Raw genomic sequence first — 455,072 nt, forward strand, 5'->3', positions numbered from 1 at the left:
CAGGGCTTTGGGGTATCCGTTGACAGGCACAATCCCGTACCCGGCGCCGCCAATGGCCGGCCCACGGTACGGTGGCGAAATGGCAAGCGACGTATCGCTGGCTGGGTTGATCACTTGATAGATGCCCAGGTCGGGACCGACGAACATATCCCCGGAACGGCAGTTCGAGAACTTGGTGCCGACGCCCGTTACTGTCGTGCCCCCGTTCTGCACGCTCACAGTCCCTTCTGAAAACCAAGAAGCCATAGGTCTCTCCAATTAGGTGTCTACACAAAGTAAACTAATTAAGTTCGTAACAATCAATTGAAGGGAAATGGCAAACCAGCAGTTTTTATTACTAATGCTGTTGGGTATCTATCCGTTGGCATTAGGTAATAACAAACTTCACCATCCCCACCAAACCATTGATCCATTGTTGTCTTCCCAGGCGATCCGAAAAAAAAGGACATACCACCATTGCGGCCATATGCCCCTTCCGAAACGCCATATATATCACCGCCGGACGTATTGTAGGCATAGGGATCGACAATCCCACAACTTCTACTCCATGGCAGAAAGGCTGCATATTCATAGCCACCTGGAAGTGGTACATCTACGACCGAATGAACAGAAGCACACCCCCCTGTGGTTTGAAAACTTATACGTTCATTCCGACCACCAACGTACGTAGTTACTGGCCTACCAAATCTATTGGGTGTACCAGGCACCGGAGCGGTTACAGCAGCAATCACATTAAGCGGGGCCTGCCTTGAATTGAATGTCAAAACTCCATTATCGGACCTCGACTTTAGGCCGGGGCCGTTAACCTCATCATCCGCCATCAAATCAAAACAGTAAAACTTGGTTACCTCAGAAGCTCCAGCATAAAGATATGTCTTACTGTTCCCAGAGACCTTAACGCCCGTCACGACCCCCTTACCCACCAAAAAAACAATTGGGGATCTAGGATTGTCTACGGTGAAGCCGTACTGATTAATGCCAGGCACTCCTTGATCAACCCAGCTACTACCAATATTAGGATCAACGTTGATCCCGCGCTTACGTAGCTGCCTCCAGTTTTCAAAATAGCTAAGATATCCCGACTTTACTAATCCATAGCTAATCTTAGTTGTGTCATACAAAATCTCACCACTTTCAAGCCTGGCTATTAACCTTGCACTCATTAGTAGTACCCGTAGCTAATGCGACAATTGGCCGAGAAGAAACCCCAGCCAGCGGTATTGTATGAATAAACCCAAGACAGAGTGGTTCCGTTAAGCGTGACTCCAGGCCTCTTCCCTTTCTCAACCTGCAAATCAACCAGCGGACAGACAGAAAAAAACAGGGACCTGCCAGGCGGCGCAGCCGGTATCTGAATAGACCCGTTCTGACCGCCCGTTTCAACGCTTCCAGTCTCTTGACTAATGAAACTAGTCATATCAACTTTTACTAAACCTGTGTCTTTATCCCTAATTATTAAACCAACCATGTCAAAGAACCAGTTCAATGCCATCAACACCGTTGGCATAGGTGAATTTAAGCCCGTCACTATTGAGTAGTGAGGAGTTGCCGTTTTTACTACCACGGAACACCCAGGAGCCAGTCGCCACATTCAACTCGAACAGCGGCTGCCCATTTCCATCTACAGCTGCGGACTTCAAGTTCATTCCAAGGATGATCTCCTGGATAAACGCCTTGCTGATGATCGCTGTGTTGAATACAACCTGATTGTTCTGGACCACAAACATCGGGATGACTGTTCCGTCGATCTCGTTCACGACTGCAAATCGCTGCGCAAAAATCAAGAACTCCGACTGTTCACCATCCGAACCAAACGCCAGCCCAGTCACAACCTTCCGACCATCCACAATGGTTTGAGCCTTCATGGTGGTCTGGGCAGAAACCTTGCCGTCGAGCTGGACCACGGTCTCGCTGACGGCCTGCACAGATGCACTGGTCTGGCCGATGCTCGACTGCAGGGTTTCTGTCCTCTTGGCCAGCGCCTCAGTCGCAGTAGCCTGCACCTTCTTCTCGACCTCAAAGCTGGCTGTCGACTCCCAGGCCTTGATAGCGCCGGCAAGATCACCGGAACCATCATCGCCGCGCACCGAAGCCCGCAGCGCCTCATTGCTGGACGCTTGAGACGTGACCTTGCCGTCGAGGTTGGTGACCTTGGTGTCGAGGCCGGTAATGGCCTGGGCATTGCCGGCTACCTTCCCTTCGGTCAACTCCAAGTCGCTTTTGAGCTGAGTCAGTTGGGTGGCTGCCGTCTGCTTGTTGGTGGCCACCACCTGCTCCAGCACGGTCAGCCCGGACTGGTTCGCCCCTACCCTGGCGTTGAGCGTGGTCAGTTGCCGCGCCATTGCATCGCTTTCAGAAGCTCGCGTGCGCTTCTCAATCCCGAGATCAGCCGTCGATTGCCAGCCCTTCATCGCGTCCGCCAGGTCGCCCGCACCATCATCACCACGGGCGGCCGAGCGCAGTGCCTCAACCGATGTCGCGGTGGCCACCACCTGGCCCTCAATCTCCTCGATCATGCTGGTGACCAGTTGAACCTGCTGGGCCAGCGCGTCGGTGGTTTGCAGGATCGTGCCGATGTCCTTCCAGTACAGCGGGTTTGGCGGCGCTTCGCCGGCCGGTACCGGGCCAGTCGCCTGGTACAGGTGCCCATCCTTTTGCGTGAATGCGCCGGCTGTGTAGGGTTTCGTGGGATCGTACGGCTCCGCCCCGGTAATCTGGCCCAGCAACCCCTCCAGTTCTGCCTTGGCCTCCTTCAATCGTTCGTTGACCGATCCGTCGCCATCCCCCGAAATCAGGTCGATCTCTTCTCGCAGGCTTGGATACAGCGCACCCTTGCCGATCTTGTCGGCAAAGTACTTGTCGTACTCGGTCTGGTCCGAGCTGGCCTGGCCATTGACCGCCCCCGTGACCGGGAAGAACGGCCCGACGTTGCCGGTACGGTCCACCAGACGCGCCCAGAAAAACAGGCTCGCCCCTGCCAGCAGGCTGTGCATTTCGTGCTTGGCCTGCGGGTAGCTGAAGTCGCTGAGCTTCTTAGCGGTCTCCAGATCGGGCGACTCGCTATACCAGAGCTCCGTGCGCTGGGTATCCTCTGCACCTGGTGGAAAACCCCACTGGATGCCGATACCGTAGACAAGGCTGGTGGTGGTCAGGAATGCCACAGCCGGCGGCACACCCTCTTTACCCTTCAGGCTGGTCAGGATCGAGTTTCGCCATTGCGACGTGATGTCAAAGGAGCTCACCGCACGCACCCGGGCCAGATACGCACCCGAATAAATACCCGTGACATCTACACTGGTCGAGCCATTGCGCTGCAGCCTGATCCAGTTATTGTTGTCCTTTCGCCACTCAATGTCATAGGCGACCGCACCCTCAACCGCAGGCCATTCGATCGTCAGTGTGTTTACCGCGATACCTTGATCAATAGCGTGACCAGAGGTCAGGCTGACGCTGGCCGGGGACGGGACGGTGGTCACCGGGATTACGCTGATTGGGCGCTCTTCCAGCTTGGCGCCGTTGTCGATCGCTGCGAACTTGCTCGGGTTGAACTCCAGCGCGGTGAACTCATACTCGCCTTCGGCTGTGCGCTTGCGCTTGAGCACGCGGAACAACTGAACGGCCAGATCCTCGTAGTCAATTGCCCATTGCAATTGCGGCTCGGGCTGCAGCGTGTAAGCAGTGGTCACCGTCACAGCACGGTCGGCAACAGACTCAACGGTTCTTCCCTGCGCTGTGCCGTTCGGGAGGTTGACGATCAAGCGGTCACCGGCCTTCACTGGCGTGTCACGGTCCAACGTCACAGTGCGTCCCGACACCGCAGAGATGCGCCCGCCATTCGGCCTTCCCGCCACCAGTTCGTCAGCGACGGGTATCACGAAGCCTGGCAAGACGCTCGCCCCTTCCATGCCCGTCTTGAACGATACGGTGCGGTCCTGGCTGTTACTGAGCAGCGCCCACTTGCCGCGGCGCTGGGCCTCACTGGCCCGCGTGCAGCCGATCGCCGAGATTTCAATGGGCCGGTCGCGGTACCGGCGCTGGAGGGCTGCGTCAGTCACCGGTATTACATCGGTGTCGTAGTTGTTGAGCGGGTTGTCATAGCTGACCAGGGCGCGACTGTAATGCGTGTCGCGCTCGGCGCCGCCGTAGACGAAGTCGCCGTCGATGACATTCGAACGGGTGAAGGTGTAATCGATGTCCTGCGCGCGCGGCATGTCGGCTTGCATGTACAGCGAGCCCTGCGCCCAGTAAACCATTCCGCGATAGATTGCCGACAGGTCACGCAGCAGCGTCCAGGCCTCGGCCTTGCCTTGCAGGTTCAGATCACACAGATAGCGCGGCTCCAGGCCACCAACCCCGTTCGACACCTGTTGATCACAGTATTGGCCGATGCGGTACATCTCCCACTTGTCGACCATCCAGCTCTGGATACGCTTGCCAAGGCCAAAGCGATCATTAACGCAGATGCCGTAGGTAGCCCACACCGGGTTGTTCGTCCAGCCCATTTTGAACGTGCCATCCCACACCCCGGCATAGGTCCGGCTCACGGGGTCATAATTGCTCGGTACTGGCCAGCGCTGACCGTTGCAGTTGACGGTCACCGCTGGGATGTTCTGGAACTGCTCGGCGTCGAACTCGATGTACAGCAGCGCGGTATTCGGATAGCACAACTTCTGGTCGATGATCTCCGTGTATCCCGCGATGGTCATCGTGTCAGCGATCGTGCCGGCGTTGGCGTTCGGCGTGAGGCGGCGCACTCGGAAGGCCCAGCCAGTAGTGGCGATCGGGAGATTCACGGGCTCAGAGCGCTGATAACCGTTAGTGGTCTTTCCGTCCACAGCCCCACGCAGCGATTCCACGAACGCGCCACCATCGGTAGAGATGTCGATGGCGTACTCGATCCGATAGCCATTGGTGTTACCGCTGCTGTCTTGGCTCACCAGGCGCGGCCAGGCGAATCGCACACGAAGCCTGGAGAGCTGAGTGTTGCTCAATGTGCGGGTGAAGGGGTTATCGCTACGCAGCTCGACGTTGACGGTGGTTTCGTTTTCGACTGAAGGGATACCCTGAATGTATTCCTGCTCCACTGTGCCCGGCCGCCATTCCCACTTCACGCCCGGGAAATTGATACTCCCGCCAGCGTCCATGATCGGTGTGTTGTCGAGATAAATGTCACGCGCAGTCGGCGTACCATCAAACTCGCCCTCGCCCACCGCCAGCAAGATCTTGGCGATGTTCGTGGAGCGGAGACTGTCCGGCGCCTCTACCGGGGTCTTCGGCTTCTTCTCGCCGCCCTTCGAACCGGTAACATCAATGTGAGCTGCTGCGTCCACGTTTTTCTCCAGGCATAAAAAAACGCCCGGAGGCGTTCTGTAATATTTGGTGATGAGCGCTACGCCTTGTCTTGGGCGTAGATCGAGGCAGAGATGATCGCCCCACCCCACCGGCGCCGGCCAATGCAGATCGGGACCGGATTGCCGCTAGCCGTAGTGTTCTTGGCGGATCCGAAAGCGTAGGAAGGCATGTTTTCTGGGCCACCGCTCATAGATAGCCCCTTGGCTTGGGGGCTCAGCATTTGGATAACGCCCCCGATGGCCATTGATCCGCCGCCCATGCCTACAGCCAATGCCGTTGCAGCAGACCAACCCAGCGGGTTCCACCACGCCAGTGCGACAATAACCACGCCAATAATGGTTTGAAGCAGCCCCGCCCGCTTACTGCCGACGACAACTGGAGCGATCCGTATATCACCGGAACCGCTGAATCCAAGCTCTTTTTCCTCTAGGTTTTTGCTCCCTCGAAAAATGGCAAACTCGATCCCTTCTGCTCTGGCATTGGCGAGGAACCGTTCAAACCCGGGAATCTGCACGCAGAGCGCTTTGATCGCCTCGGCTGGAGACCGTACCGACAGCCTGAACGACCGCCCGAATTGTCGAAGCTGGCCATACAACAAAACTGTTTTCATTGGCTGGTATTCGATAGCGAGAACCGACATTGATTTCTCCAGACAGAAAAAAACCACCCGAAGGTGGCTTTTGAAATTGATTGGGGTGCGCTATCCAGCGCAAGACCTGACAGCATCGGTGACTCGCTGAAGAGGCGACTGCCAGGTACGGTAAAAGTGGTACCGAACCAAAGACCCGCCCTCTGTAGGAGTTACATCCACAACATGGAGAGGCGACTGGGCATCTGGAGCCAGAATGGAATAGCGCGGGCCGGAAGATTGGAGGACGCCGCCCACACTTACGCCGAGCACAGTAGTGGCTTGCCAAGAATCGCGAATACACTCCGCGACCTCTGCAGGCTGTTTTGATGTTTTGAGATTGAGCAGCGGCGGATTGCTTCTGGTATCGCCGACGCTCGCACACCCCGCGACAAACACCAAGCCCAACGCCCCGATCAGAATTCGCATTTCTTCTCTCCCTCGAAAGCGCTCAATGTATCACCTCGCATCACGGTGGCGCAGCACCAGGCGGGTCCGGTCGAACCATGGCCCACCAAAAACGATGATTTCTGACGGCCTGCCATACAGGTGGTGCAGCAGGAACGGGCCGGAGCCGAAGACCTCGGCCTGCTCACCGGGTAGCGCAGGGGCGCTGCCCAGATAGATCCCGGCGTGGTTCGGGTGCGCAGTGCGACCTACAGCCATCACGATCATGTCGCCGCGCTGCGGTCTGTCCACGCGGACGAACCCGGCGGCCTCATAATGCTGCTCGTACAGGCTGACGCTGTCAGCACTCTCCCACCAGCCATCAGCACGCTGGAAGGCTTCGAACTCAATCCCCCACTCACGCTGGTACCACTCGGCGCATACTGCCCAACAGTCCCAAACCCCATGAACAAACGGTCGCTTGAGTAGCGGCACGCTACCGGTCGGGGTGATCGTCCGCAGATCCCCCTCGGGCCACGACAGAATGTGCCAGGGCAAGGCCGTGGCCTCACACATGGCCAAGTCGTGAGGTGATGGTCTGGATGTAGCATCGGGGTGCGAATGCACGATGCCGATCACCGCGCCCTGATCTTCTGCCGCGGCATAGTCTTCGGGATCAAGACGGAACTCTTCATTCGGATCGGCGGCGATGTTCCTGCAAGGGAAGTACTTCTCCGCCCGGCCCACGGAAATCAAAAGCCCGCAGCACTCTTTCGGGTACTCGGCCGCCGCATGCGCCTGTATGGCTGCGATGATGTGTTTGCGCATTTTTCAGCTCCGGGCAATGAGTGACACAGCTGGAAAACCCCCGTACGGCAGCGGGTTGCCCTCGCCGAAGCGCGGCACGCACCCGGTACCCATACATCCGTCGCACTCGTCCAGCACGGGGTTGTCGGTCAGGTTGCCATCCTTGTCACGGTAAGGGCCGGTGTATCCGCAATTTGGTCCCCGGTAACCGTTGGTCATAGCCCAGTGGCACAGAGTTGTCATCTGCCGACCGATCGTCTCACCGCCAACATCACCGGGACTGGCGAGCTCCCAGGCAACAGTGGTGCCGTTCTCCGATATCTTCTGATCCACGTACCACACCTCTAGCGCCTCCTCCCCCGGATCAGCCTCGGGATTGCCCTCGGGGAAGTTGTCAGCGTCCAGGTACTGCGCCAGGGTAAGGCGCATCGTCAGCTGGAACTCGAGCAGATTGTCGAAGGCCAAGCACAGCGCGGTAATACGACCGTTGACGTTGCCCACCGTCAGCGTCGGCCGCACCACGGTGCCGTCCGAATTTGCCTCGATCCCGTCGATCTGCATTGGCCAGGCGGCATACTCGTTTCCCTGCCACCAGATGGATTTGGCAGGCAACTGATCGGCACTGGCGCCGGCCGCCGCCAGCTCTTCCGCTGTATGCGGAATTGCGTGGCCATGGAACCGCAACACGTCGGCACCGAAGTCCGAGCCATCCAACTCGAATAGTAGGATCTCGGCCCCGGGATCGAGCTTCTGTAACTGCGTGATCAAGCTCATGGATGAAACGCTCTCTCAAAGGTTGCCGACAGCACCGCGAGGCCACCTGGCTTGCGTTGCTGTCGGAAGGTTTCACACCGGTACATACCGAGCACACCCTCGGGATTGGTCCACAGGAACGACTTGGCGCCGCGGTGGCGACGTATGAATGCGATCGCCGGCGCGATTTCGTCTGTCAGGCCACCGAATGAAAGGGACCAACTATCGGTCTCACCATTCAGCCCGTCGCTGGACACTTGGGCATAGCCATCACCGAACTGTGATTTTCTTGTCCGCAGGGTGCTGTCACCACCAGCCTCATCGTCAGGTACCCAGGTGAATGTTTCGATTGCCATCAGCGCCTCCCGGTACTGTTGCGGTGACTAACGCCGCCGGGGCGCCATGACACGGCGATCGCACGCTCGGCTACCCCTTCCATTTGCTGCTGTAGGTTCTGCTGCAAAGCTGCGCTGTCCAACTCCATGCCGTCATTGCTCCGATCCTCAACAGTCAAGGAAACCGGGACGGTGACCTGCACGACCGTCGAGCCCGACCCCATCCCGCCAACCATTTGCACGCCCAGCGATCCATCTGAACCGCGGGCCAGCGGCATGATCGCCTCCGGGCCAGCCTCACCAGCAACACCGAGGCCGCCATCGGCCATACCAAATGCAATGGGCTGATTCACAATGCTGTTCGTAAAGGCGCCGCCCTTAGCAAAAAACTGTGCGCCACCGTTCCAGGCCCCGCCCTTCGCCTGCGGGAAGTAAGCGCTGCCATAGCCTGCCTGTGATGCACCGAGGCTAGAAGAGTTGGCACCGGCCGAACCAGCGGCCATACCATTGCCGCCGCCGAAGTAGCTGCCGACTGCCGAGACGCCCATCCCCACCAGCCCACTCAGTAGCGAGCTCGCAGCCTGCTGGCTGGCGATCTTGGCCATGTCAGAGATGACGCTGACGGCGAAGCTCTTGAAGTTGGCTTTGCCCGTCATGGCAAAATCGGCGAGAGCATCCCGGGCCGAGTTGAAGCCCGTGGTGAGCGTGTCATCTGTTGCCCCGGCCACGTTGGCCGCGTCGGCCTGAATGTTTGCCCATGCGCGCTTGGCGCCATTGCGGTAGTCCCTCTGTGCCTCCATCCGTGCGTCGAAGCCATCAACCTCCATTTGCAGTTCGCGGGCCTGATAGTCAGCCAGATCGGCCAGGCGCTGTTGGTAGGCCTCCTGACTGAGCCTGCGGGAAACATCCTCTTGCTGTTCCTCCAGCTGCCGGCGGGATTCGGCGTATTTCTGGCGAACCGCGTTCAGCCGGTCGGCCTGCTCTCGGTCGTCATCACCCATGCCTACCCCGGCCACGTCAGCGGTGATCGCGTCCTGGCGGGTCTGCAGCACAACCTCCATGGCCTTGCGATAGGCGTCTGCACTGTTGCGGCGGATTTCCGCAAGCTTTTTTTCTTCCTCCGCCCGCTTCTGGATGACTGGGTCGGCATAGGCCGTGTTGAGGTTCTTGATACCGAGTTCCATCTCGGCGGCACTGATCTTGCCTGCGGCCTGCGCCTTGCGCAGCCCCTGCACGCCCTCCGACAAATCGCTCAGGCGCTTCTTCTCAGGCAGCGCGCGGTCGATGATCGCATCAAGTGCTTTGATCTCGTCCTTGAGCGACTTGGTGCGGTCCTTGCTCCCTTCAGTTGCGTCCTTGTTGGCCTTCTTCTGTGACTCGATCGCACTGGCAGCTGACAGGATCGCCTGCCGGTCGGTCTCGGTGAGGTCGACATTGTCTGCGATGTGCCGGTTGGCGATTTTCATCGCGTCGCCGTTGTCCTGAAGGCCGGCCAACTGTTTCTGCAGAGATTCCAGGTACGTCTGCCCGGCCGTACTCATTCCGGACTTGGCAGCGTTGTTCGCCTGAGTGGACGAGGTGTTCTGGTCGGTGACGCCAGTGAGCACCCGCAACGTTTCGGCGATCAGGTTGGTGCGTTGGTCGGCATCGCTGACGGCGCCGGCCTGGGTGATCCATTGCTGAATCGTGGCGGCCGGCAGTTGCAGTCGAGCTGAGACCTCCTGAAGGACAGGTGACAATCCCTGGCCAGAAGCACGCGCCTCGTTTAGACGATCGATCAGGCCCTGATACTCGGCCAGTTGCCGGTTGTACTGGCCGTTGGAGTCTCGAGCCGGCGCGGTAACAACGGCAGAGCGAATCGACTTAGCCAGGTCGCCATAGGCGTCCCTGACCTTGTCAGTGGCATTGACCTGTTCCTGCTGCCATTTGACCAGCGACGCTTCGCGCTGGTCCTTGTTGAGCTTTGCGAATTCCTCACGCAGCTGGGCGACCGGCTTTTGCAGATCGTCGAGACTTACTCCGGCCTTGTCGGCGTTGTCGCGAAGCAGCAGGAAGCTGGCCGCAGCCGTGCCGGCCAACAGCGCCAAGCCCATTGGCCCGCCCAGGGCAGCCAGCAGCCCGCCAGTAGCAGCGCGCGTCAGGTTCATCTGAGCAATTGCCAGCGCGTCGGTGGACGCCTTGAGCGCAGCCTGACGCGGAATCAGTTGCGTCTGTACCAGCGACAGACGCTGGAGCCCAGTGGCGGCTGCCACGGAGGCCTGTGCCTGCTGGACCTGCGCTTGTGCGTAGATCCGTTGCGCGTCGGCGGCACGCAGTGCAGCCTGGGCGTTTTGGATCTCTGCGGCGCGCTGGGCCAGGGCAGCCTTCAGTGCCAGACCGGACTTCGCGACATAGTTGGTCAGTGCGGCTGCGCCCGCGCCCCCCATAGCAACCGCGACAAGGTCAACGTTATCAGCTAGAGCGAGCAGGATTCCCGAAAGGCCTGCAACCGCACCCGTCTGCTCTTCCATGCCACCCAAGAACGTCTGGATGGCGTTGCTGATGTTCACCATCGCGTCCTGCACGCTGGTGGACATTGCGGCGGCTGCCTTGCGATTTACATCAACAGTGCCTAAAAGCCCGGCGTTGATTGCTTCGAGGGAAAGCTTGCCCTCGACACCCAGCTTGCGTACCTCCTCCGCGCTTTTACCGGTAGCAGTTGCAATGGCCTCGACGATCGTTGGCATAGCGCCTTGGATTGCGACCCACCCGTCCGCCTCAACCTTTCCGGTTTGCAATGCCTTTGAATAAGCATCCAGCGCTGAGCCAGCTTTGTCGGCCGCCGCAGCGTTGGTCACCAGCAGAAAGCTGAAGCTGTCAGTGATATCGAGCGTCTGTTGAGTGTTGAAGCCCAAGCTACGCATCACGTCAGCGGTACGGATGTAGAGCTCTTGAGCCTCTGCCAAGGGACGGTAGGTCTCTTGAGCGGTTTGCAGCAGATGCTCCTGCACCAACTGGTACTCGCCCGCGCTACCCGCAGCCGCCCTCATCCGGTCGGACATCTGCCCGTAAGCGTCGACCTGCTTAATTATTCCGCCAATGAGGCCAGCGCCAGCCACTGCGGCAAAGGCACCTCGCATGAGAGCGCCAGCGCCCTGGGCCGCGGCGCCAGTCCTGTCGAAGGCCGTATCGACGTTCGCCAAATTGCGGTCGATCGCCTGAGTGCTGCGCGCCACCACCTGGTCAGCGGTCGCCAGTTCGCGACGCAGCTGGGCTGTTGTCGCCTCAATCTGAACCAGCATCCCCTGGACTTGTTGGTCGGCCATGCAATTCTCCAAGCACAAAAAAACCGCACAAAGGCGGTCACTTACTCTTCACGACGCCCGCGCAGGAAGGCTTTCAGCCTATCTCCCACGCTTTCACGCTTGCGTGGGGCAGTCTTCTGGGCGCCGGTTTGCGCCTGACCCCGCCCAGTCCAGTCAAGGCGCGCATCGAGCGCGAGCATGATTTGCGGAATCGGGGTGCGCCAGGCGGTGTCAGGCGGCCAGCCAAGCCAGCCAGTAGCGACGCCGAACAGGTAGTCGACGTAGCTACCGTTCTTCACTGCGCTGTGCTGTCCGCCTCGTCCTTTCCCCGGCTGGCTACGCTCGGTGGCACCGGATTGAGCAGGACGGTGATGAACTCCGTCAGTTGGGCCGACACCTTGGCCACGCCGGTGTGAAAAACTTCACCAGCGATAACCGCATGCTGATCCGGCTTTAGGTCGGCGCCCGCAACCAGAATATCGGCGCAGGCAGCGATGCTCATCAGCCGCATGGCTTCCAGAGCACCACGTAACCCGCCAAAGCGGGTTTCGATTCGCAGGGCTGCGTCAAGGGTGGGCTTGAGGGTGTAACTGCGGGCACCGATCACCAGCGTGATGGTGCCGTGTAAGGCTTCGCTCATTCCAGATTCTCACGGTCGAGACGGGGGCAAGCCCCCATCATTCAAGGGGCAGCTGGGCCGGCCAGGATTTCGAGGATTGCGGTGTTGATGGCGAGCGTCACGTTGCGGCGTACGACGTTGTCGGCTGCGCCTGGCGCGACTGTGTTGTTCATCACCTTCACGCCAAAGTAGAACGTAGTAGGCAGAACCACAGGGGTGGCACCCGGATCGCCATCGTTCAGCGTAACCTTGATGTTGTAGTTGCCCTTGCTACGGTCTTTATGCGCGACCGCAACCGCCTTCTGCCCGGCGTCGCCATTGTCCAAACCGACAGTCACGGTCATGTTGCCTGCATCGGCAGTGCCCTTGTACTTGCGCACACGGCCATCGCTCAGCGCAGTGAAGTTCACGGCGCTGAAGGTATCGCCGAACTCGCCAAGGTCCTCGATCTCGCCAACATCGACGTAAGTATCTGCCTTGTATTCAGCTTCTGTGTCAGCCGCGCTTTTACTGCCGATAGCAAGTCGGCAGCCGGCGGCTGTGTTGAGGTTGTCTTCGGCCATGGGGGTTCCTCCAAGGGCACATTGGATAAAGCCGCAGGGCGGCCGGGGTGTTGGATTTAGTAGGTGGTGATAACGCGGACCGTGACCGATCCCTGGTACGTGACGCCGTCAGCATCGCGCTGAGCGTCGGCCTGCTCGACCCTGACCGATACGGCCCGGCCCACAGTCAACGGCAAGCGGCGCTCGTCCAGGGCGACTACAACCTCACCGATGATTCCTTTAACTTCTGCCTGGCCGATGGCATCCGACCAAACCGATAGGTAGATCAGACGCTGCTGCCGCTTCCTCCCGGCAATGGGTGAGATGTTGGTGGATATCTCCCTGTCGAACGAAACGTACGGCATGGGCGCGTCCAGGGGCGCGCCGTCATGAACTGGGCACGACACTTCGGCCTCCAGCCGAGCGAACATTGCTTCCTGCAATGCAACAGACGGATCAGACATATCCTTCGCCTCTGCTTGCCTTGATCAGCGTTCGACTGATCGCAGCCTCAATTTCTGCAATGACGAACTCGCGGTTCACGTCCATTGCAGGCCGCAGCCAGGGGTGCGCTGGTCGGGCCGGGATATCCGGGTATTTACCGAAGAACGTGGCTCCGTCCGACTTGTTCTTTGTGTCCCTTGCACGCAATGCATTGCGCCGGCCACCCATCTTTGACTTGTCACGGTTGTTGGTATGCCCGCCAATAGAGTTTCGGTCGGCTCGTCGATACAGGGTGCCGTTGTAACCTTTGGTTCCGTACTCAATGAATCGCAAATAGAAAAATCGCTGATTATCCCGTTTGCCTCGAATCCCGATCTGGGCATCCAGGCCGCTTTTCGACACGAAAGCCTTAAGTGCAGCAGCGGCCTCGCCAGTGTCCTTTGGAATCAACTGCTGCATGGTGCCGAGGATACGGTCGGCACATTTCTGCATGGTCGGCCGCAGCTCGTTTTCCATGGTCGCGTGGATATTTCGCAGGGTTCGGCGCAACTTGAAGTCGCCGGACATGCGGGAGCGGCGGACAGCCATGGCCTACTCCTTGGCCCTGGCCGGCTTTTCAGTTGTGGGCGCTGCTTCGGGTGCAGGCTCCACCAGGCCGCGCGCGACAAGATCGGCGCCGAGTTTGGCGTCGACCACAAAATCTTCACCCTTCTCCCGGTCGCCAGTGGCGCCGGACAGGGTGCCCAGGGCAATTACTTTCATGATCCACCTCTATGGGTTGGGTACGTTGGAACACGGCAGCCGGAGCATGGTGTTCTCGTTGTCGATCAGCACAGCGCCGATCAGGTAGGTGGTGGTGATTCCTTTTGCCGTATGCACCAGGCGGTTGCCGGCCACCGCGTCAGCCCTGGGGCGAATGCGGATTTCGGCGATGATTACCGCCGTAAGCCTTTCAGCAACAGGGGCAATGCGGCCTGTCGGCATAGTGATCTCAGCCCACAGCTTGCCGACTTCGACCCAGGTGACATCGGAGCCGCCTGATTTGTTCTTGGTCAGCACCGGCCTGAACATGGTGCAGCGGTGACGCATTGGGCCTGCTCTCATCAGAAACGCTTCCTTGGCCAGAGAAGACGATCAACAGCCATAGGGACTGCCGATGAAATGGTGCCGATCACGACAGCCTCCCGATTGGCATACCAGTGGCCGACCAGCAGCAGCACTGCCTGCTCAACATCCGGGGTAAAACCCATCTGCTCTGGTCCGGCCGGTGCTCCCTCGACCAGCTCCCGGTCACAGTGCATTGCGACATGGGACTTGGCGGCCGCGAAGTAACCGGTGATGAGCGCATCTTCCTCGTCGCCGTCCACCTTCAGGTGGAGCTTCACGCGCGCCAGGTCGATCATTACTTGGTCTCGTCGGGCTTAGATTGCTTATTGGTCTTGGGTGTGGAGCCTTCCTTGTCGAGTGCAGCCAAACCCTTTCCGATCAAGCGATGAGCGTATTCCTCATCTTCCAGGTCGAGAACCTCGCCGGCGGATACTCGGCCGTTGTTCACCTTGACCTTGTCAGGGTCCCCTTCGAAGCCCCACAGAACTTTGATTTTCATAACCTTCTCCACAAAAAAAGGGGCCGTAAGGCCCCGGGATCAATTCGACACAATCAAGCCTGAGGCTTGAAGCGGCCCTTCACGAACGCGTAAGGGCGGCGCACCGCCAGACCCAAACGCTCCTCGACCAAGATGGCGCGCTTGTTCTTGATGAAGTCGTCGTTGATCATGCCGACCTTGATGGTGAACGCCATGCGGTCATAGATCCGTGCGCCCTGGGCGAAAGAGCCCGTCAGGAACTCGCCACCGGTGGTGGTGCCATCGCCTTCGTCCATGCTGTCGGAAGCCACAATTGGGCGGCCCCACAGGATCGGAGTAACCAGGCCCTGCAGGTTGGCAAACAGGTAACGGTTCTCGCCGTCCTTCTCCAACTCGATGTTCATCCAATCCAGATCGGTCATCACTACGGCATCAGCAGAACGCTTGGATTGCTTGCCGACCTGATACAAGGCCCGGCGGACCGTGTCGATAGCGGTATCATTCGCCTTGCTCAAGGCAGCGTTGAACGCTGTCGCCTGAGTCATGATGCCGTTCATGTTCTTGCCGATGCCATCGCCCTTGAGGATTTGGCCTTCTTTCTTCAGCTTCAGGTCATAGCGCAGCAGCTCCTGAATGTAGCTGTAGAGCTGCGGCACGTCGTCCAGGGCTTCGTCGGTTACCGGCATCCAAACCGCGATCTTCTTGATGGTGTCGGTGGCTTCTTCGAAGGTCACGTCGCTGGAAGGCTTCGCTTCACCCTCACCGACCATGCCTGCGCCCAGGGTGTGGAGCAGTTCCTTGAAGTAAGTGAAGGTGGTGCCGGTAACTGGCGTCGACGGAATCAAGTCCTGGATAACCAGGTTCTGCCGTGGCTTGTCCTGAATGACTGGGTCGTACTGAGGAGCAACCAGACCGGCGCTGGTCACCTTGGCCTCGGACATGGTCGCCATGGCCGATTTGGTTACTTCGATTTCGGCGCGGTCCTGCTTCTTATCGAGCAGCGCTTTGTAATCGTCGTTGCCTTTAACGAAGTCAATGAAGCCCTTCTGCTCGCCGCCCGGGGAACGCAGACGAACACCCTTTTCTTCGAGCTTCTGCACCTGCTCGATAACGCGCTCGATCTCACCCTTTTGGTTTTCGATCTGAGACTTAATGTCCTTGGTTGCAGCGTTGCCCTTTTCGAGCTCCGCCGACACATGGTCATATTTCTGTTGCAGCCCTCCGAAGCCCTCGGAGAGTTGTTTTTCCAGGGCTTCGCGAATTTCTTTAACATCAGCGGTCATGGCTGAACTCCAAATTGGTTTTTGAACAGGTTGGATATTTCTTTCAGCTCATCCACGATCGCCGTGGCCGCCGTCCCACCATCACGGTGTACGGCGGAATAGCCGAGCGAGGCGACTGCTGCCGCCTCCTTTTGCGAGAGCCCCATGCGTTCGCGCAGGGCTGCTTCAAAAAGTCTGATATCCGACTTCACGTCGGTAACCTTTGCCTCTGGGTTCATGCCGAAAGGCACGATTGAGGCTTCCCACAGTTCAGCAGCACTGATCAGCCGCACAGTGCGACCATCACGCTCTTCAAACGTGGCTTTGATGGTGTTGAAGCCGATGGACATACTGTCCAGCGTCTCTTCCTTCATGAGCTCGTATGCGTCACGCGCATAGCTCACGGCCAGGTTGATCTTGCCTTTGAGGTAAAGGCCATGATCGTCTTGGGTGAACGCCGCAGAGCCCACTAGCCGGGTCAGATCATGGAACAGCGCCAGTTTCAGGCGTCCCCCGCGAGTCGTCTTCACCTTCGTGAATGCGCCGGGCAGGATCACGTCGTCACCCAGATCAATGTTATTGAACACCGCGGCATAGCCTTCAAAGTTGCCCGCGTCGTCCATTCCTTTCAGCTCAAACGGGACTTCAATCTTTGACATTTGTCTGCATCTCCCACCGGGTGACCCGGTCGTATTCTTCGCCAACCAGCGGAGGAAGGTTTTCTTTGCGCCGAACTTCGTTGATGGTCATCCAGCCGGAGCCGCCAGAGCCTCCCAGGGCGCTACCGTAGTAGGTGGCCCGACCAGCGCTGTCAGCCCGCAGAATGCCTTCCACCACGAACTCGACGAACTGAGTCGTGCCGCCAAAGAGCTTGTCGTTGATCTCGTCCTCGATCGCCTTGATGTAGGGACTGAGGCCGAAGGTGATAAAACCGCTGGTTTGCTGCTCCAGGTTGGAGCCCATGATCGAGGTCTTGCCGGCGCGGTTGGCCAGGTACAGCGGCACGCCCCAGATACCCGCAAGGGCTTCTTCCTGGAACTGCTGGGACTCAATGAACTGGCTGTCTTTCTGCGTCATGCCGGCAGGGACAATCTTCGGGCCACCCTGAAGCAGCCCCATTTTCCCGATGTCCTCTACATCCCCATCACGAATCTTTGGGAACTTGTCGAGCACTTGCGCCTGCTGTTCCGCAGTCAAGAAGTTGTCGTAGATGACATACCCGCCGGTGAAGCCGCCTTTGCGCATAAACCGCGATGACCAGCTCTGAGCCGCTTTTGCCAGGCCCATCGCTTCCTTCTGAAACTCAACCGGGGACAACCCATTGATTCCGTCCGCGCTGAATATCTTGAAGTGCAACATGAACTCCGGAGATACCGGAAAGCGCTCACCCTTCAAGGTCACCCAGTAAATCAAGTCATCGTCGGTGTTCACCTCGACAGAGTCGGCGCCCAGCGGGATAAAACCGATGAACTCGCCTGCATCGTTGCGCTCGATCAGTGCAAAAGCATTCCCGCGCAGCGCCATGTTGACGATGATCGCTTTGATGAAGTTGAGCATTGTCATGTACGGGTTTGGCTTAGCCAGTAAGCGCGCCGCACGGCTGTTACCTTTGGCAAGAGCTCGCCCCGCCGGGAGATCGTCGTAGAGCTTCAGGGGAAGCCCCGACACTGTCTCGCTGAGTATTTTTACGCAGGACCAGACAATAGGAATCGCCATCGCCTTCTTGGGTGTAACAACTTCACCCGAGCGCGTCTGGCCGCCAATTTCGTTATTGACCTCGATGTACTGGCCTGTTTTGGGATCGTTGAAGCCGAAGAAACTCCAGCTCATCGGGTTGTACCAGCGAGAAGCCATAGTGAGCCTATAGAAGTCCGGAGAATCCGTTTTTGAGATAGTGGTCGATGTCGCCCTTGACCTCTTCGGGAGCACCAAGGGTCGCGCCGAACGCCATTGCCAGAGCCGACATTCCGTCGATGCGGCCGGTCGCCTTGTCCTTTGCAAACTTTCGGTTGCCCGCCGGGTCTTTCTGGATCACCGCGTTGGATGCGCACATGGTCAGCACCGGGTGCATGCCGTGACTTATCCTCCCGTTGAGCAGTTCCGACTCCAACGCATCAATGGCTGGGGTCATGTCCTTGTAGCCTTGGCCGTACTCGACCAGAGGCAGCGTGACGCCCTGAGCCTCTGCGTCCCGCTTGAAGAGGTCGATCCGGTATCGGTCGAACGCAATGGCCTGGATGTCGCCGCCGAGCTCGGCAAGGATCCGAGCGATATCGGCGGCAACGTAGGCATAGTCCACGGTTGCGCCCGGGGTGGTCAGTAGCAGCCCCTCCCTAGCCCACACCTCGTACGCCTCTCGGTCACGCTTGGCGCGCTCGGCAAGGCCCTGCTCAGGCGTCCAGAAGAATGGCCAGACACTCCAATTGCCGTCGCGTTTGCCGATGACGACGAAGGCCGTAAGGTCAGTCCTGAACGAGAGGTCAAGGCCGCCGTACAGATCCATGCCATCCGGGCTGTCCGGATCATCGCCGCAGCCGACCCAAACACCTTTGGAGACGAAGACGGAAACCGTCGACACCCGCTGATTCAGACAAAGGTTGCGGAACGTGTTCTCCGAAGCCGGCATCCGGTCGGCACGCTCTGCCTGCTTCTCAAGATCTGCCAGCGAACGGAACGAACCAAGCGCCGGATTTGCAGCCTTCCACCCTTCGCGATCGGTGACCTTGCAGTCCTTTGGCGCCTGGTAGACGCGGCTAACGATGTGCGGGTCTTGAGACTTCTCCGCGTCGTCGAGCCAGATGCTGAACAGGTCACTGTCCTGCGCAGCCTGGGTGCTGATCGCAATCAGCAGCGGCGCCGCGTGGGCGCCCTGTGCTGTCGTGATCGCGTCAATGAAATCGCTTTGCGGGCCGCGCACCTGACCAATCTCATCGAGGATGGCCAAGATCGGCGACAGCCCGTGCGCGGTTTTCCCTTCGGCGGATAGCGCTCGGTACTCCACGTTCAGCGGCGTGCCGATCAGTGTCTTGCTGCTGGGCACGATGTGAATCAAAGACTGCAGCTCTGGGTTGAGCTGGATCATCTTCACGGCCAGCTTGAACACCAGGCCGGCCTGTTCGCGGCTCATTGCCCCCGATACGATCTGAGAGTTCTGCACCGCTTCGGGCCCAACAATGTGGGCCAAAAGGATGCCGGCGATCAAACCCGTCTTCCCGTTTTTTCGGGCAATGCTGAGAAAGGCAGTGCTGGTGCCAACAGGGTTGTCGTAGACATCCAGGATGAATTCTTTCTGGAACGGATCAAGCACCAGAGGTTTTCCAACGTGCTGACCTTCCGGCACGCGGCAGTACTTCTCAATGAAGGCGATAACCTTTTCGCCACGCGTCCTGCGCTTGACTGCCATCAGTGCATAGCCCTCGGGATCAGATCTTCATCGTCCTGCTCGGCAAGAACCTTTTCTGCGGCGCGCTGCTTGGTCGCCTTCTTGCCCTGGTCGCGGGATTCCCCCTGAGTAGCCTGGGCATGAACCTGAAGTGTTCGGCTCAATGACACGGCGCGGCGACTCAGCGTTTCCAGCAGGCTGTGCTTGGGGTTAATGACCTGCGTACCACGATCGTTTTTCAACACATCGCCCTCCAGATCGATCTCCTTTTGCAGGCGCTCGATGTCTGAAAGGCACCGCGCGAGGTTGCCGGCCAGGACCAGGTCGGAGTCTGTCCAACTATCACGCGTGCGCGCGCGCACAACGGAATCCCAAAATGGCTTGTCGCCTTTGCGTAAATGGACGAACCTCGGCGACTTGATTGGACCAGCGGCAGCGGCCTGCATAGCAGCAACCGCCGATGTCGCGCTATCGGAGCGGGTGCGCTTGGCTGTCATAGGTTTTCTCAATATTGCCGCGATGTGTTTTGGCGGCTTTTTCCGGGTTAGAAATGAATAAGAGGGTCGAGGGCGGTCCTATACAGCGGAAAACCTCATAATTTACCCTCCCCCCTGGGCCACTGGCGTGCCACATTCGGGGGTTTGGCGTGCCTCAAAGGCTATTTTGATAGCGTTTATCAATCGCTCATACGCGGTTCCAGTGGTGGTTAGGGTCCACTGGGATGCCTGACACGTCATGACCAGGCAGAATGCCGGTCCTCTCCTGTCGCTGCTTGGCGCCGTCATGGCAGGGCTTGCACAGGCTCTGTAGATTCCCGGCATCGAAGAACAGATCCTCGTCACCCTTGTGCGGCTTGACGTGGTCGACGATGTTGGCAGCCTCGACCACATCAAGAGCACGACACAGGCGGCAGGTAGGCTCAGCCTGTAGCTGGTGCCATCGCAACCGATACCAGCGCTTGGTCTTGTAGAGGTGATGCCAGGGTGAGGTGCTGGCCATCAGTCAGCATTCCGGCCAGGCAACTTGAAGCCCGTGACCCGATCAGCAAAGGCGCGGACCTTATCCACCCCCAACAACCCGACCATGCCGCCGATCAAGCTGGCTGCTGACTGCGGGATGCCGATCAGTTCAAGGCCGGACAGCATCGACAGCGTGATGCAGCCACACAGCAGGCTCTCGAAGAACGCCGCCTTGCGTGTCCCACCACCGTAGATGATCCGCAGCGCAGAGATCGATATCGCGAAGCCTGCGGCATAAAAGGCCGGGGCGTGCTGACTCAGCCAGGCGAGCACTAGAACCCAGGTGTCTGGCTTATCGGGCATGTTGGGCATCCGCTGTCCTCCCCGATCTGGGGGGCGATTAGGTCCGGCTCCAGCAGCACTCCCAGCTCGGAGCAATGGGCGTGGTGGAGCCGAAAACGAAAAAGCCCCGGCAAATGCCGAGGCTCAGTGAACTGTAGAAAGCAAAAAGCCCAACTCAGGGTCGGGCTTTGCTCGCGGAAAAACCGCAAAGTAACGAGAAATCTATATGTCGGGACCGGGGCTGTCAAGCAGCCTGACGACGAATATCTAAGGCTCCATCAATCCAGGCAATGCCGGCCTTCCAGAGCCCGCGAGTCTTCTCTTCGCCGAAGCCCATCTTCTTGCCGACTTCCATCAGCGAGCTGTCACGGGTGGTGTAGTACTTCATCAGCACCTGGCCACACTCAGGGTAGCGCTTGAGAAGGCGACCCATGAGCCCGTCGATCAAGAGGGCATCGTCGTCGGTGATCATCGGCGACAGGATGGTGTTCTCGCGGGACGCGCAGCACGACACACCAGAGCCCAGGACGACCCAGCGGCCCCAATGCTCGAGCAGATCCTCGGCGGTGCGTTCTTTAAAGCTCGGTGTGAAGGCCATGGCTCAATCCCCTGTGAAGTTGGTGGCACCTGGGCCACGGCGGTTGTTCTCGTTGTATTGCTGCTGCGCACCTGACTGCTGATTGATTCGGTTGCCAAAGGCGATGAGGCGCTGCTGGTAGATGTTCAGCATGAGCCCCAGCTGGGTCACCAATATATCGACCGGCAGCGGTTCGCCCGTCTCCGCAGATACCCAGCCGGAGGCGTGGCATTCCGTACAGGGCAGTTCGTGGAAAACTCCCGAGGTGACCGTCTTACCCTTGCATATCGGGCACCACTTCAACGGGATTGGGGTGGCCTTGAAAGCGGGGCCATGCTGCCTTTTGATCATTTTTAAACCTCGCCCTTAACAAATTGTGGTTCTGGCTCGCAGGCCCCGCTGTTCAAGGCGTCTACGAGGTTTTGCGAATCTTCATATCTAACGCCTGTCTGCATGTGGATCGCCTTGAAGCCACGCTGATCTAACCAGTTGTGCCACTTCACCAGGGCCAGGCGGCGCTGCTCCTTGGCCTGGGTGTTGATGTAGGTGGAGGCGATCTTGCCCAGCGAGTGGTTCAGCAGCATCTCGCCAATGTGGCCGTCGACGCCGAGGTCAGTCCACGCGGTACGGGCCACCTTGCGCAGGTCGTGACTGGTCCAGGCGCCCTGCCCTAGCCGTGTGAATACCGCGCTCGCCTGGTTGTCACTGAGTGCCTTGCCACGGCGTGACGGGAACAGGAGCGGCCCCTCATAGCCCTGGGCGTTTTGCCGGGTGCGGTACAGCTGTAGGAGCGAACACACCTGATCGGTCAGCGGCACCCGCAGCTCGGTCTTGGTCTTGGTGTGTTCTGCCGGGATGAACCACTCACGCTCTGGCAGCGCGATGTCGGCCCAGCGGGACTGGCGGGTCTCGCCGATCCGGGTGCCGTGGCACAGCATCATCAAGGCCAGCATGGCGTCACCCGGCGCACTGTCGAAGCGCTCGGCCAGCAGGCTCACCAGGTCCTGCAACTGCACGTCACGCAACCGCGCCGGCTTGGGCAGGATCCGCGCCGTGGTGAAGTTGACGAACTTCATTTCCGCCATCGGGTTGACCGGGATCAGGTCCAGCTTGCGCGCCTGACGGAAGGCCACCGCGAGCAGCCGGTACAGCTGCTGCACGTAGGACAGCGATAGTTCGGCCTGGGCCGGCCACATCAGCAGCTTGTCGAGGGTCTGGGCACTCACGTCGCGCAGTAGTAGATCGTCCAAACGTGGCTTGAGTTGGCAACTGATAGCCGACTTACCCGCAGCCCGGCGCTTGTCGGACAGCGCACGCGACTTGGCCATGCGATCACCGAACCAATCGAGCAGTTCACCCACGGTTACCCAGGCCGAAACACTGGCCGCGCCGTCGGCAGCGACCCGCAGACGCACCGCCGGCAGTGCGGCGATCACCTGCTTGGTGTTCAGTTCGGGAAAGCCGCCGATGCGATGCCATTTGCGCTTGTTGAGCAGGTACCAGGAGCCACGCGTGCGATTCTTGGCGAAACGAAAGTGCAGCGCCGGGTGGCCGGCATCCCGCAGGTCGCGCACATGCTCAAGCTTGGCATTGCGGGCAATCTCGACATCCGACAGCTTCACCGTCAGCGTTTTGATTAGGACATTCACGCCACCACCCCCTGAACCTTGAGTAGACCCTTGCCAATCCAATGCATCTGGGTCTCTGCCAGGGCACGCAGAAGGTCAGCGACCTCAAACTCACCACGCTTGCGGCCGTCAATGATCGAATGGCAGTTGTCGCAGGCAAAGCAGGCAATCACGTCAGGGCCTTTCATCCCCATCCCTTTTTGTCCGCACGGGATATGCGCCAGGACAACGGTCCCGTCATCGTGACCACAACCACTCAGGCGCAAAGTGCAGGACTGGTCGCGGGCCGAGTCGCGCAGTTTCTTGGATTCGACCCTCATTCGTGCACCTTGGCAGCTTTCTGCTCAAGCTCGATCAGCAGTTCAAGGAAGTGCTTTGCCTTCTCCAGATCGGCCAGGCCACCCTTGTCACGCCAGCGGGTCACATACTTGATGACGCTGCCCTCAGCGAATGGAATGCTGTTCGCGTGGATATATTCGATCGGCTGAATTGCCAACGACTTGTAGTGATCGCCGGATACCTGGGTACTTAGTGCGCTCATCGGGATACTCCGGCGCGACATGCGCGCAGTTCGGCCAAGGCTCTATTGCCTACATCAGGGGTGATTTTGGGTTTCGGTGAAGCAAGTTCGGCAACCGGGATGGGCTCAAGACGCTCGCCCTGCCAGATTCGGCGACACTGGTTCAGGTACTGCTTTTCGAAGCTCGCCAGGCCCAGCTCGCGGGAGAGCAGCGGCAGGCTGTGGAAGCCGGCGGCAGCCGTTGCGTGGTAGACGGCTGGGTGATACCACTTCGAACAGTTGCGCATTGCCGGGTGGCAATTGCGGAGCGCCTGAGCGTAAGCAGACTCGACACTCGGAAGGCCCAAGCCTTCAGGGGCAAAGCACCAGCTGACAAAAACGCCAGGGGCCGGCACAAAAGCTGACTTGCTCGCACTCACCACCCTCATGCCGTGGTCGATCTGCTCCATGCGGCTGATGCCTGAGCGCATGAACTCGCCGAGCCACTCAAGCTTAGAGGCGTTCATGACAGCCTCGGTGGGCCAGGACTGTCGCCACGCGCCGCATGCCCCGCGCAACCGAAGGAACAGGTCGTCGATGACAGCTTGGGTGGAGGGGTCGACAGGAACAATGGCCTGAGCCTGGTCAGGGCCCTGGTAGGTCGGATCGCATTGACGGCGAGCAACCAGCTGGCTTGCCACGACAGGTTTGTTGGCTCGATTCATAGCCGTACCCCTTTCGATGCCCAGTCCTCACCGGCGGGCCCCTCTTCCGCCGAGGCGGATCCGGCGGCCTGGGCTCGTTCGCGCTTGATCCAGCCGACCAACTTGAAACACCAGCCAGCAGCGGTATCGAGTACGGATGTTTTGGCGACGAAGAAGCCTTTGAAGCCGGCCAGCAGTTCGTCGGTCATCGAGTCGACTGGCAGGCCCGCGATTTTCATTTGAGTCTGCAGCGCGTCTTCGGGCGGAACGAAGTCGGCGAACATGGCGAAGCGCTGGCGATCATCTTGCGATTCCAGGGCCTGGCGATCTTGCTCGGCAATCAATTCCGCAAGCTCGCGCTGCTGCTCTTCGGTTAATTGATGGTTAGATGATGTATTGGGTGCAGTGGCTGCACCCCGTTCTGTCGCAGGCTGCACCCCGTTCTGACCAAGGCTGCACCCCGTTACATCTTGACGGGGTGCAGGTGCTGCACCCCGCTTGATCATGAGGTCATACACCACCGGGCGGCGGTCATGACGGTCAATGTACACTGCAGCCAATGCCTGATTTCCGCGAACGATCAGGCCGCACTCTTCCAGCAGGTCAAGCTTGATACGGACTGTTCGCTCGGAAAGACCGGTGTCATCGGTAAGGGTTTTTGCTGACGGGAACGCACCAGCACCATTTGAGCCGGCGTAGTTGGCCAGGCACAGCAGTACATGCCGAGCGCTGGAATCTTTAAGTGACTGGATGGGCAAAGAAAGCGCCCACGACATTGCTTGGACGCTCACAGCGAGTTCCCTTTGATGATTTGATTGACCGCAGGGGTTGGAATGAGGTGTCGCGACACATATTTAAGATGGGCTGGAGGTGTCGCGGCGTTCCTGGAGGTGTTGACTGTTCTGTCTTGATTGATCATGATTGGCCCCGTTAAATGTTGTACTGAACCGCCCTGCCAGGCGGTTTTTTTATGCCCGGGATTCAGGCGGCCTTGAGCGATTCGCGCAGGATGTGCAAAGCATCGATGGCTTCCTGAATAGCTTTCTCGCCCTGGGCTTTCTCGTGCTGGCTGATGTGGTTGTCAGCGGCGGCGTCGAAGATCAAGCGACCAACGTCACCGCACTCGGCAGACAGATGGCCCAGGGCAACCATCAATGGCTTGGCCGCAGGCTTCTCACGGGCAACTAGGTCGTAGCCAAACTTGTCGGCGAGGGCCATCAGTGGGCGCATGTCGCCGGTGTGCAGCAGGACGCCAAAAAGATGTTCGATGGTTAGGTGGTGAGCCGAATTGTCAGGGTTCGAGCGCTGCAGCAAGCTCACGTGCGCAAGGCACATCTTCCCGGCCAGCTCCTCTGCCCCACTTTCCTTGATGGTGGTGTGGCAAGCCCTCAAGAAATCTTCCATTCGTAAAACCTCAAATTTGTTTCCGTGGCGCTCTGCAGGCGCAGAGGCGATCATTTGCTTAATGGAGCGGCGGTCGCGGCTTTCAGGCAGCCGTCTGCTGCGCGCCCTCGGTGGTTGCGGAAGTGATCTGGTCCCACGGAAAGGCAGGGCAAAGGTCGGTTCGATTCACAACGCCACCGGTCAACGCTTCGATTTGGATAGCTCGCTTTGCCGGTACTGGGCGCTCGCCCGAGCACCACTGATTAACCGTGGGTGCAGTGACCTGCAGCAGGCGCGCCATTTCCACCTGACTACCCAGCAAGCGAGATGCTTCTTTGGCCGCTTCTGCTGACTTCATAAGTTCTCTCCTGGAGATTCGCACCAAATATAAGGCATTACCTTATCGCGGGCAAGCCATTGCCTAACCAACAGCGTAATAGGCTTAATTAGGCAATGCTTACCGGACCAGAATTAGGCGCGGCCATCGAGGCCGCGCGGATCGCCAAGGGCGTATCGAAAAAGAACCTCGCAGACGACTTCTCCGTGAAGCCTCCGTCGATACAGGGGTGGGTGAAAAACGGCAGAATCGACAAGTCAAAGCTGATGGATGTGATCGCCTACTTCTCCGATGTCGTTGGGCCTGAGCACTGGGGCCTACGCCCAGGCTTCTCCTACGAAAACCTCGAAGTCACCAACGAAGATTCTGCCATTCAAGCAGGTACTGACGGGCGCTCGCTGGCTTCGTCTGCGGCAGATATGATTCGTCAGATGTTAGCGGCGAAGGGGGCGAGCCTTTCAGAGGATGCTCGCGCCAGGCTGCTTGCTGCGGCAGAGCAAAGTGACTCAGGAAACGTTATCCATGTCGACTTCTCGCGACCCGGCCAGGTAGGCGATGAGGTGTGGATCGCGCATTACGATATCCGGGGCGCTATGGGTGGCGGTGAGGTAACTCACGACTACCCCGAGATGCTTCAGGATATTCGCGTCAGCCCGTCGCATTTGCGGTCAATGGGTGTCGAGTTCGTTGAGCACTACCATCTGAAGATGGTCACTGGCTGGGGCCAGTCGATGGCGCCGACGATCAAACATAGGGATCCGCTCCTGGTTGATATAAGCATTCGAGAGTTTGTTGGCGACGGGATATACCTTTTCTCCTATCAGGGCTTCGAGTACATCAAGCGCCTGCAAAGAAAGGGAAAGGATAAGTTCAAAATGGTGTCCGATAACACCAATCATCCGCCCGAGGATATCTGGGCAGAAGAGACCTACATCCAGGCGCGCGTGCTGCTCGTCTGGAATGCAAATTTGGTCTGAGGCGTGCCCGCTAAGGGCCAGCTGCGACTCTTAAAAACAATTGGAGTTATTTAGAGCTATGGATGACGATTCAAAACCAGCGTCTTTCTCGGACGCCGTGGGCACTACGCTAGGCCAGCTTTTTGTAATTTCGATGTATCAAACAAGGGCGACCCTGAATCTCGCCCGCGCAATCGAAAAGGACTCATCATCCAGTCAAGGGCTCAAAGCAGCCGCAAAGGACTCACTGGCTGTAATTGACTTGATTATTGCAAAAATTGAAAGCGCTGTTGATGATGACATGGTGAGCTCGATAAGGGACTTCGTCGGGAAAACGGAAGATGAGTAACGTTGATCTAACCTTTATCCAGCGCGAACTCGAAAAGCTTAAGGCCGAGCGCCACAGTGACAGGAGCTCAGGCGGAGGCCATACTGGTGGAAATGGTACTAGCAATGGCGGGGGTGGCGACTTGGAAGCGCGAGTAGCAAGGCTTGAAAGTCATGTCGAATACATGCGCCGCGACATTTCTGACCTGAAGACCGACGTAAAAGCCATAGCTAACGATGTGGTTGATCTAAAAATATTCGCCAAAACGGCAGACTTAAAGCTCGACACCATTGATAAAAATATGGTCACCAAAGGCAAGATTGCATTCTGGGCGCTAGTCGGGATGGCTACAGTTGTTGGGTCTGCTGTGGGTGCGGCGTGGTGGCTCGCGCAGCAGTACTTAGGGCCACTATTAAAAGCACTTCCTCACTGATCCATGCGAATCAAGTTAGCCCGCCACTGAGCGGGCTTTTTCTTGCCTATCAGAAAGGTGACGACTCTTCTTCTGGCTCAAACTCAACCTCTCCCCTACCCGCCACCTCGACCTCCTGCTGCTCCCACCTCACGGTCACGCTGCCGTCGTCGTTGAGCGTCAGCTCAAGCTCGTCTGTATCGGCGATCACGCCCAGCATCTCTTCCCACTCCCGGTCCCCGTCTGTGTCCAGGCGATGGATCGTCACCCAGCGCTGCGCCTGCGCCACGGGGTGATTGATCATTGATGAAACCCGCAGCCCAAGGCGCTCCATCCCGCTCATTTCCTGCCGTGCTGCCGGTGCCGCCTGCTTCTTCGCCATGAAATCCCCTCCCGATAAATTGCTGTATATCCATACAGCTTAGGCAGAGCTTATATCAGCGCTGCTGAGAATGTCATCTCCAAAAACTGAATAACCGAGCGGCGATATTTCTGAAAATAATTAGGCATTACCTATTTACATCTGATTAGGCATTAGCTTATTGTTCTTTCCATCGCAGCGACACACCGCCGCTGCTGAGAACCACCGCTCTTTAACAGTCAGCGCAACAAACAACAGACCGCATTGCCTCTACCGGCGACCGGCGAGCAGACAGGCCCGAAAGCCTGCCAACGACAGGAACAACCTGGACGGCTGCTCGATGGTGAAACGCCAGAACTGAGTGAGTGACCCGGCAAGCAATGCGCCCCTTCCGGCGGCAATAGGACGGACAGCATCACTTCTGCACCTTGGCGACAGGGTGCAGCGGGATGACAACCAGGAGATAGGAAATGGCTCAGTTCCACATTGATAACAACCGAACGCTCAACAAGCGCGTTGAGTGGCTGGCGATCCCGGAAGCCGGCGAACTGGCTCACGACGTCATGAGCAAGGTGAGACAGGCTGCCATCGACAAGTTCGGTGCCGGTGTTTTCTTCAACCGCTGGGAGCATGTGGTGGCGAGCAACGGGCACATCACCGTGCGCATGTATGCGTGACAGACAGCATCGCTTCTGCTCATTCAATGAGTGGGCAGTGGGATGGCGAAAGCCTACGGAAATGGGCGAACTACACGTATGAACCCCATATAAAAGTAATGGTGACGTGGAAGTCCGGTGCAAGCCCGGGCCCGAGCACCTGGTACTCCCCAGCACCAGGACGCATCGGATATAGCTCGGCCCTCTGGCGTGATAGCAGGGTGGCCACCTTGCCCCGAGCCTGAGCGGATTTTGTCGCGGCGTAGACGGGCAACACCCAGAGGGATTCGAGCTATATCCGATGCGGACGAACATCCGGCCTTTCGCCGGCCACCTGCATTAAACCCACGCAGCACGGAGGATTGGCAGCCATGTAAACCACACACACCCTAGACGCCGAAGCGTCTGCCTGCGTGACATAGGGAGGTCTATGTAACGCAACGAAAAGCCCAGTCCCTACTGGGCTTTTTTACATCTCGCGTTTACCCGTCAGCACCCTCCCCTGGTCACACCGGCACCCGCCAGGCGGTCAGGGTGCTGACGAATACACGCAACCCCCTGAGGTATCCACCATGCACGCATCAATTCAACAGCGCGTAGACGGGGTTGCGGCCCTGCACGTGCGCTCCCGTATCGCCACCGCCGAGTTCTACGCCCTGATCGGCAAGGAGGCGCCAGTGCAGAAGATTCGCTTTCAGATCCGCACCGCCGGCAAGGCATACCACATCGTGGAGATCGCCACCGGCAAGGTAAAGGGCTTCCGCTGGACCTGGAAGAAGGCAAACAACTTTGCCCAGGAGTTGGAATCTCGGGCCGACGGCGTGAAGGTGACGCTGTCAGGCGGTGCGCAGTGATCGGCGGACCGATGGCCAATCCTCGGGACACAGTGATCGCGGATCTGCATCGCCAGATGGACGCATTCTTCGGCGCCGGCAACAAGGCGGAGCAGATTGCCAGCGGCGTCAGCGGTGAGGTCGGCGGCCCTATCAAAAGCACCCGCAGCATCAAGCTGAAGGCTGCCCGCGACAAGGATGCGCCCAGGCTGAAGGAACTGGCTGAGGCAGGCCTGACTGCTATCGAGGCCGCCAAAGAGTTCGGCACCGACAGAAAGCGGGCCAGGCTGATCGCTCAGGAAAACGGCTTCAAGTTCGCCGACACCCCATGAGGCGCCTCAGCAACCAGGTGCGCCAGCGCCAGCGCCTTCGTCAATCGCAATTCAATCTTCCACCCAGCGGCCTTTTGGCCATCCCGGAGAAACAGCCATGTCCACAGCAACAGATACAGCCGAGTTTCTTGAAGAACTCAACGGTGGCGCCTTCGCCAGCCAAATTGGCCACGCCATATCCGAAGTAGCCGCCGGGGTTGTCGACTATGGCAAGGCCGGCAAGCTGGTTATTACCCTGGACTTCAGCCAGATCGGCGAATCGCACCAGGTGAAGATCAAGCACAAGCTCGACTACAAGGTGCCAACCAAGCGTGGCACCCGCAGCGAGAACACCAGCCTCGATACGCCAATGCACGTGGGGACCGGTGGCCGCGTGACCCTCTTCGCGGAAAAGCATGACCAACTGTTCAGCCGCGATGACGCACCAATTCCCAAACGCACTTGATTCACCCCGCTCACCCTCCCTCCGCAATCCAAGGAATTAAGCGATGTCACTTACCAAAGATGCAATTCAGCTCATCACCGATACGGCGCTGGAAGCCAACGGCAAGAAGCTGGAAACAGTGGTCCCTACCGTGGTGCTGCCGGAAAGCTCGAAAGTCATCGACCTGGAGAAGTTCCAGGCCGGCCGTAGCCGCTTCCGTGGCACCTACAGCACCCATTCGCTGGCAGATTTCGGCACCTATGTTGTTGAGCGCGCAGAACCAGGTGCGCGCGGCTTCATCGACCAAGACGCAATGAGCTGTGCCCTGCTGTTCAACCTGGGCACCACCTCCGAACCCGGCCACGCCGATGACCGCGCCGTCCTCAAGCTGAAGCCAACCGCCGGCTACACCGCAGCCCAGCAAATCGGCGGGCGCGGTATCAGCCAAAAGGATTTGAGCGACTGGATCGAAGACTGGCACCAGTACCTCACCCCGGTTGATGAGGCAGGCAATGCAATCGCGGTGGCCAAGGCCATTGCTGCAGTGCGCACCATCACCATCAAGGCATCGAGCGAATCGGAAACCACGGTAGGCGAAACCAGCGCCAGCCGCAGTGCCATGGACCAGATCGAGGCGCGCAGCAAAGAAACCCTGCCGGTTTCCCTGCAATTCCGCACGGTCCCGTTCGAAGGCCTGACCGAACAACAGATCACCCTTCGTCTGTCGGTGATCACCAGCGGCTCGCAGCCGGTGTTGAAATTGCGCTGGGTGGGCGAAGAGGTACAGCGCGAAGACATCGCTCAGGAGTTCAAATCGGTTCTTCAGGACAAGATCGGTGAGGCAGCGACTTTGTCTCTGGGCGCATTCGATCCGAAGTAACCCACTCCCGCAACACCACTAGGCGCCTACGGGCGCCTTTCTCTTGTCCAGAGGAAACCCATGAATCACTACCGACTGCGGGGGACTACCGTTGTCAGCTTCTCCGGCGGACGGACCAGCGCCTACATGCTGTTCATGGTGCTTCTGCACAACACGGCAGAGGACATTGCCAGGTATTTGCTGATTATTTTCGCAAACACTGGAAAGGAACACCCAATTACCCTGGAGTTCGTCCGGGAGTGCGCCGAGCGCTGGAATGTTCCGATTATCTGGCTGGAGTTTCGCGACGATGACACGGGGTTTTCAGTGGTGGATTACGCCACTGCGAGCCGCCAGGGCGAGCCGTTCGAAGCGCTGATCCGCAAACGCAAGTATCTGCCCAACCCGGTTACCCGGTTCTGCACCATCGACCTCAAGATCAGGATCATCCACAAGTACCTGCGCAGCCTGGGCCTTTCAACCGAGGACGCGCCGGTAGACATGATGACTGGTATCCGGGCCGACGAACCGCGCCGCGTGGCGAAGATCCGACACCGCAAAAGTACCAGCGAAAGCAAGTGGGCAACCATGGTGATGCCACTGGCCGATGCCGGTGTCGGCGTTCAGGAGGTGACGGACTTCTGGGCCGGGCAACCATTCGACCTGATGCTACCGAATATCAACGGCAGGACGCTGGAAGGCAACTGTGACCTTTGTTTCCTGAAAGGTGCCAAGCAAGTCTATTCGATCATCGCCAGCGACCGGCCAAAGGCCGAGTGGTGGGCGCGCATGGAAAGCTCAGTGGTATCTGGCGGCAAGTCAACCGGCAACGGCGACCGCTTCCGCAGCGACCGCCCCAGCTACCAGCAGATGCTCGACTACTCCGATACCCAATTCGACATGTTCGCCGACCACGAAGAGGCTATTGCCTGCTTCTGCGGTGACTAGCCCTTCCAAGCAGAAACAAGCCCGGTTAGCGCACCGATGATGCCCACAATTATCCCAAACCAATATGTCACTTTTTCCCTGGCCTGCTTGTTCGCTTCCCACAGTTGAGCCTTCACATGCTTTATGCCGTTCTCGGATAGGTAAAGGATAGGTTCGTAAGGGATTGGGTAATCCCATTCGATCCGATCATACATTGATCCGTCCGAACGACTTGGAAGCGGCACGGCAGCCATCTTCGCTTTGTGCTCGTAATACTTCGAGTGGATCTGGTCCAATTTGCGCCAGGAATGATCGAGGTCGGTGTAGTAGGAGCTGGTGAAACCACCCTCTGGGTCAGGGTTCGGATTCGGGTCGTATTCTTCCAGCTTCGCGATTACGTGCTCTTGGCGCCATAGTGCAAGTCGATACTCAAAAAAATTCAACTCAATAGACCTCCAAAAAATCTGGCAGGACTATACGCTCCGAGGCATCCCCATGCCCACGAAAACCTATAGGTCTGCGCCAGCAATAAGCCTGGCCCCGACCTCACGCCCAGCAACCTGCGCCAGGCCACGGTCAACATAGGTTCGGTCACCCGCAACAACCGGCACCACCACTTCACTACCGCGCTTCACCTCGACGTTGATACGCCAGGTCTCCCGGCCTTCCTCGTCCTTGTCGCACTCCATGTAGTTCCAAACCTGAAAGCCTTCGATCTCATCGTAAATATCGTGCTTGGTCATGGTCCTGCCCATCTTTAGGAAGGGGTCATCGTAGCTCAAAGCCAGCCGGTACGGATGATGACGGCGATAAGGCGAAGGATGGCGGCGATCAGGTTTATCCAATCAGTCAGTCGTTTCATGCGGTAGGGCCCTCGATATTGGTCAGCCAGAACACGATGCACTGACGGTAATGCTCGATGCTCTGCCGCTTACCCTTGGCTTTCCTCTTGGGCTTTTTCCGCTCCCCCACTCCACCGCCCGGGCATGGCCCGGCAAGGATTCCCCGTGAAACGGATTTACCTCAGCGGCCCCATGACCGGCCTGCCCGGCCTCAACTTCGCCGCCTTCCACGCCATGACCACCAACCTGCGCGCCGGCGGCCACACCGTCACCAACCCCGCCGAGATCAACCCAGACGGCGGCACCTGGAACGACTGCATGCGCCGCGACATTGCAGCCCTGATGGACTGCGACACCGTGGCCACCCTGCCCGGGTGGCAAGAATCGAAAGGCGCCCAGCTCGAAGTCCTGATTGCCCGGCACCTCGGCATGACGGTTGTGAATGCCCATGATCTGGTAACGAGGGAGGCTGTATGAGCGAGTTCAAACGCGAAGATCGCTACATCGTCTTAAAACTGAAGCGCCTCCCTAAAGATGAGGCAGAGTACCTGCGCGACTGCCACCCCAAAGCGATGGTTGAGTGCGTAGTTGTCGAGCACGACTGGCCGGAATACCACCTTGTCTGGGCCATGCTTGAACACCGCATGGCCGGCAAGCCGGTACCGAACTTCAACGACTGGCGGCGCGCCGACGAACTACAACAGCTCCTGACCGCTGCCGATCAGCAGATAGATGATTTGCGGGCTGAGCTCAAGGCTGTGCGTTCGGGCCCCTGCAGGATGATCGTCGGGGACGAACTGCCATGACCCACAAAAGCTACAGGCTCGACCCGAACGTGAGAACCATCACCGACTTGGTGACCGATGAGCAGGTGCAGAGCTCATTCCAGGGCACCAACTTCGGCCACGATGACTTTCGCGGGCTACTGGCCCAGGGCTGCATTAAGGCGCTGGCCGGCTGGCACCAGGGCCACACGCTGACGACCATCCTTGAAGAGCTGCGGCTGATCAGCTGGAACCGCCAGGTTGGCAAGATCAAGGTCACAGCCAAAGGCCGCCATTACATCTGGCTCGCCTTCAAGGGCCGTCCGGGCGTCTGATACCGGAAGGAGTACATCCGTACTCCACCCGCAAAACCTGTAACCCCTCCCCCTTCAAAGTCAGCCGCTATAGCGGCAAGGATATCTATGCGCCTGAAGAAAGCTGAGCGCGAGCAAGTGCGCTTGAAGTACGGCGGGCACTGCGCCTATTGCGGCGTGCTGCTGGGTGAGCGGTGGCACGCCGACCATCTGGCGCCGGTGGTGCGTGAGCTGCTGTCCAAGCAGACCGCCGCCGGCACCTGGAAGCTGGTCTCAGGCAAGCCGCTACGCCCTGAGCATGACGTGCTGGAGAACATGATGCCGGCCTGCGCGCCCTGCAACATCAGCAAGGGTGGCCAAACCCTGGAAGGCTGGCGGAACTGGATCGCAGGGCACATCAACTCCCTCAACAGCTACCACCCAATATATCGCCTGGCCAAGTCCTACGGTCTGATCGCCGAGACAGGCGCGCCGGTGGTGTTCCACTTCGAAAAGGAGCAACAGCGATGAAGAAAGCTGAAATAGCCACCCTGCCGCCAAAGATTGAAATCGCCATGAAAGCCGGACAGGTCGCAGCCGATGCATGTACCGATGATGGTGGCAGCGCCAACTGTGATCGGGTCGTTATACGGATGCCCGGCGTGCGTGAGGCCTGGGTCGAGGGATTGCGCGGATACCTGCAGGAAGCACACGGCTGGCACGCACGCGGCTTTCACCTCGACACACCGTTTGCAGGTATCGGAAATCGCCGCTACGCAGGCGTCCAGGCCATGTACGAGTCGCTCAAAAATCAGGGCGTAGACTGCTACGTGTATTACAAAGTCGATTAACCACTTCCCAATCCCCCTACATGCCCGCCGGTGAGCGAACTCGCGGTAACTGGCTGTCGACCCATCGCTCCGCTGCTGCCATTGCGTCACCCAGTGCCGCCGGATAGTCAGGCCATGGCCCCGTCAGCTCGGCGGCGACTTCGCCCAACCCAGCAACGGCTGCCGGCTCAATGATTCTCGCAAATGCGGGTACGTCATCGTTTGGTCGCCTCCATTCGAACTTGAGAAACAACGTATGCCCCCGATAGGCGTGAACGACTGGAACATCGAGATTGTGTGACACGCGCCCTCCCTGACACATGAGCAAATTGAACAGTATTTGTAGCTCTTTTTCGCACCCTTCGCCATCGAGGCACTTCGCTATCAACTTCTGCCGCCCAGCGCGGCAAGGACACCCCATGTACGCAACGAAACTCACCCTGCTCATAACGGCCATCGTGTTGTACGTGGCGGGGTCCACCTTCTGGCTTTTCTGGCAGGTGCCGGAGCTGCTCTCCACCGGTACCGACCAACACCTGATCGCAGCATTCGCCGGCACCATCGCCTGGATGCTGCTCACCTTCGGTTTCATCATCCACATCATCAAGACAGCGCGGCCTACAACGGGCGGCGGGAGGTAGCTATGAGAAAGGAACTCATCAAAATCAGCGAATTCCAGCGCCGACGCTGGGGAGAAAACGGCACGCCGCAGTGCCCACAGGCTATTCGAAACCACATACGCAACGGCCGGGTGCCGGGCGAGCAAATCGGGAAACTCTGGTACGTTGACTGGGCGGCGTTCAACGCGTCCAGCGGCAACGACCTTGTCGCAATGGTAATGAAAGGAGCTGCATGATGTCCCCACGGCCGCGCAACACTGCGAATAAGAGCCTTCCGCAGAACCTGTACTACGACGCGCGGCGCGGGACATATCGCTACCGGCGCCCTACCGACGGGAAGTTTTTCCCGTTCGGCGCTGATCGCCTGAAAGCCATAGACGCTGCTAAGCAACTGAACCTGGAGTTCATGCGGGGGGCTGACCTGATTGGCGCCGTGATGGGGAACTCATCCGAGTCTTTCGCGGGCTTCCTCGATGCTTACGAGCGCGATGTCTTGCCGCCACGCGAGCTGGCCAAGGGCACCCTGGGGCTCTATGCAGTGCATTTTCGACGCTTCCGCAAGCAGTTCGAAGGAAAAGCTGTCGATCAGATCACGATCCGCATGATCGCCGAGATGCTCGACGCACTGACCCCACGGACGGCAAACCAGTGCCGGGCCTTGCTGGTCGACATCTTCAACCATGCCGCCGCTAAGGGGTTGTGCCCAGACAACCCGGCGGCCAGCACCATCAACCGGATCGAGAAGAAACAGCGCAAGCGGCACACGATCGAGGGTTTGAAAACCATCCGAGAGAAGTCGCCGGTGTGGCTGCAAAACGCAATCGACTTGGCCTTGATCACCGCCCAGCGCCGTACCGACATCCTCAACATGCGATTTGACGGTGTTCGGGAGGGGTACCTGTATGTGGTGCAGCAAAAGACAGCCAAGGCCAGCGATGCCGCATGGATCAGGCTCACGGTAACTGAAGAGCTGCAGGCGGTGATCAGCCGATGCCGGGACGATATCGCCTCGCCTTACCTGGTGCACCGTCGCCCAGATCGCCTGAAACAAAAGCAGGCGCAGACGAAGGACCACTGGACCCAGGTCGAAGAGAGATATTTGACGCGGGCTTTTAAGGAGGCCCGGGAGGCGGCAGGCTGTTACAAGGGATGGAAGGAGGAAGAGATGCCGGGCTTCCATGAGGTGCGAGCGCTATCGCTTCACCTGTACCAGAAAGCCGGAAAGGACGGGCAGAAGATCGCAGGCCATGCCAGCGAGAAGATGACCAAGAACTACCAGAAGGACCACGCAGAAATCGTCTGGTCTGAAGCAATTCCAGACCTAAATATCAGCGAAATCACCGGGTAGTTTTGCGCAAGTTTTGCGCGGGTTTTGCGCAGGCACAAAAAAGCCGATCTAGCTGATCGGCTTAAGTGTCTGATTTTACTCAGAAAATATGGTCGGGACGGAGTGATTCGAACACTCGACCCCTAGCACCCCATCTCCTTTTTCATACTTCTTGAAAGACTCCAAAATTTTACTTTGGATTTTTCTAAGCTAGTATTTACTTGAGCTCCAGCGGTGTTCTGCTCTACGAGAGTCCAGGAACGTCCATCAAGAGCCGGCGTTTTTGTGGGGGTAAAAGTAGGGGGAACCTATTTTATGGTTAAAATCACCATCAAAGAACTCGAGTCGCTGACCGTTGAAGATGCCGGCCGAATACTCAGGGAGGATGGCAATCTGGCCGGTCGAATCTCAGTGCGCAAGAACGGCGTGTCGGTCAGCTTTTTCTATCGCTATCGGTGGGGCGACCAAAACAAAGAGTACTCCTGCGGGTCCTGGCCGCGCAAATCCCTGACGGACATCCGCAAGGCCCGCAACCAGGCCCGTGCGCTCATCGATGAGCAGATCAATCCCAACGAGCACAAGAAGACCGCCAAGGCACAGGCGCATGCCGCTGCTAACGTTGAGGCCGAACAGGAGAGGACGCGCAAGGTGCAAATACTGACCGTCCAGGATCTGGCCAAGGCCTGGCTGTTGGATGGCGTGGCGCGTAAAGACGGAAATGCCGAGTTGCAACGACGCTTTAACAAGGACCTTTTTCCGGCACTCGGCAAGACAGCGGTGAACAATGTTTCCGAACACGATGTTCGGGCGCTGATCCGGGCCGTGGTCAACCGCGGCGCTCACCGGCAAGCCATCAGCTTCTTCGCCGACCTCACCCAGATGTTCAGCTGGGCTAGAAAGCGCCAACCCTGGCGGGCCTTATTGATCGAGGGTGATCCAACTGAGCTGGTCGACATCTCCCCCCTGATCCCGGCCGACTACGAGGCCGAAAGAAGCAGGATCCTTTCGTCGGCTGAGCTGTTGGAACTGCACAACCGCTTCCAGCAAATGACCGCCGACTACAACGCCCTCCCCGCGGGTCAAAAGTACGACGGCATTCGGCCGCTAAAGAAGGAAACCCAACTTGCGCTCTGGATCAGCTTGGGCACCCTGTGCCGGATCGGCGAGTTGCTGCAGGCCGAATGGAAAAATATCGATCTGGACCGGCAGACCTGGTTTCTCCCCAGCGAAAACGTCAAAGGCACTCGCGGCAAAAAGCAGGACCACCATGTCTTCCTCTCCCCCTTCGCCCTGCATTTCTTTCAAGAACTCAAGACCCTGACGGGAGACTCACAATGGTGTTTTCCGAACAAGCAGGATGATGGGCATGTGGACGTGAAAGTGGTGAGTAAACAGGTCGGTGATCGCCAGGCCCGGTTCAAAAACCGCAAGGCCCTCTCAAGAAGGCGTCACGACGACACGCTGGTCCTCGCCGACGGCCAAAACGGCGACTGGACGCCGCATGATCTGCGCCGCACGGGCGCGACCATGATGCAGGCTTTGGGGGTCAGCCTGGACGTCATCGATCGCTGCCAAAACCATGTGTTGGCCGGCTCTCGGGTGAGACGCCACTACCTGCATCACGATTATGCCGAAGAAAAGAAGCGCGCCTGGAACCTATTGGGTGATCGCCTCAGTGCAGTGCTGTCCTCAACCTATGAGCACACACCGACTGAGTCGATGATGTCTTTTCCAGACTACGCCGCCAATGGATCCCAGACGCCCTCAATCGGATAATCAAAGTGGGTTTCCCGAAGATTCCAACTAAAAACGGACGGAGGAATGCTCAGGGTCTTCAACCATCCTAGGAAAAAAACGAGCCGGGTTGATGGACAGAGATCGACTGCCCCGTAATTTTCTCCAGAAACTGTTCTGGAAGAATGCGCTCAACTGCTGAGAGAAACGTCTCGATCAGTGACCTGAAATGATCAAGCTCCCCTTCCTGTATCTGCCGCCATAGGCTTGGACGATAGCGAACCAGAATGGACAACGCATAGAGCAACACCAAACATGTCGCTCGATACTCATTTATCGTTCCAAAGAGAGGCAGCATTAGCGCATGTCTTTTAAATGGACTGTGATGTAGCTGAAGTGCATCCCACCAAATACTCGACTCCGGATGATCAATTGCCACACGGAAATGGCTTGCTGATGACCTAGACGAAACTTGGATGATCTCGCGAATTGCCCCAGGAAAAGCAGCAATATCATCCATAGTCATTCGCCCAGACTCATCTATCAAAAGAGCGTAGGTCGTCGTCGCACGGTGGTGTCGACCATTACTTTCTTGATCGTAAGCAGGAGTAACCCAAGAAGGTTTACCTTCAAATATGTCCTCAAAAAGATCCGCAACCTCAGGTATCCGAGAAAACAGCTGCTCCATCGTAAGCCAGCTTTCAACGGGCAGTGCTTTCAGTGCATCCAGACCGTCTGGTTTCCGTTTGGCAGCGACAAGTGAGTTTGCAGTCATCGATTTAACCCAACTTGGGAAAAAACCCGAGACGAGCGCGCCAATGGCCAGACTCTCAAATCGGTCATCTAAACCATCATGGGTGTAAAGGCCATGCCCTTTTTTGGTTGTTGCCTCCAACTCTGAAAGGGTTTGAGGACCACCTGGTGAAGCAAGCATCTCGGCAAATGCGAACGACATTGTGCCGTAATACAGATTGAGTACACGTTGACTGACATTTCTTCGATCAATGGCACTGAAATAATCGGTGGCATTTCGGAGCGCGAAAGCAACGCCCTCTCCCTTTGACACAATGGTCGACGGCTCAAGACTTAGGCTTTCAAGTTGAGCGCGACGGTCGACCATCTTTCGAGCAAGAGTTGCACTTTTTAACTGAGCAAGCCTCGCCCAGACTGCTTCTATCGGAGTCTCTGAAAGCAGCACTCGCCGCGGTGCTTGCAACTCTTCAAGGCTCGTCTCTTCTGCTTGCGTTGTCGTAGGAGCAAACTTTCCAGTGCTGCTTTCACGGTTCCATTCGATGAGAAAGGGTTGAAAATCGTCAATCGGCTTCACGGGAATGGATACCCCCATAGCGAATGACTCAACCATGTACGGCTGTCCGTTAAAAAAGATAACGGACACCTCTCCAGCCAGTTGCTTGTATACATTGTTGCTCGTCGCTGACGAATAGAGTACTGCGGCCGAACGCTCCGCCCCGCCTCTAGACGCCTTTACGACCACATACTCTCCTGCGGCAACCTCACGGACTATGGACGCTTCCCAGCCATGTCCGACTAGCTTATCAAGCATATTTCTTTTCACTGCGTCCCGCAGAATATCTAAGCGCGCCTTCCATCCGCTGTCTTGCATATGCCTTCTCCTTGCTCTGTCTCTCTACCAAACACTATCGCAGCTTCATTCATAGCATTGATCGATCGAATCCACAGCCAATAGCGGCCATACACGCTCCGTTACTGAATAATTGGTTTTCGTAAAAAGCGGGTGGCAGAAGCCGACGCGACATTACGCTCCGGCTACTTCCATTACCGCCATTTCACTTTTTGATGGATACAATCGTGGCTCGGCCACCCTCTAACCGGAATGAAAACGACACTCGGTCTCCGGCCGTCAGCCCTGTCAGCTGATCTTCCGTTACGGAAAAAGCCATGGTCATAGCAGGCCACTGCACGGCTGGCACGGCGCCATGAGCGATAGTCACTGTCTGCTTCTCGGAGTTAATTGACTTGATCGTGCCCTCCGCTTTGGCTATCGGAGCCTGCTTTACGTCCTGCTTCATCTCCATGCCCTCCATACCGTCCATTTTCATGCCCGGCACGTCCTCTGCCAGGGCAGAAAGAGACAGCGCAAATACGGTGCTTGCAACTGCAATCAGGGTCAGTTTCATAGGACGTTTCCTTGAGAGTTAATGGGTTCAACTGAGAGGTGCCGGCGACGCATCAGGCGATAGGCTGCCGGAATGACAAACAGCGACAGCAAGGGTGCGGTGATCATGCCGCCCACCATGGGCGCGGCGATGCGACTCATCACCTCGCTGCCGGTGCCGCTGCCCAACAGGATGGGTAACAGGCCGGCAATGATCACGGCCACGGTCATGGCCTTGGGTCGAACGCGCTGCACGGCCCCTTCACGAATGGCCGCAATCAGCCCACGCTCAGTGTTGTCACCGAGGTCTTCACGTTCGGCCCAGGCGTTTTTCAGGTAGAGCAGCATGATCACGCCAAATTCGGCAGAAACACCGGCCAAGGCGATAAAGCCGACCCCGGTGGCGACCGACAGGTTGAACCCCAACAGATAGAGGAACCATGCCCCGCCAGTCAGGGCGAATGGCAGAGTGGCCATGATCAGCAGGGCCTCGTCGAAGCGGGCAAACGTCAGGTAAAGCAATACGAAGATGATCAACAGCGTGGCAGGCACCACCAGTTTGAGTCGTGCGTTGGCCCTTTCGAGAAATTCGAACTGTCCTGAGTAACTCAGGCTCATGCCGGGCTGAAACTTGACCTGCTCGCTGACGACCCGGCGTAGATCGGCGACTACCGAGGCAATGTCCCGGCCACGCACGTCGATGTATACCCAACCAGAGGGCCGTGCATTCTCGCTCTTGAGCATCGGCGGGCCGTCGCTGACCTTGACCTTCGCCACTGTGCCGAGGGTGATCTGGCTCCCTAGCGGGGTGTAGATCGGCAATTGCTCCAGGGCGCCGAGCGAGTCACGCCACTCCCGAGGGTAACGTACGTTGATCGGGAAACGTGCGAGCCCTTCAATGGTCTCCCCGACGTTCTCACCGCCGATAGCACCGGCCACGATGGATTGCACATCGGCGATGTTCAGCCCGTAACGAGCGGCTGCCTTACGATCGATATCCACATCGATATAGCGACCTCCCGTCAGACGCTCGGCCAGCGCCGAACTGACGCCGGGCACATCCTTGGCCACCCGCTCGACCGCCTGGGTAGCGGCATCAATCTCGGTCAGGTTGGTGCCGGCAACTTTCACCCCAATAGGACTCTTGATCCCCGTGGCCAGCATGTCGATTCGGTTGCGAATCGGTGGTATCCAGATATTGGTCAGCCCAGGAACTCGCACCACTCGATCCAGCTCTTCCACCAGTTTTTCCTGAGTCATACCTGGGCGCCATTGCTCCTGTGGCTTGAACTGGATGGTGGTTTCGAACATCTCCAACGGCGCCGGGTCGGTGGCAGTTTCAGCACGACCGGCTTTACCAAAGACATGTTCGACCTCCGGCACGGTCTTGATCAGGCGGTCGGTCTGTTGCAGCAGTTGCGCCGCTTTCTGCGCCGACAATCCCGGCAGAGCCGAAGGCATATAGAGCAGGTCGCCCTCGTCCAAAGGCGGAAGAAACTCGCCACCCAAGCGCGACATTGGCCATAGTGCGCTGATAAAAACCAGCAACGCGACCAGCAGCGTGATCTTCGGTCGTCGCAAGACTGCATCCAGAGCCGGCTGGTAGATCCGGATTAGCCAGCGGTTCAACGGGTTCTGTTGTTCACTGGGAATTCGTCCCCGAATCCAGTAGCCCATCAACACCGGCACCAAGGTCACTGACAATCCCGCCGCTGCGGCCATGGCGTAGGTCTTGGTGAAAGCCAGCGGGCCGAATAGCCGCCCCTCTTGGGCTTGCAGGGTGAACACCGGAATGAACGACAGGGTAATGATCAACAAACAGAAGAACAGTGCTGGTCCAACTTCAGCCGCCGCTTCGGTCATCACGTGCCAATGACGTTCACCCTTCAGTTCCTCCCCCGGATTGGCCACGTGCCAAGCCTCAACCTTCTTGTGCGCGTTTTCAATCATCACCACGGCAGCGTCGACCATGGCACCGATGGCGATGGCAATTCCGCCCAGGGACATGATGTTGGCGTTGATCCCTTGATAACGCATCACGATGAAGGCGATCAGCACCCCCACCGGCAGGGAGATGATTGCCACCAGAGATGAACGCAGGTGCCAGAGGAAGATGCCACACACCAACGCGACGACGATGAACTCTTCGAGCAGTTTGTGGCTGAGATTTTCCACCGCGCGGTCGATTAGTTTGCTGCGGTCGTAGGTGGTGACGATTTCCACCCCCGCCGGCAAGCTGCTTTTCAACTCGTCGAGTTTGGTCTTGACCGCCGCAATGGTTTCGCGAGCGTTCTTGCCGCTGCGCAGAATTACCACACCGCCAACCGTCTCGCCTTCGCCGTCGAGTTCGGTGATGCCACGCCGCATTTCCGGACCCAACTGGATCGTGGCGACATCGCCAAGGGTCACAGGCACACCACCCGATCCCAGCTTGAGTGGGATCGCCCGAAAATCATTGAGCGTTTTCAAGTAGCCGGAAGCACGCACAATGAACTCGGTCTCTGCCATCTCCAGGACGGCGCCACCGGTTTCCTGATTGGCCTTGCCGATCGCTTCGGTCACCTCAGCCTGAGTGATACCGAGGCTGGCCAGTTTGAGGGGATCAATCTGGACCTGGTACTGCTTGACCATGCCGCCCACGGTGGCCACTTCCGCAACGTTGGGCAGGGTCTTGAGTTCGAACTTGAGGAACCAGTCCTGAAGTGCGCGTAGCTGCGCCAGATCGTGTCCTCCACTGCGATCCACCAGTGCGTACTGATAGATCCAGCCCACTCCCGTTGCATCCGGCCCCAACGCCGGTTTGGCGCTGGCCGGCAAGCGACTTTGTATTTGGCTCAGGTACTCCAACACCCGCGAGCGGGCCCAATACAAGTCAGTACCGTCTTCGAACAGCACATAAACAAAGCTGTCACCAAAGAAGGAGTAGCCGCGCACGGTCTTGGCGCCAGGCACCGAAAGCATGGTGGTGGCCAACGGATAGGTCACCTGGTTCTCGACGATCTGCGGTGCCTGTCCCGGATACGGGGTTCGGATGATCACCTGAACATCGGAGAGATCCGGCAGCGCATCGATGGGCGTGCTCTGCACCGACCAGATGCCCCACGCCGTGACAAACAGTGTCGCCAGTAGCACCAGGAATCGGTTGGCTACTGACCAACGAATCAGGGCAGCAATCATAGCTGGCCCCCTGATTTCTCTAGACGCTCAACACGCAAGCCATCGTCGGTTTGACTCACTGCAATCCGGACCTTGTCGCCCGTTTTGCGGCCCTGCATCAGCGCCGGATTGGCGAGCGGGAACGTCATCGTCATGCCAGGCATGCCCAGCGTTTTGAAGGGGCCATGGGCGAGTGTGACTTCTTTGTCGTTGATCTCAACGATCTGCCCATCCGCCTCATGAAAACTGGAGGCTGTCGCGTTGATTGGTGACTGTTCCTCTGAGTTTGCAACGATGCCCTTAAGACTGGCCTCCGAGTCGAGCAGGAACTGGCCAGAGGAAACCACCTTCTGGCCCTCTTCCAGACCTTTCAAGATCGCCGTCTTGCCATCGTTTTCCTGCCCAATCAACACTTCAACAGGACGATAGCGGCCAGCGTCTTCAGCGAGCATCACCAGGGCACGTCGACCGGTGCGAATGACGGCCTCGCTCGGCACCCACAACACACTTTGCTCCGTTGAACGATTGAGGCTCACTCGTGCGGTCATACCCGGCCTGAGACGGCCTTCTGGGTTAGGTAACTCGACGCGTACGCGAAGGGTGCGGCTATCCGGATTGGTTTCCGGAAGAATCGCGCCGACGACGCCCTTGAGCACAACCCCAGGGAACGCGGGCAAACGCGCCTCTGCCGCTTGCCCCATGAGGATTGATCCAGATTCAGTCTCCGGAACGGCCAGGGCCAGCCAGACGCTACTCAAACCATTAACGCGTGCCAGTGTCTCGCCGGCGGCCACCGTCATACCCTCGCGCACATTGAGCTCTTGCAGCACACCACTAATAGGGCTGGTGAGGGTCAGGTTTGGTTGGACTTTGCCACTGCGCTCTACTTGAGCAATTAATGCCGCCGGCATCCCGGTGAGCCGCAAGCGCTGGCGAGCCGCTGCCAGCAAGCCCGCATCGCCACTGCGCTTGAGTGCGAGAAACTCCTCCTGAGCCGCAGCCCACTCAGGTACAAGGATATCCGCCATGGCGGCATTGGCTTTGATCACGTCGCCAGGAGCATGGGCATACACGCGCTCGACGAAACCCGCCGTACGGGCTTGAATGACGGCGACGTCCCGCTCGTTGAAAGCCAACACACCGACAACGTCCAGACTCGAAGCAAACACACCTCGACTGACGGTAGCCAGTCGCACACCGAGATTCTGAGTCAGGCTTGGATCAATGCGAACGGCTGCGCTGTCCCCTTTGATGTCGGCGTACTGAGGGACCAACTGCATGTCCATGAAGGGCGACTTACCCGGCTTATCGAACTTTTGCTGCGGGGACATAGGGTCGTACCAATACAGCACTTTGCGTTCGTCCAGAGAGGGGAGGCTCTGCTCCGGGGCTGCCCCAGGTACTTCGCTCATGCCCTGCTGAGCGAACCAGTAACCACCGGCAACACCCAATACCAGCGAGAGGCCTACCAGCAATGCCCCGTTCCACTTTCTAAGGTTCATTGGCTGGACTCCCCGTAAGCAAAATACAGACGCGCACTGGTCAGCGCTCGCTGCTCTTCCACGTCAATCTGTTTGAGGCGGGCTTCGATGAGCTCGCGCCGAGCGGCCACGACGGAGCTCAAATCGCCTTTGCCGGCGCGGTAGCTGGCCATGCTGAGCTCGACCTTCTCCTTGGCCAAGGGCAGCAAACTGTCCTGGGTTCGATGGACGGCACGATTCAAGCGTTCATAGTCGGCCAGCTCGTCCTCCAGTTGCTGGGTGTGCTCGCGTGACAGGGCTTCACGCTCAGCCTCAAGCTGGTTGAGTTCAGCGTGCTTGGCCGCAATTTTGGGGTTTTGCCGAGAGTCAGGAAACAGTGGTAGATCCCAGGAAAATTGCACGCTGACCATGTCGCCGAACTGTCGGCCGCGATTCTGATAGTCGACTTCCCAGCTCCAATCCGACTGTTTTTCCGCTTCGGCTTCACGGACCTTGGCTTGCGCTTCGCGGGTCATTGGCGCAAAAGCAGCCAATTCTGGGTGGTGTTGCAGCTTATGAGAGTAGTCAGAGGCTTCGACAGGCCATTCAGGCAAGCTGCCCACAGGTTTGTCATTGGCGGCTGGTCCAATCCAGCGCTTCAGGGCCGCTCGGGCCTGTGCTCTCTGACGAATCAGATCGTCCTGCTGCTCTTCCAGTTGTGCCGCTTCCTGTTTGGGCGTTACTGCATCAGCAGGTTGAGCGCGGCCGCCGGCAATTTGTGCCCGGACGGTATCGGCCAGCAGACGGTTTTCTTTGTAGAAGTCCTGAAACAGCGCGTCTTTACGCTCAACCGAGTAGCTGTTGATCCAGGCCAACGCCGTGGCCTGACGAACCTTTAGACGTTCGACCCGGCGCTCAGCCGCGGCGCGGTCAATGGCCGCATCAGCGACCTCGATTCGGGCTTTGCGCTTGGCGCTGTTGGGCATCTCCTGACTGACTCCGACCATTCGCATAGTCATGAAGTCCTGGTCGATGCTCCAGCGATCCGGCCCCCCAATGGGGTAGTTCTGTACGCCTAGCAGCAACTTGGGATCGGGTAGTTCACCAGCGGGGATGGCCGCACTACTGGCAGCCTGAATTTTCGCGTCTTGTGCAGTCAGCGACGGCGCATTGTTTTCAGCCAGCTGCAAAGCTTCATCGAGTGTCAATGCGGCAGCGAGACTCGGCAATGCCAGTACGCTTGCCGCCAGGCCGGCCACGAGGGACCACCCTGTGCAATAGCACTTGGAGTTCATGTTCACGATTCCTGTGATGATCCACTGCGCGCTTCATCAGAGATGCACGCAGATATGCCATCCCGCTAACGCGGAATGAGGCTCAGTGTGGTACAGGAATCAAGTGCGGGGCGGTCGCCATACCCCTGACGGGGTTTGTACTGGATGGGAGTCTAGGGAGAAGGACAGTACGAGGGGGCTGGATAAGGTGATAGGAGGCTTGATGATGGAGACTTGCAGCATGCCACCAGTCTTGCACTCCTGACCTGACTTACAGGGTTTGCCGTGCTCGGTGGGACTTTTCATGTCCTGGCAGCAGTCTTGCTCCATGCCGTGCATCATCGCCATGCCCATGGTTTTCATGGGGCAGGGCTCAGTCGGCGCCTGAACACCCGCCATCCCGCTGAGGGGGAGCGCCAGGCTAATCAGGAAAATCAGGCAAAACCGTAGGTAGCGTTTCATGGGCTGGAGTGTAGCCGGTGGAAATGGCCCTTACAATTCACCTTCTAGACTCCTTCGTCGGCTGTCACCAACCTCTATTCCGCGCTCATTTCCATTTCCGGACTTAAAGTGCCTAACCATGCGACAAGACAAATTATGACGACTGCCATTAAAAACTCGAGTGTCATGCTGCGGCGCAAGGCATTGACTGCGGCAGAGTATTCTCCATTTCGAACTGACCGCTCCAATACCGGACTTAGGTGAAAGCGGTTCAGCGTGGCTAAAACGATCATCCCAGCAAAGAGCAATATTTTCAAAAACAGCAGCTGGCCATAAGTACTGAGCATCACTTCATCGAGATTTGGACCAATGACAAACAGGTAATTCACTACGCCTGTGATGCTTATGATCACTACGATTACAGCGCCGGCCGATTCAAAACCAGTCAGCACCCGTGCAAGAATTCGAGCTTCCTGTTCGCCCTTTAGCGATTTCAACCGCAGCAGTAGAGCGAATGCCAATAGAGCACCCAACCAGCCACCGGCGGCTAAAAGATGGAATATATCGGTGATGAAATGCCAGTAGCGTCGGCTGCCTTCATCCATGGCGCCGTGCCCTGTCCATGCCAACGTCGCCAACGCAATCGCTCCGCATACGGTGACGATCCAGAGACTGGGTGTCGGAAATCGCTTATTCAACGCGACGCCAATAATTGCCATCACCAAGACAGCTATTCGGACCATCCAGGTCAACCCGACGTCGGTCCCCATGAGGACCATTTCAAAAATATGGTGATGTAGCTCCATAAGCTCCGACACACCGCTCATTGCTTTCGCAAGCAACAACATGGCGACAAGGGATAGAGCTACACCTGCAACAGAAGTACCGTAAAGAAGCGACTCAAAATTCAAGGCCGTGCCCGATACTCTTTCCTTTCCCCTGAGGCTGTACAAGCCGAAAATTGCCAATCCGAATAACAACATCAGGTCGAAATAAAGAGCAAAGCGAACCACAATATTTATTGAGTCGCTCATAAATCATTTCACTTTAAATGAGAAGTTGCCGGTGATCGGGTGAGTGTCCGAGGAAACAGCACGCCATTCGACTTTGTAGGTACCGGTGGTCAGAGGTGCTGCCGGTGTAATCACCATCGTTTTCGGATCACCGCCACCAGCGACGGCGGCCTTAACACCCATTGGGGAGTTCGGCATGCCAGGCATATCGGTCATGATCAGTTTTGCACCGGAAAACTGAGTGGTGAGATTCTCAGAAAAGTGCAGTTCAATTTTCGAAGGGGCCGCCGCATTCGAGCCTTCTGCCGGAGTAGAAGAAAGGAGCTTTGGATGTGCTTGAGCAACTGCACTCAGAAGCAAACCAGCGGTAAGTGCAACAGCTACGGTCGTAGTTTTAAGGAATGACATGCAAGACTCCTCACAGCAAGAGCTGTTGATTCGAGGTTTGTTTGGGAATATCTAATTTTTACTTTTCGATTCTTGTTAAAACCACTGATGATTAGCTAGTAGCCTCCGTGTTCTAGGTCAGGTTGAACACGAGAAACTCACTAGACCCCAACGTCACAGTGCAAGAACACGATGCCACACGAACGCAAACTGTTCGATTACATTTCAGTCAGCTTGACGCGGTGTTTGGCCTCGAATTGGCGGGCGTAGCGAGACTTAAAGACGAGACCGCGTGCCCCAGATACTAGGGTTCTCACTCATTCAAAAATAACGAAAGTGGACGCTGGGCGCAGGCTGAGAGATCGCCGTTGATCACAAATGCGCCGTTGATCAGCTGACCTTCAAGTCAACACTAGGAAACTCTAGATGAAAGGCCGTTTTCCCGTCACATGATGTACACCAGATTTTGCCATCATGCGCCTCAACAATTGATCGGGTAATCGACAGCCCTAGCCCTGCGTTGCTTGGACTCCCTTCTCGCCGCGCTGGGTCCACGCGATAAAAACGATCGAAAAGCTTCTCAAGATGTTCGGGGGCAATGGGTTCTCCGTGGTTCTCCACGACGACCAATACCGACATCTCCTTCTGGAGGATTTCGACACTGATCGTCTTCCCTTCAGAGGTGTAGCGAAGCGCGTTAGAGAGCAGGTTAGAAATCGCTCTGTGGAGCATAAGAACATCGCCTCGGACGCTGCCCCTTCCTGAAACCTTGAGTTCAATCCCCCGCTCATCAGCCAAAAGGCGGTAGTACTCAAGCAATTTTTCCACGACTTCCACCAGGTCTATTGGTTTGTTCTCGTGTGTGATCAGACCGTTGTCAGATTTCGCCAGAAAAAGCATGTCATCAATCATCCGACTCATACGCTTCAAGTCATCAAGATTTGAGTACAGGTTGTCTTCGTAGTCCTCAATATTCCTTTTTCTTGAAAGCACCACTTCGGTGTGGGTCATCAAGTTGCTCACGGGGGTCCGTAGCTCGTGGGCAATGTCTGCGGAAAAGTTCGATAACCGGACAAATGCATCGTCGAGCCTGGACAACATTGCGTTAAACGACAGCACCATTTGCTGAAGTTCTTTCGGAACGGGTGCTAAGGGGATGCGCTCTTTGAGTGATTTTGCTGACATTGAGGCAGCGACCCGCGTGACCTGGCGAATGGGCCGCATGCCACTGCTTGCTACCATCCAGCCGAGTGCAGCACTGACCAATGCGCTGATCACCAACCCTATCCAAAACCATCGTTCAAGCGTCTCGAAAAAGGACATATGCTGAGTAACGTCAAAGATCAAAATGACTGTCAACGGCTTGTTTTGCCCCGTCACAACGGCTTGTGCCGTCACTCCACGGAACATCTGCCCTTGCTCCCGCCACTCCCAGACGTTGTTGTTTGTGGTTGTGCGGAACTCCTTCGGAATATCTACCGGACCGGGATCAGCAAACAGCAGCTTGCCGTCACTATCGATTATTAGGGCAGTCAAATCACGGTGAGCCCCCAGCAGCGCCTCCAGCTCAGGCTTAAATTCGCTGAATTGATCGATGCTGTTCAACCCGGACAAAATTCTCTGGGTCGAGTGGAGCTTTTCGTTCAATGCCTGCTGATCCAGCATCTTAAAGTGATGCCGGCTGAGGTTATTGAAACTGAGTCCGGCGACCGTGAGCACGGCCGTTACCGCGAGCATGAACATCAGACTCATGCGGGTCGTCAGGGACATTCGGTTCATTCCGATTCCGAATCAGGCGCGTCGAGCATGTAACCCATTCCCCTTGAGGTATGAATCAACTTGACCTCAAAGTCGTCATCTATCTTGGCCCTCAACCTTCTCACTGCAACCTCGATAACGTTGGTATCGCTGTCGAAGTTCATATCCCAAACCTGGGAGGCGATAAGTGACTTTGGCAGCACCTCCCCTCGACGTCGTAGCAACAGCTCAAGCAACGCAAACTCTTTGGCCGTAAGGTCTATGCGCTTACCTCCACGAATGGCCCGACGCTTGAGCAGGTCCACCTCCAGATCAGCCAATTTCATATAGGTTTGCGAGGGAGCGCCGTTACCCCGACGCAGCAACGTTCTGACACGGGCCAGCAATTCAGAAAATGCGAAGGGTTTGATCAGGTAATCATCTGCCCCGAGTTCAAGTCCTTTCACTCGATCTTCAACGCGGTCTCGCGCCGTGAGGAAGAGCACGGGAACATCTTTTCCGGATGCACGAACCTTCTGAAGTACTTCCCAGCCATCCAGCCCAGGCATCATGACGTCTAGAATCAGCAGGTCATAGGCCTCGCTCAAAGCGTGCTGAAGCGCCACTTTGCCATTGGTAAAGCGATCCACATTGAACCCCGCCTCCGTGAGTCCTTGCTGCAAATAGATACCTATTTTGGGTTCGTCTTCAGCAACCAGAAGTCTCATGAGGGTGGCTCTCGGATAATGATGAAGCGCAGTCTGCAACGAAACACGCCAGCCAACCAGCAACTGACAGAAAAGTAATATTGGCTTCAGGTAGATGTCAGCGAGCGCTGTCTAGGGTTCAAGCATGAGTACTTCCTGGTGCTCGACCGACTCTTCAGCATGAAACGTTTGGGAGCCGGAAAACAATTCCATAAGGAGTTGCCCCATGAATCGCCTGAAAATGCTGTTTTTTGTGAGCTCGATACTCGTCTCAGCTTCTGTATGGGCTGAAAGTGGCGGAGACCGGGTGATAGAGCGTATGGAAGGCCTGCGCGACAGGGCTGAAGCCGTACTGATTCAAGCTGAAAAAGCCCCTGAAGGACAGCGTCATGTCCACATGGCCGAGCATATGAAGATGCTCGGCGACATCATGAGCCAACTCCATAAAGATCATCCAGACGCATCAATGCCACCTCAGCAGCACCTCGCCTGGATGGAAAAGCACGACAAAATCGTCGATGACGTTTTGAGCCAAATGCAGCGCGAGCACAAATTGATGCTTTCAGAGTGCCATCAGTAATAAGTGCTCGACGCATTTCTTGGTTAGAGCTGATTAACACGGCGTCACCTGAACGCCGTGTTTTTTTGAAAACTGACAGAAATGTAGTGTTCAGGTCAGTTAACTGGCAGCTCCGTGTCTTTAGCATAGCCAGTGCTCCCACTCTTACTCTCGAGGTCACTATGAAAGCTAATCTCGTTTCCCCTGTCATCGCAGTAATCACTCTACTCTTCGGTGCTACGGCTATGGCCAGCGCAGGGCATGGAAAAGAGGACATCGGCCAGCCCGGAGTCGCCTCTGAGGTTACCCGTACGGTGGACGTCGAGATGGGCGATGTTTTCTTCAAACCTGAAAGCATCGACGTAAAGCCTGGTGAAACTATTCGATTTGTACTTCGCAATGAGGGTTCGCTGCTGCACGAGTTCAACATCGGCAAAGCCGCTGCTCATGCAGCACACCAAAAAGAAATGGCAAGCATGTTCCAGAACGGGACGCTTAACCCCACCGGTACCGGGAAAACGATGAGCGGTATGAGCCACAGCATGGGTGGAATGAAGATGGTCGGAATGGAGCACAACGACCCGAACAGCGTCCTGATTGAGCCTGGCGCAACCCAAGAGCTGATCTGGACCTTCAACAACAGCACAGGCCTTCAGTTTGCCTGCAACGTGCCGGGGCATTATCAGTCAGGGATGGTTGGTCCGTTTGACCTGAAGTAAGCCGGAACTGGCTGCTAACACCGCTTCGACGCACGAGTTAGCTACGCTCTGTCGCAGAGATCACAGCAACGCTCGCACAGTGGGGTTTAGATCATGAATAACCATCAGCATCCGGATGGAAACACCACCGCACCATTTTGGAGGCGCAAAACAGGCGTTTTACTAATCATGCTCATTGCGATTGGTGCCTTCTACGTGTTGCGGGAGCATTTCAGCCACGTTTATCCATTTTGGCCTTATCTGATTCTGTTGATCTGTCCATTGATGCATTTTTTTGGACATGGACATGGCGGACATAGCCATGGCGATCAGGCAGCAACCCACAAGGACGAAAAAGGGAAATAGCCATGCCTACCATATCGAGCCACCACGACCACAGTCACGCCCATGCTGCTCCGCTCAATGACGATGATCTACGTGACCCGGTGTGCGGAATGGCAGTCACTTCATCAAGTAAATTTGGTGAGTCTTATCAGGGACAGACATATCAATTTTGTAGCCTGAAATGCCAGGAGAAGTTTCGAGCTGATCCTGAACGCTTCAGCGGTAATGTTTCGAGCGCCGAATCCCGCGTCACCACTCCAGAGTCTGCGGTACAAACAGGCACTGAGTTTACCTGTCCGATGCACCCGGAAATACGCCAGCCCAGACCCGGCAACTGCCCTAAATGTGGCATGACATTAGAGCCGGTCATGCCCGCGCTCGATGAAGAAGAAAATCCTGAACTCCGGGATTTCGCCCGCCGCTTTTGGTGGTCGCTGCCATTAACCGTGATAGTGACCGTGCTCGCTATGGCGGGACACTCGTTACAACTCCTCCATGGCTCGATCCAAAACTGGATCGAGTTCGCTCTGGCGACACCGGTGACTTTATGGGCAGGTTGGCCCTTTTTTGTAAGGGGCATAGCCTCTATTAGAAATCGCAGTCCAAACATGTGGACTTTGATTGGTTTGGGTACCGCCGCAGCTTACCTTTACAGCGTCATGGCAACGCTCTTACCCCAAAGCTTTCCCGCCACCTTCATGCAAGATGGACGTATCGGCGTCTACTTCGAAGCCGCCGCGGTCATCATCTCGCTCACCTTGCTTGGGCAGATTCTTGAGCTCAAAGCCCGATCGCAAACTTCCGCCGCCATTAAGTCCCTACTCGGCCTGTCGCCCAAAACCGCACGCCGGATCAATGCCGATGGCCAGGAGGAAGACATTCCTCTCACCCATGTTCACCTAGGAGACCACTTGCGGGTCAGACCAGGTGAAAAGGTACCCGTTGATGGTTCAGTAATAGAGGGTGAAAGTGCGGTGGATGAGTCCATGCTCACTGGCGAGCCAGTTCCGCTAATGAAGAGAGCTGGAGATAGCCTGATCGGCGCCACGCTGAATACACATGGGAGCTTGGTAATGGAGGCGCAGAAGGTCGGCGCCGAGACTATGCTGTCACAGATCGTACAGATGGTCGCTCGGGCTCAGCGCTCCAAAGCACCAATGCAACGAATGGCCGACTCGATTGCCGGCTACTTTGTGATGGGTGTTATCGCGATTGCGATACTGACATTTGTCGGTTGGGGGCTTTTTGGCCCTGAGCCCAGTTGGGTGTTTGGTCTGATCAACGCTGTCGCCGTGCTGATCATCGCTTGTCCCTGTGCGTTGGGTCTTGCTACGCCCATGTCGATCATGGTTTCGACAGGCAAAGCAGCCAGCATGGGCGTGCTGTTCAGGGATGCCAGTGCCATCGAAAACCTTTGCAAGATCGACACGCTGATTGTCGATAAGACAGGCACCCTGACAGAGGGACGGCCAGTGTTTCACAGTGTGGAGGCCACACCCAGTTTCAATCCCCACGATGTTCTTCAGCTGGCTGCCAGCCTTGATCAGGGCAGCGAACATCCCTTGGCTCATGCAATCGTCGATCACGCCCGAACCGAGAACATTAAGCTCATCAAACCAGAATCCTTTGAGTCTGGTTCAGGTATCGGGGTCAGTGGCATTGTTGATGGCAAGAAGATCCAGCTGGGGAACACCGCGTTAATGGAAGCCGCAGGCGTGAGGACCAAGCCCTTACAAGAGCGTGCAGAGCTTTTGCGTCTTGATGGCATCAGCATCATCTACCTCGCAGTCGACGGGGTATTGGCAGGGTTGTTGGCAGTATCAGATCCAATTAAGCCGACCTCCAAAGAAGCAGTCACCAAGCTCAAGGCTGACGACATCAAAATCATCATGGCTACTGGCGACGGGCTCACCACCGCTCGGGCTGTCGCCAGGGAGATGGGGATTGAAGAAGTCCACGGTGAAGTGAAACCTCAGGATAAGGAGCGTCTGGTCGCAGACCTCCAGCAATACGGCCGGAAGGTCGCTATGGCTGGTGACGGTATCAACGATGCTCCGGCCCTGGCGCGAGCAGATGTGGGCATTGCCATGGGGACAGGGACTGACGTTGCGATGAATAGCGCGCAACTCACGCTGGTAAAAGGCGACCTGATGGGGATTTTACGAGCAAGGGCTCTTTCGGTCGCAACAGTAAAAAACATGCGGCAAAACTTAGGTTTCGCCTTTCTTTACAACTCGATGGGTATCCCTCTAGCCGCAGGCCTGCTCTATCCACTGACTGGGCATCTCCTGTCGCCGATGATCGCTGCCATAGCCATGAGCGTCAGTTCTGCATCTGTAGTTTTCAATGCATTGAGACTGAGGAATACCCGAATTGACTGAGCTTCAATTGCGAAATTGCAGCGCACTTGCCATGCGTTTGCATACGACCTGACCAGTCATTTGCATTTGACTGACCACCGATTGCAGAGGATTTGACCAACCAGACATCAAAGCTGAGGGACTCATAACGGCCAGTTCCGGTCGTTCGCCAGTCCCGTCGAGCAGTCATTCCAACGGCTGATCCGCTCCGAAACTTGCCCGGTAGAGACAATGCCGTTTCGCTGACCTTAGCTGGGGCGAAAACATTCCGGAAGTAATGCGACCAACCTCACTTGTCTGTCGCCATTACATCTGTCTGCCATTGCGGGCAGCGATCGCAACGGTGGTCGGCGAATCAGCAAGTGAAACGAATTGTCGTGTCGCCCCATCAAGCGCATCGATGCAACCCGCCTCGATGTCGTAGACCCAGCCGTGCAGATTCATACGCCCCTGCTCGAGCGCGAGTGCCACCGATGGGTGCGTACGCAGATTCGCCAGTTGCGCGATCACGTTTTCGCGCACGAGGCCGTCGAGCTTCGCGCGAGGCGTGTCGAACTCATGCGCCCCGTTAATCGCTTTCGCGGCGTCCGAGTGACGTAGCCAGTTAGCGACCGCCGGAAGATGGTCCAGACACGTGCAGCGTGAAATCGCGCCCATCGCTCCGCAGTCCGAGTGGCCGCAGATCACGATGTCCTGTACGCCCAGCACTGCGACCGCATATTCGACGGTAGCCGAGACGCCGCCCGGTTCGGGACCATACGACGGCACAATGTTACCGGCGTTGCGAATTACGAACAGCTCGCCCGGTTCGCGCTGTGTAAGGAGTTCAGGTACAACACGACTGTCCGAGCAGGTGACGAACAACACCTTCGGATTTTGTGTCGTCGCGAGCTGCCTAAAAAGCTCGACGCGTTGCGGATAAACCTCGCGCTGAAAGCGCAGAAAGCCGTCAATAATGTCACGCATGGAGTCCTCCAAACCTGCCGGATGCCGGATGCTGGCACGAGCCCTCGATATGCCATCGCGCCGCTGTGGTCGTCATTATCGCAGACCTCCCGCGCCTTGGCTGTACTCGATCAACGATGGACTTCGAGCCGCGACCAGCGCGGCGGATGTCCGATGCACCCCGGCAGCCACCATTTATCTATCGCTGGCCTGCAAGGCGAGTGAATTGCCCCGTTTTTTATAGACATCCCATTGCTTCTGGCCGTTCTCTGCCGGCCATGGCCAAGAAGCGTACTGGTCGAATACGATGCAAATGGTTGGTCAGGTCAAATGCAAACGGGTGGTCACGTCTGTGCAATTATCCATCAATGACGCTTGCAACTCGAAACAGATAACTGTTGACCTTACTATCGTGTGAACGTTGATGCTGTCGGTGCGGTGAAAAGAGACCGCTCAGCACGAGAGGAATAACCATGTTCGTCTTAGATGTATCAGGCATTGGATGCGGCAGTTGCGTCAGCAAAATCACCAAAGCGATTCAGTCACTGGACAACGAAGCTACGGTTTCCGTGGACCGGTCAGCCAGTAAGGTGAGTGTTGAAAGCAGCGAAAGCCCAGAGCAGATTCGTAAAGCTGTCGAGGCGTTAGGTTTTCCTTCCCAGATCAGCGCTTGAATGCTGACACCTGCCCCTGGTCAGAGCCCCGTATGCAGAGGGCTCCCCTTGGTGAACCCTCAGGGAGTACCGAAGCAGCCGCGTCGGCCACAATTACCGCTCGCAAGCCCCTGCGCTGCTAATCACCTCGCAGAGCTTTGAGCAAACCTTTGAATGCTCCATTCAACCGAGTAAAAGCGGCGTCGAAACGTATTCCATTTTCTGCGTACTTTGCGACCTCGATCTGCTGATCGACAGTATTTTGATCAATGGCAGGTTGAGCCGGTGTGCTGTAAAGCAAATCACCTCCATAAATATCACTTGCTGATTCTTTTCCGGCAATGTGTTTTTCATTTGTTGCTTTCAAAGAAAACGGAGTAGCAGGTGTTTTTTTGTCTGGCTTGCAAGCACAGTAGAAAAATCTAAATCTCGGGCCTTGAAGTTCGGCGTATCAGCGTTTGTGATATTGTCACTCAGGATCTCAGCTCTTTGACTACGATAAATTAACGCCCTTTCTGCGGAGCCAAGCGCTTTCTCAAAATTAATACTCACACTCAATCACCCTCAGCAGCGCTACTATTCCCCATGAACATCGAACACTTAAGTGTTGACACGGTGCATCCAGGTTCACATATGCAGTTCCAGTGAAGAAACTAAAAAAGTCTTCACCTTGAAAATTAACGGAAACTTACAAAGTTACGCACCTCAAACTGATACTCAGTAAATAGCGGTGTGACGCTGGAAGATCGAAAACTTACGGATTAAATAGCGTGTTCCTCAAGAGAAATATCGCAACCTGACACAACTGTAATATTCACCTAAGGCTCCTGACAGGGGATGAGTCTTATAGTCCTATTGAGCCTTAAGCTCTCCCCTAAGAATCATCACTTGATGTGGATCCGGGGGATTACCAATACTCATCAGAGGAAATTCAAATGAACCCCATCAAAACTTTGTTCGTCATCGCAGCCCTGACCGTCTCTTCTTTGGCAATGGCTGAAGGCGGTGGTGACCGGGCGTTCGCACGTATGGAAGCGGCTAGGAATAATTCAATGGAATCGTATCAAGTAGCCCAAAAGCAAAGCACCCAACCTCCCATCGCAGAAAGCCAAGCCAAAGCGATGGACCACAAGAATTGCTGAATAGCTTGCTGCGTTCCCAAGCTGACAGAAATGTAATCACTGTGGTGGTTCAAATGTGGCAATTTCTAAGCTCGCTTGCCGTAAGAACTCGTTTTTAGTGACGGCGAGCGAGCTCATTCGGGCTCATTACACCCCCCCGAAAGAGTGCCTTCACCTGTTTGAGCAACTCATTGGTTGTTTCGCACGGCTTCCCTTTTGACTGATCGGACATAAACGGCATGCATTCCAAAACCTCTAGGCGGACATTCGTTAAAGGCCTGGCCGCTGGTGGCATTCTCGGCGGCCTTGGTCTGTGGCGCACTCCTGTATGGGCAGTGACCAGTCCTGGTCTGCCGAGCGTTCTCACCGGTAACGAATTTGATCTGTTTATTGGTGAAACCCCTGTAAACATAACTGGCTCGCCGCGTACAGCCATGACCATCAATGGTTCGTTGCCCGGACCTTTGCTGCGCTGGCGCGAAGGCGAGACGGTCACACTGCGTGTGAAAAATCGCCTAGACCAAGACACCTCCATTCATTGGCACGGGATCATTCTGCCCGCCAACATGGACGGTGTGCCGGGTTTGAGTTTCCATGGCATCGCGCCCGATGGCATGTACGAGTACAAATTCAAGGTGCATCAGAACGGTACGTACTGGTACCACAGCCACTCTGGTTTGCAGGAGCAGGCAGGCGTTTACGGTCCAATCGTCATCGACTCGAAAGAGCCTGAGCCTTTTCAATACAACCGCGACTATGTGGTGATGTTGACTGACTGGACCGATGAAGATCCTAGTCGCGTCATGGCCAAGCTCAAGAAGCAATCGGACTACTACAACCACCACAAACGTACCGTGGGTGACTTTATCGACGACGTCAGCAAGCAAGGTTGGTCTGCTGCCGTGGCCGATCGGAAGATGTGGGCTGAAATGAAAATGAACCCCACTGATCTCGCAGACGTCAGTGGGGATACTTACACCTATCTCATGAATGGCCAGGCCCCTAACGGTAACTGGACCGGTATTTTCAAACCGGGTGAAAAGCTGCGCCTGCGCTTTATCAACGGCTCAGCTATGAGCTATTTCGACGTCCGCATCCCCGGTTTGAAAATGACCGTGGTGGCGGCTGACGGCCAACATGTCAAACCAGTCAGCGTCGATGAGTTTCGCATCGCCGTGGCAGAAACGTATGACGTGATCGTAGAACCTGCCAGCGAAGAGGCTTACACAATCTTCGCCCAGTCCATGGATAGAACCGGTTTTGCACGTGGAACCTTGGCAGTTCGCGAAGGATTAAAGGCACAGATACCGGCGATCGATCCTCGGCCGCTTTTGACCATGGATGACATGGGTATGGGCGGTATGGCGGGCATGGACCATGGCAGCATGGCTGGTATGGGCGGCGGCGATATGAAACAAGGTGACATGTCAGGCATGGCTGGCATGGACCACAGCAAGATGGCGGGAATGGACCAAAGTGACATGACCGGGATGACCGGCATGGACAGCGGTGACATGACTAACATGGCCGGCATGGACCACAGCAAGATGTCGGGCAAGGACAAAGGCGACATGTCCAACATGGCCGGTATGGACCACAGCAAGATGGCGGGAATGGACAAAGGCGACATGTCCAACATGGCCGGCATGGACCACAGCAAGATGGCGGGAATGGACAAAGGCGACATGTCCAACATGGCCGGCATGGACCACAGCAAGATGGCAGGAATGGGCGGTATGGGGGGCGAAATGCAGACTCACCCAGCGTCCGAAACCAACAACCCCTTGGTTGATATGCAAGCCATGAACCCAACGCCCAAGCTAAACGATCCAGGCATCGGCTTGCGGAACAATGGTCGTCGAGTACTCACCTACTCAGACCTGAAAAGCACGTTCCAAGACCCTGACGGTCGCGAACCCAATCGCACCATTGAGCTTCATCTGACCGGTCACATGGAGAAATTTTCGTGGTCCTTCAACGGCATCAAATTTTCTGACGCCGAGCCGCTTCGTCTGAAGTATGGGGAGCGTCTTCGCATCACCCTGGTGAACGACACCATGATGACCCATCCCATCCACCTTCACGGCATGTGGAGCGACCTTGAGGATGAGAACGGCAAGTTCATGGTGCGCAAGCACACAATCGACATGCCACCAGGTACCAAGCGCAGCTATCGAGTTACCGCTGATGCCTTAGGTCGCTGGGCTTATCACTGCCACCTGCTTTTCCATATGGAAATGGGCATGTTCCGAGAAGTACGGGTTGATGAGTAAAGGAGACGATCTGTGAGCACATACCTAAATCGTAAATCGCTGGTCGGTTGCCTCTTTGCCGTCGGCTTGATGGGTGAACTCTCGTCCGTGGCGCTGGCAGTCGAAGATAGTAGTGATCATTCACCTGCTACTCCTGCAAAAACAACGAACAAGCCTGCAACTACGACAAACGAGTCAAAGCCCGATCACGGGTCAATGGACCACAGCAAGATGAGCCATGAGTCGATGGATCATGACCAAAAAACCAAAAAGGCAGATTGAGATCATGACCAGTAAGTTTCTACGCCCAACGTTGATGGCACTGGCAGTCTCTACCAGTCCTGCTTTCTTTGTCGTGGCTCACGCCGCTGAAGAGATGGATCACTCCAAGATGGACCACGGCTCAATGGGAGCTATGGACCATAGCAAGATGGGGGCTATGGATCACAGCAAGATGAGTATGGGTGACGGGCAAATGGACGGAATGGAAAGTATGGATGGAGGGGCTACCACCAGCCGAACTCCAATCCCTGTACTGACCGACACTGACCGTGCTGCCGCCTTTCCAGATGTGGCTGGTCATGGGGTTCACGACAAGAAGGTCAACTCCTTCATGCTGCTGGATAAGTTTGAGTATCAGGATGCTGACAACGGTAGTGCATTGGCCTGGGATGCAAAAGGATGGATCGGCGGTGACGTTGACCGACTGTGGTTGCGCTCGGAAGGCGAACGTACCAATGGCGTAACGGAAAACGCTGAACTCTCAGCACTTTGGGGGCACTCCATCGGTCCATGGTGGGATGTCGTCACCGGCGTACGACAAGACTTCAAGCCCGGTTCACCACAGACTTGGGGAGCGCTCGGTATTCAGGGCATGGCCCTCTATAACTTTGAAGCCGAAGCGACTGCCTACATCGGTGAGAACGGTCAAACCGCTGCTCGATTGGAAGGCGACTACGACATTCTGCTGACCAATCGCCTGATCTTGCAGCCGACGGCCGAAGCCAATTTTTACGGAAAAAATGATCCTCAGCGCGGCATTGGGTCTGGATTGGCAAACACCGAAGTAGGGCTCCGATTGCGCTATGAGATTGTTCGCCAATTTGCCCCTTACATTGGGGTTAGCTGGAGCCGCTCATACGGCAATACGGCAGACCTGGCCAGCGATGAAGGAGAGGATGCGAACGAGGCGCGATTTGTCGCCGGTATTCGGATGTGGTTTTGAGGGCCTGACATGAAAAGAACATTGAAAACATTGACTGCTGCCGGGGTGGTCGCCGCAATAGTAGGTGCCGGCGTGGTGTATTTTGGTGTGATCAATGTTGGGGCGGATGATCCGCATTTCGGCCCCGTTCACTCACTTCTTTCCACTGCTCGGGATCGCTCGATTGCTGTGCGCTCACGCGATATTAAAGTCCCCGACCTGAGCGAAGAAGCTCTCATCCGCGCAGGTGCTGGCAACTACAACGCTATGTGCATCGGTTGCCATCTGGCTCCGGGTATTGCAGGAACCGAGTTAAGTAATAGCCTTTACCCTGCACCTCCGAATCTTTCAAAACTGGGCGTTGATGGAAACCCTGCCGCAGCTTTCTGGATCATCAAGCATGGAATCAAATCCACAGGCATGCCCGCTTGGGGTAAAAGCATGGCCGATCCCTACATCTGGGGAATGGTCGCTTTTCTCCAGCAGTTGCCTTCATTGGATGCAGAGCAATACAACGCTCTAGCAACCAGCAGCGATGGTCATCAACACGGTGGCGGCGAGAGCAAAATGCATAACCATGAAGGCCAGCATGAGGGCCAAAAAGGGGCTGCCGCTGGGCATCATGATGCGGGTGCAGCCGAAGAGATAGCCGAAGCAGGCGACCATCATGGCGAGAGAAACAGCGCCCATGCCCATGAGGCGGCCTCAGCGCCTTCTCAGGATGAAAGTACCGAACACGCCCATCCTCAGGTTGTGGAGGCTTCACATGACGCTCCTGCAACTCCGGCCGTTCAGCCAAAAACTCATACCCACGCTGATGGGAAGGAGCATACCCATGCGAAATAACTTTCTTCGTCCCGGTCGAGCACTTCGCCTCGCTGCATACGCGGCTCTGTTTATCAGTTCAGCTGGTCATGCAGCAGAGTCGCTGACGATCGACGTCCATCGTGACGCTAACTGTGGATGCTGCAAGAAGTGGATCCAGCACCTTGAAGCTAACGGCTTCACCGTCGTTGATCATGTAGAAACCAACATGAGCGCGGTCAAGCAGGATCTCGGTGTTGCTCCACGACTCTCGTCCTGCCACACAGCAATGATCAATGGAAAGTTTGTTGAAGGTCACGTGCCCGCCGAGCAAATCATTGCGATGAGCAAACGTGACGACCTTCTTGGGATCGCCGTTCCTGGCATGCCAGTTGGATCTCCAGGCATGGAAGTCAACGGAAAACGTGATGCTTATCAGATAATCGGCCTGACCAAAGCCGGCGCGGATCAGGTCCTTGCTGAATACCCCGGCAATTAATCTGGCCCTGTCCATCTAACACTGCATGGCTACCGTCCACCATGGCCATGCAGCGAGAAATGCTTTTTCCATTACGTGTTCAAGCAGTAGAAGAAGTCGTAAGGGGGCCGAGGACAGCAACAAGGGAGGACGCAGTACAACTGTGGCCTAAACTGCGGCGTTCAATTGTGTTTTTTTTTGCAAGCTTTTCAGGCGCTGGGTCGCACGTTGTACAGCGGCCATCTTTTCTGGACGCTTCATCCGCTTCCATTTTCTGATGTCTTCCTTGGTGCGACCGCAGCTCAAACATAGTTCGCTGTTCAGCTGGCAAACGGAAATACATGGGTTTTCGATGTCCTTGGCCATGGTTTAACTCCGCGTGGATCGTGTACGTGTTAAACGCTGCCGCCAGTCACCGGCATTCGACCGCTGACATTGCTCTTCAGTATCGAAATGCACGTTGGCCGACACCTGACTGACGTGAACATTCGCTTCACTTAATGCCAGGGTCGTCAATTCGAGCATCCGCTTGTCTTGCCCATTGGCAAGCACCACATCCCTGTTGGCATCGGTGTCGAAGACCCAAACAACCATCAGACTGGAGGGAAATCGCGCGTAACCCACATCGTGAGTCAACCAAGAGAAGCCTACTATCTCCGCTTTGGCCGTCTCGCAGGTCTTGGTCAGGGCAGCAATCAGACGACGTTCGATTTGCGCCTGATCCCGTTTGCTCACAAGCATATCTCGATCCTTATTTTCATTTCAGTCGACTATGCGTTCATTTCTATGCCGGAACGGAGACTTGTACCGGTGAGTCAGCTCCCAGCTTCGTGCGGTATTCAACAGTCAGATGCGTGACTTCATGAACCGTAGCAAGCCGTTCTCGTATGTCTTCGGCATTCACTGCGGGGCTGCCCAGAACACTCACAATCGCGGCTCGGGCCTGAGGCCCTACCTGCCAGACATGAAGATCAATGATCGAAGCATCTCCAGGCGTTTCAACCAGTTCACGAATTTCTTGGGCGACATGATCATCTGTCTGGTCGAGCAATACACCCGCAGTCACCCGCATCAACGACCAAGCCCAGCGTGCAATGACAATTGCACCCAAAATCCCCATTGCAGGGTCGAGCCATACCCAACCAAGGTATCGGCCAGCAAGCAGAGCAGCGATGGCCAGAACCGAGGTCAGGGCATCTGCAATGACGTGAACGTAAGCAGAGCGCAAATTATTGTCGTGACCATGTGCATGGTGAGATTGATCGTGGCCATGCCCATGGTGATGATCATGTCCGCCAGAAAGCAAAAGCGCGCTCACGACATTCACTGCTAATCCGACAACTGCGATAAGAGTCGCTGTCCCGAATTGCACTTGAGTCGGTTGAAAGAGACGGAATAGCGATTCTCCAGCAATTCCCAAGGAGACCAGTCCCAAAATCAGAGCAGAGGCGAAGCCACCCAAGTCTCCCACCTTGCCAGTTCCAAAACTGTAGCGAGCACTTGAGGCATGTCTTTTTGCGTAACCGTAAGCAGCTGCGGCTATGCCAAGTGCTCCAGCGTGCGTTGCCATGTGAAAACCATCGGCAAGCAACGCCATGGAGCCAGTGAGATAACCTGCGGTGATTTCAGCAACCATCATTACGACGGTCAGAGCCACCACCCACAACGTTCGCTTAGCGTTTTCTTCATGTGATTTCCCCAGGAACATATGGTCGTGGGAATAGTCGGCGTACGAATTACTCATCTGGGCAAATCCTATTTGGAATAGCGGCGAATGGCTTCGAGCAGCTCATCGACGCCTTTCGCTCTTTCTTCGTTGCTGAGTGTCGGATTCGCGACATGTTCACGAGCGTGGTCTTCAATGATTTCATCCATCAGCCCATTGATCGCGCCACGGGTCGAAGCGACCAATAGCAAGGTTTTCGAGCAGTCATCATCAGAGTCGAGTGCTCGCTCAATCGCCTGGATTTGCCCAGCGATTCGCTTTACACGCTTAAGAAGATTGTCTTTGCTCGATCTCACATGACCCATACCATACCCCCCCTACCTATAATGAAAGTATGATCACACGTTCCAACAAGCCATACAAGCCAGGGAGGGAATACATCCGACCGGCAGCGTCGCAGCATTTGAATGCTGCAATCGAAACATTGAGCCCGTCGCCTCGCCGTGCAGAACCAATACAAGCCGGCGGGCGGGCCCGCACTTCAGTAATTCGATAGATGGCGTAGCACCTATTTCTTGAGCTGCCATGGACTATGATTTAGGATCGAACCATATCCCCCCTGGGGGGATATTCGCACTGAACAGAGACGAAACCAGCTGATTGCGTCTCTTCGTGAAAAGTTAGGTAACCGCCTGGTCACGCACGTCGCCACCTGAGATCTTCCATGCTGAAAATCCTAGCCAGCCGAACCTACCGTCATCTCTTTCTCGCCCAAGTAATCGCGCTCGTAGGGACTGGACTCGCCACTGTCGCGCTGGGCCTGCTGGCGTTCGACCTTGCGGGCGCCCAAGCAGGTGCTGTCCTCGGTACAGCGCTGGCGATCAAAATGACGGCCTACATTGCCGTTGCACCAATCGCAGCGGCTTTTGCTGAACGTCTACCCCGTCGAGCGATGCTGGTCTCGCTGGATCTGGTGCGAGCACTGGTCGCGCTCGCTCTGCCGTTTGTGACGGAAGTCTGGCAGATCTACGTGCTGATTTTTGTTCTCCAGTCAGCCTCGGCGGCGTTCACACCGACATTTCAGGCAACCATTCCAGACATCCTGCCGGATGAAGACGACTATACCCGCGCCTTGTCGCTATCACGTCTCGCCTATGATCTTGAAAGTGTCGCCAGCCCTATGCTCGCCGCCGCGTTGCTGACCGTTATCAGCTTCCATAACCTGTTCGCCGGCACTGTCATCGGTTTCCTCGCTTCAGCGGCCCTGGTCGCCACAGTACTGCTGCCAAAGGCGAAGCCGACGCCACGACGCAGCATCTACGAACGAACTACCCGTGGCATGCGCATATTCCTGGCCACCCCTCGCCTACGGGGGCTGCTGGCTCTTAATCTGACAGTAGCTGCTGCCAGTGCCATGGTCATCGTCAATACGGTGGTGCTGGTGCAGTCGCGCTTCGCTCTGCCTCAGAGTTCTACGGCATTGGCGCTGGCCGCGTTTGGTGGTGGCTCCATGATCGCGGCCCTGGCCTTGCCACGCCTGTTGGAAAACATCAAAGACCGAACGGCCATGCTGTTTGGTGGAGGAATACTGGTTGCAGGTTTGGCCGTTGGCATCAACCTGAGCACCTACAACTTCCTGCTGCCGCTGTGGATGGTACTGGGCGTGGGCTATTCCTTGGCTCAGACCCCAAGCGGTCGGCTGTTGCGTCGCTCAGCACATGCCGAAGATCGCCCGGCGCTGTTTGCCGCCCAATTTGCGCTATCCCATGCCTGCTGGTTGATTACCTACCCATTGGCGGGATGGCTGGGTGCCAATATCAGCCTCACGGCCTCGTTTGTTGGGCTCGTTGTCGTGGCTGGTAGCGCATTGGCGGTCAGTATAGTGATCTGGCGTCCAGCTCATGACCAAGAGTCGATCAAACACACCCATGAGAACCTGCCGGATGATCACATTCACCTCGACGGCCAAGATGGTGCAGATCACGAACACCCCTATGTGATCGACGATCAGCATCGCCGCTGGCCAAGTTGAGGGGTCTTTAGTTTCAAAGATTTGCCAAACCTCAGACCAGAAACCGTAAAGCTTGCAGAGCGACAAGATGGCCCGAATAGAATCTTTAGCCCCACTGCCGCACAGGCCAAAACGTGTAGGTGAACGTCTGACACAGAGGCCAGAGTCTGATCAGCGGCGCAACGAACGCAGCGCTTAAGACCAGAGATGAATAGACTTCCAAACCCAATGCCCTGGTTACGATGCCGCTACGAGTGCTGCCCAGCAGACATAAAACCGCTGGTAGCAACCAAAGAACACCAGACCTCTTGATCGCTAACAAGACAGGCATGTGCCCTGCCCTGTTGCAGCAGTTCAGCGAAGCTGGGCATTTCAGACCTAGAGATACTTGGTGATTTGCTTGAAGGCTTCCAGTGGTGCGCGCTCGCCATTGTTCAACGCCGAGACGGTGTCCTCCAGGCAATGATCAATGTGATCCTGGATGAGCGTGCGTTTGGCTTGGCACACCGCCTTTTCCACTGCATGCAGCTGCTGAGCAATATCGACGCACTGACGACCTTCTTCAATCATGGTGATGATGCCGCGTAAATGGCCATCCGCCCGCTTGAGGCGCTTGATGATCGCCTCGTGACTTTGGTGGGTGTGGGGATGGCTATGTTCGTGTTCTTGTTCACTCATGACTTGAGCCTCAGGCCTCAATGAATTACGCTGGCATCCTATCCCCCCTAGGGGGATATGGTCAAACGTATTGCGGCCACAACAAACGAGTTAGAACCCCGGACACTATGCTCAACAGATCCCTGACAACGACAGTGGTATTCGCACTTGTTCTCGCCATGTTTGTGGCCTGGGCTGGGCATACCTATACGTTGTCGGTAACGACGAAACCGCCTGCCTGGGAGATCGCACAAGACGCCTATCACTCCCATGAAGAGCAAGCCGAGATGTCGTGTGCGAGCTGCTCGGATCACTATCACTCCCCGTTGACCCCTGACCATCAGCACGAAACGCCACAGCTCACTTCCGCGTTGAGTTTGGCCGCGCAACCGAAGCTCTCTATGCAAGTCGATGCACCACGCTATTCCGTTCCCCGCCCGCCGATTTTCTTGATCGAGCGGCCGCCCCGTCCTTCGTTCGCATCCTGACCATGGCCGCACTGCGGCCTTTGATTCCTGCAACGTAGGATTGATCTATGTATTCGCACTCGATGAGCGGCGTTGACGCATTTACTGCGCCTTCGCGTCGCCTGCTACCGCTGCTGTTTTTATTTGTCGCATCACTTTTCCTTGCAATGCCCGAGGCGATGGCTCATGCCGTCGCCGAAGGTGACAAGGGATTCATCCAGGAAAGCTCCGGCGTCATGTTGCTGCCCTTCATCTACATGGGCGCCAAGCACATGATGACGGGCTACGACCACTTGCTGTTTCTGTTCGGGGTGATCTTCTTCCTCTACCGCCTGAAAGATGTTGGGCTCTACGTCACGCTATTCGCCATAGGCCACTCGGTCACGCTGCTGCTGGGTGTACTGACTGAGATCAGCATCAGTTCTTACATCATCGACGCCATCATCGGTTTTTCGGTGGTGTACAAGGCGCTCGATAATCTGGGCGCATTCCAGCGCTGGTTCGGTTTCCAACCCAACACCAAGGTGGCCACGCTGATCTTCGGTCTGCTCCATGGTTTCGGTTTGGCCACCAAGATCCAGGAGTACGAAATCTCGCCTGACGGCCTGATTCCGAACCTGGTCGCCTTCAACGTTGGTGTCGAGATCGGCCAATTGCTGGCCCTCAGCGCGATTCTCATTCTGATGGGGTATTGGCGGCGCACCGGCAGTTTCTGGCGCCACGCCTATACCGTCAACGTCGCCATGATGAGTGCCGGTTTCCTCCTGATGGGTTACCAGATCACCGGCCTATTTGTCTCCGCGTAAGGAATTCTGACCATGTTCAATACTCCGCTTCCAACTGTTAATGAATTGCCCAGCACTCGCAAACTGGTGCGCTCGACTGTCATTGCACTGCTGACTGCGATCGGCCTGCTGGTAACCGTGGTCATGCCTTCGGAATATGCCGTTGATCCTACAGGCGTGGGCCGCGCACTGGGTCTGACCCAAATGGGCGAGTTGAAGATCATCCTCGCGCAAGAGGCGCTGGCAGATGCAGCGCCGCCGCAAGCAATAGCTCCAGCTCCAGCTCCAGCTCCGCAGATTGCGCAAATACAACCTGCTGCGTTACCTGCGACCCAACCAGCGGCGGCAACTGCCCCAGCTTTGAAGACCAATCAAATGACCGTCACGCTCAAGCCAGGTGAAGGGACAGAAATCAAACTGGAAGTGCTGAAGAACAAGACTGTTAGCTATGAATGGACAGCGGTTGGTGGGCCTGTGAACTACGACACGCATGGCGAGCCCTACAACGGAGAAAAGGGTTACTTCCACAGCTACAACAAGGGCAAGCAGGTCAAAAGTGATAAAGGTGAATTCACCGCCATTTTTGACGGCACCCACGGCTGGTTTTGGCGTAATCGCAGCAACAACGATGTGACCATCTCACTGAAAACGACCGGCGATTACTTGAGCGTCAAACAGTAACTCGAAGCGGCGATGGCTGTTTTACTGCCGAAAATGCAGCGCTCAGCCTTACCACAGCCCATTTATTTCATCCATTTTTGAAGAGTCTTCCCATGCCCCCCCCCAACAACGCTGATTCGTTCGATGGTCCTGATCTGCTTCCTTGGTCTGATGACGGCATGCGGTGGTGGAGAGAAAGGCGCAACCTCCGAAAGCGCTGAGCACGGCCATTCACACGAGTAACACCCTAAAAAACAAGGCCGCAAATGCGGCCTTCGTTTCTACATTTATTCTTAACTCAACAACACCCTCCTCACCCGGTACTCTTCAACCTCTACAACCGTCATGCTCCACTCCTGCCACTTGAGCTTATCCCCAACTCATGACCAACCCCGCGAGCGTCTGATAGTCATCAGTTGAGGTCAGCTCAGATTATTTGATTCAAAAAGCAGCTTCAGTCACTGCGACCGCTTGCACTCAACTCACCATTAATAAAAAGGGCAATGAAGAGGCGGTGCCCCACAAGCTGCTAGTAAAGAACGGCAAAGAGGGGTAAACCTTTGAAAGGTCGACGTAGACCTTACAATTTGACCACACCACAAGAGCCGACACCCGGCTGCATAAATTGATGTGGATCAACCGTGGCACTTCGATGTGCTGTAATGTTGAAAAATCAAAACCCGCTAATCAGTACCGGAGATTCTCCATGTTCTGGTTTCGCCATCGTCAACCAACGTTCATACGCCTCGCCATCGTGCTGTGGGTGTTAGCGTTTGGTCTGGCAGCGACCCAGGGATGTCTGGTACAGCCCAGCCACAATCCGGCAACTCATGTCTCGCTGAACACCGCGCAAGATCACGATAGCCACGACACCCATGCCCTCGGTTGCCTTCAGCACTGCGCCGATGCGGCGATAGCTGTAAGTCCTTCGCTCCATCTTCAAATATTTAACCTGTCCAGTTGGACGTTTCTGTTCCTGATCCCGGCGTTGCTGATTTCGTATCCCGCCAACCCCTCCGCTTTTGCCTTTCTTGCATTACGGCGCCCTGTACCGGCCAGACCGCCTGCCCGCTTGATTTTCGTCCGTTCCAACGATTAATCCGACCTTCTGCGCGCCGATCTTCGGCGCACTGTCTGACTGCGCCAACCCGGTGCGGCTTGGTATTACCTGAGTTGTCCTCACCCTTTGGAGATTGCCATGCATGCCTCATTGAAATTTATCCTCGCCACCCTGCTCGTGAGCAGCCCACTCATGGCCTCGGCAGTCGATGAGCATCACCCGGAGCAGGCGCCGACCACGCCCGCCCAGACAAGCGAAGCAGCTACACCGATGCAAAACAATGTCATGACCGAGCAAATGCAAAAAATGCAGGCTGCACATGACAAGGCAGCCGCCGCCAAGACCCCTGCCGAGCGACACGCCGCCATGCAGGAGAGCATGAAGACGATGAAGGACAGCATGGCCATGATGCATAAGAACTGTCATGGCATGGGCATGGCCGGCAACAAAGACGGCATGGAGATGGGAATGATGAACATGATGATGAAAATGATGGATCAGCAATCGAGCATGATGAAGATGCCGATGAGCAAGTGACGCGTACAAGCCTGTAGGCAATGCAACGGCGGTTTTACCTTTGCCAATATGCCAAGGGTAAAACTGCCGCCCGTTGACCTATACGACGCATCACTAACAGCACTTCCCTCAGGAGTACAGAACCATGATGAATTCACCACATTCCGCTAACACCTCCCCAACATTTTGGAGGAGCAAACCCGGCATAGCACTCGGCATGCTGCTGGTGATCGTGCTGTTCTATCTGGCAAGAGAACACTACGGCCATATGCTGGGCTTACTGCCTTACATGATTTTGCTGTTGTGCCCGCTGATGCATTTTTTCGGGCACCACCACGGTGGTCACCGTCATCACGGCGAAACCTCAGCCTCAACCAAGGATGCGAACAGGAGTTAGCTCATGCCCACCCCTGAGCTTCGTTCAGAGCACGACCCATTACAGAAGTCTGAACCCCAACTCACCGGCTCCCATGATCCGGTATGTGGCATGACCGTCAGTAACGACAGCCAGTTCAGCACGGAATATGAGGGGCAAAACTACCGGTTCTGCAGCCAGAAATGCCAAACGACCATCAGGGCAGCGCCCAAGCGTTATCGAATATCTCAACTGAAAATCGAACAAGTCCAAATTCACCACGATGCTCGCGCTGGTTTCCGCCGGACTCGGCGTCGGGTTACTACCCGCCCATGCCGGGCGGGCGCTGCCCGCCAATGTCATTTTCAAACCCTTGGAACTGGGGAGTTGGTTGATCCGCCAGCTCAAAAAAGTGCGCGGAATGCAGCCTACCGGTGTGTCCAAAACCCTCGATACCCGTAGACAGGGTCGCACCACGCAGGCCCATTTCTTTGGCCAAATCAACAATCCATTCGCCGAGCATCTTCCCTTGATAGCGACGATTCTGTTGAGTAAAGAAAACCACTAGAAAACCTTTCATGTTCATCTCCTCAGCGCGTGCCAATCATTTGATAGGACAAAAGCCCGGCAGCGGTCATTACCAACGAGCCTACGACGTGTAATGAAATTGAGCCGAACGCCCAGAGCAGTCTGCCCTCCTGAATCAGGGCAACTGTTTCGGCTGAAAACGTGGAGATAGTAGTAAGCCCCCCACAGAACCCCGTGATGATCAGCAGGCGCCACTCAGGGCTTAGGGAGGGGGATGCGGCCAAGAATGCGAGGGCCAAGCCAATGATGTAGCCCCCGACCATGTTTGCCACCACAGTCCCAGGGGGAATTGTCGGGAACAACGCGTTTAGCTTTATACCTAGGAGCCAACGTAACCAGGCACCAAGCGATGCGCCGATAGCGATAACTAGTAGTGATTTCATCATGGTTGCATGTCTCCTCTGGGCTGATTTAGCCGAGGAGGTGCTGATAACCGCACAGTACGAGAGGGGGCTGATATGAGATTTGAAGTCACGATCCTGTCCTAAATTGGAGGACAGGGACACACCTACGCACCCTGTCCAGGGTTCACGTAGGCATCATCAGCACGAAGGCGATTAAAGGAGGAATGCCATCTCCTGTTTTTATCCTATAGCAGCGGCGCTAAGACTTTCAAGCCACCAAATGTTGATAGGCACGTACTTTTCAAGACTAGCAGTTGTGACCAGGCGGTTATCGACTGAACAGGTTTCGCATCCACAACGCCGACCAGAATACCCCACGCCCCTCGCATTGCCGTTCAAGAAATGGATCGTTTTCCAATTGATCATTGAGTCGAGGCATCAATACAACCCGCTTTGGTGTATACACCCGACTGCTCCGGGACACCTTTGTTGACACTCGACAATGAGGCGTACAACTCGACCTGTGCCTGACAATTTCCTTTTCGGTTCAGGGTTATGCTGTGAGGCACTGGGCTTACCGAACAAGAGCCCTCTTGCTTGAGTACAAGGTACGCATGTTTTTCAATTGGGCTTAGCAGGCTCTGGGTGGAGAAGGAACACCCACTCAGAATCAGCTTTTCCCCTGAAATCTTGAAGGCAAGGGGCGCCTGATTCTGAGATTCGGAGGTGGTCCATTCACCTTCAGCCCAAGTCCCAACAACCGTTTTATCCATTTCAAACGATTGCTTAGGGGATGACTCTTTTTGATCGCAGCCACTGCCTAGCAACACTGCGAGCAAAACGGGTGAAACAGTTAAGACACTTGTGAACCGGTTCATGACTTGCCTCCAACACTTGCCTGCCTTACCTCAAATGCCTGGCTGCTGGTAGCGATTGGCTGCAAGCCTTTCAGAGCGGCTTCACATCGCCTCGGCATGCCTCGGTAACCCGATAGAAATCAGTGCTGCGAGCAGCACAAAGGCGCTCGATATCCACAAGCACGCGCCTAACCCATACACCTGATAAACCCAGCCGGAGAGTACCGTGCCGATCAACCGTCCCATGGCGTTGGACATGTAATAAAAACCCACATCCAGCGACACGCCATCTTCCTTGGCGTAGGACACGATCAGGTAGCTGTGCAACGACGAGTTCACCGCAAACAGAGCGCCAAAAACCATCAGTCCGCCGAGCAACACCACCTGTTGCGACAGCCCGGTGTTCAGAGCGAGAGCAATGGCCGCGGGCAGGCCCGCCAGTGCAAGTGCCCACAAAAACGCCGCACGACCATCCGGTACGTGCCCCCGTTTCTTTCCAGTGATGTTGGGCGCGAAGGACTGCACGATGCCGTAGCCAATCACCCAGACCGCCAGAAATCCACCGACCTTCCAGAAGTCCCAGCCGAAGACACTGCTCAGGTACACCGGCAAGGCCACTACAAACCAGACATCGCGGGCGCCGAACAGGAACATCCGCGCCGCTGAGAGGATATTGATCGCCCGGCTTTTGGACAGAATGTCGCGAAACTTTGGCTTGGCTTTGGCTTTGCCCAAGTCCTTCTTCAACAGAATCAAGCTGCTGATCCAGATCAGCGCCAAGACACCCGCCATGGCCAGCAAGGCGCCTTTGAAGCCGATGAGTGCCAGCAAGGCTCCGCCGAGAAAGAAGCCGACACCCTTGAGTGCGTTCTTCGAGCCGGTGAGGATCGCCACCCACTGGTAGAGCTTGCCCTGCTGCCCATCAGGGACCAGAAGCTTGATGGAGCTTTTGGCACTCATCTTGTTAAGGTCTTTGGCAATCCCCGACAGCGCCTGAGCGCCCATCACCCATGGGATGGTCAGCCAGGCTACCGGAACCGTCAGCATCAGCAGCGCCGCGACCTGGATGCCCAGCCCGATGTTCATGGTTCGGTTCAGCCCCAACCGAGCGCCTAGGTAGCCACCCACCAGGTTGGTGATCACGCCAAAGAGTTCGTAGAACAGAAACAACGCCGCGATTTGTAGTGGGCTGTAGCCCAACGCGTGAAAATGCAGCACCACCAACATGCGCAAGGCGCCGTCGGTGAGGGTGAATGCCCAGTAGTTGCCCGTCACGAGCAGGTACTGCCGCACTTCCGGAGCGAGGGCTGACAACGCTTTCATGACCGCTCCTTAGACTGCCAGACCAACCATTTTGGCCAGTTCGACGGTACGGTTGGCATAGCCCCACTCGTTGTCGTACCAGGCGTAAAGTTTGACCTGGGTGCCATTGATAACCATGGTCGACAGCGCATCGATGATCGATGAGCGCGGGTCAGTACGGTAGTCGATGGACACCAACGGACGCGTCTCGAAACCGAGGATGTCTTTCAGCTCGTTCTCGGCAGCGTGCTTGAGGAGTTGATTCACTTCTTCGACGGTCGTGGCGCGCTCGACCTCGAAGACACAGTCAGTCAGCGAAGCGTTGGCTAGCGGCACGCGTACGGCGTGACCATTCAGTCGTCCACGCAGCTCCGGGAAAATTTCGGCGATGGCGGTGGCCGAGCCGGTGCTGGTCGGAATCAAACTCATCCCCGAAGCACGCGCACGACGCAGATCCTTGTGCGGCTGATCGAGAATGCTTTGGGTGTTGGTCAGGTCGTGGATGGTGGTGATCGAACCGTGGCGAATGCCCAGCTTTTCGTGGATCACTTTCACCACTGGCGCCAGACAGTTTGTGGTGCAAGAAGCAGCGGTGACGATTCGATGTTCAGCCGGCTTGAACAGCTGATGGTTGACGCCCATGACGACGTTCAATGCCCCTTTTTCCTTCACCGGAGCGCAGACCACCACACGCTTCACGCCTTGGTCGAGGTAAGCCTGCAACACCGCCACGGTTTTCATCTTGCCGCTGGCCTCGATCACCAGATCGCAGCCCGACCAGTCGGTGTCCGCAATCGCTTTGTTCGCGGTGACCTTGATGCGCTTGCCGCCAATGACCACCTGATCGCCTTCAGCGCTGGCTTCGTTGTGCCAACGACCATGCACCGAGTCGAAATTGATCAGGTGCGCATGGGTTACTGCATCGCCTGCCGGATCGTTGATCTGCACGAACTCAAACTCCGGCCAGTTCCAGGCGGCTCGCAGAGCGAGGCGACCGATCCGGCCAAAACCATTGATGCCAACTTTGATAGTCATGTTGTTGTGCTCTGTATCTGTTGTCAGTGAGAGTTCGACTGAGTGTCGAACTGGCCGATGTATTCAATGTGGGCTGGATGCTGGATGGCCCGCGGACGCAACGACTGAACATCGCGGATGGCATCGCTGAATGGCACACCGCTTTCGATCAACAGTTGAGCCGCGATCAAACCGGTACGGCCCGAGCCGCCCTTGCAATGGATGGCAATGGTTTTCCCTTCGGTCAGCAACTGCTGGAGTCGCGGATGATGCTGTTCCCATGCGGCTTTGAATGCTTCGCCAGGCGCTTGATCGTCTTCTACTGGCAGGTGAAACCACTCGATGCCTAGCATTTGGCATTCTTCCGGCAGCAGGTCGATCTCGTTTTGAAGCAACTCTTCGGTCGGCATCAGCGTCAGCAAGGCCGAGGCCCCCGCTTCCTTGAGGGTTTGCAGCGCCTCGAAAGGCTTGGTGCCCTTCGTGCCTGGACACGGGGTGAAGATCAATTGACCATTGAACTGTGCCAGCGACAGTACGGAATATGGGTGTTGTTGCACGGCTAAAAATCCTCAGATGGAGCGCTGATTGACACGTTTCATAAGTTCTTCCGCCGACTCTTTGCGCTCGGAATAACGATCCACCAGATAGTCCTGGCGGTCGCGAAGCAGCAGCGTGAATTTCACCAACTCTTCCATCACATCAACGACACGGTCGTAGAACGGAGAAGGTTTCATCCGGCCGTTATCGTCGAACTCCATATAGGCCTTCGGCACGGAGGACTGGTTGGGGATGGTGAACATGCGCATCCAACGTCCCAGCACTCGCAGCTGATTGACCACGTTGAACGACTGCGAGCCACCGCATACCTGCATGACCGCGAGGGTTTTTCCCTGGGTCGGGCGTACCGCGCCCATCGCCAGTGGCACCCAATCAATCTGCGCTTTGAACACTGCGCTCATGGAACCGTGACGCTCTGGAGAGCACCAGACCTGCCCCTCGGACCACAGCATCAGCTCGCGCAGCACCTTCACACGTAGATGATCGTCGGGTGCGTCATCTGGCAGCGGCAAACCTGACGGATTGAAAATCCGCGCCTCGGCGCCGAAATGCTCCAGCAGTCGAGCCGCTTCCTCTACCAAAAGGCGACTGAAGGAGCGCTCACGGGTCGATCCGTACAGCAGCAAAATGCGCGGCTTGTGGATGGAGGTCTTTTCGATACCGAGTTTGTCTGTCGATGGGAGATCAACCAGTTCGGTATCGAGTTGGGGGATAGGGTCATCAAACATAGTCTTTGTCCTGCGCAATGGCGCTCTTGGATTCATCGAACCAGCGGCGTTTCAACCAAAGGGCCACACCGACCAGAGAAATAAGTACCGGTACTTCCACCAGCGGACCAATCACCGTGGCAAAAGCGACCGGAGAAGCCAGGCCGAAGGTGGCAATGGCCACGGCAATTGCCAGTTCGAAGTTGTTGCTCGCGGCTGTGAAAGCCAATGCGGTGGTGCGCGGGTAGTCAGCCTTGAGCAGCTTGCCCATCCAGAAGCTAATGAAAAACATCACCACGAAGTAGATCGTCAGAGGGATCGCGATGCGCAATACATCCAACGGCAATTGCAGCACCACATCCCCCTTGAGGCTGAACATGGCCACGATGGTCAACAGCAGCGCCACCAGCGTCAGCGGGCTGATCTTGGGAATGAAGCGTTCCTGGAACCAAGCCTCGCCTTTACGGGCGATGAGAATCTTGCGGGTAAGAAATCCCGCCAGGAACGGCACACCCAGATAGATCAGAACCGACTCGGCAATGGTGACAAAGCTGGTCTCGATCACACTGCCTTCCAGCCCGAACAGCGGCGGCAATAGCCCCAGAAAGATCCAGGCATACACGCTGAAAAACAGGATCTGGAAGATGCTGTTGAACGCCACCAATCCGGCGACGTACTGATTGTTGCCACCTGCGATCTGATTCCAGACCAGCACCATCGCGATGCAACGAGCCAAGCCGATCAGGATCAGGCCGGTCATGTATTCCGGCTGGTCCCGCAAGAAGATGATCGCCAGCGCGAACATCAACACCGGGCCGATGACCCAGTTCTGGACCAAGGACAAAACGAGGATGCGCTTGTCCTTGAAGACTTCCGGCAGCTCCTCATAACGAACCTTGGCCAGAGGCGGATACATCATCACGATCAAGCCAATAGCGATGGGTATGTTGGTTGTGCCCACGGAAAGACTGTTGAGCCACTGCGGCCTGCCTTCGAACAGGCTCCCCAAACCGATGCCCAAGGCCATGGCGAGAAAAATCCACAGGGTCAGGTATCGGTCCAGGAAGGAAAGGCGGCTTTTACTCATGATCATTGCTCCTGTGGTTACAGCGTGCTAATCAGGGCCAGCTCTGCCTTGAGCTGTTCGGCATTCAGTTGGGAATGCGGTAAAGCCAGGAAGGCTTCAATACGGGTTCTGATCTGCTCCAACGTGGCTTCAAAAGCCGCCTCGATCTCTGCTTGAGTTCCGTGGTATTCCGAAGGGTCAGCCAGCCCCCAGTGGGCCTTGGTGGCCGGTCCGAAAAATACCGGGCAGGCCTCACCGGCAGCCTTGTCGCACACCGTGATGACAAAATCGGGAGCCAGGTTCACATGGACATCGCTGGACTTACTGAACAATCCGTCTGTCGAAATAACTGCTTTCTCCAACGTTTTTAGACTCAGCGGATGCACTCCCCCTTTGGGCTGACTGCCAGCGCTGTAGGCTTTCATGCCTTCCGGTGCCAAGTGATTGAAAACCGCCTCACAAAGGATGCTGCGACAGCTATTGGCAGTGCAGAGGAACAGGATTTTCATCGAGCGATCTCGTAGTCGAAGGCGGAATCAGGCGATTTTGCTTTCACAGCACACGGCTGCCCGTTCAGGACGGTCACCCATTTCATCAAGGCGTTTGGCATCAGGGCTCAACCAGTGCTTGTTGCTTTCCAGCACGGTGGTCAGCACTTGATGAACCCAATCAGGGAGATTCGGGTGCAGTCGGTAATACACCCATTGGCCTTGCCGACGGTCCGACAACAGGCCGCAAGTACGCAGTTGCGCTAGGTGCCTGGAGATTTTCGGCTGACTCTCGTTCAACGCGCAGGTCAGCTCGCAAACACAAAACTCTCCTTCACGGGTGATGAGCATCATCGTGCGGACCCGAGTGTCGTCAGCAAGGCATTTGAAAACAGTGGTCGGTGTCAGATGGTCAGCCATATCGTTTTCTCAGTGTTTGTTTTTGACCAAGACGAACATCTTGATGCGCTCATGAATTTCGTGAAGGGTGTGACGGAAGGCATCGGGTTTGGTGCTGGTGACCGGGTCTTCAAAACTCCAGGCCAATGCCTCACCCGCTCCAGGTAAAGACAGGCATTCCGCTGCGGCTTTATCACACAAGGTGATGACGTAATCGAAACGCTCACCACGGAATTCGTCTATCGACTTGCTACGTAATCCTTCGGTGCTCACACCGATGTGTGAAAGCGCCTCGAAGGTGCGCGGATCTACCTGAGTTGGAGTTGTGCCGGCGCTGAACGCCTCGAAATGCTCCGAATCGGTATGCCTCAGCAACGCTTGGGCCAACTGGGAGCGTGCAGCGTTGGCAGTACAGACGAACAGGACACGGGCTTTGCTGGTCATTGTGAAGCCTCAGCTCATATGCGGTTTAACGAATATATGTTTTTCCGCATGCAAGATAAAGAGTCAACGACCCATTAATCCATCAAAACGATTGGACTCCGCCGAGCACCTTCAATGAAAGCTGTGTATTAAGGCGCTAGCCAGCCTTCCGTGTCTCTTCAAATATCTGCGGCGGTGCATATATGGTTTCTGTAATGAATCTGTTACTCACCCAGAAATAGGTCGCTCCTTGGTTCAAGGACTACCTGGACGTGCAAAAGAAAATAAGAAGGTCGCCCCTAACCCGCCCCGGTCATCGAGGGCGGGTTCGGTTACTGCGCACTAGGCTTTGCAACAACCCGGCGAGGTACGAGGCGCGGCCTCAAGGATTGTCTCTCCGGTGCCACAACAAGACGTCTGACTTGCCGAAGCCTTCAAGCGATCATCGACTTCATCGAAATCCGAGTTGCAAATGCCCGTTTCCGGGAGGATCAGCTCAACCCTTTTGGCCGCATCCCAATCACCCGCCAGCGCCGCGACGACAGAGCGAACTTGCTCATACCCAGTCATCAACAAGAACGTAGGCGCCCGACCATAGCTCTTCATCCCAACAATGAACAAACCTTCCTCAGGATGGGCAAGTTCTATCGCGCCATGAGGTCTGACCGTACCGCAGCTGTGCTCGTTGGGATCGATCATTGGAGCGAGCAACACTGCGCTTTGAGTTGCGGGATCAAGTGCGATACGCAACTCGGCGAGCAGGCTCATGTCAGGTCGGAATCCGGTCGCCACAATGATTTGGTCCACAGGTGGAAGTATCTGGTCTCCCGCCTTCACAACCAACCCTTGGCCATTGCCTACAACCTGATCAATAGCGACGTTTTTGAACAGCTCGATCACGCCGTCATTCAGCAATTGGCGAATCTTCAGGCCGAGCTTTCCGCGCTCTTCCAATTGATCATTCGCACCACCACCCAGAATGCGCTCAAGAGAATTACCCCGGATCGCCCATAGCACTTTGGTTTGCGGTGCCTCCTGAATCAGACGCACCAGATCCTGTAGGGCGTTAAACGCGGAGTGACCACCACCCACCACCAGCACTCTTTTGTTGGCATAGCGATTCCGCGCACGACCCAGCACCTCCGGAATGCCGTACGCAATGTGCGCTGCATGCTCGATCTCGCCCAATGCAGGGATGCCATGGGCGCCCATCCAGTTTGGTGTCAGGTAGGTGCCCGAGGCATCAATGACAGCACTGGCAAGCACATCCTGTTCACCCGCCGGCCCTGCGACACGCAGTAAAAAAGGAGCTGCCGATCTGCCCTGGGTCTTCATCACATCCTGACCGACGCGAGTGGCTGCCAGAACACGGGTATTGAACTGCAAGTGACGCTTGATCTGTTCGAGGTCGGCGAAAGGTCGAACAAACCGGTCCAGCAGTTCACGACCCGTTGGATACTCGTTCTCCGGTGGTGGAGTCCAACCATCGGCCAGCAGAAGATTGGCCGCCTCCTTGTCCACATTGAACTGCCACGGAGAGAACATCTTCACATGCGCCCATTCTTCAATGCTGGCCCCAGCCTCCGGACCAGCTTCCAGGATCAGCGGAGTGATACCTCTGGCCAGCAGGTGAGCGGCTGTGGCGAGGCCCACTGGGCCTGCACCGATTATGGCGACGGGAAGGTGAGTGTTATCCATGATCGACTCCTTCAGGTTGGCTGATTGTTCGCGAACAGGCGCTCGACAATCGCGCAGTCGAGCCAACGTCCTTCTAGGCAGGCGTGTTTTTCATATACCCCCACTTGGCGGAAACCGCAGGCTTCGCACAATGCGAGGCTGGAGTGATTGAAGGTAAAAATGCGTGAAAGGACTTTCCAGAATCCGCGAGCTTCGGCTTCTTTCAGCAGTGCCTGAAGTAACTGTTTGCCTAGCCCCTGGCCGCGAACACTGCGATCTAGGTAAATGGAAAAATCCGCAATGCCGTCGTAACAGGCACGAGCGCGATAACTACTGAGTCCTGCCCATCCAACAACCTGATCCGTCTCATCGACCATGACCAACACTGGATAGCGCTCCATTGATTTGATGCGATCAAGCATGTCTGCCGGGCTTCGAGGAGTCGTTTCAAACGTAGAGCTACGCTCCTCGATCCCCTGGTTGTAGATGGCGGCTATTGAAACAGTGTCTTTAGTTTCAGCTAAACGAACTCGCATTGTTGGAGCCCCATTACGTTGGTAGTAACAACATTATTGGCAAAAAAAGGGAAGTTCTTCCCTTTCATTCCTTGCTCTTCACGGCTGGGCAGCACTCATTCACGAGCCCGCAGCGAATCTCCGTGGCCCGCGTAATCTGTCTGAGTAAACTCAGCGCTCCCTGCCTAGCCTCAGCTGAGAGGTTCTCGATCATCGCTCGCTCCTCTGCAATCAGGTCAGCTCTGATTTTCGCGTATAGCTCACGCCCAGCATCCGTTGCCTGGATTCGTACTGCACGCCGATCTTCATCATCCTCAACACGTGACACATACCCCTTGCGTTCCAGGGTATCGATCACTCGACTCGCCGTGCTCTTGTCCAAGAACATTTCTTCGGCCAAAACCTGAAGGCGCAGTGCGCCCCTTTTGACCAGCGTCTCGACGGCATAGCATTGGGTGACCGATACGTCGTAACAGCAAATCCGATCACGATCACGGAACTGATGGACGCGAACCAACTGATTCAACGCTTCGTATAGGTCCTCGGAATCCTGAGTCAACTGATCGTTTTTACGCTTCGTCATAACCGTCACAAATTAGTTGTTAGCTGCAACAATAATCCTGGTATCCCGAAAGCGTCAACACCGATCTCTCGGTTGACGATAACCAAAGGAAGGCGATAGCTTGTTGTTACTGACAACAAAAAAATGAGCACGTCGGTCATGACACTTCCAGAACAGATCCATCCCCCGATCAATCGCTCCAGACTCGTATGGGCGATGGGTTTTACTCAAATTCTCGCCTGGGGTTCGACCTACTACTTGCCCGCAGTGCTTGCGTCTCCGATAGCCAAAGAGACGGGATGGTCCATCACCAATGTGGTGGGCGGTCTGTCCTGGGGACTTTTGGTAGCGGGAGCCTCCTCGCCGGCCGTTGGTCGTCAGATTGACCGCCACGGCGGACGCTCTGTCCTAGCGGCCAGTTCACTGCTGCTGGCTCTCGGCATGCTACTAATGGGACTGGCGGGCAACGTTGCCACTTACTATGTCGCCTGGACGTTGATCGGTGTTGCCATGGCGGCGGGTTTATACGACGCAGCCTTCTCAACCCTGGGACGACTGTTCGGCGAAGGGGCTCGAACGTCAATTACCGGGCTGACCTTGTTAGGTGGGTTCGCCAGTACCATAGGTTGGCCGGTGATCGCAGGACTGGAAAGTTGGATCGGCTGGAGAAACGCCTGCTTTGTTCTCGCGGCTGCTCATCTCTTGATTGGGCTACCCATCCACTCGCTGTTGATTCCTGGAAGCACAAAACAACCACCCCACCCCGTCATAACAGAATCACCCAGCGCGTCCGAGCTTCACCCCAAGACCACCAATTATCTATTCTTATTGATTGGCGCCATGCTGACGGTTCTAGCGCTGGTCGTATCAGGTATCTCAGTACACCTGCTTAATGTCCTCAAGCAGCTGGGAATCGCGACCGCTGTGGCCTTGGCCATCGGCATGGTGATTGGTCCCTCGCAAGTCTTGGCACGGGTGGCAGAGTTTTCCATAGGCAGAAATCTCCACCCGACCTGGTCAGCGCGGGTCGGTGTGTTTCTATGCCTGGTCGGGTTGGGATTATTGATCTCAGGGATGCCCTGGATGGCCTTCGTGGCGATCGCACTCTACGGCGCAGGCAACGGCATCCTAACGATCGCTCGCGGCACCCTCCCCTTGGCGCTGTTTGCCCCGCAAGGCTACGGAGCGAGAATGGGGCTTCTCGCCAGGCCGGTACTCGTGGCCCAGGCCGGCGGCCCGATAGCCGCCGCATTTGTTTTGCAGAACTTTGGAGCCTCGGCACTGCTTGTCGTTATGTGCGGTTTGGTTTTGCTGTGCTTCATCGCCAGCTGGCGCCTTCCAACGACTCGACGCACTGACTAAACGTTGCTGCGGTTGAGATTCGTCAACTGCCAAGTTGTCTTCTAAACAGGCATACCGCGGACAAATCGCATCAAGCTGGGCATGATGTAAGACGCATCCTGGCCGACACCTCTGAGGGTCGCTGAAGCAAAGTTCCGTTGCTTCGGCAGACCGACAAAATACAGCCCAGGTAGGTGCTCGGCCTGCCCGTTACGATGAGCCCAATATTCATCGCCTGGGCATTCCAACCCGCTCAAAAATTCCAAGTTCGGGCGAAATCCGGTAGCAAACACCAGGCTATCGGCTTCAGTGTGCTGCCCATCAGCCCAGATCACGCCGGTTGGTGTTATCGCCTCGAACATCGGCTTACGCTCGAACAACTTTTTCTTAAGGGCTCGACGATAGATCCCGTCATCAAGCACCGGCGTACTTTGGTCATTCAACCAACGGGTCTTTTCCAACCCCGACCATTTCAACCACGCATGAAAATCCAGACCCAGTATCTTTTGTGGAAAAAACCGAATTGGCTCCCTGCTTGCCAGCACGACTTTGCTCACATGGGCCAGTTCATAAGCAATTTGAACAGCCGAGTTCGCAGCACCGACCACAACCACTCGTTGATCACCAAAGCCTTCGGCATTTCGATATTCCGCGCTGTGCAAACTGCGCCCGAGAAAGCCCTGAAGCCCTTGAATATCTGGAATGAACGGCTGATTGAATCCCCCCGTACACACGACCAGCGCCCTGGAGCAGAAAATTTCTCCATCGTCCGTTTGAAGCTGAAACAGCCCGCGCGCTCTTCGTACATGCTGCACGCGGGTGTACTGACGAACTGGCAATCTGAATGCCTTTGCATAGTCTTCCAGATAGCGTACGACATCATCACGAAGCGGGTAATGATCAGGTTCTGCCGGGAAGCGCATGCCTGGCAATGACGAGTAAGCAGCTGGAGAAAAAAGCTTCAGACTGTCGTAGTAATTGCGCCAATTCCCTCCCGGTGACCGCTCAGCATCCAAAATCAGGAACCTAAGGTTTTGCTGCTGTAAGTGCCAACCGCACGCTAATCCTGCCTGGCCTGCACCGATCACAATGACATCCAAGATTTCATTTATTACATTCATATATGCACACTCATGCACACTACAGAGCAAAAAAAACTATCCGGACGTACCTGGGCAGCAGAATGGGGCGAGGCTTTTCATATGCTGAAGAATGGCTTCGAGGCGTGTCACCACTGCCGGACCATCCACCTCGTAGAACATCTGCCTGCTGACCTTGGTACCGCGGACGATACCTGCCTCTAACAGTACTTGCAGATGCCGGGAAACAACTGAGCGTTCCTGGGGCAGTGCTTCCGCAATCTCTCCGATGTCGGCGCGCCCCAGTTGCATCACGCGCTTGAGCACAGCTACACGCGAAGGCTCGCAAAGCGCCTTGAAGAAAGCGCCATCGAGAGACTCGATTGCAGCGTCAATTGCGCGGGTTCGGTTAAGGATTCGATTAGTCATGCAACCGACTATATGTGCATATCCATGCACACGTCAACACTCTGCAATTGCACCTCTCCTAAGGCTAAAAGCTGTGCCGTGAAGGTAACCAACTCACCGAGAAAGCCAACAATTTAGGGTGTAACCCCAGGTGGTGTTGGTAAAGATTCCACCGAGAGCCAGTCGTTTTGTAGGGGTAAAAACGCTCGAAAATAAAAAGGGGTCGCGAGATAAAGTCTCGCAACCCCTTGATTTATATGGTCGGGACGGAGTGATTCGAACACTCGACCCCTAGCACCCCATCTCCTTTTTCATACTTCTTGAAAGATTCCAAAATTTTACTCTGGATTTTTCTAAGCTAGTATTTACTTGAGCTCCAGCGGTGTTCTGCTCTACGAGAGTCCAGGAACGTCCATCAAGAGCCGACGTTTTTGTGGGGGTAAAAGTAGGGGGAGTCCATTTCATGGCCAAAATCACCATCAAAGAACTTGAGTCGCTGACCGTCAATGATGCCGGCCGGATCCTCCGCGAGGATGGTAATCTCGCCGGTCGAATCTCAGTCCGCAAGGACGGCGTGTCAGTCAGCTTTTTCTACCGTTATCGCTGGGGCAATCAAAACAAAGAGTACGCCTGCGGAACCTGGCCGCGCAAATCCCTGACGGACATCCGCAAGGCCCGCAACCAGGCCCGGGCGCTCATTGATGAGCAGATCAATCCCAGCGAGCAAAAGAAAACCGCCAAGGCCCAGGCATACGCCGCTACTAACGTAGAGGCTGAACAAGTAAAAACGACGAAGGTGAAAACGCTGACCGTCCAGGATCTGGCCAGCGCGTGGCTGCTGGATGGCGTAGCGCGGAAAGATGGCAATGCTGAATTGCAACGACGCTTTAACAAGGACCTTTATCCGGCACTCGGCAAGACCGCGGTGAGCAGCGTCTCCGAACACGATGTTCGGGCGCTGATCCGCGCCGTGGTCAACCGCGGCGCTCACCGGCAAGCCATCAGTTTCTTCGCCGACCTCACTCAGATGTTCAGCTGGGCCAGAAAACGTCAGCCCTGGCGGGCCTTATTGATCGAGGGCGATCCGACGGAACTGGTCGACATCTCCCCTCTGATCCCAGCCGACTACGAGGCCGAAAGAAGCCGCATCCTTTCACCGGCTGAGCTGTTGGAACTGCACAACCGCTTCCAGCAAATGACTGCCGATTACAACGCCCTGCCCGCCGGGCAAAAATACGACGGCATACGGCCGCTAAAGAAAGAAACCCAACTCGCACTCTGGATCAGCCTGGGTACGCTGTGCCGGATTGGCGAGTTGCTCCAGGCCGAATGGAAAAATGTCGATCTTGACCGGCAGACCTGGTTCCTCCCCAGTGAAAACGTCAAAGGCACCCGGGGCAAGAAACAGGACCACCATGTGTTCCTCTCGTCATTTGCCCTGCATTTCTTTCAGGAACTCAAGACGCTGACGGGAAACTCTGAATGGTGCTTTCCCAACAAGCAGGATGATGGGCATGTGGATGTGAAAGTGGTGAGCAAACAGGTCGGCGATCGTCAGGCTCGGTTCAAAAACCGTAAGGCCCTCTCTAGACGGCGTCATGACGATACCCTGGTGCTTGCTGACGGCCAGAACGGTGACTGGACCCCGCATGACCTGCGCCGTACCGGCGCGACCATGATGCAGGCCTTGGGGGTCAGCCTGGACGTCATCGATCGCTGCCAAAATCATGTGTTGGCCGGCTCTAGGGTGAGGCGTCATTACCTGCATCACGACTATGCCGAAGAGAAGAAAAGCGCCTGGAACCTGTTGGGCGATCGGCTCAGTGCCGTTCTTTCCTCAACCTACGAGCATCCTCCGGTCGAGTCGATGATGTCCTTTCCAGACTACGCAGCCGCAGAGACTCTGCCGTCGTCATAAGTCGAATTCTTATAACGCTGAACTCCTTGTAGTTATGTATATATCGCTGAGAGCTCGGTTCGGGTCGATTCCGACCCGACATGACACGCAGCAATCGGCCAATAGCGGTATAGCTGGTTCTGTTATTTTCCCGCTGACAGATCGTCGGAGAGCTTACTTGCACGTCAGTTATGTGAAACAGAGGTATGCTATTAAACAACTAACACTAATCGCGTATACGCCCCTTCCGCCATAGGCAGAGCACTACCAGAAACCCGCCCATCGACATCAGTGCTGCACAGAGAAATATCGCAGCAAAACCAAAACCTGACGCAACCAGGCCCATCACCGGACCGGCCATCCCCACTGCAATATCGAAGAATAATGAAAGGGCGCTGAGCGCCGAGTTACGGTTCGCGGCCGGAGTGCTAGCCAAAGTCTCCACCCCAAGCCCCGGATAGACCCATGACACCCCTATCCCGGTTAACGCCCCGCCGGCAATGGCCAGCGCAGGCGAAGGCGCGAGCCATATCAGCAGCACGCCCAATGTCTGCACAAGCAGGCAGCCGCCCACCACTTTGTACCCTCTGAATCGCTGCAGTATTCCTGGCGACGACAATCGGGCAACGATAAAACCTGCGCCGAAACCACTTAAGCAATAGGCGGCGTAATCCCAGCCGAGACTATCGAAATACAGTGCGACGAACGCCGTAAGCCCGCCAAATCCCACCGAGCTGCAAACCAGGACCAGGCCATTGGGCATGACGGCGAACAGGACTCGGTGAAATGCCAGACGGGCGCCTGCAACCAATGGCGCTGGGCGCTTGCCCAGAGCCAAAAGCAGGAACGCCAAGCCAAGCAACACGGTGCACAACCCCACACTGGCGATACCCATCGAATTGCGCAGCAGCACACCCAGTGGCGCGCCAACAGCCGTGCCGCCGTAAGCCGCTATTCCGTTCCACGACATGACCTGTGCCGCCCGCGGGGCACCACATAACCCGATGGCCCAGGTGCAGCAGGGCGTGGAGATCATGGCCGTGGACGCCCCCAACACCAGCCTCCCCAGCAGTAATAGCGTCAGGGTCAACCAGGGTTGGGTGGGCAGGATAATGGCGAGCGCCGTCAGGGCGCCGCTCAACATCAAGCCACTGAACCCGCACACAACCGCGTATTTGGCACCCAGGCGATCGGCCACACCACCGGCCAAGGGGCGGGCCAGGAGCGTCGCCAGGTATTGCGAGCTGATAACCACGCCGGCGAAAACCGAGGTCAGGCCCAGGTCATTGAGGACATAGCCCGGCAACACCGCAAGCGGCAAGCCACTGCATATGTACGAGATAAAGTTGAAGCTGATAATGGACAGGATCAACCAATCGCTGCGGATTGCCTTGCCGTTGCTACGGATTGAAACACCGATATCGCTCATCACTCATGCCGCTCTATACCTCGTATGACATCCGCCAGTAGCTGCGGGTGTGATACGAACGGCTCGTGCGCCGTATCTATCTCGATAACCACGCCCGCGCCAGCACGTTGCGCAAAACGGCGTTGCCAGTCGACGGGCAGGATGTTGTCGCGCAGTGTGATGATGTAACTCGCCGGAATCATTCCCAGGTATCCCGCACGACTGATGGAGTCTGTCGCCACACAGAGTGGCGTCGTGTCCTGGCTCGCTTCGCTTAACAACCAACTCATGGTTTGCTCACTCAAGTCCTGACCGAACATGGCCACCGCCAGCGCTTGAGGGGTTGTGTGCGCGGGGCCCAGCGGCCAGCCGACATGTTCCGGGCTTTCGCCATGCAGCGTTGTGCCAAGTAACTCCAGAATCGATTGGCCTTCACTGGGCAATGCGCAGGCCAGGTAAACCAGCTGCGAATATAGTTGCGGAGCAGCCAACACCATCATTGGCAGCACGACCCCCGCAATGGAATGCCCAAGCAACACGGCCTGGTTCACACCGAGTGCATGCAGGTCGTCATTAAGCTCCTTGACCACATCGTCGAGCCGCAGGGACGCAACATCTCGACCGCGCTTCTTGCCGCACCCAGGCATATCCAGAGTGATCACTCGTTTGAAACATCCGGGTTGTTGGTTTAACGCCTCCACAAAAGGCTTCCAACACCACGAGCCATGGTTGCCGCCATGCAGCAATACTAAATCAGTCATGCGCACACTCCTTGCTGCGGGCGCCGGTGGTCCCTGTTTTGATCACTTGATTGCATAGCAGCCCACGGCGACGACGTATCCATTAACCCGCTGCAGAAAAGTCCTCTTGTATTCATTCTGCCCCGTCATAGGGTTACGCCATTGATAAGTGATCTCCCCTGCTTCATGCGTGTTCATCTGCTTGAGTATGTCCTCGCCAATCGGCTTGCCGTCGGTAGAGCGCAATGACTTGAAGTCGGTGCCGATCAGCCGGGGCGAAAAGCCGTGAGCGATGAACCGCCTGGTTTTCAGGTCCACCACAAAGGCATAGAGATCATCCTGGGTGAGCTGCTTATCGTGCTGATTAATGCGCCCGACAGTGGCTTTTGCGTCGCTGGCAACTTGCGCCGAAATCTGGCGCAGCAGCTGTTGTGCCTGTTCAGGGCTGGACCGTGGCATGTAGTAACCCACGGAGATCACCCGATCTTTCACACGTTGATAGAACACGCGCTTACGCTCGACCTTACCGTGTTGCCAGTTCCACCAGCGGTATTCGGCGCTACGCACGATGCCGTCGTCTGGCTGCGAAATCGCTTGCTGGAATGCAGCCTTGAGGTCGTCGTCCAGAACGTTGACCACCGGTTTTCCGACCAGTGAAACCGAAGGCCCTCCGCTGGCAAGCATCACGCCGGAGGTATCGACAACGTAGATGTACAGCTCTCCATCGACATAGGCTCCCTGGCGACTGAACTCAGCCAGGGCGGTGTCGCCCTTGGCTTTGTATTCGGCGACAGCTTTTAACAGCAAGGCGTTGGCACGCTGGGTGTCGGCACCATAGGCATCCACTGGCGCTTGTTGAGCCATGCCGACAAGAGAGACAAGGCACAGGCCAAGAACAGTGAACGCTCGATAGAGGCTCATGGGTGTTGTTCCTCTGGTGATCTTTTTGATGGCCGAAGGTCCACCGTCAGATTGTCAATGAGCCGCGTTTTGCCGATGCGCGCCGCCACAAGAATCACAAAGTGAGTATCGGAGCTGGTCAGAGGTTTTAAATCCTGAGCATTCCTGACTTCAAAGTATTCCGGCTGAAAACCGGCGTCGCTTATACGTTGATGACATTCAATCAACAGGTGCTCAGTCACCCGCCCCTCAACCTGGATACTCGCCTCCATTTGCTTCAAACAAGCGTAAAGGACGGGGGCCACCGAACGCTCATGGTCACTCAGATAGCCGTTGCGCGACGATAATGCCAAGCCGTCCGCGGCCCGGATCGTCGGTGCACCGACAACGTCAGTCACCATATTCAGATCCCTGACCATGGAGCGGACGACTGCCAGCTGCTGATAGTCCTTTTCCCCGAAAACAGCCACGTCTGGCTGAACAATGTTCAGCAGCTTGACGACGACAGTGGCCATGCCATCAAAGTGACCAGGACGTGCCGCAGCGCAAAGACCTTCAGACACGTTCGGCACACTGACGATGGCCTGATTGAGCATTCCATCTGGATAGATCTGTTCGACAGCAGGGGCAAACAGCGCATCACACCCGGCGTTGACCAGTCTTTCGCGATCGGCGTCGGGGGTCCGAGGATAGTTGGCCAGATCCTCATTCGCCCCGAACTGGAGTGGATTGACGAAGATGCTGGCGACCACAAAATCGGCTCGCTGCTTTGCGCAATGAATCAGGGCGATATGACCGTCATGCAGGTTGCCCATTGTCGGCACCAGCGCGACTTTCTTGTTTTCACCTCGTGCACGGGCCACGAGCGCACGAAGCGCGCTAACCGTATCGACTGTCAGCACCGCTTCACGCCTCTTGGACCAATTGAGCTTCGATTGCTTCAAGCAAACGAGGATCATCAGCCGCGATGTCTGGAGCGAAACGGGCAACGACCGTGCCCTGCCGATCAATCAGAAACTTTTCGAAATTCCAGAGTACGTCCGTTGCGTTGTCTGACTTGATGCCATAACCCGTCAAGCGCTCTCGGAAAGGACCTTCACCCGTGGACTCGGGCTGTGCAGCAGTCAGCTCGGCGTAGAGAGGATGCTGGTCCGCGCCGACAACCGAGATTTTCGAGAACAACGGAAAGTGAATGTCATAGTTCACTGAACAGAACTCAACGATTTCCACATCGCTACCCGGTTCTTGCTCCTTGAAGTTGTTGGCGGGGAAACCCAGTATTTCCAGGCCTTGGGATTTTTTGTCTTGGTACAGTTTTTCCAAGCCCTCGTATTGCGGGGTCAGCCCGCATTTTGAAGCGACATTGACCACCAACAGGACCTTGCCCCGATAGTCGCCAAGGGTGCGGACGCTTCCATCGATCTGCTTCAGCGAAATGTCGTAAAGGGAATTACTCATCTGTTTGCCTCATGCCAATGTGCTTCAAAGGGTACGGCCGATAATTTCTTTCATGATTTCAGAGGTGCCGCCATAGATGCGCGCGACCCGGGCGTCAACCCAGGCGCGGCTGATCTTGTATTCGCTCATGAAGCCGTAGCCGCCATGTAATTGCAGAAACTCATCAAGCAGCTTGCCTTGCATCTCCGAGCCCAGCAGCTTGGCCATTGCCGCGATTTCCGGCGTCAGTTCACCGCGCATCACTTTGGCCAGACAGTCGTCGACGAACACCCGCAGCATGGTGGCCTGGGCCTTGGCTTCAGCGAGTTTGAAGCGGGTGTTCTGGAAGTCGAGCACCGGTTTTCCGAAGACCTTGCGCTCCCGGGTGTAGCCGATGGTTTCTTCCAGCAGCGTGTCGATGGATTGCGCGGCACGGATCGCGATGATCAGGCGTTCCCAGGCCAATTGATGAGTCAGGTATTTGAATCCCATGCCCTCCTCACCCAATCGATTGCCGACGGGCACCCGGACTTCATCAAAAAACAATTCGGCAGTGTCTTGCCCTTTCAGGCCAATCTTTTCCAGCAGACGCCCCTTGGCGAAGCCGGCTCGGTCTTCCTCAACGCAGATCAGTGTGAGTTCCTTGGCCGCCGGATCAATCTTGGTGGCGGTGACCACCAGTCCGGCATTGCCGCCGTTGGTGATAAAGGTCTTCTGGCCGTTGACGATGTAGTCATCACCGTCACGCCGCGCCGAAGTGCGCATGGCACGCAGGTCGCTGCCGATACCCGGCTCGCTCATGGCGATGACGCCGATCAACTCACCACTGACCATACGTGGCAGCCATTGCTGCTTCTGCTCTTCGCTGCCATAGGCAACGATGTAAGGCGTGACGATTTCCGAGTGGGTGGTGAAACCCACGGCGGTAGCGTTGGCCCGCGCCAGCTCTTCGATCATCACCGCCGAGTGACCGAAGTCGCCTCCGGGGCCACCGTATTCTTCAGGCACCGTGGAGCATAACAAGCCGTTCTCACCGGCCTTGAGCCAGACTTCCTTGGGAACGATGCCGTTTTTTTCCCACTCATGCAGGTAGGGCACGATTTCGCGGTCGACGAAACGGCGGGCCTGATCACGGAACATGTTGTGGTCTTCTCGAAATACGCCACGCATTTTGCTTACTCCAGATCGATTCTTGTATTAGGCGATGGGTAATCAGCGGTCCTGGTAATTGGGATCGCGCTTGTCGACAAAAGCCGCCACCGCTTCATGATGGTCTTCGGTGTGATGCGCCAACGCCTGATACGCCGCCGACAATTCCAGCAGCGAATCGAGGCGCATATGTTGGCCTTCGCGCAGCAGACGCTTGCACAGGCGTAACGCATGACCCGGGTTGCTGGCGATTCGGCGCGCGAGCGCCTGCGCTTCCGATTGCAGCGTTTCGTGGGTGCAGACTTGCTCGACAAGCCCCCATTCCAGCGCCTTGGCTGCATCGATAGCGTCACCGGTAAACGCCATCAGACTGGCTTTAGGGATACCAATGATGCGCGGCAACAGCCAGGCGCCGCCGTCACCCGGAACGATGCCCAGACGCACGAAACTCTCGGCAAAGATCGCCTTGGGCGCCGCCAGCCGGATATCGCACATACAGGCAAGATCGAGGCCCGCACCGATCGCCGGGCCGTTAACCGCGGCGATCACCGGGATATCCAGCTCATAAATCGCCAGGGGAATACGCTGAATGCCGTCCCGGTAGGTATTGCGCAGTTCATACGGCGAGCCGGCGAAAATGCCGCCGCGCTCGTGCATGTCCTTGACGTTGCCACCGGCACAGAAAGCGCTGCCATTGCCGGTAAGCACCATTACCCGTACCGACATGTCACGGCGCAGTTCAGCGCAGAGATCGACAAACTCCTGGATCTGCTCGCGCGTCGTCAGGGCATTGCGCGTGTCGGGATGGTTCATGCGCACGGTGACGATGCCGCCCTCACGCTCAATCTGTAGAAACGGGCTCATACCGGATTACTCGCGAGACGGGTTAAGGGTTGTTGGCCATGGCTGGTGAGCAAGGGCCAGTATCCATCGCTGCCGCCTTGGCATATCTGAGTACCCAGGCGTTGACTCCAAAGGCTGGCCGAGCCGAATTCACTGCGCCACGCCCACAACCGACGGGTGAGCAGATGCAGCGGATATTCCTCGGTAAAGCCAATGGCGCCATGCACTGAATGGGCGATGCTTGCGCCGACGCTTGCGGCTTCTGCGGTGCTGATTTTTGCCGCGGCAATGGTCAGCGCCGCGAGCCCCGCACTGGATTCCGTGAAGGCCGCCTCGGCCGCGATGCCGGCGGCGGCAGCCTGCTCAGCGAACACTGCAAGCTGTTGTTGAATGGCCTGGAAAGAACCAATTGCCTTGCCGAACTGCTTGCGTTCACCGGCATAGTTGGCGGTCATGTCCAGTAGGGCGTGCAAAGCCCCGGCGGTCTGCGCCGCGCGCAGCATCGCGCCGCCCAGTTCCAGGACGTTGGCGTCGAGCCCGCCGGGCAACGGTGCTTGTGCCAGTACCTGGGCACTGGTGAAACCCAAATCATCGCGCGGTTCGCCTGCCACATTCAGACTCAACGTCAGTTCACTCGCCGCGATTCGCGACAGCAGCACCACATGCGCCACGCCGGTTGGGCTATTGGCGATGGCGACGACCGCTTCAACGTTGCGCCCCCAAGGGACCGAGTAGACGGTGCCGTAAACGCGCTCGCCCTCAAGTACCAGATCGGCGTTGGCGGCCACGCTGATGGCACCTGCCCTGCCCTCCAGGCCAGCCCTGCTCAGCAGCCAATTGCCGAGCAGGGCTTCACCCAAAGGTGCAGGTACTGAAAAGCGCCCAGCGGCACGGATCAGCACATACATATCGGCCCAACTGGCCTCAGCGCCGCCCAGCGCTTCGGTGACACCCGCCAGGGTGAAGCCCGACTCGTCCAGCGCAGCCCATAACTCGGCCGGCCATTCGCCGCCTTCACAGCTCATCACATAAGCCGGCGTCGCCAGATCGGCAAACAGGCGTTCAATCGTCGCTTCGAATATCTCGCGCATTATCGCAACCCCAGGCCGCGGGCAATGATGCCGCGCAGAATTTCGCGAGTGCCCCCGCGCAGTGAGAATGAGGGCGCCATCTGTGTCAGGTAGGCCAGCACGCGTGCGTGCTCGCTGCCGCCGTCCTGCCGTGGCTCGGTTTCCAGCAACAGCTGGGCTACTTCGGGAATTTCCTGCTCAAAAGCATTGCCAAGGTCTTTCACACAGGAGGCCGCCCAGGCTGGATGTTCACCCGCTGCCAACTGTGCCGTGACCGACAACGACATATTGCGCAGCGTCAGCAGCTTGGCTGACAGTCGCCCGATCTCCCGCGCTTGTAGTGCGTCAGGGGACTTGCCCACCGCGTCGATCAGTGTTTTCAACAACGCCATACAACTGAGGAAGCGTTCAGGGCCGCTGCGTTCGAAGGCCAGTTCGGCGGTCACCTGGTCCCATCCCTTCCCTTCAGTGCCGATCAAAGCGTCGGCGGGTAGCCTTACATTGTCGAAGAACACTTCGTTGAAGTGCTCGCCACCGGCCAGGTCGCGAATCGGGCGAATGGTGATGCCGGGCAGGCTCAGGTCGACGATGAATTGCGACATGCCCTCATGCCGGGCCGCTTGTTTCTCACCGGTACGCACCAGGGCAATCATGTACTGCGAATGGTGCGCGTTGGTGGTCCAGACCTTCTGGCCATTGACGAGCCAGCTATCGCCATCACGCACAGCAGTGCTTTTGATCGAAGCCAGGTCCGAGCCGGAATTGGGCTCGCTCATGCCAATGCAGAAGTAACTTTCACCCCGGCAAATGGCTGGAAGAAAGTGCTGTTTTTGTTGCTCGGTACCGAAGCGATTGATCAGCGGCCCACTTTGCCGGTCGGCGATCCAGTGAGCCGATACCGGCGCACCGGCGGCCAGCAATTCTTCAATGATCACGTAGCGTGCAAAAGGACCCGCCTCGCCACCGCCGTAGGCTTTGGGCAAGGCCATGCCCACCCAGCCCCGCGCGCCGAGCTTCTTGCTGAATTCAGCGTCGAAGCCCATCCAGGACTGTGCACTCAAGGTCGGTGGGTAATCGGCCAGTGTGTCGAGAATGAACGCCCGCACTTCGGTGCGAAGCGCTTCCGCCTCGGGAGGAATATTACTGTAGGAAAATTGACTGATGGCCATATGCGCTCTCTAACGCTGAACACAGGCGCAATCGCTTCGAACGAAGCGACCACAGATCGGCAACCGCTCCACAGTCGCCGTTGGCCGGCGACTGTAGGAACAGCGGCAACTTACAACGCGGTTTGCGCGTCAGCCTCGGCAAACATCGCATTGATGTCGCCGGAGGTGACCGGCTTGTTGTCGTGACGACCATGATCGGCACCACCCAAGCCCAGTGCTGGCTCGGTGCTGACGTGCGTGGCCTGAGCCCGCAGCGCGCCGACCGTGCAGTTTTCCCGACCGTGGATAGCGAACGGATCGAAGGAAAACTCACGCATTGCGTTCAAGTGAGTGACTTTGTCGATCATCTCTTTAGGCAGGTGCTGCAACCCTTCCCAAGCGGTTTCCGGCGAGTTCGGCCAGGTGCAGTCGGAGTGCGGGTAATCGCTTTCCCACGTAACCATCTCGGCGTTCAGATAATCGAGGTTCTTCAGGCCGAAATTATCTTCAATGAAGCAGGTGATGAAGTGCTTGTTGAAGATGTCGCTGGGCATCTTCCCGTCGAAGTTGGAATTGGTCCACGCGTTATGGTGACGGTGGGTGAAGTCAGCACGCTCCAGCAAATAAGGAATCCAGCCGATGCCGCCTTCGGAAAGCGCCATGCGCAGGTCCGGGAATTTCTTCCACATCGGCGCCCAGATCCAGTCTGCGGCGGAGTTGGCGATGGAAATCGGCATGGAGGTGATCCAAGCGTCGATAGGCGACAAATCCGAAGCGTGTTGAGCTTTCACGCCGGTACCGATATGGCAGCAGATCACCACCTTGTTATCGCTGCAGGCTTTCCACAGCGGGTCCCAGTAATCGCTATGGATCGACGGGTAGCCATGAATAGCCGGGTTGTCCGACAGCGAAAGCGCGTGCACACCTTGTCTGGCCAGACGTTCGACTTCGGCAGCCGCGGCTTTCATGTCCCACCACGGCACGATCATCAGCGGAATGAAACGGCCTGGCGCAGCGTTGCACCAATCGTGCAAATGCCAGTCGTTGTAGGCCTGGATGGCCGCCATCGCCACGTCTCGGTCAGCGTGTACCTGGAAACGCTGTCCGGCAAAACCCGGAAAGGTGGGGAAGCACAATGAACCGAGTACGCCGTTGGCGTTCATGTCGTCGACGCGGTCCTTGATGTTCCAGGTGCCACGGCGCATTTGCTCGTAGCCCAGCGGCTCCATGCCGTATTCCTCTTTTGGTCGACCGACCACGGAATTGAGGCCCATGTAGCCAGTGGCCTGTTCCTCGAAGACCCACACATCACGATCACCCTTTTTGACCACATGCGGCTCACGACCCTTGAAGCGGGCGGGCATGTGGCGAGCAAAAGCATTCGGCGGCTCGATCGCGTGGTCATCGACGCTGACAAGAATCAGATCTTCAACTTTCATTGTTTTCCCCTTCGCATTCGGGCTTGTTGTTGTGCCTGAATCATAGTGCACATCTCTATTTAATTAAACACATTTTTTGAATCTGTTCATATTAAATCGAGTGCGCATCTCCATCAGTCCCACAGCACGTGCAAATAGTGCGGACCGCGCAGCTGTGCGCCGACGATCTGCGGCCCGGGTTTGTCAGGGTCGAGACGGATGTTGGGCATCAGGTCGAGGATCGCATTCAGTGCGCAGTTGATCTCGGTTTTGGCCACGAATTGACCGATACACATGTGTGGGCCAAAGCCGAAGCCAAACGAAGGTTTGGGCTTGCGGTCGATGTCGAATTTATCGGCGTTTTCGAATGCATCTTCGTCGCGATTGGCCGAGGTCACGATGCATTGCACCATTGCCCCTTTGGGGATGGCTACACCGCGGATCTCCAGGTCCTTGGCGGCCTGACGCACCTTGAAGGTGGCCACAGGCTCGAAGCGCACCGCCTCGTCGATGGCCTTGTTTACAAGGCTACGGTCATTACGCACCCGCTCCAGCACCTCCGGATTTTGCAGCAGCAACGACATCAAGGTACCGAAGGTGCGAGTCGTGGTTTCGCTGGCAGCCGGGAGCAGTGAGCGTACAAAGGTGGCGATTTCATGATCGTCCAGCGACCGTCCTTGATACTCCGCGTTGATCAGCCGGCTGATCAGGTCATCGCCCGATGCGCCCTCGGCGCGACGCTCGGACACCACCACTTTCACCACATCGTACAGAGCCTGAGCGGCCTGCATGGCCGCGCCGCGGGCCGCGGCGGCTTTTTCCGGATCGACTTGCGGGCCCGCCAGGATGGCCAGCGCCCAGGCCGCGTACTGCTCGATCTGCTCGGGACGATCCTCGGGAAAGCCGATCAACGCGTAAATCACCCGGATCGGAAAATACAGGGCAAAGTCCATCAGATCGGCACCCTTGGCCGGGACCATCGGCTTGAGATACTCCTCGCGAATCACCCGATCGATCTTAGTTTCTTTCCAGCGATTCACCGTCTCGGGCATGAATACCGGTTGCAGCAGATTACGGATGTTCTTGTGAGCATCCCCGTCCATTGCAGTGAGGATCAAGCCATCGAAAAACGCACCCAGCCCCTCGGCGATAAAACCGCTGGTAAAGGTGCCGGCGTCACGCATGACCGCCATGACATCGTCGTATTTGAACAGTGTGAAGGTTGGCCGGCTGGCATCCAGGCCGGCAATCGACGGCACGCCCAGACTTGCCATGAAGTTGCCTTGCAGCACGGGCGAATTGGCGCGCATATCGCGGTAAGTCGCGTGCAGGTCGATATCGCTGGTACCGCGATAATTACTGGCTACGTCGGTGAAAGCCTTCGTCAGATCGTTCTGCACCGGTGTGGACATGATCGTCTCCGCTATTTTTGTCATTATTTTTTGTCAGGTAGCTGCTTAAGGCCATACCTTCTGGCTGATAATAGGCCTGACTAGATCGGTATTGGACACTTATTAATAATTCGATCAACTATTTGTGCTGCGAGACGTGTCAATAGGCCTGCTGCACCAGTGTCATGCGGCCACCCGCCAACATCAGGGCGCAGTACAGCCCCAGCTCTGCCACCTGGGCGTCAGAGAAAAACTCCCCGAGTCGCAAGAAATGCGTGTCGTCGATCTCCAGGTAATCGCTGGCAAACAACTCGGCATAACGCAACGCGGCACGTTCGGCTGGCGTGAAGGACTCGCTGTCCGTCGCCATGCACGCAATATCCTCTTCAGTAACTGAGTCGGACTTGCGCGCCAGTTGGCAGGCCTGGCAAGTGGTGATGCTGGCGATTTTCAGCCGCACCAACTCGCGTAAACGCTCATCGAGCAGGCTGTCGCTGTGCAGGCTCTCCATCAAACCCAGCCAGGCCAGGGCTACCTTGGGTCGGTGAGCCCAGACCTGCACCGGCGTCGTTGAACTGAGCATGCGACTGCGCCGGCCCCGCTCCACCGCGTCTTGCAACGCAGCCGGCATGGCATCCAGTGGGATCAGCGGTAGGCGCGCCATCTCAATCGAGCCGTTCGATAATGGTCGCCGTGCCCATGCCGCCGGCGCAGCAAATGGCTTGCAGGCCAAAACGCCCGCCGCGGCGCTCAAGCTCGTTCAACAAGGTGGTCATCAAGCGTGCACCACTGGCGCCCAATGGATGACCGAGGGCAATAGCGCCACCGTTGACGTTCAACTTGTCGTGCGACACACCGGTCTCCTGCATCCAGGCTAGCGGCACCGAGGCAAACGCTTCATTGACCTCGAACAAGTCGATGTCGTTGATGTTCAGCCCGGCCTGGCTCAACACCTTTTGGGTGGCAGCAATCGGCCCGGTGAGCATTAACGTCGGATCGGACCCGACGGTTGTGAACGCCACAATCCGCGCTCGAGCCCTGAGCCCGAGTTTTTTCGCGGTTTCGGCACTCATCAACAGCAATGCCGCTGCTCCGTCGGAGATCTGTGACGAGTTGCCAGCGGTGATTCGACCGGTGTCCGGACGAAAACTGGTTTTTAGCGTCGACAGTTTTTCCCGCGATGTATCACGGCGAATGGTTTCGTCCTCGCGCAACACAGCAACTGGCTCCGTCAGCACTTGCTCTCGTAGCTCCTCGACCGCAACCGGCACTATTTCATTATCGAAATAACCAGCATCGGACGCCGCGGCAGCACGCTGATGGCTGGCAAAAGCGAAATCATCCAGCGCATCGCGACTGAGCGCCCATTTGTCGGCGATACGTTCAGCAGCCTCGCCCTGACTGGTCAGTTCATAGCGTTGCACTGCCATCCAGCCAAACGCTTCGCCGTGAATTTCACGGTTACTGCCCATGGGCACGCGGCTCATGTTTTCCGCACCACCTGCCACCACGATATCAGCGGATCCAGCCGCGATGGCGCCAACGGCCAAATGCACGGCCACTTCGCCCGACCCACATTTACGGTCGATGGTCAGGCCCGGCACGGTGACCGGCCAACCGGCACCGAGCAAGGCTGTACGGGCGATGTTGGCGGACTGCTCGCCAATTTGCGTGACATTGCCAAATATCACATCGTCGACCAACGTCGGCGACACATCGACCCGTTCCAGCAACCGGCTGAGCACCAGCGACCCGAGGTGATCGGCGCGCACGCCGGCCAGGCTGCCGCGGAACTTGCCGATTGGCGTGCGTACCGCATCAACTATGACGATGTCTTTCATAACGCACTCGCCTTGAGCCCTGAACCTGGTACTTGTTTACCGTCTTCGTAGCGGTAAACCCCCTGCCCTGACTTTCGCCCCAGTCGCCCGGCAGCGACCATTTTGATGATCAGCGGGCACGGCCTGAATTTCTCACCCAGGGTCTGATGCAGATAACGCAGAACAGACAGCCGCGTATCCCAACCAGTCAGGTCACCCAGCTCCAATGGGCCCATCGGATGGTTAAAGCCCAGGCGCAGAGCCGTGTCGATGTCTTCAGCGGTCGCGGTGCCTTCCTGCAGCATCCACATTGCCTCGTTGCCCAACAGCGCAGACATGCGACTGGTGGTCAATCCTGGTGACTCATTGACGATGATCGAGGTTTTGCCAATCTGCTCGCACAAGGTACGCGTGCGCGCCACGACCTCATCACTGGTAGCCAGCCCCCGCACGAGCTCCACCAGTTTCATTTTGTGCACCGGATTGAAGAAGTGCATGCCGATCACGCGATCTGCACACTCCACTGACGCCGCAATTTCGGTCACGCTCAGGGCCGACGTATTGGTCGCTATAATCGCGTCCGGTGCCAGCAGTGGCGCCGCTTGCGCGAGCACCGCCTTCTTCACTGCCAACTGCTCTGAGACTGTTTCAACCAGCCAATTGGCGCCACTCGCCGCTTCAGTCAAGTCGCTGCAGGTCAGTAGATTGGCCAACGATTGCCGGGCTTTTTCTTCGCTGACTTTGCCCAGGCGCACGCCATCGGCGAGGATTTTTTCGATGCTCGCCCTGGCGTTTGTCAGGGAGGCGGCATTGGTATCGACCAACAAGGTACTGAAACCGGAGCTGGCGAACGCATGCGCAATACCGGTGCCCATCAGACCCGCACCGACGACGACTACTTTTTCTTTATTGGCGTTCATGTTTGGCTCTCGATTAGGCGCGGTTCTTTTTACTGACCACATTGCGCAACGTGCCAATGCCTTCGACGCTGGCTTCGACCACATCGCCTTCCTTGAGGAACAGACCGGTGCCCATCCCCACTCCCGCCGGCGATCCCGTGAACAACACATCGCCACAGGCAAAACTCGAGCGCTGCTGGACAAAGCGGATCAGATGATCAACACCCCAGGTCATTTCGCCGGTGGAGCCGTCCTGGCGCGTCTCACCATTTACTTTCAAGGTCAGGCGCAGCGTTGGTGACCCTTGCGCAAATTCATCCTTCGTGACGATCCAGGGACCAAGTCCAGTAGTCCGATCCTGGCTTTTGGCCGCGAACAGATCCATGCCGATGCCCGCCGGCCCACTACGCTGCAGATCGCGCGCGCTGACGTCATTGCCGACGGTGTAACCGAGCACGCAGGCAAGCGGGTTTTCCAGGTCAATCTCGTCAGTACCGATGACCGCCACCAATTCAACTTCGTGATCGAGCTCCTCAGTCAACGGTGGAAAGCGGATCGGGTCATTGGCGCCAATCAGCGCGCCATAAGCCTTGAGAAAGGCGACTGGCTGGGACGGCGCACTCAATCCAAACTCCACCAGATGCTTGGCGTAATTAGCGCCAGCCACGACCACCCGGTTGACGGGTTCTATCGGCGGCAACAGGCGCACTTTGGAAAGGGGGAGCGCTGGCCCGGCGAATCGCAACGAACTGATGCCGCGTCCGGCAGTCACGCCGGGCGCCCAATCTTTGAAATTGCCGGAAATTGGCGTCACCTGGTCCTGGGCCTCATCCACGACAGCCCAAAAAACGCCGGTAGCAAAATACTCACATCGTGCCAGCTTCATCAGGCACCTACCTTGCCCAACTTGGCAGGATCGATGTGCAGCAAGCGGCATGCGTTTTCATAGCGAATCTTGCGCAAGTCGGCGTCGGACAACTTCAGGCCATGGGTCAGGTCGTGACGCACGGCATCGCTACCGCCGAAGTTGCTGCCGTACAGCACATGGTCTGCACCGATGATATCGACCAACGCCTGGCGCATCGGTACTTCATGCAGCTCAACGTCGAAGTAGAAGTTTTTCATGTACTCGAGCAGCGGCTTTTTGTTGTATTTGACGTCGAGGTTCTCGTTGGTCTTGGCCAGACGACCGAGCTGGTACGGGACATAGCCGCCGCCATGGGTGATGTACACCTTAAGGTCAGGGAAGCGATCCAGTACGCCGCCGCAAATCAGGTTCCAGAAACAACGGCTTTCGTCGTACTGCATGCCAACGATGGCGGTGGTTTCGTAACGGTCGTCGTTGGCGTTCTTGCCCCAGGTGACCGACTGGTTGTAGCCGTGAATAAACATCGGCAGATCCAGATCACAGAGGGTTTTCCACACCACGTCGAGTTCCGGCGAATCGAACTCCAGGCCGCCGAAGTTGGCGCCGCCAGCGACCAGACCTTTAGCGCCCAGTACGGTGCAGGCGTAGCGCAATTCAGCCGCCGCCGCTTCTGGCGCATTCAAAGGCACGTGAGCCCAGAACATCAAGCGATCAGGAGCTGCGGAGCAGTATTCAGCCAATGTCTCGTTGACGGTACGGGCGAAAGGCACGGCGAATTCGGCTTCGGTCCAGTACATGTAGCAGTGGGACGGTACGGACACGACCTGCAGGTTTTGTCCCGCCGCATCCATGCCAGCCAAGCGCACTTTCGGATCAGCCCAGCGCGCAAAATACTCTTCAAGCTTGGGCCCCTTGCCGGAGCGCACGGCAGCCTTACGCTCTGGCGACCCAAGACCGAGAATCCAGTCACCGACACGCAGCTTGATATCGCCATCGGCGTGCTGCTCAAAGAACGGCCCCCAGTGAGGGTGCTGGTTGTAATAGCCAGGGTGCGGTGCGTGGGCGTGAAGATCGATAAGCATGTCTAGGTACCTCGAAGTTGGCACTTTTTGTTGGTTATTTGTGCGGTGCCTTCACGTGGCCTGGATCAAATTGCCGCGAAAAGGGGAAGCCGACGGCTCACTGCCAAGACCAGAGCTTAAGATTAAATTGAGCAGAAATCAAAATACTGTTCAATTTATTTTATTTGCGCGCGGAGAGGCCTGACCCAGAGCCCTCAACTCGCGTCGAAAAATGCTTAGAGGGGTCCAAAACTTCGAGTCTGCCTCGAAAAAGAGTGGAATGCAGGAGGGGAAAAATTAGCGTACGGAAACGCAAAGCCCCCGATAAACGGGGGCTTTTGTTTGCGCGATGGGTAGTTCTTTAAGGTCAGCGGCGGGTGCGCGAGGTAGAACCCATGATCAGCGCGCCCAGGAGTTTTTTCACCCGGACCGGGAACAATCGACGCCCCGCGGCTTCTGGCACGAGGATTTCGCTCAACACGTAACGAATGATCATTTCGCAGATCAGCTCACGGTCAAGACGCACCCCGAGGCGTTCGTCCCAGTCGTCGAAAACGATGCCCAGGCCATCCTGAAAGCGCACGATCGAATCGTGGAAAATCCGTCGGAAGAAGCCCAGCGCGTAGTCGGGTGCAACCACCAGAAGACGCCGAGCCCGACTTTGCTCCAGGTAGTTGTCGAGATAGGCAAACAGCGCATTCAAGCGCGCTTCAGGATCACTGATGTGACCGAGTTCCTGGGACAGCGAGCTGTGAAAGCTTTCGCGCTTGTGGCGTGAAAAGGTGTCCAGCAAGTCCTCTTGCGAAGCGAAATAGCGATAAAAGGTGCCACGGGAAACGCCCGCTACCTGGCACACATCCAGGATCGAAATACGATCCGCGCCAGACATCAGCACGACTTCCTCAGTGGCTTTAAGGATGTTGGCAATGGTTTCTTCCGAACGGCGATTCGGCTTGACTTTGGTTCCTGCCACTGAGTTGGCAGCAGCACGTCGCTCGACGGGTTTAGCCGGGCTCGCCCCTGCTTCAGGTGGCGCATTTTTTTTGGGTTTGCTAGCCGGCGCTGGCGCCTCTGCTTTCTTGGGTGCGGCTTTTGGCATGGCGTGACAGGCTCATGAAGAGTAAAGATTGTGCAACGTTAGCACAGGATCTGTGCATAAATAACACTATATGTTCAACTTATTGCTAAAGACATTTAAGACGTTTGTATTTAGAATCAGATTCTCTCTTCAAAATAAAATCAGGCAACCCGACCGCTTACGGATGCCTAAAGGAGAAAACTGATGGGTAGCAGTGGAAATCCAGACACCTGGGCAGTGGGAGAACGAGACACTGTCATTGACGCGTTAGATCGCGCGGTAGCAAGGCATCCAGACAAAATATTGCTGGATTTCAGCGGTGAGTTATACACATATGCTCAGGTTGACTCACTTTCCACCAAGATGGCCAACGCACTTGCCACCCTGGGCGTCAAGGCCGGTGAAACCGTGCTGACGATGCTGGATAACAATATCGATGCCGTCACCACCTGGCTGGCCATCAACAAGCTCTGCGCCGTGAGTGTGCCGATCAACACCGCGCTCAAGGGCGAGTTCCTCCGCCATCAGATCGCCGATACCGGCACCTCGGTGGTAATTTGCGAAGCAGCCTACCTGCCACGCATCACCCCGCTCGCCTCACAACTGCAGGACGTCCACCACATTCTTCACCGTGGCACCCTCGAAGCAGTTCCTGATTGCCCGATTCGTATTGCGCCACTGGATGAATGGCGTGGCCATGACGCCACCCCACTCGTCAATAAACCGCAACCTTCAGACCTCGCCTGCCTGATTTACACCTCGGGTACAACGGGCCCTTCCAAGGGCTGCATGATCAGCTACAACTTCATGTGCAATCTGGCGCGCCTGCAACTACGTGCCGGTCCGGCCAGTGCCGACGACGTCACCATCACGCCGCTGCCGCTGTTTCACATGAATGCGCTGTGTGTATCCATCATTGCCAGCATTCTGGTGGGCGCGCGCGCCGCCATTCTTGCGCGGTTCTCGGTCTCGAATTTCTGGCCGGAAGTGGAGCGCTCGGGCGCGACCATTGCCTCGATCCTGGGTGGCATGGGCGGCCTCCTCGCCCAGGCGCCAGATAACGAAGCGATGTTGCGCTGCGTCGGGCAGATCCATACCGCCCGTGGCAACCCTTATACCGAAGAAACCAAAAAGATCTGGCGCGAGCGCTTCGGCACCAAGCTGGTAGGCGGCAACGGCTATGGCCTGACCGAAGCCTGCGTTATCACTTCGCTGGCTGCCGGGGAATACGCCGCGCCCGGCTCGTCGGGTAAACGTATTGCAGATTTTGACGTTAGGATCGTCGACGACATCGATCAGGAAGTACCGCCCAACTCCCCTGGCGAAATCGTGGTGCGCCCGCTCCGTCCCGACATCATGTTCCAGGGCTACTGGCGTCGTCCGGAGGATACCCAGAAGCTGATGCGCAACATGTGGTTCCACACCGGCGACGTTGGCAAATTCGATGATGATGGCTTCTTCTACTTTGTCGACCGCAAGAAGGACTACATGCGTCGCAGGGGGGAGAACATTTCCAGCTTTGAAATGGAAGCAGCCTTTGCTTCTCACCCGGCACTGGCCGAAGTGGCGGTGCATGCCGTGCCTTCTGATAAAGGCGAGGATGATGTGAAGGTGACTGCCGTACTGCATGAAGGCGTGACGCTAGACCCGGAGCAGCTGTTCCATTGGGCCACCGACTCGGTGCCCTACTATGCCTTGCCGCGCTACATCGAGTTTCGCAGCAGCTTGCCGAAAAACCCGCAGGGTCGGGTGTTGAAGTATCTGCTGCGCGATGAAGGTAAAACCGCCGCCACCTGGGATCTGGAAACCACATCGATCGTGGTGTCCAAAAAGTAACGGTCCTGCCCGGTATGTCTCGTCGATCCAACGTCGAAAGCCCGCTTTGAAGCGGGCTTTCGCGTCTCTTGGGCCTGGAGCCTTCTTTGCAGGAGCGAGCTTGCTCGCTCCTGCATCAACCGGGGTAATCAATACTCGCGCACGGGAATGCCTTTGGGGCGGGAGTTGTAACCGGGTAAGTGCAGGCCACCATCGACGTGAATGGTCTCGCCAGTGATAAAGCGCGACATCTCCGAAGCGAGGAATACCACCACCGGCCCGATATCAGCTTCAGGCTCGCCACAGCGCCCCAACGGACGCATCGAAGCGGACATTTCGGCAAACCCCGGGTTCTCTGCAGCGAGTTTGTGAAAGGTCGCACCCATCGCAGTCGGTGCGATGGCATTGGTTCGAATGTTGAACCGCCCCCATTCAGAAGCCGCGCTACGAGTCAGCCCCACGATCGCTGCCTTTGCCGTGTTGTAGTCGCCGTGCAACCAGGCGCCGATCTCGATATCGATGGAATAGAAGTTGATAATCTTGCCGCCGCCTCTCGCTTTCATGTGGGGCAGTGCGGCTTTCATCGCCCACCAGGCCGCCCACACTGTAGAACCGAGGGTTTTCTCCAGCATCGCGTCGGTTTTTTCTTCCAGAAGGACATTGGGTGTTGGCGCAAAGGCGTTGTTAACCAATATGTCCAGACCACCGAACTGATCAACGGCCAATTGCACGGCAGCTTCGATATCGGCCTTGCTGCACACGTCGGTCTTGATGAACACCGCTTGGGCACCCAGCGCTTTGAGTTCGGCGACTATGGCCTCGCCACTGGTGACATCCAGCTCGGCGACCACCACAGCAGCGCCCTCTTTGGCAAAGTTCAGCGCGATACCGCGGCCTATTCCGCCACCTGCACCGGTAATCAACGCGACCTGTTCGTTTAGCAGTGCCATAGCCACTCCATTTCTTGTTTTTTAGTGAACATTTTTGGTTATAGTGTTCAAATATAGCTGATTTCGTCAGCCTGAACAGCATTGAAGCAAGGATATTGAGGATGAGTGTATTTCGTCGCCGCGTAGACATCATTGCTCATCCCGGCAATGGCACGGGCGAAGTCCGAGCCGCGCTGGAAGACGACTTCCACCACTTCCGTGTCTGGGTCTGCCACCATCAAGGTGAAGTCACCGCCATTGGCGGCGAAGCGCTTCGCTACCCTTATTCCTTGTGCCCTCAGGCTTGCGATCAATTACAGCACCTGGTGGGCATGAAACTGGACCGGATAGCCCACTCGGTCACCCGTCAGACCGATGCCAGTCATCAATGCACCCATCTGCTGGACCTCGCGGGCCTCGCTGTCGCGGCGGCCGCTCGAGGCCCCCACCAGCGCCGTTATGACATCAACGTCGGCCAGCGTATTGCCAATCACACTCGCGCTACGTTGCTGTGCGACGGCGTTGAAAAGCTGAGCTGGGAAGTCGATGGCACCCTGATCGAAAGACCAGCCCCCTACTGCGGCATCAACCTTCGCGAAGGTATGGCACGCTGGGCACTGAGCACCCTCAATGAAGAAGCCGCCGAAGCGGCTCTTTTGCTTCGCCGCTGCACCCTGATTTCGATGGGGCGTGCGTACAACCTCGACGCCCAGATTCACGCCGCTACCAGCGCCCTCTGCTACAGCCAGCAACCCGAACGTGCGGAGCAGGCACTGCGCATGAAAGGCTCGACTCTGGATTTCAGCCACGAGCAGCTCAAGTTGTGCGCAGAGGATCAGCAATGGCTGAGACAACAGCAATAGCCGCTTCGCTCTTGCGTCAAGAACAGAGCGGCCAATGCCTTCAAGGTACGGCGATCCGGGTTCAAACCAGACCGCCGGTACGAACTAGAGGAAGACGGCCAGATTGGGTGTTCCAAGCACCGCCTGGTCAATGATGACTTCGCGCCGCGCCAACTTGAATCCCACTTCACTCAGGCGCAGCACATCACGCCGTTCGCCACTGATAATGTCGACGTGGTGGTCCTTGAACCGGCTACGGGTCAGCAGCAGGTAACTGGTCACCACAAACTCATCGCTCTTGTCGGTTTCTTCGACAAACACGTTGGTCACCAGACGTCGGGTACGCGAAGGAGGATCTTCCGCCCAGGCACTTTTGCCGGACAGGCGCAGGATTCGGCCCATGATCGAGCGGTAGTCATCGTGGTAATGCTGAACGCTGCGCACGATGGTGGTTTTCAACTCGGCGGCCAAGCGCGTCTGGCGTAGCGGCACTGTGTACACCAGGTCGGTGTCCAGGCGTTCGGCCCACTCCTGCAGGCGAATCTGGTCCAGCAGCGTGGCTTCCTCGTAGAGAAAGGTCACCACATCGTTGTAAATCGGCGAGCCTACCGGTACTCGCTTGGTACCGACTGGGGAACCCGGCTGGATATCCTCCACACCGCGTTGTTGAACCTGAGCCATGAGTCATTCCCTCACTTTTATTCTTGTTAATGCGGTTTCCAGCAACTGCGGCCCCTCAGGACCGCAGTCATACCAGGCGTAACAGACGCTTTACTTGTCGTCCGATGCAGTCATCAGCTCATGCCAGTACAACCACCAGTGCCACTGGGTATCGTCCTTGGTGAAACCTTCGTTGACGATGCCCGGGCCAGGCCAGCCTTCCGGCGCCCCCGTTTCAAAGACTGCCTGGTACTTCATCGTGCTCTTGCGGCCCATCGCCCCCTTGGCAGCCAGCGTCATGTGCGGCCAGGTATCGGAGTCATCCTGCTCGACCATGCCGGACGTGCCGAACAGCTGGATGGTTTGCTTGAGCATCTTGTCGCGCAATTCCGGGGAAGCGTCTTTCTCGGCAAATACCCAGTTGACGAACTCGAGCTTGTCCGGACCTTGCGGCACGTAGGCGTGCAGGGTCATCGAGCCGACGACAGTGCCATCCGGCTGCGGAATGTAGACAAAACCGAAAAGAATGTTCGGGAACATTCCACCGACTTGCGGCGGCATGCTGGTGAGCACTTTCAACTGATCTTCGGTCAAGTTGCGTGCCAGCTGTTCGACCATGTCGGCGGTCATGCCGGCAGGCGGCAATGCTTCCAGCTTCTGCTGCACACTCAACTCTGCCGGATCGAGGCCGGTCAGGCGCTTGATCTTGCGCGCCAGGTCGATGCAGCGCAGGGCATGGCCATGGGGCGAGCTGATTTCAACTCCGATCATTTCCGGGCTGAGGTCGGCTGTTTCACCCTCGCCTTTCTTGGCGTAATTGCCCACTTCGCCCAGCCAACGGTGCAAGGTCAGTGTGTGGAAACCGTCAGCCGCCGATTGCTCGCCAGCCGTTTTCCAGTTGGCGTTAACGATAAAGCGCTGCGGTGGGCCGAGTACTTCCATGCCCTTGTCGGAGCGGCAGAACAGCATGTCGTAATACCACTTGGCATCGCCGAGGAATTCGTCAAACGACGGCCCATCGATATTCCAGGTCGCAAAGACCAGACCGCCGTACAGCGTGACCCGTGCCTTTTTCAGGCCCAGTTCTTCTTTTGGCAGCATCTTGCCGTGCATGCACTCACGCTCGACGGGTGAGCCGACAAAGTCGCCATTCGGGCGGAAGGCCCAGCCGTGGTAGATGCATTTATGAATTTGCGTGTTGCCACAATCGGCGGTGCTGATGCGCATGCCGCGGTGCGGGCACACATTGAGGTTTACAAACACCTCGCCCTCTTTACCACGGGCAACAATGACCGAGTCGGAGCCCAGGTCGCGGACCATGAAGTCCCCGGAATTGGGGATCTCCGACTCGTGACCCAGGAGTACCCAGATCTTGCCGAAGATTTTTTCCATCTCCAGCTCGTAGATTTCGCGGTCAGACAACACGCGCATTTGTACTTCACGGCTAGAGGGATAGATGAGGTCAGAGACCTTGGTTCCATCAGACAATACGGGGCTTGTTCTTTTTAGCATGATTGCCTCCTGATCAGAGCGTCACGACAGTAGTCGCAGCGAAATATAAGACACTTTCTCTATTTATGTACATAGAATTCACTTTGTACTTGTAAGTGAATTCTTCCGTCATTCACGTACGCGTCAATCCTTGTTCGATGCCTTGCCCGCTTGAGTGCGCAGCACACCAATGCCGTCGATCTCCAGTTCAACCACATCGCCAGGCTTCAAATAACGCAATTGCTCCAGGCCGCAGCCGTTGCCGACCGTGCCGGAGCCCAGAAACTCGCCGGGGTACAGGGTTTCCGAGCGGGACACGTGGGCAATCACGTCTTCGAAACTCCAGCGCATATCGCGGGTATTGCCGCGCCCCCACTCCTCGCCATTGACCCGGGCGACCATGTTCAGGTCATAGGGATCACCCAGCTCATCGGCTGTCACCAGACAGGGGCCCATGATATTGGCGGTATCAAAATCCTTGCTCTTGGCCGGGCCGAGCATGCCGGGCATTTCCAGGGCCTGGGCGTCGCGGGCACTCATGTCGTTGAAGATGGTGTAGCCGACGATATGCGCCCGGGCGGCTTCACGGCTGATGTCCTTGCCGCGCTTACCGATGTAGCAACCGAACTCCAGTTCGAAATCCATCGCCCGGCTGTAGCTCGGCCATTGAAATTCATCGTCGATGCCAATCACCGCGAAACGGTTGCCCTTGTAGTAAATAGGCTGCTTGTTGAAAGTCTCGATGACCCGATCGTCAGCGCGGGTGTTCATCGCTTTCAGCGTGGCTTCCGGGTCTTCGGTACGCAGCGCACGGGCACGACGGGCCGCCGCGAAGCTCTGGCGCAGATGCAATTCGAAGCATGAACAGTCGCGCATTTGTGGAGGCGGCTGGATCGGTGCACGCAGCTTCACGCTGGCACGCTCCAGCACCGCCGCCGAGGGTGCCTTAGCGACCAGTGAGCGGGCCAATTCCAGCGCCGGTTCGCCGGCCTCTACCAAAGCCAGAATGCTGCTCAACGCCACACTGTCACGACCTTCCAGCAAGCGGTAAGCGTGTTGCAGGTCGAGTACCTGCTGATCCCGATTGAGCAATGCACCCGCGTGCTCAAACCCTTCGGCGTCGGTATACGTCACCAGTCTCATACGCGACCACTCACGGGGAGCAGCGCACCGGTTACTGCTGCGGCTTCGTCGGATAAAAGAAACGCCACTACCGCCGCCAACGCCTGCGGAGTGACCCAGCGGCTGCTGTCAGCATCAGGCATGTCGGCGCGGTTGGCGGGGGTGTCAATGATGCTCGGCAGCACAGCGTTGACCGTTACACCACGATCCTTCAGTTCCTCGGCCAACGCCTCGGTCAACCGGGCCACACCGGCCTTGGAGGCGGCATAAGCCCCCATACCTGTTGCGGCTTTGACAGAGGCCAGCGCGCCAATGTTGACGATGCGCCCGGCCTTGGAATCCAGCAGGTGTGTCAACGCGGATTGAGAACTGACCACTGCGGTACGTACGTTCATCTGATAGAGGCGATCCCAGGTCAGCAGGCTGCCACCTTCGACGGTCTCCCAGGCAAACCCGCCCGCGACATTGACCAAACCGTCGATGCCACCCAAATGCCCCGCGACCTGCTCGAACGCAGCGCTGGCCGACTCGCTCGAAGTCAGGTCGACACCACCCAGGCACAGCAGGTTTTCCGTATCCAGCAAGGCAGCTGGGGCCTCGCTACGATCCAGCAACGCCACCCGGGCGCCTCGCGCCAGCAGAAATTTGCCAAGTGCGCTGCCGAGGGCACCAAACCCGCCGGTGACGACTACCCTCTTGTCCAATAGTGATTGGGACATCGCGAAATCCTCTTGTTGTTGTTTTACGGCGCGAACGGTCGATTCGCGCCTTTGTCCGGATGAATATATGACACTTTTAGAAAATATGTACAAATGATACCGTATGACTTCAAGTCAAACACTCACCTGCGGACCGCTGATGCCTAGAAAACTGCCTGCACTCAACGCCGACAACCGCGCCTTCTGGCAAGGCGGTCAACAGGGCGAACTGCTCGTTCATCGCTGCGCAGCCTGTAGCCGGTATTCCCACCCGCCCGCCCCGCTCTGCCCGCATTGCGCAAGCTTCGACGTGGCGCCGCAAGCGGTGTCCGGCAAGGGCACCGTACTTAGCTTCACCATCAACTATCAACCCTGGACCCCCGACCTGGAGGTGCCCTATGTGGTGGCGATCATCGAGCTCGTTGAGCAACCCGGCTTGCAGTTCGTGAGCAACGTGGTGGGCATGCCGGTCACGGATGTACATATCGACATGCCGGTACGGGTCAGCTTCCTCAATGTCGAGGATGTGTGGTTGCCTCTGTTCGAGAAGGATCAGTGATGTTCGATCATCGTTATGAAAAAGACGTAGCCATTACCGGTATCGGGCAATCAGAGATCGGCCGACCGTCTACCAAGTCAGCGATGCGCCTGACCCTGGACGCCTGCCTGGAAGCCATTGCGGACGCCGGCCTGCAACGTAGCGACATCGACGGCGTGGCCTGCTGGCCGGGTGATAACAACAATGGCGACCCGTTCTCACCGGTCGGTCCCAGTGCGCTGAAGAGCGCCCTTGGGCTCAACGTCAACTGGTTCGGTGGCGGTTATGAAGGGCCCGGCCCGCTTACCGGGGTCATTAACGGGGCCATGGCGATTGCGGCGGGCCTGTGCAAGCACGTACTGGTGTTTCGCACCATCACCGAAGCGTCAGCCCGTATGCTCAACAAACAGGCCGGCGCACTGACCAACAAAACCCAGGGTCGCGACAGCAGCTACGCCTGGCAGTGGTTTACCCCGTTCAATGTGCAATCGGGCATCAATCTGATGGCGTTGTATGCCCAGCGTCACTTCCATGAATACGGCACCCGACCGGAGCAGCTGGCGCAGATAGCCCTGACGTGTCGCCAGAACGCCATGCGCAACCCCAAGGCGCTGTACCGCACGCCGATGAGCATGGACGACTACATGGCATCGCGAATGATTTCAACGCCTCTGCGCATGTTCGACTGCGACGTGCATTGTGATGCGTCCACCGCCATCATCCTGTCCCGTCGTGATATCGCCCAGGACCAGCCAAATAAACCAATTCGCATCGAGGCCATGGGCGCAGCGTTGAACCAGCCCTGGTCGTGGGATCAGATCTCCCTGACCAAAATGGCCGCCTTCGATGTTGGCGAGATGATGTGGGCACGCACCGACTACACCCCGCAGGATGTTGAATCTGCGCAGTTGTATGACGGATTTTCGATCTTGACCCTGATCTGGCTTGAAGCCCTGGGCCTGTGCCCCATTGGGGAAAGTGGCGCGTTCGTCGAGGGTGGCACGCGCATCGCACTGGAGGGCAGCTTGCCCATCAATACCAATGGCGGGCAGCTGTCTGGCGGACGCACCCACGGCCTGGGTTACGTGCATGAAGCCTGCCTGCAACTGTGGGGTCGTGCCGAAGGCCGGCAAACCCGCGAACACCGCGTCAGTACGGTGGCAGCCGGAGGCGGCCCGCTGGGGGGTAGCCTGCTACTGGTTCGCGAGTAACGGCGCGCCTCAGTAGAGTACGCCGGCCACTTCGCTGCAGAACTCGATCAGCGCCTTGCCCAGTTCGGCAAGGCCCTCTTCATCCCGTTGGCCACGGAACATCACCGCTGACACGGTGAAATCGATGCTGTTGGTTGGTGAGAAGACCGGCGCCGCAATGGCAAGAATCCCCCCCGAAAAATGCCCATCGTCCATTGCCCAACCGCGCTCGGCGGCCTCTCTCACTTCTTCGCGATAGACCTCGAGCGACAGCGGCTGGGCCCAGCGAATCGTCTCGAAACTGCTCTGTACTTCCGGATCGTCGAGGTCGATCTGCGTAGCGAACAACCGGCCGCTGGCGCCCATCAGAATTGGCAGACGCTGACCTTCAGCCATGTCGATACGCACATCGGTCGGGCTCGCGGCGGAACTGACAATGACGATGCGGTCAGGGCTCATTTTGCGCCACAGGGTGATGGTCACCCGCTGGCGTGCAGCCAGGTTCTGCAACAGGGGTTTGGCCATTTGCACGCGGTGACCCTGAGTCACCAATTGTTCAACCAGGCGCGCCAGGCCCAGGCCCACGGTGTAACGCTTGGAAAGGGCACTGAAATCGACCACCTCCTCTTGCACCAGGGTGCGCAGGATGTTGAAGCAGGTACTTGGATTGATTTTCAGTTGCCGGGCGATGTCCACTGAACGTTCCGGCGTGCCCACCTGACTGAGATAGCGCAAGATGCGTATGGCGTTGGATACAGGCTTGACGAGGGTTGCGCCGGCCGATTTGCTGCTGTCGTTGACGTCAGTGAGTTCCATGCCCAATCCAGTAACTTTAGAGTGGCGCCATTCTAACCTGAGAATGATTGGCGCCGTAAAAGTTTTATCTGGGAATTACTCGAACACTTCAATCGGTTAATTTCACTGGCGGCTGATAGATCAAACGACGGGTTTGCAAATCTTCGCGACGAAAACGCTCGATGAGACGCTCTTGGGCCTGGTCGGCCTGGGTCACCCGAACCTGTTGGCGCAAGTATTCCAGCCATGACTCGACAATAAAGCGCTCGCTGTAGAGTTGCGGGTCCGCCATGTCGCGGTACAAACGCCAGTTTTGCGCACCGTTGCGCCGTCGCGCCTTGCCTACCGCGTATACGGCAGCCAGAAATTCATCGCGGTCCGGCGCCGCCACCTGGTACACAATCTCCACCGATACCGGTCCTTCGGAATGGGACACCGGACTGGCCAGCTGGAGTGTGTCGGTCAACTGCACCTCGGCAAAGTCTGCTTCCTGGCCCAGTTCCACATGGCCATTTCGGGTCAGCGCGATGCCGACCAGCAACAACAGTGTCGAGAGCAGCAAGCTCTGGCTCAATCCCAGATACTCGGCCAATGGCCCCCATATCGCACCGCCGGCCGCCATCGCGCCCATCAGGATCAACACATAGACCGATGCGACCCGTGCGCGCACCCAATTGGCGGCATAGGTTTGCACCACCGTTGAAATGGTCGCGTTGACCGCCATCCAGCCGAACCCTGCCAGCAGCAGCATTGCGCAGACCGCGTAGCGGTTGTTGGATAGCGCGGCAGTGAGGGTGGCGAGGGCAAAGGAAATGGCGCCGCAAACCAGCAGATGACGCATGCCCAATACGCGATACAACCGCGGCAAGCTCAGCGCAGCCAATACTGCACCGGCACCAAGAAACGCCATGAGCAAGCCATAACCACCAGCGTCCATACCCAATTCCTGCTTGGCCACCAGTGGCAGCAAGGCCCATAAAGCACTGGCACTCATGGTGAACACAAGAACCTGCTTCATGGCGCTGAACAGGACCGCTGAATGCCGGATATAGCGCAGGCCACTGCGCATGCCACCGGTCAGGGTTTCCGGTGGCAAGCCCACGGCAGGCGGGTTGGGCGCGATACGAAAGAGGAAGAGGAGCACCGCGAACATACACAGCGCGATCACCAGAAATACCGAGGTCGTGTTCCAGTATGCAATCAGTGCACCCGCCAACGCGGGGCCCAAAGCCCGGGTGGCATTGATGGAAATTCCGTTCAAGGACACTGCAGCCGGCACCTGGTCGCGAGGCAGTACGCCGACCATGGTCACCATCCACGCCGACATGCCCAGCGCACTGCCAGTACCGAGCACAAAGGTAAACGCCAACAAGCCCCAGGTTTCCATGTGCGCGCTGTACGCCAGCACACACAACACCAGTGCGGCGAACAGCATCATGCACTGGGTAATGATCAGCCAACTGCGACGGTCTACCCGATCGGCAATCACCCCACCGGGAAAGGCAAACAGAAATACCGGTAGGGTCACGGCGGTTTGCACCAGAGAGACCATGGCTGCCGACGTCGTCAATGTGGTCATGATCCACGCCGCGGCGACCGTCTGCATCCAGATAGCCATGTTGACCACTGCGGCTGCCAGCCATAAACCGCGGAACGCTTTGTTGCGAAACGGCGCCCACGCCGAACCCTCGCTCATCATCACTCCTCAGCGGCTACGCCAGTCAGTTTCAGGGATTACTTGTCCAGCGGCTGACCCAGTCGCCCCGCCGCACGGGCGGGGATGAGTTGGCGTGGCGCAGCGATGGTATTGCTCTGTCGACCGATACCTGCAATCTCAGCCTCGACCCGATCACCCGGCCGTAAAAAACGCCCGCTTTCCAGTCCTACGCCGTGGGTGGATCCGGTAAACACCAGGTCGCCAGGACGCAGACTGATGCGTGCATCCAGATAATTGAGCAACTCATCCAGGGGAAAAATCATCTGCCGGGTATTGTCCTGCTGGCGCAGTTCATAGTTAACGCTCAGGCGCATATCTAAAGCCGGTTGCCCCGTTACACCCAGTTCGTCCGCGGTCACGATCCATGGACCTACCGGTGTGGTGCGGTCCATGGCTTTCTGGGTCAACAGGTCCAGACGACCAATCTGCTTGCCGGCATCGCGCGCACTTATGTCATTGCCCACCGTATACCCCAGCAGGCAGTCGCTGGCATGCGGTTCATCCAGCAACGGGCGGCCCACTACGGCGACCAGTTCCACCTCGTAATCAAGCTGGATGGTCAGCGGCGAATAATCGATCTCGTCATAGGCACCAACCAGCGCTGACTCCGGTTTCATGTACGCCAACGGGTGCGCCGGAGAATCACTGCCAAGGCGCTTGAGGTGGCTGAGGTAATTGAGGCCCACACCAAAAACCCGGCTACCGGGTTCCAATGGCGCAAGCAGGCGCGCAGCCGACAACGGCAACCATTCGCCACTCGGGTCGAGGGCGTCTGGCGCAAGATCCGCCCCTAGCCCGGCCCAGTGGGCGAAAGGAGCATTAATTCGCCGAAAGCAATCAGCTTGCGCATTCAGCAACGCCCAGAACGCTTGCCCGGCAACTTCGACCCGCGCCAGACGCATGTCAGCGCTTGGCCAAGTAGGTCGGCAGGTACTCGGCGTCGAGCACTTCTTCCGGCGTCTTGACGCTGGCGCCGAGAATTGGCCCGACCATTTCGTGGCCCCACAGGCTGAGTTTTTCTGGATTCAGCTCATAGGGATCGCCTTGCCATGGCTCGATTTCAGCAATGGTCTCGAAGGCGAACCCGGACGGATTGAAATGGTAGAACGACAGATGGGGGTCCTGGGCATGTTGGCCGAGGGTCATCATCATCGGCAGTTCACGCTGACGCACGATGTCGTAGGTCTCACCGACATCACGCACGTTGCGTACAAACAGCCCGACATGCTGCACGCCCATGCGACCCGGTCCGTGACCATAAGCGATGTCATGGCTGGTGTGATGGTTGAGTTTGGAGCGGAAGAAACCGGTTCGTCCCTTGCCCGCACCAGCGCCATACCAGCTGAAACCCATGACATTAAGCAGGAAGTCTTCCAGTTCCGGAGTGTAGTCCGGGGTGATCAGCACCACATGACCCGCACCCCGTTCGTCGGCAAGGAAACCACTGTGCGGGCGGCCCGGCTGGAACGAGCGCGGCAGCCATTTTTGCCCGTAAAACAATTCGTGCTGATACCCCACCGGGTCACGAAAACGCACTAATTCACGCACGCCACGCTTTTCGCACAGCTCAGCATCACCGCGAGTGAAGTCGACATTGGCGGCTGCCAGCTTCTTGATGCCGTCCTCGAACGCCATGCGCCCCACCGCTTCCCAACCGATGTAGACAATGCGGTCTACCTTGCCAGGATGAAAAGCGAAGCGATGCCGACGATCATCGATCTTGAAGTACAGCGAATCGGGATCACTCTCGGGGTTCTTGCCTATGCCAAAACCCATCACCTGAGGGCCGTACTCACGCCACGCTTGGAGATTGGGGGTCTCAAAGCCCATGTAACCGATACCGATGATGTCCACGTTATTCACCTTGTTATTGTTCGAGATGAAAGGGTGCCGGTAGCCCATGCCAGGGCGCCGCGCGTGCTAGATCGCGAGTAACCCGCCATCGATGACGAAGTCCGAACCGGTAATGAATGAAGCCTCATCCGAGGCGACAAAGACCGCCATTGCCACCACTTCCTCGGGTTCGCCGGGGCGATCCATCAATACGCCATCCAGCAGCATGGCGCGCATTTTGGGGTCTTCCAGAAAAGGCCGGGTGCCAGGCGTCGCGACAAATCCCGGGCTCAAACTGACCGCACGTATACCGAACGGCGCCCCTTCTACCGCCAACTGGCGAGTGAAGGACACCACAGCGCCCTTTGCAGCCGAATGCGCGGAAATGCCGGCCACTTTCGAGCCACCCCATGCAGCGGTGGACGATACATTGATGATCACTCCGCGCTGTTCGGCCAAGTGGTGCCATGCATATTTGGTGGTATAGAACAGCAGGTCGATTTCGTTGCGCATGGTGTACTGCCAATCTTCGATCGACAGCTCGCTGACCAGCCCGAAGCGTGCGGCGGAAGCGTTGTTGTACAGGATGTCGATGCGCCCGTGTTCAGCCACGGCGGCATCGATCCAGGCCTTGGCCTGTTCATGATCACCCAGGTCCACGGGTGCCGAGCCGTACAGGGTAAAACCCTCGGCCTGCATCAACGCTGCAGTCTCCTCGTGACCTTCGGCATTGAAATCGCAACCGACCACAATCGCCCCTTCACGGGCAAAACGTAGCGCCGCAGCCCTGCCCTGGCCGCCGCCTGTACCGGTTATCAGCGCGACCTTGTTTGGTAATCGACCCATTAGCACATCCTCACCTCAGTGGTTATCACGTTTGCGGCAGGCGCTCACGCCATCAAACGGCTTCGTCATCCGGGGTGATGGGCTCAAGCCAGATGGCCTCCGCGGGGCAAGCGGCTGCACCCTCACGAGCCTCCTCCTCCAACTCCGGCGGCACGCGGGCATCGTCGAGGTACACCATGCCATCGGCATCAAGCTTGTACAGGCTGGGGCAAATCGCAGCACACAAACCATAACCACAGCAGCGGCTTCGGTCGGCCACCGCTTTGAACTGCGCTTTTTCTGAACTCATTTTTTTCTCCTTTATCAGGTTCAGCTTTTGCAAATTATGAACACTTATTTATTTTATGTGCAATTAATTTTTAACGCGGATATGCTGAGGCTCATCCGCTGTCCCTGATCATTGCCTTGGCTTAAAAAAAGGGAATCGCAGCAGGATGTTGAACACGGCTGGCTTCAGAGTGATTCAACCGTGGGTGCAACGCATGAAATTCGTTTGTCCGTTAGTCAGATAGCTGCGCTGGACAAAGCCGAATTTCTGATTTTATTCTGATTAAAAAACCAGATTCTGTTCAAAGAATCTGCTGGCGGTGATTCACATCACCACTTGTAGCAGTGCTTGGCTCAACAAAACCTATAAGGAAGCCAACTCCATGCACCCGTCTAGAAACGAAGCGGCAATCGATCTGCGCGAATTCCGCCAAAGCTGGAAAATCCTGATTTTGTCGGTCGCCGGAGTGGCCATCAGCATCAACGCCGCCCTGCTCTATGGTTTCGGCACACTGGTCGTGCCGCTCGGCGATGCCTTTGGCTGGAGCAAAAGTGAGCTGCAAGCCTGCATCACCTTTCTGTTTGGCGGCGCGGTGGTGTCATTGCAGTTGGTGGGTTGGTTCAACCTGCGCTACGGCATGAAGCGCGTTACCGTTATTTCCCTGCTGTTGTTGTCACTCGGTTACCTGGCAACCACGCAGCTGACCCAATCGATCTGGTCGATGTACATCGCCTTTGCACTGCTGCCCATCGTCGGCATGGGCGCGCTGGCCGTAACCTGGACCCAGCTGATCAGTCTTTGGTTCGACAGCAATCGCGGCCTGGCGCTCGCCATTGGTCTGTCCGGGACTGGTGTCACTGCCGCCATCATTCCCCGGCTGATGGCCTGGGGCATCGAGCAATGGGACTGGCGCGCGGCCTTCGTGATTCTCGCGCTGCTCAATCTGTTGGTGCTGCTGCCGCTGATTCTGCTGTGGTTCAAACTACCCTCTGTTGCCGGTCACCGTGACGGCGGGCGTGCGCTGGAGCAATTGCCCGGCATGTCTTTTCGTGAAGGCATGGGCTCGCTGAAATTCTGGACCTGTAACCTGGCGCTCAGCCTGGTGATTTCTTCGATTGTCGGCATGGTCACCAGCACCGTGCCCATGCTGCAAGCCCGAGGCCTATCCGCGGGGGACGCGGCCACCATTTTCAGCTGCTTTGGTATTTCGCTGATCTTCGGCCGCATGCTTATCGGCTATCTGCTCGATCGTCTGTGGCCGCCGATTGTGTCTGCGATCAGCCTGGTGCTGCCCGCTATCGGTTGTTTCATCTACCTGAGCCCGACCACCGAATTTGCCCCGCTCATGCTGGCGGCGGTGCTGGTTGGTTTTGGCGCCGGGGCGGAGTTCGATATTGCCGCGTTCCTGATTGCCCGCTACTTCGGCTTGCGCGAATACGGCCGCCTGTTCGGCGTGCATCAGGGCCTCAATACCGTGGCTTCGGCGCTGGCGCCGTTGCTCTTTGCGTACATGCTGGCGCGCACCGGATCGTATAACGCCATGCTGGTTTATAGCGCCGCCTGCTGCCTGATCGGTCCGCTGTTGCTACTGACCCTTGGGCGAGTGCCGCACTTCAACGTGCAAACCATTCCCAGCCAATCCTGAGCCCCCTAACAAGAATCGGAGCAGAACATGCCCACATTGACATTTATTGAACACAACGGCACCGCCCATCAAGTCAAAGGCGACATCGGCCAGTCGGTGATGCAAGCCGCGACCTTCGCCTCGGTGCCGGGTATTTCTGCCGACTGCGGTGGTGCCTGCAGTTGCGCCACCTGTCACACCTATGTCGACGAGGCCTGGCTGGGCAAGGTGCAAGCGGCGGAAGGCATGGAGAACGACATGCTCGAGTACGCTTTCGAACGTCGCGACAGCAGCCGCTTGAGCTGTCAAATGATCATCAGCGAAGACATGGACGGCATGGTTTTGCACCTGCCATCGTCGCAATTCTGAATGCGCGTGAAGGAGTTCCCATGACCCTCGCCTCAGTCGTTATCGTCGGTGCTGGCCAGGCCGGATTTCAGGTCGCTGCCTCCCTGCGCCAGGAAGGCTTTGACGGGCGCATCACCCTGATCGGCGATGAGCCAGGCCTGCCCTACCAGCGCCCGCCATTGTCCAAAGCCTATCTGCTCGGCAAGATCCAGGCGACCAATCTGCTGTTTCGTCCTGCTGATTTCTACACCACCCAGCGCATTGAACTGCTGCATGACCAGGCGACCGCGATCGACCGCCTGAACCGACGCGTGGTGTTAGCCTCGGGTGCTGCTGTCAGTTACGACCATCTGGTACTGGCGACCGGAGCCCACAACCGCCCCCTGCCGGTTCCCGGCGCAGAGTTGCCGCAAGTGTTCGGTATCAAAACCAAAGCCGATGCCGACGCCCTGGCGCCGCTGGCGAAAGAAGCGCGCAACGTGGTGGTGATTGGAGCCGGGTTTATCGGCCTCGAGTTTGCGGCGGTGGCCGCTGCCCTAGGGGCTAATGTGCACGTACTGGAGCTGGGCGAGCGTCCCATGGCTCGTGCCGTGTCGCGGGAAATGTCGGAATTGTTTCGCCAGGCCCATGAAGCGTGGGGCGTCCATTTTGACTTCCGCCAGGGTTTAAGCCGCATCGACGGCGATAACGGCAAGGTGTGCGCGGTACAAACCGGTGACGGACGTGCACTCCCTGCTGACCTGGTGGTGTTTGGTATCGGTGTGATTCCCAATGCGCAGCTGGCGACTGAAGCCGGTCTGGACATCGAGAACGGCATCAAGGTGGACGCCAGCCTGCTGACCTCTGACCCGCAAATTTCCGCGGTAGGCGATGTCGCCAGCTTCCCGTGCCTGCAAAACAATGAGTTACACACCCGCCTCGAGTCGGTGCAGAACGCCATCGACCAGGCCCGCACAGTGGCTGCACGCTTGATGGGTAAACCGGCACCTTATAGCGCCCTGCCCTGGTTCTGGACCGATCAAGGCAACTTGAAACTGCAGATCGCCGGACTCTCGCATGGCTATGACAGTACCGTCGTGCTCGGTTCAGTCGAAGAACATCAAGCGTCTGTGCTGTGTTTCCGCAATGACCGTCTGGTGGCCGTGGAGTCCTGCAATCGCATGGGCGATCACATGGCGGCGCGCAAGATTCTTGCTCGCGCGCCCAAGCTGACGGCAGTTGAGGCCGCCACTGACGGGTTCGATCTGAAAGCTTGGGAAGCGGCCAACCGCGACTGAACGTCGTACTGATCTTTCACACCCGCTGCCGCGCCCGCCTTAAAGCTGACGCGGCATTTTTTTGCACAACGACTGGAGCGATGCAATGAACAAAGTCTGGTTTATTACCGGTGCGGCCCGAGGCTTGGGTGCTGCCATTGCCAAAGCCGCATTGGCTGATGGTGACAGCGTGGTGGTCAGCGCCCGGCGTATCGAACCGCTGGAAATTGTCTTTGCCGAGTACGGCGAACGCGTGCTGGCAGTGGCCCTGGATGTGACCGACGAAGCCCAGGCACTGGCTGCCGTAGAAACTGCCGTGGCGCGTTTTGGCCGAATCGATGTGCTGGTCAACAACGCCGGTTATGGACAACTGGCGCCGTTTGAAGACAATTTCGCCAGCGACGCCGACCAGCAGTTCGCGACCAATGTGTTCGGTGTGTTCAACGTCTGCCGCGCCGTGCTGCCTGTCATGCGTCAGCAACGCAGTGGCCGGGTGTTCAACGTGTCTTCAATGGGTGGCATGGTCGGGATGGGTGGTGCGGCGCTGTACTGCGCGTCTAAATTTGCTGTGGAAGGTTTTTCCGAATCCCTGGCCCAGGAAGTGGCGCAGTTCGGGATCAAGGTCACGCTGGTGGAGCCCGGGGTTTTCCGTACCGACTTTCTCGACCCCAGCTCCGCGGTCTTCGGTACACGCGGGTTGGAGGATTACGCTGCATTCACCGCCAAGGTCAAAGGCGCTTCGGCCGCCTACAACCATCAGCAAACCGGCAACCCGGCTAAACTGGGCGATGCGCTGGTGCTCCTGGCCAACAGCGAACATCCACCGTTGCGTTACCTGGCGGGTTCAGACGCTTATCAGCAGGTCAGCGACAAGCTCAACAGGATGCTCGCGGAAATCGAGCAATGGCAGCAGCTGTCCCATTCCACCGATGGCGTCTAGGCGACGACGCGCACAGCCTTTCTGACAAGGCTGTGCGCAACGATTACTGGTTGATGAAGTAACGTACGGACAACTTTCCTTCTTCAAACCGATACAACTCGATCGTCTCGATACCGCCTTCCTGCTCGCGAAAGGCGTTCAGGTGATGGCACGCCGCTTCATTGCCATTGACGATGCACTGGCGCACTTCAACGCGAATCTTCGGTTGCTGCTGCGCCCACATGCCTTCCAGTACCTGCCAGGCATCGGCCTGGGGCTTGCCGACGTATTCGATACTCAAGCCGTTGGCCGAGACGCTGCGGTAGTGAGCGAAAAAGCCGTCTTTGTCGCCCCGGTTCCAGCAGTCGATCTGCCCGTGCAGAAAGTGCTCGATGGTGTGTTTGTCCATGCTCATTTCACGTTCATCCTCAAGTGGGTTCAGGCATGTGGTCGTAGCTGGAGGTTTTGCTGACGGGCGAGGAATTTTGGCTCCATTCTCAACCACAGCAGAATGGTCGGGCCGACAATGGCGCAGCAGAAACAGCACACCAGCACAGCGGAATAGCTGCCGTACAGGTCATAGAGATGGCCGAACAGCATGGGTACCAGACCGGAGACAATGGTGATCAGGCATAGGTGCAGACCAAATATCCGCGCGTAGTCTTTCAAGCCGAAATAGCGCGCCATCAGGAATGCCGCCAGATCGAACTCAGCTCCGGCACTGGCGCCGATGCACAGGGTCGCCAGCACCAGCAACGGTGTGTTTTGCGCCCCGCCAAAGAGAAAGATCGCGCAGCCCAATGCGGGTAGCGCCAGGCTCACGGCGGCCACTACTGAAGGTGAATAGCGGTCCAGCAGATAACCCACCAACAAGCGCCCGCCGATGATGGAAATACCAAAGGTACTGAAGATCTGACTGGCTTGCTGCGCACTCAGGCCCTTGCTTTGCAGCATCGGCACCATGTTGGTGACCATGCCGACGGTCAACGACACCGACAATATCAATGCAACGTTAAAGCCCCAGTACATCCCTGAGCGCACTGCTTGTTTGAAGGACATGCCGGACAGCTCCGGAAGTTCCTTCTGCGTTGTCGCGTCAGGACTGGCGAGCAGCGCCGGCATGCGCAGCCACATCAATGACAAGGGCAACGTAAACAACAAAGGCATCGCCCCCAGCGCAATAAACCCGGCTTGCCAACCGTAGGCGGCAATCAGCCGCGACAACAGCGGTGGCAGAATCATCGCCATCAGCCCGGTGCCACACAGAATCACGGCCAGCGCCAAACCACGGTTACGCTCGAACCAGAGGTTGACCAGTTGCGTCCAGGTGATCGCAATGGTTCCGGCACAAATGATCGGCATGCTGAAAAACGCCAGGTACAACCAGCCGATCGAACCCTCAATCCGCGTGATCGCAAAGTAACCGACGATCTGCAGCACGATCGAAACAATCGCTACCCGGCGCAGCCCGAACCGAAGGTACAGCCAGCCGACCAGTTGCGTGGAAATCGCCACACCGGCGAACAGAAAGGTGATGGAGGCTTGCAAGTCGCCCCGGCTCCAGCCGAACGCCTGTTCCAGCGGAATCACCAGGGTGCCGAAGGCGTACAGCAACGCAGCGGTAATACTGGTGCAGATGCCAAACAGGCCCAGGACAACCACGCGCCAGCCGCGCTTGAACTCGGAAAAATCATTGCCGGCGTGGGCCGTGGTGTTGCTACTGCGTGTATCCGATGTCATGACCTGACTCCCATCGCGGACGTGCGGGTTGATTAATGGCCCTTGAGGATTTCTTCGACCTTGGGCAGCGCGATCATGGTGGCGCCGCCATCCACCAGCAGCGAAGTGCCAGTGATATAGGAAGCCTCGTTGGAGGTCAGAAACAGCACGGCGTTGGCAATGTCGGCGGACTCGCCCAGACGCCCTACCGGGAAATGTGCAGCGAGTTTATGCGGCAGTTCATTGCCCAGGGTTTCGAGCATGTGATCAGTGCCGATCAGTCCGGGCTCGACGACGTTGACCAGAATATTCATGGCACCGAATTCCACCGCCAGGCCGCGGGCGAAGGCATTCATGAAGGCTTTGCTGGAACCATAGGCAATCAGGCGAGGGGTGTATTTGCGGTTGGCTTCGCCGGACGAGATGAAAATCAGCCGGCCTTTGTCGGCTGCTTTCGACAGATAAGGTGCGCAGTCCTTGGCCAACCAGAACAACGATTGAATATTGCTGCGAACGATGTGATCAAACGTATCATCGGCCATTTCGGCGATCAGCCCGTGACTGGTATCGGCAGCGCAATGCACCACGATGTCCAGGCCACCAAAGTGCTCTACACCATCTTGCACCATTGACTTGATCGCCTCGCGGTCGGCGATGTCGCCACCGACCAGGCAGGCTTGCGCGCCCAGGGCCTTGATCTGTGCGATCGTTTCTTCACCGTATCGAGCGGTGCGTGCCGACACCACCACCTTGGCGCCTTCTCGGGCATAGGCCAGGGCAATGGCGCGACCCATGCCTCGACCTGCACCGGTGACCAGCACGACTTTGTCGCGGAATTTCATCGTGATTCCTCATTGTTGTTATTGGTGGAGGCTACTGATACAACGCGTACGCTCCCCTGTAGGAGCTGCCGAAGGCTGCGATCTTTTGATCTTGCCTTCAAAAGTCAAAGTCAAAAGATCGCAGCCTTCGGCAGCTCCTACAGGGGTAAAGGTTTCGGTCAACTGTTTACAGGTCTTTGCCTGGCACATTGCGGGCCGAGCCATTACGCCGGTCCGATTCACCCCAGCCCAGCCAGTGTGAAGGCTCACGGGTATCGCCAACCCGACGCCAACGGCCTTCCTGCTGCGCAGTGATCGGGAAGCCACCGACGAAGTCGATCATCTCGCCCTTCTCATCAGGCAAAAACTCCCACTCTTCCTTGCCTTCCAGCACGATTTTCGCGGATTTGAGGAAGTAGCTTCCGTCCTTGTGTTCGGTGTTTCCTTCGATATCGGTGGTGACCCGAACCTCGCCTTTTTCATTGTTGAAAATGGCGTAGCCCAAGTGGTCGTGACCGACCATGAAAGAGCCGGTATCCCAGGTGCCATCTTTATAAACGGTGACGAAGGACCACCAGATCACATGCTTGTTGTTGTTCACCACCAAGTCTTTCTTGAAGTGAATGGCGCCGCCTTCGGCCATGTAGAACTGGTCCAGCGCCATGGCGCCTTTCACCGGACGCCCCTCGCAGACACCGGCGATATCCCACAACTGCGAAACATAAAAGGTGCCCCATTCCACGCCTGGCAGGTACCACTGCAAACCTGGGCCAAGCAGTCGGCCTTCGAGGTGAAACAGGCCTTCTTCCTTCCAGGTCAGGCGTTCGCTGCTGGCGGTGATCTCCCAAGAGTTGCCGGGTTCGCCCGGGTGGCTGGCCCAACGTGCGACATCGCCTTCCAGGCTGTGTACCGGCAGTGGTGTCAGCGCCTGGCGGGCCATTTTTTCGTGGTCCATGCGCAGGTTGACGTTATCGACGTGATTGTTCAGGTAGAAGAACTTGGTTGGGTTGGGGGTGCCATTGGGCGCCATCAGCGACCGTACGAATGAGTAAATGTTGCCTTGCTCATCGCGCACAGAACCGAACGGCGAACTTTTGCTCAGGTGCAGGCCGAAGAAGCCGCGTTCGGCTGACATCGAAGCGCCGGTGACCTTGTGCGGCCCAACCAGTTGTTGAAAGCCGAAATCACCGCGTTCTGGAATGGTTTTAAACGTTCTCATGATGCCCTCTGTTGTTTTTGTTGAGGCAGGGAAACGGGATTACAGCGTGATTCAGTCCCAGATCACCGGGAGCGTGGACACGCCTCGCAATTGCGCTCCGCCGATCTGCGGGACGGGTTGGCTCGGGTCGAGTCGCAAGTTGGGAAAGAGGTCGAGGATGGCGTTGACAGCGCAGCTGATTTCCACTTTGGCGACGAACTGACCGATACACATGTGCGGGCCGAAGCCAAAACCAAAGGAGGGTTTTGGCTTGCGATCAATGTCGAATACCTCAGGGTTTTCAAACGCATCTTCGTCGCGGTTGGCGGACACCACCATGCACTGGACGAACGAACCCTTGGGGATTTTCACGCCGTGAAATTCCACTTCCCGGGCGGTTTCGCGCACCTTGAAAGTGGCCACGGGTTCAAAGCGCGTGGTTTCGTCCATCAGCTTGCCGATCAATGAGCGGTCGGCCTTGACGCGTTCCAGCAAGCCGGGCGTGGTCAAGAGCAAAGTCATTACCGAGCCAAACATGCGCGTGGTGGTTTCGCCCGCGGCTGGCAAAAGCGAGCGAGTGAAGGTGATCACCTCGTGGTCATCCAGCGTGCGCCCTTCGTACTCCGCGCGCAGCAAACGCCCGACCACATCATCGCCCTGGCTGCCCTCGGCACGACGTTGCACCACCACCTCGGCAAGCGCGTCGTACAGACCTTTGACAGCGATGCCGGCCTGACGTCGCGCTTCAACCATTTTGCTCGGGTCAATCTGGTTGCCGCCGACAATGGCCAAGGCCCACGCGGCGTATTGCTTGTACTTGGAGGGCTCATCCGAGGGGAAGCCCATCAAAGCGTACATGACGCGAATCGGCAGCTCGAGGCCGAACTTCATCAAGTCGGCCTTCTTTGCCGGCAACATCGGCTGGATGTACTCCTCGCGAATCACTTGATCGATCTGCGGGCGCCACTTGTTCACGGTCTCCGGCATAAAGGCCGGTTGCAGCAAGGCGCGCACCTTACGGTGCTCGTCACCGTCCATGGCAAGAATGATCAAACCATCGAAAAACGCGCCAAGACCTTCGGCAATAAAACCGCTGGTATAGGTCGCACCATCGCGCAGGACAGTCATTACATCCTGGTATTTGAACAAGGCGAAGGTCGGGCGAGTGCCCTGCTGGGTGCCGGCATTCGTCGGCACGCCAAACTGGGTGATGAAGTCGCCTTCATAGATGGGCGATTTCAGCCGTTGCTCGCGGCACACCGCGTGAATATCCAGGTCGGTGCCCCGATACATTTCCGACACAGCGGAGTATGCGGTTGCCAGGTCCAGTGCTGCGCTTTCGTTGCTCATCAGGAGCTCCTGTCTTGTTTTTATTCTTCTTGCACACCAAGATTGTCCGGCTGCCGACCCATGGTATGTGGTTGTGTCTGCGCCGGTAGTCCGCTTCGTTTGACTTGGGGTCAAACGAAGGCCCCCGGGGAAATGCTTCAAGGTGTGAATAACCTGGCCAAAACTGGCATGAGGAGGACGAGGTGGCGGTAAAGGCAGGAGAAGGTGGCGAACAGGGCAAACGCAATACGATGAATCGCCTGCTCGCGGCAGCGCGCGTGGAGTTCGCCAGAAAAGGCCTGGCCGGTGCGCGCGTGGAAGAAATTGCCCGGGAAGCCGGCGTTACCAAACAGCTGGTCTACCACTACTACAACTCCAAGGAAGGCCTGTTTGTAGCGGTACTGGATGAGTCTTCGGACAACATCATGTCCGAGCTGGTCAACCTCAATGTCGAAGAGCTTTCACCGCCAGTGGCGATGCGCGCCGTGCTCAACCATTTTTTTGACCAGTACCGTCTGGACCCCTTCCTCGGCAGCCTGGCGCTGGAAGGCATTCGCTACCATGACACCCACGAAACACCTCGCAACCATTTTCTGGAAATGGCACCGAAGCTGATCGCCAAGCTCGACGCGATTTTGTTGCGGGGTGCGGCCAGTGGTGATTTTCGCGCAGACATCAACCCGCGCCTGTTGTTGGCCAGCGCTTCGCTGGTGACTACTGGCTGGTTCACCAACCGCTATTCGATGTCGGCACTTGCCGGGCTGGATACGGACTCGGAGCAAGGCATGGCCACCTGGCGTCAGTACTCGGCGGATTTTGTGCTGGCGAGTATTTCGCTGGGCGCAGAAAAAAACGTCGACGGCGTTTAAGCACCGTTCACACACTCTCGCCCAATGAGCTTTCCCTGTGGAAGCAGGCTTGTTCCCACAGGGGGGGTTGCTTAGGGGCTTGGAATCAGCGACCCGCTTCAGTCAGCCTTTTTACGCAAATACTTGCTCACCCGCTTGGCCGCCAACCGCCCGGCCATGCCGTTTACCCCACCGCCCGGATGAATGCCGGCACTCCCTAAATACAGTCCCGCCACCGGCAAGGTATCGCCTCCCAAACCGTACGCCGGGCGCATGGTGCTCGAGCGCATCGAGGTGGTGTCGATATGCACCACGCAGCCATTCACCGTGTTCAAGCGCGCAGTAAAATCCGGAGCAGCCTCGATATGTCGGCCAATCACCTGCCCCTCGATCCCATCGATGTAGTCATACAGCTGTTCCTGCACCTGGTCGGCCACCCGCTCACGCAGCGCGTCCCAACCTTCATTGGGATTCACCGGCATCACCGGCGGATAGATGTACAACACATCCTGCCCGGTTGGCGCTTGTGAAGGGTCGGCCGCACTGGGTGCGGCCACGGTGATATAGGGCAACTTCGGTACTTCACCACGGGCGCAGGCGGCGAAGTTTTCCAGCACGGCTTCTTCGGTGCCGATCAGCATGACGGTTTTACGCAAATCCACGCCATCGCCGCGAATGGCAGCAAAACGCGGCAAAGAAATCTGCCCACGCAGGGCAACATCCACCTTCAATGGTCCCGACCCTCTGCCGTTAGCAGGTGCCATGGCGATACGGGTCAGCAGGTGTTGAGGGATTTCACCACGGGTAACCATGTCCAACGCCGGCTTGGGGTGGCAGCCGGCAATGACCGCACGTGCGGTGAACTGACGACCATCAGCCAGTTTCACGCCTTTGATCAGACCGTCCCTGGCAACGATTTCACTGACGCTGGCCGACACCAGCACTTGCCCGCCCAGCTCTTCCAGTCGAGTCTGCATGGCATTGCTCAACTGCTGCATGCCACCCAATACCCGGCCCACGCCAAAACGATGAAGGAAACCGAGCAAGGCGTAATAGATGCCACCGCCATCGGCGCTGATATCCCCTGCCAGCCCAGTGAGTGCACACATCGCGGAAATGGTCACCGGATGCTCGAAGCGCTCACGTGCCGCCTGCAACGCGGAGCCTGTCATCAGCGCCATCAGCTCGGGTTTCAGCGCTTTGTGTTTGATGGCGGTGCCAAGCATTTTCAGCTTCACGCCGAGGTTTGTTTTGGCCGGGTCGACACGCATCATCGGCAGCGCGATATCGAGGAACATGTCGATGACTTTCATGAACTGCAGAAACGCCTCGGCATCCTTGCTGCTGAACCGGCGGATCTCGGCGGCGGTTTTCTCGCGATCGCGCCAGAAGATCAGAGATTGGCCATCCGGATGCAAGTACACATACCCCGGCGCAAGCTCTATCGATTTGAAACCGTGTCGATCAAGTCCCAGCTCCGCTGGCACATGGGAATGCACGCGCATCGACATCATGTCCAGGGCACAGGGATGAACCAGATGCTGCGGCGCTTCGGGTATCAGGTAACCCGAGGAGGCCATCCCGCCGACCTTGTCCAATGCCTCCAGAACCAGCACCTTCTTGCCTTCCAGGCCCAGGTAGCAGCCAGCCGAAAGGCCATTGGTGCCACCGCCGACGATGATCACATCAAAATCCGTAGTGCTCGCATTTTGGTTCTGGTTCATCAATTAATTCCAAGTCGAGTTCAACCACAGCGGCGCGCGGCGGCTATGGCGGCAAAGATCAGCCGCGGCGCACCGCACGGGATGCGCCGGGCAAGGGTTACATGCCGGTGCGGCCCATCTGCGCAAACAGCGCGCGCATCGCCACCAGGGAGGGGGTGTGGCTGCTGAAACCACCATCAGCGACCAGCGTGGTGCCCGTGACAAATGAGGATTCGTCACTGGCCAGGAACGCCACCACATCGGCAATCTGCCGAGGCGTGCCCAGCTCGGCAGTGCAGTGGTTGTCGCGCAGGATGTCGAGCAAGGGTTCAGGCATGGCGTGTTCCGAAGGCGCCAGGCCGATCTGCACGGCGTTGCCGCGAATGCCTTGTTTGCCGTATTGCGAGGCGACCATGCGCGGCAGCATCATCAGCCCCGCCTTGGAGGTGGCGTAGCCGGTCAGGGACATATCGCCCTGCATGCCCAGACCCGAGGTGGCGAAGATAATCGAGCCCTTGCCGTTCTCCAGCATGACCGGAATCACATGCTTGGTGCACAGCACCGCGCCACGCAGGTTGACGGCGATGGCGCGGTCCCAGGCCTGCATGTCGAGGTTGACGAAATCGCGGTCTAGCTGACGTTGCTCGGCGTTCAGGATCGCCGCGTTGTTGTGCAGAATGTCGATACGGCCGAAATGCTGTTTAACCTGAGCAACCATCGCGCGCACGGCGTCTTCCGAGGAGACGTCGGTGGCGATCGCCAAGGCTTGATGCCCCTCGGCGAGGAGTGACTGGGCCACAGCTGTGGCCCCCTCGAAATTGATATCGACCACCGCAATACTTGCACCATGCGACGCCAGCACCCGTGCGCACTCAGCGCCCAGGCCGCCACCGGAGCCGGTAATAATGGCCACTCGTCCTGCCAGTTTTCCTGTGCTCATGCTCTGTTCCTTATTGTTTTGAGTGGCGCTTTACTCGCCGGTAAATCGCGGTTCGCGCCGTTCACTGAACGCCTGGGCCGCCTCGCGGGCATCCTTGGTCGGGGCCAGCAAGGCGAACAGATCAAGCTCCAGGTCCAGGCCACGTTTGAGGTCCATGTCCAGCGCCGCCCGTGCTGCCTGTTTGACAAACGCCGACGCGGTGGGTGGTTTGACGGCGATGCGCTGAGCAAAGGCCCGTACTTCGTCCAGCAGGCTGGCGTTGTCGCTGGCCAGGCGGCTGACCAGACCAATGCGCTGCGCTTGTTCGGCGCCCACCCGGTCACCGGTGAGCAACATGTCCAATGCCTGACCCGGCGCCACCACTCGGGACAGTCGTTGCGTACCGCCGCCGCCGGGAATCAGCCCCAGGCCGGTTTCCGGCAGGGCGAACACGGCATCGGGCGCGGCGAAGCGGATGTCACACGCCAGCACCAGTTCCAACCCACCGCCCATGCAATAACCATGAATGGCAGCGATCACCGGTTTGCTGATGCCATCCAGCGCTTCGATCCAGCGCACCTGTTCCATGCGCTGCCGCACTTGCAGGCTCGATTCCGGGCCACGACGCTCCTTGATATCAGCACCCGCACAAAAGCCTCGCTCACCTTCCCCGCGAATCACGATCACGCGAATGTCCGGGTCTTGCTGCAACAGCGCCAGTGCTTGCGGCACGCCCTGACGAATATCGTCGTTGATGGCGTTGATCTGCCGGGGCCGGGTCAGTACCACCCAACCCACCATGGCATCACGCTCAAGGCGCACCGCATCGTTGATCAAAACGGGAGACTGCGGTTCTTGCGCTGTGCTCATACAGGGCACTCCTCGAACTCGAAGACCTGGCCATTGAGTTCTTGTGGGTCGATCTTGATCAACGCACGGCCGCCGACGGCCTCGGAGGATTCGATCCACTGGAACCGCGTGCCGCGTGACCGCAGATCCTCGGCCTTGGCAGCCAGATCGTTGACACCGATGCGGATGTAGTACGGACCCGGCCCCCAGTTATTGACGTAGTGGCCGGCGTCGGTGTTCCAGTAGGTCGCCTCGAGGACATCGAGGGTGGCACTGTTCGGCACGGTGAAACCCATACGCGCACGGCGGTAACCTTCGCTGCCGATGCTCTCGACCGGCCCGCTCGGTTCCCAATCGAGGTTGGTCGAGACCTTACGCAGGGTTTCATCGAGGTCGCGTACCAGGAAGCCACGGGCGGTGACGCGGACCATGTCGCCGGGCTTGAGATCACGCGGCTGCATCGGTGGCAACTGATACGTTTCCGGCGGCATCTGCAAAGGCTCGGTCGGCATGATCTCAATGCACAAACCGCCATCCACCGTGGGCTGGTAATACGGTTGCTCGGGAGTGGCACCCAGCCATAAGCGGTCGAAGGGCATTTCCGGGGTGCGCTGCGCCATGCGGAAAGGCAAGCGACGACGCATCAGTTTGTCTACCAGCGCGTCGAACTTGTCCCCGTGCAGGGCCAGCACGATGGAGTGCGTGATCATCGGCCGATGATGCCCCTGGAAATCCTTCAGGCTTTCCAGAAAGTCATGGAACAACGGATCACCGGGGTTCGGCCGATCCAGGTGCCACTGCGGTTCGATGCGCGTAGGCGACACCGCGAGGGATTTGTGTACCCGCAGGAAATGCGCAATATACGGGTGATTATCGAACGCCTGGCGCCAGCGTTCGTGTTTGTAGATGCCGAGCTTGTCGACCAACATTTCCGTCATGCCGTCCGGGTCCGGAACCATCATGTCGGCACTCATCAATAACTCGAACATTGTTCTCTCCTTGCAGTTGCCAGCCAGGTCTGTGCCCGGCTATTAGTCAGCGGACACGCCGGGGTAAGGCGAGCTCGGTCAATTGGGGTGCAGGTGCGCTGGCCGCGGGTTTGCGCGGTTCCTGTTGGGCGCGCGCGTCCTCCAGATCGAGGGTCACGCCGGCCTTGGAGTTGCCTTTCGGGTTGAGCAGGTAATGCGAGAGGGCCGGGATCAACACCAGCGCACCGAGCATGTTCCACAGGAACATGAAGGTCAGCAGAATGCCCATGTCCGCCTGGAACTTGATCGGCGACCAGGCCCAGGTAATCACCCCGGCGGCCATGGTCAGGCCAACGAGCGCCACGACCCGACCGGTGAAATCCAGCGAGCGGCGATACGCAACCGCCAGGCTTCCACCGCGTTCCTGCACCGCCAGTTGCACACTGAGCAGATACAGCGCGTAGTCCACGCCGACACCGACACCCACGGCGATTACCGGCAAGGTGGCCACTTTCAGGCCGATCCCCAACCAGACCATCAGCGCCTTGCAGATGATCGTAGTCATCAGCAAAGGAATCAGCGCCACCAGGGTTGCGCGCCAACTGCGGAAGGTCAGCAGGCAGAGCAAGGCCGTAGCGCCATACACGGCCAGGTACATGGTGATGATGCCCTTCTCTACCTCAATGTTAGTGGCGGCCTCGATCCCGGCATTACCCGCAGCCAGGAGGAATTCCACAGGCTGCTCGGCGCCAGCGGGTGTGTTGTTTTCCTTGGCGAACTCTTCAGAAACTTTCAACACCCGGCTCAGTGTGTCGGCTTTGTGATCAGCCAGGTAGGCGATCAATGGAGTGACCGAGCACTGCTGGTTGGTGATGCCCGGTGCAGAAATCATCGCGGCATCCACCGCCGAGTTGGTGATCGCCTGGTCGCGGCTGATGCTCAACCATTTCGGGCTGCCTTCAGCCATGCCGGAGCTGATCATGCGCACGGTTTCGGCCAGCGACTGGGTGGTTTGTACACCAGGCGTCTGGCGCAGGCGCCAGGCCAGTTTGTCCATGCTTTGCAGCGACTGGTACAGACGGCAGCTGTCTTCGTTGGTCTTCATGATGACCACGAACTGGTCACTGGAAAGTCCGTAGTGGCTGGTGATGTAGGCGTTATCGCGGTTATAGCGCGAATCCGCACGCAACTCCGGTGCACCGGGATCCAGATCACCGACCTTGAGGTGCATCATCACCACGCTGCCAATCAGCGTCACCACCAGCGATACGGCAATCACCGCCGTGGCCATCGGCCGTTCGGTGAAGCGATCCAGGCCGCTCCACAGACGCCCGAGAAAACCGCGGTTTTCTGCGCCGGCCTGATCTTTGGCGATGGCGATACGCGCGGCTTTCTTACTGACGCCCAGGTACGACAACGCCACCGGAATCAGCAGCAACTTGGTGAAAATCAGCACGGCGACACCAATGCTGGTGGTCAGTGCCAGGTCGCGAATCACCGGAATATCAATGATCACCAGCACGGCAAAACCAACGATATTGGTCAGGAGCGCAGTCAAGCCAGTGAGAAACAAGCGGCGGAAGGTATAGCGCGCAGCAATGTATTTATGGGTGCCACGGCCAATGTCCTGAAGAATGCCGTTCATTTTTTGCGTGCCGTGGGAGATCCCGATGGCAAAAATCAGGAACGGCACCAGGATGGAGTAAGGGTCCAGTTCGTAGCCGAGGAGTTGCATCAAACCCAGCAACCACACCACCCCCGCCACTGCCACGCTCACCAGCAGCAAGGTACTGCGCAGGCAGCGTGTATAGAAATAGACGAACAACCCGGCGATCAGTACCGATGCGCCAAAGAACAGCATGACCGAATACAGGCCGTCGATCAGGTCGCCCACCAGCTTGCTGAAACCCACAATGTGGATGCCCACTTTGTCACTTTCCAGCGAGCGAATCTGCGCTTCCAGTTGCTTGGAAAAATCACCGTAATCCAGGGGTTGTCCGGTCTGCGGATTGGTATCGAGCAGCGGCGCGACAATCATGCTCGACCGGCCGTCGTTCGCCACCAGGTTGCCAATGATCCCGGAACGCATAATGTTGCGGCGCAAGGCCGTGATCGATTTGTCACTGCCGTCGTAATCCGATGGCATGACCGCACCGCCATCAATGCCCTCCTCCGTCACTTCTTTCCAGCGAACGATGGGCATCCACAGCGATTTCATCCAGGAGCGGTCGATGCCTGGAATCAGGTACAGGGTGTCGTTGACCTTTTGCAGCGCCAGCAGATAGTCGGCGTCGTAGATATCACCGGATTTGTTTTCCACCACGACGCGAATGCTGTTGCCCAGGCCTGGCAACTGGTTTTTATACGCCAGGTAATTCTTGATGTAAGGGCTGGAGCTGGGAATCATTTTTTCGAAGCTGGCATTGACTTGCAGCCGTGTAGCGAAGAAGCCCAGCACCACAGTGGCGAGCAAGCAGGCAACGACGACCACCATGCGATGACGGAATATGACCCGTTCAAACCAGCCACCGGAGTTTTTGTCAAAGTCCTCCAGGTTGGCAATCACTGGCATCCCGCTGTTGAATTTTTGCTCGACCATTTTTTCTTTCTCGTAGGGGAATCGTGCCGGGGGCTTTAGTTGGCCTGGGCGATATCGATGACCTTGGCGCCGCTGAAGCGCGTGACAAGCAGGCTCCCAGCCTGTTTGGTGGCACTGGCTGCATACACCTCGCCTACCCGCGCATCTGCCAGCGGGGTGACCTGCAAACTCTGCCGGTCAACGCTGACCAGTTGCCCACCCTGGCTCACGACGATCAAGGCATCACCCTGCTCGACAATGCTGACCAGGCTGCTATTGAGATTGGTTGCCACAGGCTGCCATTGCTGGCCGTCATCACGGCTGGCAAACAGGTTGCCGCGCAGCCCGTACGCCAGCAGCAGACCGTCGAAGGCGCGGACGCCGAAGTAAGTGCCGGTGTAGGGCGTATCGATTTTCACGAAACGTTGTTGCGGACCATCCAGACGCAGCAGCAAACCCTGCTCCCCGCCGATGTAAAAAGTGCCCGCTTGTTCCGCCAGTCCATACAGGTGCATGCGCCGATCGTTATCACTGCGCTCGGTCCACGGCTGCCAGTTCTGGCCGTCATCCGTGCTGTGCAACAACATGCCGAAGGCACCCACGGCAAATCCGTTGCCGTGCTCATCGAACATCACATCGAGAAAGGGTGCGGCCAACACGTCCGGCGTCGCCGAGGTACTGGCGGCCATAGCCACTTCCTTAAGCATCTGGGCTGCGGCTTCATCACCTTGTTCGGCCCGTGGGCCGTAGTAAGCGTTGAGCAAGGTCAACAAGCGGCGCCCGTCGAGCTGCACTTGCCAGCTTTGACCGCCATCGGTGGTGTGCATGACCACCGCATCGTGACCGACGATCCAGCCATGACGCTCGTCGCGAAACCGCACTTGCACAAGATCGCTGGACACCGGGCTATCGACCTGTTGCCAGGTGCGGCCCTCATCGATGGAGCGCTGGATCAACCCGTGCAGGCCGACGCCAATCATCGCGTCGCCCGCTGTGGCGACCGACAGCAAGGGTGCGGGCAGGTGTTCATCGATCCGCTGCGCCGGCACGTCGAGCGAATCGGCCGACAACGCGACGGCGCTGTAGGCAGGCGTCGTCAGCAATGAGCTCGCGCCGACCGCAAACGCGACTGCCAGGAGCAGACGCGAAGTGCAGAGAAGAAAAGAAGCAGGGCAAGGGCTAGTCATTATTTTTATTCCTTAACCATCCCGCGTGGCAAACACACCTGTTCTGCCTGCCCGGCTTGATGCGCAAACCGGCAGGCAGGACAGGCGAAATCACATCAGCGCTGGGTGACCCGAGCCACAATGGCTTCAGGATTCATGTCACGCTCGGAGAGTGGTTTGTCGATGAACTTGTAGCCGCCCTTCAAACCATCGTTGAGCAACGCGTACATGCCTTTGTTGAAGTCATACACGACGTTTTTCACGTTATAGGGAATGTTTTTGTCGTAGAGCTGGACGCCGCTGAGGAAGATCGAGCGATACAACGCGCCGCTCTTGTCCCAGGCGTCATACAGGCCGACGCCGAAAGTATCTTCATCCAGGTAGTAGGTGCGTTTGCTGTAGACGTGGCGCATACCCGGCTTCAACGTGGCTTCCACGACCCACACCCGATGCAGCTCCCAACGCTCGTTCGCCGGGTTGGCGTGGTGCGGCATGAACTGGTCTTCCTGCTTGCCGACGCCGAAGTAGAATTTGTAGGCGTTGTACGGGATGTACATTTCCTTGCGACCGACCAGCTTGTAGTCAAAGCGGTCCTGGCTCCCGGAAAACATTTGCAGTTCGTCGAACAGCGTCACGCCACCCTGGCTGGCAACGGGTGTATCAAAGGCAAATTCCGGTGCGAGTTTTACCCGGCGCTGGCCTGGGGAATAACTGAACGAACGACGGGCCTTCGCCAATGGATCGAGGAAGTCAGTGAGCACCACCACTTCACCGGAGCGCCGCGCCGGATAGTCGTTGCGCGAGAACACTCGTGCGTACATCAGTGGATCGCGATCCGCCTGAGTCACCTGGTAGTACGGGGTTTCTTCGAATGTCGCCTGTTCAGCGGTCTTGGTGATCGAGCCGTTGGCGTCGACTACCCAGCTGTTGGACGAAGTCGTGGTCGAGTAGCCGGTGCCGATTTTGTAGCGCACCTGCTGGTTCCACATCACTTCATTGCCGGTCTTCGGAATCGGGAACGGCAGGCCGCCACGGCAAGATGGATCAACGGCCAGGCCATCTTTCTGGATCGCGCAGCTGCTGGCGTTTCGCACGGTGGCATCGAGTACCGCTTTGGGATAGGCAGTCGTGCGATGGCTTGGGTAAATGTCGATGTAGTAAGTCGGGTATTTCTTGATCAGGGTTTTCTGCCCCTCACTGAGCTTGTCCGCATACTTGTCGACGTTTTTGGCGTCAATGCGAAACAGTGGCTTTTCATCTTTGAACGGATCAACCCAAAACCCGCTGTCGGGCTTGAAACCCGCCGGAGCGGTGGTAAGGCCGCCCTCGTAAGCGGGGATCGTGCCATCGGCGTTACCGGCCTGAATCGCTCCGAACTGCGTCAGGCTCTTACCCAGGTCCGAGGCGTCGCCAGCAGCGGCGGCTGTGAGGCTACAGGTCGCAAAACTCATCAGGACGGCAGTTAATGCAAGTGGACGTTTCATGAACACGTTCTCCGATTCTTGTTTGATTTATCAGAAGGAGGTCTTGAAGGTAAAAGCCAGCCAGCCGCGGTCTTCACCGCCTACGTTGCCGTTACCGGCGACGGTGCCATTGGCCAGGTTCTTCGGTTGGGCCGCTGTGTCGGCATAACGCAGGCCGAACTCATACAGCTGGGCATAAGTGAGTTTGACGCCGACGGAGTAAGCCAGCGCGCCTTCGCTGCCGCCACCGGCTGTTGGTGCGTTGCCATGCAGGCCGTAGTTGACGGTGAGAGGTACATCCATGTCCCAGGAGGGGAAGATCGAGATGTATTGCGGAGTGTAGTTGACCGCGACCGCATAATAATCTTTCGAGGAGCAGCCATCCGACTCGCTGCCGGACCCGGCGATACCTGGCGTTCTGGCATTGGTACAAGCGGCTTTTCCGACACCTTTATAGAGCTCTTCGTGTTCAGTCACGCGATCCAGGTGGCTGTAGGCGAACTCACCCACTAGGGTCGCGTTGTTCGAAATGAAGTTACGCGGCACGCCGTAAACGGCGTTGGCAATAAAGTGAATGGTGTCGCCGCGCGGGCCTTCGTCGTCCAGCGCGCTGACGCCAGTGGCATTCAAGGCACCGTTCATGCGGTAGGACAGTTCAGAGCCGACCGCAATCGTGTTGAAAACCCGAGCAAAACTGACGCCTGCCAGCTTCACGCCACGCGGGTAAACAACCCGGTACGAACCCAGCGCTGCCTTGACCTGTGGGGCCAGCCAAGGCTGGTAGTCGTCGAACTGGCGATAGTAGGCGCCGAACGTCGATTCGACTTCTTCAACGTTGAGTTTGGCCATCACGCCCCAGTTTTTGCCATCGCGACCGAAGCGCGAATCCTGACGCTGCAACGTCGCTCCGTTAGGCGCTACCGGCAGTTGGTCCGGACCTTCGAACAAAGGGTCGGCCGCGCCGAAATAGGTACCCCCATAAGGAATGCGCGTGGGCTCCCATTCGTAGAAGTATTGACCGGCAACCGAAAGGTGATCAGTGACCTGGGCCTTGGCCGAGATCTGCCCCACCGGCAGAAACACTTCCTTGGTTTCGATACCCGGGCTGGTCGAGGCTTTCACGCCATCGCTGGGGGCCTGGGAGTAGGACACGGCGTGAGCGCCGAACAACAGGCTTTCACCCCAATAGTTGGTGTGACGACCGACTTTCACGTTGACCGGTGTGTCGCCGATGTTGAAGTTGCGCCAGACAAAGGCATCGAGAATCTCTCCCGACGGGCCGTTCATGTAGCGCTTCACTTCGTCGCTGTAACGATTGTTGTGATAGCTGGTGGCGTAGCCGGGAACGTTACTTTTCACATCGTGATCGTTATAGGCCTGGTCAAACCAGCCGGCACCACTGAGGCGTCCACCCCACTCGTTGAGGTAGGAAAAGTCGAGTTCGCTCAACACATCGAGACGATTTGTAACAATGTCGCCTTTATCGAACTTGCCGTCGGACTCGTCGAAGTTCGGCGTGTTCATGATGCGACTGTCCTGACTGTCAGTCCGCATGCCCAGGTTGTAGCGGACCGTGTTGTCCCAACGCAGGCGATAATCAGGGTTCGGCAGATCGAAAGAGAGCGCCATGACGCCTTGAGAGCCGCCAACCATCATCAGCGTAAGCGCACCTTGAGCCAGTACCAGCCGACTCTGCTTGGTCTTATGATTCATACACACTACCTTTTATTGTTATTTTCAGTCGCTATGTGCGTTCAAACGGTCGCTCCAGCGATATGCGCTACCCCACAATATCGTTGAATGTCTCGCCTGGACAGTCCGCTGAAGAGGTCTGGCACGCATCCAGACCCACTTTCCTCCTCAGTTGAAAGTCACCGTAACGGATCACAAAATAAAATTCCACATAAAGATTTGCATTCTCCATATAGAATTTCACACCCATCAAGGTGAAGAATCGTTCCAGCAAAGGCGTTTCGCCGGTAAATACTGCACACAAAACAGATAAACGTTCAAATAAACTTTGACGCTTTTGTGCTTTGGGCTTTCAATAGCCCCTGCCATCCCACAGAACGCCTGGCGTTGCGCGGGTAAAACGGCAGTGAACCGCCAGAAGAAAAACAAGAGGAGCCACCATGAATATTGATTTGAGTGCCAAACGCGTGATCATCACGGGCGCTTCGCGGGGCATTGGTCTGGCCATCGCCCGGGCATTCGCAGCTGAAGGGGCGCGGGTAGCGATATGCGCCCGTAGTGCGTCAGACGTCCGGGAAGTCGGCGCGCAACTTGCGGAACACGCCCAGGCGGTGATTGCCCGGGCTGTCGACGTGACGGACAGTGAGGGGGTCAAGGCGTTTGTTGCTGAAGTTGCACACGCGTGGGGCGGGGTCGATGTGTTGGTGAACAACGCCGGTCAAGGCCGTGGCGGCAACCTCGACACCCTCACTCCGGAAGTCATCCTCGAACATGCCAACATTCTGCAGATGGGGCATTTCCGATTCGTGCAGGCGGTGGTGCCGTTCATGCGTGAACAGCGCTGGGGACGGATCATCGAAATCAACGCCTTGGCCGGGGTGATTCCGACGCCCGACGGAATTCCCTCAGTAATCAATCGCGCATCGTGCATCGCCCTCTCCCGCTCATTGGGCATGTCACTGCCCAAAGACAATATCCTGGTCAACAGCCTGAACATGGGTTGGATCGATACCGGTCAATGGGATCGTCACTACAAGGAAATGGGACCTGGCGTCAGTCGCGAGGAGTTCGACGCCATGGTGATGAAGGTGGTACCGCTCGGGCGTTATGGCAAACCTGAAGACGTTGCCGGTATGGCGCTGTTCCTGGCCAGTGAATATGCCAGCTTCATCAGCGCCGCCTCGATTGACATTGCCGGCGGCATGGGTGGGCAGATTGCCTACTTTCCAACCCTCAAACGCGATTTTGCCGCGACGATTGCGGCACGTAACGCTGCCAGCGAATAACACCAAAACATATCGACAAACTCTCCGGTGCGTAGTGCGCACCCTCAACGTTGGCGCCCCCGTGATGAACTTGCTGTTCCCTGTTCTTGCCACGCTGATCTGGGCCGCCAGTACCGTGGTCAATCGCCTTTCGGTTGGGGTGATTGACCCCGCAGCCATTTCCTTTTACCGCTGGCTGGTCGCGTTGCTGGTGTTGTCACCGGTGATGTTGCCCAAGGTCTTGCGGTTGCGGCAGCAGATTCGGCCGCACCTGCCCAAGTTGTGGCTGCTGGGCTTGCTCGGCATGTCGCTGTACCAGTCGCTGGCCTATTTCGCCGCGCACACTGTCAGCGCCACTTCCATGGGCCTGATCCTGGCGACCATGCCCCTGCTCACCGTGCTGCTCGCCTTTCCCCTGCTCAATACCCAACCGACCGCGACGTTATTGGTCGGTGCTCTGGTGTCGTTTGCCGGGCTGACGTGGTTGCTGGCCGCAGGCGACCTGCCCTCGCTCTGGGCACACGGGGTTGGCCAAGGGGAATTGATGATGTTGCTGGCCTCGCTGTCGTACGCGTTGTACTGCGTGCTGGTCAAGCGCTGGCAGATTCCCCTGCCGACCTGGGAAAGCCTTTACGTGCAAATAATCTGCGGCACCCTGCTGTTGGTGCCGCCCTTTGTGCTGGCCCCTTCGATAGCCCTGACAACCGCAAATGTCCCGCTGGTGTTGTTCGCGGGTCTGTTTGCCTCAGCGCTGGCGCCCGGCTTGTGGATGCGTGGTTTGCAAACCCTGGGGCCAGAAAAAACCGCCGTGCTGATGAACCTGGTCCCGTTATTTACCGCGGTGTTGGCGATTGTGTTGCTGGGGGAAACATTGCACCTGTACCACGCGGTCGGAGGCGGATTGATTTTACTGGGAATTGGATTGGCGCAATGGAAACCCGCGCGGGTAGTGACCGAAGTCGTGACCTAGGCGACCAGCAAGGTATCGCGCAATGTCTGCAAGCCTTTCTGGCTCAAACCACTGAAGCGCTGCAGGTAAAGATCCAGTCCACCGTACTCGGCGTCGATCACTGCATACGCAGCATTCAAGTACTCGGGACGGGCATCCAGCACTGCATCAATGGCCGCCTCGCTGACCGCTTGGCCGACCAGGTGGCTCACCGTGGTGCTCATGGCCTGCTGACGCGCCACCTCCAGCTGACTGAAGCGACGTGCCGAGAGCACATAGTCGGCCATGATGTGCTCCGGTGCGACGCCCAGTGCGTGCAGCAGCAACATCACCGCGACCCCGGTGCGGTCCTTGCCCGCCGTGCAATGAATGAGCACCGATGCATTGCGGGTAGAGAACAGCTCGAACAGCGCTGGCAACAACGGCGCCAACAGGTGCGGAAGTTGCCGGTAGACCTCCAACATCATGTTTCGCGCGCCCTGAGTCTCTGGATTATCAGCGAGCATGGCGGCAATCCGTGGGTCGGCACGAACATCACCAAGCACCTCCAGGTGGAGTTGCGCGATAGCCGAATCGGGTACGCCGCTCGGGTAACGCTCACGCTCTGCGGCGCTGCGTAAATCGCAGACGGTTGTCAGGCCGATCCGCCGCAAGGTCTGCCAGTCTTCAGCGGTCAGTCGATCCAGCTGTTCTGCCCGTAACAGGTAATGGTCGCCGATACGACGACCACAACCGGTGGGAATACCTTTGAGGCTGCGAAAGTTATCCGCACCCTGCAAGCGCAACTCTTCCTGCCCGACCATTCTCAATCCTCCAGTAGATGTTGATAGGCCTGCGTTAACGGACGCGCGCCCTGCCCCAGTGTCGGCGTACGGCGAGGCTTACGCCCATGTGTGAGCAAACGCACGGTATCAAAATCTTCTGCAGCGGCGAAGAAACGTTCCACCATCGGCAAACCGTCCTGCCCCCAGTCATCCATATTCGACATCCAGGTCTGCATCCCCCAAACCGGCCAACGGCGAAACTGTTCCCAGGCAGCGTCCTGGTCAAGCACGCCTTCGGCACCGAGGCTGATCAGTTTTTCGCGGTACACCCGCAGCAGGCGTTGCGCATCGGCGCGCCGTTCCTCGACGGTTAAGGCCCCCAGCATAAAATAGGCGATATCGCGCCATGGCCGGCCACGCCTCGACAGTTGCCAATCCAGCCAGATACGTTGGCCGTCGCTGCGTAAAAAACTGTTGCCCTGATGCGAATCACCATGGATCAGGCAGCTGGGTGACGACTGTTCGCGCTCGAAAGCTGCCAATTCATCAAACGCATGGCTGAACAACTCCGGTGTCTCATACATCCATTTCGGCAACAGGCGTTGGTACTCCGGTTTGCGCAGATTGACCTTGATGTAGTTGTACATACGCAGCAGGCCGTCGCAGTCCACCGGGTTGGCCATCGACACCGGCAGCCAGCCCTGGCCCCGTAGCTGCGGACTGTTCCAGGTGGCAGCATGCAACGTCGCCAGTGACTCCAGCCCCCGAGCGACGCCATCCACGCCCAGGTGATCGGTGCTATGGCCAAATTTCCCGGCGGCCAGACCAAGGTCTTCCATCATCACCACGCCTCGACCGCCGCCATCGGCGTCCCAGTCGGTGAGATAGGTGTCTGGCAGTGGCGCATCGGACCAGCCGTGCGCCAAATGATAAAAGCGCGCTTCCAGCTCACAGATATCGCCGCTCTCGAAACCCTCGGACCAATTCGACTTCAGGCACACGTGCGCAGGAATACCCGCGTGCTGACCGACCTCATTCAACTCAAGCCTGACGCGGAATTTGGTGGTGTGACCGTTTCGAACTTCCACTGCCGTTAACGCCAGCACCTCGACGCCCGGATAACGCGGCTGCAATAGCTGAGTTAGCCAGGCTGCGGTAATTTCGCTCAGGTGCCGTGGCAACCGTCCGCTGCGCTGCGGGTAGGGCCGCCCCAGCGAGCTATCCGTCACGGCGTCAGCACCCGACCAGCGTTGGCCGGCACCTTCAGCTTGAGCAGTTCGATCGCGTTACCGCTGCGAATCCGCTCGCGCTCTTCAGCGGACAAGCCGATGCCTTCGGTCAGATCGCCATGGTCGTAGGCCCCGCCAAAGTTAGTGCCGTACAACAGGCGCTCCGCCCCCACCACCTCGGCAACGCCACGACGCAAGCCCGGCGCATGAACGTCAAGGTCGAAGTAAAAGTTCTGCAGGTAATCCATCAACGGACGCTGATTGCGCGAGTCCGGTGCCATGGCCCGGTTCAGTTCGCTCAGGCGCCCCAACTGGAAAACCGCCATGCCACCGGCATGGGTGATGTAGGTTTTCAAGGTCGGGAAAACATCCAGCGCGCCACCGCAGATCAGGTACCAGAAGAACAGTGTTTCATCGACGCAGTCACCGACGATGGAGGTGGTTTCAAACTTGTCGTCCGTGTGTTTTTCGCCCCAGTAAATCGACTGATTGAAGCCATGCACCATGATCGGTACATCCAGCTGGGTGAGTTTTTCCCAGACGGGGAACAGGCGTTCGTCGTGAGCCTCCAGGCCATTGAAGTTGGCCCCGCCGACGCACACACCCTTGGCGCCCAACTGAGTCACTGCGCGTTCAATTTCCTTGGCCGCATTCAGCGGATCCGCGAGGTTGGCGTGGCACCAGAAATCGAAGTGGTCGGGATCAGCCCGACAAAATGCCGACAACTCGTCATTGCAGATGCGCGCGTATTCGTTAGCGAAATCTCCCGCCCAATACATAAAGCAATGAGACGGCGTGGACATCACCAGTTTGTCGACACCCCGCTCGGCCATCAGCTGGCGACGGCTGGCGTGGCTCATGCGCGCGAGGATATTGGCCTGCGCTTCGGCATCCGTCGCGGCTTTGACCGGTTGCTTGGTGCCGAGGGAAAAATGCCCCACGGTCAGCCCCTGCACTTTCATGAATGGCCCCCAGAACTCATGACGGTTCAGCATGCCCTCAGTCAGCAAGTGGGCGTGGACATCAATCAGCATGGCGTTCTCCTTGTTGTAATTAGCCAGCAGACCGAACGACCCGCTCGCAGGGCATCCGGATCAATTTAAGGGATAACTGCACCCTCAATAATATAAACACATTTCTAATATGTGTTCATTTAAATATGAGTCGCAGGGCTACCTTTTATAAAATCCGCACAAAAAAAAGCGGCCCTCTCAGGCCGCAAATGCGTGTTCAACCGATGAAATCAGCGTTGGGTCTCCTGAGAAACAATCGACTCAGGCTTCATGTCACGCTCCGATAACGGCGTGTCGTGCACCCGATATCCGCCCTTGAGGCCATCGTTGAGCAAAGACCACATGCCTTTGTTGAAGTCATAGCTGACGTTTTTTACCGTGTACGGCAGGTTTTTGTCGTACAGCTGCACGCCACTCTGGAACAGCGCGCGATACAGCACCCCGCCCTGGTCCCAGGCGTCATACAGGCCGGCACCAAACGTGTCTTCGTCGAGGTAGTAGGTGCGCTTGCTGTAGACGTGGCGTTTGCCCGGTTTCAGAGTCGCTTCCACCACCCACACCCGGTGCAGTTCCCAGCGCTCGCAAGCCGGGTTGGCATGATGCGGCTTGAACTGTTCTTCCTGGCCGCAACTGAAGTAGAACTTGTAGGCGTTGTACGGGATATACATCTCCTTGCGGCCCACCAGTTTGTAGTCGAAACGGTCCTGGCTACCGGAGAACATCTGCAATTCGTCGAACAGGTTCACACCGCCCTGGTTGGGCACCGGCGTGTCGTAGGCGAACTCCGGCGCCAACTTGATGCGGCGCATGCCTGGGGTGTAGCTCCAGGCACGCCGTGGCTGGCTTTGCGGGTCGAGGTAGTCAGCGAGGATGATCAGTTGCCCGGCGCTGCGGGCCGGATAACTGTCCAGTGCCCAGGCGCGGTAGTACAACTGCGGATCGCGATCGGTCTGTTGAGTCTGGTAGTACGGCGCCTCCTCCATGGTCGCGGACTCGGCGGTCTTGGTCACCGAACCCTGAGAATCCACTACCCAACTGTTGGACGAAGCCGTGGTGGTGTAACCCGTTCCCTTGTAGCGCAGTTGTTGATTCCAGATGACTTCATTGCCGTTCTGCGGAAGCGGGAACGGCAGCCCGCCTCGGCATGCCGGATCGACTGCGAGGTTGTCCTTGGTCGTGCGGCAGTTACTGGCGTTGCGCACAGAGGCATCGAGCAACGCTTGCGGGTACGCCGCGGTCCGGTGGGTCGGGTAAATATCCAGGTAGTAGTCGGGAAATTTACTCAGCAGCATTTTTTGCCCGCCGCTCAAGCGGTCGGCGTATTGCTCCATGTTTTTCGAGTTGATCCGCAGCAGCGGTTTTTCATCCTCGAAGGGGTCGGCCCAGAAGCCGCTGTCGGGCTTGAAGCCTGGCGGGCTCTGCGTCAGGCCGCCGGTATAGGGAGGAATGCTGCCATCGGCATTGCCCGCGATAATTGCGCCGAACGGCGTCAGGGTTTTTCCGATCTGTGCAACCTGGTCGGCCGGTGCCGCAGCCAGGCTGGCGGTGGCGATGCTCAACAGCGCCACCGCCCATGCAAATTGTCCTTTCATAAACAGATACTCCGCTTCTTGGCTTTTTTAGATGGAGGTTTTGAAGGTGAAGGCCAGCCAGCCACGGTCGGTTCCGCCCACGGCGCCGTTGCCCCCGACGGTGTCCCCGGGAATGTTCTTCGTTTGAGCGTCTGTATCGGAATAACGCAAACCAAATTCATAACGCTGGGCATACGTCATCTGCACGCCGGCAGACCAGGTCAGCGCGCCTTCGTTACCACCGCCGGCACTGGCTGCGTTGCCCGACAGGCCATAATTGACGGTCAACGGTACGGTCATGTCCCAGGACGGGAGTACCGACAGGTATTGCGGTGTGTAATTGACGGCGATGGCCGCGTAATCCCGGGTCGAACAACCGTCGCGCTTGTCCCCTGAACCGGGTGTGCCGACGCGGGGGTCAACGCAGTTATTGTTGTTTTCACCCAGATAAAGCTCTTCGTGCTCGGTCACTTTGCGCAGGTGGCTGACCGAAACCTTCGACAGCCTGATGAACAACGGCACCTGGCCGCCTGACAACAACGTGCGCCAGTAGCGGGATCAAGAGGCGCAGGCCATGATCAGAAACTGTCGGAATGCCTGGGTCGGTGCCGACAAACAGTTATCCGGCAGCCAGATCAGCCCCAGTTCCATGGGTGGAATCACATCCACCAGCGGCCGGATTTCAATCTTCTTGCCTTCCAGAGACCAGGCCCGGTACAGCATGTCCGAGAGAATGGTCACACCGAAACCATGCCCCACCAGCCCGCGCAATGCCTCCATGGATGAGGTACGAAAAGCCACCTTGGGTGCCAGTCCGCGGGATTCCCAATAGCGCATGGTCGAGGTCTCCCCCTCATCGACCGTGGCCAGGATATAGGCATGCTCGGCGACGTCTTCGAGATTGATCGAGGTGGCAGACATCAATGGGTGCTGACTTGCCAGCCAGAGTTGGCGGCGCGAACGAATTAGCACATGGTGAGCGAAACCGTGCAAGTTCGGCGTATTGGAGACAATTGCCAGGCCCAAGTCGAGGTCGCCATTGCTCAGGGCCGCTTCAATGCTCTGGCGGTCCATGTCGATCAGGTCGATCTCTACCTGAGGGTAGCTACGTTTGAAGCGTGCCAGCAGCGCTGGCAGAAAGTAACCGAGCACCGTGTAGGAGGCACCCACACGCACGGTTCCTTGCATCGCATGGCCGAGAAACAGCGGTTCACTGAGAGCGTCCTGCAGCGTGTCGAGAATGTGCCGCGCATGCTGGGAAAACTTGTTGCCTTCAGCGGTCAGCGCCACGCCATGGGGCAAGCGGTCGAACAAGCTGACGCCCAAGGACTGTTCCAGATGCAACACCGCCGCAGTAATCGCCGACTGCGATACATGCGCCTTCAGCGCCGCCTGGGAAAACTGGCCGGCGTCGGCGGCGGCAACGAAATAGCGCAGTTGGCGCATGGAAATATCTTTGCCTTTCGTCATCTGATTTTCTGATACCTGCCGCCTGAATATATGAAACAGCTCGGTCCACGGGCTGGTTACACTCGAGACCGGGTAGCTGCCCTGACGTATCGTTATCCTTCGAATTTCAGCGCCAATAATAAAAATGGCTGAAGGTTGAAAAATGAACGCGATCCACTACAGCGAGTACGACTGTGAAGCGTCAGGTAATTTCCTGACCGAAGCTTCATTGGCCAGGCAAGGCTTCGACATCCGGGTTGAACACGCGCAATGGTCCAACACTGGCACTGCCTTGATAGAAACCGGCGACAGTTGCCTGTTGCGCTTGATGCTGCCGGCCAGCTCGCAGATCAAGCCTAACTGCGGCGGTTTTTCCAGCCACGGTGCGCCTCAATTCCAACCCCTGGGCAAGCTGTTGTTCATTCCCCATGGCACCGAGTTCCACCTGCGTCACGATGCCGGAGAGCAAAAGGCCCTTGTGTGTCTATTCGACCCCTCCTCACTCGGCGTCCTGGGCAGCTATCGCTGGAACTGGCAGGACAACGTCAGCGCAGCCATGCTCAACCTGCAAAGCGGCTACTTGCACGCCTCGTTGCAACGGCTGGCCGAAGAAGTCGCCAACCCCGGCTTCGCCAGCGAGCTGCACACCGAGTGCCTGCTCACCAGCATTGCCCTGGACCTGCGCCGCGAATTTATCGACGCGCCCGACGATGCCACTTGTTCCTCACACTGCGCTGAAAAACTCAGCCATCGTCAACTCAACATCCTGCGTGAATTGCTCGACAGCGCCAGTGACGAAGGCCGCTCACTGGGCCACTTGGCGCGGGCCTGCGAACTGCCGTTGCGGACCCTGTCCAGTCGCTGCAAAAACACCACCGGCATGACCTTGCGCCAGTACGCCGCGCAAACCCGTTTGCAAAAAGCCGTGGCGCTGTTGGCTGACCCACGGTTGCTGATCAAACAAGTGGCCTATCAGGCCGGCTTCAACAACGCCGCCGCTTTCAGCGCGGCCTTCCGTAAAGAGCTCGGTGTCACACCCGAGGAATTTCGCCACCAGCGCCAGCGCTGAAAGGCACCCGGACAAGGGCGCCTTCCAGCAATACGGGCTTTAACGACGAATCGTGGCGGTGATTTTGGCGTGTGGCCCATTGACCTGCGCGGCCCAGGCTTCAGCCGCCTGATCGAGGGTAAAATCCAGGTAATCCACCTGAATCTGCTGCTCTTTGGCGATCTTCAGCAGACGCAGCCAGATCTGTTCACGGTCTGCGGGCGGGCGCTGGCCAGTGCCGATGCACGACAGATTGCGAAACAACAGATCGGCAATATCCAGATTGAGCTGGCGGCCGGCTCCCGTGCCAATGGTCATGATCCGTGCGCCCCAGTTGGTGGCCTTCAGCGACGTCAACATCGGTTGACCGCACACGAGGTCGAGCACCACATCAAATCCGCCATCGGCCGCATCCTTGAGCGCCGCGACGTCATCGCTGCCACCCAGGGTCACCACTTCATCGGCAAGGCCTCGCGACTTCAACCGCCCCAGTGCTTCAGCGGACCGGGCAGCACCGACCACTTTGCCTGCACCCAGACCGCGCGCCAGTTGCAGGGCGATCTGGCCGAGCGTGCCGGTGGCGCCCAGGATCAGCACCTTCTCACCCTTCTGAATCGCGGCTTTTTCCAGGGGCACGATGGCGCCGGTCGCAGCGATGCCCATGCTGATCGCGGTTTTATCGTCCACGTCGTCCGGCACATTCCATACTTCGGCTTGCGGCACCAGGGTGCGCTCTGCCCAGGCACCAAACGGCAACACCGAGCGCTCGCCGAAATACACCCGGCGGCCATCCGGCGCACGGCCAACGCCTTCTCCGCGAATGACACAGGGATATTCAACACCCAGACGGTAGGCGCCGAGTACATCCCAGCCACCAAGGCCAGCGGTATCGACATCGATCAGCACCGAGCCGTCTAGCGGCTGCGGATCACGAAACTCGCCCACTACCGGCGGCGCATTGCGCTCGGAAATGATTGCTGCACGCATGGCATTCTCCTTGTCTGTTTTATTGTCAGGCTGCACTCGAGGCAATAATTGAACATTATTCTGTTATTTGTCTATATTTACTTCGGCAGCTTCTCTAACTGGCAACTAATGGCTCGGACTGATATCGCGGATACCCACCCAATGTCAGCAGCAGCAATGGGCCGACGACAAAGCAGATAAAACTGAACAGCAGCATGGCCGAGTAGCCACCGGTGAGCTTGAACAACCCGGCGAACAGTAACGGCGAGATCGCCGCACCTGCGGTAATCAAGCCCAGGTGCGCGCCAAACAAGCGGCCGTAGTCGCGCATGCCGAAGTAACGGGCGATCAGGAAAGCAGCGATATCGAACTCGGCACCGGCACCCACGCCGACCAGCAACGTGGCGAGGGTGTACATCGCAATACTGGAATCCCCATAGGCAAAAATGCCGCAGGCAAATGCCGGCATCAGCAGCGCGACAGAGGCAACACCGGGCGCCCACAACCGGTCAATCAGGTAGCCCACCAATAGTCGGCCAAGGATCAGCGACACGCCGAAGCTGGCGAAAATCTGACTGGCCTGCAGGGCGCTCAGGCCACGGTCCTGCAGCAACGGCACAATGTTGGTGACCATGCCCACCACGCACGACACCACCAACGTCATCGACAGGTTGCACACCCAGAAACGCCAGGAGCGCATCGCCTCGCGCAGCAGTAGACCGCCGGTTTGTTCGCTGGTGGCGGGGAGTTGCGTCGAGTTGTGGCTGACATTGGTGGTCGGCAACAACCAGCGTAAGGCCAAGGGCAACGCCAGCAGCACCGGCAATACACCCAGCGCGAGGAATCCCGCCTGCCAATTCCACCGGCTGATCGCCCAGGCGGTGATCAGCGGAAGCATGATGGCCGCCAGTCCGGAGCCACTGAGGATGATCGCCAGCGCCAGACCACGGTTTTCCTCGAACCACAAGTTCACCAGGTGCGACCAGGTCACCTGCAACGTACCCAGCCCGGCTAGCGGCACCAGGAAAAAGCCAAGGTAGAGGGTCCAGATCGAGCCATTGATACAGGTCAGGGTGAAGACACTCAGGGACAACGCGAGCAGCGACAGCAACGTGACCCGGCGCAAGCCGTAGCGCGAGTTGAGCCAGCCGGCCAATTGCGACGCGACGATGGTGCCCAGCGATAACGCGGTGATCGCCGCCTGCAACTCCGCCCTGCCCCAGCCCATGGCCTGTTCCAGCGGAATCACCATGGAGCTGAAGCTGTACAGCAGCAACGAACTGGAACTGGTGGCAACGCCCACCAGCGCCAGAATCAGCACCCGCCAGCCGCGTTTGAATTCTGCGTTATCAAAGCCTTTCATGGTGTGTGACCTCAGTCGTTGCCAATAAACACAGCCGCTTGCGCGCTCTTGCTCAGTACCTGGGCACGACGTGCCGGGCCAGGTGCGGTCTCGACCTGAACAAGGGTGTCTTCGGGGTGAATCAGCGTCGGGCCATTACCCAGTTGCTCAAGCGCCAGAAGCGCCAAGTCATCTGCTTTGGGCAAGGTCATGGTCAGGGCGTCGGCAATGTTCAGTTTGACCATGGCATCGCGCATGGTGGGTGTGTCGACAGTGCCGATGACCAAATTGAGCACGTCGACGCCACGGTCTTTCCACTCCGCCCATAACGATTCGCCGAGGTTCAGCGCAAACCCTTTGGTGGCGGTGTACATCGCCAGTTTGCGAATACCCCCCAATGCAGCCTGGGAACCCACCAACAGCAAGCCGCCCTGCCCGCGCTCCAGCATCGCGGCACCAAAGGCATGGCTGCATTGCATCACGGTCAAGCAATTGAGGCGCAGCAACGCGCCCCAGTCCTCGGTCGAGGTATCGAGGAAGCGCGTGATGTAGGGATCGCCACCCGCGTTGTAGATAAACAGACCAACTTGACGTTCACCGACAGCCGCGAGCAATCGCTCACAGGCATCGGGCTGAGAAAGGTCCTGGATTACCACCAGCACTTCGATGGCGTAACGTTGCTCCAATTCGCCTTTCAATTGCGCCAGGGCGTCGCCACGGCGCGCCACCAGGACGCAGTTGAGGCTACGCTCGGCGAGGGCACGGGCAAACGCCGCGCCCACACCATGGGAGGCACCGGCAATCACCGCCCACGGACCATACCGATGCAGGAAGGCATTATCAGGAACAGACATAAACACTCCGAATACGAAGGCCCGGCGACCAGCCACCGGGCGAGAAAGGTTTCACCCTGTCAGGCCACGGGTGGCAGGTCGATGTGGCGGGCGGAGGCGCCAATGGCGGTGCTGCCGTAGACCAGGACGCGCCGCTCGATGTGCGCCATGAACAGGCGCAGCAAAGGCCCGTCGTATTCAGGCCCGGCGCTTTTGACAAAGGCTTCCAGCGCTGCATCAATCTCGCTGTAGTCACTGAAGGTGCGGTCCAGCAGGACTTGCGCCTCCTGTTGTTCCAGCTCGCGCAAGTGCAATTCCATGGCATCGCCACGGCCCAGGTACTCCACCAGTTTGCTCACGGCGCGCAGCTTGGTTTTCTGGAAGTCACTGCCGACTTCCACCTGCGCCAGGGCATCGGCGAGCATGGTCAGCAACTGGGCATTCGGGCCGCTGCTGACCATGTCCAGTTTCGGCGTTTGCAGAGGCACACCCATGGCTTCGGCCAGCGCATGCACCACCACCCGGCGCAGGGCGATGTCAAACTCGGTGTAGGTGTCATGTGGGTCGCCCGGTTGTGGCGTGGCCACCGACGCCGAGAACTGCATCGTGCTGACGGTGGCAAACAGTGCCGTGTGGTAACGCACCACATCGGGCTCCGCCGGTTCGCCGGTTACTTGCTGGTAGTAGCGATACAGGGCGGCGAAGCTGTCCCCGAGCGGCTCGTAATTGTCACGCATGCGCGCCGACGCCAGGTCGGCCAAGGGATCGCCGATCATGGCAAATTCGAAATCGTAGAGACCCTGTACCTGTCCGCTCTCGAACAGATATTGCCCTGAATCGTACTGCACGAAAGCAGGCCGGATACGGTGCTGCGGCACATTGCGGCGCAACCAGCCGAGGGCGAATTCAACCAGCGGCTGAGGCCTGGTTTTATTGCGTGCATACAGCGGGTAGTAAGCTTCCAGACCTGCGAGGGTAATGTCCTCGGCACTGGTCGGCAGGTGAATGCCCTGCTCAATGAAGGGTTGCAACGGCAATTGGTGCATGCGCGCCATGGCGTCGACCCACTGGCGTGCGACAGCATGGCGCTCGGCATCACTGATCGCCGTGCTGATATCACGACTGCCCGGCACTAACTCCATCACGATGGCTTGCGGGTCTTCGCAGAAGCCGTAGATACGCGGCACCGGCACACCTTGCTGGCCGAGCAAGGTGAGAATATCCGCCTCCCGGCGCAGATCCGGGAATGGGCTGACATCACCACCTCGCTCGCCACGAATATGCAATTGAAGGGTTTCGCCATCGCGTTGCAGTTCAAGGTTCCACGCCGGACGCCAGCGCAGCAGGCGTTGCATGGCCGTGATGTTTCCGCCCAGCAGCCCTTCGACAAAGGTGCGCAGCTTTTCTTCGACCGAATCAACAGTCGTATTTATTGTTGTTGGCATACGGGGTCTTCCTCAGGCGCTGATGTCCAGCGCCGCTCTCAATGGGTGCTGGTGCTACCAGCGTTCGGCCCGCCTACCTGCTCCAGCGGCACGCCCTTTTTCTTCGCCAGGTCGGCGGTGTCCAGGTACTCGCGCCAGGCACAGATCAGTCCGTGTTCGTCCAGCTCATACACCGCCACCATCGAGTGCGGCATGGGGACGCCGTTGCTGACGCAGTAATCGTCGCGTTCGGTCATCACCACGCGCTCCGAAGAGACGATGTGGCGCGTGGTGCAACGGTTATGCGTGACATAACTCATCTGTCGCTCTATCTCCCGGCGTAACGCATCGCGCCCCCGGATCACGGGACCACCGGGCACCCACAGTTGCCAGACGGCGTCGTCGGCGAAGGTGGCCATGATGCGTTCGATATCGGGGCGGCTGCCGTCGCTGCCATCGCCCCAGGCGGCCAGCATGTCGAGGATGAAGCGTTCCTGTTCGAGTGCCATGAAACGGGCTCCAGTGCAGTGAATGGATCGGGATCAGACCGAGGTTTGAGGCAGCAGGAAGTTGCGCACCACCGGCACCATCGGTGTGCCGCAACTCATACCGCCGTCCACGCGCATCAGCGTCCCGTTGACATAGGCGGCGTCGTCGCTGGCGAGGAAAGCGGCCATGGCGGCGATGTCTTCCGGCTCGCCCAGTTGCGGTACGTTTTGCAGGTCGAGAAAGGCCGACTTCATCGCCTCGTTGGCCCAACTTTCCATGGCTGGCGTGCGAATCACTCCCGGCAGGATGCCGTTGCAACGAATGCCGCGTTTGCCAAAGGTGGCGGCAATGCTTTGCACGTACCAGTTGAGCGCGGCCTTGGAGGCGCCGTAGCTGAACTGAGAAATTTCGCCGGCAATCGAGCTGGTGGACGAGGTGAACAGAATCGAACCGCTGCTCTGGGCGAGCATGTGCGGCAAGGCGTATTTGCACGCCAACACGCCACCCAACACGTTGACCCGCATGCAGTTGTGGAACAGCTCGGTGTTGAAGTTGATGAAGTCGATATCGCGGGTGGTGGCCGGGTTTCTGTACACGGCGTTATTGAACAACACGTCGATACGACCGAAGGTCTCGACAGTCTGCTCGACCATCTCCCGCAAGGCGCCTTCCTCACCAACATCCACTTGCATGGCCATTGCCTTGGCACCTATTTCAGCTGCCACGGCCTGCGCCGATTCGGCGAAAAGGTCGGTGACCACTACCGTGGCGCCCTCCCGGGCAAAACGCAGTGCCGAGGCGCGGCCGATGCCACTGCCGGCGCCTGTGATGACGCAGACCTTGCCGTCTAAACGTTGCACAATCTCGCTCATAAAAGGGTCTCGGGACGGATAAAAAAATCGGCGCCTGTGACAAGCGCCGAAAAGGAGCATGAGGTCAGCGGGTCTGGCCACCGGCAATGGTCTGCGGATTGGCTTCACGCTCGGCGACCGGTTCCTGGCGGTAGCGCGTCGGGCCGTTGCCGAACATGCCGTACTGGTCACGGGTGAAGTCGTACAACGAGTAGGAATCCTGTTGCGGGTTATTGGGAATGCCATACGCCTCGATGTTGTATTGCGAGCCGGTACGGAACAGCGCGCCGCTGTCGTCCCAGGCGTCGTAGACCGCAGCACCAAAGGTGTCCTCGTCGATGTAGTAGCGGCGTTTTTTCTGCGCGTGGCGGACGCCGTCCTTGCGGGTCGCTTCCACCACCCAGACACGGTGCAGTTCCCAGCGTTCACACGCGGGATTGATGTGTTTGGGCATGAGTTTCTTGTCCATGTCGCAACCCCATTTCAGCGTGTAGTTGCTGTAGGGGATGAACATTTCCTTTTTACCCACCAGCTTCCAGTCGAAACGGTCCATCTTTCCGGAGAACAGGAAGATTTCGTCGTAGAACGCCACCCCGCCGAACGCCGAGTTGGGGGTGTCGTAGTTGAATTCCGGAGCCTTGCGCACGCGGCGCTGGCCGGTGCTGTAGCTCCAGGCGTAGCGGGAGTCGGCGACCGGGTCGAGATAATCCCAATACCCGGATGCCTGGCCGGCCGTACGGGCCGGCGCGACGATGCGCGACCAGATACGCTGGGCGATTTTCGGATCACGCCCGGGAACATCCATCTGGTAGAAGGGTTTTTCGCCGGTGGACCGATTGGTGTTGGTTAGCGTCGCGTGGCCTTCATTAACCACGTAGGCACTGTGGTTCCAGTCCCAGCCATTCACGCCCTGATAGTTGAGGATGTAGTTCCACATCAATTCCCGGCCATCTCGCGGCAGCGGGAATGGCAGGCCGCCCCGGCACCCTTCGCTGATCGACAGCCCGTCGTTCTCGGTTTTGCAGTCCTTGCGGCTGGCGTTGCGCTGGGTGGCTGCCAGGAAATTCGCCGGAAAGGTTGCCGTCCTGTGGGTGGGGTACACCTCAAGATAATAAGTGTCGGGGTTCTGCTTGAGCAGTTGCAGCTGCCCGGCCGCCAATTGGTCGGCGTACTGGTCGGCGTTAGCCGCCGTAATGCGCAAGCGGGGTTTTTCATTGGCAAACGGGTTGGGCCAGTTGCCGTCGCCGGGCACCAGCCCTGCGGGCACTTTCAGGCCACCGTCGTAGGGCGGAATAGTGCCTGCCGCGTTACCCGCCACAATCGCGCCAAAGCTCGTGAGCTTACCGCCCAGGTCGGCGGTGGTAGCGCCCTCATCGGCCACAGCCGCCCCCGCCAAAGCAATGGCCACAAGGCCCATCGCATATGCATTAACCGTCATAACGTTCTCCATTCAGATGGGTGATCGCCGAGTCCGGTGATCACTGCATTGCAGTTCAGGCGCGGCTCAGAACGCAGTGCTGAGGGTCAGCGAGACCCAGTTGCGGTCGGTCAGGCCGACGTCGCCGGTGCCCCCGACGACGGTTTTTCCGACGCCGGCAACGTCTGCATATTTGCGTTCGCTGCCGTAGCCGATGTACGACAGAGTCACGTCGACGCGCTCGTCGTAGGTGCCCTTCACACCTGCTTTCCAGGTGTATTTGCCTTCGTTGCCACCGCCCGTGGCGGCATTGCCGTTGACGCCGTAATCCACACTCATGGGCGTGGAAATATTCCAGCCAGGGAACACCCCAAGCCATTGCGGCGCAAAGCTAACGGCCAGGCCGACATAGTTCTTGGTAGCGCAGCCGTAATGCTTGTCCTGCCCCGCCGGGCAGCCGCCATAGCCTTCTCCTTTGAACAGTTCCTCGTGCTTGGTCACCCGTTGCACATGACTGAACGCCATTTCGGTGATCAGGCTGCCGGTGTCGAAGTAATCGGTGCGCGGCAGCAACCACAGGCCGTTGACCACCATGTGCCACGTGTCACCGCGAGCGCCCTGATTGTCGGCAGTGCTGATGTTGCTGGAGACCAGCGAGGTGTTCTGGCGATACGACAGGTCGACGCCGAGGGAACCTCCGCCCAATACCGGACCTGCGGAGTAACCCAGGCCATAGAGCTTGACGTTCTCGGCGTACACGTAACGGGCGAAGGTCGGCGCTACTTGCAGGCCCCACGGGTTGTAGTCATCGAACTCGCGATAGAACGCGCTGACCTCCGAATGCAGGAAGTCGAAGCTGTAGGTGCCCATCACGCCCCAGTTGCCCCTGTCCTTGGGTTTGACCGGATCAATCAACGGCCGCGAAACACCGCTGAACAATGGCAAACGGTCCGGCCCTTCCAGGGCGACGTCGGCGGAGGCCAGATAGGTACCGCCTTCAGGCGCGCGCGTGGTGTCCCATTCGAAGAAGTATTGCGCTGCCAGCGACAACTTGTCGGTGACCTGAGCCTGGGTTGAAATCTGCGTCAGCGGCAGGAAGATTTCACGGGTCTCGGTACCAGGGTTGCTCACCGCCTTGCGCCCATCCAACGGTGCTTGCGAGTAGGACACCGCATGCCCGGCAATCAGCAGGCCGTTGCCCCAGTACACGGTATGCCGGCCGGCACGCACGCTGACCGGAATCTCACCCAGGTCGAAGCGGGTAAACGCAAAGGCGTCCAGCAACTCGCCGCTAGGGCCACGGTGATAGCGTTTGGTGAAGCTGGAGTATTTACCGTTGTTGTAGCTCGGCGTGCTGGTACCGGGGAACGCACCTGGGTAGTAAACATTGCCGGGGCTGGTTTCGACATCAGTGTTTTCATATGCCTGGTCGTACCAGCCAGCGCCGCTGATGCGAAAGCCGTTGTACTGCTTGTACGCGACCTCCATTTCGCTCATCAAATCGACACGATTGGTCACCACATCGCCCCGATCAAACTTGGCGTCGGACTCGTCGTAGCTGGCGTTATTGGCCAACGCGGAGTCGCGCCCCTCGGCCCGTATGCCCAGGTTGTAACGTACGGTGTTGTCCCAGCGCGCGGTCCAGTCCGGATTGCCGGTATCAAACTCGGCGGCCTGCACAGCGCCAACAGTCAAGGCACACCCGGTCACGCTGAACCAGACAGCCAGGCTTAACGGCTTTAGCTTTGCGTCGATCATCAACACTCCCATTACTTTTTATTGTTGTTGGCAGCCGAAGCGTTGGGCCGTCTGGACCGCGCCAATGAGCGCTCGTCTGTGGGCTTTCGGTATGGACTGAAGTAGACGGGACGGGGAGGTTCGAGACAACGATTGGGAGTATTGCTGAAATGCATTTTGGTATTGGTCAAATACTCCCGACCTATACTCAAAGGTCCTGGATCGTACTTTTTGAGTACAGGAGGTGACCATGAAATCGGGAACCCGGACAGCGACACTCCTAGCCGCTGCGATGATCGTCGGCTGTACGACTTCATCAAGCCAGACAGTGACTGTTCCCTTGAACGCTACACCACGCAACGGCGGTCAGATCGCCAATGCAACGCTGGCCGTTCAGGGCAATGAGACAGCGTTTTCCTTTGTCGTCAGTGGAGTTCCAAGCGGCACCCTTCGGCCCTTGAATCTCTACACCTTTATCAACAAAGGCAGCTGCGAGCGCCCCGGGACTGTCGCCTATGCAATGAATGACCGGATCAACACCAATCGCATTTCTGCAACGCGCGGCTGGACCTATTCACGAAGTGCGCCAGTGACGCTGGCAGAGCTGCTTTCTGGTGGATATTACTTAGTAATAAGGACCACTCCGGCCGATGGCAACGTGGATATTTTCTGTGGGGATATCAAGCCCGAAACAAGGTGAAATGACACCAGACCGATAACCGGCTTTATCTACAACAGCGTGAAGAACAGTGTGCGTTGCGGTATTTGAATATCCGATACCGCCCCATTGTTTTTGTGATTTTACGATGGCAAAACTGCTCCCTAGACTCCAGCCAATAACTAGGCAACGCCGCTCTCCTGGCGCCGCCATGACAATAAAGCCTGGAGGATGAACATGAGTGCGCCCCCGTCTCTGGATGACAAGTACGTCCAGCACACTGGAAAAGTTTTGCTCACCGGGATTCAGGCGCTGGTGCGTCTGCCGCTGATGCAGCGCCAACGCGATCTGGCCAATGGCTTGAATACCGCCGGTTTTATTTCCGGGTACCGTGGCTCGCCGCTGGGTGGTTTCGACCAGGCATTGTGGAAGGCGCGCGACTACCTCAAGGAACACCACACGGTGTTCCATCCAGGCATGAACGAAGACCTCGCTGCTACCTCAATCTGGGGTACGCAACAGGTCAATCTCTTCGAAGGCGCCACCTACGATGGCGTGTTTGGCATGTGGTACGGCAAGGGTCCGGGCGTCGATCGCTGCGGCGATGTGTTCCGCCACGCCAACGCCGCCGGCACCTCGAAATTTGGCGGCGTGCTGGCCATTGCCGGCGACGACCATGGCGCACGCTCCTCCTCGCTACCGCACCAGACCGAACACATTTTCAAAGCGGTGATGATGCCGGTGCTGGCGCCATCGGGGGTGCAGGAATACCTCGACTACGGCATGCATGGCTGGGCCATGTCGCGCTATTCCGGCTGCTGGGTCGCCCTCAAGGCGGTGGCCGATACCGTAGAGAGCGCGGCCGTCGTCGACATCGACATTCATCGCGTACAACCGATCATTCCCGATATCCCGCTGCCCGAAGGTGGCTTGAATATCCGTTGGCCGGACCCGCCCCTGGCACAGGAACAGCGCCTGCTGGAACACAAGCTATATGCTGCCCTCGCCTATGCACGGGCCAACCGCCTCGACCGTGTCGTGATGGACTCAGCGAAAGCGCGCATCGGCATCATCACGTCAGGCAAATCGTACCTCGACGTTTGCCAGGCACTGAAAATCCTCGGCATCGACGAAACACTCGCCCAGCAGATTGGCCTGCGGGTCTACAAGGTCGGCATGGTTTGGCCGCTGGAGGCTGAAGGCGTCCGGCAGTTCGCCGAGGGCCTGGAAGAAATCGTGGTGGTGGAAGAAAAACGCCACATGATCGAGTACCAGTTGAAGGAAGAACTCTACAACTGGCGCGAGGATGTGCGCCCGCGCATCGTCGGCAAGTTTGACGACAAGGGTGAGTGGAGCCTGCCGCACACGGGTTGGTTGCTACCCGCCATCAACGACCTGACCCCGGCTATGATCGCCCGGGCGCTGGCCAAACGCATTTTGCGCCTGCATCAAAGTGGCCCGCTGCAAGTGCGCCTGGCGGTGCTGGATGCGCAATTGGCGAGCAAAGACCAGTTCAGTAACCTGATGGAACGCGTGCCCCACTACTGTTCCGGTTGCCCGCACAACACCTCGACCAAAGTCCCGCAGGGCAGTCGCGCATTGGCCGGCATCGGCTGCCATTACATGGCCGCCTGGATCTACCCGCAGACCCAGACGTTCAGTCAGATGGGGGGCGAAGGCGTGGCGTGGATCGGCCAGGCACCGTTTACCACTACTCAACATGTGTTCGCCAACCTCGGTGACGGAACCTATTTCCACTCCGGCATTCTCGCGATTCGGGCTGCCATCGCGGCCAAGGTGCAGATCACCTACAAGATTCTCTACAACGACGCCGTGGCCATGACCGGCGGCCAACCAGTGGACGGCAGCCTCAGCGTGGCGCAAATCAGCCGGCAACTCGTTGCAGAAGGCGTGCAGCGTGTGGTGGTGGTCAGCGAAGATGTCGAGAAATATCAGCACATCCATGAACTGGCAGACGGCGTGCCGGTGCTGCGTCGCGACCAGATGGACGAAGTGCAGGAACAGCTGCGCCAGTTCCAAGGCGTATCCGCAATCATCTATGACCAGACCTGCGCTGCGGAAAAACGTCGGCGTCGCAAGCGCGGCAAGTTCCCGGACCCGGCACGCCGGGTTGTGATCAACGAAGCGGTGTGTGAAGGCTGTGGCGATTGCAGCAGCAAATCCAACTGCATGTCGGTGGTGGCGGTGGAAACCGAGTTCGGCCGCAAACGGGAAATCGACCAGTCCTCGTGCAACAAAGATTTCACCTGCCTTAACGGCTTTTGCCCGAGTTTCGTCACGGTCGAAGGGGGCTCGTTGCGCAAACCCAAAGCGCTGGCAGCCAAAGCGGATGAATTATGGGCATTGCCCACGCCATCAACCGTTACGCTGGATGAGCCCTACAGCATTCTGGTGACCGGCGTGGGTGGCACCGGCGTGGTGACCATCGGCGCCTTGCTAGGAATGGCAGCGTTTATCGAAGGCAAAGGCACGCTCAATCTGGACATGGCCGGCATGGCGCAAAAAGGCGGCGCGGTGTGGTCGCACATCCGCATTGCCGCGCACCAGGATCAATTGTTCGCACCCCGTATTGCCGAAGGTGAAGCAGCCTTGCTGTTAGGCTGCGATCTGGTGGTCAGTGCCAATACCGAAACCTTGTCCAAGCTGCGTCAAGGCGTTACCCATGCGCTGATCAACAGTGAAGAAACCATCACCAGCGCATTCGTGCGGACCTTCGCCCAACAGGCGGAAAGCGGAGATTTGCTGAAGCACCCGGACCCGAAATTCCACACCCACAACATGTCGGCACAAATCGCCGAAGCGGTTGGCCATGCCCAGGCGGACTTTGTCGACGCGAGCAAAATCGCCACGGCATTGACGGGCGATTCGATTGCCACCAACACCTTCATGCTCGGCTACGCCTACCAGAAAGGCTGGTTACCGGTGGGCGAAGCCGCGCTGCTGCAGGCTATCGAACTGAATGGCACTGCGGTGCCCTTCAACCTCGCCGCCTTTGCCTGGGGCCGGCGCAGTGCCGAAGACTTGCCACGGGTCTTGCGCAAACTGGAAGCAGGTAAAGTGCAGAACACAGATCGCTTGCTGTCGCAAAGCCTGGAAGAAACACTGGCACGACGCATGGCATTTCTCACGGCGTACCAGAATAAGGCTTATGCCCAACGTTACCGGCAACGAGTCGAGCAATTCATGAAAGCGGAAACGGCGCTGCTCGGGCAACCGGGCAAACTGTCGGCAAGCGTCGCCCGTTATTACTTCAAAGTGCTGGCCATCAAGGATGAATACGAAGTGGCACGCCTGTTTACCGATGGCCAGTTCCTGGAAAAAATCCAGGCTGGCTTCGAGGGCGACTACCGCCTGCGTTTCCACCTGGCGCCACCGCTGCTGAATGATAACGGCAGCGGCCGTGAGCCGAAAAAGCGCAGCTTCGGCCCGTGGATGCTGCAAGGCTTCAAGCTGCTGGCTAGGTTCCGGTTCCTGCGCAACACCTGGGCCGATCCGTTTGGCCACACTCACGAACGCAAGGTGGAACGTGACTGGCTGGCCAATTATGAACGTGTCCTCGACGAAGTCTTGATGGATTTGACCGCCGACAACCTGACCCTGGCCCAGGACCTGGCACAGCTGCCAGACAGCGTGCGCGGTTATGGCCCGGTCAAGGAGCGCTACCTCGTTCACGCCCAACAGCGTCAGGCGCAATTGCTTGAACGGTGGCGCGATGGCTCGAACGCGCAGTTCCACGATGCCAGTCAGGCCGGCAGCAAAATAGCCGTTACCCAACTGTAAGCCCGAGTGTGGCAGGCGTCGGTTGCCTGAAAAGGCACCACGCCGTATCCACCGAAAACTGGAGCACAGCATGCATGAAGTCGTGATAGTCGCCGCCACCCGCACCGCCATCGGTACCTTCCAAGGCGCATTGGCCACCACCAGTGCCGTGGAATTGGGCAGCGTGGTGGTCCAGGCGTTGCTGAAAAAAACCGGGATTGACGTCGACCTGGTCGATGAGTTGATTTTCGGCCAGGTGCTCACGGCCGGGTGTGGGCAAAACCCGGCACGCCAAGTGGCGCTGAAAGCAGGCCTGCCCCATAGCGTATCGGCCATGACCCTGAACAAGCTCTGCGGCTCCGGGTTGAAATCCGTGATGCTGGCGGCTCAGGCGATTCGCTGTGGCGATGCCGAGGTGGTGATTGCCGGCGGCATGGAAAACATGAGCTTGGCTCCCTACACGCTGGCCAAAGCGCGCACCGGCTTGCGCATGGGTAACGCGCAACTGGCCGACTCGCTGCTGCAGGACGGCCTGATCGACGCCTTCCACGACTACCACATGGGCATCACTGCGGAAAATCTGGTCGACGCTCACAGCCTGACCCGTAAGCAGCAGGACGCTTATGCCCTGCGTTCGCAGCAACTTGCCAGCGCAGCCATTGAGGCCGGCCGTTTTGTCGCGGAGATCACCCCGGTGCCGATTGCGCAGCGCAAAGGCGAGCCGCTGCTGTTTGCCGTGGATGAGCAACCTCGCGCGCAAACCACTGCTGTCAGCCTGGCCGGGCTCAAACCAGCCTTCAGAAAAGACGGCAGCGTCACCGCCGGCAACGCCTCGACAATCAATGACGGCGCCGCTGCAGTGCTGTTGATGAGCGAAGACAAGGCCAGGGAGTTGGGCTTGCCCGTTCTGGCAAAGATCAAGGCGGGTGCGTGTACTGGCGTAGACCCGGCGATCATGGGCATCGGGCCGGTGTCGGCAAGTCGCAAGTGTCTGGCAAAAGCCGGTTGGAGCCTGGCTGAACTCGATCTCATCGAGGCCAACGAAGCGTTCGCTGCCCAGTCGTTGGCGGTGGGTAAAGAGCTGGGTTGGGATTTTGACAAAGTGAACGTCAACGGCGGCGCCATTGCCCTCGGTCACCCGATTGGCGCTTCGGGTTGTCGTGTGCTGGTCACGCTGCTGCACGAAATGTTCAAGCGCGACGCGAAAAAAGGCCTGGCGACCTTATGCATTGGCGGCGGCCAGGGCGTCGCCCTGTTGCTGGAACGTCCATGATTGGCGCCCGCCCCGCAACGGCCGCCGGCCCTCAGCCGCGCTGGCATGGGCAGCCGGATGGCGATGTCGGAACCCACGAATTGCTGTACCACACGGCGCTCAGATTATTTGCCGAGCATGGATTCGAAAGTGTCAGCCTGCGCCAATTGGCAGCCGCAATGCATTTGCAGCCGGGATCGCTGTACAACCACATTGAAAGCAAGCAGGCGCTGCTGTTCGAACTGATCGAGACGCATGAAAGCGATCTTCTGGCGTTACTGCAAACCAAGGTCGCGCGTCATGCTGAGGGTCGGCTGCAACTGCAACGTTTTGTACGTGTGCACCTGCAGTTCAACAGCTTGCACGATCAGCGCCACACGCTGACGCGCATGGAATTTCGCAGCCTCAGCCTGGAGCAGCGCGAACGCGTCGAGCAACTGCGCGACACCCGCACCCGGGACCTGGAAAACATCCTCAGCCGTTGTGGATTGCCGGCCGGCCAGCGCGCACCGATGGCGCTGGGCATGCAAGCATTGCTCGATGGCGTGGTAGCCGGTTACCCGCAGGATGCGCGGCCTCCTCTGGAAAGTCTGACGAGTCTGTTTACCAGCATGGTGCTGACCGGTTTGAGCAGGCCGCTGGCTTAGCTGCTCCCCTTACATCACTAACAATAAGGTCGATCGATGAACGAAGAAATGACGAAAAATTATCGGGAAATTCTCCAGCACGTCGGTGAAGACCCACAGCGTGAAGGCCTGCTCAAGACTCCGGAACGTGCAGCGAAAGCCATGCGTTATCTTTGCCATGGCTACCGGCAAACGCTGGAAGAGATCGTCAACGGAGCACTGTTCGAGTCGGATAACGATGAGATGGTCATCGTTCGTGAAATCGAATTGTATTCGCTGTGTGAACATCATCTCTTGCCATTTATTGGCAAGGCTCATGTTGCCTACATACCGACAGGCAAAGTGCTCGGATTGTCGAAGGTCGCGCGAATTATCGACATGTTTGCCCGCCGCCTGCAGATCCAGGAAAACCTCACCCGGCAGATTGCCGATGCAATCGCCCAGGTCACCAATGCCGCCGGGGTGGCCGTGGTGATCGAGGCGAAACACATGTGCATGATGATGCGAGGTGTGGAGAAGCAGAACTCGGTGATGAGTACTTCAGTGATGCTTGGCGCCTTCCGCGAGTCGTACAACACCCGTCAGGAATTTTTGCAGCTGATCCGCAGCCGCTAGGCGAGGCGCCAGGCGCCCCACCTTCAACTCAACTGAGCATCAGCATCCCGCCGTCAATCATCAGCGTCTGCCCGGTGACAAATCGAGAACCTTCTCCGGCAAGAAATACCAGCACTGGCGCCAGATCCCGGGCCGGTTCACCCAGTTGTCCGCCGATGGGCACTTGCCCTGCCATGTACGCATCGTGCTGCTGCAGTTGTTCGGCGCTCATGCTCGCGCGAGTCGCCTCGTACATCGGCGTCCACATCGCCGGGGCGATAGCGTTGACGGTAATGCCCAATGGGCCCCACTCCCGCGCCACCGTGCGCGTCCACGCCAGCACGGCCCCCTTGCTGGCCGCGTAATGGGCTTTGCCGGGCTGTCCGATGACGCCTGCCCCAGAGGCGAAGTTGATGATCCGCCCACCGCTGCCCTTCAGCAGCTCATAGGCCGCGCGGTTGGTCAGGAATGTGCCACGGGTATTCACCGCAAAGACTTTTTCCCACTCGTCCAGCGTGATGCTGTCGGCACTGGCATTCGGCGCGATACCCGCAGCATGTACCAGCACATCCAGACCATTGAGCCGTTCGTTGGCCCAGGCGAAAGCGGCGTCCACGGATTGGCTGTCAGCGATATCGCAGACTCGTGTATGCGCCCACCCGCCACCGTCCCCCGTCATCGAGGCGGCTTCGCCCAGGTCGAGGCTGACGACATAGGCTCCCTCCTCCACAAATGCTTTGACCACTGCCGCGCCAATACCCCTGGCGCCCCCCGTGACGATGATGCGTTTACCGGCCAGCTGCATGGGCTGTTCCTCTGATATCAGACTGTTTGATCGATGCGCTGCAACGCCGTAGCGAACAGACGCAACGCTGAGGCGTGGTGTTTTTCACCCGAGACCATCGAGGCTTTGCCCGCACACGCACGGGCGTAACTGACTTCGAGAAAGATGCCGAGCTTGAAGCCGGCCAACACCAGGTACCAGGTGAAGTCCGCCAACGAGCGCGAGCTGCCGGCGCGGTAATGGGCGACCAGTTCGTCGCTGCTGCAAAAGCCTTCCCAGGGGCGAACTTCAATGGTGCCGGCACCACGACCATCAGCACCGGGCCAGGTGACTACCAGCCAGGCAAGGTCGAGCAACGGATCGCCGATGGTCGCCAGCTCCCAATCGACAACTGCGGCCAGTTCCGCGCTGTCGTGGCGAAACATGACGTTGGACAAGTGAAAGTCACCATGCTGGATACCGGTCTGGAACTGCGTCGGGTAATGCTCGCTCAACCAGTTGGCCAACCGGGCAAGTCCCGGCAGACCGCTCGCGCCCGGCCAACCGGGGTAGTCTTTGACGCTGTCCAGTTGCGCCAGCCAACGTGAGACCTGGCGTTGATGAAAACCTTCGGGCCGCCCAAAATCCCCCAGGCCCACCGCCTGATAGTCGATTTCTCCCAGACGCAATAACGCGTCCACCATGGCCAGCCCCATACGTCGGCGCATTGCTGGCTGCTGCGCGTGCGGCGTCGGCAAACCTGCCGCGCAGTTGGGATTGAAGCCCTGTACTGGTTCCATCAAATAGAAACTGGCGCCCAGAACGTCTTGGTCGGCGCAGTCGGCTATCAGGCCGGCATGGGGCACCGGCGATCCGGCCAACGCTTTGAGCAACCGTGCTTCACGGGCAATGGTTTTACTGCCGACTTCGCGCAACTCCCTGGAAGGCCGACGCAATACGAATTCGCGCGTGCCACGCCGAAAGCGCAGCAACAGATTCTGAGTGCCTCCGGTTAATCGCAGTGGGGCCTCGATGGAGCCACTTTCCAGACCCTTTGAGTCCATCCATAGAGCCAGGCGCTCGAGTTCGACCAGATCCTGCCAGTCGTTCATGCGTCGTACTCGCCCAGACTGGCCAATGCATCGGCGTATTTTTCCCGGGCTCGGGCCGCCGCGGTGGGCCGGTGGTAATCGGGGAACAGTTCGTCGCAGGGTTGATAATCGCGTAGCAGTTGTTTGGCGACCGTGATTTTGTGCACTTCGGTGGGCCCGTCGGCCAGCCCCATCTGGAAGGAGCGGACGATGTACCCGGTAAACGGCATTTCTTCGCTTACCCCTAACGAGCCATGTACATGCAGGGCGCGCGCGGCGATGTCATGCAGCACCTTGGGCATGGCGGCTTTCACCGCAGCGATGTCTTTGCGTACCCGTTTGTAGTCCTGATACTGGTCGATGCGCCATGCCGTGCGCATGACCAGCAAACGAAATTGTTCGAGCTCGATCCACGAGTCGGCAATTTTTTCCTGGACCATCTGCTTGTCCGCCAGGCGGCTGCCCTGGGTACTACGCGACAGGGATCGTTCACAGAGTGCATCCAGGGCTTTCTGCGCTTGGCCAATCACCCGCATCGCATGGTGCACGCGGCCGCCACCCAGTCGTACCTGGGCCACGACAAACGCCTGACCGGGCGCGCCGAGCATGTCGCCAGCAGGCACTCGCACCTTGTCGAACGACAGGTAGGCATGGGTTGCGGCCGGGTCATCGGCGATACCGACGTTGCGGATAATGCTCACCCCCGGAGCATCGGCGGCAACAATAAACATCGACATGCCTTCATACACCGACACGTTTTTATCGGTGACCGCCATCACGATATAGAACGCGGCGTAGCGGGCATTGGAGGCAAACCATTTTTCGCCGCTCAGCAGCCAGTCATCACCCTCACGCACCGCTTCGGTGGTGAACACCGCAGGGTCCGCGCCGCCTTGGGGTTCGGTCATGGCGAAGCAGGACACGATATCGCCGTCGAGCAAGGGTTGCAGGTAGCGCTGCTTCTGCGCCGGCGTGCCGTAATGGGCGAGGATTTCACCGTTACCGGAGTCCGGTGCCTGACAACCAAACACAATCGGTCCGAACAGCGAGCGGCCGAGAATTTCATTGATCAACGCAAGGCGCACCTGGCCATACCCTGCCCCGCCCAGTTCCGGGCCCAGGTGACAAGCCCACAAGTTGCGCGCCTTCACCTGCGCTTGCAACGGTTTGACCAGTTGCTTGAACAGCGGGTCGTGGATATTCCACGGGCTGCCCAACACGTGGTCGAGAGGCTCGACTTCCTCACGCACGAACTGCTCGATCCAATCCAGTTCCACTTGAATCTCGGGGTCGGTCTGAAAGTCCCAGGCCATGGTGTTTCTCCTAGCAAATAGCGATCAGGCCAGCAGCATGCCGCCGTCGACCAATAGGGTTTGGCCGAGCACATAGCTGGCCAGCGGCGAGGCGAGAAACAGAGCCACATTAGCCATGTCCTGAGGCGTGCCGAGGCGCCCTTGAGGAATGGCGCGCAGCGCACCTTCCAGGCGTTTCGGGTTGCTGGTGGTCACCCGTGTCAGCTTGGTTTCCACCAGCCCCGGGGCAATGCCATTCACCCGGATACCATCACGAGCCCAGGCTTCGGCCAAGGTGCGAGTCAGCCCGAAAGCGCCGGTTTTCGAGGCGTTGTAGGCAGGGTTGCCACGGGTAGAATGGAACGCTGCTGCCGAACTGACCGTGATCATCGAACCCTTGGCTTCCATCAGCAGCGGGTGAAATTTCTGCGCGCAGACCATCAGGCTGGTGAGGTTGATGTCGAGCACGCGCTTGAAGCCCTCAGCGAGGAATTCCTGACGGTCGTAGAGCACCGTGCCTTGCGCTTGCACCAACACATCCAGACGGGTGAATGGCACACAGACCGCTTCGATCAACGCTGCATCCGCGACGTCGACCTGCGCGTAATGCAAGCCTTCAAGGTTAGAGTCGGGTGAGTCGTGATAGGCCGCCGCCGAGGCACGCGTACCCCAGACATGCACTTCGGCACCGCGCTGGCGAAAGTTCTGCGCAATGCCATTGCCGATGCCACTGGACCCGCCGACTACCAGCACGGTTTTACCGCTGAAATCCAACTCGTACATGGGTATTCCTTGTGCTTGTCGAAAAATGCTGCCGGCCAATAGGCCCACCGTTACAGCGCCACCAGGCCAGCCGAGGCCAATCGTTCGAGCTCGCTGCCGGTAAAGCCGAGGCCTTCCAGAACTTGCCGGGTATGTTGGCCGAGGGCGGGCGGTGGGCGCTGCAGCGATAACGGCAAGTTGCCGAAATCCCAGAACGCGCCGATCTGTTGCAAGTCGCCGTAAACAGCATGTGAGTAATGCGCGTGCAGACCCGCGGCGGCGTGTTCGGGGCTGTCGAGAAAGGCATCCATCTGCGCCTCCAGGACGGCCTGCGCAGGAACTTGCACTTCAGCCAATGCTGCGAGCGCCGCTTGCCGGGTAAGACCTGCAAACCAGGTTTCGGGCTGATCACCCATGAGCGCCTTGAAACGCTGCACCTCATCCGGTTGCAGCGCTGCCACCACCAGCCAGGCATCGCTACATAGATACAAACGGTGTGCGTCACTCACACCAGTCTGTTGCGCATCCATATGTTCGATTGGGGTCAGGCTGCCGTCTTCAAGCACCACCGCTTCGCTCATCGATAGCAACGTAGCGCCCAACAATGACGAGCTGACCATTTGCCCGACGCCACTGCGGTTGCGCTCGTACAATCCCAGCAGCAAGGCATAGAGCGAGGATAAACCGGCAAAGAAATCGCCCACGCCAAAACGCAGCCACATCGGCGCCTGCCCCTCCCCGCCCTGCTCCCTCTCCCAGCCGCAGGAAGCCTGCATCAATTGGTCAAAACCCGGCCAATCCGCGCGCGGTCCGGTCGGTCCGTAGGCACTGACATGGCAATACACCAGCTGCGGGTTGAGCACTTTGAGGCTCTCGTAGTCGACCTTGAGTTTGCGTGCGGCCGGCAGCCGCATGTTGTGGTGAACAACATCGGCCCAACGGGCCAACGTTTCTACGGCGGGCTCGGTTTGCTGATCGCCCAACTGCAGCGCTACCCCCAACTTGCCACGCTGGGTGCCGCTGAAAATCCGCTCCAGGCGGCGCATGGCATCGCCTTTGGGCGCTTCGACTTTAATGACTTCGGCGCCGAGGTCCGCCAGAAGCATGCAAGCAAACGGCCCGGCCAGGTAGGCGCCCAGATCCAGTACTTTCAGACCGTGCAGCGGAGGCAAGGGCGCCGGGCTCGACCTGGGCACTTGCGAAGGGATCACAGCATCGGCGCCTGACAGTCCGGCGTTCCCCTCACCTGCCAGAGGTGCGCTACCGCCAACTCGTGCGGGTGGCTGCACCTGCCAGGCAGGGCCTGGTTGCAGGGTCTTGCCCAATTGCACATCGTCGACTTCAACCACATAACCATTCAGGCGTGCTTGCTCGTCGAAGTAGATATCGCCAAAGGGAGCGGCAATTTGCGCGGCCACGTCGTGCTGCCAGAAATGCTCGACCCAGTCCTGTGCCGGCCGTGTGGCAATGATCGCCTTGTTGGCGCCGAAGTTTGGCGCCACATGGCTCGATGGCCACAGCGCGTTCAAGCGAGCCACTTCGGTTTCGCCGAGCTCACTGAGTGCCGCGGCCATCCACGGGGATTTGTCCGGCGAATAATGCACATGCAACCAGCGGCCATCAGCGCATTGGTGCAACGGAATAGGAATGTGTTTATCCAGGCCTTTGGCAAAGGCCTGCGTCGGCGTTTGCGCGCGGTTCCAATGCATGGTCATTGGCACCAAGGCTGCCTGAGCCAAACTCGTATGAGCGATACCGCCGCAGCCGTCACGTTCGCGTGCAAGCAACCGCGCCATCACCCCAACCACGCACAACCAGCTGGCCAGCCAATTGGCAAAGGGCATGCGCACGAATACCGGGCCGGGGCGATGCGCCGGTTGCTCGTCCAACAGGCCAAGGCGCGCCAGGATCAAAGTTTCCCAGGGGATGGCATTCGCCAGTGCATGCCGTTGGGGCCAGCCGCTAATTGCCGAGATAATCAAGCGAGGAAAGTCTGCAGCGAGTTGCGCGTCGGCCAGACCATGGGCCTGCGCTACCGAAGGTGTGAAGTCGTGTAGCAGCACATCGGCGCTCGCGAGCAGAGAGTTTAGTTGCTGACGATCTTGGGGATTTTCCAGACTGAGGATGACACTGCGCTTGCCACGGTTAAGCACAGCAAACAGCGCCTGTTTCTCTCTGGCGGGGTTGGCGGGTGGCTCGATCATCACCACTTCGGCACCCGCTTCGCAAAGATGCATGCCAGCGGCAGAGCCGGCAATGCCGGAACACAGACTGATGACGCGAATTCCTTCGAGGATTGCCTGGCTCATTCAGCACCTGTCTTCTTCTGCGCTTAGCGTTTTGCAGCAGAGCTGCAGAACGAATCCATGGCGTTACCCTAAGCGATCAATGATAAATTCCATAGATAGATTAGTATTCCGAATATAGAATCATAAGCAGGAATATGAACAGCAAATAACAATTCGTCTAAATATCACTAAAAGCCGATCAGGGGCGTTGCGATGATCCTGCGCATGGACCACTTCACCATCGTCACCAACCAACTGGAGGCGACACGGGATTTCTACGTGGAGGTACTGGGTCTGGTCGACGGGCCACGCCCGCCCTTCCCGGTTCCCGGCTTCTGGCTGTACGCCCGGCAACAGCCCGTACTGCATGTGGTGGGCGTATCACAAATGCCGGAGCCGCGACGTGGCGTGCTCGACCATATGGCGTTTCATGCCCAGGGCTTGCAGAAAATGTGGACGCACCTGGATGAGCACGGCGTGCGATTCAAGGTGATCCGTGCTCCCGGCGCCGATCGCACGTGGCAGCTGTTCATGCAGGACCCCAATGGGGTTGAAGTGGAGTTGGATTTCGACGCCAGCGAAGTGCTGCCCGCCGACTGGAAGGAACGCCGGGGAAGCTAAATCAATCCAGCATAACTGCCGCCGTCGATCTGCAAATTTTGCCCGGTGATATAGCCGGCTTGCGCCGAACAGAGAAATGCGCAGGCGGCTGCCAATTCGCTCGGCTGGCCAAATCGTCGCGCCGCTATCGGCTTGAGCATTTCCACCCGTGCTTGCTCAAAACTGAGCTGGCGAAGCCCCGCCAGCTGCTCGGTCATAAAGCGCAGACGGTCCGTCTCAATGCGCTCCGGCAGCAGATTGTTGATCGTTACATTGTCCCGTGCCACTTCGACCGACAGAGCTTTGCAAAAAGCGGTCAGCCCGGCACGTGCAGCGGTGGACAAACCCAACGGCAAACGCGGTGACTTGACCATCGCCGAGGTGATATTGACGATGCGGCCGAAACCTCGCGCCCGCATACCGCCGATCACAGCCTGGATAAGCAGAATGCCTGAGAGCATGTTGGCCTCAATGGCCGCCATCCAGGCCGCGTGATCCCAATCCTCCAGACGACCCGGCTCTGGGCCGCCGTTGTTGGTCACCAGAATGTCGACTACCGGGCACGCGGCCAACAATGTCGCACGCCCGGCAGAGGTGGACAGATCCGCCACCACCGTGCGGGGCAGCCGGCCAGTGCCGAGAAAAATGTCCTGCGCGGTTTGCGCCAGGGTCTCGGCATTGCGGCCGTTGATCAGTATCTCGCAACCCTCCTGCGCCAATGCCAGCGCACAGGCTTTGCCAAGCCCTCGTGAAGACGCGCATACCACCGCCATGCGCCCGCCAATGCCCAGATCCATAGCCGTACTCCTTGCGTGATGGGGTCAGTCTTTCATGCCCAACAACGTGCTGATATCGCGTCCGGGTTCAGCATCGCTGCCGTAGGCGAACTGACCGGCGCGCTGGCGTTCGACCAGTTGTTCCATCTGGTAGCGATAACGAGTACCTGGGGTATCGAAACGCGAATGCAGGTCACGTCGCTCATCGGTCTCGAAATAGCGCTGATTTTGCGGACGCACCACCGAGTTGTCCTGGGGCTGGATGATGTAGTTGATGCGCGGCATCACGTAGCGAAACGGTGACGGTGCAGCGGTGGTATTGAACGTGACGTCACAGCGCGAGCGATGCTTGCCCACCGGCAAGAACGGTTGCAAGTTAGGAACGTCATAACCGGGACGAAATCGCGGGTAGGAGATGCACACATTACTGCGCAAATGGATGTGCAGCACCGCGCGAAAATCCTGGTACTTGGCGCGCACCCCGCCGACCCAACGCATGATCGGCGCCACTGATTTTTGTGCGACTGTACGGGTGCGGGTCACCGTTTCAGAGGTCCATTGCACCTCGACCTCGTCCGACTCGCTGATGCCGTCGCCGATGGTATTGGCATGCAGGAAATCGGCGTGGGTCAGGTCAATCAGGTTTTCTACAGAGAGCGCAGAGGTCGCATCGAATCGCACGGTGCGCTGGGTGTAGCCAGGAAGACTGCCGTCTTGCGGCAGGAACGGGATATGCGGCAGCAGCAATGTATCGGCGGCATCCGGGTTGCCGTACCAGACCCAAATGTAGCCGTAACGCTCGACCAGCGGATAAAACCCGCTGCCGCCAGTGAATGCCGTCAGCACGCACGTATTTTCACGCAGACGATAGGGATGGAATTCAGCTGCTCTCGGCTGCCCGTTTTCCCGCCACAGGTAATAGGGTTGGGCATGAATGATTCGACGAATTGGCTGGGCACTGAGGTCGCGACTATGGGAGACCGGAAACCAGGTGTCACGCAGGTCATAGTTGATCGGTGTCCAGTCACCCCGCACTTTGCGCGACGGAGTATCGGTAGAGGAAGGCACGGAATGCATGGTGAGTTCTCCTGTGCTCAGACGATCGCGCTTGCGGGAATCAGATGCGGTCGGCGAAAGGCACGCAGGTCGCGGGATGGGGCTTGCAGCAGGGCCGCGACGGCTACGCCGTCAATCAAGTGGTTCACCCGGAACGGCGACCTGCTGAATGCACGGGCAATACGCCAACGCAACGGTGCCTTGGCCGGCACGTGCTCAGTCACGAATCCTCGCCAGCACAGGCTGGTGGTGCCACGGCGGTTGGCCCCGGTTGCGATCATCAGGGTAACGAGCGGCATTTCTTCTTCGTTGAGCAAATCCACCCGAATACTGCCGCCGCTCAGGGGTACTGCGGTGCGCACAATCAAGGGGTAGTCCACCACAAACTGCGATGGCAGAAATTGTGTGGACCATACCGCACCGCGCTCCAGAACCACGCGGCCCTGCTCTCTGCGTAGATCGCCAAGGAAGAAATCGGTGAGGCGCACATGGGTAAAGCCGAGCAAGCATTCCGGGCCGTCGAGCATCGCCGCCAGATACTGGTCGTGACTCATGTTGACGACGGTGGAACCGGTAAATTCGCGACCGCTTGGCCGGTAATCGCTGCTGGGGAGCTCCCCTTGCGATGCGCCCTCACCCAACCACACATGGACGAAGCCATTGGCTTCGCTCACCTGAAAGGCCCGCACGGCATAGCGTGGCGGTACGCGCTCATCATCATTAAGGTTGGGAATTTTTGTACAACCGCCACTGGCACCATCGAAGGTCCAGCCGTGGTAACCACATTGCAAACCAGACTCGACAACTCGTCCCAGAGCCAACGGCACCCGCCGATGTGGACAACGGTCTTCCAGAGCAAAAGCCTGCCCGGCTGCGTTGCGGAACAGGACCAGTTCCTCGCCACCAAAGGCCACGGCCAATGGCTTTTGATCATTCACAGCCTCGGAAAGCGCCATGGCCCACCAGCCAGGGGTCGTCATCGGTTTGCCTCATTGTTGTTGTGTTTTTGGGCTTTTGTTTGCAATGCAATCAACGCTAACGGTAGCGGTACAATGCTGTAATGGCAACCATAAGTAAACATTTTAATGATTTATGTTCATACTCATAAAAACCTATCTAGAACCCAGAAATACTCCGAACACTGCTCAACAAAACGGATTATCAGCCAAATAAATCGCTGAATATGAACATTCTTAACTTTAATGCCCATTTTTCCTTGAAAAGGATCAGCAGAAAACCTATAAGCCTGATCACCATGAGCATGCTCATTCACTTCAGGTGCGTTGACGATGACCCAATCCATCCTCGGCTTTGTCCTCCATGACGTTGCCCGTTTGATGCGTAAACGCTTCGAACAATGGGCCCGCGCAGCCGGTCTCACGCGCTCTCAATGGCAAGTTCTGGCCAAACTGTCCACGCATGAAGGCATTCACCAGAAGGGTCTGGCCGACTTGCTTGAAATCGAGTCGGTCACGCTGGTGCGCTTGCTGGACAAAATGCAGGAGCGCGGTCTGATCGAACGTCGCAACCGCGCCACCGATCGCCGTTTTTCCCTGTTATTTCTCACTCCGGATGCCCATCCGCTGCTGCAATTCATGCGCACCATTGGCGAGCAGACTCGAGTGGAAACCATGGCCGACTTTTCCGTTCAGGAGCACGATCAATTGCTGCAGTACCTCGAACGCATGCGTGAACACTTGCTGACGGCTTGCAGCCAGCCGGTGGATGAGCCCACTAACTGCGCGGCAGACGAGGTGACGCATGGCTGAGTCCACATTGCAGCGTCATGCGGTGCAGGCAGAAGCCCGTCCACTCGACCCACTGGCGAAACCTGAAGCGCAGGCGCCTGAAGCTCCCACCCTTGATCGTCATGGGCCAGAATCCTCCGGCGCTCCACGGCAACGCTGGCGCGTCGGCCTGTTTTTGCTGGCGCCGATTGTCGTCGTGGCCTGTGGCGCTTGGTATGTGTTGGGTGGCCAAGTGGTCAGTACCGACAACGCCTACGTTCAGGCCGAACGGGTGGGCGTTTCGACCGATGTGGCCGGGATCGTGGCGGCCATTGAGGTCAGTGACAACCAAGTCGTGAGCAAGGGCCAAGTGTTATTTCGCTTGAAGCCAGAACCCTTTGAAATCGCCTTGGCCAGTGCCAGCGCGCAACTGGAAGGCGCGCGCAACCAGATCCTTTACCTCAAGGCCAGCTACAACCAGTCACTGGCCGAAATCGCCCAGGCTGAAGCCAGGCTGCCCTACTACCAGACCAATTTCCAACGGCTGGAAAAACTTGTCAGCGTTGCCGCCGTCTCCAAGACAATCTACGACGACGCCCATCAGGACCTCGACAATACCCGCCAGCAGGTTTTGGTAGCCAAGTCCCAGGCTGCTGCGGCATTAGCCCAACTGGGAGGACGGCTGGACAGGCCTCTCGAGCAACATCCCTCCTACTTACAAGCACAAGCAGCGCTCAATGAAGCCGAACGCAACCTGCGTAACTCGGTGGTGACCGCCCCGTTCGACGGCGTGGTGACCAACGTGGACTCGTTGCAAGTGGGCGCCTACCTGCAACCCCCACAATCAGGCTTTAGCCTGGTGTCCAGCGAACACCTATGGGTGGCTGCCTCGCCGAAAGAAACCGAGCTGACCAACGCTCACGTCGGCCAGGACGCAACCATTGAGGTAGACACTTATCCCGGCGTGACCTGGCACGGCACCGTGGAAAGCATCAGCCCGGCTTCCAGCTCCAGCTTTTCGCTACTGCCGGCACAGAACACCACGGGCAATTGGGTGAAGGTTGTGCAGCGTATTCCGGTGAAGATCCGTATCGACGATGCCGTAGGCAAACCCGCGCTGCGCCACGGCATGAGTGCCTTGGTAGAGATCGATACCGGAACCGCCCGTGGTCTGCCGAAACCGCTGGCCAACCTGCTCGCCCGCCATCATGAGTGAAGTAACTGGGCCGCTGCCACCTTCGCCGCTACGAGTACTGATTACGCTGTGTGTGGTGCTGGCAGTGGTCATGCAAGCCTTGGACACCACCATCGCCAACGTCGCCCTACCCTATATGCAGGGCAGTGTGTCGGCCAGTGCCGACCAGATTAACTGGGTACTGACTTCCTACATCGTCGCCACCGCCATCATGACGCCGCCCTCGGCATTCCTTGCCCGACGCTTCGGTCGCAAGCGCGTATTGCTGTGATCGATCTTCGGTTTTGTATTGGCGTCGGTGCTCTGTGGCATTGCCCGGTCCCTGGAAGAAATCATCCTGTTCCGTTTACTGCAAGGGCTGGCAGGGGCAGCATTGGTGCCGTTATCGCAAGGCATTCTGCTGGATATTTACCCGCAGAAAGACCGTGGCTCGGCAGTGGCCTTGTTCGGCGTGTCGGTGATGGTTGGTCCGGTGCTGGGTCCGATGATCGGCGGCTGGCTAACAGAACACCTCAGCTGGCGCTGGGTGTTCTTCATCAACTTGCCTATCGGATTGCTGGCCTTTGTCGGCATGATGCGCTTCATTCAGGAAACCCCGGCCGACAGAACCGCCCGTTTGGACTGGCTAGGCTTTGGCTCGCTCAGCGTGGCGATCCTGTCGATTCAATTGTTCCTCGACCGCGGTGAACAGCTGGGCTGGTTCGATTCAGGAGAAATCATCCTGGAGGCGCTGGTGGCCGCCATCGCTTCGTACATTTTCATCGTCCACACCTTCACCCACGACAAGCCCTTTATCAGTCTGAAACTGTTCAAGGACCGCAATTACTCGGTGGCGGTCGTGTTTATCTTCATCATCGGCATTACCTATTTAGCGTCATTGGCGCTGATGACACCCTACCTGCAAACCCTGATGGGTTACCCGGTGCTCACCGCCGGCATGGTCATGGGGCCACGCGGACTGGGGACCATGCTTAGCATGTTCCTTGCCGGGAAGATCATCGGCAAAGTGGATATTCGCTGGATACTGTTTTGCGGTTTGTTGCTGTCCGCCTGGTCGATGTACATGATGACCGGCTGGACGCCGGCAGTGTCCATCAACACCATCGTGTACGTCGGCTTTATTCAGGGCGCGAGCCTGGGTCTGTTGTTCGTCCCACTGACCACCATCGCCTTTACCACCCTAGCGCCGCATTTGCGTGGCGAAGCCACTGGTCTGTACAACCTGTCACGCAATGTCGGCTCAAGCGTTGGCATCTCGATCGTTACGGTGCTGCTGGCTCAAAACACTCAGATCAATCATGCCGAAATCGGCGCATACGTTACGCCGTTCAACCGCCTGTTCGATGCCTGGCCTGTAAACAACCAACTCAATCCATTAACCGCCGGCGGGCGTGCGGCGCTGGATGGCATGATCACTGTGCAGGCCAGCTGGGTGGCCTACCTGGATGACTTCAAGCTGCTGATGTGGTTATCCATTGGAGTCATACCCCTGCTGCTGATATTCAGGACACCGAAGTCTCAAGCAAATCAGGCCTCGTAGCGAAAACGTCCCACTGCTACATTCAGCTCATCGGACAGTTCGCGCAAAGACACCACAGCTCCGGACACCTGATGAGTGATCGCATCGCCCTCGCCGGCCATGCGTGCGATGTGCTCGACGTTGGCAACGATGCCCCGCCCACCCTCGTTCTGCACGCTCACCGCATCGGCAATCCGGTCCACCCCACGCGTGGAGTCGCCGACCAGTTCCGCTGCCTGTTGCAGGGTACTTTCCAACTCACTCAGCAGTCGGCCGCTGTCGTCCAATGCCACCGTGCCGGCGCGCAGGGCTTCGTCGACCACCTCGGACTGGCTCTCGAGCTTTACCGTCAACTGGTTGATCGAGTTGGCTGCCAGCGCAGAGCGTTGTGCCAGATTACGCACTTCGTCCGCCACCACGCTGAAGCCGCGTCCACTCTCGCCAGCCCGTGCCGCCTCGATCGCCGCATTGAGCGCCAGCATGCTGGTCTGCGCGGAAAGGTCCTTGACCTGACCGATGCTGGCGGTGATCGCAGTAGTGCTTTCGACAAAATCGCCCACCGAGCCACGGATGGCGGAGAATGCATGGCGCACGCTGTCGATTTTCTCGAGCAGTCGCGACAAGGCCAAGTGTCCATCCTGCGCACCGCGCAAACTGGCTTCGGCGCAGCTGCGCAGGCTTTCAGCATGACTGGAGATTGCCGCAATCCCGTCGCTCATCTGCTCGATGGTCATCGACACCGCGCCCACCGCACCGGCCTGCGCCGTAGAGCTTTGCGCCACACGCGCCGAAGCGCCCACCAGCTCCTCTGCCGAGGCGCCGACCGATGCCGCGACTCCGGCTACCTTGCGCATTGCCTGCTGGAAGCTATCAATGAGTTCGTTGAATGCCTGAGCCGTGTGGGCAATCTCGTCTCGACCCATGACCCGCACGCGTCGGGTCAGGTCGCCATCGCGCAACTCGATCGAAGCCCTCTCGATTTCCCGAATGGGCCGGATGATTTGCGCACGCAACAAAAGACTGACTAACACAGCCAGTAAGCTGCCACCCAGCAGCACCGCGACGAGCATCCGTGAGACCTGCTGTTGTGTTGCGCCCGCCTCAGCGAAGGCGCCAGAGGTCAGCTCGGCTTGTAGGCCCAACAGCCGGTTGAATTGACCTTGCAGGCCATTGTTGTCGGCACGCACCCGACCCAGCAGCGAGGCAGCCTGTATCTGGTCACTCAAAGCAGTGCGCTTGAATTCGGCAAGCCCCTCGCCGACCACTGCGGCCTGCTCCTGCACCGCTTGATAGAGCGCTCTCTCTTCTTCGCCCAGGCGAGTTTCACGAGCCACCTTGTCCAGCCCGGCACGCATGTCGTCAACACTGGCCTGCATATCTTCAAGATATGACTCAAGGTCTTCCGCGGAAGCTTGCCCACTGGATTCAAGGATGCGCGCGCCTGTGGCATATGCGCCGACCATCGCCGCCTGCGAGGCGGCCGAGGTTTCTAACACTTGCCGATATTGCTGGAAACGCAACTGGTCGATTTCCTCGATTACCGCTTGTTGCTTAGCCAGCCCGCGGTAGGCCAGACCCGAGACAACCAGTAGAGCGAGCACAAATAACCCGGGCAGCACGAGGAGCTTGGCGCCGATTGAGAAGCCTTTCAGAAATGACATGTTGGTTACCGTTTTTGTTTTTATAGGGCGTGAATAGGCAGGCAATTTATCCTGCATTATTCTTTATACAGTATTTAATTCTATTATCAGAACAATATTAAAAGTTTGATGTCCCGCCATCGTGCCTTGCCTCCGCCCTGCAACTAACGCCTGGCGTAACCAAAGCCAGCCAACCAGCACTGGAACGAACAGGCCCAGGTAAGCAGCGGCATTGCAAAGACCAAGGTCAGGTTCGATACCGCCCCCCACAGAATCGCCAGTGCCTTGATTAATTCCGCCGCAAGTACCGATGAATGCCGCAGCCCTGCGGCTTCATCGAGCCTGCGGCGACCTGCTCAGCCGTAAGCGAACGTCCATGTGAGGCTTCCAGCAAGTGCTTACCTATTCAGGCGAGGGAAAGTTTTTCAATGAAGGCCGGGAATTCCGCTAAATGCGGAGTCACCGGGCAAGCAGGGAGGAACCCGCACCCTGTAGTGGTCAACTAATTCCGGACACCTCGATAGGTGATTTTGACGCCATCGCCCGTTCGTAAACGGTCGGTGGCAGATATCCCAGTTTCGAGTGCAGCCGTTCGTTGTTGTAAACCCAACGATGTACTCAGTGATGTCGCGTATCGCCTCGGCATGGTTGGCGTAATCACGTCGCCATACCCGCTCCATTTTCAAGCTCAGAAAGAAGCGCTCCATCACTGCGTATCCCAGCAGTTACCTTTACGGCTCATGCTTTGCTGCATGTCACTTCTTGCCAGTAGCGCTCTGTAGCTCGCACTCGCGTACTGGCTGCCGCGATCCGAGTGGGCGATCAAGCCGGGTGGCGGTTGACGTTGAGCAACCGCCAGCTGCATTGCACTGCACACCAGTTCAGCGGGCATGTTCGGCGCCATTGACCTGCCCACTACCTTGCGTGAGAACAAGTCCAGCACCACAGCCAGATACAACCAGCCACTGCGGGTTCGGATGTAGGTAATGTCTGCTACCCAGGCCTTGTTCGCCGCCTCGGGTTCAAATTGGCGGTTCAATACATTTTCAGCAATCGGCAGGTCATGTTTGCTGTCGGTGGTGTGCACAAATTTACGCTTCCAGGCCGAACGCAGGCTGTTGACGCGCATCATGCGGCGAATCTTGTAAATGCCTACTTGCATACCCTTTGCGCGTAACGCTTTACGCAATGGGCGACTGCCATAACAGCCGCCACTTTCAGCAAACGACGCCTTGAGTTGCAGAGCAACGGGCCAGATCGATGCAGGAGCCCCAGCGCGCTTGTTGGCCTCGTAGAAGCCGGATCGACTAACCCCCAACAAACGGCACACATACGCCACCGAACAAGCCTTCTGTTGCAGCTGGCGAACCAAGCGGTACGTTACTTCAGCTCGCGGGCAAAGAAGGCGGTGGCTTTTTTTAATACATCGTTATCCATCTTGAGCTGACGGTTTTCTTGCTCCAACTGGCGAATACGCTGTTGCTCAGAGGTCAGCGGCTTGCCGATCCCGGCTTGCCCCAACTTCTCGGCCTCATACTGTTGTACCCAGCGTCGAACGGCCGTATCACCAATATCAAGATCACGACAAACCTGTGAAACACTCAGGCCCTGGTCCTTGATCATCTTTACAACTTCCAGCTTGAAGCTGTCGTCGAATACTTTGCGTTTGTCGGTCATGGAGAACTCCTCAATAGGTGTATTTTCCACCTATCGGGGTGTCCGGGGAAATTAGACCACTACACCCTTCACGTAACGACAAAATCGACGCTGCCTGGTGTCCCCAATTGCACCACTACTACGCCAACGAGCGTGACATAGACTGCAGCGCATTGTTCAGAACACCCATCCCGCACTGGTCAAGTGGTTGCAAAAGATCGCAAGCGAAACGACCAGGCCGGCCATGCAGGCCTCGCTTCACTCAGGTCCGGTTGTGCGCCCGGAGCCCCCTCCAAGCTCTGCTTCACCCAGCCGCCTGCTCACACCCAAGGAGCGAGCAGTCTTGCAACTGCTCGCTCGCAACCTGTCGAACAAGCAGATTGCCCAGGCGTTGAATGTCGCTGGAGAAACCGTGAAATGGCACTTGAAAAACCTCTTTGGAAAATTCCAGGCGAGTACTCGCAAGCATGTCGTGGATCGCACCTACATGTTGGGTATTCTCGAGTTGACTGGCTAACGCCAGGCCTTTGGCCCCTTTCTTCCAATCCCCGCTCTCACAGCCCCCCTGTCTCGATCCACGCCTCCCCCTGACGACGGGGGTGGCCGGCTGTCCTTGAGTAACCGTCCGGCCATGTCATCTACCCAGCCCCGCAAAGCCAAGACATCGTGTGCACTCAAATTTAAGTGAGCACCAGATCTAGCCTTTTAAACGGGTATTTCATGCAGCCAACACTCGGTTCCTATTCCAAGGCCTTCAAAGCCCAGGTCATTCAATATGGGTGCCCAGCACGGCACTACAATTGCCAGCATCGCATTCAGCCGTAAGCGTGCCCGTGGAAGTCGCAAGGCTGGCATGACGCTTTTTTTTGTAAAATTTTTGACGATAGGATGAAGCGTACTCTTCAGAAACTGCTCGTGCCGCCGATGCCCAGAGGAGCCAAATTCAACCTTCGGGGTTTCAATGCTAGTAAGCAGCTATAACAGCGTGTATGTGCTGTTTTCCTTCGCCGTAGCGATCCTGGCGTCTTATACCGCGCTGGACATGACTGGTCGAGTCACCCGTACCGAAGGCAAAGCATCGGCACTTTGGCTTGCCGGTGGATCTTCCGCCATGGGCACGGGCCTCTGGTCGATGCATTTTATTGGCATGTTGGCCTTCCAACTGCCCATCGAGCTGGGTTACGACCTGACGCTGACTGGCTTATCGTTGTTGATCGCCATCGCCTCCTCCGCCTTTGCTTTGTGGCTAGCATGCCAGACGGAAATGCCACTGCCGCGTTTGCTGCTTGGTGCGGTGCTCATGGGTATCGGAATTGCATCCATGCACTACGTTGGAATGGCGGCGCTGCTGATGAATCCTGTAGTGGAATACGTTCCGTCGTTGTTCGCGCTATCGGTGCTGATTGCTATCCTTGCTTCGGGCGTGGCTTTGTGGATCGCTTTCCGCCTGCGTGGCGAAGGTCAGTACATCAATCGTACACGCATCGGCGCCTCGTTAATTATGGGGTGTGCCATTGTTGGAATGCACTATACCGGAATGGCGGCTGCCCAATTTCCTATCGGGAGCGTGTGCGGAGCGGTCAATGCAGGCATTGATAGCAACTTGCTAATGGTTTTGGTGATTCTGATCACGCTGGCTGTCTGCGCTATTGCCTTGATCGTATCAATGCTTGACGTCCGCACCAGCATACTTGCCAGCTCCCTTGACCTCGCAAACAGTGAACTGGTGCAGCTAGCTCTTCACGACAATCTTACTCGCCTCCCTAACCGTATCCTCCTAAACGACCGTCTTCAGCAAGCGATTCATAAAGCCATCAGGCAGAAGAGCCACTTTGCCGTACTCTTCATGGATCTGGATGGTTTCAAAGCTGTTAACGATACTTACGGTCATCACACTGGCGACCAGTTGCTTCTGCAAGTAGCAAAGCGAATCAACGACGCCAAACGCGGCGAAGATACGGTGGCTCGCCTCGGAGGCGACGAGTTCGTTCTGCTTATCGATCCCGGCGAACCTGAAGACGCTGCGATGTTGGCGCAACGCTTGGTGGAAAATATTCGATTACCTTACGTACTTGGGCGGCAGACAGTGCATGTGTCCGCTAGCATCGGTATCGCTATATTCCCAGAAAATGGCCTAACCGAGCATGAGCTGATGGTCAATGCCGATGCGGCTATGTACCACGCCAAGGAGCAGGGCCGCGATGGCTACTGCTTCTTTGAAAAAGCTATGAACGTTAACGCTCACCTGCAGTTGGAAATGCAACAGGATCTGCGGTGCGCACTGGATCGGAATGAATTTATCCTGCACTTCCAGCCGAAGATGCTCGCCCCAAATGGCCCTATGATCGGCGTTGAAGCTTTACTGCGTTGGAACAAGCCAGGTTTGGGCTTGGTGCCGCCCGTCCGTTTCCTGCCCTTGGCAGAGCGTACTGGATTGATCGTGCCAATCGGTAGCTGGGTAATCCATGAGGCGTGCCGGCAGATGGCCGAATGGCAAGCGTTAGGCGAAGGTAAAGACGAATGGAGTATTGCGGTCAACATTTCGACGGTACAACTGGCCCATGCAAAGCTCGTTGATGTCGTGCGCAATGCCCTGCAAAGCAGTGGCCTGCCCCCCCGTTTCCTGACACTGGAAGTTACCGAATCTACGGCGATGCGGGACGCTGAAGCTGCTTTGATTGTTCTTGATCAATTGGCAGCATTGGGCGTGAATATCTCCATCGACGACTTTGGTACCGGTTATTCCAGCCTGCTTTATCTTAAGCGCCTACCAGCCAACGAACTGAAGATCGACCGAGGTTTTATCACCGAGCTGGCTAAGTGTAACGATGACGCGGCTATCGTTTCGGCCATAGTAGCGCTCGGTAAAACGCTGGGGCTGAGGATCGTTGCAGAGGGTGTGGAAACCGCTGAACAACAACAGATGCTTACCGAGTTGGGTTGCGACATTTTGCAAGGTTACCTGCTGGGCAAGCCGATGAGCGCAGAGAGGATGCTGGAAAGCTTAAGCGCGACCAAGACTCTAGCGTGATACTGCACAAGCCATAGATTCAAGTTGGTGCTTGCTGGTGCAATTTGCAGACCCGCTACATCACCTGATTTAAGCATCAGTTAAACATTCGAATTGGGATTTACGGCTTCTCCTCATTCGTCCGATAGTAAAATTCACTCTAAGGCTAATCAATGTTCAACAAGGCAATCAAGCAGACCTTGGCTGAGGCTCTGCAAAAGCTTCAGGCCGCAGAAGCAAGGGCCGTGGCCGTTGACCGTTCGACGGCAACAATTGAATTTAAACCCGATGGCACCATCATAGGTGCCAATGAGAACCTTCTTACCACCATGGGCTACCGACTGGAGGAGATCGTCGGACAGCACCATCGTATTTTCTGTTTTCCTGATTACCAGGCGAGTGCCGACTATCGTAAGTTCTGGCAGCGCCTGGCTGGTGGCGAGTACATACGTGAACGTTTCCTAAGGCGTAATAAGCAAGGCCTGGAGGTCTGGCTCGAAGCCAGCTACAACCCTATCCGAGGCGCCGATGGTCGCGTCGAAGGCGTGCTGAAGCTGGCCACCGACATTACTACTCAGGTGATCCGTGAGCAGGAGCAGAGCAGCATGGTTCAGGCCATCAGTCGCTCGATGGCTGCGATTTCCTTTAACTTGAAAGGTGAGGTTCTCGACGCCAACGAAAACTTCGAGCAGGCCATGGGCTATCGCCTGGATGAGATTCGGGGAAAGCACCACCGCATGTTCTGCACACGAGGTGAAGCGGACTCTCCTGAATACCGCGATTTCTGGGAGCGACTGAACCGTGGTGAGTTCTTCTCTGGACGCTTCCAGCGACTCAACCGGCATGGCGATACCGTCTGGCTGAGCGCAACCTACAACCCGGTATTCGATGCCAGTGGCCGGCTTTACAAAGTAGTTAAGTTTGCCCGTGATATTACGTCCCAAGTGCGCCAGCAGCAGGCAGAATCCGATGCAGCCACGCTCGCCTACAATATATCCCAGCAGACGGACAGAAGCGCTCGCCATGGTGCCGAGGTCATTAGTGAAACGGTCGAGGTGGTACAAGGCATAGCAGCCGAGCTCTCACGAGCGGCTGAAGGCATCACTGCAGTCAATCAGCAGTCAGAGATGATCCGCAGCATCGTGCAGACCATCCGAGGTATCGCCGAGCAGACCAACCTACTTGCTCTAAATGCTGCTATCGAAGCTGCAAGGGCGGGTGAACAAGGCCGAGGTTTTGCGGTGGTCGCCGATGAAGTACGAAACCTTGCAGCCCGCACGGCGCAGGCCACCGTGGAAATCGTCGATGTTGTGAAGCGCAACCATGAACTAGCGCAGGATGCTGTGGAGAGCATGCAGGCTAGTCGCCAAAAGGTCGATCAAGGCGTCGATTTGGTCAGCCAAGCCGGCTTTGTGATAGAGGAAATTCAGAGCGGAGCACGGCAAGTAGTCGACGCCGTGCGCCAGTTCGCCGAGGCAAAGGAAGAGCTCTGATGTAACTGTATCGGGCACAACCTCGTAAGGCTGTTCCAATTTCTCACGATAAGCGTGCTTGTCCAATATGACATCATCGCTGCTTACTGGGCGCAACTGAACGTTTGCATCCGAGCATCACGTCTTACGCAATTAGACCGGTTGCCAAATATGCGGCAGCAAATGATCGATTTCACTCGCCCGCTGCGTCGGCAGGCGTGTGAGCACGTCCTTCAAATAGGCATACGGATCATGACCGTTGAGCCGCGCAGACTGGATCAAACTCATGATCGCCGCCGCCCGTTTTCCGCTGCGTAGCGACCCTGCGAAGAGCCAGTTCTTGCGTCCAAGAGCCCATGGTCGGATCTGGTTCTCTGCCCAATTGTTGTCTATGGGTACAGCCCCGTCATCGAGGTAGCGCGACAGCGCTGCCCAGCGTTTCAGGCTGTAATCGAGTGCTTTGCTGATGGCTGAGCCTTCGGGCACAAGGTCGCGCTGGGCGCTCATCCAGACATGTAGCATGTCCATTACCGGGACGGCTTTTTCTTTCCGTATTCGCCGCCGTAAATCCGGCTCCAGATCGCGGACTTCGCTCTCGATTTCGTACAACAACTGGATATAGCGCAGGGCTTGCTCAGCAAGCGTGCTTTTATTCGTAGCGTGCAGCTCGAAGAATTTGCGCCGTGCATGGGCCATGCAGCCGATTTCGGTCACGCCGAGTTCGAAGCTGGCTTTGTAACCGCCAAAATCGTCACAGACCAGCTTGCCCCTCCAGCCTTGCAGGAAGTTGCGAGCATGCTCTCCGGCACGGCTGGGGCTGAAGTCATAAACCACCGCTGCCACATCCGAGAACTGGCTGGTGGCGTAGGCCCAAACATAGGAACGGTGGGTTTTCTTTGTTCCCGGCATGAGCATTTGCACGGGTGTTTCATCGGCATGAATAATCTGCTGCCCGAGTACCACTTCGCGCAGCGCATCGACCAGCGGCTGCAACTGAACCCCAGTCACGCCAACCCATTCGGCCAAGGTTGAGCGTGGAATCGCCAGGCCCGCTCGACCGAAGATCGATTCCTGACGGTAAAGCGGTAAATGGTCAGCAAACTTGGCAATCATGACGTGGGCCAGCAGCCCAGCGGTTGGGATGCCCTTGTCGATGATCTGAGCCGGAACCGGTGCCTGGATAAGCGTTTCGCAGTCATCGCAGACCCATTTGCCACGTACATGACGCTCGACGGTGAACACGCCCGGTGTGTAATCCAACTTCTCACTGACATCTTCACCGATGCGTTTCAGCGCGCAGCCGCATGGGCAGTGAGTGTTGTCAGGTTCGTGATGGATCAGTGTGCGTGGAAACTCAGCCGGCAATGCAGTGCGCTTGGGCTTCTGCTTTTTCTCGGTCGCCGCTGGCACTGTTTGCAAGGCCTGAAGCTCTGCTTCAATCGCTGCGATATCTGTATCGATCAGGTCATCGAGCAAACTGGCCTGCTCAGGATTCATCTGCTCGCTGCGCTTGGCAAATTTCAAGCGCTTGAGCTGCGCAATTTCGAAGGTCAGCTTCTCGATCACCGTCTGATCGCGGTTGATCTTCTTGCCCATGGTTTCGACCGTCTTACCCATTGTTTCGACTTGCGAGAGCAATTGCGCAGCTAAGGCACGCAGTTGGTCGGGAGTCATTTGGTCGAGATTGGGAGAAGAAGTCATGCGCCGAATTTTGCCAGAGCAGGCGCTTCGCGGCGATAGACCGATAGGCTAATGGCAGCCGTTAAAGCAGTGTGATCGAGCCGCCGGAACCTGCTCGTTGCCATGGCAGGCCCAATACCAAGGCTTGGAGTTGCTCGGTGTCCAACTGCATTTCAGAGCCATGACGAATGCTTGGCCAGTGGAACTTGCCCTGGCTCAACCGGCGCGCCGCCAGCCATATGCCGAAGCCGTCATGCACCAGCACTTTCATGCGATTGGCGCGGCGGTTGGCGAAAAGATAAGCACAGTGCGGCTGCGCCGCACCGAACACCGCAATCACCTTGGCTAATGCCGTTTCGGTAGGCAACGGCGAGACTTGCAAGCGTTTGACCAAGGACGGCATCCAGTCGTTGCCCTGTCCTTCACCGGATGGCTGTTCACTGGCTCAAGGCAATGCCTGCAAGCCTTACGGCCGGCTGAACGTGGTAATTGGCGATGACGATCCGCTGGGCAGTTTCGTCTTCCGTACCACTGGGTTCAACAGCATACGTACCCTGGCGGCACGCCTGCAGTACTTCAGCGCAATCTCCGGCAATCGCCTGGCCTGTCTGCCGCTGGAGCTGCGTCTGCGGGGTAAGTCCACTCGGCAGAGCCACGGCACACCGATCTTCTACGTCGATATCACGGTGCGCAGCGGCCTGAGCTTAGAAGACGCCTTACTGGAAGCCCAGCAGCTGGAGGAAACCCGACAAGCCGCGGGTTTTGACCAGAGCGCCTTGGATCACGCGGCCCGGCAGGGCTTTAACAATGGGGCCTTTGAAGACAGTGAGGAGGACACCGGGGCCATCGTCGAGGAGTTCTTCCCCAGCATTGAAGATCAGCCCAGCCCTTTAGAGCCAAAAGCCCAACCGGCAGCGCCTGCCAAACCCTCACTCGCCCAAAAATTGGAGTCGCAAGCCACGCGACACAACGGCAAGCCCACCGTCCAGTAACAGGGTTTCTCAGAACCCTTCGTTCTCACGCACTCGTATAGGAAGACCCAAATGAAATATCACAAACTCCAAGCCGGTGAAACGACCGGCACCTATGTCATGGACTCCCCTGTCACCGAAGCTGACATCCTACGTATGGCGCAACAACTGGCAATGAGTCGCCTGTCTAAAGGCCGGGCACTGACAGAGCCGAAGCAGGTCTTCAGCCACCTGCAAACACTGCTGCAGTACCATGAGCACGAAGTCTTTGCTCTTCTGCTGCTCGACACCAAGCACCGGATTATCGGATTTCAGGAGCTGTTTCGCGGCACGCTGGACGGGGCCAGCGTTTACCCAAGGGAAGTGGTCAAGATCGCCCTAGAGCACAACGCAGCAGCCGTGGTACTGGTGCATAACCATCCTTCTGGAGATCCCGAACCCAGCCAGGCCGATCGCACGCTGACCACCACCCTCAAGAACGCCCTCAACATGATTGGCACAAAGACGCTGGATCATATCGTTGTAGGCCACGAAGGCTGCGTATCGTTGGCTGAACGAGGTTACCTATAACGCCTAGGCTCACACTGCCCGATAGACTGCCCTTGGCTGATGCTAGGGCAGTCATCGGCAGGGAAACTCCCCTCACTTATTTTTTGTCGTAATCCAGCGGTTGTACTCAGCTCCTGCTGCAGCCGACACTATGACTTCCCCACGCCTAAGGGCGTCCACAGTTGACCTAACTTTTTTCTTTATTCGTACCGCGAACACCAATCAGAGTGCCTCTGCCTAATCGCCGTAAACCTACGAGCAAGCTGCCGGGTCAACCCGCACAAAGGTCACACTGAATTCTTTGCACTGCCGATGCTGCTGGAGCCGATTCGCAAAGCTGAAGGCATCATTCAGCTCAAAGCGTTGAAAAACATCCAAGCCACGTCCAAGCACTATCTTCCAACCCGTGTCGGTTGTGATATCTCGATCATGCTTGGTGCCGCTGGTGTCGTAGGCCCAACTGAACTGGATGCCAACACCGGTACAAGCATCAGAGATCTTCTGCAGGCTTTCGGTCTGGCGATCACCATTTGTATCATCTTCAACGGTCACCACATGAACAACCACCTCATCTTCCGGACCTTGCAGCTTGCTAATGGTCTCCATCAGTTCCATCAAATTGCGCAACTGATGGAACATACGAAGATAGGGGTCTGTGATGATGATGCGCTTGGCACCTACCAGATAGGGACTGAACAACTTGTCAAAACTCAGGCCTCGCTGATTTTCGTGGAAGACCAAATGCTGCTCTTTCAGCACAGGCTCCACAGACACTGGATTGATAGGGCGTGAAATTGGCCTTTGCTTGGCTGGCGCTGCCTCGATAAGCGCCAAATGGTCAGTGCCGACGTGGGGTAAATCGATAGCAGAAACTTCAGTCGCTCCCCGACGATGGTACTGGTTAGGGTACTCATCCTCTTCCAGTGTGCGCACCAATCGCTCCTGAGCATCAGCACCCTGGTAGGCAAAGCGAACTGCTGGATAGGTCGCGTCAATGCGTAGCAACTGATCCTTCACCCGCTTGCGCCCTTCAATTGCTGTGCGCAATACGTCTTCCACTTCGGCGTCTGTCGCCTCGTCATGCGGGTACAGGATCTTCATCAAACCAGAAAAAGTTTTGTTGATGCCATCGCGGTCGCGCGTCGAAATATCGTCGGATAGCGTGAACTGTCCCTTGTAGCGATCTGAGTAGTCATGACTACGAAGCGAGCGCAGGATCTCGGCCAGGTAGTCCACCACGAAGCCATAACCACTGGAGAACATCTCGCCACGGATGACATCCACTTCCCATCCGGGGATGTAGCTGTGAATGCGGTCGAGAAAGGCTGAATCGTGGAACTTTTCCGGCAGCGGGTCGAACAGGTCCGTGTGCTTAAGCATGTACGGCACGGTGTGATCGGTATTACCCACAAACACCATGCTGGCCTCTGCTCCCAAGGTTTCCACTCCCCGTGAGAACGACTTGTTGGCCATATAGTTCTTCATGATGTCCACCAGAGCCTTGTCCACTCGCTTTTGCTTGCCGGCGAATTCATCGAAAGCCACTACATCCCAGTAACCCACCAGGCCGAGCTTACCTGTGCCGTTATGGACGAACAGCTTGGGAACCGTAACTTCGCCACCGGAGATAAGAATGCCGTGGGGCGAGAACTCGGAATAAACGTGCGACTTGCCAGTGCCCTTCGGCCCCAGCTCTATCAGGTTGTAATTGCGCTCGCAGAACGGGATAAGGCGGATAAGCTGGGCGAGCTTATTGCGCTTGCCGAACATCTGCGGATTGAAGCCTACACTCTGTATCAGCAGGTCAATCCACTCATCAGTGGTGAACTGCTTACGCGCCTCCAGATAGCCGTCGAAATCAAAGCGGGAAATCTGAATTGGCTTTAGCGAGGCCAGAATCCAAGGTGAGGCAGACTTATCCTCGGTGTATTCATACTCCACATCCGCAATGCACCAAACACCACCTACCAGCAGCTTCTGGTGGGCCTTGACGGTGTTGGAGTCGATCAGCACCTTCTTGATGCCCAGGTTGGCGAACTCAGCCTCGTACACGTCATCCTTGTCGTTTAATGAGACGCTAATACGGTCAATAACCTTGTGCCGCCCCTTCTCCTTGATGGTCGAGCGTACCAGCCCTGCTTCGTTTCGGTGGACATAGTGCTTGCGCAGAATCTCCTTGACCGTCTCGATACCGGTCTGGATCGTCGCCTCGTCATTGGTCGCGCAGTATTGGCCCAGCAAGTACTCCAGCACATACGACGGCACAATGGCGTTGCCCTTCACCGCTTTGACCAGGTCTTTGCGCACCACCAGGCCGGCAAAGTACTGGTTGATCTTGTCGTCGAGCTGACTCATTGGAGCTCCTGCTTAAAAATCGAATTCGCTGCTGAACGAGCGGCGAATGGAGTAACGCGCGGCTTTGTACCGTGTGAAGTGTGAAGTGCCTTCCACGGTCTCTTCAAGGAGCAGCTCCACCTGCTGATTGTTCGCCTCATCGGCCTTGCGGCTGAGAATGAAGCGTACCGGCAACTCCCGCTCACGCGGGTTAGCAGAGCTGAAGTCGAACAACAGCTCATGCTGATCGGATACCAGCTCACCGTCCAGCGTGAACAAACCTGCACGCAACCGGCGCGACTGCAGTTTCTCGGTCACTGCCTCGGTTTGATAGAGCACCACCGCCAACTGCCCGGTGGTGATGGTCTTACCACCGACACCGATGAACTCCACACCCACCCGACCCACATCGCTCTGGCGCTTCTTGTTAATACGGATGACCGGGATCACCACCTCTTGCAGGGTGGCACCACCGTGCACAAAGCGACTACCAGAGCCTTTCAGCCGCAGACGGTTGATGGATTTGGGAATCTGCACCATAAGCGTCCCCGTCAGGCCTAGCTGCACCGGGTTGAAGGTTTTAAAACTGGCTCCTTCGCGCAAGCTACGACCCAGTACAAAACGCCGGTCGCGGTAGAGGACCTCATCGCCCTCTGGCTCACCGCTGAGGAAATCGCTCTCCTGCAGCGGATGATTCTGATAGATGAAGCCATGATCGGCAGTGATCAGCAGGTTACTGGCATTGGCGTTGGTCAGCTTCTTCACCAGACGGATTAGCTCACTGAGCGTTTCCTCGGCCGCCGCAAACACTCGTTCTTCGGTATCACGGGTGTCGCCGGTCTTGTCGATCAGGTTGTGATAAACGTAAACCACCTCATTGTCGCGCAGCAAGGCACGAGAGTCGGCCTGGTTCATCGCCAGTAGATCCTTGGCTCGTACCACCTGAGATGCTGGCACCCTGGTCGCCAGAATCTTGCCCCGGTTGACCGAGCCTTGAGCGCTCTGACCATCCACTATGGCATCGCCACTGTCGTTGTCGGCCAGTTGCAGGCTGCTGTTGGGTAGCAGTGCCGCCATGCCCAGCTGGGTATAACTCGGCAGCATCGACAGCATCGGTTCCAGATCAGCCTCGAAGCGATCTTCCTGACGAATCAGGCTTTGCAGCTCCTCGCCTACCTCATAGCGGAACGCATCGGAAATCAGCACACACACCTTAGTTCTGCGCTCCACAAAGGGCTGCACATAGCGGCTGAAGAAATTGCGCTGCAGCACTACGGGCGCGGCCTCCCACTGCTGCGCCGCATCCACGTGCTGCTGCCAGCGGTCGTTAAGACGGCTCAGGTAGTTGTTGCCGTACAGATTCTCGACCTGCATAGCCAACTCACCCAGCAGCGAAGCCTGACCGGATTCACGCAGGTGATAGACGAACTTGCGGTAACGCTGATCCAGCCTGAACCACTGGCTGGCGTACTTTTTCACGCCATCAGTCAGCGATTCCATTTGCAGCTGCGTTATGTCCAGCACCTGGATGAACTGCGCCGCATGCTCCAGCGCCAGGTACACATCCTTGAAGCGCTCAAACCAGTGGCTCTGGCGGCGCTGGCGTACCCACTGCTCAACCTCCACAGCGGTGACTGTACTGGCCACCACGGCACGTACCAGCTCACTGAGGATCTTGCGGTCGATCAGCTCGAAATAATCCAGCTCCAGCAGGCTGCGCCAGTCCAGAGTTTGCAGCTTGTCGTCAATCTGCAGCACCGCCGCGCACTGCTCAGACAGTGTCTCGAAACTCTGCTCATGCGAACGACTGTCCTTCCAGCGTTTGAGGAACACCAGCGCCTCAGCGGACAGTCGCGCCTTGTAAGCCGGGTCGATCCCAAGCATGAAACAAGCCTTAAACAGCTCGATAACGAAATCGTGCAACCCTGGTTGCTCGGAGCTATAGCCATAGGCGCGCTTCACCTGCTCCCACAGATAGGTATTCAAGCCGCTGCTTTCGATTAACTTGATCCGCACATCTTTGCCAGCGGCCAGATCACCCAGCAGGCTTTCCAGAATCACATCCAAGCGCGGCTCGTTGCCGGCACACACGGCGAGCATCTTGCGTTGCAGCAGGTTCTGCGAATCACCCGGCTCAAGTAACTTGCTCAGGGCCTCACGGCGCTTGGCGGATTCGAAAAACGCCACATGGGCTTCCAAAAGTGGGTAGCAGTCCGGTCCCAACTCCAGCTCAGCCAGCCACAAGGCAACCTGATCGGTACGGAAGCAATTGCCACTGGCAAGCTGCACATCCAACAGCCAATTGTGCAAATGCGAAGGCTCAGTACCTTCACGGTAGATCAGAAACTTCTGTTCCGGTTGCTCTCGCAGGAGGCGGTATTTCACGCCAAACTCATTGTTAGCCAGCTCGACTTTCTCGACATCCGGCAACTCCAGCGTCTCGAAATCAGCGCGAAACTCCAGGCGCGTGTCATACCAGAACACTATGCGCTGCTTGTCGAACAGGTTACTCAGGGCCTGGGTGATTTTGGGGTTACTCATGTTTATGCATTCCCAATCCGAGCCTGCAGCGTTTCGACAATTCGATTGACTCGAGCTGGTTGGACTTACCCGAACCATTAGGCCCAATGATGACATTCAACGGCCCCAGCGGGATGACGGTAGAGAACGCGCCGAAGCTCAAAAAATTGTTCAGTTGGATGGACTGAATCAGCATTGTATCTGCTCCTTGTTATGCTTCATTCATCCCCCTTGGCATCTAGCCCGACGATCTTTTTCAGCGCCGAGCCGAGCTTGAGGTAGTTTACTTTGACGCCGTCATCCAGATTCAGCGGCACTTGTTTAGTAGCCAGCGGGTAGAGGGTGTCACGCTCGTAGTCGTCCAGCTCCAGTAGTTGCTTTTTGAGCGGTTCAATTTCCTTGAGGGCGCGGGTCTTTTCACCTTGGCTGGCGCTGGTGCTGATGCCGATTTGTTGGAGGTGGTCCAGCCGTGCAGCCAGTTTTTTGCGGAAGTCGCGCAGGTATTGCAGCACCACACTCGCTGTGTCGGTGCGGTAGCGATGCAGGTAGATCAGCGCACTGAAGGTGCCTTTAGGGCTGGCGAACAACCAGTAGATCGGGCGCTTCTTGTAGCGTTTCACATGGTCGGCGTAGAAGTCCTTGATAAAGTACTTGCGCACGTCCTTGCCCAGCGATGCCTCAATAAAGGCTAGGTTGTCCTCGTAGTGCTCCACGCCGAAGGTAACGCGTAAAAAGGTGCGGAAACGCTCGGTCACATCGTCAGCAAACCACTCGCCATCCAGCAGCGGGATCACGTTGTCTTCGTCCGGCATAAAACTCGGCTCGGGGATCTGGCGCAAATACTCAGCCAGTGTGTCGCCCTGGTTGGCCAGCACCAGCCCTGGATTGTCCAGGCTGTAGCGGCCAAACATACAGCCCACGGCGTAGGACAAAAACTCGCGCATCGTATCGGCCAACAGCTGCGCACCCAACTCCTCCCCTGACTTGTCACCACCGTAGCGGTAGTGTGGGTTGCATGTGAGGGTGACTTCCTTGAGCGACACCTCGGGTGTCAGTTCATCCTGCAGACTATAAGCCTCGATAAAGATACGGTTGTTTTCTTCTTCGAGGCGCTGCATTTCTAGCATCATCTCGCGCCAGTGAGAGTGGAGTTGTTGATAAGCGGCTTGTAGGGTGGACTGCCGGTGGCCGGGGTGTAGCAATGGCAGAACTGTGAAGTCCCAGGAGGTTTCGTAGGAGTCCCAGTCGGACTTTGCGGCTAGCACACTGCGCCGAACCCGATCATTCAACTGCTCATCGTCTGGCTTTTTGAACGGTAAACTAAGCACGTGGGTGAGTTTAAAATCAAGCGTAGGAGCAAGCATTCTTAGTAGGAAGCTGCATACACGACTATTCAGAAATGCCTCTACGGCCTCCGTTTTACTTGACTGACTGACGAAACCCATTGGCCCTTTGGCATCAAACATAAAACCACACGGAACCACACGAACAGCAAAGTCGCTGCTCGAAATGCCAGACCAAGTGAACCCCTCACGAAAGCCATACTCACCGTTGTAGTTATGAGAGCGGATACGCCCTGTCTTTTCATCCTTGAAATTTTTAAGCTCACGGCCATCATCAAACCAATTTACAAAATGCTCTGAATTACCATACCAACGCCTAGAGCCACCACCCTTCACATAAGGAAACCATCTTTTTTCAGATGTTTTAGCCTCGGCGTCACTTTTAATGTTAAAACCGACATTCATCACGCTCGCCTCATGCCACTCCCGTAAGAACGTGGCATTACTACCAGTCGCGAGCCCTTCCCTCGTGATGATCTCCTTGGAAATCGAAGGATAGCTTGTGAATAAATTCCTCATCCTTTCAGATGCCCAAAAAACTATCGGACATCCTGGGATTTTTTCAAATTGCTCCGACGAAACCCGATAGCGTATTTTGCTTTGAGGGACTTGAATCGCCTTCAAAAGATCAGCATCCTTTTCGGCCTCAGACTGGCCTTCAGTCAGCTTTATAAACTCTCCTTTGAAGTCTTCATTGGCCGCGCTACTCAAGACGAATGCAGTAGTCGAAACGACCTCCCCACCAATAGAGTCAAATGCGCGCTCTCCAAGCTGGGCCATCGTGCAGATTGTTGACCTAGATAAAATCACAGATCTAACCGCCTCATATCTAGGCGCGAACATCCAACCCTGCATCGTGATCATGCCAACATATGACTTTGCTAAAACCAGCTTCAGACTTCTTAGGATAAACGCCTGATAAAGGTCGTATTTACCCTCGACGTATTCAACATCGAGCCAGCTTTGCAATGACTCATTTAGATCTGCCTTTTTCTTGTACGGAGGGTTGGCAACTACCACCGCATAACGCGGGCTCAGGTAGTCGGTCATTCGTAGCACCTGCAGCACTTTAGCGTGGGTGCCAGCAAGGAACAGACTGCCTGCCATGTCCTTAGCCTCCAGCACGGGCAACACGTTTTGCACGCTGCTGAGTTTGGGACGGATCAGCGAGCCAAAGTTATCGGCCTCCTCAAACTGCTTGAGGGTTTCACGCAGGTCAAGAGTGAACAGGTCACGCCCTACGGCCGTGATGTATTCATCCAGCTCGTCATGGCTGAACACCACTTTTTCCATCACGCAGATATTTGGCTCGATGGCCTTGTTGAAAAAGCGGCGCTGCTTGGCGCGGGCTTTCATGGTCAGTGCAAAAGCGGCTAGCTCCCCTGCGCGCTCATCCAACTCGATGCCGTAGAGGTTGTGGGTAAGAATTTTTTCCGGGATTTCGCTAGGGTCAGTGCCCATCTCTTCGTAAATGGCATAGAGCAGATCGAAGGCATAGGTGAGCATGTGACCGGAGCCGCAGGCCGGATCGCAGACCTTGATGTCTTCGGGGCAATCGATCTTGAGGAAGTCGGTTTCTGCAGCCTCGGGCTTGATGTAGTAATCCATCTGCCTGGCAAGTGCCGAGTTAGGATGGTTGAGCATCCACAGACGGCCGAGAGAGTTTTCCACCAGGTAGCGCACGATCCAGTGCGGGGTGAACAGCTGGGTAGCTGCGGGAATATCTTCTGCCGTGATCTTCTGATTTTTCTTCAGACCCTCAAATACCGAGTCCTTTTTCTCGGAGATGTAGAATTGGTACAGCCAGCCGATGACTTCCACGTCCTGGCAGGTATCAGGGGTCATGGCTTCGCGGGTGTAGGCCAGGATGGAGTTGCCCGAGAGCAGGTCATCCGGCATCAGCAATTCGGTGTAGTCGGCAATGCGCTCGAACAGGTAAGGCATGGCGCTGTGGAAGGCGTTGCACTCGGCCACTACCAGCAGACGATAGGCTTCCTGCTGCGGATCGTGGCTAGGGGCGTTACCGCTAAGCAGAGCCTGGATCTGCTGGCGGACTTTCTCGGGCACGCGCTCATCGTCGATATGTCCTGCTTTGGCTTCAGCCAGTATTTCAGGCTGGAACTGGCCTTCATCAGCGGGCGATACCACGCGGATACGGGTGTAACCGTTTACATCCATAAAGCGAAGGGCGCAGAAGCGGTTGAACCAGGTGTAGGCGACCTTGTCGATGAGCTGCTCACGGCCGTTCGCGGCGATTTGTTTTTCCAGCTGGGCAACGGCTTGCGGACTCTCACGGCGGGCAGCACTGCTTGCATATAGCACTAGGGAGAGCTTGGCGCCCACTTGCTCCAAGAGCAGGCGACGTGTGTGCTGGGCGAACTTCTTGAGTTTGGTGGTTTCCATCATTCTTCTCTTTATGGGCCTGCTCGATCATTTGTGTGGTTTCACGAAAATGATCGGGGCACTTGTCCGTTTCAAATCTGTACGCGGTTGCCTGCTTGGATTTCCTTCAGCCAAGCTTCGCGCAGCTGTCGTAAGTAATCATCCAACTCGGATTCACTGGCCAGCCAAGGCTTGCTGTAACCCACCGTAATAGATCGTGCGGGCACCAAGCGCGGTTCGGCCACTTTGGGTGGTTCTGTGCTTGGTGGCGGCGGATAATCGATGTCCTGATTTCCCGCTGGTGGCGGAGAAAAGGGTGGGATTGGATCTGGTACCGGTTGCGGACGAGCCAGTCGCTCTAATTTGAGCAGTAACTGTGCGTATTGGTTGTCCTCGAAGGCACGCAACTGATCGCGGATCATGGCGATACGCTTCTGCCCTTGCATTGACTGCTGAGCTTCAACAAACGGCACAGCGAGCTGAGCCTGCTGCTCAGGCTTAAGACTGCCGTACTCGTTGCTCCCCTGCAGACGCTGCTCCAACTCGGCAAGCCGGCTGACTGCGGTAGCCTTCTCGCTGGTTAGCTGGTTAGCAATGGCTTGTTGCAGGGCCTCCAGTTGCGGTTTGGCCTGCTGCAGGCGGTTGCCTTGCCAAGGTTTATTCTCGGTGAGTAATGCCTTGATGGCTTCAACCTCCCCCGTGGCAACATAGGCGAAATTGTCTTCCTGCTCCTGCACCAGTTGGCGAGCCTGATCGTAAATAGCTTTTTGCGGACTACCCATGAAGCGACGTAGCGGCTCAATGATCTGCTCTTTGGTGTCGAGCATGGCATCGGAGGCGCGGGACAGTTCGGTAAGGAACCAGCTGGCGTTTTTGCCGGCGATTTCCTTGAGAGTAGCCATCACGCCATCCAGCACGCTGAGGAAGCCATACAAGGCTTTTTGCCCATGCAGGTCGGCTAAATCAATCTCCAGTTCTTTGATGGCGTCGATGGTTTCACGTGCCAGAGCGCGGGCTTCGTTGCAGCTGGCGGGACGGTCGAAAAAGTCGGCAAAGAACTCTTTGAGATGGCGAACCTGGGAGGCACTGAACTCGATTTGCGGCTCCAGCACCAAGGTGGTGTGAGCGTTGGTGTTGCGCAAGCTGCGCTCTAGGTTGTCGCCTTCCAGCAGGTTGCTGTCTTGCCGCACCTCCGCTTTGCCGCGTGCGCAAAGCAGCGCGAGGTTGCAGAGGATGGCCGCGTAGTACCAACCGTAGTTCTTGCGCTCGAAGCGCTCCAATAGGGTTTTGACCGTGGTGCGCACACCGCTGCGAGCATTGCTCTGGATATAGGCCAGTAGTTCCTGCTCGGGCTCGGTCAGGCTAGTAGCGTCGTTGCCGAGTAGACCGTCCTGGGCCTGGCGCAAGTATTTGCCGATGTCATTCTCGTTGAACGGCACATCGCGCAGCATGCGCAGGTTCGGATAAGTAGTTTCAATCAGCTGGTAGAAGCCTTTGAGAATACGGGCCTGACCGTCGCTGCTGGTGGCCTCCACGTCGGCGGCGTTAATTATCAAGTGCGCTTTGCCGAGCAGCTCCTTGGCACGATCCTGCAGCTCGGCCAGACGTTCGTTGTTCTGGAAACCCTTGGCGTCGATGATGCGTTTGACCGCTTCCTGCTGGGTGCTGCTGTTCTGTCGGATGTATTTCTCAGTGCGCTTGTGCAGGGTGAGATCCTGCATGAACCGGGCATCAGCCGGCAGCACCACGCGCAGCTCATCACGTCCCATACTCTGCATACGCTGCACCGTGAGGTTATCGAAGTTGTCACTAAGCGGAGTGACAATGTGGATGGCCAACTCAAACTCACGACTGAGCGAACGGTCGTCCATTTTGCGCGTATAGGCGTAGTCCTGGCCGTTTTCATAGCGGACCTTGCGCTGCTTGACCACACCATCAAACAGCAGGGTTTCCAGCTCCTTGATGACATCGGCAGTTTCGATCTCTGTGTTTTTGATCTCTTCTTCGATGTCCTTCTCTTCGTCGGTCAGGTACTCGTAGAGCTCGCCATTGCGTTGGATGTAGGTTTGCTGCTCCAGCAAGTTGAGTGCCGCTTCCAGCTTCTTGCGTTGGGCTGGAATGTCTTCGCCAAAACGCTCTAGCATCAGTACATTGAGATTGCGCAGAGTGGCCTTGAACTCCTTGACGTACTTGACCAAGAACAATGCTTTGAGCACGCGCACCGCGTATGGGTCGCCAAGGTGCCGCTCGGCATTGTTGATAGCGCTTTGAATAGCGCTTTTCAGCGCGCCGCGAATGCCTTCGAACATCCGATCGAAGGTGGCCAGCTGGCCCACTGGCTCGCTGTCGATAGCCATGGCCACTTCGCGGAATACACCGAGCATGGAGCGTTCGCCCACCGAGTTGGCCTTGCCCTCAAAGCCGTTGTGCATGGATATGCCACGAATGGCCGACTGGAAAAGCGGGAACTGGTAGGGCACGAAGGGGTAGCAGTAGGTGAAGTGCTCCAGATCGCGGAAGTTCTGGTAGTGCTGTCCACCGTCGGCAAAGTCGAACAGAGTTTTGAAGTTGTTGAGCTGCTGGTTGTAGACGGTTTTCAGCAGCTCGGCACCGGAATCGTTCTTGGTCAGCAAGCGTTTCTGGATCACCTCGGCCACGTCGGCGCTGGTGAGCTTGAGACGGTTGGCAAAGCGCGCCTGGATCTTGGTGAAGTCGTTGCTTTGTTGCTTGCTCATGTCGCCCATCACAGAGTCCATATCCTCCTGTGCGGTGACAAATACCCATGCCCGGCCCTGGCACTTGGTGGCCAAACTTTCAGCCACGGTTTGCAGGTTGGTCATGAGCTTGGTGTTGTCGGCAATGTACTGACCGACCTCATCGACAAAGAAATTCAGGCGGAAGTTGGGCGGCTGTTTGTCCAGCCACTCCTTGACCTGATTGCCGAAGTCTTCAATGGAAACGCTGTGTTGAGCGCGGTATTTATCGAGGATGCCCTTGGCCAGCGCCAGGTCTTCGTCGGTGATCTGGGCGTAGGCCTTGGCGATGTTGCCTGTCTCCAGCAGCGCCTGCTCGCGACCACGCTCCCAGGGCTTATTGGCGATGCTCTGGTAGGCTTCCTTGAACGGTTGGAACAGTTCGCGACTGTCCAGGTCGCGTTCAAACTGGGCAATGTAGCCCTGCTTGCCGTAATAACCACACATCTCGTTGAAGACTTTGACGAACACAGAAAGCAAGGCGTCGACCTGGGTCTTGCTGATGATGTCGGCCTTCTGGTCGATGTTGAACAGGATGCTTTTCGAGGGGATGGCGACAGCTTTCTTGAGCTGGGCGCGCAACAGCTCGTCGTCATCCTTGATCTTGGGTAGGAAGATGTCCAATGCAGTACTGCCGTCGACCTGGCGATTTTCCAGCAGCAGGGCGAGCATTTTCAGCAGGTGCGACTTACCCGAGCCGAAGAAGCCGGAGACCCAGACGCCATTGGCATGGTGGTAGTCGGTATAGGCATCGAGGAAGTGCTCCAGACGCTTGGCGACTTCGTCAGTCAGGACGTATTCACTGAGCTCGTTGAACAAGCTAGCTTCGTCGTCGGCCTTGATGACGCCCTCAATCGGGCGACTGACTGGGCTCTTGAAAATTCCGTTGAGTTTCATCGACTGCTTCCTTACACCTGAGACTCGAAAATATTGAATGCACGGTAGTACTTGTCATCGTGCAGCAGACCGAACAGCTCCAGTGACGCGCCTTGTTCCAGCGAATGCCGATACTCACCGGGGAAGAACATCACCGTGGGTTTGTCCTTGGCCGTGCTTTGCAGATTGTTGAGTACGTTGTGCGAGCGAATATAGGGGAACACTTCACCGATGCCGGAGAGGAAAAGCACGTCGTAATCCGCCTGAGCAATACGTTCGCCAATAGCCGGGACCAGGTGTTCCTTGATATCCAATACACCCTGCAAAAGTTCCAGCAGACCTTCTTTTTCCACATCGGGCTCAACCGCCCGGATCTGTTCCCACAAGCTGACACCTTCGTCACTGCCCTCACGAGCCTTTAGCAAGTCGATGGTCAGGTCGTACAGGCTGACTTCCAATACCTTTACACCACGCCCCTGCAAACAATCGATACGCAGACCGGCCAACGTGTTGACCAGTTGCCGCTGCATGCGTTGTATCTCAAAGGCTTCAGCCGCCTTGAATTCGCAGATGTAGAACGGCAGATCATTATTCAGCCCTTTCATTTCCAGAAAGCGTTGACCGCTCATGACGTTCAATAGGTGTTCAAAGCGGGCTGCCAGCGGCTGCTGACTGATTTTTTGGCTCATTGCAGCCACCTTTTAAGTTCATGGTCAGTTGCCGGGAATATCAGCAATTGCTCGTTATCGTGGCGAACCAGTAAATGGGCCAGCGCTGGAGTTATCAACACAGGCTGAATCTGGTGCTGTGCGCTGATCAAGTCGGCATCCCGCAACATGCGGAACAGGTTTTGTCGCAATTTGCTATGCGTGGACGCAGCCAGTTCATCCAGCTCGGCATGCCACAAAGCTTTGGCATTGCAGAAGGCATCGTAATCGCTTGTCGTGAGTTGGCGGCGCATAAGCAGGTAATGCTCGCGCAGAACTTCGCGAGCGAAGTCGCGGATGAACGCATAGCGCCGGCAAGTTGCAGCCCACAGAAGGTAGCCTTGCTCCCGCAGGCTGCCATCCACCAAAAACTCCAGCTCCTCTGGATCCAAAAGCTCCAGACGCGCGATCAACTCCTTACTGATACGTGTCGCAGCAGCCGCTGTACGAACTTGCAACAGGTTCTCACCACGCACCTGCTCCCGTGTTTGCTTCCAATCACGCAGCGTTAGATAGCGCTCCACAACCAGCGGTGCTTCCTGCAAAAACAGGCCACCCGTGGTGAAAGAAAGACGATAACGCTCAGCCATCACTTCGCGCCTGCTGCGATTCGTCACTGGCTCCGCCAGCTTTGACCCAGGTATCCACCTCAACCTTCTGGAACTTCCACAACCGACCGACCTTGTGGGCTGGCATGCTGCGTTTGGCAATCCATGCATAAACGGTGTCCTTGCTGACGCCGAGGTGTTCGGCAATTTCATCAACACTGTGCCAACGATCAGTCATAGCTAAATCTGCCGATAAAAAAACGTGCTGATATTAGCCGTTTTTGTCGGTTTTAATAAGGTTAAAGCTGTTTCTCAGGATTAATGCCTGACAAATGCCTGCGCCACTTCAAAATGGCTTCAAAGGGCAGCCTAGCGAGTTTGCTTTGGTAAGCCTACGCTGCGAATAGCTCAGTGGCGAAATGAAAATGCGTCGCCATCAGTTCCCTCACCCGCCGGGATACATCTGCTCGATCAGCTGATCGAACTCTCCGCCATACCCACAGTAATCACGCGGAACGCGCTCAATATCCTCGGCAATCTGCGCAATCACTTCGCGCAGTTCCAATTGTCCATACCACCGAGCAGGAATCGCCGCAGCGCCATACTGAACACCAAGTATGTGTCCAGTGATCAGTCCGGAACCGTCGCTGTTGCCACCGTGATTCACCGCTGTTATGACGCCATCCTCGAACGAGCTCGCCGTCAGGGCACACCAGAGGCCAATTGCCAGCGCTTCTTCAGCGACCCAACCGCCACCGAGTTCGCCGATGCGTTGCGGGGTGGGCTTGTAGCCTTCATAGAAGAAAAACAGCACACGCTCGATAAGGCTGCGAGCTTCTTCCATGCCGGGCTTTTGCCCATATTTGGCCAGGCTTTCGCTAACTGCATGTTCGAGACTGTCCTCCCTGACCATCCGCTGGAGGATGTCAGCGAACAGCCCTGCCGTCAGGTAGCCTGTAGGGTGCCCGTGAGTAAGGCGCCCTGACTGGGCAGCGTAGTCAAAGGCGTTAGCAAAGAATGCACAGGGAGCAACGCGCATCAAGGCGCCGCAGCCCTTGCTGTTGTTCTCGGCGACAGCACCAAGCCGCTGGGTGGCCTTGAGGGCCGTGAGACATGTGGTGCCAGGGGCGCGACAAGACCAGAGTTCTCGCTGTTCGATCAACCACCCGTCCCTGCTGACTAGTATCGCAGGAGGGTAATTCTGGGTCATCAGCCAGCGCAGCAACGCATGGTGGATAATGCTGGGAACATGGCAAATCCCTCGTGAACTACTTCTCACATAAGCCCGCAGCAAGCCTTCGGCCGTGAATAGCATCATCTGCGTGTTGTCGGTGATGACACCGGAGATACCGAAAGTAGGGGCAAAATCAACGATACCCTGCGAACCGAATTTAGCTTCGATTGCAGGCCATTCGAGGAACTCCACCGTGGCGCCCAACGCATCGCCGACTGCACCGCCCAGTAGGCAACCTTTGATCCGTTCAAGTCTGTTCATATCCTTCGCCCTTATCCCTCTGCTGGGATCAATTCCTGCAAAATCACCAGCTTTCTTTGCAGCTGCTCGATGTGCGCTTTCTCAGCGCGCAGCGCCGAGCGCAGCTCCCAGTTTTCCATATCCAAAATCCTTGCCCAGCGCGTGCCCTTTTGACAGCCAAGAGCCATTTTCCAGAGCTCCCGCAACCTCAGGCACTGCAGCACAAGCGTCAGCAGGATTGCTCCCATCATCACCAATGCACCTGTCGAAACAGCATCCGACATTGTCATGTCCACATCCTTTAGTGAGTTCGATTGAGCTCGAAGACAGATCAAGGATATGTAGTGTTTTACGACAGGTATAGAATGTAGACTTATACAGGTAAAGTATTCACGCATATGGAGCTGTCATGAAACGCAATCAAGACATCAAGCAGGTTCGTTGGGATTTGGCACTTCGTTATCGCTTGATCGAGACCGTCGCCTGGTGGGAAGGCCGGCTGACCACGGTGCATCTGATCCAGAGCTTCGGGATCAGTCGTCAGCAGGCGTCTAAAGACATCAACACTTACATCACCGAACATGCGCCTAAAAACCTTACATATGACAAGCAGCTGAAGGGCTATGTCCCCAGCAAACAGTTCAAACCACTGTTCATCGACGACAGCGCCAGCGCTTATCTGCACCTGCTGAACCAGACCCATTCCCGTGCGCCGCATGTGGAAGGGTTGGCCTTGGCGTATGCCCACACCATGGTGCTGGAGGTGCCTGACCGGACAATTCGACCTGAAGTGTTGCGCCCATTGCTTAAGGCATGCCGCGACAGCGAGGTTATTGAAGTCGAGTACGTTTCACTCGCTAACCCGGTTCCAGAAACTCGCTTGATTGCACCACACACACTGATTTACACCGGTATGCGTTGGCATGTGCGGGCGTATTGCGAGAAGAATCGTGAATACCGAGATTTTGTGCTGAGTCGCCTGCGCGGCAAACCTGAGTACGAACGCAAGACCGAGAACCTCATCGACGAGGATGAAGACTGGAACACCAAGGTAGCCGTGATCATAGAACCCGACTCAAGGCTCAAACCAGAACAGAAGGCAATCATCGAAGCCGATTTCGGCATGGAGGATGGCGTGCTGATCATTCCGACACGCCGCGCCTTGGTCAAGTATGTGTTGCAGCGTTTTCAAATCGATCCGAAAAAGCTCGACCCCAAAGCGGCGGCGCAGCAGATCGTGGTGAGGAATCTGGATGAGTTGAAGCCTTGGCTTTATGAGTGACTCAACCCGGCATTTTAATTCGTGACGCACTGCATCACGAATTAATTGAACCTCCGAGAGGGAAGAATAATAGGCGTGACTCTGGGCACTCTGGAAGCATTCGCCCCGTCCTATGTCCGGAGCGAATGTTGAGATGAGATGCGTTAAGGACCAGATCAGTCTTGCGGGCGCAGTTCAATCAGTGCCTGTTCGAACAGAATTCTATCGTTCTCTGCGGCCTTGTCTTGTTGCACCAGAGCCTGGCTTTGCGCGTCGATCCACTCATCCATAGGTTTGAACACCTGCTCAACCACCAGAGTGATTTGGAACTGGTAGGCCTGACGCAAATCGTGGACAAACGAACTGGCAGAGTCGTCGATGGCTTTGGTACGACGAGCTTGCGCTGCCTTCTCCGCATTCTCTGTACGAATAGCCTGGTAGATGTCGTACAACGCCACGCCGACCTGTACCAAAGGCCCCGCCCAGCGACCCGCTGTACTGGCCCAGCGTCCCATGGTCTTGGGGCCAATACCTTTGAACAGTTTGGGCAGAAACTCTTTTCCTAGCTCCAGTGCCGCTTTCACTCCCTGTTCAGTCATGTCCTTGACATTACCCATGGGGACTTTCTTCAAGGCATCCTTGATGGCTGGCGACAGGATGCTTTCACCAGCATCCTGCGGCGCATCCAGATCCGCATTCAGCATGGCGTCAGCGTGTCGGAGAGTGGACTCGGCCAGTTTCTCACCGATTTCACCGAGGCTCTGCTGAGTCTTGGGCAGCTCGTACTCCAGCGTGCGCATCAGTTTGTCGCCCAGAGACTGGACAACTTCTGCCGCCCCCTCTTCCATCGCCTGGTTGGTGTCACCCCTGACTTGTCCTTCTGCTACTGAAGTAATCAGACTGACAATTGCCTGCTTTGCGCTACGACAATCGCGATCCAGGTGATCGTTTAGGCATGCAGTCAGACGGCTGCGCTCGTTTTCAATCTGCAGTTTGGCTTTCGTCAGCGCTTCAGCCTGACGGTCATTGCCGGCCTGCACCAACCGCAAATTGGCTTGTTCGATCGCAACCACCAGGTCTTTGCGACAAGCCTTGAAGATTGTCCCGGTGTCGCTTTGCTCAAGGAAGTCACCCAGCGCCTCCTCCAAGTCAAGAATGCCGCTGGCGCTTACCAGCGGCGCCTTGTCTTCGAGTCGTCCTTTGAGGGCGCTTCTGGCATTGACCCATTGCACCGGGACCTTGTCCAGAATGTTTTCAATACCGCGCTCGCTCGCCGCACGCTGCAGATGAATGCGCAGGCGATCGGTGATGCCGACATAATCGCGATCGCCGACCGTAATACCTGCCTTGTTGTTGACGATGAGCATTAACCGGCGCTCTGAAGCGACGATATCGACCAGCCGCTCCCAGGTTTTCGCTTCGTCGGTGGCACCGCCTGCAGCGACCACGAACAACACAACTTCGCTATTTTGCAGCTGGTTCTCAGCCACCTCTTCATGCTCGATCGGCGCGTCGATACCAGGTGTGTCGAGCAGCGTGTAATTGCCCCAGCGGTACTCAGTTACCGCGGCCGTTTCCGGTCGATCCGCCATCTTGGCATCTGCCCGCCCCATCAAGGCATTGAGCAGGGTACTTTTGCCAGCGTTGTAGTTGCCGTAGACCATGATTCGAGGGTGTAACTGCTCAGCCTTGGTCTGCAACCGGGCTCCCAGCTCATCACGTTGTTGTTCGGACAGCCAACGGCCCAGCGGGGTGCTGACCCGTTCATAGGTGTGGATAACCCGTGCGAAGTCAGGCAATGCCATGGGACAGCTCCTTTTCGATTTCCTGAATTTGAGTAAGCGTGTGCTGGCGCATCTCTTTTAATGCGCTGTGGAAGTTTTTCAACCAGTCGGCAATGTCGATAAAGCACAATTGGTCCAGTTGCTCATACAGGACATTCAGCCGGTTCTCGGCAAGCTCAAGCAACTGTTCGCGGGTCCCCAGTGAAACTTCGTCGCGGTTGTCGCCCACAGCCACTTCGATTTCTTCACTGGTATTGAAGTATTCTCCCGCCGCGCCCCCAGCCTTGTTTCCCGCCCAGGCTCCAAGTGCGCCACCGATCAGGCCACCGATGACCGTCCCCACACCTGGCATGATCAAAGTGCCTAGAGCTGCCCCACCTTCAGCGCCCCCCCAGGCACCGAAACCTGCCCCGCCCGCCCTGCCGAATGACTCATTGCGGCGGGAGTCGAATTTGATTTTTTCAACGCGCTCTGAAAACTGGGGGGCCTCTCGGGCGACAGGTCCAACCGCTTGGTCGTGAATTTCAATGTTTTCGAATTTCTGGCCAATCGAATCACACAGTTCGCTGGCGTAATACTGGAAAGCATGATCGAGCAACTTACGGCAGGCTTCAGAGAAAGCCTGGTCGTTCATCGCATATTGATCGGCATACTTTTCGATCTGACCCGGTAATTCTTTTCTGAGCTGGCTCAGAATATGATCGACGCTCAGTTTCAGGTCCTTACGCGCGGCGTTCAGCCCTGTTCTGATATCAACCAGCTCTTTTTCCAGCTGATCCGTCGATTCGGCCAGCTTGAGGCAGAACGCCTGCAGATTCTTCAAGGGTGTCTGGCGCTTGAGGGCGAGCCCACTGGAACGGGCTATGTTGCCAATATCTGCGGCGAAGTCGGCCAGCCCACTGTCCTGCCAGCGTTGCGCCTGCTCCTGGGGGCCACCTTCCTCAGCATAACGCACCGAAATCGAGTGAATATTGATTTGATTCAGGAGCGATTGTGCTGATGGGTCGATTTTGGCCAGCTCCGACCCGACGTAACCAATCTGGTCATCACGATCGGATCGCGCCTTCATTACCCGTTGGTTAACCAAGTTACCCAAGTCATCAACATCCTCCTCAATCACATCACTGCCAGTGATAAGCACCATGAGATTTTTCTTTTTCTGGAGCAACCCGACGACCTCATTCATATCGGAGTGCCGGCCAGGACTGCTGGAGTTGCTCAGGAATACGATCAGGTCGGCACACGCGACATAGTCGTCGGCCAACTGGCCGTTGACGCTGTTGACCGAGTGAACCCCAGGGGAATCGACCCAGGTCATACCCGGCAACCTGAAACCCTGGATTGAGCTGGTCGCTTCCACCACGTCGACGCCAAAGCATCGCTGCTTGCTCATCAACTCTGCCGACATGGTTTCCGCAGTCCCGGTACTTTCGCGCCAGAAAAACTCGGGGCGAGGGGAAGCGCTGTCGATCAAGGCCGCGTCCGGAGCAGAGTTCCCGTAGGCGAGATAATTCCCCAGGGAGGATTTTCCAGCTTTGACCTTGCCGTAGACAAAGATCAGTAGCGAGTCATCGAAATCCTTGCGAAACGAAGTATTGCGCTCATAGTTTTCGACGTTCCTGATCCAGGCATCAAGCTGACTGTCGAGCCCCTGCTGACAGCGCTCAGCCATGTCCTGCAACGGGTGACGCTGCTCAAGCGGGCTTTCACGCCAAGGCGAAGTCTTGCGTGCGTCATTAAGCTTCCTCAGCTGAGCCTTGAGGACACTTTCCCGGCGATCGATCTGGCGTTTGACCTGATCGAACTCACCGGCAATCCCGGCGAAGACATTTAACAAATCATTTCGGTTGGCGTGGCGGTCGGTCATCGTGACTTATCCCAGCAATTCTTCTTTCAGGCGCTGAAGGCCCGTGATTTCTTTCTGAAGTGCGTGCGCCTGGACAGCTTGCTTCACCCAGATCGGGCTGAAGGCTGCACCGGGGGCAATTGTATCCAAGTGCTTCAACATAGCTTTTGGTTTGTTCGGCACCTTTTTGATTACAAAGGCACTAAGGCTGTCAAAACTGACGTGCAGCGCGCCCTGGTTAGTTCGATCGAGTACCGCAGGGTGCGTCGCAAATAAATCTTTCAGTTGGCCATCAACGTCGGCAACCAGTTGAGCCTTACGTTTCTCGAGGTTTGCCTGTTTGCGACGAGCAATGGCCTGTGCCTCGGCCTCACGAGTCTGAATGCGTGCCCTGCGTTCGGCCGCTTCTTTTTCTTCATCGTCGGAGCTGGCGACGGCAGCAACCACAGCGCCGATTAAGGGTACCAATAACCACCACATAGCAATGTTCTCTCAATCGGATTCAAGGGTTTCGCAGCGGCTGATGCGTTCTCGGGTCGTGCTGACCAACTGGTTCACACTCTGACTAAGCACCAGAAACGCCTGTGATTGTTTGGCTTCGACGGCAGCCAGTGTGCGTTCCCGCTTGGCGATGGCCTTATCGACAATGGCCTCCAACTTACTCAGACGCTGCTTATCTCGCGCACGGCGCACGGCATGCAACTCGCTTTCGGCGCGCTCGACAAGTGTCTTCAAATGGTGGTGCAGCACGTTGATGCCGCTATGTTCGATAAGGGCGGGCTTTTGCTCCAACACGCCTTTGCGGTATGTCGTGAACGAGGCCGGGATCAACGTGCGAGGTGCCTTGAACAACGCCGAGAGGATGGCACTGATTGCGTCCAGGCGATCCTGCCTTTGCTCCGACGCACTTTCGGCATGGGTCAGAACGACCAGTAAGCTGTCTTCGATATCAGGACGCCGATGTTTCAACTCATTAAGGAAGTTGATTTCTACGGTTTCCAGAGTGCCCGTGCCCAGGTTGTGGGCGAACAGGATAATGTCGGCTGTCGCCAAGCCACGCCAGGCGTGCTGGTCATCCTCGTTATTGGCGTCAATACCCGGAGTGTCTACGTAAGTAATCCCTCCATGGGTTAAGGTTTGCACCGTTTTAGTCGAGCGCACTGCTTTGGTTTCGAAGAATTCGTTTTCAAGATGGCCGGTCAATGCATTGAGCAGTGCGCTCTTGCCAGCGTTCATCAGGCCACAGACCGCTATACGCAAAGTCCGGTCGACGGTCTTTCCCTCTTGACGCTCCTGATACAAACGCGCGAATTCAGCTGACTCGCGATTGAGCTGAATCAGCCAATTTTCAGCTGGCATGAAATGTCCTTATTGCAGTGTCGGAAGCGCTGGCGCATCCGGGATCAAACACAAGTTGCCCCCAAGTCATAACGTTCAGCGCGCACCCTAGCGTCTGAACACCTGCAACCCGGATCATCCTCCACGCGATATCACTTTGCCACGCCTTAGTAACCTGTCAATCAAACGCAGATCTACAAGCAGCAATAAGGCGATGGGATGGACACTAAACCGGCCCCTGCCCCTTTCGCAAAAACTCGTTTTCCGCCTCCATTGACTTGTAAGACCGATACACCTCGTACCCTTTCTTGGCGATAACGACGAGGCCAACTGCGGCGAGAAAGTTTTTCAGCATGATCCATACTCCTGTTTATTGGCTGGTTTGAGCATAACCATGCCTCGCGACAAATTGCGTCGCCCCGAGAAAATCCATTTTAAATCGCCGACCCCGCTGTGACGGACAGGCTGATAACTCCATTGAAGGTTCAGTCGTTGGTCGCCTCAGCCTTTTGTTTTGTCGGCCTTCGCCTGGAAATCTTTAAGCGGCAAGCTCACTGGGGATTTACACTCTCCTGAGGACCACGATTCAAAGTGCTTCTCACATCTGTAATGCAAACTCAGTCCCAAGATGAATGATCACCCCCACCAGCCCTCCCACCAATGTTCCGTTGATACGAATAAACTGAAGGTCTTTGCCCACGTGTGACTCCAGTTGCTCCACCAGTTCCTTCTCGTTCCAGGCTTCGATGCGTTCAGCGATGTAGCGGCCGATCTCTGAGCGATAGCGCTCAACCAATGGGCCCGCCATTGCCAGAATCTGGTCGTTTATCCAGGCCTGCATCAAAGCGTCTTCGCTCAATGCGTCACCAAGCTTGCGAGTACCCTCCTCCAAGCGCTGGCGCGTTGTGGAATCGCTTCGAGTAATGTCTTCCTCAAACCAGGTCACTACATCGTCGACCATGTCAGTCAGGTAGCTGTGCAGGGCCGGGTGTTGAACGAGTTGAGCGCGCAGTTGTGCCGCACGCAAACGAAAAGCTGGCTCCTCCTTGAGCTTATGCACCAAGGCTCCCAACTGCTGGTTGAAATGTTTGCGCAACGGGTGTTCAGTGTCGTGGTTGACCTCGCTGATCACGTCAGAGATTCGCTCGACCAACTTTGCCGATGACCAGTTGCCGGCAACGTTGTGCAGAGGCAGTTCCTTGCCGAAAACGTTGAACCGCAAGAACTCGAACTCCGTGGCCAGAACGTCGGCGATGCGTTTTTTTGTCGCTTCGCCTTGCAGTGAAACATCGACTTGATTCAATACGGCGTCGAGTACCTCCTGTGCCCTCCCATCATCGGTGAGCACTTCCAGCAACTGACCACTCATTTTTGCCAAATCAACTTCTTCCAGGCGCGCCAGAGCAGTGCTGCGTACAAACTGGCGCACACGCTCGTCACGCAGGGCGCCAATACCATGCCCAGCCAGCTTGACGGCTAAACCCGACAAGACTGCGGCGTTGTCTTCCTTCGACAGCCATTGCGCCAACCGCCTGGCAGTATCAAATTCGCTGACCTTCTGAAGTACCTGCTCACGTGAAAGAAAGTGAGTACAAATAAAGTCCCCCAGGTTGGCGCCAATACGCGCCTTGTTGCGCGGGATGATAGCCGTGTGAGGAATAGGCAACCCCAAGGGGCGTCGGAACAGGGCAGTAACGGCAAACCAGTCGGCGATAGCGCCAACCATCGCAGCCTCGGAGAAGGCTTTCATGTACCCCCCCAACACGGGATGGGAGTGGATCAACATCAAGGCTGCGACATAGAGCGCTGCCGCCAACAAGAACAACCCGGACGCTATTGCCTTCATCCGCGCCAACGGTGAATCGAGTTTCAACATCAAAAAACCTTAAATGTAAGTACGCAATGGAGGTCGTCGTCACCCGCTTCCGCGACCATTGGCCTCAATTTTTTGTCTGGGGCCTAGATATGAGCCTGCGCTGGATGGACACTCAATGCGTCATCCAAAACACCTGCCCTATAACGTATCAGTGAATAGATACAAAACTTTATTACGTGATAGCTTAACGCCATATCGCGTCATAATGTGTCGCAGGGCTCATTGAATGCTCAATCCCGCCCCTCATCCGCCGATAAAACCATGATCCTCAAGGTCCCGCGGATCCCCTCAGCCAAAGGAAGCACCTGGAATGGATTACCAGTCACTCAAGACACGCCACCGTAACGAACGCGACGCGCACCACCCAAACCTTGCGCTACGGGTTCACCGAGCCCTGAGCTGGCTCAATCGTGCGGAACAGGCAGAGGACGTTGACGGGCGCTTCATCTTCCTCTGGATCGCTTTCAACGCTGCCTATGCCACCGATATTGATGAGCAGCATCGATTGTCCGAACAGGAGGCATTCAAGGCTTTCCTGCAAAAACTTTGTACGCTGGACACCGAGCACCTGATCGAAAAACTGGTTTGGTCAGAGTTTTCCGGGAGCATACGTGCACTGCTGGACAACCCTTATGTTTTCCAAAGCTTCTGGGATTTCCAGAACGGCAAGATCAATGAAGCCATGTGGGAGGAACGCTTGCGTAACGGCAAACGTAGCGCTCATGCAGCACTGGCCGATCGCGATACAGCCAAGGTGCTGGGGGTGATGTTTAACCGCATCTATACCCTTCGCAACCAAATGATTCATGGCGGAGCCACCTGGGACGGCAGCGTCAATCGCACACAATTGCGTGACTGCTCAAACCTGCTGGCAAAGCTTGTCCCCCTGGTGATCCTTCTGATGCTCGACAACCCGAAAACATTGTGGGGCGACGCCTGTTACCCGGTGGTCAAGTCGTAACCCACCTCTCGCTTGCGCAAGGAAAAGCCCATGCCGTCCGCCAAATCGCATTCCACTGTCAGCCGCCAATGGGAGTTGCTCAAGCACCTGCCAAAGCGTGAGTCCGGTATCACCGTGACGGAGTTACTGGCGCGTCTTGAGTCCTCCGGTTTCAACATCAGCCGGCGCACCGTCGAACGTGACTTGATTGATCTGTCGCTGGTGTTCCCGTTGCAGTGTAGCGAAGGCACGCCACAAGCCTGGTACTGGACGCCTGGCGTGAATGTGGAGCTGCAAGGCATTACGCTGAGCGAAGCCTTGAGCCTGACCCTGGTTGCCGACACCATCCGCCCATTGTTACCCGCCAGCATGCTCAGCGTGCTTGAACCGCGCTTTGTGCATGCGCGGCAGAAACTCAAGGGACTGGAGGACGATAACGCGGCTGCCCGCTGGCTGGACAAGGTCGCCAGCGTGCGACCGGACCTAAACCTGCAGGCGCCGGATATCGACCCACTGTTGCTGGAAACATTGCAGAGGGCGCTGATTAATGAGCGTCAAGTGCAATGTCAGTATTACTCGGCACACAACGACAAACTCAGTGAACTGACACTCAATCCATTAGCCATGGTACAGCGTGGGTTGGTGACCTATTTGATCGCCACAGCGCATCCGTATACCGATGTGCGCCAGTTTGCGGTGCATCGTTTTCGCAATGTCGATCAGCTCGATAAACCCGTAGAGGGATTACAGGCATTTGACTTGTGTGAGTACCTGGCCAGTGACGCCTTGCAGTTCGGCACCCCCGAAAAGATTCAGTTTCAAGCTTGGGTTAGTGACCATCAGACGCGGCTGATTCGTGAGACACCATTGAGTGCGGATATGACACTGGAGCCGTTGGAGAATGGCTTTCGAGTACGCTCGACACTGAGCAACACCTGGCAGTTGCACTGGTGGATTTTGTCCCTGGGCGACTCAATGGTGGTGGAGCAGCCGCCCGAGCTGCGGGCTCAGATTGGCAAAACACTGCATCGTGCGGCGGCAGCCTACCGGCCACTGGATTCAGTGGCGGATGCAATAGGTACCGTGGTTTCGCTACAAAACCTGGCAGGCGCGACACAAACCGTCGCACCAGGTTCGTAGGGTAGCGCCACGTCGCTGATCAGCAGTCTATTTTTCCTTATGCAACAACGTGCCAATCACGGTGCGTTGAACCACCAGCGTTCACAAGGAGCGTCAACGTGTCAGAAATGCTTATCACGTTCGGCATGCAACTCGATGGTCAGCGGGCAACACGAGCCAGTAATCGATTAGGGGCGTTGACCGTCGGGCCACAGGGACTGCTGGATATTCTGGAGACCCAGCTGGGCCTAGTGGCACGTCAGCCTTGTGCGGCACAACGTACAGCCACGTACCGCGATTGCCTGGCGCACTGCAATAACCCACTGCGCTTCTATCATGCCAGTTTTTCCTCCGATGAATTGGGGGTGGCTGCTGCATTGCTGGCCTGGCGGGGTGATTTGTATTTGCACGGTTGGGATGGGCGCGTCGGTGCCGACGCCAGCCAACGTCTGAAAGACCTTGCCGAGATCGAGACTCAAGCTCGCGTGCAGGTCGCCCCTTCCATGGGACAGCGCTTGCAAAATGTTGCCAAAGCGCTGGGCTCTCGTCGCCCCCCGATCAAGACCGTGCTGTTGGCTGACGCTTTCGAGCTTTATCCACTGGCCTGGCAAATGGTGCTGAATCTCCTGCCTAACGAGCGCCTGGAGATACCGGAGGGTAAGGCGCAAGGTTTTCTGGGGCAGTTGCAAATGCAATTGCGCCAGAGCATTGCCGGTGTAGAGGTCACGCCCATTCAATGGCAAGAAGATGGCACAGTGCAAGTTGTTCAAGCGCAAACTCGAGCATTGGCCGCCAGCTGGCTGAGCCGCTCACTGGGCCAGGGCACCCCCACCTTGCTGGTGACGGGTGACGAGGGTGGTTGTCTTGATGGTCATTTTATTGGTGCCGGCCAGGCTCGCCATGGCCTCAATGGTAGCAGCAATCTACGCCCTGCCCTGCAGGTATTGTCACTGGCCATGGAGCTGCTTTGGGCACCAGCCAACTACCCGGCACTCCTGCAGTTTTTGACCCACTCGATATGCCCGATTCGTTTGTTTGCACGTCGGCGCTTGGCAACCAAAATAGCAAGCTCACCCGGCCTCGTCGGGAGCAAGTGGGAGGATGCACTGGAGGAAATCGCAGCGCATTACGCTGCAGATGCGCCCGACGTACTTGCCTCGATTGACGAGTGGCTGAATATGCCCACTTTTACGACTGACGACGGCGTGGCGCCCAGTGAGGTGCTGGTACGTGTCGAACGGTTGCTGAAGTTTTTTAAAGCACGCCTGGGGCACCAAGAGCCCGCGCATAGATTCGCGGCTCAGGCAGGTTACGCTCAGTGTGAAGCAGCACTAGACTCCCTCAAGACCTTGCATCTTCAAGGTGTGGAGCGGTTAAAACCGCGGCAGTTGCAGCAGGTCATCGAGCAAGCCACAGCCAGCGGCGTGGATAATCCATTGCTGGCCGCACAAGTCGGCGCCCACTTGAGCGTCTCGCGTCCAGGTGCGGCCATTGAGCAAGCCGACACAGTGATCTGGTGGCACCTGAGCATGCCGGTGTTACCGCCCCTGTCGCCCTGGTCCAAGGCCGAACGCATTCAATTGGCCGATGCCGGGGTGGCGCTACCGGACGGTGCCACACTACTGACTCAAGCAGCCCGTGACTGGCTGCGACCAGTCCTGGCAGCAAACTGCCGGCTGATACTGGTACTCGCGCCACCACGGGAGGAAAGCCACCCGCTCTGGCAAATGATCGAAGCCGTTGTGCAGCAGCCAAAGGTGCATATTCTCGAGGAGCTTCTGCATAACCCCGGCCCGCTTTGCCAAGTCCAAGCATCGGCGCCACTGCCACTGCGCAAACGCTGGTGGCGCCTGCCACCCGACATCCCGATCGAGACGCCTGAGAAAGCGTCTTTCTCGAGCCTCAACCTGTTGCTGTTCAACCCTTATCAATGGTTGCTGCAATACGGAGCCAAGATTCAGGCGTCCAAAAGCCAGAGCCTGAGCGACGGTTTTTTGCTCTATGGTTCGTTGACCCATCGCTTGGCTGAGCACTTTTTCACTCGGCCGGACGCGCTGAGCATGAGCACCACAGATTTTAACAGCTGGTTCTCGACCCACTTCCCCCGTGTGGTACGTGAAGAAGGCGCGGTGTTGCTGATGGAGGGACGCGGTGCCGACCTGGCAACACTGCGCCATCGTGCGCTGCGTGCTTTGACTCGACTGCGATCGCACTTTCTCAATGCTGGCATCACGGTCGTAACGTCTGAGCAGGCGCTGGCTGGTCGTTTCGAGGGTGGCGCATTGGGCGGCTCTGCTGACCTGGTATTGACCACTGCGCTAGGACATCGAGCCATCGTCGACATGAAGTGGTCGGGGGGCAAGAAATACCCGGAGCAGCTCAAGGCAAACCGCCATCTGCAGTTGGCGATTTATGCCGAGTTGCTTCGTCAGGACAGCGGTTCATGGCCTTCCGTAGCCTATTTCATCCTTGAGTCCGCGCGCCTGCTAACCCCGGATGACCAAACCTTCAGAGATTCAGAGCAAGTGCCGGCCAATCCGCCAAGCACAATGCCTCAGCTGTGGCTCAGTTTTACCGAGGCCTGGAAGTGGCGGAAGGCGCAACAGGCAGAGGGGCGGTTTGAAGTTGCGCTGCAAGGTATTGAAGAGGATGAGGACTCGATCCCTCCCGATCAGGCGATGCTGATGGAATACCTTAACGAAGCCTACAACGACTACCTGGCCTTGGCCGGATGGGAGCAATGACAATGTCGACCACCGCACACATCACATTTATCAGTGCTGGCGCCGGCAGCGGCAAAACTCACCGGCTTACTGAAATACTGCACCAGGAGTTGCTTGATCAGCAGGTCCAGCCTTCGGGTGTGATTGCCACGACCTTTACCCGAAAAGCCGCTGCCGAGCTGCGCGAGCGGGTCCGTAGCCACCTTCTCAAGCAGGGCCAAATCAATCTAGCCACAGCCATGGGCCAAGCCCGTATCGGGACCATCAACAGTATTTGCGGGCAATTGCTTGAGCGTTTTGCATTCGAAGCAGGCATGCCACCCGAGCAACGTGTGTTGGAAGAAAACCAGGCAGCCCTGCTACTGAACAAAGCGGTTGACCGGGTCCTTGATTGTGAACGCCTGGATAATCTACTCGCCGTCGCCCGACGTCTGGGCCTTGAAGACACCAATCAACAAGGCGACTTTGCTAATACCAACTGGCGCGATGAGTTGCGCAAGCTTTTGAGTCAGTTGCGCACCAACGACATTGATCTTGAACTGTCCCGTAGTTTTGCTGACCGAAATGCCAACGACATGCTGAAGCATTTCCCCAAACCGACCACAGCCGACTTGAACGGCGAGTTGTTGCACAGCATTCCTAAGGCACTGGATCTGTTACAGGCAGCTGGCAGCGATAAAAAGAACACTGAAGCCTACATAACGTTGCTTACCCGCTTCCACTATGAACTGCAGCAAGGCAACGCGCGCTGGAGTGATTGGGCAAAACTGGCGAAGGAAGCTCCTGAGGCAAAGCTCAAGCCATTGGTAACAACCCTCTCTGAAACCATTGGCCGCTACGCCGAACACCCGGATCTACATGGCGACATCCGCGCCTACCTCGAACAGGTTTTCGGCCTGGCCATTGATGTATTGAACGTGTACGAACACAACAAACGTGAGTTTGGCGTACTGGACTTTGCCGACCAGGAACATGCCTTGCTCAAGTTGCTGGACAACCCAGCCGTGGCGCAGGTGCTCGAGGATGAGCTCGATCTGATCATGGTCGACGAGTTCCAGGACACCAGCCCGATGCAGCTGGCGATATTCCTCAAGCTTTCACGCTTTGCCAAAAAGGTTTACTGGGTCGGGGATATCAAGCAGGCGATCTATGGTTTTCGGGGCAGCGACTGTGCGCTGATGCAAGCCATCCTCAAGGCATTGCCCGATATGGGTGGCAAGAAACAGGTATTGCCTAACTCTTGGCGCTCACGTACCGAGCTGGTCGAACTGGCGAACGATGTATTCAACAAAGCCTTCGCCAACAGCCTGGAAACAAAGGACGTTGAGCTGATACCGACCCGCACGGATCAACTACCCGGCCCAGCCTTCGCCAATTGGGTACTGGACGGCAAAAATGCCGAATTGCAAGTCAACGCGTTGGCCGAGGGGATTGGCCAACTACTGGCTAGCCGTTATCAGGTATTCGATAAACCCCGCCAGGAAGCCCGAGCGGTACGCTTGGGCGATATCACTGTGCTTTGCTACTCCCACAGTAACGTTGCGAAAGTAGCAGCAGCCCTCGCTACTCTGGGCATCCCCTGCTCCACAGCACAACCAGGGCTGCTAGCAACCGCAGAGGCAACTCTGGCACTGGCGTGTTTGCGCCGATTGAACGACCCGGCCGATACCCTGGCAACGGCACAGATTATCTCGTTAACCGAAACCGAAGGGCCGGAAAGCTGGGTTGCCGAGCGCCTGCGCTACCTCAATGCAGGACACCCCAAAGCGCAGTGGCGTGAACTGAGCCTCGGCGAGTTTTTGCAACACCCGCTTGTGGCGGCCGTTGCACAACTGCGCACAGATCTGCCAGTGCTGACACCAGTAGAGGCGTTGCAACGCCTGATCGCCGAGTGCGATTTACCCTCGCGTGTTACCGGCTGGTCAACCTCGACAGCGCTGGCGCAAAAGCGCTTGGCCAACCTTGATGCATTGATCGATCTGGCGCAGCAGTATGAGGATCTCTGTCGAAATGGATTAGGGGCGGCATCCATCTCCGGGCTGTTGTTGTGGCTGGACGAAATCGCCAACGCCAAAAATGATGCACTGGCCACTCCTGCGCTGGATGCCGTTCAAGTGATGACTCATCACGCCAGCAAAGGTCTGGAATGGCCGGTCGTGATTTTGATGGATCTGGCACGCGATATCAGCGACCGGTTATGGTCAGTCTCGGCTCAGTCCAATAGCGCATTCGATCCACATAAACCATTGCATGACCGCTTTATCCGCTACTGGCCATGGCCGCTGGGCAAACAGAAAGCGGTTCCGTTGAGCGAAACGTTCGAACAGACCGCCATGGGCCTGGCGTGCCGGGCTGAAGCCGTTGAAGAAGCAAAGCGCCTGCTCTACGTGAGCATGACCCGCGCCCGAGACCTGCTGGTCATTGCCCGTTCGAGTAGAAAGATCACAGGAGAGTGGCTCGACACTGTCCAGGCACCCTGGTTGATGACGCCTCCCGGGCTGTCGACTTTGAAGCTGCCGAATGGAAAAGAACTGCGCGCCGATTGCCAAACGCTCACTGCCAGTGATTCACCTGTGCCCGTGGCGGTGATTGAACAGAATCTGCACTGGTTTGCCCCGGTACAAGCGATCCAGCCTCGTTTGCCACTGGGCTTCCAACCGTCCAGCGGTGGCGCTCGCACCAGCACCGCAGCCCGCAATACATGCCGGATCGGCACTCGCATCGCCTTCCAAGGCAGCCCGGAAATGAGTGTATTGGGAACGGCCATTCATGCCAGTTTGTGCCTTTCATTCACTGACCCCAACTTCCCCCTCACCTTAGACGAAGTGCAGGACCTGTTGCAGAGCCACGCAGTGCACGAGCACGTGAATGCCAGTCAGGTCATCGCACAGCAATTGGCCTTGCACGCCTGGATCGAATCCCGCTGGCCAGAGGCCAAAGCCATGGCTGAGTACCCGGTGCAACAGTTGCTGCGCTCGGGTCAGGTGCTCAATGGTCGGATCGATCTTCTGCTGGACACAAAAGATGGCTGGGTGCTCATTGACCACAAATCCAACCCGGCGCCCGAAGCCCAGTGGGAGCGATTGGCCGAGGAACATGCTGGTCAGCTTGATGCTTACGCCCAAGCGATTGAGGCGGCATCGGGTCGGCCTGTCATCGCCGCATGGCTCTTTCTGCCGGTGGCCGCGGGAGCGATTCAGGTTTTTTAGCCGCCGACGTGATTCCACATTCGCGTAAACGACCAATCACGGCGGTCGGGTTGATCTCGGCCGCTGACATCACAAGGAAAAAAGCATGACGCTGTATGAATCAATCCTGCTGGAAGTGCGCAACGGTGCGCTGAGCGAACCCTTTGAAGTGCAAGAACTGACTAGCGAACGTCGTCGGGTCATGTGCTCTATAGAGCAGAAGCTGGTTGAAAAATATCGTATCGGATTCGAGTTCTTTATGGAATCGACGATCGGGACGACCATCGCCAACTACGCGCAGGACGAGCAGACGGGAGCCGGCGGCTACAATGTCGAACAGGGTGCCGAAGCAAAGTACCTGCGAGTCAAGCCTGGCGTATACAAAGTAAAAGAACTGAATGGTCCGCTATAGCCGCCAGGCAAAGTTTCAGGCTCAGGGCTAACCAAATAATCGCTTTACTTTCGCCACGGCCACTTCCAGGGCCGTGGCTTGTTCCATATTTACATCCCGACTTTTACAACGCGGGCAAACCTCAGGACAGTCTTCGAATCGCAAGACATCACTGAGCGGGATAACCGTTTGGCTCCAGCCACAATCTTTGCAACGCATGGTGAAAGGACGCACTGGCCTGACCATAGAAACCCCTCAATCTGTTGGCACTTATTCCAGACTACAGCGTGTTGCGACAAGATGAGTCGTTAGCCGAAATCAGATCCGAGCCTAGCGATGCCGTTCATTGACAGGATGTCTTAGAAACCTCGAGCAATATAGCCTCGCGTCCATAGATGCCGGCAGTCCTTGCACTCGAAATCCTGACTCACCTCATGGTCTGTCACGGTCACCTGCCGCGACTTGCGCTGCCCTGTCAATCTTTCGATGACAAGATGCTCCACGGATCGGACTTGATAAACCGCCTCATGAGAGCGGACCATCTTTATCGCTCTATGGTGACAACTGGGGCACTCTTTGTTTTTCTGGTGTTCGATCCAAAGGATCTGAAGATGGGGAATTAGCCAGCTTGAGGCGCTGAGCACTCCAGCGATGATCAACTGGTCCGCCGACTTGGCCGAGAACGTGATGATCTCGAACGCGCCAAGCACGCACAGCTCACCAAAAAAACTGCCCCAGAGTACAGCCCAGAGCAGTCGATACCTGCACAATTGCCGATAGCTCGACTCTCGTCTGGCAATCTGTTCAGCGAACGTTGTGTCTTCTGTCCGTACAGCTACGCCACTGACGGCTGACAAATACTCGTCACCATCGAAAGCGTTGTTATAGAACTGCTGAGCCTGCAACTGTAGCTGGGCACAAAATTCGTCCGGAAGAACCGTATGCTCATTTTTCTCGTCAGATTGAAGCTTGAGCTTCAGTACTTTGGCATCACACAGGCAGCGAAGAATCTTTTGAGATGGCTCGATGAAAAACATGCCGATTTCGTAGAAGCTACCCCCGCGATATTCGCTGCTTCTGTTTGTCTGGTACTTCAAGTCAAACCGTTGACGGTCGACCAATAGGGTCAATTGAGATGGTAACCAGCTGCCTGAGCGAGTGGTCTTGATCTCCACATCAAGAATCATGCGGTCTGAAGCAGGACGGATATTGCGGCGCCATGAGAAGGTAATCTCATACATGCCGGAGCGATGCCGGCAGTGGCGCAGGTGCTCAATCGTGGTGAGGCCATCGAACTCATCCCGTTCGACGGACACAAAATCGGACTTGATGTCCATCAAGCCCCCCCTTTCTGACTGATACACAGTTGATGTTCGTTAAACACCGCATCCTTAATGATCACTGGACTGCCGGGTGTTTACGTTCCTGTGTTCGGGTTCTTAGCGCGAGCCTTTGCCAGCATCTCGTCCAGCTGAGCCAGCAAATCGTCTGCGCTGATCTCGACAAACTCCCCGCATGATGCGGCCAAGATCTTCTCGGCAAATTCAGCGCTGTACTCCGGGTGAGGGTAGCCCGGGGCAGCTTTATCGATTGCTGTGAAGCACCACTCGCCGCCCACTTCCTGGCCCATAAGGCTATCGGCCTCCTGCAGGCCAAATAGCGTGGATTGATACTTCGCATCACAAAGATTTGGGCATGCCTGCATCACGGCCTTTCTCAAGTCACCAGCGCTGATGCCGTCAGCGGCGAGCTGCATAATCAAAGCCTGCAACGGATTCATGTCGCGCATCCTGCACCTCACTCATTTAGAATGACCTCCCCGTCAAGCAACGAAAGGAAGTTGTCGATCAGGTCTTAAGCCGCTAAAGCTAGACGCTGATCACCCAGGTCGTAGCCAATCATGAAGAGTGCAGCCTCCAGGGCACGCAGCGGGTCATTCGGAGTGGGCACCAAATGGAAGCGGCTGCCGGCGGCGCTTGGATGCGCCAGGACCGCACTCAGCACCCAACTGGCGCGCATATTCCACATTGCGTGATGATGGCCTGAGCGCAAGACCTTGAACTTGAGCCCGCCGGCACCAGGGTCGCGGCGCTTGGGAGCGAGCGTATTCTCTCCTTCCTTGGCAGCGGCCCAAGGGAAGCACAGCCCTTCAGGAACCTTAGACAATCCGTATGCAAGGCAAAACTTTACGACCATCCAGCCCAGACTTGCGGCAACGCGGCTGTCGTAGATGATGAAGTCTTTGCAGAGCAAGGAGTACACCTTGGTCATCCCAGAGTTGAAACGAAGGTTTTTCGAACGCAAGACAGGTGCATGGCTGTCGCCGGCGACTATCGCAGCTTGTACGTCTTGCAACATGCGGCCAAGCCCGAGCTCATTCTTCTTCAGCCAATCCACATTGTGGGCAGTTACACCCCCCCAGCGCATCACGTCGACGGCTGCATCTAGAGTGCGCGAGTCGCTCCCACAAGCATTCACCAAGTCCTGACGCAGGGCAGACAAAGCGATACCGTTGCTGCTGGAGCAAAACCCTCGATTGAAGCCTAAGCGGGCATTACCCGGATGGTTCCAACGGTAGTTTTCGAAGGCGTTGTACAGGCTGCTACATGACCATTTCTCATCAGTCTTGCGATTGACATATTGATGATTAAAGTGCACTTGTGAATCGAGCTCAGTGGCCAGCCAGCTGATGAACCCAGAAACGTCAGGAAGGGCTAGATAGGTTTGGTCGTTCATGAAATGCTCCTGTGGGCTGACACATGTAGTCGCAGGATTGCTTGTCAGCCAGTACATAGTCCCAGCAGATAAACCCACTTTTTGTCCCTGAGCTTCAGCAATGATAAATCATCACCGACGCCGTACCGCTTTGCGCAAAATTCTTCAACGCGAAGGCAAGTCCCTGTCGACGGCGGATATCCACACTGAACTATGTCGGTGGTTCAATGATTTCAGCCTCCATGTAAAAACCACACTGCGAGACCTCGAAGCTCTGACCGAAGCCGAGTTGGTAACTCAGGGTGAAACCGGCTCAGATAAGAAATCAAAATATTGGAAAACCGGTCGGGGCAGCTTCGACTTGACGCTCTCTCCCACAGAGGCAATGACGTTGGCCGCTATTTTCGACCACGCAGAGCGCTTCGGCTTCCCACCACATACGGTACAACTGACCAAGCTACGCGAATGCGCAACCACGGAAATAACCAAGCACTCCAAGCGGACTGTCGCCTGGACGCAGCAAATCACTTCGGGGACCCGTTTTACGCTGCTCAAACCCGGTAAATATGACCCTGCGCATCTCGACCTTATCCAAGGGGCGATTCTGGACGATGCTTCGCTTGAGGTGACCTACCTTCCAAGAGACGCCGGAGGCGTTGAGTGCATTTACCTACTTAAACCCTTGGCACTTTCCTATCAGGATTCAAACGTCTATCTGTCTGCCTACGTGCTCGAGGAGCAGTGGCCGCAGTCGGATCCACCCGCGTCAGACACCTACCGCGGCAAGTACAGCAGTAACGGCCCCAAGTCGATGTGCGCCCTCATGCTGCATCGAATGGTAGAGGTCAAGACGAGTTGGCAGAAAATACCTGGCCCGGCCAGCTACGACTTCAACTCCTTTGAGGTCCAAAAGCACCTCATGACGATACACGGCGAAAGTCCCATCCAACTCAAACTACGTCTTAGCCCCAACCTGCACAATCGGCTTACCGAGAACCCGCTGGCTGAAGACCAGGTTGTAGTGCAATACGCCGACGACCGATGGGACTTGAGCTGCACCCTCCACGACACCCAAGGCTTGCGCCTGTTCCTGCTCAGCAATGCTGGGGACATTGAAGTGCTCGCCCCTCCAGTAATACGAGCACACGTGCGCGAAACGCTTCGTCGAGCAGCGAGTGTATACGCGGGCGATTAATTGCCCGGACCGCAGATCCGATGCAATTGCGTAAGTGCTTTGGACATGGCTACCCAAACGTGCTGCCACTGACCAGACATAGGCATTCGGGATGTCGGGTGGACGCCTGGAAGGCTGAGTTTCATGGATTTTGCCCATCCGCCAGTCAAAATGATGGCAATGAGCCGCACTGGGTGATTGAATCCACGCGAAGCGCCAAACATCCCATGCCTACCCAGCACCCGATTCGAGATCGTAAATCATGGAAGAACTTTGCTTGGACTCACACAGTGTCGATTTGACTGCAGCAACGCTGGCTAGCAAATTCGTAGGCGATATTTCTGGTGTTTTCAGGGTGCCTGGATACCAACGTGGCTACCGTTGGGACACTACGGATGTGGACCGCCTGCTGAACGACATCTGGCAGGCGTTGAAAACCGCAGAACTGGACCAGCCCTATAATCTACAGCCCATTGTGGTCAAACAGCATTCACGAGGCTCTACGGCGCAAACATGTCAATGGGAATTGGTCGATGGGCAGCAGCGCTTGACCACGATCTACCTGATACTGCTCTACATGCATAAAACGGGTTTGAACAAGGCCCCGCTGCCCTATTCACTGCACTACGAAACCCGCCCAGGGAGCGCAACATTTCTCGAAAGGCTCGGCGATGAGGAGCTGGAAGACTACGACAGCAACATCGATTACTTCCATTTGCACAGGGCTTATCGCTGTATTGGTCAGTGGTTCGATAAACACGGTGCTCGCACTCAATTCGCGGCCAACAAATTCTACGAAGCGCTGTTCGAGAAAGTCGCGGTGATCTGGTATCAGGCCCCCGAAGACATGGATGCCACGGCCCTGTTCACTCGATTGAACGTCGGCCGGATACCGCTGACGGATGCGGAGTTGGTCAAAGCGTTGCTGCTGTCCAGGATCAAGGTCGAGCATGCCGATCGAGCCGCCGAGGTCGCCAGCCAATGGGACATCATCGAGCGCGATCTCCATGCCCCCGAGCTGTGGGGTTTCATCTGTGGCAATTCGCCGAAGGTTACCGACCGCTACCCGACCAGGATCAGCCTTTTGCTCGATTCGCTGGTATCCGGCAGCCAGTCACGCAAGTCGACCCGCTACCATACCTTCGAGTCTCTGCGGCCGGATATCGAAACAGACCCACTGGCATTCTGGCTGCAGGTTCTCAACCTGCATGACCTGATGCTTGGCTGGTTCAACAACCGCAACCTGTTTCATAAGGTGGGTTATCTGGTACTCACAGGGACGGACTTCGGAGAACTGGCTCGTTTGTCCGCAAACCAGAGCAAACGTCAATTCGAACAGGACCTGGATCACCGCATCCAAGATTCACTGAGCCTCAAAGCTTCGGACGTGGAAGCGCTCAGCTATGACGACCGAAAGCACTACGACAAGTTGCTGAACCTGCTGTTGCTGGTGAATGTCGAAACCATGCGCCGGGTGCCACACGCCAACCAACGCTTCCCCTTCCACATGCACACCGATACGGCATGGTCGCTGGAGCACATCCATGCGCAGGATGCCGAGAACCTGACCAAGGCCGAACAATGGCAAACCTGGTTAAGGCTGCATTTGACCGCGCTCAGTGAGCTGGCGCCCGATACCGTCCCGCAACAGTCGCAGCTGTTTGAGGAACTGAAGACAGCGCTTGAGCAAGTCGGCACGGCGCAGAACTTTGGCAACACCTTTCAAGACCTGGCCAGTCGTGTCGTCGCCGCTTTCAATGCGCCCGACGAGCAGACTGCCTCTGCTCATGGCCTGCACTCCATCGCCAACCTAGTCCTGCTGTCGAGGTCGGACAACAGCCTGCTGAGCAACGCGGTGTTCGAGGCCAAGCGGCAAATGCTTCTGGATGTAGACCGAAAGGGAGGCTACATACCGGTGTGCACGCGCAATGTATTCCTCAAGTACTACACCCCGGCGAACGCGCACCAGAACCATTTCTGGGGCCCTCAGGATCGCAATCATTACCTCGATACAATCCTCGAGATCGCCAAGCCCTATTTCCTGAACGAAGAGAAAATGGCATGAACCACACACTCACGTCGTACATTTCACTCTTCGACAAAAACTTGCAGGCGACTCATCGAATCCAAAGAATCGAAATCCCGCTGATCCAGCGCGACTATGCACAAGGCCGTCATGGCGCATCGGTGGAGCGAATCCGCAAGGACTTCGTCGACGCCTTGCATGATGCCGTCATGCATGACGACCGTCCCATCAGCCTGGATTTCATCTATGGCGATGTCGTGGACGGCACCCTCTATCCCCTGGATGGCCAACAACGCCTGACCACGCTGTTCCTGCTGCACTGGTACCTGAGCTGGCAGGCCGGCGAGCCCATCGAAGGGCAAGCATGGCGCAACTTCACCTACGCCACCCGCGCCAGTGCCCGACAGTTCTGCGAGGCATTGGCCAACTATCGACCACCCGCCGGCGAGACCGATTTGAAGGGTTGGATTGTCGATCAGCCCTGGTATTTTCACGGGTGGCAACATGACTCCAGTATCCGAGCCATGCTGGTCATGCTGCAGGCGCTGGAACAGCGTTTTGCCAGCGCCAGCAGCGAAGCATTCGCTGCTGCCTGGGAACGTCTTGCCGCGACCGACCATCCGGCAATCAGCTTCCACCTGCTGCCGGTGGTGAAGAACAAGCTCAATGACGATCTCTATATCAAGATGAACTCTCGCGGCAAGCCGCTGACGCCGTTCGAAAACTTCAAAGCGCATTTCGAGACGTTGCTCAAAAGCGCCTGTCCTGCACAAGCCGACGATTTCGCACACAGGGTTGATACCGTGTGGACGGACGTCATCTGGGCTTACAAGGACGCTGATCAGCTTATTGATGATCAATTCATGCGCTACTTCCGTTTTGTGTTTGACCTTTGCGCCTGGCGCGAGGGTAATCGCGCCGACAGCAAGGCCAGCCTCGATCAGTTGGCACAAAGCCTGTTTGCCAGCGACCAAGCGAAGGCGGTCGAGCACCTGAACTACCTGTTTGCAGCCTTCGATATCTGGGTCGACCTGGACACGAGTGATGCCTTCAACACCTGGCTGCGTGCAGCCGACGCTCGATCCCCATCGGCCCTGCTGCTGTTCAATCCTCTGCGCACCCAGCCCGGCCAGAGCCGCATCGACCTCTTCGGTGGTTGCTGCCGGCATTACGGGGATTCCGAGTGGAGTCAGGCTCATAGCCTTCTGCTCTACGCAGTGCTGCTGCATCGCATGCACAACACCGCTGATTTCCCTGAACAGTTACGTATCGTGCGCAACCTGATCGAAGCGTCCGGTGGCGGTGAGATGCGCGCCCAGAACATGCCCGCCTTATTGGAAGATGTACGCCGTGTCATAGTCGACGGAACCCTGGACGGCGTATCGACCTTCAATCAGAAGCAGATCGCGAACGAAAAGGACAAGATCAACCTACTTGCCGCCCACCCGTCGCTGCGAAAAGCGGTCTACCAACTGGAAGACAACAGCGTGCTGCACGGCGCACTGGCCGTGTTCGACCTCGACCCAGCTCTGGACCCTGCAATTTTTGCCCAACGTGCCTTAGCGTTTCTTACCTTGTTCGAAGATGCTCACTGTTGGCCACAGTTGACCGGCGCACTGCTCTCGCTGGGCGATTATTCGCGCAAGCAGGATCGTTATGGCGGCTACCGATTTTTCGATTTCGGCTCGCCGCGCAGTGAAGCAGTCTGGCGGGATCTGCTTGCGAGCAGAAAGAGTCCCGAGTTGGTACAACCCCTTACCGAACTACTCGATCAGGTCGCGCAAAGCGGTAACGATCTCGCCGTACTCAAAGAGATTCAGCAGGCGTTCCTCACCGCGTGCGAACGCGACCACGTGCTGGACTGGCGTTATTACCTGGTCAAGTACCCGCGCATGCGTGAAGGTAACTCGGGCCGCTATGCCATCAGCCAACGTGGCTACAGCATTTGCATGCTGGACAAGACAGTCATGCGCAGTTACTACCGCGACCCCTATCTCTCGGCGGTGGCGACCACGAGCGGCTTGAAGGTTCCAGACAACAACCTCTGGTTTTATGGATACGAAACCCTGCGTCGCGGGCTGGAACGAACGGGTGGTACTGTCACCATCGAAAGTGTCGACGACGGATGGAAACTCGAAAACTTACCTGACGACCCTGAACTCGCACGGAATATGGAGGACTTACGTGCAAGCTTCAACATCGGCAGTGACCAGATATATCGAGTGCCACAGGAAAACGGCATAGATGCTACTGACCGGATCATACAGGGTGCCAAGTTGCTCCTTGCAATGGATGAGCTCGGTCTCTAGCGGCAGGATCGGCTCAAGGGTTAGCCGGTTTCTGATTAGTAAGACTGTTGACGATGGTTGTCCAAATGTCGGCTTTGCCAAAAGCCGACATCTGCCCCCGACTGATCAGGGACAGACCGGCTTGAGTACCAGTTTTCGAAATACTGGCTTGATCCATTGATTCACCATTACAATTCCACTCTAACCAAGGAGTGAAATCGGATGGCGTTTTACATCGAAAGTGTGGGTGAGGCCGTGATTAGCCTTCAAAATGAGGAGTTTCGAGTTGACTCCGACACCTTGAAGCAAGGTGATACTGTTCAGACAAGTCAACAAGCCTATGATGAGGACGACGTCGAATTCGAAACTTCGTTCTTCGCTATATCGCGGGGTGAAAACACCGAAGAAAAGCAGCTCTTCACATGGAGGGTGGAGTACACCCAACACTTCAGCACTGGCAAGCTATTTATTAACGCCACTGAATGTGTAACTCCAGGCGCGCTAATGATAAAAGACCTCAGCTTCAGTGTAGCCGTAGATGAAAATGAGTAGTTAAAAGGAAGTTTTCACCGGGCGCTTTACTTTAAGCGCCCATAGCCTCAGCCATTACATGCACTAACGATGGATGGGCGCACATCTACATCGAATCTATTCAATGTGACGAGCCTCGAGAAAGCTTACTTTGCCAGTCGCTTCGAGCTTTGCCTGACTACCCGGTTCGGGCCTGCCTCCGAACACCAGAAAAATCGACCTCCCACAACGCTTATCATGCGACGATCTCAGCTCAAGCAATGCGACGTGATGGGTTCACGCTTGCCCTGCCTCCTGAGACCATCTGACTGGCTCCACCCGCCCTCACTGCTGCGACAGGCACGGGAACTCTGCCAGCTGCAGGACGAAAACATCCACCGTAAGCAGTTGGTGATCGGCCTCGCCCTAATTTGTCATATCCTTCTGGTGGTGATCAGAAAAAATCTGAAGACAGCTAGTCGTGTCGATGTCAGCTAGCCCCCCCAATAGAAAATTCGCGAAAAGGAAAAGATCGCAGCCAATACAATCAGAACTGATCAGACTTGACAGGTTTCAACGCGACGAAGCCCCGAATGGCCCTTTAAGAGCTTTTTGCTAACGGTGACCCAACGGTGACCAAAATGATCAAATCCCAGAAACAACAAAGCCCGGTGGTTTCCGAACCGGGCTAAGTCATTGAATAATATGGTCGGGACGGAGTGATTCGAACACTCTACCCCTAGCACCCCATACCATCACCGGCAGACTCCTGCTGCGCGTTCAGAAAATCCATTGAACGTCGACCGCTCTGCGCCATGTATGCTTCTGGCCTAGGTGGAGCAAAGCCGACCTCTAGGGCATCTAATAAATCCGCCCAATATTGCATCATCCTACGTCTCGGCTCGACGTATTCTGCATGATTGTATGCAGCCCGAATTTGGTTGGTATCAGCGTGTGAAAGCTGCGCCTCAATCCACTCTTCTACAAAGCCAACCTCGTTAAGCGCCGTGGAGATGGTAGCCCTGATGCCATGACCGGTGAGCCTTCCTTTGTAACCCATACGGCTAATCGCGGTGTTAAGGGTATTTTCACTGATCATTTCCTGCGGTTCGTATCGGTGAACCAGCAGATACCGCGCACCGCGCGCCCTTAACTGCATCAGCCGCTGCACAATTGCAATTGCTTGGGTAGACAGCGGAACCACATAAGGTGGGATCTCATTCCCCTGGGTTCGAACACGACTCCGGAGTTGCTTGACACCCTCCGGCGGCACCAGCCAGATCCCCTTGTCGAGGTCGAATTGGTCTGGCGTCGCCGCCCGTAGCTCTCCTGTACGTACCCCTGTCAACAGCAATAGACGAATACCAAGCCGTGTCGCTTCTGCACACCCATAGTGGGTTACGGTCCTGAGCAGTCCTGGAAGTTCATTTACCTGGAGGAAGGGATTATGGCGAACTGGCCGCGGCGTCTCGGCAACGATATCAAGATCTGCTGCTGGGTTCACATCAACGAGCCCTTCCGCCATGGCAAAACGGAAGATCTGGTTGAGCCAGGTGCGCACCTTCCGAGCAGAGACCAGCGCCCCTCTGCGCTCAATTCGCCTAATGAGCTCCAGCACGTCACCACGAGAAATATCTGAGATCGGAAGATCGCCCAAACACGGCAGCATGTCCTTCTTCAGGTATTTGCTCGCTTGCCCTGCACTGCCCTTCTTACTTTTCGTCAGCTTTTTACTTCGGAACTCATGCCAGCGACCAGCAACCGCTTCAAACGTGTTGTTGGCGGCGTGAGAGGCTTTTTGGCGCTCGGCGCGACGATGTGAGCGGGGATCGATATTGTTGGCCACCAGCGCACGTGCAGCCTCTCTCCGCTGGCGAGCCTCCTTGAGACTGACGTCGGGATAGATGCCAAGGGAAATACGCAATTGCTTGTCATGCCAATAGAAACGGAAATGCCAGCGCTTCGAACCCGTCGTGGGCACTTGCAGAGATAAGCCATCCCCATCAGTTAACGTATAAGGCTTGCTGGCGGGCTTGGCTTGCTTGATCGCTGTATCTGTCAGAGCCATCAGACACCTCCTTTTGCATCAAGGAGGGGAATACAACCCAGCGGTAGACGGACCAATACGAAAATTGATGCGTAAGGAATCGTAAAAGGCTGTGCCAGCGGTGTACTTAAATGTGTACTTAAAAACCGTGGCTGGAGATGGATTCCAGTGGAATTCAGAAAACGAAAAAAGCGGCTCAAGGCCGCTATTTCCGTAGCTTCCAGGCGTTCAGTGGGCCTTAGTGGAAGCAAATATGGCGCAGCGGACGGGACTCGAACCCGCGACCCCCGGCGTGACAGGCCGGTATTCTAACCGACTGAACTACCGCTGCGCGTAGCATTGGACGTAATGGTGGGTGATGACGGGATCGAACCGCCGACCCTCTGCTTGTAAGGCAGATGCTCTCCCAGCTGAGCTAATCACCCTTTACGTTCGGTGCGGGGCGCATCATATACGAAAAATCCGCAATGTGTTGATTTAAATGCAATTTATTTGAAATATCTTTTCGCCGGCAGCCAACAGCCCGCAAACCTGCGCTTTTAGCGGGTAAACGCGAGTCTATTGCGTTTACCCTGCCCCGGGGCCACAATTAGAAACCATTCTCAATAACACCTGAGCCACGCCTATGTCTGTGGGTGAACCGCCATTCCAACGGGAAATAACCCAGCTCTACAGCGAGCATCATGGCTGGCTGCTCACCTGGCTGCGGCGCAAGCTGGGCTGCCGGCAGAATGCCGCCGACCTGGCACAGGACACGTTCGCACGTATCCTCAATACCCGTGAATCGGTGGCGACGATCCGCGAACCCCGGGCCTACTTGAGCACTACCGCGCGGCGGCTGATTATCGACCACGCCCGGCGCAAACAGATTGAGCAAGCCTATCTGCAAGAGTTGGCCCTGACGGTGGACGCGCTCGAAGGGTTCCAGTCACCGGAGCAGATCCACACCACCCTGGAAGCCCTGGAACAGATCGCGTTTATCCTTGAAGGCATGCATGAGTATTCGCGCCAGGCGTTCGTGCTGTATTACCTCGAAGAACTGACTCAGCAGCAGATCGCCCGGCAACTCAAGCTCTCGGAACGCACCGTGCGCAAATACCTGATCCTGGCCCTGGTGCATTGCGGCCACAGTATGGACACCTGAGCCACCTATGCCCGACGCCCGCCAACAGATCGAAGAACAAGCCGCCGAGTGGATGCTGCGCCTGCATGAAGGTGAGCTGAGCGAAGCGCAGCGCCTGGCGTTCGAGTGCTGGAAGCAACAAGGCCCGCACTACGCCGCCGCTGCCGCACGCATGGAGGCGGTGATTTCGCGGATGCAGGCCCTGCGCGGGAAAAAGGCACCGGCACGGGCGGCGCTGAATGCGGCGTTCGCCACCCAGCAATCGCGCCGCAGCAAACGCACCGTGCGCACCCTGTTGCTGCTGTGCAGCCTGGCAGTGCCTGCGGCGGCGCTGTTGGTCAGCCCGTATCCGCAGCGCTGGATGGCCGATGTGCGCAACGGCCCCGGCCAGTGGCAGACCCTGCGCCTGGCGGACGGCTCGGCACTGAGCCTCAATGGCATCAGCGCGGCCAACCTGCATTTCGACGCCACGCAGCGGCGCATCGAACTGCTGCAAGGCGAGATCCTGGTGGAGGTGGCCCACGATCAGGCGCGGCCGTTTATCGTGCAGACCGCCCAAGGCAGCATGCGCGCACTGGGCACGCGGTTTGTGGTCAAGCGCGAGGGCGACAGCACCGTGCTGAGCATGCTCGAATCCCGCGTGGCCGCCCACAGCGCCGATGCCCGGCAGACCCTGGAAGTCGCCGCCGGCTCCCAGGCCCTGATCAATGCCGACAGCGTACGCCTGACCGGCAGCATCGACCCGTCCAGCATCAACGAAGCCTGGCGCCGCCATCAACTGGTGGTGGAAAACCGGCCATTGCCCGAGGTGCTGGATGAAATCTCCCGGCATCGGTCCGGCCGCCTGCAGTTTGATCGCGCCGCCCTGCAAAGCCTGCGCGTGTCGGCCGTGATCCCCCTGGATGACAGCGACCACGCCCTGCAACTGCTGGCGCAAACCCTGCCGATAACTGTGCAAACCTATACCCCCTGGCTGGTCGTGGTGAACCCGGCCAACACCGCCAATAAATAATTATTCGCATTTGCTTCCGGTTTTTGTGCAGTTGCCCGTCAAGCAAGGTAATTCGACACCTAAAGGATTGCCTTCACCATGCACACCCCTTCCTACCCGCGTGGGCGCTTTGGCCTGCTGAGAAGTGCACCGTTTTCCCTGGCCGTGCTCGCCGCCACCGTTGGCGCCCTGCACATCAACCTGGCCCAGGCGGATACGGCCAGCACCGCCGCCCAGGCGTACAACATTCCTGCCGGGCCCCTGGGCAGCTCGCTCAACCGCTTTGCCCAGCAGGCCGGCGTGGCGATTGTGTTCCAGTCCCGCGAGCTGCAAGGCCTCGATGGCCCGGGCCTGCAAGGCAACTACGGGATCCAGGACGGTTTCGACCGGCTGCTGCAGGGCAGCGGCTACGTCGCGGTAAAGGGCGACCAGGTGTATGCGCTGCAACCCGCGCCGACTGCCAGCAACGGCAGCATGGAACTGGGCCCGACCCAGGTCACCGGCAACCAGTTGGGTAACGTCACCGAAGACAGCGGGTCCTACACCCCCGGCAGCATCGCCACCGCCACGCGCCTGGTGCTTACGCCCAAGGAAACCCCGCAGTCCGTCAGCGTCGTTACCCGCCAGCACATGGACGACTTTGGCCTGAACAACGTCGACGATGTGATGCGCCATACCCCGGGCATCACCGTGTCGGCCTTCGACAGCGAGCGCAGCAACTACTACGCCCGTGGTTTTTCGATCAATAACTTCCAGTACGACGGCATTCCTTCGACGGCGCGCAACGTTGCCTATTCGGCGGGCAACACCCTGAGCGACATGGCGATCTACGACCGCGTCGAAGTACTCAAGGGCGCCACCGGCCTGCTCACCGGCGCCGGCTCCCTGGGCGCGACGATCAACCTGGTGCGCAAGAAGCCCACCGCCGATTTCAAGGGGCATGCCACCCTCGGCGCCGGTTCCTGGGACAACTACCGCAGCGAACTGGACGTCAGCGGCCCGCTGACCGAGAGCGGTAATGTGCGTGGCCGGGCGGTCGCGGCCTACCAGGACAAGCAATCGTTCATGGACCACTACTCGCGCAAGAGCCCGACGTACTACGGCATCATGGAATTCGACCTGTCGCCGGACACCCTGCTGACCGTCGGCGGCGATTACCAGGATACGTTGCCCAAGGGCTCTTCCTGGTCAGGCAGCTTCCCGCTGATCAACTCCAAGGGCGAGCGCAACAAGGTCAAGCGCTCGTTCAACAACGCCGCCGACTGGAGCAGTTGGGAGCAATACACCCGCACCGTGTTCGCCATGCTCGAGCATGACCTGGGCAACGGCTGGGTGACCAAGTTGCAACTGGACCACAAGATCAACGGTTACCACGCGCTGATGGGTTCGATCCAGGGCGACCAGCCGCAGCCGGACGGCACCGCACAACTCACCTCAGGCAAGTACACCGGGGAAACAGTCAGCGATTCCGCCGACCTGTACGTGAGTGGCCCGTTCAGCCTGGGCGGGCGCGAGCATGAACTGGTGCTGGGCGGTTCCATCAGCGCCTCCGAATGGAAAGGCAAAGGCTATTGGAACCTCAGCCCAAACATCGTCGACTTCAATAACTGGCACGGCCACGCCGCCATTCCGGACTGGGGCGATGCCCAATCCCTGACCGACGACACCGTGCGCCAGACTGGCGCCTATGTGACCACACGCCTGAACCTGGCCGATGACCTCAAGCTGTTGCTGGGTGGGCGAGTGGTCAACTACCAGGTCACGGGCTATAACCCCAACTATCGCGAGTCCGGGCGATTCGTGCCGTACGTCGGCGCTGTGTATGACTTGAACGACACCTACTCGGTGTACGCCAGCTACACCGATATCTTCATGCCCCAGGAAAACTACAACCGCGACCGGGATAACAAGCTGCTTGAGCCGGATGAAGGCCAGAACTGGGAATTGGGCGTGAAAGCCGACTTCCTCGATGGCCGGGTGAACGCCAGCGCGGCGTACTTTGAAATCCATGAGTCCAATCGCGCGCTGTCGGATGACGCCTACAACAATCAGACGCCGATCCCATCCAACTATGCCTATAAGAGCAGCAAGGCCGTGACCAAGGGCTACGAAGTGGAGATGTCCGGCGAGATCGCCCCCGGCTGGCAGCTCCAGGCCGGCTACACCCACAAGATCGTGCGCGATGACAAGGACGTGAAGATCTCCACGTTCGAGCCTGAAGACCAGGTCAAGCTGTACACCACCTACAAGCTCAAGGGCGACCTCGACAAGTTGACCGTCGGCGGCGGCGTGCGCTGGCAGAGCGTGGGTTGGCAGGATATCTACAACACCCCGCATAACGGGTATGAAGAGTTTTCCCAGCAAGCCTACTGGCTGGTGGACCTGATGACCCGTTACCAGGTCACCAAAAATCTGTCGGCGACACTGAACGTCAACAACATCTTCGACAAGTCCTACTACACCAACATCGGCTTCTATAACTCGGCAGCCTACGGTGAACCACGTAACTTCATGGTCACTACGCGCTGGGATTTCTAAGCGCCCCATAAAAAACGCCCCCGGTCATCGGAAATGACCGGGGGCGTTTTTATGAGCGGGGATTTTCGCAAACCCCAGACAGCAAAAAGCCCGCTCGATGAGCGGGCTTTCTGTGGTGACCTGGCGTTCAGTGTTCCAGGTTACCGAATATGGCGCAGCGGACGGGACTCGAACCCGCGACCCCCGGCGTGACAGGCCGGTATTCTAACCGACTGAACTACCGCTGCGCGTAACACATGAAGCGAATGGTGGGTGATGACGGGATCGAACCGCCGACCCTCTGCTTGTAAGGCAGATGCTCTCCCAGCTGAGCTAATCACCCTTCGTTTCGGTGTGGCGCGCATTCTACGGAGCGACCATAAGTCTGGCAAGCACTTTCTTAAATCTTTTTTTTCAGCCCTTCCAATGGCTTAGGCAGGGTTGGCCTCAGGCCTTATCAAGAGAATAATGCCCCACTTTGTATAAAGGAGAGACTCACCCCATGTGGTTCAAGAACCTGCTTATCTATCGCCTGACCCAAGATCTGCCTGTTGATGCCGAGGCGTTGGAAGCTGCAATGGCCACCAAACCGGCGCGCCCTTGTGCAAGCCAGGAGTTGACCACTTACGGTTTCGTCGCGCCTTTTGGTAAAGGTGAAGACGCGCCCCTGGTGCACGTCAGCGGTGACTTCCTGCTGATCGCTGCGCGCAAGGAAGAACGTATCCTGCCCGGTAGCGTGGTGCGTGACGCGGTCAAGGAAAAGGTCGAAGAGATCGAAGCCGAGCAAATGCGCAAGGTCTATAAAAAGGAACGGGACCAGATCAAGGATGAAATCATCCAGGCCTTCCTGCCCCGCGCCTTTATCCGTCGTTCGTCGACCTTTGCTGCCATCGCACCGAAACAGGGCCTGATCCTGGTCAACTCGGCCAGCCCCAAGCGCGCCGAAGACCTGCTGTCGACCCTGCGTGAAGTGATCGGCACCCTGCCAGTACGCCCGCTGACCGTGAAAACCGCGCCAACCGCAATCATGACCGACTGGGTCACCACCCAGAAGCCGGCCGCTGACTTCTTCGTGCTCGACGAATGCGAACTGCGCGACACCCACGAAGACGGTGGCATCGTGCGCTGCAAGCGCCAGGACCTGACCGGCGAAGAAATCCAGCTGCACCTGACCACCGGCAAGGTCGTGACCCAACTGTCCCTGGCCTGGCAGGACAAGCTGTCGTTCATGCTCGACGACAAAATGACCGTCAAGCGCCTGAAGTTCGAGGACCTGCTGCAAGACCAGGCCGAACAGGACGGCGGCGACGAGGCCCTGGGCCAACTGGATGCAAGCTTTACCCTGATGATGCTGACCTTCGGCGACTTCCTGCCGGCACTGGTGGAAGCACTGGGCGGCGAAGAGACCCCGCAAGGCATCTAAAACAGGCACGTTCAATGTAGGAGCTGGCTTGCCTGCGATGGCGGTGTATCAGTTACAGAGTCACTGACTGACATACCGCTATCGCTGGCAAGCCAGCTCCTACAGTTGATGGGGTTGCCAGTTCCAGCACTCTAATAATAAGGACATCACCATGCGCGCACTCGCCGCCTTGAGCCGCTTCGTCGGCAATACCTTCGCCTACTGGGTGCTGATTTTTGCCGTGGTCGCGTTCCTGCAGCCCAGCTGGTTTATCGGCCTGAAAAGCGCCATCGTGCCGCTGCTGGGCCTGGTGATGTTCGGCATGGGCCTGACCCTCAAACTTGAAGATTTCGCTGAGGTCGCACGCCATCCGTGGCGCGTGGCCCTGGGTGTGGTCGCGCACTTTGTGATCATGCCGGGGGTGGCCTGGTTGCTGTGCCAGGCCTTCCAACTGCCACCGGAAATCGCCGTCGGCGTGATCCTGGTCGGCTGCTGCCCAAGCGGTACCTCGTCCAACGTCATGACCTGGCTGGCCCGGGGCGACCTGGCGCTGTCGGTGGCCATCGCCGCCGTCACCACCCTCCTCGCCCCGCTGCTCACCCCGGCGCTGATCTGGCTGCTGGCTTCGGCGTGGCTACCGGTGTCGTTCATGGAGCTGTTCTGGTCGATCCTGCAAGTGGTACTGCTGCCCATCGTGCTTGGGGTATTGGCACAACGCCTGCTGGGTGATCGGGTGCGACATGCCGTTGATGTGCTGCCACTGGTGTCGGTGGTCAGCATCGTGATTATCGTCGCGGCTGTGGTCGCAGCGAGCCAGGCGAAGATTGCCGAATCGGGTCTGCTGATCATGGCGGTGGTGATGCTGCACAACAGCTTCGGCTACTTGCTCGGTTACTTCACCGGCCGCGTGTTCAAGTTGCCACTGGCCCAGCGCAAGTCGTTGGCGCTGGAAGTGGGCATGCAGAACTCGGGGCTGGGCGCCGCACTGGCCAGTGCGCATTTTTCGCCACTGGCAGCGGTGCCCAGTGCGCTGTTCAGCGTCTGGCACAATATTTCCGGGGCGCTGTTGTCGACGTATTTCCGCCGGATGAGCGAGAAGGAAGATCGCAAGGCCCTTGCCGAAACTTGATCGGGTGCTGGCTTTTCGGCACTCTACCCATCTTCGCGGGGACGACCCCGCGACTCGTTCGAGCATTAATCCGGGGACGACCCCACTTCTAAAAGGAAGGTCAATATGTCCTGGGTCATTCTGTTTTTCGCCGGGTTGTTTGAAGTTGGCTGGGCCGTCGGCCTGAAATACACCGACGGCTTCAGCAAACCAATGCCCACTGCCCTGACGATTGCCGCCATGGCCGTCAGCCTCGGCCTGCTGGGGCTGGCGATGAAGGAACTGCCGCTGGGCACCGCCTATGCGATCTGGACCGGGGTCGGTGCAGTGGGCACGGTGATTGCCGGGATTATCCTGTTTGGGGAGTCCATGGCGCTGTTTCGCTTGGCCAGTGTGGCGCTGATTATTGCCGGGTTGATCGGGCTCAAGATTAGCGCCTGATGCTTTTGCCGGCGATGAGGCCCTTGAATCCCGTGATGGATTTTCGGGCCTCATCGCCGGCGAGCCGGGCTCCTACCGGATGGTGCCACGCAGTGCCAGCACTTGTTCCTGCAAAGCCTGTGGCGTCGCCTGCTCCACTGCCAACGGCGGCCCCGCCACCAACGTCACCCGCGACCAGATCCGGTGAAAGATCCCCTTGTTCGGATCGCGGCTGAAAAAGCTCCCCCACAACCCCTGCAACGCCATGGGAATCACCGGTACCGGCGTTTCCTCGAGAATCCGCGTCACGCCACTCTTGAATTCGTTGATCTCACCGTCGCCGGTCAACTTGCCTTCCGGGAAGATGCACACCAGCTCGCCGTCCTTCAGGTATTGGCTGATACGCTGGAAAGCCTTTTCGTAGATCTCCAGGTCTTCATGGCGCCCGGCAATCGGAATGGTGCCGGCCGTGCGGAAGATAAAGTTGAGCACCGGCAGGCGGTAGATCTTGTAATACATCACAAAGCGAATCGGCCGACGCACCGCGCCGCCAATCAGCAGTGCATCGACAAACGACACATGGTTGCACACCAGCAACGCCGCGCCTTCGTCCGGGATGTGTTGCAGGTCGCGATGCTGCACGCGGTACATGGAGTGGCCGAGCAGCCAGATCATGAAGCGCATGGTGAACTCGGGAACAATCCTGAAGATGTAGGTGTTGACCGCGATATTAAGCAGCGACACCACCAGGAACAGCTCGGGGATCGACAGCTTGGCCACGCTCAGCAGCAGGATGGTGACAATCGCCGAGACCACCATGAACAGCGCATTGAGAATATTGTTGGCAGCGATCACCCGCGCCCGCTCGTTTTCAGCGGTACGCGACTGGATCAAGGCATACAGCGGCACGATATAGAAACCGCCGAACACCCCCAGGCCAAGGATATCGATCAACACCCACCAGGCCTGGCCGTAACCCAACACCGCCAGCCAATCGTTGGCCTGGACGTTCTGCGGGAAGCCGCCAGAATGCCACCACAGCAACAGGCCAAACACCGTCAGGCCGAATGACCCGAAGGGCACCAGGCCGATTTCCACCTTACGCCCGGAGAGTTTTTCGCAGAGCATCGAGCCCAACGCGATACCGACCGAGAACACCGTGAGGATCAGGGTCACCACGGTCTCATCGCCATACAGCCACTCTTTGGCGTAGGCCGGGATTTGCGTGAGGTAGATCGCCCCGACAAACCAGAACCACGAGTTGCCGACAATCGAGCGCGACACCGCGGGTGTCTGCCCCAGGCCCAAGCGCAAGGTGGCCCAGGATTGGCTGAAGATATTCCAGTCCAGGCGCATCTGGGGGCTGGACGCCGCGGCGCGCGGGATCGCCCGGCTGGCCAGGTAGCCCAGCACGGCAATCGCGACAATCGCCGTGGACACCACCGGCGCGTAGTGCGCAGAGGACATCATCACCCCAGCGCCGATAGTCCCGGCGAGGATTGCCAGGAACGTGCCCATTTCCACCAGGCCGTTACCGCCCACCAACTCCTCTTCATGCAGCGCTTGCGGCATGATTGAGTACTTCACCGGGCCAAACAGCGCCGAGTGGGTGCCCATGGCAAACAGCGCCAGCAACATCAGCTCCAGGTGGTTGGTCATAAAGCCCACGGCGCCGATGGCCATGATCACGATCTCGCCGATCTTGATCGCGCGGATCAGCGCATCCTTGTTGAATTTCTCGCCAAACTGCCCGGCAAGGGCCGAGAACAGGAAGAACGGCAGGATAAACAACAAGGCGCAGAGGTTGACCCAGATCGAGCGATCGCCCTCGATGGCCAGCTTGTAGAGAATGGCGAGGATCAACGACTGCTTGAAGATATTGTCGTTGAACGCCCCCAGGGACTGGGTGATGAAGAACGGCAGAAAGCGCCGTTTGCGCAGCAAGGTAAATTGCGAGGGGTGACTCATCGTCCGTGTTCCTGCGTGGCCTGAAGGCTTTATTGATTTTTCAGGCCACGACTTTACCTAATCCCGCTTACTTATTCCCCACCCCTGCAATACACGGTGAAACAAAAAGCTCACCTTTATAGGCGCCCTGCACCGTGCGCTTGCTGACCACCAGCCACATCAGGGCCAGGGCGGCGACCAGCACGCTGCCGGTCACGCTGAAAAATGCCAGGTGCAAGGTACTGCCCAGTTTCAAGGTGGTCAGGGCATACACCCCCAGCGGGAAGGTAAAGCCCCACCAGCCGAGGTTGAATGGAATACCTGCGCGCAGGTAACGCAGGGTGATCAGCACCGCAATCAACATCCACCACAGGCCCAGGCCCCACAGGGTGATGCCGGCGACCAGCCCCAGGCCGGCGGCAATCTCGCCGATGCCGGCAAAGCCATTGGCAGCGAAGATCGCCGGCGCGTCCTGGCCAAGCAGCAACATACCCAGGGCGCCGGTGCCGATCGGGCCAAGGGCCAGCCAGCTCGACGCGGCCATGTTGGCGTGGGGCAGTTTGTGCAGGGCCATGCGCAGCATCAGGATTGTCAGAATGCTGAACGCAACCGGTAGGGAAAATGCCCAGAGTACGTAGCTGGTCACCAGCATCACCAGTTGCGAATGAGCGTCGGCCAGGTGCGGCGCCAACAGGCCACCACTGGCAGCGGCGACTTCGGCCGCCACCACCGGCAGCAGCCAGACGGCTGTCATCTGGTCGATGCTATGTTCCTGGCGTGTAAACATCATGAACGGGATCAGCACCCCGCACGCCAGGGCCATGGCCACGTCCAGCCACCACAGGGCCTCAGCCAGTTGCACCACGCCCTCGCCCCAGCGCGGCAGGCCAAACAGCAGCAGGCCGTTGATGATGGTCGCCAGGCCCATGGGAATGGTGCCGAAGAACATCGAGACCGTGGAGTGTCCGAAAATTCGCCGCGCCTCGTGAAAAAACATCACCCAGCGCGCGGCGTATAGGCCGCTGAACAATACAAACAGAAAGATTGTCAGCAACCACAACCCTTCGGCGATGGCGTAGACACCCGGCAGTTGCACCGGCACTTGCGCCAGGGCCAACGCCAGCACGCCGGTGCCCATGGTGGCGGCGAACCAGTTGGGGGTGAACTGGCGAATCACTTCCCTGGGAGCGGCGAGATGGCTGAACGGTTTATAGCTGGGGGTGATGCTATTGGGGCACGTCATGGCTTATTCCTCTTCCTCGTATGAGGTTGAGCCCATGATAGAAGCGCAACGAATATCTATATAACGGGTAATATCTCTAACTGTTATCTGTTTTACCTATATACAGCCTTGGCGGATGCTTGCTTCATCAAGCCAATCAAGGCCCCGAGCGCCAGGACGATCAGCACCGCACCGTAGCCGTCGGTGGTTGCGATCAGGCCAAAGCTGCGGGTCAGGTTGCCCGCCAGCAGGGACGGCAGGCAAAACGCCAGGTAACTGAGGACGTAGAACGCCGACATCAACCCGGCCCGCTCATGGGGCAAGGCCAAGGGCACCACACTGCGCACCGCGCCAAGGAACCCCGCGCCAAATCCGCTGCCCGCCACCAGTGTGGCGAGGAAAAACAGTGGCAGGCTGGCGCTGTGGACCGCACCGAGGATCAACGCGACGCCCACGGCCAACAGGCCTGCCCCCAGGCGCAGCACCTTGTCCGCCGGGCGATTGCGCAGGCTGAAAATCATCACCGCGCCGCTCAAGGTCAACACCGCGACCAGGCCGCCACCGATCAGGTTGGAAGTCGATCCGGTTGCCGCCCGCACCAGCGACGGCGCCAGCGACAAGTAGAAACCGCTCATGGCCCACACGGCAATATCCACCGGCAGCGACAGCCACAAGGCCCGGCGCGCCTGGGGCGGCACATGCAGGGTCGGCCATAGCGAGGCCAGCGCGCCCGGCATGCGGCTGACGCTTTCGGGCAGCCGCCACACATACAGGCTCTGCAACAGCAGCAGCGCGAACAAGGCCCAATAGATCAACTGGGTCGGCAGCGGCGCGAACTCCACCAGCAAACTGCTGCCCATGGCGCCGCAGGCCATGCCCAGCAACGGCGCGACACTGTTGACCAACGGGCCCTGCTGACGGTCGGTGTCGAGCAACGCAGCGCCAAGCACAGCGGTGGCCATGCCTGTGGCAAACCCCTGCAAGGTTCGGGCGGCGATCAGCCAGGCGACACTGTCGGCGTAGATAAACAGCAGCATCGCCAGCATATTCAGCACCAGCGCGGTAAAGATCACCGGCTTGCGCCCCAGGTAATCCGACAGTGAACCGACGGTCAACAACGCGGCCAGCAGGCTCAAGGCATAGACACCGAAGATCAGGGTTAGGGTGCCTGCGGAAAAGTGCAGGCCCTCCTGGTAAAGGTGATACAACGGCGTCGGCGCGCTGGAGGCGGCAAGAAACGTCAGCAAGGTGATCGCCAGGAACACCAGGCTGGAACGATGAGAAGTGACGCTGGACATGGGCACGCTCCGCTAAAGCTAATATTTTGCTTTTGTGCAGTGTGCTACTGGGTCGCGCTTAAAGCAAATTCTTTGTGTTAAGGTTTTGGCATGGCGATAAAAGAAGGCCTCCGCCCGGGGGGCCGTAGTGCCCGGGTACAAGAATCGGTTCATTCGGCGGTGCGTCAGCTACTGCAGGAGCAAGAGCGCGCCAGCGTGACGGTGCCGCAGATCGCCGCACGCGCGGGAGTCACACCGTCGACCATCTACCGGCGCTGGGGCGACCTCGCCGCCCTGCTCGCCGACGTCGCCCTGGCCCGCATGCGTCCCGACAGTGAACCGGCCAACACCGGCAGCCTGCGCGGCGACCTGCAAGCCTGGGCCGAACAATACCTGGATGAGATGAGCTCGGAACCGGGGCGCAACATGATGCGCGACGTACAGTGCAGCCAGACGCCGGGGTACTGCGTGACGATTCTGGGTGGGCAACTGCAGGTAATCGTGGATCGTTACCAAGGTAGCGGCCAGGCGTTGCCCAGCATAGATCGGTTGATCAATCTGCTGGCGGCGCCGACGGTGTTTCGAATTTTGTTTGGCGCTGCGCCGATGCGGGTTGAGGAGCTGCATGAGCTGATCGAGATTGCGCTGCACACCTGACCCAACTGTGTGTGGGCTTGTGTGGGAGCGGGCTTGCCCGCGATAGCGGCGGGTCAGTTAAAGAGGTATTGACTGACACTCTGCTATCGCGGGCAAGCCCGCTCCTACACAAACCCACACATCTTTAGACCTGGCTTAGGTACGCATCCCACGCCCACTCACCAGCAACCGCGCGCACCCGATATACAACACCACCGTCGCCGCGATCATGAACGTAATCGCCACGCTGATCTTGATATCCGACACCCCAAGAATCCCGTAGCGGAACGCGTTGACCATATGCAGCACCGGGTTGGCCATCGACACGGTCTGCCAGAACGGCGGCAGCAAGGTAATCGAATAAAACACCCCGCCCAGGTAAGTCAGCGGCGTCAGCACAAAGGTCGGGATGATCGAGATGTCATCGAAGTTGCGCGCGAACACTGCGTTGATAAAGCCCAGCAGCGAGAAGATCGTCGCCGTCAGCACCACCACCAGGATGGTCACCCCCAGGTGATGCACCTGCAGGTCGGTGAAGAACATCGACAGCACCGTCACGATCGCCCCGACCATCAAGCCGCGCAGTACGCCGCCCAGGGTGTAGCCGATCAGGATGGTGTGCGGCGACACCGGTGACACCATCAGTTCCTCAATGGACCGCTGGAACTTGCTGCCAAAGAAGCTCGACACCACGTTGCCATAGGAGTTGGTGATCACCGACATCATGATCAACCCCGGCACGATGTATTCCATGTAGGTGAAGCCGCCCATATCGCCAATCTGCCGGCCGATCAGGTTCCCGAAGATCACGAAGTACAGGACCATGGTGATCGCTGGTGGCAGCAGGGTTTGCGGCCAGATGCGCATGAAGCGCTTCACTTCGCGGTAGACGATGGTGTTGAGCGCTACCAGGTTGGGTTGGAACTCGGAACTCATACCGCCACCTTCGCCAGATTTTTCTCCACCAGGGACACGAACAGCTCCTCAAGGCGATTGGTTTTGTTACGCAGGCTCAACACTTCAATGTTCTGCAACGCCAACTGGCTGAACAGCGCGGTGATGCCCACGGCTTTATCGACCTGGACTTCCAGCGTATGGCTGTCTACCAGGCGGGTTGGGTAGCCGATCAGTTGCGGAGGCACCGACAGGTTGTTCTTCAGGTCGAGCAGGAACGTCTCCACATGCAACTGGCCCAGCAGGTTGCGCATGCTGGTGTTCTCGACAATGGTGCCGTGGTCAATGATGCCGATGTTGCGGCACAACTGTTCAGCCTCTTCCAGGTAGTGGGTGGTGAGGATGATGGTGATGCCTTTCTGGTTCAGTTCGGTGAGGAAGGTCCACATCGAGCGCCGCAATTCGATGTCCACCCCTGCCGTCGGTTCGTCGAGGATCAGCAGGCGTGGCTCGTGCACCAAGGCACGGGCGATCATCAGGCGCCGCTTCATGCCGCCGGACAGCGAGCGTGATGGCACGTCGCGCTTGTCCCACAACCCCAGCTGGGTCAGGTATTGCTCGGCGCGCTCCTTGGCGATCTTCGGCGGGATGCCGTAGTAACCGGCCTGGGTCACCACGATATCGAAGGTCTTTTCAAACTGGTTGAAGTTGAACTCCTGGGGCACCACGCCAATGCTGCGCTTGAGCGCGGCCGGGGATTTATCCAGGTCATGGCCAAAGATATTCACCGTGCCACTGGTCTTGTTGACCAGGGTCGACAGAATGCCGATGGTGGTGGATTTGCCGGCACCGTTGGGGCCGAGCAACGCGAAAAAATCACCTTCGGCGACATCCAGATCGATACCACTCAGGGCCTGGAAACCGTTGCCGTAGGTTTTGGTTAGCTGCCGGATGGACAGAGCGGAACTCATATCGGATTACGCACCAAGGAAGGGAATAGAAAGAATAGATAAGGGCGCGCCCTACGTAATACAACTGCGGCGCACGGCGAGCATGGTGCTTGCCCGCGCCGCACAAGTACAGTCACCTGTATTAATAGTCAGTATTAAGTCAACGCGGTCATCACCGCTTTTTGATAGGCCGGGCGTTGCTGCAAGCGCTGGTACCACGCCTCCAGGTGGGGCATTGCCGGGCGCTCGATAGGCATCTCGAACCAGGCATAGATAAAGCTGCCCAGGGGAATATCGCCCATGCCGATCTCGGTGCCGGACAGGTAGGGCTGGCCGGCCAAGGCCTGGTCCACGGTTTTCAACACCTCGATACAGGCATTGCGCCCGGCATGGATGCTGTCCCAGTTCTGCCGCTCGGCCGGCGTGCGCAGGATGCCCCAGAACACCGTCTTGAACGGTTCGGCAAAGGTCGAGGTGGTCCAGTCCATCCACTTCTCGGCATTGGCCCGCGCTTGCAGGTCCTTGGGGTACCAGCTCGAGGCCTGCTTGGCGCAGAGGTAGCGCACGATGGTGTTGGATTCCCATAACACGAACTCGCCGTCCTCGATCATCGGCACCCGGCCATTGGGGTTCAACGCCCGGTACTGCGGCGTATCGACCACACCAAAGGCCCCGCCCGCATCAATTGCCTCATAGTCCAGGCCGAGTTCCTCGGCGCACCACAGTGCCTTCCTGACATTTGACGAATTTTTACGACCCCAGATCCTCAGCATGACCGCCTCCCAGTGGATGAATGCCGGAGCAGCATACGCCGGTTCAGCCGCGACTCAAATCGCTCTGCATATCACCCAACAACTGCGGCGACTGCTCGCCAAACAGGTGCGGGTAACATTTCTTTATGTGGGCAAAGAAGAATGCCTCGGGCACCTCGGCAAACTGTCCATGGTCCACCACATACTCCATGGAGCGCTGGCCCTGGCGGTTGAACGGGTGAAACACACTGTCGTTGATTCCGTCGAAATCCAGGGGCGGCACATCGAACAACTCGCACAATTGCTGGTTGAACGCCGGTGTGGCCTTGACCCAACGCCCATCCAGGTACAGCTCCGTGTAGCCATGCATGGCGAACACATCACTCTTGAGCAACTCGATCAGGCGCGGCGTCGATAAATGATTGCGCACATCCGCCAGGCCAATACGCGACGGTATTCCGCAATGCCGGGCGCAAGCCGCCAGCAGGGTGGCCTTGGGCACGCAATAGCTCTGGCCCGCTGCCAGGGCGTAGCTGCCACGCAGGGTTTGCGGATCGCGACTGAAGGTGTAAGGGTTGTAGCGCACCGCTTCACGCACGGCGTAATAGAGACTGACTGCCTGGTCACGGGGATCGAGGCTCGAACCTCGATGTTTTTCGGCGAACTCCACCACCGCAGGGTGGTCACTATCGATGAAGCGGCTGGGACTCAAGTACGCATTCATGGGGATTGTCTCCGAGGCGAGCCTGGAGTCTAACCACAGGTCCGACCGAGGGATAACGACGATTCGGCCAAATGTCGGCGCCTGCTGCCTGTGACTGGAGAGCACTTCCCGCCACACCACGTAACACCCTCAGGCACCGCTTTTTCGGATGCCGACTAAGCTCTGAGGGTGCTTCTGCCCCTGGTTTCACGGAGGATTGAATATGCTGTTGTTGTGGATACTGGTTCTGGTGCTCGGCATTGCCTACCTGGCTCACCGTCGCACCGCGCCCCTGCCCGCCCTGGGCGTGGTCGCCGTCTATCTGTTGGCGATGGGCGCCTTTAGCCATGCACCGGGCTGGCTGCTGCTGGTGTTCTGGGTCCTGCTGGCGGTAGTCGCCGCACCGCTGCTGCTGCCCGACCTGCGTCGCCAGTACTTCACCGCACCGCTGTTCAACTGGTTCCAGAAAGTACTGCCGCCAATGTCCGAAACCGAGCGCGATGCCATCGACGCCGGTACCGTGTGGTGGGACGGCGAACTGTTCAGCGGCCGCCCCGACTGGGACAAACTGCTGGCCTACCCCAAGGTGCAGTTGACCGAAGAAGAACAGGCCTTTATCGACGGCCCCACCGAAGAGCTGTGCGCCATGGTCACCGACTGGGAAATCGGCCAGGCCATGGACCTGCCGCCAGCGGCCTGGGACCACATCAAGCAACATGGCTTCTTTGCCCTGATCATTCCCAAGGAGTTCGGCGGCAAGGGCTTTTCGGCCTACGCCCACTCCCAGGTGGCGATGAAATTGGCAACCCGCAGCGGCGACCTCGCCTCCACCGTGATGGTCCCCAACTCCCTGGGCCCGGCCGAACTGCTGCTGCACTACGGCACCGACGAGCAACGTAACCATTACCTGCCGCGCCTGGCCCGTGGCGATGACATCCCGTGCTTTGCCCTGACCGGCCCGCTGGCCGGCTCCGATGCCGGCGCAATGCCCGACACCGGGGTGATCTGCAAAGGCGAATGGGAAGGCAAGGAAACCCTTGGCCTGCGCCTGAACTGGGAAAAACGCTATATCACCCTGGGTCCGGTCGCGACCCTGCTCGGCCTGGCCTTCAAGGCCCATGACCCGGACCACCTGCTGGGTGAGGAAGAAGACCTGGGCATCAGCCTGGCGCTGATCCCCACCGATACTCCCGGCGTGGAAATCGGCCGTCGCCACCTGCCCCTGGGCGCTGCGTTCATGAACGGCCCCAACTCCGGCAAAGACGTATTCATTCCCCTGGACTTCCTGATCGGCGGCCAGGAGATGCTCGGCAAGGGCTGGATGATGCTGATGAACTGCCTGTCGGTCGGCCGTTCGATCTCCCTGCCAGCAGTGGGCACCGGCGCGGCCAAGTTCACCAGCCTGGTGACCGGCCAGTACGCCCAGGTGCGCGAACAGTTCAACGTGCCACTGTCGGCCTTCGAAGGTATCCAGGAAGCCCTGGCCCGTATCGGCGGCAACGCCTGGCTGATGGACAGCGCGCGGATGCTCACCGCCAATGCCGTCGACCTGGGGGAGAAACCCTCGGTGCTCTCGGCGATCCTCAAGTACCACCTCACCGAGCGCGGCCGCGAGTGCATCAGCCACGCCATGGACGTCCACGGCGGCAAGGGCATCATCATGGGCCCCAACAACTACCTGGGCCGCAGCTGGCAGGGGGCGCCGATCTTCATCACCGTGGAGGGGGCGAATATCCTCTCGCGCAACCTGATGATCTTCGGCCAGGGCGCGATCCGCTGCCACCCGTTCGTGCTCAAGGAAATGGCCCTGGCCGGCCGTGAAGACCGCGACCAGGCACTCAAGGAGTTCGATGGGCTGCTGATGCAACATATCGGCTTTGCCGTGAGCAACGCCGCCAGCACCCTGGTGTTGAACCTGGGCCTGGGTCACTTCGAAAAAGCCCCGGGCAACCGCTTGAGCCAGGGCTACTTCCGTGCGCTCAACCGCCAGGCTGCCGCGTTCGCCCTGTTGGCGGACCTGAGCATGATGCTGCTGGGCGGCGAGTTGAAGCGTCGTGAACGCCTGTCGGCACGGCTCGGCGATGTGCTCAGCCATATGTACCTGGCCTCGGCAGCGCTCAAGCGCTACCACGACCTCGACTCCCCGGACCACCTGGAGCCGCTGTTTGCCTGGGCCATGGAGGAAAGCCTCGGCCAGTCGGAGCGCGCGCTGGATGAGTTGCTCAGCAACTTCCCCAACAAAGTGCTGGGCTGCCTGATGCGAGTCATCGTGTTCCCGTTCGGCCGCCGCCACAAAGGTCCGTCCGATGCATTGGACGCGGAAGTCGCCGCGGTAATTGGCCGGGCCAAGGGCGACCCGACCCTCGAAGAACTGCTGGCTGGCTGCTATCGCCCACAGTCGGCGCAAGATCCAGTCGGCGCCTTGCAACATGCCTACGACCTGCTGGGTGCCAGCCAGCCCCTGCAAAAGAAACTCCACAGCGCCCTCAAGAGTGGCCAGGTCAAGCCACGCGCGGGGGAACACGCCATCGAAGCCGCACTCGAGGCTGGCGTGCTGCAACCGGCCGAGGCGCAGACCCTGCGCGACGCGGAAGCAGCGCGGCGCAAGGTGATCGACGTGGATGACTTCAGCAAGGAGGAGTTGGCCCAGGCGCCTGGCAGAGTCCGCTAGTACCGGCGGTCATATAAAAGCGGGCGCGAGAGCTATATACTCTCGCGCCCGTTTTTGCTTTTGAGGACTTACTCTCGTGTCCAACGTCGTTGCTGATCATCTCGTCTTGCTCGACCACCTGCGCAGTATCCTGGTTGCCGTCGGCGAAGCCGAACAGGTTCCAGAGGAAAGCCACGCTTTGTTCCTGGAACGCTTTGATGAACTGCGGGCCATGCTGCCCATCGACCCGATCGAAAGCCAATACCTGGGTCAGGACATGATGAGCCAGGTCATCCTGCGCTACCCACAGATTGCCCATCTGGTACCGCGCGACTTGCTGTGGTTCTTTGGCGGTGACTGCCTGCACTTCATGCCCGATGATGAACTGGACTTGTACCAGGCCCTGGAAGAACGGCGCTTCGAAGCCGAACAGAACGACGAACCGTTCGACTGGAACCAGGAAAAGCAATTGCTGGCCATGTCCAACGACCAGCCCAAGCACTGATCTCAAAAGCACCAAAGATCCAAATGTGGAGCGGGCTTGTCGGATCGCCGCATCGCCGCGAAGACGTCGGCCCAGCAAACATTGATGTTGACTGACCCACTGCTTTCGCGAGCGAGCCCGCTCCCACACTAATTCGCTCAACATTCCCGATCGTGCTCCTACCGCCGACGCAATGTGGGCTCCTTAGCCATGCACTCCACCAGATAATCGATGAATACCCGCAGTTTCGGCGGCAGGTACCGCGTGGGTGAATGCAGCAACCAGGCATCCCCATGGTACGAGGCAATAAAATCCCATTGCGCCAGGACCTGCACCAACCGCCCCTCCTCCAATGCATGCCGCGCAGTGAAATACGGCAAGCTGCCAATTCCCACATCCTGCAACACCGCATCCAACCGCACCCCCGTGTGATTGGCCGCATAACGACCACGCACACCCACCGTCACTGTTTTGCCAGCCTGGCGCAATTTCCAGCGTGCATCCCCAGGGGTTTCGCCCAGGTAAATGCAGCTGTGCTCCAGCAAGTCATGGGGATGCAGCGGCGTTCCGTGGGTGGCCAGATATTGCGGCGTAGCACACAGCAAATGCTCGATCGGCAGTAGCCGGCGCCCTACCAACCCCGGCGGCGGGTTATCGGTGATGCGGATGCTCAGGTCGACATTGTCATCAATCAAATCCACCTGCCGATCTTCGAGGATCAGCTGCACATCGACCTTGGGATAGCGCCGCAGGAACTGCGGCATATGCGGATGCACCACAAACCGCCCGACCGCCTTGGGCACGCTGACCCGTATCAGCCCTTCGGCCTCGTGGGTGTACTGGCCGCTGATTTCCATCACCGAGCGCGCCGCGTTGACCATCTCCTGGCAGCGCTTGAAGACTTCTTCGCCACCTTCGCTCAAGCGCAGCTTGCGCGTGGTGCGCTGTAATAGTCGCGTGGCCAGGGCCTGTTCCAGCCGCGAGATGCTGCGGCTCACCGCCGATGGCGAGGTGCCCAGTTGGCGCGCCGCTGCAGAGAAGCTGCCGGCTTCCACCACCTTGACGAAAATCGCCATTTCACCCAACAGTGGCAAAGGAAGATTGATGCTCATGACGCACAAGTCCATTGAGATTTCAGCGGATTATCACCCATTTGCGCACTACTTATACTGCTGCGTAGACCCCTGATGCGGATGTAGACGATGACCCAGCGCCTGTTTTTTACCCATGACCACCTGGTTGCCGATGTTGATGTGCTGGAGTGCACGCCCCATGAGCAGCAGTTTGCAGTAGTCCTGCAGTCCACTATTTTCCATCCCCAGGGTGGCGGCCAGCCCTTTGATACGGGGTGGCTGGGGGACAGCAACGTATTGAAAGTGGTGCAGGAGGCCGAGCGCATCGTGCACTACGTGGACCAGGCCGTGGCACTTGGCCTCCAGCCAGCTCGGGTCGACGGCCAGCGCCGCGCCCTGCATACACGCCTGCATTCGGCCGGGCATCTGATCGGCAACGCCGGTGAAACCCTGGGCTGGATGCCGATCAAGGCCCACCATTGGCCCGGTGAAGGCAAGATCAGTTTTATCCGTGGGGAATCGGCCCAAGACATGGAAGCCGATGCCTTGCAGGAACAGGTCAACCAATGGATCGCCGCGGATTTACCACGCCACATGACGCTGGAAAGTGGCTCCCGCGAAGTCGGTTTTGGCGACCTGCCGCCCTACGCCTGCGGCGGCACTCATGTGCAAGCCCTGGCCCAAGTCGGCCAGGTCACGATCCTCGGCCTGTCGGAGAAAAAGGGCACGCTGTCGGTGCGCTATAGCCTGGACTGACAGGTGGATGGCAGGCGGCGTTTTCTTATCGAGATCGGACATCACCCCGCAAGGGGCTCCCCTCCTGCTTGTGGGTGATGCTAGTGTGTGAAAATGTTTCCGACAAAAAATAGGAAACTTCCTACTCACCACCTGCAAAGGAATGCCCCCAGCAATGGACTTCTCCCTCAAGCACCTGGCCGCCGCCACCCTGATGGTCGCCAGCCTGTCCGCCTTTACCGCACCCGCCTTCGCCAACATCACCCCGCAACAGAGCGCGACCATCCTCAAGACGTTCAATGACGCGTCGATCAAGGACTTCCGCACTTTCCTGGGCAGCCTGGCCAAAAGTGAACTGGGCAAAACCGCCGATCTCGGCCCGGCGATCAGCGCATTTCTCGATAACAAGAGCCTCAGCGCCGAACAGCAAAACGAGATTCACCGCCTGCTGGGCATTTACGCCCGGGTGAAATACGGCGCAGCGGCTACCGAGACCCTGCGTGAGCTGGTGGCCATACCGACCTTCCAGGTAGAAGGCGTAGCCCAGCACGACAACCCTGAATTCATCAAGATCGCCGACAAGATCAAGAGCCTGGCCCAGGCGTTCAACCTGAACTTTCGCAATGTCGACAACCGCGTCTATGAAATATCCCTGGAAGGTACGGGCGATGAAGTGGTCGGCATTCACGCCCACGCCGACGTGGTACCGGTGACCCCGGAAAACTGGGTCCTGGCCGACGGCACCCGCCTCGACCCATTCAAGGTCACGCTGATTGGCGACCGCATGTACGGCCGCGGCACCGAGGACGACAAGAACGGCATCGTGGTAACGCTGTATGCGATGAAAGTGATCAAGGAAGAAAACCTGCCCCTGGCACGCAACTTCAAGCTGCTGGTGGACACCACCGAAGAAACCACTGGCGACGCCATTCCTTACTACTTTGAACACAACCCGACGCCGAACTACAACCTGGCGCTGGACGGCGGCTACCCAGTGGTCATCGCCGAGAAAGGTTATGGCACGGTCATGGCGACCTTTGCCAAGCGCAAGGCAGATGGCAAAGGCGCCGAGATCATCGCCATGACCGGCGGCCTGGCGACCAACCAGATTCCTTCGGCCTCGGTAGCCACATTGCGCAGCGACAAACCCGCTGAACTGGCGGCCAGCCTGCAGCAGGCCGGCGCTGCGTTTGCCAAGGCCAATGGGGGTGATTTCACGGTAGATGCCAAGGTTGTCGGCAATGATGTCAAGCTGACCGTTACCGGGGTGTCGGCCCACTCTTCCGAGCCCGAATCCGGTATTAACCCGGTCGCGCGGATGCTGGTCTTCATTAATAGCCTGGATGGCAAGGTTGCGCTCAAGCACAACGAAATCACCGACGCTGCGCGTTACGCCACCGACAACTGGGGCCTGGATTATCTGGGCGGCAAATTGGGCGTGGGCTTTTCCGATGCGTTCATGGGGCCGCTGACCACTTCCCTGACCTTCGTCGGCATGGATGAAAAAGCCTTCAAGCTGGCAGTCAACCTGCGGGTACCGAAGGGCAAATCCCCGGAAACACTCAAGAAAGAAATCGCCGACAAGCTCAGCGCCTGGAGCAAAAACACCCATATTGCGCCGACCTTCGATTACTCGGTGGCCGCGCCGATGTATCGCAACCCCGAGGGCGAGTGGGTCAAGGCGTTGCTGGCCGTGTCCACCGAAAACCTGGGCATGAAGCCCGAGTTCGGTACTTCGGCCGGCGCAACGTCGGTGCATGAACTGCCAAACGGCGTGCAATTCGGCCTGGCCCGACCAGAAGCCAAGTACACCGGCCACACCGACAACGAGTTCAAGACCACCGAGCAGTTCCTGCTGGACCTACAGATCGTGACAGAAATGATGGGACGTATCGGGCAACTGCCAAAACTCTAAGCCAACCCTTGGACCTGCTCTTGCAGCGGGTCCATCCCGGACAAACAAAAACGCCGCTCATCACTGAGCGGCGTTTTTGTTTAATATGGAGCGGGAAACGAGACTCGAACTCGCGACCCCGACCTTGGCAAGGTCGTGCTCTACCAACTGAGCTATTCCCGCAAATGGCGTCCCCTAGGGGACTCGAACCCCTGTTACCGCCGTGAAAGGGCGGTGTCCTAGGCCACTAGACGAAGGGGACACGCTAACTGAAACACATGGTGTGTATTCCAGTGCCCAGAGGCCTTGTCCGAAGACTTGGTCCTGGTTTCACTCAGTGCCGCCCGAAAGCCACACTGTTTAAAAATGGAGCGGGAAACGAGACTCGAACTCGCGACCCCGACCTTGGCAAGGTCGTGCTCTACCAACTGAGCTATTCCCGCAATGGCGTCCCCTAGGGGACTCGAACCCCTGTTACCGCCGTGAAAGGGCGGTGTCCTAGGCCACTAGACGAAGGGGACACACGTACAACATTCACTCCCTACCGCGTTTCGCTGTGTGCTTTACGCTGTAAGTGGCGCGCATTCTATGGATGGATTGAAAGGTCGTCAACCCCCAAGGATAAATTTATTTAAATCAATGACTTCCCCCTGCTTTCCAGGCACTCCCGGGGTTTCTCGCCGTCCAGGCTTTGGCGCCTATATTCTGGCGCCCGACAAGGCGTTATAGTCCCCACCCGCGAATGATGGCAATGTGCATCTATAAAGACGATGCCTACATATACAGATGAAAGCACCGACTCATCTCGTCGAAGAGTCCTATCCGCCGCATGCGCCAATCACTACACTTCAACGCACATCCCATAAAAAGAGGTCACACCGGTGACACCACTCATGATCACCCTGCTGGTAATAGCCGGGATCGTAATACTGATCGCCATTGGCTACATGAACCACGTGGTGGAAAACAACAAACTGGAAAAGGCCCGTGCCCAGATCGAACTCAACGATCGGCTGCGCCGCTGTGGCGAGATCACCGAGACGTTCCCTGGCCAACTGATGACGCCGCAGCTCAAGCTGCTGCTGACCCGCCTGGAACTGAACGTCAACCAACGCATGCTTCACCTGAACAAATCCAGCGCCACTATCAAGGCACGTATTGCCGAGTTGGAAGCACTGGTAGGCCAGGGCGAATCGATCCCGGTGAACAACCCCCCGGGACCGATTCAGACCGAAGCCAAGGCCAAGGATGTGCGCTTTCTGCTCGAAGCCCTGCACGGCCAGGTCACCCGCGCCGCCCAGGACGGCTTTTTGCCGACCAATGAGGCCAAGCACTGGATCCGCGAGATCCGTCACCTGCTGGTGCTGCTGCACATCGAGTTCTTCAACAATCTTGGCCAGCACGCGTTGCAACAGGCGCAACCCGGCCAGGCGCGCCTGGCGTTCGAGCGCGGCGTGCAATACCTGCGCAAGCAGCCTGAGCCGGCCACCTACAGCCAGCACCTGCAACTGCTGGAAAAACAATTGGCGCGCGCCAACTCCATGGTGCTGACCAACAGCCAGCAAACCGCAGAAGAGGTCAATGAACTGACCGCAGGCTTGAAGGCCGATGACGCGGATGCCGAATGGAAAAAGAAAGTCATCTACGACTGACCCCCTCCTGTACTTAAGTCACCGGGTGCATTTCCTGCACTCGGTGCCATCATCCTGCGGCTATCCCCCCTTCTATAATTCGCGTACAAAAGTGCACTTCATGCACTTAACCAAGGAGGCAAGCCGTGCCTATCGCCATCATTGATGATCAGCCCTTGCACTACGTGGACCAGGGTTCTGGCCCAGCTGTCCTGCTCGGCCAGAGCTACCTGTGGGACCAGCAGATGTGGGCCCCGCAGATCGCCGCCCTGTCGCAACAGTACCGAGTGATCGTGCCAGAGCTGTGGGGCCACGGTGAGTCTGGCCCGCTGCCAGCATCGACCCAGAGCCTGGACGACCTGGCGCGCCAGGCCCTGGCGCTACTGGACCACCTGGGCCTTGCCAAGGTCAATCTGGTGGGTTTGTCAGTCGGCGGCATGTGGGGCGCCCCGCTGGCGCTACTGGCGCCCGAGCGGGTCAATAGCCTGGTGCTGATGGACACCTACCTGGGCGCAGAGCCTGAGGCGACCCGCGAAAAGTATTTCGCGCTGCTCAGCGCGATTGAAGCCACGGGTGCTATCTCAGATGCGCTATTGGATATCATCGTGCCGATCTTCTTCCGCCCCGGCATCGACCGCGACTCTGCGCTGTATCAGGACTTCCGCCAATCCCTGCGTGACTTCCCCAAGGATCGCCTGCTACAGAGCATTGTGCCCCTGGGGCGCCTGATTTTCGGTCGAGGTGATGCGATGGCAGGCCTGTGCCGCCTGAACTCCGATACTACGTTGGTGATGTGCGGTGACGAAGACCAGCCGCGCCCACCCGCAGAGGCGCAGGAGATGGCTGAGCTGATTGGCTGCGATCTGGTATTGATCCCGGGTGCAGGGCATATCTCCAGCCGGGAAAACCCGGATTTCGTCAATGAGGCGCTGCTGACCTTTTTGGCTAATCACGCCTGATCACACCTTGCGTATCTCCAACATGGATGAGATGCCGAGGCACGCAGCTACATTCCCCTGTGGGAGCGGGCTTGCCCGCGATGTACACCTCAGGGTGTCAGCTCCCACAGGGAACTCGTTCCGGTCCTGAATATGATTACAGCCGGAAATGCCCCACCATCCCCTTGAGTTCCGCCCCCAGTTGCGCCAACTCGATGCTCGACGCGGCGTTACCCTGCATGCTCAGCGCCGACTGATCGGCACTGGCGCGGATGCTGGTGACGCTACGGTTGATCTCTTCGGCCACTGAGCTCTGCTGTTCGGCGGCCGCCGCGATCTGCTGGTTCATCTGCTGGATGAGCGAGACCGCCGCCGCAATGCTGCCCAAGGCGCTTTCGGTTTCCAGGGCATCGCTGACGGCCAGTTTCACCAGCTCGCCACTGTGCTGGATATCCCGCACCGAGGACTGCGCTGCACTGCGCAGGGTGCTGACCAGACGTTCGATTTCTTCCGTCGATTGCTGGGTGCGCCGGGCCAGGGCCCGCACTTCATCGGCGACCACCGCGAAGCCGCGCCCTTGCTCGCCGGCGCGTGCCGCCTCGATGGCCGCGTTGAGTGCCAGCAGGTTGGTCTGCTCGGCCACGCTTTTGATCACCTCCAGCACGCTGCCAATGTTCTGGATTTCCGCGCTCAGGCTCTCGATGCTGGTACTGGCGGATGTCGCCGAACTGGCCAGCAACTCGATGCGCTGCAAGCTCTGGCGCACCACCTGTTGGCCGCTGTCGACCTTGTCGTCGGCGGTTTGCGCCGCTTGGGCGGCCTGCTCGGCATTGCGCGCCACATCATGCACCGTGGCGGCCATCTGGTTCATGGCGGTGGCGACTTGCTCGGTTTCTTCTTTCTGGTTGCTGACTTCGAGATTGGTCTGCTCGGTCACGCTGGACAACGACTGAGCCGAGCTGGCCAATTGCGCAATGCCCGCCTGCAACCCGCTGACCATGCTGCTCAGGCCCCCGCCCATCTGCTGCATCGCCTGCATCAACTGACCCATTTCGTCCTGTCGGCTCACCTCCATGCGCCCGCTGAGATCCCCGGCGGCAATCTGCCGGGCCACGCCAATCACGCTGCGCAGCGGCAGCACGATCAACCGGGTAATCAGCCACGCCGCAATCACCCCCACCAACAAGGCCAGGGCCGACGAAACAATGATCAGCAAGCTGCTCTTGGCCAACTGCGCCTGCATCGACTGGTCCTGGGCGGCATAGGCCTGGTTGACCTGCGCCACCACCTGCGCCGCCCGCTCATGCAACTTCTGGTAGACGATCTTTTCCTGGGCCAACAGGCCGGTGTATTCGGTGAGTTTTTCGCTGAAGGCGCCGATGTGCCCGACCACTTCATTAAGCACCGTCTGATAGCCGGGGTCCTTGACCAGGGTCTTCAGTTGTTCGGCCTGGGCCAGGGCCTGGTCAGCCTGTTCGATGCGGCCTTGCCCGGCACTGTCCTCATCACCCTTGCGGCTTTGATCCAGACGCACCCGCGCTTCGTTCATGGCCTGCAACATCAGGCGCGAGACCTGCGCCACCTGGCCGGCCTGCTCGATAAACTCGGCGCCCTCCCTGCCCTGGCTTTCCTTGAGGCCATAGGCCCCGTCGTCGGCCAGGCCGGCCTGCAATACATCAAGGTTGTTGGCCACGCTGGACACCGACCAACTGGCCATTTCCAGCGCCAGATCCTTGGCCTGGGTCAGCTCGACAAACTCGTCAAACGCCTTGCGATAAGCGCCCAGGGCCTGCCCGACCTCGCTCATGTTCAGCGCCAGCGCCTCGGCCAACAGGCTATCGACCCGCTGGTGCAGGGCCTCGACCGACTTGGCGTCGGTGCGCAACGCATACTCCTGCTCGATCAGGCGCACGTTCAGCAGCCCTTCATTGAGCGAAGACATGCCCTTGAGCCCCACAAAACGCTGGCCAACGGTTTGCAGGGACCACACGCCAATCGCCGCCACCAGGGCCGTCAGTAGCAATACCAGGGCAAACCCCAGCCCCAGTTTCCTGGCCAGCCCAAGGTTGGCAAATCGTCGTTGCACGGCCCAAATCATTGCGCAAAATCCTCTTGGCGTGGCGAATGCCAGCAAGCCCGGTATCCATGCAACGAGATTCGCAACCCCGGCCCCGGCAACACAAGACGTTGGCGCCACAATAATGGCAAAAAGCTACATACCCGTCGTTTTCAGAATGGTGGAGGTCGATCCTGCAGGCCCCATCGCCTTGAACAACGCCAGGGCCCGGTGATCACAGGCATAGGCCACGTTGATCCGTAGCCAATCGGCGTGCTCGCCGGTCGGGCTGAACAACTCCCCGGAAGACAGCAGGACCCCAAGCTGCCGCGCCCTGGCATGCAACCTCGTGCCATCCACTGCGCCGGGGCGCGCCCACACAAACATGCCACCTGCAGGTACCGCAAACACCTCCCACTCTTCGTCCTCCAGCACCTGCAACGTCTTCGCCATCTCCGTGCTCAAGCGACGGCGCAGGCGTTGCACCCATTTGCGGTAGGTGCCGTTGGCCAGCAGGCTCGCCACCATCGCTTCGGCGAAGCGCGAGGTGCCCAGGCCCGTCAGGGTCTTGAGCTTGAGCACTTGGCCGATCAAGGCCGTGCTGGCAGTGAGATAGCCGACTCGCAGGGCGCTGCTCAGGGTCTTGGAAAAACTCGAGACATAGATGACCCGATCACCATGGGCCAATGCCGCCAGCCGGATACAGGAAGCATGTTGCAGGTCGCCGTAGACATCCTCCTCGACAATCAGGAAGTCCCGGGCGTGGGCCAGGTGCAGCAGGCGCTCGGCCACTGTCCGCGAGAGGCTACTACCGGTCGGGTTGTGGTAGAGGCTGTTGATGAACAGGCACTTGGGGCGGTGGCTGGCCAGCAGCGCTTCCAGGGCCTGGATGTCCGGGCCACTGCGGGTCCTGGGGACCTCCAGCAACTTGACACCGTGGAAGGCCAACTGACGATAAAGGTTGCCGTAGCCAGGGGTCTCAACTACCACCGTATCGCCGGCCTTGAGCAAGGTGCGGATCAGCAGGTCCTGGGCATGGCTGGCACCATGGGTGGTGAGAATGCGCTCGGTACTGCTGGCCACCTGGATCTGCGTCAGGCGCTTGTGCAATTGCTCACGCAACACCGGCAACCCCAGGGGCGTGCTGTAGTTGAAAACCCCTGCGGTATCGGTACGGCTGATTTCGCGAATCGCGTAGCTGATGTCATCACTTTCACGCCAGGAGTCCGGCAGCCAGCCGCACCCCAGCTTCAATTCGCCCAACTGGTTATCGGTAAAGGCTCCCCACCTGCGCTCCGCGCCCTCGTACCACTGGCACTCTGCCAGTGGACTGCTGGCCACAGGCTGTTCGGCGATAACAAACCCCGAGCCGGCCCTTGAGGCCAACACCCCTTCGGCCACCATGCGCTCCAGGGCCTCGATCACATTGGATTGACTGAGCAGGTTGTCATGAGCCAGTTGCCGGATGGACGGCAGGCGCGTTCCAGGGCTGACCCCGCTCTCTCGGATCCATGCGGCAATGGCGCTGACAATTTGCTGAACCACCGGTACAAGGGCTTGTCGATTGATCCCTAAATCCATGAGCCACCCCCTTCAACTGTTTGGCTTTTAACTCAAAACAGTTAAGCACAGAAGGTCCGGATCACCCTGCTCATAAATTTATTAAATCATTGATTTTATTGAATTATTTACCTATTGAAACACAATAAACCAAGGCATCTTGCCACCTGCGGAAACGCCCCACAGCGCCTCAAATCACTTTCCCAGTGGTGCACGGCAGCAGGTCCTAAATAGCGGTCGCCCCACCATCCACCGCCAATGCATGTCCGGTGGTGAACGCCGCACCATCGCTGCACAAATACAGGACCGCACTGGCGATTTCCCCGACCGTACCAATACGCCCGACCGGGTGCATGGCGGCGGCAAATTCGGCCTTGCGCGGATCGGCTTCATAGGCGCGGCGGAACATGTCGGTATCGATCACCGCCGGGCACACGGCGTTGACGCGGATTTTCTTTTTCGCGTACTCGATGGCCGCCGACTTGGTCAGGCCAATCACCGCATGCTTGGACGCCGCATAAATACTCATCTTCGGCGCAGCCCCCAACCCGGCCACCGACGCGGTATTGACGATCGCGCCGCCGCCCTGGGCCAGCAGCAACGGCAACTGGTACTTCATGCACAACCACACGCCCTTGACGTTGACGCCCATGATCGCGTCGAACTCATCCAGGGTGCCGTCGGCCAACTTGCCTTGTTCGATTTCGATGCCGGCATTGTTGAACGCATAGTCCAGGCGGCCATAACTGTTCAACACCTGCTGCATCAGGTTCTTTACGTCCGCCTCCAGGGTGACGTTGCAGCGCACGAACACCGCCTCACCGCCCACCTCGCGGATCAGCGCGACCGTGCCCTCGCCGCCCGTCACATCCAGGTCGGCGACCACCACCTTCAAGCCTTCCTCGGCAAATGCCAGTGCCGTGGCGCGGCCAATGCCGTTGGCGGCACCAGTGACCAGGGCGACCTGGCCGGAAAACGTCATGCTCATAGCTTTTATCCTTGGATGAATAACCGTTCGCCCAGCATAGCCAGTGCCCGGCGCCGCGCGTCAGCACTATCAGAAGGCCGGTTGAACGCCCATGCGTGGCAGTGATAAGTGTGCCGTGCCCACTATCAGGCCAGCCTATCGACGGGCATTCGCAGGCATCGGCCGAACTTGCTCCTGGCGCCTGGAAGGTCTATCACTTGAGGTTCATTTACCCAGAGTCCCTGCCATGACTGCCCAGACCAACCGCCAATTCCTGCTTGCCAAACGCCCGGTCGGCGCGGCCACGCGGGACACCTTTACCTATCAGGAAGTGCCAGTGGGCAACCTGGCGGACGGCCAGGTACTGGTGCGTAATGAGTACCTGTCCCTCGACCCGGCCATGCGTGGCTGGATGAATGAAGGCAAGTCCTACATCCCGCCGGTAGGCATCGGTGAAGTCATGCGCGCCCTGGGCGTAGGCCAGGTCATCGCCTCGAACACCCCGAAATTCGCCGTAGGCGATTATGTGAATGGCGCCCTGGGCGTGCAGGATTACTTCCTCGGCGAGCCGCGAGGTTTCTACAAGGTCGACCCGAAACTGGCGCCGTTGCCGCGCTATCTGTCGGCGCTGGGCATGACCGGCATGACCGCCTACTTCGCCCTGCTCGACACCGGCATGCCTAAGGCCGGCGACACCGTGGTGATTTCCGGCGCCGCCGGGGCGGTAGGCAGCATTGCCGGGCAGATCGCCAAAATCAAGGGATGCCGCGTGGTCGGGATTGCCGGCGGCGCCGACAAGTGCAAGTTCTTGCTGGATGAACTGGGGTTCGATGCGGCCATCGACTACAAGCACGAAGACGTGCCGGCGGCCCTCAAGCGCGAATGCCCGAAAGGCGTGGACGTGTATTTCGACAACGTGGGCGGCGATATCCTCGATGCCGTGCTCAGCCGCCTCGCGCTGAAGGCGCGGGTAGTGATCTGCGGTGCCATCAGCCAGTACAACAACAAGGAAGCCGTGAAGGGTCCGGCCAACTACTTGTCGCTGCTGGTCAATCGGGCGCGCATGGAAGGGTTTGTGGTGATGGACCACGCGGCGAACTTTGCCGCCGCCGGCCAGGAAATGGCTGGCTGGATGGCGCAGGGCAAGCTCAAGAGCAAGGAAGATATTGTCGAGGGGCTGGAGACATTCCCGGAGACGCTGATGAAGCTGTTCAACGGCGAGAACTTTGGCAAGTTGGTGCTCAAGGTCAACTGACACCCCACAGAGCCCTTGTGGGATTGGGTGCCAGCCGACACACCATAAGCAAATGTAGGAGCTGGCTTGCCTGCGATAGCATCACCTCGGACTGACTGAAAAACCGAGGTGCCTGCATCGCTGGCAAGCCAGCTCCCACATTTTTAGCGCAAAGGCATCAGGCGATTTCAGCAACCACCGCCGCCAGGGCCTTGGCCGGATCAGCCGCCTGGCTGATCGGGCGACCAATCACCAGGTAATCAGAACCCGCATCCAGCGCCTGGCGCGGGGTAAGGATGCGGCGCTGGTCGTCCTGGGCGCTGCCCGCCGGGCGAATCCCCGGAGTCACCAACTGCAACGCCGGATGGGCGGCCTTCAACGCCTGGGCTTCCAGCGCGGAACAGACCAGGCCATCAAGGCCGGCCTTCTGCGCCAGGGCCGCCAGGCGCAGCACTTGCTCCTGGGGCTCGATATCCAGGCCGATACCGGCCAGGTCTTCACGCTCCATGCTGGTCAGCACGGTTACACCGATCAGCAGCGGCTTGGGACCGCTGCGTTGCTCCAGCACCTCACGGCACGCGGCCATCATGCGCAGGCCGCCGGAACAGTGAACGTTGACCATCCACACGCCCATCTCGGCAGCGGCCTTGACCGCCATTGCGGTGGTGTTGGGGATATCGTGGAATTTCAGGTCGAGGAACACCTCAAAACCTTTGTCCCGCAGGGTGCCGACGATTTCTGCGGCGCAACTGGTGAACAATTCCTTGCCGACCTTGACCCGGCAGAGCTTGGGGTCCAACTGGTCAGCCAGCTTCAGTGCGGCGTCACGAGTGGGGTAATCCAGGGCGACGATGATAGGAGTCTGGCAGACGGACATTGGAATGGGCTCTCAGGCAAGTCGAAATCGGCGCGGATTGTAGCGCAAGCAGCGGCTTTGCGGGATCCGATGATCGGTAAATCCTCGCCGACTGCCTACTTTTCTGGGAGAAGCGGCTAATATTTCAAAGTCGATACATTCACGACACGCCTGCAACATGCCCCGCCAGTAGCCTCGCCCGCATGCCCCGACACGGCGCCTACGCTCAACGCACCTACCCCGTCGCCGCCCCTGGGCCGACGGTCAACCAGGCAGATGATCGCACCATGCATACCCCTTGCGCCCTGAACCACGAGCCCGCCACCGAGGACAAGCGCTGGAACACCCGCGCGCTGATCGTCGACGACGATGTGCCGATCCGCGAACTGCTGATCGATTACCTGGCCCGCTTCAACATCCTCGCCAGCGGCGTGACCGATGGCGCCGCCATGCGCCAGGCCATGCTGGCCGAGACCTTTGATGTGGTGGTGCTCGACCTGATGCTGCCGGGCGAAGACGGTTTGTCGATTTGCCGCTGGCTGCGGGCCGAATCGGATATCCCGATCCTGATGCTGACCGCCCGCTGCGAACCCACCGACCGCATTATCGGCCTGGAACTGGGGGCTGACGACTATATGTCCAAGCCGTTTGAACCCCGGGAACTGGTGGCGCGGATCCAGACCATCCTGCGCAGGGTTCGTGATGAGCGCACCGAGCAGCGGACCAACATCCGCTTCGATAACTGGCGCCTCAACAGCGTGCTGCGCCAACTGGTGGCCGACAACGGCCTGGTGGTGCCGCTGTCCAACGCCGAATTCCGTTTGCTGTGGGTATTTATCGAACGTCCGCGCCGGGTGCTCAGCCGCGAACAGTTGCTGGATGCCGCCCGTGGGCGCTCGATCGAAGCCTTTGACCGCAGCATCGACCTGCTGGTCTCGCGCCTGCGCCAGAAACTGGGGGACGACCCCAAGGCCCCGCAACTGATCAAGACCGTGCGCGGTGAAGGCTACCTGTTCGACGCGCGAGACATTGGCTGATGCGCAACGCCTTCAACACGTTGTTTGGCCGCCTGTTCGGGGTGTTGCTGGTGGGCATTGTGCTGGCCCATGTGCTGGCGATCCTTTGGTTCCAGCATTACGGCCCGCCGCCACCACCGCCTGTCACAACGCTGGTCGAACAAGCGGACGGTACCTTGGAGCCCCAGATACAGAGCCGTCCCAGACTCAGAGGCGCGGTGGTGCTGCTGTCCTTCCAATGTATCTCGCTGATCATCGCCGCGTGGTTCGGCGCCAAGCTGCTCAGCCGCCCGATCCAGCGCTTGAGCGCGGCGGCCGAGCGCCTGAGCCTGGACCTGGACAGCCCGCCCCTGGACGAATCCGGCCCGCGCGAAGCCCGCCAGGCTGCCTCGACCTTCAACCTGATGCAACGACGCATCCGCGAACAAGTCAGCCAGCGCGCGCGCATGCTCGGCGCAGTGTCCCACGACCTGCGCACCCCGCTGTCGCGGCTCAAGCTGCGCCTGGAGCAGATCGACGATATGCGCTTGCAGGGCCAGATGCGCCACGATCTGGACGACATGATCGGCATGCTCGACGCCACCTTGAGCTACCTGCACGAACAACGCACCGGCGAAAGCCGACAGTGGCTGGACGTGCAGGCACTGGTGCAATCTTTGAGCGAAAACGCCCAGGACCAGGGCGCAGACGTGCAGTGCCTGGGCCAAAGCGCCCCGCTGCAAGTGCAACCCATGGCCTTGCGCTCGTGCCTGAACAACCTGATCGACAACGCCCTGCGCTATGCCGGTACGGCGCGCATTGAACTGCAGGATAGCCCCCAGGCGCTGGTGATTCGGGTGATCGACCACGGGCCAGGGATTGCCGCCGAGCAGCGGGAAGCGGTGTTCGAAGCGTTTTTTCGGCTGGAAGGCTCGCGCAACCGTAATTCCGGGGGCGTGGGGCTGGGGATGACCATCGCCAAGGAGGCGGTAGAGCGGTTGGGGGGTAGATTGAGCCTGGAGGAAACACCAGGCGGTGGGTTGACGGCAAAAATGTGGCTACCCAGAAACGAACCCCTGTAGGAGCCGGCCTGCCGGCTCCTAGCAGAGATCAGTTTGTCTTGTCCTCGCGACGAACCTGCGCCTGGCTGGCGCTCCAATCCGTCAACAGGCTATACGCCACTGCCAGCAAGGTCGGCCCGATAAACAAGCCGATAAAGCCAAACGCGATCAAGCCACCAAATACCCCCAGCAGCACAATCACCAGCGGCAGGTTGCCGCCGCGGCTGATCAGGTACGGCTTGAGCACGTTGTCCACGCCGCTGATGATGAATGTGCCCCAGACGCCAAGGAACACCGCATAGGTGTAATCGCCCTTCCATACCAGCCAGGCCGTGGCCGGGATCCAGACCAGCGGCGGGCCCATGGGGATCAGGCTCAGCAGGAAGGTGACGATGCCCAGCACCAGTGCCCCCGGCACGCCGGCGATCAGGAAGCCGATCAGTGCCAGCAGTGCCTGGGCGGCGGCGGTGCCGATCACGCCGTTGACCACCCGCTGTACGGTACCGGCGACCAGGTCGATGTAGTACCCGGCACGCTCACCGATCAAGCGTTCCAGCAAACGGTGGACGAACATCGCCAGGCGCGGCCCGTCGCGGTAGAAAAAGAACACAAACACCAGGCTCAGGGTCAGCTCCAGAATGCCGCCGCCGATCTGCGCGCTACGGGCCAGCAGCCAGTTGCCGACCTGCCCCAGGTACGGCTTGATCGTGACCATCAAGGCTGCGCCCTGTTGGTCGATGCTGTCCCACATGCCCACCAGCCGCTCTCCCACAAACGGGATGGAGCCCAGCCAGGTGGGCGCCTCGGGTAGGCCGTCGACCTGGACGTCCTTGATCAGCGCCACGGCGTCGCGCACGTGGTCGGCCAGGTTGAAGCCCAGCCACACCAGCGGCACCGCCACCAGCAGCATCCAGCCCAGGGTCAGGATCCCGGCGGCCAGGGACTCGCGGCCACCCAGGGCGCGGGTCAACAGGCGCATCAGCGGCCAACTGGCAAACGCCAGCACCGCGCCCCAGAACAGCGCCGACCAGAACGGCGCCATCACCCAGAAACTGGCACCAAACAGCACCAGGAGCAGGATCTGCACCAGCAGGCGATCATTGTTGAGCATGTGGTTTCTCGAAAAAAGTCTGTAGAGGAAGAGCTTAGGCGAACGGCACGGGTCCGTTCGCCCTGGAACGATCAGCGGATCACTTGCAGATGCAGGCCCTTGGCCTCGCTAGTGGCGGTTTCCAACCGCGCCGCGCGTACGCCCTTGTCGATCAGGCCCTGGCGCCAGGCTTCGGCGTTGGGCCCGCTCAAACTGACCCGCAAGGTGGTATCGAGGTTCAATCCACGGGAAATCAGGGTCAGCCACGTGGCGTCGGGCTCAGCCCCCAGCGAGGGGAAATCCAGCTCGTCGGTGCTTTTCAGTTCGCGCAACAACGTGGCCGAGGTTGGCAGCAACTGCCCCAAGGGCGCGCTGGCGTCCATTTGCTCCACATGCAGGTACGCCCGGCGATTGCCGCGAGTGATGCCGTACAGCGCCACCAGGGAGTTGTCCTGGGGGGCGGCCAGGCGCAGCAAGAGGAATTCCTGCTGGCCATCGGCACCCACCAGCTTGGCATTGCCCAGGACCTCGTTGGCCCACAGGCTGCTTTCGCCACAATCGCGGGCCTGGCACCAGAACAGCAACTGTGCGCCCTGCTCTTGCAAGGCCTCGCGCGTGGATTTGAAGGCCGCGCTGGAACTGTGCTCGGCGGGCAGTTCATAGGTGATGGCGGTCACTTGACCACGCGCCGTGGCCTGGCCTTCGTAACGTAACTGGCCGCTGATCTTGCGGATCGCGCCCATCGGGTAAATGCGTTCTTTTTCTTCGGCGGGACGGTAGTCGACAATCTGCGCATCCACCTGACGGGCCACGCTGGGCAGATCCTGGCTTCCCGGTAGATCAGCAGCGAAAACCAACGGGCTGACGCAGCACAGCCCAAGCACACGGATAATTCCCTTGGCACTACTCATCGGATCGGTGCGCCTGGGCCGGTGGATGCCTTCGCGGTATTCGGATTGTTCATGGTTGACTCCCTTTCAATCCGCCCAGCCTCGACAGTTGCCCCCGCCAAGTCAAGGCGCGGTGAAGAACCGATTGAAACAGTCTGCAACAAGAGCGGCCCCCGGCTCGTCATTCAGGTGCAAATGATGGCCACCTGCAAGGGTCGTCACGGTGAACGGCAGCTGCGAAAGCAGCTCGGGATGCTTGGCCAGCATGCCCTCTTGTGCGACCACCAACTGCGTAGGGCAAGCTACCCGGCGCACGAAGGCCATGGCCTGTTCTTCCGTCAGGCGCATCGGCGAGGCCAGGGTCAGGCGGCTGTCGCTGCGCCAGGTGTAGCCGCCCGGCACCGGCATCAAGCCGCGCTGGGCCAGGAGTTCCGCGGCTTCACGGCTGACGGCGACCACACCTTTCATCCGCGCCTCCACCGCCCGGTCGAGGCTGCCATACACCGGCTTGCGCTTGTCTTGCAGGTTGATTTGCGCCTGCAAGGCCATGCCCAGGCGCTCGGCGGCGTTCTCGCCGGTGGCGGTCGGCGGGATCACGCCGTCGATCAATGCCAAATGCGTCACGCGCTCCGGCATGGCCCCGGCCAGTACGGTGGAAACAACCGCACCGAGGGAGTGGCCAAGTAATGCAAAACGTTTCCAGCCCAGTTGTTCGGCCACTTGCAGTACATCGAACACGTAATCCCACAGCGCATAACCTGCACCGGCCGGGCGATGGGACGAGTGGCCGTGGCCGGCCATGTCCAGGGCGACAATACGCAAGCCGTGCAGCTTGGGTGCCAGGCGCGCGAAGCTGTTGGCGTTGTCCAGCCAGCCATGCAGGGCGATCACCGGCAGGCCGTCTTGCGGGCCGAACAGATGGGCCGCCAGCTCGATATGCGGCAGGCTCAGGCGCACTTCTTCGACAGGCACGGTCATGCGCAGCTGCGCTCGCGGGCTTGCCAACGGGTGAACAGGTTCTTGATCAAGGTCGCCGTATCCTGCGGGCGCTCCAGGGGAAACATGTGGCCGCCGGGCATGGTCAGCATCTCGCCCATGGGCAGGCGCGCGACGCCGCTGGCGTGATGGCGCATCACCACCCGGCTCTGCCGGCCGCGTACCACGGCCAGTGGCACTTTCAATTGGCGAGTCTGGCCAGGGCTGGTGTGTGGCACGCCGCGGTAGATGCTGATTTCCGTGGCCGGGTCGAACCGCAGGCGCAGGCGATCGCCGACCTGGTGCAAACCGTGTTGCAGATAGGCCTCCAGGCAATCCGGGTCAAACCCGCGGAACAACGTCTTGCCGGAAAAATACTGGCGCGCGGCCTCCAGATCGGCGAACTCTTCGCGCCGGCCCAGGGTGCGGCCAGCCGGGGTCAGGCGGTCGATCAGGCCAAAACGCTTGGCCGCACGGATCACCCAGCGGTCGGCCAGGGTCAGCACCGGCGAGTCGAGCATCACCACCCCGCGATACAACTGCGGGCAGCGCAAGGCCGCGTGCAAATGCAACACCCCGCCCAGTGAATGGCCGACGCCCCACACCGGCCCCGGTTGCTGTTCCAGGTGGTGGATCAATTCGTCCACCAGGTTCTGCCAGTTGTCATCCACCGGAAACCGCGGATCGTGGCCGTGCTGCGACAGGTGCGCCACTGCGTACTCCGGCGCCAGGGCCTCGAACAATTTGCCGTAGGTCGCCGAAGGGAAGCCATTGGCATGGGTGAAAAACACATGTTGCGACATAGCCTGCCCATCTTCAAAAACAGAAATCGATTGTCCCCACCCCCGGTCGCTACAGCAATGACTGTAACTGCCAGGAATGATGACACTCACGCCACGCCTATCGCGCTGGCGGGTTCTCGCCCAGCGGCACCACCGCCATGGTCAGGCGCGACACGCAACTGGCCTTGCCCTCGTCACTGGTCAGGCGAATATCCCAGACATGGGTGGTGCGCCCGATATGGATCGCCCGGGCCACCGCCGTCACCCGCCCGGACCGCAGGCCGCGCAGGTGATTGGCGTTGATCTCAAGGCCCACGCAGTAGAACTTGCTGGCGTCGATGCACAAATAGCTGGCCATGGAGCCGACCGTTTCGGCCAACACCACCGAGGCCCCACCGTGCAGCAGGCCATAGGGTTGATGGGTGCGGTGGTCGATCACCATGCTGGCGGTCAGGGACTCGTCGTCGAAGCGTTCGAAACGGATGTCCAGTACTTCACCAATGGTGTTTTTCTGGATGGCATTGAGTTGCTCGATATTGGGAAGGGTGCGCCACAGGCTCATTGCAGTGTCCTTATTGATTTTATTGAATGCTCAATCCTGCCACAGCACCGCCTCGGAGCGCGCGCTCCAGGCCTGGAACTGTGGACCGTAGGTTGACTCGATCACGTTGCGCTTGATCTTCAGGGTCGGCGTCAGAAAGCCGTTTTCCACGGCCCAACTGTCTTTCACCACCACCAGTTGACGCAAGCGCTCATGTTTATCCAGCACCTGGTTGACCTCCTCCAGCAGGCGCTCCAGGCTGCCGTGCAAGGATTGCCGGGCCTCGCTGGCCGCCTCTTGCAGGCCCACCGCAGACAGCACGCACAAGCCCATCGGCGCGCTCAGGCCATCGCCGACCACGCACACCTGCTCGATGCGCCCGTGCTCCGCCAGGCGGTTTTCGATGGGCGCCGGGGCCACGTACTTGCCCTTGCTGGTCTTGAAGATTTCCTTGAGGCGCCCGGTCAGGCGCAAGCGGCCTTCGGCATCCTGCTCGCCCTTGTCGCCGGTACGCAGGAAGCCGTCCTCGGTGAGGGTCTCGGCGGTCTTCTGCGGGTCCTTGAAGTAGCCGAGCATGGTCGCGCCGCTGCGTACCTGGACTTCGCCAGCCGGATCGATGCGCACCTCCACGTCCGGGCACGGCAGGCCGATCCAGCCGATCTTCTGCTGGCCCGGGCGACAGACGTGAGAGTAACCACAACTTTCGGTCATGCCATACACCTCCAGCACGTCCAGGCCCAGGCGCTGGTACCAGCGCAGCAGCGCCTCGGGCACCGGCGCGGCACCGGACAGGGCCACCCGGACCGCGTCCAGCCCCAGGCCGGCAAGGACCTTGTGGCCTACACGCTTGCCGATAAATGGCAGGCGCAGCAGCAGGTCCAGGCGTTTTTCCGGGATTTTGCCGTACACCCCCATCTGGAATTTGGTCCAGATCCGCGGCACGCCGAACAGGGCCGTGGGCCGGGCGCGTTGCAGGTCGGTGAGGAAGGTGTCGAGGCTTTCGGCAAAAAACACCGTTTGCCCGGTGTAGATCGCCGCCATCTCGACAAACATGCGCTCGGCCACATGGCACAGCGGCAGGTAAGACAGCAGGCGATCGCCCTCCCCCAGGCCGAACAGCTCGGTACCCCGGGTCGCCGCGAACGCCAGGCCGCCGAAGGTATGCATTACGCCCTTGGGCAGGCCAGTGGTGCCGGAGGTGTAAATGATGGTGGCCAGGTCCGTGGCCGCAGGCGCGGGGTCATCCTGGATCGGCGAGCAGGCTTGCAGGTCGGCCCAGGTGAAGTCGAACTCACCTTCGGGGCACAGCGGCAGGCTGATGGTCGCAAGCCCGGCCTTGATGCCTGGGGCCATGGCTGGCCAGTCGTCAAGCTTGCCGATAAACGCCAACGCGGCCTCGGAGTGCTCCAGCACATGGGCCACGGAATCGGCGGTGAGGTTGGGATACAGCGGGACCGAGACATGCCCGGCCATCCAGATCGCCAGGTCGGCGATGATCCAGTGCGCGCAGTTTTTCGAGATCAGGGCAATGTGCGAGCCCTGGGGCAGCTCCCGCGCGCGCAGCCAATGGGCGGCACAACGGGCCTGGTGACCGGCTTCGCCCCAGGTGAGCGTCTGCACCTCGCCGCCGCCCAGGGGCTGGACCAGAAAGCGCTGGCGCGGATGGCGCGCCTCACGTTCAAAGAAGACCTGCAGCGGCAAACGAAAAGCGACAGACATGGGACGCGCTCCTGTGTGTTCCGATGGTAGCCAACCAAGCACTTGCTTGGTGGACTATTCCATGCACAAAGGAGCACTGCAAGTTCCTTACTGACACAACACAAATAAGTGTGGGAGCGGGCTTGCTCGCGAATGCGCAGTGTCAGCCAATATATTCATTGACTGATACACCGTATTCGCGGGCAAGCCCGCTCCCACAGGTGATTGTGTCGTGCCTGAAAAATCAGGGGTTTTTGACGCTATTGAGGCTCATCAGCCCCGCCAACGGAAAGTCCCCTTCCAGCTCCGCCAGGCTGGCGGTGTGCATCGGTTGCGGCTGGCGCTGGTGGCCGTGCTGCAAAAAGCTGATCAGGTTGCCCACCAATGGCTGATGGCTGACCAGCAGCACACTGTCATCGGTGTCGAGTTTTTCCAGCACTTGCAGGGGGTTGCCGTCCGGCGTCAGCCACGGCACGGTGCGGATTTCTGGCACAAACCCCAGCGCCTCACGCACCAACTGTGCAGTCTGCTGCGCCCGCGCATAAGGGCTGGCAATGATTGCGCTGATGGGTTGGCCGATCAGGTGCGCGGCGCTGTGCAGCACTTCTTCGCGGCCCCGCTCGGTCAGGTTGCGCTGGGCGTCGCTGGACGCATGGGACTCGGCCTCTCCGTGGCGCAATATCCACAGTTTCATAGCTTGGGCTCTTCATCGCGCACCGGGTGCGGGGCTGGCGGCACGCTGTGAGCGGCCTCGCCTTCCGGAGCGCGCGGGGTTGGCCAGTCGGCGAAGGGCCAGGGTTTCTGCTCGCTGTGGAAGCTGCCAAAACGGCCAATCTGCGCGAGGAACTGGCTGAGGCTGTCGCCAAAGTTCATCAGGCCCAGGTTCGGTGCGCCGTAGATCAGGCGGTAGATCAACTGCACCACCACCAACGCCCCGAGGATGAACTGCGCCACTTGCCAGACCAGGGCAAACACCAGCATCCACAGGATGCGCAGGACAATGGATTCATACTTGGGTGCTGTTTTCGGATCGTTCATCGCGCGTTCCTCAGTTGAAACCACTGGTGGAAATAAAGTCGACATCGGTCTTGGGTTCGGCACGCATCAGCAACTCGATGACCTGGTTCAAGGTGCGCCCTTCGAACAGGATCGCGTGCAGGCCGGCGACCAACGGCATATAGACCCCGGTCTCCTGGGCCTTGGCCTTGAGCACCTTCAGGGTGTTGACCCCTTCGGCCACTTCACCCAGGCGGGTGACGGCATCTTCCAGGCTCAAGCCCTGGCCCAGGGCAAAACCCACTTGGTAGTTGCGGCTTTTCGGTGACGAACAAGTGACGATCAGGTCGCCCACCCCGGCCAGGCCGAGGAACGTCATGGGGTTGGCGCCCTGGTTGACCGCAAAGCGGGTCATTTCCGCAAGCGCGCGGGTGATCAGCATGCTCTTGGTGTTTTCCCCCATGCCCAGGGCCACCGCCATGCCGGCGATGATGGCGTAGACGTTTTTCAACGCACCGCCCAGCTCCACGCCAAAGCGATCGGCACTGGCATAGACACGGAAGGTGCGGCCATGCAGCACCGCCTGCACCTGTTCGCACAGGGCCTCGTCTTCACTGGCGACCACGGTGGCGGTCAAGGCGTGTTCGGCCACTTCCCGCGCCAGATTCGGCCCGGAGAGCACGCCAATACGGGCCTGGGGCGCGATGTCCTCGAGGATTTCGCTCATCAGCTTGAAGGTCTGGGCCTCGATGCCTTTGGTCAGGCTGACCAGCATCTTGCCCGCCAGTCGCTCGGCATGGGGCGCCAGCACCGAGCGCAGGGCGCTGGAAGGCAGCGCGACGAAGCACAGGTCGCAGTCATCCAGGGTGGCCTGCAGGTCCGTGACCGGCGTGACCGCCGCATGAATCTTGATGCCCTTGAGGTAACGGGGGTTTTCCCGGTTGACCCGGATGGCCTCGGCCTGTTCGGGATCGCGCATCCACTGACGCACCTGATGGCCGTTCTCGGCCAGCAGATTAGCCACGGCGGTACCAAAACTTCCGCCTCCCAGGACCGCAATTGGGCGCTGTTCAGTCATATGCAATCCGTTAATCCATAGCAGTGGCGATGGCGGCATTATACGGGCCGGCCCGATGGCGGCCAGCCCTTCCGTAATTTCCCGCGATTGTCGGAAAATGGCCGGATAGACCACAGTAATTGCGATAGCGCCGACTGGCAAAAGCGCCCGCCTCAGTTAACATGGGCGGCTATCCGCAATTATCAAGGCCGTACCGTGTATTTGGGCCCTCCTCCTCGTTCATCTGTGTTTCTGGCGCTGCTGGTCAGTGCGCCATTGCTGGCCGACGATCTGTTCCTCGACAACCAACCGCTGCCCCAGGTCCTCACGGCGACCCGGCTCAAGCAGTCGGCCGCCGCCGTGCCTGGCAGCATGACGGTGATCGACAGCGAACTGATCAAGGCCAGCGGCGCGCGGGATATCGCCGAGTTGCTGCGCCTGGTGCCGGGGATGATGGTGGGCTACACCTCGGGCAACCAGGCTGCCGTCAACTATCACGGCACCAACGCCAGCGAAGCACGGCGCATGCAGGTGCTGATCGATGGCCGCTCGGTGTACCGCGCCGGCCTCGCCACGGTGGACTGGAGCGATATTCCGGTGGCCATGGAGGATATCGAGCGGATCGAGGTGTTCCGTGGGCCCAATACCGTCAGCTACGGCGCCAATGCGCTGATGGCAGTGGTCAATATCCTCACCCGCTCGCCGGCCAACAGCCTGGGCACCCGGATGAAAATGACCCGGGGCGAGCGCGGCATCAATGATTGGTATGCCAGCCAGGGCCTGGGCTGGGACACCGGCAACCTGCGGCTGTCACTGTCCGGGCAACAAGACGACGGTTTTGACAGCGACCGGGTGGGTGCCGACTACCGCGATAGCCGGCGCCTCAACCGCTTCAGCCTGAAAGTCAGCCAGACCCTCGACCAGCAGCAAAGCATCGACTGGCAGATCAACGCCAAGGAAGGGACCAACCAGCGGCCGTACACCTACAAGCCGGTGTTTGCCGGGATTACCGATGGTGGGACTGATTCCGACGTCAGCGCCAAGGACTACGCCGCCTCCCTGCGCTGGAACTTCGACTTCAACCCCGACCACAGCCTGTATATCCAGGGTTCGGCGCAGCAGTGGGATCGCCGCCAGGTGTGGAAAGCCTGTGACGCCAAGGTCTCGTTCAGCCCGCAGTTGACACAGTTGTGGCAAATGAACCCCAACTACGCTGAAAAGTTGGCGCGGCACATGCAGGATTACCAGGGCGGCACCCCACCGCAGGGTTCCGCAGCCGAGCAGGCGCTGGCCCAAGAGGTCATCGAACAGTGGAATCAAGGCGGCAAGGAAAGCGTCTGCGGCAACATCGACCAAAGCACCAAGGAAAGCCGCTACGACCTGGAAGTACAGGACACCCTGAGCCTGTCCGACAGCCTGCGCCTGGTCAGCGGCATGAATTACCGCTACGACCGCGCCGACTCCGACACCTACTTCAATGGCCGGCTGGACGACACCACCTGGCGCCTGTTCGGCCATCTGGAATGGCGCGCCAGCGAACATTGGCTGTTGCAGGGCGGGGCGATGTACGAAAGCACCCAATTGAGCGGCAATTCGCTCACGCCCAGGGTCGCGGTCAACTACCTGATCAACCCGCGCCATGGGCTGCGCGCGGTGTACTCCGAGGCCATCCGCTCGCCGGACATGTTCGAGAACAATGTGAACTGGAGCTACCGGGTCACCAACCTCAGTTCCCCCGTGTACGGGCAGAACTCCGGGCAGTATTTCGTCAAGACCCGGGGCCCGGGCGACCTCGACAAGGAGCTGATGCGCTCCCGGGAGCTGGGCTACAACGGTTTTTTTGCCGACATTGGGCTGAACCTCGACGTCAAGCTGTTCTATGACGAAATCACCGGCATGATCAGCGAGCCCTTGCGCAACAACCAGTACATCGCCAGCAACAGTAACAGCTCGCGTTTTACCGGGACCGAGACCCAGCTGGACTGGCACTTGAGTACCGCCGACCGCCTGCGCCTGACCTATGCTTACGTGGATGCCGACGCCAGCAACGCGCTGGACCGCCAACAGACCGCACGCAACAGCGGCTCGGCCGGCTGGATGCGCGAGTGGGGGCAAGGCTGGTCCAGCGCGCTGTTCTATTATGGCAACGATGCACTCAATCAATATCGCTTTGAACGGGTCGACATGCGAGTCGCCAAACGCATCGCCCTGGGCAAGGCCAACCTGGAGCTGGCCGGCATGCTGCAACAACGCCTCGACCACCAGCCCACCACCCAGGTCGACAATAACTACGACCAGCGCCACGTCCTCTACTTCAGTGCGGAGTTAGAGTTCTGACATGAACCCTGCCCAGTCAAGGATGACCGCCCTCTTCGGCGCCAGGTTCTGGCGCCGCTGCCTACTGCTCGCCAGCCTGGCATTGGCCAAGCCCGTGTGGAGCGCCGAAATCCTGCTGACCGCCGCCGAGGATGGCCCCGGCGTGCAGGCATTCACCCAGGCCCTGCGCGAGCAACGCCCTGCCGATAGCGTCACCTTCAAGGCCCTGCAAGACATGCCCGCCCCCGGCCAACTGCCGAGCAGCACCCGCCTGGTCCTGCTGGACCCGCCCAGCCTCGACTGGCGCCTGCAGGATCCCCAGGGCCCGGCCACCCTGGTGCTGCGTATCAGTCGCCTGCAAGCCCGCGAGCGCCTGGGCAACCATGTGCCTGGCAAGATCAGCCTGCTGTGGAGCGACCCGCCCCTGGACCGGCAGTTGCGTCTGATCGCCAATATCCTGCCCCAGGCCCGGCGTATCGGCGTGCTGTACGGCAGCGAAAGCGAATTCCTGCTGCCAGAGTTGCGCCAGCATGCGTCGGCCCAGGGCCTGGAAATCGTCGCCCAGCACTGGGACAACATTAATGACAGTCGCCCGTTGCTGAACCTGTTCAAAAACAGCGATGTGTTGCTGGGGCTGGATGATCCGCAGTTGTACAACCCAAAGACCGTGAAAAACCTGCTGTTGAGCAGCTACGCCAGGCAGTTGCCGCTGATCGGGCCCAACGCCGGCTTCGTACGGGCCGGCAGCCTGGCCAGTACCTACAGCGACCAGGCCGACTGGCTGGATGTACTTGACCGCCTGCTCGATCGCCCGCCGGCCAGTTGGCCGCGCTCGCTGTACCCGGAACACTTCAAAGTCGTGGGCAACCCGCAAGTGGCGCGCTCGCTGGGGATCGAACAGGTGGACGAGACCGCCGTCGCGACCCGATTGGCCGAAGGGGAGAAACACCCATGACCTTGCGTCGCCGCTGGGATATCAACACCCGCACCCAGATCATCACCCTGGGCCCGGCCCTGTTGCTGACGTTGCTGCTGATCAGCTTCTTTACCTTCGTGCGGATCCAGGATCTGCGCCAGGAACTGGACCACACCGGCCAACTGATCGCCAACCAACTGGCCCCGGCCACCGAGTACGGGGTGATTTCAGGCAACAACGACGTGCTCGACAGCCTGCTGCGGGCGACCCTGGCCACGCCGCACGTGCGCTTCCTGGAAATCCAGGACAGCGCGGAAAACATCCTGGTGTATGTGGAGCAGCCATCGGAAAAGCACGACCGCTCGCTGTCGGTGAAAATCTTCCAGGCGCCGATCCGTCTGCAGCATATCCAGCTGGGCAACGATTTTTTCCAGGACAGCACCGCGCAATCCAAAGCGCCACGGGCCGACTACCTGGGGCGGGTGATCGTCGGCATGTCCAATGACGCCTTCAGCCAGCGCCAGCAGGAAATCCTCTTCAAGGCCGCGATCCTCGCCCTGTTTGCCCTGCTCTTTACCTTCCTGCTGGCGCGGCGCCTGGCCGCCAGCCTGTCGCAGCCGATCAGCGCCATGGGCCATGCGGTCAAGGCGATCCAGCAGGGTGACTACAGGGCCCCGCTGCCGATTGTCGACGACTCGGAGTTGGGCGATCTGTCCCGGCATATCAACAACCTTGCCGAAGGCCTGCACCACGCCAGCCGCGAACAGCAGCAGGCCATGGCCCAGTTGATCCAGACGCGCGAGGAAGCCGAGCGCGCCAACAGCGCAAAATCCGACTTCCTGGCGATGATGAGCCACGAACTGCGCACGCCGATGAATGGTGTGCTGGGCATGCTGCAACTGCTCGAAACCACGTCCATGACCGACGAGCAGACCGAGTACGCCGCGCTGGCCTCGGAGTCCACCGAGCACCTGCTCAAAGTCATCAACGATATCCTCGACTTCTCGCGTATCGAACGTTCGGCCCTGGAGCTTGAACATATCCCGTTCAACCTGGTGGACCTGATCAACAGTTGCGCCCAGGCCTTCCAGCACAGCGCCATACAGCGCGGGCTGATCCTGGAACTGCCGATCCCGCCGGGCATGGAGGCGTTGCGCGTGCAGGGCGACCCGACGCGGATCCGGCAGATCCTGGTGAACCTGATCGGCAATGCACTGAAATTCACCGAGCAGGGCACGGTCAGCGTCGAGCCCAACTGGCAGACCCTGGATCATGAACTGCTGTGGTTCACCTGCACCGTGCGCGACACCGGGATTGGCATCTCGGCCGAGCGCCTGGAACTGATGTTCGATGCTTTTCAACAGGCGGACAGCTCTATCTCCAGGCGTTACGGCGGCACCGGCCTGGGCCTGCCGATTGCCCGCACCCTGGCCGAGCGCATGGGCGGCACCTTGCGCGCCAAGAGCGAAGAAGGCCTGGGGTCGGTGTTCACCCTGGAAATCCCCCTGGCGATCTACCAACAGAGCCTGCCGCAGATCGCCGCAGCCACCCAGCACAAAGCCAGTGCCGGTGAAGGTCGCAATGTGTTGCTGGTGGAGGACAACCCGGTCAACCGCACGGTGGTCCAAGCCATGCTGCGCAGCCTGGGGTTCGAGGTGAGCATCGCCACCGATGGCGCCGAAGCGATTCGCAGTGCCGAAAGCCTGATTTTCACGGCGATCCTGATGGATTGCCGGCTGCCGGTGATCGACGGCTATGAAGCCACCCGCCAGATTCGCCAATTGCCCGGCTGCGCCGACCTGCCGATCATTGCCCTGACAGCCAATGCGTTACAGGGCGATCGCGAGGCGTGCCTGGCCGCTGGAATGAACGATTATCTGGCCAAGCCGTTCAAACGCACGGATTTGCAGCAAATCCTACAGCGCTGGGTGCATTAGATCAGCACCATCAGCCAACTGCGACTGGCGTGAAACACGAAAGTGCGGCAGTCTTAGGCACCCGAGCGGGCCTATAAATGAGTCCGGTTTAAAATTTCAGTGCACAAGTGTACATTCATGTCCTTGATGCTGTGACTTTCACTACAACGCAATAGTCTACCTGTAGGCTGCCGACGTGAGGCAAGCACGCTTCAGTCGGTCGGGAAGATTTACCCGGCCCTGCCGCATGGGATTATTGAGGAGCTCGCATGACCAAACAAAACGCCTTTACCCGGGAAGACCTGCTGCGCTGCAGTCGCGGTGAGCTGTTCGGCCCAGGTAACGCGCAACTGCCCGCCCCTAACATGCTGATGGTGGATCGCATCACCCATATCAGCGAAGAGGGTGGCAAGTACGGCAAAGGTGAATTGGTCGCCGAGCTGGATATCACCCCGGACCTGTGGTTCTTCGCCTGCCATTTCGAAGGTGACCCAGTGATGCCAGGCTGCCTGGGCCTGGATGCCATGTGGCAACTGGTCGGTTTCTACCTCGGCTGGCAAGGCCTGCCGGGCCGCGGTCGCGCCTTGGGTTCGGGCGAAGTGAAGTTCTTTGGCCAGGTCCTGCCGACCGCCAAGAAAGTCACCTACAACATTCAAATCAAGCGCGTCCTCAAGGGCAAGCTGAACCTGGCCATTGCCGACGGTTCGGTGACTGTCGACGGTCGCGAGATCTACACCGCCGAAGGCCTTCGCGTCGGCGTGTTCACTTCCACTGACAACTTTTAAGGGTTATCCGCATGCGCCGCGTCGTTATCACTGGTCTGGGCATCGTTTCGTGCCTGGGCAATGACAAAGAGACCGTCTCCGCTAACCTGCGTGCAAGTCGCCCTGGCATCCGCTTCAACCCGGAATATGCCGAAATGGGTCTGCGTAGCCAGGTTTCCGGCTCCATCGACCTCCCCCTCGAAGAACTGATCGATCGCAAGATCTATCGCTTCGTTGGCCACGCCGCAGCTTATGCCTACCTGGCCATGAAAGACGCAATCGCCGACTCCGGCCTGAGCGACGACCAGGTGTCCAACGTACGCACCGGCCTGATCGCAGGCTCCGGTGGCGCGTCGACCTTGAACCAGATGGAAGCGCTGGACATCCTGCGCGAGAAAGGCGTCAAGCGCGTTGGCCCGTACCGCGTCACGCGGACCATGGGCAGCACCGTTTCCGCATGCCTGGCCACGCCATTCCAGATCAAGGGCGTGAACTACTCGATCTCCTCCGCCTGCGCCACCAGCGCTCACTGCATTGGTACCGCGGTCGAGCAGATCCAGCTGGGCAAGCAAGACATCGTATTCGCCGGTGGCGGTGAAGAAGAACACTGGAGCCAATCGTTCCTGTTCGACGCCATGGGCGCGCTGTCCACCCAGTACAACGAAACCCCGGAAAAAGCCTCCCGTGCCTACGACGCCAAGCGTGACGGTTTCGTCATCGCCGGTGGTGGCGGCATGGTGGTGGTCGAGGAGCTGGAACACGCCCTGGCCCGTGGCGCGAAGATCTACGCGGAAATCGTCGGCTACGGCGCGACTTCCGACGGCTACGACATGGTTGCGCCAAGCGGCGAAGGTGCCATCCGTTGCATGCAGATGGCCATGTCCACCGTGGATACGCCAATCGACTACCTGAACACCCATGGCACCTCCACTCCGGTGGGCGATGCCAAGGAAATGGAAGGCGTGCGTGCGGTATTCGGCGACAAGGCTCCGGCCATCAGCTCCACCAAGAGCCTGTCGGGTCACTCCCTGGGCGCCGCCGGCGTTCACGAAGCGATCTACTGCCTGCTGATGATGGAAGGCAACTTCATGGCCGGTTCGGCCAACATCGAAGAGCTGGACCCAGCCGTGGCTGATATGCCGATCCTGACCAAGACCCGTGAAGATGCCACCATCAACACGGTCATGAGCAACAGCTTCGGCTTTGGCGGCACCAATGCCACCCTGGTGCTCAAGCGCTGGCAGGGTAAGTAATACCCCGCAGGTTGTGCTTATGAAAACGCCCCGACTGGTTCGGGGCGTTTTTTATTGGGCGGGGGTTTATTCAAGACCGAGTCGTCTTCATCGCAGGCAAGCCAGCTCCCACAGTTGACCGAGTTGGAATGCGATCAATGTGGGAGCTGGCTTGCCTGCGATGGGGCCAACCCGGTTTAAAGCCCTACACCGAAAACCGCGCCACCATGGTGTTCAAATCCACCGCCAAGCGCGACAGCTCATGACTCGCCGCACTGGTCTGGTTCGCCCCCGCCGAGGTCTGCATCGCCAGGTCGCGAATATTCATCAGGTTGCGATCCACCTCCCGCGCCACCGCTGCCTGCTGCTCCGAGGCGCTGGCAATCACCAGGTTGCGCTCATTGATCAGGGTAAACGCCGAGGCAATCTCCTCCAGCGCAGTGCCCGCTGACTTGGCAATGTCCAGGGTCGCTCGCGCCCGACCGTTGCTCTGTTGCATGGCGCTGACCGCCTGATCGGTGCCCTGCTGAATCCCACCGATCATCTGCTCGATTTCCCGGGTCGATTGCTGGGTGCGATGGGCCAGGGCCCGCACTTCATCGGCCACCACCGCAAAACCACGCCCGGCCTCGCCGGCTCGCGCCGCCTCGATCGCCGCATTCAGCGCCAGTAGATTGGTCTGTTCGGCAATCGCGCGGATTACATCCAGCACCTTGCTGATGCCGTACACCTTCTGCGCCAGGTCCTCGACCTGGGTGGCGTTGGCGGTCACGTCGTCGGCCAGGGACTCAATCGACAGCACCGTCTGATGCACCTGCTCGCGCCCCTGCTGGGCAATGCGATCGGATTCGCGCGAGGCCTGGGAGGTAGCCACCGCGTTACTGGCCACCTCCTCCACCGCGGCGGTCATCTGATTGACCGCCGTGGCGGCCTGTTCGATTTCCTGGCTTTGCTGGTGCAGGCCACGGGTGGCGTCTTCGGTGACCGAACTGAGCTCCTCGGAAGCAGAGGCCAATTGGCTGGAGGATTGGGAAATACGCAGGATCGTCTCGCGCAGGTTTTCCTGCATGCTCTTGAGCGCCTGTTGCAGGCGCGCTGGCTCGTCCTTGCCGCTGACGGTGATCTCGCCGGTCAAGTCGCCGCTGGCCACCCCCTGGGCGACCCTCACCGACTGCGCCAGTGGCAATACGATGCTGCGGGTCAACAACACCGCCAGTCCCACGGTAATCAGCGCGGTCAGGGCAATCATGCCGATCACCCAGACTCGCGATTGACTGAACACTTGCTGGGCCAGGGTGGCCGCCTGGTTGGCGCTGACCTTGTTGAGGGTAACCAGTTCGCCGAGGGTGCCGGCCAACGCGTCGGCCAGGTGGTTCATCTCGCCGTTGACCACCTTGATCGCGTCTTCCACCTGGTTCTGCCGGGAAAACGCCATGACCTGCTCCTGGCGTTGCAGGTATTGCTGCTCCTCGAGCTTGAAGCGGTCAAACAGCACCCGCTCCTGGGGCAGGACTATCAGGGCATCGTACAGCGACTGCGCGTTGTGCAACTGCTTTTTGATATCGAGGATTTTCTGTTCATTCTGCGCCACTGCCTGTGGGTCGCGGTTGACCAACAGGCGCAAGGTCAAGGCCCGTACCCGCAGCAGGTCCTGATTCATTTCGCCGACGGCCATCACGCTGGGCAGCCAGTTGGTTTCCACCTGGTCCGACTGCGCACGCATATTGGCCATTTGCACCAAGGCGAACCCGCCGAGCACAAACACCATCAACGCCAACAATCCAAAACCCAGGCCTGCACGTGGAGCGATATTGAGACTTCGGATACTCATTGCTCGGACTCCTTCCAAGAGCGCTGCATCCACCTGCAGCGGGTTGCTCTTGAAAGGTATCGGCGTCTTCGACTTTTTGCGTAAGACGAAAACGCGATATCAAAACGCCTTTATCTGCCTAGCCCATGACTGTAGCGATTCAGCGCACGGTAAAGCTCTTCTGGGTCAGCAGGCGATCGCCCTGGAACACCATGAATCGCCACTCGCCCGGCACCACCTCGTGGCTTTCGGTGAACTCGTAGGCCATCACGTCCTGAGGCGCACCGGGCACCAGTTTCTGGGTCACTTCGAATTTGTCATGCCGCTGGCCATCAGCCGTGCGGATGCCTGGGGTGAAATAGAGCAAGGTCAGCGGCGTGTCTTCGGCGACCTTGCCCAACAACTGATAACGCAGGCCGAACTTGGTGCCCAGCTTGGCCGGCACCACGGTAGTGGCCTGGATCTGTTCGTTGCTGCGGCGCAACACACGCTCGCCCGACTGCAACTCGGCTTTCGGGCCTTCGAACACGCCGAACTCTACCGGGCCTTCAATACGGACTTCGGCGCCAGCCAGGCCGCTGATCATCATCAATGCCGCCAGGGCGCTTAAACGGGTGAGGTGCATAGTGGGCTCCTTGAGTGAGATGGCGGGAGCTTATGACACCGGTATGACGGGACGATGACAAACCCGATCAGCGCGCCTTGGGCAAGATCGCCAGGAAATTGTCCCGTGCGACTTTTCGCGCGACGTCTTCAGGCAAGGCATCGAGGAAGGGATTGAAGCTGCGCATTTCCTTACCCAACTTATTGAACCGCCCTACAACATCAGACCCCAGCATAAAGCGCTCCGGGAAGCGCTCCACCAGTTTCAACCACTCCGGCCGGGGCTTTCCCGCATCGTCGAGCAAGTACGGCGTGAGCACGCTCCAGGACAGGTCGATGTACAGGTTGGGATACGCCTCAAGCATGCGGATCAAGGTCGGCAACAGAAAATCCAACTGCGTCTGGTGCCGGTGGATTTCCATGCTGGTGCCGGCATGGGCCCAGATAAACCGGGTGTGCGGATGATTGCGCAGTGGTTCTTCGATTTCTGCCAGATACAGGGGGTTGCGTTCGCGCTTGGAGGTGATGTTGGAATGCACCAGTACTGGCAGGTCATTCTCGGCGGCCAGGTGATAGATGCGCGTCATGGCCTCGTTATTGGCCCGCGGCGTGTCACCGGAGGTCAGCGCGGTCAGGTCATCGTGGCGGGTGAACACTTCGCCGATGCCCTGCCACAGGCCCGGATAGAGGTCGAGCATGCGCTGGATATGGGCCTCGGAGTTCTTGTCATTGGGGTTGAAGCCGCTGAGGAACGGGTGCAAATGCTGGCGCTGCTCGGGGGCCAGCTTGCTGACCGCTGCGGCGACGATCACATCGGTGGCGCTGTACCAGTAGGCATCCGCGTCATCCCCGGCGTAATAGCGCGGGCGCTTGGGTTCGTCTTCATGCCATTTTTTCGCCACCGGGACGCCGGAAATCATCACATGCTCAATGCGATTGTCGGCCATGGCCTTGAGCAGCTTGTCCATGCCAGCTGTCTCCTGGAAGAAGTCGACGTAATGCAGGTGCGCGTCGCTGTAGGCATAGTCGCGGGCCTGTACGGCAAGGCTGCTGGCGGCAAGCAACAGGACGAGGGGCAGGCGGGTCCAGGGCACGGTAAAACCTCAACAGGGGATAAGTGCGGTAGACCTGCGACGGCGTGCCGGGGTTCATCCGATAAAAAACGCGGAACACTCAGGTGCCAGCATGCTCTATAACTGCATGACCTTCATCCTGCCACCTAGTGAGGCTTGCCATGCCTGTTATCGTCAATACGCTGAACACCGAGAATTTTCGCCATAGCGTCAACATCAATAACCATGAGCTGTTTACCGACCTGCCCAAGACCCTGGGTGGCGACGACTCGGCGCCCTCGCCCCACGATTACTTCGACGCGGCGCTGGCCTCGTGCAAGGCGCTGACCGTCAAGCTGTATGCGCAGAAAAAGGACATCCCCCTGACCGGTGTGACCGTGGAAGTCACCCACGACAGCACCGAGGAGCAAAAGGGCAAGTACAAGCTCAACGTCAAGCTGACCCTCAAGGGCGTGCTCACCGATGAGCAGCGCGCCGAGCTGCATCGCGTGGCCGACAAGTGCCCGGTGCATAAACTGATGACTACCGCCGAGATCAGCATCGAGACCCGGCTTGCCGAAGGCGCGTTCAGCCAATAACACCGATTCCCTGTCTGGCGGGTTATGCTCAAGCCCTACAAACCCGCTCAGACAGGGACGCTCCATGACCACCGTGACCGTGATTCGCCCGCGCGCCGAAGATGTCGAAGGCCAACCGATCCTGCGCCCGCTGCCCTCGCGGGAATGCCGCAGCGTCGGGCCTTTCGTGTTTTTCGACCATATGCTCCGAACCCGCTACGCCCCCGGCAGTGGCATGAATATCCGCCAGCATCCGCATATCGGCTTGTCCACTCTCACCTACCTGTTTGAAGGCGAACTGCTGCACAAAGACAGCCTCGGCTCCGATCAAGTGGTGCAGGCCGGTGATGTCAGCTGGATGACCGCCGGCAGCGCCATTGCCCACGTCGAACGCACACCCGACGCGCTCAAGGCCAAGGGGTTCGAGCTGCATGGCCTGCAGGTGTGGCTGGCCTCGCCCAAGGCACACGAGCAAGGGCCGGGGCATTACAGCCATCACCCTGCCAACAGCTTGCCGGTCAGTGACAACCTCGGCGTGGCGATCCGCATGATCGCCGGCAATGGCTTTTGCCTGGAATCACCGGTGCCGGTGCTGTCGCCGACGCTGTATGCCGAGGCTCATATGCAAACCGCCACCACCCTGCTGATTCCTCATGAGCATGAGGAACGGGCGGTGTATGTGCTCGACGGTGATGCGCAGTTGGATGGCGAACCTTTGGCAGTCCATAGCCTGGTGGTGTTGCCGGCGGGCCAGAGCATGACGCTGTTTGCCGAAACCGACTGCCATCTGGTGATCTTCGGCGGTGCGCCGCTGGATGGGCCTCGGCGGATCAACTGGAACTTTGTCGCCAGTGATCCGGCGTTGATCGAACAGGCTCGCCAGCGCTGGGCGGCTGGGGATTGGCCGACGGTGCCAGGGGAGACAGGGAGAATTGAGTTGCCTCTGAGATAGCTATCGTGGGCAAGCCCGCTCCCACAGCTGGAATGCATTCCAAAATGTGGGAGTGGGCTTGCCCGCGACGGGGCCAACTCAGGCGCTAAATATTCAGCCCTTGAACACTTCATCCAACAAATTATGCATCGCCTGGAACGCCCGCCCGGCAGTCTTGGCGTCGTACATCATCTTGCCCGGCACATTCGCCTGCGGGTCAGTGAACGAATGCACCGCGCCACCGTAGCTCAGCAATTGCCAATCCACCCCGGCCGCGTTCATCTCGTCTTTAAAGGCAGGCAACTGCTCCCTGGGCACCAACGGGTCAGACGCTCCATGCAGCACCAGCACCGAACCCTTGATGCGCTTGGCATCCGCCGGGTTTGGCGTGTCGAGGGTGCCATGGAACGACACCGCTGCCTTCAGCGACGCCCCGGTACGTGCCAGCTCCAGTGAACAGCAACCGCCAAAACAGAAGCCAAAGGTCGCCAGCTTCGAGGTATCGACCGCGGCTTCGGCCTGACCTTGCAGTTGCGCAAAAGCCGCCTGCATGCGCTTGTTCAGCAAGCCACGGTCATTTTTCAACGGCATCATCGCGGCGCCAGCTTCATCGCCATTGGACGGGCGCACCTGTTGCCCGTACAGATCGGCGATCAACACCACATAGCCCTTGCCGGCCACGGCCTTGGCGATCTCTTCGGCGCCTGCGCTGACGCCCATCCAGTTCGGCGCCATCAACAGGCCCGGCAGCGGGTCCGTGTGGCTGGCATCGAAGGCCAGGCGGCTTTCATAAGACTGGCCATCAATCTGATAGACCACGGAACGCACGGTGACTTGGCTCATCATTTTCTCCAGTTGATATGCACGAGAACGAAAAACCCCGCCGAAGCGGGGTTTTCTTGCAGCGTTGTTAAACCGACAGTTCAACCAACAGCTTGTTCAGTCGGCGCACGTAGGCGGCCGGGTCTTTCAAGCTGTCCCCTGCGGCCAGGGCCGCCTGGTCGAAGAGGATGTGCGACAGGTCGCCAAAACGCTCTTCACTCTGCTCGCCGTCGAGTTTCTCGATCAGCGGGTGAGCCGGGTTGAATTCGAAGATCGGCTTGGAATCCGGCACCTTCTGCCCGCTGGCTTCAAGGATCTGGCGCATCTGCATGCCCAGGTCCTGCTCGCCGATGGCCAGGATCGCCGGGGAGTCGGTCAGACGGTGGGAAACCCGCACTTCGCTGACGGCATCGCCCAGTGCGGTCTTGATGCGCTCAACCAGGCCTTCTTTGGCCTTGGCCACTTCTTCGGCTTCTTTCTTCTCTTCTTCGGAGTCCAGGTTACCCAGGTCCAGGTCACCACGGGCCACGTCGACGAAGGACTTACCGTCGAACTCGCTGAGGTAGCTCATCAGCCACTCGTCGATACGGTCGGTGAGCAGCAGCACTTCGATGCCTTTCTTGCGGAAGACTTCCAGGTGCGGGCTGTTCTTGACCTGAGCGTAGGTTTCGCCGGTCAGGTAGTAGATCTTGTCCTGACCTTCCTTGGCGCGCGCCAGGTACTCGGCCAGGGACACCACCTGCTCGCCGTCCTCGCCTTGAGTCGAGGCAAAACGCAGCAGGCCGGCGATTTTTTCCTTGTTGGCGAAATCTTCTGCCGGGCCTTCCTTCATGACCTGGCCGAAGTTTTTCCAGAAGCCCTTGTATTGCTCAGGCTCGTTCTTCGCCAGTTTTTCCAGCATGTCCAGCACACGCTTGGTCAGCGCCGACTTCATGGAATCGATGATCGGGTCTTTCTGCAGGATTTCCCGCGACACGTTCAGCGACAGGTCGTTGGAGTCAACCACGCCCTTGATAAAGCGCAGGTACAGCGGCAGGAAGGATTCCGCCTGATCCATCACGAATACGCGCTGCACATACAGCTTCAGGCCTTTCGGCGCTTCGCGCTGGTACAGGTCGAACGGAGCGCGGGCCGGGACGTACAGCAGCGAGCTGTATTCCAGCTTGCCTTCGACCTTGTTGTGGCTCCAGCTCAGCGGATTTTCGTAGTCATGGGCGATGTGCTTGTAGAACTCCTGGTACTCCTCGTCCTTGACCTCGGTACGCGGACGGGTCCACAGGGCGCTGGCGCGGTTGACCACTTCCCATTCCTGGGCAGGAGCCTCTTCGCCTTCGGCCGCCGCTTGTTCTTTCGGCAGTTCGATGGGCAGCGCGATGTGGTCGGAGTACTTCTTGATGATGTTGCGCAGGCGCCAGCCATCGGCGAATTCGTCTTCACCGGACTTCAGGTGCAGCACGATGCGGGTACCGCGATCAGCCTTGTCGACGGTGGCGATTTCAAATTCGCCCTCGCCTTTGGAAGACCAGTGCACGCCTTCGCTGGCGTCGAGACCGGCGCGGCGGCTGAACACTTCAACTTTGTCGGCGACGATAAAGGCCGAGTAGAAGCCCACGCCGAACTGGCCGATCAGGTGCGAATCTTTCTTCTGATCGCCCGAGAGGTTCTTCATGAAGTCGGCGGTGCCGGATTTGGCGATGGTGCCCAAATGGGTAATCGCGTCTTCACGGCTCATGCCGATGCCGTTGTCTTCGAGCGTGACGGTCTTGGCGTCCTTGTCGAAGCTCACACGGATTTTCAGTTCTGCGCCACCTTCCAGCAACTCAGGCTTGGACAGGGCTTCGAAACGTAATTTGTCGACAGCGTCAGAGGCGTTCGAGATCAATTCGCGAAGGAAGATTTCCTTGTTGGAATACAGCGAATGGATCATGAGGTGCAGCAGTTGCTTCACCTCGGTCTGGAAGCCCAGGGTTTCCTTTTGAGTTTCCACACTCATGGTCATCAAACTCCAATTGGATGGCAGTGGCCGCGCCCTAGAGGGTTGGCGGCGGGTTGTCATCAAAGTTGGGGGCTAAGACCAGGATTTCAAGGGTGGCCCTGCTCCTGAATCTTGAAATGCGCGCGAGCGGTAGCGATGGGCTCGGCAGGGGTGCTCTGCCAGGCAGTGATCGCCACATTGGCCACCCGCCGTCCCTGGCGCCACACCTGGCAGGTTGCGTAGGTGTCGCGAAACTGCCCGGCCCGCAAGTAATCCAGGGAAAAATCGACGATCTTCGGCAGGCCTGTTTCAACCCGTGGGGTGCCTGTAGCCACCCATAGATGAAAGGCCGCCGACAACTCCATAAACCCTGCGATCACCCCGCCATGGATGGCCGGCAATATCGGGTTACCAATATTGTCCTTGTTCGCCGGCATGCGGAACAACAACTCATCCCCCAGTCGCGTGCACTCGACGCCGATCAGGCGGGCATAGGGAATCAACTCGAGCAACGCCTTATAGTCGCCGCGTTGGTGGGCCTGCTGCATCCGGGTCTTGAATTGATGGGTCATGCCTGTTCTCCCTTGATGCTGCTGCCCAGCCCCTTGGTGCCCTTCAATCGCTTGCCCATGCGCATGAACGTGCCCACTACATGGGCAATCGGCTGCTGGGGATCGTCCTGGTAAGCAAAGCCCCGGGTGAAAATCACATCGGTGGTCACCCGATAACATTGGGCAAAGCCAAACACCGTCTTGTGCGGCTCGGCCGGGTGCATGTAGTCAATGCGCAGATCCAGGGTCGGGCAGACCTCGAACTCCGGCAGCACGCACAGGGTGGCCATGCCACAGGCGGTGTCCATCAGCGAGGTCAAGGCGCCGCCATGGATGATCCCGGTTTGCGGATCGCCGACGATCTGCGGGCTGTAGGGCAGGCACAAGGTCATGCCCTCGGTGTTTGCATCATGTACCTGGATCCCCAGCACCTGACAGTGGCGCAGGGCTGAGACAAAACGTGCGGCACGCTCTAAAAGGGGGCTATCGGTCATTGGGTAAAGACTCTTATTAGTAGTGATCCGGCGAAACAAATACCCCGGAAGAAAGTTCCTTGGCAAAACGGCTTATATATCTGTGGGATTAAAGGAACTAATGCGTGCACCCCATGCTCGAAAGGCCAGTAGATATCTTCAATAAGGAGAAACACCCCATGCGCAAGACTTTCGCTGTTTCCTTGATGTTGGCTGCCGCCCTTGGCCTCGCTGCCTGCGATAAAAAATCCGAGGACAAAGCTCAGGATGCCAACCAGCATGCTGAACAAGCTCAGGAAAAAATGAGCGAAGCTCAGGATAAAGTGAACGACGCTGCAAAAGAAAACGCCGAAGCCGCCAAAGCCCAAGCTGAATCTGACGCTGCCGCCGCTAAAGAAGCTGCACCCGCTACACCTGCAACCGGTTCCTGATACCGCGGTTTAAATACCATGTTGCAAAAGAAAGCCCGCTTAATAGCGGGCTTTACTTTGCGCGAGACTTTTATCAGATCAGCAAAGTGCGAAATGTCGGACTAAGCATCAACAACAGCGAACACAGCAACCCCACCAGCCACACCAGGCTGCGTTGCCACGCCAAGTCCGCCCAATAACACGCAAGATAGACTACCCGCGCAATCACAAAGATGATCGCCAGCCAGTCAATCAGGTAGCCCTGAGTCTGGGTGGTATGGGCCATCAATACCCCCACCGCAAACAAAATAAACGCTTCAAAACTGTTTTGATGAGCAGCCACCGCCCGCGCGCCAAAGCCGGTCAGTTGTGCCTGTTGATGGCGAGGCAGATGGTTGTCATACCCGCCCTGCTCTTTCATGGCCTTGCCCACCGGCATGCGCGCCACGAAAATCAGCAACGCGCTGATAAACACACACCAGAACGGAATACTCACGATGTTGCCTCCTTGTTCGCTTCAGGCATCGGTGCCTCTGTAGGGGTATAGACCATGACTTCCAGAACGTCGGAATGAAATTCACGCCGATACAACACCAGCACCACCCCGCTGCTCATCAGCATGAACAGCCAGGGGCTGACAAACCAGGCGAGCATGGTCATCCCGAAGTAATAGGAACGCAGGCCGAAGTTGAACTGGTTGGCGGCCATGGAGATCACCCGCGCCGCCCGCGAGGCAAACGCCTTGCGCTCCTGCTCGGAGACGTGGCGTTCACCGACCATCGGCGCTGAGCCAATCAGGATGGCGGCGAAGTTGTACTGGCGCATGCACCAACTGAAGGTAAAGAAGGCATAGACAAACACCAGGGCCAGGCACAGCAGCTTGATCTCCGACATGCCCTGGGATGCCTGCTGCACCATGGGAATGTCCGCCAGCAGCGACACCGCGCGCTCCGAGGCCCCCAGCACGGTGAGGATACCGGCGAGAATGATCAGGGTGCTGGAGGCAAAGAACGAGGCGTTGCGCTCCAGGTTGCCGATCACGCTGGCATCGGCGATGCGGTTGTCGCGCAGGAGCATGCGGCGCATCCAGTCTTCGCGATACAGGTGCAACACACTGGCGAGGCAGGCAGTGTCACGGGCTTTCCAACTGGCGTAGCGGGTGTATCCGCCCCAACAGATGACAAACCACAGCGCAGCAAGCAGGTGGATCAGGTTGGCTTCGACAAATGACATGCGGGTCCTCTAAACAATAGGGCTGGCTCACTCGGACAATGTGGGGCTTGCCTGCTCCCACACTGACCGTGTTCCTGATCTGGAAAACTCATAACCCCTTCGACGTTAGCCTGCAAAAAAAGACACCGCCGAGCGCCCATAAAAAATGCCCCGGATCGATAGATACGGGGCATTTCGATGTCAGCGTGTAACGAACGCTTTAAGCGATGGCTTCGCTGCGCTTGCCGAGCATGCGGTCGACCCCGAATGCAGCCACCAGGGTGATCACACAAGGCACCAGCCAGGCCAGGCCTTGTTCGCTCAATGGCAGGTTCGCCATTTGAGTGGGCATCCAGCCAGCCAGGCCTGCGCCCTTGAGTGCGTCAATGGTGCCGAAGATGAACGAAACTAGCATCACCGGGCCAAGGATACGGCCATGCTCATGCCAGAAATCCTTGCAGAAACTCAGGGCGACCAGAACGATGCACGGCGGGTAGATCGCGGTCAGGACCGGGATCGAGAACGCGATCAGCTTGGTCAGCCCCAGGTTGGACACCAGCAGCGAGAATGCGGCGAGGATCACCACCAGCGTCTTGTAGGACAGTGGCAACACCCGGCTGAAGTACTCGGCGCAGGCACAAGTCAGGCCCACGGCTGTTACCAGGCACGCCAGGGAAATCAGCACCGCGAGGAAGCCGCTGCCCAGGGAACCGAAGGTATGTTGTACGTAGGCGTGCAGTACCGCTGCGCCGTTGGCTGCACCGGCGGCCACTTCATGGCTGCCCGAACCGAGGCGGAACAGGCTGATGTACACCAATGCCAGGCCGAGGCCGGCAATCAGTCCGGCAATGATCGCGTAACGGGTGATCAGCTGTGGCGATTCAACGCCACGGGAGCGGATGGCGTTGACGATCACGATGCCAAACACCAGTGCGCCCAGGGTATCCATGGTCAGGTAACCATTGATAAAGCCCTGGGAGAACGGTGCGGCGACGTACTCTGGCGTAGCAACGCCAATATCACCCGCAGGCAGGGCAAAGGCCGCAATGCCCAGGACCGCCAGCGCAATGATCTTCAGTGGCGCGAGAAAACGGCCGACGGTATCCAACAGGCGCCCTGGATACAGGGAGATGAAGAACACCAGCAGGAAGTACACCGAGCTGTAGAGGAACAGTGCCAGCGGACTTTCGCCGGTCAGTGGCGCCAGGCCGACTTCAAAGGAGACTGTTGCGGTACGTGGCGTGGCGAACAGTGGGCCGACTGCCAGGTAGCACGCTGCAGCCAGGATGCCACCGGCGACCTTGCCGATAGGGCTGCTCAATGCGTCCATGCCACCGCCGACCTTGGCCAGGGCGATGACCGTGACCACCGGCAGGCCGACTGCAGTGATCAGGAAGCCCAGCGCTGCCATCCAGACATGGGGCCCGGACTGCAAACCGACGATAGGCGGGAAGATGATGTTACCAGCGCCCACGAACAGCGCAAAAGTCATAAAGCCCAACGCCAGGATATCCTGGCCTTTCAACACTTTCATTTGAGGAAATACCACACTACTGAATCGGAATTTAGAGGGGGATTCCCTATGGATGAGGGAAATACTGCCGGCCCTTATGGGGACCGACCGGTCTAGCACGCGGCTTCCTTTTGGGATGCGGGCGCATAAAGAGGCGGCAAGAGTACCGAATTTGTCTGACAAACGCACTGTTGCAGGGCGGACTGTCCGATAAGCGACACTTTGATGTCGCGTTTTCATACTTAACTTGGTAATAGAAACAAATGTGGGAGCGGGCTTGCTCGCGAATGCGGTGGGTCAGCACCGAATGTATCAACTGATACACCGCATTCGCGAGCAAGCCCGCTCCCACATTTTGATCTTCAGCAACCTGCAGAATGCACAAAGGCCACCCGAAGGTGGCCTTTGTGTGGTGAAGCGTCAGTTAAGCGCGAGGCTTACTTGATCGCCCAGCCAGTCAGCTCGGACAAAGCCTTGCCGATGTCTGCCAGCGAACGCACGGTTTTTACGCCTGCGTCTTCCAGGGCAGCAAACTTCTCGTCCGCAGTGCCTTTGCCGCCAGAGATGATTGCGCCAGCATGGCCCATGCGCTTGCCCGCAGGGGCAGTCACACCAGCGATGTAGGAAACAACCGGCTTGGTCACGTGTGCCTTGATGTAGGCAGCCGCTTCTTCTTCAGCCGAACCGCCGATCTCACCGATCATTACGATCGCTTCGGTCTTCGGGTCTTCCTGGAACAGTTTCAGGATGTCGATGAAGTTCGAGCCTGGGATCGGGTCACCGCCGATGCCGACGCAAGTCGACTGACCGAAACCGGCGTCAGTGGTCTGCTTCACAGCTTCGTAGGTCAGGGTGCCGGAACGGGAAACGATACCGACTTTACCTGGCAAGTGAATGTGACCTGGCATGATGCCGATCTTGCATTCGCCTGGAGTGATCACGCCTGGGCAGTTAGGGCCGATCAGGGTAACACCCAGCTCGTCGCACTTAACTTTAGCGTCCAGCATGTCCAGGGTAGGAATGCCTTCGGTGATGCAAACGATCAGCTTGATGCCGCCGAATGCTGCTTCCAGGATGGAATCCTTGCAGAAAGGAGCTGGAACGTAGATCACGCTGGCGGTGGCGCCAGTTTGAGCAACAGCTTCTTTCACGGTGTTGAACACTGGCAGGCCCAGGTGCTCGGTGCCGCCTTTGCCCGGAGTGACGCCACCGACCATCTTGGTGCCGTATTCGAGGGCTTGCTGGGTGTGGAAGCTACCTTGCGAACCGGTAATACCCTGGCAGATAACTTTGGTGTCTTTATTGATCAGGACGCTCATTATTTGCCCTCCGCAGCTTTGACAACTTGTTGAGCAGCGTCGGTCAGGCTGGTTGCAGCGATGATGTTCAAACCGCTTTCTGCCAGTACTTTAGCGCCCAGTTCAGCGTTGTTACCTTCAAGGCGTACAACAACCGGGATTTTCACGCCGACTTCTTTCACTGCACCGATGATGCCTTCGGCAATCATGTCGCAACGAACGATGCCGCCGAAGATGTTGACCAGTACTGCAGCGACGTTGGAGTCGGACAGGATGATCTTGAACGCTTCGGTAACGCGTTCTTTGGTGGCACCGCCGCCTACGTCGAGGAAGTTGGCTGGCTTGCCGCCATGCAGGTTGACAATGTCCATGGTACCCATGGCCAGGCCAGCACCGTTGACCATGCAACCGATGTTACCTTCCAGGGCTACGTAGTTCAGTTCGAACTTGGCAGCGTGCGCTTCGCGCGGATCGTCTTGCGACGGATCGTGGAAAGTCTTCAGCTTAGGCTGACGGTACATGGCGTTGGCGTCGATGTTGATCTTGGCATCGAGGCAATGCAGATCGCCGTCAGCCTTGATCACCAGCGGGTTCACTTCCAGCAGGGCCAGATCGTGATCCTGGAACAGTTTGGCCAGACCTACGAAGATCTTGGCGAACTGGGCAACTTGCTTGCCTTCCAGGCCCAGCTGGAAAGCCAGCTCGCGACCCTGGAATGGCTGAGCGCCAACCAGTGGGTCGATAGTGGCTTTCAGAATTTTTTCTGGGGTTTCGTGAGCGATCTTCTCGATGTCCACGCCACCTTCGGTGGAAGCCATGAACACGATGCGACGGCTCGAACGGTCAACGACAGCGCCCAGGTACAGCTCTTTAGCGATATCAGTGCACGATTCAACCAGGATCTTGGTGACTGGCTGGCCATTGGCGTCAGTCTGGTAAGTCACCAGACGCTTGCCCAGCCACTGCTGTGCGAAGGCCTTGGCGTCTTCTTTGCTGCGAACCAGCTTAACGCCGCCCGCTTTACCGCGACCACCAGCGTGGACCTGGGCTTTGACAACCCATTCAGTGCCGCCGATTTTGTCGCAAGCTTCTGCTGCTGCTTCCGGGGTGTCTACTGCGTAGCCCTTGGAAACTGGCAGGCCGTACTCAGCGAACAGCTGCTTACCCTGATACTCGTGAAGATTCATGCTTTTTACCGTCTTCGTTAGGTACTGCGCATTCGGCGCTGCGCTCATTATGAGTGCCGCGCCACCTGTGACTGCTGCTTGCCCAACTTCGCCGCCCTAGGGCCGGCAAAGCTGCGCAAGACTGCGTCCAGCGGATATTCCGCGGTGAGTCTTGCGCGCAAGGCTCACGACGGGCAACCGCCGTGGTTTCTTATTATCTCGCTTAGCGCTTCTTCTTGTTGGCAATGTGGATGGCATGGCCATTCACTGCCAACGCGGCTTCGTGCAGCGCTTCAGACAGGGTCGGATGGGAGAAAACCATCATGCCGATGTCTTCGGCGCTGGTGCCGAATTCCATACCGATAGCGCCCTGCTGAACCAGTTCTGCTGCGCCTGGGCCAATTACGTGGACACCCAGTACGCGGTCAGTCTTGGCATCAGCGATGACTTTGACAAAACCGCCAGTGTCGTTCGCTGCCATGGCACGGCCAGAAGCGGCAAACGGGAAGGTGCCGACGTTAACTTCAACGCCTTCAGCTTTCAACTGCTGTTCGTTCTTCCCGACCCATGCAATTTCCGGGTGGGTGTAGATAACCGAAGGGATCAGGTCGTAGTTCATCTGGGTCTTGTGACCCTTGATGCGCTCAACCACCATGATGCCTTCTTCGGATGCCTTGTGTGCCAGCATCATGCCGCGAACCACGTCACCGATGGCATAGACGCCAGGCACGGTGGTAGCGCAGTGATCGTCGACGTGGACAAAGCCGCGCTCGTCGATGGTCACGCCGCTGTCAGAGGCCAGCAGATCAGCGGTCACTGGACGGCGACCAACGGCAACGATCAGCTTGTCGAAAGTGATGGTCTGTTCGCCATCCTTGTCGGTGTAGGTCACGACAACTTCTTCGCCGTTGACTTTCGAACCGGTCACGCGTGCGCCCAGCTTGATGTCCAGACCTTGTTTGGTCAGGGTTTTCAGCGCTTCTTTGGACACCGCGGTGTCGGCAGCCAGCAGGAACGTGTCCAGGGCTTCCAGCACGGTCACTTGCGAACCCAGACGGGACCAGACCGAACCCAGCTCCAGGCCGATTACGCCAGCGCCAATCACGCCCAGGCGTTTCGGTACCGATTGGAATTCCAGGGCGCCGGTCGAATCGACGATCACGTTCTGATCAACAGGAGCCGGTGGAATGTCGATTGGACGCGAACCTGGAGCCAGGATCACGTTCTCGGCTTCGATGATTTCGGTCGAACCGTCTGGCTTGGTGATTTCAACTTTCTTGCCGGCCAGCAGTTTGCCGTGACCTTGCAGGGAAGTGACGCCATTGGCCTTGAACAGGGTAGCAACGCCAGAGGTCAGGCCTTTGACGATGTTGGCCTTGCGGCCGACCATTGCTGGCACGTCCATGGTCACGCCAGCGTGGTTGATGCCGTGGATGGCAAAACCGTCCTGGGCTTCGTGGAATTTCCAGGAGCTGTCCAGCAGCGCCTTGGAAGGAATGCAACCGACGTTCAGGCAGGTACCGCCCAGGGCCAGTTTGCCTTCCTTGTCAGTGTATTTTTCGATGCACGCAGTCGAGAAGCCCAGTTGTGCGGCCTTGATGGCGGCCACGTAGCCGCCAGGGCCCGCACCGATCACTACAACGTCAAATTTCTGTGTCATGAAAATAGATCCTCTATTTGCGACAAGCTTTTAGCTCCAAGCTGCAAGCCAAGCTGATTTTTCCTACAGCTTGTAGCCCGCAACTTGAAGCTGCTTCTATCAGATATCCAGGAGCAGGCGAGCCGGGTCTTCCAGCAGATTCTTGATGGTCACCAGGAACGTAACGGCTTCCTTACCATCGATCAGGCGGTGATCGTAGGACAGCGCCAGGTACATCATCGGACGGATCACGACCTGGCCGTTGATGGCCATCGGACGCTGGATGATGTTGTGCATGCCCAGGATCGCAGCTTGCGGCGGGTTGACGATCGGGGTCGACATCATCGAACCGAAAGTACCACCGTTAGTGATCGTGAAGGTACCGCCGGTCATCTCGTCGATGGTCAGCTTGCCGTCACGGGCTTTCTTGCCGAAGCCAGCGATGCCGCCTTCGATTTCAGCCAGGCTCATCAGTTCGGCGTTACGCAGGACCGGAACCACCAGGCCACGGTCGCTGGAGACGGCAACGCCGACGTCTGCATAACCGTGGTAAACGATGTCGCTGCCGTCGATGGAAGCGTTGACTGCCGGGAAACGCTTCAGCGCTTCGGTGGCCGCTTTCACGAAGAACGACATGAAGCCCAGGCGCACGCCGTTGTGGGACTTCTCGAACAGATCCTTGTACTTCGAACGCAGGGCCATGACTTCAGTCATGTCGACTTCGTTGAAAGTGGTCAGCATCGCCATGTTCGACTGTGCTTCAACCAGGCGCTTGGCCACGGTGGCACGCACACGGGTCATTGGCACGCGCTTCTCGGTGCGGTCGCCAGCGGCGAACACAGGCGCAGCGGCAGCCGGGGCAGCAGCCTTGGCAGGTGCGGCAGCCGGAGCGTTTTTCTTGGCTTCAACAGCAGCAACCACGTCTTCCTTGGTCACACGGCCGTCTTTGCCAGTGCCTTTGATGGAAGCCAGGTTGATGCCGTTTTCTTCAGCCAGCTGACGTGCAGCCGGTGCAGCGATTGGATCTTCACCACCAGCAGCCGGAGCGGCAGCAGCAGGTGCAGCAGGTGCAGCAGCCGGAGCAGCAGCAGCGGCGGCTGGAGCGGCGGCGGCAGCGCTGCCCGCTTCGATCGAGCCCAGTACCTGGTTGGACAGGACGGTTGCACCTTCTTCGGCAACGATGGCGCCCAGGACGCCGTCGGCTTCGGCCAACACTTCCAGGACGACTTTGTCAGTCTCGATGTCGACGATCAGGTCGTCACGCTTGACGGCCTCGCCTGGTTTCTTGTGCCAGGTGGCAACGGTGCCATCGGCAACCGATTCCGGGAATGACGGGGCTTTGATTTCGATAGCCATTATCTGTGGGTCCTTAAAATTCGGTTTCAGTCAGCGCGAAGGCGTTAAACAGTGAAAGCATCTTGCAGCAGTTTTTCCTGCTGCTCGGCGTGCATCGATGCATAACCACAAGCAGGTGCAGCAGAAGCATCACGACCGGCGTACTCCAGGCCCAGGGCCTTGTTGTGGTTGCCGATGCTGCGACGCAGGTGATGCTGGCTGCTGTACCACGCGCCCTGGTTCATCGGTTCTTCCTGACACCACACCACATGGGTGAGGTTGGTGTAAGGCGCAATGGCCTCCATCAGGTCATCTTCCGGGAACGGGTAAAGCTGCTCGATACGCACGATGGCGATGTCTTCGCGGCCTTCGGCACGACGTTTTTCCAGCAAGTCGTAGTAAACCTTGCCGCTGCACAGGATCAGGCGAGTGACCTTGGCTGCATCCAGGGTGTCGATTTCCGGAATAACGGTCTGGAACGAACCATCGGCCAGATCTTCCAGGGTCGAGATGGCCAATTTGTGACGCAACAGCGATTTCGGAGTCAGCACTACCAGCGGCTTGCGCAGCGGGCGGATCACCTGGCGACGCAGCAAGTGGTAGATCTGGGCCGGGGTAGTCGGCACGCACACCTGGATATTGTGCTCGGCGCACAACTGCAGGTAACGCTCCAGACGGGCCGAGGAGTGCTCAGGACCCTGACCTTCATAACCGTGTGGCAGCAACATGGTCAGACCGCACAGACGGCCCCACTTGTGCTCGCCGCTGGTGATGAACTGGTCGATAACCACCTGGGCACCGTTGGCGAAGTCGCCGAACTGGGCTTCCCAGATCACCAGCGCGTTAGGCGTGGTGGTCGAGTAACCGTATTCGAACGCCAGTACGGCCTCTTCGGACAGGAACGAATCGTACAAGTCGAAACGTGGCTGGCCTTCATACAAGTGCTGCAACGGGATGTAGGTGCCCGCGTCTTTCTGGTTGTGCAATACCGCGTGACGGTGCGAGAACGTACCACGGCCGATGTCCTGGCCGGTCATGCGGATCGGGTGACCTTCGAACGCCAGGGTCGCGTACGCCATGGTTTCAGCGTAACCCCAGTTGATCGGCAGGCCGCCGGCTTGCATCTTCTGACGGTCTTCGTAGATCTTCGCAACCTGGCGCTGTACCACGAAGCCTTCCGGGATTTCCAGCAGCTTGGCGGACAGTTCCTGCAGGGTTTTCAGATCGAACGAAGTGTCGTGGCGCGCAGTCCAGGCGTGGCCCAGGTATGGACGCCAGTCCACGAACAGCTCTTTGTTCGGCTCTTTGACCAGGCTTTTTACTACATGCAGACCGTTGTCCAGCGCGTTGCGGTACTCATCGATTTTCGCCTGAACACGCGCTTCATCCAGCACGCCGGCCTTGGTCAGGCTTTCGGCGTACAGCTCACGGGTGGTGCGCTGCTTGGAGATCTGCTGGTACATCAACGGCTGGGTGCCGCTAGGCTCATCCGCTTCGTTGTGACCGCGACGGCGGTAGCAAACCAGGTCGATGACCACGTCACGCTTGAACTGCATGCGGTAGTCAATGGCCAGTTGGGTCACGAACAATACGGCTTCCGGATCATCCCCATTCACATGGAGGATCGGCGCCTGGATCATCTTGGCAACGTCGGTCGCGTACTCGGTAGAGCGTGCGTCCAGCGGGTTGCTAATGGTGAAACCCACCTGGTTGTTGATGACGATGTGAATGGTACCGCCGGTCTTGAAGCCGCGAGTCTGCGACATCTGGAACGTTTCCAGGACCACGCCTTGACCGGCGAATGCCGCGTCACCGTGGATGGAAATCGGCAGAACCTTCTCACCGGTGGAGTCGTTGCGACGATCCTGGCGAGCACGTACCGAACCCTCGACCACTGGAGAAACGATTTCCAGGTGGGATGGGTTGAACGCCATGGCCAGGTGGACTTCACCACCGGTGGTCATCACGTTGGACGAGAAGCCCTGGTGGTATTTAACGTCACCGGAACCCAGCTCGACCTTCTTCTTGCCTTCGAACTCGTCGAACAGCTCGCGCGGGTTCTTGCCGAAGGTGTTGACCAACACGTTCAGGCGACCACGGTGAGCCATGCCGATCACGATTTCCTTGGTGCCGTAGGAACCGGAACGCTGGATCAGTTCGTCAAGCATCGGAATCAGGCTCTCGCCGCCTTCCAGGCCGAAACGCTTGGTGCCCGGGTATTTGGTGCCCAGGTATTTTTCAAGGCCTTCGGCAGCGGTGACGCGCTCAAGCAGGTGGCCACGCACATCGGCAGACAGCACCGGACGGCCACGCACGCCTTCCAGGCGATGCTGGAACCAGTGGCGCTGCTCGGAATCGGTGATATGCGTAAATTCAGCGCCGATGGTGCGGCAATATGTCTGCTGCAACGCTTCGTGAATTTCGCGTAGGCTCGCTTCCTCTTTGCCGATGAACAGGTCGCCGGCACGGAAAATCGTATCAAGATCGGCATTGGTCAAGCCGTAGTGATTGATCGACAGGTCTGCAGGTGCAGGACGCTGCCACAGCCCCAGCGGATCAAGCTGGGCTGCCTGGTGGCCACGCATACGGTAGGCCTGGATCAGTCGCAATACTTCAACTTGCTTCTTCTCGTGCTCACTGCTCACGCTCCCGGCGGAAACCGGCTGGGCGCGGCGCTGGTTCTTTGCCAGCAGCACAAATTGATCGCGAATTGTTGCATGCGATACATCGGTGGCAGCGTTGCCGTCTGAAGACAACGTCTGAAATTTGGTGCGCCATTCTTCTGGCACAGCGTTAGGGTCGTGCAGGTAGAGCTCATAAAGCTCTTCCACATAGGCAGCGTTACCACCTGAAAGATAGCCGCTGTTCCACATGCGCTGCATCACGCTTTCTTGCATGCTTGGTCACCCTCGATTTGGGGACACCACCGGCGAAAACACCGAGTTTGCTTGCAAAAGGCCAAGTGCAGCGACCAAAACAAGCCACTTAGGATCACGCTGATAGTTCGGGTACCAACCCGAATGCCCCTGCTTGTCTCATTTCTTCAAAATAAGAGCTGCGGCTTTGTAAGTCGCTGCTCAAGTTAAAACTACGGCGCCGGTTGAAGCCTGCGCCGTAGCATTTACGGGCACAACGGTCCTGCTTTTACTACAACGTCTTACACGCCGCTTTGCAGCAGCATGTTACGGATGTGACCAATGGCCTTAGTCGGGTTCAGGCCTTTGGGACATACGTTGACGCAGTTCATGATCCCGCGGCAGCGGAATACGCTGAACGGGTCATCCAGTGAAGCCAGACGCTCGGACGTCTTGGTGTCACGGCTGTCTGCCAGGAAGCGATAGGCTTGCAGCAGTGCAGCTGGACCCAGGAACTTGTCCGGGTTCCACCAGAAGGACGGGCAAGAGGTCGAGCAGCAAGCGCACAGGATGCACTCGTACAGACCGTCGAGCTTCTCGCGCTCTTCCGGGGACTGCAGACGCTCGATGGCCGGAGCCGGCGTGTCGTTCTGCAGGAATGGCTTCACCTTCTCGTATTGCTTGTAGAAGATGCTCATATCGACGACCAGGTCACGGATAACCGGCAAACCTGGCAGTGGACGTACAACAAGCTTGTTCTTCTTGACCACGGCCGACAGCGGCGTGACACAAGCCAGGCCGTTTTTGCCGTTGATGTTCATGCCGTCGGAGCCGCAGACACCTTCACGGCAAGAGCGACGATAGGAGAAACCTTCGTCCTGCTCTTTGATCAGGGCCAGCACATCCAGCACCATCAGGTCTTTACCACCGGTATCGACCTCAAATTCCTGCATGAACGGCGCAGCGTCCTGATCAGGGTTGTAGCGATAAACACTGACTTTCAACATGGCAGCCACCCTTAGTAAGTCCGAATCTTCGGTTCAAACGTCGGAACCGTCTTCGGCGAGAAGTTCACGGCACGCTTGGTTACGCGCTTGTCACCCGGGAAGTACAGGGTGTGGCACAACCAGTTTTCGTCATCGCGATCTTCAAAGTCTTCACGAGCGTGGGCACCACGGGATTCTTTACGAACCTCGGCGGCAATCGCAGTCGCTTCAGCCACTTCCAGCAGGTTTTGCAGCTCAAGGGCTTCGATACGAGCGGTGTTGAACGCCTGGCTCTTATCGTTGATCTTGACGTTGGCGATCCGCTTGCGCAGGTCAGCCAGCTGGGCAATACCCTTCTGCATGTATTCGCCAGTACGGAATACACCGAAGTAGTTCTGCATGCAGCTTTGCAGCTCGCGACGCAGGGTTGCTACGTCTTCGCCATCAGTACGCTCGTTCAGCGCGTTCAGGCGAGCCAGGGCAGCCTCGATATTGGCGTCGGTCGCGTCATCGTATTCGATGCCGTCGGTCAGGGCTTTTTCCAGGTGCAGGCCGGCAGCGCGGCCGAATACCACCAGGTCGAGCAGCGAGTTGCCGCCCAGACGGTTGGCACCGTGAACCGATACGCAAGCCACTTCGCCTACAGCGAACAGACCATGGATGATCTCGTCCACGCCTTCGGCGTTCTGGGTGATCGCCTGGCCATGAATGTTGGTCGGCACGCCGCCCATCATATAGTGGCAAGTTGGAACTACTGGTACTGGAGCAACTACCGGGTCAACGTGTGCGAAAGTCTTGGACAGTTCGCAGATACCTGGCAGGCGGCTGTGCAGCACTTCTTCGCCCAGGTGATCGAGCTTGAGCATCACGTGGTCGCCGTTCGGGCCGCAACCGTTGCCGGCGATGATTTCTTTAACCATCGAACGGGCAACCACGTCACGACCGGCAAGGTCCTTGGCGTTCGGAGCATAACGCTCCATGAAACGCTCGCCGTGCTTGTTGATCAGGTAACCGCCTTCACCACGGCAGCCTTCTGTAACCAGTACACCGGCGCCGGCGATGCCGGTTGGGTGGAACTGCCACATTTCGATGTCTTGTACCGGAACGCCTGCACGCAGGGCCATGCCAACGCCGTCGCCGGTGTTGATCAGGGCGTTGGTGGTCGAAGCGTAGATACGACCTGCACCGCCAGTCGCCAGAACGGTAGCCTTGGCGCGGATGTAGGTGGTTTCACCGGTTTCGATGCAGATAGCGATCACGCCGACGAATGCGCCGTCCTGGTTCTTCACCAGGTCAACTGCGTAGTACTCGTTCAGGAACGTGGTGCCGGCTTTCAGGTTGCCCTGATAAAGGGTGTGCAGCAGTGCGTGACCGGTACGGTCGGATGCCGCGCAGGTACGGGCAGCCTGGCCGCCTTTACCGTAATCCTTGGACTGGCCGCCGAACGGACGCTGGTAGATACGCCCCTGTTCGGTACGGGAGAACGGCAGACCCATGTGGTCCAGCTCGAATACCGCAGCCGGGCCTTCCTGACACATGTACTCGATAGCGTCCTGGTCACCGATATAGTCGGAACCCTTGACGGTATCGTACATGTGCCAGCGCCAGTCATCGTTCGGATCCGCAGAAGCGATGGCGCAGGTGATGCCACCCTGGGCCGATACGGTGTGGGAACGGGTCGGGAACACCTTGGTGATCACGGCTGTCTTGTGACCGCCCTGGGCCAGCTGCAGTGCAGCGCGCATGCCGGCGCCGCCACCACCAATAATGATGGCGTCAAAAGAAATCGTTGGAATGTTAGCCATGAATCAGATACCCCAGAGAATCTGCACACCCCAGACGAAGTAAGCGAACATCGCGACGCCGCATACTGCCTGGAAAAGGAAACGTACTGCAGTCGCGGACTTGCCCAGCGCCATCGGCGTCAGGTAGTCGGTCGCGATGGTCCACATGCCGACCCAGGCGTGAGCGCCCAGGGCCACAAGGGCGAGCAGACTGAAGATACGCATCCCGTTGTGGGAGAACAGACCGTGCCATTGGGCGTAGCCAATGCCAGGGTTTGCAACGAGGTACCCGATCAGGAAAATGAAATAAGCCGCGAGAACGACCGCAGACACTCGTTGTGCCATCCAGTCATAGAGGCCCGAACGCGAAAGGTTCGTAACGCTGGTTACCATATCCAAACTCCTGCCAGAACGATCAGCACCACGGAAATGGCGATGATGATTTTCGAGCCCAGGCGGCCGCCTTCCAGCGTCTCACCGATGCCCATGTCCATGATCAAGTGGCGCACACCGGCTACCAGGTGATACAGCAGAGCGGACAGGAGGCCCCATGCTACGAACTTGGCCAGCGGGCTGGTCAAGCATGCCTTCACCTCGGCGTATCCTTCCTCGGAACCCAGGGATTTGCTCAATGCATAAAGCATGATGCCCAAGCCCAGGAACAGGATGATGCCGGAAACACGGTGCAGGAACGACGTAACGCCGGTGATGGGGAGTTTGATGGTCCTTAGGTCTAGGTTTACAGGTCGTTGGCTATTCACGGCTTTTTTTCACACTGAAGAGCCCCTAACAATCAGGGCAAAGTTGTTGGGGAGTGCACTGGTCAGGTAAGCACCACCCAGGGAGTGCGACCCCCAATGAAAGCAAGCCCAAAAGCCCTTGGCGGTCGGTGGCCGAGTATAGACAGTTAGGCTACTAATGACAACGCGCGCTCCTCACCCTAATAGCTGATTGCGCTGACGGGATAAAAGGCGTAAACGGCAGGCAATTTCGAGGAAAAAGTACGGTTAAAGCCTTCTGGGGCAAGACTTTAGGCAAATTGACATCTGGATTTATATCAATATAGTGGTGCGGGCCCTGCGTGGGGGGTCTGTCTGATGATTTGAAGCATAAATAGGAGGCCACATGGCTGACAAAAAAGCGCAGTTGATCATCGAGGGCGCAGCCCCCGTCGAGCTGCCCATTTTAACCGGCACCGTTGGTCCCGATGTTATCGACGTACGGGGCCTGACGGCCACGGGCCGTTTCACTTTCGACCCAGGCTTCATGTCGACCGCTTCTTGCGAGTCGAAGATTACCTATATCGATGGCGATAATGGCATTTTGCTACATCGCGGCTACCCGATCGAACAACTGGCCGAGAAATCGGACTACCTGGAAACCTGCTACCTGCTGCTAAATGGCGAATTGCCAACAGCCGAGCAAAAGGCCCAGTTTGTCAGCACCGTGAAGAACCACACCATGGTTCACGAGCAGTTGAAGACCTTCTTCAACGGCTTCCGTCGCGACGCCCACCCGATGGCCGTCATGTGCGGTGTAGTCGGCGCCCTGTCGGCCTTCTATCACGACTCCCTGGACATCAATAACCCGCAGCATCGCGAAATCTCCGCGATCCGCCTGGTTGCGAAGATGCCCACCCTGGCCGCAATGGTTTACAAGTACTCCATGGGCCAGCCCATGATGTACCCGCGCAACGACCTGACGTATGCGGAAAACTTCCTGCACATGATGTTCAACACCCCGTGCGAGATCAAACCGATCAGCCCGGTGCTGGCCAAGGCCATGGACCGGATCTTCATCCTCCATGCCGACCACGAACAGAACGCCTCGACGTCCACCGTGCGTCTGGCAGGCTCCTCGGGTGCCAATCCGTTCGCCTGTATCGCCGCCGGCATCGCCGCACTGTGGGGCCCTGCCCACGGCGGTGCGAACGAAGCCGTATTGACCATGCTCGATGAAATCGGCGATGTGTCCAACATCGACAAGTTCATCGCCAAGGCCAAGGACAAGAACGATCCGTTCAAGCTGATGGGCTTCGGCCACCGGGTCTACAAGAACCGCGACCCGCGCGCCACCGTCATGAAGCAGACCTGCGACGAAGTGCTGAAGGAACTGGGCATCAACAACGATCCGCAACTCGAACTGGCCATGCGCCTGGAAGAGATCGCGCTGACCGACCCGTACTTCATCGAGCGCTCGCTGTACCCGAACGTCGACTTCTACTCGGGGATCATCCTCAAGGCGATCGGCATTCCAACCAGCATGTTCACCGTGATCTTCGCCCTGGCGCGGACCGTGGGCTGGATCTCCCACTGGAAAGAAATGCTCTCCAGCCCGTACAAGATTGGCCGCCCGCGCCAGCTGTACACCGGCTACGAGTCGCGTGACATTACCAAGCTGGAAGACCGCAAGTAAGCATTCAACTGCTTAGCTGCATTGAGAACGGCCTCCCTTAGTGGAGGCCGTTTTTGTTTGTGCTGCCTGACAGGCCGCTTTCGCGAGTAAGCCCGCTCCCACAGTTGACCACATTTCAAAGGATGAACGCGGTCAACTGTGGGAGCGGGCTTGCTCGCGAAAGCAATAGCCCAGGCAACACAGAACCCCAGGCAAAAAAATACCCCGGCCTTTCGACCGGGGCATTTCTTATTGAGCTACAAGCTTAGTGGTTAACCGCCCCGCTCGCCCCCAGGCCAGTCTGCGAACGCACAAACTGCGGGAAGTACAGCGCACGCTCTTTCACCGCCGCCGCCGACTTGTCGGTGATGGAGAAGAACCAGATACCCACGAACGCGATGATCATCGAGAACAGCGCCGGGTATTCGTACGGGAAGATCGCTTTTTCATGGTGCAGGATCGAGACCCAGATGGTTGGACCCAGGATCATCAAGCCAACAGCGCTGACCAGGCCCAGCCAGCCGCCAATCATCGCGCCACGGGTGGTGAGGTTCTTCCAGTACATGGAAAGCAGCAACACCGGGAAGTTACAGCTGGCAGCAATGGAGAACGCCAGGCCGACCATGAACGCAATGTTCTGGCTTTCGAACAGGATACCCAAGCCAATCGCCAGGACTGCCAGGGCGATGGTGGTGATCTTCGACACGCGAATCTCATCCTTCTCGTTGGCCTTGCCCTTCTTGATCACGCTGGCATACAGGTCATGGGACACCGCCGAAGCACCGGCCAGGGTCAAGCCGGCAACCACCGCGAGGATGGTGGCAAACGCCACGGCCGAGATGAAGCCCAGGAAGATACTGCCGCCCACCGCGTTGGCCAGGTGCACCGCCGCCATGTTGTTACCGCCCAACAGAGCGCCTGCTGCATCCTTGAACGCCGGGTTGGTGCTGACCAGCAGAATCGCGCCGAAGCCGATGATAAAGGTCAGGATATAGAAGTAGCCGATAAAGCCTGTGGCATACAGCACGCTCTTGCGGGCTTCTTTAGCGTCACTCACGGTGAAGAAGCGCATCAGGATATGTGGCAGGCCAGCGGTACCGAACATCAGGGCCAGGCCCAGGGAGAACGCCGAGATCGGATCTTTCACCAGGCCGCCAGGACTCATGATCGCCTCACCTTTAGGGTGAACCTTGATCGCCTCGGAGAACAGCATGTTGAAGTCGAAGTTGACGTGCTTCATCACCATCAGCGCCATGAACGAGGCACCGGACAGCAGCAGCACTGCCTTGATGATCTGCACCCAGGTGGTGGCCAGCATGCCGCCGAACAACACATAAAGGCACATCAAGATACCCACCAGGATCACCGCCACATGGTAATCAAGGCCGAACAGCAGTTGGATCAGCTTGCCCGCGCCGACCATCTGCGCGATCAGGTAGAACGCCACCACCACCAGCGAACCGCAAGCCGACAGGCTGCGGATCTGGGTTTGCCCGAGGCGGTAGGACGCCACGTCGGCAAACGTGTACTTGCCCAGGTTACGCAGGCGCTCGGCGATCAGGAACAGAATGATCGGCCAGCCCACCAGGAAGCCGATCGAGTAGATCAGGCCATCGTAGCCAGAGGTGAACACCAGCGCGGAAATCCCCAGGAAGGACGCCGCCGACATGTAGTCGCCAGCGATCGCCAGGCCGTTCTGGAAACCGGTGATCTTGCCACCAGCGGCATAGTAGTCGGCCGCCGAGTTGTTACGTTTGGACGCCCAGTAGGTAATGCACAATGTTGCGCCGACAAAGGCGACAAACATCAGGATCGCCGCAATGTTCAGCGGTTGCTTGTGCACTTCACCGGTCAATGCGTCCGCCGCCCAAACGGCAGGAGCAAAAAGCGAAGCGCCGAATACAGCCAATAGACGACGGATCATTGCGCAGCCTCCTTGAGAATCGCATTGTTCAGGTCGTCGAATTCGCCATTGGCGCGTCGCACGTAGATGCCTGTGAGAACGAAGGCCGAGACAATCAGCCCGACCCCGATAGGGATTCCCCAGGTTATGGACGATTCAGGACTGATCTTGGCGCCCAGGACTTGCGGTCCATAGGCGATCAACAGGATGAATCCGGAGTACAGCCCAAGCATGATCGCCGAGAGAATCCAGGCGAACTTTTCCCTTTTTCTCACCAGCTCCTTGAAGCGCGGGCTGTTTTGAATCGAGAGGTAAATGCTGTCGTTCATTGTTTTTATCCTCGCAGCACAGCTTTTTTATTATTGGAACGTATCCACTGTATGCGGCTGCAGGACAGGTTCCAGACGACCTTAGTCTTAGAACCAGTGTAGCGAGGGTTTGGCAGGGGCTAGAAACAATTGCGCGAGCGAGCTTATGTGGCAGCGGGCTTGCCCGCGATGGCGGTGAATCAGTCAGGTATCCATCAACTGACCCACCGTAATCGCGGGCAAGCCCGCTCCTACACAAAGTGCGTTCCCACCGTTTTTGGGGGTGTTACGGAGCGGTCCACTCGGCCACACGCTCAGGATGCTTGGCCACCCAATCCTTGGCCGCCACATCAGGCTTGGCACCTTCCTGGATGGCCAGCATGACTTCGCCGATTTCATCCTTGGAGGCCCACTGGAATTTCTTCAGGAACGCCGCGACTTCCGGGGCTTTCTTTTCCAGGCCCTTGCTGCCGATGCTATTAACCGTCTCGGCGGCGCCATAGATGCCTTTTGGATCATCAAGAAAGCGCAGTTTCCACTTGGCGAACATCCAGTGCGGCACCCAGCCGGTCACTGCGATGGAGTCTTGCTTGTCTTCGGCGCGGGTCAATTCGGCGATCATTGCCGCCCCGGAACTGGCTTGCAGCTTGTAGTCCAGGCCGTATTGCTTGATGGCTTCGTCGGTCTTGAGCATCACGCCTGAACCGGCATCGATGCCCACGATCTTGTTTTTGAAGGTGGTGTCGGTCTTCAAGTCCTCGATGGACTTGGCCTTGACGTACTCCGGTACGATCAAGCCGATCTTCGCATCCTTGAAGTTGGGGCCGTAGTCGACCACCTTGTCCTTGTTCTTGGTCCAGTACTCACCATGGGTCACCGGCAGCCAGGCCGAAAGCATGGCGTCGAGCTTGCCGGTGGCCACGCCCTGCCACAAGATCCCGGTGGCAACCGCCTGCAGTTTCACGTCATAGCCGAGCTTTTGCCTGATCACTTCAGCCGCCACGTGGGTGGTGGCGACACTGTCCGACCAGCCGTCCACATAGCCGATGCTCAGGGTCTTGCTGTCGGCGCTGGCTAGTGTGGAACCCATCGCAACTACCAACGTGGCAGCTGCGCCCAAGAGTCGTCGCATCTTCATAGTGCTTCCCCGAAAGTGCTGCGCCCGGCGGATGCCGAGCGACGTCAACCTGTTGTCAGGTGGTGCCTTTGGATCATCAACCTGCCGCCCCTGCGGACCTGCTCTGACTACGACCTCAGCGGAGCAAGAAACGACATCACAAAGCCAGCAGGACAATTTGTAGGAACTCGCGTCAAAATCCCGCTCGAACTTTGCATGTCAAAATTATGCGGCCCCACTGAAAACCGGCAAATGCAGGTAAGATGCGCGCCTTTGCTCCTACACGGCCTGACCATGACCGCGACTGCCCGTTTCCCCTTCCTGCCTTATATATTTGCCTTGCTGCTCGGCCTGTTCGCACTCGGTGGCTACTGGTATGGCCTCGGCCAGCCAGTGGTACTGCCGGATGTGGCCAGCGCCAGCCACAAGCTGCAATGCGCGTCCTACACGCCCTTCGACAAGGACCAATCGCCGTTCGACCAGCCGTTCAAACTGCGCCCCGAGCGCATGGACGCCGACCTGGCACTGCTGGCCACGCGCTTTGAGTGCATCCGCACCTACTCCATGACCGGCCTCGAAGCCCTGCCGGACCTGGCGCGCAAACACGGCCTGAAGTTGATGATCGGTGCTTGGATCAACAGCAACCCGGTGGACAATGCCAAGGAAGTCGACCTGCTGATCGCCTCGGCCAACGCCAACCCTGACGTGGTCACGTCGGTGATCGTCGGCAACGAAGCGCTGCTGCGCAAGGAAATCACCGCCACGCAACTGGTGAAGCTGATCGAAAAGGTCAAAAGCCAGATCCAGCAGCCGGTCACCTACGCCGACGTCTGGGAGTTCTGGCTGCAACACCCGGAAATCGCCCCGGCGGTGGATTTCCTGACCATCCACCTATTGCCGTATTGGGAAGATGACCCTGCCGGCATCGACCAGGCCCTGCGCCATGTCGGTGATATCCGCCAGACCTTCGGCAACCGCTTCGCCCCCAAGGACGTGATGATTGGCGAAACCGGCTGGCCCAGCGAAGGCCGCCAGCGGGAAACCGCCGTGCCGAGCAGAGTCAACGAAGCCAAGTTCATTCGCGGTTTTGTCGCCATGGCCGAAGCCAATGGCTGGCACTACAACCTGATCGAAGCCTTTGACCAACCGTGGAAACGCGCCAGCGAAGGTGCGGTTGGCGGTTACTGGGGCCTGTTTGACGCCGATCGCCAGGACAAGGGCATCCTCGCAGGCCCAGTCACCAACGTGCCGTACTGGCCGCTATGGCTGGGCGTTGGCGGGCTGATCCTGCTGGGTACCCTGGCGCTCGGCGGACGGGTTCGCAACACCCGCGCGGCGCTGTTGCTGCCGCTGTTGGGTGCGGTCGCGGCGGGTTCGATTGGCAGTTGGGCCGAACTGACCCGGGTGACCGCACGCTTCACTGATGAATGGATCTGGGCCGGGCTGTTGCTGGCCCTTAACCTGTTGGTGCTGGCCCATGGGGCCCTGGCCTTGAGCGCTCGCCAGGGTTGGCGCGACCGGGCTTTCGCCTGGCTGGAGCAACGCGCCGGCTGGCTGATCGCATTTGCCGGGTTCGCCACGGCGGTGATGATGCTGGCGCTGGTATTCGACCCCCGTTACCGCAGCTTCCCCAGCGCCGCCCTGCTACTGCCAGCCCTGGTTTACCTGTTGCGCCCGGTCAACGGGCCACGCCGGGAAATTGCCCTGCTGACCTTCATCATCGGTGCCGGCATTGCCCCGCAGCTGTATCGCGAAGGCTTGATGAACCAGCAGGCCCTGGGTTGGGCGCTGGTCAGTGGGTTGATGGTTGCAGCCTTGTGGCGTTGCCTGCGGGTGCGCAACGCCTGAGATCGCTATCGCACCGCTCCCACATTTTGATCTGTGAATACATTCAAATGTGGGAGCTGGCTGCCTGCGGTTGGCCCTATCAGACAGCCCGAGCCGCCCTGACCAACCGCAACCCGGCAATCACCAACGCAAACACCGCAAAATTGGTGTTGTACAACGCCAGCGCCGGAATCCCGAACGCCAGCCCCAGCACCGCCAAGCCCCATCCCGCGCGGCCGGGCAGCAAAAACGCGAGCACCGACGTGACCAGCGCCGCCCAGCCCATGACCTTGAAGTGGATCATCAGCCCCAGGTTGGCCCGCAACTGGCATTCCCAGCGGCTGGCGTCCTCGGCGCAGATGCCCACCCACTGCCCATCTTCCATAAACCCATAACGGGCGCCATAACTGGCAGCCAGCCATAACGGCAAGGCCAACAGCAGCAGAATCAGCGGCAAACGAGGGGACATAAGGGCACTCCGATAGGCGAAAACGGCGCCCAGCTTAATCTCCCCGGGGCCATTGGCAAGGGCTGCACACAGATAACTATTCATCAAAGCGTGCCAAAGTGTATCGTCTGGCTACTATTAGCTCGATTCCTACGCTTATTTCCGATATTTAGTGCCGATGGCTGGCACTTCGGCGATAGCGCGGTGGTCATAGCCTGCGAACTTCATTCAGCACGTTTTCCTCTTAGGGATTTAGTCATGCTCCGTTCCTTGCGCTGCGCTGCCCTGTTGGGTGGCCTTTTTTTGAGTGCGTCAGCACTGGCGGTCGATGTCGATCCGGCCAGCTATGGCTACCCTTTGACCAACCCGTTCGAGGCGACCATCGCCACGACACCACCGGACCTGCGGCCGGATCTGCCATCCATCGATGACATCAACCAGTCCGACTACACCCTGACCATGCGCCCGGAGCGTGAATTCAGCCTGCCCGACAACTTCTGGCCGGTGAAGAAGCTCACCTACCGCATTGCCAAGCAAGACCGCGCCGCGCCGCTGATCTTCCTGATCGCCGGCACCGGTGCACGCTTTGACAGCAGCCTCAACGAATACCTGAAAAAGCTGTACTACAAGGCCGGCTACCATGTCGTCCAATTGTCATCGCCCACCAGCTTCGACTTCATCAGCGCCGCCTCGCGCTTTGCCACGCCCGGCATCACCCAGGAAGACGCCGAGGACATGTACCGCGTGATGCAGGCCGTACGCGCGCAAAACGCCTCGTTGCCCGTCACCGACTTCTACCTCACCGGCTACAGCCTGGGCGCGCTGGACGCAGCGTTCGTCAGCAAGCTGGACGAAACCCGCCGCAGCTTCAACTTCAAGAAAGTGTTGCTGCTCAACCCGCCGGTCAACCTCTACACCTCCATCACCAACCTCGACAAACTGGTGCAGACCGAGGTCAAGGGCATCAACAACAGCACCACCTTCTATGAACTGGTGTTGAACAAGCTGACCCGCTACTTCCAGCAAAAAGGCTACATCGACCTCAACGATGCCCTGCTCTACGACTTCCAGAGCTCCAAGGAGCACCTGACCAACGAGCAGATGGCGATGCTGATCGGCACCTCGTTCCGCTTCTCGGCGGCGGATATCGCCTTCACCTCGGACCTGATCAACCGCCGCGGCCTGATCATCCCACCCAAGTACCCGATTACCGAAAGCACCAGCCTCACGCCGTTCCTCAAGCGTGCGCTGCAATGTGATTTCGACTGCTACCTCACCGAACAAGTGATCCCGATGTGGCGCGCCCGCTCCGACGGCGGCAGCCTGCTGCAACTGATCGACCAGGTCAGCCTGTACGCCCTGGAGGATTACCTGCGCGACAGCCCGAAAATCGCCGTGATGCACAACGCCGACGACGTGATCCTCGGCCCCGGCGACCTGGGCTTCCTGCGCAAGACCTTCGGCGATCGCTTGACCGTCTACCCACTGGGCGGCCACTGCGGCAACCTCAATTACCGCGTCAACGCCGACGCCATGCTGGAGTTCTTCCGTGGCTAAACATCTCCTGCTTCTTGCGGCCTTACTCTGCGCAGGCGTTGCCCACGCGGACAACAGCAAGGCTCACGCACCGACCGTGGTCGACCAGGATGGCTTCAAGGAGCCCTTGAGCAAACTCAAGTTCAACCCTGGCCTGGACCAGCGCGAGTTCGAGCGCTCGACCCTCAACGCCCTCAACGTCTACGACCCGCTGGAGTCGTGGAACCGTCGGGTGTACCACTTCAACTATCGCTTCGACCAATGGGTATTCCTGCCGGTGGTCGACGGTTATCGCTACGTCACCCCAAGCTTCCTGCGCACCGGTGTCAGCAACTTCTTCAACAACCTGGGCGATGTGCCCAACCTGATGAACAGCCTGCTGCAACTCAAGGGCCACCGCTCCCTGGAAACCACCGGCCGCCTGCTGGTCAACACCACCCTCGGCATCGCCGGCCTGTGGGACCCGGCCACCGCCATGGGCCTGCCGCGCCAGAGCGAAGATTTCGGCCAGACCCTGGGCTTCTACGGCGTTCCCGGCGGCGCCTACCTGATCCTGCCGATCCTCGGCCCGTCCAACCTGCGCGACACCGGCGGCCTGTTGGTGGACTACACCGCAGAAACCCAGATCAACTACCTCAACGTCGCCGAAGTCAGCTCCAACCACCCGGAAATCTGGGCCCTGCGTGCGGTGGACAAGCGCTACCAGACGAGCTTTCGCTACGGCCAGATGAACTCGCCGTTCGAGTATGAAAAAGTGCGGTATGTGTATACCGAGTCGCGCAAGTTGCAGATTGCCGAGTAACCTGTAGCCATCGCAGGCCGCGGCTGTTCGCAGCCCGGCCCTGCCCCCGAGGTCAATGGAACATCCTTGCATCCCGCCCACTTATCTAAACGCGTTATTCCTACGAATCTCATCCATTAAGCCAAGGCTTATCTATCGCCCCCCTTCAAACTACTTTTATAGTTAATCATCACAACAAAACCTGATTAACATCTGAAATAAAAGAAGTGGAACCACACGACATCGCCCACCACTTAAATCAAGAAAGTTAACAGCTGTCGCCTTGCGCCCATTAAATTCCAGCACTAAAAACCCAGTAAGAAGGATACGCTTATGGACATCAGATTTTTTACCGGGCTCGGTATTATTCAGCAATTACTATCCAACCAAGTTTGCAACATAAACACCACCACTAGCCAGGCAACATGTCCTGAGCGTTCAACTCCTGAGACTCTTCTACCGCCAGCCTTGGGAGATCTCGACAGCGCGACGCGCCCCACCGCGGCAACCGGTCGACCAGCAGGAGATCGCCGAACGGCGGAGCAAATCATCAATGCCAACCCCACTCTTAAACACCTGGAAATGCGACCAAGTATTTACCGACGTGGCCCAGAGCACAGACCCCTGCCCGAAGCCTACAAGCAAGGTATCTACAAACATACCGGCGACTGGACAATCGCCAACAAGGACCCGCAAGCCCGCGCCGATGCGGCTTACAATGCTGCGCGCCTGTTCAACTTCATTGACTCCAAAGACGCGCATGCCGTACTGGCAAGCCAACACAACGATGGTTTTCTCAGTGGTTATTCTGGTAACGAACAGATTGTACCGTTCAAGAAACAACACCCAGACGAAGCGATCTACCCTCCATTTCGTGAACCATCCATCCGAAAGGACTCCGAACACGCGCTGCTCACAAAATTTATCGAACATGGCTACGCCAGCCTGGAGTTCAAAGGTGAGCAGCAGATTTATGTAAGGCCAACCCACGCCACGGGGCGACCCCGTGGCGATCATCGAAGCTCCGAGGATATCTTGAGGGACAATCCATTACTTGCTACAGCAGATCGGATTGTCAACGCACTGGTTAAATCCGGCGAAAACCTTAAAGAACTTCAGAAACATATCGGAGACTGGAGTAAAAATAACAAAGACCCTGAGGCACGGGCAGATGCAGCGTACAACCTGGCCTATATAGCCAACTACATTGGCAACCTAAACAAATCGACTACAGATATTAGTCTAAAGCTTCCAGATTTTAATCGGGGTAAGGTGTGGGCCCAAAACGACGCCGCAGATAAGAGCTATTTGCTTCAAGTAACCTTAAAGCATGGCTATGAGTTACTCAACTCATCCACAGCGCCGAACGAAACCCCTTAAATACCATCCACCCCGCACCTTACCGAGCGACGCCCCCCACCACCAGGAACCATTTCGTACCTGTTTGCCACTTAAAACCCAGGCACACGCGCAGGTCAGCCTGACACAAAACAGGCTGACTTCCCGCTACCCACCTCGAACTTTCCAGTGGAACTTCAACATGACGATATCGGTTTCCCAACCCCCCATCACGGCACCCAGCACCCCCGCTACTCCCGCCACAGAGTCCCAAGTCTCAACAAAACCTTCTCTGGACGCCCCCAGAGGCGCCTATGGTCGACCGGCCGGCGATGATCGCAGCGCAGGACAAATCTTCAAGGACACGCCGATCCTCAAGGACATCCTCAAGCAAGACGGTCCTTTCGCGAGCAACTTCATCAATCAGCTCAAGCAGCAAACCGGCGATTGGGGCGCAGCCAATCGAAACCCCGACTCACGCGCCAACGCCGCCTATAACCTGGCGCAAGTGGCAACCTACATTGATGGCCGCGAAGGCTTGGAGCGTCAGGGCCCGAGCCAGCAGAGCGATCAGCACGTTCAGGGTTTCGGCCAGTTCGGCAGTGTTTCAGCAGGCTCGGAAGCGCAACTGCTCAAGGCATTCAGCGAAAAAGGCTACAGCGCGTTGCAATAGCACCTAACCCCTCAAGGCACGCCACGCCTTGCTCGCCACCGACACCAGCGCCAGCACCACCGCCCCGGCGATGATCCCCGCGATGGCATTGAGCAAGGTCGGCATCAACCAGCTGATGCCACCGATGCTCTGACTCACACTCTCAATCCAGTGATGCACCACCGGCACGCCGTGGGTCAGGATGCCGCCACCGACCATGAACATCGCCGCCGTGCCGATCACCGACAGGCTTTTCATCATGTACGGTGTGGTTCGTACAAACCCGTTGCCGATATCGCGCACCAGTTGGCCGGGCTTTTGCGCCATCCACAGGCCCAGGTCGTCGAGCTTGACGATACCGGCGACCAGGCCGTACACGCCGATGGTCATGACCAGAGCGATGCCCGACAGCACGATCACTTGCTGCATCAACGGTGCATCAGCCACGGTGCCCAGGGTGATGGCGATGATTTCGGCAGAGAGGATAAAGTCGGTGCGGATCGCGCCCTTGATCTTGTCTTTCTCGAACGCCACCAGGTCGGTTGCGGGGTCGGCCACGGCTTCGACCAACTGGGCATGTGCAGCCTGATCATCGGCCTTGCTGTGCAGGAATTTATGGGCGAGTTTTTCAAAGCCTTCGAAACACAGATAAGCGCCGCCGAGCATCAACAGTGGCGTGACCGCCCATGGCGCGAAGGCGCTGATCAATAGCGCGGCGGGAACCAGGATCAGCTTGTTGATAAACGAGCCCTTGGCAACGGCCCACACCACCGGGATTTCCCGCTCGGCGCGTACACCAGAAACCTGCTGCGCATTGAGCGCCAAGTCATCCCCCAGCACCCCGGCGGTTTTCTTGGCGGCCATTTTGGTCATCAAGGCCACGTCATCGAGGACGGCGGCGATGTCATCGATCAATACCAACAAGCTGCTTCCTGCCATGAATCGGACGTCCTAAATGTGGGATATTTCGCAGCATAGCGTGGTACAAAGCGTCGCGGGCAGATTCTTGAGGCGCGCGGATCGCCGGTGCTACCATGCGCAACCGCCTGTCCTGGCAAGGAATCATCTGGTCTATGAGCACCATTCGCGAGCGCAACAAAGAACTGATCCTGCGGGCTGCCAGCGAGGAGTTTGCCGACAAGGGCTTCGCCGCGACCAAAACCAGCGACATCGCCGCCAAGGCCGGGCTGCCCAAGCCCAACGTTTATTACTACTTCAAGTCCAAGGACAACCTCTACCGCGAGGTGCTCGAAAGCATCATCGAGCCAATCCTGGCCGCCTCCACTCCCTTCAACCCGGACGGCGACCCCAAGCAGGTGCTGAGCGGCTATATCCGCTCGAAAATCAGCATCTCCCGCGACCTGCCCTTTGCCTCGAAAGTGTTCGCCAGCGAAATCATGCACGGCGCCCCGCACCTGAGCCCCGAGCAGGTGCAGCAACTCAACGCCCAGGCCAAGCACAATATCGATTGCATCCAGAGCTGGGTCGATCGCGGCCTGATCGCCGCCATTGATCCTCATCACCTGATGTTCAGCATCTGGGCAGCGACCCAGACCTATGCGGACTTTGACTGGCAGATCTCGGCGGTGACCGGCAAGGCCAAGCTGGATGAGGCCGATTATGAAGCGGCGGCGCAGACGATTATTCGGTTGGTGTTGAAGGGGTGTGAGCCGGACTGATGGACTGTGGTGTGGCCAAGATTCGCGAGCAAGCCCGCTCCCACACTAGATCTGTGCCAGACACAAAATGTATGAACAACAAAGATCCCATGTGGGAGCGGGCTTGCTCGCGAAAGTGCCCTCCCAGACACATCCTGCCAAAAGCCTGCCCATCAGCCTCAAGCTCCCCGATCTAGCCTCTCAAGACCCCATCTGAAGAGAGGCAACGGAATGCCTGATCGAGCCACCTCACACCGCCTACGCATCGGGCGGTTCAGCGAAACCAACCACATCTACCTGATCACCACCAACACCCACGAACGCACACCAATCTTCAGCGATTTCCATCTCGGCCGCCTGGTGGTCTGGCAGTTCAGGCTCGCCCAATATCAAGGGCTGGCGCACTCTCTGGCCTGGGTGGTGATGCCCGACCATTTCCACTGGTTGATCCAACTGCAAAAAGGTTCGCTGGGTGACTTGATGTGCCAGGTGAAATCCAAAAGCACTCGCTCAGTCAATGGCACCACTGCCCGCAAGGGGAGGCTTTGGCAAACCAGCTTTCATGATCGCGCGCTGCGTAGGGAAGATGATCTAGTGAAGATGGCCAGGTATGTGGTGGCCAATCCATTGAGGGCGGGGTTGGTGGAGAGGATTGGCGACTATCCGTTGTGGGATGCAATTTGGGTTTAGATTCAAGACCGAGTCGGCCCTATCGCGAGCAAGCCCGCTCCCACATTTTGACCGTGTTCACAGGTCAAAACGCGGGCTTGCTCGCGATGAGGTTCTTACAAGCCCGGAGAAATCAAGCACTCACCCCCGCATCCGCCAACAACCCCACCCCTTCAATCGCGCTGATCGCGCACTGCTCATCAATATCCGACGTATCCCCACTGATCCCGATCGCCCCCAGCACCACCCCCGCCTGATCCCGAATCAACACCCCGCCCGGCGCCGGCACCACGCCGCCCTGCCCCAGGCTGTTCAGTGCAGCGATAAATGCCGGCCGTTGCTGGGCATCCAGCGCCAGCAAACGCGAGCCCTTGCCCAGGGCAATCGCGCCCCAGGCCTTGCCGATAGCAATTTGCGGGCGCAGCAGGCTGGCGCCGTCTTCCCGTTGCAGGGTGATCAGGTGCCCGCCGCTGTCGAGCACTGCGATGGTCAGCGGTGCAGCGGCAATGGTGCGGCCTGCGGTGATGGCCTGGCTGACCAGGTTGACTGCGACTTTCAAGGTTAGAGCGCTCATGGGTGCCGTCCTTATCTTGTTATTGAGAAAGCCTTGGGGCTCTGATTGATCAGAAGCCGGATGCAACAAATAGAACACAATAGATTTATTTTTTGTATACAATATTTCGAAACATACGCACCACACGTCGAAATACTCCCGCTAAAAAGCCTTCCGACGAATGCACAGGCCCGAGAATAAAATGGATTGACCTGCGTAGCTCGCCGTGAATACACTTTGAAGCAACACCACTTGTATACAATTACAAAACGCAAGAGGCACCAAAACCATGAGCAAAATGAGAGCAATCGAAGCCGCTGTCCTGGTGATGCGTCGTGAGGGTGTAGATACCGCCTTCGGCATCCCAGGCGCTGCGATCAACCCGTTGTATTCGGCCCTGCAAAAGGTCGGCGGCATCGATCACGTCCTCGCTCGCCACGTGGAAGGCGCTTCGCACATGGCCGAGGGGTATACCCGCACCAAGGCCGGCAATATCGGCGTGTGCATCGGCACTTCGGGCCCGGCGGGCACCGACATGGTCACCGGCCTGTACAGCGCCTCGGCCGATTCGATCCCGATCCTGTGCATCACCGGGCAAGCGCCCCGTGCCCGCATGCACAAGGAAGACTTCCAGGCCGTGGACATCACCAGCATCGTCAAGCCAGTGACCAAGTGGGCAACCACCGTGCTGGAACCTGGCCAGGTGCCGTATGCGTTCCAGAAAGCCTTCTATGAAATGCGCTCCGGCCGCCCCGGCCCGGTGCTGATCGACTTGCCATTCGATGTGCAGATGGCCGAGATCGAGTTCGACATCGACGCCTACCAGCCGCTGCCCCTGGCCAAGCCACTGGCCACGCGGATCCAGGTCGAGAAGGCCCTGGCGATGCTCGATCAGGCCGAGCGCCCGCTGCTGGTCAGCGGTGGCGGCGTGATCAATGCCGACGCCAGCGAACTGTTGGTGGAATTCGCCGAGCTGACCGGTATCCCGGTGATCCCGACGCTGATGGGCTGGGGCACCATTCCCGACGATCACCCACTGATGGTGGGCATGGTCGGCCTGCAAACCTCGCACCGTTATGGCAACGCTACGATGCTCAAGTCCGACGTGGTCCTGGGTGTCGGCAACCGTTGGGCCAACCGTCACACCGGCTCGGTGGAGGTGTACACCGAGGGTCGCAAGTTCATTCACGTCGACATCGAACCGACGCAAATCGGCCGGGTGTTCACCCCGGACCTGGGCATCGTGTCCGACGCCGGTGCCGCGCTGACGATGTTTATCGAAGTGGCCCGCGAGTGGAAAGCCGCCGGCAAGCTCAAGGATCGCAGCGCCTGGCTGCACGATTGCCAGCAGCGCAAAGCCACCCTGCACCGCAAGACCCACTTCGACAACGTCCCGGTCAAGCCGCAACGGGTGTACGAAGAGATGAACCAGGTGTTCGGCAAAGACACCTGCTACGTCAGCACCATTGGCCTGTCGCAGATTGCCGGTGCGCAGTTCCTGCACGTCTACAAGCCACGCCACTGGATCAACTGCGGCCAGGCCGGCCCGCTGGGCTGGACCATCCCCGCTGCGCTGGGCGTGGTCAAGGCCGACCCGAGCCGCAAGGTAGTGGCGCTGTCCGGCGACTATGACTTCCAGTTCATGATCGAAGAGCTGGCCGTGGGCGCGCAGTTCAAGCTGCCGTACATCCACGTGGTGGTGAACAACTCCTACCTGGGGCTGATCCGCCAGGCCCAACGCGGGTTTGAAATGGACTACTGCGTACAGTTGTCTTTCGACAACCTCAACGCCCCGGAACTCAACGGTTATGGCGTCGACCACGTTGCCGTCGCCGAAGGCCTGGGTTGCAAGGCCCTGCGTGTGTTCGAGCCGGGCCAGATCCAGCCCGCGCTGCGCAAGGCCCAGGAAATGATCGAAGAGTTCAAGGTGCCGGTGATTGTCGAGATCATCCTGGAGCGCGTGACCAATATTTCCATGGGCACCGAGATCAACGCCGTCAATGAATTCGAAGATCTGGCACTGGTGGGCAACGACGCACCCACTGCCATTTCATTGCTCGATTAAGGAGAACCCCATGCCGCGTTTTGCCGCCAACCTGTCCATGCTGTTCACCGAACAGGACTTTCTCGCCCGCTTCAAAGCCGCCGCCGATGCCGGTTTCAGCGGGGTGGAATACCTGTTCCCCTACGAGTTCAGCTCCGCCGAAATCAAGGCGCAGCTCGACGCCCACGGCTTGACCCAAGTGCTGTTCAACCTGCCGGCCGGTGACTGGGCCAGCGGCGAGCGCGGCCTGGCCTGCCACCCGGACCGGGTCGAGGAGTTTCGCGCTGGGGTCAACCTGGCCATCGCCTACGCCCAGGTACTGGGCAATACCCAGATCAACTGCCTGGCGGGGATTCGCCCTGCCGGCGTGGACGACGCCACCCTGGAAAAAACCTTCGTCGCCAACCTCAAGTACGCAGCCGACAAGCTGCAAGCGGTGGGCATCAAGCTGGTGATGGAAGCGATCAACACCCGCGACATTCCCGGCTTCTACCTGAACAACACCGCACAGGCCCTGGCGATTCGCGAACAGGTGGGCAGCGCCAACCTGTTCCTGCAGTACGACATCTATCACATGCAAATCATGGAAGGCGACCTGGCCCGCACCATGGCCACGCACCTGGATCAGATCAACCATATCCAGCTGGCGGACAACCCGGGGCGCAACGAGCCGGGCACCGGTGAAATCAACTACCGGTTCCTGTTCGAGCATCTGGAGCGCATTGGCTATCAGGGTTGGGTCGGCTGTGAGTACAAGCCGTTGACCACTACCGAGGCTGGTCTTGGCTGGCTCAAGAGCCATAACGCGATCTGACCGAAATACACACAACCCAACTGTGGGAGCGGGCTTGCTCGCGAAGGTCTGACATTCAACATTTTTGTCGACTGATCTACCGCAATCGCGAGCAAGCCCGCTCCCACATTTAGATCGCCTGGGTCTGGTAGACCGGGCCAGGCTCGCACAGAGAATAAAAAGAGGACTTCACCATGGCTAAAATCGGCTTTATCGGCACCGGCATCATGGGCCAACCCATGGCCGCGAACCTGCAGAAAGCAGGTCACCAACTGTTCCTCTCCGAGCACCACGGCAAGGCGCCCGCCGAGCTGGTCGCCGCCGGTGCCGTGGCCCTGGCCAACCCGCAGCAAGTGGCCCAGGAAGCGGAATTCATCATCGTCATGGTGCCCGATACCCCCCAGGTCGATGACGTGCTGTTCCGCGCCGACGGCGTAGCCGCTGGCCTGTCGCCGAACAAAGTGGTGATCGACATGAGTTCGATCTCACCCACCGCCACCAAGGCCTTTGCCGCCAAGATCAACGCCACTGGCGCGCAGTACCTCGACGCGCCGGTGTCCGGCGGTGAAGTCGGCGCCAAGGCCGCGACCCTGAGCATCATGGTCGGTGGCGAGCCGCAGACCTTCGAACGCGCCCTGGTGCTGTTCCAGAGCATGGGCAAGAACATCACCCTGGTGGGTGGCAATGGCGATGGCCAGACCGCCAAGGTGGCGAACCAGATCATCGTTGCCCTGAACATCCAGGCGGTGGCCGAAGCGCTACTGTTCGCCGCGAAAAACGGCGCCGATCCGGCCAAGGTCCGCGAAGCGCTGATGGGCGGCTTCGCCTCCTCGAAGATTCTCGAAGTGCATGGCGAGCGGATGATCAAGGGCACCTTCGACCCGGGTTTCCGGATCAACCTGCACCAGAAGGACCTGAACCTGGCCCTGGCCGGCGCCAAGGAGCTGGGGATCAACCTGCCCAATACCGCCGGCACCCAGCAGGTGTTCAGCACCTGCACCGCGATTGGCGGCGGCAACTGGGACCATTCGGCGCTGATCAAGGGCCTGGAACATATGGCGAATTTCTCGATTCGCGATAAGTAACCGCCCCTTTTTCAATGCAATCCCTGGTAGGAGCTGGCTTGCCTGCGATAGCGGTCGTTCAGTGACAGATTAATCGCCTGACACACCGCCATCGCAAGCAAGCCAGCTCCCACATTTGGCCCTCATTCCACGTTGCAAACCCAATAACAAGAACCCGGGAGCCCGCTTATGTCGGTCGATCCGCAACACCTGCTTCGCGAGCTGTTTGCCACAGCCATCGACGCTGCCCACCCCCGGCAAGTCCTCGAACCTTATCTGCCCGCCGACCGCAGCGGCCGCGTGATCGTGATCGGCGCGGGTAAAGCTGCGGCCGCCATGGCCCTGGTCGTGGAAAACAGCTGGCAGGGCGAGGTTTCGGGACTGGTGGTCACACGCTACGGCCACGGCGCGCCCTGCCAGAAAATCGAAGTGGTCGAAGCCGCGCACCCCGTGCCCGATGCCGCTGGCCAGGCCGTGGCCAAGCGCGTGCTGGAACTGATCAGCAACCTTGGCGAAGACGACCGTGTGATCTTCCTCCTGTCCGGCGGCGGTTCGGCGCTGCTGGCGTTGCCGGCGGCGGGTATCACCCTGGCCGACAAACAAGCCATCAACAAAGCCCTGCTCAAATCCGGCGCGACCATCGGCGAGATGAATTGCGTGCGCAAGCACCTCTCGGCGATCAAGGGCGGGCGACTGGCCAAGGCCGCCTGGCCGGCCACGGTCTACACCTACGCGATTTCCGATGTGCCGGGCGACCAGGCCACGGTGATTGCCTCCGGCCCGACCGTCGGCGACCCGAGCACCTCGCAACAGGCCCTGGCGATCCTCAAGCGTTACCAGATCGAAGTGCCAGCCTCGGTGCGCAGTTGGTTGCAGAACCCGGAGTCAGAGACCGTCAAACCCGGTGACCCGTGCCTGGCGCGCAGCCATTTCCAATTGATCGCGCGGCCGCAACAGTCCTTGGAAGCGGTGGCGGTCAAAGTGCGCCAGGCCGGCTTCAGCCCGCTGATCCTCGGCGACCTGGAAGGCGAAGCGCGGGATGTGGCCAAGGTCCACGCCGGCATCGCCCGGCAGATCGTGCAGCACGGTCAGCCGCTGGCGGCGCCCTGCGTGATCCTCTCCGGCGGCGAGACCACCGTGACCGTGCGCGGCAATGGCCGTGGCGGACGCAACGCCGAGTTCCTGCTGAGCCTGACCGACAGCCTCAAGGGCCTGCCTGGCGTGTACGCCCTGGCCGGTGATACCGACGGCATCGACGGTTCCGAAGACAACGCCGGGGCAATCATGACCCCCACCAGCTACGCCCGCGCCGAGGCCCTGGGCCTGTCGGCCAGCGATGAGTTGGACAATAACAATGGCTACGGCTATTTCGCGGCACTCGACGCGCTGATCGTCACCGAGCCGACCCGTACCAACGTCAACGACTTCCGCGCCATTTTGATACTTGAGACTGCTGCCCATGACGCCTGACAAGAAAGTCAAAATCCTCGCCACCCTGGGGCCAGCCACCGACGGTATCGATGACATCCGCGAGCTGGTGGAAGCCGGGGTGAATATCTTCCGCCTGAACTTCAGCCATGGCGATCACGCCGACCATGCCCAGCGCTACCAGTGGATCCGCCAGGTCGAGCGCCAGCTCAATTACCCGCTGGGGATCCTGATGGACCTGCAAGGGCCGAAGCTGCGGGTCGGGCGTTTCGCCGAGGGCAAGGTGCAACTGGTGCGTGGCCAGGCGTTGCGCCTGGACCTCGACCCCACGCCGGGCGACCAGCGGCGGGTCAACCTGCCCCACCCGGAAATCATCAAGGCCCTGGAACCGGGCATGGACCTGTTGCTCGATGACGGCAAGCTGCGCCTGCGGGTGATTACCAAGCATGCCGATGCGATCGACACCACGGTGTTGAATGGCGGCGAACTGTCCGACCGTAAAGGGGTGAACGTCCCACAAGCCTTGTTGGAGCTCAGCCCACTGACCGCCAAGGACCGCCGCGACCTGAGTTTCGGCCTGGAACTGGGCGTGGACTGGGTGGCGCTGTCGTTTGTACAACGCCCCGAAGACATCCGTGAAGCGCGCGAACTGATCGGCGACAAGGCGTTCTTGATGGCGAAGATCGAGAAGCCCTCGGCGGTGCGCCACCTGCAGGAAATCGCCGAGCTGAGCGATGCGATCATGGTCGCCAGAGGCGATCTGGGTGTGGAAGTGCCGGCCGAAAGCGTGCCGCAAATCCAGAAAGACATCATCAGCACCTGCCGCCAACTGGGCAAACCGGTGGTGGTGGCCACGCAGATGCTCGAATCCATGCGTTTCTCGCCGGCCCCGACCCGCGCCGAAGTCACGGACGTGGCCAATGCCGTGGCCGAGGGCACCGATGCGGTGATGCTCTCGGCCGAAACCGCGTCCGGCGAATACCCGCTGGAAGCCGTGCAGATGATGAGCAAGATCATCCGCCAGGTGGAGAACGGCCCGGACTACCAGACCCAACTGGATGTAAGCCGGCCCAAGGCCGACGCCACCGTGTCCGATGCCATCAGCTGCGCGATCCGCCGGATCAGCAGCATCCTGCCGGTGGCGGTGCTGGTGAACTACAGCGAGTCGGGCAGCTCCAGCCTGCGCGCGGCGCGGGAGCGGCCGGCGGTGCCGATCCTCAACCTCACGCCGAACCTGTCCACCGCGCGCCGCTTGAGCGTGGCCTGGGGCGTGCATTCGGTGGTCAATGACCGCTTGCGGCAGGTGGACGAGGTGTGTTCCACAGCGCTGGAAATCGCCCAGGCCCAAGGCATGGCGCAGCGTGGGGATACGCTGTTGATCACTGCGGGGGTGCCGTTTGGGCAGCCGGGGTCGACCAACTCGCTGCGTATCGAGACGTTGATCTAGCGTCTGTTCGGGCCTTATCGCGGGCAAGCCCGCTCCCACATTTGACCGTGTTCGCAGATCAAAATGTGGGAGCGGGGTTGCTCGCGATGGGGGCAACTCGGTCTTACTGACTTACCCACCATGCCCAACCCAACCTGCCCCGACTGGGCCGAAGCCCTGCTCAACGGCTTCAGCCAGATCTTCCTGCAACGCCACCCGCTGTGTGGCCTGCTCTGCCTGCTGGCGATCCTCGCCTGCGCCCCGGCCCTGCTCGGCGGTGCGCTGCTGGGCGGGGTCGCCGGCCTGCTCACGGCCCAGCGCCGCGACTATCCCAAGGCCGAGCGCCAGGCCGGGCTCTATAGCTATAACGGTGTGTTACTGGGGCTGCTGATCGGCCAGCACTTTGCCTGGTCAGCATTGCTGCCGCCGCTGATCCTGGCGTGCGGCGGCCTGAGTGCGATCCTGACCCGGCAATGGGTCAAGCGCATGGCCCATGGCGATGACCTGCCCGCCTATACGGTGCCCTTCGTCGGGTTAGGCTGGCTGCTGCTCGGCACGGTCTCACCGGCCACCCTGCCCCTCATTGCCGCCACTCCCCTGGACTGGCTGAGCGCGCCACTGGTCGGGCTGGGCCAGGTCGTGCTGCTGGATCGACCGCTGGCCGGCCTGCTGATCGCCCTTGGCCTGCTGTTGGCCAGCCCTCGCGCGGCGCTGTGGGCGATGCTCGGGGCCGGCAGCGGCGTGGCGCTCGGCCTGCTGCTCGACGATCCCGCCGGCGCCCTGCTCGGCCTGCACAGCTATAACCCGGCACTTGCCGCCCTGGCCCTCAGCCACTACCGGCGCCAACCCTGGCTGCCGTTGCTCGGCATCCTCCTGGCCAGCCTGCTTGCCCCGGGTTTTGCCGGCCTGCACCTGGCGCCGCTGACTGCACCGTTTATCCTCGCCTGCTGGTTGGTGCGCGCGACGTTGCGCCTGCGGCACAGGGTCAACGTGGACAGCCCGTTCGAATCCCCCTAGGCTTCGCACACCTACGATTCAGGCGGACTTCATGGACAGCAACAACGACTGGCGCCAGCGGCTCTACGTCATGGTATTTCAGAGCGACACGGTGGCCGGGCGGCGTTTTGACGGCATCTTGCTGCTGATCATCCTCGCCAGCCTGGTGATCGTGATGCTCGACAGCATCGACCAGATCCACCAGAACTACGCCGATGTGCTGGCCTATATCGAGTGGGGCTTCACGCTGATTTTCCTCATCGAGTACGGCCTGCGCCTGTATTGCTCGCCCAAACCGTTGCGGTATGCCTTCAGTTTCTACGGGCTGGTGGACTTGCTGGCCATCGTCCCCGGCATCCTGGCCCTGTACTACAGCGACGCCCAGTACCTGCTGATTATCCGCATCATCCGCATGTTGCGGATCTTTCGGGTGCTCAAGCTCGGCCCCTACCTCAAGCAGGCCAACTACCTGATGTCGGCGCTGCGCGGCAGCAAGCAGAAGATCGTGGTGTTCCTGGTCAGCGTCTGCACCCTGGTAACGGTGTTCGGCACCCTGATGTACGTGATCGAAGGCCCGGAGCACGGCTTTACCAGCATCCCCAAGGGCATCTACTGGGCTATCGTGACCCTGACCACCGTGGGGTTTGGCGACATCGTGCCCAAGACCCCGCTGGGCCAGGTGATCTCCTCGCTGGTGATGATCACCGGCTACTCGATCATCGCCGTGCCCACCGGGATCTTTACCGCCGAACTGGCCAACGCCATGCGCGGCGAGCAACTGCAACACGACTGCCCGGTGTGCCAGAAAAGCAGCCACGAACCCAATGCGGCCTTCTGTTCACGCTGTGGCAACGGGCTCTATAAAAAAGTGGAATAAGCAAAGTTCTTTTTAATCTTTAAGCGTCTATGCCGCCCCGGCTATAGTCGTGGGCTATAAGCCACTACCTTCTCGAACAACAAGGAATGAGCAGTGAAAAAACTTGTTAGCGCTTCGCTCCTGGCCGCAGGCCTCGCACTGTCTGTCGGCGCCCAGGCCGCCTCGACCACCCTGCTCAACGTCTCCTATGACGTGATGCGTGACTTCTACAAGGACTACAACGCGGCGTTCCAGAAGCACTGGCAAGCCGAACACCCGAACGACAAGCTGACCTTGCAGATGTCCTTCGGCGGTTCCAGCAAACAGGCGCGCTCGGTCATCGACGGCCTGCCGGCTGACGTGATCACCATGAACATGGCCACCGACATCAATGCCCTGGCGGACAACGGCAAACTGGTGCCCGACAACTGGGTCACCCGCCTGCCGAACAACAGCGCACCGTTCACGTCCGCCACCGTGTTTATCGTGCGCAAGGGCAACCCCAAGGCCCTCAAAGACTGGCCGGACTTGCTCAAAGATGGCGTGCAGGTGATCGTGCCCAACCCCAAGACCTCCGGCAACGGGCGCTACACCTACCTGTCGGCCTGGGGCTATGTGCTCAAGAACGGCGGCGATGAAAACAAGGCCAAGGACTTTGTCGGCAAGCTGTTCAAGCAAGCTCCGGTGCTCGATACCGGTGGCCGTGCCGCGACCACTACCTTCATGACCAACCAGATCGGCGACGTGCTGGTGACCTTTGAAAACGAAGCGGAAATGATTGCCCGTGAATTCGGCCGCGACCAGTTCGAAGTGATCTACCCAAGCGTCTCTGCCGAAGCCGAGCCGCCGGTGTCGGTGGTCGACAAAGTGGTCGATAAAAAGGGCACCCGTGCAGTGGCCGATGACTACCTGAAATACCTGTGGTCGGCCGAAGGCCAGGAAATTGCAGCCAACAACTACCTGCGTCCACGGGACCCGAAGGTGCTGGCCAAGTACACCGATCGCTTCCCGAAAGTCGACTTCCTGTCGGTGGAGAAGACCTTTGGTGACTGGCGCACCGTGCAGAAGACCCACTTCAATGATGGTGGAGTGTTCGACCAGATCTACAACGGCCAGTAACTGACCGGACACGCTCAACAATGTGGGAGCGGGCTTGCTCGCGACAGCGGTGTATCAGCCAGGTATTTCTAACCTGATACGCCGCCATCGCGGCGATGCGGCGATCCGACAAGCCCGCTCCCACATTGGGTTGTGCGCAAGACATTAATGCCAGGCATGTCTGAAATCATCAGTAACACTTACCTCGTCCCTCGCCTACCCTTTACCCTTCGCATCCTCCTTCCCCGTTTTAACGAGAACACCATGACCGCTACTCCGCCCGCGACCGCCACCATGACCCGTGGCATGGTGCTGCTGTTCGCGTTCTGCTGCGGCGCTATCGTCGCCAATATCTACTACGCCCAACCGATCATTGAACTGATTGCCCCGGACATCGGCCTGACGCCGGCCATGGCCAGCCTGATCGTGTCCCTGACCCAGATCGGCTACGCCCTGGGCCTTTTTTTCCTGGTGCCGCTGGGCGACCTGTTGGAAAACCGCCGGCTGATGATCATCACCACCGTGGTCGCCATTGCCAGCCTGCTGGGCGCGGCCTTTGCCGAGCAGCCGAACCTGTTCCTGCTGGTGTCGTTGCTGATCGGCTTCAGCTCCGTGTCGGTGCAGATTCTGATTCCCCTGGCCGCGCACCTGGCGCCCGCCGAATCCCGTGGCCGGGTGGTGGGCAGCATCATGGGCGGCCTGTTGCTGGGCATCCTGCTGGCACGGCCGGTGTCCAGCCTGGTGGCTGACCACTTCGGCTGGCGCGCGATGTTCATGGCGGCGGCGGCAATGATGGTCCTGATCAGCGTGGTACTGCTGTTGACCGTGCCCAAGCGCCAGCCGGATCACAGCGCCAGATATGCCCAGTTGCTGCGTTCGTTGGGCACCTTGCTGCGCGAACAACCGTTGCTTCGTCAACGGGCGTTCTACCAGGGTTGCCTGTTTGCGGCCTTCAGCCTGTTCTGGACCGCCGTGCCCCTGGAGCTGTCGCGTAACCATGGGCTGAGCCAAAGCGAAATTGCCCTGTTTGCCCTGGTCGGTGCCCTCGGCGCCATTGCCGCCCCTATCAGCGGGCGCCTGGCCGATGCTGGCCATACCCACCGCGCCTCGCTGCTGGCGATGCTGTTTGCCGCACTGAGTTTTCTGCCGGCGTTTATCCACCCGATCTACAGCGTGATTGGCCTGGCGGTGACCGGCGTGGTCCTGGACTTCTGCGTGCAGATGAACATGGTCCTTGGCCAGCGCAGCATCTACGCCCTCGACGCCCATAGCCGCAGCCGCCTGAACGCGCTGTACATGACCAGCATTTTCATCGGCGGCGCCTTCGGCTCAGCGATTGCCAGCAGCGTGTATGAGCACGGCGGCTGGCTTGGGGTGATCGTGGTGGGCAGCCTGTTCCCGCTGGTGGCGCTGTTGCGGTTCTTGAGTGTGTCTCGGGCGGCATCGGCGGTGAGCGCCTGACGTTCGACACGACGCCAGTACGCTCGGGCCCCGGCCTGGGGTTCACCGGTGGCTCTTCTCCAACATGCGCAAGAGCGACTGGAACATGGTGAGGGTTTGCTGGAGAAAACTCGCTACCGTCGCAAGGAGCGAAGCGCTGGTTCCTGGCTCCGGTACGGGGGCCGGCGTAGGCGTAGGTCGCGGCGACGGAGTGGGCGCCTGCCCTCCCGTCACGATATCGGCCTGTGCGATTTTGCCGGTGGTGATCACCAGCAGATCAGGTTTGCCATTGCCGTTCATATCAATCGCCAGACTGCCACGCCCGGTACTCTCCTGGTAGCTGAGCACCGCATTGCCGGGCTTCCCGGTGAATTGACTGGAGAACGTGAGGCTCTTGATACCGGCTTCTCTCAGGGCCCCGGACACATCGATCTTGTCGGTACCACTGGTAAAATCCGCGATCCGATCAGGGTTGCGCGGCGTGGAGTCACTGGCCTTGTCGTAAACGAAAGTGTCAGCGCCCTCCCCCCCGCGCAGCCTGTCTGCCCCGGCGCCGCCCTTGAGGCGATTGTCCGCATCATTGCCCGTCAGTACATCATTGCCAGAACCGCCGACGGCATTTTCCAGGGTCACACCCTTGGCGATGGAGACGTTACCGTGCAGGCCGCCGACGTCCGAGAATGATTCTGCATTGAGGTCGATCTTCTGGTTCTGCCCATACCCGGAAAAATCCAGGGTGTCATTACCGCCCCCGTCCCACACACAAAACAGCGCCGCCTCGCGTGCATTCTTGAGGCTCAGGACGTCACGCCCGGTATTGGAGTTGAAGCCGTAGGTTGTGTCTGTGCTACGGGTTTTGTGGTTGGCCCCATACATTTTCTGAATCGCCGCGATGTCATGCATCATCGGTGCCGAGGGCATCAGCCCCCGGAAATCATGACCGGCGTGCTTGGTCTCGGCCCAGTAACTCATGACCGTGCCGGCCCGGGTGTCCTGCGCGAACGTCGCATCCCTTTCGTACGTCCCCCCGCCGTTGTACTCCCCGGGGTGGGCCAGCCCCAGGCAATGGCCGATCTCATGCACCATGGTGGTGTTGAAATAACTCCCTTCCTGAGGTGCATGTGCCGCCCGGCGTGTCCCGATCATGGCGCGCGCGCCGGAGTTATGCCGATCAGGACCCCATGCCACGCCACTTTCCATGCGATTGGAACCAGTGACTTGAATCGATCCATCTGCCTTGCGCGCATTTTCATGAAAGCTGATATCGGCCACGTCCTGCCAAGCCTCCATGGCCCGGCGGGCACAGCCTTTCTGTGGTTCGGTGAACCCGCGAAGATTGAAAGAAACCTGGGTCTTGCCGTCACGGTCTCGATCGTAAAAGCGCATACCACTGCGCGTCAGGTGCCTTGCGACCTGATCGGTGTTCAAGGAGCGTTTTCCACGCCCTAAAACTGCGCCTTGGACGGCGGGTCCGTTTCTGCTGGATGGTGAGCTGGGTGAGTACCTGCGTGGCCTATCTGACACATGGCGATCTCCGAAACGATTAGTGGCTGGAGTAACAGCGCCCAACATCAGTGAAAACTGCCTGGACCACCGTCATCTGCGGCTAATCTTTCATGCAGGAAACCTGCCTTGCCACCTGGGTTTTAAGTCTGATTGAAACGTTTTGGCCTGCTGTGGGATTTGCTCACAAAACACATGGACTCTTACACTCCGGCCCCGTGAATCGACCTCGAAAAAACCCGTTCAAGTGGCTGACGGCGATTAAAAAAATGCCAGCAAAAGCCGAATGCCCTACGGGGCATGTTCTCCATCCCGAGAAATATCCGCTCGCCATTTTCAGCGTAACCCCAAGGTCCCCCTTGAGCTAGAGCACCCGCCCATCCCAGCCCACCGTCACATGCGGCGGCAGTTCACTGCGATGCTGCAACAGCCAGGCATCCAGGGTGTGCCCGACGTGGGTCAGCACGCCAAGCTCGGCGCCGCACGCGTCGATGCATTGCAGGGCCAAGGTCAGGTCATTGTGATTGCGCGGCGCCTGGGGTTGCGGTGGCATCGAGCAGTCGATGACCAGCACGTCCAGGGGCTCGCGCCGCAGCCAGTCGACGGTCGCCGGGGGCAGCCCCGTGGTGTCGGTCAGGTAGGCCAGGCGCCGTCCCTGGCCTTGCAGCAGGTAGCCGAAGGTCGGCTTGGAATGTTGCAGGGGCAACGCGGTGACCGCCAGCTCGCCAAATTGCCGGGTCTCGAACTCGGCAAAGGGCTGGCTGAAATCGAGGATGCCGGGGTGTTTGTAGAGGTCCGACAGGCCCTCGGGGTCTGCCGGGCCATGCACCGGGATGATCAGGCCCTGGCCCCAGCGCAGATGCAGCAGGCCCTGGGCATGATCGGCGTGGTAGTGGGTCTGCAAAATGCCGTTGAAACTGCGGGGCGGGAAACGCTCGGTCAGGTCCGTCAGGCCGCTGTCGATCAACCAACGCTGGTCGCCGCATTCGATCAGCGCGCTGCACTCGCGGCGGCGCAAACGCTCATCGCTGCGCGCCAGGACGCAGGCCGCGCATTCGCAGCCATACACCGGGACTTGGCGGGCGTCGCCGGTGCCCAGCAGGGTCAGGCGCATGCCGAGTGCCCCTCGTCCAGACACTCGAGCAACCGGACGACGGTGTGCGCCAACGGCCCGGAGTTATCCAGCAGCAATACCCCGGGCGCGGCCTGCAGGCTGTCGCGAAACTGCGCATTGCGTGCCAGACGCGCGTCGATTTCTGCCACCGACTCGCGCCCCCGCGCCAGCAAGCGTTGGCGCAATACCGCCTGGTCCACGGTCAGCAAGACCACCAACAACGTCGGATAACGCGCGCGGGTTTGCGCCAGATGGCCACGGGAGCCATTGACCAGCACATCGTCGCCAGCCGCCAGCCAGTCGTCGATCTGCCGTGGAATGCCATAAGACAGGCCATTGGCATGCCAACTGAGGGCAAAGCCGCCCTCGGTCTGCAGCGCGGCGAATTGCTCGGGGCTCACACCCTGGGCGGCCTCGCCCACCGCTTCGGCCGAACGGGTGATGACCCGTCGCACAATGCGGCAACCGCGCTCGGCCAATGGCCCGCGCGCGGCATCCAACAGGCTGTCCTTGCCCGAACCCGATGGCCCGATGAGATAGATCAACCTGCCCGCCATCAAAACACCCTCTTGGCTTGTCGCCAGACTTGTTGGACTACCGGCAGCCCGCCCTGGGCCCTGGCTTGCACCAGGTCCGCACGCAGGCCCAGGGCAATTTCCCCGCGATCCCTGAGGCCCGCCGCGTGCGCAGGGGCCAGGCTGATCATTTGGATCGCCTGGGGCAGATCGCAGTCATTGTCCTGGGCCGCCAGGGCAAAGGCCGCTGGCAACAGGCTGGCCGGGTAGTAGTCACTGGAAAGTATATCCAGCAATCCTTCCGCGGCCAGGCCGGCGGCGGCCACATTACCCGAGTGGGACCCTCCACGCACCACGTTCGGCGCGCCCATCAGCACTTTCATGCCCAATTGCCGGCATCCGCGCGCCGCTTCCAGGGTGGTGGGGAACTCGGCGATGTTCATGCCGTAGCGCGCCGACTCCTCGACATGGGCCAGGGTCGCGTCGTCATGGCTGGCCACCGACAAGCCACGCGCCAGGCAATGCTCGACGATGGCGGCGCGGTAGCGGTCGCTGTAGGTCTTGGAGTTGGCCATTTGCAGCACCACGAACGCATCCATGGTTGCCTCGTCCAGGTGGTACTTGCCCATGTAGTACTCGCGGTACTTGGACTGCAGCACAAACTGGCGCTGGCCCGGCGAGTGGTCCATCACCGACACCAATTGCACCAGCGGGTTTTCCACCAGATCGCGGAACACGCTCAAGGTGTCCGGGTGGCACAACTCGCAACGCAAGTGCAGGCGGTGTTCGGCGCGGGTCAGGCCGGCCTCTTGCGCCGAGGCAATGGCATTGAGCATCGCCGGCAGTTTCTGCATGCGATTGCCCTTGGGGTTCACGTCGCCGATGGACACCGCATCAAACACCGTGGTGATACCGGCCGCGATGATCTGCGCATCATGGCTGAGCACCGCCGAGGTCGACGGCCAGTCCACGCCGGGCCGCGGGGTCATGTGTTTTTCCAGGTTGTCGGTGTGCAACTCCACCAACCCCGGCAGCAGGAAATCACCGCCCACGTCCTGGGCCTGGGGCAACTGGCTGCGGCCTTCGGCGAGGTCGACGATCACCCCGTCACGCAGCACCAGGCTGCCGAGAAATACACGATCAGCGGTAACCAACTGGGCATTACTGAGGATCTGTTCAGCGGGCATCGGCGTAGTCCTCATCGGTGATCACAGCGGGCGTCATGTCCAAATGGCGGTCGGCCACCGCCTCACGGGCGGCACGGTCATGGAAGATGCCGATCAGTGCGGCACCGCCGGCCTTGGCTTCGTTGATCAGTTCCAGGACAACCTGGCGGTTGCGCTCATCCAGGGAGGCTGTCGGTTCGTCCAGCAACATCACCGGCCAAGCCACCATGAACCCACGCGCGATATTGACCCGCTGCTGCTCGCCCCCGGAGAACGTGCCCGGCGCCAGTTGCCAGAGGCGCCGGGGGATATTCAGGCGCGCCAGCAAATGCTCGGCACGGGCCTGGGCGTCAGCCTTCGTCCAGCCACGGGCCAGCGCGGGCTCCATCACCACATCCAGGCAGGCAACCCGGGGGATCACCCGCAAAAACTGGCTGACATAGCCCAGGGTCTGCTGGCGTACCTGGAGAATGTCCCGGGGGGCTGCGCCCACCAGTTCCAGCCATTGCCCGGCATGCCACACGCGGATGCTGCCTCCGGCCGGCAGGTAGTTGCCATACAAGGTGCGCAGCAAGGTGCTTTTACCGGCACCGGACTGGCCGTGCAGCACCAGGCATTCACCGCCCTGCACGCTGAACGCCACCCCGCGCAGTACGTTGAGCACCACGCCGTTCTGCTGGTGCAAGGTGAAGGTTTTCGAGAGGTCGCGGACCTCGATCAAGGCGTTTGTCATGGCTGCAATACCGAGGACACCAGCAGTTGAGAGTAAGGGTGCTGTGGATCGTCGAGGATCTGGTCCGTAAGTCCGGTTTCTACCACCCGCGAGCGACGCATCACGATCAGGCGATCGGCCAGCAGGCGCGCCACCGCCAGGTCGTGGGTGACGATCACCACCGCCAGGTCCAGCTCGCGCACCAGGCCGCGCAGCAGGTCGAGCAGGCGCGCCTGCACCGACACATCGAGGCCACCGGTGGGCTCGTCCATAAACACCAGGCGCGGGCTGGAAACGAGGTTGCGCGCGATTTGCAGGCGCTGCTGCATGCCGCCAGAGAAAGTGCGCGGCAGGTCGTCGATGCGCTGCGGGTCGATCTCCACCTGGCCCAGCCAATCCAGGCCGGCGCCGCGCAGTTGCTGGTAGTTGCGCACGCCCTGGGCCATCAGGCGCTCGCCAATGTTGGCGCCGGCCGACACGCCCATGCGCAGGCCGTCGCGGGGGTTCTGTTCAACAAAACCCCATTCGGTGCGCAACAAGGTGCGGCGCTCGGCTTCGCTGGCACTGTAGAGGTCCAGCCATTCGCCGTCCTTGCTGCGATAGCCGACGCTGCCGGCCTGGGGCGGCAAGCGCCCGCTCAACAGCGAGAGCAAGGTGGATTTACCCGAACCGGACTCGCCGACAATCCCCAGCACTTCGCCGGGGTACAGATCAAAACTCACCTCCTGGCAGCCCTTCTGCGGGCCATACAGCAGGGACAGGTCGCGCACTTGCAATAACGGCTGGCTCACTGGTTGTTCTCCTTGACCCGTTGGGCGCAGTACCAGGTGTCGGAACACACAAAACTCTGGGTCCCGGCGTCATCGAGAATCAGCTCGTCGAGGAACGATTCATGGCTGCCACAGATGGCGCAGTGGTGTTCCCACTTCTGCACCTCAAAGGGGTGGTCCTCGAAGTCCAGGCTGCTGACCTGGGTGTACGGCGGCACCGCGTACAGGCGCTTTTCGCGGCCGGCACCGAACAGCATCAGCGCCGGGCTCATGTCGAGTTTCGGGTTGTCGAATTTGGGGATCGGCGAGGGGTCCATCACATAGCGCTCGTCGACCATCACCGGGTAGGCATAGGCGGTGGCGATGTGGCCGAAGGTGGCGATGTCTTCGTAGAGTTTTACGTGCATCACCCCGTAATCGTTGAGGGCGTGCATGGTGCGGGTCTCGGTTTCCGAAGGCTCGATAAAGCGCAGCGGCTCGGGGATCGGCACCTGGTAGACCATGATCTGCCCGGCCTGCAGCGGGGTTTCCGGGATGCGGTGGCGGGTCTGGATCACCGTGGCGTCGGGGGTGGCTTCGGTGGTGGCGATGCCGGCAGTGCGCGCAAAAAAGCGTCGGATGGACACGGCGTTGGTGGTGTCGTCGGCGCCCTGGTCGATGACCTTGAGCACGTCGTCGGCGCCGAGGATCGCCGCTGTCAATTGCATGCCGCCGGTGCCCCAGCCGTAGGGCAACGGCATCTCGCGCCCGCCAAAGGGCACCTGGTAGCCAGGAATCGCCACGGCCTTGAGCAAGGCGCGACGGATCATGCGTTTGGTCTGTTCGTCGAGGTAGGCGAAGTTGTAGGCGGCGTCATTCATGGCGGGTGCCCTCGGCCGGTTGGCGCAGTTTGCGGATCAGTTCCAGTTCGGCCTGGAAGTCCACGTAGTGCGGCAGTTTGAGGTGCGAGACAAAACCGGCGGCCTCGACGTTGTCGCAATGGGCCAGCACGAACTCTTCGCGCTGGGCCGGCGAGACGATCTCTTCGCTGTACTCCTCGGCACGCAGCGAGCGGTCCACCAGGGCCATGCCCATGGCCTTGCGCTCGGCATGCCCAAACGCCAGGCCATAGCCGCGGGTGAACTGCGCCAACTCGGTGGCCGAGCCGACAAACTGGTTGACCATCTCGCACTCGGTGACTTCGATGCTGCCCAGGCAAATGGCAAAGCCCAGCTCCTCGGGATCGATCCAGACCTCTACGTCACCGATACGAATCTCCCCGGCAAACGGGTGATTGCGCCCGTAGCCACGCTGGGTCGAATAGCCCAGCGCCAACAAAAACCCTTCATCGCCACGGGCCAGGGCTTGCAGGCGTTCGGCACGGCTGGCGGGGAACTCCAGCGGGTCGCGGGTGATGTCAGCGACACGGGCGTGGTCGTCGGCTTCGTGCTTGATCAGGCCTTCCTTGGCCAGCAACCCCAGCACCCGTGGACACGGTTCGAGTTGCGCATCCGCCGTGGTCTGCGGGCCTAGATACTCACCCTCGGCCAGCAGTGCGAAATCCAGCAGGCGATGGGTGTAGTCGAAGGTCGGGCCGAGCAACTGGCCGCCGGGCACATCCTTGAAGGTGGCCGACAACCGCCGGCTCAACGACATCTGCGCGGTGTCGATCGGCAGGCTCGGGCTGAAACGCGGCAACGTGGTGCGGTAGGCGCGCAGCAGGAAGATCGCTTCTACCAGGTCCCCCGCCGCCTGCTTGATTGCCAGCGCGGCCAGCTCTTCGTCGTACAGCGAGCCTTCACTCATCACCCGCGCCACGGCCAGGGGCAGTTGCTGGCGGATCTGCTCGACGCGCAGCTCCGGCACGGCCGGGTCGCCCCGGCGTTTTTTCGCCAGCAGGCGGTGGGCATTGTCGATGGCCTGTTCGCCACCCTTGACGGCTACGTACATCAGGCGTGCTCCTGTGTGATGCGGCTGCTGCGCGGTAGGCCGAGCAGGTGATGGCCGGCGCTGAACAACACGTCCAGGCCACGGGGGAAGGCTTCACGGCGCTGGCGCTCCAGCCAGAACACCGGCGGCACAGGCACCTGCACCCGGCGCTGGGCCTGGATGCCCGGGCCGCGCCAGAGCAAGGCGCGCCCGGCGTCCAGGGCGGTAAGCTGGACCAGCAAGGTGCAGGACTGGTCCGGGTAGCGATCATTGCCGTGGTCGAAGCCGCTCAGGTCGAGCAGGTCCGGCTCGCCGAGCAAGGCAAACGCAGCCTCCTCCCGACGCGCGACCAACGGGCAGCCGCAGTGGAAGGCCAGGTTGGCGCGGATCAGCGGCGTGTCGAAGCCAGGTGCCAGCCACAGCGGCGTGTCGACATCCAGCAGCGCCAGGCACAAGGCATAGGTGGCGGGCGCCAGGCCATCGAGGTGCGGGGCTGCCGGCAAGTGCTGGAGCAAACCCGGCTCGGCCAAGGCCTTGAGCGCCGCGCGAAAACTGCGCTGGGCGTCCAGTACCGGGTCGACAAACGCCGGTTGCAATAATTGAGCGTGCATCAGTTTTCTCCTCGCACCAGGGTGAAGAACTCGACCTTGGTGGCCGCGGTGTCGGCTTCTTTTTGCGCGCGACGCCGGGCCTGGGCCTGGGCCAGGGCGCTGATCAAATCCGTGAGCCAAGGGCTCGGCTGCGCGTTTTGCAGATGGGCATCGGCCAGGGCCGCCAGTTCGGCGTGGACCTTGTCGCGCCCCGCCAGGCAGCTGTAGCCGGTGCGGCCATCGGCCAGGCGCACCACACAGCGGGTCACCGTCATTTCGCCGACGTTGAACGGCGCGCCATTGCCGCCCATGCGCCCGCGCACCAGGGTCATGCCGATTTCCGGGGCGCGGATCAGTTGGTACTCGGCGTCCTTCAATGCCGCTTCGTGGGGTTGCAGTTCATTGAGCTGGGCGCGGGCAAGTACGCCAATCCAATGCTGACGCGGGGACAGATTCATCGGGGTCTCCATCAAGTCACCACCTGGTACTGGAAGCGATCCGAACGGCTGGTGGACTGCGCCAGCTCCACCGGGCGGCCATCGCGATCGCGGGAAAGGGTGAATACGGTCAAGGCCGGCAAGTGCCGGGGCATCATCAGCAGCGCGGCTTCATCACGGTTGGGCAGGCGCGCACCGATCAGGCTCAGGGTGCGGGTCAGCGGCAGGTCGCGCTCGCGCAGGTACTGGCGCAGGGAGCCGCCGTTGTAGTGCGCCAGCAACGGCGCGTGGCTGGCGCAGTAGCGATGGCGGATCAGGCTGACGGGCTGCTGGTCGAGCTTGCGCAGGGTTTGCAGCTCGATCATCGGCGCCATTTCGGCGATGCCCAGGTACTGCGCTTCTTCGCGGCTGGCGTAGCAGTAGCGGCGCTTGAGCAGCAGCGCCTGCACGCCATGCCCCAGGGCCGACAGCGATTGGCTGTAGGCGGTGTCGGCGCCCATCGGGTAGATCAGCGGCCGGTCCAGCACCTGGGTGCCTTTGCCCTGCTGGCGCAGCAGGCTGCCTTCGAACACCAGTTCATCAATGGCGCGGCGCAGGGTGTGGCGGTTGACGCCAAAGCGTTCGGCCAACTGCACCTCGCCCGGCAGGAACTCCCCGGCCTGGTAGCCGCTGAGTTCGCGGCGCAGGATATCGGCGAGTTCGCGGTACACCGGTTCATCTTGTCTAGACAACTGCATGCTTTAAAAAAAGCGCCCGCAGGCACCCCTCCAAGGTCAGATAAACCGCTTGCGCAGGCGCTGGGACAGCACGTCGATCAGGCTCACCACCACGATGATCACCAGCAGCACCGCGCAGGTCTGTACGAACTGGAAGGCGCGGATGTTCTCCCACAGGATCACGCCGATGCCGCCCGCGCCGACCATGCCCACCACCGTCGCCGAGCGCACATTGGCCTCGAAGCGGTACAGCGCGTAGCTCACCCACAGCGGCATGACTTGCGGGATCACGCCGTAGATCACCTCTTGCAAGGCGCTGGCACCGGTGGCGCGCACCCCTTCCACCGGGCCTGGGTCGATGGCCTCGACGGCTTCGGCAAACAGCTTGGCAAGTACCCCGGTGGTGCTGATCCACAGGGCCAACACACCGGCAAACGGACCAAGCCCGACCGCCACCACGAACAACATGGCAAACACCATTTCGTTGATCGAACGGAAGGCATCCATCACCCGGCGCAGGGGTTGGTGAATCCACCAGGGGGTGATGTTGTCGGCGCAGAGGATGCCCAGGGGCACCGAGCAGATAATCGCCAGCACCGTGCCCCAGAGGGCGATTTGCACGGTGACGATCATTTCCTTGAGGTAGGAGCGCCATTCGTGGAAGTCCGGCGGGAAGAAGTCGGCGGCGAAGGTCGCCATGTTTCCCGAGTCGCGGTACAGCGCCAGCGGGTTCATTTCTGCGCCTTTCCAGGCCCAGGCCAGCAGCACCAGGAACAGGCCCCAGCCGAGGTATTGCGGCCAGGTTCTTTTACCCACGGCTTCAGCGTGCAAGGTCGTCATGGATCACTCTCGATAATTATTGGAGCTGGGCCTATGTGTGTGTGTGGGTGGGAGCGGGCTTGCTCGCGAAAGCGGTGTGTCATTCAACACATCCAGCGACTGACTCACCGCTTTCGCGAGCAAGCCCGCTCCCACACAAGCCCGTTCACACATAGGCTCCGGTCCCACAGGGGGTTAACCGTTGGCGGCGGGTTTCTTGTCCAGCTCGCTCAGGCGCTGTTGCAGCGTGGCCAGGTCGGCGTCGATCTGCGCCAGCTTCTTGGCTTTATCTGCCTCGGCCAGCTTGCTGTCGGCACTGATGGTGGTGCGTTGCTTGAACAGTTCCAGCTGGCGGATCGGCAGCAACTGGTCGTCAGTGGACGCGAGGAACTTGCCCAACTGCATGTTCTTGAGCACCGCCTTCTCTTCATCGGTGTCGCCGTAGCTGAAGATGAAATCGCGGATCTTGCTCTTCTCGCTGTCAGTCAGGGCCTTGCTCCACACCAGTGGGTCGGCGGGGATCAGCGGCGACTTCCAGATCACCTTGAGTTGGGCGGCCTTGTCCGGCTGGGTCACTTCCAGGCGGTCCCAGCTTTCGGTGTTGAAGGTGGCCACGTCCAACTGCCCCTTGGCCACGCTCAGTGCGTTGACTTCATGGCTGGAATTGAGCGTGCGCTTGAAGGCGGTGGCGGCATCCACATTGTTCTTGGCGAACACGTAGTAGCCCGGCACCAGGTAGCCCGAGGTGGAGTTCGGGTCGCCATTGCCGAAGGTCAGGTTCTTGGCGTTCTTGAGCATGTCTTCGACGGAGTTGAGCGGGCTGTCCTTGCGTACGATCAGCAGGCTCCAGTAGCCGGCGGCGCCGTTGGCGGCGGCGGTCTGGGCGAAGATCTCGCCGTTGGAGCGGTCCACCGCCTCCATCGCTGCCTTGTTGCCGAGCCAGGCCACATCGACCTTGTTAAAGCGCATGCCCTGGATCAGGCCGGCGTAATCGGAGGCGAAGGTGGCGTTGATGGTCAGGCCGGTCTTCTTGTGCATGTCATCGAGAAACGGCTGCCAGATGCTCTTGAGGTTCTGCGAAGACTCGGTGGACATGATGCCGAAGTTGATAGCCTTGTCGGCGGCCTGGGCATTGCCCATGGCGACGCAGGCCAACAACACGGCAGACAGGAAAACATGACCGATACGGTTCAACATGCAGGCGACTCCTAGGGATCGTGAGGGGGGGTTCAAGCGCGGGCCAGGGCCAGGCGCTGGGGCAGTTCGGAACGGCGCGGCGGTTCGCAAAACATCAGGCTGGTGTCGACGTCGGCACCGTACAGGTCGTTGAGAAACTGGCTGCTCATCTCGCGGCCCTGCCCATCGAAATGAATGCGCCCGCCCTTGAGCGCCACGGCGCGCGGGCAATAACGCATGGCGTAATCGACTTGATGCAGGGTCACCACCACGGTCTTGCCGTCACGGCGGTTGATATCGGCGAGGATCTCCATGACCTTGCGCGCCGACTCCGGATCCAGGGAGGCGATGGGTTCGTCGGCGAGGATCACTTCGGCACGCTGGGTCAACGCCCGGGCAATCGCCACCCGTTGTTGCTGGCCACCGGACAGGGTCGAGGCGCGCTGCTGGGCCAGGTCCGCCAGGCCGACGCGTGCCAGGGATTCCATGGCAAACTGCTTTTCCTCGGTATTGAACAACCCGAGGTTGCCGCGCCAGCGCGGGACCCGGCCCAGGCAACCGAGCAGCACGTTGTCGATCACACTCAGGCGATTGACCAGGTTGAACTGCTGGAAGATGTAGCCAATATCCGCGCGCAACCGCCGCACCTTGCCATTCAACCGCCCACTGGCCTGCACCTCCCGGCCCAGCACCTTGACGCTGCCGCCGTTGCCCTTGTCGCAACAGGCCAGCCCCGCGAGGTGGCGCAATAACGTGGACTTGCCGGAGCCGGACGCACCGATCAGGGCGACCATCTCGCCGCTGGCGATGGTGAGTTCGAGGTCGACCAACGCGGTTTTCTTCGCAAAGGTCTTGTTCAGGCGATCGACATGGATAGCGGGATTCATGGGCTTCTCTGTCTGGTTTGAACAGCCTTGCGGGGCTGTGTTTGAGTTCAAACGACAGTAGGCGCGGGAGGTGTCAGGGCTATGACTTGCACATGACGGCAGGGGGGCGGTTTGATGAAGGTTTTATGAAAGGTTGGAACAGCCGAAGGACAATTCCCATGCATATGAGGATCATTCCCTACGGTTCATCATTTAACAGGCACACATCATATTGGGCGAGCTGTACGCAGGAGGGCCCAGCCCTGCCGGGTCTCCATTCCTCGGTCGTCGCCCTTTTTCACGCAGCTATATGGCGGCTGTGCGCGGGGCATCTTCGCGTGCGCCGGGGTCCTGGAGTCCGGTCTTCCACACCTGCGTACAGTCGCCACCCATCATGTGGAAGTGATTGTGGCGGCTCCTTTAACTCCAGGAGCAACCGTATGGAAAAGTCACGCCTAGCCCGGGCTACTCCCTGAACGACAGCAAACTCCACGAAGCGGCACAACGTGCGTTCAAGCAATACGCACTGCATTCGCAGCCGGTCTCAGCACCGAAGAGGCGTTGAGCAACGCCTGTGAAATGCTCGAGTCGGCGGCGGTCAGTGCGTACGACTGCACCGAGCATCTTGAAGGCTCGAGCCGTAAGCAGGTGATGGCGGTGGTGCAATTGATCGAGATGGCGCAGTTGTTAGTCGAGGCAGCGTTGCACCGGGAATGCCCGGCGGCCTGACGGCCAAGTAAATCCCTGTGGGGGCTGGCTTGCTTGCGATGGCCATAGGTATCTACACAACTCTCTTCTCGGTCTGTGTACATATCCATTGCTGCGGTTACGGCCACTTAGGGTTCCGCCCTGACGGCGGGTCACTTTGGAAAAGAGCCGGAGTGCCAGCCCAGCCCAAAGTAACCAAAGGGCTCTTGCCCCACCACTCGGCACCTCGCCTAGCCTCGGTGTGCCTAAGATCAAAATCACAAGCAAAGCGAGGCGGCCTGACAGCCGACCTGATCATCGAGGCGTGCGCGGACTCCTGTAGGAGCTGGCTTGCCTGCGATGGCGGTGTATCAGTCGATAAATGTATTGGCTGATACACCGCCATCGCAGGCAAGCCAGCTCCTACAGGGGAATGCAGCTTCGCGCTCTGGCTTTGCTGTTGCTCTGCTGTTGCACTGCTTTTGATCTGGCTTTTGATCTTAGGCGCCCCGTCAAACCACGCTGGCCGCAGGCAGGTATTGCGCAGTGGGCACCCCGGCAGGATGCCGGGGTAGCCGCGACACGGCCATGGATGGCCGATCGCGGCGGGCCCACGGAGCAATGCCTGACTGCGGGCATGCCGAGCCTAGGCGAGGCACCGAGTGGTGGGGCAAGAGCCCTTTGGTTACTTTCGCGCTCTTCGAAAGTGACCCGCCGTAAGGGCGGAACCAATAGCCGCCGTTACCGCAGCAACGGATATGTACTCACACCCAATAACCAAAAAGAGCAAGCCGTGTAGATACCTATGCTGCGATGCGGCGACCCGGCAAGCCAGCTCCCACATTTGGATTGGATTTCAAGTCATAAAAAAAGGCGACCGTTTGAAGGTCGCCTTAGATCATTTTGCGTACTGCTTGCTCAACCCAGGCGGTACACCCTGCACATTTGTCTCTTCCCAGGGCCCATTCGGGCTGATGGAGCGGCTCCAGCCGTTGCTCCAGCGGTAATAGGTGCGCTGGCGATAGAAGGTGTCCGGTTGTTCGTCCAGCACGTACACCTGCATCTTGCCGTCCCAGTGGCTGGCAGCGCCGGGGGGTGGGGCGAAGGTCGGGGACTTGCTCGGCAAGGGCTTGGCGGGGGCGGTGACCGGGCCGGAAGGTTTGGTTACCGGCTGGGTCGAGGGGCCCGACGGTGGAATGGTCGGGCCCGTAGGGGCAGGAGGTGGCCGATGAACCGCGCAAGCGCTCAAGCCCAATACCAGGCTGAGCAGGGTGATACGAGCGATGGCGGTCATGGGGATTTCCTCGAAATTATTTATCCGGACTGTCGATGGTCAACTGCTGGGTCGCGGTGGTGCTGCTGGCCAGGGGTTGACTGCGGCCGATCCACTCGCCGGCAGTCGGTTGACCGGCCCGTGAGATGCGCGCAACCAGTTGGACTTCGGGAAAGTTGGACAGTTTCAACTGCGGCATCATCGCATCGGCATCGCCCAGTTCGACGGTCACCGGCAGGTCGGCCACGGTCACGCGCTTGGCGGCCAGTGGCGCCGGCGGGCCTGAAACGGCGCGGGCGAAGATGAATACGCTGTCAGTCGGCAGGGCGCGGGCTTTGACGTCGGCCGCCAGGTCCACGCGCACTTTCATCACGGCGGTCTTGGCCGTTGGCGCGACGGCAGCGCCGCCCTCTTTCAACTTCTCGGCCGCACGGTCGATGCCGCCTTGCAGCGCTGCGCGGGAGTTGTCTTTCTCCGGCAACAAGGCCAACAGACGATTCCAGTAGTCGATAGCTTCCTGGTAACGCTGCCCTTCAAAGGCGGCGATGCCCAGCAGGCCGAGGCTGGTGACTTCTTTCGGATCGAGCTTCAGCGCTTCGTCGGTCAAGGCCTGAAGCTGCGGCGACCATTGTTTGTTGTTGGCAAAGTACTGCGCCTGGGCCCACTGCCCGAGCAATTCCGGCTGGCGGCCAGCCAGGGCCACGGCGCGCTCGAAGACCTTGGCCGCATCCGCCGAGCGGTCCTGGGCCATGTAGGCGCGCCCCAGGAAGTACAGGCCCTCGGCCGAATCCGGTTGCGCTGCCGCCGCCCGTTCCAGGCGCTGGGTCATGTCGGCAAGGGACACCGGCGGCTGGGCGAATTCGCGGGTCAGTTCAACCTTGTCGATGGCGCCGTAATGCAGGTACAGCCCCAGGCCCAACACCGGCACCAGCACCGCGGCCAGTAACGGCAGCGGCTTGCCCAGGCGCGATTCGCGGGGCTTTTCCACGCCTTCGGTATCGGCCAGCAATTCACGGGCGGCTTCGGCGCGGCCGGTATCAAGCTGCGCGGCGTTGAGCACGCCTTCGCTTTGTTGGGTTTGCAGTTCGGCGACACGTTCCTGATACAGCGCGACGTTCAGCGCGGTGCGGTCTTCTTCACGCTGGGCGCGACGTACGCGCAACACCGGGATCAGCAGGAAACTCAAGGCAACCAGGAGCAGCAGGCCAGCTGCGAGCCAGAAATCAATCATCAGTTTTTTTGTCCAGCAGTTGGTCGAGGCGTTGGCGCTCTTGGGCAGATAGCGCATCAGAACCATCGGTAGGCGCCGCACGGCGACGGCGGACGATCACGGCCATGACCACCAGGCCACCCAGCAACAGGACGGCGGGGCCAAACCAGAGCAAGGCGGTCTTGCCGGTCAGCGCCGGCTTGTAGCGGACAAAATCACCGTAGCGATCGACCATGAAGTCGATGATCTGCTGGTTGTCCTTGCCCTCGCCCAGCATGCGGAAGATTTCCTTGCGCAGGTCGGCGGCAATCGGCGCGTTGGAATCGGCGATGTCCTGGTTCTGGCACTTGGGGCAGCGCAGTTCCTTGGTCAGCTCGCGAAAACGCTCGCGGTCGCCATCGCGGGCAAATTCATAGGTGTCGATGGCGGCATGGGCCACGCCCACCAGGCCCAGGGCCAGTACTGCGGCGGTCAACCAGCGCTTCATGGCTTGGCCTCATCCACCAGGGCCTGGTACTTGGCCGCCAGTTGTTCGCGCCAGACCACTTCGTCGATCACTCCGACAAACTTGTCGCGGATCACACCCTTGGCGTCGATAAAGAAGGTTTCCGGGGCACCGTAGACGCCGAGGTTCAGGCCCAGGTTGCCGTCTTCATCACGCACGTCCAACTGGTACGGGTTGTGGAACTCCGCGAGCCACTTCAGGGCCGCCGCATTGTCGTCCTTGTAGTTGATGCCGTAGATCACCACGCCGTTCTCGGCCAGCTTGTTGAGCACCGGATGTTCCACGCGGCACGAGATGCACCAGGTGGCCCACACGTTGACCAGGGCCGGCTTGCCGATCAGGTCGGCCTGGGTCAGGGTTTTATCACCCTGCACCGTAGGCAGCGAGAACGCCGGGAACGGCTTGCCGATCATCGCCGACGGCAGCTCGGCCGGGTCCAGGTACAGGCCACGATACAAAAACACCGCGACCAGCAGAAACAGCGCCAGCGGCAATACCATCAACCAACGCTTCATACCGCTGCTCCCTGCATGCCGAGGGCTTCACGCACCCGGCTCTTGACCTTGACCCGGTAACGCCGGTCCATCGCTGCCAGCAACCCGCCAAAACCGGTCAGCAGGCCGCCGAACCAGATCCAGCGCACAAACGGCTTGACGTGGACCCGCACGGCCCAGGCGCCCTCGCCCAGGGGTTCGCCCAGGGCCACATACAGGTCACGGGTGAACCCGGCGTCGATCCCGGCTTCGGTCATCATCGAGCTTTGTACGGTGTACAGGCGTTTTTCCGGGTGCAGCACGGAAACCTGCTTGCCGTTGCGCAGCACACGCACGGTGCCTTTGTCGGAGGTGAAATTCGGCCCTTCGAAGTGCTTGGCGCCTTCAAAGACGAACTGGTAGCCGGCCAGGTCCATGGACTCGCCAGGGGCCAGGCGCAGGTCGCGCTCGGCGCTGTTCTGGCTGGACAACACCACGCCCAGGGCGCACACGGCGATACCGATGTGGGCAATCTGCATGCCCCAGTAACTGCGGGTCAGGGTTGGCAGGCCCTTGATCAGGCCCTTGTGCCGGGTCTTGTCGAAGATATCGCGCACGCCGGCCAGCAACACCCAGGCCGCGAGCATGAAGGTGGCGAGCACTGCCCAGTTGAAGTCGCCGTAGGCAATCCCGGCAATTACCGACAAGGCGGCACTGCCCAGCAGCACTGGGATCAGCATGCCCAGCAGCCATTTGACCGGGGTGTCTTTCCAGCGCACCAGCACGCCAATGGCCATCACCACCATCAACAGGCCCATCAGCGGGATGAACAATGCGTTGAAGTACGGCGGGCCGACCGACAGCTTGGCGCCGGTCAGGGCATCGAGTACCAGCGGGTACAGGGTACCCAGCAGGATCATCGAGGCAGCAACGATCAGCACCAGGTTGTTGCCCAGCAGCAGGGTTTCCCGCGACCACAGGTTGAAGCCCACGTGGCTCTTGACCACCGGTGCGCGCAGGGCGAACAGGGTCAGCGAGCCGCCCACCACGCAGAGCAGGAAGATCAGGATAAACACGCCGCGCTCAGGGTCGGCAGCGAATGCGTGCACCGAGGTCAGCACGCCGGAACGCACGAGGAACGTGCCCAGCAGGCTCAGGGAGAAGGCGGCAATGGCCAGCAACACGGTCCAGCTCTTGAACACGCCGCGTTTTTCGGTGACGGCCAGGGAGTGGATCAGTGCCGTGCCCACCAGCCAGGGCATGAAGGAGGCGTTTTCCACCGGGTCCCAGAACCACCAGCCGCCCCAGCCAAGTTCGTAATACGCCCACCACGAGCCCAGGGTGATGCCGATGCCGAGGAAGGCCCAGGCGACGATGGTCCAGGGCCGCGACCAGCGCGCCCAGGCCGCGTCGAGGCGCCCGCCGAGCAAGGCGGCGATGGCAAAGGCGAAGGCCACGGAGAAGCCCACATAGCCCATGTAGAGCATCGGCGGGTGGACGATCAGGCCGATATCCTGCAGCAACGGGTTGAGGTCGCGACCGTCCATGGGAATCTGCGGCAGGATCCGCTCGAACGGGTTGGAGGTCATGATCAGGAACAGCAAAAAGCCGATGCTGATCATGCCCATCACCGCCAGCACCCGCGCCAGCATGACTTGCGGCAACTGCCGGGAGAACACCGACACGGCAAAGGTCCAGCCGCCGAGGATCAGCGCCCACAACAGCAGGGAGCCTTCGTGGGCACCCCACACGGCGCTGAACTTGTAGTACCAGGGCAAGGCGCTGTTGGAGTTACTGGCCACATAGGCGACGGAAAAGTCGTCGGTCATGAAGGCATAGGTCAGGCAACCGAAGGCGAACGCCAGGAACGCGAACTGGCCCCAGGCGGCGGGTTGCGCCAGGCTCATCCACAGCCGGTCGCCGCGCCAGGCGCCCAGCAGCGGGACGACGGCCTGGACGATGGCAAAGCACAGGGCGAGGATCATCGCCAACTGGCCCAACTCGGGAATAAACAATGTAGAGGTCATCGCTTAACCCTCCTTGGCTGGGGTTGGCGCGGATTGGCCGCTGTCTTTGAGGGCCTTGGTCACTTCCGGCGGCATGTATTTTTCATCGTGCTTGGCCAGCACTTCATCGGCCACCACCACGCCCTGGGCGTTGATCTTGCCCAGGGCCACTATGCCCTGCCCTTCGCGAAACAGGTCCGGGAGGATGCCGCGGTAGGAGATGGTCACGGATTTGTTGAAGTCGGTGACCACGAAGGTCACGTCCAGGGAGTCGCCGGAGCGCTTCAGGGAGCCGGCCTCGACCATGCCACCGGCGCGGATCCGCGTGTCTTGCGGCGCTTCGCCATTGGCGATCTGGGTCGGGGTATAGAACAGGTTGATGTTCTGCTGCAGGGCGCTCAAGGCCAGGCCCACGGCAATGCCGACGCCCACCAGGATGGCAAGGATGATCAACAGACGCTTTCTACGCAGCGGATTCACTTATCGGTCTCCCGGCGCAGACGACGCGCCTCTTGTTGCAGGTAACGCTTGCGGGCCAGGATCGGCGCAACGACGTTGAGGGCCAGGACGGCCAGGCTGATGCCATAGGCGGTCCAGACGTACAGGCCGTGGTGGCCCATGGCGAGAAAATCACTGAAAGAGGCGAAACTCATCCACGGGCTCCCAGGCTGTTTTGCACTTCGACCTTGACCCAACTGGTGCGAGCTTCACGCTTGAGCACTTCGAGGCGCATGCGCATCAGCAGCACCGCGCCGAAGAAGCAGTAGAAGCCCAGGACCATCAGCAGCAGCGGCGCCCACATTTCCACGGGCATCGCCGGCTTTTCGGTGAGGGTGAAGGTGGCGCCTTGGTGCAGGGTGTTCCACCACTCCACCGAATACTTGATGATCGGGATATTGATCACGCCGACAATCGCCAGCACCGCGCAGGCCTTGGCCGCGCTGTCACGATTGCTGATCGCGTTGCCCAGGGCAATCAGCCCGAAGTACAGAAACAGCAGGATCAACATGGACGTTAGTCGCGCATCCCAGACCCACCACGAGCCCCAGGTCGGCTTGCCCCAGATCGCCCCGGTCAGCAGTGCAACCGCCGTCATCCACGCACCGATGGGCGCCGCGCATTGCAGGGCGACGTCGGCCAGCTTCATCTTCCACACCAGCCCGACAATGCCGCACACCGCGAGCATCACGTAGCAGGACTGGGCCAGCAGCGCGGCGGGCACGTGGATATAGATGATGCGAAAGCTGTTGCCCTGCTGGTAATCGGGCGGAGCGAAGGCCAGGCCCCAGACCAGGCCGATACCGATCAGCAGGAAGGCGGCGACGGCGAGCCAGGGCAGCATTTTGCCGCTGATGCCATAGAACCACTTGGGCGAGCCGAGCTTGTGAAACCAGGTCCAGTTCATTGCTGTTTCCATCACGGTTGCTTCTTGTCGTTGCAAGAAGCTTAGGGTCTTTACTGACGCAGTGAAAACACCGGGTCAGACCTCATTATTCGCCGACGCTGATTTTCAGGCCGGCCGCTATAGCAAAGGGTGTCAGGGTTACCGCCAGGGCGGTCAGGCTGCCAAGCCACAAGAGGTAACCGGTCGCCGGCATTCCCATGAGCGCGGCCTGCAAGGCGCCGCTGCCCAGGATCAACACCGGGATATACAAAGGCAAAATCAGCAAGGCCAGCAACAGCCCCCCACGTTTCAGGCCCACGGTCAGTGCCGCACCCACCGCCCCCAGCAGGCTCAGCACCGGGGTGCCAAGCAACAACGAGGCCAGCAATACCGGCAGGCATTCGGAAGGCAGTCCCAACATCATCGCCAGCAGCGGCGCGAGCAGGACCAGCGCCAGGCCGGAGAAGGCCCAGTGTGCCAGTACCTTGGCCAGTACCAGAAGAGGCAGGGGGTGCGACGAAAGGACCCACTGTTCAAGGGAACCATCTTCGAAATCACTGCGAAACAGCCCGTCCAGCGAGAGCAGGACGGACAAAAGGGCCGCGACCCACACCAGTCCCGGAGACAAGGTTTGCAACAGTTTAGTCTCGGGGCCGACCGCCAAAGGGAACAACGCGATGACAATCGCGAAGAACACCAGCGGGTTGGCCAACTCAGCCGGGCGGCGACACAGCAAGCGGGCTTCTCGGGCGACCAATAGGGCAAACACACTCATACCGACCACCGGCCCAGGTCCAGGTCGCGGTAACCTGTGGGCATACGGGTCAAGGTGTGGTGGGTGGTGAGGACCACCATGCCGCCTTGCTCGCAATGCCGGGCCAGGTGTTCTTCGAGTTGCTCCACGCCCTGTTTGTCGAGGGCGGTGAAGGGTTCGTCGAGGATCCACAGCGGCGGGCCCTCCAGATACAGGCGGGCCAGGGCCACCCGGCGCTGCTGGCCGGCTGACAGGGTATGGCAGGGGACGTCTTCGAAACCCTTGAGGCCCACGGCGGCCAGGGCCTGCCAGATAGATGCGCGCGGGGCCGGATGATGCAGGGCGCTGAGCCAACTGAGGTTTTCTTCGGCCGTCAGCACATCCTTGATCCCGGCGGCGTGGCCGATCCACACCAGGTTGCGCGCCAGCTCCGTGCGTTGTTCGTGCAGCGGCTTGCCGTTGAGGCGCACCTGGCCTGCCGTCGGCTGCATCAACCCGGCCAGCAGGCGCAGCAAACTGGTCTTGCCGCTGCCGTTGGGCCCACTGATCTGCACCATATCGCCGCCCGCCAGACGCAGTTCGAGGTGTTCGAACAGCATCCGCAGGTCTCGCTCACAGGCAAGCGCAACGGCTTCAAGTAGTGGACTGGTCACAAGATCGCGGGCCTTTACGGTTCAAGTCGGCGGCGGAACGGCCGTTAAAGAGATGCACAATAACTGCATTGGCGGCCTGTTTTAGAGAGCTGGATCAATCAGTTGTGATGTTTTTGACACGCTCTTTGCAGACCGGCGGCATTATACATGCGATGCCCTACTCTAAAGAGGGCAATTTCCTTGAGACGGCGGCCACGATGACCGGTGACATCAACCTTCCAACCCTGCCCCCAGCCCCGGCCACCGGGCCCAGGCCTGCGCCTGCGGTGGGTGAACTGCTGAAACTGCTGGAGCCTCAGGCAGGGTTGATCGACGCCGGAAAAACCGTGAACGCCGAGGTGCTGGCGCTCAAGCAAGGCGGTGAAGCCTTTCAGCTATTGCTCAAGCTGACCCTCAAAGGTGGCCGGCAAACCCTGGTGCAGGCCGCCAGCAGCCAGCCGCTGCCCCTGGGCAGCAACGTGGCGGTGAGCCAGACGGCGTCGGGCGACCTGGCGATCAGCCTGCAACAGGCGCTCAGCGCCAATGTCGCGGCCCTGACCCGCATCGACACCACTCAATTGCCGGTGGGCAGCTTGCTGCAAGCCAAGGTGCTGACCTCGCAGATGCTACCCCAGGGCGCCGGGCAGCCGGCGCTGTACCGCTCGCTGGTGTCGGTGCTCAACAGCGCCCTGAGTGGCACCACCCTGACTCTGGAAAGCCCGCAGCCGCTACGCGTCGCCAGCTTGTTGAGTGCCGTGGTGCAAGGCGCGCAGACCCTGGATTTCGTGCCCCTGAGCGGGCTGCGCGATCAACTGGCGGTCAGCCAGCAACTGGCCGCCCAGCAAAGCCGCCAGGGCTCGCTGGAGGGCCTGCTCAATGCCTTGAAGAACCTGCCCGATGACACCTCGGCGCCGTTGCGCGCCGCCGTCGACCGCTTGCAGGCCGGGCTGCCGGATGTGGCACAGGTCAGCAATCCCAAGGTGCTGGCACAACTGCTGTACAACAGCGGCGTATTCCTCGAAGCCAAGCTGCTGGCCGGGCAAAACCCGCAAGTGCCGCCGCTGGATATGAAGGGCAGCCTGCTGCGCCTGGTCAACGAATTGCTACCCGCCCTGCCCGCCAGCACCAACCTCAATGCAATCCTGGCCGCCAATACCCTGGCGCAGATGCTGCCCAGTTTTGTCCGCAGCCCGCTGGGCACCCTCGGCCAAGTGGGCGCCCGCACCGCGCCGGGCGGCTTCCCGTTGCCGGAGCGGCTGCTGCAGCGCCTGGACGGTGAAAACAGCCTGGAAAACCTGTTGCGCCTGGCCGCCGGCGCCATCTCACGCTTGCAGAGCCATCAACTGTCGAGCCTGGAACAAAGCGGCACCACCGCCGATGGCCGCCTGCAAACCACCTGGCAACTGGAAATCCCCATGCGCACCTTGCAAGACATCGTGCCGCTGCAGGTCAAGTTCCAGCGCGAAGAACCGCCGCCGGACAAGGACGAGCCGGAGCGCAAGATCGAACGCGATGCGAAAAAGATGCTGTGGCGCGTGGAGCTGGCCTTCGACATGGAGCCCCTGGGCCCGTTGCAGGTCCAGGCGCAACTGAGCCAGGGCAAACTGTCCAGCCAGTTGTGGGCCACCCGCCCGTTCACCGCCAGCCTGATCGAAAGCCACCTGGGCAGCCTGCGCGAACGCCTGGTGTCATCGGGCCTCAACGTCGGCGACCTCGACTGCCACCTCGGCACCCCACCCCGTGGGCCGAAGACCGGGCTGGAACAACGCTGGGTGGATGAAACCGCATGAAGAGCCCCAACCCACCGCGCCAGGCCATCGCCCTCAAATACGACGGCAAAGCCGCCCCCGCCCTGACCGCCAAAGGTGACGACGCCCTGGCCGAAGCCATCCTGAAATTGGCGCGGGAACATGAAGTCCCGATTTATGAAAATGCCGAACTGGTGAAATTACTGGCGCGCATGGAACTGGGCGACAGCATCCCCGAAGAGTTGTACCGCACCATCGCCGAGATTATTGCGTTTGCCTGGACGCTCAAAGGCAAATTCCCGGCGGGGTATGACCCCAATGCCGAGCCGGTGGAGCGGGATGTGACGGCGCGCGGGGATGATTACTGACGTTTCAGGGATGCACACAGATCAAAAAATGTGGGAGCGGGCTTGCTCGCGAAAGCGGTGGGTCAGTCGGTACATGTATTGGCTGACACACCGCCATCGCGGGCAAGCCCGCTCCTACATGGGAACTGCGCCAGACGCTGGCAGTGGGGACGACAAAAAATAAGTGTAGGAGCTGGCTTGCCTGCGATAACGGTGGACCAGTCGCTACTGCCTTGGCTGACACACCGCTATCGCGGGCAAGCCCGCTCCCACATGGGAATTGCGGTGGGCACTGGCAGCGGGGCGACAAAAAACAAGTGTAGGAGCTGGCTTGCCAGCGATGGCGGCGGGTCAGTCGGTATATGTATTGACTGATCCACCGCTTTCGCGAGCAAGCCCGCTCCCACATTTGAATCGGTACAGGCTCAGCTTTTGTGCAATTTGCTCATCAACTGTGCCTCGGCCTGGGTCAGGCCGCAGGATTGGGTCAGTTCGTCCACCGTGGCGCCCATGCCCACCAGCTTGGCCGCCTGGGCAAAGGACAGGTTGGCCGGGTCGCGCTGTTCCAGCGCCGACAACTTGTCGGGCAAGGGGGCAACGATCGAGCGCAGTTCGTGCACGTCCTCCCCTACCCGCACCGCGCTTTGCTGGTAGTTGTCCACGCGCTTGGCCATCTCGCGCAGGCGCTGGTCGCGCACGGCGTCGCGCTCGGCCTGTTGCAGGGCCGATTCGCGTTGCTGGCGCATATGGCGCAACAGCACCACCACGGTCCCGACCCACAGCAGGGCCAGGACGATTACCGCTACCTCAAGCATCAATCAGATGTTCTCCAGGTCCGACCACTCTTCTTCACTCATCATCTTGTCCAGCTCAACCAGAATCAGCAGCTCGCCGTTCTTGTTGCACACGCCCTGGATAAACTTGGCCGATTCTTCGTTGCCGACATTCGGCGCCGTCTCGACTTCCGACTGGCGCAGGTAAACCACCTCGGCCACGCTGTCGACCATGATCCCGACCACTTGCTTGTCGGCCTCGATGATGACGATCCGCGTGTTGTCGTTGACTTCAGTCGGCATCAGGCCAAAGCGCTGGCGGGTGTCGATCACGGTCACGACGTTGCCGCGCAGGTTGATGATGCCCAGCACGTAGCTCGGCGCACCCGGCACTGGCGCGATTTCGGTGTAGCGCAGCACTTCCTGCACGCGCATCACGTTGATGCCGTAGGACTCGTTGTCCAGCTTGAAGGTCACCCATTGCAGAATCGGATCATCCAAACCCTGTGCGGACGCTGACGACTTGTTCATACCCCTGACCCCTTCAAATACCGTTGATAACGGCGTGTGTTCTTCTTTGGCAGCACCGTGGCGCTGCGCCTCTTATCAAGTACGTTTGTTACCTGGCAGATCTTTTACCGCACCGCTGGCAATCAGCTCCGCCAATTCGGCGACATCCAGCAGCGCGCACATGTGTTCGATCACGGTGCCCGCCAGCCATGGCCGCTGGCCACGGTGGCTGCGCCATTTGATTTCGTTGGGGTCCAGGCGCAGCGAACGGCTGACTTGATGCACCGCCAGCCCCCATTCGTAGCCCTGCACCGAGATCACGTATTGCAGGCCCTGGCGAAAATCATCGCGATAGCGGTCGGGCATCACCCAGCGCGCGGTATCCAGCACTTTGAGGTTGCCGGCCTGGCTCGGCAGGATCCCGAGGAACCACTCCGGCTGGCCGAACAACGGCGTCAATTCCTGGCCCTCCAGGGAGTAGATCGACCCCAGGCACACCAACGGCACCGCAAGCGTCAACCCGGCCACATCGAACAGCAGGCATTCGAACGACTCGGCCGCCCACGCTGGCCGGCCATCGGTTTCCACCGGTGGCGGGGTAATGCTCGGCGGTCGATGCACTTCGGCCACCGGCGGCACCAGCGCCAAGGGTGCAGGCGCTTGCACGACCGGGGCAACGACCGGCACCACCAACGCATCACGGGCCTGCTCTTCGAGGACCGCCAGTTGAAACTCATCCAGGCTGGCTTCAGCCTCGACCACAGGCACCGCCAGCACTTCATCCAGCACCAGGATCGGCTCGGGCAGCAGCTCCTCGGTCGCATCCTGCAGCAGTGCATCCAGGTAGGACTGCAGCGCCAGTTGCGGCCGGGTCTTGATATCGACAGGACGACTCATCTGTATGCCCACGCGCACGCACCGTTGACCGTGTATTCAAAGGTTATCGGCCTGCCCGCACGCGGACTTGAATCAAAAGTCCGTGAGATCAGGCAAAACCCATCGCAGGCAAGCCACGCAACTAGAGAGTTGGTCATTTCACGCCACCTGCGCCACAAGTTGCTGGGCCAGCAGATGCTTGAGCAAGGCGCGGTACGCCAGCACGCCACGGCTCTTGCCATCGAATTGCGAGGGCGCCAAGCCGGCGCGGCTGGCGTCACGCAGGCGCGTGTCCACCGGGATATAGCCTTGCCAGATGGTTTCGGGGTAGGCATCGCGCAGTACGCGCAGGGTGCCGAGGGAGGCCTGGGTGCGACGGTCAAACAGGGTCGGCACGATGCTGAACGGCAACGCCTGTTTGCGCGAACGGTTGATCATGGTCAGGGTGCTGACCATGCGCTCCAGGCCCTTGACCGCCAAGTGCTCGGTTTGCACCGGGATCACCAGTTGCTGGCTGGCCGCCAGGGCATTGACCATCAGCACGCCGAGCAATGGCGGGCTGTCGATGATGGCGTAGTCGAAGTCCTGCCACAGTTGCGCCAGGCTCTTGGCGATCACCAGGCCCAGGCCACTCTTCCCCGGCGACTGGCGCTCGAGGGTGGCCAGGGCGGTGCTGGAGGGCAACAGGGAAATCTTCTCGTTGCTGGTGGGCAACAGCAGTTGCCCGGGCAAGCCTGTGGGGACGCTGCCCTTGTGCAGGAACAGGTCGAAGCAGCTGTGTTCCAGCGCATCCGGGTCGTAGCCGAAATAACTGGTCATCGAGCCGTGGGGATCCAGGTCGACAATGACCACGCGCTTGCCCGCCTCGGCCAGCAGGCCGGCTAAGGCGATGGAGGTGGTGGTCTTGCCGACCCCACCTTTTTGATTGGCAACTGCCCAGACTCTCATTCGGATTGTTCCTCCCGGCAGGCACTGGCTCGACCGAGAAATAGCACGAGGTTATAGAGCCGGTGACGGAGAATTGACGGCACTCCCGCGTTCCGGCGGCTTTACGGGCGTCGGTGCAGTTTGTGTGCCAGCCCGCTTCATTGCTGCATCAGGTTGTGCATTGGCCGCACCGGTGGCGGTCAGGCTGCGCCGCACATCGAGGTTGCGCGACACCACCAACACCACCCGCCGATTGCGCGCGCGGCCTTCGGCCGTCGCATTATTGGCCACCGGCTGGAATTCGCCATAGCCCACCGACGCCAGGCGCCCAGGGTTGACCCCCTGCATGGCCAGCATGCGCACGATGCTCGCCGATCGCGCCGACGACAACTCCCAATTGGTGGGAAATTGCGCGGTATGAATCGGCTGGTCATCGGTAAAGCCTTCGACGTGGATCGGGTTGTCGAAGGGCTTCAAGATGGCCGCCACCTTGTCGATGATGCTGAAGGCTATGTCGCTGGGGATAGCATCGGCGCTGGCGAACAGCAGGCTGGAATTGAGCTCGATCTCCACCCACAGCTCGTTGCCACGAATGGTCATCTGGTTGGAGCTGATCAGGTCGCCAAACGCCGCGCTGATATCGTCGGCGATGCTCTTGAGCGGGTCGCTGCCGCCACTGATGCCGGCGTCAGTCTCGTCGCTGTCCTTGACCAACGGTTTGGCCGGGGTGGTGGTCTTGGGCCGCTCGTCGCCAATGGGGATTGGCTTGAGCGCCCGGTCCGAATCGGTAAATACCCCTACCAGGGCTTCGGAGATGACCTTGTACTTGCCTTCGTTGATCGAGGAAATGGAGTACATCACCACGAAAAAGGCGAACAGCAAGGTGATGAAGTCGGCGTAGGACACCAGCCAGCGTTCATGGTTGACGTGCTCTTCAGGCTCGCGGCGGCGACGGCTCACAGGCAATACCCCCCATCAATCCATGAAGCCCTGGAGCTTCAATTCGATGGACCGCGGGTTCTCGCCCTCGGCAATCGACAGGATGCCTTCGAGCAGCATTTCCCGGTAACGGGACTGGCGCATGGCAATGGATTTGAGCTTGCTGGCAATCGGTAGCAGCAACAGGTTGGCACTGGCCACGCCATAGATGGTGGCGACGAACGCCACAGCGATGCCGCTGCCCAATTGCGAAGGGTCGGCCAGGTTGCCCATCACATGGATCAAGCCCATCACCGCACCGATGATGCCGATGGTCGGCGCGTAGCCACCCATACTTTCAAAGACTTTGGCCGCGTTGATATCACGGCTTTCCTGGGTGTAGAAGTCCACTTCAAGGATGCTGCGGATGGCTTCCGGCTCCGCGCCGTCGACCAGCAGTTGCAGGCCTTTGCGCGCGTAGCTGTCGGGCTCGGCATCGGCCACGCCTTCAAGGCCCAGCAAGCCTTCCTTGCGCGCGGTTAGGCTCCAGTTGACCACGCGGTCGATGCCGCCGGCCAAATCCACGCGCGGCGGGAAAATGATCCACACCAGGATCTGCATCGCCCGCTTGAACGAGCTCAGGGGCGATTGCAACAGCGCCGCGCCGACGGTGCCGCCGATCACGATCAACGCTGCCGGGCCGTTGGCCAGGGCGCCAAGATGGCCGCCTTCCAGGTAGTTGCCGCCAATAATGGCGACAAACGCCAGAAGAATCCCAACCAGGCTCAACACATCCATCAGTGACAGGCCTCCACCAGGTGCTTGCCGATGTCATCCAGGCTGTAGACCGCGTCGGCCAGGTCGGCCTTGACGATGGCCATGGGCATGCCATAGATCACGCAGCTGGCTTCATCCTGGGCCCAGATCGAGCTGCCGCCCTGCTTGAGCAGGCGTGCGCCTTCGCGACCGTCGGCGCCCATGCCGGTGAGGACCACCGCCAGAACTTTGTCGCCGTAGGACTTGGCCGCCGAACCGAAGGTGATATCCACGCACGGCTTGTAGTTCAGACGCTCGTCACCCGGCAGGATTTTCACCGCGCCGCGACCGTCGACCATCATTTGCTTGCCACCTGGGGCCAGCAACGCCAGGCCCGGACGCAGAATGTCGCCGTCTTCGGCTTCCTTGACGCTGATGCGGCACAGCTTGTCCAGGCGCTCGGCAAAGGCCTTGGTGAATGCGGCGGGCATGTGCTGGATGAGCACGATGGGCGCGGGGAAGTTGGCCGGCAACTGGGTCAAGACCCGCTGCAAGGCCACCGGGCCGCCGGTGGAGGTCCCGATCGCCACCAGTTTGTAGGCCTTGCGCTTGGGCGCAGGCGACGCCGGACTCGGCGCCGCTGTACGCGCCGGGGCCACGGCAGGCCTTGCCACCGGGGCTGGGGCCGGGCGCCCGAAACTGCTGCTGGTCGGTGCCGGCGCCGCTACCGGGGCGGGAGCCACCGGCGCGCGGAAGCTGCTGCGGTTGCTGCGCGAGATGCTGTGCACCTTCTCGCAGAGCATCTGCTTGACCTTTTCCGGGTTGCGCGAGATGTCTTCGAAATTCTTCGGCAGGAAGTCCACGGCGCCAGCGTCCAGCGCGTCGAGGGTCACCCGGGCGCCTTCGTGGGTCAGCGACGAGAACATCAAGACCGGGGTCGGGCAACGCTGCATGATGTGGCGCACGGCAGTGATGCCATCCATCATCGGCATCTCGTAGTCCATGGTGATCACGTCCGGCTTCAATGCCAGGGCCTGATCAATCGCCTCTTTGCCGTTGGTGGCCGTTCCGACCACCTGGATGTTGGAATCCGCTGAAAGAATTTCCGAGACGCGGCGGCGGAAGAAACCCGAATCGTCCACCACCAGAACCTTGACTACCATAACCACTCCGTTAGGCCGGGCGAGGGACAACCGCCCTGCCCGGGCCGAATCAAATACGCCGTGCGGCGTAACGCTTGAGCATGCTCGGAACATCGAGAATCAGCGCGATCCGACCGTCACCGGTAATGGTCGCACCCGACATGCCTGGCGTTCCTTGCAGCATCTTGCCCAATGGCTTGATGACCACTTCTTCCTGGCCAACCAGTTGATCGACGACAAAGCCGATACGCTGGGTGCCCACGGACAGGATCACCACGTGGCCTTCGCGCTGCTCTTCATGAGCGGCGGACGCCACCAGCCAACGCTTGAGGTAGAACAGCGGCAGGGCCTTGTCCCGCACAATCACCACTTCCTGGCCATCGACCACATTGGTGCGCGACAGGTCGAGGTGGAAGATCTCGTTGACGTTGACCAGCGGGAAGGCGAACGCCTGGTTGCCCAGCATCACCATCAGGGTCGGCATGATCGCCAGGGTCAACGGCACCTTGATGACTATCTTCGAGCCCTGGCCCTTGGTCGAGTAGATATTGATCGAGCCGTTGAGCTGGCTGATCTTGGTCTTCACCACGTCCATGCCCACGCCACGGCCGGACACGTCGGAAATCTCGGTCTTGGTCGAGAAGCCCGGGGCAAAAATCAGGTTGTAGCACTCAGTGTCGGTGAGGCGGTCGGCGGCGTCCTTGTCCATGACGCCGCGCTTGACCGCGATACCGCGCAGGATATTGGAGTCCATGCCTTTGCCGTCATCGGTGATCGACAGCAGGATATGGTCGCCTTCCTGTTCGGCGGCCAGGATCACTTTGCCCAGGCGCGGCTTGCCGCTGGCTTCGCGCTCTTCGGGGGTTTCCACACCGTGGTCGACCGCGTTGCGCACCAAGTGGACCAGCGGGTCGGCCAGGGCCTCGACAAGGTTTTTGTCGAGGTCGGTTTCTTCGCCCACCAGTTCCAGGGCGATCTCTTTCTTCAACTGCCGGGCCAAGTCACGGACCAGGCGCGGGAAGCGCCCGAAGACCTTCTTGATCGGCTGCATGCGCGTCTTCATCACCGCGGTCTGCAGATCGGCAGTGACCACGTCGAGGTTCGACACGGCCTTTTGCATGGCTTCGTCGCCGCTGTTCAGGCCCAGGCGCACCAGGCGGTTACGCACCAGCACCAGTTCGCCGACCATGTTCATGATGTCGTCCAGGCGCGCGGTATCGACCCGCACGGTGGTTTCGGCTTCACTGGCCGGGGCTTTCTCGGCAGCTGCCGGCGCGCGGGCTGGCGCCGGGGCGGCGGCACGGGCCGGAGCCGGTGAAGCAGCCTTGGCGGCAGCGGGTGCCGGCTTGGCCACCGCTGCGGTGGCGGTCGCGGTGGCTGCGGCGCCAGGCGCTACTTCGGAGAACTTGCCCTTGCCGTGCAATTCGTCGAGCAGGGATTCAAATTCATGGTCGGTGATCAGGCCATCCGCCGCCGGTGCCGCAGCAGCAGGCGTGGCAGCGGCAGGTGCAACCGCCGCAGCGACTGCCGGCAGGGCATCGGCGGCAAACGAGCCTTTGCCGTGCAACTGATCCAGCAGTGCTTCAAATTCGTCGTCGGTAATGTCGGTGCTGGCCGCTGGCGCTGCCGGCTCCACAGGCGCCGGTGTGGCTGCCACGGCGTCCGGGGCGAACTGGCCCTTGCCGTGCAACTGGTCGAGCAATGACTCGAACTCGGCGTCGGTGATGTCTTCGCTGGTCGGCACCATGGCCGGCGCAGCCGCTGCCGGTGCTTGTGCCTCGGCCTTGACGGCATTGAGGGAGTCCAGCAGTTGTTCGAATTCGCTGTCGGTAACGTCGGGTTCAGCCACCGGCTCAGGCGCCGCCTCAACCACCGGGGCGGCAGATACAGCGGCAGGCTCTGCCAGGCGCGCCAGGGCGGCCAGCAGTTCCGGGGTGGCAGCCGTAATCGGTGCGCGTTCGCGCACTTCATTGAACATGCCGTTGACCGCGTCCAGGGCTTCGAGGATCACGTCCATCAATTCCGAATCAACGTGACGCTCACCCTTGCGCAGGATGTCGAACACGTTTTCGGCGATGTGGCAGCACTCCACCAGCTCATGGAGCTGGAGGAAGCCGGCGCCCCCTTTTACAGTGTGAAAACCGCGAAAAATTGCATTGAGCAGGTTCGCATCATCCGGTCGGCTTTCCAGCTCGACCAGTTGCTCGGACAACTGCTCTAGAATTTCGCCGGCCTCTACAAGGAAATCCTGAAGGATTTCTTCATCGGCGCCGAAGCTCATATTGCGTGCTCCTTAGAAGCCTAAACTGGACAGCAAATCGTCTACGTCATCTTGACCTGACATAACGTCTTCACGTTTATCGGCATGAATCTGCGGACCTTCACCCTTGGCGAGGTGTTTTTGTGGATCTTTTTCCGAGAGGATCGCTTCGCGGTCGTGTTCGATGCCGGCAAAACGGTCGACCTGACCGGCCATCAGCACCAGTTTGAGCAGGTTGCTTTCCACTTCGGTGACCAGCAGGGTCACGCGCTTGATCACCTGGCCGGTCAGGTCCTGGTAGTCCTGGGCCAGCAGGATGTCATTGAGGTTGCTGGAAACCGTGCGGTTTTCCTGCTCGCTGCGTGCCAGGAAACCCTCGACCCGGCGCGCCAGCTCGCGAAATTCTTCAGCACCCACTTCGCGCCGCATGAAGCGACCCCAATCAGCGCTCAACGCCTTGGCCTCATTGGCCATGCCGTTCACCAGGGGCGTGGCGTTTTCCACCAGGTCCATGGTGCGATTGGCTGCCGCCTCAGTCAGCCTGACCACATAGGACAGGCGTTCGGTGGCATCGGTGATCTGCGAGATTTCCTCGGCCTGGGGCATGTGCGGGTCGATCTGGAAATTGACGATCGCACTGTGCAACTCACGGGTGAGCTTGCCCACTTCCTGATACAGGCCGCGGTCGCGGGTCTGGTTGAGCTCATGGATCAACTGCACTGCGTCGCCGAACTGGCCTTTTTCCAGGCTTTCGACGAGTTGGTGAGCATGTTTTTTCAGGGTCGACTCAAAGTCGGCCTGCGATGATTCTTTATGCTCCATAGCTCCCCCGTGGCAGCATCAATGACCGATGCGTTCGAAGATTTTTTCAATCTTCTCTTTCAAGGCCAGTGCAGTGAATGGCTTGACCACGTAGCCGTTGACCCCGGCCTGGGCGGCTTCGATGATCTGTTCACGCTTGGCTTCAGCGGTCACCATCAGCACAGGCAGGCTGCGCAGCTTTTCATCAGCGCGCACGTGGCGCAGCAGATCGATACCGGTCATGCCAGGCATGTTCCAGTCGGTTACCAGAAAGTCGATGCTCCCGCTGTTGAGGATCGGAATCGCCGTAATGCCGTCATCCGCCTCGACCGTGTTAGTGAACCCAAGGTCACGCAACAGGTTTTTTATGATCCGCCGCATCGTTGAGAAGTCATCAACGATGAGGATTTTCATGTTCTTGTCCAATTCGACCTCCAAGCAGTCTTAAACGCGTCCAGCACCTGGGCGCGCCATATCATTCAACAGGCATTACACAAAAAGGACTGCTGGGGCACATCACGGGCCGCTCCCGCCGGGCTTGCGCCGTGGCGGTTATCGTTCGCACTGTCCCCACACTGCCTGTCAGCGCGCTCGCCACTCTCCCAAACGCCCCCGCAAGCGGGCCGCGCATTGGCTATGTAGCTGGCTGACCCGCGATTCGCTGACCCCCAGGACCTCACCGATTTCCTTGAGGTTCAGCTCTTCGTCGTAGTACAGCGCCAACACCAGCCGCTCACGTTCCGGCAGATTGGCAATCGCCTCTGCCAGGGCGCCCTGGAAGCGTTCATCTTCCAGGTCGCGTGAAGGCTCCTGGTGAGCGCTCGCGCCATCCTCGTGCAGCCCTTCATGTTCGCCGTCCTGCAGCAGGTCGTCGAAACTGAACAGGCGGCTGCCCAAGGTATCGTTCAAAATCCCGTAGTAATCGTCGAGACTCAATTGGAGTTCGGCCGCAACTTCGTGATCTTTAGCGTCGCGACCGGTTTTTGCTTCAATTGAGCGAATTGCGTCACTCACCATCCGGGTATTGCGGTGGACCGAACGCGGCGCCCAATCACCTTTACGCACTTCATCGAGCATCGCGCCACGGATACGGATACCCGCATACGTCTCGAAACTCGCACCCTTGCTCGCGTCGTACTTGGTCGACACTTCGAGCAGGCCGATCATCCCCGCCTGGATCAGGTCTTCGACCTGGACACTGGCGGGCAGGCGTGCCAGCAGGTGGTAGGCAATGCGCTTGACCAGGGGCGCATAGCGCTCGATCAATTCGCCCTGGCTGTCACGCGCTGATTTTTTGTAAAGGTTGTAGCCGCTGGCTGTCATAGCACCGGTCCCGCACTCGTCTGATGCACCAATCGCTCGACGAAAAACTCCAGATGCCCCCGGGGATTGGCGGGCAGTGGCCAGGTATCGACCTTCTGAGCAATTGCCTTGAACGCCAACGCGCATTTCGAACGAGGGAACGCTTCATAGACTGCACGCTGCTTTTGCACAGCCTTGCGCACACACTCGTCATAGGGAACTGCGCCGACGTATTGTAAGGCGACATCGAGGAAGCGATCCGTGACCTTGGTCAACTTGGCGAACAGGTTGCGCCCTTCTTGCGGGCTCTGGGCCATGTTGGCCAGAACGCGGAAGCGGTTCATGCCGTAGTCGCGATTGAGCAGTTTGATCAGGGCGTAGGCGTCGGTGATCGAGGTGGGTTCGTCGCAGACCACCAGCAATACTTCTTGCGCGGCGCGCACGAAGCTGACCACGGACTCGCCGATCCCGGCGGCAGTGTCGATCACCAGCACGTCGAGGTTGTCGCCGATATCACTGAAGGCCTGGATAAGGCCGGCGTGCTGCGCCGGGCTCAGATGTACCATGCTCTGGGTGCCGGAGGCGGCCGGGACGATACGAATCCCCCCAGGCCCCTGCAACAGCACGTCGCGCAGCTCACAGCGGCCTTCAATGACATCGGCCAGGGTATGTTTGGGCGTCAGTCCCAGCAGAACGTCAACGTTCGCGAGGCCCAGGTCGGCATCCAGCAGCATGACGCGGCGGCCAAGCTCTGCCAGGGCCAGGGACAAATTCACTGACACGTTAGTTTTCCCGACGCCACCTTTGCCGCCGGTCACCGCGATCACCTGTACGGGATGCATGCTGCCCATGTTCTTTCTTTACCTTGTCTTGCTTAGCCGCAGGCTACATAGGGTGGCCGCGGTAGCAGACCATCGATGTAGGTACATTGCACTGTGTTGCATGTTGCCGTTCAGCCGACCCGCTTGGCTGGGTTGTGATAGAGGTCGGCGAACATATCCGCCATCGCCTCTTCACTGGGTTCGTCCTGCATTTGCACACTGACCGCGCGGCTGACCAACTGATGACGGCGCGGCAGATGCAAGTCATCCGGGATCCGCGGCCCGTCGGTCAGGTAGGCGACCGGTAATTCATGGCTGATGGCAAGGCTCAACACTTCGCCCAGGCTTGCGGTTTCATCCAGCTTAGTCAGGATGCAACCGGCCAGCCCACAACGTTTGTAGCTGTGGTACGCAGCAGTCAGAACCTGTTTCTGGCTGGTTGTTGCAAGTACCAGGTAATTTTTCGACTTGATCCCGCGCCCGGCCAGGCTTTCCAGTTGCATGCGCAACGCCGGGTCGCTGGCTTGCAGGCCGGCGGTATCGATCAGCACCACGCGCTTGCGCAGCAGCGGGTCGAGGGCGTTGGCCAGGGACTGGCCCGGGTCGACGTGGGTCACCGGCACATTGAGGATCCGGCCCAGGGTCTTGAGCTGTTCCTGGGCACCGATGCGGTAGCTGTCCATGCTCACCAGCGCAATGTTATGGGCGCCGTACTTGAGGACATAACGGGCGGCCAGCTTGGCCAGGGTGGTGGTCTTGCCCATGCCGGCAGGGCCGACCATGGCAATCACGCCACCTTCTTCAAGGGGTTCGATTTCCGGGGTCTGGATCATCCGCGCCAGGTGCGCCAGCAACATGCGCCAGGCCTGGCGAGGCTCTTCTATGCCGGTGGTCAGTTCCAGCAAGTCGCGCGACAACGGGCCGGACAGGCCGATGCGTTGCAGGCGGCGCCAGAGGTTGGCCTGTTGCGGCTTGCTGCCTTGCAACTGGTTCCAGGCCAGCGAGCCCAACTGCACTTCCAACAGTTCACGCAGGCCATTGAGTTCAAAACGCATCGAGTCGAACACGCGCTGGTCGACCGCAGCGGCCGGTGCTGGCGCGGCGGGACGTGGCGGCTCGACAAAAGTCGGTTCGACGAGTGGCTCGGCCGCCGTCAGCGGCAGGCCGGCAAACAATTGGCGATTGGTGGTCGCATCGCTGTCGCCACGCATGCTCAGCTCGGCCTGGGCCGAGACAATACGCGAGGCGGTCTTGCGCAACTCGTCTTCGAGTTCCATGTTCGGCACGCGCGGCGCCAAGGCCTGGGGTTTGTAATCCAGGGCAGCCGTCAGCTCGACACCGCCGGCAATGCGACGGTTACCGATAATAGCCGCGTCGGCGCCCAGTTCATCACGAACCAGCTTCATGGCCTGACGCATATCGGCGGCGAAAAAACGCTTTACTTGCATAACCCACTACCTCAGCCGTTGGGCCCTACTGTCGCGACGATAGTCACTTGCTTATTGTCAGGAATTTCCTGGTAAGCCAAAACGTGCAAATTCGGTACTGCCAGGCGTCCAAACCGCGACAACATCGCCCGGACGGGGCCTGCCACCAGCAGAATCACCGGTTGGCCCTGCATTTCCTGGCGCTGTGCGGCGTCAATCAACGAACGCTGCAGCTTTTCAGCCATGCTTGGCTCCAGCAGGACGCCCTCTTCCTGGCCCTGCCCTGCCTTCTGGATACTATTGAGCAATATTTGTTCCAACCTTGGTTCCAAGGTGATCACAGGCAGCTCAGAGTCAAGCCCTACAATGCTTTGGACGATGGCGCGCGACAAACCGACGCGCACCGCAGCCACCAGCGCGGCAGTATCTTGACTCTTGGCGGCATTGTTGGCGATAGCCTCGGCAATGCTGCGAATGTCCCGCACCGGTACCTGTTCGGCCAAAAGCGCTTGCAGCACCTTGAGCAGTTGCGACAGCGACAACACCCCCGGCACCAGCTCTTCGGCCAGCTTTGGCGAGGCCTTGGCCAGCAATTGCATGAGTTGCTGGACTTCTTCGTGGCCAATCAACTCGTGGGAGTGCTTGTACAGAATCTGGTTGAGGTGGGTCGCCACCACCGTGCTGGCATCGACCACGGTGTAGCCCAGGGACTGCGCCTGGCTGCGCTGGCTGACTTCGATCCACACCGCGTCCAGGCCAAAAGCCGGATCTTTGGCGGTTATGCCGCTGAGGGTGCCGAAGACCTGGCCGGGGTTGATCGCCAGTTCGCGGTCGGGGTAGATCTCGGCTTCGGCCAGGGTCACGCCCATCAGCGTCAGGCGGTAGGCACTGGGGGCCAGGTCGAGGTTGTCGCGGATATGTACGGTGGGCATCAAAAAGCCCAGATCCTGGGACAGCTTCTTGCGCACGCCCTTGATCCGCGCCAGCAACTGGCCGCCCTGGTTGCGGTCCACCAGGGGGATCAGGCGGTAGCCGACTTCCAGGCCGATCATGTCGATGGGGGTCACGTCATCCCAGCCCAACTCCTTGGTTTCCTGGGCGCGGGCCGGCGACGGCAGCAGGTCTTGCTGGCGCTCCACCTCTTTCAAGGCCTGGACCTTGATGGTGTTCTGCTTTTTCCAGAACAGGTACGCCCCGCCGGCGGCCAGCGCGGCCATGGTCAAGAACGAGAAATGCGGCATGCCCGGCACAATGCCCATGATCGCCATGATGCCGGCCGCCACGGCCAGGGCCTTGGGTGAGGCGAACATCTGGCGGTTGATCTGCTTGCCCATGTCTTCGGAGCCGGACGCACGGGTGACCATGATCGCCGCAGCTGTCGATAACAACAGTGATGGCAATTGCGCCACCAAACCGTCACCAATGGTCAACAGGGCGTAAACCTTGCCTGCATCGCCAAAGGTCATGCCGTGCTGGAAGATACCGACCGCCATGCCGCCGATCAGGTTGATAAACAGGATCAGCAGGCCGGCAATGGCGTCGCCGCGCACGAACTTGCTGGCACCGTCCATGGAGCCATAGAACTCGGCTTCCTGGGCCACTTCCGAGCGGCGGGCCTTGGCCTGGTTCTGGTCGATCAGGCCGGCGTTGAGGTCGGCGTCGATCGCCATTTGCTTGCCGGGCATGGCGTCGAGGGTAAAACGCGCGCTGACCTCGGAAATCCGCCCGGCGCCCTTGGTCACCACCACGAAGTTGATGATCATCAGGATCGCAAACACCACGATACCGACCACGTAGTTACCGCCGATCACCACCTCGCCGAAGGCCTGGATCACCTTGCCGGCGGCGGCGTGGCCGTCCTGGCCGTGCAGCATCACCACCCGCGTGGAGGCCACGTTAAGGGCCAGGCGCAGCAGCGTGGCAACCAGCAAAATGGTGGGGAAGACCGCAAAATCCAAAGGCCGCAGCGCGTACACGCAGACCAGCAGCACGACGATAGACAGGGCAATGTTGAAGGTGAAGAACACGTCCAGCAGGAACGGCGGCATCGGCAACATCATCATTGCCAGCATGACCAACAGCAACAACGGCACACCCAGATTGCCTCGCGAGAGGTCCGTCAGAGTGCCACGGGCTGTGTTGAACATATTAGAGCGATCCACCGGTATTCCTCGTCACCTTGAAGCAAACTTTTGACGCCGAGAGGCGTCCTGAAGGCGGTATTGCAAGAAGCCTTCCAACTTTTGCTTCAGGGACGAGATAGTTCCCACGCAGGAGCGTGGGAACGATCATCAGAGTGGACGCACGTTTGATGCCTGCTTGCCTTTCGGACCCTCTACAACTTCATATTCCACCTTCTGGCCCTCCGCCAGCGACTTGAAGCCGTTGCTTTGAATGCTCGAGAAGTGCACAAACAGGTCCTCTCCTCCGGCGTCTTGCGTGATGAATCCAAAGCCCTTTGAATCGGTAAACCACTTCACCGTACCCGTTGCCATTGCCCTTCTCCCAAATCAGTGCCTGTTCCCGGTCTATCAAAGCGCGCTGCACGGGGGCTGACTACTGTCAAAGTTGACAGGTCGGAAGGGAGTTGGACGAACGGTAAGCACCTGTTCCGACGCCATCGCGGGCCAGCCCGGCTCCCACATTGGAATGCGATCAAATGTGGGAGCCGGGCTGGCCCGCGATGACGTCGAAAGAGGCAGCAGAAGACTCAAGAATCGCGCCGCAAATCCGGCGGAATCGGCAAGTCCTTGAGCGGATCCGGGCGTTTGCCCTTGCCCGCGCGGTATTGGCGAATCTGGTAGACATAGGCCAGCACCTGGGCCACCGCCAGGTACAACCCGGCCGGGATCTCGTGATCGAGATCGGTGGAATAGAAGATCGAACGCGCCAGCGCCGGCGATTCCAACAGCAGGATGTCGTTGGCCTGGGCGATTTCGCGGATTTTCAAGGCAGTGAAGTCGCTACCCTTGGCCAGCAACAGCGGCGCGCCGCCCTTCTCGGCGTCGTATTTGAGCGCCACGGCGTAGTGGGTCGGGTTGGTGATGACCACATCGGCATCCGGCACCGAAGCCATCATCTTGCGCTGGGACATGTCGCGTTGCAGTTGGCGGATACGCTGCTTCACTTCCGGCCGACCTTCCTGGTCCTTGTGCTCGTCGCGCACTTCCTGCTTGGTCATCAGCAGTTTCTTGTGGCTTTCCCACAGCTGGATCGGCGCATCCACTGCGGCAATCAGGATCAGGCCGCAGGCCATCCACAATGCGCTCCAGCCCACCAACTGCACGCTGTGGATGATCGCCAGCTCCAGCGGTTCATGGGCGATGCGCAGCAAGTCGTCGATATCTGACTTCAACACCACCAGCGCCACGAACAGGATGATAAAAAATTTCGCCAGGGCCTTGAGCAGCTCTACCACAGCCTTGGCGGAGAACATGCGCTTGATCCCCGCACCGGGGTTCATCCGACTGAATTTAGGCGCCAGGCTGCCGGCCGCAAACAGCCAGCCACCCAGGGAAATCGGCCCGATGATCGCCGCCAGGAGCAAGGTGATCAGCACCGGCTGCGCGGCCAGGATCGCGATCTTCCCCGAGTGCAGCAGGTAGATGCCCATGGCGCGCGGGTCCAGCAGCACATCCCGGGGCAGGGAGAAGTTGTGCTTCATGATCTCCATCAAGTCCTGGGCCAGGCCGCCGCCGTAGATCAGCAGGCCACCGGCACCGGCGAGCATCACCGCCAGGGTGTTGAGCTCTTTGGAGCGGGCAATCTCGCCCTTTTCCCGGGAGTCCTTTTTACGTTTCTCCGTGGGGTCTTCTGTCTTGTCCTGACCACTCTCGCTTTCGGCCATGGCTTAGCGCGCCCGTGCCAGATCACGTAAGAACTGCAAGGCGTCACTGGCCAGCGGTTGATACTGATTGAGAATGTCGGCCAGGCCGACCCAGAAAATCCCCAGGCCCAACACCAGGGTCAGCGGGAAACCAATGGCGAAGATATTCAACTGCGGCGCGGCGCGGGTCATCACGCCGAAGGCAATGTTGACCACCAGCAGCGCGGTGATCGCCGGCAGTACCAGCAGCAACGCCGCGCCCAGCACCCAACTGAGGCGGCCGACCACTTCCCAGAAGTGATTGACGATCAGCCCCTCGCCCACCGGCAAGGTGGTGAAGCTCTCGGTGAGGATCTCAAACGCCACCAGATGGCCGTTCATGGCCAAAAACAGCAAGGTCACCAGCATGGTCAGGAACTGCCCGATCACCGCCACCGACACGCCGTTGGTGGGGTCGACCATGGACGCGAAGCCCATGCCCATCTGGATCGAGACGATTTGCCCGGCAATCACGAAGGCCTGGAAGAACAGGGTCAGGGAGAAGCCCATCAAGGCACCGATCAGGATCTGCTCGGCAATCAGCAGCAGCGCACTGAGGTCCAGGGCGTTGACCGGCGGCATCGCCGGCAGCGTCGGCACGATGACCACGGTAATCGCCACCGTGAAAAACAGGCGTACGCGCTTGGGCACCAGGGTCGTGCCGATCACCGGCATGGTCATCAGCAACGCGCCCACACGAAACAGCGGCAGGATGAACGCGGCCACCCAGGTGCTGATCTGGGTGTCGGTCAATGCCAGCAAGGACTGCATCAGGTCAGCCGATCAACTGCGGAATACTGCCGTACAGCTGCAGGATGTATTCCATGAAGGTCTGCACCAGCCAGGGGCCGGCCACGATCAGCGTGACCAGCATGACCAGCAAGCGCGGGAGGAAGCTCAGGGTCTGTTCGTTGATCTGCGTGGCAGCCTGGAACATCGCCACCAGCAAACCGACCAACAGGCTGGGCACCACCAGCACGGCGACCATCAGGGTGGTCAGCCACAATGCTTCACGAAACAGGTCGACGGCGACTTCCGGGGTCATGGCGCTATACCCCTCCGAAACTGCCGGCCAGGGTGCCGATAATCAGCGCCCAACCGTCCACCAGGACAAACAGCATGATCTTGAACGGCAACGAAATGATCAGCGGCGACAGCATCATCATACCCATGGCCATCAGCACACTGGCCACCACCAGGTCGATGATCAGGAACGGGATAAAGATCATGAACCCGATCTGGAACGCGGTCTTGAGCTCCGAGGTGACGAACGCCGGCACCAGGATCGTCAGCGGCGCCTGGTCCGGGCTGGCGATATCGGTGCGCTTGGACAGGCGTACAAACAGTTCCAGGTCACTGGAACGGGTCTGCGACAGCATAAAATCCTTGATCGGGCCCTGGGCCTTTTCCACCGCATCCTGGGCGGTCATTTTCTCCGCCAGGTAGGGTTGCAGGGCTTGCTGGTTCACCTTGTCGAACACCGGCGCCATGATAAACAGCGTCAGAAACAGCGCCATGCCGGTAAGGATCTGGTTCGACGGGGTCTGCTGCAGGCCCAGGGCCTGGCGCAGAATCGAGAACACGATAATGATCCGGGTGAAGCTGGTCATCAGCATGACGAACGCCGGGATAAAGCTCAGCGCGGTCATGATCAGCAGGATCTGCAGACTGACCGAATACTCCTGGGCCCCGGCCGCGTTAGTGCCCAGGGTGATCGCCGGGATCGACAACGGGTCGGCACCGAACGCCAGGGGCGCGGCCAGCAACAGCATGAGCGCCAATAGAACGCGCATTACTTCTTATCCTTCTGGTCCTTGCCCATCAGCTCCATCAGGCGCTGGGCGAACTCCGGTGTGGCGGCCTCGGTCTGGGCCACGCTCACCGGATGCTTGAGCACGTGCAACGGGGTAATCCGGCCAGGGGTGAGGCCGAGCAGGATCTGTTCCTCGCCCACCTGCACCAGCACCAGGCGATCACGCGGCCCCAGGGCCCGCGACCCCACCAGCTCAATGACCTGGGCATGGCCCGGGCCAATGCGCTGTACCCGGCGCAACAACCAGGCGAGGGCAAAGATCAACCCCACCACCAGCAACAGGCCGAGCACCAACTGAGTCAGTTGCCCAGTTACGCTGCCGCCGCCGGCCGGCGCGGCGACCTGAGCCACCGGTTCAGCCGCGAAGACGCCCAGCGGCAGCGCCCACAACAGTCCCAGCAAGCGGCGACTCATCTCAGCGCAGCTTCTTGATACGTTCGCTGGGGCTGATCACGTCAGTCAGGCGGATGCCGAACTTCTCGTTGACCACCACCACTTCGCCATGGGCGATCAGCGTGCCGTTGACCAGCACATCCAGCGGCTCGCCAGCCAGGCGATCAAGCTCGATCACCGAACCCTGGTTGAGTTGCAACAGGTTGCGGATGTTGATTTCGGTGCTGCCCACTTCCATGGAAATCGACACCGGGATATCGAGGATCACGTCCAGGTTGGGCCCATCGAGCGATACGGGCTCATGGTTCTTCGGCACGCTGCCAAACTCTTCCATGGGCAGGCGGTTACCCACCGGCGCAGTGGCGGCGTCGGCCGCCAGCAAGGCGTCGATATCGTCCTGGCCTGCATCGCCGGTCTCTTCCAGGGCAGCCGCCCATTCGTCAGCCAGGGCCTGGTCTTCGGCGGAAGTGTTTTCGTGTTCGGTAGCCATTACATGTCCTCGGCGCAGCAAAAATCATCAATTAGGGGATGCATCAGCGACGGTTGATCGGCTCAACCACTTGCAACGCCAGGTTCCCTTTGTGGGAGCCGAGCTTGACCTTGAACGACGGCACGCCATTGGCGCGCATGATCAATTCGTCCGGCAGTTCGACGGGAATCACATCCCCCGGCTGCATGTGCAAAATATCGCGCAGGCGCAACTGGCGGCGCGCCACGGTGGCACTCAGCGGCACATCGACATCCAGCAAGTCTTCGCGCAGGGCCTTGACCCAGCGTTCGTCCTGGTCGTCGAGGTCGGACTGGAAGCCGGCGTCGAGCATCTCGCGCACCGGCTCGATCATCGAGTACGGCATGGTCACGTGCAGGTCGCCGCCGCCGCCATCGAGTTCGATATGGAAGGTGGAGACCACAATGGCTTCGCTGGGCCCGACGATGTTGGCCATGGCCGGGTTCACTTCCGAGTTGATGTACTCGAAATTGACTTCCATGATCGCCTGCCAGGCTTCCTTCAAGTCGATAAAGGCCTGCTCCAGCACCATGCGCACGACGCGCAACTCGGTGGGGGTGAACTCGCGGCCTTCGATCTTGGCGTGACGGCCGTCGCCGCCGAAGAAGTTGTCCACCAGCTTGAACACCAACTTGGCGTCGAGGATGAACAAGGCGGTGCCGCGCAACGGCTTGATCTTGACCAGGTTCAGGCTGGTAGGCACGTACAGCGAATGCACGTACTCGCCAAACTTCATCACCTGCACGCCGCCCACCGCCACGTCCGCCGAGCGGCGCAGCATGTTGAACATGCTGATCCGGGTGTAGCGGGCAAAACGCTCGTTGATCATCTCCAGGGTCGGCATGCGTCCACGGACGATGCGATCCTGGCTGGTCAGGTCATAACTTTTGACGCTGCCGGGCTCGGCAGCCATTTCGGTCTGTACCAGACCATCGTCGACACCATGCAACAGGGCGTCGATTTCATCCTGGGACAGCAGGTCTTGCACGGCCATGTCGTGATCCTACTGCAATACGAAATTAGTGAAGAGCGCCTGCTCGACCACGACTTTGCCCAGTTCTTTCTGGGCCACTTCCTGCACGCTGGCCGTGACTTTCTGGCGCAACATTTCCTGGCCCACGGGGGTGGCCAGGCTATCGAAACTCTGCCCGGAGAACAGCATCACCAAGTTGTTGCGGATCACCGGCATATGCACCTTGAGCGCATCGAGGTCCGCCTGGTTGCGCGCCAGCAGGGAAATACTCACCTGCAGGTAGCGCTGGCGACCGTTCTGGTTGTAGTTGGCGACAAAGGCCGGGAGCATCTGCTCGAAAATTGCCGGTTGCTTGACGTTGCTGGCAGTCTCGGCCGCAGGTACCGGCTTGCTCTGGGCACTGTGCATAAAGTACCAGGTAGCCCCCACCGACACGCCGATGGCCAGTAACAAGGCCACGACAATCAGCAGGATCATCTTGAGCTTGCCCTTGCCTGCTGCAGGTGCTGTTGCTGCGTCGTCACTCTTCGCCATGCCAATAATCCGTCACTATTCGGGGTTTCATAGATCCACGGGAAGGCAAGAGCAAGTGTTATGCCAGAGTTGTCTGCGGTGAGGGGGAACGCGTCAATGTAGGAGCTGGCTTGCCTGCGATAGCGGTGTATCAGGCGCGAACTATGTCGCTGACACACCGCTATCGCAGGCAAGCCAGCTCCCACATTTTGATCGGCGCCAGTTTCAGGTCAGGCGTAGTAGTCCACGGCGCTGGAGCCGATGACGGACTGGGCTATCGGTGCCGCCACTTCGGTGACTTCGCCAGCCAGGCCCGTATCATGCCCGTCGCTGTGTCCGCCACTGCCGCTGACACCCCGCGCCTGGTTCTGCTGTTGTTCCTGGCCCTGGCCCTGCCAGCCACGGGACTGGTCGGACACGTTCACGTCGACCTGGCCCATGCCCTGCTGGGCGAACATCTCCCGCAGGCGCCCGGACTGGCTTTCCAGGGCCTCGCGCACGGCGGCATGGCCGCTCATGAAGTTCACCTGGGCCTGCTGATCGGCCGTCATGTTCACGCGGATATCCAGGCGCCCCAGCTCGGCAGGCTGCAATTGGATATCGGCAGACTTGAGGTTGGCGCTGGACAGGTACATGACCCGGTTCACCACTTCCTCGGTCCAGCCGCCCTGGTGCATGGCCAGTGGCTGGTTATTCAGTGGCAAGGCGTTGGCGGTCTTGGGCGTGGCAGCCTGGGTCAGGGCGGCCAGGCGATTGGCGAAGTCATCGACGCGGGTGTCGCTGCTCGCGCCCTTCAAGTCCTTGAGGCCGTCTTCGAGCAGGCCGCTAAAGGCCTTTTCGCCACCCTGGTCGGTGCTGTCCTTGGCCGCCTGCTGGTCGACCATGGCCGCCAGGCCGTTGCTGAAGTTCTGCGCGGCGGTAGGTTCGGCCTGGGTTGGCAGGTTCTTTTGCGTAGCCTGGCTGCTGGCGGACACATGACCGCCCTGCTCCATCGCCAGGCGCACAGCCGGCAATGAGTCCAGCGGGTCGGCTTCCGGGTCGAAGGCAGGTGCAACTTCTTCAGTGACCGGCGGCGTGGTCAGCAGCGGCGTGGCGACTTCCTCCACCACGGCGGTCTGAACCGCTACCGGTGCGGGTGTCACGGCCGCGATCAAGGCCGGATCGACCACCCCATCGACCGCTGGCGGCTGGGCTTGCGCCAGGTCCTTGTCGGTATTTTTATCGTCATCGCTGCTGGCTGGCGCGTCCGCCTTGGCGGGCGGCGTGGCAGGCAAAGTCTTGCCGCTATCGGCAACGGCTGGAGTGCCAGCGGCAGGCTTGTCGTTGCCGACATCCTTCTTCGCGCTGGTGTCGGTCGGCTTGTCGCGGCTGGGCTTGGGCGCCATATCCACAGCCTTGGCGGGTGGCGCCTTGGACTCCTTGGCGAACACCTGTGCAAAGCCTGGCGCTTTGGCCCGCGCGTCCGCGGCCGTTGCCTGCGCATTGGCGGGGGAAGCCTGCGGCTTGACCGCGGGAGCGGCCTGCAGGAGCGAGTTGGGGGCTAGAGGCATAAGTCAGGTCTCCGCTGCGCAGGGTCGAGGGCGCAGGCAGAAGATAGAGAGCAAAAGTCGGGCCAGCTTTTCCAACCAGCCCCGCCAACCCTAGAAGCGCTGGCGCTCCGACTCGTACAGCGGCTTGACCAACGCGAACTCGTGATCAATCTGGTCGACCAGATTGCCCAGGTCGCTAATCTCATTCTTGGCCGACTCGACCTCCAGGCGCTGGCACAGGCGCGCCAGGCGCACCGCACCGAGGTTGCCGCTGCTGCCTTTGAAGCTGTGGGCTATGCGCCCCAGCGCCTTGGCGTCATCGCGGGCCTTGCGCAAGGCTTCGACACGTTTTTGCGAGTCATCGAGGAAGGTGTCGAGCAAATGGGGATAGTCGCCCTCCATCACTTCCTGCAAACCCACCAACACTTCACGGTCCATATGTTTGTGCGTCACTTGTTCGCTCCTTGATCAAGAATCGGCGGATTATGCCAGAGCCACCCAGCAAAACTCCACGCACACACTGCGCCCGCCATCCGCCCAGCGTACATTGCTGCTCAGTTGCCGTACCAGGCTCAGCCCGCGCCCGGACAGGCGGTCGACATCCAGCGGTCGCGCCAGGACTTTTTCCACATCAAAGCCCGGGCCGCTGTCTTCGATACGCAGGCTCAGGCTCCCGCCCGCCTCGGTCGGCACCACGTCCAGGTGCACACGCACGTAGCCACTGCTCAACTGGTCGAGCCGCTCGTTGCGCTGGCGATAATAGCGGGCAAAGCCTTGCACATCGCGCTTGAGCTGGGAGTCCAGGCCCAGCACACCATGTTCCAGGGCATTGGAGTACAGCTCGGCCATCACGCTGTACAGCGCCCCGCTCTGGCCGCGCAGGCCGTGGATTTCCAGGAGTAACTGCAACAGGTACGGCAACGGGTTGTAACGCTTGAGGGTCTCGGCCCGAAACTCGAAACTCACCGACCAGTCCAGCGGGCACGACTGCCCGCTGTCGGTGTACAGCAGGGTCGCCGGGTACAGGGGCTGCTCGGCCAGCAAACGGATCTCGACCATGCTGATATCGTCCCGCACCTGGCCACGGAACGCGGCCAGCGCCTGCTCGATCTCGACAAACAGGCGCTCGGGCTCGCGGTTGGCAGAAAACACCTGCTGCAAGCGCTCCACCCCAAACAATTGCTCGTTGGCATCAGCAGTATCGATCACGCCATCAGACAGCAGGAACACCCGGTCGCCCAAGGCCATCGGCCAGACCTCGGTGCGGTCATCAAAGGCCTCGGGGGCCAGCACGCCCAGCGGCAAATGCCGCGACACCAGCGGCGTTCGGCGCCCCGTGGCCACGTCATGCACATAGCCATCGGGCATGCCGCCGTTCCACACCTCCACCACCCGCCGCTGCACACTGAGGCACAGCAGCGTGGCGCAGCAGAACATGTCCACCGGCAGGATGCGCTTAAGCTTGGCGTTCATCTCCCGCAGGGTCTGCGCCAGGCCATAGCCCTTGGCGGTCATGCCATAGAACACCTCGGCCAGGGGCATCGCGCCGACGGCGGCCGGCAAGCCATGGCCGGTGAAATCGCCCAGCAACACATGCATATCGCCCGACGGCGTGTAGGCCGCCAGCAGCAGGTCGCCATTGAACAGCGCATAGGGCGATTGCAGGTAACGGATGTTGCGCGCGGCATTCAGGCAGCCGGAGTGGGCGACCTTGTCGAACACCGCCTTGGCCACCCGCTGCTCATGCAGCAGGTAGTCATGGTGCCGGGCGATCTGGTCGCGCTGCTCAAGTACGGTGGCCTGCAACCGGCGCAGGCGGTCCATGGCATTGATCTTCGCCGCCAGGATGATCCGGTTGTAGGGTTTGGCCAGGAAGTCATCGCCGCCGGCATCCAGGCAGCGTGCCAGGGCTTCACTCTCACGCAGGGACGTGAGGAAGATGATCGGCACCAGCGCCTCGCCGGCCAACTGCTTGATCTGCCGGGCCGCCTCGAAGCCATCCATCACCGGCATCAAGGCATCCATCAACACCAACTGCGGGCGCTCGCGGGCAAATACCTGCACCGCTTGCGCGCCGTCACTGGCGGTGAGCACTTGATGGCCCTGGCCGCGCACGATGGTCGAGAGCAACAAAAGATCGGTAGCGCTGTCTTCAGCGATCAGCACGGTCAGGGTTTCGGGAGCCTGGGCGCTCAACTGATAGCAAACAGTTTGTCGAAGTTGGAGATCGCGAGGATCTTGCGCACGTCAGAGTTGCTGTTGATCACACGCACATCTGCCGCGTTACCCGCATGATCGCGCAGCAACAGGAGCATGCCCAGGGCCGAACTGTCGAGATAGGTGGCCTCTTTCAAGTCCACGATGTAGGTCTGGGGGACCTTGTAGAACCGCTCATAGGCATCACGAAAGGCCTGGTGACTGCCGAAATCGAACCGGCCCTTGATTGCGATCGTCAACTCCTTCCCATCCAGGGACACTTCTGACGCGACTGACATACGACTGCTTCCTTGTCGTGGGTAGGTGCAACAAGGTTTAGCAGGTGATCGCAGAGTGGGCAACAAACGCAATCAAATGGGCGGCGCGCTTGGGTGGTGCGGGCTTGGCCTGATGCTGATCAGTCAAGCGAACGCAATGCTCAACGCAGTGAAGATCAAATGTGTGTGGCTTGCCTGCGGTGGCGGTGGATCAGGTGCCAGAAGTAGTGACTGGACTGCCGCTATCGCGGGCAAGCCCGCTCCCACAGGGGATCTCACTGGGGAAGAGAATGTTGGCACCACCACAGATCAAGTGTGGGAGCGGGCTTGACTGACGGGCATTAGGGCAAGCCCTGGATAGCGGTTTATCAGAAACAAATGAGCGACTGATCCACCGCTAGCGCAGCATGAGCCTCTACACAACTCCTTGATGGTTCCTGGGGTTGTGTAAATACTCATAGCTATCGCAATTTTTGCCTGCCGGCGTGGCTAGTATTGATCCTGACGCGGCAGGCGCTGGGACAGTTCATCGAGCAGCTTTTGCTCGCGCTTGTCCTCCAGCGCCCGTGCTTCGTCGATGTAGCGCTGCACCAGCTTGCGCAGGCCTTCGACCCGGGCGTAGGCCTGTTGCCAGCCTTCGCGGGCCTTGTCCAGGTTGTTCTGGTGCCAGGCCAGGCTCTGGCGCTGCTGGCCGACGGCGCTTTCCAGCTGGTTGAGAAAGTGCTGGTAGTTCATCAGCCACTGCCCGGAAACCCCCTTGCTGCCGCGATCGATCCACTGCTGCTGGTATTCGCCCCGAAAGCGCTCCAGGTCGCCCAGCTTGCTCTCGGCCAGGCGTACCTGGCCCTGGAAATGCCCCAGGCGCTGGGCGGCGGTGCGTTCTGCGCTTTCGGCCATCTCCACCACGGGAGCAAGGCGCGCGGCGCGACTGGTTGCCATGGCCGGTTAACCGCCAGGCGCAGGCGCGAACACCGAGGCCAGGTGCGCTTCGCTTTCGGCCATGCTGATGTTGTCGTTCAGGCCCTGGCGCAGGTAGGTCACCAATTGCGGCTGCAGGGCAATCGCCAGGTCGGTCTCGCGGTCGCCGCCGGCCACATAGGCGCCGACGCTGATCAGGTCGCGACTCTGCTGGTAGCGCGACCACAACTGCTTGAACTGCTGGGCGCGGGTCATATGTTCGGCGCTGACCACCGACGGCATGACCCGGCTGATGGAGGCCTCGATATCGATGGCCGGGTAATGCCCTTCCTCGGCCAGGCGCCGCGACAGCACGATGTGCCCGTCGAGCACGCCCCGCGCCGAGTCGGCAATCGGGTCCTGCTGGTCATCGCCTTCGGACAACACGGTGTAGAACGCCGTGATCGAGCCGCCACCGGCCTCGGCATTCCCCGCCCGCTCCACCAGCTTGGGCAGCTTGGCGAACACGGACGGCGGATAACCCTTGGTCGCCGGCGGCTCGCCAATGGCCAGGGCGATTTCCCGCTGGGCCTGGGCGAAACGCGTGAGCGAGTCCATCAGCAACAGGACATTCTTGCCCTTGTCGCGAAAATATTCGGCAATCCGCGTGCAGTACATGGCCGCGCGCAGACGCATCAGCGGCGCGTCGTCCGCCGGGGACGCCACCACCACCGAGCGCTTGAGGCCTTCTTCACCGAGGATATGCTCGATGAACTCCTTCACCTCACGGCCCCGCTCGCCGATCAGCCCGACCACGATGATGTCGGCCTCGGTAAAGCGCGTCATCATGCCCAGCAGCACACTCTTGCCCACGCCGGTACCGGCGAACAGGCCCAGGCGCTGGCCGCGACCGACCGTCAATAAACCGTTGATACAGCGAATGCCCACGTCCAGCGGCTGGCTGATGGGGTTGCGCTTGAGCGGGTTGATGGTCGGGCCGTCCATCGGCACCCAGTCTTCGGCCTTCATCCCGCCCTTGCCGTCCAGCGCACGGCCGGCGCCGTCGAGCACCCGCCCGAGCATGCTCATGCCCATCGGCAGGCGCCCGGTATCGGCCAGCGGCACGACCCGCGCGCCCGGTGCGATACCGGCGAGACTGCCCACCGGCATCAGGAATATCTTGCTGCCGGAAAAGCCCATGACTTCCGCTTCCACCTGTACCGGGTGGTAACTGTCATCGTTGATCACCAGGCAGCGGCTGCCCATGGCGGCGCGCAGGCCTTCGGCTTCGAGGGTCAGGCCGACCATGCGCAGCAGGCGGCCTTCAAGGATCGGCTGGCCGGGCAACTCGGTGGCTTCGATATAACCGCCCAGGCGCTTGGCGAAGCTGGTGCGGTCAAGGCGCATCAGGCGCGTCCAGGTCGGTGCTCAGGTCGGGCGCCGCTGGGTGCAGGGCCTGTTCGTGCAACTGGTCGAACAGCTTGGCCATGATCTGCGTGATGCGCGTCTCGACCGTAGCATCGATCCGGCTGTGCTCGGTCTCGACCCGGCAACCACCGGGCTGCAACGCGGCATCCTCGACAATCCGCCAGGTTTCCTCATGGCGCTCGCGCAGGGCTTTGACCTGCTCGAAATCCTGCGGATTGATGTACAGCCGCACGTTGCCGACGCCCAGGGGCAGCAGCTTGAGGGCTTCGCGCATCACGCTTTCAATCTGGCTGGAGTCCAGCGCCAGTTCACGCTGGATAACCTGGCGAGTGATGTGTTCCACCAGGCCCACCATGGCTTTTTCCAATTGCGAGTCCTGCTCGGCAATCGGCGCAAACAGGCTGCCCATCAGGCGCTCCAGGCTGGCCAGTTTCACACTGAGGGCCGCGTCAGCTTCCTGGCGGACCTTGAGGGTGGTGCTGTGGAAACCTTCTTTCTCGCCAGTGGCAAAGCCTTCGTTGTAAGCCTCCTGGCGGATGCTTTCGAGCTCTTCGAGGGTCAGTGGCTGGACTTCGTCCAGGGGCACTTCTTCCATTTCCACCGGCACTTCTTCCACCGGCTCAGGCTCGGGCTCAGGCTTGTGCGGGTCGAAGCTGGGCAGCGACCAGACGTCGAACCCGCCGACGTCCCGGGCGCGAATTAGATCGCTGGGCGTCTCATCATTGTTCGACATGCGCTGGGCCTTAGATCATTTCTTCGCCGCCCTTCCCGCCGAGAACGATTTCTCCGGCTTCGGCCATACGGCGGGCAATGGTGAGGATTTCTTTCTGCGCGGTTTCCACGTCGCTGACGCGCACCGGGCCCTTGGCTTCGAGGTCGTCGCGCAACAGTTCGGAGGCACGCTTGGACATGTTCTTGAAGATCTTTTCCTTGACGCCCTCGTCCGAACCCTTGAGGGCCAGCACCAGCACATCGGAGGACACTTCGCGCAGCAACGCCTGGATGCCACGGTCGTCGACATCGGACAGGTTGTTGAACACAAACATCAGGTCTTCGATCTGCACCGACAGGGTGTCGTCGATCTCGCGGATCGAGTCCATCAACTGGCCTTCCACCGAACTGTCGAGGAAGTTCATGATGTCGGCCGCGCGCTTGATACCACCCAGGGTGGTGCGGGCCGCGTTGGAGTTGCCGGAGAACTGCTTCTCCAGGATCGTGTTCAGTTCTTTCAAGGCCGCCGGTTGCACGGTGTTCAACGACGAGACGCGCAGGATGATGTCCAGGCGCACCTTGTGGTCGAAGTGGCCGAGTACTTCGCCGGCCTGGTCCGGGTCCAGGTAAGCCACGACAATCGCCTGGATCTGCGGGTGCTCGTAACGGATCACGTCCGCCACCGCCCGCGGCTCCATCCACTTGAGGCTGTCCAGGCCACTGGTGTTGCCGCCCAGCAGGATGCGGTCGATCAGGCCGTTGGCCTTGTCTTCGCCCAGGGCCGAGGTGAGCATCTTGCGGATATAGCTGTCGGAGCCGACGCCCAGGCTGGTCTGGTCGCCGACGATCTCGACGAACTCGCTCATCACCTGCTCGACTTGCTCACGGTGCACGTTGCGCATCTGCGCCATGGCTACGCCGACCCGTTGCACTTCCTTGGGGCCCATATGGCGCAGCACTTGGGCCGCGTCGGTCTCACCCAGGGACAGCAACAGCACGGCGGCTTTGTCGACCCGGGTCAGCTTGGCAACAGAGGCTCGATTATCACTCATCTGCGTTGATCCACTCTTTCACGACCTGGGCCACACGACCCGGATCTTCTGCCACCAGACTTTTGATTGCATTCAACTGCGCGTCATACCCTTCGCTCGGGCTTGGCAGCAGAATGCTCTGCGGCCCGCCGAGGCTGACGCGGTCGTTGGCCAGTTCGCCATCCAGGCCGCCCATGCCACCCAACTCGACATCGCCGAACGGCGCCAACTGCTTCTTGCCGTGGCCGGTGATGTTGTTGAGCACAGGGCGCAGCACGCCAAACACCAGCACCAGGATGAACAACACCCCCAGCACTTGCTTGACGATGTCCCAGAACCAGGGTTGAGAGTAGAACGGAATATCGGCGATCACCTCGCCGCGCTCCAGGGAGAACGGCATGTTGATCACGCTGACGCTGTCGCCACGGCTGGCATCGAAGCCCACGGCGTCCTGCACCAGGCGGGTGAAGCGCGCCAATTCATCGGCGGTCCACGGCGCGCGGGTAGTTTCGCCGTTGGCGGCGTTGATCTTGACCTGGTCATCCACCACCACCGACACCGACAGGCGGTTCAAGCGCCCTTGCTGTTGCTTGGTGTGGCTGATAGAGCGGTCCAGCTCGAAGTTCTTGGTGGACTGCTGACGCTTGTCGGCCGGGTATGGCGCGAGCATCGGCTGGCCGGTGGCCGGATCCATGATTTGCTGGCCGTTGGCGTCCAGCAGTGGCTGGCCCGGCTGCACGGCACTGGCGGTCGCGGCGGCGCCACCGGTGGTTTGCGGGGCACTGGCCGGGGCTGGCGGCTGATTGCTCAGGGCGCCGGGTACACCTTGCGGCGGACCATTGGCGGCGGTGCGCTGCTCGCTGGTCGATTGCTCGCTGCGCAGGGCCGGCTGGTCGGGGTTGAACTGCTCGGAAGTCGACTCGACGGCGCTGAAGTCCACGTCGGCAGACACTTCAGCCTTGTAGCGGTCGTTGCCCAGCACCGGTTGCAGGATGTTGTGCACACGCTGGGTGAGCATGCTTTCCATGCGGCGGCTGTAGTCGAACTGCTTGCCGGCCATGGTCAGCGCGGAGTTTTCCGCCTGGTCGGAGAGCAGGTTGCCCTTCTGGTCGACCACGGTGATCTGCGACTTGCTCAACTCGGGCACGCTGGTCGCCACCAGATTGACGATGGCCAGGACCTGGCCCGGCTCCAGGGAGCGCCCGGCAAACAGCTCGACCAATACCGAGGCGCTGGGCTTGCGCTCGTCGCGCACGAATACCGAGCTTTTCGGGATGGCCAGGTGCACACGGGCACCCTTGACGTTATTCAGGCTGGCGATGGTGCGCGCCAGTTCGCCTTCCAGGCCGCGACGGTAGCGGGTGGCTTCCATGAACTGGCTGGTACCCAGGCCCTGGTCTTTATCGAGAATCTCAAAGCCGATGTTGCCATCGGTCGGCGCCACACCCGCGCCGGCCAGCTTCAGGCGGGCACGGGCGACGTCGTCGGCCTTGACCAGCAAGGCGCCGGAGTTGGGTTCGATGGTGTAGGCGATATCGGAGGCGGCCAGGGTTTCCATGACCTGCTTGGCATCCATCCCCGCCAGGCTGCCATAAAGCGGCCGGTAATCGGGCTGCTGGGACCACAACACCACGGCAAAACCAATCGCCACGCTGGCAGCCAGGCCGACCATCAGGCCCACCTGACGCAACATGGTCATTTCGGAGAGGTTTTCCAGGAACGACAGGCCAAACAGCGGCGGCTTGCCGTCTGTCTTGGCGGGTACGTTATCCACGACTGCTTCTGCCATGACTTAAATCTCGTCCTTAAACCGGCATCTGCATGATGTCTTGATAAGCCTGAACCAGCTTGTTACGCACCTGGGTCAGAGCCTGGAAGGAAACGCTGGCTTTTTGCGAAGCGATCATCACGTCGGTGAGATCCACGCCGCTCTTGCCGATTTCAAAGGCCGTCGACAATTGAGTGGACGCCTGCTGGGTGTCGCTGACTTTGTTGATGGCTTGGCCGAGCATGTCGGCAAAGCTGCTTTGGCCCAATTCCGGCACTTGCGCGACGGATTTCGGCTGGGACATGGCGTCCATTTGCATGGAACGCATATCCAACATCAACCGATTGAACTCAACACCTTGGCTCATGAACTTCTCTCTCCGACGACCCGCAATTTTTTGACACTACGCAGCGGTTAGTACGGGTAGTAGCAACAAGGGTGCCAGCTCCCTGGCAACTCGTAAGAAAAGCCAACAAACCTTGTCAGCCAATGTGTATCTCAGCTGGCGAAAAGGAACGCTTCCACATCCATCCCGGCATCGCGCATTTGCGCCAGCTTGTAGCGCAGGGTGCGCGGGCTGATGCCCAGGCGCTCGGCCGCCTCTTTGCGCCGGCCACGCTCGGCGCGCAGGGTGTCGATGATCATCTGGAATTCACGGCGCCGCAGGTCGTCGCCCAGGCCACCGGCAGCCTCGGCCGGGGCGCTTTCCAGCGGGGCTGGGGCCAGGCTCGGCATCGGCGCAGAACCGGCGCCGACGGCCAGGCAGAAGTCCTGGGGCTGGATCAGGCCGCCCTGCTGCAAAATCAGCGCGCGCTGGATCGCGTTGTCCAGTTCGCGCACGTTGCCAGGCCATGGGTAACTGATCAGGCAGGCCTGGGCCTCGGCCGACAGGCGCGCCTGGGCGTGCTTCATTTTATTGACGTGCTTGCTCAGCAGGCGCTCGGCCAGTGGCACGATGTCGGCCGGGCGCTCACGCAGCGGGCGCCAGGCCAGCGGGAACACCGAAAGCCGGTAGAACAGATCTTCACGAAAGCGCCCCGCCGCCACTTCGCCGGCAAGGTCGCGGTTGGTGGTGGCGACCACGCGGATATCCAGCTGGATCGGCTTGCGCGCCCCCACCCGCTCCACTTCGCGCTCTTGCAGCACGCGCAGCAGCTTGGCTTGCAGGCCCAGGGGCATTTCGGAGATTTCGTCGAGCAGGATGGTGCCGCCATCGGCCTGCTCGAACTTGCCGGCCTGGGCGGCAATGGCGCCGGTGAACGAGCCTTTTTCATGGCCGAACAAGGTGGCTTCGAGCATGTTGTCGGGGATTGCCGCGCAGTTGATCGCGATAAACGGCTGGCTGGCCCGATGGGATTGCTGGTGGATGTAGCGCGCCAACACTTCCTTGCCGGTACCCGACTCACCAGAGATCAGCACCGTGGAGTCACTGCGGGCGACCTTGGCCGCCAGCTCGAGCAATTGCGCACTGGCCGGCTCGAAGGCGATCGGGCCCTCGCCGTCTGCCGCGCCCACCACGCCAAGCGCATGGCGCGCCACCAGCTCGATCAGCGCCTTGGGCTCGAATGGCTTGACCAGGTAGTCCGCCGCACCCTGGCGCATGGCATCGACCGCGCGCTCTACCGCGCCGTGGGCGGTCATCAACAGCACCGGCAGTTGCGGTTGGCGTGCGCGCAGCAGGCCGAGCAACTGGTGGCCGTCCATGCCGGGCATATTGACGTCGCTGACCACCAGGCTGAAGGACTCTTGCTCCACCGCCGCCAAGGCTTCCTCGGCCGAACCGACCGCCCGATAGTCATGGCCCGCCAACAGCAGCGTGTCAGCCAGTGCTTCACGCAGGGCGCGATCGTCTTCAACCAGTAAAACCTTGATAGCCATTTATCCTTACTCCGCGCTTGCCGCGCCTGAAAACAGCGGCAGCGTTATCAATGCACAGGTGCCGCGCCCCACACGGGAGCGCAACTGCAATTCTCCCTGATGAGCACGGGCCACTGCCTTGACCACGGTCAGCCCCAGGCCGGTCCCGTTGGTCTTGGTGGTAAAGAAAGGTTCGCCCAGGCGCTGCAGCACCGCCGGATCAATCCCGCTGCCGCTGTCGCTGATGCACAGGCGCAGGGTTTGCCCGCGGCTGTACAGGTGCACTTTGAGCCGCGCCCCCGGGCCGCTAGCCTGGCTGGCGTTTTCGATCAGGTTGAGCAGCGCGCCTACCAGGGTGTCGCGGTTGCACAGCAACTCGCCCCAATGGCTGTCGCACTGCCAGCGCACCGACGCCTCCTGGACATGGGTGGCGGCGGCGGCTTGCAGCGCCTGCAGCAAGGCGGCGGGCGTGACGCGGTCGGTCAGCGGCAACTCGCCCCGGGCGAAGACCAGCATGTCGCGCACCTGGTGCTCCAACTCATGCAGGCGCTCCTTGAGCCGCCCGGCAAACCGCTGATGGGTGGCGGCTGGCAATTGCTCATCAGTCAAATGACTGGCGTAGATCAAGGCGGCGGACAACGGCGTGCGAATCTGATGCGCCAGAGAAGCGACCATCCGCCCCAGGGAGGACAGGCGTTCATGGCGCGCCAATTGGTCCTGCAGGTGCCGGGTTTCTGTCAGGTCGTTGAGCAGCACCAGTTGGCCGGGCTCGGCATCCAGGGAACGGGTGGCGATGGACAGGCGGCGCCCGTCCTTGAGGGAAATTTCGTGGCCGTCGTCTTCACGGGGGGCAAAGCAGCGGGTGATGACATGGCGCCACAGCTCGCCTTCCAGCGGCAGGCCCAGTAGGTCGCAGGCTGCCGGGTTGGCTTCGCGCACGCGGCCCTGGTCATCGATCACGATCACGCCACCGGGCAACAGGTCGAGGAGGTTTTGCAGACGGTTGGCCAGGCGCTCTTTCTCGGCCAGCTCTTGCATGCGCTGGGCGCTGACCACCGCCAACTCGCCCTTGAGCTCCGAAACCCGGGCTTCCAGCAGGCTGTAGGAGTCCGTCAACTGGCTGGACATCTGGCTGAACAGCGAAAACGCCTGCTCAAGCCCTTGCCGGCTGATCTGCTCTACGGACGGGACAAGTCCCTGGGTGTCAGGGACTGAAGAAAGGTGGGCGGCGTGGGGCATCGTGCTCTCTCGCTTGGCTGACCGTCAGTTAAACGGAACGTTGCGAGTGCTATAGCAATACCCGTGCCTAAAAAAATATCCTTATTTTTCAGCAGGTTGAAAAACAGGCGTCAATCATCCGCCTGTTCATCACCTTCACGCCGACTCATACCGTACTTGCGCATCTTCTCCACCAGGGTGGTGCGGCGGATGCGCAGGCGCTCGGCGGCACGGGCAACGATGCCATTGGCGTCGTCCAGGGCCTGCTGGATCAACCCTTGTTCGAGGCTGCCGAGGTAGTCCTTCAGGTCCAGGCCTTCGGGCGGCAACATGGCGGTGGCGCCGAAGTCCGGGGTGTGGCCGTTGATCGCGACGCGTTCTTCGAGGTCGCTGCGCAGGCTGTCCACCAGTTGCTCGTCTTCATCGTCGACGTAGCGGAATTTCTTCGGCAACTCGACCACGCCGATCACCCCGTACGGATGCATGATCGCCATGCGCTCCACCAGGTTGGCCAGCTCGCGCACGTTGCCCGGCCAGCCGTGGCGGCACAGGGACATGATCGCGGCAGAGTTGAAACGGATCGAGCCGCGCTTTTCGTGTTCCATGCGCGAGATCAGTTCGTTCATCAGCAACGGGATGTCTTCCACGCGCTCGCGCAGCGGGGCCATCTCGATGGGGAATACGTTGAGGCGGTAGTACAGGTCTTCGCGGAAGCTGCCGACCTCGATCATGCTTTCGAGGTTCTTGTGGGTGGCCGCGATGATGCGCACGTCGACGCTCTGGGTCTTGTTGCTGCCCACACGCTCGAAAGTGCGCTCCTGCAATACGCGCAGCAGCTTGACCTGCATTGGCAGCGGCATGTCGCCGATTTCGTCGAGGAACAGGGTGCCGCCGTTGGCCAGCTCAAAACGCCCGGCACGGCTGGTGATCGCCCCGGTAAAGGCGCCCTTCTCGTGGCCGAACAGTTCGCTTTCGAGCAGCTCCGCAGGGATCGCCCCACAGTTGACCGGCACGAAAGGTCCGTCGCGGCGCTTGGAGTGGTAATGCAGGTTACGCGCGACCACTTCCTTGCCGGTGCCGGACTCGCCGAGGATCAGCACGCTGGCATCGGTATCGGCCACTTGCTGCATCATCTGGCGCACGTGCTGGATCGCACGGCTGGTGCCGACGAGGCTGCGGAACAGATTGGGTTCGCGGTGACGTCCACGCTCGCGGGCCTGGTCGTACATCTCGCGATAGACCTGGGCACGGTGCAGGGAGTCGAGCAATTTGCTATAGCTGGGGGGCATTTCCAGGGTGGAAAGCACACGGCGGCGCTGGTCTTCCGGCAAATCCACGGAAGAAATATCGCCCATCAGCAACACCGGAAGGAACTCATCCCAGGTTGAGAGTGTCTTTAACAGGCCAGGAACTGCGCCAGGAGCGTTTACCGTCCCGATCAGCACACAGATGACTTCACGGCTCGACGACAAAGAGCTGACCGCCTGCTGCCAATCGTGGCTACCGCAGGGCAAATTTTCTTCGCCAAGAAAATTCAAAATCACCGCCAAGTCGCGGCGACGGACGCTATCGTCATCAATCAGCAGAATTTTCGTTTCACGCCACATGCAATAGCAACTTCCCTAGTAAAACTCTAATGCCCTCGAATCGGGGCAATCTAGATAGCTGTAGGCGTTTTCTGCGCTACGGATACCTGACGTCTGAAAATAGCACTAGTTAAGTCAAAATTATGCGAGCAGTCAAATTTATGACGCGCTATGTTCGGATTAACTGAGCCAGATCAGCCGAACAGATGGTAAACCTTTGACGCATTTTTCGCTTGGTTGATCTGCGACATCTCTTCAAATATCGCCTGGCGCTCGCCGGTCGTCACTTCCAGCAACTGCTGGTAGACCGCTAACAGGCTTTCCAGCTTCTCCCGCAGCGCGTCCTCGTCCACCGGCGCTTCGCTGAGCACCTCGTCGATCCAGACACGGCAGCCCATGTCCAATTCGCTGATCGCATCCCAATTGCGCTCTGCCAGTGCGCCAACCAAAGCGTCGCGGGTTTCGTCAATCCGTTGCAGTGCGTGGCTCATGCTGTGTTCCTCAAGGCCGACGGCCTTATTGTGGCGCGATGGCATCCCAGCCACTTTTGACAGTAATCAACAAACGCGCGACTTCGTCGATCATGTCGGCATCGTTGACGCCATTGGCCTCAACCAGACGGTTACTCATGTACTCGTACAACGCATCCAATTGCTGCACCGCCGCTGGATCCTCGGCTTTTTCCGGCTCCAGGCCATCACGCAGGCCGGAGATGATTTCAATCGCCTTGCCCAGCATCAGGCCCTTCTGGGCGATATCACCACGGCTCAATGCGCCTTTGGCCTGAGCCATGCGATCGAGGCCGCCTTCCATCAGCATCTGCACCAGACGGTGCGGGCTGGCTTCGGAGATCTGGGCGTGGGAATTGACCTTCTGGTATTGGCGAAGGGCTCTCATAGGGTTCATGTTGCTACCTCGTAACAGGCCACAGTCAAATAGGATTGCTTAAGTAGTTTTTCGACTGTACCGAGAAAAACTTTAATCCCTCACCGAGTGCCCGGGCCCTTTTTCAGGGCCTGCGGGCGCACCATCCATCAGTTCGACTTAGGGTTGTTCAACGAGTTGAGGGTGGTCATGATGCTGGAGCTGCGGGAGTTGATCTGCGCGATCATGGTGTCCATGGCGGTGTACTTGGCCGACAGGGATTTCTGCAGGGCTTCCATGCGGCGGTCCAGGTCGGCCTTTTCAGTGGTCAGATCAGTCAGCTTGTTGTTGAGATCTGTCGCACGGGTCGCCAGGGTGCCGGTGGTACCGACATAGCTGCTGGTCGCCTTGTTCATGCGCGTGATCAGGCCGGTATCGCCAGTGAACATCTTGGCAATGTCGCCAGCGCCCTTGATCACGGCCTTGTCCCAGGTCTTGTCTTCCAGGCTCAGCAAGCCGGTTTTCTGGTCAGTGGTGATGCCCATCTGGGCCAGGCTGGTCATGCTGCCCGCGCCCTTGCCGTTGACCAGCTCGGAACGCAGGCTGGAGACCAACTGACGCATCGACGCATCACCGGTCAAGGCCCCCGCCGTGGTGGTGGAGGCATCGCCGGTGGCGGTGACCTTGGTCTGGGTGTTGATGGCGGTCATCAGGGCGTTGTAGGCGGTGACGAACGATTGTACTGAGGTCTTCAGGGTGTCGGTGTTGCTGGCGACGGTAAGCGTAACCTTCTTGGTCAGGTCACCATCCAGCAGTTCCAGGGTCACGCCGCTGATCGCGGAAGTGATCTTGTTGCTGGTGGACTCCATCTTGACGCCATCGATGGAGTAGTTGGCGTTCACCGGCGGCGTACCCTTGTCATAACCAACCGCCAGCTCTGAATCACCGCTAAGGGTGATGTCAGTGTCTTTACCACTGTTGCTGGAAGTCAGGACCAGGCGCCCACCGTTGGAGTCACTCAGGACGTTGGCACTGATGCCCTGGGCAGAAAGCTGGGTATTGATGGATTCGCGAACCTCTTGCAAGGTCGCACCTCCAGGCACCAATACATCGTAGCTTTTACCCGACTGGGTAATCGTCAGCGTCTGGGCTTCATCACTGGCATTGGCTTTGCCCGAGGCGCCACCTTCGATGACCTTGCTGGAGACCTTCGACGAGGTCGCCAGATTATCGACCTTAAGGATGTATTTGCCAGGGGCCGCGCCGTCACCCAGGGTGACCTTGGCGTTTTTTTCTTCGGAGGTAGTGGCGGCCAGGCCATTGAAGGCGGACTGGTTGTTCAACTTGGTGATTGCCGCCTGGTAGGCTTCCAGCGCCGTTTTCACCGAGCCCACGGCCGACAGCTTGACGGTGGCGTCTTTCTGCTGGGCGGTGATCTGCGCCTCTTTGGGCGCGCGTTCGGCCCCCACCAACGCCTTGACGATGGCTTGGGTGTCGTAGCCCGAACCTGGGCCGGAAATCGTTGAACTAGCCATTTGCTACTCTCCTTGTCCTGCGGTTGCCGCTTTTTTGGCGTACGAACGCCCAAGCAGCAATCAGAAACATGTTTCGTGCCAACTCAAGCCTTTGTATCAAACAACAGGCTGCTGGCATCGCTCAGGTTCTGCGCCAGCTTCAGCGCAGTCTCCGATGGAATCTGTCGGATCACTTCACCACTGTCGGTCGCGATCACCTTGACCACCACTTTGCCGGTGGAATCATCGATGGAAAAATCCAGGTTGCGCTGTGAAGCCTGCACAAACTCACGCATATCGGTTACAGCTTTTTCCAGCGCCACGCGCTGCGGCTCTTCGGCGGGCTCGGTCTCGGCCTGCGGGACAGGCTTGGCCTGTGGCGCAGTCGCGACGGGAGCCTGGGTGGTAGCAGCCGGGTAAGACGCGTTCAGCTTGATGCTCATGTCCATGTCATCACCTCCAAACTGAAAAAACGGAAGGGCACGTTAGCACCCCCCCGTTGATTAACCGCTAGCCGATATTACTGAAGCAGCTTCAGTACAGCGGATGGCAGTTGGTTGGCCTGGGACAGGATCGCAGTGGAAGCCTGTTGCAGGGTTTGTTGCTTGGTCAGTTCAGCGGCTTCGGAAGCGAAGTCAGCGTCTTCTACGCGGCCTTTGGCAGCCGAGGAGTTCTGCGAAATGCTCTGCAGGTTGGCCACGGTGCTGGCGAAACGGTTTTGCACCGCACCCAGCTGCGAACGCTGGCTGTCGATCTGCTGCATGGCGTCGTCCAGGGCCTGGATGGCTTGCTGGGACGAAGCGGCGGACAGGATGCTCAGGTCGGAGACGCTGGTTTCCATGGTGACGGCAGTTTTGGTGCCGGCGTTGGCAACAGCGGTCAGACCCAAGGCAGCCAGGCCAGTACCAGCGCTACCGTCCTTGATGGTGATGTCTTTGTCAGCGAACAGGTTCAGGGTACCGTCAGCGTTTTTGCTGGCTTGAACACCGGTGCTGGCGCTGTTGATCGAAGCTACGATTGCGTCAGCGGTGTCGCCTTTCTTGAACTTGACTTCAACGCCGTTCACGTCGATGGAAGTGTCAGCGGTCAGTTTTGCTTGAGTAGTGCCAGCCGACAGGCCCAACTGCGACAGTGAACCGCTGGAAGTGTTCGACAGCTTGATGTCTGCACCGTCACCTGAAGTCAGTTTTACACGACCGTCAGTGAAAGTTGCGGAGGCGCCAGCAGCCGCGCCGCCAGCAGCATTAGTCAGTTTAGTCAGTACGCTAGTCAACGTGTCAGCATTAGCCCAAGTAACAGCAGTGCCATTGACGGAGATAGAACCAGCAGCCCCCATAGGACCGGCCAGGGTTGGAGCTGCAGCAGTAGTGGTACCTGGAGCGCCCAGACCAAGTTTGGCCAGACCGTCGGTAGCACTACCTACAGCAGAGGCACCCAGAACGATATCGCTCTTCGACGACAGGGTTACGATACCTGCAGGAGTCGTAGTAGCGGTGACACCGGTCTGATCAGTCTTAGCGTTGATAGCTGCAGCTGCGTCAGTACCTGCTTGAAGACCAGCAGTGGCGACGCCCAGTGCAATCTCTACACCGTTAATTGTGAATGCGTCGGTGGCAACTGTAGCTGTTGCAGCAGCACCGGTTTTAACAGCCCGCTCACCCAGCACCGAACCTGTAGCAGTAGCTGCCAAGCCTTTCATCGCAGTACCGTCTACAGCAGCTTCTTTGTAGTTGCCCTTCAAAGCAGTCGAGCTGATGTCAGTCATACCGAACGAGATAGTTTCGTTAGCGTTGGCACCGATCTGGAACGCTACGTTGCTGAACGAGCCGTCCAGCAGGTTACGACCACCGAAGGTGGTGGTGCTGGCGATACGGTTCAGCTCGCCGACTTTAGCGGTGAATTCTTGTTGCAGGGAAACACGGTCAGCGTCGCTTTTATCACCGTTCGCCGCTTGCAGGGCGAGTTCACGCAGACGCTGCAGGGTGTTGGTGGATTCTTGCATCGCGCCTTCAGCGGTCTGGGCAATCGACACGCCGTTGTTGGCGTTGGAGATTGCAACGTTCAGGCCTTTGACCTGGTTGTTCAGACGGTTGGCGATCTGCATGCCAGCGGCGTCGTCTTTGGCGCTGTTGATTTTCAGGCCAGAAGACAGACGGTTCATCGACTGGCTCAAAGCGTCGGAGGCTTTGTTCAGGTTCTTCTGGACGCCCAGGGAAGTAATGTTGGTGTTTACGGACATTGCCATGACGAAATCCTCGTGAGTTGGATACTGCGGCTTCCGGCCCTGGCAACCGCCGGGTGTGGCCTAGAGAACCTTCGTAATAGTTATCGTCGTGAATGCAGGTTGCTTGAGGATTTTTTTGATTTTTTTTGCTAGCCCTGTGCCACCCCTTGTATTTCAAGGCCTTATAGAGGCGTGAAACGCCAGCAATCACGGGTTACTGGCGCCAAAACTTCGCCTTCAAGACCGCCCCCCCTTGTAGGAGCGAGCTTGCTCGCGAAGGACGTTAACGATGACGCGGGCATTCAGAATGCACGCGGCGCCCTCAGGTTCTTCGCGAGCAAGCTCGCTCCTACAGAGGAGAGGCATAAAAAAACGCCCATGATCTTTCGATCATGGGCGTTTTTTGTGCAGTCTATTAGAGCATCACGGCCGATAGATAATCGCCGAACCCCACGACAGGCCAACGCCAAACCCACTCAGGGCCACGCGCTTCCACTCGGCGTCCATCACGTGCTTTTCCAGCAGCAGCGGAATGCTCGACGACACGGTGTTGCCGGTCTCGACCATGTCCTTGATGAACTTCTCCACTGGCGCATCTTCAAAGCGGCGGGCCACGGCGTCGACAATCGCCGCGCTGCCCTGGTGGATGCAGAACGCGTCGATGTCATCGGCCACAAGGTCCGACTCTTTGAGCAGCTCATGCAAATGCGCCGGCACTTTGAGCAATGCGAAGTTGAAGACCTGGCGGCCATTCATGAAGAACACCCCATCGCTGACCTTCAAGTGCGGTGCGCCGGAGCCGTCGGTGCCGAACTTGGCCTTGCCCAGCTGCCAGGGAGCGTCTTCGCCCATCCAGGTAGCGGTGGCGGCGTCGCCAAACAGCATGGTGGTGTTGCGATCTTCCGGGTCGACGATCTTCGAGTACGGGTCGGCGGTCACCAGCAGGCCGTTTTTCAGGCCGGCGGCTTCCATGAAGCCTTTCATCGCGTAGATGCCGTAGACGTAGCCGGAGCAGCCCAGGGAGATATCGAAGGCCGCGACGTGGGTTGGCAGGCCCAGCTTGTCCTGGACGATGGCGGCGGTGTGCGGCAGCCCTTCTTCGTCGCCGTTCTGGGTCACGACGATCAGCGCGTCAATCGACTCACGCTTGAGCCCGGGGTTGTTGGCAAACAAGGCATTGACTGCCTCGACGCACAAATCCGAGGTTTCCTGTGCAGCATCCTTGCGCGGCAGGAACGCCGAGCCGATCTTGCCAATGATGAACTCTTCATCCTTGGCGAATTTTGCACCCTGGGCGTAGTTGTCCAGCCCTTCTGCCGGCACGTAGCTGGCGATGCTTTTTATGCCAATCATTGTGGCTTCCCAATACAAAATAGCTGGAGAACACCCCTGAAAACCCTTCAGGAGCGCTGACAATAAAGGGGATAACCCCGCAAAAACCCGCCGAAACTACCGAAGCCAAAGCCTGCAAAGCGGTCTGGCCTTTTCACACGATACAGTGAAGATGCGCTTTATGACTCATAGGTCACTCATTTTTGTGCGCTTTGTTCAAAAGCCTGCGCCAAAAACGACAACGGCCCACCCTGTTTCCACGGTGGGCCGTCGGGTCTTGCCAGGCCGATTACATCCGGCTGAACAGGCTCAACTGGGAGATTTTCACAAACGCCAGCTGCGAGGCCTCCAGCATTGCCTTCTGGAACGCCAGGTCAATCGAGGCGGTAGCCACATCGGTATCCGCAATGGCGGAGGTGGTCGACTTGTTGGCCAGCACCATGCTGGTGTTCTCGGTTTCCTGGATCGACAGCGAGTTCATCCGCGCGCCAATGGAGCCGCGCACACTATCCACCTGGGCCATGGAGGCCTTGATATTGGTAATGGCCGCGTTGACCACATCGGTCACCATGGCCTGGGCCAGCGGGTTGCCGTCGGACGGGGTTTCCAGGGCCTGGCGCAACTGGCTGAGGGTATCCAGGGCATTTTGCGTCTTGTGGGTATTGGAACCCACGGCGAACTGGTCACCGATGTCTGGCGCACCGGTGAGGTCGAACTTAACGCCTGCAGCGGTGATGCTGTCTGGTGTCGCGGGCACCGGCGGTGGCCCCGGCTGGGCTGGCGTGCCAGGTACCACAGTGCCGTTGGAGACCGGCTTGCTGTCAGCGGTGATCGGCTGGGCATACACCTCGTAAGCAGTGGCCGAGGTGAATTTGATCACCGCACCCTTGTTCGGGAACGTGCTGCTGTAATCCGCCTGACTGGTGACCGTGCCACCCGCCAACTGCGCCGAGGACTGGTTGCTCGGCGTGCGCGAGACACTGAAGCTGTCCGGCTTGCTTTGCAGGGTGAATTCGCGGTCCTTGTAGATCGCGTCCGCTTCGGCGCCGGGCTTGGCGTCGCCCAGGTTCTGGCCGATATCAAACGTCACGCCGCGCACGGTGACCGACGCACTGCCTTCCTTGGTCGCATCGAACTTGCCGTTGCCCGGGGTTTGCGACGTGATGTCGTTACCCGCCGCATCCGACACGGTGTACTCGGTGCTGCTGATAAAGGTCAGCTTGTACGGCTGGCCGCCAGTGAAGCTGCTGTCGTAGGTCGACGGCGAGGTCACGATGCCGCCCGAGACCAGCACCTTGCCATCGTTGACACTACCGATGGCCTGGGTGCGACCAGCATTCACCGTGCCTTCGAGGATCGACTTGCCGGTGTCGTTGACCACCATCGACAAAGTGTCCGAGACCTTCAGGCTCAGGGGCGTTTCGTCACCCTGGTAGCTGTAGGTGCCGTCGCTGTTACGGGCGTAGGGCGGCGTATCGCTCTTGCCGCCGGCAAACAGGTAATGACCGGACGAGTCCTTGCTGTTGAGCAGGCTCAGCACCTGCTTCTCGATTTCACCGATTTCGGCGGCCACGGTCTTGCGCTCGGCATCGCTGATACCGCCACCGCCCTTACCCGCCACTTTCAGCGACAGTTCACTGGCACGCTGCAGCGCAGTGTCGAGAGCGTCAAGCACGCTTTCCTCGCTGTTGAGCGAGTTCTTCATGCTGCCGATATTGCCGGCATACTGCCCCAACATGTCCTGCTGCTGTTGCAGCAGCAGCAAACGCGCCGCGCCCACCGGATCATCCGCCGCAGTTTGGATACGCACGCCGGAGTCGATCTGCTGCTGCGTCTTGATGACGTTGGAGAAGTTGTTGGTGTAACGCGCAGTCGTGGTATTGAAATACTGTTCGGTCGAGATTCGCATCGTCTCAAACTCCCTTAAAGACTGTTGATCAGCGTGCTGAAGGTTTCTTGCGCAGCTTTAATGATCTGCGACGACGCGGTGTAGTACTGCTGGAAACGGATCATGTCGCCGGCCTCCTCGTCCAGGTTGACCTGGGACACGGAGCTGCGATTAGAGGTGGCGGCCGCAAGCATGGCGCTGGTCGCGCTGTTGTCGACGTTGGCCTGGCTGGCCTTGCCGCCCACGGACGAGACCAACTGGCTGTACGCGGTGCTCATGCTCACGCCGGCGTTGCCATCGGTGGCGCCCACGGTCTTGCGGGTTTGCAGGTCGAGCAATTGCAGGGCGTTGCGGTTGTCGAGCTTGCCGCTGCTGTTGAACGACACGGTGTAGCTATCATCCGGCTTGGGTTCGCCACGGATCACTGTGTTGACCCCGAACGTCTTCGCATTACCGGCGCCGTCGACGTAGGGCACATTGATCGTCAGCTTGTTGTCCTGACCGGGCACGATGGTACCGGTGCCAATGGGCTGGCCCTGGGCATTATTGATCACATAGCTCTGGGTGCCATCGGCGGCACGCTCGCCAAAGGTCATCTTGACCGGCATCGAGCTCTTGATTGCCGCTTCCAACTGCGCCGTGTCGGCACCGCCATGGATATCCAGGGGCAGCGTCAGGGTCGGCGGATCAAACACGCCAGTGCCGCTGTTGTTCTTGTTGCCCTCGGCCAGCAGCGGCGCAGAAAACGCCAGCTTGTTGGGGTCGGTCATCACCACCTTGAGGTCCATGGCGCCACCGGCGGTCGGGCTGACCTTGAACGTATCGCCAGCAGCCACCGGGCCCTTGCCATCGAGGGCCAGGGTGAAGCCGTCGATTTCCGGTGGCGCCTGGGTGATGTCGAAGGTGCCCATGGACTTACCGTCCGAACGCAGCACGGTGTAATTCTTGTCGTCACTGAAGGTCACCTTGTAGTCAAAGGTGCTCAGTTTGCTGGTGTCTTTGATCGTGACGTTCAGGTTGCCGGAGTTCGCACTGTTGCTGGAGCCGCCCACACTGCGCTGGCCGATGGCAAACACACTGTTGATGTCATTGAACAGCGCGGCGCCGAACTGCCCGTTGGCGTCCAGGCCCTGCCCCAACTGGGTATTGACCGCTTCACCGACAACCATGGCGGTACGCCCCAGGTCGTTGATGGCCGGCATCAGCACGTCCTGGCGATACCGCAGCAAGCCGCCAATGGAGCCACCGCTGACCACCGAACTGACGTCCATCGGTTGCCCACCGGTGGTCAACACCACCGAGTACTGACTCTTGTCATCCTTGCTCGGCACCGCCGACAGCTTGTTCGACACGCCGTCCGCGACCAGGGTTTGCCCGGTGCCCAGGGAGACATTGAAGTGGCCGTCCGCCTCAGTGACCTTGACCCCCACCAGTTCGTTGAGCGAGCGCACCGCTTCGTTGCGCGCATCCAGCAGGTTCGCCGGCTCGCCGTTGCCCTGGCCCTTGGCCTGGGAAATCTGCTGGTTGAGGGCGGCAATCGAGGAGGTCAACTGGTTGACCTGGCCGGTGATGGTTTCCAGTTGGCTGTTGATGCCTTCTTTCTGTTTATTCAGTTCGGTCGCAATCGAGTTGAAGCGGTTGCCCAGGGTCTGGGCAATGGTCAAGACCAACTGGCGCGCGGAGTTGTCGCTAGGGTTTGCCGAGGACGTCTGCAACGCGGCGAAGAAACTGTTCAAGGCCGCACCGACCCCGGTGGACTTGTCGGACAGCAGCTTATCCACCGAACCGATCTGGTCCAGGTAGGCCTTGGCGTCGAAGTTCAGCGATGTGGTGGTCTGCAACTGGGTGTCGAGGAACTGGTTATATACCCGGCGCACATCCGACAGCGTCGTGCCAGTGCCGACAAAGACCCCGCCGACCCCGGACATGCCATTGGCCGTCTGCATGGTCTGCTGACGCGAGTATCCAGGGGTCTTGGCGTTGGCAATGTTGTTACTCAAGGTCGCAAGCGATCCCTGAGCCGCATTGAGTCCTGACATCCCGATATTGAGCAAACCCATGGTTCAAACCTTATAAATGAGTGGATGCGCCAGCGGCAGCGTAGTTTTGGTAGCTGTTCATGGTTTTGGCGATCTGCGAAATCTTGCTGGCGTAGTCCGGATCCGTTGCATAACCGGCTTTTTGCAACTCGCGTACAAACTGTTCCGGGTTATCGGCCGACTTCAGAACTTCTTGATATCTATCATTGCTTTGCAACAGGGTCACGAGGTCGTGAAAGCTGTCCTGGTACGAGTCGTAGGAACGGAACTGCGCCGTTTCCTTGACCATCTCGCCATTGCGAAACTCGCTGGTGATCGCGCGCGCCTGGGCGCCCTGCCAGCTCTGCCCGGCCTTGATGCCAAACAGGTTGTGGCTGCTGCTGCCGTCTTGCTGGCGCATCACCGATTTGCCCCAACCGGTTTCCAGGGCGGCCTGGGCCACCAGGTAGCGTGGGTCGATGCCAATGCGCTCGGCCGCCTGCTTGGCCATGGGCAGCATGGTGGCGACAAATTCGTCTTGGGAAGTGAAGGCTTTTTTCGCCGGGGCCAGCGGTGGCTGGGCCACGGCGCGGCCGTAGATCTGCATGCGCGAATCGCGGGCGGCAAAGGTGCGCACGGCACCGTTGATCACGCCATCTTCGGCGGCGCTGTTGCGCAGCGGCGCCGCCTTGGCAGCAGCCGGCGCCTCGACACCTGGCACGATACCGGCCAGCAGGCGATCGGTGAGCTTGCTCGGCAAGGCGATGCGCCGCTGATTCATCAGCGCCATGTCATTGCGCAGGGTGCCTTCATCGGCCCGTGGCGCGACCTCGACCCGCGCCGCCCACAGCGCGCGCTGGCCATTGGAACGGCCCAGCGGGCCATCCGCCAGGGTGCCGGCGGCAATCGGCGTGGGTACGTCGACTTTCTTCTCGATCGCGTCCGGGCCCTGCAACGTCGAGGCCTGCCCTTCCACCGGCTTGTTCTTTTGCATCTGGCGCAGCAAAACGTCCGCCAGGCCGATACCGCCACCCTCGCGAGACAGCGAGACCGCCAGTTGCTGGTCGTACATTTCCTGATACTGCTTGGCCGCCGGCGTATTCAACGGGTTGTCCTTGCCCAGGGCGTCGGTGGCCGAGCGCATGGATTTGAGCATCTCGTTGAGAAACAGCGACTCAAATTCCTGCGCCACTTTGCGCATGTTGCCGTCGCTGTTCTTGTCGCCGAACTTGAGCTGGTTAAGCCGGTTCAGGTCGGAGTAAGACCCCGAGTCTGCCGTGCTGGCGATACCGCTCTTGCGCATGTCCATGGCCATGACCTCAAATCACGATCAGGTCGGCTTGCAAGGCGCCGGCCTGTTTCAGGGCTTCGAGGATCGCCATCAAGTCGCCGGGCGCCGCGCCCACCTGGTTCACCGCACGTACGATTTCATCCAGGGTGGTACCGGGGCCGAACTTGAACATCGGCTTGGCTTCTTGCTGGGCATTGACCCGCGAACGCGGGACCACAGCAGTCTGGCCACCGGACAGCGGCCCAGGCTGGCTGACAATCGGGTCTTCGGTGATGGTCACGGTCAGGCTGCCGTGGGTTACGGCCGCCGGCGACACCTTGACGTTCTGGCCGATCACGATGGTACCGGTGCGCGAGTTGATGATGACCTTGGCCACCGCCTGGCCCGGATCGACCTCAAGGTTTTCCAGGATCGACAGGTAGTCCACACGCTGGCTTGGGTCCAGCGGCGCGGTCACGCGGATCGAGCCGCCGTCGATGGCCTGGGCCACGCCAGGGCCGAGCATGTCGTTGATCTTGTCCACCACGCGCTTGGCGGTGGTGAAGTCTGAACGGTTGAGGTTCAGGGTCAGGCTGTTGCCCTGGTTGAAACCACTGGGCACGGTGCGCTCCACCGTGGCACCGCCAGGAATCCGCCCGGCCGATGGCACGTTGACGGTGATCTTCGAGCCGTCGCGACCCTCGGCATCAAACCCGCCCACCACCAGGTTGCCCTGGGCGATGGCATAGACGTTGCCGTCGATACCTTTGAGCGGCGTCATCAGCAAGGTGCCGCCGCGCAGGCTTTTGGAGTTACCGATGGACGATACGGTGATGTCCACCACCTGCCCCGGCTTGGAGAACGCCGGCAGATCGGCACTGATCGACACCGCCGCGACGTTTTTCAACTGCACGTTGCCCGACCCTGGCGGCACCTTGATCCCGAACTGCGAGAGCATGTTGTTGAAGGTCTGCAGGGTGAACGGGGTCTGGGTGGTCTGGTCACCCGTGCCATTGAGCCCCACCACCAGGCCATAGCCGATCAACTGGTTGGTGCGCACCCCGGAAATACTGGCGATGTCCTTCAGGCGTTCGGCCTGGGCAGCAACGCTCAGGGAGAGCAACAACACCGCTGCCATCAGCTGTTTGAGATTCAAAGTGATCACCTAGAAAGGGAACAGCGGGCTAAGGAAGAAACGGTCGAACCAACCCGGCTGACTGGCGTCGGCAAACGAACCCGTACCCGAATAGGTAATGCGCGCATCGGCAATCCGTGTGGACGGCACGGTGTTGTCGGTGGCGATATCGTCCGCGCGCACCATGCCGGCGATGCGCACCAGTTCGTCACCGGTGTTGAGGGTCATCCACTTCTCGCCGCGCACGGCAATGATGCCGTTGGGCAGCACATCGGCCACGGTCACCGTGATCGAGCCCACCAGGCTGTTGCCCTGCCCGGCCTTGCTGCTGCCGTTAGTGGCACGGTCGCCGCTGTAGCCCACGTCCAGGCTCAAGTCACCGCTGCCCAGGGGGTTGTTGGTGTTCAAGCCACCGCCAAACAGCGAGGTCAGGCCGATGCCGGTCTTGCTGTTCTTGGCCACCTGGGAGTTGGCGTTCTTGCTCGCCGTGGTGCGCTCGTTCAGGGTGATGGTGATGATGTCGCCCACACGGAACGCCTTGCGGTCGCTGTACAGGTTCTGTTCGAAACCGGCCTGGTAGATCGAGCCATTGTTGGCGGCAGCTGGCAGCGGCGTGCGCGGCAACACCGGCGCGTAGTACGGGTCATTGGGTTTTGGCGTCGGGGCGACACAGCCCGCGAGCACGGCAATCCCACTCAATGCCAGAACAGAAACAAAGCGACTCATGACCCTTCCCTCACGGTGTTGCAGGCGCCTTATGAGCGCCCCATAGACTGGATTACAGATTCTGCGTAACGAACGAAAGCATCTGGTCGGCGGTGGAGATCACCTTGGAGTTCATCTCGTAGGCACGCTGGGTGGTGATCATGTTGACCATCTCTTCCACGGTGCTGACGTTGGAGGTTTCCAGGGTGCTTTGCAGGGTGGTGCCAAACCCGTTGAGGCCCGGGGTGCCGACTTGCGGCGCGCCGCTGGCGGCGGTTTCCAGGAACAGGTTGTTACCGGTGGCTTGCAGGCCGGCCGGGTTGATGAAGTCGGCGGTCTGCAGGTTGCCGATCACTTGCGACGCCGGGTTGCCGGCAATGGTGACGGACACGGTGCCGTCGGCGCCGACCGTGAAGGTCTGGGCATCGTTGGGCACGACAATAGCCGGCTCCAGGGCAAAACCGTTGGCGGTCACGACCTGGCCGTTAGAGTCCAGGTGGAAAGTACCGTCACGGGTGTAGGACGTAGTGCCATCCGGTTGCAGGATCTGGAAGAAGCCACGGCCATTGATCGCCATGTCCAGCGGCTGCCCGGTCTGTTGCAGGTTGCCGGCGGTGAAGTTCTTCTGGGTGCCGACGATGGACACACCGGTACCCACTTGCAGGCCCGAAGGCAATTCGCTGTCCTGGGTCGACTGTGCACCCGGCTGGCGCTTGATTTGATAGAGCAGGTCCTGGAACTCGGCGCGATCACGTTTAAAGCCCGTGGTCGAAACGTTCGCCAGGTTGTTGGAAATAACGGTCAGGTTGGTGTCCTGGGCGGACAGACCGGTTTTGGCAACCCATAGAGCCGGAAGCATGCTGTTCTCCTTCGTGCGCCTGTTTGTTGGCGCCGCGTTACAAAATTAGTAGTCAGTGGCGCTGCAATCAGCTCATCTGCATGACGCGAGTCATGGCCTGGTCGTCTTCTTTGGCGCTGTTCATCATTTTCACGTGCAATTCGAACTGCTTGGACAGGGCCAGCACCGCCGTCATTTCTTCGACGGCATTGACGTTGCTCGACTGCAGGAAGCCCGAGTTCACCTTGACGCTGGCATCGGCCACCGCCGGCTGGCCGTCCTTGGTGTGGATCGCGCCATCCAGGCCCTTGGTCATGTTGGCCAGGTCCGGCTTGACCAGCTTGATGCGGTCCACTTCAGCCATCACCCGCGGGCCTTCGCCCATGGCGCGGATGCTGATGGTGCCGTCTTCGCCGACTTCGACCTTCTGCTCGGGCGGCACCGAAATCGGCCCGCCATTGCCCATGATCGGCATACCGTTGCCGGCCCGCAGCACGCCCAGTGCGTCGATATTCATGCTGGCGGTACGCACGTAGGCTTCGCCACCATCGGGGGTTTGCACGGCGATCCAGCCGTCACCGCCGACGGCAACGTCCAGGTCACGGCCGGTCTCGACCATCGAGCCAGGGGAAAAATCGGTGCCGGGGCGCTCGGTCAGGGCAAACGCCCGCGCCGGAAAGCTGTCACCAAACACCGGCATCGAGCGGGCCTGTTCCAGGTCACGCTGAAAACCGTTGGTGGAAATGTTCGCCAGGTTGTTGGCATGGGCCTTTTGCGCCAGTGCATTCTGGCTGGCGCCGGTCATTGCCACATAAAGGTACTTGTCCACGCTCATTCCTCTTACTGACGGACGTTTGCCGCCCACCGATGTACTGAGGAGTCTTTAGCAATTTGCGCACCAACTTTTTAAAAGTCAGGGAAAGGCAGGTGGGGCAAGGGGTTGGGGCGTATCAAGGATTATTGCAGGGGCAGGACGAGTCGGAAAAACGGCGGAGTTCTGCCGGTTGCGGCAAACACCGGTCTTGGCAGTGACACAGGTCCAATGTGGGAGCGGGCTTGCTCGCGAAGGCGGTGGATCAGTCGGTACCTGTATTGACTGATCCACCGCCTTCGCGAGCAAGTCGAATCGTCGCACCGCCGCTCCCACATTTTAATCCCGTTGTGTCAGGGGTTTATTTGTCGGCCTTGAGCACTGCGTAATCGCGCAATTTGTTGGCGATGGTGGTGTGGGACACGCCCAGGCGCTTACCCAGCAAGCGACTGCTGGGGTGCTCTGCATACAGGCTTTCCAACACCGCCTTTTCAAACCGCCCGACAATCTCTTCCAGGCCACCCTCCAGGGAAAAGTCGCCAAGCGGCTGACGCACGCCGTAGTCCGGCAAGCGAATATGCTCAGCCTTGATCGTGCCGCCCTCGCACAACGACACCGCCTGGAACAGCACGTTTTCCAACTGCCGCACATTGCCCGGCCAATGGTAGTGGCTGAGCCGCTCCATGGCCGCCGGCGCCAACCTGGGCAGCGGGCAGCCGATCAGGCGGCTGGCCTGGTCGATAAAGTGCTCGACCAGCGGCGGCAGCCCGTCGAGGCATTCGCGCAGCGGCGGGATATGCAGCGACAACACATTGAGCCGGTGATACAGGTCCTGGCGAAACTCCCCTCGGGCACACAATTCCGACAAATCCACCTGGGTCGCGCAGATCACCCGCACATCCAGATAAACCTCTTCGTCACTGCCTACGCGCCGGAAGCAACCGTCCTGCAGAAAGCGCAGTAACTTCACCTGCAACCGCGCGCTCATTTCGCCCACGCCATCCAGAAACAACGTACCGCCCGCCGTCAACTCCAGCAGCCCCAGCTTGCCCTCCGCCCGCGCCCCTTCAAACGCACCGGGGCCGTAGCCGAACAGCTCGGTCTCGGCCATCGACTCCGGCAACCCCGCGCAATTGAGCGCCATCAACGGCGACTGCCCGCGCGGGCTGGCCAGGTGACAGGCGCGCGCCAGCAGTTCCTTGCCGGTACCGGTTTCGCCTTCTATTAATAGGGGCGCATCGAGGGGCGCCATGCGCCGGGCTTCACGCACCACCGCGGCCATGACTTTGGAGCTCTGGAAAATACTGTCAAAGCCCCGCAGCTCCTGCTTGCGCACATTGTAGATACGCTCGCCGACGCGATCGGCGCGGTGCAAGGTCAGCACGGCGCCGGCCATGGCTTCGCTGTCGTCATGCTCGGACGATTGCAGCGGGGCGATGTCGGCAAGAAACACGTCGCCCTTGACCTTGACCCGCAGGCCATTGATCCGCGACTTGCTCGCACGCACCAGCTCCGGCAGGTCGAAGTCCTCGGCGTAGCGCGACAAGGGAATGCCCGGCACCTCATCCACGCGCACCCCGAGCAGCTGCGCCGCCGCGCGGTTGGCCGCGACAATCGAGCCGCCCATGTCGATGGACAGCACCGGGAATTCCAACGCCCCCAGCAAGGCGTTGAGTTCCATGTGCCGGCGCTCGCTGGGCATCAGCCCTACCCGCTTGACGCCAAACACTCCGGCAATCGCCTCGAACTGCGGGCGCAGGGCCTGGAACTGCATGTTCACCAGGTTCGGGCAGTACAGGTAGATGGCATTGCCATGTTCGCCGCCGACCTCGCCCTTGGCCACGTTGACCCCGTACTCCACCAGCAGGTTGAGGATGTCCCGCAGGATGCCAATGCGGTTCTGGCAATGCACTTTGATACGCATGTAAAGGCCCGGTTTGTTGTAGGAGGGCTGATCGGGCTGCGTCTTTTTGTCGCCGGACGCAGATAGTCGTCAAGATTATGTGACAGCCAACGTGCTTTTCAAACTAGCAAAACGCAATGCGGCGTGCGCAACGGCAAAATCGTAACGAATACTTTACGAAAAACGTAGAATTTTCCTACAGCCTTCCCTTAACAGCAGGTGGAATCCACCGCCAGGCGGAGTATCAATAAGCCCATAGCAGGACATAACAAGAACGAATGCCTAGCAGGAGAGCCGTATGAAGCAGACGCACTACGTGGCCCGCGAGCCCGATGCGCAAGGTTTTATCCACTACCCGCCCGAAGAACACGCGGTGTGGAACACCCTGATCACTCGCCAATTGAAAGTGATCGAGGGTCGCGCCTGCCAGGAATACCTGGACGGCATCGACAAGCTCGGCCTGCCCCATGACCGTATTCCGCAACTCGCCGAAATCAACAAAGTGCTGGCCGAAACCACTGGCTGGCAAGTGGCGCGGGTCCCGGCGCTGATCCCCTTCCAGACCTTCTTTGAATTGCTCGCCAACAAGCAGTTTCCGGTGGCGACCTTTATTCGTACCCGCGAAGAGCTGGATTACCTGCAAGAGCCCGATATTTTCCACGAGATTTTCGGACACTGCCCGCTGCTGACCAACCCCTGGTTCGCCGAATTCACCCACACCTACGGCAAGCTCGGCCTGGCGGCCACCAAGGAGCAACGGGTGTACCTGGCGCGCCTGTACTGGATGACCATCGAGTTCGGCCTGGTGGACACCCCCGAAGGCCGGCGCATCTATGGTGGCGGCATCCTGTCGTCGCCCAAGGAGACGGTGTACTGCCTCTCGGATGAGCCCAAGCACCAAGCCTTCGACCCCCTGGAAGCCATGCGCACGCCCTATCGCATCGACATCCTGCAGCCGCTGTATTTCGCCCTGCCCAACCTCAAGCGCCTGTTCGAAGTGGCGCAGGAAGACATCATGGGCATGGTCGAGCGCGGCATGCAGCTGGGTCTGCACGCGCCGCTGTTCCCACCCAAGCCCAAGGCGGCTTGAACTGATGCTTTAAAGGCCAGGTGAGCCTGTTCCCTGGCCGCGCGTTGCTTTAGGGTGACGCGACTGGCAACCGAATTCCACATACTCGATTTCAGGAACACCTTTATGACCACCTTGAACCAAGCCCATTGCGAAGCCTGCCGCGCCGACGCCCCGCAAGTCAGCGACGAAGAACTGCCGGTGCTGATCAAGCAGATCCCCGACTGGAACATCGAAGTGCGCGACGGCGTGATGCAGCTGGAAAAAGTATTCCTGTTCAAGAACTTCAAATTCGCCCTGGCCTTTACCAACGCCATGGGCGAAATCTCCGAGGCTGAAGGCCATCACCCAGGCCTGCTGACCGAATGGGGCAAAGTCACCGTGACCTGGTGGAGCCACTCGATCAAGGGCTTGCACCGCAATGACTTCATCATGGCCGCACGCACCGACGAAGTGGCCAAGGACGCCGAGGGCCGCAAGTGATGCATTTCGCCGCGATTGGCCGGGTGCCTGGTGATCCGATCCTGGGGCTGATGGAGTCCTATGCCAAGGACGCCAACCCGCAAAAATTCGACCTGGGCGTGGGCGTGTATAAGGATGCCCAGGGCCTGACTCCGATCCTGCAGGCGGTAAAACGCGCCGAGCAGCGCCTGGTCGAGCAGCAAACCACCAAGACGTACATCGGCGGGCATGGCGACCCGGCTTTCGGCCGCCTGATCAGCGAATTAGTGCTGGGCGCAGGTTCCGCGCTGCTCAAGGCACAACGCGCCGGCGCCACGCAAACCCCGGGTGGCACCGGCGCCCTGCGCCTGAGCGCCGACTTCATCGCCCACAGCCTGCCAGGCCGTGGCGTGTGGTTGAGCAACCCGACGTGGCCGATCCACGATACCATCTTCGCCAAGGCCGGGCTCAAGGTCAGCCACTACCCCTATGTGGGCAGTGATAACCGCCTGGACGTGCCGGCCATGCTCGCCACCCTGGCCACCGTGCCCGAGGGCGACGTGGTGCTGCTGCACGCCTGCTGCCACAACCCCACCGGTTTCGACCTGTCCCAGGACGACTGGCGCCAGGTGCTGCAGATCGTGCGCGAGCGCCAGTTGCTGCCGCTGATCGACTTCGCCTACCAGGGCTTTGGCGATGGCCTGGAGCAGGACGCATGGGCGGTACGCCTGTTTGCCGATGAACTGCCTGAGGTGCTGATCACCAGCTCCTGCTCGAAGAATTTCGGCTTGTACAGCGACCGCGTCGGCGCGCTGATCGTGTGTGCCAACGATGCCGAGAAACTGTTGGATGTGCGCAGCCAACTGGCGTTTATCGCGCGCAACCTGTGGTCGACACCACCGGATCACGGGGCCGCCGTGGTCGCGACTATCCTCGGTGACAGTGCGCTCAAGCAGCTGTGGAGCAGCGAAGTCGAAGGCATGCGCTCGCGTATCGCGCAATTGCGTTCGGGCCTGGTCGAAGCGCTGGCGCCCCACGGGTTGTCTGAGCGCTTTGCCCATGTCGGCGTGCAGCGCGGGATGTTTTCCTACACCGGCCTGAGTGCCGAGCAGGTGAAACAGCTGCGGGAAAAACACAGCGTGTACATGGTCAGTTCCGGGCGCGCCAACGTGGCGGGGATTGATGAGACGCGGCTGGGGCTGTTGGCCGAAGCCATTGCAGACGTGTGCCGCAACTGACGAAACCGAATCAAATGTGGGAGCGGGCTTGCTCGCGAATGCGGTGGGTCAGTGATGGATATGTTGACTGATACACCGCATTCGCGAGCAAGCCCGCTCCCACATTTTTGACCGAGGCGATCTTCAGCCCGCAACCATCTCGGCCTTGACCTGCGCCTCCCTGGCCTGGGCATCCGCCAACCGATACAACTCGATATGCCCATCCCAGTGCTCGATCAATGCCGTGCACGACTCCACCCAATCCCCACAATTGAGGTAGTCCACCTCGCCCACTTTGCGAATCTCCGCATGGTGGATATGCCCGCACACTACGCCGTGCAAGTCGCGCTTGGTCACTTCGTGGGCGATGGCTTCCTCGAAATCGCTGATAAAGCTCACCGCTGTCTTCACCTTGTGCTTGAGGTACGCCGACAGCGACCAGTAGCCATATCCATAACGCGCCCGCCAGTGGTTCAACCAGCGGTTGAGGGTCAGGGTGAATTCGTAGGCCGAATCGCCAAGAAACGCCAGCCAGCGGTGGTAGCGGGTGATCACGTCGAACTGGTCGCCGTGGATCACCAGCAAATGCCGGCCATCGGCGGTCACATGCACCGCTTCGTCCACCAGTTGGATATTGCCCAGGATCAGCTTTGAATAGCGGCGCAGGAACTCGTCGTGGTTGCCAGTGACGTAGATCACCTCGGTGCCGCGCTTGCTCATGGTCAGCAGGCGGCGGATCACGTTCGTATGGGCCTGGGGCCAATACATGCCGCCGCGCATTTTCCAGCCGTCGATGATATCGCCCACCAGGTACACCTTGTCGGCATGGTAGCCCTTGAGGAACTGCGACAGATGTTCCGCCTGGCAGTCCCGGGTGCCCAGGTGCACGTCGGAGATCCACAGGGTACGAACCCGTTGCTTGCGGCTGGGTTTGGCGAGCTCGGCGCTGGTCATGGCATACCTCGAGGGTGTTTTCGCCAGCTTGCTCCCGGGCAATTAATAGCCCATGACAGTCTTGCGTCAGTCAGATGACAGCGCCCGCCGCCCGTCGGGCGGTGTAAACTGCCGGCCTGCCCGGGAGATTGCGATGAGACCGACCCTCACGCTGCGCCATTACACCCATGACCTGATTGCCCATAGCCATGACCACGCGCAACTGGTGTTCGGCCTGGCCGGCCGCCTGGATTTCGAGGTCGAAGGCATGGGCGGCGAGATTTGCCCACAAGGGGTGATGGTCCTGCCCTTCTCCACCCACCACAGCTGTGGCAGCCCCCGGGGCAGCCAATGCCTGGTGCTGGATGTGCCCGACGAACAGTGGATGGTGCAATCTTTGGGCGAGCACGCGGATGCCAGTCGCCGCCTGCTCGACCAACCGGCCCGGGTGACCCTGGATGCCCGCCAGGGCCAATTGGTCAACTGGCTGGCGAGCGGCGCCCTGGATGACCCACTGATCGCCCAGCAAGGCGCGGTGCTGTTATTGGCTACGCTCAATGGCCAGCCGCAGGCTCAAGCCGGCGCGCGACGCCTGCCCTATGGCGCATTCAACGCCCATATCGACCAGCATGCGGCCTACCCGCTGCAGGTCGCGGATCTGGCGCGGCTGGCGGATATGTCCGTCGCCCGCCTGCACGCACGCTTTATCGCCGAATGCGGGCTGACCCCCATGGACTACATCCGCAACCGCCGCCTGCACATGGCCCGTGGCTTGCTGCGCGACAGCCACCTGCCGATTGGCGAGATCGCCGCGCGGGTTGGCTACGGTTCGCAAAGTGCGTTTGCCGCAGCGATGTTGCGCGCGTTCGGCAGCTCGCCCGGGGCCCTGCGCCGGCTCGACAACGGGCGCTAGTCCTGCGATAAAACCGGCGATTCCCACGACAGACACCCAGGCGCCAGGCGCTCTAGACTGGATGCCTGCCTGCCCACTGCTTTAAGGATTGTCATGACCCCGCGCACTGCCCTCGGCGCCCTGCACATCGGTGCACTGATGTTTGGCCTTACTGGCGTCTTCGGCAAACTCGCCGCCGCCTCGCCGAGCATTATTGTGTTTGGCCGTGCCGCTTTCGCGGTGCTGGCCCTGATGCTGTTCGCGCGTTTTGCCAGCAGCACACCGTGGCAAAAACTCTACAGCGCTGACCTGCGGCGCCTGCTGCTCAGCGGCCTGCTGCTGGCCGGGCACTGGGTGAGTTTCTTCATCGCGGTAAAAGTGGCGGGGGTGGCGATTGCGACGCTGGGATTCGCCACGTTCCCGGCGTTCACGGTGATCCTTGAAGGCCTGATCTTCCGCGAGCGGATCCGCGCCAATGAAATGGTACTGGTGGTGCTGGTCAGCGTCGGCCTGGTGCTCGTCACCCCGGACTTCGACCTGGCCAGCCAAGCCACCAGCGGCCTGGTCTGGGCCGTGGTCTCGGGCCTGCTGTTCTCGTTGCTCTCGTTGAACAACCGCGCCAGCGCCAGCATTCCCCCGGTGCAGGCAGCCCTGTGCCAAAACGTAGTGGTCGCCGTGTGCCTGCTGCCCGTCGCCGCTCCAGGCCTTGGCGAGGTACGTGCCCTGGACTGGTTGTGGATCGGTCTGCTGGGGGTGTTTTGTACCGGCCTGGCCCACAGTTTGTTTGTCGCCAGCCTCAAGGTGCTCAAGGCGCGCACCGCCGCGGTGGTGTTCGCCATGGAGCCGGTGTATGGCATCACCGTAGCCTGGCTGCTGTTCAGCGAAACCCCGACCCTGCGCATGTTGCTGGGCGGCGCGCTGATCATTGCCGCCATCGTCGTCTCGGGCTTGATGAGCCGCCCGGCCAAGGCCAAACAGCCGCCGGCCATGGCCTGATCTATACTTTTCCTATCCGCAACAGTCAGCTGTCGTTCAACGGATACAGACTCCTCGACGACAGCCGTGGTCCTTGAAGTTGCTGCATGCGAGTGGTCGCTCCCTTAATGCTATGCAGGAGTTTCACCATGGACATGTTCATCCCCCTGATCATTCAGATCATCAGTGGCGCAGTTGGCGGCAACATTGCCGGCCTGAGCAAGCAAGGCCTGGGCTCCGGGCTCAATACGGTGGTCGGTGGCGTCGGCGGCCTGGTGCTGGGGCAGATCGTCGCGGCGATCACTGGCATGCCAGCCGGTGGCGCACTGGATGTTGCCGCCGTGGGCAGCAATATCGTCGGCGGCGGTGTCGGCGGCCTGGTACTGACGTTTGTCGTCGGCTGGATCAAGAATAAAATGGCCGCCAAATAAACCACCCCACACTGCCGGCCATGCGCCGGCAGTGTCGCCTAAGAAGTCCGGTCGTTGTGCCCCAGGTCCCGTTCTGGGGCGATCTGGTCGCGCACCCGCTGCTTGAGCACCTTGGCCTCCGGGAAACCGCCATCGGCCTTGCGCTCCCAGATCTGTACGCCGTCGCAGGTGATGCGAAACGCCCCGCCGGTCGCCGGCTCCAGGGCGACTTTGCCGAGGTCGTCGGCAAAGGTGCTCAGCAGTTCCTGGGCCAGCCACGCGGCGCGCAGCAGCCACTGACATTGGGTGCAATAGGTGATGACAATCTCGGGCTTGGATGCGGACATAAAATGAAGAACTCCTGAGATGACGAGACAGGTGGATCGGATGGCTATAATACCGGCCTTTGCCGCCCAGCCCCGAGATTGATGATGCGCCGCCTGTTGTCCTGCCTGTTGCTGTGCCTGCTCCCTGTCCTTGCCCAAGCCGTTGAAGCCCCACGCCCGAAAATCGGCCTGGTGCTTTCCGGCGGCGCCGCCCGTGGCCTGGCGCACATCGGCGTGCTCAAGGCCCTCGAAGAGCAAGGCATCCACATCGATGCGATTGCCGGCACCAGCATGGGCGCGGTGATTGGCGGGCTGTACGCGTCGGGCTACAAGATCGACGAACTGGAAAAACTGGCACTGAGCATCGACTGGCAATTGGCGCTGTCCGACGCCCCGCCCAGGGAAGACGTGCCGTTCCGGCGCAAGCAGGATGACCGAGACTTCCTGATCAAGCAGAAACTGAGCTTTCGCGACGACGGCAGCCTGGGCCTGCCCCTGGGCGTGATCCAAGGCCAGAACCTGGCGCTGCTGCTGGAGAGCATGTTCGCCCACAGCAGCAATACCCGCGACTTCGACAAGCTGCCGATTCCCTTTCGCGCGGTGGCCACCGACATCACCAGCGGCGAGAAAGTGGTGTTTCGCAAGGGCCATCTGCCTCAGGTGATTCGCGCCAGCATGTCGATCCCCGCAGTGTTCGCCCCGGTAGAACTGGACGGCCGGCTGCTGGTGGATGGCGGCATGACCGATAACATCCCCCTGGATGTGGCGCGGGAGATGGGAGTCAATATCGCCATCGTGGTGGATATCGGCACGCCGTTGCGCAACCGCAAGCAACTGGCGACGGTGGTGGATGTGCTCAACCAGTCCATCACCCTGATGACCCGCCGCAACTCCGAGGAGCAACTCAAGGCCCTGCACCCAGGCGACGTGCTGATCCAGCCACCCTTGGCCGCATATGGCGTGACCGATTTTGGCCGCGCCAAGGACATGATCGACGCCGGCTACCGCGCCACGAGGGCCCTGGATACCCGCCTGGCACGCTTGCGCCCAACCGGGTCGGTGGACGCCGAACTGACCGCCGCCCGCACCCCAGGCCAGCGCAACCCGACAATTACCGCGATCAAGGTGGAGAACGACTCTAAAGTCGGCGACGACGTGATCCGCTACTACATCCGCCAACCCATTGGCGAACCACTGAACCTGGCCCGCCTGCAATCGGACATGGGCACCCTGTACGGCCTGGATTACTTCGAGCAGGTGCAATACCGCGTGGTGAAAAAAGGCCCGGACAACACCCTGGTCATCAGCGCGCGCGGCAAACGCAGCGGCACCGACTACCTACGCCTGGGGCTCAACCTGTCCGATGACATGCGCGGCGACAGCGCGTTCAACCTCGGCGCCAGCTACCGCGTCAACGGCATCAACCGCCTTGGCGCCGAATGGCTCACCAGGGTGCAGATCGGCGATCGGCAGGAGCTGTACAGTGAGTTCTACCAGCCGATGGATACCGGCTCGCGTTACTTCGTCGCACCCTATATCAGCGCGCAGGCGCAGAACGTCGAACTGATCCTGGATAACGACCCGATCTCCGAATACCGTCTGGAGCGCTATGGGTTTGGCCTGAACGTTGGCCGGCAGATCGGCAACAGCGGCGAAATCCGCTTCGGCGTCGGCGAAGCCTGGGGCAAGGCCGATGTGCGCATCGGCGACCGCGACTTGCCCAGCGTGAGCTTCAACGAGGGTTTCTATGAACTGAAGTACTCCTTCGACTCCCTGGACAACGTGTACTTCCCCCATACCGGTGAAGATATTGGCCTGGCCTACCGCGAATTCGAACCGGGCCTGGGCTCCGACCAGCGCTACCGGCAATGGGAGTTCAAGCTGGACAAGGCCATGAGCCACGGCCCGGACACCCTGGTACTGGGCGGGCGCTACGGGCGCACCCTGGATGATTCCGACGTGGTGATTTCCAGCTTCCTGCTGGGCGGTGCGCGGCAGCTGTCAGGGTTCCGCCAGGATGCGATTTCCGGGCAGAACGTCAGCCTGATGCGCGCGGTCTACTACCGCCGCCTGACCCCACGCTCCTACTTGCCGTTGGACTTCCCGCTGTACCTGGGCGCCTCCCTGGAACGCGGGCGGGCGTGGAACAACGACAATGAGTTCGACAGTGGCTATATCAATGCCGCGAGCATCTTCCTCGGGTTTGATACACCGCTGGGGCCGTTGAACTTTAGCTATGGGTTTAATGATGACAATCAGAAGGCGGTGTATCTGAATCTTGGGCAGACGTTCTAACAACAACGCTTAGCCGAGGTGGAGCAGGCTTGTGTGGGAGAGGGCTTGCTCGCGAAAGCAGTGGTTCAGTCACCGGATACATTGACTGACACACCTCTTTCGCGAGCAAGCCCGCTCCCACATTTTGATCAGCGGCGTAATCGGATCAGGTCTTTTCCAGGTTCGCCAGAATATGCCCATGCACACGCATGCACACCCGCATCTCGTCTTCATCGACCCCCACAAACAGCTCCTGGCGCAAAGCCGTGGCAATGGTCTCGATTTGATCGATCAACGGCCTTGCTGGATCACACAACACAATGCGCTTGGCACGCCGGTCTTCCAGCACAGCCTGGCGTTGCACCAGGCCCTGGCTCTCCAGGCTATCGAGCAGGCGCGCCAATGTAGGCCCTTCCACCCCGACACTCTGGGCCAGCTCACGCTGGGTCGGTGCTTCTTCAAAGCGGGCCAGATGCAGCAGCACCAGCCAGCGCGCCTGGGACAACCCCAGCCCAGCCAGGCGGCGATCCAGTTCGGCGCGCCAACCACGGGACATTTGCGCCAACTGCATGCCAAAACGGTGTTGATCGGTTAACGGCATAAAAAACTCATGGATTAGACTGAAAATAAAGTGTGGCTAATTATTAGTCAGCTAAGCATGACCTATGACAGTAGGCAAGGCTTGCAATGTACTGATTCGTTACATTGTCGTAATTGGCGCATCAAATCTCGAATTCCGACTGCAAAGCGGCCCGCACACAGTACAAAACACCCTCCGGCACCCGCCCGGTGAACAGCGGCGCGATGTCGGACACCGGTGGCAACTCGCCCTCGCCGTCGAGAAACGCATCCTGGATTTCACCCAGCAAATCTTCCGGCAGATCCAGGGCCTGCTCCAGAGACAATTGCTGTTTGCCAATGGACTCGGCCAGCAAGGTGTAGACGTTTTTTTCCGAGCACTGCAACTGCCCGGCGATCTGGATCGGGGTCATGCCGGCGCGGGCCAGGCTGATCAATTCGTGGCGGATATCGGCGATTTCCTTGGGTGCCTCGGCCTGGCCACCAAGGACTTCCAGGAAGGCCTGGCCATAACGCTCAAGCTTGCGCGCGCCGACGCCACTGACCCGGGCCATTTCGGCCATGGTGGTCGGTTGCTCGCGCAACATTTCCAGCAACGTGGAGTCGGGGAAGATGACGTAGGGCGGCACGCTGTGCTCTTGCGCCAGCTTGCGGCGCAAGGCACGCAGGGCTTCCCACTGTTCGCGCTCTTCGCCCCGCACCAATTGGCTGGCCTGGCTGGTACTGCTGGATTTGGCAGTGGTCTGCGGCTTGAGGTCGCGGCGCAGCTCCAGGCTGACCTCGCCCTTGAGCAGTGGCCGGCAACTGTCGTTCAGGCGCAGGCCGCCGTAGCCTTCCAGGTCGATATCCACCAGGCCGCGTGCCACCATCTGGCGGAACAGCGAGCGCCATTCGCCTTCAGCACGCGCCTTGCCTACGCCGTACACCGATAGGTGCTGATGGCCAAAGCTGCGGATTTTTTCGTTGTCCTTGCCCAGCAGTACATCCACCAGATGGCCGACGCCATAACGCTGGCCGGTCCGGAAGATCGCCGACAAGCCTTGGCGCGCCGGCTCGGTAGCGTCCCAGGTCTGCACGCCGTCCACACAGTTGTCGCAATGCCCACAAGGCTGGGGCATGTCTTCGTCGAAATAGGCGAGCAAGGTCTGGCGACGGCAGCGGGTTTCTTCGCACAGCGACAGCATGGCGTCGAGCTTGTGCTGCTCCAGGCGCTTGTGGCGCTCATCGCCTTCGGAGTTCTGCAGCATCTGCTTGAGCATCACCACATCCTGCAGGCCGTAGACCATCCAGGCATCCGCCGGCAGGCCATCGCGACCGGCACGCCCGGTTTCCTGGTAGTACGCCTCAAGGGACTTGGGCAGGTCCATATGGGCCACGAAGCGCACGTTGGATTTGTCGATGCCCATGCCAAACGCAATGGTCGCCACCATGATCAGGCCTTCCTCGTTAAGGAAGCGCTTCTGGTGATAGGCCCGCAACTCGTTGGGCAGGCCGGCATGGTAAGGCAGCGCGGGATAGCCCTGCTCACACAGGAACGCCGCCACTTCATCGACCTTCTTGCGCGACAGGCAGTAGACGATCCCGGCATCGCTGCGCCGCTCGGAGAGGAACGCCAGCAACTGCTTGCGTGGCTGTTCCTTGGGCACGATGCGGTAAAAGATGTTGGGACGGTCGAAGCTGGAGAGAAAACGCTCGGCGTTCTGCAGGTGCAGGCGCTCGACGATTTCCTCGCGGGTGCGCTTGTCGGCCGTGGCGGTCAGGGCGATGCGCGGCACATTGGGGAACAGTTCCGCCAGTTGCCCCAACTGCAGGTATTCACGGCGGAAATCGTGGCCCCACTGGGATACACAGTGGGCCTCGTCGATAGCGAACAGGGAGATCTCCAGGCTTTGCAGGAACGCCAGCATCCGCGGCTGGACCAGACGCTCGGGCGCCAGGTAGAGCATCTTCACTTCGCCACGGCGGATCCGCGCCGCCAGGTCGCGTTGCTGTTCGGCGCTCAGAGTGGAGTTCAAGGCGGCGGCGGCGACGCCCAACTCTTCCAGGGTGGCTACTTGATCGTCCATCAGCGCGATCAACGGCGAGACCACTACCGCCAGCCCTTCGCGCAACAATGCCGGCACCTGGAAGCACAACGACTTGCCGCCACCGGTAGGCATCAGGACCAGCGCATCACCGCCGCTGGCCACGCGCTCAATGATCGCACCCTGGCGGCCACGAAAGCTGTCGTAGCCGAAGATGTCCTTGAGGACGCGTTGAGCCTGTTCAAGCATGAAAAACTCCAAATTCCACCGAAATCCCTCTGTACAGGCTGGCTGAAAAAGCGCGCCTGGCCGGGAAATAATCCGTAAGCGAACTTTTCCCGCAACCGCATTTGGCCTGCAGGGGCATCACAAAACGCGGCAGTATACCCGAGCGCTCCCCGGCAAAGGGTGCCACTGACGAATAGCGGCCCATCTGAAAACCTTGCAAATATGCCGTGCGGCTGGCCTGTACGCTCAAGAAAGCCTAGAATTCAGCATCGTATATTCCCAAGGTAGTCTTTCAATGTCCTTCGCTGAGCAACTAAACCGCCTGCAAGCCTTCCTCGATGCCGATGAGCTGCATGACGAGGCGCTGGACTACGTGGCCGCCCACGGCTACCTGACTGCGCTGTCGATCTGTTCCGAACCGGTGCCTGATCGCGAATGGATCGACGCCCTGTTCGCCGAAGAGCCGCACTACAAGGACGAGGCCCAGCGCACCGAAATCGAAGAAACCCTGCTCCAGCTCAAGGCGCACATCTCGCGCCAGTTGGCGTCCGATGAGGAGTTCGAGCTGCCCTGCGACCTCGACCTTGGCGAAGAGCCCGACGACTCCGACCTGCGCGGCTGGTGCATTGGCTTCATGGAGGGTGTGTTCCTGCGTGAAGCCGCCTGGTTCGAAACCGCCGAGGAAGAAGTCAGCGAAATGCTGCTGCCGATCATGGTCGGTTCCGGCCTGTTCGACGACCAGCCTGAGTTCGCCGATATCGCCAGCGACGCCAACCTGATGGACGACATGATCGTACAGATCCCGGAAGCACTGACCGCCCTGTACCTGCTGTGCAACGCCCCCGACGAAAAACCGGCGATCCTCAAGCCTCGCCACCACTGAGTACCCCGCCCGTGGCGTCCATGGGCAACCGCTCCCCGATTGTGCGCTACGTGCTGCTGGCCATTGGCTGGTTGAGCGTCGCACTCGGGGTGATAGGGATCTTCCTGCCGGTCTTGCCGACCACCCCCTTCCTGCTCCTGGCTGCCGGCTGCTTTGCCCGCAGCTCCCCGCGTTTCTATGACTGGCTGGTGAATCACCCGCGCCTTGGCCCGTGGATTCGTGACTACCTGGACGGCAACGGCATTCCATTAAAAGGCAAGGTGTACGCCATCGGCCTGATGTGGCTGAGCATCGGCCTGTCCTGCTACCTGGTGCCATTGCCCTGGGCACGCGGGTTCATGTTGACCAGTGCGGTGCTGGTGACGATCTACATCCTGCGTCAGAAGACCCTACCTCCACGTTCGTAGGAACCGCCCCTACACGACCTTCGTCGACACTGACTAACCCCGGCCATCATGCGAGACTGTCGCCCCGGGCCTGGAATGCCCGGGTGTTCTTATGTCCGGAGTACTCATGACGCTGTCCAGCGGGCTGATCGCCGCCGTTGCCCTGGCCTACATGGCCATTATGTTTGCCATCGCCTTCTACGGTGACCGCCGCCGCGCGCCGCTGCCGCCACGGGTGCGCGCGTGGGTGTATAGCCTGTCGCTGGCGGTGTACTGCACCAGTTGGACCTTCTTCGGCGCTGTGGGCCAGGCTGCTGAACAGCTGTGGGCATTTTTACCGATCTACCTGGGACCCGTCCTGCTCCTGGTGCTGGCACCCTGGGTCCTGCAAAAGATGATTCTGATCAGCAAGCAGGAAAACATTACCTCCATCGCCGACTTTATCGCTGCGCGCTATGGCAAATCCCAGTCCCTGGCGGTGGTCGTGGCGCTGATCTGCCTGGTCGGCGTGCTGCCTTATATTGCCCTGCAACTCAAAGGCATCGTGCTGGGGGTCAACCTGCTGATTGGCGCCGGTGCCGATGCCACCGGCACGCGGGCCCAGGACACCGCCCTGATCGTGTCCCTGGTGCTGGCACTGTTCACCATCGTATTCGGTACCCGCAACCTCGACGCCACGGAGCACCACCGTGGCATGGTGCTGGCGATTGCCTTCGAATCCCTGGTCAAGCTGTTCGCATTTCTCGCCGTCGGTGCGTTTGTTACCTACGGCCTGTACGACGGTTTCAACGATCTGTTCAGCCAGGCCATGCTCGCGCCGAGGCTGGAGGAGTACTGGAAAGAGACCGTCAACTGGCCGTCGATGGTGGTGCAGACTGGCGTGGCGATGATGGCGATCATCTGCCTGCCCCGCCAGTTCCACGTCACCGTGGTGGAGAACATCGAGCCCCAGGACCTGCGCCTGGCCAAGTGGGTGTTCCCCGCGTACCTGGTGCTGGCTGCGCTGTTTGTGGTGCCGATTGCCCTGGGCGGCAAAATGCTGCTGCCCGGCTCGGTGCTGCCGGACTCCTACGTGATCAGCCTGCCCCTGGCCGAAGCCCATCCGGCCCTGGCGCTGCTGGCGTTTATTGGCGGCGCTTCGGCGGCGACCGGCATGGTCATCGTCGCGAGCGTGGCGCTGTCGACCATGGTTTCCAACGATATGTTGCTGCCCTGGCTGCTGCGCCGCACCAACGCCGAGCGCCCGTTCGAAGTCTTCCGCCACTGGATGCTCTCGGTACGCCGGGTCAGCATCGTGATTATCCTGCTGCTGGCCTATGTCAGTTATCGCCTGCTCGGTTCCACCGCCAGCCTGGCGACCATCGGCCAGATCGCCTTTGCTGCGGTGACCCAACTGGCACCGGCGATGCTCGGCGCACTGTACTGGAAGCAAGCCAACCGACGCGGCGTGTTTGCCGGCCTGGCGGCAGGCACCTTCCTGTGGTTCTACACCCTGGTGTTGCCGATTGCCGCCCATAGCCTGGGCTGGTCGCTGAATATCTTCCCGGGCCTGGCCTGGCTGCACGGTAACCCGCTGGGGCTGCCGATCACGCCACTGACCCAGGGTGTGGTGCTGTCTTTGGCCGGTAACTTCACCCTGTTTGCCTGGGTCTCGGTGCTGTCGCGTACACGGGTGTCGGAGCATTGGCAGGCCGGGCGCTTTATCGGCCAGGAAACCAGCCAGCGCGCCAGCGCCCGCTCCATGCTGTCGGTGCAGATCAATGACCTGTTGAGCCTGGCCGCGCGGTTTGTTGGCGAGGAACGCGCGCAGCAGAGCTTCATCCGCTTCGCCTATCGCCAAGGCAGAGGCTTTAACCCCAACCAGAACGCCGACAACGACTGGATTGCCCACACCGAACGACTGCTGGCTGGCGTGCTCGGCGCCTCATCCACACGGGCGGTGGTGAAAGCGGCCATTGAAGGCCGCGAAATGCAGCTAGAGGACGTAGTCCGTATCGCAGACGAAGCCTCCGAAGTGCTGCAGTTCAACCGGGCGCTGTTGCAAGGCGCCATCGAGAACATCACCCAGGGCATCAGTGTGGTGGATCAGTCCCTCAAGCTGGTGGCCTGGAACCGTCGCTATCTGGAACTGTTCAACTATCCCGACGGCCTGATCAGCGTCGGCCGGCCGATTGCCGACATTATTCGCTACAACGCCGAGCGCGGGCTGTGCGGCCCGGGTGAGGCCGAAGTCCACGTGGCGCGGCGCCTGCACTGGATGCGCCAGGGCCGGGCACATACGTCGGAACGGCTGTTTCCCAACGGCCGGGTGATCGAGTTGATCGGCAACCCGATGCCGGGCGGTGGGTTTGTCATGAGTTTTACTGACATTACTGCGTTCCGCGAGGCCGAGCAGGCCCTGACCGAGGCCAATGAAGGGCTGGAACAGCGGGTCACCGAGCGCACCCATGAACTGTCGCAACTGAACGTGGCCCTGACCGATGCCAAAGGTGTGGCCGAGTCGGCCAACCAGTCGAAAACCCGCTTCCTCGCCGCCGTCAGTCACGACCTGATGCAACCGTTGAACGCGGCGCGACTGTTCTCTGCCGCCCTCTCCCACCAGAGCGAAGGCTTATCCGGCGAGGCCCGGCAACTGGTGCAGCACTTGGACAGTTCGCTGCGCTCGGCCGAAGACCTGATCAGCGACTTGCTGGATATCTCCCGCCTGGAAAACGGCAAGATCAACCCTCAGCGCCAGCCGTTTGCCTTGAGTGAGCTGTTCGACGCCCTGGGCGCGGAGTTCAAGGTGCTGGCCCAGGAGCAAGGCTTGAGTTTCCGCCTGCGCGGCAGCCGCTTGCGCATCGACAGTGATATCAAGCTGCTGCGGCGAATCCTGCAGAATTTCCTGACCAACGCTTTTCGCTATGCCCACGGCCCGGTACTGCTGGGTGTACGACGGCGTCGCGGCGAACTGCGCTTGGAGGTGTGGGATCGTGGCCCAGGCATCCCGCTGGATAAACAGAAAGTCATCTTCGAAGAGTTCAAGCGCCTGGACAGCCACCAGACCCGTGCCGAAAAGGGCCTGGGGCTTGGCCTGGCCATTGCCGACGGGCTGTGCCGCGTGCTCGGTCACCGCTTGCGCGTGCGCTCATGGCCAGGCAAAGGCAGCGTGTTCAGCGTCAGTGTGCCGCTGGCCAAGGCACAGACCAGCTTGCAGGTGCAGGCCACACCGGACAAGGGCCTGCCACTGAGCGGCGCCCAGGTGCTGTGCGTGGACAACGAAGACAGCATCCTGATTGGCATGCGCAGCCTGTTGAGTCGTTGGGGCTGCCAGGTCTGGACCGCACGCGACCAGGCGCAATGCGCGGCGTTGCTGGCCGAGGGCATGCGCCCGCAATTGGCATTGGTGGATTACCACCTGGACCACGGCGAGACCGGCACGGAGTTGATGGGCTGGCTGCGCGCGCAACTGGCGGAGCCGATTCCTGGGGTGGTGATCAGCGCCGATGGCCGTCCGGAGATGGTGGCCGAGGTACATGCAGCGGGGTTGGATTACCTGGCCAAGCCGGTAAAACCGGCGGCATTGCGCGCACTGCTGAACCGGCATTTGCCGTTGTAACGTTCGGGTGCTGGCTTGCCGTAATACCGTTCAGTTAAGTGAACGCAATGCTCAAGGCAGCGAAGATCCCCTGTGGCAGCGGGCTTGTCGGATCGCCGCGAAGACGTCGACCCAGCAAACATTGATGTTGACTGGCCCACTGCTTTCGCGAGCAAGCCCGCTCCCACATAGAGTTCTGTGTTTAGTCAGGTAGCTGGGCGACGCCATCTTCGTCAGTCATCGCTTTTTCCAGCAGATCGGCAGGCAGGCCTTTACTGGCCCGCGCACCCAGCAGCTTGAGTTGCTCCACCCGGCTGACCAGATTGCCGCGACCATCTGTGAGCTTGTTGCGCGCAGCACTGTAAGCCTTATCCAACTGCTGCAATCGATTGCCGACTTCATCCAGGTCCTGGATAAACAGCACGAACTTGTCGTACAGCCAGCCGGCGCGTTCGGCGATTTCCCGGGCGTTCTGGCTTTGCCGCTCCTGCTTCCACAGGCTGTCGATCACCCGCAGGGTCGCCAGCAAGGTGGTCGGGCTGACGATCACGATATGGCGATCGAAGGCCTCCTGGAACAGGTTCGGCTCGGCCTGCAACGCGGCCGAAAACGCCGCCTCGATGGGTACGAACAACAACACGAAATCCAGGCTGTGCAGGCCTTCCAGGCGCTTATAGTCCTTGCCGGCCAAGCCTTTGACATGATTGCGCAACGACAGCACATGCTGCTTGAGGGCGGCCTGGCCGATCACCTCGTCATCGGCCGCCACGTACTGCTGATAGGCGGTCAGGCTGACCTTGGAGTCCACCACCACCTGCTTGTCGCCCGGCAACATGATTAGCACGTCCGGCTGGAAACGCTCGCCATCCGGGCCCTTGAGGCTGACCTGGGTCTGGTACTCACGGCCTTTCTCCAGGCCGGCATGTTCCAGCACGCGCTCCAGAATCAGTTCGCCCCAGTTGCCCTGGGTCTTCTGTCCCTTGAGGGCGCGGGTCAGGTTGGTGGCTTCGTCCGACAGGCGCAGGTTCAATTGCTGCAGGCGCTCCAGCTCCTTGCCCAGGGAAAAACGCTCGCGCGCTTCATTCTGATAGCTTTCTTCCACGCGCTTTTCGAACGACTGGATGCGTTCCTTCAACGGGTCAAGCAATTGCCCCAGACGCTGCTGGCTGGTTTCGGCAAACCGCTGCTCACGCTCATCGAAGATTTTCCCGGCCAGCTCGGCGAACTGCGCACGCAGTTCATCCCGCGAGCCTTGCAGGTCGTTGAGGCGTTGTTGATGGCTGTCCTGCTGCTCACGCAGTTCGGCGCGCAGGGAGGCCGACAAGGCATCCAGGCGGCGTAGCTCACCTTCCTTGGCGGAGCGCTCGATGTTCCAGGCGTGGGCCGCATCCCGCGCGTTATCGCGATCGATTTGCAGCAACTCGACTTCCCGGCGTACCGCTGCCAGATCCGCCTGCTTGGCCGCATTGGCCTGGCTCAGGTCGCTGATCTCGTCGCGGCTGGCGTCCAGTTGCGCGGCCAGGCCTTCCTGGGCCAGTTGCCCAGTGGCCAGGCGCTCTTCCAGCAGTTCCCAACCGGTGCGGCGTGCGTTCAGGCGGCGCTGGATCTGCCAGCACAGGACCGATAGAGGCAACGCCGCAGCGGCGAGGCCCAGTGCCACACTGGTCCAGTCAAAAGCCATAGCCATTCCTGCCATTACGGTAAAAGAGGAAGGTTAACCAAGCAGGCGCTTCGTGGACAGCTCAGTCTTTGAGCTGACCCAATTCACGCTGGGCGCCCACGTCGCCGGCACGGGCGGCCTGGCGCAGGAGGTCATGGCCGATGCGGCGGTCCCGGGCATTGCCGCACTCGCGACACATCAACAGGCCCAGGCGGCTCTGTGCCACGACCACACCTTCACGAGCCGGCTGCTTGAGCAAACGTCCGGCGAAATGCTTGATGTTGGGGTTATCGCCGATGCGGGGGCTATCCAGCAGCCACAAGGCGACCTTCAAGGAGAAACGCTTGGGCGGGGTAACACTAGCAGGGTTGTCGGTAACAGAAGGTGATACTGAGCGAAACTTCATAAAGCACTGTAGGGCAGAACGGAAGGCGCGCCACTCTACTCCTTTTTTCGTACGGGTAAAGCTGAAAAAACCCTGCACGCCCGTTCTAGAGCAAGCGCTCGGGACAATCCACAGAAGCTGTGGATAACTCAGTGGACAACCGTGCTTTAACTCGCGCAAAGGCCCATGGAATGGGGGCCGCGCTTAAACTGACGATTTTTTCACCAATAAAAAAAAGCCAGGTTTTTCATTGACTTAAATTTTCGATGCAGGCATTCGTGGGCCAATCCGGCCGCGCACCATCCTGGTGACACACTGCGCAACCAATGTGCACAACTACCTGCCTGGCGGTTATATCCCCACCCTCACACGGCGCAAAACGTTACGCCGGTGACACACTAGCCCGGACCGAGGCCTGGCCCCAGTAAAGTATTTTGGCTAACACACTTGCTTTACCTGTTTCAAGCCATTACTATCTGCGGCGTTAGTACCAAGCTGAAAGTCAATTCTGGTCGAACAAATCCCCGCGATGTAGCTTCCCTAAAGAGAAGTTCTGTCAATCTTGATGGGATCGACCACCTCGATGGTTTCCAGGTATCACTTGCGACGACACTGCCTTTGAACAATGCAAAGGGTGTCGCGAAGTTTCCATACTCTGACCGAACCAACCTGCAAATTGATCAGGATCTTCACCCTGGGCCCAGAACCTTTGCCCCTGTTGTGTTGCCTGCCCTCCTAAGTACCTACCTGCCAGCCCAAGCGCGCCAAACTATTTAGCGCTTCAAACTGGCTGCTTTGTTCCAGTCGGGTTCTTCGCATGATCAATGGTGATCAGCGTCACTGGAACGTTTTAACGTTGCACGGATCTTATCCGTGTCATTTGTAGGAACACCAATAATATGTCCACTCAAATCCATACTCAGGATGCCATTCGCACCCTCACCAATGCTTTTGCCCCAATGAACTGCCTGATCATGGCCGCTCGCAAAGGCTGCTTCAGCTTCACCCTGGTCAACGAACACGGTATCGCTCGTCACAGCGAACGCCTGTACCCCGATCAATACTCCAGCGCAGAACCGCTGCAGGCCGTGATCGAGCGTACCCGTCAGGCCCTGGTTGCCTGATTGACCCGACGCTGAACATCGAAAACCCTGCCCGCAAGGCAGGGTTTTTTATTGCCCGCGATTCGGTTTTTCAGCAGTTCCCTTTAGGCCAAACAGATATAACGCTTATAACCACCGGCCGGAAATATTTTAAAAACAGTCCTTTACGTCGTGAATCTGACACTACACTTCAACTCAGGCGGCATGATCCGCCTCCGGCGAGCCTGAGATCCGATTCACCGCTGCCAAGCCCCCCTTCTCAGGCCTCGTCGACCACTTTCAAGGTTTCGAGGGTTTTATGGGCATTGCCGCCGGCGAATTGTGTCGTTATGTGATCCGACCCACGCTGATTTACCTCGGTCGCCACAGCCAGACAGCAGAAACCCTGCTGCTGGGAGTTGCCGCCAGCCAATCGGAACTGGGTTCTGCCTTGCACGACCGGCGCGGCCACGGCCTGTATCGCATCACCGAACCGCGTCACAGAGCCCTGTGGGACAACTACCTGGCCCTGGACCCCGAGCGTGCAAGCCTTGTGCGCGGCCTCGCCAGCCAGCATGCCTTCCTCAGCGGGCCGCAGCTGGAGCTGGCGGTCAACCTGCGTTACGCCACCGCCATCGCCTGGTCGCTGGTGGAACAACATCGCCCCGAGCTGCCCCAACCCGACGACCTGCTGGCCATGGCGCGTATCTGGAAAGAAATATTTCACCCCCAGGGTCGGCTGCGCGATTACACCCAGGCCTGGCAAACCTGTGTAAACCCAATGAATCAGGTCGCCTGCTGATCGGGCACTTTGCAAGATTCGGTAAAAAGCGGCAATTTTGGTCGGATTGTCCTACAAAACCGCTCTATCTCCTACATTACAGCCTATAGCGCTAAGTTAATTTTATTGATACTTTCCGCAGCGGTGATCACCACGGAGTTCTAATAATGAAAAAAGTAATGCTCAAGACCACACTTAGCCTCGCCGTTGCCATGGCCTCTTCCCAACTGTTCGCAAGCGGCTTTGCCCTCAACGAACAGAGTGTTAGCGGGATGGGTACCGGTTTCGCAGGCCGTTCTTCTTCTGCCGATGATGCAAGCACTGTTTTTGGCAACCCTGCCGGTATGGCTCGCCTTGAAGGCCAGCAAGTCACAGGCGGTGTTGCAGCGATTGATGCCACGACCAATATCAGCCAGGTCAGCGGCAACACCAACACTTCCGGTAGCAACAAAGGCGATATGGTGCCTTTCACTGCCGTGCCGTTCGGCTTTTACACCAACAAACTCAACGAGCAGTGGGCAGTCGGTTTCGGCGTCTATGCACCGTTCGGCCTGGTCACTGACTACGAACGTGGCTTCCAGGGTCGCGGCTTTGGCAGCAAGAGCGAAGTGAAGGTCATTACCTTCCAGCCAACTGTCAGCTATGCCTTCAACGACCGGGTGTCCGTAGGTTTCGGTCCGACCTTCAACCGCATCGCCGGTACGCTGGAGTCGGATGTTTCGCTGCCGCAAGTGCCTAACGCCGTCAACAACATCAAGATCAAGGGTGACGATACCGCCCTGGGCTTTAACGTTGGCGTGCTGGTACAAGCCACCGACACCACTCGCGTGGGCCTGACCTACCACTCGAAAGTGAAGTACAAGCTCGAAGGCCACACCGAAGTGTCCCCAGGCACCGGCGTTCCAGGCCAGTTGCTGCGCGGCAACCGCTACGACGCTTCGCTGAAGATCGACACCCCTGAATCCTGGGACCTGTCGGTGACCCAGGACATGAGCGATGCCTGGAAGCTGTATGCCGGTGCGACCTGGACACGCTGGAGCCGCCTGAAAGACATCACCGTCAACAACGAAGGTGTCACTGCGGGCAACGGCGGCGGTGCAGCACCACAGCTGGTGGGCACCATCACGGAAGAACAGAACTGGCACGACACCTGGGCTTACGCAGTCGGTACCTCGTACCAGCTGACCAAGCAAGTGGTCCTGCGGACCGGCCTGACCTTCGACCAGTCGCCTACCAACAACACTAATCGTTCGCCACGTATCCCTACCGGCGACCGGACAATCTTCAGTGTTGGCCTGGGCTACGCGGTCATGGATAACATGACCATCGACCTGGCTTACTCGTACCTCCAGGAAGAAGACATCAAGGTCAACAGCCACAACAAGCTGGGCCAGACGTACAACGCCAAATATGAAAACAGCGCCAACGGTTTTGGCCTGGGCATGACGTACAAGTTCTGATCCAACGCTGCATAAAAAAGCCCCGCTCTCCTGCACAGGAGGCGGGGCTTTTTAGTGGCCGATAATCAGGGCTTGGATGCCAGCGCCTGCTCCACAGCCTCAATCAGCTCCGGGCTGTCCGGCTTGGTCAGGCTGGAGAAGCTGGCGATCACCTTGCCCTGGCGATCTACCACGTACTTGTAGAAATTCCATTTCGGCGCATTGCTTTGTTCGGCCAGGACCTTGAACAGGTGTACCGCATCAGGGCCCCTGACCTTCTGTGGCTCGGTCATGGTGAAGGTCACGCCGTAATTCACGTAGCAGACCTTGGCCGTCTCCTCGCCCGTCTTGGCTTCCTGCTTGAAGTCATCGGAAGGCACGCCAATCACTTCCAGGCCATCGCCCTTGTAGCGCTGATACAACGCCTCCAGGCCCTTGAACTGCGGGGCGAACCCACAAAAGCTGGCGGTATTGACGATCACCAGGGGCTTGCCGGCAAAGCGCTGGCACAGATCGATGGATTCCTTGGCGCGCAACTTCGGCAATTGGCCTTCAAGCAACGTCGGGCAATCGGCGGCCATGGCGACACCACCAAAGGCCATCATCAGGGCGGGTACTGCAAGCCAACGCATTAACATGTGGGGTGTCCTTGGACAAAGTCAGGCAAGCAACTTAACAGATCGACATACCCAGTTGCATCAACGCCAGCCCGCTGCGCTGCCAGCCCCACCAGGCCAGCAGCAACAACGTCAGCAGGCCGGCTGCGCCAACCCAGTACCCGATCGAGTTCATGCAACCCCCATCTGCGCTTGCAACCTGGCCACAGGTCGCTCACGCACAGGCCAGTTAAGGGCGGCCGCGACCAGGCTCAAGACGATCGCCACCTGCCAGATCAAATCGTAGCTACCGGTTCGATCATAGACCACGCCCCCCAGCCAGCCGCCGAGGAACGAGCCCAACTGATGGAACAGGAACACGATCCCACCCAGCATCGACAGGTTTCTTACGCCAAACAAGGTCGCCACGGTGCCATTGGTCAGCGGCACGGTCGACAGCCACAAAAAGCCCATGGCCATGCCGAACAGGTAGGCACTCATTTGCGTCACCGGCGCCCACAGGAACAACACGATCACCACCGCCCGCAGCAGGTACAACGCGGTAAGCAAACGTGGCTTGGACATCCGCCCGCCGAGCCAGCCTGCGGTGTAGGTGCCGAAGATGTTGAACAGGCCGATCAGCGCCAGCACCGTGTTGCCGACGGTCGCCGGCAGATGCTGGTCCACCAGGTAGGCCGGCAAGTGCACACCGATAAACACCACCTGGAATCCGCAGACAAAAAAGCCAAAGGCCAGCAACCAGAACCCGGAATGGGAACAGGCTTCGTGCAGGGCCTCGCGCAGGGTTTGCTGGCCTGCCACCACCGGCAGCGGGCGGTCCTTGATCATTGTCACCAGCGGCACGATCAGCGCCACCAGCAGGCCCAGCACCAGCAAGGCGGCGGACCAGCCCAGCCAGCCAATCAGGCCCAGGGTGCCCGGCAACATGGCGAACTGGCCAAAAGACCCGGCGGCGCTGGCAATGCCCATGGCCATGCTGCGTTTTTCCGGGGCCACGGCACGCCCGACCACGCCGAGGATCACCGAGAACGAGGTACCGGACAGGCCGATCCCGATCAACAAGCCGGCACTCAACGACAGCGACCACGCCGAATCGGACAAGCCCATGAACACCAGGCCCAAGGCATACAGCACGCCACCGATCATCACGACTTTGGCCGCGCCAAAGCGGTCGGCCAGGGCCCCGGTAAACGGCTGCGCCAGGCCCCAGATCAGGTTCTGCAGGGCGATGGCAAAGGCAAAGGTTTCACGGCCCCAGCCGAACTCGGCGCTCATGGGCGCCAGGAACAGGCCAAAGCCATGTCGCACGCCCAGGGAAAGGGCCAGGATCAGCGCACTCCCGACAAGAATCCAGCCACTGGTACGCCACATCGAGGTCATTATTATTCTCCGCTACGGGTATATACCCGCTTGTATTCGAACAAGCCCGCTTTTAAGCGAGTTCATCCAGCAAGGCCAACAGGGTTTCGCGTTTTTGCACGCCTAACTTATCAATCAGTTTCTGCTGCGCCGCTTCCCAGGCCGGCAACGCGGCCGCCAGGCGCTGTTTGCCTTCCTCCGTGAGCACGACCAAACGGTTGCGCAGGTCATCGCCCTCCACCAACCGCACCAGGCCTTCACCCTCCAACACCCGCAGGTTACGCCCCAGGGTGCTGCGATCCAGGCCCATGGCATCGGCCAGGGTAGAAATACTCGGCTGGTTCAGGCGCTGCAGGTTACACAGCAAGGAATACTGGGCGACGTTGATCCCGAAGCCATCGAGGGCGCCGTCATAGTGCCTGCTGACGCCACGGGCGGCACGACGCAGGTTGGTGCATAAACATTGGGAGGCAAGCATGGAACGTGTATATACCCGCGATTAAGGAAATGCAAGAAAGTGTTACAGAGCCAGACCGATCAACACCGCTACCTCAAGCAGCTCCAGCAAGGCGCCGGCCGTATCACCGGTGGTGCCGCCCAGCCGATTGATCATCAGTTGCCGCAAGCCCACAAAGCAGATGGCCGCCAGCAACACCGCAATCCCGCCACTGAAACCGCCGATCAACACACACGCCAGGCCGCTGAGGATCAATACCTGCTGCCCGACAATCCGTGGCAAGTGGTCAGCCAGCGCCTGGCCCAGGCCCCCGGCGCGCACATAGCGGGTGGTGAGAAACAGTGCCAGCAGCGAGCTGCGCCCGATCAACGGCGCGAGGATCAACGCGGCGCCATTGTGTTGCTCGATCAGCGCCACCAGCGCGCTGAATTTGAGCAGCAGCACCAAGCCCAGGGTCACCACCGCAATCGGGCCGCTGCGCGGGTCTTTCATGATGCTCAAGGTGCGTTCGCGGTCGCCAAAACCGCCCAGCCAGGCGTCAGCGCTGTCCGCCAGGCCATCCAGGTGCAGGCCGCCACTGAGCAACACCCAGGCCGTCAGCAGCAGGGCCGCATGCAACAGCAAAGGCGCGCCCATCAACAGCGTGTTCAAGCCCCACAGCAGCAGCCCGAACAACAGCCCGACCAGCGGATAAAACAGCAGCGAGCGCCCCAGCTCCTGGGGTTGCGGCATGCCCGGCAGGCGGATCGGCAAGCTGCTGAGAAACTGCAAGGCAATCCAGAACGGCAACATTCAGGCGCCCTCGCTCAACATGCCATCGGCTTCGACCCGCAGGCTAAACAGGCCGCCGTGGCCGACCTCGACATTCAGCAACTGTTCACGGGGCAAACCACGGGCCTGGGCCAGCAGTAAACGCATGACGCCACCATGGCTGACCAGCAGCACCCGTTGTCCGGCATACAGCTGATGCAGACGTAGGACGGCGCCGCGCACGCGCTGGGAAAACGCCTCGACAGGCTCGCCATCCGGCGGCGTAAAGCTATAGGGATCCGCCCAGAACAGGCCCAGCGCCTCGGCGTCGGTCGCCATCAACTGCGCCGCGCTCTGCCCTTCCCAAGCGCCGAAATGCAGCTCCTGTAGATCCTGTTCCAGGCTCACCGGCAGGTTCAGGCGTGCGCCCAACTCTTCAGCGAAACGCGCGCAGCGCTGCAGCGGCGAGCTGACCAGTCGATCCCACGGCCCGCGCGCCAGCACCGCCTCGCGCATCTGCGCCCAACCCTTGGCGGTCAGCGCATCATCCAGGCTGCCGCGCAAACCGCCGCCCAGTTCGGTTTCACCATGGCGCAGCAGGTCCAGGTGCAAGGTCATGCCTGGCGATCCGCCACGGCGGCTTCTGCGAACGTCGCCATCTGCCCGTGCAACGCACAGGCCAGGCGCAACAGGGGCACCGCCAGCGCCGCACCGCTGCCCTCGCCCAGGCGCAGGCCCAGTTCCAGTAGCGGCTGGGCTTCAAGGCTTTGCAACACATGGCGATGGCCCGGCTCGGCGCCCCGATGGCCGAACAACAGCCATGGCCGGCAAGACGGGTTCAGGCGCGTGGCGACCAGCGCCGCGACGGTGCAGATAAACCCGTCGACCAGCACTACCACCCCCGCCTGGGCGCAGGCCAGATAGGCCCCCACCAACCCCGCAATCTCCAGGCCACCGAGGTTGAACAGGGTCTGCAACGGGTCGCCCCGCTGCCCGGCATGCAACGCCAGGGCGCGCTCGATCACCGCCACTTTATGGCTGACGCCCTGGGCATTCAGGCCGGTGCCGGGGCCGGTCAGGTCGCTGACCTGGCAATCGAGCAAGGCGCAGGCCAGTGCACTGGCGGCAGTGGTGTTGCCGATGCCCATCTCGCCGCCAATAAACAGCTGCGCACCCGCGTTGATCGCCCGCTGCACGCTGTCACGCCCCGCCGCCAGGGCCAACTGACCCTGGGCCTCGGTCATGGCCGCGCCCAGCACAAAATTGGCCGTGCCCGGGGCGATATTCAGGTGGCGCACGCCCGGCAGGTCGAGCGATGGCGTCACGGTGCCCAGGTCCACCACTTCCAGCTGTGCATCCAGTTGCCGGGCCAGCACGCTGATCGCCGCACCGCCGCTGACAAAGTTGTGCAGCATCTGCCCGGTGACTTCCTGGGGATAGGCCGAGACGCCTTCGGCGACCACACCGTGATCGCCAGCAAAGATCGCGATCCATACCTGCTCGACCGTTGGCTTGACCCGGCCTTGCAACCCGGCCAGTTGCACTGCCAGCGCCTCCAGTTGCCCCAGCGACCCGGCGGGCTTGGTCAGTTGCTGCTGGCGGGCCAGGGCTTGTTCATAGGCCGTGGCGTCCAGCGCCTTGCAGGGTTGCAGCCACCAGGATTGGCTCATAACGCAGTACCTTTCAAAGTCAGGGGCAGGCCCGCAACGGTCAGCACTACACGCTGACAACGCTCGGCCAAGGCTTGATGCAGCCAACCGGCTTCATCCACATAGCGGCGAGTCAATTCGCCCAGCGGCACGACACCCAGACCGGTCTCGTTGCTGACAAAAATGATTTCCCCCGGCAGCGACGCCAGGCAGTCCAGCAGGGATTCACGCTCGACGCCCAGGCGCTGTGGGTCGTCCAGCAGCAACAGGTTGGTGAGCCACAGGGTCAGGCAATCGACCAGCAGGCAACGGCCCGGGGCAGCGTTTTCACGCAGCACCCGCGCCAATTCCAGCGGTTCCTCGATCAGCCCCCAATGGCTGGGACGACGCTGGCGATGCAGGGCCACGCGCGCGTTCATTTCACCGTCCAGGGGCTGGCTGGTAGCGATATAGGTGACGGGCATGGCGCTGTCGCTGGCGAGTTGTTCGGCCAGGCGGCTTTTACCGGAGCGGGCGCCGCCGAGGATCAGTTGCAACATGGTCAAGCCCTCAAATGCCACATAACTGGCGCAGCAACCGAGTGTCCAGATGCTGCTCCACCAAATCCGCCAGGCGCTCGATATCGCGCTCGCGCAGGCCGTGGTAATCGACTTCCTGCACATCCTGCAAACCGGCCCAGCGCAGCAAGGCGCTGCATGCGGCGGGCGTCTCGAACAGACCGTGCAGATAAGTGCCAAGGATCTGCCCATCATCGCTACAAGCACCGTCGCTGCGGCCATCATCCAGGCGCACCGCCGCCTGCTCCAGGGCAGGCCCTCGGGTCACGCCCGCATGGATCTCATAACCACTGACCGGCGCCTCTTCCAGCACCAGCCGGCCGCGCACATTGCGCAATTGTTTCTCGGCTTCCAGGGTGGTGCTGAACGCCAGCAGGCCCAGGCCAGCGCTGGAACCCGCCGCGCCTTCCAGGCCCAGCGGATCGTGGACCTGCTCACCCAGCATTTGCAGGCCACCGCAGATGCCCAGGACTTTGCCGCCATAGCGCAAGTGCCGGGCAATCGCGCGGTCCCAGCCATTGGCGCGCAGATAGGCCAGGTCGCTGCGCACGCTTTTCGAGCCGGGCAGGATGATCAGGTCGGCGGCGGGGATTGCCTGGCCCGGCCCGACAAACTGCAGATCCACCTGGGGATGCAGGCGCAACGGGTCGAAGTCGGTGTGGTTGCTGATGCGCGGCAATACCGGCACCACCACCTTGAGCACCTGCGCCGCCTTGTCGATCTGGCGCTGGTCGATGCCATCCTCGGCTTCCAGGTGCAGGTCCATCACGTACGGCAGCACGCCCACCACCGGTTTGCCGGTGCGTGCCTCAAGCCAGTCGAGGCCCGGTTGCAGCAGGGCGATATCGCCACGGAAGCGGTTGATGATAAAGCCCTTGACCCGCGCCTGCTCCGACGGCGACAGCAACTCCAGCGTGCCCACCAGATGAGCAAACACCCCGCCGCGATTGATGTCGGCGATCAGCAGCACCGGGCAATCCACCGCTTCAGCAAACCCCATATTGGCAATGTCGTTGGCCCGCAGGTTGATCTCGGCTGGCGAGCCAGCGCCTTCGACCATCACCACCGGGTACGCCGCGCTCAGGCGCGCATGGGAGGCTAGTACCGCCTGCATGGCGATGGCTTTGTAATCGTGATAGGCCACTGCATTCATGCTGGTCACGGCATGGCCATGGATGATCACCTGGGAGCCGGTGTCACTATTGGGCTTGAGCAGCACCGGGTTCATGTCGGTGTGCGGCGCCAGGTTGGCGGCCTGGGCCTGCACGGCCTGGGCGCGGCCGATCTCGCCCCCTTCTGCCGTGACCGCACTGTTGAGCGCCATGTTCTGCGGCTTGAAGGGCACCACCGGCACGCCCTGGCGCACGACCCAGCGGCACAGCGCGGTCACCAGGGTGCTTTTGCCCGCGTCGGAGGTGGTGCCTTGCACCATCAGCGTGGTCATGAAGTTTGCTTCCAGGCAGTCAGGGCGTGTTCGAGGCGCAGCCAATCGGCGTCAGTCCCGGGCAGGCCAAAACGCAGGCTGCTGTCGTGGACAAACAGGCGCAGCAGGATGCCGCGCTGGGCCATGAACTCATGTAGCAGCTCGGCGCGGTCGGTGATCAGCCACTGGAACAGCGCGCAGCCGCCTTGTGGGCGCAGGCCATACTGCTCCAGCAGGCGAAGCAGGCGCTGGCTGGCGTCTTCGCAGCGCTGGCGCTGGTAGGTGTGGCCGGTACTGTCGCGCAGGCACACCTGGCCCAACTCCCGCGTCGGCCCGCTCACCGCCCACGGGCCGACCTGCTCGGCCAGCAGCTTGAGCAGCTTGCGCTCGGCCAATACAAAGCCCAGGCGCACCCCGGCCAGGCCGAAAAACTTGCCGAACGAGCGCAACACAATCAACCCCACTTGATTGGCCTGGCTCGCCAGGCTCAAGTGCGGGGTGTTGTCCATAAAGGCTTCATCCACCACCAACCAACCACCGCGCTGGGCCAGGCGTGCATGCCAATCCAGCAGGCGCTGGGGCGTAAGGCTCAGGCCAGTGGGGTTGTTGGGATTGACCACCACCAGCACGTCGAGGCTATCGAGGAAGAAGTCGACTTCCTGCTCCAGCACCTCGCGCACGATGTAACCGGCGCGGCGCCAGGCTTGGGCATGCTCGGCGTAGCACGGCGACAACACGCCGACCTTGCCCGCCCGGCGCAGGCGCGGCAGCAGCTGGATCGCCGCCTGGGAACCCGGCACCGGCAGCACCTGGGCTGCGCCGTAGTAGTCGCAGGCGGCCTGCTCCAGGCCGTCATCGGTCTCTGGCAGGCGGGCCCAGGCCCGCAGCGGGATGGGCGGGATTGGCCAGGGCCAGGGCGCGAGGCCACTGGACAGGTCCAGCCAGTCTTCCTGGGCGATGCCGTACTGCAACGCCGCCTTGCGCAGCCGTCCACCGTGTTCAAGCATAGAATTGCGCCCCCGCACACAGGATCAACACCCACAGCCACACGCCGCGCTGCACCAGTTGCCAGCCACGCTCGATGGAATCGGCATCGGCCGGCGGCCCTTCGCCAAGGGTCGGACGCTGGTGCAACTCGCCGTGATAAATCGCCGCCCCGCCCAACTCGACACCCAGCGCGCCCGCGCCCGCAGCCATCACCGGCCCGGCATTCGGGCTGTCCCAGGTCGGGCCCTGGCGGCGCCAGCATGTGAGCGCCAGGCGGGTCTTGCCGAGCACGGCGTAGGTCAACGCAACCAAGCGTGCCGGAATGTAATTGAGCACATCGTCAATCTTCGCCGCCGCCCAGCCAAAGCGCTCAAAGCGTTCGTTGCGATAGCCCCACATGGCATCCAGGGTATTGCTCAGGCGGTACAGCACCACGCCCGGCACCCCGGCCACGACAAACCAGAACAGTGCGGCGAACACCGCATCGCTGCCGTTTTCCAGCACCGACTCGGTGGCGGCGCGCGCCACTTCGGTGCTGTCCAATTCGCTGGTCTGACGGCTGACCAGGTAACTGACACGCGTGCGCGCCTCGTCCAGGTTGCCGCTGCGCAGGGCCTGGGCCACCGGTAGCACGTGCTCACCCAGGCTGCGCATGCCCAGGGCCAGGTACAACGCGAGGATCTCGATCACCCAGCCGAAGTAAGGCGCCCAGGACAAGGCCGTGGCCAGCAAGGTCAGCGGTATCACCGTGATAAACCACGCGGTCACGCCATGGCTGCGCCAGCCGCGCCCCGCAGAGTTGAAACGCTGCTCGATGCGCCCGGCAAAATTGCCGAACGCCACCAGCGAATGCCAGCGCCTGGGCTCACCCAGCAGCGCATCCAGCGCCACTGCGGCGACGCTCAGCAAGGCCACACTCATTGACTCACTCCCCAATAATTCTCATACAGCATGTCACTCAGCGGACGCGGTTCGGTCCAGCCCTCAAGTTGCAACATCGGTGCCGGGTAGAACTCCGTCACCGGGCCCAGGCACAGCACGGCCAGCGGCTTGGCGCCGGGCGGCAGGCCGAGCAGGTCGGCCAGGTCCTGGGGTTCGAACAGCGACACCCAGCCCATGCCCAGGCCTTCGGCGCGGGAGGCCAGCCATAGATTCTGGATCGCGCAGGACAGCGACGCCAGGTCCATTTCCGGCAAGGTCCGGCGCCCGAAAATATGCCGCTCGCGATCATCCATCAACGCCGCCACCAGCACCTCGGCGCAGTCGTGGATGCCTTCGACCTTGAGCTTCATGAAATCGTCCGAACGCTCGCCCAGGGCTTGCGCGGTACGGATGCGTTCGGCTTCCACCAACTGCTGGATCTGCCCGCGCAGGTTGCGGTCGCTGATGCGGATAAAGCGCCAGGGCTGCATCAGGCCGACGCTGGGGGCCTGGTGCGCGGCCTGCAGCAGGCGCTGCAGCAGCTCGGGGGCGACGGTGCCGCCGCTGAAGTGGCGCATGTCGCGACGTTCGGCGATGGCGCGGTAGATCGCGTCGCGCTCGGCCTGGGGGTAGGCGTGGTCGGTCATGGCCCTATCGCGGGCAAGCCCGCTCCCACATTTGAACCGTGGTCGCCTGCCATAACGGCTTGCCGGTCTGGCGCAAACAACGCGGCCACCGCAGCCGGGTTCGACGGGAAGTAAAAGTGCACATAGGAGGCCGTCATCCGCCCCTGGCGATACACCGCCTCGGCGCCGCGCCCGCCGTTGGGGCTCAGGCCACGGGCAATCGGCTGCCACTGCGTGCTGGTCAGGGAATGATGATAGGTATGCCCGCGCAGCACGCCTTCCGGCAGCTCGACCGTTTGCAGGGCCAGGGCCGCCAGGCGTTTTTGCATGACCGCATCGCCTTGCAGCAGGCCCAGCAGTTCGGCGCGCGTGCCCTCGACATCGGTCAAGGAATCGAGCAGGTAGAGCATGCCCCCGCATTCAGCCAGCAACGGTTTGCCGGCAGCGTGATGGGCACGGATCGCCTGCAGCATCGCGCTATTTTGCGACAGCGCCTGATGATGCAGTTCCGGGTAGCCACCGGGCAGATAGAGGCTGTCGGCGTCGGGCAGCACGCGGTCATGGATCGGCGAGAAGAAGTGCAACTGCGCGCCCATCGCTCGCAGCAAATCCAGGCTGGCGCCGTAGGTGAAGGCAAAGGCTTCGTCACGGGCCACGGCAATCCGCACCCCGGCCAGCAACGGCTGGGCTTCGATCAGCTCGGGCGCGGCGAATTCCACCGGCGGTGGCAGCGCTACCTCGCAACTGCTGGCCAGGGCGGCGGCGGCAGCATCCAGGCGCAGGTCCAGGTCATTCAGCTCGCTGGCCTGCACCAGGCCCAGGTGACGGCTGGGCAGCTCAATGCCGGTTTCCCGGGACAGTGCGCCGTACCAGCGCAGGCCTTCGGTCAAGCTGCCTTCGAGCAGTTGGGCGTGGCGCACGGTGCCGACACGGTTGGCCAGGACCCCGGCGAACGGCAGGTCTGCCTGGTAACGCGCCAGCCCCAGCGCCAGGGCGCCAAAGGTCTGGGCCATGGCGGTGCCATCGATCACTGCCAGTACCGGCACGCCAAAATGGCGCGCCAGGTCGGCGCTGGAAGGTGTGCCGTCGAACAGGCCCATCACGCCCTCGATCAGGATCAGGTCCGCCTCGCCCGCTGCTTCCCACAGCAGGCGGCGACTTTCCTGCTCGCCGACCATCCACATGTCCAATTGATAGACCGGCGCACCACTGGCGCGCTCATGGATCATCGGGTCGAGAAAGTCCGGGCCGCACTTGAACACCCGGACCTTGCGCCCCAGGTTGCGGTGCAAACGGGCCAGGGCGGCGGTGACGGTGGTCTTGCCCTGGCCTGACGCCGGCGCGGCGATCAGCACGGCAGGGCAATGGCGCGGCTGGTTCAAAGTTCGATGCCCTTCTGTGCCTTGATACCGGCCTGGAACGCATGCTTGAGCATGCCCATTTCGGTGACAGTGTCGGCCATTTCAATCAGTTCTGGCTTGGCGCCACGCCCAGTGACCAGCACATGCTGCATGGGTGGGCGAGCTTGCAGGTCGCCAAGCACCTGGTCGAGGTCGAGATAGCCGTGCTTGAGCGCGATATTCAGCTCATCCAGCACCACCAGGCCGATGGACGGGTCCTGCAACATTTCCCGGGAGACTTTCCAGGCCGCTTCGGCGGCGGCGATATCACGCTGGCGGTCCTGGGTCTCCCAGGTAAAGCCCTCGCCCATCACATGGAAACGCACCTGCTCGGGGAAGCGGCGGAAGAACAGCTCTTCCCCGGTGCTGTTGCGGCCCTTGATGAACTGCACCACGCCGCATTGCAGATCGTGGCCCATGGCCCGGGCGAGCATGCCAAAGGCCGAGCTGCTCTTGCCTTTGCCGTTGCCGGTCAATACCAGCAGCAAACCGCATTCGTTCGGTGAATTGGCAATGCGCTCGTCAATCACCGCTTTTTTGCGCAGCATGCGCGCCAGGTGGCGTTCGTCACGATCGGGGGAATCAGTCATGGCAGCTCTCCGTTGGGGCTGGACAAAAACGGCGGGCAGGAAAAGACCACTTAAATGAAGCCAAGCATCGCCCACCGTGATGCTGTTGGATGGATCAGGCCGGTCTCCGGGCTCATGAGTGGCGCCCTGTTGAGCAGGGCGAGCCGACGATGCGCCTTCCCATATCGCAGGCGATACAGTGGCAAAAGCAGCGTCTTGACTCATTTACCGTTGCGGGGGCAGCGCCGGGATCGTGGCCGCACTGTAGAAAAGTGCGCGCACTCACCGGCTTCCCTGTTTCACTCGGTCGACGGGTACGTCACAGAGCACCTGAAACAAGCGGCGAAGGTTAGTGGGTTGGGGGTACAGCGTCAATTAAAGCCGGCCATGCACTTGAACCATCGCCGCGCACCGTACCTCTATGACTACAGGCATTGAGGAGAAAAACATGCACAAGACCCGACTCGCCGTACTGATCATGGCCGCAGGCGCACTCGCCGCCTGCGGCGAAAGCTCAACCTTGCAGGTCTCCGACGGCACGGGGCCATCGCCCAAGCTGCCGGAACCGAACAAAACCCTGATCCCCACCGTCAACATCGCCCCGGCCATTGGCTGGCCCGATGGCGCCAAGCCGAGCGCGGCTGCGGGCACCCAGGTCGGCGCCTTCGCCGAAGGCCTGGACCACCCGCGCTGGTTGTATGTATTGCCCAACGGCGACGTGCTGGTGGCCGAGACCAACGCGCCGCCCAAGCCGGATGACTCCAAGGGCATTCGCGGCTGGGTCATGGAAAAGGTCATGGGCCGTGCCGGGGCCGGCGTACCCAGCCCGAACCGCATCACCCTGCTGCGCGATGCCGACCATGACGGCGTGGCAGAAACCCGCACGGTGTTCCTGGAAAACCTCAACTCGCCGTTTGGCATGACCCTGGTGGGCAACGACCTGTACGTGGCCGACTCGGACAAGCTGCTGCGCTTTCCCTATCAACCGGGGGAAACCGCGATCAAGGCCCAGGGCACCAAGGTCATCGACCTGCCGGGCGGCCCGCTCAACCACCACTGGACGAAAAACGTGGTGGCCAGCAAGGACGGCAGCAAGTTGTATGTGAGCGTGGGTTCCAACAGCAACGTCGGTGAAAACGGCCTGGAAGCCGAACAGGGCCGCGCGGCGATCTGGGAAGTCGACCGGGCCAGCGCCAAGCAGCGGATTTTTGCTTCCGGGCTGCGCAACCCCAATGGCATGGCGTGGGAGCCACAAAGCGGCAAGCTATGGACGGCGGTCAACGAGCGCGATGAAATCGGCAGCGACCTGGTGCCGGACTACATCACCTCGGTCCAGGACGGTGGCTTTTACGGCTGGCCGTTCAGCTACTACGGCCAACATGTGGATGTACGGGTCACGCCGCAGGATCCGGACCTGGTGGCCAAGGCCATTGCCCCGGACTATGCCGTCGGGCCACACACCGCATCGTTGGGCCTGACCTTTGCTGAAGGCAACACGCTGCCGGCACAATTTGCCCATGGCGCGTTTATTGGCCAGCACGGCTCGTGGAATCGCAAGCCGCACAGTGGTTACAAGGTAATCTTTGTGCCATTTGCGGGGGGCAAGCCCAACGGCGCACCGGTGGATGTGCTGACCGGGTTCCTCAACAGTGATGAGAAAGCCATGGGCCGGCCGGTGGGCGTGGTGATCGACCAGCAAGGCGGCTTGTTGGTAGCCGATGATGTGGGGAATAAGGTGTGGCGGGTGTCAGCCGCTAAATAGCACCTGATGCCGGTTTGCCGACGATGAGGATCATTCTGGGCTCATCGCCGGCAAGGGGGTGCGGGGTTATTGCTGCTGCACCAGGATTACCGGGCTCGGCGCCACAAATACCCTGGCATGCATCTGCTCGTGCCCGCCGCCACGGCGCATGCCGCGAACCGGGCAGGCGTCGAGGTAATCCAGGCCCACCGCCAGTTTCAGATGCCGCTCCGGGCGAGCCAGTTGGTTGGTCACATCGAAGCTGTACCAGGCGTCATCCATCCAGGCTTCGGCCCAGGCATGGCTGGCCAGGTGCTCGCTGTCCTCGCTATACAAATACCCCGACACATACCGCGTGGCGATCCCCAGGCTGCGCGCGCAGGCCAGGAATGCATGGGCGTGATCCTGGCAAACCCCGGCACGCCCGGCGAACGCCTCGGCCGCACAGGTTTCCACTTGCGTGGCCCCCGGCACGTAGGCGATATGCTGGTTGAGGGCGTGCATCAGATCGATCAAGGCATTGCGATCCCGGCGTTTACCGCAGTGCTGCTGGGCAAAGGCGCGCAGGGCCTCGTCCGGCTCAGTCAGGCGCGTGCAACGCTGGAAAGGAAATGGCGACTGGCTGTCGTGCTCGGCCTCGCGCCACTCGTCAATGTCCACTTGGCCTCGGGCGCCGATGACGATCGATTCGTGGGGCTCATCCAGGGTCAGCACATGCAGGATATTGCCGAATGGGTCCAACTGGGCCCGCACCGGACGCGGCAGATCCAGCTGCCAACTGAGCACATGCTGACGCTCGCTGTCGTGAGGGGTCAGGCGCAGGTATTGGATGCTGGCACGCACCTGGTCTTCATAGCGGTAGGTAGTTTCGTGGCTGATGGAAAGTCTCATGCCGCCTCCAGGTAGGAATGATGAATAGCGTTACCCAACTGGCGTACCAGCGGGATGAAGTCGGTCAGCCAGGCGTGCAGGCCTTCTTCAAGGATTTCGTCAATGGCGGTAAAGCGCAGGCGCGCGTCCATTTCGGCGGCCAGGCGCTGGGCCGGGCGGCCGTTGATGCCAGGCAGACTGGCGAGGATCTGGTCGATTTCTTCGCTGCACGCGCGCAGGGAACGCGGCACATCGGCACGCAGCAGCAACAGTTCGGCCACCTGCCGGGCGCCGGGGGCATCACGATAGATCTCGGTGTAGGCCTCGAAGGACGACAAGGCCCGCAATAGCGCACTCCATTGGTAATAGGCGTGGGCGGTGCCATCAATCACCACGTCGGCCTGGTCGCCGGCCATCTCGTAGCGGGCGTCCAACAGGCGCAGGGTGTTGTCGGCCCTTTCGATAAAGGTACCCAGGCGAATAAAGCGAAAAGCGTCGTTGCGCATGATGGTGCCGTAGGTGGCGCCACGAAACAGGTGGGAACGTTCCTTGACCCATTCGCAGAAACGGCTCATGCCATAGCGGCTCAGGCCCTCCTGGGCGATGACGCGAATATCCAGCCAGGTGGCGTTGATGTTTTCCCACATGTCCGCAGTAATTCGCCCACGCACGGCATGGGCACTGGCGCGGGCGGCGCCCAGGCAACTGTAGATGCTCGCCGGGTTGGCGGCATCCAGGGCAAAGAAGTGCAACAAACGCTCGGCATGCAACTCGCCGTGACGCGCGTGATAGTCGTCCAGGGTGCCGGTGATCAGCAGGGGCATGGCCAGTTCGTGCAGGCCATCGCCGCGCCCATCCTGGGGCATCAGCGACAGCGAATAACTGACATCCAGCATGCGCGCGAGGTTTTCCGCGCGCTCCAGGTAGCGCGACATCCAATATAAATCCGAGGCAGTTCTGCTCAGCATGGTTTCATTCCTCGACCACCCAGGTGTCTTTAGTGCCGCCACCCTGGGATGAGTTGACCACCAACGAACCCTCCCGCAGCGCCACACGGGTCAGCCCGCCGGGCACCACACGGGTTTCCTTGCCGGACAGGACGAACGGCCGCAGGTCGATATGCCGAGGCGCTATACCGTTTTCGACAAAGGTCGGGCACGTCGACAGACACAGGGTCGGCTGGGCGATGTAGGCATGGGGCTTGGCCTTGATCCGCGCACGAAAGGCTTCGATCTCAGCAGCCGTGGCAGCCGGGCCGACCAACATGCCGTAGCCACCGGAGCCTTGGGTCTCCTTGACCACCAGCTGCGGTAGATTCGTCAGCACGTGAGACAGTTCGTCAGGCTTACGGCACTGGAACGTCGGAACATTCTTCAGGATCGGCTCTTCATCCAAGTAAAAACGGATCATGTCGGTGACGAAGGGATACACCGACTTGTCATCCGCCACCCCGGTGCCAATGGCATTGGCCAGCACCACATTGCCCGAGCGGTAGGCGGCCAGCAGGCCGGGCACACCAAGCATCGATTCCGGGTTGAAGGCCAGCGGGTCGAGGTAGGCATCGTCGAGGCGCCGGTAGATCACGTCCACAGCCTTGGGCCCGTCGGTGGTGCGCATGAATACGCGGTCATCGCGCACAAACAGGTCAGCGCCTTCTACCAACTCCACACCCATTTCCCGGGCGAGGAACGCATGCTCGAAGAACGCGCTGTTGAAGCGCCCCGGCGTCAGCACCACCACGCTGGGGTTATCCAGTGGGCTGGAGCTTTTCAGGGTATCGAGCAGCAAGTTGGGGTAATGATCGATCGGCGCGATGCGCTGGGCGGCGAACAGTTCGGGGAACAGGCGCATCATCATCTTGCGGTCTTCGAGCATATAGCTCACGCCGCTGGGGGTGCGCAGGTTGTCTTCCAGCACGTAGTACGTGCCGTCGCCATCCCGTACGAGGTCGACACCCGAGACGTGGGAATAAACATCGCGGTGCAGGTCCAAGCCCTGCATCGCCAACTGGTATTGCTCATTGGCCAGCACTTGCTCGGCAGGAATGATCCCGGCCTTGATAATTCGTTGGTCGTGATAAAGGTCGGCAAGGAACAGGTTCAACGCCTTGACCCGCTGAATGCAGCCTCGTTCGACAATTCGCCATTCGCTGGCGGGAATGCTGCGCGGGATGGTATCGAAGGGGATCAGGCGCTCGGTGCCCTGCTCGTCGCCGTACAGGGTGAAGGTGATACCCGCGCGGTGGAACAGCAAATCGGCTTCACGCCGACGCTGGGCCAGCAGCTCGGCAGGGGTTTGATCCAGCCAGCGGGCAAACTCGCGATAGTGAGGGCGGACCTGGCCAGCCTCATCGTACATTTCATCGTAATAAGTGCGGATCATGCCGAACTCCTTGTCACCCGGACGCAACGGACTGTCGCAAGGCCCGTGCCAGCGGCATAAACACTTAAGTATCAATTAGTTGGATATAGCCAAAGGCAGCAACGCACCGTCCTGGTGCAACAACCGCCCGGGCCTTGCCACTCGCGCTTCAAAGCGACGCAGGCATTGCCTATCACCAGCATAGCCAGAGTTGATTTCACTGCCCGGGAAAGCTTGCGGATAATCACGCTCATCCGCTGAACAGGATTCGTCCTACAGCATCACCTCGTCACCGCCGGTAATTTGCTTGTGCAAGTACCGACCGGTTCCCCTTCTTTCCGGTCTTCCCTTTTAGCCACCCTGCTCGGGTGGCTTTTTTTTGTGGAGGAATTTTCGCAATAAGTTCCAAGTACTTTGCCGCGCCACAAACAAAATCGGCCGACCCGAGGGTCAGCCGATACGCTGCTTTATTGATCATGTGTCTACATGGGTAACCCACGAACCTCGTGCTTCACGCCCCATCCCTCGATAATCCCGCCCAAGGGCTCGACTACCGCCTCAAAGTCCTGCTCGAAATCACCAATACCGTCGTAGGTGGCGAACATGACTTTGCTCAATTCCAAGAACCAGGCACCGTCATCCCGTGCACTGACCTGGGCATTGATCGACTCCCCACGAAACCGACCCGCAGCCCGGCGCGCACGTTCCTCATCCGGGAAAATGGCGTAGAACTCAATGGGGTGGAAGCGCGAGAAGTCAAAGCCGCCCTCTTTCATGCGGCGTAACACGTGGGTGCTGATGTCTTCTTGATAGGCTGTGCTCATGAAACGTCCTCCTAAACCGATGGATAGACTTTCCGTGCTTCCCAGAGCCTGCGCGCGAACGGCGCAGGTTGACGGCAATGACATCGCCGCAGGAAAACAAGCATGTAGCTGACAAGACCAGACCTTAGCGATTCATTCGCTGATCTCCCTTGCAGAGTAGCGCGAAGCTATCACCTCCACCAGCAGCGCTTTAAAGACGTACAGGGAATATTCAGGCGGCGGGAGAAATGTCGAGGATCTGGATACTGTTCTGGTCCTTCAAGCTCTTGACCGTCGGTTCGGCGATCCGGCCATCCAGGTCATTGAGGTCCAGCTTGGCGGGGATGGGCAGCAATTTGGCGCGAATCATCTGCGCCGCATCTTCGAGGCTGGGCTTTTGCGCACAGGCAAACAGCTCTACCGATTGCACGCCGTGATCGTCAACGAAGGTAACTTGCCAGTTTTGCATCAGTGCCTCCTCGATAAAGCCCATGGATGGGCTTACACATATCTGGACCTTGAGGGCACGGTGATCGTTCCACTCAAGGCAGGAGGCATATGATCGGTTGGGCTTACGGCTTCTCGGCCGCTGCCTTGAGGGCTTTCAAGGTGTTGAAAGGCGCTTCAACCACAAACTTGTTGGCCAACCAGGAAGGCACGCTGCCACCTGGCTCGGTGTGAACCTGGTAGGTCACTTCGGTCTGGTCGGCGCCTTTGGGCACCAATTTCCAGAAGCCTTCGACCTGGGCCACGCGCACATAGCCTTTCTCTTCCGGCAGATAGGTCGGCACTTCCAGCAGCTTGCGGGTCACGCTGCCATCGGCGGCCTGGGTGGTGGTGATTTCCAGGATCGAGTCACGATCGGTCACCGGGAACGGGGCCTTGAACTGGGTGTAGGTCCAGCTCTTGTCACCTTCCTTCTTGAGCAGCTTCTGCGACTTGCATTCGTGAATCCACTTACAGGCGCCGACGACGTCGTCCTGTAGGGCCTGGATCTTGGCCAATGGCGCCTTGATCACGGTAACGCCGCGATACGCCTTGTATTTGGAGCCGGCCACTTCACTCAAGGCAACCTTGATACCTTCCTCATCCTTGGCGACCTGCCACTCTTCTGCCTGTGCAGTAGCTGCAAACAACACCGTAAAACCGCACAACACAGCCATTCGTTTCAGCGAACCCATTGTTGTATTCCTTATTGTTGAAGTTCTGACATTAAAGCCCACTAAGCCGCCGTCATCTGCTCCCACCAGCCGATCAACCTGATCGCTTCTTCCTGGCTACTACCACAGACCTCAAGATCCGCCGCAAAGGCACCGCACACCGCGGGCCGCTCAGGCTGGCCAAACAGTTGGCACAGCTGTTCGACCGACAGATGCAGGCAGCGTTCGCCCGCGGGTTTGCCATTGGGCATACCGGGCAGCGGCGAACTGATGGAAGGGGCGATACAGCAGGCGCCACAGCCTTCACGGCATTTCATGACCAGCAGGTCCTCGACGACAAAGTGTTGATGGCCGGGCTAGAGTACGCCCTAAAACATCCGTTTTAAAATGGTCTAACAGAGGTTTTTCAAAGAAAACAAAAGTGACCGACCAGTCTGCGACAGAAGGTCAGTGGCTCAGGTCACTTTGGCGGGAAAGATTAATTCTTGAATTCAAAATCCAGGGCTGCGCCTTCTACATCGCGCCGCTCCTCATTGCGCATTTGCAACTGCATTTCGTTGCTCAGCAGGCGTCCGTTGATCTGGAATGCGCTGTTATCGACCGGTTTCTCGCCAAACATCGGCGGCAACAACGGCACGTTCTTGGGCTGCGGCATAGTGCCAAGGGGCTGCAGATGTCGGACCATTTCCTGGGGCAGGCTGAGGTCCAGTTTCGCCGGTGGTAGCTTGGTCTGGGCCACTTCACGGGCTGACTTGGACTTGCTGGCGATAGGTGCGCGCTTTTTTTCCTTGGCGGCTTTTTTCGCCTGGACTGTTTTTTTCGCCGGCGCCGGCGTTTGTTCGGCAGCTGCCAGCACAACTGGCGCAGTGGCAGGCGCTGCCACTACAGAAGTGGCGTTGCACAGGCTCGCCAGACAGATCAACAGCGCGGCAGGAAAAATAGAGGTCATATCGCCAACAGCATTAACGGCAGAAGGCCATATGCTCGCTTGTTGAGCGCGGCATGACAAGCGCGGTGATTAGCCAGCTACCGTTCAGGCCCCGTTTTGGCGCTTCAAAAACCGCCCGCTGCCTCCTGGCACAACTGGTTGGCCAGCATCCCCAGGGTCATCAAGGCGCGCTCGGCTTCACGATTCCAGGGTGTGCCGCAATTGAGCCGAATACAGTGGTTGAACTGTTCCGTATTGCTGAAGATCAGCCCCGGCGCAATGCTGATGCCCTGTTGCAGGGCGCGCACGTGCAGCTCCTGGGTATTGACCCGACCCGGCAGGCTGACCCACAGGATAAAACCGCCGGTCGGCCGGCTCATCTGCGTGCCCTCCGGGAAATACTGCTGCACCGCCAATTGGAAGGCGCTGAGGTTCTTGCGGTACTCCTGGCGAATGTAACGCAGGTGCCGGTCGTAGCCGCCATTCTCCAGGTACGCCGCCACGCCCATCTGCGTCACGCTACACGCCGAGTGCGTGCTGAACATCTGCAGGCGCTGGAGCTCTTGCTGGTACTTGCCGGCAATCATCCAGCCGATACGCACGCCGGGGGACAGGGTCTTGGAGAAGCTGGAGCAGTAGATCACCCGGTCCAGGCGGTCATAGGCCTTGAGGGCTTTGGTGCGGCCCAGCTCGAACATCAATTCGCCGTAGATATCGTCTTCGACGATCTGGATATCGAAATCCGAGGCCAGGCGCAGCAACTGTTTCTGCCGTTCTTCCGGCATGGTGCCGCCCAGGGGATTGCTCAGGCGCGTGGTCAGCACCAGGGCCTTGATCGACCATTGGTTGGCCGCCAGTTGCAGGGCTTCCAGGCTCATGCCGGTGGCGGGGTCGCTGGGGATTTCGATGACCTTGAGGCCGAGCAGGTCCGCCAGTTGCAACAGGCCGTAATAGGTTGGGGACTCAGCGGCGATCAGGTCGCCGGGACGGGTCAGCACCCGCAGGGACATCTGCAATGCGTCAACACACCCGTGGGTGATCACCACCTCGGACGGGTCGACCACCACGCCGGCATCGCGCATGCGGATCGCGACCTGGCGTCGCAGCGGCTCAAAGCCTGGGCTGAACATATAGCTGAACGCCCGCGGGCTCTGGAAGCGCGTGACCTTGGCCAGTTGCTGGTGCAGTGCGCGCACCGGCAGGTAGTCGACACTGGGCACGGCGGCGCCGAGCGGGAACACCCCTTCGCGCCGGGACTCGACCAATACCTGTTGAATGATACTGCTGCGGGTGACCAGCCCCGGGCGCTCGACCCGCGCGATATCCGGCGTCGGTGCGGTCAGGGCCGGGGTCTGGTGCACGTAATACCCGGACTGCGGGCGCGCGCGGATCAGCCCCTGGTCCTCGAGATTGGCGTAGGCCTGCAACACTGTGGCATGACTGACATTGAGCTGGGAGCTCATCTTGCGCACCGAAGGCACGCGCTCACCCGGCTGATAGACACCGCGCCGGATATCCTCAGCCAATTGCTGGGCGATACGTTGGTAAAGCAAGAGATTGGTCATGACGCAGCACTCGATTTCACGGGTATTTTATTTTTGTGTGAAACATACCGGCACAGTTTAGAAGTGTACGGGGACAGTTGCCACAATAGTCGAGGATGGGCGCCAGTGATAGAAAAAACTGTATGGGTCGAGAACGCAATTGCAGGCATGAAAAACCCGATCGAGGATCGGGTTACGGGGCGAAACACACGGCATATTCCCTGGGGGAGCTGGCTTGCCAGCTCCCACAAGAACTGAGATTCAGCGCGCAGCGCCGAGCTGGCCCTTGTCGTCGGAAAAGACGATTTCCACACGCCGGTTCTGCGCACGCCCCCGTTCGGAAGCATTCACTTCCACCGGATACTGATCGCCATAACCTTCTACCTGGATGCGTTTGTCATCAATGCCCAGGTCAACCAGTACATCCGCCACGGCCTGCGCCCGGTCGCGGGACAGTTTGAGGTTTTCCTGCTCGCCGCCGGTACTGTCGGTGTAGCCCTCGATCCGCACTACCCGCTTGGGGTTCAGTTGCAGGAATTGCACGATCTTCAACACTGTACGGTTAGCCGAGTTTTTCAGTTCTGCCTGGCCGGTGTCGAACAGCACGTCGCCCAGGGTCATCACCAGGCCGCGATCGGTCTGGGTGGTGGTCAGGCTGGCAATTTGCTCTTCGAGCCACTTGCCCTGTTGCTGCACGCTCAACAACTTGGCCTCGCGCAGTGCCAGTTGCAGGCGTTGGCGCTCCAGTTCGAGCTTGGCCGCACGTTCTTCGTTGAGTACCAACTGGGTATGCTCGCGGGCAATCGCGCTGTAGCGCTGGCTCAAGTAGGCGTAATGCACCACGTCGCCACCGCTGCCCCAGTAGCTGGACAGGCGATCGGCGCGGGCCAGGGATTCACCGGCGCGGATCACGTCCTTGGGCGCGATGCGCAGCACGTTGGAGTCTTCCTTGACCTTCTGGAAGTCGCTGCCAGCCTGCTGCAACGCGATATCGCTATTGGGGTGGCTGGCACAGCCGGCGAGCACCACGCTGCTCAACAGCAGCCCACATGTCAGACGGATCATTGGGCATCTCCCAGCTGTTTGCGCAGGCGGGTGATACGGGTCTCGAGGACATTCAACTGTTCCTGACTCTTTTGCGTCAGCACCCGCGCCTCCGCCAGGCGGGCATCCAGTTCGGCCTGTTCAGCCTGCATGCGGGCATCCTTGTAGGATTGGTCAGCCATGTCGGCCTTGGCCTGGGCCAGCTTCGTCTCGGCGAGCTTCAACTCGAGCACGTCGTCAGCCACGGCCCCCACGGCGGCGGCTTGCTCCAAGGCTTGCTGGGTCAGGCGCATTTGCTCATTCGGCGCAGGATCTGCGGCACAGCCCGCCAGCGTTACTACGGCGAGGGCGGCGAAAAGAGGTCGAATAGTCACTAAAAATCCCTACTTTGTTGGGGTACCGACGGGTTGCTGCAACTGCGTCTTCCAGCGTTCGATATTGCGCTGCAACGCGGCTTCCGTCAGACCGGACGCGGCCAATTCTGTCATCTTTTTGGCGAGCTGTCCGCGCAACCACGGATCATTGCAGGCCGAGTTGTGGGAAATCGCCAGGAACAGCCCCGGCTGGTCAATCGGCAGTTCCCGGGCCAGCAGGTCTTTGCTCATGCCCAGGGTCTGGGCCATGGCCATGCCGGAGTAACGTCCGGCCAGCACGTAGTCCACTTCGCCCAGCAGCAGTTTCTGCAAGGCCGGGGTCACGGTTGGCAGGCGTTCCAGGGTCAGGTGTTCGCTGGCAAAGGCTTCAAATTCAGGGGACAGGCGCGCCCGCTCCGAGACTGCGCCCTTGTGGCCATGCAGGTCGGCCGCGCTGGTATAGACCAGAGGCGAGTCAACGCGGGTCCACACCCGATAATCGGCCTGCATCAGCGCCGGGTGGATGTAGTCCAGGGTCTCCAGTTCGCTGACATTCAACGGCGCATCGACCAACATGTCCATGCGCCCGCTGCGCACTTCCTCCAGGGCCAGGGAACGCTTGCCGCCGTACAGCAGGTCGATTTTCAGTCCCAGGTCCTTGGCCACTTGCTGCAACACATCGGCGTTGGCGCCGATCAGGTGGGTGGGGGCTTGCGGGTCGCGCCACAGATAGGGCGGCGCATCCGGGCTGCCGGTCACGACCAGGCGCTCGCATTTGCCGGCCGCGATAGACACGGTCGGCAGCAGTGACAGGCCCAGCAGTACAGTCCAGCGGCGCAGTTCCATGGCGTGGTTTCCCGATCAAATAGTTGCGTGCAAAAAAAAGCCCGGTCATAAGACCGGGCTCTTTATAAGTGAAGCGGCTGGTTTAGACCAGCTTCTCCAACTCAGGTACGGCTTCGAACAAGTCCGCCACCAGGCCGTAATCAGCCACCTGGAAGATCGGTGCTTCTTCGTCCTTGTTGATCGCAACGATCACTTTGGAGTCTTTCATACCGGCCAAGTGCTGGATCGCGCCGGAGATACCGACCGCGATGTACAGCTGTGGTGCAACAATTTTTCCGGTCTGGCCGACCTGCATGTCGTTGGGTACAAAACCTGCGTCGACGGCCGCGCGGGAGGCGCCGACCGCAGCGCCCAGCTTGTCGGCCAGGGCGTACAGGTGCTTGAAGTTGTCACCGTTCTGCATGCCACGCCCGCCGGAAACGACGATCTTGGCAGCGGTCAGCTCAGGACGATCCGACTTGGCCAGCTCTTCGCCAACAAAGCTGGAAGTGCCAGCGTTGTGGACAGCAGCCACCGCTTCAACGGCAGCCGAACCACCTTCAGCTGCAACCGGGTCGAAACCGGTGGCGCGCACGGTGATCACTTTGATGGCGGCGGTCGATTGCACGGTGGCAATGGCGTTACCGGCGTAGATCGGGCGCTTGAAGGTGTCGGCGCTTTCGACCGAAACGATCTCGGAGATCTGGTCAACGTCCAACTGCGCAGCAACGCGCGGCAGGATGTTTTTGCCGTTGGAGGTGGCGGCAGCCAGGATGTGGCTGTAGCCAGCGCCCAGTTCTGCAACCAGTGGCGCAACGTTTTCAGGCAACTGATGCGCGTAGGCAGCGTTGTCGGCGGCCAGTACTTTGCTCACGCCCGCGATTTTCGCGGCGGCTTCAGCCACGGCACCCACGTTCTGGCCAGCGACCAGGACGTGGATATCACCACCGATTTTCGCAGCAGCGGCAACGGTGTTCAGGGTGGCCGGGGCCAGCACCTTGTTATCGTGTTCGGCGATTACGAGGATAGTCATGATCAGATCACCTTCGCTTCGTTTTTCAGTTTCTCGACCAGTTCAGCCACCGACTTGACCTTGATACCCGCGCTGCGTGCAGCTGGCGCTTCGACTTTGACGGTCTTGTTGGTGGAGGCGGTGGAAACGCCCAAAGCATCCGGAGTCAGCACTTCAAGCGGCTTCTTCTTGGCTTTCATGATGTTTGGCAGGGACGCATAACGCGGCTCGTTCAAACGCAGGTCGGTGGTGACGATGGCCGGCAGTTTCAGCGAAACGGTCTGCGCGCCGCCATCGATTTCACGGGTCACGGCAACGCTGTCGCCAGACACTTCGACTTTCGAGGCGAAGGTGCCCTGGCCGTAACCGGTCAGTGCAGCCAGCATCTGGCCAGTCTGGTTGTTGTCGCTGTCGATGGCTTGTTTGCCGAGGATTACCAGCTGCGGCTGTTCCTTGTCGACAACGGCCTTGAGCAGCTTGGCAACGGCCAGCGAAGTCAGGTCTTCAGCGGATTCGACGAGAACGGCGCGATCGGCACCCAGCGCCAGGGCGGTACGCAGCTGCTCTTGAGCAGTGGTCGGACCGATGGAAACGACGACGATTTCAGTCGCAACACCTTTTTCTTTCAGGCGTACGGCTTCTTCCACGGCGATTTCGCAGAAGGGGTTCATCGACATTTTGACGTTAGCCAGATCGACGCCGGAATTGTCCGCCTTGACGCGAACTTTCACGTTGTAATCGACAACGCGTTTGACAGCTACAAGAACCTTCATGGATTCCTCGTTACTCTCCGGTGAAAAGGAAGCCGCCCGGATAAACCTGGCGGTAGATGCTCAACGGCGCACAAGGGCACCTCTAAAAACGCAGGCCGTCATGACAGGTGACGTTGCACGTACTCAATAATAAAGACCGTTCGTCAGCGGTGACTGACAAGTCATTCATCGTCGCAACGTGTAAACTGCGCGCCAGCATTACGTGCGCGTCAACCTGTAAGAGCATTGCCTTGTCTTTGGACGTGGCCTTGAAACCGGCAGTCCGCCTACGAGAAGCGCAAAACCGACCGTATATTGACCGGAACACCTTTTCCGGTCAATACAGCAAAATGGTCAGATATAAGCCGCGTTGCTTTGATTTACCTAGCTCGCGGGCAATTCAAACAAACGTTTGTATTGGACGCTGAGAGTGGTGTAGATATAATGCGCCACCTAGAGAGAAAGGTGGGTCGTCCCCTGCCCCTTTGTAAGAAATTGGCGCAGAAGACGACAGATAAAACACCGAACCTCCACCCATTAGAAAAAAAACTGTTGAGCCTTGAGTAGGAGATAGCCTGTGGAACGCGAATACATGGAATTCGACGTGGTCATCGTCGGCGCAGGGCCGTCGGGCCTGTCTGCCGCCTGCCGACTGAAGCAGAAGGCCGCCGAAGCCGGTAAGGAAATCAGCGTCTGCGTGGTCGAAAAAGGCTCCGAAGTCGGTGCACATATCCTGTCCGGTGCCGTGTTTGAACCACGCGCCCTGAATGAATTGTTCCCGGACTGGAAAGAACTGGGCGCCCCGCTCAACACCCCGGTGGTGCGCGACGACATCTATGTACTGCGCAGCAGCGACAGCTCCACCAAGGTTCCAGACTTCTTTGTGCCCAAGACCATGCACAACGAAGGCAACTACATCATCTCCCTGGGCAACTTGTGCCGCTGGCTGGCCCAGCAGGCAGAGAACCTGGGCGTGGAAATTTACCCGGGCTTCGCGGCCCAGGAAGTACTGTTCGACGAAAACGGCGTAGTGCGCGGGATCATCACCGGCGACCTCGGCGTCGACCGTGAAGGCCACCCAAAGGAAGGCCTGTACACCCCCGGCATGGAACTGCGCGGCAAATACACACTGTTCGCCGAAGGCTGCCGTGGCCACTTGGGCAAGCAACTGATCCAGCGCTTCAACCTGGACAGCGACGCCGACGTACAGCACTACGGCATCGGTCTCAAGGAAATCTGGGAAATCGACCCGGCCAAGCATCAACCAGGCCTGGTGGTCCACACCGCCGGCTGGCCGCTGGACATCATGAGCAACGAGAACACCGGTGGCTCGTTCCTCTATCACCTGGAAAACAACCAGGTGGTGGTAGGCCTGATCGTCGACCTGTCCTACAGCAACACCTTCCTGTCGCCGTTCGATGAGTTCCAGCGCCTCAAGCATCACCCGGTGCTGGCCCAGTACCTGGAAGGCGGCAAGCGCATCAGCTACGGCGCGCGCGCCCTGGCCAAGGGCGGCATCAACTCGCTGCCGAAGATGGTATTCAAGGGCGGCGCCCTGATCGGTTGCGACCTGGGCACGATGAACGTGGCCAAGATCAAGGGCAGCCACACCGCGATGAAGTCCGGCATGCTCGCAGCAGATGCGGTGGCTGATCGCCTGTTCGCCGAGTCCGAAGGCGGCGATGAACTGACCGCCTACGTCGACAGCTTCAAAGCCAGCTGGCTCTACGAAGAACTGTTTGCCACCCGTAACTTCGGCCCGGCGATGCACAAGTTCGGCCCGATCATCGGTGCCGGCTTCAACTGGTTCGACCAGAACATCCTCGGCGGCAAAATGCCGTTCACGCTGCACGACACCAAGCCGGACTACGCCTGCCTCAAGCTGGCCAAGGACAGCCAGAAGATCGATTACCCCAAACCCGACGGCAAGCTGAGCTTCGACAAGCTGAGCTCGGTGTTCCTCTCCAGCACCAACCATGAAGAAGAGCAGCCGTGCCACCTGAAGCTCAAGGACCCGAGCATCCCCATCGGCACCAACCTGCCACTCTACGATGAGCCGGCGCAACGCTACTGCCCGGCTGGCGTGTACGAAGTGATCACCCAGGAAGACGGTGAGAAACGCTTCCAGATCAACGCCCAGAACTGCGTGCACTGCAAGACCTGCGACATCAAGGACCCTTCGCAGAACATCACGTGGGTTACGCCGGAAGGCGCGGGTGGGCCGACTTACCCGAATATGTAAGCCATCTGCTTGAACATGAGGCTCTCCACTGGAGAGCCTTTTTTATGGCCGACACAAATCTAATGTGGGAGCGGGCTTGCTCGCGAAGGCGGTGTTTCAGGTTAATAATTCTTAACTGACACACCGCCTTCGCGAACAAGCCCGCTCCCACATTTGGATAGAGGTATCTCCGGGATTTATGCCGCTCGTTCTTCACCAGGGTTGCGCAGGAAATAGCGCTTATATTCCCGACTGAACTGCGACGTACTCTGATACCCCACGTTATGCGCTGCCTGCGCTACCCCCATGCCTTGTGCCAGCAACAACTGCTGGGCCTTGAGCAGGCGCAAGCGCTTGAGGTACTGCACCGGCGACAACAAGGTGCAGCGCTTGAAGTGTTCATGGAATGTCGACGCACTCATATGTGCATAACCGGCCAGGGTCTCGATGTTCAGCGGTTCGGCGTAATGGGCATGCAGGTGATTCAGTGAGGTGGCAATCCGCGAAAACTGCCCCTGCTGTTCCACCAGCGCCCGCAGTACATCGGCCTGTGGCCCGCGCAAGGCGCTGAACAATAATTCCCGCACCCGTGCCGGCCCCATGATCCGGGCTTCCAGTGGATCGTGCAGACACTGCAACAGTCGCTCGACGCAACCACGCATCGCGTCATCGAGCACCACCGAGCTCATCGACTCCAGGGTCTGCGCCGCCGGCGGCGGGCCGGCCTGCATGCCCATGGCCATCACCAATTCACCCAGCACCACCCGATCAATACCTACGGTAACGCCATACAGCGGGGCATCGGCGGCCATGGCAAACGTCTCGCACTCGAACGGCACCGGCATCGCCTGGATCAGGTAATGCCCGGCGCCGTATTCCAGGGTACGCGGCCCCAGGTAGGCGAGCTTGCTGCCCTGGGCCACGAACATCAGGCTCGGCTCATAGATCTGCGGCCCGCGCGCCACGTCGCAACTGGCGCGCAGCACCTTCACGCCCGCCAGATGGGTCGGGGAGAAACCGTCGCAGGGCGTAAGCCCCTCAATCAAGGAAACCAGCGCAGCGTTGGCATCGAGATGGCGGGTCAACAACATGGCAAAAAACTTCGCGAAAAAGGGATAGGAACATCATCGCAGGTCTGGCGGCCAATGAGTCCAATCCACGGGCACTCCCGGACGAATAGGCATGAGACTCGGAGCATTTGCCATGTTCGCCCACAGGGTCCACGCGCAGAATTCGCCACCTCTCCCGCCCAAGCTTTTGCGAGGTTTTCACCATGTACACCGCCATCGGCTACGCCGCCCAGTCGGCCACCACTCCCCTCGCCCCCATGTCCTTCGAGCGTCGCAGCCCGCGCGCCGATGACGTGGCAATCGAAATCCTGTACTGCGGCGTCTGCCACTCCGACATCCACCAGGCGCGCAACGAATGGGGTATCGCCGTGTACCCATTGATGCCGGGCCACGAGATTGTCGGCAAGGTCACTGCTGTCGGCGCCAGCGTCACCGCCCATAAGGTTGGCGACCTGGTCGGCGTGGGCTGCATGGTGGATTCGTGCCGCCACTGCCAAGCGTGCAAATCAGACCTGGAGCAATACTGCCTCGAAGGCCCGACCATGACCTACGCCACCCCGGATCGCGTGGACGGCAGCAACACCATGGGCGGCTACTCCGACAGCATCGTGGTCAGCGAACACTTCGTGGTGAAGATTCCGGCCAAGCTCGACCTGGCCAGCGCCGCACCGCTCCTCTGCGCGGGCATCACCACCTACTCGCCGCTCAAGCACTACGGGGTCAAGGCCGGCGACAAAGTCGGGATTCTCGGCATGGGTGGCCTGGGCCATATGGGCATCAAGTTTGCCAAGGCCATGGGCGCCGAAGTCACGCTGTTCACCCGCTCGGCGAGCAAGGCCGAGGAAGGCCGTCGCCAAGGCGCTGATCATGTGATCGTGTCCACCGATGCCGAGCAGATGAAGGCCGCAGCCGGCAGTTTCGACTTCCTGCTGGACACCATCCCGGTGCAGCACGATCTGAACCCCTACCTCGATGTCCTGCGTTTTGATGGCGTGCATATCCTGGTGGGACTGATCGAACCGGTCGACCCGCCGGTCAATGCCGCCAAGCTGGTCTTGGGTCGTAAAGTCCTGGCCGGCTCGCTGATCGGCGGCATTGCCGAAACCCAGGAAGTCCTGGATTTCTGCGCCGAGCACGGCATTACCTGCGACATCGAAATGCTCGATATCCGTCAGATCAACGAAGCCTTTGCGCGCATGATTGCCGGCGACGTGAAATACCGTTTCGTGATCGACATGGCCACCTTGAAGGCCTGATCAGGCCTTGGCCCCCAACTCCGCTGACAGCCGGGCCGCGACCTGTTTGACCACAGGAATCAGCTCGGCCATTTTTTCCAGCGGCATGTAGGGCACCGTACTGGCGATGCTGATGCCGGCGATAATCCGTCGACTGGCATCGCGCACGGGTGCGGCCACACAGCGGATCGACGGCTCGTTGTCTTCCAGGTCGAAGGCATAGCCGCCCGCCACATACTCTTTCATGCGCTGCTCGAACTGCTCCCAGGATTGCTCCGGGTGCTGCGGCCAGTGCAGGTTTTTCCCGCCTATCGGCAAGCTGGCCTGATACAGGCGCTGCCATTCTTCTGGCGTGTCATCGAGCAGCAAGGCCTTGCCGATCCCGGTGCGCGCCAGGGGCATGCGGTGACCGACGCGGGAACGCATTTCCGGGCCATTGCGCCCAGGATTCTTGTGCAGGTACAGCACCTCGTCGTACTCACGGATCGCCAGGTGGATGGTGTCGCCGGTCAGCGCCGACAGTTCATCCAGATAG

At 59.3% G+C, this 455,072-nt stretch carries 438 protein-coding genes, 8 tRNA genes, 10 pseudogenes and 2 riboswitches (1 of these 458 running past the window's edge); of the genes and pseudogenes, 135 read left to right on the forward strand and 321 right to left on the reverse strand.

Translation table 11 applies throughout. The features are described from left to right. The 33 genes and pseudogenes from HBO05_RS29085 to HBO05_RS11600 form a co-directional block, all read right to left on the reverse strand. Positions 1-246: pseudogene (locus HBO05_RS29085) on the reverse strand (tail fiber domain-containing protein); the annotation flags it as partial. A 53-nt stretch (positions 247-299) separates the two neighbouring features. Next, on the reverse strand, positions 300-1,163 hold the full coding sequence (locus HBO05_RS11445) for a hypothetical protein (RefSeq protein WP_170060634.1): 864 nt from the start codon (positions 1,161-1,163) through the stop codon (positions 300-302). A gap of 306 nt (positions 1,164-1,469) precedes the next feature. Then, positions 1,470-5,330, reverse strand: a complete 3,861-nt coding sequence (locus tag HBO05_RS11450; protein WP_172312684.1) for a phage tail protein — start codon at positions 5,328-5,330, stop codon at positions 1,470-1,472. Between the two features lie 59 nt (positions 5,331-5,389). Then, positions 5,390-5,992, reverse strand: coding sequence for a tail assembly protein (locus HBO05_RS11455; protein WP_172312686.1), 603 nt, complete (start codon positions 5,990-5,992; stop codon positions 5,390-5,392). Between the two features lie 447 nt (positions 5,993-6,439). Then, positions 6,440-7,195 carry a C40 family peptidase gene (locus HBO05_RS11460; protein WP_172312688.1) on the reverse strand — a complete coding sequence of 252 codons (756 nt, stop codon included), beginning with the start codon at positions 7,193-7,195 and terminating at the stop codon, positions 6,440-6,442. A gap of 3 nt (positions 7,196-7,198) precedes the next feature. Next, positions 7,199-7,948 carry a phage minor tail protein L gene (locus HBO05_RS11465; RefSeq protein ID WP_172312690.1) on the reverse strand — a complete coding sequence of 250 codons (750 nt, stop codon included), beginning with the start codon at positions 7,946-7,948 and terminating at the stop codon, positions 7,199-7,201. Next, positions 7,945-8,283, reverse strand: coding sequence for a phage tail protein (locus tag HBO05_RS11470; protein WP_172312692.1), 339 nt, complete (start codon positions 8,281-8,283; stop codon positions 7,945-7,947). Before HBO05_RS11470 ends, HBO05_RS11465 begins: the two co-directional genes overlap by 4 nt. Then, entirely contained in the window at positions 8,283-11,567 is a 3,285-nt protein-coding gene (locus HBO05_RS11475) for a phage tail tape measure protein (protein ID WP_172312694.1), read from the reverse strand. Before HBO05_RS11475 ends, HBO05_RS11470 begins: the two co-directional genes overlap by 1 nt. 41 nt (positions 11,568-11,608) lie before the next feature. Next, positions 11,609-11,845, reverse strand: coding sequence for a hypothetical protein (locus tag HBO05_RS11480; RefSeq protein ID WP_172312696.1), 237 nt, complete (start codon positions 11,843-11,845; stop codon positions 11,609-11,611). Next, the gene (locus HBO05_RS11485) at positions 11,842-12,186 is read right to left on the reverse strand and encodes a hypothetical protein (protein WP_172312698.1); all 345 of its coding nucleotides are present in this window, start codon (positions 12,184-12,186) and stop codon (positions 11,842-11,844) included. Before HBO05_RS11485 ends, HBO05_RS11480 begins: the two co-directional genes overlap by 4 nt. A 41-nt stretch (positions 12,187-12,227) precedes the next feature. After that, a complete protein-coding gene (locus tag HBO05_RS11490; RefSeq protein WP_172312700.1) occupies positions 12,228-12,728 on the reverse strand; it encodes a hypothetical protein in 501 nt (166 codons plus the stop codon). A 56-nt stretch (positions 12,729-12,784) separates the two neighbouring features. Further along, entirely contained in the window at positions 12,785-13,171 is a 387-nt protein-coding gene (locus tag HBO05_RS11495; RefSeq protein ID WP_172312702.1) for a DUF3168 domain-containing protein, read from the reverse strand. Further along, the gene (locus tag HBO05_RS11500) at positions 13,164-13,739 is read right to left on the reverse strand and encodes an HK97-gp10 family putative phage morphogenesis protein (protein WP_172312704.1); all 576 of its coding nucleotides are present in this window, start codon (positions 13,737-13,739) and stop codon (positions 13,164-13,166) included. Before HBO05_RS11500 ends, HBO05_RS11495 begins: the two co-directional genes overlap by 8 nt. Positions 13,740-13,742: 3 nt before the next feature. Further along, positions 13,743-13,913: a hypothetical protein gene (locus HBO05_RS11505; RefSeq protein ID WP_172312706.1), complete on the reverse strand. Its 171-nt coding sequence runs from the start codon at positions 13,911-13,913 to the stop codon at positions 13,743-13,745. Between the two features lie 9 nt (positions 13,914-13,922). After that, entirely contained in the window at positions 13,923-14,240 is a 318-nt protein-coding gene (locus tag HBO05_RS11510) for a head-tail adaptor protein (protein ID WP_262381403.1), read from the reverse strand. 14 nt (positions 14,241-14,254) lie between these two features. Beyond that, the gene (locus tag HBO05_RS11515) at positions 14,255-14,554 is read right to left on the reverse strand and encodes a head-tail connector protein (RefSeq protein ID WP_169872363.1); all 300 of its coding nucleotides are present in this window, start codon (positions 14,552-14,554) and stop codon (positions 14,255-14,257) included. Beyond that, positions 14,554-14,757, reverse strand: a complete 204-nt coding sequence (locus tag HBO05_RS11520; protein WP_169872362.1) for a hypothetical protein — start codon at positions 14,755-14,757, stop codon at positions 14,554-14,556. The genes HBO05_RS11515 and HBO05_RS11520 overlap by 1 nt, the downstream gene beginning before the upstream one ends. Positions 14,758-14,810: 53 nt before the next feature. Beyond that, the gene (locus HBO05_RS11525; RefSeq protein WP_169872361.1) at positions 14,811-16,019 is read right to left on the reverse strand and encodes a phage major capsid protein; all 1,209 of its coding nucleotides are present in this window, start codon (positions 16,017-16,019) and stop codon (positions 14,811-14,813) included. Further along, on the reverse strand, positions 16,016-16,657 hold the full coding sequence (locus HBO05_RS11530; protein ID WP_010564188.1) for an HK97 family phage prohead protease: 642 nt from the start codon (positions 16,655-16,657) through the stop codon (positions 16,016-16,018). The genes HBO05_RS11525 and HBO05_RS11530 overlap by 4 nt, the downstream gene beginning before the upstream one ends. Continuing rightward, positions 16,644-17,852 carry a phage portal protein gene (locus HBO05_RS11535; RefSeq protein ID WP_170058970.1) on the reverse strand — a complete coding sequence of 403 codons (1,209 nt, stop codon included), beginning with the start codon at positions 17,850-17,852 and terminating at the stop codon, positions 16,644-16,646. The genes HBO05_RS11530 and HBO05_RS11535 overlap by 14 nt, the downstream gene beginning before the upstream one ends. A 7-nt stretch (positions 17,853-17,859) precedes the next feature. Then, on the reverse strand, positions 17,860-19,401 hold the full coding sequence (locus tag HBO05_RS11540) for a terminase TerL endonuclease subunit (RefSeq protein WP_172312710.1): 1,542 nt from the start codon (positions 19,399-19,401) through the stop codon (positions 17,860-17,862). Next, on the reverse strand, positions 19,401-19,877 hold the full coding sequence (locus HBO05_RS11545) for a TerS protein (protein WP_172312712.1): 477 nt from the start codon (positions 19,875-19,877) through the stop codon (positions 19,401-19,403). Before HBO05_RS11545 ends, HBO05_RS11540 begins: the two co-directional genes overlap by 1 nt. Positions 19,878-20,064: 187 nt before the next feature. Continuing rightward, a complete protein-coding gene (locus HBO05_RS11550; protein ID WP_172312714.1) occupies positions 20,065-20,379 on the reverse strand; it encodes an HNH endonuclease signature motif containing protein in 315 nt (104 codons plus the stop codon). Next, positions 20,379-20,711 carry a phage holin, lambda family gene (locus HBO05_RS11555; RefSeq protein WP_172312716.1) on the reverse strand — a complete coding sequence of 111 codons (333 nt, stop codon included), beginning with the start codon at positions 20,709-20,711 and terminating at the stop codon, positions 20,379-20,381. Before HBO05_RS11555 ends, HBO05_RS11550 begins: the two co-directional genes overlap by 1 nt. 214 nt (positions 20,712-20,925) lie before the next feature. Further along, a complete protein-coding gene (locus HBO05_RS11560; RefSeq protein ID WP_169905282.1) occupies positions 20,926-21,279 on the reverse strand; it encodes an antiterminator Q family protein in 354 nt (117 codons plus the stop codon). Positions 21,280-21,282: 3 nt separating this feature from the next. Then, a complete protein-coding gene (locus HBO05_RS11565) occupies positions 21,283-21,609 on the reverse strand; it encodes a hypothetical protein (RefSeq protein WP_172312718.1) in 327 nt (108 codons plus the stop codon). A 2-nt stretch (positions 21,610-21,611) separates the two neighbouring features. Further along, positions 21,612-22,907, reverse strand: a complete 1,296-nt coding sequence (locus HBO05_RS11570; protein WP_172312720.1) for a site-specific integrase — start codon at positions 22,905-22,907, stop codon at positions 21,612-21,614. Continuing rightward, positions 22,904-23,206 (reverse strand): nuclease domain-containing protein, encoded by a 303-nt coding sequence (locus HBO05_RS11575; protein WP_169905286.1) that lies wholly within the window; start codon positions 23,204-23,206, stop codon positions 22,904-22,906. Before HBO05_RS11575 ends, HBO05_RS11570 begins: the two co-directional genes overlap by 4 nt. Further along, entirely contained in the window at positions 23,203-23,427 is a 225-nt protein-coding gene (locus HBO05_RS11580) for a DUF3310 domain-containing protein (RefSeq protein ID WP_169905288.1), read from the reverse strand. The genes HBO05_RS11575 and HBO05_RS11580 overlap by 4 nt, the downstream gene beginning before the upstream one ends. Then, positions 23,424-24,110, reverse strand: coding sequence for a replication protein P (locus tag HBO05_RS11585; RefSeq protein WP_172312722.1), 687 nt, complete (start codon positions 24,108-24,110; stop codon positions 23,424-23,426). Before HBO05_RS11585 ends, HBO05_RS11580 begins: the two co-directional genes overlap by 4 nt. Beyond that, entirely contained in the window at positions 24,107-24,865 is a 759-nt protein-coding gene (locus tag HBO05_RS11590) for a helix-turn-helix domain-containing protein (protein WP_172312960.1), read from the reverse strand. The genes HBO05_RS11585 and HBO05_RS11590 overlap by 4 nt, the downstream gene beginning before the upstream one ends. Positions 24,866-25,070: 205 nt before the next feature. After that, a complete protein-coding gene (locus HBO05_RS11595) occupies positions 25,071-25,493 on the reverse strand; it encodes a phage regulatory CII family protein (RefSeq protein ID WP_172312724.1) in 423 nt (140 codons plus the stop codon). A gap of 82 nt (positions 25,494-25,575) precedes the next feature. Continuing rightward, a complete protein-coding gene (locus tag HBO05_RS11600) occupies positions 25,576-25,830 on the reverse strand; it encodes a Cro/CI family transcriptional regulator (protein ID WP_172312726.1) in 255 nt (84 codons plus the stop codon). 95 nt (positions 25,831-25,925) lie between these two features. On the opposite strand from HBO05_RS11600, the gene HBO05_RS11605 reads away from it, so the two are divergent. Genes HBO05_RS11605 through HBO05_RS29045 form a run of 3 tightly spaced genes read left to right on the forward strand, consistent with a single transcriptional unit; the run spans position 25,926 to position 27,526 of the window. Further along, entirely contained in the window at positions 25,926-26,786 is an 861-nt protein-coding gene (locus tag HBO05_RS11605; protein ID WP_172312728.1) for a S24 family peptidase, read from the forward strand. Between the two features lie 58 nt (positions 26,787-26,844). Then, positions 26,845-27,114 (forward strand): hypothetical protein, encoded by a 270-nt coding sequence (locus HBO05_RS11610; RefSeq protein ID WP_172312730.1) that lies wholly within the window; start codon positions 26,845-26,847, stop codon positions 27,112-27,114. After that, entirely contained in the window at positions 27,107-27,526 is a 420-nt protein-coding gene (locus tag HBO05_RS29045) for a hypothetical protein (RefSeq protein ID WP_178123919.1), read from the forward strand. Before HBO05_RS11610 ends, HBO05_RS29045 begins: the two co-directional genes overlap by 8 nt. 49 nt (positions 27,527-27,575) lie before the next feature. Here the strand turns inward: HBO05_RS29045 and HBO05_RS11620 are convergent, their stop codons facing one another. Further along, a complete protein-coding gene (locus tag HBO05_RS11620) occupies positions 27,576-27,887 on the reverse strand; it encodes a DUF1654 domain-containing protein (RefSeq protein ID WP_172312732.1) in 312 nt (103 codons plus the stop codon). Positions 27,888-28,336: 449 nt separating this feature from the next. Between HBO05_RS11620 and HBO05_RS11625 the strand changes: the two genes are divergently transcribed. The 6 genes from HBO05_RS11625 (at position 28,337) to HBO05_RS11650 (ending at position 31,918) form a co-directional block, all read left to right on the forward strand. Then, complete coding sequence (locus HBO05_RS11625; RefSeq protein ID WP_172312734.1) at positions 28,337-28,543, forward strand: hypothetical protein; 207 nt, start codon at positions 28,337-28,339, stop codon at positions 28,541-28,543. Between the two features lie 551 nt (positions 28,544-29,094). After that, positions 29,095-29,376, forward strand: coding sequence for a hypothetical protein (locus HBO05_RS11630; RefSeq protein ID WP_172312736.1), 282 nt, complete (start codon positions 29,095-29,097; stop codon positions 29,374-29,376). Beyond that, on the forward strand, positions 29,373-29,687 hold the full coding sequence (locus HBO05_RS11635; protein ID WP_172312738.1) for a hypothetical protein: 315 nt from the start codon (positions 29,373-29,375) through the stop codon (positions 29,685-29,687). The genes HBO05_RS11630 and HBO05_RS11635 overlap by 4 nt, the downstream gene beginning before the upstream one ends. 97 nt (positions 29,688-29,784) lie before the next feature. Continuing rightward, complete coding sequence (locus HBO05_RS11640; RefSeq protein WP_078467578.1) at positions 29,785-30,132, forward strand: hypothetical protein; 348 nt, start codon at positions 29,785-29,787, stop codon at positions 30,130-30,132. Positions 30,133-30,175: 43 nt separating this feature from the next. Beyond that, the gene (locus HBO05_RS11645) at positions 30,176-30,991 is read left to right on the forward strand and encodes a DUF2303 family protein (protein ID WP_172312740.1); all 816 of its coding nucleotides are present in this window, start codon (positions 30,176-30,178) and stop codon (positions 30,989-30,991) included. 60 nt (positions 30,992-31,051) lie between these two features. Next, positions 31,052-31,918 (forward strand): phosphoadenosine phosphosulfate reductase family protein, encoded by an 867-nt coding sequence (locus tag HBO05_RS11650; protein WP_172312742.1) that lies wholly within the window; start codon positions 31,052-31,054, stop codon positions 31,916-31,918. On the opposite strand, the gene HBO05_RS11655 is transcribed toward HBO05_RS11650, so the two are convergent. Next, positions 31,915-32,340: a hypothetical protein gene (locus HBO05_RS11655; RefSeq protein ID WP_052224711.1), complete on the reverse strand. Its 426-nt coding sequence runs from the start codon at positions 32,338-32,340 to the stop codon at positions 31,915-31,917. The genes HBO05_RS11650 and HBO05_RS11655 overlap by 4 nt on opposite strands. Before the next feature lie 66 nt (positions 32,341-32,406). After that, positions 32,407-32,742, reverse strand: a complete 336-nt coding sequence (locus tag HBO05_RS11660) for a hypothetical protein (RefSeq protein WP_236299559.1) — start codon at positions 32,740-32,742, stop codon at positions 32,407-32,409. 162 nt (positions 32,743-32,904) lie between these two features. On the opposite strand from HBO05_RS11660, the gene HBO05_RS11665 reads away from it, so the two are divergent. The 9 genes from HBO05_RS11665 (at position 32,905) to HBO05_RS11705 (ending at position 38,349) form a co-directional block, all read left to right on the forward strand. After that, positions 32,905-33,216 carry a DUF4406 domain-containing protein gene (locus HBO05_RS11665; protein WP_172312744.1) on the forward strand — a complete coding sequence of 104 codons (312 nt, stop codon included), beginning with the start codon at positions 32,905-32,907 and terminating at the stop codon, positions 33,214-33,216. Beyond that, positions 33,213-33,545 (forward strand): hypothetical protein, encoded by a 333-nt coding sequence (locus tag HBO05_RS11670; protein ID WP_172312746.1) that lies wholly within the window; start codon positions 33,213-33,215, stop codon positions 33,543-33,545. The genes HBO05_RS11665 and HBO05_RS11670 overlap by 4 nt, the downstream gene beginning before the upstream one ends. Beyond that, positions 33,542-33,838 (forward strand): hypothetical protein, encoded by a 297-nt coding sequence (locus HBO05_RS11675; RefSeq protein ID WP_102618009.1) that lies wholly within the window; start codon positions 33,542-33,544, stop codon positions 33,836-33,838. The genes HBO05_RS11670 and HBO05_RS11675 overlap by 4 nt, the downstream gene beginning before the upstream one ends. Before the next feature lie 87 nt (positions 33,839-33,925). Continuing rightward, a complete protein-coding gene (locus tag HBO05_RS11680; protein WP_172312748.1) occupies positions 33,926-34,327 on the forward strand; it encodes an HNH endonuclease in 402 nt (133 codons plus the stop codon). Continuing rightward, the gene (locus HBO05_RS11685; protein WP_172312750.1) at positions 34,324-34,647 is read left to right on the forward strand and encodes a hypothetical protein; all 324 of its coding nucleotides are present in this window, start codon (positions 34,324-34,326) and stop codon (positions 34,645-34,647) included. The genes HBO05_RS11680 and HBO05_RS11685 overlap by 4 nt, the downstream gene beginning before the upstream one ends. Before the next feature lie 398 nt (positions 34,648-35,045). Continuing rightward, positions 35,046-35,267 (forward strand): hypothetical protein, encoded by a 222-nt coding sequence (locus HBO05_RS11690; protein ID WP_172312752.1) that lies wholly within the window; start codon positions 35,046-35,048, stop codon positions 35,265-35,267. Between the two features lie 2 nt (positions 35,268-35,269). Continuing rightward, positions 35,270-35,482, forward strand: coding sequence for a hypothetical protein (locus HBO05_RS11695; RefSeq protein ID WP_065943845.1), 213 nt, complete (start codon positions 35,270-35,272; stop codon positions 35,480-35,482). Continuing rightward, on the forward strand, positions 35,482-36,594 hold the full coding sequence (locus HBO05_RS11700; protein WP_172312754.1) for a tyrosine-type recombinase/integrase: 1,113 nt from the start codon (positions 35,482-35,484) through the stop codon (positions 36,592-36,594). The genes HBO05_RS11695 and HBO05_RS11700 overlap by 1 nt, the downstream gene beginning before the upstream one ends. A 294-nt stretch (positions 36,595-36,888) precedes the next feature. Beyond that, entirely contained in the window at positions 36,889-38,349 is a 1,461-nt protein-coding gene (locus tag HBO05_RS11705; protein ID WP_048377702.1) for a site-specific integrase, read from the forward strand. Positions 38,350-38,416: 67 nt separating this feature from the next. On the opposite strand, the gene HBO05_RS11710 is transcribed toward HBO05_RS11705, so the two are convergent. The 10 genes from HBO05_RS11710 to HBO05_RS11750 all read right to left on the reverse strand — a co-directional run bounded on the left by HBO05_RS11710 (position 38,417) and on the right by HBO05_RS11750 (position 50,640). Further along, the gene (locus tag HBO05_RS11710) at positions 38,417-39,931 is read right to left on the reverse strand and encodes a hypothetical protein (RefSeq protein WP_070414635.1); all 1,515 of its coding nucleotides are present in this window, start codon (positions 39,929-39,931) and stop codon (positions 38,417-38,419) included. Positions 39,932-40,115: 184 nt separating this feature from the next. Further along, a complete protein-coding gene (locus HBO05_RS11715; RefSeq protein ID WP_048377695.1) occupies positions 40,116-40,466 on the reverse strand; it encodes a copper-binding protein in 351 nt (116 codons plus the stop codon). Continuing rightward, a complete protein-coding gene (locus tag HBO05_RS11720) occupies positions 40,463-43,621 on the reverse strand; it encodes an efflux RND transporter permease subunit (RefSeq protein ID WP_048377696.1) in 3,159 nt (1,052 codons plus the stop codon). Before HBO05_RS11720 ends, HBO05_RS11715 begins: the two co-directional genes overlap by 4 nt. Then, positions 43,618-45,102 (reverse strand): efflux RND transporter periplasmic adaptor subunit, encoded by a 1,485-nt coding sequence (locus HBO05_RS11725; RefSeq protein ID WP_172312756.1) that lies wholly within the window; start codon positions 45,100-45,102, stop codon positions 43,618-43,620. The genes HBO05_RS11720 and HBO05_RS11725 overlap by 4 nt, the downstream gene beginning before the upstream one ends. Then, positions 45,099-46,355, reverse strand: a complete 1,257-nt coding sequence (locus HBO05_RS11730) for a TolC family protein (protein ID WP_048377698.1) — start codon at positions 46,353-46,355, stop codon at positions 45,099-45,101. Before HBO05_RS11730 ends, HBO05_RS11725 begins: the two co-directional genes overlap by 4 nt. Before the next feature lie 99 nt (positions 46,356-46,454). Then, on the reverse strand, positions 46,455-46,796 hold the full coding sequence (locus HBO05_RS29255; RefSeq protein WP_048377699.1) for a hypothetical protein: 342 nt from the start codon (positions 46,794-46,796) through the stop codon (positions 46,455-46,457). A gap of 74 nt (positions 46,797-46,870) precedes the next feature. After that, positions 46,871-47,809, reverse strand: coding sequence for a copper homeostasis membrane protein CopD (copD, locus tag HBO05_RS11735; protein ID WP_068588834.1), 939 nt, complete (start codon positions 47,807-47,809; stop codon positions 46,871-46,873). Between the two features lie 3 nt (positions 47,810-47,812). Beyond that, entirely contained in the window at positions 47,813-48,196 is a 384-nt protein-coding gene (gene copC, locus HBO05_RS11740) for a copper homeostasis periplasmic binding protein CopC (RefSeq protein ID WP_019821291.1), read from the reverse strand. Positions 48,197-48,565: 369 nt separating this feature from the next. After that, positions 48,566-49,954, reverse strand: a complete 1,389-nt coding sequence (locus tag HBO05_RS11745; protein WP_048377464.1) for a heavy metal sensor histidine kinase — start codon at positions 49,952-49,954, stop codon at positions 48,566-48,568. Further along, positions 49,951-50,640: a heavy metal response regulator transcription factor gene (locus tag HBO05_RS11750; protein WP_024078225.1), complete on the reverse strand. Its 690-nt coding sequence runs from the start codon at positions 50,638-50,640 to the stop codon at positions 49,951-49,953. The genes HBO05_RS11745 and HBO05_RS11750 overlap by 4 nt, the downstream gene beginning before the upstream one ends. Positions 50,641-50,845: 205 nt before the next feature. On the opposite strand from HBO05_RS11750, the gene HBO05_RS11755 reads away from it, so the two are divergent. The 4 genes from HBO05_RS11755 to HBO05_RS11770 all read left to right on the forward strand — a co-directional run bounded on the left by HBO05_RS11755 (position 50,846) and on the right by HBO05_RS11770 (position 54,602). Beyond that, positions 50,846-51,199, forward strand: coding sequence for a co-regulatory protein PtrA N-terminal domain-containing protein (locus HBO05_RS11755; RefSeq protein WP_048377465.1), 354 nt, complete (start codon positions 50,846-50,848; stop codon positions 51,197-51,199). A 161-nt stretch (positions 51,200-51,360) separates the two neighbouring features. Then, positions 51,361-51,897 carry a plastocyanin/azurin family copper-binding protein gene (locus HBO05_RS11760; protein ID WP_048377466.1) on the forward strand — a complete coding sequence of 179 codons (537 nt, stop codon included), beginning with the start codon at positions 51,361-51,363 and terminating at the stop codon, positions 51,895-51,897. 93 nt (positions 51,898-51,990) lie between these two features. After that, positions 51,991-52,242 carry a DUF2933 domain-containing protein gene (locus HBO05_RS11765; RefSeq protein ID WP_082149905.1) on the forward strand — a complete coding sequence of 84 codons (252 nt, stop codon included), beginning with the start codon at positions 51,991-51,993 and terminating at the stop codon, positions 52,240-52,242. 2 nt (positions 52,243-52,244) lie between these two features. Beyond that, entirely contained in the window at positions 52,245-54,602 is a 2,358-nt protein-coding gene (locus HBO05_RS11770; RefSeq protein WP_082149906.1) for a heavy metal translocating P-type ATPase, read from the forward strand. 285 nt (positions 54,603-54,887) lie between these two features. On the opposite strand, the gene HBO05_RS11775 is transcribed toward HBO05_RS11770, so the two are convergent. Next, positions 54,888-55,547, reverse strand: a complete 660-nt coding sequence (locus HBO05_RS11775; RefSeq protein WP_048377468.1) for a carbonic anhydrase — start codon at positions 55,545-55,547, stop codon at positions 54,888-54,890. Between the two features lie 452 nt (positions 55,548-55,999). Here HBO05_RS11775 and HBO05_RS11780 point away from each other — a divergent pair, with 452 nt between their 5' ends. Beyond that, entirely contained in the window at positions 56,000-56,200 is a 201-nt protein-coding gene (locus HBO05_RS11780; RefSeq protein WP_048377469.1) for a heavy-metal-associated domain-containing protein, read from the forward strand. Between the two features lie 118 nt (positions 56,201-56,318). Here the strand turns inward: HBO05_RS11780 and flgB are convergent. Beyond that, a pseudogene (gene flgB, locus HBO05_RS11785) lies at positions 56,319-56,731 on the reverse strand (flagellar basal body rod protein FlgB). 383 nt (positions 56,732-57,114) lie between these two features. Here flgB and HBO05_RS11790 point away from each other — a divergent pair. The 6 genes from HBO05_RS11790 to HBO05_RS11815 all read left to right on the forward strand — a co-directional run bounded on the left by HBO05_RS11790 (position 57,115) and on the right by HBO05_RS11815 (position 62,059). Then, on the forward strand, positions 57,115-57,321 hold the full coding sequence (locus HBO05_RS11790; RefSeq protein WP_046056971.1) for a co-regulatory protein PtrA N-terminal domain-containing protein: 207 nt from the start codon (positions 57,115-57,117) through the stop codon (positions 57,319-57,321). A 218-nt stretch (positions 57,322-57,539) separates the two neighbouring features. Beyond that, a complete protein-coding gene (locus HBO05_RS11795) occupies positions 57,540-59,573 on the forward strand; it encodes a copper resistance system multicopper oxidase (RefSeq protein ID WP_070414634.1) in 2,034 nt (677 codons plus the stop codon). Between the two features lie 12 nt (positions 59,574-59,585). Continuing rightward, on the forward strand, positions 59,586-59,834 hold the full coding sequence (locus tag HBO05_RS11800) for a hypothetical protein (RefSeq protein ID WP_175441898.1): 249 nt from the start codon (positions 59,586-59,588) through the stop codon (positions 59,832-59,834). After that, the gene (locus HBO05_RS11805) at positions 59,806-60,777 is read left to right on the forward strand and encodes a copper resistance protein B (RefSeq protein ID WP_048377470.1); all 972 of its coding nucleotides are present in this window, start codon (positions 59,806-59,808) and stop codon (positions 60,775-60,777) included. Before HBO05_RS11800 ends, HBO05_RS11805 begins: the two co-directional genes overlap by 29 nt. 9 nt (positions 60,778-60,786) lie before the next feature. Further along, positions 60,787-61,602, forward strand: a complete 816-nt coding sequence (locus HBO05_RS11810; protein ID WP_082149907.1) for a cytochrome c — start codon at positions 60,787-60,789, stop codon at positions 61,600-61,602. Beyond that, positions 61,592-62,059 (forward strand): DUF411 domain-containing protein, encoded by a 468-nt coding sequence (locus HBO05_RS11815; RefSeq protein ID WP_048377500.1) that lies wholly within the window; start codon positions 61,592-61,594, stop codon positions 62,057-62,059. The genes HBO05_RS11810 and HBO05_RS11815 overlap by 11 nt, the downstream gene beginning before the upstream one ends. A gap of 147 nt (positions 62,060-62,206) precedes the next feature. Here the strand turns inward: HBO05_RS11815 and HBO05_RS11820 are convergent, their stop codons facing one another. From HBO05_RS11820 to HBO05_RS11835, 4 genes are read right to left on the reverse strand one after another with little or no spacing between them, the layout of a single operon-like run. Then, a complete protein-coding gene (locus HBO05_RS11820; RefSeq protein ID WP_048377471.1) occupies positions 62,207-62,404 on the reverse strand; it encodes a DUF1289 domain-containing protein in 198 nt (65 codons plus the stop codon). A gap of 3 nt (positions 62,405-62,407) precedes the next feature. Next, entirely contained in the window at positions 62,408-62,779 is a 372-nt protein-coding gene (locus HBO05_RS11825; RefSeq protein ID WP_048377472.1) for a hypothetical protein, read from the reverse strand. Between the two features lie 43 nt (positions 62,780-62,822). Then, positions 62,823-63,782, reverse strand: coding sequence for a CDF family Co(II)/Ni(II) efflux transporter DmeF (gene dmeF, locus HBO05_RS11830; protein WP_048377473.1), 960 nt, complete (start codon positions 63,780-63,782; stop codon positions 62,823-62,825). An 11-nt stretch (positions 63,783-63,793) separates the two neighbouring features. Continuing rightward, on the reverse strand, positions 63,794-64,069 hold the full coding sequence (locus HBO05_RS11835; protein WP_028621219.1) for a metal/formaldehyde-sensitive transcriptional repressor: 276 nt from the start codon (positions 64,067-64,069) through the stop codon (positions 63,794-63,796). Between the two features lie 359 nt (positions 64,070-64,428). Here HBO05_RS11835 and HBO05_RS11840 point away from each other — a divergent pair, with 359 nt between their 5' ends. After that, on the forward strand, positions 64,429-65,736 hold the full coding sequence (locus HBO05_RS11840; protein ID WP_048377474.1) for an MFS transporter: 1,308 nt from the start codon (positions 64,429-64,431) through the stop codon (positions 65,734-65,736). Between the two features lie 357 nt (positions 65,737-66,093). Here the strand turns inward: HBO05_RS11840 and HBO05_RS11845 are convergent, their stop codons facing one another. Continuing rightward, positions 66,094-66,393: a metal-sensing transcriptional repressor gene (locus HBO05_RS11845; RefSeq protein ID WP_048377475.1), complete on the reverse strand. Its 300-nt coding sequence runs from the start codon at positions 66,391-66,393 to the stop codon at positions 66,094-66,096. A gap of 514 nt (positions 66,394-66,907) precedes the next feature. On the opposite strand from HBO05_RS11845, the gene HBO05_RS11850 reads away from it, so the two are divergent. Together HBO05_RS11850 and HBO05_RS11855 are read left to right on the forward strand one after the other, a co-directional pair. After that, entirely contained in the window at positions 66,908-67,645 is a 738-nt protein-coding gene (locus HBO05_RS11850; protein WP_048377476.1) for a HupE/UreJ family protein, read from the forward strand. Positions 67,646-67,657: 12 nt separating this feature from the next. Continuing rightward, on the forward strand, positions 67,658-68,305 hold the full coding sequence (locus HBO05_RS11855; protein WP_048377477.1) for a hypothetical protein: 648 nt from the start codon (positions 67,658-67,660) through the stop codon (positions 68,303-68,305). A gap of 272 nt (positions 68,306-68,577) precedes the next feature. On the opposite strand, the pseudogene HBO05_RS29260 reads toward HBO05_RS11855, so the two are convergent. After that, positions 68,578-68,704: pseudogene (locus tag HBO05_RS29260) on the reverse strand (hypothetical protein); the annotation flags it as partial. 286 nt (positions 68,705-68,990) lie between these two features. Here HBO05_RS29260 and HBO05_RS11860 point away from each other — a divergent pair. The 5 genes and pseudogenes from HBO05_RS11860 to HBO05_RS29265 all read left to right on the forward strand — a co-directional run. After that, complete coding sequence (locus HBO05_RS11860; RefSeq protein WP_048377478.1) at positions 68,991-69,383, forward strand: hypothetical protein; 393 nt, start codon at positions 68,991-68,993, stop codon at positions 69,381-69,383. A 99-nt stretch (positions 69,384-69,482) separates the two neighbouring features. Then, the gene (locus tag HBO05_RS11865) at positions 69,483-69,881 is read left to right on the forward strand and encodes a hypothetical protein (protein ID WP_048377479.1); all 399 of its coding nucleotides are present in this window, start codon (positions 69,483-69,485) and stop codon (positions 69,879-69,881) included. A gap of 124 nt (positions 69,882-70,005) precedes the next feature. Then, positions 70,006-70,257: a DUF2933 domain-containing protein gene (locus HBO05_RS11870; RefSeq protein ID WP_048377480.1), complete on the forward strand. Its 252-nt coding sequence runs from the start codon at positions 70,006-70,008 to the stop codon at positions 70,255-70,257. A 3-nt stretch (positions 70,258-70,260) separates the two neighbouring features. Beyond that, positions 70,261-70,443: pseudogene (locus tag HBO05_RS11875) on the forward strand (YHS domain-containing protein); the annotation flags it as partial. 43 nt (positions 70,444-70,486) lie between these two features. After that, a pseudogene (locus HBO05_RS29265) lies at positions 70,487-70,600 on the forward strand (LysR family transcriptional regulator); the annotation flags it as partial. Here HBO05_RS29265 and HBO05_RS11880 read toward each other — a convergent pair. The 15 genes and pseudogenes from HBO05_RS11880 to HBO05_RS29280 all read right to left on the reverse strand — a co-directional run. Continuing rightward, positions 70,601-70,795, reverse strand: a pseudogene (locus HBO05_RS11880) (DUF190 domain-containing protein); the annotation flags it as partial. A 10-nt stretch (positions 70,796-70,805) separates the two neighbouring features. Next, on the reverse strand, positions 70,806-71,189 hold the full coding sequence (crcB, locus tag HBO05_RS11885; protein ID WP_048377481.1) for a fluoride efflux transporter CrcB: 384 nt from the start codon (positions 71,187-71,189) through the stop codon (positions 70,806-70,808). A gap of 140 nt (positions 71,190-71,329) precedes the next feature. Beyond that, positions 71,330-71,391, reverse strand: a riboswitch (Fluoride riboswitch). A gap of 178 nt (positions 71,392-71,569) precedes the next feature. Further along, positions 71,570-72,025: a hypothetical protein gene (locus tag HBO05_RS11890; RefSeq protein ID WP_048377482.1), complete on the reverse strand. Its 456-nt coding sequence runs from the start codon at positions 72,023-72,025 to the stop codon at positions 71,570-71,572. A gap of 81 nt (positions 72,026-72,106) precedes the next feature. Next, positions 72,107-73,327 carry an organoarsenical effux MFS transporter ArsJ gene (gene arsJ / locus HBO05_RS11895; protein ID WP_048377483.1) on the reverse strand — a complete coding sequence of 407 codons (1,221 nt, stop codon included), beginning with the start codon at positions 73,325-73,327 and terminating at the stop codon, positions 72,107-72,109. 9 nt (positions 73,328-73,336) lie between these two features. Continuing rightward, entirely contained in the window at positions 73,337-74,341 is a 1,005-nt protein-coding gene (locus HBO05_RS11900; RefSeq protein ID WP_048377484.1) for an ArsJ-associated glyceraldehyde-3-phosphate dehydrogenase, read from the reverse strand. A gap of 23 nt (positions 74,342-74,364) precedes the next feature. After that, complete coding sequence (locus tag HBO05_RS11905) at positions 74,365-74,877, reverse strand: tyrosine-protein phosphatase (RefSeq protein ID WP_048377485.1); 513 nt, start codon at positions 74,875-74,877, stop codon at positions 74,365-74,367. A gap of 12 nt (positions 74,878-74,889) precedes the next feature. After that, entirely contained in the window at positions 74,890-75,606 is a 717-nt protein-coding gene (gene arsH / locus HBO05_RS11910) for an arsenical resistance protein ArsH (protein ID WP_048377486.1), read from the reverse strand. Beyond that, positions 75,599-76,672 carry an ACR3 family arsenite efflux transporter gene (arsB, locus tag HBO05_RS11915; protein WP_048377487.1) on the reverse strand — a complete coding sequence of 358 codons (1,074 nt, stop codon included), beginning with the start codon at positions 76,670-76,672 and terminating at the stop codon, positions 75,599-75,601. The genes arsH and arsB overlap by 8 nt, the downstream gene beginning before the upstream one ends. 17 nt (positions 76,673-76,689) lie before the next feature. Continuing rightward, a complete protein-coding gene (locus HBO05_RS11920; protein WP_048377488.1) occupies positions 76,690-77,160 on the reverse strand; it encodes an arsenate reductase ArsC in 471 nt (156 codons plus the stop codon). Positions 77,161-77,187: 27 nt separating this feature from the next. Next, a complete protein-coding gene (locus tag HBO05_RS29270) occupies positions 77,188-77,559 on the reverse strand; it encodes a metalloregulator ArsR/SmtB family transcription factor (RefSeq protein WP_048377489.1) in 372 nt (123 codons plus the stop codon). A 9-nt stretch (positions 77,560-77,568) separates the two neighbouring features. After that, entirely contained in the window at positions 77,569-77,982 is a 414-nt protein-coding gene (locus HBO05_RS29275) for an arsenate reductase ArsC (RefSeq protein WP_046056646.1), read from the reverse strand. A 321-nt stretch (positions 77,983-78,303) separates the two neighbouring features. Then, positions 78,304-79,659, reverse strand: a complete 1,356-nt coding sequence (locus HBO05_RS11930) for an FAD-dependent oxidoreductase (protein WP_048377490.1) — start codon at positions 79,657-79,659, stop codon at positions 78,304-78,306. An 11-nt stretch (positions 79,660-79,670) separates the two neighbouring features. Beyond that, positions 79,671-80,174, reverse strand: coding sequence for an arsinothricin resistance N-acetyltransferase ArsN1 family A (locus HBO05_RS11935; RefSeq protein WP_048377491.1), 504 nt, complete (start codon positions 80,172-80,174; stop codon positions 79,671-79,673). A gap of 64 nt (positions 80,175-80,238) precedes the next feature. Next, entirely contained in the window at positions 80,239-80,736 is a 498-nt protein-coding gene (locus HBO05_RS11940; protein ID WP_048377492.1) for a MarR family transcriptional regulator, read from the reverse strand. 5 nt (positions 80,737-80,741) lie between these two features. After that, positions 80,742-80,876, reverse strand: a complete 135-nt coding sequence (locus HBO05_RS29280) for a hypothetical protein (RefSeq protein WP_258558634.1) — start codon at positions 80,874-80,876, stop codon at positions 80,742-80,744. On the opposite strand from HBO05_RS29280, the gene HBO05_RS11945 reads away from it, so the two are divergent. Beyond that, entirely contained in the window at positions 80,875-82,077 is a 1,203-nt protein-coding gene (locus HBO05_RS11945; protein ID WP_048377493.1) for an MFS transporter, read from the forward strand. The two genes, HBO05_RS29280 and HBO05_RS11945, sit on opposite strands and share 2 nt — an antisense overlap. A 41-nt stretch (positions 82,078-82,118) precedes the next feature. Here HBO05_RS11945 and HBO05_RS11950 read toward each other — a convergent pair whose 3' ends face one another. Together HBO05_RS11950 and HBO05_RS11955 are read right to left on the reverse strand one after the other, a co-directional pair. Continuing rightward, positions 82,119-83,177 carry an NAD(P)/FAD-dependent oxidoreductase gene (locus HBO05_RS11950; RefSeq protein ID WP_048377494.1) on the reverse strand — a complete coding sequence of 353 codons (1,059 nt, stop codon included), beginning with the start codon at positions 83,175-83,177 and terminating at the stop codon, positions 82,119-82,121. 36 nt (positions 83,178-83,213) lie between these two features. Further along, on the reverse strand, positions 83,214-83,564 hold the full coding sequence (locus tag HBO05_RS11955; RefSeq protein WP_048377495.1) for a metalloregulator ArsR/SmtB family transcription factor: 351 nt from the start codon (positions 83,562-83,564) through the stop codon (positions 83,214-83,216). Between the two features lie 442 nt (positions 83,565-84,006). On the opposite strand from HBO05_RS11955, the gene HBO05_RS11960 reads away from it, so the two are divergent. Beyond that, entirely contained in the window at positions 84,007-85,461 is a 1,455-nt protein-coding gene (locus HBO05_RS11960; RefSeq protein ID WP_126588881.1) for a site-specific integrase, read from the forward strand. A gap of 205 nt (positions 85,462-85,666) precedes the next feature. Here HBO05_RS11960 and HBO05_RS11965 read toward each other — a convergent pair whose 3' ends face one another. The 17 genes from HBO05_RS11965 to HBO05_RS12045 all read right to left on the reverse strand — a co-directional run bounded on the left by HBO05_RS11965 (position 85,667) and on the right by HBO05_RS12045 (position 102,691). Beyond that, a complete protein-coding gene (locus HBO05_RS11965; protein WP_172312758.1) occupies positions 85,667-86,869 on the reverse strand; it encodes an MFS transporter in 1,203 nt (400 codons plus the stop codon). Beyond that, a complete protein-coding gene (locus HBO05_RS11970) occupies positions 86,869-87,609 on the reverse strand; it encodes an alpha/beta hydrolase (protein WP_172312760.1) in 741 nt (246 codons plus the stop codon). The genes HBO05_RS11965 and HBO05_RS11970 overlap by 1 nt, the downstream gene beginning before the upstream one ends. A gap of 42 nt (positions 87,610-87,651) precedes the next feature. Then, a complete protein-coding gene (locus tag HBO05_RS11975) occupies positions 87,652-88,509 on the reverse strand; it encodes a cache domain-containing protein (RefSeq protein WP_126588880.1) in 858 nt (285 codons plus the stop codon). Beyond that, positions 88,506-89,390 (reverse strand): pantoate--beta-alanine ligase, encoded by an 885-nt coding sequence (panC, locus tag HBO05_RS11980; protein ID WP_126588901.1) that lies wholly within the window; start codon positions 89,388-89,390, stop codon positions 88,506-88,508. The genes HBO05_RS11975 and panC overlap by 4 nt, the downstream gene beginning before the upstream one ends. A 4-nt stretch (positions 89,391-89,394) precedes the next feature. Next, on the reverse strand, positions 89,395-89,946 hold the full coding sequence (locus tag HBO05_RS11985) for a glutathione peroxidase (RefSeq protein WP_172312762.1): 552 nt from the start codon (positions 89,944-89,946) through the stop codon (positions 89,395-89,397). 24 nt (positions 89,947-89,970) lie between these two features. Next, entirely contained in the window at positions 89,971-91,095 is a 1,125-nt protein-coding gene (locus HBO05_RS11990; protein WP_057005060.1) for an acyl-CoA dehydrogenase family protein, read from the reverse strand. 42 nt (positions 91,096-91,137) lie between these two features. Continuing rightward, the gene (locus tag HBO05_RS11995; protein ID WP_057005059.1) at positions 91,138-91,938 is read right to left on the reverse strand and encodes a crotonase/enoyl-CoA hydratase family protein; all 801 of its coding nucleotides are present in this window, start codon (positions 91,936-91,938) and stop codon (positions 91,138-91,140) included. Next, positions 91,935-93,008, reverse strand: a complete 1,074-nt coding sequence (locus tag HBO05_RS12000; protein WP_057005058.1) for an acyl-CoA dehydrogenase family protein — start codon at positions 93,006-93,008, stop codon at positions 91,935-91,937. Before HBO05_RS12000 ends, HBO05_RS11995 begins: the two co-directional genes overlap by 4 nt. After that, the gene (locus HBO05_RS12005; protein ID WP_057005057.1) at positions 93,008-94,156 is read right to left on the reverse strand and encodes an acyl-CoA dehydrogenase family protein; all 1,149 of its coding nucleotides are present in this window, start codon (positions 94,154-94,156) and stop codon (positions 93,008-93,010) included. The genes HBO05_RS12000 and HBO05_RS12005 overlap by 1 nt, the downstream gene beginning before the upstream one ends. 110 nt (positions 94,157-94,266) lie before the next feature. Beyond that, a complete protein-coding gene (locus HBO05_RS12010; RefSeq protein ID WP_057005056.1) occupies positions 94,267-95,574 on the reverse strand; it encodes an amidohydrolase family protein in 1,308 nt (435 codons plus the stop codon). Between the two features lie 113 nt (positions 95,575-95,687). Beyond that, complete coding sequence (locus tag HBO05_RS12015; RefSeq protein ID WP_057005055.1) at positions 95,688-96,965, reverse strand: cytochrome P450; 1,278 nt, start codon at positions 96,963-96,965, stop codon at positions 95,688-95,690. 139 nt (positions 96,966-97,104) lie between these two features. Then, positions 97,105-97,608 carry a carboxymuconolactone decarboxylase family protein gene (locus tag HBO05_RS12020; RefSeq protein WP_169850674.1) on the reverse strand — a complete coding sequence of 168 codons (504 nt, stop codon included), beginning with the start codon at positions 97,606-97,608 and terminating at the stop codon, positions 97,105-97,107. Position 97,609: 1 nt separating this feature from the next. Continuing rightward, positions 97,610-98,785 (reverse strand): thiolase family protein, encoded by a 1,176-nt coding sequence (locus HBO05_RS12025; protein ID WP_057005054.1) that lies wholly within the window; start codon positions 98,783-98,785, stop codon positions 97,610-97,612. Beyond that, the gene (locus HBO05_RS12030; RefSeq protein ID WP_057005053.1) at positions 98,782-99,684 is read right to left on the reverse strand and encodes a 3-hydroxyacyl-CoA dehydrogenase; all 903 of its coding nucleotides are present in this window, start codon (positions 99,682-99,684) and stop codon (positions 98,782-98,784) included. Before HBO05_RS12030 ends, HBO05_RS12025 begins: the two co-directional genes overlap by 4 nt. A gap of 13 nt (positions 99,685-99,697) precedes the next feature. Further along, a complete protein-coding gene (locus tag HBO05_RS12035; RefSeq protein WP_057005052.1) occupies positions 99,698-100,549 on the reverse strand; it encodes a fumarylacetoacetate hydrolase family protein in 852 nt (283 codons plus the stop codon). Further along, on the reverse strand, positions 100,549-101,613 hold the full coding sequence (locus HBO05_RS12040; RefSeq protein WP_020300781.1) for an amidohydrolase family protein: 1,065 nt from the start codon (positions 101,611-101,613) through the stop codon (positions 100,549-100,551). Before HBO05_RS12040 ends, HBO05_RS12035 begins: the two co-directional genes overlap by 1 nt. A 346-nt stretch (positions 101,614-101,959) precedes the next feature. After that, positions 101,960-102,691 (reverse strand): TetR/AcrR family transcriptional regulator, encoded by a 732-nt coding sequence (locus tag HBO05_RS12045; RefSeq protein WP_057005051.1) that lies wholly within the window; start codon positions 102,689-102,691, stop codon positions 101,960-101,962. 183 nt (positions 102,692-102,874) lie between these two features. On the opposite strand from HBO05_RS12045, the gene HBO05_RS12050 reads away from it, so the two are divergent. Beyond that, entirely contained in the window at positions 102,875-104,506 is a 1,632-nt protein-coding gene (locus HBO05_RS12050) for an ATP-dependent acyl-CoA ligase (RefSeq protein WP_172312764.1), read from the forward strand. A 128-nt stretch (positions 104,507-104,634) separates the two neighbouring features. On the opposite strand, the gene HBO05_RS12055 is transcribed toward HBO05_RS12050, so the two are convergent. Beyond that, on the reverse strand, positions 104,635-105,435 hold the full coding sequence (locus tag HBO05_RS12055) for an SDR family oxidoreductase (protein WP_126588877.1): 801 nt from the start codon (positions 105,433-105,435) through the stop codon (positions 104,635-104,637). A gap of 101 nt (positions 105,436-105,536) precedes the next feature. Here HBO05_RS12055 and HBO05_RS12060 point away from each other — a divergent pair, with 101 nt between their 5' ends. Then, on the forward strand, positions 105,537-106,277 hold the full coding sequence (locus HBO05_RS12060; RefSeq protein ID WP_057005048.1) for a DUF2889 domain-containing protein: 741 nt from the start codon (positions 105,537-105,539) through the stop codon (positions 106,275-106,277). Positions 106,278-106,361: 84 nt separating this feature from the next. On the opposite strand, the gene HBO05_RS12065 is transcribed toward HBO05_RS12060, so the two are convergent. The 4 genes from HBO05_RS12065 to HBO05_RS12080 form a co-directional block, all read right to left on the reverse strand. Beyond that, positions 106,362-106,937 (reverse strand): aromatic-ring-hydroxylating dioxygenase subunit beta, encoded by a 576-nt coding sequence (locus HBO05_RS12065; protein ID WP_057005047.1) that lies wholly within the window; start codon positions 106,935-106,937, stop codon positions 106,362-106,364. Positions 106,938-107,027: 90 nt separating this feature from the next. Next, complete coding sequence (locus tag HBO05_RS12070) at positions 107,028-108,428, reverse strand: aromatic ring-hydroxylating dioxygenase subunit alpha (RefSeq protein ID WP_172312766.1); 1,401 nt, start codon at positions 108,426-108,428, stop codon at positions 107,028-107,030. Between the two features lie 123 nt (positions 108,429-108,551). Then, positions 108,552-109,550, reverse strand: a complete 999-nt coding sequence (locus HBO05_RS12075; RefSeq protein WP_172312768.1) for a fumarylacetoacetate hydrolase family protein — start codon at positions 109,548-109,550, stop codon at positions 108,552-108,554. Then, a complete protein-coding gene (locus HBO05_RS12080) occupies positions 109,547-110,248 on the reverse strand; it encodes an SDR family NAD(P)-dependent oxidoreductase (protein ID WP_020300789.1) in 702 nt (233 codons plus the stop codon). The genes HBO05_RS12075 and HBO05_RS12080 overlap by 4 nt, the downstream gene beginning before the upstream one ends. A gap of 139 nt (positions 110,249-110,387) precedes the next feature. Between HBO05_RS12080 and HBO05_RS12085 the strand changes: the two genes are divergently transcribed. Further along, positions 110,388-110,786, forward strand: coding sequence for a Zn-ribbon domain-containing OB-fold protein (locus HBO05_RS12085; RefSeq protein ID WP_172312770.1), 399 nt, complete (start codon positions 110,388-110,390; stop codon positions 110,784-110,786). Further along, entirely contained in the window at positions 110,786-111,976 is a 1,191-nt protein-coding gene (locus HBO05_RS12090) for a thiolase family protein (RefSeq protein ID WP_020300791.1), read from the forward strand. The genes HBO05_RS12085 and HBO05_RS12090 overlap by 1 nt, the downstream gene beginning before the upstream one ends. Positions 111,977-111,985: 9 nt before the next feature. On the opposite strand, the gene HBO05_RS12095 is transcribed toward HBO05_RS12090, so the two are convergent. From HBO05_RS12095 to HBO05_RS12120, 6 genes are all read right to left on the reverse strand, one after another. Further along, entirely contained in the window at positions 111,986-112,771 is a 786-nt protein-coding gene (locus tag HBO05_RS12095) for an IclR family transcriptional regulator (protein ID WP_020300792.1), read from the reverse strand. A gap of 88 nt (positions 112,772-112,859) precedes the next feature. Continuing rightward, on the reverse strand, positions 112,860-114,446 hold the full coding sequence (locus tag HBO05_RS12100) for an MFS transporter (protein ID WP_172312772.1): 1,587 nt from the start codon (positions 114,444-114,446) through the stop codon (positions 112,860-112,862). A 38-nt stretch (positions 114,447-114,484) separates the two neighbouring features. Further along, entirely contained in the window at positions 114,485-115,369 is an 885-nt protein-coding gene (locus tag HBO05_RS12105; protein ID WP_168224066.1) for a fumarylacetoacetate hydrolase family protein, read from the reverse strand. Between the two features lies 1 nt (position 115,370). Next, a complete protein-coding gene (locus tag HBO05_RS12110) occupies positions 115,371-116,321 on the reverse strand; it encodes a VOC family protein (protein ID WP_032904513.1) in 951 nt (316 codons plus the stop codon). A gap of 66 nt (positions 116,322-116,387) precedes the next feature. Next, positions 116,388-117,146: an SDR family NAD(P)-dependent oxidoreductase gene (locus HBO05_RS12115; RefSeq protein ID WP_020300796.1), complete on the reverse strand. Its 759-nt coding sequence runs from the start codon at positions 117,144-117,146 to the stop codon at positions 116,388-116,390. A gap of 52 nt (positions 117,147-117,198) precedes the next feature. Further along, a complete protein-coding gene (locus HBO05_RS12120) occupies positions 117,199-117,435 on the reverse strand; it encodes a ferredoxin (protein ID WP_020300797.1) in 237 nt (78 codons plus the stop codon). A 361-nt stretch (positions 117,436-117,796) separates the two neighbouring features. Between HBO05_RS12120 and HBO05_RS12125 the strand changes: the two genes are divergently transcribed. From HBO05_RS12125 to HBO05_RS12140, 4 genes are all read left to right on the forward strand, one after another. Further along, the gene (locus tag HBO05_RS12125) at positions 117,797-119,059 is read left to right on the forward strand and encodes an MFS transporter (RefSeq protein ID WP_020300798.1); all 1,263 of its coding nucleotides are present in this window, start codon (positions 117,797-117,799) and stop codon (positions 119,057-119,059) included. Positions 119,060-119,086: 27 nt separating this feature from the next. Beyond that, entirely contained in the window at positions 119,087-119,407 is a 321-nt protein-coding gene (locus HBO05_RS12130) for a 2Fe-2S iron-sulfur cluster-binding protein (RefSeq protein ID WP_020300799.1), read from the forward strand. A 20-nt stretch (positions 119,408-119,427) separates the two neighbouring features. Continuing rightward, entirely contained in the window at positions 119,428-120,663 is a 1,236-nt protein-coding gene (locus HBO05_RS12135; RefSeq protein ID WP_020300800.1) for an FAD-dependent oxidoreductase, read from the forward strand. Between the two features lie 85 nt (positions 120,664-120,748). Next, positions 120,749-121,582, forward strand: a complete 834-nt coding sequence (locus HBO05_RS12140; RefSeq protein ID WP_020300801.1) for an oxidoreductase — start codon at positions 120,749-120,751, stop codon at positions 121,580-121,582. A 43-nt stretch (positions 121,583-121,625) separates the two neighbouring features. Here the strand turns inward: HBO05_RS12140 and HBO05_RS12145 are convergent, their stop codons facing one another. From HBO05_RS12145 to HBO05_RS12165, 5 genes are all read right to left on the reverse strand, one after another. Continuing rightward, positions 121,626-121,976 (reverse strand): nuclear transport factor 2 family protein, encoded by a 351-nt coding sequence (locus tag HBO05_RS12145; protein WP_020300802.1) that lies wholly within the window; start codon positions 121,974-121,976, stop codon positions 121,626-121,628. 23 nt (positions 121,977-121,999) lie between these two features. After that, complete coding sequence (locus HBO05_RS12150; RefSeq protein WP_172312774.1) at positions 122,000-123,301, reverse strand: MFS transporter; 1,302 nt, start codon at positions 123,299-123,301, stop codon at positions 122,000-122,002. A gap of 32 nt (positions 123,302-123,333) precedes the next feature. Next, positions 123,334-124,122 (reverse strand): SDR family oxidoreductase, encoded by a 789-nt coding sequence (locus HBO05_RS12155; protein ID WP_020300804.1) that lies wholly within the window; start codon positions 124,120-124,122, stop codon positions 123,334-123,336. 166 nt (positions 124,123-124,288) lie between these two features. Then, the gene (locus tag HBO05_RS12160; protein WP_020300805.1) at positions 124,289-125,320 is read right to left on the reverse strand and encodes a hypothetical protein; all 1,032 of its coding nucleotides are present in this window, start codon (positions 125,318-125,320) and stop codon (positions 124,289-124,291) included. Positions 125,321-125,371: 51 nt separating this feature from the next. Further along, positions 125,372-126,649: a cytochrome P450 gene (locus tag HBO05_RS12165; protein ID WP_020300806.1), complete on the reverse strand. Its 1,278-nt coding sequence runs from the start codon at positions 126,647-126,649 to the stop codon at positions 125,372-125,374. A gap of 182 nt (positions 126,650-126,831) precedes the next feature. Between HBO05_RS12165 and HBO05_RS12170 the strand changes: the two genes are divergently transcribed. Then, positions 126,832-127,497, forward strand: coding sequence for a TetR/AcrR family transcriptional regulator (locus HBO05_RS12170; protein WP_020300807.1), 666 nt, complete (start codon positions 126,832-126,834; stop codon positions 127,495-127,497). 98 nt (positions 127,498-127,595) lie between these two features. Here the strand turns inward: HBO05_RS12170 and HBO05_RS12175 are convergent, their stop codons facing one another. The 8 genes from HBO05_RS12175 to HBO05_RS12210 form a co-directional block, all read right to left on the reverse strand. Continuing rightward, positions 127,596-129,200, reverse strand: a complete 1,605-nt coding sequence (locus tag HBO05_RS12175; RefSeq protein WP_020300808.1) for an NAD(P)/FAD-dependent oxidoreductase — start codon at positions 129,198-129,200, stop codon at positions 127,596-127,598. A gap of 97 nt (positions 129,201-129,297) precedes the next feature. Next, the gene (locus tag HBO05_RS12180) at positions 129,298-130,119 is read right to left on the reverse strand and encodes an SDR family oxidoreductase (protein WP_032904481.1); all 822 of its coding nucleotides are present in this window, start codon (positions 130,117-130,119) and stop codon (positions 129,298-129,300) included. A gap of 30 nt (positions 130,120-130,149) precedes the next feature. Further along, positions 130,150-130,968, reverse strand: coding sequence for an enoyl-CoA hydratase/isomerase family protein (locus HBO05_RS12185; protein ID WP_057005042.1), 819 nt, complete (start codon positions 130,966-130,968; stop codon positions 130,150-130,152). Continuing rightward, positions 130,965-131,936, reverse strand: a complete 972-nt coding sequence (locus HBO05_RS12190; RefSeq protein WP_020300811.1) for a hypothetical protein — start codon at positions 131,934-131,936, stop codon at positions 130,965-130,967. The genes HBO05_RS12185 and HBO05_RS12190 overlap by 4 nt, the downstream gene beginning before the upstream one ends. A gap of 46 nt (positions 131,937-131,982) precedes the next feature. Beyond that, positions 131,983-134,514 carry an MMPL family transporter gene (locus tag HBO05_RS12195; protein WP_020300812.1) on the reverse strand — a complete coding sequence of 844 codons (2,532 nt, stop codon included), beginning with the start codon at positions 134,512-134,514 and terminating at the stop codon, positions 131,983-131,985. A gap of 35 nt (positions 134,515-134,549) precedes the next feature. Continuing rightward, positions 134,550-135,680, reverse strand: a complete 1,131-nt coding sequence (locus HBO05_RS12200; RefSeq protein WP_020300813.1) for a YCF48-related protein — start codon at positions 135,678-135,680, stop codon at positions 134,550-134,552. Between the two features lie 95 nt (positions 135,681-135,775). Beyond that, positions 135,776-137,143, reverse strand: coding sequence for a DUF1329 domain-containing protein (locus tag HBO05_RS12205; RefSeq protein WP_020300814.1), 1,368 nt, complete (start codon positions 137,141-137,143; stop codon positions 135,776-135,778). A 30-nt stretch (positions 137,144-137,173) separates the two neighbouring features. Next, positions 137,174-138,835 (reverse strand): DUF1302 family protein, encoded by a 1,662-nt coding sequence (locus HBO05_RS12210; RefSeq protein ID WP_057005041.1) that lies wholly within the window; start codon positions 138,833-138,835, stop codon positions 137,174-137,176. Between the two features lie 419 nt (positions 138,836-139,254). Here HBO05_RS12210 and HBO05_RS12215 point away from each other — a divergent pair, with 419 nt between their 5' ends. Both HBO05_RS12215 and HBO05_RS12220 read left to right on the forward strand, forming a co-directional pair. Further along, positions 139,255-140,100, forward strand: coding sequence for an SDR family oxidoreductase (locus tag HBO05_RS12215; RefSeq protein WP_020300816.1), 846 nt, complete (start codon positions 139,255-139,257; stop codon positions 140,098-140,100). Between the two features lie 64 nt (positions 140,101-140,164). Continuing rightward, on the forward strand, positions 140,165-141,049 hold the full coding sequence (locus tag HBO05_RS12220) for a DMT family transporter (protein WP_172312776.1): 885 nt from the start codon (positions 140,165-140,167) through the stop codon (positions 141,047-141,049). Here the strand turns inward: HBO05_RS12220 and HBO05_RS12225 are convergent. From HBO05_RS12225 to HBO05_RS12250, 6 genes and pseudogenes are all read right to left on the reverse strand, one after another. Then, a complete protein-coding gene (locus tag HBO05_RS12225) occupies positions 141,046-141,831 on the reverse strand; it encodes a tyrosine-protein phosphatase (protein WP_020300818.1) in 786 nt (261 codons plus the stop codon). The two genes, HBO05_RS12220 and HBO05_RS12225, sit on opposite strands and share 4 nt — an antisense overlap. 2 nt (positions 141,832-141,833) lie before the next feature. Beyond that, complete coding sequence (locus HBO05_RS12230) at positions 141,834-143,021, reverse strand: phosphotransferase (protein ID WP_082643858.1); 1,188 nt, start codon at positions 143,019-143,021, stop codon at positions 141,834-141,836. Next, positions 143,018-144,055 carry an amidohydrolase family protein gene (locus HBO05_RS12235; RefSeq protein ID WP_057005040.1) on the reverse strand — a complete coding sequence of 346 codons (1,038 nt, stop codon included), beginning with the start codon at positions 144,053-144,055 and terminating at the stop codon, positions 143,018-143,020. The genes HBO05_RS12230 and HBO05_RS12235 overlap by 4 nt, the downstream gene beginning before the upstream one ends. Before the next feature lie 209 nt (positions 144,056-144,264). Beyond that, positions 144,265-145,626: a DUF1329 domain-containing protein gene (locus tag HBO05_RS12240; RefSeq protein ID WP_020300821.1), complete on the reverse strand. Its 1,362-nt coding sequence runs from the start codon at positions 145,624-145,626 to the stop codon at positions 144,265-144,267. 27 nt (positions 145,627-145,653) lie between these two features. Further along, positions 145,654-146,109: pseudogene (locus HBO05_RS12245) on the reverse strand (DUF1302 family protein); the annotation flags it as partial. Between the two features lie 54 nt (positions 146,110-146,163). Further along, positions 146,164-147,075 (reverse strand): LysR family transcriptional regulator, encoded by a 912-nt coding sequence (locus HBO05_RS12250; RefSeq protein ID WP_020300825.1) that lies wholly within the window; start codon positions 147,073-147,075, stop codon positions 146,164-146,166. Between the two features lie 142 nt (positions 147,076-147,217). On the opposite strand from HBO05_RS12250, the gene HBO05_RS12255 reads away from it, so the two are divergent. Then, positions 147,218-148,123: an AraC family transcriptional regulator gene (locus HBO05_RS12255; RefSeq protein ID WP_020300826.1), complete on the forward strand. Its 906-nt coding sequence runs from the start codon at positions 147,218-147,220 to the stop codon at positions 148,121-148,123. A gap of 39 nt (positions 148,124-148,162) precedes the next feature. On the opposite strand, the gene HBO05_RS12260 is transcribed toward HBO05_RS12255, so the two are convergent. The 8 genes from HBO05_RS12260 to HBO05_RS12295 all read right to left on the reverse strand — a co-directional run bounded on the left by HBO05_RS12260 (position 148,163) and on the right by HBO05_RS12295 (position 157,182). Next, positions 148,163-149,089, reverse strand: coding sequence for a zinc-binding dehydrogenase (locus HBO05_RS12260; protein ID WP_020300827.1), 927 nt, complete (start codon positions 149,087-149,089; stop codon positions 148,163-148,165). Between the two features lie 94 nt (positions 149,090-149,183). Further along, positions 149,184-150,431, reverse strand: a complete 1,248-nt coding sequence (locus HBO05_RS12265) for an MFS transporter (protein WP_020300828.1) — start codon at positions 150,429-150,431, stop codon at positions 149,184-149,186. Between the two features lie 11 nt (positions 150,432-150,442). Beyond that, entirely contained in the window at positions 150,443-151,264 is an 822-nt protein-coding gene (locus HBO05_RS12270) for an SDR family NAD(P)-dependent oxidoreductase (RefSeq protein ID WP_020300829.1), read from the reverse strand. 59 nt (positions 151,265-151,323) lie between these two features. Then, positions 151,324-152,688 (reverse strand): phosphotransferase family protein, encoded by a 1,365-nt coding sequence (locus HBO05_RS12275; protein WP_057005037.1) that lies wholly within the window; start codon positions 152,686-152,688, stop codon positions 151,324-151,326. 38 nt (positions 152,689-152,726) lie between these two features. Beyond that, positions 152,727-153,176: a nuclear transport factor 2 family protein gene (locus tag HBO05_RS12280; RefSeq protein ID WP_020300831.1), complete on the reverse strand. Its 450-nt coding sequence runs from the start codon at positions 153,174-153,176 to the stop codon at positions 152,727-152,729. A 33-nt stretch (positions 153,177-153,209) separates the two neighbouring features. Then, complete coding sequence (locus tag HBO05_RS12285) at positions 153,210-154,028, reverse strand: SDR family oxidoreductase (RefSeq protein ID WP_172312778.1); 819 nt, start codon at positions 154,026-154,028, stop codon at positions 153,210-153,212. Between the two features lie 64 nt (positions 154,029-154,092). Next, entirely contained in the window at positions 154,093-155,445 is a 1,353-nt protein-coding gene (locus HBO05_RS12290) for a DUF1329 domain-containing protein (protein ID WP_057005036.1), read from the reverse strand. Between the two features lie 66 nt (positions 155,446-155,511). Beyond that, positions 155,512-157,182, reverse strand: a complete 1,671-nt coding sequence (locus HBO05_RS12295; RefSeq protein WP_090234955.1) for a DUF1302 family protein — start codon at positions 157,180-157,182, stop codon at positions 155,512-155,514. A 229-nt stretch (positions 157,183-157,411) separates the two neighbouring features. On the opposite strand from HBO05_RS12295, the gene HBO05_RS12300 reads away from it, so the two are divergent. From HBO05_RS12300 to folE, 5 genes are all read left to right on the forward strand, one after another. Next, the gene (locus tag HBO05_RS12300) at positions 157,412-157,861 is read left to right on the forward strand and encodes a hypothetical protein (protein WP_082643857.1); all 450 of its coding nucleotides are present in this window, start codon (positions 157,412-157,414) and stop codon (positions 157,859-157,861) included. Between the two features lie 195 nt (positions 157,862-158,056). Continuing rightward, positions 158,057-161,620: an indolepyruvate ferredoxin oxidoreductase family protein gene (locus HBO05_RS12305; protein WP_172312780.1), complete on the forward strand. Its 3,564-nt coding sequence runs from the start codon at positions 158,057-158,059 to the stop codon at positions 161,618-161,620. A 70-nt stretch (positions 161,621-161,690) separates the two neighbouring features. Continuing rightward, positions 161,691-162,872, forward strand: coding sequence for an acetyl-CoA C-acetyltransferase (locus HBO05_RS12310; protein ID WP_020300836.1), 1,182 nt, complete (start codon positions 161,691-161,693; stop codon positions 162,870-162,872). Next, positions 162,869-163,498 (forward strand): TetR/AcrR family transcriptional regulator, encoded by a 630-nt coding sequence (locus HBO05_RS12315; protein ID WP_020300837.1) that lies wholly within the window; start codon positions 162,869-162,871, stop codon positions 163,496-163,498. The genes HBO05_RS12310 and HBO05_RS12315 overlap by 4 nt, the downstream gene beginning before the upstream one ends. A gap of 36 nt (positions 163,499-163,534) precedes the next feature. Then, positions 163,535-164,092: a GTP cyclohydrolase I FolE gene (folE, locus tag HBO05_RS12320; RefSeq protein ID WP_020300838.1), complete on the forward strand. Its 558-nt coding sequence runs from the start codon at positions 163,535-163,537 to the stop codon at positions 164,090-164,092. A gap of 28 nt (positions 164,093-164,120) precedes the next feature. Here the strand turns inward: folE and HBO05_RS12325 are convergent, their stop codons facing one another. Genes HBO05_RS12325 through HBO05_RS12345 form a run of 5 tightly spaced genes read right to left on the reverse strand, consistent with a single transcriptional unit; the run spans position 164,121 to position 170,288 of the window. Next, complete coding sequence (locus HBO05_RS12325) at positions 164,121-164,876, reverse strand: SDR family oxidoreductase (protein ID WP_020300839.1); 756 nt, start codon at positions 164,874-164,876, stop codon at positions 164,121-164,123. A gap of 17 nt (positions 164,877-164,893) precedes the next feature. After that, complete coding sequence (locus HBO05_RS12330; protein WP_020300840.1) at positions 164,894-165,946, reverse strand: phosphotransferase family protein; 1,053 nt, start codon at positions 165,944-165,946, stop codon at positions 164,894-164,896. Further along, positions 165,943-167,238 carry an acyl-CoA dehydrogenase family protein gene (locus HBO05_RS12335; RefSeq protein WP_020300841.1) on the reverse strand — a complete coding sequence of 432 codons (1,296 nt, stop codon included), beginning with the start codon at positions 167,236-167,238 and terminating at the stop codon, positions 165,943-165,945. The genes HBO05_RS12330 and HBO05_RS12335 overlap by 4 nt, the downstream gene beginning before the upstream one ends. Before the next feature lie 24 nt (positions 167,239-167,262). Further along, a complete protein-coding gene (locus tag HBO05_RS12340) occupies positions 167,263-168,000 on the reverse strand; it encodes an SDR family oxidoreductase (RefSeq protein WP_020300842.1) in 738 nt (245 codons plus the stop codon). Positions 168,001-168,050: 50 nt separating this feature from the next. Beyond that, positions 168,051-170,288, reverse strand: a complete 2,238-nt coding sequence (locus HBO05_RS12345) for a CoA transferase (protein WP_047531069.1) — start codon at positions 170,286-170,288, stop codon at positions 168,051-168,053. Between the two features lie 192 nt (positions 170,289-170,480). Here HBO05_RS12345 and HBO05_RS12350 point away from each other — a divergent pair, with 192 nt between their 5' ends. Continuing rightward, on the forward strand, positions 170,481-170,888 hold the full coding sequence (locus tag HBO05_RS12350) for a VOC family protein (protein WP_020300844.1): 408 nt from the start codon (positions 170,481-170,483) through the stop codon (positions 170,886-170,888). Here the strand turns inward: HBO05_RS12350 and HBO05_RS12355 are convergent. Genes HBO05_RS12355 through HBO05_RS12365 form a run of 3 tightly spaced genes read right to left on the reverse strand, consistent with a single transcriptional unit; the run spans position 170,885 to position 173,679 of the window. Next, a complete protein-coding gene (locus tag HBO05_RS12355; protein ID WP_020300845.1) occupies positions 170,885-171,664 on the reverse strand; it encodes an SDR family oxidoreductase in 780 nt (259 codons plus the stop codon). The genes HBO05_RS12350 and HBO05_RS12355 overlap by 4 nt on opposite strands. Before the next feature lie 24 nt (positions 171,665-171,688). Further along, positions 171,689-172,720, reverse strand: coding sequence for an aromatic ring-hydroxylating dioxygenase subunit alpha (locus tag HBO05_RS12360; RefSeq protein WP_020300846.1), 1,032 nt, complete (start codon positions 172,718-172,720; stop codon positions 171,689-171,691). 17 nt (positions 172,721-172,737) lie between these two features. Continuing rightward, the gene (locus tag HBO05_RS12365) at positions 172,738-173,679 is read right to left on the reverse strand and encodes a Rieske 2Fe-2S domain-containing protein (protein WP_020300847.1); all 942 of its coding nucleotides are present in this window, start codon (positions 173,677-173,679) and stop codon (positions 172,738-172,740) included. Positions 173,680-173,988: 309 nt separating this feature from the next. Here HBO05_RS12365 and HBO05_RS12370 point away from each other — a divergent pair, with 309 nt between their 5' ends. The 3 genes and pseudogenes from HBO05_RS12370 (at position 173,989) to HBO05_RS12380 (ending at position 177,161) form a co-directional block, all read left to right on the forward strand. After that, a complete protein-coding gene (locus HBO05_RS12370) occupies positions 173,989-174,468 on the forward strand; it encodes a MarR family transcriptional regulator (protein WP_047531071.1) in 480 nt (159 codons plus the stop codon). Further along, positions 174,461-175,642 (forward strand): HlyD family secretion protein, encoded by a 1,182-nt coding sequence (locus HBO05_RS12375; protein WP_020300850.1) that lies wholly within the window; start codon positions 174,461-174,463, stop codon positions 175,640-175,642. The genes HBO05_RS12370 and HBO05_RS12375 overlap by 8 nt, the downstream gene beginning before the upstream one ends. Next, positions 175,635-177,161: pseudogene (locus tag HBO05_RS12380) on the forward strand (DHA2 family efflux MFS transporter permease subunit). Before HBO05_RS12375 ends, HBO05_RS12380 begins: the two are co-directional and overlap by 8 nt. Here HBO05_RS12380 and HBO05_RS12385 read toward each other — a convergent pair. The 3 genes and pseudogenes from HBO05_RS12385 to HBO05_RS12395 all read right to left on the reverse strand — a co-directional run bounded on the left by HBO05_RS12385 (position 177,149) and on the right by HBO05_RS12395 (position 180,457). Continuing rightward, on the reverse strand, positions 177,149-178,801 hold the full coding sequence (locus HBO05_RS12385; RefSeq protein WP_020300852.1) for a methyl-accepting chemotaxis protein: 1,653 nt from the start codon (positions 178,799-178,801) through the stop codon (positions 177,149-177,151). The pseudogene HBO05_RS12380 and the gene HBO05_RS12385 overlap by 13 nt on opposite strands. Before the next feature lie 63 nt (positions 178,802-178,864). Continuing rightward, the gene (locus tag HBO05_RS29090; protein ID WP_076961359.1) at positions 178,865-179,050 is read right to left on the reverse strand and encodes an acyl-CoA dehydrogenase C-terminal domain-containing protein; all 186 of its coding nucleotides are present in this window, start codon (positions 179,048-179,050) and stop codon (positions 178,865-178,867) included. A 228-nt stretch (positions 179,051-179,278) separates the two neighbouring features. Continuing rightward, positions 179,279-180,457 (reverse strand): annotated as a pseudogene (locus HBO05_RS12395) (IS3 family transposase). A gap of 223 nt (positions 180,458-180,680) precedes the next feature. Between HBO05_RS12395 and HBO05_RS12400 the strand changes: the two are divergent. The 3 genes from HBO05_RS12400 to HBO05_RS29440 all read left to right on the forward strand — a co-directional run bounded on the left by HBO05_RS12400 (position 180,681) and on the right by HBO05_RS29440 (position 184,939). Beyond that, the gene (locus tag HBO05_RS12400) at positions 180,681-180,953 is read left to right on the forward strand and encodes a helix-turn-helix transcriptional regulator (protein WP_081997921.1); all 273 of its coding nucleotides are present in this window, start codon (positions 180,681-180,683) and stop codon (positions 180,951-180,953) included. Positions 180,954-181,397: 444 nt separating this feature from the next. Continuing rightward, positions 181,398-183,467, forward strand: coding sequence for a bifunctional diguanylate cyclase/phosphodiesterase (locus HBO05_RS12405; protein ID WP_143979135.1), 2,070 nt, complete (start codon positions 181,398-181,400; stop codon positions 183,465-183,467). Between the two features lie 152 nt (positions 183,468-183,619). After that, on the forward strand, positions 183,620-184,939 hold the full coding sequence (locus tag HBO05_RS29440; RefSeq protein ID WP_064361040.1) for a methyl-accepting chemotaxis protein: 1,320 nt from the start codon (positions 183,620-183,622) through the stop codon (positions 184,937-184,939). 132 nt (positions 184,940-185,071) lie between these two features. On the opposite strand, the gene HBO05_RS12415 is transcribed toward HBO05_RS29440, so the two are convergent. Together HBO05_RS12415 and tnpB are read right to left on the reverse strand one after the other, a co-directional pair. Next, positions 185,072-186,619, reverse strand: a complete 1,548-nt coding sequence (locus HBO05_RS12415; protein ID WP_034128274.1) for an IS66 family transposase — start codon at positions 186,617-186,619, stop codon at positions 185,072-185,074. Positions 186,620-186,680: 61 nt separating this feature from the next. After that, complete coding sequence (gene tnpB / locus HBO05_RS12420; RefSeq protein WP_172312782.1) at positions 186,681-187,001, reverse strand: IS66 family insertion sequence element accessory protein TnpB; 321 nt, start codon at positions 186,999-187,001, stop codon at positions 186,681-186,683. Here tnpB and HBO05_RS12425 point away from each other — a divergent pair. Next, positions 186,958-187,590, forward strand: a pseudogene (locus tag HBO05_RS12425) (hydrolase or metal-binding protein); the annotation flags it as partial. The gene tnpB and the pseudogene HBO05_RS12425 overlap by 44 nt on opposite strands. Positions 187,591-187,641: 51 nt before the next feature. Further along, positions 187,642-188,139 (forward strand): DNA repair protein RadC, encoded by a 498-nt coding sequence (gene radC, locus HBO05_RS12430; protein ID WP_172312784.1) that lies wholly within the window; start codon positions 187,642-187,644, stop codon positions 188,137-188,139. A 231-nt stretch (positions 188,140-188,370) separates the two neighbouring features. Here the strand turns inward: radC and brxL are convergent, their stop codons facing one another. From brxL to HBO05_RS12480, 10 genes are all read right to left on the reverse strand, one after another. Then, the gene (brxL, locus tag HBO05_RS12435) at positions 188,371-190,473 is read right to left on the reverse strand and encodes a BREX system Lon protease-like protein BrxL (protein WP_170037976.1); all 2,103 of its coding nucleotides are present in this window, start codon (positions 190,471-190,473) and stop codon (positions 188,371-188,373) included. Between the two features lie 12 nt (positions 190,474-190,485). Continuing rightward, positions 190,486-192,993, reverse strand: a complete 2,508-nt coding sequence (pglZ, locus tag HBO05_RS12440; protein WP_170037974.1) for a BREX-1 system phosphatase PglZ type A — start codon at positions 192,991-192,993, stop codon at positions 190,486-190,488. Continuing rightward, positions 192,986-193,168 (reverse strand): AAA family ATPase, encoded by a 183-nt coding sequence (locus tag HBO05_RS12445; RefSeq protein WP_198832883.1) that lies wholly within the window; start codon positions 193,166-193,168, stop codon positions 192,986-192,988. Before HBO05_RS12445 ends, pglZ begins: the two co-directional genes overlap by 8 nt. A 22-nt stretch (positions 193,169-193,190) precedes the next feature. Continuing rightward, a complete protein-coding gene (pglX, locus tag HBO05_RS12450) occupies positions 193,191-196,718 on the reverse strand; it encodes a BREX-1 system adenine-specific DNA-methyltransferase PglX (RefSeq protein ID WP_170037972.1) in 3,528 nt (1,175 codons plus the stop codon). 71 nt (positions 196,719-196,789) lie between these two features. After that, on the reverse strand, positions 196,790-200,347 hold the full coding sequence (gene brxC, locus HBO05_RS12455) for a BREX system P-loop protein BrxC (RefSeq protein WP_170037970.1): 3,558 nt from the start codon (positions 200,345-200,347) through the stop codon (positions 196,790-196,792). 11 nt (positions 200,348-200,358) lie between these two features. Further along, a complete protein-coding gene (locus tag HBO05_RS12460) occupies positions 200,359-201,015 on the reverse strand; it encodes a DUF1788 domain-containing protein (protein WP_169885067.1) in 657 nt (218 codons plus the stop codon). Continuing rightward, positions 201,012-201,623, reverse strand: coding sequence for a DUF1819 family protein (locus HBO05_RS12465; RefSeq protein WP_169885065.1), 612 nt, complete (start codon positions 201,621-201,623; stop codon positions 201,012-201,014). Before HBO05_RS12465 ends, HBO05_RS12460 begins: the two co-directional genes overlap by 4 nt. After that, positions 201,616-201,819 carry a helix-turn-helix domain-containing protein gene (locus HBO05_RS12470; RefSeq protein ID WP_010463602.1) on the reverse strand — a complete coding sequence of 68 codons (204 nt, stop codon included), beginning with the start codon at positions 201,817-201,819 and terminating at the stop codon, positions 201,616-201,618. Before HBO05_RS12470 ends, HBO05_RS12465 begins: the two co-directional genes overlap by 8 nt. A 207-nt stretch (positions 201,820-202,026) precedes the next feature. After that, positions 202,027-203,076 (reverse strand): ADP-ribosylglycohydrolase family protein, encoded by a 1,050-nt coding sequence (locus HBO05_RS12475; protein WP_170037968.1) that lies wholly within the window; start codon positions 203,074-203,076, stop codon positions 202,027-202,029. A gap of 11 nt (positions 203,077-203,087) precedes the next feature. After that, positions 203,088-203,345, reverse strand: coding sequence for a hypothetical protein (locus HBO05_RS12480; protein WP_169885060.1), 258 nt, complete (start codon positions 203,343-203,345; stop codon positions 203,088-203,090). 119 nt (positions 203,346-203,464) lie between these two features. Between HBO05_RS12480 and HBO05_RS12485 the strand changes: the two genes are divergently transcribed. Continuing rightward, positions 203,465-204,337: a WYL domain-containing protein gene (locus HBO05_RS12485; RefSeq protein ID WP_170037966.1), complete on the forward strand. Its 873-nt coding sequence runs from the start codon at positions 203,465-203,467 to the stop codon at positions 204,335-204,337. A 155-nt stretch (positions 204,338-204,492) separates the two neighbouring features. Here HBO05_RS12485 and HBO05_RS12490 read toward each other — a convergent pair whose 3' ends face one another. From HBO05_RS12490 to HBO05_RS12510, 5 genes are all read right to left on the reverse strand, one after another. Beyond that, positions 204,493-206,121, reverse strand: coding sequence for a GTPase (locus HBO05_RS12490; RefSeq protein WP_169864281.1), 1,629 nt, complete (start codon positions 206,119-206,121; stop codon positions 204,493-204,495). Beyond that, positions 206,108-207,967, reverse strand: coding sequence for a hypothetical protein (locus HBO05_RS12495; protein ID WP_169864279.1), 1,860 nt, complete (start codon positions 207,965-207,967; stop codon positions 206,108-206,110). Before HBO05_RS12495 ends, HBO05_RS12490 begins: the two co-directional genes overlap by 14 nt. A 6-nt stretch (positions 207,968-207,973) precedes the next feature. Then, the gene (locus HBO05_RS12500) at positions 207,974-208,426 is read right to left on the reverse strand and encodes a hypothetical protein (RefSeq protein ID WP_170037964.1); all 453 of its coding nucleotides are present in this window, start codon (positions 208,424-208,426) and stop codon (positions 207,974-207,976) included. 12 nt (positions 208,427-208,438) lie between these two features. Further along, the gene (locus HBO05_RS12505) at positions 208,439-209,305 is read right to left on the reverse strand and encodes a GTPase (RefSeq protein WP_169864276.1); all 867 of its coding nucleotides are present in this window, start codon (positions 209,303-209,305) and stop codon (positions 208,439-208,441) included. 577 nt (positions 209,306-209,882) lie between these two features. Continuing rightward, entirely contained in the window at positions 209,883-211,160 is a 1,278-nt protein-coding gene (locus HBO05_RS12510; RefSeq protein ID WP_169864275.1) for a DUF445 domain-containing protein, read from the reverse strand. 310 nt (positions 211,161-211,470) lie between these two features. Between HBO05_RS12510 and HBO05_RS12515 the strand changes: the two genes are divergently transcribed. From HBO05_RS12515 to HBO05_RS12535, 5 genes are all read left to right on the forward strand, one after another. Continuing rightward, the gene (locus HBO05_RS12515) at positions 211,471-212,121 is read left to right on the forward strand and encodes a HEPN domain-containing protein (protein ID WP_169864274.1); all 651 of its coding nucleotides are present in this window, start codon (positions 211,471-211,473) and stop codon (positions 212,119-212,121) included. 30 nt (positions 212,122-212,151) lie between these two features. Then, entirely contained in the window at positions 212,152-213,240 is a 1,089-nt protein-coding gene (locus tag HBO05_RS12520; protein ID WP_169864273.1) for a WYL domain-containing protein, read from the forward strand. 107 nt (positions 213,241-213,347) lie between these two features. Then, positions 213,348-215,963, forward strand: a complete 2,616-nt coding sequence (locus HBO05_RS12525) for a PD-(D/E)XK nuclease family protein (RefSeq protein ID WP_178123929.1) — start codon at positions 213,348-213,350, stop codon at positions 215,961-215,963. 2 nt (positions 215,964-215,965) lie between these two features. After that, complete coding sequence (locus HBO05_RS12530) at positions 215,966-219,151, forward strand: UvrD-helicase domain-containing protein (protein ID WP_170037960.1); 3,186 nt, start codon at positions 215,966-215,968, stop codon at positions 219,149-219,151. Between the two features lie 85 nt (positions 219,152-219,236). Next, entirely contained in the window at positions 219,237-219,542 is a 306-nt protein-coding gene (locus HBO05_RS12535; protein WP_047227866.1) for a hypothetical protein, read from the forward strand. 338 nt (positions 219,543-219,880) lie between these two features. Here the strand turns inward: HBO05_RS12535 and HBO05_RS12540 are convergent, their stop codons facing one another. The 3 genes from HBO05_RS12540 to HBO05_RS12550 form a co-directional block, all read right to left on the reverse strand. Beyond that, entirely contained in the window at positions 219,881-220,858 is a 978-nt protein-coding gene (locus HBO05_RS12540) for a hypothetical protein (RefSeq protein ID WP_170037958.1), read from the reverse strand. Between the two features lie 80 nt (positions 220,859-220,938). After that, positions 220,939-221,301 carry a hypothetical protein gene (locus HBO05_RS12545; RefSeq protein ID WP_233097144.1) on the reverse strand — a complete coding sequence of 121 codons (363 nt, stop codon included), beginning with the start codon at positions 221,299-221,301 and terminating at the stop codon, positions 220,939-220,941. Positions 221,302-221,375: 74 nt separating this feature from the next. Further along, positions 221,376-222,257 (reverse strand): hypothetical protein, encoded by an 882-nt coding sequence (locus HBO05_RS12550; protein WP_169864271.1) that lies wholly within the window; start codon positions 222,255-222,257, stop codon positions 221,376-221,378. 100 nt (positions 222,258-222,357) lie between these two features. Between HBO05_RS12550 and HBO05_RS12555 the strand changes: the two genes are divergently transcribed. The 4 genes from HBO05_RS12555 (at position 222,358) to HBO05_RS12570 (ending at position 228,276) form a co-directional block, all read left to right on the forward strand. Next, the gene (locus HBO05_RS12555; protein ID WP_169864270.1) at positions 222,358-223,431 is read left to right on the forward strand and encodes a WYL domain-containing protein; all 1,074 of its coding nucleotides are present in this window, start codon (positions 222,358-222,360) and stop codon (positions 223,429-223,431) included. A gap of 241 nt (positions 223,432-223,672) precedes the next feature. Further along, positions 223,673-225,475, forward strand: a complete 1,803-nt coding sequence (locus tag HBO05_RS12560; protein WP_170037956.1) for a DUF262 domain-containing protein — start codon at positions 223,673-223,675, stop codon at positions 225,473-225,475. Then, a complete protein-coding gene (locus HBO05_RS12565) occupies positions 225,472-227,745 on the forward strand; it encodes a DUF262 domain-containing protein (protein WP_170037954.1) in 2,274 nt (757 codons plus the stop codon). The genes HBO05_RS12560 and HBO05_RS12565 overlap by 4 nt, the downstream gene beginning before the upstream one ends. A gap of 201 nt (positions 227,746-227,946) precedes the next feature. Then, positions 227,947-228,276: a hypothetical protein gene (locus tag HBO05_RS12570; protein ID WP_170037952.1), complete on the forward strand. Its 330-nt coding sequence runs from the start codon at positions 227,947-227,949 to the stop codon at positions 228,274-228,276. Positions 228,277-228,973: 697 nt separating this feature from the next. On the opposite strand, the gene HBO05_RS12575 is transcribed toward HBO05_RS12570, so the two are convergent. From HBO05_RS12575 to HBO05_RS12585, 3 genes are all read right to left on the reverse strand, one after another. Next, positions 228,974-230,302 (reverse strand): integrase arm-type DNA-binding domain-containing protein, encoded by a 1,329-nt coding sequence (locus HBO05_RS12575; RefSeq protein ID WP_042558340.1) that lies wholly within the window; start codon positions 230,300-230,302, stop codon positions 228,974-228,976. Positions 230,303-230,535: 233 nt separating this feature from the next. Then, a tRNA-Asp gene (locus HBO05_RS12580) sits at positions 230,536-230,612 on the reverse strand. 18 nt (positions 230,613-230,630) lie between these two features. Then, positions 230,631-230,706, reverse strand: a tRNA-Val gene (locus tag HBO05_RS12585). Positions 230,707-230,906: 200 nt separating this feature from the next. Between HBO05_RS12585 and HBO05_RS12590 the strand changes: the two genes are divergently transcribed. The 3 genes from HBO05_RS12590 to HBO05_RS12600 all read left to right on the forward strand — a co-directional run bounded on the left by HBO05_RS12590 (position 230,907) and on the right by HBO05_RS12600 (position 234,933). Further along, a complete protein-coding gene (locus HBO05_RS12590) occupies positions 230,907-231,425 on the forward strand; it encodes a sigma-70 family RNA polymerase sigma factor (protein WP_172312786.1) in 519 nt (172 codons plus the stop codon). A gap of 7 nt (positions 231,426-231,432) precedes the next feature. Continuing rightward, positions 231,433-232,416 (forward strand): FecR family protein, encoded by a 984-nt coding sequence (locus HBO05_RS12595; protein WP_169956843.1) that lies wholly within the window; start codon positions 231,433-231,435, stop codon positions 232,414-232,416. A gap of 78 nt (positions 232,417-232,494) precedes the next feature. Then, positions 232,495-234,933 carry a TonB-dependent siderophore receptor gene (locus tag HBO05_RS12600; protein ID WP_172312788.1) on the forward strand — a complete coding sequence of 813 codons (2,439 nt, stop codon included), beginning with the start codon at positions 232,495-232,497 and terminating at the stop codon, positions 234,931-234,933. Between the two features lie 150 nt (positions 234,934-235,083). On the opposite strand, the gene HBO05_RS12605 is transcribed toward HBO05_RS12600, so the two are convergent. Further along, positions 235,084-235,160: transfer RNA gene (locus HBO05_RS12605), tRNA-Asp, on the reverse strand. 19 nt (positions 235,161-235,179) lie between these two features. Further along, positions 235,180-235,255, reverse strand: a tRNA-Val gene (locus tag HBO05_RS12610). Positions 235,256-235,414: 159 nt separating this feature from the next. On the opposite strand from HBO05_RS12610, the gene rdgC reads away from it, so the two are divergent. The 3 genes from rdgC (at position 235,415) to sugE (ending at position 237,863) form a co-directional block, all read left to right on the forward strand. Continuing rightward, complete coding sequence (gene rdgC / locus HBO05_RS12615) at positions 235,415-236,335, forward strand: recombination-associated protein RdgC (protein WP_169956841.1); 921 nt, start codon at positions 235,415-235,417, stop codon at positions 236,333-236,335. A gap of 151 nt (positions 236,336-236,486) precedes the next feature. Continuing rightward, positions 236,487-237,443, forward strand: coding sequence for a bile acid:sodium symporter family protein (locus HBO05_RS12620; protein ID WP_170042667.1), 957 nt, complete (start codon positions 236,487-236,489; stop codon positions 237,441-237,443). Positions 237,444-237,548: 105 nt separating this feature from the next. Beyond that, positions 237,549-237,863, forward strand: coding sequence for a quaternary ammonium compound efflux SMR transporter SugE (sugE, locus tag HBO05_RS12625; protein WP_057438900.1), 315 nt, complete (start codon positions 237,549-237,551; stop codon positions 237,861-237,863). A gap of 72 nt (positions 237,864-237,935) precedes the next feature. Here the strand turns inward: sugE and HBO05_RS12630 are convergent, their stop codons facing one another. From HBO05_RS12630 to HBO05_RS12640, 3 genes are all read right to left on the reverse strand, one after another. Continuing rightward, positions 237,936-239,810 (reverse strand): MFS transporter, encoded by a 1,875-nt coding sequence (locus HBO05_RS12630; RefSeq protein WP_172312790.1) that lies wholly within the window; start codon positions 239,808-239,810, stop codon positions 237,936-237,938. A gap of 67 nt (positions 239,811-239,877) precedes the next feature. Beyond that, the gene (locus HBO05_RS12635) at positions 239,878-241,032 is read right to left on the reverse strand and encodes a TDT family transporter (protein WP_169956838.1); all 1,155 of its coding nucleotides are present in this window, start codon (positions 241,030-241,032) and stop codon (positions 239,878-239,880) included. Between the two features lie 92 nt (positions 241,033-241,124). Continuing rightward, positions 241,125-242,309, reverse strand: a complete 1,185-nt coding sequence (locus HBO05_RS12640; protein ID WP_172312792.1) for an MFS transporter — start codon at positions 242,307-242,309, stop codon at positions 241,125-241,127. A gap of 90 nt (positions 242,310-242,399) precedes the next feature. Between HBO05_RS12640 and HBO05_RS12645 the strand changes: the two genes are divergently transcribed. Further along, on the forward strand, positions 242,400-242,945 hold the full coding sequence (locus HBO05_RS12645) for a TetR/AcrR family transcriptional regulator (protein WP_172312794.1): 546 nt from the start codon (positions 242,400-242,402) through the stop codon (positions 242,943-242,945). 135 nt (positions 242,946-243,080) lie between these two features. Here HBO05_RS12645 and HBO05_RS12650 read toward each other — a convergent pair whose 3' ends face one another. From HBO05_RS12650 to HBO05_RS12665, 4 genes are all read right to left on the reverse strand, one after another. Beyond that, a complete protein-coding gene (locus HBO05_RS12650; RefSeq protein ID WP_169956835.1) occupies positions 243,081-243,860 on the reverse strand; it encodes an ABC transporter permease in 780 nt (259 codons plus the stop codon). Next, positions 243,857-244,789 (reverse strand): ABC transporter ATP-binding protein, encoded by a 933-nt coding sequence (locus HBO05_RS12655; RefSeq protein ID WP_169956834.1) that lies wholly within the window; start codon positions 244,787-244,789, stop codon positions 243,857-243,859. The genes HBO05_RS12650 and HBO05_RS12655 overlap by 4 nt, the downstream gene beginning before the upstream one ends. Before the next feature lie 134 nt (positions 244,790-244,923). Continuing rightward, complete coding sequence (locus tag HBO05_RS12660; protein ID WP_170056995.1) at positions 244,924-245,541, reverse strand: glutathione S-transferase; 618 nt, start codon at positions 245,539-245,541, stop codon at positions 244,924-244,926. Between the two features lie 43 nt (positions 245,542-245,584). Continuing rightward, a complete protein-coding gene (locus HBO05_RS12665; RefSeq protein ID WP_169956832.1) occupies positions 245,585-246,244 on the reverse strand; it encodes a transglutaminase family protein in 660 nt (219 codons plus the stop codon). Positions 246,245-246,446: 202 nt separating this feature from the next. Between HBO05_RS12665 and HBO05_RS12670 the strand changes: the two genes are divergently transcribed. Both HBO05_RS12670 and HBO05_RS12675 read left to right on the forward strand, forming a co-directional pair. Then, positions 246,447-248,894 carry an acyl-CoA dehydrogenase gene (locus tag HBO05_RS12670; protein WP_169956831.1) on the forward strand — a complete coding sequence of 816 codons (2,448 nt, stop codon included), beginning with the start codon at positions 246,447-246,449 and terminating at the stop codon, positions 248,892-248,894. 76 nt (positions 248,895-248,970) lie between these two features. After that, positions 248,971-249,378 (forward strand): PA2817 family protein, encoded by a 408-nt coding sequence (locus HBO05_RS12675; RefSeq protein WP_099168779.1) that lies wholly within the window; start codon positions 248,971-248,973, stop codon positions 249,376-249,378. Positions 249,379-249,536: 158 nt separating this feature from the next. On the opposite strand, the gene HBO05_RS12680 is transcribed toward HBO05_RS12675, so the two are convergent. Then, positions 249,537-250,469, reverse strand: a complete 933-nt coding sequence (locus tag HBO05_RS12680; protein ID WP_169956830.1) for a LysR family transcriptional regulator — start codon at positions 250,467-250,469, stop codon at positions 249,537-249,539. Between the two features lie 90 nt (positions 250,470-250,559). Between HBO05_RS12680 and HBO05_RS12685 the strand changes: the two genes are divergently transcribed. After that, the gene (locus HBO05_RS12685; RefSeq protein WP_172312796.1) at positions 250,560-251,186 is read left to right on the forward strand and encodes an alanyl-tRNA editing protein; all 627 of its coding nucleotides are present in this window, start codon (positions 250,560-250,562) and stop codon (positions 251,184-251,186) included. A 154-nt stretch (positions 251,187-251,340) separates the two neighbouring features. Next, positions 251,341-253,080, forward strand: coding sequence for a dipeptidase (locus HBO05_RS12690; protein WP_169956828.1), 1,740 nt, complete (start codon positions 251,341-251,343; stop codon positions 253,078-253,080). A gap of 86 nt (positions 253,081-253,166) precedes the next feature. On the opposite strand, the gene HBO05_RS12695 is transcribed toward HBO05_RS12690, so the two are convergent. From HBO05_RS12695 to HBO05_RS12710, 4 genes are all read right to left on the reverse strand, one after another. Then, positions 253,167-253,242 (reverse strand) — tRNA-Gly (locus HBO05_RS12695). A 3-nt stretch (positions 253,243-253,245) separates the two neighbouring features. Beyond that, a tRNA-Glu gene (locus HBO05_RS12700) sits at positions 253,246-253,321 on the reverse strand. A gap of 105 nt (positions 253,322-253,426) precedes the next feature. Beyond that, positions 253,427-253,502 (reverse strand) — tRNA-Gly (locus HBO05_RS12705). Positions 253,503-253,504: 2 nt separating this feature from the next. After that, positions 253,505-253,580 (reverse strand) — tRNA-Glu (locus HBO05_RS12710). Between the two features lie 360 nt (positions 253,581-253,940). Between HBO05_RS12710 and HBO05_RS12715 the strand changes: the two genes are divergently transcribed. Next, positions 253,941-254,711 carry a hypothetical protein gene (locus HBO05_RS12715; protein ID WP_092234781.1) on the forward strand — a complete coding sequence of 257 codons (771 nt, stop codon included), beginning with the start codon at positions 253,941-253,943 and terminating at the stop codon, positions 254,709-254,711. A gap of 125 nt (positions 254,712-254,836) precedes the next feature. Beyond that, a complete protein-coding gene (locus HBO05_RS12720) occupies positions 254,837-255,649 on the forward strand; it encodes an alpha/beta fold hydrolase (protein WP_169956827.1) in 813 nt (270 codons plus the stop codon). A 136-nt stretch (positions 255,650-255,785) separates the two neighbouring features. Here HBO05_RS12720 and HBO05_RS12725 read toward each other — a convergent pair whose 3' ends face one another. The 3 genes from HBO05_RS12725 to HBO05_RS12735 form a co-directional block, all read right to left on the reverse strand. Continuing rightward, on the reverse strand, positions 255,786-257,726 hold the full coding sequence (locus HBO05_RS12725) for a methyl-accepting chemotaxis protein (protein WP_172312798.1): 1,941 nt from the start codon (positions 257,724-257,726) through the stop codon (positions 255,786-255,788). A gap of 114 nt (positions 257,727-257,840) precedes the next feature. After that, entirely contained in the window at positions 257,841-259,265 is a 1,425-nt protein-coding gene (locus HBO05_RS12730; RefSeq protein WP_170056989.1) for a PLP-dependent aminotransferase family protein, read from the reverse strand. A 205-nt stretch (positions 259,266-259,470) separates the two neighbouring features. Continuing rightward, complete coding sequence (locus HBO05_RS12735) at positions 259,471-260,232, reverse strand: SDR family oxidoreductase (protein ID WP_170056988.1); 762 nt, start codon at positions 260,230-260,232, stop codon at positions 259,471-259,473. A gap of 226 nt (positions 260,233-260,458) precedes the next feature. Between HBO05_RS12735 and HBO05_RS12740 the strand changes: the two genes are divergently transcribed. Further along, positions 260,459-261,466, forward strand: coding sequence for an NADP-dependent oxidoreductase (locus HBO05_RS12740; protein WP_172312800.1), 1,008 nt, complete (start codon positions 260,459-260,461; stop codon positions 261,464-261,466). Positions 261,467-261,623: 157 nt separating this feature from the next. On the opposite strand, the gene pyrF is transcribed toward HBO05_RS12740, so the two are convergent. Further along, complete coding sequence (gene pyrF / locus HBO05_RS12745) at positions 261,624-262,322, reverse strand: orotidine-5'-phosphate decarboxylase (RefSeq protein WP_029292743.1); 699 nt, start codon at positions 262,320-262,322, stop codon at positions 261,624-261,626. Positions 262,323-262,588: 266 nt separating this feature from the next. On the opposite strand from pyrF, the gene HBO05_RS12750 reads away from it, so the two are divergent. Next, positions 262,589-263,338 carry a response regulator gene (locus tag HBO05_RS12750; protein ID WP_169956845.1) on the forward strand — a complete coding sequence of 250 codons (750 nt, stop codon included), beginning with the start codon at positions 262,589-262,591 and terminating at the stop codon, positions 263,336-263,338. Then, positions 263,338-264,378: an ATP-binding protein gene (locus HBO05_RS12755; RefSeq protein WP_172312802.1), complete on the forward strand. Its 1,041-nt coding sequence runs from the start codon at positions 263,338-263,340 to the stop codon at positions 264,376-264,378. Before HBO05_RS12750 ends, HBO05_RS12755 begins: the two co-directional genes overlap by 1 nt. Before the next feature lie 28 nt (positions 264,379-264,406). On the opposite strand, the gene HBO05_RS12760 is transcribed toward HBO05_RS12755, so the two are convergent. The 9 genes from HBO05_RS12760 to HBO05_RS12800 form a co-directional block, all read right to left on the reverse strand. After that, the gene (locus tag HBO05_RS12760; RefSeq protein ID WP_169956816.1) at positions 264,407-265,468 is read right to left on the reverse strand and encodes an AI-2E family transporter; all 1,062 of its coding nucleotides are present in this window, start codon (positions 265,466-265,468) and stop codon (positions 264,407-264,409) included. A gap of 71 nt (positions 265,469-265,539) precedes the next feature. Further along, on the reverse strand, positions 265,540-266,358 hold the full coding sequence (locus tag HBO05_RS12765; protein ID WP_169956814.1) for a DUF4892 domain-containing protein: 819 nt from the start codon (positions 266,356-266,358) through the stop codon (positions 265,540-265,542). 102 nt (positions 266,359-266,460) lie between these two features. Beyond that, entirely contained in the window at positions 266,461-267,315 is an 855-nt protein-coding gene (locus HBO05_RS12770; RefSeq protein ID WP_169956812.1) for an alpha/beta hydrolase, read from the reverse strand. After that, positions 267,312-268,115: an alpha/beta hydrolase gene (locus tag HBO05_RS12775; RefSeq protein ID WP_172312804.1), complete on the reverse strand. Its 804-nt coding sequence runs from the start codon at positions 268,113-268,115 to the stop codon at positions 267,312-267,314. The genes HBO05_RS12770 and HBO05_RS12775 overlap by 4 nt, the downstream gene beginning before the upstream one ends. Before the next feature lie 97 nt (positions 268,116-268,212). Continuing rightward, positions 268,213-268,656, reverse strand: coding sequence for a hotdog fold thioesterase (locus tag HBO05_RS12780; RefSeq protein ID WP_169956808.1), 444 nt, complete (start codon positions 268,654-268,656; stop codon positions 268,213-268,215). A gap of 30 nt (positions 268,657-268,686) precedes the next feature. After that, complete coding sequence (locus HBO05_RS12785) at positions 268,687-270,354, reverse strand: AMP-binding protein (protein WP_169956806.1); 1,668 nt, start codon at positions 270,352-270,354, stop codon at positions 268,687-268,689. A 223-nt stretch (positions 270,355-270,577) separates the two neighbouring features. Continuing rightward, positions 270,578-271,027 (reverse strand): phosphohistidine phosphatase SixA, encoded by a 450-nt coding sequence (gene sixA / locus HBO05_RS12790; protein WP_172312806.1) that lies wholly within the window; start codon positions 271,025-271,027, stop codon positions 270,578-270,580. Next, positions 271,024-271,371, reverse strand: a complete 348-nt coding sequence (locus HBO05_RS12795) for a DUF4389 domain-containing protein (RefSeq protein ID WP_038447121.1) — start codon at positions 271,369-271,371, stop codon at positions 271,024-271,026. Before HBO05_RS12795 ends, sixA begins: the two co-directional genes overlap by 4 nt. 10 nt (positions 271,372-271,381) lie before the next feature. Beyond that, positions 271,382-272,407, reverse strand: a complete 1,026-nt coding sequence (locus HBO05_RS12800; RefSeq protein ID WP_169956803.1) for an NAD(P)H-dependent glycerol-3-phosphate dehydrogenase — start codon at positions 272,405-272,407, stop codon at positions 271,382-271,384. Positions 272,408-272,602: 195 nt separating this feature from the next. On the opposite strand from HBO05_RS12800, the gene HBO05_RS12805 reads away from it, so the two are divergent. The 5 genes from HBO05_RS12805 (at position 272,603) to fabB (ending at position 279,551) form a co-directional block, all read left to right on the forward strand. Then, positions 272,603-274,723 carry a TonB-dependent receptor gene (locus HBO05_RS12805; RefSeq protein WP_170042650.1) on the forward strand — a complete coding sequence of 707 codons (2,121 nt, stop codon included), beginning with the start codon at positions 272,603-272,605 and terminating at the stop codon, positions 274,721-274,723. Position 274,724: 1 nt separating this feature from the next. Continuing rightward, positions 274,725-275,657: an ABC transporter substrate binding protein gene (locus HBO05_RS12810; protein WP_262381072.1), complete on the forward strand. Its 933-nt coding sequence runs from the start codon at positions 274,725-274,727 to the stop codon at positions 275,655-275,657. Further along, positions 275,654-277,555 (forward strand): ATP-binding protein, encoded by a 1,902-nt coding sequence (locus tag HBO05_RS12815; protein ID WP_169956799.1) that lies wholly within the window; start codon positions 275,654-275,656, stop codon positions 277,553-277,555. Before HBO05_RS12810 ends, HBO05_RS12815 begins: the two co-directional genes overlap by 4 nt. Before the next feature lie 248 nt (positions 277,556-277,803). Then, positions 277,804-278,319: a 3-hydroxyacyl-[acyl-carrier-protein] dehydratase FabA gene (gene fabA, locus HBO05_RS12820; RefSeq protein WP_003210552.1), complete on the forward strand. Its 516-nt coding sequence runs from the start codon at positions 277,804-277,806 to the stop codon at positions 278,317-278,319. A gap of 11 nt (positions 278,320-278,330) precedes the next feature. Next, entirely contained in the window at positions 278,331-279,551 is a 1,221-nt protein-coding gene (fabB, locus tag HBO05_RS12825) for a beta-ketoacyl-ACP synthase I (protein ID WP_170042649.1), read from the forward strand. A 184-nt stretch (positions 279,552-279,735) separates the two neighbouring features. Here fabB and HBO05_RS12830 read toward each other — a convergent pair whose 3' ends face one another. The 3 genes from HBO05_RS12830 to HBO05_RS12840 form a co-directional block, all read right to left on the reverse strand. Further along, positions 279,736-281,361 (reverse strand): methyl-accepting chemotaxis protein, encoded by a 1,626-nt coding sequence (locus tag HBO05_RS12830; RefSeq protein WP_169956502.1) that lies wholly within the window; start codon positions 281,359-281,361, stop codon positions 279,736-279,738. 139 nt (positions 281,362-281,500) lie between these two features. Next, on the reverse strand, positions 281,501-281,965 hold the full coding sequence (locus HBO05_RS12835) for a DUF3859 domain-containing protein (protein WP_169956500.1): 465 nt from the start codon (positions 281,963-281,965) through the stop codon (positions 281,501-281,503). A gap of 67 nt (positions 281,966-282,032) precedes the next feature. Further along, complete coding sequence (locus tag HBO05_RS12840; protein ID WP_170042648.1) at positions 282,033-283,037, reverse strand: amidohydrolase family protein; 1,005 nt, start codon at positions 283,035-283,037, stop codon at positions 282,033-282,035. Positions 283,038-283,177: 140 nt separating this feature from the next. On the opposite strand from HBO05_RS12840, the gene HBO05_RS12845 reads away from it, so the two are divergent. Then, complete coding sequence (locus HBO05_RS12845; RefSeq protein WP_170042647.1) at positions 283,178-283,594, forward strand: OsmC family protein; 417 nt, start codon at positions 283,178-283,180, stop codon at positions 283,592-283,594. Between the two features lie 64 nt (positions 283,595-283,658). Further along, a complete protein-coding gene (locus HBO05_RS12850) occupies positions 283,659-284,525 on the forward strand; it encodes a pirin family protein (RefSeq protein WP_170042646.1) in 867 nt (288 codons plus the stop codon). 93 nt (positions 284,526-284,618) lie between these two features. On the opposite strand, the gene HBO05_RS12855 is transcribed toward HBO05_RS12850, so the two are convergent. The 4 genes from HBO05_RS12855 to HBO05_RS12870 all read right to left on the reverse strand — a co-directional run bounded on the left by HBO05_RS12855 (position 284,619) and on the right by HBO05_RS12870 (position 288,346). Continuing rightward, positions 284,619-285,347: a dienelactone hydrolase family protein gene (locus tag HBO05_RS12855; protein WP_170042645.1), complete on the reverse strand. Its 729-nt coding sequence runs from the start codon at positions 285,345-285,347 to the stop codon at positions 284,619-284,621. A 67-nt stretch (positions 285,348-285,414) separates the two neighbouring features. After that, positions 285,415-287,319, reverse strand: coding sequence for a molecular chaperone HtpG (htpG, locus tag HBO05_RS12860; protein ID WP_169956490.1), 1,905 nt, complete (start codon positions 287,317-287,319; stop codon positions 285,415-285,417). A gap of 89 nt (positions 287,320-287,408) precedes the next feature. Then, positions 287,409-287,873, reverse strand: a complete 465-nt coding sequence (locus HBO05_RS12865) for a PaaI family thioesterase (protein WP_169956488.1) — start codon at positions 287,871-287,873, stop codon at positions 287,409-287,411. Then, positions 287,870-288,346 carry a PaaI family thioesterase gene (locus HBO05_RS12870; protein WP_172312808.1) on the reverse strand — a complete coding sequence of 159 codons (477 nt, stop codon included), beginning with the start codon at positions 288,344-288,346 and terminating at the stop codon, positions 287,870-287,872. Before HBO05_RS12870 ends, HBO05_RS12865 begins: the two co-directional genes overlap by 4 nt. Positions 288,347-288,504: 158 nt before the next feature. On the opposite strand from HBO05_RS12870, the gene HBO05_RS12875 reads away from it, so the two are divergent. Next, positions 288,505-288,756 carry a hypothetical protein gene (locus HBO05_RS12875; protein WP_029292691.1) on the forward strand — a complete coding sequence of 84 codons (252 nt, stop codon included), beginning with the start codon at positions 288,505-288,507 and terminating at the stop codon, positions 288,754-288,756. Between the two features lie 73 nt (positions 288,757-288,829). Here HBO05_RS12875 and HBO05_RS12880 read toward each other — a convergent pair whose 3' ends face one another. The 12 genes from HBO05_RS12880 to sdhC all read right to left on the reverse strand — a co-directional run bounded on the left by HBO05_RS12880 (position 288,830) and on the right by sdhC (position 303,284). After that, positions 288,830-289,231: an MAPEG family protein gene (locus HBO05_RS12880; RefSeq protein WP_169956484.1), complete on the reverse strand. Its 402-nt coding sequence runs from the start codon at positions 289,229-289,231 to the stop codon at positions 288,830-288,832. After that, on the reverse strand, positions 289,228-289,968 hold the full coding sequence (locus HBO05_RS12885; RefSeq protein WP_169956482.1) for a DUF599 family protein: 741 nt from the start codon (positions 289,966-289,968) through the stop codon (positions 289,228-289,230). Before HBO05_RS12885 ends, HBO05_RS12880 begins: the two co-directional genes overlap by 4 nt. Positions 289,969-290,167: 199 nt before the next feature. Then, complete coding sequence (brnQ, locus tag HBO05_RS12890) at positions 290,168-291,481, reverse strand: branched-chain amino acid transport system II carrier protein (RefSeq protein WP_169956480.1); 1,314 nt, start codon at positions 291,479-291,481, stop codon at positions 290,168-290,170. Between the two features lie 416 nt (positions 291,482-291,897). Further along, complete coding sequence (sucD, locus tag HBO05_RS12895; RefSeq protein WP_057438865.1) at positions 291,898-292,779, reverse strand: succinate--CoA ligase subunit alpha; 882 nt, start codon at positions 292,777-292,779, stop codon at positions 291,898-291,900. Beyond that, on the reverse strand, positions 292,779-293,945 hold the full coding sequence (sucC, locus tag HBO05_RS12900; protein ID WP_003233235.1) for an ADP-forming succinate--CoA ligase subunit beta: 1,167 nt from the start codon (positions 293,943-293,945) through the stop codon (positions 292,779-292,781). The genes sucD and sucC overlap by 1 nt, the downstream gene beginning before the upstream one ends. 202 nt (positions 293,946-294,147) lie before the next feature. After that, a complete protein-coding gene (gene lpdA, locus HBO05_RS12905; protein WP_169956478.1) occupies positions 294,148-295,584 on the reverse strand; it encodes a dihydrolipoyl dehydrogenase in 1,437 nt (478 codons plus the stop codon). A gap of 99 nt (positions 295,585-295,683) precedes the next feature. Further along, positions 295,684-296,919, reverse strand: coding sequence for a 2-oxoglutarate dehydrogenase complex dihydrolipoyllysine-residue succinyltransferase (gene odhB, locus HBO05_RS12910; RefSeq protein WP_172312810.1), 1,236 nt, complete (start codon positions 296,917-296,919; stop codon positions 295,684-295,686). Between the two features lie 44 nt (positions 296,920-296,963). Beyond that, positions 296,964-299,795: a 2-oxoglutarate dehydrogenase E1 component gene (locus HBO05_RS12915; protein ID WP_169956474.1), complete on the reverse strand. Its 2,832-nt coding sequence runs from the start codon at positions 299,793-299,795 to the stop codon at positions 296,964-296,966. Between the two features lie 260 nt (positions 299,796-300,055). After that, positions 300,056-300,760: a succinate dehydrogenase iron-sulfur subunit gene (locus HBO05_RS12920; RefSeq protein ID WP_169956472.1), complete on the reverse strand. Its 705-nt coding sequence runs from the start codon at positions 300,758-300,760 to the stop codon at positions 300,056-300,058. Between the two features lie 11 nt (positions 300,761-300,771). Beyond that, positions 300,772-302,544: a succinate dehydrogenase flavoprotein subunit gene (gene sdhA, locus HBO05_RS12925; RefSeq protein WP_076963916.1), complete on the reverse strand. Its 1,773-nt coding sequence runs from the start codon at positions 302,542-302,544 to the stop codon at positions 300,772-300,774. Positions 302,545-302,547: 3 nt separating this feature from the next. Beyond that, positions 302,548-302,916, reverse strand: coding sequence for a succinate dehydrogenase, hydrophobic membrane anchor protein (gene sdhD, locus HBO05_RS12930; RefSeq protein WP_029292670.1), 369 nt, complete (start codon positions 302,914-302,916; stop codon positions 302,548-302,550). Beyond that, positions 302,910-303,284, reverse strand: coding sequence for a succinate dehydrogenase, cytochrome b556 subunit (sdhC, locus tag HBO05_RS12935; protein ID WP_003172804.1), 375 nt, complete (start codon positions 303,282-303,284; stop codon positions 302,910-302,912). The genes sdhD and sdhC overlap by 7 nt, the downstream gene beginning before the upstream one ends. Positions 303,285-303,648: 364 nt before the next feature. On the opposite strand from sdhC, the gene gltA reads away from it, so the two are divergent. Then, a complete protein-coding gene (gltA, locus tag HBO05_RS12940) occupies positions 303,649-304,938 on the forward strand; it encodes a citrate synthase (protein WP_003222994.1) in 1,290 nt (429 codons plus the stop codon). Between the two features lie 244 nt (positions 304,939-305,182). Here the strand turns inward: gltA and HBO05_RS12945 are convergent, their stop codons facing one another. The 3 genes from HBO05_RS12945 to HBO05_RS12955 all read right to left on the reverse strand — a co-directional run bounded on the left by HBO05_RS12945 (position 305,183) and on the right by HBO05_RS12955 (position 308,266). Beyond that, on the reverse strand, positions 305,183-306,841 hold the full coding sequence (locus HBO05_RS12945; protein WP_133714242.1) for a cation acetate symporter: 1,659 nt from the start codon (positions 306,839-306,841) through the stop codon (positions 305,183-305,185). After that, the gene (locus tag HBO05_RS12950; RefSeq protein ID WP_029292656.1) at positions 306,838-307,149 is read right to left on the reverse strand and encodes a DUF485 domain-containing protein; all 312 of its coding nucleotides are present in this window, start codon (positions 307,147-307,149) and stop codon (positions 306,838-306,840) included. Before HBO05_RS12950 ends, HBO05_RS12945 begins: the two co-directional genes overlap by 4 nt. 265 nt (positions 307,150-307,414) lie before the next feature. Next, positions 307,415-308,266 carry a glycine betaine ABC transporter substrate-binding protein gene (locus HBO05_RS12955; RefSeq protein WP_172312812.1) on the reverse strand — a complete coding sequence of 284 codons (852 nt, stop codon included), beginning with the start codon at positions 308,264-308,266 and terminating at the stop codon, positions 307,415-307,417. 273 nt (positions 308,267-308,539) lie between these two features. Here HBO05_RS12955 and HBO05_RS12960 point away from each other — a divergent pair, with 273 nt between their 5' ends. Further along, entirely contained in the window at positions 308,540-310,093 is a 1,554-nt protein-coding gene (locus HBO05_RS12960) for a glycosyl hydrolase family 17 protein (RefSeq protein WP_172312814.1), read from the forward strand. 79 nt (positions 310,094-310,172) lie between these two features. Here HBO05_RS12960 and HBO05_RS12965 read toward each other — a convergent pair whose 3' ends face one another. After that, on the reverse strand, positions 310,173-310,541 hold the full coding sequence (locus HBO05_RS12965; protein ID WP_170042641.1) for a hypothetical protein: 369 nt from the start codon (positions 310,539-310,541) through the stop codon (positions 310,173-310,175). 237 nt (positions 310,542-310,778) lie between these two features. On the opposite strand from HBO05_RS12965, the gene HBO05_RS12970 reads away from it, so the two are divergent. From HBO05_RS12970 to HBO05_RS12985, 4 genes are all read left to right on the forward strand, one after another. Further along, a complete protein-coding gene (locus tag HBO05_RS12970) occupies positions 310,779-312,077 on the forward strand; it encodes a serine/threonine protein kinase (protein WP_170042640.1) in 1,299 nt (432 codons plus the stop codon). After that, the gene (locus tag HBO05_RS12975; protein ID WP_169956463.1) at positions 312,070-312,858 is read left to right on the forward strand and encodes a VacJ family lipoprotein; all 789 of its coding nucleotides are present in this window, start codon (positions 312,070-312,072) and stop codon (positions 312,856-312,858) included. Before HBO05_RS12970 ends, HBO05_RS12975 begins: the two co-directional genes overlap by 8 nt. Positions 312,859-313,170: 312 nt before the next feature. Continuing rightward, positions 313,171-314,217, forward strand: a complete 1,047-nt coding sequence (locus HBO05_RS12980; protein ID WP_172312816.1) for a hypothetical protein — start codon at positions 313,171-313,173, stop codon at positions 314,215-314,217. A 160-nt stretch (positions 314,218-314,377) separates the two neighbouring features. Beyond that, complete coding sequence (locus tag HBO05_RS12985) at positions 314,378-314,848, forward strand: hypothetical protein (RefSeq protein ID WP_172312818.1); 471 nt, start codon at positions 314,378-314,380, stop codon at positions 314,846-314,848. A gap of 3 nt (positions 314,849-314,851) precedes the next feature. Here the strand turns inward: HBO05_RS12985 and HBO05_RS12990 are convergent, their stop codons facing one another. Beyond that, positions 314,852-315,766, reverse strand: coding sequence for a DUF808 domain-containing protein (locus HBO05_RS12990; RefSeq protein ID WP_169956457.1), 915 nt, complete (start codon positions 315,764-315,766; stop codon positions 314,852-314,854). Between the two features lie 134 nt (positions 315,767-315,900). On the opposite strand from HBO05_RS12990, the gene HBO05_RS12995 reads away from it, so the two are divergent. Together HBO05_RS12995 and HBO05_RS13000 are read left to right on the forward strand one after the other, a co-directional pair. After that, complete coding sequence (locus HBO05_RS12995; RefSeq protein WP_029292641.1) at positions 315,901-316,506, forward strand: TetR/AcrR family transcriptional regulator; 606 nt, start codon at positions 315,901-315,903, stop codon at positions 316,504-316,506. Positions 316,507-316,716: 210 nt separating this feature from the next. Next, positions 316,717-317,175 carry a transposase gene (locus HBO05_RS13000; RefSeq protein ID WP_170056976.1) on the forward strand — a complete coding sequence of 153 codons (459 nt, stop codon included), beginning with the start codon at positions 316,717-316,719 and terminating at the stop codon, positions 317,173-317,175. 112 nt (positions 317,176-317,287) lie between these two features. Here HBO05_RS13000 and HBO05_RS13005 read toward each other — a convergent pair whose 3' ends face one another. After that, positions 317,288-317,728 carry a heme-binding protein gene (locus HBO05_RS13005; protein ID WP_170056975.1) on the reverse strand — a complete coding sequence of 147 codons (441 nt, stop codon included), beginning with the start codon at positions 317,726-317,728 and terminating at the stop codon, positions 317,288-317,290. A 268-nt stretch (positions 317,729-317,996) separates the two neighbouring features. Between HBO05_RS13005 and gcl the strand changes: the two genes are divergently transcribed. The 9 genes from gcl (at position 317,997) to HBO05_RS13050 (ending at position 328,873) form a co-directional block, all read left to right on the forward strand. After that, positions 317,997-319,772 (forward strand): glyoxylate carboligase, encoded by a 1,776-nt coding sequence (gene gcl / locus HBO05_RS13010; RefSeq protein WP_057438849.1) that lies wholly within the window; start codon positions 317,997-317,999, stop codon positions 319,770-319,772. Positions 319,773-319,782: 10 nt separating this feature from the next. Then, positions 319,783-320,565 carry a hydroxypyruvate isomerase gene (gene hyi, locus HBO05_RS13015; RefSeq protein WP_169956451.1) on the forward strand — a complete coding sequence of 261 codons (783 nt, stop codon included), beginning with the start codon at positions 319,783-319,785 and terminating at the stop codon, positions 320,563-320,565. Positions 320,566-320,738: 173 nt separating this feature from the next. Further along, complete coding sequence (locus HBO05_RS13020; RefSeq protein ID WP_172312820.1) at positions 320,739-321,629, forward strand: 2-hydroxy-3-oxopropionate reductase; 891 nt, start codon at positions 320,739-320,741, stop codon at positions 321,627-321,629. A 168-nt stretch (positions 321,630-321,797) separates the two neighbouring features. After that, positions 321,798-323,078: a glycerate kinase gene (locus HBO05_RS13025; RefSeq protein WP_169956447.1), complete on the forward strand. Its 1,281-nt coding sequence runs from the start codon at positions 321,798-321,800 to the stop codon at positions 323,076-323,078. Continuing rightward, positions 323,068-324,483 carry a pyruvate kinase gene (pyk, locus tag HBO05_RS13030; RefSeq protein ID WP_169956445.1) on the forward strand — a complete coding sequence of 472 codons (1,416 nt, stop codon included), beginning with the start codon at positions 323,068-323,070 and terminating at the stop codon, positions 324,481-324,483. Before HBO05_RS13025 ends, pyk begins: the two co-directional genes overlap by 11 nt. Before the next feature lie 120 nt (positions 324,484-324,603). Next, complete coding sequence (locus HBO05_RS13035; RefSeq protein WP_170056973.1) at positions 324,604-325,479, forward strand: urea transporter; 876 nt, start codon at positions 324,604-324,606, stop codon at positions 325,477-325,479. 31 nt (positions 325,480-325,510) lie between these two features. Further along, the gene (locus tag HBO05_RS13040) at positions 325,511-326,335 is read left to right on the forward strand and encodes an ion transporter (RefSeq protein WP_169956441.1); all 825 of its coding nucleotides are present in this window, start codon (positions 325,511-325,513) and stop codon (positions 326,333-326,335) included. A 93-nt stretch (positions 326,336-326,428) separates the two neighbouring features. Continuing rightward, on the forward strand, positions 326,429-327,433 hold the full coding sequence (locus HBO05_RS13045; RefSeq protein ID WP_169956439.1) for a sulfate ABC transporter substrate-binding protein: 1,005 nt from the start codon (positions 326,429-326,431) through the stop codon (positions 327,431-327,433). 243 nt (positions 327,434-327,676) lie between these two features. Beyond that, positions 327,677-328,873 carry an MFS transporter gene (locus tag HBO05_RS13050; RefSeq protein WP_172312822.1) on the forward strand — a complete coding sequence of 399 codons (1,197 nt, stop codon included), beginning with the start codon at positions 327,677-327,679 and terminating at the stop codon, positions 328,871-328,873. A gap of 42 nt (positions 328,874-328,915) precedes the next feature. Here the strand turns inward: HBO05_RS13050 and HBO05_RS13055 are convergent, their stop codons facing one another. From HBO05_RS13055 to phnC, 14 genes are all read right to left on the reverse strand, one after another. Then, positions 328,916-330,280: a M10 family metallopeptidase C-terminal domain-containing protein gene (locus tag HBO05_RS13055; protein ID WP_172312824.1), complete on the reverse strand. Its 1,365-nt coding sequence runs from the start codon at positions 330,278-330,280 to the stop codon at positions 328,916-328,918. Positions 330,281-330,719: 439 nt separating this feature from the next. Beyond that, positions 330,720-331,469 (reverse strand): phosphonate metabolism protein PhnP, encoded by a 750-nt coding sequence (gene phnP / locus HBO05_RS13060; RefSeq protein ID WP_170056971.1) that lies wholly within the window; start codon positions 331,467-331,469, stop codon positions 330,720-330,722. After that, positions 331,460-332,026 carry a phosphonate metabolism protein/1,5-bisphosphokinase (PRPP-forming) PhnN gene (phnN, locus tag HBO05_RS13065; protein WP_172312826.1) on the reverse strand — a complete coding sequence of 189 codons (567 nt, stop codon included), beginning with the start codon at positions 332,024-332,026 and terminating at the stop codon, positions 331,460-331,462. Before phnN ends, phnP begins: the two co-directional genes overlap by 10 nt. Next, positions 332,026-333,171: an alpha-D-ribose 1-methylphosphonate 5-triphosphate diphosphatase gene (locus HBO05_RS13070; protein ID WP_172312828.1), complete on the reverse strand. Its 1,146-nt coding sequence runs from the start codon at positions 333,169-333,171 to the stop codon at positions 332,026-332,028. The genes phnN and HBO05_RS13070 overlap by 1 nt, the downstream gene beginning before the upstream one ends. Beyond that, a complete protein-coding gene (phnL, locus tag HBO05_RS13075) occupies positions 333,161-333,883 on the reverse strand; it encodes a phosphonate C-P lyase system protein PhnL (protein ID WP_172312830.1) in 723 nt (240 codons plus the stop codon). The genes HBO05_RS13070 and phnL overlap by 11 nt, the downstream gene beginning before the upstream one ends. Continuing rightward, a complete protein-coding gene (gene phnK / locus HBO05_RS13080; protein WP_346343157.1) occupies positions 333,880-334,653 on the reverse strand; it encodes a phosphonate C-P lyase system protein PhnK in 774 nt (257 codons plus the stop codon). Before phnK ends, phnL begins: the two co-directional genes overlap by 4 nt. Beyond that, positions 334,650-335,492 (reverse strand): alpha-D-ribose 1-methylphosphonate 5-phosphate C-P-lyase PhnJ, encoded by an 843-nt coding sequence (locus HBO05_RS13085; protein WP_169956425.1) that lies wholly within the window; start codon positions 335,490-335,492, stop codon positions 334,650-334,652. Before HBO05_RS13085 ends, phnK begins: the two co-directional genes overlap by 4 nt. Continuing rightward, complete coding sequence (locus tag HBO05_RS13090) at positions 335,485-336,561, reverse strand: carbon-phosphorus lyase complex subunit PhnI (RefSeq protein ID WP_172312832.1); 1,077 nt, start codon at positions 336,559-336,561, stop codon at positions 335,485-335,487. Before HBO05_RS13090 ends, HBO05_RS13085 begins: the two co-directional genes overlap by 8 nt. Then, a complete protein-coding gene (gene phnH, locus HBO05_RS13095; RefSeq protein ID WP_172312833.1) occupies positions 336,561-337,151 on the reverse strand; it encodes a phosphonate C-P lyase system protein PhnH in 591 nt (196 codons plus the stop codon). Before phnH ends, HBO05_RS13090 begins: the two co-directional genes overlap by 1 nt. Next, the gene (gene phnG / locus HBO05_RS13100; protein ID WP_172312835.1) at positions 337,151-337,588 is read right to left on the reverse strand and encodes a phosphonate C-P lyase system protein PhnG; all 438 of its coding nucleotides are present in this window, start codon (positions 337,586-337,588) and stop codon (positions 337,151-337,153) included. Before phnG ends, phnH begins: the two co-directional genes overlap by 1 nt. A gap of 11 nt (positions 337,589-337,599) precedes the next feature. After that, positions 337,600-338,304 (reverse strand): phosphonate metabolism transcriptional regulator PhnF, encoded by a 705-nt coding sequence (gene phnF, locus HBO05_RS13105; protein ID WP_172312837.1) that lies wholly within the window; start codon positions 338,302-338,304, stop codon positions 337,600-337,602. A 36-nt stretch (positions 338,305-338,340) separates the two neighbouring features. Further along, the gene (gene phnE / locus HBO05_RS13110) at positions 338,341-339,123 is read right to left on the reverse strand and encodes a phosphonate ABC transporter, permease protein PhnE (protein ID WP_172312839.1); all 783 of its coding nucleotides are present in this window, start codon (positions 339,121-339,123) and stop codon (positions 338,341-338,343) included. A gap of 174 nt (positions 339,124-339,297) precedes the next feature. Continuing rightward, positions 339,298-340,299 carry a phosphonate ABC transporter substrate-binding protein gene (gene phnD, locus HBO05_RS13115; RefSeq protein ID WP_172312841.1) on the reverse strand — a complete coding sequence of 334 codons (1,002 nt, stop codon included), beginning with the start codon at positions 340,297-340,299 and terminating at the stop codon, positions 339,298-339,300. 32 nt (positions 340,300-340,331) lie between these two features. Beyond that, on the reverse strand, positions 340,332-341,165 hold the full coding sequence (phnC, locus tag HBO05_RS13120; RefSeq protein WP_170056965.1) for a phosphonate ABC transporter ATP-binding protein: 834 nt from the start codon (positions 341,163-341,165) through the stop codon (positions 340,332-340,334). 540 nt (positions 341,166-341,705) lie between these two features. Between phnC and HBO05_RS13125 the strand changes: the two genes are divergently transcribed. Continuing rightward, positions 341,706-341,873, forward strand: a complete 168-nt coding sequence (locus HBO05_RS13125) for a hypothetical protein (protein WP_170042572.1) — start codon at positions 341,706-341,708, stop codon at positions 341,871-341,873. An 856-nt stretch (positions 341,874-342,729) separates the two neighbouring features. On the opposite strand, the gene HBO05_RS13130 is transcribed toward HBO05_RS13125, so the two are convergent. The 10 genes from HBO05_RS13130 to ccmA all read right to left on the reverse strand — a co-directional run bounded on the left by HBO05_RS13130 (position 342,730) and on the right by ccmA (position 350,089). Next, a complete protein-coding gene (locus HBO05_RS13130; protein WP_115127676.1) occupies positions 342,730-343,125 on the reverse strand; it encodes a hypothetical protein in 396 nt (131 codons plus the stop codon). A 16-nt stretch (positions 343,126-343,141) separates the two neighbouring features. Beyond that, a complete protein-coding gene (ccmI, locus tag HBO05_RS13135; RefSeq protein WP_170042624.1) occupies positions 343,142-344,335 on the reverse strand; it encodes a c-type cytochrome biogenesis protein CcmI in 1,194 nt (397 codons plus the stop codon). Continuing rightward, positions 344,328-344,801: a cytochrome c-type biogenesis protein gene (locus HBO05_RS13140; protein ID WP_170056964.1), complete on the reverse strand. Its 474-nt coding sequence runs from the start codon at positions 344,799-344,801 to the stop codon at positions 344,328-344,330. The genes ccmI and HBO05_RS13140 overlap by 8 nt, the downstream gene beginning before the upstream one ends. Beyond that, positions 344,798-345,334, reverse strand: coding sequence for a DsbE family thiol:disulfide interchange protein (locus tag HBO05_RS13145; protein ID WP_169955962.1), 537 nt, complete (start codon positions 345,332-345,334; stop codon positions 344,798-344,800). The genes HBO05_RS13140 and HBO05_RS13145 overlap by 4 nt, the downstream gene beginning before the upstream one ends. Then, positions 345,331-347,319: a heme lyase CcmF/NrfE family subunit gene (locus HBO05_RS13150; RefSeq protein ID WP_170042623.1), complete on the reverse strand. Its 1,989-nt coding sequence runs from the start codon at positions 347,317-347,319 to the stop codon at positions 345,331-345,333. The genes HBO05_RS13145 and HBO05_RS13150 overlap by 4 nt, the downstream gene beginning before the upstream one ends. A 3-nt stretch (positions 347,320-347,322) precedes the next feature. Further along, a complete protein-coding gene (gene ccmE, locus HBO05_RS13155; RefSeq protein ID WP_169955959.1) occupies positions 347,323-347,778 on the reverse strand; it encodes a cytochrome c maturation protein CcmE in 456 nt (151 codons plus the stop codon). Further along, a complete protein-coding gene (ccmD, locus tag HBO05_RS13160; RefSeq protein ID WP_029292593.1) occupies positions 347,775-347,951 on the reverse strand; it encodes a heme exporter protein CcmD in 177 nt (58 codons plus the stop codon). Before ccmD ends, ccmE begins: the two co-directional genes overlap by 4 nt. After that, positions 347,948-348,703 (reverse strand): heme ABC transporter permease, encoded by a 756-nt coding sequence (locus HBO05_RS13165; RefSeq protein WP_057438825.1) that lies wholly within the window; start codon positions 348,701-348,703, stop codon positions 347,948-347,950. The genes ccmD and HBO05_RS13165 overlap by 4 nt, the downstream gene beginning before the upstream one ends. Positions 348,704-348,788: 85 nt before the next feature. Then, positions 348,789-349,457, reverse strand: a complete 669-nt coding sequence (ccmB, locus tag HBO05_RS13170; RefSeq protein WP_029292588.1) for a heme exporter protein CcmB — start codon at positions 349,455-349,457, stop codon at positions 348,789-348,791. Beyond that, positions 349,454-350,089 carry a cytochrome c biogenesis heme-transporting ATPase CcmA gene (ccmA, locus tag HBO05_RS13175; protein WP_172312843.1) on the reverse strand — a complete coding sequence of 212 codons (636 nt, stop codon included), beginning with the start codon at positions 350,087-350,089 and terminating at the stop codon, positions 349,454-349,456. Before ccmA ends, ccmB begins: the two co-directional genes overlap by 4 nt. 197 nt (positions 350,090-350,286) lie before the next feature. Here ccmA and HBO05_RS13180 point away from each other — a divergent pair, with 197 nt between their 5' ends. Then, a complete protein-coding gene (locus tag HBO05_RS13180) occupies positions 350,287-351,858 on the forward strand; it encodes a flagellar hook-length control protein FliK (RefSeq protein ID WP_172312845.1) in 1,572 nt (523 codons plus the stop codon). Then, entirely contained in the window at positions 351,855-352,184 is a 330-nt protein-coding gene (locus HBO05_RS13185; RefSeq protein ID WP_170056962.1) for an EscU/YscU/HrcU family type III secretion system export apparatus switch protein, read from the forward strand. The genes HBO05_RS13180 and HBO05_RS13185 overlap by 4 nt, the downstream gene beginning before the upstream one ends. Positions 352,185-352,588: 404 nt before the next feature. On the opposite strand, the gene HBO05_RS13190 is transcribed toward HBO05_RS13185, so the two are convergent. The 50 genes from HBO05_RS13190 to HBO05_RS13435 all read right to left on the reverse strand — a co-directional run bounded on the left by HBO05_RS13190 (position 352,589) and on the right by HBO05_RS13435 (position 403,763). After that, the gene (locus HBO05_RS13190) at positions 352,589-352,981 is read right to left on the reverse strand and encodes a DUF2802 domain-containing protein (RefSeq protein WP_169955954.1); all 393 of its coding nucleotides are present in this window, start codon (positions 352,979-352,981) and stop codon (positions 352,589-352,591) included. Then, positions 352,982-353,467 (reverse strand): chemotaxis protein CheW, encoded by a 486-nt coding sequence (locus HBO05_RS13195; RefSeq protein ID WP_029292578.1) that lies wholly within the window; start codon positions 353,465-353,467, stop codon positions 352,982-352,984. It lies immediately after the preceding gene. A gap of 75 nt (positions 353,468-353,542) precedes the next feature. Further along, a complete protein-coding gene (locus HBO05_RS13200) occupies positions 353,543-354,343 on the reverse strand; it encodes a CheW domain-containing protein (RefSeq protein WP_169955952.1) in 801 nt (266 codons plus the stop codon). Between the two features lie 138 nt (positions 354,344-354,481). Then, entirely contained in the window at positions 354,482-355,270 is a 789-nt protein-coding gene (locus tag HBO05_RS13205) for a ParA family protein (RefSeq protein ID WP_172312847.1), read from the reverse strand. Positions 355,271-355,321: 51 nt separating this feature from the next. Then, positions 355,322-356,209: a flagellar motor protein MotD gene (motD, locus tag HBO05_RS13210; protein ID WP_172312849.1), complete on the reverse strand. Its 888-nt coding sequence runs from the start codon at positions 356,207-356,209 to the stop codon at positions 355,322-355,324. Positions 356,210-356,224: 15 nt separating this feature from the next. Beyond that, complete coding sequence (locus tag HBO05_RS13215; RefSeq protein WP_029292570.1) at positions 356,225-356,965, reverse strand: flagellar motor protein; 741 nt, start codon at positions 356,963-356,965, stop codon at positions 356,225-356,227. Beyond that, positions 356,965-358,086, reverse strand: coding sequence for a chemotaxis response regulator protein-glutamate methylesterase (locus HBO05_RS13220; RefSeq protein ID WP_169955948.1), 1,122 nt, complete (start codon positions 358,084-358,086; stop codon positions 356,965-356,967). Before HBO05_RS13220 ends, HBO05_RS13215 begins: the two co-directional genes overlap by 1 nt. Positions 358,087-358,135: 49 nt before the next feature. Beyond that, positions 358,136-360,346: a chemotaxis protein CheA gene (locus HBO05_RS13225; RefSeq protein ID WP_172312851.1), complete on the reverse strand. Its 2,211-nt coding sequence runs from the start codon at positions 360,344-360,346 to the stop codon at positions 358,136-358,138. A gap of 12 nt (positions 360,347-360,358) precedes the next feature. Then, a complete protein-coding gene (locus tag HBO05_RS13230) occupies positions 360,359-361,147 on the reverse strand; it encodes a protein phosphatase CheZ (protein ID WP_172312853.1) in 789 nt (262 codons plus the stop codon). 18 nt (positions 361,148-361,165) lie between these two features. Next, positions 361,166-361,540 carry a chemotaxis response regulator CheY gene (locus tag HBO05_RS13235; protein WP_005790040.1) on the reverse strand — a complete coding sequence of 125 codons (375 nt, stop codon included), beginning with the start codon at positions 361,538-361,540 and terminating at the stop codon, positions 361,166-361,168. Between the two features lie 168 nt (positions 361,541-361,708). Continuing rightward, on the reverse strand, positions 361,709-362,449 hold the full coding sequence (gene fliA, locus HBO05_RS13240; protein WP_029292560.1) for an RNA polymerase sigma factor FliA: 741 nt from the start codon (positions 362,447-362,449) through the stop codon (positions 361,709-361,711). Continuing rightward, positions 362,446-363,279, reverse strand: a complete 834-nt coding sequence (gene fleN, locus HBO05_RS13245) for a flagellar synthesis regulator FleN (protein WP_003192912.1) — start codon at positions 363,277-363,279, stop codon at positions 362,446-362,448. The genes fliA and fleN overlap by 4 nt, the downstream gene beginning before the upstream one ends. Positions 363,280-363,380: 101 nt before the next feature. After that, positions 363,381-364,697 carry a flagellar biosynthesis protein FlhF gene (flhF, locus tag HBO05_RS13250; protein ID WP_029292553.1) on the reverse strand — a complete coding sequence of 439 codons (1,317 nt, stop codon included), beginning with the start codon at positions 364,695-364,697 and terminating at the stop codon, positions 363,381-363,383. 11 nt (positions 364,698-364,708) lie between these two features. Then, on the reverse strand, positions 364,709-366,823 hold the full coding sequence (gene flhA / locus HBO05_RS13255) for a flagellar biosynthesis protein FlhA (RefSeq protein WP_169955943.1): 2,115 nt from the start codon (positions 366,821-366,823) through the stop codon (positions 364,709-364,711). Positions 366,824-366,967: 144 nt separating this feature from the next. Continuing rightward, positions 366,968-367,171 carry a cold-shock protein gene (locus HBO05_RS13260; protein ID WP_169955942.1) on the reverse strand — a complete coding sequence of 68 codons (204 nt, stop codon included), beginning with the start codon at positions 367,169-367,171 and terminating at the stop codon, positions 366,968-366,970. Positions 367,172-367,386: 215 nt separating this feature from the next. Continuing rightward, the gene (gene flhB, locus HBO05_RS13265) at positions 367,387-368,523 is read right to left on the reverse strand and encodes a flagellar biosynthesis protein FlhB (RefSeq protein WP_169955940.1); all 1,137 of its coding nucleotides are present in this window, start codon (positions 368,521-368,523) and stop codon (positions 367,387-367,389) included. 3 nt (positions 368,524-368,526) lie between these two features. Next, on the reverse strand, positions 368,527-369,312 hold the full coding sequence (fliR, locus tag HBO05_RS13270) for a flagellar biosynthetic protein FliR (RefSeq protein ID WP_029292545.1): 786 nt from the start codon (positions 369,310-369,312) through the stop codon (positions 368,527-368,529). 4 nt (positions 369,313-369,316) lie between these two features. After that, a complete protein-coding gene (gene fliQ, locus HBO05_RS13275) occupies positions 369,317-369,586 on the reverse strand; it encodes a flagellar biosynthesis protein FliQ (RefSeq protein ID WP_003192936.1) in 270 nt (89 codons plus the stop codon). Between the two features lie 4 nt (positions 369,587-369,590). Next, on the reverse strand, positions 369,591-370,334 hold the full coding sequence (fliP, locus tag HBO05_RS13280) for a flagellar type III secretion system pore protein FliP (RefSeq protein WP_057438812.1): 744 nt from the start codon (positions 370,332-370,334) through the stop codon (positions 369,591-369,593). Continuing rightward, positions 370,334-370,768, reverse strand: coding sequence for a flagellar biosynthetic protein FliO (gene fliO, locus HBO05_RS13285; protein WP_169955938.1), 435 nt, complete (start codon positions 370,766-370,768; stop codon positions 370,334-370,336). Before fliO ends, fliP begins: the two co-directional genes overlap by 1 nt. Before the next feature lies 1 nt (position 370,769). After that, positions 370,770-371,237, reverse strand: a complete 468-nt coding sequence (gene fliN / locus HBO05_RS13290) for a flagellar motor switch protein FliN (protein WP_029292534.1) — start codon at positions 371,235-371,237, stop codon at positions 370,770-370,772. 43 nt (positions 371,238-371,280) lie between these two features. Then, positions 371,281-372,249, reverse strand: coding sequence for a flagellar motor switch protein FliM (gene fliM, locus HBO05_RS13295; protein ID WP_029292532.1), 969 nt, complete (start codon positions 372,247-372,249; stop codon positions 371,281-371,283). A gap of 9 nt (positions 372,250-372,258) precedes the next feature. Further along, positions 372,259-372,762, reverse strand: a complete 504-nt coding sequence (gene fliL, locus HBO05_RS13300) for a flagellar basal body-associated protein FliL (RefSeq protein WP_169955936.1) — start codon at positions 372,760-372,762, stop codon at positions 372,259-372,261. Between the two features lie 209 nt (positions 372,763-372,971). After that, positions 372,972-374,291, reverse strand: coding sequence for a flagellar hook-length control protein FliK (locus HBO05_RS13305; RefSeq protein ID WP_172312855.1), 1,320 nt, complete (start codon positions 374,289-374,291; stop codon positions 372,972-372,974). Between the two features lie 90 nt (positions 374,292-374,381). Next, positions 374,382-374,723 carry an Hpt domain-containing protein gene (locus tag HBO05_RS13310; RefSeq protein ID WP_169955932.1) on the reverse strand — a complete coding sequence of 114 codons (342 nt, stop codon included), beginning with the start codon at positions 374,721-374,723 and terminating at the stop codon, positions 374,382-374,384. A gap of 30 nt (positions 374,724-374,753) precedes the next feature. After that, positions 374,754-376,466 (reverse strand): fused response regulator/phosphatase, encoded by a 1,713-nt coding sequence (locus HBO05_RS13315; RefSeq protein WP_170056959.1) that lies wholly within the window; start codon positions 376,464-376,466, stop codon positions 374,754-374,756. Beyond that, positions 376,463-376,765 carry an STAS domain-containing protein gene (locus tag HBO05_RS13320; RefSeq protein ID WP_169955928.1) on the reverse strand — a complete coding sequence of 101 codons (303 nt, stop codon included), beginning with the start codon at positions 376,763-376,765 and terminating at the stop codon, positions 376,463-376,465. The genes HBO05_RS13315 and HBO05_RS13320 overlap by 4 nt, the downstream gene beginning before the upstream one ends. A gap of 468 nt (positions 376,766-377,233) precedes the next feature. Further along, positions 377,234-377,683: a flagellar export protein FliJ gene (fliJ, locus tag HBO05_RS13325; protein ID WP_057444567.1), complete on the reverse strand. Its 450-nt coding sequence runs from the start codon at positions 377,681-377,683 to the stop codon at positions 377,234-377,236. Positions 377,684-377,689: 6 nt separating this feature from the next. Continuing rightward, on the reverse strand, positions 377,690-379,048 hold the full coding sequence (fliI, locus tag HBO05_RS13330) for a flagellar protein export ATPase FliI (protein WP_029292518.1): 1,359 nt from the start codon (positions 379,046-379,048) through the stop codon (positions 377,690-377,692). Further along, positions 379,038-379,802: a flagellar assembly protein FliH gene (gene fliH / locus HBO05_RS13335; protein ID WP_169955925.1), complete on the reverse strand. Its 765-nt coding sequence runs from the start codon at positions 379,800-379,802 to the stop codon at positions 379,038-379,040. The genes fliI and fliH overlap by 11 nt, the downstream gene beginning before the upstream one ends. Before the next feature lie 10 nt (positions 379,803-379,812). Next, positions 379,813-380,832 carry a flagellar motor switch protein FliG gene (fliG, locus tag HBO05_RS13340; RefSeq protein WP_029292514.1) on the reverse strand — a complete coding sequence of 340 codons (1,020 nt, stop codon included), beginning with the start codon at positions 380,830-380,832 and terminating at the stop codon, positions 379,813-379,815. Then, complete coding sequence (gene fliF / locus HBO05_RS13345) at positions 380,825-382,600, reverse strand: flagellar basal-body MS-ring/collar protein FliF (RefSeq protein ID WP_170042618.1); 1,776 nt, start codon at positions 382,598-382,600, stop codon at positions 380,825-380,827. The genes fliG and fliF overlap by 8 nt, the downstream gene beginning before the upstream one ends. A 16-nt stretch (positions 382,601-382,616) precedes the next feature. Then, the gene (gene fliE, locus HBO05_RS13350; RefSeq protein ID WP_169955921.1) at positions 382,617-382,946 is read right to left on the reverse strand and encodes a flagellar hook-basal body complex protein FliE; all 330 of its coding nucleotides are present in this window, start codon (positions 382,944-382,946) and stop codon (positions 382,617-382,619) included. Between the two features lie 131 nt (positions 382,947-383,077). After that, positions 383,078-384,457: a sigma-54 dependent transcriptional regulator gene (locus tag HBO05_RS13355; protein ID WP_169955920.1), complete on the reverse strand. Its 1,380-nt coding sequence runs from the start codon at positions 384,455-384,457 to the stop codon at positions 383,078-383,080. Positions 384,458-384,463: 6 nt separating this feature from the next. Further along, the gene (locus HBO05_RS13360; RefSeq protein WP_178121051.1) at positions 384,464-385,675 is read right to left on the reverse strand and encodes an ATP-binding protein; all 1,212 of its coding nucleotides are present in this window, start codon (positions 385,673-385,675) and stop codon (positions 384,464-384,466) included. A gap of 110 nt (positions 385,676-385,785) precedes the next feature. Continuing rightward, entirely contained in the window at positions 385,786-387,261 is a 1,476-nt protein-coding gene (locus HBO05_RS13365) for a sigma-54 dependent transcriptional regulator (RefSeq protein ID WP_169955919.1), read from the reverse strand. A gap of 173 nt (positions 387,262-387,434) precedes the next feature. Then, entirely contained in the window at positions 387,435-387,731 is a 297-nt protein-coding gene (locus HBO05_RS13370) for a flagellar assembly protein FliT (protein ID WP_057438799.1), read from the reverse strand. Between the two features lie 25 nt (positions 387,732-387,756). Next, complete coding sequence (gene fliS, locus HBO05_RS13375; protein WP_029292498.1) at positions 387,757-388,146, reverse strand: flagellar export chaperone FliS; 390 nt, start codon at positions 388,144-388,146, stop codon at positions 387,757-387,759. 128 nt (positions 388,147-388,274) lie between these two features. Next, positions 388,275-389,639, reverse strand: a complete 1,365-nt coding sequence (gene fliD, locus HBO05_RS13380; RefSeq protein WP_172312857.1) for a flagellar filament capping protein FliD — start codon at positions 389,637-389,639, stop codon at positions 388,275-388,277. Positions 389,640-389,722: 83 nt separating this feature from the next. Continuing rightward, positions 389,723-390,067 (reverse strand): flagellar protein FlaG, encoded by a 345-nt coding sequence (locus HBO05_RS13385; protein WP_133714225.1) that lies wholly within the window; start codon positions 390,065-390,067, stop codon positions 389,723-389,725. 71 nt (positions 390,068-390,138) lie between these two features. Further along, a complete protein-coding gene (locus tag HBO05_RS13390) occupies positions 390,139-391,863 on the reverse strand; it encodes a flagellin (RefSeq protein ID WP_172312859.1) in 1,725 nt (574 codons plus the stop codon). A gap of 402 nt (positions 391,864-392,265) precedes the next feature. Then, positions 392,266-393,195 (reverse strand): ketoacyl-ACP synthase III, encoded by a 930-nt coding sequence (locus tag HBO05_RS13395; protein ID WP_170042614.1) that lies wholly within the window; start codon positions 393,193-393,195, stop codon positions 392,266-392,268. 268 nt (positions 393,196-393,463) lie between these two features. Further along, positions 393,464-395,083 (reverse strand): flagellar hook-associated protein 3, encoded by a 1,620-nt coding sequence (locus HBO05_RS13400; RefSeq protein WP_172312861.1) that lies wholly within the window; start codon positions 395,081-395,083, stop codon positions 393,464-393,466. A 14-nt stretch (positions 395,084-395,097) separates the two neighbouring features. Continuing rightward, positions 395,098-397,122 carry a flagellar hook-associated protein FlgK gene (gene flgK / locus HBO05_RS13405; RefSeq protein WP_169955912.1) on the reverse strand — a complete coding sequence of 675 codons (2,025 nt, stop codon included), beginning with the start codon at positions 397,120-397,122 and terminating at the stop codon, positions 395,098-395,100. Positions 397,123-397,132: 10 nt separating this feature from the next. Next, positions 397,133-398,395, reverse strand: a complete 1,263-nt coding sequence (gene flgJ, locus HBO05_RS13410) for a flagellar assembly peptidoglycan hydrolase FlgJ (RefSeq protein WP_172312863.1) — start codon at positions 398,393-398,395, stop codon at positions 397,133-397,135. A gap of 4 nt (positions 398,396-398,399) precedes the next feature. Next, positions 398,400-399,488 (reverse strand): flagellar basal body P-ring protein FlgI, encoded by a 1,089-nt coding sequence (locus tag HBO05_RS13415; RefSeq protein ID WP_169955967.1) that lies wholly within the window; start codon positions 399,486-399,488, stop codon positions 398,400-398,402. 27 nt (positions 399,489-399,515) lie between these two features. Continuing rightward, the gene (gene flgH, locus HBO05_RS13420) at positions 399,516-400,211 is read right to left on the reverse strand and encodes a flagellar basal body L-ring protein FlgH (protein ID WP_032859002.1); all 696 of its coding nucleotides are present in this window, start codon (positions 400,209-400,211) and stop codon (positions 399,516-399,518) included. A gap of 52 nt (positions 400,212-400,263) precedes the next feature. Further along, positions 400,264-401,049: a flagellar basal-body rod protein FlgG gene (flgG, locus tag HBO05_RS13425; protein WP_057958870.1), complete on the reverse strand. Its 786-nt coding sequence runs from the start codon at positions 401,047-401,049 to the stop codon at positions 400,264-400,266. 67 nt (positions 401,050-401,116) lie between these two features. Continuing rightward, positions 401,117-401,857, reverse strand: a complete 741-nt coding sequence (locus HBO05_RS13430; RefSeq protein ID WP_057438904.1) for a flagellar basal body rod protein FlgF — start codon at positions 401,855-401,857, stop codon at positions 401,117-401,119. Positions 401,858-402,200: 343 nt separating this feature from the next. Continuing rightward, positions 402,201-403,763, reverse strand: a complete 1,563-nt coding sequence (locus HBO05_RS13435) for a sigma-54-dependent transcriptional regulator (protein ID WP_170042610.1) — start codon at positions 403,761-403,763, stop codon at positions 402,201-402,203. A 277-nt stretch (positions 403,764-404,040) separates the two neighbouring features. Between HBO05_RS13435 and phhA the strand changes: the two genes are divergently transcribed. The 3 genes from phhA to HBO05_RS13450 all read left to right on the forward strand — a co-directional run bounded on the left by phhA (position 404,041) and on the right by HBO05_RS13450 (position 406,490). Further along, entirely contained in the window at positions 404,041-404,832 is a 792-nt protein-coding gene (phhA, locus tag HBO05_RS13440; RefSeq protein WP_099168095.1) for a phenylalanine 4-monooxygenase, read from the forward strand. Positions 404,833-404,937: 105 nt separating this feature from the next. Beyond that, positions 404,938-405,294 carry a 4a-hydroxytetrahydrobiopterin dehydratase gene (locus tag HBO05_RS13445; RefSeq protein WP_017134918.1) on the forward strand — a complete coding sequence of 119 codons (357 nt, stop codon included), beginning with the start codon at positions 404,938-404,940 and terminating at the stop codon, positions 405,292-405,294. Further along, positions 405,291-406,490: an amino acid aminotransferase gene (locus HBO05_RS13450; protein WP_169955907.1), complete on the forward strand. Its 1,200-nt coding sequence runs from the start codon at positions 405,291-405,293 to the stop codon at positions 406,488-406,490. Before HBO05_RS13445 ends, HBO05_RS13450 begins: the two co-directional genes overlap by 4 nt. A 123-nt stretch (positions 406,491-406,613) precedes the next feature. Here the strand turns inward: HBO05_RS13450 and HBO05_RS13455 are convergent, their stop codons facing one another. Then, a complete protein-coding gene (locus HBO05_RS13455) occupies positions 406,614-407,423 on the reverse strand; it encodes a UDP-2,3-diacylglucosamine diphosphatase (protein WP_172312865.1) in 810 nt (269 codons plus the stop codon). 133 nt (positions 407,424-407,556) lie between these two features. On the opposite strand from HBO05_RS13455, the gene HBO05_RS13460 reads away from it, so the two are divergent. The 3 genes from HBO05_RS13460 to HBO05_RS13470 all read left to right on the forward strand — a co-directional run bounded on the left by HBO05_RS13460 (position 407,557) and on the right by HBO05_RS13470 (position 409,700). After that, positions 407,557-408,315, forward strand: coding sequence for an AraC family transcriptional regulator (locus tag HBO05_RS13460; RefSeq protein ID WP_172312867.1), 759 nt, complete (start codon positions 407,557-407,559; stop codon positions 408,313-408,315). A 93-nt stretch (positions 408,316-408,408) separates the two neighbouring features. Beyond that, positions 408,409-409,290 carry a DMT family transporter gene (locus tag HBO05_RS13465; RefSeq protein WP_170042606.1) on the forward strand — a complete coding sequence of 294 codons (882 nt, stop codon included), beginning with the start codon at positions 408,409-408,411 and terminating at the stop codon, positions 409,288-409,290. A gap of 128 nt (positions 409,291-409,418) precedes the next feature. Further along, on the forward strand, positions 409,419-409,700 hold the full coding sequence (locus HBO05_RS13470) for a hypothetical protein (protein WP_169955899.1): 282 nt from the start codon (positions 409,419-409,421) through the stop codon (positions 409,698-409,700). A 38-nt stretch (positions 409,701-409,738) separates the two neighbouring features. On the opposite strand, the gene HBO05_RS13475 is transcribed toward HBO05_RS13470, so the two are convergent. Beyond that, positions 409,739-410,026 carry a SelT/SelW/SelH family protein gene (locus HBO05_RS13475; protein WP_169955898.1) on the reverse strand — a complete coding sequence of 96 codons (288 nt, stop codon included), beginning with the start codon at positions 410,024-410,026 and terminating at the stop codon, positions 409,739-409,741. Positions 410,027-410,110: 84 nt separating this feature from the next. Here HBO05_RS13475 and HBO05_RS13480 point away from each other — a divergent pair, with 84 nt between their 5' ends. Further along, a complete protein-coding gene (locus tag HBO05_RS13480; RefSeq protein ID WP_172312869.1) occupies positions 410,111-412,300 on the forward strand; it encodes a patatin-like phospholipase family protein in 2,190 nt (729 codons plus the stop codon). A gap of 145 nt (positions 412,301-412,445) precedes the next feature. On the opposite strand, the gene HBO05_RS13485 is transcribed toward HBO05_RS13480, so the two are convergent. Further along, positions 412,446-412,880: a MarR family transcriptional regulator gene (locus HBO05_RS13485; RefSeq protein WP_172312871.1), complete on the reverse strand. Its 435-nt coding sequence runs from the start codon at positions 412,878-412,880 to the stop codon at positions 412,446-412,448. A 121-nt stretch (positions 412,881-413,001) separates the two neighbouring features. Then, entirely contained in the window at positions 413,002-415,131 is a 2,130-nt protein-coding gene (recQ, locus tag HBO05_RS13490; protein WP_029292447.1) for a DNA helicase RecQ, read from the reverse strand. A gap of 274 nt (positions 415,132-415,405) precedes the next feature. Here recQ and HBO05_RS13495 point away from each other — a divergent pair, with 274 nt between their 5' ends. From HBO05_RS13495 to HBO05_RS13505, 3 genes are all read left to right on the forward strand, one after another. Beyond that, positions 415,406-415,993, forward strand: coding sequence for a YecA family protein (locus HBO05_RS13495; RefSeq protein ID WP_169955890.1), 588 nt, complete (start codon positions 415,406-415,408; stop codon positions 415,991-415,993). Between the two features lie 20 nt (positions 415,994-416,013). Continuing rightward, the gene (locus tag HBO05_RS13500) at positions 416,014-416,400 is read left to right on the forward strand and encodes a YbaN family protein (protein ID WP_169955888.1); all 387 of its coding nucleotides are present in this window, start codon (positions 416,014-416,016) and stop codon (positions 416,398-416,400) included. A gap of 106 nt (positions 416,401-416,506) precedes the next feature. Continuing rightward, positions 416,507-419,977, forward strand: coding sequence for a PAS domain-containing hybrid sensor histidine kinase/response regulator (locus HBO05_RS13505; RefSeq protein ID WP_172312873.1), 3,471 nt, complete (start codon positions 416,507-416,509; stop codon positions 419,975-419,977). 181 nt (positions 419,978-420,158) lie between these two features. On the opposite strand, the gene rmuC is transcribed toward HBO05_RS13505, so the two are convergent. Both rmuC and HBO05_RS13515 read right to left on the reverse strand, forming a co-directional pair. Further along, positions 420,159-421,523, reverse strand: a complete 1,365-nt coding sequence (rmuC, locus tag HBO05_RS13510) for a DNA recombination protein RmuC (protein ID WP_172312964.1) — start codon at positions 421,521-421,523, stop codon at positions 420,159-420,161. 175 nt (positions 421,524-421,698) lie between these two features. Then, positions 421,699-422,022, reverse strand: a complete 324-nt coding sequence (locus HBO05_RS13515; RefSeq protein ID WP_169955257.1) for a sel1 repeat family protein — start codon at positions 422,020-422,022, stop codon at positions 421,699-421,701. A gap of 878 nt (positions 422,023-422,900) precedes the next feature. Between HBO05_RS13515 and HBO05_RS13520 the strand changes: the two genes are divergently transcribed. The 3 genes from HBO05_RS13520 to HBO05_RS13530 all read left to right on the forward strand — a co-directional run bounded on the left by HBO05_RS13520 (position 422,901) and on the right by HBO05_RS13530 (position 425,324). Further along, positions 422,901-423,125 (forward strand): hypothetical protein, encoded by a 225-nt coding sequence (locus HBO05_RS13520; protein WP_007898912.1) that lies wholly within the window; start codon positions 422,901-422,903, stop codon positions 423,123-423,125. 277 nt (positions 423,126-423,402) lie between these two features. After that, complete coding sequence (locus HBO05_RS13525; protein ID WP_169955256.1) at positions 423,403-423,885, forward strand: hypothetical protein; 483 nt, start codon at positions 423,403-423,405, stop codon at positions 423,883-423,885. 146 nt (positions 423,886-424,031) lie between these two features. Then, positions 424,032-425,324 carry an outer membrane protein transport protein gene (locus HBO05_RS13530; protein WP_169955255.1) on the forward strand — a complete coding sequence of 431 codons (1,293 nt, stop codon included), beginning with the start codon at positions 424,032-424,034 and terminating at the stop codon, positions 425,322-425,324. 65 nt (positions 425,325-425,389) lie between these two features. Here the strand turns inward: HBO05_RS13530 and HBO05_RS13535 are convergent, their stop codons facing one another. The 13 genes from HBO05_RS13535 to cobO form a co-directional block, all read right to left on the reverse strand. Further along, a complete protein-coding gene (locus tag HBO05_RS13535) occupies positions 425,390-425,941 on the reverse strand; it encodes a redoxin domain-containing protein (RefSeq protein WP_169955254.1) in 552 nt (183 codons plus the stop codon). A 150-nt stretch (positions 425,942-426,091) separates the two neighbouring features. Further along, positions 426,092-427,291, reverse strand: coding sequence for an MFS transporter (locus tag HBO05_RS13540; RefSeq protein WP_172312966.1), 1,200 nt, complete (start codon positions 427,289-427,291; stop codon positions 426,092-426,094). A gap of 61 nt (positions 427,292-427,352) precedes the next feature. Beyond that, positions 427,353-427,757: a MarR family transcriptional regulator gene (locus HBO05_RS13545; protein WP_169955253.1), complete on the reverse strand. Its 405-nt coding sequence runs from the start codon at positions 427,755-427,757 to the stop codon at positions 427,353-427,355. 42 nt (positions 427,758-427,799) lie between these two features. Further along, positions 427,800-428,528: an adenosylcobinamide-GDP ribazoletransferase gene (locus HBO05_RS13550; RefSeq protein ID WP_172312875.1), complete on the reverse strand. Its 729-nt coding sequence runs from the start codon at positions 428,526-428,528 to the stop codon at positions 427,800-427,802. Further along, the gene (cobC, locus tag HBO05_RS13555) at positions 428,529-429,104 is read right to left on the reverse strand and encodes an alpha-ribazole phosphatase family protein (protein WP_170056950.1); all 576 of its coding nucleotides are present in this window, start codon (positions 429,102-429,104) and stop codon (positions 428,529-428,531) included. Continuing rightward, positions 429,101-430,156, reverse strand: a complete 1,056-nt coding sequence (gene cobT / locus HBO05_RS13560) for a nicotinate-nucleotide--dimethylbenzimidazole phosphoribosyltransferase (protein WP_172312877.1) — start codon at positions 430,154-430,156, stop codon at positions 429,101-429,103. Before cobT ends, cobC begins: the two co-directional genes overlap by 4 nt. Then, positions 430,153-430,674 carry a bifunctional adenosylcobinamide kinase/adenosylcobinamide-phosphate guanylyltransferase gene (gene cobU / locus HBO05_RS13565; protein ID WP_170056948.1) on the reverse strand — a complete coding sequence of 174 codons (522 nt, stop codon included), beginning with the start codon at positions 430,672-430,674 and terminating at the stop codon, positions 430,153-430,155. The genes cobT and cobU overlap by 4 nt, the downstream gene beginning before the upstream one ends. A 10-nt stretch (positions 430,675-430,684) precedes the next feature. Further along, a complete protein-coding gene (locus tag HBO05_RS13570; protein WP_169955248.1) occupies positions 430,685-432,136 on the reverse strand; it encodes a cobyric acid synthase in 1,452 nt (483 codons plus the stop codon). Continuing rightward, positions 432,133-433,122, reverse strand: coding sequence for a threonine-phosphate decarboxylase CobD (gene cobD / locus HBO05_RS13575; RefSeq protein WP_172312879.1), 990 nt, complete (start codon positions 433,120-433,122; stop codon positions 432,133-432,135). The genes HBO05_RS13570 and cobD overlap by 4 nt, the downstream gene beginning before the upstream one ends. Next, on the reverse strand, positions 433,115-434,023 hold the full coding sequence (gene cbiB / locus HBO05_RS13580) for an adenosylcobinamide-phosphate synthase CbiB (RefSeq protein ID WP_172312881.1): 909 nt from the start codon (positions 434,021-434,023) through the stop codon (positions 433,115-433,117). Before cbiB ends, cobD begins: the two co-directional genes overlap by 8 nt. Continuing rightward, entirely contained in the window at positions 434,020-434,670 is a 651-nt protein-coding gene (gene bluB / locus HBO05_RS13585) for a 5,6-dimethylbenzimidazole synthase (RefSeq protein ID WP_169955245.1), read from the reverse strand. Before bluB ends, cbiB begins: the two co-directional genes overlap by 4 nt. Next, positions 434,667-436,031, reverse strand: coding sequence for a cobyrinate a,c-diamide synthase (locus HBO05_RS13590; protein WP_172312883.1), 1,365 nt, complete (start codon positions 436,029-436,031; stop codon positions 434,667-434,669). Before HBO05_RS13590 ends, bluB begins: the two co-directional genes overlap by 4 nt. Further along, a complete protein-coding gene (gene cobO, locus HBO05_RS13595) occupies positions 436,028-436,639 on the reverse strand; it encodes a cob(I)yrinic acid a,c-diamide adenosyltransferase (protein WP_169955243.1) in 612 nt (203 codons plus the stop codon). Before cobO ends, HBO05_RS13590 begins: the two co-directional genes overlap by 4 nt. Before the next feature lie 79 nt (positions 436,640-436,718). Beyond that, positions 436,719-436,967: riboswitch (cobalamin riboswitch) on the reverse strand. 99 nt (positions 436,968-437,066) lie between these two features. Here cobO and HBO05_RS13600 point away from each other — a divergent pair. Then, a complete protein-coding gene (locus HBO05_RS13600; RefSeq protein ID WP_172312885.1) occupies positions 437,067-438,380 on the forward strand; it encodes a sorbosone dehydrogenase family protein in 1,314 nt (437 codons plus the stop codon). 66 nt (positions 438,381-438,446) lie between these two features. On the opposite strand, the gene HBO05_RS13605 is transcribed toward HBO05_RS13600, so the two are convergent. The 14 genes from HBO05_RS13605 to HBO05_RS13670 form a co-directional block, all read right to left on the reverse strand. Further along, positions 438,447-439,250 (reverse strand): transglutaminase family protein, encoded by an 804-nt coding sequence (locus HBO05_RS13605; protein WP_172312887.1) that lies wholly within the window; start codon positions 439,248-439,250, stop codon positions 438,447-438,449. Next, positions 439,247-440,197 (reverse strand): alpha-E domain-containing protein, encoded by a 951-nt coding sequence (locus tag HBO05_RS13610; RefSeq protein ID WP_169955240.1) that lies wholly within the window; start codon positions 440,195-440,197, stop codon positions 439,247-439,249. The genes HBO05_RS13605 and HBO05_RS13610 overlap by 4 nt, the downstream gene beginning before the upstream one ends. A 4-nt stretch (positions 440,198-440,201) precedes the next feature. Next, entirely contained in the window at positions 440,202-441,611 is a 1,410-nt protein-coding gene (locus tag HBO05_RS13615; protein WP_172312889.1) for a circularly permuted type 2 ATP-grasp protein, read from the reverse strand. Between the two features lie 461 nt (positions 441,612-442,072). Then, positions 442,073-442,414 carry a ribonuclease E inhibitor RraB gene (locus HBO05_RS13620; protein WP_029299641.1) on the reverse strand — a complete coding sequence of 114 codons (342 nt, stop codon included), beginning with the start codon at positions 442,412-442,414 and terminating at the stop codon, positions 442,073-442,075. A 211-nt stretch (positions 442,415-442,625) separates the two neighbouring features. Beyond that, positions 442,626-442,862 (reverse strand): hypothetical protein, encoded by a 237-nt coding sequence (locus tag HBO05_RS13625; RefSeq protein ID WP_262377002.1) that lies wholly within the window; start codon positions 442,860-442,862, stop codon positions 442,626-442,628. A gap of 103 nt (positions 442,863-442,965) precedes the next feature. Beyond that, the gene (locus HBO05_RS13630) at positions 442,966-443,574 is read right to left on the reverse strand and encodes an START domain-containing protein (RefSeq protein WP_169955236.1); all 609 of its coding nucleotides are present in this window, start codon (positions 443,572-443,574) and stop codon (positions 442,966-442,968) included. A gap of 41 nt (positions 443,575-443,615) precedes the next feature. Next, positions 443,616-443,870: a YkgJ family cysteine cluster protein gene (locus HBO05_RS13635; protein ID WP_076961156.1), complete on the reverse strand. Its 255-nt coding sequence runs from the start codon at positions 443,868-443,870 to the stop codon at positions 443,616-443,618. Positions 443,871-444,031: 161 nt separating this feature from the next. Further along, positions 444,032-444,502 (reverse strand): translation initiation factor 2, encoded by a 471-nt coding sequence (locus HBO05_RS13640; protein WP_170042591.1) that lies wholly within the window; start codon positions 444,500-444,502, stop codon positions 444,032-444,034. 104 nt (positions 444,503-444,606) lie between these two features. Continuing rightward, the gene (locus tag HBO05_RS13645) at positions 444,607-446,046 is read right to left on the reverse strand and encodes a PLP-dependent aminotransferase family protein (RefSeq protein ID WP_169955234.1); all 1,440 of its coding nucleotides are present in this window, start codon (positions 446,044-446,046) and stop codon (positions 444,607-444,609) included. Positions 446,047-446,286: 240 nt separating this feature from the next. After that, on the reverse strand, positions 446,287-447,090 hold the full coding sequence (locus tag HBO05_RS13650) for an OmpA family protein (protein ID WP_170042590.1): 804 nt from the start codon (positions 447,088-447,090) through the stop codon (positions 446,287-446,289). Next, a complete protein-coding gene (locus HBO05_RS13655) occupies positions 447,087-447,443 on the reverse strand; it encodes a DUF4398 domain-containing protein (protein WP_172312891.1) in 357 nt (118 codons plus the stop codon). The genes HBO05_RS13650 and HBO05_RS13655 overlap by 4 nt, the downstream gene beginning before the upstream one ends. A gap of 9 nt (positions 447,444-447,452) precedes the next feature. Then, a complete protein-coding gene (locus HBO05_RS13660; RefSeq protein WP_172312893.1) occupies positions 447,453-448,268 on the reverse strand; it encodes a transporter substrate-binding domain-containing protein in 816 nt (271 codons plus the stop codon). A gap of 82 nt (positions 448,269-448,350) precedes the next feature. After that, complete coding sequence (locus tag HBO05_RS13665; RefSeq protein ID WP_169955230.1) at positions 448,351-449,280, reverse strand: FAD-binding protein; 930 nt, start codon at positions 449,278-449,280, stop codon at positions 448,351-448,353. A 2-nt stretch (positions 449,281-449,282) separates the two neighbouring features. After that, entirely contained in the window at positions 449,283-450,032 is a 750-nt protein-coding gene (locus HBO05_RS13670) for an electron transfer flavoprotein subunit beta/FixA family protein (protein WP_169955229.1), read from the reverse strand. A gap of 556 nt (positions 450,033-450,588) precedes the next feature. Here HBO05_RS13670 and HBO05_RS13675 point away from each other — a divergent pair. Beyond that, positions 450,589-452,253, forward strand: a complete 1,665-nt coding sequence (locus HBO05_RS13675; protein ID WP_169955228.1) for an electron transfer flavoprotein-ubiquinone oxidoreductase — start codon at positions 450,589-450,591, stop codon at positions 452,251-452,253. A gap of 176 nt (positions 452,254-452,429) precedes the next feature. Here HBO05_RS13675 and HBO05_RS13680 read toward each other — a convergent pair whose 3' ends face one another. Then, complete coding sequence (locus HBO05_RS13680; RefSeq protein ID WP_169955227.1) at positions 452,430-453,323, reverse strand: AraC family transcriptional regulator; 894 nt, start codon at positions 453,321-453,323, stop codon at positions 452,430-452,432. A gap of 182 nt (positions 453,324-453,505) precedes the next feature. On the opposite strand from HBO05_RS13680, the gene HBO05_RS13685 reads away from it, so the two are divergent. Next, the gene (locus tag HBO05_RS13685) at positions 453,506-454,558 is read left to right on the forward strand and encodes an NAD(P)-dependent alcohol dehydrogenase (RefSeq protein ID WP_169955226.1); all 1,053 of its coding nucleotides are present in this window, start codon (positions 453,506-453,508) and stop codon (positions 454,556-454,558) included. Here HBO05_RS13685 and HBO05_RS13690 read toward each other — a convergent pair whose 3' ends face one another. Further along, positions 454,559-455,072, reverse strand: the 3' portion of a protein-coding gene (locus tag HBO05_RS13690) for an IclR family transcriptional regulator (protein WP_169955225.1). Its footprint extends 290 nt past the window's final position; 514 of the gene's 804 nt are visible here — the last part of the coding sequence; the start codon falls outside the window, past its right edge; its stop codon occupies positions 454,559-454,561.

The organism is Pseudomonas sp. WS 5079 (assembly GCF_012985465.1).
GTDB lineage: Bacteria > Pseudomonadota > Gammaproteobacteria > Pseudomonadales > Pseudomonadaceae > Aquipseudomonas.

Bases quoted from the DNA above. Each gene is read 5' to 3' on its own strand.
- HBO05_RS12960 (WP_172312814.1), top strand. From the start codon at position 308,540: ATGACCGCGACTGCCCGTTTCCCCTTCCTGCCTTATATATTTGCCTTG.
- copD (WP_068588834.1), bottom strand. From the start codon at position 47,809: ATGAGCGACTCAATAAATATTGTGGTTCGCTTTGCTCTTTATTTCGAC.
- HBO05_RS12000 (WP_057005058.1), bottom strand. From the start codon at position 93,008: ATGCGCGAGATATTCGAAGCGACGATTGAACGCCTGTTTGCCGATCTG.
- HBO05_RS12090 (WP_020300791.1), top strand. From the start codon at position 110,786: ATGTTCGATCATCGTTATGAAAAAGACGTAGCCATTACCGGTATCGGG.
- HBO05_RS13320 (WP_169955928.1), bottom strand. From the start codon at position 376,765: ATGTCAGTCGCGTCAGAAGTGTCCCTGGATGGGAAGGAGTTGACGATC.
- HBO05_RS13180 (WP_172312845.1), top strand. From the start codon at position 350,287: ATGACCGGTGACATCAACCTTCCAACCCTGCCCCCAGCCCCGGCCACC.
- HBO05_RS11545 (WP_172312712.1), bottom strand. From the start codon at position 19,877: ATGACAGCCAAGCGCACCCGCTCCGATAGCGCGACATCGGCGGTTGCT.
- HBO05_RS12015 (WP_057005055.1), bottom strand. From the start codon at position 96,965: ATGTCCACACCGGTGCAGAACGATCTGACGAAGGCTTTCACCGACGTA.
- HBO05_RS13630 (WP_169955236.1), bottom strand. From the start codon at position 443,574: ATGGGTTCGCTGAAACGAATGGCTGTGTTGTGCGGTTTTACGGTGTTG.
- htpG (WP_169956490.1), bottom strand. From the start codon at position 287,319: ATGAGTGTGGAAACTCAAAAGGAAACCCTGGGCTTCCAGACCGAGGTG.
- flgJ (WP_172312863.1), bottom strand. From the start codon at position 398,395: ATGGCCATGGACATGCGCAAGAGCGGTATCGCCAGCACGGCAGACTCG.
- HBO05_RS12205 (WP_020300814.1), bottom strand. From the start codon at position 137,143: ATGAAACGTCCACTTGCATTAACTGCCGTCCTGATGAGTTTTGCGACC.
- HBO05_RS13165 (WP_057438825.1), bottom strand. From the start codon at position 348,703: ATGAACTGGACCTGGTTTCACAAGCTCGGCTCGCCCAAGTGGTTCTAT.
- HBO05_RS12600 (WP_172312788.1), top strand. From the start codon at position 232,495: ATGCACACCCCTTCCTACCCGCGTGGGCGCTTTGGCCTGCTGAGAAGT.
- HBO05_RS11475 (WP_172312694.1), bottom strand. From the start codon at position 11,567: ATGGCCGACCAACAAGTCCAGGGGATGCTGGTTCAGATTGAGGCGACA.
- HBO05_RS11495 (WP_172312702.1), bottom strand. From the start codon at position 13,171: ATGTCTGATCCGTCTGTTGCATTGCAGGAAGCAATGTTCGCTCGGCTG.
- ccmI (WP_170042624.1), bottom strand. From the start codon at position 344,335: ATGATTGATTTCTGGCTCGCAGCTGGCCTGCTGCTCCTGGTTGCCTTG.
- HBO05_RS12885 (WP_169956482.1), bottom strand. From the start codon at position 289,968: ATGTCATTTGTCGAAGCCAACCTGATCCACCTGCTTGCTGCGCTGTGG.
- HBO05_RS12065 (WP_057005047.1), bottom strand. From the start codon at position 106,937: ATGGCTCAGGTTCAACAACGCGGTGTGGAGGATATCCAGCCGGGTTCC.
- flgG (WP_057958870.1), bottom strand. From the start codon at position 401,049: ATGCTTCCGGCTCTATGGGTTGCCAAAACCGGTCTGTCCGCCCAGGAC.
- HBO05_RS12100 (WP_172312772.1), bottom strand. From the start codon at position 114,446: ATGAGCGAGGGTTCGGCGTGGGCGCCGTTTCGCAACAAAGCGTTCCGC.
- HBO05_RS11705 (WP_048377702.1), top strand. From the start codon at position 36,889: ATGGTTAAAATCACCATCAAAGAACTCGAGTCGCTGACCGTTGAAGAT.
- cobO (WP_169955243.1), bottom strand. From the start codon at position 436,639: ATGACTGATTCCCCCGATCGTGACGAACGCCACCTGGCGCGCATGCTG.
- HBO05_RS12370 (WP_047531071.1), top strand. From the start codon at position 173,989: ATGACCCAATCCATCCTCGGCTTTGTCCTCCATGACGTTGCCCGTTTG.
- HBO05_RS13365 (WP_169955919.1), bottom strand. From the start codon at position 387,261: ATGTGGCGTGAAACGAAAATTCTGCTGATTGATGACGATAGCGTCCGT.
- HBO05_RS12565 (WP_170037954.1), top strand. From the start codon at position 225,472: ATGAACCACACACTCACGTCGTACATTTCACTCTTCGACAAAAACTTG.
- HBO05_RS12225 (WP_020300818.1), bottom strand. From the start codon at position 141,831: ATGGTCGGGCAGGAAGAGTTGCGCTTGCAGGGTGCGGATAACTTTCGC.
- cobT (WP_172312877.1), bottom strand. From the start codon at position 430,156: ATGAGCCAATCCTGGTGGCTGCAACCCTGCAAGGCGCTGGACGCCACG.
- HBO05_RS12295 (WP_090234955.1), bottom strand. From the start codon at position 157,182: ATGATCGACGCAAAGCTAAAGCCGTTAAGCCTGGCTGTCTGGTTCAGC.
- fliJ (WP_057444567.1), bottom strand. From the start codon at position 377,683: ATGGCAACCAGTCGCGCCGCGCGCCTTGCTCCCGTGGTGGAGATGGCC.
- HBO05_RS12665 (WP_169956832.1), bottom strand. From the start codon at position 246,244: ATGAATGCGTACTTGAGTCCCAGCCGCTTCATCGATAGTGACCACCCT.
- HBO05_RS13220 (WP_169955948.1), bottom strand. From the start codon at position 358,086: ATGGTAGTCAAGGTTCTGGTGGTGGACGATTCGGGTTTCTTCCGCCGC.
- phnD (WP_172312841.1), bottom strand. From the start codon at position 340,299: ATGTTGAACCGTATCGGTCATGTTTTCCTGTCTGCCGTGTTGTTGGCC.
- HBO05_RS12285 (WP_172312778.1), bottom strand. From the start codon at position 154,028: ATGAGCGAGATTGTGCAACGTTTAGACGGCAAGGTCTGCGTCATCACA.
- HBO05_RS13460 (WP_172312867.1), top strand. From the start codon at position 407,557: ATGAGACCGACCCTCACGCTGCGCCATTACACCCATGACCTGATTGCC.
- HBO05_RS12265 (WP_020300828.1), bottom strand. From the start codon at position 150,431: ATGAAAGGCTTTGATAACGCAGAATTCAAACGCGGCTGGCGGGTGCTG.
- HBO05_RS11510 (WP_262381403.1), bottom strand. From the start codon at position 14,240: ATGCGTCACCGCTGCACCATGTTCAGGCCGGTGCTGACCAAGAACAAA.
- HBO05_RS12955 (WP_172312812.1), bottom strand. From the start codon at position 308,266: ATGAAGATGCGACGACTCTTGGGCGCAGCTGCCACGTTGGTAGTTGCG.
- HBO05_RS12280 (WP_020300831.1), bottom strand. From the start codon at position 153,176: ATGGCACTCGAACAGGAACGCTTCATCCTCGACATGCTGGCCGCCTGG.
- HBO05_RS12135 (WP_020300800.1), top strand. From the start codon at position 119,428: ATGACCCTCGCCTCAGTCGTTATCGTCGGTGCTGGCCAGGCCGGATTT.
- HBO05_RS11970 (WP_172312760.1), bottom strand. From the start codon at position 87,609: ATGACTGATTTAGTATTGCTGCATGGCGGCAACCATGGCTCGTGGTGT.
- HBO05_RS12055 (WP_126588877.1), bottom strand. From the start codon at position 105,435: ATGGCACTGCTAAACGAACAGGTCGCGTTGATTACCGGTGCAGGTGGC.
- HBO05_RS11865 (WP_048377479.1), top strand. From the start codon at position 69,483: ATGCATGCCTCATTGAAATTTATCCTCGCCACCCTGCTCGTGAGCAGC.
- HBO05_RS12810 (WP_262381072.1), top strand. From the start codon at position 274,725: ATGAACCCTGCCCAGTCAAGGATGACCGCCCTCTTCGGCGCCAGGTTC.
- HBO05_RS11900 (WP_048377484.1), bottom strand. From the start codon at position 74,341: ATGACTATCAAAGTTGGCATCAATGGTTTTGGCCGGATCGGTCGCCTC.
- HBO05_RS11870 (WP_048377480.1), top strand. From the start codon at position 70,006: ATGATGAATTCACCACATTCCGCTAACACCTCCCCAACATTTTGGAGG.
- HBO05_RS12520 (WP_169864273.1), top strand. From the start codon at position 212,152: ATGCCGTCCGCCAAATCGCATTCCACTGTCAGCCGCCAATGGGAGTTG.
- HBO05_RS12835 (WP_169956500.1), bottom strand. From the start codon at position 281,965: ATGCACCTCACCCGTTTAAGCGCCCTGGCGGCATTGATGATGATCAGC.
- HBO05_RS12255 (WP_020300826.1), top strand. From the start codon at position 147,218: ATGAACGCGATCCACTACAGCGAGTACGACTGTGAAGCGTCAGGTAAT.
- HBO05_RS13570 (WP_169955248.1), bottom strand. From the start codon at position 432,136: ATGACCACGCTGATGGTGCAAGGCACCACCTCCGACGCGGGCAAAAGC.
- HBO05_RS13625 (WP_262377002.1), bottom strand. From the start codon at position 442,862: ATGCAAAACTGGCAAGTTACCTTCGTTGACGATCACGGCGTGCAATCG.
- phnL (WP_172312830.1), bottom strand. From the start codon at position 333,883: ATGACAAACGCCTTGATCGAGGTCCGCGACCTCTCGAAAACCTTCACC.
- HBO05_RS11715 (WP_048377695.1), bottom strand. From the start codon at position 40,466: ATGAAACTGACCCTGATTGCAGTTGCAAGCACCGTATTTGCGCTGTCT.
- HBO05_RS13070 (WP_172312828.1), bottom strand. From the start codon at position 333,171: ATGCCCGCTGAACAGATCCTCAGTAATGCCCAGTTGGTTACCGCTGAT.
- HBO05_RS12160 (WP_020300805.1), bottom strand. From the start codon at position 125,320: ATGAGAACGTTTAAAACCATTCCAGAACGCGGTGATTTCGGCTTTCAA.
- HBO05_RS11995 (WP_057005059.1), bottom strand. From the start codon at position 91,938: ATGAGCCCGTTTCTACAGATTGAGCGTGAGGGCGGCATCGTCACCGTG.
- HBO05_RS11825 (WP_048377472.1), bottom strand. From the start codon at position 62,779: ATGCTTGTGAGCAAACGGGATCAGGCGCAAATCGAACGTCGTCTGATT.
- HBO05_RS12815 (WP_169956799.1), top strand. From the start codon at position 275,654: ATGACCTTGCGTCGCCGCTGGGATATCAACACCCGCACCCAGATCATC.
- HBO05_RS13475 (WP_169955898.1), bottom strand. From the start codon at position 410,026: ATGTCCGCATCCAAGCCCGAGATTGTCATCACCTATTGCACCCAATGT.
- HBO05_RS11985 (WP_172312762.1), bottom strand. From the start codon at position 89,946: ATGAGTAATTCCCTTTACGACATTTCGCTGAAGCAGATCGATGGAAGC.
- HBO05_RS11625 (WP_172312734.1), top strand. From the start codon at position 28,337: ATGGCTCAGTTCCACATTGATAACAACCGAACGCTCAACAAGCGCGTT.
- HBO05_RS12575 (WP_042558340.1), bottom strand. From the start codon at position 230,302: ATGGCTCTGACAGATACAGCGATCAAGCAAGCCAAGCCCGCCAGCAAG.
- HBO05_RS11575 (WP_169905286.1), bottom strand. From the start codon at position 23,206: ATGAGGGTCGAATCCAAGAAACTGCGCGACTCGGCCCGCGACCAGTCC.
- HBO05_RS12470 (WP_010463602.1), bottom strand. From the start codon at position 201,819: ATGACTGATCGTTGGCACAGTGTTGATGAAATTGCCGAACACCTCGGC.
- HBO05_RS11755 (WP_048377465.1), top strand. From the start codon at position 50,846: ATGAATCGCCTGAAAATGCTGTTTTTTGTGAGCTCGATACTCGTCTCA.
- HBO05_RS12365 (WP_020300847.1), bottom strand. From the start codon at position 173,679: ATGACGACCCCTGGCTGGTGGGCCATGGCGCTTTCCGAGGCTGTGAAT.
- HBO05_RS13215 (WP_029292570.1), bottom strand. From the start codon at position 356,965: ATGGATGTGTTGAGCCTGGTTGGGATTCTTCTGGCGTTTGTCGCCATT.
- HBO05_RS11990 (WP_057005060.1), bottom strand. From the start codon at position 91,095: ATGCGTGGCGTATTTCGAGAAGACCACAACATGTTCCGTGATCAGGCC.
- HBO05_RS12630 (WP_172312790.1), bottom strand. From the start codon at position 239,810: ATGAGTCACCCCTCGCAATTTACCTTGCTGCGCAAACGGCGCTTTCTG.
- HBO05_RS12290 (WP_057005036.1), bottom strand. From the start codon at position 155,445: ATGACGGTTAATGCATATGCGATGGGCCTTGTGGCCATTGCTTTGGCG.
- HBO05_RS12555 (WP_169864270.1), top strand. From the start codon at position 222,358: ATGATAAATCATCACCGACGCCGTACCGCTTTGCGCAAAATTCTTCAA.
- HBO05_RS12660 (WP_170056995.1), bottom strand. From the start codon at position 245,541: ATGCTGAGGATCTGGGGTCGTAAAAATTCGTCAAATGTCAGGAAGGCA.
- HBO05_RS13370 (WP_057438799.1), bottom strand. From the start codon at position 387,731: ATGAGCCACGCACTGCAACGGATTGACGAAACCCGCGACGCTTTGGTT.
- HBO05_RS11835 (WP_028621219.1), bottom strand. From the start codon at position 64,069: ATGGGTCATGTGAGATCGAGCAAAGACAATCTTCTTAAGCGTGTAAAG.
- HBO05_RS11765 (WP_082149905.1), top strand. From the start codon at position 51,991: ATGAATAACCATCAGCATCCGGATGGAAACACCACCGCACCATTTTGG.
- fliD (WP_172312857.1), bottom strand. From the start codon at position 389,639: ATGGCTAGTTCAACGATTTCCGGCCCAGGTTCGGGCTACGACACCCAA.
- HBO05_RS13600 (WP_172312885.1), top strand. From the start codon at position 437,067: ATGCACAAGACCCGACTCGCCGTACTGATCATGGCCGCAGGCGCACTC.
- HBO05_RS13235 (WP_005790040.1), bottom strand. From the start codon at position 361,540: ATGAAAATCCTCATCGTTGATGACTTCTCAACGATGCGGCGGATCATA.
- HBO05_RS11460 (WP_172312688.1), bottom strand. From the start codon at position 7,195: ATGCGCAAACACATCATCGCAGCCATACAGGCGCATGCGGCGGCCGAG.
- HBO05_RS12780 (WP_169956808.1), bottom strand. From the start codon at position 268,656: ATGAGCCTGTGGCGCACCCTTCCCAATATCGAGCAACTCAATGCCATC.
- HBO05_RS12075 (WP_172312768.1), bottom strand. From the start codon at position 109,550: ATGAGACTGGTGACGTATACCGACGCCGAAGGGTTTGAGCACGCGGGT.
- fabA (WP_003210552.1), top strand. From the start codon at position 277,804: ATGACCAAACAAAACGCCTTTACCCGGGAAGACCTGCTGCGCTGCAGT.
- HBO05_RS13020 (WP_172312820.1), top strand. From the start codon at position 320,739: ATGGCTAAAATCGGCTTTATCGGCACCGGCATCATGGGCCAACCCATG.
- HBO05_RS12125 (WP_020300798.1), top strand. From the start codon at position 117,797: ATGCACCCGTCTAGAAACGAAGCGGCAATCGATCTGCGCGAATTCCGC.
- HBO05_RS13615 (WP_172312889.1), bottom strand. From the start codon at position 441,611: ATGATCCGCACTTATTACGATGAAATGTACGATGAGGCTGGCCAGGTC.
- HBO05_RS12145 (WP_020300802.1), bottom strand. From the start codon at position 121,976: ATGAGCATGGACAAACACACCATCGAGCACTTTCTGCACGGGCAGATC.
- phnG (WP_172312835.1), bottom strand. From the start codon at position 337,588: ATGAATCTGTCCCCGCGTCAGCATTGGATTGGCGTACTTGCCCGCGCC.
- HBO05_RS13005 (WP_170056975.1), bottom strand. From the start codon at position 317,728: ATGAGCGCTCTAACCTTGAAAGTCGCAGTCAACCTGGTCAGCCAGGCC.
- HBO05_RS11760 (WP_048377466.1), top strand. From the start codon at position 51,361: ATGAAAGCTAATCTCGTTTCCCCTGTCATCGCAGTAATCACTCTACTC.
- HBO05_RS13610 (WP_169955240.1), bottom strand. From the start codon at position 440,197: ATGCTGAGCAGAACTGCCTCGGATTTATATTGGATGTCGCGCTACCTG.
- cbiB (WP_172312881.1), bottom strand. From the start codon at position 434,023: ATGAGTGTGGCCTTGCTGAGCGTCGCCGCAGTGGCGCTGGATGCGCTG.
- HBO05_RS12190 (WP_020300811.1), bottom strand. From the start codon at position 131,936: ATGTTCGAGTTATTGATGAGTGCCGACATGATGGTTCCGGACCCGGAC.
- flgK (WP_169955912.1), bottom strand. From the start codon at position 397,122: ATGGGTTTGCTCAATATCGGGATGTCAGGACTCAATGCGGCTCAGGGA.
- HBO05_RS13640 (WP_170042591.1), bottom strand. From the start codon at position 444,502: ATGACCTCTATTTTTCCTGCCGCGCTGTTGATCTGTCTGGCGAGCCTG.
- HBO05_RS12045 (WP_057005051.1), bottom strand. From the start codon at position 102,691: ATGCCAAAAGCCGCACCCAAGAAAGCAGAGGCGCCAGCGCCGGCTAGC.
- HBO05_RS12040 (WP_020300781.1), bottom strand. From the start codon at position 101,613: ATGCTTATCGATCTTCACGCCCACGCACCGCACCCTGGCTATTACAAC.
- HBO05_RS12165 (WP_020300806.1), bottom strand. From the start codon at position 126,649: ATGAGCAACGAAAGCGCAGCACTGGACCTGGCAACCGCATACTCCGCT.
- HBO05_RS12920 (WP_169956472.1), bottom strand. From the start codon at position 300,760: ATGTTGAAAGTCAGTGTTTATCGCTACAACCCTGATCAGGACGCTGCG.
- HBO05_RS13000 (WP_170056976.1), top strand. From the start codon at position 316,717: ATGCCTGATCGAGCCACCTCACACCGCCTACGCATCGGGCGGTTCAGC.
- HBO05_RS11555 (WP_172312716.1), bottom strand. From the start codon at position 20,711: ATGCCCAACATGCCCGATAAGCCAGACACCTGGGTTCTAGTGCTCGCC.
- HBO05_RS11935 (WP_048377491.1), bottom strand. From the start codon at position 80,174: ATGCGAGTTCGTTTAGCTGAAACTAAAGACACTGTTTCAATAGCCGCC.
- HBO05_RS13480 (WP_172312869.1), top strand. From the start codon at position 410,111: ATGCGCCGCCTGTTGTCCTGCCTGTTGCTGTGCCTGCTCCCTGTCCTT.
- HBO05_RS12475 (WP_170037968.1), bottom strand. From the start codon at position 203,076: ATGAACAGACTTGAACGGATCAAAGGTTGCCTACTGGGCGGTGCAGTC.
- HBO05_RS11470 (WP_172312692.1), bottom strand. From the start codon at position 8,283: ATGGCAATCGAAACATTCACCTGGGTACCTGACGATGAGGCTGGTGGT.
- HBO05_RS12775 (WP_172312804.1), bottom strand. From the start codon at position 268,115: ATGTCGCAACATGTGTTTTTCACCCATGCCAATGGCTTCCCTTCGGCG.
- HBO05_RS12465 (WP_169885065.1), bottom strand. From the start codon at position 201,623: ATGGCTGAGCGTTATCGTCTTTCTTTCACCACGGGTGGCCTGTTTTTG.
- HBO05_RS12800 (WP_169956803.1), bottom strand. From the start codon at position 272,407: ATGACTGAACAGCGCCCAATTGCGGTCCTGGGAGGCGGAAGTTTTGGT.
- HBO05_RS12220 (WP_172312776.1), top strand. From the start codon at position 140,165: ATGAACTTGCTGTTCCCTGTTCTTGCCACGCTGATCTGGGCCGCCAGT.
- HBO05_RS11630 (WP_172312736.1), top strand. From the start codon at position 29,095: ATGCACGCATCAATTCAACAGCGCGTAGACGGGGTTGCGGCCCTGCAC.
- HBO05_RS13395 (WP_170042614.1), bottom strand. From the start codon at position 393,195: ATGATTGGCATAAAAAGCATCGCCAGCTACGTGCCGGCAGAAGGGCTG.
- HBO05_RS12540 (WP_170037958.1), bottom strand. From the start codon at position 220,858: ATGGACATCAAGTCCGATTTTGTGTCCGTCGAACGGGATGAGTTCGAT.
- fliO (WP_169955938.1), bottom strand. From the start codon at position 370,768: ATGAGTCGCCGCTTGCTGGGACTGTTGTGGGCGCTGCCGCTGGGCGTC.
- HBO05_RS12650 (WP_169956835.1), bottom strand. From the start codon at position 243,860: ATGAGTTCCGAGTTCCAACCCAACCTGGTAGCGCTCAACACCATCGTC.
- HBO05_RS11595 (WP_172312724.1), bottom strand. From the start codon at position 25,493: ATGGAAGATTTCTTGAGGGCTTGCCACACCACCATCAAGGAAAGTGGG.
- HBO05_RS13360 (WP_178121051.1), bottom strand. From the start codon at position 385,675: ATGCCCCACGCCGCCCACCTTTCTTCAGTCCCTGACACCCAGGGACTT.
- brxC (WP_170037970.1), bottom strand. From the start codon at position 200,347: ATGAAACTCAACGGAATTTTCAAGAGCCCAGTCAGTCGCCCGATTGAG.
- HBO05_RS11920 (WP_048377488.1), bottom strand. From the start codon at position 77,160: ATGAAAATCCTGTTCCTCTGCACTGCCAATAGCTGTCGCAGCATCCTT.
- HBO05_RS11605 (WP_172312728.1), top strand. From the start codon at position 25,926: ATGCTTACCGGACCAGAATTAGGCGCGGCCATCGAGGCCGCGCGGATC.
- HBO05_RS12765 (WP_169956814.1), bottom strand. From the start codon at position 266,358: ATGAGTAGTGCCAAGGGAATTATCCGTGTGCTTGGGCTGTGCTGCGTC.
- HBO05_RS13415 (WP_169955967.1), bottom strand. From the start codon at position 399,488: ATGGCAGCGGTGTTGTTGCTCTCCCTGAGCGTTGCTGCCCAGGCCGAA.
- HBO05_RS11620 (WP_172312732.1), bottom strand. From the start codon at position 27,887: ATGGCGAAGAAGCAGGCGGCACCGGCAGCACGGCAGGAAATGAGCGGG.
- recQ (WP_029292447.1), bottom strand. From the start codon at position 415,131: ATGCTTGAACAGGCTCAACGCGTCCTCAAGGACATCTTCGGCTACGAC.
- HBO05_RS12865 (WP_169956488.1), bottom strand. From the start codon at position 287,873: ATGACCCATCAATTCAAGACCCGGATGCAGCAGGCCCACCAACGCGGC.
- HBO05_RS11720 (WP_048377696.1), bottom strand. From the start codon at position 43,621: ATGATTGCTGCCCTGATTCGTTGGTCAGTAGCCAACCGATTCCTGGTG.
- fliL (WP_169955936.1), bottom strand. From the start codon at position 372,762: ATGGCGAAGAGTGACGACGCAGCAACAGCACCTGCAGCAGGCAAGGGC.
- HBO05_RS13130 (WP_115127676.1), bottom strand. From the start codon at position 343,125: ATGACCGCCATCGCTCGTATCACCCTGCTCAGCCTGGTATTGGGCTTG.
- HBO05_RS12130 (WP_020300799.1), top strand. From the start codon at position 119,087: ATGCCCACATTGACATTTATTGAACACAACGGCACCGCCCATCAAGTC.
- HBO05_RS12570 (WP_170037952.1), top strand. From the start codon at position 227,947: ATGGCGTTTTACATCGAAAGTGTGGGTGAGGCCGTGATTAGCCTTCAA.
- HBO05_RS12510 (WP_169864275.1), bottom strand. From the start codon at position 211,160: ATGTTGAAACTCGATTCACCGTTGGCGCGGATGAAGGCAATAGCGTCC.
- HBO05_RS11490 (WP_172312700.1), bottom strand. From the start codon at position 12,728: ATGGCCGAAGACAACCTCAACACAGCCGCCGGCTGCCGACTTGCTATC.
- HBO05_RS12060 (WP_057005048.1), top strand. From the start codon at position 105,537: ATGAGTGTATTTCGTCGCCGCGTAGACATCATTGCTCATCCCGGCAAT.
- HBO05_RS13515 (WP_169955257.1), bottom strand. From the start codon at position 422,022: ATGAAGTTTCGCTCAGTATCACCTTCTGTTACCGACAACCCTGCTAGT.
- HBO05_RS12095 (WP_020300792.1), bottom strand. From the start codon at position 112,771: ATGGAACTCACTGACGTCAACGACAGCAGCAAATCGGCCGGCGCAACC.
- HBO05_RS12070 (WP_172312766.1), bottom strand. From the start codon at position 108,428: ATGCTAAAAAGAACAAGCCCCGTATTGTCTGATGGAACCAAGGTCTCT.
- flhA (WP_169955943.1), bottom strand. From the start codon at position 366,823: ATGTTCAACACAGCCCGTGGCACTCTGACGGACCTCTCGCGAGGCAAT.
- arsH (WP_048377486.1), bottom strand. From the start codon at position 75,606: ATGTTTGATGACCCTATCCCCCAACTCGATACCGAACTGGTTGATCTC.
- HBO05_RS11540 (WP_172312710.1), bottom strand. From the start codon at position 19,401: ATGGCAGTCAAGCGCAGGACGCGTGGCGAAAAGGTTATCGCCTTCATT.
- HBO05_RS13525 (WP_169955256.1), top strand. From the start codon at position 423,403: ATGGGCATTGCCGCCGGCGAATTGTGTCGTTATGTGATCCGACCCACG.
- HBO05_RS11965 (WP_172312758.1), bottom strand. From the start codon at position 86,869: ATGAGCGATATCGGTGTTTCAATCCGTAGCAACGGCAAGGCAATCCGC.
- HBO05_RS11890 (WP_048377482.1), bottom strand. From the start codon at position 72,025: ATGAACCGGTTCACAAGTGTCTTAACTGTTTCACCCGTTTTGCTCGCA.
- HBO05_RS11850 (WP_048377476.1), top strand. From the start codon at position 66,908: ATGTATTCGCACTCGATGAGCGGCGTTGACGCATTTACTGCGCCTTCG.
- HBO05_RS12740 (WP_172312800.1), top strand. From the start codon at position 260,459: ATGACTGCCCAGACCAACCGCCAATTCCTGCTTGCCAAACGCCCGGTC.
- HBO05_RS12505 (WP_169864276.1), bottom strand. From the start codon at position 209,305: ATGCCAGCTGAAAATTGGCTGATTCAGCTCAATCGCGAGTCAGCTGAA.
- HBO05_RS12360 (WP_020300846.1), bottom strand. From the start codon at position 172,720: ATGCATTCCGTGCCTTCCTCTACCGATACTCCGTCGCGCAAAGTGCGG.
- HBO05_RS11515 (WP_169872363.1), bottom strand. From the start codon at position 14,554: ATGATCGACCTGGCGCGCGTGAAGCTCCACCTGAAGGTGGACGGCGAC.
- HBO05_RS13225 (WP_172312851.1), bottom strand. From the start codon at position 360,346: ATGAGCTTCGGCGCCGATGAAGAAATCCTTCAGGATTTCCTTGTAGAG.
- HBO05_RS11930 (WP_048377490.1), bottom strand. From the start codon at position 79,659: ATGGATAACACTCACCTTCCCGTCGCCATAATCGGTGCAGGCCCAGTG.
- HBO05_RS13665 (WP_169955230.1), bottom strand. From the start codon at position 449,280: ATGACTATCCTCGTAATCGCCGAACACGATAACAAGGTGCTGGCCCCG.
- HBO05_RS12970 (WP_170042640.1), top strand. From the start codon at position 310,779: ATGCTCCGTTCCTTGCGCTGCGCTGCCCTGTTGGGTGGCCTTTTTTTG.
- HBO05_RS11695 (WP_065943845.1), top strand. From the start codon at position 35,270: ATGAGAAAGGAACTCATCAAAATCAGCGAATTCCAGCGCCGACGCTGG.
- HBO05_RS12545 (WP_233097144.1), bottom strand. From the start codon at position 221,301: ATGAATCCGTTGCAGGCTTTGATTATGCAGCTCGCCGCTGACGGCATC.
- HBO05_RS12235 (WP_057005040.1), bottom strand. From the start codon at position 144,055: ATGCTGATTGATGTCCACGCCCACTTGCTGACTGAGGGCATGCTGAAC.
- HBO05_RS12595 (WP_169956843.1), top strand. From the start codon at position 231,433: ATGCCCGACGCCCGCCAACAGATCGAAGAACAAGCCGCCGAGTGGATG.
- fliH (WP_169955925.1), bottom strand. From the start codon at position 379,802: ATGTCGAACAATGATGAGACGCCCAGCGATCTAATTCGCGCCCGGGAC.
- HBO05_RS11525 (WP_169872361.1), bottom strand. From the start codon at position 16,019: ATGACCGCTGATGTTAAAGAAATTCGCGAAGCCCTGGAAAAACAACTC.
- HBO05_RS11690 (WP_172312752.1), top strand. From the start codon at position 35,046: ATGTACGCAACGAAACTCACCCTGCTCATAACGGCCATCGTGTTGTAC.
- HBO05_RS12590 (WP_172312786.1), top strand. From the start codon at position 230,907: ATGTCTGTGGGTGAACCGCCATTCCAACGGGAAATAACCCAGCTCTAC.
- HBO05_RS12385 (WP_020300852.1), bottom strand. From the start codon at position 178,801: ATGTCATTTCTGAAAGGCTTCTCAATCGGCGCCAAGCTCCTCGTGCTG.
- HBO05_RS13260 (WP_169955942.1), bottom strand. From the start codon at position 367,171: ATGGCAACGGGTACGGTGAAGTGGTTTACCGATTCAAAGGGCTTTGGA.
- pglZ (WP_170037974.1), bottom strand. From the start codon at position 192,993: ATGAGTAACCCCAAAATCACCCAGGCCCTGAGTAACCTGTTCGACAAG.
- HBO05_RS12080 (WP_020300789.1), bottom strand. From the start codon at position 110,248: ATGTCCCAATCACTATTGGACAAGAGGGTAGTCGTCACCGGCGGGTTT.
- HBO05_RS12730 (WP_170056989.1), bottom strand. From the start codon at position 259,265: ATGGATTTAGGGATCAATCGACAAGCCCTTGTACCGGTGGTTCAGCAA.
- HBO05_RS12645 (WP_172312794.1), top strand. From the start codon at position 242,400: ATGGCGATAAAAGAAGGCCTCCGCCCGGGGGGCCGTAGTGCCCGGGTA.
- lpdA (WP_169956478.1), bottom strand. From the start codon at position 295,584: ATGACACAGAAATTTGACGTTGTAGTGATCGGTGCGGGCCCTGGCGGC.
- HBO05_RS12270 (WP_020300829.1), bottom strand. From the start codon at position 151,264: ATGTCTGTTCCTGATAATGCCTTCCTGCATCGGTATGGTCCGTGGGCG.
- HBO05_RS13050 (WP_172312822.1), top strand. From the start codon at position 327,677: ATGACCGCTACTCCGCCCGCGACCGCCACCATGACCCGTGGCATGGTG.
- HBO05_RS12685 (WP_172312796.1), top strand. From the start codon at position 250,560: ATGACCCAGCGCCTGTTTTTTACCCATGACCACCTGGTTGCCGATGTT.
- HBO05_RS12120 (WP_020300797.1), bottom strand. From the start codon at position 117,435: ATGAGTTCAGAAAAAGCGCAGTTCAAAGCGGTGGCCGACCGAAGCCGC.
- HBO05_RS12405 (WP_143979135.1), top strand. From the start codon at position 181,398: ATGCTAGTAAGCAGCTATAACAGCGTGTATGTGCTGTTTTCCTTCGCC.
- HBO05_RS12550 (WP_169864271.1), bottom strand. From the start codon at position 222,257: ATGAACGACCAAACCTATCTAGCCCTTCCTGACGTTTCTGGGTTCATC.
- sucD (WP_057438865.1), bottom strand. From the start codon at position 292,779: ATGAGCGTCCTGATCAATAAAGACACCAAAGTTATCTGCCAGGGTATT.
- HBO05_RS12260 (WP_020300827.1), bottom strand. From the start codon at position 149,089: ATGCGTGCAGCAATCATTTCCGAGCGCAATGCGCCGCCGGTAGTGGGC.
- HBO05_RS11710 (WP_070414635.1), bottom strand. From the start codon at position 39,931: ATGCAAGACAGCGGATGGAAGGCGCGCTTAGATATTCTGCGGGACGCA.
- gcl (WP_057438849.1), top strand. From the start codon at position 317,997: ATGAGCAAAATGAGAGCAATCGAAGCCGCTGTCCTGGTGATGCGTCGT.
- fliE (WP_169955921.1), bottom strand. From the start codon at position 382,946: ATGAGCCAAGGTGTTGAGTTCAATCGGTTGATGTTGGATATGCGTTCC.
- HBO05_RS12560 (WP_170037956.1), top strand. From the start codon at position 223,673: ATGGAAGAACTTTGCTTGGACTCACACAGTGTCGATTTGACTGCAGCA.
- cobC (WP_170056950.1), bottom strand. From the start codon at position 429,104: ATGACCTTGCACCTGGACCTGCTGCGCCATGGTGAAACCGAACTGGGC.
- HBO05_RS11960 (WP_126588881.1), top strand. From the start codon at position 84,007: ATGGCCAAAATCACCATCAAAGAACTTGAGTCGCTGACCGTCAATGAT.
- HBO05_RS13185 (WP_170056962.1), top strand. From the start codon at position 351,855: ATGAAGAGCCCCAACCCACCGCGCCAGGCCATCGCCCTCAAATACGAC.
- HBO05_RS12680 (WP_169956830.1), bottom strand. From the start codon at position 250,469: ATGAGCATCAATCTTCCTTTGCCACTGTTGGGTGAAATGGCGATTTTC.
- HBO05_RS11535 (WP_170058970.1), bottom strand. From the start codon at position 17,852: ATGGCTTCTCGCTGGTACAACCCGATGAGCTGGAGTTTCTTCGGCTTC.
- HBO05_RS11500 (WP_172312704.1), bottom strand. From the start codon at position 13,739: ATGGCTGTCCGCCGCTCCCGCATGTCCGGCGACTTCAAGTTGCGCCGA.
- HBO05_RS12355 (WP_020300845.1), bottom strand. From the start codon at position 171,664: ATGGATCTGGGCATTGGCGGGCGCATGGCGGTGGTATGCGCGTCTTCA.
- HBO05_RS13530 (WP_169955255.1), top strand. From the start codon at position 424,032: ATGAAAAAAGTAATGCTCAAGACCACACTTAGCCTCGCCGTTGCCATG.
- HBO05_RS12945 (WP_133714242.1), bottom strand. From the start codon at position 306,841: ATGATCCGTCGTCTATTGGCTGTATTCGGCGCTTCGCTTTTTGCTCCT.
- HBO05_RS11560 (WP_169905282.1), bottom strand. From the start codon at position 21,279: ATGGCCTTCACACCGAGCTTTAAAGAACGCACCGCCGAGGATCTGCTC.
- HBO05_RS13140 (WP_170056964.1), bottom strand. From the start codon at position 344,801: ATGAAGCGCTGGTTGACCGCCGCAGTACTGGCCCTGGGCCTGGTGGGC.
- HBO05_RS12640 (WP_172312792.1), bottom strand. From the start codon at position 242,309: ATGTCCAGCGTCACTTCTCATCGTTCCAGCCTGGTGTTCCTGGCGATC.
- arsJ (WP_048377483.1), bottom strand. From the start codon at position 73,327: ATGAAAGCGTTGTCAGCCCTCGCTCCGGAAGTGCGGCAGTACCTGCTC.
- HBO05_RS12030 (WP_057005053.1), bottom strand. From the start codon at position 99,684: ATGAACGCCAATAAAGAAAAAGTAGTCGTCGTCGGTGCGGGTCTGATG.
- HBO05_RS13545 (WP_169955253.1), bottom strand. From the start codon at position 427,757: ATGCTTGCCTCCCAATGTTTATGCACCAACCTGCGTCGTGCCGCCCGT.
- sucC (WP_003233235.1), bottom strand. From the start codon at position 293,945: ATGAATCTTCACGAGTATCAGGGTAAGCAGCTGTTCGCTGAGTACGGC.
- phnC (WP_170056965.1), bottom strand. From the start codon at position 341,165: ATGAATCCCGCTATCCATGTCGATCGCCTGAACAAGACCTTTGCGAAG.
- HBO05_RS13085 (WP_169956425.1), bottom strand. From the start codon at position 335,492: ATGAATGACGCCGCCTACAACTTCGCCTACCTCGACGAACAGACCAAA.
- HBO05_RS12500 (WP_170037964.1), bottom strand. From the start codon at position 208,426: ATGTGGTGGTTATTGGTACCCTTAATCGGCGCTGTGGTTGCTGCCGTC.
- HBO05_RS11820 (WP_048377471.1), bottom strand. From the start codon at position 62,404: ATGGCCAAGGACATCGAAAACCCATGTATTTCCGTTTGCCAGCTGAAC.
- HBO05_RS13670 (WP_169955229.1), bottom strand. From the start codon at position 450,032: ATGAAGGTTCTTGTAGCTGTCAAACGCGTTGTCGATTACAACGTGAAA.
- HBO05_RS13680 (WP_169955227.1), bottom strand. From the start codon at position 453,323: ATGTTGTTGACCCGCCATCTCGATGCCAACGCTGCGCTGGTTTCCTTG.
- HBO05_RS11640 (WP_078467578.1), top strand. From the start codon at position 29,785: ATGTCCACAGCAACAGATACAGCCGAGTTTCTTGAAGAACTCAACGGT.
- cobD (WP_172312879.1), bottom strand. From the start codon at position 433,122: ATGCTTGAACACGGTGGACGGCTGCGCAAGGCGGCGTTGCAGTACGGC.
- phhA (WP_099168095.1), top strand. From the start codon at position 404,041: ATGAAGCAGACGCACTACGTGGCCCGCGAGCCCGATGCGCAAGGTTTT.
- HBO05_RS11485 (WP_172312698.1), bottom strand. From the start codon at position 12,186: ATGAGCGAAGCCTTACACGGCACCATCACGCTGGTGATCGGTGCCCGC.
- HBO05_RS12915 (WP_169956474.1), bottom strand. From the start codon at position 299,795: ATGCAAGAAAGCGTGATGCAGCGCATGTGGAACAGCGGCTATCTTTCA.
- fliG (WP_029292514.1), bottom strand. From the start codon at position 380,832: ATGAGTGATAATCGAGCCTCTGTTGCCAAGCTGACCCGGGTCGACAAA.
- HBO05_RS12415 (WP_034128274.1), bottom strand. From the start codon at position 186,619: ATGACTTCTTCTCCCAATCTCGACCAAATGACTCCCGACCAACTGCGT.
- HBO05_RS12830 (WP_169956502.1), bottom strand. From the start codon at position 281,361: ATGAGTATCCGAAGTCTCAATATCGCTCCACGTGCAGGCCTGGGTTTT.
- HBO05_RS12755 (WP_172312802.1), top strand. From the start codon at position 263,338: ATGCGCAACGCCTTCAACACGTTGTTTGGCCGCCTGTTCGGGGTGTTG.
- HBO05_RS12085 (WP_172312770.1), top strand. From the start codon at position 110,388: ATGCCTAGAAAACTGCCTGCACTCAACGCCGACAACCGCGCCTTCTGG.
- HBO05_RS12950 (WP_029292656.1), bottom strand. From the start codon at position 307,149: ATGAACGACAGCATTTACCTCTCGATTCAAAACAGCCCGCGCTTCAAG.
- HBO05_RS11455 (WP_172312686.1), bottom strand. From the start codon at position 5,992: ATGTCGGTTCTCGCTATCGAATACCAGCCAATGAAAACAGTTTTGTTG.
- HBO05_RS11975 (WP_126588880.1), bottom strand. From the start codon at position 88,509: ATGAGCCTCTATCGAGCGTTCACTGTTCTTGGCCTGTGCCTTGTCTCT.
- HBO05_RS12445 (WP_198832883.1), bottom strand. From the start codon at position 193,168: ATGCTGATTCAGTCCATCCAACTGAACAATTTTTTGAGCTTCGGCGCG.
- HBO05_RS12200 (WP_020300813.1), bottom strand. From the start codon at position 135,680: ATGACTAGCCCTTGCCCTGCTTCTTTTCTTCTCTGCACTTCGCGTCTG.
- HBO05_RS13645 (WP_169955234.1), bottom strand. From the start codon at position 446,046: ATGACCAATCTCTTGCTTTACCAACGTATCGCCCAGCAATTGGCTGAG.
- HBO05_RS12855 (WP_170042645.1), bottom strand. From the start codon at position 285,347: ATGAGCCAAGTCACCGTGCGTTCCGTGGTCTATCAGATTGATGGCCAG.
- fliI (WP_029292518.1), bottom strand. From the start codon at position 379,048: ATGCGCCTTGACCGCACCAGCTTCGCCAAGCGCCTGGGCGGTTATATC.
- HBO05_RS13500 (WP_169955888.1), top strand. From the start codon at position 416,014: ATGGGCAACCGCTCCCCGATTGTGCGCTACGTGCTGCTGGCCATTGGC.
- HBO05_RS12195 (WP_020300812.1), bottom strand. From the start codon at position 134,514: ATGGTCGAGCAAAAATTCAACAGCGGGATGCCAGTGATTGCCAACCTG.
- HBO05_RS12210 (WP_057005041.1), bottom strand. From the start codon at position 138,835: ATGAATCATAAGACCAAGCAGAGTCGGCTGGTACTGGCTCAAGGTGCG.
- ccmB (WP_029292588.1), bottom strand. From the start codon at position 349,457: ATGAGTGTGTTTGCCCTATTGGTCGCCCGAGAAGCCCGCTTGCTGTGT.
- HBO05_RS11675 (WP_102618009.1), top strand. From the start codon at position 33,542: ATGACCCACAAAAGCTACAGGCTCGACCCGAACGTGAGAACCATCACC.
- HBO05_RS13305 (WP_172312855.1), bottom strand. From the start codon at position 374,291: ATGCCTCTAGCCCCCAACTCGCTCCTGCAGGCCGCTCCCGCGGTCAAG.
- HBO05_RS12670 (WP_169956831.1), top strand. From the start codon at position 246,447: ATGCTGTTGTTGTGGATACTGGTTCTGGTGCTCGGCATTGCCTACCTG.
- HBO05_RS12375 (WP_020300850.1), top strand. From the start codon at position 174,461: ATGGCTGAGTCCACATTGCAGCGTCATGCGGTGCAGGCAGAAGCCCGT.
- HBO05_RS12215 (WP_020300816.1), top strand. From the start codon at position 139,255: ATGAATATTGATTTGAGTGCCAAACGCGTGATCATCACGGGCGCTTCG.
- HBO05_RS11950 (WP_048377494.1), bottom strand. From the start codon at position 83,177: ATGAATGTAATAAATGAAATCTTGGATGTCATTGTGATCGGTGCAGGC.
- HBO05_RS11610 (WP_172312730.1), top strand. From the start codon at position 26,845: ATGGATGACGATTCAAAACCAGCGTCTTTCTCGGACGCCGTGGGCACT.
- fliF (WP_170042618.1), bottom strand. From the start codon at position 382,600: ATGGCAGAAGCAGTCGTGGATAACGTACCCGCCAAGACAGACGGCAAG.
- HBO05_RS11745 (WP_048377464.1), bottom strand. From the start codon at position 49,954: ATGAACCGAATGTCCCTGACGACCCGCATGAGTCTGATGTTCATGCTC.
- HBO05_RS12870 (WP_172312808.1), bottom strand. From the start codon at position 288,346: ATGACCGATAGCCCCCTTTTAGAGCGTGCCGCACGTTTTGTCTCAGCC.
- fliA (WP_029292560.1), bottom strand. From the start codon at position 362,449: ATGACAGCCAGCGGCTACAACCTTTACAAAAAATCAGCGCGTGACAGC.
- HBO05_RS11520 (WP_169872362.1), bottom strand. From the start codon at position 14,757: ATGAAAATCAAAGTTCTGTGGGGCTTCGAAGGGGACCCTGACAAGGTC.
- HBO05_RS29270 (WP_048377489.1), bottom strand. From the start codon at position 77,559: ATGGCTGACCATCTGACACCGACCACTGTTTTCAAATGCCTTGCTGAC.
- HBO05_RS12785 (WP_169956806.1), bottom strand. From the start codon at position 270,354: ATGTCTGTCGCTTTTCGTTTGCCGCTGCAGGTCTTCTTTGAACGTGAG.
- HBO05_RS11750 (WP_024078225.1), bottom strand. From the start codon at position 50,640: ATGAGACTTCTGGTTGCTGAAGACGAACCCAAAATAGGTATCTATTTG.
- gltA (WP_003222994.1), top strand. From the start codon at position 303,649: ATGGCTGACAAAAAAGCGCAGTTGATCATCGAGGGCGCAGCCCCCGTC.
- HBO05_RS12105 (WP_168224066.1), bottom strand. From the start codon at position 115,369: ATGCGTCTGGCGCGGGTCGAAGTTGCCGGGCAAGCGTTCTGGGCGTTG.
- HBO05_RS11805 (WP_048377470.1), top strand. From the start codon at position 59,806: ATGACCAAAAAACCAAAAAGGCAGATTGAGATCATGACCAGTAAGTTT.
- HBO05_RS13650 (WP_170042590.1), bottom strand. From the start codon at position 447,090: ATGATCCGTCTGACATGTGGGCTGCTGTTGAGCAGCGTGGTGCTCGCC.
- HBO05_RS13455 (WP_172312865.1), bottom strand. From the start codon at position 407,423: ATGACCAGCGCCGAGCTCGCCAAACCCAGCCGCAAGCAACGGGTTCGT.
- crcB (WP_048377481.1), bottom strand. From the start codon at position 71,189: ATGATGAAATCACTACTAGTTATCGCTATCGGCGCATCGCTTGGTGCC.
- arsB (WP_048377487.1), bottom strand. From the start codon at position 76,672: ATGAGTAAAAGCCGCCTTTCCTTCCTGGACCGATACCTGACCCTGTGG.
- HBO05_RS12310 (WP_020300836.1), top strand. From the start codon at position 161,691: ATGCATGAAGTCGTGATAGTCGCCGCCACCCGCACCGCCATCGGTACC.
- fabB (WP_170042649.1), top strand. From the start codon at position 278,331: ATGCGCCGCGTCGTTATCACTGGTCTGGGCATCGTTTCGTGCCTGGGC.
- HBO05_RS12340 (WP_020300842.1), bottom strand. From the start codon at position 168,000: ATGTACGAGTTGGATTTCAGCGGTAAAACCGTGCTGGTAGTCGGCGGG.
- phnH (WP_172312833.1), bottom strand. From the start codon at position 337,151: ATGCACGCTCAATTATTGCAACCGGCGTTTGTCGACCCGGTACTGGAC.
- HBO05_RS13400 (WP_172312861.1), bottom strand. From the start codon at position 395,083: ATGCGAATCTCGACCGAACAGTATTTCAATACCACGACTGCGCGTTAC.
- HBO05_RS12460 (WP_169885067.1), bottom strand. From the start codon at position 201,015: ATGAGCCAAAAAATCAGTCAGCAGCCGCTGGCAGCCCGCTTTGAACAC.
- HBO05_RS11840 (WP_048377474.1), top strand. From the start codon at position 64,429: ATGCTGAAAATCCTAGCCAGCCGAACCTACCGTCATCTCTTTCTCGCC.
- HBO05_RS13520 (WP_007898912.1), top strand. From the start codon at position 422,901: ATGTCCACTCAAATCCATACTCAGGATGCCATTCGCACCCTCACCAAT.
- HBO05_RS11680 (WP_172312748.1), top strand. From the start codon at position 33,926: ATGCGCCTGAAGAAAGCTGAGCGCGAGCAAGTGCGCTTGAAGTACGGC.
- HBO05_RS11445 (WP_170060634.1), bottom strand. From the start codon at position 1,163: ATGAGTGCAAGGTTAATAGCCAGGCTTGAAAGTGGTGAGATTTTGTAT.
- radC (WP_172312784.1), top strand. From the start codon at position 187,642: ATGAAATATCACAAACTCCAAGCCGGTGAAACGACCGGCACCTATGTC.
- fliM (WP_029292532.1), bottom strand. From the start codon at position 372,249: ATGGCCGTGCAAGACCTGCTGTCCCAGGATGAAATCGACGCCCTGTTG.
- HBO05_RS13485 (WP_172312871.1), bottom strand. From the start codon at position 412,880: ATGCCGTTAACCGATCAACACCGTTTTGGCATGCAGTTGGCGCAAATG.
- HBO05_RS13090 (WP_172312832.1), bottom strand. From the start codon at position 336,561: ATGTACGTAGCCGTCAAGGGTGGCGAACAGGCCATCGACAATGCCCAC.
- HBO05_RS13635 (WP_076961156.1), bottom strand. From the start codon at position 443,870: ATGAAATGCCGTGAAGGCTGTGGCGCCTGCTGTATCGCCCCTTCCATC.
- HBO05_RS12845 (WP_170042647.1), top strand. From the start codon at position 283,178: ATGCCTGTTATCGTCAATACGCTGAACACCGAGAATTTTCGCCATAGC.
- phnF (WP_172312837.1), bottom strand. From the start codon at position 338,304: ATGCAGTTGTCTAGACAAGATGAACCGGTGTACCGCGAACTCGCCGAT.
- HBO05_RS13355 (WP_169955920.1), bottom strand. From the start codon at position 384,457: ATGGCTATCAAGGTTTTACTGGTTGAAGACGATCGCGCCCTGCGTGAA.
- fliP (WP_057438812.1), bottom strand. From the start codon at position 370,334: ATGCGCGTTCTATTGGCGCTCATGCTGTTGCTGGCCGCGCCCCTGGCG.
- HBO05_RS12725 (WP_172312798.1), bottom strand. From the start codon at position 257,726: ATGATTTGGGCCGTGCAACGACGATTTGCCAACCTTGGGCTGGCCAGG.
- HBO05_RS12335 (WP_020300841.1), bottom strand. From the start codon at position 167,238: ATGGCCTGGGACTTTCAGACCGACCCCGAGATTCAAGTGGAACTGGAT.
- HBO05_RS29045 (WP_178123919.1), top strand. From the start codon at position 27,107: ATGAGTAACGTTGATCTAACCTTTATCCAGCGCGAACTCGAAAAGCTT.
- HBO05_RS11505 (WP_172312706.1), bottom strand. From the start codon at position 13,913: ATGAAAGTAATTGCCCTGGGCACCCTGTCCGGCGCCACTGGCGACCGG.
- HBO05_RS29280 (WP_258558634.1), bottom strand. From the start codon at position 80,876: ATGACCGACGTGCTCATTTTTTTGTTGTCAGTAACAACAAGCTATCGC.
- HBO05_RS12150 (WP_172312774.1), bottom strand. From the start codon at position 123,301: ATGACATCGGATACACGCAGTAGCAACACCACGGCCCACGCCGGCAAT.
- HBO05_RS12250 (WP_020300825.1), bottom strand. From the start codon at position 147,075: ATGACGAAAGGCAAAGATATTTCCATGCGCCAACTGCGCTATTTCGTT.
- HBO05_RS12530 (WP_170037960.1), top strand. From the start codon at position 215,966: ATGTCGACCACCGCACACATCACATTTATCAGTGCTGGCGCCGGCAGC.
- HBO05_RS12980 (WP_172312816.1), top strand. From the start codon at position 313,171: ATGGACATCAGATTTTTTACCGGGCTCGGTATTATTCAGCAATTACTA.
- rdgC (WP_169956841.1), top strand. From the start codon at position 235,415: ATGTGGTTCAAGAACCTGCTTATCTATCGCCTGACCCAAGATCTGCCT.
- bluB (WP_169955245.1), bottom strand. From the start codon at position 434,670: ATGACCGACCACGCCTACCCCCAGGCCGAGCGCGACGCGATCTACCGC.
- sixA (WP_172312806.1), bottom strand. From the start codon at position 271,027: ATGAAACTGTGGATATTGCGCCACGGAGAGGCCGAGTCCCATGCGTCC.
- HBO05_RS12345 (WP_047531069.1), bottom strand. From the start codon at position 170,288: ATGAGCCAGGCAATCCTCGAAGGAATTCGCGTCATCAGTCTGTGTTCC.
- HBO05_RS12990 (WP_169956457.1), bottom strand. From the start codon at position 315,766: ATGGCAGGAAGCAGCTTGTTGGTATTGATCGATGACATCGCCGCCGTC.
- HBO05_RS12275 (WP_057005037.1), bottom strand. From the start codon at position 152,688: ATGCCAACAACAATAAATACGACTGTTGATTCGGTCGAAGAAAAGCTG.
- HBO05_RS11955 (WP_048377495.1), bottom strand. From the start codon at position 83,564: ATGACTAATCGAATCCTTAACCGAACCCGCGCAATTGACGCTGCAATC.
- HBO05_RS13195 (WP_029292578.1), bottom strand. From the start codon at position 353,467: ATGAACAAGTCGTCAGCGTCCGCACAGGGTTTGGATGATCCGATTCTG.
- HBO05_RS11465 (WP_172312690.1), bottom strand. From the start codon at position 7,948: ATGAGCTTGATCACGCAGTTACAGAAGCTCGATCCCGGGGCCGAGATC.
- HBO05_RS11725 (WP_172312756.1), bottom strand. From the start codon at position 45,102: ATGAACCTTAGAAAGTGGAACGGGGCATTGCTGGTAGGCCTCTCGCTG.
- HBO05_RS12480 (WP_169885060.1), bottom strand. From the start codon at position 203,345: ATGACAATGTCGGATGCTGTTTCGACAGGTGCATTGGTGATGATGGGA.
- HBO05_RS11585 (WP_172312722.1), bottom strand. From the start codon at position 24,110: ATGAATCGAGCCAACAAACCTGTCGTGGCAAGCCAGCTGGTTGCTCGC.
- HBO05_RS11795 (WP_070414634.1), top strand. From the start codon at position 57,540: ATGCATTCCAAAACCTCTAGGCGGACATTCGTTAAAGGCCTGGCCGCT.
- phnP (WP_170056971.1), bottom strand. From the start codon at position 331,469: ATGCGCCTGACCCTGCTGGGCACCGGCGACGCCCGCCAAGTCCCGGTG.
- dmeF (WP_048377473.1), bottom strand. From the start codon at position 63,782: ATGAGTAATTCGTACGCCGACTATTCCCACGACCATATGTTCCTGGGG.
- HBO05_RS13435 (WP_170042610.1), bottom strand. From the start codon at position 403,763: ATGCGTATCAAAGTGCATTGCCAGAACCGCATTGGCATCCTGCGGGAC.
- fliS (WP_029292498.1), bottom strand. From the start codon at position 388,146: ATGAACCCTATGAGAGCCCTTCGCCAATACCAGAAGGTCAATTCCCAC.
- HBO05_RS12240 (WP_020300821.1), bottom strand. From the start codon at position 145,626: ATGAAAGGACAATTTGCATGGGCGGTGGCGCTGTTGAGCATCGCCACC.
- HBO05_RS12330 (WP_020300840.1), bottom strand. From the start codon at position 165,946: ATGAACGACTGGCAGGATCTGGTCGAACTCGAGCGCCTGGCTCTATGG.
- HBO05_RS12525 (WP_178123929.1), top strand. From the start codon at position 213,348: ATGCTTATCACGTTCGGCATGCAACTCGATGGTCAGCGGGCAACACGA.
- HBO05_RS12140 (WP_020300801.1), top strand. From the start codon at position 120,749: ATGAACAAAGTCTGGTTTATTACCGGTGCGGCCCGAGGCTTGGGTGCT.
- HBO05_RS11700 (WP_172312754.1), top strand. From the start codon at position 35,482: ATGTCCCCACGGCCGCGCAACACTGCGAATAAGAGCCTTCCGCAGAAC.
- HBO05_RS12185 (WP_057005042.1), bottom strand. From the start codon at position 130,968: ATGAGCACAGCGCAAGAACCGCAGTCTCCCGTTTTGATCAACGATGCG.
- flgH (WP_032859002.1), bottom strand. From the start codon at position 400,211: ATGAGTCGCTTTGTTTCTGTTCTGGCATTGAGTGGGATTGCCGTGCTC.
- HBO05_RS12495 (WP_169864279.1), bottom strand. From the start codon at position 207,967: ATGACCGACCGCCACGCCAACCGAAATGATTTGTTAAATGTCTTCGCC.
- HBO05_RS12620 (WP_170042667.1), top strand. From the start codon at position 236,487: ATGCGCGCACTCGCCGCCTTGAGCCGCTTCGTCGGCAATACCTTCGCC.
- HBO05_RS12315 (WP_020300837.1), top strand. From the start codon at position 162,869: ATGATTGGCGCCCGCCCCGCAACGGCCGCCGGCCCTCAGCCGCGCTGG.
- HBO05_RS11945 (WP_048377493.1), top strand. From the start codon at position 80,875: ATGACACTTCCAGAACAGATCCATCCCCCGATCAATCGCTCCAGACTC.
- HBO05_RS11550 (WP_172312714.1), bottom strand. From the start codon at position 20,379: ATGGCCAGCACCTCACCCTGGCATCACCTCTACAAGACCAAGCGCTGG.
- HBO05_RS13145 (WP_169955962.1), bottom strand. From the start codon at position 345,334: ATGAAGCGTTGGTTGATGGTATTGCCGCTGGCGCTGTTTCTGCTGGTC.
- HBO05_RS12490 (WP_169864281.1), bottom strand. From the start codon at position 206,121: ATGGCATTGCCTGACTTCGCACGGGTTATCCACACCTATGAACGGGTC.
- HBO05_RS12035 (WP_057005052.1), bottom strand. From the start codon at position 100,549: ATGAAGCTGGCACGATGTGAGTATTTTGCTACCGGCGTTTTTTGGGCT.
- HBO05_RS12485 (WP_170037966.1), top strand. From the start codon at position 203,465: ATGAAACGCAATCAAGACATCAAGCAGGTTCGTTGGGATTTGGCACTT.
- HBO05_RS13390 (WP_172312859.1), bottom strand. From the start codon at position 391,863: ATGGCAATGTCCGTAAACACCAACATTACTTCCCTGGGCGTCCAGAAG.
- sdhA (WP_076963916.1), bottom strand. From the start codon at position 302,544: ATGGCTAACATTCCAACGATTTCTTTTGACGCCATCATTATTGGTGGT.
- flhF (WP_029292553.1), bottom strand. From the start codon at position 364,697: ATGCAAGTAAAGCGTTTTTTCGCCGCCGATATGCGTCAGGCCATGAAG.
- HBO05_RS12965 (WP_170042641.1), bottom strand. From the start codon at position 310,541: ATGTCCCCTCGTTTGCCGCTGATTCTGCTGCTGTTGGCCTTGCCGTTA.
- HBO05_RS12735 (WP_170056988.1), bottom strand. From the start codon at position 260,232: ATGAGCATGACGTTTTCCGGCCAGGTCGCCCTGGTCACTGGTGCCGCC.
- HBO05_RS12025 (WP_057005054.1), bottom strand. From the start codon at position 98,785: ATGAAAGACATCGTCATAGTTGATGCGGTACGCACGCCAATCGGCAAG.
- HBO05_RS13540 (WP_172312966.1), bottom strand. From the start codon at position 427,291: ATGTGGCGTACCAGTGGCTGGATTCTTGTCGGGAGTGCGCTGATCCTG.
- HBO05_RS11670 (WP_172312746.1), top strand. From the start codon at position 33,213: ATGAGCGAGTTCAAACGCGAAGATCGCTACATCGTCTTAAAACTGAAG.
- HBO05_RS12305 (WP_172312780.1), top strand. From the start codon at position 158,057: ATGAGTGCGCCCCCGTCTCTGGATGACAAGTACGTCCAGCACACTGGA.
- HBO05_RS12050 (WP_172312764.1), top strand. From the start codon at position 102,875: ATGGGTAGCAGTGGAAATCCAGACACCTGGGCAGTGGGAGAACGAGAC.
- brnQ (WP_169956480.1), bottom strand. From the start codon at position 291,481: ATGAAAGTGTTGAAAGGCCAGGATATCCTGGCGTTGGGCTTTATGACT.
- HBO05_RS11650 (WP_172312742.1), top strand. From the start codon at position 31,052: ATGAATCACTACCGACTGCGGGGGACTACCGTTGTCAGCTTCTCCGGC.
- HBO05_RS13230 (WP_172312853.1), bottom strand. From the start codon at position 361,147: ATGGAGCATAAAGAATCATCGCAGGCCGACTTTGAGTCGACCCTGAAA.
- HBO05_RS11780 (WP_048377469.1), top strand. From the start codon at position 56,000: ATGTTCGTCTTAGATGTATCAGGCATTGGATGCGGCAGTTGCGTCAGC.
- HBO05_RS12750 (WP_169956845.1), top strand. From the start codon at position 262,589: ATGCATACCCCTTGCGCCCTGAACCACGAGCCCGCCACCGAGGACAAG.
- HBO05_RS11730 (WP_048377698.1), bottom strand. From the start codon at position 46,355: ATGAACTCCAAGTGCTATTGCACAGGGTGGTCCCTCGTGGCCGGCCTG.
- HBO05_RS13620 (WP_029299641.1), bottom strand. From the start codon at position 442,414: ATGAGCACAGCCTATCAAGAAGACATCAGCACCCACGTGTTACGCCGC.
- pyk (WP_169956445.1), top strand. From the start codon at position 323,068: ATGACGCCTGACAAGAAAGTCAAAATCCTCGCCACCCTGGGGCCAGCC.
- HBO05_RS12155 (WP_020300804.1), bottom strand. From the start codon at position 124,122: ATGAAATTCCGCGACAAAGTCGTGCTGGTCACCGGTGCAGGTCGAGGC.
- phnE (WP_172312839.1), bottom strand. From the start codon at position 339,123: ATGACGACCTTGCACGCTGAAGCCGTGGGTAAAAGAACCTGGCCGCAA.
- HBO05_RS12400 (WP_081997921.1), top strand. From the start codon at position 180,681: ATGCAGGCCTCGCTTCACTCAGGTCCGGTTGTGCGCCCGGAGCCCCCT.
- HBO05_RS12350 (WP_020300844.1), top strand. From the start codon at position 170,481: ATGATCCTGCGCATGGACCACTTCACCATCGTCACCAACCAACTGGAG.
- HBO05_RS11775 (WP_048377468.1), bottom strand. From the start codon at position 55,547: ATGCGTGACATTATTGACGGCTTTCTGCGCTTTCAGCGCGAGGTTTAT.
- HBO05_RS13660 (WP_172312893.1), bottom strand. From the start codon at position 448,268: ATGGAACTGCGCCGCTGGACTGTACTGCTGGGCCTGTCACTGCTGCCG.
- HBO05_RS12175 (WP_020300808.1), bottom strand. From the start codon at position 129,200: ATGAACCAGAACCAAAATGCGAGCACTACGGATTTTGATGTGATCATC.
- HBO05_RS12020 (WP_169850674.1), bottom strand. From the start codon at position 97,608: ATGGCGCGCCTACCGCTGATCCCACTGGATGCCATGCCGGCTGCGTTG.
- hyi (WP_169956451.1), top strand. From the start codon at position 319,783: ATGCCGCGTTTTGCCGCCAACCTGTCCATGCTGTTCACCGAACAGGAC.
- HBO05_RS11770 (WP_082149906.1), top strand. From the start codon at position 52,245: ATGCCTACCATATCGAGCCACCACGACCACAGTCACGCCCATGCTGCT.
- HBO05_RS29440 (WP_064361040.1), top strand. From the start codon at position 183,620: ATGTTCAACAAGGCAATCAAGCAGACCTTGGCTGAGGCTCTGCAAAAG.
- HBO05_RS13605 (WP_172312887.1), bottom strand. From the start codon at position 439,250: ATGAGACTTTCCATCAGCCACGAAACTACCTACCGCTATGAAGACCAG.
- HBO05_RS12010 (WP_057005056.1), bottom strand. From the start codon at position 95,574: ATGAAAGTTGAAGATCTGATTCTTGTCAGCGTCGATGACCACGCGATC.
- HBO05_RS11565 (WP_172312718.1), bottom strand. From the start codon at position 21,609: ATGATCAAAAGGCAGCATGGCCCCGCTTTCAAGGCCACCCCAATCCCG.
- odhB (WP_172312810.1), bottom strand. From the start codon at position 296,919: ATGGCTATCGAAATCAAAGCCCCGTCATTCCCGGAATCGGTTGCCGAT.
- HBO05_RS11590 (WP_172312960.1), bottom strand. From the start codon at position 24,865: ATGTCGTGGGCGCTTTCTTTGCCCATCCAGTCACTTAAAGATTCCAGC.
- HBO05_RS11860 (WP_048377478.1), top strand. From the start codon at position 68,991: ATGTTCTGGTTTCGCCATCGTCAACCAACGTTCATACGCCTCGCCATC.
- HBO05_RS13205 (WP_172312847.1), bottom strand. From the start codon at position 355,270: ATGAGAGTCTGGGCAGTTGCCAATCAAAAAGGTGGGGTCGGCAAGACC.
- HBO05_RS13550 (WP_172312875.1), bottom strand. From the start codon at position 428,528: ATGTTGCCGTTCTGGATTGCCTTGCAGTTTCTCAGCAGCTTGCCGATC.
- HBO05_RS12300 (WP_082643857.1), top strand. From the start codon at position 157,412: ATGAAATCGGGAACCCGGACAGCGACACTCCTAGCCGCTGCGATGATC.
- HBO05_RS11810 (WP_082149907.1), top strand. From the start codon at position 60,787: ATGAAAAGAACATTGAAAACATTGACTGCTGCCGGGGTGGTCGCCGCA.
- HBO05_RS13040 (WP_169956441.1), top strand. From the start codon at position 325,511: ATGGACAGCAACAACGACTGGCGCCAGCGGCTCTACGTCATGGTATTT.
- HBO05_RS13535 (WP_169955254.1), bottom strand. From the start codon at position 425,941: ATGTTAATGCGTTGGCTTGCAGTACCCGCCCTGATGATGGCCTTTGGT.
- HBO05_RS13505 (WP_172312873.1), top strand. From the start codon at position 416,507: ATGACGCTGTCCAGCGGGCTGATCGCCGCCGTTGCCCTGGCCTACATG.
- ccmD (WP_029292593.1), bottom strand. From the start codon at position 347,951: ATGAGTTTCGCCTCTTTCAGTGATTTTCTCGCCATGGGCCACCACGGC.
- HBO05_RS13200 (WP_169955952.1), bottom strand. From the start codon at position 354,343: ATGAGTCGTCCTGTCGATATCAAGACCCGGCCGCAACTGGCGCTGCAG.
- HBO05_RS13445 (WP_017134918.1), top strand. From the start codon at position 404,938: ATGACCACCTTGAACCAAGCCCATTGCGAAGCCTGCCGCGCCGACGCC.
- brxL (WP_170037976.1), bottom strand. From the start codon at position 190,473: ATGAGTCAGCTCGACGACAAGATCAACCAGTACTTTGCCGGCCTGGTG.
- phnN (WP_172312826.1), bottom strand. From the start codon at position 332,026: ATGGCGGGCAGGTTGATCTATCTCATCGGGCCATCGGGTTCGGGCAAG.
- HBO05_RS12005 (WP_057005057.1), bottom strand. From the start codon at position 94,156: ATGGCCATCAGTCAATTTTCCTACAGTAATATTCCTCCCGAGGCGGAA.
- HBO05_RS13035 (WP_170056973.1), top strand. From the start codon at position 324,604: ATGCCCAACCCAACCTGCCCCGACTGGGCCGAAGCCCTGCTCAACGGC.
- HBO05_RS12655 (WP_169956834.1), bottom strand. From the start codon at position 244,789: ATGAGTTCCGCTCTGTCCATCCGGCAGCTAACCAAAACCTACGGCAAC.
- cobU (WP_170056948.1), bottom strand. From the start codon at position 430,674: ATGTTGCAACTGATCCTCGGCGGCGCCCGCTCCGGTAAAAGCCGCCTG.
- HBO05_RS29255 (WP_048377699.1), bottom strand. From the start codon at position 46,796: ATGAAACGCTACCTACGGTTTTGCCTGATTTTCCTGATTAGCCTGGCG.
- HBO05_RS29275 (WP_046056646.1), bottom strand. From the start codon at position 77,982: ATGACCAGCAAAGCCCGTGTCCTGTTCGTCTGTACTGCCAACGCTGCA.
- HBO05_RS12995 (WP_029292641.1), top strand. From the start codon at position 315,901: ATGAGCACCATTCGCGAGCGCAACAAAGAACTGATCCTGCGGGCTGCC.
- HBO05_RS12690 (WP_169956828.1), top strand. From the start codon at position 251,341: ATGGACTTCTCCCTCAAGCACCTGGCCGCCGCCACCCTGATGGTCGCC.
- HBO05_RS12760 (WP_169956816.1), bottom strand. From the start codon at position 265,468: ATGCTCAACAATGATCGCCTGCTGGTGCAGATCCTGCTCCTGGTGCTG.
- HBO05_RS12770 (WP_169956812.1), bottom strand. From the start codon at position 267,315: ATGACCGTGCCTGTCGAAGAAGTGCGCCTGAGCCTGCCGCATATCGAG.
- HBO05_RS12115 (WP_020300796.1), bottom strand. From the start codon at position 117,146: ATGGGTCGATTACCAAACAAGGTCGCGCTGATAACCGGTACAGGCGGC.
- HBO05_RS12515 (WP_169864274.1), top strand. From the start codon at position 211,471: ATGGATTACCAGTCACTCAAGACACGCCACCGTAACGAACGCGACGCG.
- HBO05_RS13385 (WP_133714225.1), bottom strand. From the start codon at position 390,067: ATGGACATGAGCATCAAGCTGAACGCGTCTTACCCGGCTGCTACCACC.
- HBO05_RS11845 (WP_048377475.1), bottom strand. From the start codon at position 66,393: ATGAGTGAACAAGAACACGAACATAGCCATCCCCACACCCACCAAAGT.
- fleN (WP_003192912.1), bottom strand. From the start codon at position 363,279: ATGGGCAGCATGCATCCCGTACAGGTGATCGCGGTGACCGGCGGCAAA.
- HBO05_RS13150 (WP_170042623.1), bottom strand. From the start codon at position 347,319: ATGACCTCTACATTGTTTATTCCCGAGTTGGGCCAGTTGGCGATGATC.
- HBO05_RS11940 (WP_048377492.1), bottom strand. From the start codon at position 80,736: ATGACGAAGCGTAAAAACGATCAGTTGACTCAGGATTCCGAGGACCTA.
- fliR (WP_029292545.1), bottom strand. From the start codon at position 369,312: ATGCAGTCCTTGCTGGCATTGACCGACACCCAGATCAGCACCTGGGTG.
- HBO05_RS12180 (WP_032904481.1), bottom strand. From the start codon at position 130,119: ATGAGCACAGGAAAACTGGCAGGACGAGTGGCCATTATTACCGGCTCC.
- HBO05_RS12875 (WP_029292691.1), top strand. From the start codon at position 288,505: ATGCGCAAGACTTTCGCTGTTTCCTTGATGTTGGCTGCCGCCCTTGGC.
- HBO05_RS12325 (WP_020300839.1), bottom strand. From the start codon at position 164,876: ATGCAGCTGGCCGGTAAACGCATCATCGTCACGGGGGGCGCCAGGGGT.
- HBO05_RS13025 (WP_169956447.1), top strand. From the start codon at position 321,798: ATGTCGGTCGATCCGCAACACCTGCTTCGCGAGCTGTTTGCCACAGCC.
- HBO05_RS12795 (WP_038447121.1), bottom strand. From the start codon at position 271,371: ATGAACGATCCGAAAACAGCACCCAAGTATGAATCCATTGTCCTGCGC.
- HBO05_RS11580 (WP_169905288.1), bottom strand. From the start codon at position 23,427: ATGAGCGCACTAAGTACCCAGGTATCCGGCGATCACTACAAGTCGTTG.
- pglX (WP_170037972.1), bottom strand. From the start codon at position 196,718: ATGGAAACCACCAAACTCAAGAAGTTCGCCCAGCACACACGTCGCCTG.
- HBO05_RS13495 (WP_169955890.1), top strand. From the start codon at position 415,406: ATGTCCTTCGCTGAGCAACTAAACCGCCTGCAAGCCTTCCTCGATGCC.
- HBO05_RS11600 (WP_172312726.1), bottom strand. From the start codon at position 25,830: ATGAAGTCAGCAGAAGCGGCCAAAGAAGCATCTCGCTTGCTGGGTAGT.
- folE (WP_020300838.1), top strand. From the start codon at position 163,535: ATGAACGAAGAAATGACGAAAAATTATCGGGAAATTCTCCAGCACGTC.
- sugE (WP_057438900.1), top strand. From the start codon at position 237,549: ATGTCCTGGGTCATTCTGTTTTTCGCCGGGTTGTTTGAAGTTGGCTGG.
- fliN (WP_029292534.1), bottom strand. From the start codon at position 371,237: ATGGCTACCGAACACGAAAACACTTCCGCCGAAGACCAGGCCCTGGCT.
- HBO05_RS13465 (WP_170042606.1), top strand. From the start codon at position 408,409: ATGACCCCGCGCACTGCCCTCGGCGCCCTGCACATCGGTGCACTGATG.
- tnpB (WP_172312782.1), bottom strand. From the start codon at position 187,001: ATGCCGTCCTTGGTCAAACGCTTGCAAGTCTCGCCGTTGCCTACCGAA.
- HBO05_RS13470 (WP_169955899.1), top strand. From the start codon at position 409,419: ATGGACATGTTCATCCCCCTGATCATTCAGATCATCAGTGGCGCAGTT.
- HBO05_RS11685 (WP_172312750.1), top strand. From the start codon at position 34,324: ATGAAGAAAGCTGAAATAGCCACCCTGCCGCCAAAGATTGAAATCGCC.
- HBO05_RS11815 (WP_048377500.1), top strand. From the start codon at position 61,592: ATGCGAAATAACTTTCTTCGTCCCGGTCGAGCACTTCGCCTCGCTGCA.
- HBO05_RS13685 (WP_169955226.1), top strand. From the start codon at position 453,506: ATGTACACCGCCATCGGCTACGCCGCCCAGTCGGCCACCACTCCCCTC.
- pyrF (WP_029292743.1), bottom strand. From the start codon at position 262,322: ATGTCCGTCTGCCAGACTCCTATCATCGTCGCCCTGGATTACCCCACT.
- copC (WP_019821291.1), bottom strand. From the start codon at position 48,196: ATGTCATTCCTTAAAACTACGACCGTAGCTGTTGCACTTACCGCTGGT.
- HBO05_RS11790 (WP_046056971.1), top strand. From the start codon at position 57,115: ATGAACCCCATCAAAACTTTGTTCGTCATCGCAGCCCTGACCGTCTCT.
- HBO05_RS12635 (WP_169956838.1), bottom strand. From the start codon at position 241,032: ATGACGTGCCCCAATAGCATCACCCCCAGCTATAAACCGTTCAGCCAT.
- flhB (WP_169955940.1), bottom strand. From the start codon at position 368,523: ATGGCCGAAAGCGAGAGTGGTCAGGACAAGACAGAAGACCCCACGGAG.
- HBO05_RS11855 (WP_048377477.1), top strand. From the start codon at position 67,658: ATGTTCAATACTCCGCTTCCAACTGTTAATGAATTGCCCAGCACTCGC.
- HBO05_RS12985 (WP_172312818.1), top strand. From the start codon at position 314,378: ATGACGATATCGGTTTCCCAACCCCCCATCACGGCACCCAGCACCCCC.
- sdhD (WP_029292670.1), bottom strand. From the start codon at position 302,916: ATGGTAACCAGCGTTACGAACCTTTCGCGTTCGGGCCTCTATGACTGG.
- HBO05_RS12535 (WP_047227866.1), top strand. From the start codon at position 219,237: ATGACGCTGTATGAATCAATCCTGCTGGAAGTGCGCAACGGTGCGCTG.
- HBO05_RS12850 (WP_170042646.1), top strand. From the start codon at position 283,659: ATGACCACCGTGACCGTGATTCGCCCGCGCGCCGAAGATGTCGAAGGC.
- HBO05_RS11645 (WP_172312740.1), top strand. From the start codon at position 30,176: ATGTCACTTACCAAAGATGCAATTCAGCTCATCACCGATACGGCGCTG.
- fliQ (WP_003192936.1), bottom strand. From the start codon at position 369,586: ATGACCCCGGAAGTCGCCGTCGACCTGTTTCGTGAAGCATTGTGGCTG.
- HBO05_RS11530 (WP_010564188.1), bottom strand. From the start codon at position 16,657: ATGTCAAAGATTGAAGTCCCGTTTGAGCTGAAAGGAATGGACGACGCG.